Source organism: Mesorhizobium sp. BR1-1-3 (assembly GCF_020165455.1).
Taxonomy (GTDB): Bacteria; Pseudomonadota; Alphaproteobacteria; order Rhizobiales; family Rhizobiaceae; genus Mesorhizobium; species Mesorhizobium ciceri.
The window spans coordinates 1-450,767 of record NZ_JAIUIC010000005.1 but is presented as its reverse complement, the minus strand read 5'-3'; the positions used below and the strand labels follow the sequence as shown (position 1 = coordinate 450,767).

Annotated in this window: 458 protein-coding genes, 2 tRNA genes and 14 pseudogenes (1 of these 474 running past the window's edge); 222 read left to right on the top strand and 252 right to left on the bottom strand. The window is 61.1% G+C overall.

What is annotated here, in order from left to right:
- Nucleotides 1–394: part of a VCBS domain-containing protein coding region (locus tag LB559_RS14830; protein WP_318014168.1), annotated on the bottom strand (this coding region is incomplete at its 3' end). 973 nt of the annotated region lie to the left of the window's left edge; the window shows 394 of its 1,367 annotated nt.
- 1,892 nt (nt 395–2,286) lie between these two features.
- Between LB559_RS14830 and LB559_RS14820 the strand changes: the two genes are divergently transcribed.
- Nucleotides 2,287–2,541 (top strand): hypothetical protein, encoded by a 255-nt coding sequence (locus LB559_RS14820; protein WP_064994889.1) that lies wholly within the window; start codon nt 2,287–2,289, stop codon nt 2,539–2,541.
- An 8-nt stretch (nt 2,542–2,549) separates the two neighbouring features.
- Here LB559_RS14820 and LB559_RS14815 read toward each other — a convergent pair whose 3' ends face one another.
- The 5 genes from LB559_RS14815 to LB559_RS14800 form a co-directional block, all read right to left on the bottom strand.
- Nucleotides 2,550–2,948 carry a hypothetical protein gene (locus LB559_RS14815; RefSeq protein WP_224674375.1) on the bottom strand — a complete coding sequence of 133 codons (399 nt, stop codon included), beginning with the start codon at nt 2,946–2,948 and terminating at the stop codon, nt 2,550–2,552.
- Between the two features lie 59 nt (nt 2,949–3,007).
- Nucleotides 3,008–3,367 (bottom strand): hypothetical protein, encoded by a 360-nt coding sequence (locus LB559_RS14810; protein ID WP_064994890.1) that lies wholly within the window; start codon nt 3,365–3,367, stop codon nt 3,008–3,010.
- Between the two features lie 313 nt (nt 3,368–3,680).
- Nucleotides 3,681–4,007, bottom strand: a complete 327-nt coding sequence (locus tag LB559_RS14805; protein WP_224674374.1) for a hypothetical protein — start codon at nt 4,005–4,007, stop codon at nt 3,681–3,683.
- Nucleotides 4,008–4,713: 706 nt separating this feature from the next.
- The gene (locus tag LB559_RS33165; RefSeq protein WP_411970053.1) at nt 4,714–4,833 is read right to left on the bottom strand and encodes a hypothetical protein; all 120 of its coding nucleotides are present in this window, start codon (nt 4,831–4,833) and stop codon (nt 4,714–4,716) included.
- Between the two features lie 396 nt (nt 4,834–5,229).
- Nucleotides 5,230–7,788, bottom strand: a complete 2,559-nt coding sequence (locus LB559_RS14800) for a membrane-bound PQQ-dependent dehydrogenase, glucose/quinate/shikimate family (protein WP_224674373.1) — start codon at nt 7,786–7,788, stop codon at nt 5,230–5,232.
- Between the two features lie 952 nt (nt 7,789–8,740).
- On the opposite strand from LB559_RS14800, the gene LB559_RS14795 reads away from it, so the two are divergent.
- Nucleotides 8,741–9,955 (top strand): M24 family metallopeptidase, encoded by a 1,215-nt coding sequence (locus LB559_RS14795; RefSeq protein ID WP_224674372.1) that lies wholly within the window; start codon nt 8,741–8,743, stop codon nt 9,953–9,955.
- A gap of 901 nt (nt 9,956–10,856) precedes the next feature.
- Here LB559_RS14795 and LB559_RS14790 read toward each other — a convergent pair.
- On the bottom strand, nt 10,857–11,747 hold the full coding sequence (locus LB559_RS14790) for a creatininase (RefSeq protein ID WP_224674371.1): 891 nt from the start codon (nt 11,745–11,747) through the stop codon (nt 10,857–10,859).
- Here LB559_RS14790 and LB559_RS14785 point away from each other — a divergent pair.
- The 6 genes from LB559_RS14785 to LB559_RS14760 all read left to right on the top strand — a co-directional run bounded on the left by LB559_RS14785 (nt 11,737) and on the right by LB559_RS14760 (nt 17,705).
- On the top strand, nt 11,737–12,651 hold the full coding sequence (locus tag LB559_RS14785; RefSeq protein WP_064994895.1) for a LysR substrate-binding domain-containing protein: 915 nt from the start codon (nt 11,737–11,739) through the stop codon (nt 12,649–12,651). The genes LB559_RS14790 and LB559_RS14785 overlap by 11 nt on opposite strands.
- 90 nt (nt 12,652–12,741) lie before the next feature.
- The gene (locus tag LB559_RS14780; protein WP_064994896.1) at nt 12,742–13,878 is read left to right on the top strand and encodes a spermidine/putrescine ABC transporter substrate-binding protein; all 1,137 of its coding nucleotides are present in this window, start codon (nt 12,742–12,744) and stop codon (nt 13,876–13,878) included.
- A gap of 110 nt (nt 13,879–13,988) precedes the next feature.
- Nucleotides 13,989–14,834, top strand: coding sequence for an ABC transporter permease (locus LB559_RS14775; protein WP_224674370.1), 846 nt, complete (start codon nt 13,989–13,991; stop codon nt 14,832–14,834).
- On the top strand, nt 14,831–15,661 hold the full coding sequence (locus LB559_RS14770) for an ABC transporter permease (protein ID WP_084016098.1): 831 nt from the start codon (nt 14,831–14,833) through the stop codon (nt 15,659–15,661). The genes LB559_RS14775 and LB559_RS14770 overlap by 4 nt, the downstream gene beginning before the upstream one ends.
- Nucleotides 15,662–15,729: 68 nt before the next feature.
- Complete coding sequence (locus tag LB559_RS14765; RefSeq protein WP_263499053.1) at nt 15,730–16,749, top strand: ABC transporter ATP-binding protein; 1,020 nt, start codon at nt 15,730–15,732, stop codon at nt 16,747–16,749.
- Between the two features lie 11 nt (nt 16,750–16,760).
- Nucleotides 16,761–17,705, top strand: coding sequence for a GlxA family transcriptional regulator (locus LB559_RS14760; RefSeq protein ID WP_224674368.1), 945 nt, complete (start codon nt 16,761–16,763; stop codon nt 17,703–17,705).
- A gap of 900 nt (nt 17,706–18,605) precedes the next feature.
- Here the strand turns inward: LB559_RS14760 and LB559_RS14755 are convergent.
- The 3 genes from LB559_RS14755 to LB559_RS14745 form a co-directional block, all read right to left on the bottom strand.
- Nucleotides 18,606–19,490, bottom strand: a complete 885-nt coding sequence (locus LB559_RS14755) for a choline kinase family protein (RefSeq protein ID WP_224674367.1) — start codon at nt 19,488–19,490, stop codon at nt 18,606–18,608.
- 64 nt (nt 19,491–19,554) lie between these two features.
- The gene (locus tag LB559_RS14750) at nt 19,555–20,631 is read right to left on the bottom strand and encodes a phosphotransferase (protein ID WP_224674366.1); all 1,077 of its coding nucleotides are present in this window, start codon (nt 20,629–20,631) and stop codon (nt 19,555–19,557) included.
- A 140-nt stretch (nt 20,632–20,771) separates the two neighbouring features.
- Entirely contained in the window at nt 20,772–21,536 is a 765-nt protein-coding gene (locus tag LB559_RS14745; RefSeq protein ID WP_064994902.1) for a DeoR/GlpR family DNA-binding transcription regulator, read from the bottom strand.
- A gap of 506 nt (nt 21,537–22,042) precedes the next feature.
- On the opposite strand from LB559_RS14745, the gene LB559_RS14740 reads away from it, so the two are divergent.
- From LB559_RS14740 to LB559_RS14720, 5 genes are all read left to right on the top strand, one after another.
- Entirely contained in the window at nt 22,043–23,596 is a 1,554-nt protein-coding gene (locus LB559_RS14740; protein WP_064994903.1) for an ABC transporter substrate-binding protein, read from the top strand.
- A 56-nt stretch (nt 23,597–23,652) separates the two neighbouring features.
- Nucleotides 23,653–24,642 (top strand): ABC transporter permease, encoded by a 990-nt coding sequence (locus tag LB559_RS14735; RefSeq protein ID WP_064994904.1) that lies wholly within the window; start codon nt 23,653–23,655, stop codon nt 24,640–24,642.
- Nucleotides 24,642–25,556 carry an ABC transporter permease gene (locus LB559_RS14730; RefSeq protein WP_064994905.1) on the top strand — a complete coding sequence of 305 codons (915 nt, stop codon included), beginning with the start codon at nt 24,642–24,644 and terminating at the stop codon, nt 25,554–25,556. The genes LB559_RS14735 and LB559_RS14730 overlap by 1 nt, the downstream gene beginning before the upstream one ends.
- Nucleotides 25,553–27,424, top strand: a complete 1,872-nt coding sequence (locus LB559_RS14725) for an ABC transporter ATP-binding protein (protein WP_224674365.1) — start codon at nt 25,553–25,555, stop codon at nt 27,422–27,424. The genes LB559_RS14730 and LB559_RS14725 overlap by 4 nt, the downstream gene beginning before the upstream one ends.
- Before the next feature lie 78 nt (nt 27,425–27,502).
- Complete coding sequence (locus tag LB559_RS14720; RefSeq protein ID WP_224674364.1) at nt 27,503–29,086, top strand: GMC family oxidoreductase; 1,584 nt, start codon at nt 27,503–27,505, stop codon at nt 29,084–29,086.
- A gap of 281 nt (nt 29,087–29,367) precedes the next feature.
- Here LB559_RS14720 and LB559_RS14715 read toward each other — a convergent pair.
- A pseudogene (locus LB559_RS14715) lies at nt 29,368–30,410 on the bottom strand (alpha-hydroxy-acid oxidizing protein).
- Between the two features lie 245 nt (nt 30,411–30,655).
- Here LB559_RS14715 and LB559_RS14710 point away from each other — a divergent pair.
- Entirely contained in the window at nt 30,656–30,847 is a 192-nt protein-coding gene (locus LB559_RS14710; RefSeq protein WP_318014167.1) for a TetR/AcrR family transcriptional regulator, read from the top strand.
- A 213-nt stretch (nt 30,848–31,060) separates the two neighbouring features.
- On the opposite strand, the pseudogene LB559_RS33160 reads toward LB559_RS14710, so the two are convergent.
- A pseudogene (locus LB559_RS33160) lies at nt 31,061–31,415 on the bottom strand (monovalent cation/H+ antiporter subunit A); the annotation flags it as partial.
- A 222-nt stretch (nt 31,416–31,637) separates the two neighbouring features.
- On the opposite strand from LB559_RS33160, the gene LB559_RS14700 reads away from it, so the two are divergent.
- The 16 genes and pseudogenes from LB559_RS14700 to LB559_RS14625 all read left to right on the top strand — a co-directional run bounded on the left by LB559_RS14700 (nt 31,638) and on the right by LB559_RS14625 (nt 50,102).
- Nucleotides 31,638–32,294: a cytochrome c3 family protein gene (locus tag LB559_RS14700; RefSeq protein ID WP_064995264.1), complete on the top strand. Its 657-nt coding sequence runs from the start codon at nt 31,638–31,640 to the stop codon at nt 32,292–32,294.
- Nucleotides 32,278–35,253 (top strand): TAT-variant-translocated molybdopterin oxidoreductase, encoded by a 2,976-nt coding sequence (locus LB559_RS14695; protein ID WP_224674361.1) that lies wholly within the window; start codon nt 32,278–32,280, stop codon nt 35,251–35,253. The genes LB559_RS14700 and LB559_RS14695 overlap by 17 nt, the downstream gene beginning before the upstream one ends.
- Entirely contained in the window at nt 35,246–36,625 is a 1,380-nt protein-coding gene (gene nrfD, locus LB559_RS14690) for an NrfD/PsrC family molybdoenzyme membrane anchor subunit (RefSeq protein WP_064995254.1), read from the top strand. Before LB559_RS14695 ends, nrfD begins: the two co-directional genes overlap by 8 nt.
- Nucleotides 36,622–37,152: a DUF3341 domain-containing protein gene (locus tag LB559_RS14685; RefSeq protein ID WP_084016186.1), complete on the top strand. Its 531-nt coding sequence runs from the start codon at nt 36,622–36,624 to the stop codon at nt 37,150–37,152. Before nrfD ends, LB559_RS14685 begins: the two co-directional genes overlap by 4 nt.
- Entirely contained in the window at nt 37,149–37,691 is a 543-nt protein-coding gene (locus tag LB559_RS14680; protein ID WP_064995255.1) for a c-type cytochrome, read from the top strand. The genes LB559_RS14685 and LB559_RS14680 overlap by 4 nt, the downstream gene beginning before the upstream one ends.
- Nucleotides 37,688–38,842: a hypothetical protein gene (locus tag LB559_RS14675; RefSeq protein ID WP_224674360.1), complete on the top strand. Its 1,155-nt coding sequence runs from the start codon at nt 37,688–37,690 to the stop codon at nt 38,840–38,842. The genes LB559_RS14680 and LB559_RS14675 overlap by 4 nt, the downstream gene beginning before the upstream one ends.
- Nucleotides 38,835–39,362: a hypothetical protein gene (locus LB559_RS14670; protein ID WP_224674359.1), complete on the top strand. Its 528-nt coding sequence runs from the start codon at nt 38,835–38,837 to the stop codon at nt 39,360–39,362. The genes LB559_RS14675 and LB559_RS14670 overlap by 8 nt, the downstream gene beginning before the upstream one ends.
- A gap of 107 nt (nt 39,363–39,469) precedes the next feature.
- Complete coding sequence (locus tag LB559_RS14665) at nt 39,470–40,231, top strand: SCO family protein (RefSeq protein WP_127366774.1); 762 nt, start codon at nt 39,470–39,472, stop codon at nt 40,229–40,231.
- Nucleotides 40,228–41,220, top strand: coding sequence for a cytochrome c oxidase subunit II (coxB, locus tag LB559_RS14660; protein ID WP_064995259.1), 993 nt, complete (start codon nt 40,228–40,230; stop codon nt 41,218–41,220). Before LB559_RS14665 ends, coxB begins: the two co-directional genes overlap by 4 nt.
- Nucleotides 41,217–42,860, top strand: coding sequence for a cytochrome c oxidase subunit I (ctaD, locus tag LB559_RS14655; protein WP_224674358.1), 1,644 nt, complete (start codon nt 41,217–41,219; stop codon nt 42,858–42,860). The genes coxB and ctaD (LB559_RS14655) overlap by 4 nt, the downstream gene beginning before the upstream one ends.
- Complete coding sequence (locus tag LB559_RS14650) at nt 42,857–43,495, top strand: cytochrome c oxidase subunit 3 (RefSeq protein ID WP_224674357.1); 639 nt, start codon at nt 42,857–42,859, stop codon at nt 43,493–43,495. Before ctaD (LB559_RS14655) ends, LB559_RS14650 begins: the two co-directional genes overlap by 4 nt.
- An 8-nt stretch (nt 43,496–43,503) precedes the next feature.
- Nucleotides 43,504–43,761 carry a cytochrome C oxidase subunit IV family protein gene (locus tag LB559_RS14645; protein ID WP_224674356.1) on the top strand — a complete coding sequence of 86 codons (258 nt, stop codon included), beginning with the start codon at nt 43,504–43,506 and terminating at the stop codon, nt 43,759–43,761.
- Between the two features lie 510 nt (nt 43,762–44,271).
- A pseudogene (locus LB559_RS14640) lies at nt 44,272–44,759 on the top strand (integrase core domain-containing protein); the annotation flags it as partial.
- Between the two features lie 1,321 nt (nt 44,760–46,080).
- Complete coding sequence (locus LB559_RS14635) at nt 46,081–46,371, top strand: hypothetical protein (protein ID WP_224674355.1); 291 nt, start codon at nt 46,081–46,083, stop codon at nt 46,369–46,371.
- A 283-nt stretch (nt 46,372–46,654) separates the two neighbouring features.
- On the top strand, nt 46,655–47,812 hold the full coding sequence (locus LB559_RS14630) for a sulfite oxidase (RefSeq protein WP_224674354.1): 1,158 nt from the start codon (nt 46,655–46,657) through the stop codon (nt 47,810–47,812).
- A 658-nt stretch (nt 47,813–48,470) separates the two neighbouring features.
- On the top strand, nt 48,471–50,102 hold the full coding sequence (locus LB559_RS14625; RefSeq protein ID WP_224674353.1) for a tetratricopeptide repeat protein: 1,632 nt from the start codon (nt 48,471–48,473) through the stop codon (nt 50,100–50,102).
- 287 nt (nt 50,103–50,389) lie between these two features.
- Here LB559_RS14625 and LB559_RS14620 read toward each other — a convergent pair whose 3' ends face one another.
- The 7 genes from LB559_RS14620 to LB559_RS14590 form a co-directional block, all read right to left on the bottom strand.
- The gene (locus LB559_RS14620; protein ID WP_127365634.1) at nt 50,390–50,935 is read right to left on the bottom strand and encodes an SH3 domain-containing protein; all 546 of its coding nucleotides are present in this window, start codon (nt 50,933–50,935) and stop codon (nt 50,390–50,392) included.
- 19 nt (nt 50,936–50,954) lie between these two features.
- The gene (locus LB559_RS14615; RefSeq protein ID WP_127365633.1) at nt 50,955–51,149 is read right to left on the bottom strand and encodes a hypothetical protein; all 195 of its coding nucleotides are present in this window, start codon (nt 51,147–51,149) and stop codon (nt 50,955–50,957) included.
- An 82-nt stretch (nt 51,150–51,231) separates the two neighbouring features.
- Entirely contained in the window at nt 51,232–51,729 is a 498-nt protein-coding gene (locus tag LB559_RS14610) for an invasion associated locus B family protein (RefSeq protein ID WP_127365632.1), read from the bottom strand.
- A gap of 194 nt (nt 51,730–51,923) precedes the next feature.
- A complete protein-coding gene (locus LB559_RS14605) occupies nt 51,924–52,166 on the bottom strand; it encodes a hypothetical protein (RefSeq protein WP_127365631.1) in 243 nt (80 codons plus the stop codon).
- Between the two features lie 375 nt (nt 52,167–52,541).
- Nucleotides 52,542–53,744, bottom strand: a complete 1,203-nt coding sequence (locus tag LB559_RS14600; protein WP_224674352.1) for an FAD-binding domain — start codon at nt 53,742–53,744, stop codon at nt 52,542–52,544.
- 1,395 nt (nt 53,745–55,139) lie between these two features.
- On the bottom strand, nt 55,140–55,925 hold the full coding sequence (locus LB559_RS14595) for an anti-sigma factor family protein (protein WP_064995212.1): 786 nt from the start codon (nt 55,923–55,925) through the stop codon (nt 55,140–55,142).
- Entirely contained in the window at nt 55,912–56,445 is a 534-nt protein-coding gene (locus tag LB559_RS14590; RefSeq protein WP_064995211.1) for a sigma-70 family RNA polymerase sigma factor, read from the bottom strand. The genes LB559_RS14595 and LB559_RS14590 overlap by 14 nt, the downstream gene beginning before the upstream one ends.
- 148 nt (nt 56,446–56,593) lie before the next feature.
- On the opposite strand from LB559_RS14590, the pseudogene LB559_RS14585 reads away from it, so the two are divergent.
- A pseudogene (locus LB559_RS14585) lies at nt 56,594–56,737 on the top strand (IS481 family transposase); the annotation flags it as partial.
- Nucleotides 56,738–57,027: 290 nt separating this feature from the next.
- Here the strand turns inward: LB559_RS14585 and LB559_RS14580 are convergent.
- Nucleotides 57,028–57,765 carry a Crp/Fnr family transcriptional regulator gene (locus LB559_RS14580; protein ID WP_128337937.1) on the bottom strand — a complete coding sequence of 246 codons (738 nt, stop codon included), beginning with the start codon at nt 57,763–57,765 and terminating at the stop codon, nt 57,028–57,030.
- 221 nt (nt 57,766–57,986) lie between these two features.
- On the opposite strand from LB559_RS14580, the gene LB559_RS14575 reads away from it, so the two are divergent.
- From LB559_RS14575 to LB559_RS14545, 7 genes are all read left to right on the top strand, one after another.
- On the top strand, nt 57,987–59,339 hold the full coding sequence (locus LB559_RS14575; protein WP_127368574.1) for a substrate-binding protein: 1,353 nt from the start codon (nt 57,987–57,989) through the stop codon (nt 59,337–59,339).
- A 185-nt stretch (nt 59,340–59,524) separates the two neighbouring features.
- Nucleotides 59,525–60,400: a branched-chain amino acid ABC transporter permease gene (locus tag LB559_RS14570; protein ID WP_064995207.1), complete on the top strand. Its 876-nt coding sequence runs from the start codon at nt 59,525–59,527 to the stop codon at nt 60,398–60,400.
- 12 nt (nt 60,401–60,412) lie between these two features.
- Nucleotides 60,413–62,248 (top strand): ABC transporter permease subunit, encoded by a 1,836-nt coding sequence (locus LB559_RS14565; protein WP_224674351.1) that lies wholly within the window; start codon nt 60,413–60,415, stop codon nt 62,246–62,248.
- Nucleotides 62,245–62,943, top strand: coding sequence for an ABC transporter ATP-binding protein (locus LB559_RS14560; RefSeq protein ID WP_064995205.1), 699 nt, complete (start codon nt 62,245–62,247; stop codon nt 62,941–62,943). The genes LB559_RS14565 and LB559_RS14560 overlap by 4 nt, the downstream gene beginning before the upstream one ends.
- Before the next feature lie 464 nt (nt 62,944–63,407).
- The gene (locus LB559_RS14555; protein WP_224674388.1) at nt 63,408–64,631 is read left to right on the top strand and encodes a diguanylate cyclase; all 1,224 of its coding nucleotides are present in this window, start codon (nt 63,408–63,410) and stop codon (nt 64,629–64,631) included.
- 276 nt (nt 64,632–64,907) lie between these two features.
- Nucleotides 64,908–65,564, top strand: coding sequence for a hypothetical protein (locus tag LB559_RS14550; protein ID WP_224674350.1), 657 nt, complete (start codon nt 64,908–64,910; stop codon nt 65,562–65,564).
- A gap of 74 nt (nt 65,565–65,638) precedes the next feature.
- Entirely contained in the window at nt 65,639–65,833 is a 195-nt protein-coding gene (locus LB559_RS14545; RefSeq protein ID WP_064994232.1) for a hypothetical protein, read from the top strand.
- Between the two features lie 49 nt (nt 65,834–65,882).
- Here LB559_RS14545 and LB559_RS14540 read toward each other — a convergent pair whose 3' ends face one another.
- From LB559_RS14540 to LB559_RS14495, 10 genes are all read right to left on the bottom strand, one after another.
- Nucleotides 65,883–66,905 (bottom strand): formate dehydrogenase subunit gamma, encoded by a 1,023-nt coding sequence (locus LB559_RS14540; RefSeq protein ID WP_064994233.1) that lies wholly within the window; start codon nt 66,903–66,905, stop codon nt 65,883–65,885.
- A gap of 56 nt (nt 66,906–66,961) precedes the next feature.
- Nucleotides 66,962–67,558 carry a formate dehydrogenase FDH3 subunit beta gene (fdh3B, locus tag LB559_RS14535; RefSeq protein ID WP_064994234.1) on the bottom strand — a complete coding sequence of 199 codons (597 nt, stop codon included), beginning with the start codon at nt 67,556–67,558 and terminating at the stop codon, nt 66,962–66,964.
- A gap of 16 nt (nt 67,559–67,574) precedes the next feature.
- Nucleotides 67,575–70,496, bottom strand: coding sequence for a formate dehydrogenase subunit alpha (locus tag LB559_RS14530; protein WP_224674349.1), 2,922 nt, complete (start codon nt 70,494–70,496; stop codon nt 67,575–67,577).
- 7 nt (nt 70,497–70,503) lie between these two features.
- The gene (locus LB559_RS14525; protein ID WP_224674348.1) at nt 70,504–70,710 is read right to left on the bottom strand and encodes a formate dehydrogenase; all 207 of its coding nucleotides are present in this window, start codon (nt 70,708–70,710) and stop codon (nt 70,504–70,506) included.
- A gap of 42 nt (nt 70,711–70,752) precedes the next feature.
- Nucleotides 70,753–71,424, bottom strand: a complete 672-nt coding sequence (locus tag LB559_RS14520; protein ID WP_224674347.1) for a molecular chaperone — start codon at nt 71,422–71,424, stop codon at nt 70,753–70,755.
- 193 nt (nt 71,425–71,617) lie between these two features.
- Nucleotides 71,618–72,328 (bottom strand): DUF3306 domain-containing protein, encoded by a 711-nt coding sequence (locus LB559_RS14515; RefSeq protein WP_224674346.1) that lies wholly within the window; start codon nt 72,326–72,328, stop codon nt 71,618–71,620.
- On the bottom strand, nt 72,325–72,828 hold the full coding sequence (locus LB559_RS14510; RefSeq protein ID WP_224674345.1) for a DUF3305 domain-containing protein: 504 nt from the start codon (nt 72,826–72,828) through the stop codon (nt 72,325–72,327). The genes LB559_RS14515 and LB559_RS14510 overlap by 4 nt, the downstream gene beginning before the upstream one ends.
- 26 nt (nt 72,829–72,854) lie before the next feature.
- Entirely contained in the window at nt 72,855–73,871 is a 1,017-nt protein-coding gene (locus LB559_RS14505; protein ID WP_224674344.1) for a DUF6352 family protein, read from the bottom strand.
- Nucleotides 73,868–74,410, bottom strand: coding sequence for a DUF6505 family protein (locus LB559_RS14500; protein ID WP_127371405.1), 543 nt, complete (start codon nt 74,408–74,410; stop codon nt 73,868–73,870). Before LB559_RS14500 ends, LB559_RS14505 begins: the two co-directional genes overlap by 4 nt.
- Complete coding sequence (locus LB559_RS14495) at nt 74,401–75,147, bottom strand: biotin/lipoate--protein ligase family protein (protein ID WP_127367565.1); 747 nt, start codon at nt 75,145–75,147, stop codon at nt 74,401–74,403. Before LB559_RS14495 ends, LB559_RS14500 begins: the two co-directional genes overlap by 10 nt.
- A gap of 110 nt (nt 75,148–75,257) precedes the next feature.
- On the opposite strand from LB559_RS14495, the gene LB559_RS14490 reads away from it, so the two are divergent.
- Nucleotides 75,258–77,294 carry a 4Fe-4S binding protein gene (locus tag LB559_RS14490; protein WP_224674343.1) on the top strand — a complete coding sequence of 679 codons (2,037 nt, stop codon included), beginning with the start codon at nt 75,258–75,260 and terminating at the stop codon, nt 77,292–77,294.
- A gap of 2 nt (nt 77,295–77,296) precedes the next feature.
- Here the strand turns inward: LB559_RS14490 and LB559_RS14485 are convergent, their stop codons facing one another.
- Nucleotides 77,297–78,583: a hypothetical protein gene (locus LB559_RS14485; protein ID WP_411970050.1), complete on the bottom strand. Its 1,287-nt coding sequence runs from the start codon at nt 78,581–78,583 to the stop codon at nt 77,297–77,299.
- Nucleotides 78,584–78,684: 101 nt separating this feature from the next.
- Here LB559_RS14485 and LB559_RS14480 point away from each other — a divergent pair, with 101 nt between their 5' ends.
- Nucleotides 78,685–78,891 carry a DUF6494 family protein gene (locus tag LB559_RS14480; protein ID WP_224674341.1) on the top strand — a complete coding sequence of 69 codons (207 nt, stop codon included), beginning with the start codon at nt 78,685–78,687 and terminating at the stop codon, nt 78,889–78,891.
- Nucleotides 78,892–78,917: 26 nt separating this feature from the next.
- Here the strand turns inward: LB559_RS14480 and LB559_RS14475 are convergent, their stop codons facing one another.
- Entirely contained in the window at nt 78,918–79,793 is an 876-nt protein-coding gene (locus LB559_RS14475) for a helix-turn-helix transcriptional regulator (protein WP_224674340.1), read from the bottom strand.
- Between the two features lie 95 nt (nt 79,794–79,888).
- Here LB559_RS14475 and LB559_RS14470 point away from each other — a divergent pair, with 95 nt between their 5' ends.
- The 5 genes from LB559_RS14470 to LB559_RS14450 are packed head-to-tail and all read left to right on the top strand — an operon-like array spanning nt 79,889 to nt 85,288.
- Complete coding sequence (locus tag LB559_RS14470) at nt 79,889–80,581, top strand: ABC transporter permease (RefSeq protein WP_064994245.1); 693 nt, start codon at nt 79,889–79,891, stop codon at nt 80,579–80,581.
- Between the two features lie 3 nt (nt 80,582–80,584).
- On the top strand, nt 80,585–81,307 hold the full coding sequence (locus LB559_RS14465) for an ATP-binding cassette domain-containing protein (RefSeq protein ID WP_224674339.1): 723 nt from the start codon (nt 80,585–80,587) through the stop codon (nt 81,305–81,307).
- A gap of 20 nt (nt 81,308–81,327) precedes the next feature.
- Nucleotides 81,328–82,155: an extracellular solute-binding protein gene (locus tag LB559_RS14460; RefSeq protein ID WP_411970049.1), complete on the top strand. Its 828-nt coding sequence runs from the start codon at nt 81,328–81,330 to the stop codon at nt 82,153–82,155.
- 3 nt (nt 82,156–82,158) lie between these two features.
- Complete coding sequence (locus LB559_RS14455) at nt 82,159–83,325, top strand: molybdopterin-binding protein (protein ID WP_318014165.1); 1,167 nt, start codon at nt 82,159–82,161, stop codon at nt 83,323–83,325.
- 13 nt (nt 83,326–83,338) lie between these two features.
- On the top strand, nt 83,339–85,288 hold the full coding sequence (locus LB559_RS14450; protein WP_224674387.1) for a molybdopterin biosynthesis protein: 1,950 nt from the start codon (nt 83,339–83,341) through the stop codon (nt 85,286–85,288).
- Here LB559_RS14450 and mobA (LB559_RS14445) read toward each other — a convergent pair.
- Together mobA (LB559_RS14445) and LB559_RS14440 are read right to left on the bottom strand one after the other, a co-directional pair.
- Nucleotides 85,272–85,913 carry a molybdenum cofactor guanylyltransferase MobA gene (gene mobA / locus LB559_RS14445; RefSeq protein ID WP_224674337.1) on the bottom strand — a complete coding sequence of 214 codons (642 nt, stop codon included), beginning with the start codon at nt 85,911–85,913 and terminating at the stop codon, nt 85,272–85,274. The two genes, LB559_RS14450 and mobA (LB559_RS14445), sit on opposite strands and share 17 nt — an antisense overlap.
- Nucleotides 85,903–86,787, bottom strand: a complete 885-nt coding sequence (locus LB559_RS14440; RefSeq protein WP_411970052.1) for a formate dehydrogenase accessory sulfurtransferase FdhD — start codon at nt 86,785–86,787, stop codon at nt 85,903–85,905. The genes mobA (LB559_RS14445) and LB559_RS14440 overlap by 11 nt, the downstream gene beginning before the upstream one ends.
- 150 nt (nt 86,788–86,937) lie before the next feature.
- Between LB559_RS14440 and glp the strand changes: the two genes are divergently transcribed.
- The 4 genes from glp (at nt 86,938) to fdhF (ending at nt 93,132) form a co-directional block, all read left to right on the top strand.
- A complete protein-coding gene (gene glp / locus LB559_RS14435; RefSeq protein ID WP_224674336.1) occupies nt 86,938–88,194 on the top strand; it encodes a gephyrin-like molybdotransferase Glp in 1,257 nt (418 codons plus the stop codon).
- 89 nt (nt 88,195–88,283) lie between these two features.
- Nucleotides 88,284–88,523 carry a sulfurtransferase TusA family protein gene (locus tag LB559_RS14430; RefSeq protein ID WP_064994283.1) on the top strand — a complete coding sequence of 80 codons (240 nt, stop codon included), beginning with the start codon at nt 88,284–88,286 and terminating at the stop codon, nt 88,521–88,523.
- 146 nt (nt 88,524–88,669) lie between these two features.
- On the top strand, nt 88,670–90,340 hold the full coding sequence (locus LB559_RS14425) for an NAD(P)H-dependent oxidoreductase subunit E (RefSeq protein ID WP_224674335.1): 1,671 nt from the start codon (nt 88,670–88,672) through the stop codon (nt 90,338–90,340).
- On the top strand, nt 90,340–93,132 hold the full coding sequence (gene fdhF, locus LB559_RS14420) for a formate dehydrogenase subunit alpha (RefSeq protein ID WP_140662332.1): 2,793 nt from the start codon (nt 90,340–90,342) through the stop codon (nt 93,130–93,132). Before LB559_RS14425 ends, fdhF begins: the two co-directional genes overlap by 1 nt.
- Before the next feature lie 396 nt (nt 93,133–93,528).
- On the opposite strand, the gene LB559_RS14415 is transcribed toward fdhF, so the two are convergent.
- The 6 genes from LB559_RS14415 to LB559_RS14390 all read right to left on the bottom strand — a co-directional run bounded on the left by LB559_RS14415 (nt 93,529) and on the right by LB559_RS14390 (nt 96,811).
- Nucleotides 93,529–93,774 (bottom strand): DUF982 domain-containing protein, encoded by a 246-nt coding sequence (locus LB559_RS14415; protein ID WP_064994254.1) that lies wholly within the window; start codon nt 93,772–93,774, stop codon nt 93,529–93,531.
- Nucleotides 93,775–94,014: 240 nt separating this feature from the next.
- On the bottom strand, nt 94,015–94,290 hold the full coding sequence (locus LB559_RS14410; protein ID WP_064994255.1) for a hypothetical protein: 276 nt from the start codon (nt 94,288–94,290) through the stop codon (nt 94,015–94,017).
- A 697-nt stretch (nt 94,291–94,987) separates the two neighbouring features.
- Complete coding sequence (locus tag LB559_RS14405; protein WP_224674334.1) at nt 94,988–95,131, bottom strand: hypothetical protein; 144 nt, start codon at nt 95,129–95,131, stop codon at nt 94,988–94,990.
- Between the two features lie 41 nt (nt 95,132–95,172).
- Nucleotides 95,173–95,637 (bottom strand): RrF2 family transcriptional regulator, encoded by a 465-nt coding sequence (locus LB559_RS14400; RefSeq protein WP_224674333.1) that lies wholly within the window; start codon nt 95,635–95,637, stop codon nt 95,173–95,175.
- A gap of 47 nt (nt 95,638–95,684) precedes the next feature.
- The gene (locus LB559_RS14395) at nt 95,685–96,149 is read right to left on the bottom strand and encodes a group III truncated hemoglobin (protein WP_127365598.1); all 465 of its coding nucleotides are present in this window, start codon (nt 96,147–96,149) and stop codon (nt 95,685–95,687) included.
- A gap of 137 nt (nt 96,150–96,286) precedes the next feature.
- Nucleotides 96,287–96,811 (bottom strand): PTS sugar transporter subunit IIA, encoded by a 525-nt coding sequence (locus tag LB559_RS14390; protein ID WP_224674386.1) that lies wholly within the window; start codon nt 96,809–96,811, stop codon nt 96,287–96,289.
- Nucleotides 96,812–97,231: 420 nt separating this feature from the next.
- On the opposite strand from LB559_RS14390, the gene LB559_RS14385 reads away from it, so the two are divergent.
- The 3 genes from LB559_RS14385 to LB559_RS14375 all read left to right on the top strand — a co-directional run bounded on the left by LB559_RS14385 (nt 97,232) and on the right by LB559_RS14375 (nt 99,107).
- Nucleotides 97,232–97,645, top strand: a complete 414-nt coding sequence (locus LB559_RS14385) for a DUF5602 domain-containing protein (protein WP_064994258.1) — start codon at nt 97,232–97,234, stop codon at nt 97,643–97,645.
- A complete protein-coding gene (locus tag LB559_RS14380; protein WP_224674332.1) occupies nt 97,642–98,166 on the top strand; it encodes a plastocyanin/azurin family copper-binding protein in 525 nt (174 codons plus the stop codon). The genes LB559_RS14385 and LB559_RS14380 overlap by 4 nt, the downstream gene beginning before the upstream one ends.
- 179 nt (nt 98,167–98,345) lie before the next feature.
- On the top strand, nt 98,346–99,107 hold the full coding sequence (locus LB559_RS14375; protein ID WP_224674331.1) for a two-component system sensor histidine kinase NtrB: 762 nt from the start codon (nt 98,346–98,348) through the stop codon (nt 99,105–99,107).
- A 20-nt stretch (nt 99,108–99,127) separates the two neighbouring features.
- On the opposite strand, the gene LB559_RS14370 is transcribed toward LB559_RS14375, so the two are convergent.
- Entirely contained in the window at nt 99,128–99,973 is an 846-nt protein-coding gene (locus tag LB559_RS14370) for a LysR family transcriptional regulator (RefSeq protein WP_224674330.1), read from the bottom strand.
- A 327-nt stretch (nt 99,974–100,300) separates the two neighbouring features.
- Between LB559_RS14370 and LB559_RS14365 the strand changes: the two genes are divergently transcribed.
- Nucleotides 100,301–100,948: a uracil-DNA glycosylase family protein gene (locus LB559_RS14365; RefSeq protein WP_128337844.1), complete on the top strand. Its 648-nt coding sequence runs from the start codon at nt 100,301–100,303 to the stop codon at nt 100,946–100,948.
- A gap of 80 nt (nt 100,949–101,028) precedes the next feature.
- Here LB559_RS14365 and LB559_RS14360 read toward each other — a convergent pair whose 3' ends face one another.
- From LB559_RS14360 to LB559_RS14310, 12 genes and pseudogenes are all read right to left on the bottom strand, one after another.
- Nucleotides 101,029–101,244, bottom strand: a complete 216-nt coding sequence (locus LB559_RS14360) for a DUF2945 domain-containing protein (protein ID WP_064994287.1) — start codon at nt 101,242–101,244, stop codon at nt 101,029–101,031.
- Between the two features lie 222 nt (nt 101,245–101,466).
- Nucleotides 101,467–101,511 (bottom strand): annotated as a pseudogene (locus tag LB559_RS33155) (hypothetical protein); the annotation flags it as partial.
- Nucleotides 101,512–101,537: 26 nt separating this feature from the next.
- Nucleotides 101,538–101,717 (bottom strand): annotated as a pseudogene (locus LB559_RS33150) (Rieske 2Fe-2S domain-containing protein); the annotation flags it as partial.
- 138 nt (nt 101,718–101,855) lie between these two features.
- Nucleotides 101,856–102,677, bottom strand: a complete 822-nt coding sequence (locus tag LB559_RS14350; protein ID WP_224674328.1) for a universal stress protein — start codon at nt 102,675–102,677, stop codon at nt 101,856–101,858.
- Between the two features lie 183 nt (nt 102,678–102,860).
- Nucleotides 102,861–103,157 (bottom strand): hypothetical protein, encoded by a 297-nt coding sequence (locus LB559_RS14345; protein WP_064994261.1) that lies wholly within the window; start codon nt 103,155–103,157, stop codon nt 102,861–102,863.
- Nucleotides 103,158–103,246: 89 nt separating this feature from the next.
- A complete protein-coding gene (locus LB559_RS14340; RefSeq protein ID WP_224674327.1) occupies nt 103,247–104,782 on the bottom strand; it encodes an FAD-dependent oxidoreductase in 1,536 nt (511 codons plus the stop codon).
- A 267-nt stretch (nt 104,783–105,049) separates the two neighbouring features.
- Complete coding sequence (fsa, locus tag LB559_RS14335) at nt 105,050–105,706, bottom strand: fructose-6-phosphate aldolase (RefSeq protein WP_224674326.1); 657 nt, start codon at nt 105,704–105,706, stop codon at nt 105,050–105,052.
- A gap of 124 nt (nt 105,707–105,830) precedes the next feature.
- Entirely contained in the window at nt 105,831–106,202 is a 372-nt protein-coding gene (locus LB559_RS14330) for a DUF488 domain-containing protein (protein ID WP_224674325.1), read from the bottom strand.
- Complete coding sequence (locus LB559_RS14325) at nt 106,199–106,420, bottom strand: hypothetical protein (RefSeq protein ID WP_064994265.1); 222 nt, start codon at nt 106,418–106,420, stop codon at nt 106,199–106,201. The genes LB559_RS14330 and LB559_RS14325 overlap by 4 nt, the downstream gene beginning before the upstream one ends.
- Before the next feature lie 34 nt (nt 106,421–106,454).
- Nucleotides 106,455–106,880, bottom strand: a complete 426-nt coding sequence (locus tag LB559_RS14320; protein ID WP_224674324.1) for a c-type cytochrome — start codon at nt 106,878–106,880, stop codon at nt 106,455–106,457.
- A gap of 99 nt (nt 106,881–106,979) precedes the next feature.
- A complete protein-coding gene (locus tag LB559_RS14315) occupies nt 106,980–108,749 on the bottom strand; it encodes a GMC family oxidoreductase (RefSeq protein WP_224674323.1) in 1,770 nt (589 codons plus the stop codon).
- 27 nt (nt 108,750–108,776) lie between these two features.
- Nucleotides 108,777–109,547 (bottom strand): gluconate 2-dehydrogenase subunit 3 family protein, encoded by a 771-nt coding sequence (locus LB559_RS14310; protein WP_224674322.1) that lies wholly within the window; start codon nt 109,545–109,547, stop codon nt 108,777–108,779.
- A gap of 223 nt (nt 109,548–109,770) precedes the next feature.
- Here LB559_RS14310 and LB559_RS14305 point away from each other — a divergent pair, with 223 nt between their 5' ends.
- A complete protein-coding gene (locus LB559_RS14305; protein WP_224674321.1) occupies nt 109,771–110,721 on the top strand; it encodes a LysR family transcriptional regulator in 951 nt (316 codons plus the stop codon).
- A 693-nt stretch (nt 110,722–111,414) separates the two neighbouring features.
- On the opposite strand, the gene LB559_RS14300 is transcribed toward LB559_RS14305, so the two are convergent.
- From LB559_RS14300 to LB559_RS14290, 3 genes are all read right to left on the bottom strand, one after another.
- The gene (locus LB559_RS14300; protein WP_164754921.1) at nt 111,415–112,035 is read right to left on the bottom strand and encodes a Tim44/TimA family putative adaptor protein; all 621 of its coding nucleotides are present in this window, start codon (nt 112,033–112,035) and stop codon (nt 111,415–111,417) included.
- A gap of 56 nt (nt 112,036–112,091) precedes the next feature.
- The gene (gene ctaD / locus LB559_RS14295; RefSeq protein WP_064994290.1) at nt 112,092–113,687 is read right to left on the bottom strand and encodes a cytochrome c oxidase subunit I; all 1,596 of its coding nucleotides are present in this window, start codon (nt 113,685–113,687) and stop codon (nt 112,092–112,094) included.
- Nucleotides 113,688–113,787: 100 nt separating this feature from the next.
- Nucleotides 113,788–114,450, bottom strand: coding sequence for a 5-formyltetrahydrofolate cyclo-ligase (locus LB559_RS14290; protein WP_128368933.1), 663 nt, complete (start codon nt 114,448–114,450; stop codon nt 113,788–113,790).
- A gap of 130 nt (nt 114,451–114,580) precedes the next feature.
- Between LB559_RS14290 and LB559_RS14285 the strand changes: the two genes are divergently transcribed.
- The gene (locus tag LB559_RS14285; protein WP_064994270.1) at nt 114,581–115,426 is read left to right on the top strand and encodes a LysR family transcriptional regulator; all 846 of its coding nucleotides are present in this window, start codon (nt 114,581–114,583) and stop codon (nt 115,424–115,426) included.
- Nucleotides 115,427–115,507: 81 nt separating this feature from the next.
- Here the strand turns inward: LB559_RS14285 and LB559_RS32890 are convergent, their stop codons facing one another.
- From LB559_RS32890 to rnk, 3 genes are all read right to left on the bottom strand, one after another.
- On the bottom strand, nt 115,508–115,636 hold the full coding sequence (locus LB559_RS32890; RefSeq protein ID WP_263499052.1) for a hypothetical protein: 129 nt from the start codon (nt 115,634–115,636) through the stop codon (nt 115,508–115,510).
- A 96-nt stretch (nt 115,637–115,732) separates the two neighbouring features.
- Complete coding sequence (locus LB559_RS14280) at nt 115,733–116,296, bottom strand: nucleoside-diphosphate kinase (RefSeq protein ID WP_064994271.1); 564 nt, start codon at nt 116,294–116,296, stop codon at nt 115,733–115,735.
- 161 nt (nt 116,297–116,457) lie between these two features.
- A complete protein-coding gene (gene rnk / locus LB559_RS14275) occupies nt 116,458–116,922 on the bottom strand; it encodes a nucleoside diphosphate kinase regulator (protein WP_064994272.1) in 465 nt (154 codons plus the stop codon).
- 478 nt (nt 116,923–117,400) lie between these two features.
- On the opposite strand from rnk, the gene LB559_RS14270 reads away from it, so the two are divergent.
- Nucleotides 117,401–118,258 (top strand): universal stress protein, encoded by an 858-nt coding sequence (locus LB559_RS14270; RefSeq protein ID WP_224674320.1) that lies wholly within the window; start codon nt 117,401–117,403, stop codon nt 118,256–118,258.
- Between the two features lie 7 nt (nt 118,259–118,265).
- Here the strand turns inward: LB559_RS14270 and mnhG are convergent, their stop codons facing one another.
- From mnhG to LB559_RS14235, 7 genes are all read right to left on the bottom strand, one after another.
- Nucleotides 118,266–118,655 carry a monovalent cation/H(+) antiporter subunit G gene (mnhG, locus tag LB559_RS14265; RefSeq protein ID WP_224674319.1) on the bottom strand — a complete coding sequence of 130 codons (390 nt, stop codon included), beginning with the start codon at nt 118,653–118,655 and terminating at the stop codon, nt 118,266–118,268.
- Nucleotides 118,652–118,933, bottom strand: a complete 282-nt coding sequence (locus LB559_RS14260; protein ID WP_140569688.1) for a K+/H+ antiporter subunit F — start codon at nt 118,931–118,933, stop codon at nt 118,652–118,654. Before LB559_RS14260 ends, mnhG begins: the two co-directional genes overlap by 4 nt.
- Entirely contained in the window at nt 118,930–119,415 is a 486-nt protein-coding gene (locus LB559_RS14255) for a Na+/H+ antiporter subunit E (protein WP_224674318.1), read from the bottom strand. Before LB559_RS14255 ends, LB559_RS14260 begins: the two co-directional genes overlap by 4 nt.
- Entirely contained in the window at nt 119,412–121,052 is a 1,641-nt protein-coding gene (locus LB559_RS14250) for a monovalent cation/H+ antiporter subunit D (RefSeq protein ID WP_224674317.1), read from the bottom strand. The genes LB559_RS14255 and LB559_RS14250 overlap by 4 nt, the downstream gene beginning before the upstream one ends.
- Nucleotides 121,052–121,393: a Na+/H+ antiporter subunit C gene (locus LB559_RS14245; RefSeq protein ID WP_064994278.1), complete on the bottom strand. Its 342-nt coding sequence runs from the start codon at nt 121,391–121,393 to the stop codon at nt 121,052–121,054. Before LB559_RS14245 ends, LB559_RS14250 begins: the two co-directional genes overlap by 1 nt.
- Complete coding sequence (locus LB559_RS14240; protein ID WP_224674316.1) at nt 121,393–124,311, bottom strand: monovalent cation/H+ antiporter subunit A; 2,919 nt, start codon at nt 124,309–124,311, stop codon at nt 121,393–121,395. The genes LB559_RS14245 and LB559_RS14240 overlap by 1 nt, the downstream gene beginning before the upstream one ends.
- A gap of 300 nt (nt 124,312–124,611) precedes the next feature.
- Entirely contained in the window at nt 124,612–124,818 is a 207-nt protein-coding gene (locus LB559_RS14235; protein WP_127367293.1) for a hypothetical protein, read from the bottom strand.
- Between LB559_RS14235 and LB559_RS14230 the strand changes: the two genes are divergently transcribed.
- The 11 genes and pseudogenes from LB559_RS14230 to LB559_RS14180 form a co-directional block, all read left to right on the top strand.
- A complete protein-coding gene (locus tag LB559_RS14230) occupies nt 124,817–125,137 on the top strand; it encodes a hypothetical protein (protein WP_164753769.1) in 321 nt (106 codons plus the stop codon). The genes LB559_RS14235 and LB559_RS14230 overlap by 2 nt on opposite strands.
- Nucleotides 125,138–125,530: 393 nt before the next feature.
- Nucleotides 125,531–126,040 carry a hypothetical protein gene (locus LB559_RS14225; protein WP_128369318.1) on the top strand — a complete coding sequence of 170 codons (510 nt, stop codon included), beginning with the start codon at nt 125,531–125,533 and terminating at the stop codon, nt 126,038–126,040.
- Entirely contained in the window at nt 126,034–126,732 is a 699-nt protein-coding gene (locus LB559_RS14220; RefSeq protein WP_128369319.1) for a CBS domain-containing protein, read from the top strand. The genes LB559_RS14225 and LB559_RS14220 overlap by 7 nt, the downstream gene beginning before the upstream one ends.
- A 33-nt stretch (nt 126,733–126,765) precedes the next feature.
- Nucleotides 126,766–127,164 carry a group III truncated hemoglobin gene (locus LB559_RS14215; protein WP_128337968.1) on the top strand — a complete coding sequence of 133 codons (399 nt, stop codon included), beginning with the start codon at nt 126,766–126,768 and terminating at the stop codon, nt 127,162–127,164.
- Nucleotides 127,161–127,499, top strand: a complete 339-nt coding sequence (gene fdxA, locus LB559_RS14210) for a ferredoxin FdxA (RefSeq protein WP_224674315.1) — start codon at nt 127,161–127,163, stop codon at nt 127,497–127,499. The genes LB559_RS14215 and fdxA overlap by 4 nt, the downstream gene beginning before the upstream one ends.
- Before the next feature lie 5 nt (nt 127,500–127,504).
- Nucleotides 127,505–129,523 carry a hydantoinase/oxoprolinase N-terminal domain-containing protein gene (locus LB559_RS14205; RefSeq protein ID WP_224674314.1) on the top strand — a complete coding sequence of 673 codons (2,019 nt, stop codon included), beginning with the start codon at nt 127,505–127,507 and terminating at the stop codon, nt 129,521–129,523.
- Nucleotides 129,524–129,542: 19 nt separating this feature from the next.
- Nucleotides 129,543–130,658 (top strand): GTP cyclohydrolase I, encoded by a 1,116-nt coding sequence (folE, locus tag LB559_RS33025; RefSeq protein ID WP_318014164.1) that lies wholly within the window; start codon nt 129,543–129,545, stop codon nt 130,656–130,658.
- Between the two features lie 58 nt (nt 130,659–130,716).
- Nucleotides 130,717–131,397, top strand: a complete 681-nt coding sequence (locus LB559_RS14195; RefSeq protein ID WP_224674313.1) for an RNA polymerase sigma factor — start codon at nt 130,717–130,719, stop codon at nt 131,395–131,397.
- Nucleotides 131,398–131,514: 117 nt separating this feature from the next.
- The gene (locus tag LB559_RS14190; RefSeq protein WP_064994314.1) at nt 131,515–132,039 is read left to right on the top strand and encodes a DUF4142 domain-containing protein; all 525 of its coding nucleotides are present in this window, start codon (nt 131,515–131,517) and stop codon (nt 132,037–132,039) included.
- A gap of 14 nt (nt 132,040–132,053) precedes the next feature.
- Nucleotides 132,054–132,362: a cupredoxin family copper-binding protein gene (locus LB559_RS14185; RefSeq protein ID WP_127366894.1), complete on the top strand. Its 309-nt coding sequence runs from the start codon at nt 132,054–132,056 to the stop codon at nt 132,360–132,362.
- A 586-nt stretch (nt 132,363–132,948) separates the two neighbouring features.
- Nucleotides 132,949–133,208 (top strand): annotated as a pseudogene (locus LB559_RS14180) (hypothetical protein); the annotation flags it as partial.
- A 404-nt stretch (nt 133,209–133,612) separates the two neighbouring features.
- Here the strand turns inward: LB559_RS14180 and LB559_RS32885 are convergent.
- Nucleotides 133,613–133,738 (bottom strand): hypothetical protein, encoded by a 126-nt coding sequence (locus LB559_RS32885; RefSeq protein ID WP_263499051.1) that lies wholly within the window; start codon nt 133,736–133,738, stop codon nt 133,613–133,615.
- Nucleotides 133,739–134,278: 540 nt separating this feature from the next.
- Here LB559_RS32885 and LB559_RS33020 point away from each other — a divergent pair.
- From LB559_RS33020 to LB559_RS14165, 3 genes are all read left to right on the top strand, one after another.
- Nucleotides 134,279–134,581 carry a DUF1127 domain-containing protein gene (locus LB559_RS33020; RefSeq protein WP_084015936.1) on the top strand — a complete coding sequence of 101 codons (303 nt, stop codon included), beginning with the start codon at nt 134,279–134,281 and terminating at the stop codon, nt 134,579–134,581.
- A gap of 481 nt (nt 134,582–135,062) precedes the next feature.
- Nucleotides 135,063–135,590 (top strand): PTS sugar transporter subunit IIA, encoded by a 528-nt coding sequence (locus tag LB559_RS33145; protein WP_127366893.1) that lies wholly within the window; start codon nt 135,063–135,065, stop codon nt 135,588–135,590.
- A gap of 491 nt (nt 135,591–136,081) precedes the next feature.
- Complete coding sequence (locus LB559_RS14165; protein ID WP_224674384.1) at nt 136,082–136,651, top strand: DUF488 family protein; 570 nt, start codon at nt 136,082–136,084, stop codon at nt 136,649–136,651.
- Between the two features lie 30 nt (nt 136,652–136,681).
- Here the strand turns inward: LB559_RS14165 and pgm are convergent, their stop codons facing one another.
- Genes pgm through LB559_RS14140 form a run of 5 tightly spaced genes read right to left on the bottom strand, consistent with a single transcriptional unit; the run spans nt 136,682 to nt 143,539 of the window.
- Entirely contained in the window at nt 136,682–138,337 is a 1,656-nt protein-coding gene (gene pgm / locus LB559_RS14160; RefSeq protein WP_127367136.1) for a phosphoglucomutase (alpha-D-glucose-1,6-bisphosphate-dependent), read from the bottom strand.
- 16 nt (nt 138,338–138,353) lie between these two features.
- Nucleotides 138,354–140,459, bottom strand: a complete 2,106-nt coding sequence (gene tkt, locus LB559_RS14155; RefSeq protein ID WP_224674312.1) for a transketolase — start codon at nt 140,457–140,459, stop codon at nt 138,354–138,356.
- Nucleotides 140,460–140,497: 38 nt separating this feature from the next.
- The gene (gene pgi, locus LB559_RS14150) at nt 140,498–142,147 is read right to left on the bottom strand and encodes a glucose-6-phosphate isomerase (protein ID WP_224674311.1); all 1,650 of its coding nucleotides are present in this window, start codon (nt 142,145–142,147) and stop codon (nt 140,498–140,500) included.
- Complete coding sequence (gene tal / locus LB559_RS14145) at nt 142,147–143,244, bottom strand: transaldolase (protein ID WP_224674310.1); 1,098 nt, start codon at nt 143,242–143,244, stop codon at nt 142,147–142,149. The genes pgi and tal overlap by 1 nt, the downstream gene beginning before the upstream one ends.
- A gap of 43 nt (nt 143,245–143,287) precedes the next feature.
- Nucleotides 143,288–143,539 (bottom strand): DUF982 domain-containing protein, encoded by a 252-nt coding sequence (locus LB559_RS14140; RefSeq protein WP_127385157.1) that lies wholly within the window; start codon nt 143,537–143,539, stop codon nt 143,288–143,290.
- A 703-nt stretch (nt 143,540–144,242) separates the two neighbouring features.
- Here LB559_RS14140 and LB559_RS14135 point away from each other — a divergent pair.
- The 5 genes and pseudogenes from LB559_RS14135 to LB559_RS14120 all read left to right on the top strand — a co-directional run.
- On the top strand, nt 144,243–145,646 hold the full coding sequence (locus LB559_RS14135) for a cytochrome ubiquinol oxidase subunit I (RefSeq protein WP_224674309.1): 1,404 nt from the start codon (nt 144,243–144,245) through the stop codon (nt 145,644–145,646).
- The gene (gene cydB, locus LB559_RS14130; protein ID WP_224674308.1) at nt 145,643–146,653 is read left to right on the top strand and encodes a cytochrome d ubiquinol oxidase subunit II; all 1,011 of its coding nucleotides are present in this window, start codon (nt 145,643–145,645) and stop codon (nt 146,651–146,653) included. Before LB559_RS14135 ends, cydB begins: the two co-directional genes overlap by 4 nt.
- A gap of 269 nt (nt 146,654–146,922) precedes the next feature.
- Nucleotides 146,923–147,495 carry an NADPH-dependent FMN reductase gene (locus tag LB559_RS14125; protein ID WP_064994348.1) on the top strand — a complete coding sequence of 191 codons (573 nt, stop codon included), beginning with the start codon at nt 146,923–146,925 and terminating at the stop codon, nt 147,493–147,495.
- A gap of 232 nt (nt 147,496–147,727) precedes the next feature.
- Nucleotides 147,728–148,117: pseudogene (locus LB559_RS33140) on the top strand (hypothetical protein).
- Between the two features lie 62 nt (nt 148,118–148,179).
- Nucleotides 148,180–148,293: pseudogene (locus LB559_RS14120) on the top strand (IS21-like element helper ATPase IstB); the annotation flags it as partial.
- Between the two features lie 119 nt (nt 148,294–148,412).
- Here the strand turns inward: LB559_RS14120 and LB559_RS14115 are convergent.
- Nucleotides 148,413–149,291, bottom strand: a complete 879-nt coding sequence (locus LB559_RS14115) for a GNAT family N-acetyltransferase (RefSeq protein WP_064994322.1) — start codon at nt 149,289–149,291, stop codon at nt 148,413–148,415.
- A 227-nt stretch (nt 149,292–149,518) separates the two neighbouring features.
- Here LB559_RS14115 and argE point away from each other — a divergent pair, with 227 nt between their 5' ends.
- The 5 genes from argE (at nt 149,519) to LB559_RS14090 (ending at nt 154,721) form a co-directional block, all read left to right on the top strand.
- A complete protein-coding gene (gene argE / locus LB559_RS14110) occupies nt 149,519–150,643 on the top strand; it encodes an acetylornithine deacetylase (protein WP_224674307.1) in 1,125 nt (374 codons plus the stop codon).
- Nucleotides 150,644–150,659: 16 nt separating this feature from the next.
- Complete coding sequence (locus LB559_RS14105) at nt 150,660–151,583, top strand: 2-hydroxyacid dehydrogenase (RefSeq protein ID WP_064994323.1); 924 nt, start codon at nt 150,660–150,662, stop codon at nt 151,581–151,583.
- Between the two features lie 15 nt (nt 151,584–151,598).
- Nucleotides 151,599–151,955 carry a cupin domain-containing protein gene (locus LB559_RS14100; protein ID WP_064994324.1) on the top strand — a complete coding sequence of 119 codons (357 nt, stop codon included), beginning with the start codon at nt 151,599–151,601 and terminating at the stop codon, nt 151,953–151,955.
- Between the two features lie 226 nt (nt 151,956–152,181).
- The gene (locus LB559_RS14095) at nt 152,182–153,225 is read left to right on the top strand and encodes a tartrate dehydrogenase (protein WP_127366092.1); all 1,044 of its coding nucleotides are present in this window, start codon (nt 152,182–152,184) and stop codon (nt 153,223–153,225) included.
- A gap of 20 nt (nt 153,226–153,245) precedes the next feature.
- On the top strand, nt 153,246–154,721 hold the full coding sequence (locus LB559_RS14090) for an NAD-dependent succinate-semialdehyde dehydrogenase (protein WP_224674306.1): 1,476 nt from the start codon (nt 153,246–153,248) through the stop codon (nt 154,719–154,721).
- Between the two features lie 149 nt (nt 154,722–154,870).
- Here LB559_RS14090 and LB559_RS14085 read toward each other — a convergent pair whose 3' ends face one another.
- Complete coding sequence (locus tag LB559_RS14085) at nt 154,871–155,560, bottom strand: haloacid dehalogenase type II (protein WP_064994327.1); 690 nt, start codon at nt 155,558–155,560, stop codon at nt 154,871–154,873.
- A gap of 323 nt (nt 155,561–155,883) precedes the next feature.
- Here LB559_RS14085 and LB559_RS14080 point away from each other — a divergent pair, with 323 nt between their 5' ends.
- Both LB559_RS14080 and LB559_RS14075 read left to right on the top strand, forming a co-directional pair.
- Nucleotides 155,884–156,723, top strand: coding sequence for a GNAT family N-acetyltransferase (locus LB559_RS14080; RefSeq protein ID WP_224674305.1), 840 nt, complete (start codon nt 155,884–155,886; stop codon nt 156,721–156,723).
- 13 nt (nt 156,724–156,736) lie between these two features.
- Complete coding sequence (locus tag LB559_RS14075; RefSeq protein WP_224674304.1) at nt 156,737–158,113, top strand: aspartate aminotransferase family protein; 1,377 nt, start codon at nt 156,737–156,739, stop codon at nt 158,111–158,113.
- Between the two features lie 183 nt (nt 158,114–158,296).
- Here the strand turns inward: LB559_RS14075 and LB559_RS14070 are convergent, their stop codons facing one another.
- The 7 genes from LB559_RS14070 to LB559_RS14035 form a co-directional block, all read right to left on the bottom strand.
- A complete protein-coding gene (locus LB559_RS14070) occupies nt 158,297–158,773 on the bottom strand; it encodes an Lrp/AsnC family transcriptional regulator (RefSeq protein WP_064994330.1) in 477 nt (158 codons plus the stop codon).
- A gap of 10 nt (nt 158,774–158,783) precedes the next feature.
- Nucleotides 158,784–159,857: a tartrate dehydrogenase gene (locus tag LB559_RS14065; protein ID WP_224674303.1), complete on the bottom strand. Its 1,074-nt coding sequence runs from the start codon at nt 159,855–159,857 to the stop codon at nt 158,784–158,786.
- A 73-nt stretch (nt 159,858–159,930) separates the two neighbouring features.
- Nucleotides 159,931–161,256 carry an NAD(P)/FAD-dependent oxidoreductase gene (locus tag LB559_RS14060; protein ID WP_224674302.1) on the bottom strand — a complete coding sequence of 442 codons (1,326 nt, stop codon included), beginning with the start codon at nt 161,254–161,256 and terminating at the stop codon, nt 159,931–159,933.
- A 407-nt stretch (nt 161,257–161,663) separates the two neighbouring features.
- Entirely contained in the window at nt 161,664–162,098 is a 435-nt protein-coding gene (locus tag LB559_RS14055) for a hypothetical protein (RefSeq protein WP_224674301.1), read from the bottom strand.
- 178 nt (nt 162,099–162,276) lie between these two features.
- On the bottom strand, nt 162,277–163,341 hold the full coding sequence (locus LB559_RS33015) for a cupin domain-containing protein (RefSeq protein WP_127370865.1): 1,065 nt from the start codon (nt 163,339–163,341) through the stop codon (nt 162,277–162,279).
- A 17-nt stretch (nt 163,342–163,358) separates the two neighbouring features.
- Nucleotides 163,359–164,351 carry a 4-hydroxythreonine-4-phosphate dehydrogenase PdxA gene (gene pdxA / locus LB559_RS14040; protein WP_128338048.1) on the bottom strand — a complete coding sequence of 331 codons (993 nt, stop codon included), beginning with the start codon at nt 164,349–164,351 and terminating at the stop codon, nt 163,359–163,361.
- Nucleotides 164,348–165,400: a four-carbon acid sugar kinase family protein gene (locus LB559_RS14035; protein WP_224674300.1), complete on the bottom strand. Its 1,053-nt coding sequence runs from the start codon at nt 165,398–165,400 to the stop codon at nt 164,348–164,350. Before LB559_RS14035 ends, pdxA begins: the two co-directional genes overlap by 4 nt.
- A gap of 73 nt (nt 165,401–165,473) precedes the next feature.
- On the opposite strand from LB559_RS14035, the gene LB559_RS14030 reads away from it, so the two are divergent.
- From LB559_RS14030 to tdh, 13 genes and pseudogenes are all read left to right on the top strand, one after another.
- A complete protein-coding gene (locus LB559_RS14030; RefSeq protein WP_224674299.1) occupies nt 165,474–165,938 on the top strand; it encodes a LysR family transcriptional regulator in 465 nt (154 codons plus the stop codon).
- Nucleotides 165,865–166,359, top strand: a complete 495-nt coding sequence (locus tag LB559_RS14025; protein WP_224674298.1) for a LysR substrate-binding domain-containing protein — start codon at nt 165,865–165,867, stop codon at nt 166,357–166,359. The genes LB559_RS14030 and LB559_RS14025 overlap by 74 nt, the downstream gene beginning before the upstream one ends.
- Before the next feature lie 775 nt (nt 166,360–167,134).
- Nucleotides 167,135–168,799: an ABC transporter ATP-binding protein gene (locus LB559_RS14020; RefSeq protein WP_224674382.1), complete on the top strand. Its 1,665-nt coding sequence runs from the start codon at nt 167,135–167,137 to the stop codon at nt 168,797–168,799.
- 23 nt (nt 168,800–168,822) lie between these two features.
- Nucleotides 168,823–170,493, top strand: a complete 1,671-nt coding sequence (locus LB559_RS14015) for a peptide ABC transporter substrate-binding protein (protein ID WP_224674381.1) — start codon at nt 168,823–168,825, stop codon at nt 170,491–170,493.
- A 78-nt stretch (nt 170,494–170,571) separates the two neighbouring features.
- A complete protein-coding gene (locus LB559_RS14010; RefSeq protein ID WP_127366272.1) occupies nt 170,572–171,522 on the top strand; it encodes an ABC transporter permease in 951 nt (316 codons plus the stop codon).
- A 32-nt stretch (nt 171,523–171,554) separates the two neighbouring features.
- Nucleotides 171,555–172,439, top strand: a complete 885-nt coding sequence (locus LB559_RS14005; RefSeq protein WP_064994339.1) for an ABC transporter permease — start codon at nt 171,555–171,557, stop codon at nt 172,437–172,439.
- A gap of 114 nt (nt 172,440–172,553) precedes the next feature.
- The gene (locus LB559_RS14000) at nt 172,554–173,804 is read left to right on the top strand and encodes an NAD(P)/FAD-dependent oxidoreductase (RefSeq protein ID WP_263499062.1); all 1,251 of its coding nucleotides are present in this window, start codon (nt 172,554–172,556) and stop codon (nt 173,802–173,804) included.
- 57 nt (nt 173,805–173,861) lie between these two features.
- A pseudogene (locus LB559_RS13995) lies at nt 173,862–174,194 on the top strand (IS481 family transposase); the annotation flags it as partial.
- Between the two features lie 189 nt (nt 174,195–174,383).
- Nucleotides 174,384–175,706 carry an NAD(P)/FAD-dependent oxidoreductase gene (locus LB559_RS13990; RefSeq protein ID WP_224674296.1) on the top strand — a complete coding sequence of 441 codons (1,323 nt, stop codon included), beginning with the start codon at nt 174,384–174,386 and terminating at the stop codon, nt 175,704–175,706.
- 67 nt (nt 175,707–175,773) lie between these two features.
- Nucleotides 175,774–177,303, top strand: a complete 1,530-nt coding sequence (thrC, locus tag LB559_RS13985; RefSeq protein ID WP_224674295.1) for a threonine synthase — start codon at nt 175,774–175,776, stop codon at nt 177,301–177,303.
- A gap of 37 nt (nt 177,304–177,340) precedes the next feature.
- Entirely contained in the window at nt 177,341–178,285 is a 945-nt protein-coding gene (locus tag LB559_RS13980; RefSeq protein WP_064994342.1) for a homoserine kinase, read from the top strand.
- A 38-nt stretch (nt 178,286–178,323) separates the two neighbouring features.
- The gene (locus LB559_RS13975) at nt 178,324–179,511 is read left to right on the top strand and encodes a glycine C-acetyltransferase (RefSeq protein WP_224674380.1); all 1,188 of its coding nucleotides are present in this window, start codon (nt 178,324–178,326) and stop codon (nt 179,509–179,511) included.
- Nucleotides 179,511–180,545, top strand: coding sequence for an L-threonine 3-dehydrogenase (gene tdh, locus LB559_RS13970; protein ID WP_224674294.1), 1,035 nt, complete (start codon nt 179,511–179,513; stop codon nt 180,543–180,545). The genes LB559_RS13975 and tdh overlap by 1 nt, the downstream gene beginning before the upstream one ends.
- A gap of 200 nt (nt 180,546–180,745) precedes the next feature.
- On the opposite strand, the gene LB559_RS13965 is transcribed toward tdh, so the two are convergent.
- Entirely contained in the window at nt 180,746–181,684 is a 939-nt protein-coding gene (locus tag LB559_RS13965; protein ID WP_064993166.1) for an ornithine cyclodeaminase family protein, read from the bottom strand.
- A 301-nt stretch (nt 181,685–181,985) separates the two neighbouring features.
- Between LB559_RS13965 and LB559_RS13960 the strand changes: the two genes are divergently transcribed.
- The 4 genes from LB559_RS13960 to LB559_RS13945 are packed head-to-tail and all read left to right on the top strand — an operon-like array spanning nt 181,986 to nt 185,743.
- A complete protein-coding gene (locus LB559_RS13960) occupies nt 181,986–182,852 on the top strand; it encodes a GNAT family N-acetyltransferase (RefSeq protein WP_224674293.1) in 867 nt (288 codons plus the stop codon).
- 11 nt (nt 182,853–182,863) lie between these two features.
- The gene (locus LB559_RS13955; protein WP_224674379.1) at nt 182,864–184,042 is read left to right on the top strand and encodes an alanine racemase; all 1,179 of its coding nucleotides are present in this window, start codon (nt 182,864–182,866) and stop codon (nt 184,040–184,042) included.
- Nucleotides 184,043–184,100: 58 nt separating this feature from the next.
- Entirely contained in the window at nt 184,101–184,292 is a 192-nt protein-coding gene (locus LB559_RS13950; protein ID WP_224674292.1) for a hypothetical protein, read from the top strand.
- Nucleotides 184,289–185,743 (top strand): aldehyde dehydrogenase family protein, encoded by a 1,455-nt coding sequence (locus LB559_RS13945; protein WP_224674291.1) that lies wholly within the window; start codon nt 184,289–184,291, stop codon nt 185,741–185,743. Before LB559_RS13950 ends, LB559_RS13945 begins: the two co-directional genes overlap by 4 nt.
- Nucleotides 185,744–186,612: 869 nt before the next feature.
- Here LB559_RS13945 and LB559_RS33135 read toward each other — a convergent pair.
- Nucleotides 186,613–186,828, bottom strand: a complete 216-nt coding sequence (locus LB559_RS33135) for a ParB N-terminal domain-containing protein (protein WP_127365571.1) — start codon at nt 186,826–186,828, stop codon at nt 186,613–186,615.
- Nucleotides 186,829–186,944: 116 nt separating this feature from the next.
- Complete coding sequence (locus LB559_RS13935; protein WP_127365572.1) at nt 186,945–187,844, bottom strand: ankyrin repeat domain-containing protein; 900 nt, start codon at nt 187,842–187,844, stop codon at nt 186,945–186,947.
- Between the two features lie 575 nt (nt 187,845–188,419).
- Here LB559_RS13935 and LB559_RS13930 point away from each other — a divergent pair.
- From LB559_RS13930 to LB559_RS13905, 6 genes and pseudogenes are all read left to right on the top strand, one after another.
- The gene (locus tag LB559_RS13930; protein ID WP_064993170.1) at nt 188,420–188,881 is read left to right on the top strand and encodes a hypothetical protein; all 462 of its coding nucleotides are present in this window, start codon (nt 188,420–188,422) and stop codon (nt 188,879–188,881) included.
- Between the two features lie 368 nt (nt 188,882–189,249).
- Nucleotides 189,250–191,253 (top strand): DNA ligase D, encoded by a 2,004-nt coding sequence (gene ligD, locus LB559_RS13925; protein WP_224674290.1) that lies wholly within the window; start codon nt 189,250–189,252, stop codon nt 191,251–191,253.
- Between the two features lie 180 nt (nt 191,254–191,433).
- Nucleotides 191,434–192,417, top strand: coding sequence for an ArdC family protein (locus tag LB559_RS13920; protein WP_224674289.1), 984 nt, complete (start codon nt 191,434–191,436; stop codon nt 192,415–192,417).
- Nucleotides 192,418–192,559: 142 nt separating this feature from the next.
- Nucleotides 192,560–193,198, top strand: a pseudogene (locus tag LB559_RS13915) (ParB/RepB/Spo0J family partition protein); the annotation flags it as partial.
- 358 nt (nt 193,199–193,556) lie between these two features.
- A complete protein-coding gene (locus LB559_RS13910) occupies nt 193,557–194,477 on the top strand; it encodes a LysR family transcriptional regulator (RefSeq protein ID WP_224674286.1) in 921 nt (306 codons plus the stop codon).
- Nucleotides 194,478–194,957: 480 nt separating this feature from the next.
- On the top strand, nt 194,958–195,179 hold the full coding sequence (locus LB559_RS13905) for a hypothetical protein (RefSeq protein WP_224674285.1): 222 nt from the start codon (nt 194,958–194,960) through the stop codon (nt 195,177–195,179).
- Nucleotides 195,180–195,188: 9 nt separating this feature from the next.
- On the opposite strand, the gene LB559_RS13900 is transcribed toward LB559_RS13905, so the two are convergent.
- Complete coding sequence (locus LB559_RS13900; RefSeq protein ID WP_224674284.1) at nt 195,189–195,452, bottom strand: hypothetical protein; 264 nt, start codon at nt 195,450–195,452, stop codon at nt 195,189–195,191.
- Between the two features lie 62 nt (nt 195,453–195,514).
- Between LB559_RS13900 and LB559_RS13895 the strand changes: the two genes are divergently transcribed.
- Nucleotides 195,515–195,766, top strand: coding sequence for a hypothetical protein (locus tag LB559_RS13895; protein WP_224674283.1), 252 nt, complete (start codon nt 195,515–195,517; stop codon nt 195,764–195,766).
- Nucleotides 195,767–196,309: 543 nt separating this feature from the next.
- Here the strand turns inward: LB559_RS13895 and LB559_RS13890 are convergent.
- Nucleotides 196,310–196,618 carry a hypothetical protein gene (locus LB559_RS13890; protein WP_127366490.1) on the bottom strand — a complete coding sequence of 103 codons (309 nt, stop codon included), beginning with the start codon at nt 196,616–196,618 and terminating at the stop codon, nt 196,310–196,312.
- Nucleotides 196,619–196,760: 142 nt separating this feature from the next.
- Nucleotides 196,761–197,033 (bottom strand): hypothetical protein, encoded by a 273-nt coding sequence (locus LB559_RS13885; protein ID WP_224674282.1) that lies wholly within the window; start codon nt 197,031–197,033, stop codon nt 196,761–196,763.
- Nucleotides 197,034–197,300: 267 nt separating this feature from the next.
- Between LB559_RS13885 and LB559_RS13880 the strand changes: the two genes are divergently transcribed.
- From LB559_RS13880 to LB559_RS13870, 3 genes and pseudogenes are all read left to right on the top strand, one after another.
- Nucleotides 197,301–197,525 (top strand): hypothetical protein, encoded by a 225-nt coding sequence (locus LB559_RS13880; protein WP_224674281.1) that lies wholly within the window; start codon nt 197,301–197,303, stop codon nt 197,523–197,525.
- A gap of 951 nt (nt 197,526–198,476) precedes the next feature.
- A pseudogene (locus LB559_RS33130) lies at nt 198,477–198,695 on the top strand (DUF982 domain-containing protein); the annotation flags it as partial.
- A gap of 226 nt (nt 198,696–198,921) precedes the next feature.
- On the top strand, nt 198,922–199,179 hold the full coding sequence (locus tag LB559_RS13870) for a DUF982 domain-containing protein (protein WP_127366493.1): 258 nt from the start codon (nt 198,922–198,924) through the stop codon (nt 199,177–199,179).
- A 54-nt stretch (nt 199,180–199,233) separates the two neighbouring features.
- Here LB559_RS13870 and LB559_RS13865 read toward each other — a convergent pair whose 3' ends face one another.
- Both LB559_RS13865 and LB559_RS13860 read right to left on the bottom strand, forming a co-directional pair.
- Nucleotides 199,234–199,443 carry a hypothetical protein gene (locus LB559_RS13865; protein WP_224674280.1) on the bottom strand — a complete coding sequence of 70 codons (210 nt, stop codon included), beginning with the start codon at nt 199,441–199,443 and terminating at the stop codon, nt 199,234–199,236.
- A gap of 440 nt (nt 199,444–199,883) precedes the next feature.
- A complete protein-coding gene (locus LB559_RS13860) occupies nt 199,884–200,945 on the bottom strand; it encodes a site-specific integrase (RefSeq protein ID WP_224674279.1) in 1,062 nt (353 codons plus the stop codon).
- 115 nt (nt 200,946–201,060) lie between these two features.
- On the opposite strand from LB559_RS13860, the gene dusA reads away from it, so the two are divergent.
- Nucleotides 201,061–202,059: a tRNA dihydrouridine(20/20a) synthase DusA gene (dusA, locus tag LB559_RS13855; protein WP_224674278.1), complete on the top strand. Its 999-nt coding sequence runs from the start codon at nt 201,061–201,063 to the stop codon at nt 202,057–202,059.
- A gap of 10 nt (nt 202,060–202,069) precedes the next feature.
- Here the strand turns inward: dusA and LB559_RS13850 are convergent, their stop codons facing one another.
- Both LB559_RS13850 and LB559_RS13845 read right to left on the bottom strand, forming a co-directional pair.
- Entirely contained in the window at nt 202,070–202,774 is a 705-nt protein-coding gene (locus LB559_RS13850) for a TIGR02281 family clan AA aspartic protease (protein ID WP_024503317.1), read from the bottom strand.
- 7 nt (nt 202,775–202,781) lie between these two features.
- On the bottom strand, nt 202,782–203,015 hold the full coding sequence (locus LB559_RS13845; RefSeq protein ID WP_024503316.1) for a DUF1289 domain-containing protein: 234 nt from the start codon (nt 203,013–203,015) through the stop codon (nt 202,782–202,784).
- Nucleotides 203,016–203,212: 197 nt separating this feature from the next.
- On the opposite strand from LB559_RS13845, the gene LB559_RS13840 reads away from it, so the two are divergent.
- Nucleotides 203,213–204,208 (top strand): nicotinate-nucleotide--dimethylbenzimidazole phosphoribosyltransferase, encoded by a 996-nt coding sequence (locus LB559_RS13840; RefSeq protein ID WP_224674277.1) that lies wholly within the window; start codon nt 203,213–203,215, stop codon nt 204,206–204,208.
- A gap of 11 nt (nt 204,209–204,219) precedes the next feature.
- On the opposite strand, the gene LB559_RS13835 is transcribed toward LB559_RS13840, so the two are convergent.
- The gene (locus LB559_RS13835) at nt 204,220–205,740 is read right to left on the bottom strand and encodes a sensor histidine kinase (RefSeq protein WP_024503313.1); all 1,521 of its coding nucleotides are present in this window, start codon (nt 205,738–205,740) and stop codon (nt 204,220–204,222) included.
- Nucleotides 205,741–205,815: 75 nt separating this feature from the next.
- On the opposite strand from LB559_RS13835, the gene LB559_RS13830 reads away from it, so the two are divergent.
- From LB559_RS13830 to LB559_RS13815, 4 genes are all read left to right on the top strand, one after another.
- Entirely contained in the window at nt 205,816–206,436 is a 621-nt protein-coding gene (locus tag LB559_RS13830; RefSeq protein WP_063167987.1) for a thermonuclease family protein, read from the top strand.
- Nucleotides 206,437–206,479: 43 nt separating this feature from the next.
- On the top strand, nt 206,480–207,091 hold the full coding sequence (locus tag LB559_RS13825) for a glutathione S-transferase (RefSeq protein WP_027161586.1): 612 nt from the start codon (nt 206,480–206,482) through the stop codon (nt 207,089–207,091).
- Entirely contained in the window at nt 207,031–207,711 is a 681-nt protein-coding gene (locus LB559_RS13820) for a uracil-DNA glycosylase family protein (RefSeq protein ID WP_013531711.1), read from the top strand. Before LB559_RS13825 ends, LB559_RS13820 begins: the two co-directional genes overlap by 61 nt.
- Before the next feature lie 108 nt (nt 207,712–207,819).
- Nucleotides 207,820–208,311 carry an Lrp/AsnC family transcriptional regulator gene (locus LB559_RS13815; protein ID WP_006205209.1) on the top strand — a complete coding sequence of 164 codons (492 nt, stop codon included), beginning with the start codon at nt 207,820–207,822 and terminating at the stop codon, nt 208,309–208,311.
- 27 nt (nt 208,312–208,338) lie between these two features.
- On the opposite strand, the gene LB559_RS13810 is transcribed toward LB559_RS13815, so the two are convergent.
- From LB559_RS13810 to moaA, 12 genes are all read right to left on the bottom strand, one after another.
- On the bottom strand, nt 208,339–208,908 hold the full coding sequence (locus LB559_RS13810; protein ID WP_013531710.1) for a DUF3299 domain-containing protein: 570 nt from the start codon (nt 208,906–208,908) through the stop codon (nt 208,339–208,341).
- Between the two features lie 124 nt (nt 208,909–209,032).
- On the bottom strand, nt 209,033–209,737 hold the full coding sequence (locus tag LB559_RS13805) for a DNA alkylation repair protein (RefSeq protein WP_063167988.1): 705 nt from the start codon (nt 209,735–209,737) through the stop codon (nt 209,033–209,035).
- 9 nt (nt 209,738–209,746) lie between these two features.
- Nucleotides 209,747–210,616 carry an NAD(P)-dependent oxidoreductase gene (locus tag LB559_RS13800; RefSeq protein WP_024503308.1) on the bottom strand — a complete coding sequence of 290 codons (870 nt, stop codon included), beginning with the start codon at nt 210,614–210,616 and terminating at the stop codon, nt 209,747–209,749.
- A 112-nt stretch (nt 210,617–210,728) separates the two neighbouring features.
- Nucleotides 210,729–211,550, bottom strand: a complete 822-nt coding sequence (locus tag LB559_RS13795) for an ABC transporter permease (RefSeq protein ID WP_024503307.1) — start codon at nt 211,548–211,550, stop codon at nt 210,729–210,731.
- Entirely contained in the window at nt 211,547–212,266 is a 720-nt protein-coding gene (locus tag LB559_RS13790; RefSeq protein WP_024503306.1) for an ABC transporter permease, read from the bottom strand. The genes LB559_RS13795 and LB559_RS13790 overlap by 4 nt, the downstream gene beginning before the upstream one ends.
- A gap of 81 nt (nt 212,267–212,347) precedes the next feature.
- Nucleotides 212,348–213,133, bottom strand: coding sequence for an ABC transporter substrate-binding protein (locus tag LB559_RS13785; RefSeq protein WP_013531705.1), 786 nt, complete (start codon nt 213,131–213,133; stop codon nt 212,348–212,350).
- Nucleotides 213,134–213,290: 157 nt separating this feature from the next.
- Nucleotides 213,291–213,800, bottom strand: coding sequence for a molybdopterin-guanine dinucleotide biosynthesis protein B (gene mobB, locus LB559_RS13780; protein WP_024503305.1), 510 nt, complete (start codon nt 213,798–213,800; stop codon nt 213,291–213,293).
- Nucleotides 213,797–214,423 carry a molybdenum cofactor guanylyltransferase MobA gene (gene mobA / locus LB559_RS13775; protein WP_224674276.1) on the bottom strand — a complete coding sequence of 209 codons (627 nt, stop codon included), beginning with the start codon at nt 214,421–214,423 and terminating at the stop codon, nt 213,797–213,799. The genes mobB and mobA (LB559_RS13775) overlap by 4 nt, the downstream gene beginning before the upstream one ends.
- Nucleotides 214,424–214,478: 55 nt before the next feature.
- Nucleotides 214,479–215,399 (bottom strand): DMT family transporter, encoded by a 921-nt coding sequence (locus tag LB559_RS13770; RefSeq protein ID WP_013531702.1) that lies wholly within the window; start codon nt 215,397–215,399, stop codon nt 214,479–214,481.
- A gap of 219 nt (nt 215,400–215,618) precedes the next feature.
- Entirely contained in the window at nt 215,619–215,978 is a 360-nt protein-coding gene (locus LB559_RS13765) for a hypothetical protein (protein ID WP_013531701.1), read from the bottom strand.
- 118 nt (nt 215,979–216,096) lie between these two features.
- Nucleotides 216,097–216,567, bottom strand: coding sequence for a hypothetical protein (locus LB559_RS13760; protein WP_224674275.1), 471 nt, complete (start codon nt 216,565–216,567; stop codon nt 216,097–216,099).
- Nucleotides 216,568–216,621: 54 nt separating this feature from the next.
- Nucleotides 216,622–217,617, bottom strand: coding sequence for a GTP 3',8-cyclase MoaA (moaA, locus tag LB559_RS13755; protein WP_013531699.1), 996 nt, complete (start codon nt 217,615–217,617; stop codon nt 216,622–216,624).
- Nucleotides 217,618–217,815: 198 nt separating this feature from the next.
- Here moaA and LB559_RS13750 point away from each other — a divergent pair, with 198 nt between their 5' ends.
- Both LB559_RS13750 and LB559_RS13745 read left to right on the top strand, forming a co-directional pair.
- Nucleotides 217,816–218,169, top strand: coding sequence for a gamma-butyrobetaine hydroxylase-like domain-containing protein (locus tag LB559_RS13750; RefSeq protein ID WP_013531698.1), 354 nt, complete (start codon nt 217,816–217,818; stop codon nt 218,167–218,169).
- Between the two features lie 72 nt (nt 218,170–218,241).
- On the top strand, nt 218,242–218,853 hold the full coding sequence (locus LB559_RS13745) for a pyridoxamine 5'-phosphate oxidase family protein (RefSeq protein WP_224674274.1): 612 nt from the start codon (nt 218,242–218,244) through the stop codon (nt 218,851–218,853).
- Nucleotides 218,854–218,871: 18 nt separating this feature from the next.
- Here the strand turns inward: LB559_RS13745 and LB559_RS13740 are convergent, their stop codons facing one another.
- Entirely contained in the window at nt 218,872–219,324 is a 453-nt protein-coding gene (locus tag LB559_RS13740; RefSeq protein WP_013531696.1) for a MarR family winged helix-turn-helix transcriptional regulator, read from the bottom strand.
- A 47-nt stretch (nt 219,325–219,371) separates the two neighbouring features.
- Here LB559_RS13740 and LB559_RS13735 point away from each other — a divergent pair, with 47 nt between their 5' ends.
- Nucleotides 219,372–220,280: an alpha/beta hydrolase gene (locus LB559_RS13735; protein WP_027161593.1), complete on the top strand. Its 909-nt coding sequence runs from the start codon at nt 219,372–219,374 to the stop codon at nt 220,278–220,280.
- 13 nt (nt 220,281–220,293) lie between these two features.
- On the opposite strand, the gene LB559_RS13730 is transcribed toward LB559_RS13735, so the two are convergent.
- The gene (locus LB559_RS13730; RefSeq protein WP_063167993.1) at nt 220,294–220,689 is read right to left on the bottom strand and encodes a rhodanese-like domain-containing protein; all 396 of its coding nucleotides are present in this window, start codon (nt 220,687–220,689) and stop codon (nt 220,294–220,296) included.
- A gap of 55 nt (nt 220,690–220,744) precedes the next feature.
- Nucleotides 220,745–221,359, bottom strand: a complete 615-nt coding sequence (locus LB559_RS13725) for a TetR/AcrR family transcriptional regulator (RefSeq protein ID WP_063167994.1) — start codon at nt 221,357–221,359, stop codon at nt 220,745–220,747.
- Between the two features lie 99 nt (nt 221,360–221,458).
- On the opposite strand from LB559_RS13725, the gene LB559_RS13720 reads away from it, so the two are divergent.
- Together LB559_RS13720 and LB559_RS13715 are read left to right on the top strand one after the other, a co-directional pair.
- On the top strand, nt 221,459–222,205 hold the full coding sequence (locus LB559_RS13720; protein ID WP_013531692.1) for a 3-oxoacyl-ACP reductase family protein: 747 nt from the start codon (nt 221,459–221,461) through the stop codon (nt 222,203–222,205).
- Nucleotides 222,206–222,415: 210 nt separating this feature from the next.
- Complete coding sequence (locus LB559_RS13715) at nt 222,416–224,305, top strand: murein L,D-transpeptidase (RefSeq protein WP_224674273.1); 1,890 nt, start codon at nt 222,416–222,418, stop codon at nt 224,303–224,305.
- A 1-nt stretch (nt 224,306) separates the two neighbouring features.
- Here LB559_RS13715 and LB559_RS13710 read toward each other — a convergent pair whose 3' ends face one another.
- From LB559_RS13710 to LB559_RS33125, 3 genes are all read right to left on the bottom strand, one after another.
- Nucleotides 224,307–224,789: a hypothetical protein gene (locus LB559_RS13710; protein WP_063167997.1), complete on the bottom strand. Its 483-nt coding sequence runs from the start codon at nt 224,787–224,789 to the stop codon at nt 224,307–224,309.
- A gap of 153 nt (nt 224,790–224,942) precedes the next feature.
- The gene (locus LB559_RS13705; protein WP_224674272.1) at nt 224,943–225,200 is read right to left on the bottom strand and encodes a PepSY domain-containing protein; all 258 of its coding nucleotides are present in this window, start codon (nt 225,198–225,200) and stop codon (nt 224,943–224,945) included.
- A 126-nt stretch (nt 225,201–225,326) separates the two neighbouring features.
- Nucleotides 225,327–225,560, bottom strand: a complete 234-nt coding sequence (locus LB559_RS33125; protein ID WP_127224137.1) for a GcrA family cell cycle regulator — start codon at nt 225,558–225,560, stop codon at nt 225,327–225,329.
- A gap of 311 nt (nt 225,561–225,871) precedes the next feature.
- Here LB559_RS33125 and LB559_RS13695 point away from each other — a divergent pair, with 311 nt between their 5' ends.
- Entirely contained in the window at nt 225,872–226,225 is a 354-nt protein-coding gene (locus tag LB559_RS13695) for a hypothetical protein (RefSeq protein WP_013531688.1), read from the top strand.
- Between the two features lie 403 nt (nt 226,226–226,628).
- Here LB559_RS13695 and LB559_RS13690 read toward each other — a convergent pair.
- Both LB559_RS13690 and LB559_RS13685 read right to left on the bottom strand, forming a co-directional pair.
- Nucleotides 226,629–226,703, bottom strand: a tRNA-Val gene (locus LB559_RS13690).
- Between the two features lie 129 nt (nt 226,704–226,832).
- Nucleotides 226,833–227,516 (bottom strand): phosphoglycolate phosphatase, encoded by a 684-nt coding sequence (locus LB559_RS13685; RefSeq protein ID WP_063167998.1) that lies wholly within the window; start codon nt 227,514–227,516, stop codon nt 226,833–226,835.
- A gap of 325 nt (nt 227,517–227,841) precedes the next feature.
- Here LB559_RS13685 and rpiA point away from each other — a divergent pair, with 325 nt between their 5' ends.
- The 3 genes from rpiA (at nt 227,842) to gor (ending at nt 230,670) form a co-directional block, all read left to right on the top strand.
- Nucleotides 227,842–228,573: a ribose-5-phosphate isomerase RpiA gene (rpiA, locus tag LB559_RS13680; RefSeq protein WP_027036598.1), complete on the top strand. Its 732-nt coding sequence runs from the start codon at nt 227,842–227,844 to the stop codon at nt 228,571–228,573.
- The gene (locus LB559_RS13675; RefSeq protein ID WP_013531665.1) at nt 228,560–229,162 is read left to right on the top strand and encodes a DUF2059 domain-containing protein; all 603 of its coding nucleotides are present in this window, start codon (nt 228,560–228,562) and stop codon (nt 229,160–229,162) included. The genes rpiA and LB559_RS13675 overlap by 14 nt, the downstream gene beginning before the upstream one ends.
- 116 nt (nt 229,163–229,278) lie before the next feature.
- On the top strand, nt 229,279–230,670 hold the full coding sequence (gor, locus tag LB559_RS13670) for a glutathione-disulfide reductase (protein ID WP_224674271.1): 1,392 nt from the start codon (nt 229,279–229,281) through the stop codon (nt 230,668–230,670).
- Nucleotides 230,671–230,730: 60 nt separating this feature from the next.
- On the opposite strand, the gene mgtE is transcribed toward gor, so the two are convergent.
- Together mgtE and LB559_RS13660 are read right to left on the bottom strand one after the other, a co-directional pair.
- Nucleotides 230,731–232,095: a magnesium transporter gene (gene mgtE / locus LB559_RS13665; RefSeq protein WP_224674270.1), complete on the bottom strand. Its 1,365-nt coding sequence runs from the start codon at nt 232,093–232,095 to the stop codon at nt 230,731–230,733.
- Between the two features lie 272 nt (nt 232,096–232,367).
- The gene (locus LB559_RS13660) at nt 232,368–234,272 is read right to left on the bottom strand and encodes an ABC transporter ATP-binding protein/permease (protein ID WP_224674269.1); all 1,905 of its coding nucleotides are present in this window, start codon (nt 234,270–234,272) and stop codon (nt 232,368–232,370) included.
- Nucleotides 234,273–234,874: 602 nt separating this feature from the next.
- Between LB559_RS13660 and LB559_RS13655 the strand changes: the two genes are divergently transcribed.
- Nucleotides 234,875–235,303, top strand: coding sequence for a hypothetical protein (locus LB559_RS13655; protein WP_224674268.1), 429 nt, complete (start codon nt 234,875–234,877; stop codon nt 235,301–235,303).
- Between the two features lie 37 nt (nt 235,304–235,340).
- Here the strand turns inward: LB559_RS13655 and LB559_RS13650 are convergent, their stop codons facing one another.
- Entirely contained in the window at nt 235,341–236,021 is a 681-nt protein-coding gene (locus LB559_RS13650; protein WP_224674267.1) for a DsbA family oxidoreductase, read from the bottom strand.
- 17 nt (nt 236,022–236,038) lie between these two features.
- Nucleotides 236,039–237,859 (bottom strand): extracellular solute-binding protein, encoded by a 1,821-nt coding sequence (locus LB559_RS13645; RefSeq protein WP_224674266.1) that lies wholly within the window; start codon nt 237,857–237,859, stop codon nt 236,039–236,041.
- Between the two features lie 260 nt (nt 237,860–238,119).
- On the opposite strand from LB559_RS13645, the gene LB559_RS13640 reads away from it, so the two are divergent.
- Nucleotides 238,120–238,749 carry an invasion associated locus B family protein gene (locus LB559_RS13640; RefSeq protein WP_013531658.1) on the top strand — a complete coding sequence of 210 codons (630 nt, stop codon included), beginning with the start codon at nt 238,120–238,122 and terminating at the stop codon, nt 238,747–238,749.
- 73 nt (nt 238,750–238,822) lie between these two features.
- Here the strand turns inward: LB559_RS13640 and hspQ are convergent, their stop codons facing one another.
- Nucleotides 238,823–239,146, bottom strand: coding sequence for a heat shock protein HspQ (hspQ, locus tag LB559_RS13635; protein WP_024503281.1), 324 nt, complete (start codon nt 239,144–239,146; stop codon nt 238,823–238,825).
- Between the two features lie 125 nt (nt 239,147–239,271).
- Here hspQ and LB559_RS13630 point away from each other — a divergent pair, with 125 nt between their 5' ends.
- Nucleotides 239,272–240,195: an AEC family transporter gene (locus LB559_RS13630; protein WP_224674265.1), complete on the top strand. Its 924-nt coding sequence runs from the start codon at nt 239,272–239,274 to the stop codon at nt 240,193–240,195.
- On the opposite strand, the gene LB559_RS13625 is transcribed toward LB559_RS13630, so the two are convergent.
- Nucleotides 240,172–241,383 carry a UbiH/UbiF family hydroxylase gene (locus tag LB559_RS13625; protein ID WP_224674264.1) on the bottom strand — a complete coding sequence of 404 codons (1,212 nt, stop codon included), beginning with the start codon at nt 241,381–241,383 and terminating at the stop codon, nt 240,172–240,174. The two genes, LB559_RS13630 and LB559_RS13625, sit on opposite strands and share 24 nt — an antisense overlap.
- A 70-nt stretch (nt 241,384–241,453) precedes the next feature.
- Here LB559_RS13625 and LB559_RS13620 point away from each other — a divergent pair, with 70 nt between their 5' ends.
- From LB559_RS13620 to LB559_RS13585, 8 genes are all read left to right on the top strand, one after another.
- Entirely contained in the window at nt 241,454–242,392 is a 939-nt protein-coding gene (locus LB559_RS13620) for a DUF2182 domain-containing protein (protein WP_224674263.1), read from the top strand.
- 14 nt (nt 242,393–242,406) lie between these two features.
- On the top strand, nt 242,407–243,021 hold the full coding sequence (locus tag LB559_RS13615) for a DUF1326 domain-containing protein (RefSeq protein WP_013531653.1): 615 nt from the start codon (nt 242,407–242,409) through the stop codon (nt 243,019–243,021).
- 23 nt (nt 243,022–243,044) lie between these two features.
- Nucleotides 243,045–243,851: a phosphatidylcholine synthase gene (pcsA, locus tag LB559_RS13610; protein WP_024503276.1), complete on the top strand. Its 807-nt coding sequence runs from the start codon at nt 243,045–243,047 to the stop codon at nt 243,849–243,851.
- 57 nt (nt 243,852–243,908) lie between these two features.
- Nucleotides 243,909–244,886: a quinone oxidoreductase family protein gene (locus LB559_RS13605; protein WP_224674262.1), complete on the top strand. Its 978-nt coding sequence runs from the start codon at nt 243,909–243,911 to the stop codon at nt 244,884–244,886.
- 133 nt (nt 244,887–245,019) lie between these two features.
- Nucleotides 245,020–246,597, top strand: coding sequence for an ABC transporter ATP-binding protein (locus tag LB559_RS13600; RefSeq protein WP_032899192.1), 1,578 nt, complete (start codon nt 245,020–245,022; stop codon nt 246,595–246,597).
- Entirely contained in the window at nt 246,594–247,724 is a 1,131-nt protein-coding gene (locus LB559_RS13595; RefSeq protein WP_027161611.1) for an ABC transporter permease, read from the top strand. Before LB559_RS13600 ends, LB559_RS13595 begins: the two co-directional genes overlap by 4 nt.
- Nucleotides 247,724–248,644: an ABC transporter permease gene (locus tag LB559_RS13590; protein ID WP_024503273.1), complete on the top strand. Its 921-nt coding sequence runs from the start codon at nt 247,724–247,726 to the stop codon at nt 248,642–248,644. The genes LB559_RS13595 and LB559_RS13590 overlap by 1 nt, the downstream gene beginning before the upstream one ends.
- A gap of 49 nt (nt 248,645–248,693) precedes the next feature.
- A complete protein-coding gene (locus LB559_RS13585) occupies nt 248,694–249,761 on the top strand; it encodes a BMP family ABC transporter substrate-binding protein (protein ID WP_013531647.1) in 1,068 nt (355 codons plus the stop codon).
- Nucleotides 249,762–249,808: 47 nt separating this feature from the next.
- Here the strand turns inward: LB559_RS13585 and LB559_RS13580 are convergent, their stop codons facing one another.
- The 10 genes from LB559_RS13580 to LB559_RS13530 all read right to left on the bottom strand — a co-directional run bounded on the left by LB559_RS13580 (nt 249,809) and on the right by LB559_RS13530 (nt 259,884).
- Nucleotides 249,809–250,915, bottom strand: coding sequence for an acyltransferase family protein (locus LB559_RS13580; protein WP_224674261.1), 1,107 nt, complete (start codon nt 250,913–250,915; stop codon nt 249,809–249,811).
- Nucleotides 250,916–251,024: 109 nt separating this feature from the next.
- Nucleotides 251,025–252,338, bottom strand: coding sequence for a 30S ribosomal protein S12 methylthiotransferase RimO (gene rimO, locus LB559_RS13575; RefSeq protein WP_013531645.1), 1,314 nt, complete (start codon nt 252,336–252,338; stop codon nt 251,025–251,027).
- Between the two features lie 136 nt (nt 252,339–252,474).
- Entirely contained in the window at nt 252,475–253,137 is a 663-nt protein-coding gene (locus LB559_RS13570; protein WP_013531644.1) for a TerC family protein, read from the bottom strand.
- A 181-nt stretch (nt 253,138–253,318) separates the two neighbouring features.
- A complete protein-coding gene (locus LB559_RS13565) occupies nt 253,319–253,726 on the bottom strand; it encodes a DUF930 domain-containing protein (protein ID WP_032808257.1) in 408 nt (135 codons plus the stop codon).
- A 56-nt stretch (nt 253,727–253,782) separates the two neighbouring features.
- Nucleotides 253,783–254,481, bottom strand: a complete 699-nt coding sequence (locus LB559_RS13560; RefSeq protein ID WP_024503270.1) for a DUF2161 domain-containing phosphodiesterase — start codon at nt 254,479–254,481, stop codon at nt 253,783–253,785.
- A gap of 102 nt (nt 254,482–254,583) precedes the next feature.
- Nucleotides 254,584–255,381 (bottom strand): sterol desaturase family protein, encoded by a 798-nt coding sequence (locus LB559_RS13555; RefSeq protein WP_224674260.1) that lies wholly within the window; start codon nt 255,379–255,381, stop codon nt 254,584–254,586.
- Nucleotides 255,382–256,327: 946 nt separating this feature from the next.
- Nucleotides 256,328–256,510: a hypothetical protein gene (locus LB559_RS13550; RefSeq protein ID WP_224674259.1), complete on the bottom strand. Its 183-nt coding sequence runs from the start codon at nt 256,508–256,510 to the stop codon at nt 256,328–256,330.
- 1,517 nt (nt 256,511–258,027) lie between these two features.
- Nucleotides 258,028–258,582, bottom strand: a complete 555-nt coding sequence (locus LB559_RS13540) for a hypothetical protein (protein WP_224674258.1) — start codon at nt 258,580–258,582, stop codon at nt 258,028–258,030.
- A 233-nt stretch (nt 258,583–258,815) separates the two neighbouring features.
- Complete coding sequence (locus tag LB559_RS13535) at nt 258,816–259,109, bottom strand: hypothetical protein (RefSeq protein WP_224674257.1); 294 nt, start codon at nt 259,107–259,109, stop codon at nt 258,816–258,818.
- Nucleotides 259,110–259,230: 121 nt separating this feature from the next.
- Entirely contained in the window at nt 259,231–259,884 is a 654-nt protein-coding gene (locus tag LB559_RS13530; RefSeq protein WP_224674256.1) for a hypothetical protein, read from the bottom strand.
- A 237-nt stretch (nt 259,885–260,121) separates the two neighbouring features.
- On the opposite strand from LB559_RS13530, the gene LB559_RS13525 reads away from it, so the two are divergent.
- The 26 genes from LB559_RS13525 (at nt 260,122) to LB559_RS13400 (ending at nt 287,433) form a co-directional block, all read left to right on the top strand.
- Nucleotides 260,122–261,357 (top strand): tyrosine-type recombinase/integrase, encoded by a 1,236-nt coding sequence (locus LB559_RS13525; protein WP_224674255.1) that lies wholly within the window; start codon nt 260,122–260,124, stop codon nt 261,355–261,357.
- A 636-nt stretch (nt 261,358–261,993) separates the two neighbouring features.
- Entirely contained in the window at nt 261,994–262,341 is a 348-nt protein-coding gene (locus tag LB559_RS13520; protein WP_224674254.1) for a hypothetical protein, read from the top strand.
- Complete coding sequence (locus tag LB559_RS13515; protein ID WP_224674253.1) at nt 262,338–262,520, top strand: hypothetical protein; 183 nt, start codon at nt 262,338–262,340, stop codon at nt 262,518–262,520. The genes LB559_RS13520 and LB559_RS13515 overlap by 4 nt, the downstream gene beginning before the upstream one ends.
- Nucleotides 262,521–262,523: 3 nt before the next feature.
- Nucleotides 262,524–263,588 (top strand): bifunctional DNA primase/polymerase, encoded by a 1,065-nt coding sequence (locus tag LB559_RS13510; RefSeq protein ID WP_224674252.1) that lies wholly within the window; start codon nt 262,524–262,526, stop codon nt 263,586–263,588.
- 144 nt (nt 263,589–263,732) lie between these two features.
- The gene (locus LB559_RS13505) at nt 263,733–264,224 is read left to right on the top strand and encodes a hypothetical protein (protein ID WP_224674251.1); all 492 of its coding nucleotides are present in this window, start codon (nt 263,733–263,735) and stop codon (nt 264,222–264,224) included.
- The gene (locus tag LB559_RS13500; RefSeq protein WP_224674250.1) at nt 264,221–264,643 is read left to right on the top strand and encodes a hypothetical protein; all 423 of its coding nucleotides are present in this window, start codon (nt 264,221–264,223) and stop codon (nt 264,641–264,643) included. Before LB559_RS13505 ends, LB559_RS13500 begins: the two co-directional genes overlap by 4 nt.
- Nucleotides 264,640–265,173, top strand: a complete 534-nt coding sequence (locus LB559_RS13495) for a transcription termination/antitermination protein NusG (protein WP_224674249.1) — start codon at nt 264,640–264,642, stop codon at nt 265,171–265,173. Before LB559_RS13500 ends, LB559_RS13495 begins: the two co-directional genes overlap by 4 nt.
- Before the next feature lie 224 nt (nt 265,174–265,397).
- Nucleotides 265,398–265,850, top strand: coding sequence for a terminase small subunit (locus tag LB559_RS13490; RefSeq protein WP_224674248.1), 453 nt, complete (start codon nt 265,398–265,400; stop codon nt 265,848–265,850).
- The gene (locus LB559_RS13485) at nt 265,847–267,412 is read left to right on the top strand and encodes a terminase (protein WP_224674247.1); all 1,566 of its coding nucleotides are present in this window, start codon (nt 265,847–265,849) and stop codon (nt 267,410–267,412) included. Before LB559_RS13490 ends, LB559_RS13485 begins: the two co-directional genes overlap by 4 nt.
- On the top strand, nt 267,409–267,639 hold the full coding sequence (locus LB559_RS13480; RefSeq protein WP_224674246.1) for a hypothetical protein: 231 nt from the start codon (nt 267,409–267,411) through the stop codon (nt 267,637–267,639). The genes LB559_RS13485 and LB559_RS13480 overlap by 4 nt, the downstream gene beginning before the upstream one ends.
- 20 nt (nt 267,640–267,659) lie before the next feature.
- Entirely contained in the window at nt 267,660–267,845 is a 186-nt protein-coding gene (locus LB559_RS13475) for a hypothetical protein (protein ID WP_224674245.1), read from the top strand.
- Between the two features lie 48 nt (nt 267,846–267,893).
- Entirely contained in the window at nt 267,894–268,124 is a 231-nt protein-coding gene (locus LB559_RS13470) for a hypothetical protein (RefSeq protein WP_224674244.1), read from the top strand.
- A complete protein-coding gene (locus tag LB559_RS13465; protein WP_224674243.1) occupies nt 268,121–269,758 on the top strand; it encodes a portal protein in 1,638 nt (545 codons plus the stop codon). Before LB559_RS13470 ends, LB559_RS13465 begins: the two co-directional genes overlap by 4 nt.
- Nucleotides 269,755–270,066, top strand: coding sequence for a hypothetical protein (locus LB559_RS13460; RefSeq protein ID WP_224674242.1), 312 nt, complete (start codon nt 269,755–269,757; stop codon nt 270,064–270,066). Before LB559_RS13465 ends, LB559_RS13460 begins: the two co-directional genes overlap by 4 nt.
- Nucleotides 270,056–271,045 (top strand): hypothetical protein, encoded by a 990-nt coding sequence (locus LB559_RS13455; protein ID WP_224674241.1) that lies wholly within the window; start codon nt 270,056–270,058, stop codon nt 271,043–271,045. The genes LB559_RS13460 and LB559_RS13455 overlap by 11 nt, the downstream gene beginning before the upstream one ends.
- 182 nt (nt 271,046–271,227) lie before the next feature.
- A complete protein-coding gene (locus LB559_RS13450; RefSeq protein ID WP_224674240.1) occupies nt 271,228–272,070 on the top strand; it encodes a phage capsid protein in 843 nt (280 codons plus the stop codon).
- A gap of 14 nt (nt 272,071–272,084) precedes the next feature.
- Nucleotides 272,085–272,360 (top strand): hypothetical protein, encoded by a 276-nt coding sequence (locus tag LB559_RS13445; RefSeq protein WP_224674239.1) that lies wholly within the window; start codon nt 272,085–272,087, stop codon nt 272,358–272,360.
- A gap of 62 nt (nt 272,361–272,422) precedes the next feature.
- Entirely contained in the window at nt 272,423–272,803 is a 381-nt protein-coding gene (locus LB559_RS13440) for a hypothetical protein (RefSeq protein WP_224674238.1), read from the top strand.
- Between the two features lie 10 nt (nt 272,804–272,813).
- The gene (locus tag LB559_RS13435; RefSeq protein ID WP_224674237.1) at nt 272,814–273,242 is read left to right on the top strand and encodes a hypothetical protein; all 429 of its coding nucleotides are present in this window, start codon (nt 272,814–272,816) and stop codon (nt 273,240–273,242) included.
- A 3-nt stretch (nt 273,243–273,245) separates the two neighbouring features.
- A complete protein-coding gene (locus LB559_RS13430; RefSeq protein WP_224674236.1) occupies nt 273,246–273,872 on the top strand; it encodes a hypothetical protein in 627 nt (208 codons plus the stop codon).
- Nucleotides 273,872–276,598 (top strand): hypothetical protein, encoded by a 2,727-nt coding sequence (locus LB559_RS13425; RefSeq protein ID WP_224674235.1) that lies wholly within the window; start codon nt 273,872–273,874, stop codon nt 276,596–276,598. The genes LB559_RS13430 and LB559_RS13425 overlap by 1 nt, the downstream gene beginning before the upstream one ends.
- Nucleotides 276,598–276,957, top strand: a complete 360-nt coding sequence (locus LB559_RS13420; protein WP_224674234.1) for a hypothetical protein — start codon at nt 276,598–276,600, stop codon at nt 276,955–276,957. Before LB559_RS13425 ends, LB559_RS13420 begins: the two co-directional genes overlap by 1 nt.
- Nucleotides 276,939–277,436: a hypothetical protein gene (locus tag LB559_RS13415; RefSeq protein ID WP_224674233.1), complete on the top strand. Its 498-nt coding sequence runs from the start codon at nt 276,939–276,941 to the stop codon at nt 277,434–277,436. The genes LB559_RS13420 and LB559_RS13415 overlap by 19 nt, the downstream gene beginning before the upstream one ends.
- On the top strand, nt 277,436–280,834 hold the full coding sequence (locus LB559_RS13410; RefSeq protein ID WP_224674232.1) for a transglycosylase SLT domain-containing protein: 3,399 nt from the start codon (nt 277,436–277,438) through the stop codon (nt 280,832–280,834). The genes LB559_RS13415 and LB559_RS13410 overlap by 1 nt, the downstream gene beginning before the upstream one ends.
- Nucleotides 280,834–285,063, top strand: a complete 4,230-nt coding sequence (locus tag LB559_RS13405) for a hypothetical protein (RefSeq protein ID WP_224674231.1) — start codon at nt 280,834–280,836, stop codon at nt 285,061–285,063. The genes LB559_RS13410 and LB559_RS13405 overlap by 1 nt, the downstream gene beginning before the upstream one ends.
- An 87-nt stretch (nt 285,064–285,150) precedes the next feature.
- Nucleotides 285,151–287,433 carry a hypothetical protein gene (locus LB559_RS13400; protein ID WP_224674230.1) on the top strand — a complete coding sequence of 761 codons (2,283 nt, stop codon included), beginning with the start codon at nt 285,151–285,153 and terminating at the stop codon, nt 287,431–287,433.
- On the opposite strand, the gene LB559_RS13395 is transcribed toward LB559_RS13400, so the two are convergent.
- Nucleotides 287,434–288,465, bottom strand: a complete 1,032-nt coding sequence (locus LB559_RS13395; RefSeq protein ID WP_224674229.1) for a class I SAM-dependent methyltransferase — start codon at nt 288,463–288,465, stop codon at nt 287,434–287,436.
- 236 nt (nt 288,466–288,701) lie between these two features.
- On the opposite strand from LB559_RS13395, the gene LB559_RS13390 reads away from it, so the two are divergent.
- Entirely contained in the window at nt 288,702–289,499 is a 798-nt protein-coding gene (locus LB559_RS13390) for a glycoside hydrolase family 108 protein (RefSeq protein WP_224674228.1), read from the top strand.
- Here LB559_RS13390 and LB559_RS13385 read toward each other — a convergent pair.
- Nucleotides 289,451–289,879 (bottom strand): hypothetical protein, encoded by a 429-nt coding sequence (locus LB559_RS13385; protein ID WP_224674227.1) that lies wholly within the window; start codon nt 289,877–289,879, stop codon nt 289,451–289,453. The two genes, LB559_RS13390 and LB559_RS13385, sit on opposite strands and share 49 nt — an antisense overlap.
- A gap of 44 nt (nt 289,880–289,923) precedes the next feature.
- On the opposite strand from LB559_RS13385, the gene LB559_RS13380 reads away from it, so the two are divergent.
- Nucleotides 289,924–290,403 (top strand): hypothetical protein, encoded by a 480-nt coding sequence (locus LB559_RS13380; RefSeq protein WP_224674226.1) that lies wholly within the window; start codon nt 289,924–289,926, stop codon nt 290,401–290,403.
- Here the strand turns inward: LB559_RS13380 and LB559_RS13375 are convergent.
- Genes LB559_RS13375 through LB559_RS13365 form a run of 3 tightly spaced genes read right to left on the bottom strand, consistent with a single transcriptional unit; the run spans nt 290,400 to nt 291,339 of the window.
- Entirely contained in the window at nt 290,400–290,771 is a 372-nt protein-coding gene (locus tag LB559_RS13375) for a hypothetical protein (RefSeq protein ID WP_224674225.1), read from the bottom strand. The genes LB559_RS13380 and LB559_RS13375 overlap by 4 nt on opposite strands.
- Nucleotides 290,768–291,103 carry a hypothetical protein gene (locus tag LB559_RS13370; protein ID WP_224674224.1) on the bottom strand — a complete coding sequence of 112 codons (336 nt, stop codon included), beginning with the start codon at nt 291,101–291,103 and terminating at the stop codon, nt 290,768–290,770. The genes LB559_RS13375 and LB559_RS13370 overlap by 4 nt, the downstream gene beginning before the upstream one ends.
- On the bottom strand, nt 291,100–291,339 hold the full coding sequence (locus LB559_RS13365) for a helix-turn-helix domain-containing protein (protein ID WP_224674223.1): 240 nt from the start codon (nt 291,337–291,339) through the stop codon (nt 291,100–291,102). Before LB559_RS13365 ends, LB559_RS13370 begins: the two co-directional genes overlap by 4 nt.
- 114 nt (nt 291,340–291,453) lie before the next feature.
- Between LB559_RS13365 and LB559_RS13360 the strand changes: the two genes are divergently transcribed.
- The 4 genes from LB559_RS13360 to LB559_RS13345 are packed head-to-tail and all read left to right on the top strand — an operon-like array spanning nt 291,454 to nt 293,028.
- On the top strand, nt 291,454–292,230 hold the full coding sequence (locus LB559_RS13360; RefSeq protein WP_224674222.1) for a hypothetical protein: 777 nt from the start codon (nt 291,454–291,456) through the stop codon (nt 292,228–292,230).
- Nucleotides 292,227–292,514: a hypothetical protein gene (locus LB559_RS13355; protein ID WP_224674221.1), complete on the top strand. Its 288-nt coding sequence runs from the start codon at nt 292,227–292,229 to the stop codon at nt 292,512–292,514. Before LB559_RS13360 ends, LB559_RS13355 begins: the two co-directional genes overlap by 4 nt.
- The gene (locus LB559_RS13350) at nt 292,511–292,738 is read left to right on the top strand and encodes a hypothetical protein (protein WP_224674220.1); all 228 of its coding nucleotides are present in this window, start codon (nt 292,511–292,513) and stop codon (nt 292,736–292,738) included. Before LB559_RS13355 ends, LB559_RS13350 begins: the two co-directional genes overlap by 4 nt.
- A complete protein-coding gene (locus LB559_RS13345; protein ID WP_224674219.1) occupies nt 292,735–293,028 on the top strand; it encodes a hypothetical protein in 294 nt (97 codons plus the stop codon). Before LB559_RS13350 ends, LB559_RS13345 begins: the two co-directional genes overlap by 4 nt.
- 140 nt (nt 293,029–293,168) lie before the next feature.
- Here the strand turns inward: LB559_RS13345 and LB559_RS13340 are convergent.
- Both LB559_RS13340 and LB559_RS13335 read right to left on the bottom strand, forming a co-directional pair.
- Nucleotides 293,169–293,258: transfer RNA gene (locus LB559_RS13340), tRNA-Ser, on the bottom strand.
- A 471-nt stretch (nt 293,259–293,729) separates the two neighbouring features.
- Entirely contained in the window at nt 293,730–294,065 is a 336-nt protein-coding gene (locus LB559_RS13335) for a hypothetical protein (RefSeq protein WP_224674218.1), read from the bottom strand.
- 377 nt (nt 294,066–294,442) lie between these two features.
- Between LB559_RS13335 and LB559_RS13330 the strand changes: the two genes are divergently transcribed.
- The 7 genes from LB559_RS13330 to LB559_RS13300 all read left to right on the top strand — a co-directional run bounded on the left by LB559_RS13330 (nt 294,443) and on the right by LB559_RS13300 (nt 302,074).
- Nucleotides 294,443–295,675: a septal ring lytic transglycosylase RlpA family protein gene (locus tag LB559_RS13330; protein WP_224674217.1), complete on the top strand. Its 1,233-nt coding sequence runs from the start codon at nt 294,443–294,445 to the stop codon at nt 295,673–295,675.
- Nucleotides 295,676–295,778: 103 nt separating this feature from the next.
- Entirely contained in the window at nt 295,779–296,945 is a 1,167-nt protein-coding gene (locus LB559_RS13325) for a D-alanyl-D-alanine carboxypeptidase family protein (protein ID WP_224674216.1), read from the top strand.
- Between the two features lie 140 nt (nt 296,946–297,085).
- The gene (gene tmk, locus LB559_RS13320) at nt 297,086–297,760 is read left to right on the top strand and encodes a dTMP kinase (protein WP_024505515.1); all 675 of its coding nucleotides are present in this window, start codon (nt 297,086–297,088) and stop codon (nt 297,758–297,760) included.
- The gene (locus LB559_RS13315; RefSeq protein ID WP_024505516.1) at nt 297,757–298,812 is read left to right on the top strand and encodes a DNA polymerase III subunit delta'; all 1,056 of its coding nucleotides are present in this window, start codon (nt 297,757–297,759) and stop codon (nt 298,810–298,812) included. The genes tmk and LB559_RS13315 overlap by 4 nt, the downstream gene beginning before the upstream one ends.
- 86 nt (nt 298,813–298,898) lie before the next feature.
- Nucleotides 298,899–300,449 (top strand): methionine--tRNA ligase, encoded by a 1,551-nt coding sequence (metG, locus tag LB559_RS13310; RefSeq protein WP_224674377.1) that lies wholly within the window; start codon nt 298,899–298,901, stop codon nt 300,447–300,449.
- Nucleotides 300,449–301,243 (top strand): TatD family hydrolase, encoded by a 795-nt coding sequence (locus LB559_RS13305; RefSeq protein WP_224674215.1) that lies wholly within the window; start codon nt 300,449–300,451, stop codon nt 301,241–301,243. The genes metG and LB559_RS13305 overlap by 1 nt, the downstream gene beginning before the upstream one ends.
- Nucleotides 301,244–301,246: 3 nt before the next feature.
- A complete protein-coding gene (locus LB559_RS13300) occupies nt 301,247–302,074 on the top strand; it encodes an MBL fold metallo-hydrolase (RefSeq protein ID WP_127366590.1) in 828 nt (275 codons plus the stop codon).
- Between the two features lie 4 nt (nt 302,075–302,078).
- On the opposite strand, the gene LB559_RS13295 is transcribed toward LB559_RS13300, so the two are convergent.
- Nucleotides 302,079–302,840 carry a GNAT family N-acetyltransferase gene (locus LB559_RS13295; protein WP_013531572.1) on the bottom strand — a complete coding sequence of 254 codons (762 nt, stop codon included), beginning with the start codon at nt 302,838–302,840 and terminating at the stop codon, nt 302,079–302,081.
- A 301-nt stretch (nt 302,841–303,141) separates the two neighbouring features.
- Complete coding sequence (locus tag LB559_RS13290) at nt 303,142–303,624, bottom strand: RidA family protein (RefSeq protein ID WP_063172160.1); 483 nt, start codon at nt 303,622–303,624, stop codon at nt 303,142–303,144.
- Nucleotides 303,625–303,816: 192 nt separating this feature from the next.
- On the opposite strand from LB559_RS13290, the gene LB559_RS13285 reads away from it, so the two are divergent.
- From LB559_RS13285 to LB559_RS13275, 3 genes are all read left to right on the top strand, one after another.
- Entirely contained in the window at nt 303,817–304,512 is a 696-nt protein-coding gene (locus LB559_RS13285) for a TetR/AcrR family transcriptional regulator C-terminal domain-containing protein (RefSeq protein ID WP_224674214.1), read from the top strand.
- 311 nt (nt 304,513–304,823) lie between these two features.
- Nucleotides 304,824–305,795 (top strand): SDR family oxidoreductase, encoded by a 972-nt coding sequence (locus LB559_RS13280; RefSeq protein WP_024505521.1) that lies wholly within the window; start codon nt 304,824–304,826, stop codon nt 305,793–305,795.
- Nucleotides 305,796–305,835: 40 nt separating this feature from the next.
- Nucleotides 305,836–305,985: a hypothetical protein gene (locus LB559_RS13275; RefSeq protein WP_224674213.1), complete on the top strand. Its 150-nt coding sequence runs from the start codon at nt 305,836–305,838 to the stop codon at nt 305,983–305,985.
- 59 nt (nt 305,986–306,044) lie between these two features.
- On the opposite strand, the gene LB559_RS13270 is transcribed toward LB559_RS13275, so the two are convergent.
- The gene (locus LB559_RS13270; protein WP_013531567.1) at nt 306,045–306,551 is read right to left on the bottom strand and encodes a ferritin-like domain-containing protein; all 507 of its coding nucleotides are present in this window, start codon (nt 306,549–306,551) and stop codon (nt 306,045–306,047) included.
- Nucleotides 306,552–306,787: 236 nt separating this feature from the next.
- On the opposite strand from LB559_RS13270, the gene LB559_RS13265 reads away from it, so the two are divergent.
- On the top strand, nt 306,788–308,497 hold the full coding sequence (locus LB559_RS13265) for an HAD family hydrolase (protein ID WP_224674212.1): 1,710 nt from the start codon (nt 306,788–306,790) through the stop codon (nt 308,495–308,497).
- 46 nt (nt 308,498–308,543) lie between these two features.
- Here LB559_RS13265 and LB559_RS13260 read toward each other — a convergent pair whose 3' ends face one another.
- The 4 genes from LB559_RS13260 to LB559_RS13245 are packed head-to-tail and all read right to left on the bottom strand — an operon-like array spanning nt 308,544 to nt 312,953.
- A complete protein-coding gene (locus tag LB559_RS13260; RefSeq protein WP_013531565.1) occupies nt 308,544–309,005 on the bottom strand; it encodes a RidA family protein in 462 nt (153 codons plus the stop codon).
- Between the two features lie 23 nt (nt 309,006–309,028).
- Nucleotides 309,029–311,308, bottom strand: a complete 2,280-nt coding sequence (locus tag LB559_RS13255) for a xanthine dehydrogenase family protein molybdopterin-binding subunit (RefSeq protein ID WP_224674211.1) — start codon at nt 311,306–311,308, stop codon at nt 309,029–309,031.
- A 3-nt stretch (nt 311,309–311,311) separates the two neighbouring features.
- Nucleotides 311,312–312,334, bottom strand: a complete 1,023-nt coding sequence (locus LB559_RS13250; protein WP_224674210.1) for an FAD binding domain-containing protein — start codon at nt 312,332–312,334, stop codon at nt 311,312–311,314.
- A 1-nt stretch (nt 312,335) separates the two neighbouring features.
- Entirely contained in the window at nt 312,336–312,953 is a 618-nt protein-coding gene (locus LB559_RS13245) for a (2Fe-2S)-binding protein (RefSeq protein ID WP_224674209.1), read from the bottom strand.
- Between the two features lie 164 nt (nt 312,954–313,117).
- On the opposite strand from LB559_RS13245, the gene LB559_RS13240 reads away from it, so the two are divergent.
- The 5 genes from LB559_RS13240 (at nt 313,118) to LB559_RS13220 (ending at nt 317,078) form a co-directional block, all read left to right on the top strand.
- Nucleotides 313,118–313,288: a hypothetical protein gene (locus tag LB559_RS13240; RefSeq protein WP_224674208.1), complete on the top strand. Its 171-nt coding sequence runs from the start codon at nt 313,118–313,120 to the stop codon at nt 313,286–313,288.
- Nucleotides 313,289–313,387: 99 nt separating this feature from the next.
- On the top strand, nt 313,388–314,563 hold the full coding sequence (locus LB559_RS13235) for an HlyD family secretion protein (protein ID WP_224674207.1): 1,176 nt from the start codon (nt 313,388–313,390) through the stop codon (nt 314,561–314,563).
- Nucleotides 314,560–316,155, top strand: coding sequence for a DHA2 family efflux MFS transporter permease subunit (locus LB559_RS13230; protein ID WP_063172168.1), 1,596 nt, complete (start codon nt 314,560–314,562; stop codon nt 316,153–316,155). The genes LB559_RS13235 and LB559_RS13230 overlap by 4 nt, the downstream gene beginning before the upstream one ends.
- 117 nt (nt 316,156–316,272) lie before the next feature.
- Complete coding sequence (locus tag LB559_RS13225) at nt 316,273–316,590, top strand: plasmid stabilization protein (RefSeq protein WP_224674376.1); 318 nt, start codon at nt 316,273–316,275, stop codon at nt 316,588–316,590.
- Between the two features lie 44 nt (nt 316,591–316,634).
- Nucleotides 316,635–317,078, top strand: a complete 444-nt coding sequence (locus LB559_RS13220; protein WP_027161655.1) for a PPC domain-containing DNA-binding protein — start codon at nt 316,635–316,637, stop codon at nt 317,076–317,078.
- Between the two features lie 23 nt (nt 317,079–317,101).
- On the opposite strand, the gene LB559_RS13215 is transcribed toward LB559_RS13220, so the two are convergent.
- Nucleotides 317,102–318,376 (bottom strand): DUF763 domain-containing protein, encoded by a 1,275-nt coding sequence (locus LB559_RS13215; protein WP_013531557.1) that lies wholly within the window; start codon nt 318,374–318,376, stop codon nt 317,102–317,104.
- A 100-nt stretch (nt 318,377–318,476) separates the two neighbouring features.
- Nucleotides 318,477–319,085: a cysteine hydrolase family protein gene (locus tag LB559_RS13210; RefSeq protein WP_063168024.1), complete on the bottom strand. Its 609-nt coding sequence runs from the start codon at nt 319,083–319,085 to the stop codon at nt 318,477–318,479.
- 200 nt (nt 319,086–319,285) lie between these two features.
- Between LB559_RS13210 and LB559_RS13205 the strand changes: the two genes are divergently transcribed.
- Both LB559_RS13205 and LB559_RS13200 read left to right on the top strand, forming a co-directional pair.
- Nucleotides 319,286–319,681, top strand: coding sequence for a GFA family protein (locus LB559_RS13205; RefSeq protein WP_027161657.1), 396 nt, complete (start codon nt 319,286–319,288; stop codon nt 319,679–319,681).
- Nucleotides 319,682–319,705: 24 nt separating this feature from the next.
- On the top strand, nt 319,706–320,125 hold the full coding sequence (locus LB559_RS13200; RefSeq protein WP_027161658.1) for an HD domain-containing protein: 420 nt from the start codon (nt 319,706–319,708) through the stop codon (nt 320,123–320,125).
- A gap of 43 nt (nt 320,126–320,168) precedes the next feature.
- On the opposite strand, the gene LB559_RS13195 is transcribed toward LB559_RS13200, so the two are convergent.
- The 4 genes from LB559_RS13195 to LB559_RS13180 all read right to left on the bottom strand — a co-directional run bounded on the left by LB559_RS13195 (nt 320,169) and on the right by LB559_RS13180 (nt 322,056).
- Nucleotides 320,169–320,579 carry a DUF427 domain-containing protein gene (locus LB559_RS13195; protein ID WP_224674206.1) on the bottom strand — a complete coding sequence of 137 codons (411 nt, stop codon included), beginning with the start codon at nt 320,577–320,579 and terminating at the stop codon, nt 320,169–320,171.
- A gap of 123 nt (nt 320,580–320,702) precedes the next feature.
- Nucleotides 320,703–321,599 (bottom strand): alpha/beta fold hydrolase, encoded by an 897-nt coding sequence (locus LB559_RS13190; RefSeq protein ID WP_063168025.1) that lies wholly within the window; start codon nt 321,597–321,599, stop codon nt 320,703–320,705.
- Nucleotides 321,596–321,772, bottom strand: a complete 177-nt coding sequence (locus tag LB559_RS13185; protein ID WP_013531552.1) for a hypothetical protein — start codon at nt 321,770–321,772, stop codon at nt 321,596–321,598. Before LB559_RS13185 ends, LB559_RS13190 begins: the two co-directional genes overlap by 4 nt.
- 89 nt (nt 321,773–321,861) lie before the next feature.
- Nucleotides 321,862–322,056: a DUF2934 domain-containing protein gene (locus LB559_RS13180; protein ID WP_013531551.1), complete on the bottom strand. Its 195-nt coding sequence runs from the start codon at nt 322,054–322,056 to the stop codon at nt 321,862–321,864.
- A gap of 294 nt (nt 322,057–322,350) precedes the next feature.
- Here LB559_RS13180 and LB559_RS13175 point away from each other — a divergent pair, with 294 nt between their 5' ends.
- A complete protein-coding gene (locus LB559_RS13175; protein WP_013531550.1) occupies nt 322,351–322,608 on the top strand; it encodes a hypothetical protein in 258 nt (85 codons plus the stop codon).
- A 10-nt stretch (nt 322,609–322,618) separates the two neighbouring features.
- Here LB559_RS13175 and LB559_RS13170 read toward each other — a convergent pair whose 3' ends face one another.
- Together LB559_RS13170 and LB559_RS13165 are read right to left on the bottom strand one after the other, a co-directional pair.
- Nucleotides 322,619–322,855, bottom strand: a complete 237-nt coding sequence (locus LB559_RS13170; RefSeq protein ID WP_013531549.1) for a DUF6894 family protein — start codon at nt 322,853–322,855, stop codon at nt 322,619–322,621.
- Nucleotides 322,856–322,946: 91 nt separating this feature from the next.
- Nucleotides 322,947–323,438 carry a hypothetical protein gene (locus tag LB559_RS13165; RefSeq protein ID WP_224674205.1) on the bottom strand — a complete coding sequence of 164 codons (492 nt, stop codon included), beginning with the start codon at nt 323,436–323,438 and terminating at the stop codon, nt 322,947–322,949.
- A 154-nt stretch (nt 323,439–323,592) separates the two neighbouring features.
- On the opposite strand from LB559_RS13165, the gene LB559_RS13160 reads away from it, so the two are divergent.
- Entirely contained in the window at nt 323,593–324,342 is a 750-nt protein-coding gene (locus tag LB559_RS13160; protein ID WP_127273922.1) for a DUF1236 domain-containing protein, read from the top strand.
- A 128-nt stretch (nt 324,343–324,470) separates the two neighbouring features.
- Here the strand turns inward: LB559_RS13160 and LB559_RS13155 are convergent, their stop codons facing one another.
- Together LB559_RS13155 and LB559_RS13150 are read right to left on the bottom strand one after the other, a co-directional pair.
- Entirely contained in the window at nt 324,471–324,635 is a 165-nt protein-coding gene (locus LB559_RS13155) for a DUF3309 family protein (RefSeq protein ID WP_013531546.1), read from the bottom strand.
- 156 nt (nt 324,636–324,791) lie between these two features.
- Nucleotides 324,792–325,409, bottom strand: a complete 618-nt coding sequence (locus LB559_RS13150) for a flavodoxin family protein (protein WP_013531545.1) — start codon at nt 325,407–325,409, stop codon at nt 324,792–324,794.
- 307 nt (nt 325,410–325,716) lie between these two features.
- Here LB559_RS13150 and LB559_RS13145 point away from each other — a divergent pair, with 307 nt between their 5' ends.
- A complete protein-coding gene (locus LB559_RS13145; protein WP_063168027.1) occupies nt 325,717–326,553 on the top strand; it encodes an alpha/beta fold hydrolase in 837 nt (278 codons plus the stop codon).
- A gap of 26 nt (nt 326,554–326,579) precedes the next feature.
- Here LB559_RS13145 and LB559_RS13140 read toward each other — a convergent pair whose 3' ends face one another.
- The 4 genes from LB559_RS13140 to LB559_RS13125 all read right to left on the bottom strand — a co-directional run bounded on the left by LB559_RS13140 (nt 326,580) and on the right by LB559_RS13125 (nt 330,247).
- Nucleotides 326,580–327,920 (bottom strand): PQQ-dependent sugar dehydrogenase, encoded by a 1,341-nt coding sequence (locus LB559_RS13140; protein ID WP_013531543.1) that lies wholly within the window; start codon nt 327,918–327,920, stop codon nt 326,580–326,582.
- Nucleotides 327,917–328,357, bottom strand: a complete 441-nt coding sequence (locus LB559_RS13135; protein ID WP_050580528.1) for a DUF2231 domain-containing protein — start codon at nt 328,355–328,357, stop codon at nt 327,917–327,919. The genes LB559_RS13140 and LB559_RS13135 overlap by 4 nt, the downstream gene beginning before the upstream one ends.
- Nucleotides 328,358–328,489: 132 nt before the next feature.
- Entirely contained in the window at nt 328,490–329,107 is a 618-nt protein-coding gene (locus LB559_RS13130) for an alpha-ketoglutarate-dependent dioxygenase AlkB (protein ID WP_032809461.1), read from the bottom strand.
- 390 nt (nt 329,108–329,497) lie between these two features.
- Nucleotides 329,498–330,247 (bottom strand): Crp/Fnr family transcriptional regulator, encoded by a 750-nt coding sequence (locus LB559_RS13125; protein ID WP_082826458.1) that lies wholly within the window; start codon nt 330,245–330,247, stop codon nt 329,498–329,500.
- A gap of 571 nt (nt 330,248–330,818) precedes the next feature.
- On the opposite strand from LB559_RS13125, the gene LB559_RS13120 reads away from it, so the two are divergent.
- The 4 genes from LB559_RS13120 to LB559_RS13105 all read left to right on the top strand — a co-directional run bounded on the left by LB559_RS13120 (nt 330,819) and on the right by LB559_RS13105 (nt 332,237).
- Nucleotides 330,819–331,118: a PRC-barrel domain-containing protein gene (locus LB559_RS13120; protein WP_013531539.1), complete on the top strand. Its 300-nt coding sequence runs from the start codon at nt 330,819–330,821 to the stop codon at nt 331,116–331,118.
- Nucleotides 331,119–331,180: 62 nt separating this feature from the next.
- A complete protein-coding gene (locus LB559_RS13115) occupies nt 331,181–331,627 on the top strand; it encodes a GFA family protein (RefSeq protein ID WP_063168030.1) in 447 nt (148 codons plus the stop codon).
- Between the two features lie 80 nt (nt 331,628–331,707).
- Nucleotides 331,708–331,908 carry a KTSC domain-containing protein gene (locus tag LB559_RS13110; protein WP_013531537.1) on the top strand — a complete coding sequence of 67 codons (201 nt, stop codon included), beginning with the start codon at nt 331,708–331,710 and terminating at the stop codon, nt 331,906–331,908.
- A gap of 164 nt (nt 331,909–332,072) precedes the next feature.
- Nucleotides 332,073–332,237 (top strand): hypothetical protein, encoded by a 165-nt coding sequence (locus LB559_RS13105; protein WP_013531536.1) that lies wholly within the window; start codon nt 332,073–332,075, stop codon nt 332,235–332,237.
- A 57-nt stretch (nt 332,238–332,294) separates the two neighbouring features.
- Here LB559_RS13105 and LB559_RS13100 read toward each other — a convergent pair whose 3' ends face one another.
- The 4 genes from LB559_RS13100 to LB559_RS13085 all read right to left on the bottom strand — a co-directional run bounded on the left by LB559_RS13100 (nt 332,295) and on the right by LB559_RS13085 (nt 336,632).
- On the bottom strand, nt 332,295–332,549 hold the full coding sequence (locus tag LB559_RS13100; protein ID WP_013531535.1) for a DUF6894 family protein: 255 nt from the start codon (nt 332,547–332,549) through the stop codon (nt 332,295–332,297).
- 49 nt (nt 332,550–332,598) lie between these two features.
- Entirely contained in the window at nt 332,599–332,838 is a 240-nt protein-coding gene (locus LB559_RS13095; protein WP_013531534.1) for a hypothetical protein, read from the bottom strand.
- Between the two features lie 207 nt (nt 332,839–333,045).
- On the bottom strand, nt 333,046–334,224 hold the full coding sequence (locus LB559_RS13090; RefSeq protein ID WP_082826676.1) for an acetate/propionate family kinase: 1,179 nt from the start codon (nt 334,222–334,224) through the stop codon (nt 333,046–333,048).
- Nucleotides 334,221–336,632, bottom strand: a complete 2,412-nt coding sequence (locus tag LB559_RS13085; protein WP_224674204.1) for a phosphoketolase — start codon at nt 336,630–336,632, stop codon at nt 334,221–334,223. Before LB559_RS13085 ends, LB559_RS13090 begins: the two co-directional genes overlap by 4 nt.
- Before the next feature lie 264 nt (nt 336,633–336,896).
- Here LB559_RS13085 and LB559_RS13080 point away from each other — a divergent pair, with 264 nt between their 5' ends.
- From LB559_RS13080 to LB559_RS13065, 4 genes are all read left to right on the top strand, one after another.
- Nucleotides 336,897–338,888 (top strand): protein-L-isoaspartate(D-aspartate) O-methyltransferase, encoded by a 1,992-nt coding sequence (locus tag LB559_RS13080; protein ID WP_224674203.1) that lies wholly within the window; start codon nt 336,897–336,899, stop codon nt 338,886–338,888.
- A gap of 97 nt (nt 338,889–338,985) precedes the next feature.
- Entirely contained in the window at nt 338,986–339,192 is a 207-nt protein-coding gene (locus LB559_RS13075; RefSeq protein ID WP_013531530.1) for a hypothetical protein, read from the top strand.
- A gap of 47 nt (nt 339,193–339,239) precedes the next feature.
- On the top strand, nt 339,240–339,710 hold the full coding sequence (locus LB559_RS13070) for a YbhB/YbcL family Raf kinase inhibitor-like protein (protein WP_013531529.1): 471 nt from the start codon (nt 339,240–339,242) through the stop codon (nt 339,708–339,710).
- An 83-nt stretch (nt 339,711–339,793) separates the two neighbouring features.
- Nucleotides 339,794–339,952 (top strand): hypothetical protein, encoded by a 159-nt coding sequence (locus LB559_RS13065; protein WP_013531528.1) that lies wholly within the window; start codon nt 339,794–339,796, stop codon nt 339,950–339,952.
- 106 nt (nt 339,953–340,058) lie between these two features.
- Here LB559_RS13065 and LB559_RS13060 read toward each other — a convergent pair whose 3' ends face one another.
- Nucleotides 340,059–340,487, bottom strand: a complete 429-nt coding sequence (locus LB559_RS13060; protein ID WP_013531527.1) for a hypothetical protein — start codon at nt 340,485–340,487, stop codon at nt 340,059–340,061.
- Nucleotides 340,488–340,679: 192 nt separating this feature from the next.
- On the opposite strand from LB559_RS13060, the pseudogene LB559_RS13055 reads away from it, so the two are divergent.
- A pseudogene (locus tag LB559_RS13055) lies at nt 340,680–341,852 on the top strand (DUF4396 domain-containing protein); the annotation flags it as partial.
- A gap of 162 nt (nt 341,853–342,014) precedes the next feature.
- Here the strand turns inward: LB559_RS13055 and LB559_RS13050 are convergent.
- Together LB559_RS13050 and LB559_RS13045 are read right to left on the bottom strand one after the other, a co-directional pair.
- A complete protein-coding gene (locus LB559_RS13050) occupies nt 342,015–342,173 on the bottom strand; it encodes a hypothetical protein (protein WP_013531525.1) in 159 nt (52 codons plus the stop codon).
- 131 nt (nt 342,174–342,304) lie between these two features.
- On the bottom strand, nt 342,305–342,532 hold the full coding sequence (locus tag LB559_RS13045; protein ID WP_013531524.1) for a hypothetical protein: 228 nt from the start codon (nt 342,530–342,532) through the stop codon (nt 342,305–342,307).
- A 251-nt stretch (nt 342,533–342,783) separates the two neighbouring features.
- Here LB559_RS13045 and LB559_RS13040 point away from each other — a divergent pair, with 251 nt between their 5' ends.
- From LB559_RS13040 to LB559_RS13030, 3 genes are all read left to right on the top strand, one after another.
- Nucleotides 342,784–343,179: a hypothetical protein gene (locus tag LB559_RS13040; protein ID WP_224674202.1), complete on the top strand. Its 396-nt coding sequence runs from the start codon at nt 342,784–342,786 to the stop codon at nt 343,177–343,179.
- 55 nt (nt 343,180–343,234) lie between these two features.
- Complete coding sequence (locus tag LB559_RS13035; RefSeq protein ID WP_013531522.1) at nt 343,235–344,425, top strand: NADH-quinone oxidoreductase subunit D; 1,191 nt, start codon at nt 343,235–343,237, stop codon at nt 344,423–344,425.
- A 402-nt stretch (nt 344,426–344,827) separates the two neighbouring features.
- Nucleotides 344,828–345,013 (top strand): hypothetical protein, encoded by a 186-nt coding sequence (locus tag LB559_RS13030; protein WP_013531520.1) that lies wholly within the window; start codon nt 344,828–344,830, stop codon nt 345,011–345,013.
- 39 nt (nt 345,014–345,052) lie between these two features.
- On the opposite strand, the gene LB559_RS13025 is transcribed toward LB559_RS13030, so the two are convergent.
- Nucleotides 345,053–345,802 carry a metallophosphoesterase gene (locus tag LB559_RS13025; RefSeq protein ID WP_013531519.1) on the bottom strand — a complete coding sequence of 250 codons (750 nt, stop codon included), beginning with the start codon at nt 345,800–345,802 and terminating at the stop codon, nt 345,053–345,055.
- Nucleotides 345,795–346,604: a nucleotidyltransferase family protein gene (locus tag LB559_RS13020; RefSeq protein ID WP_063168036.1), complete on the bottom strand. Its 810-nt coding sequence runs from the start codon at nt 346,602–346,604 to the stop codon at nt 345,795–345,797. The genes LB559_RS13025 and LB559_RS13020 overlap by 8 nt, the downstream gene beginning before the upstream one ends.
- A gap of 375 nt (nt 346,605–346,979) precedes the next feature.
- Between LB559_RS13020 and LB559_RS13015 the strand changes: the two genes are divergently transcribed.
- On the top strand, nt 346,980–347,891 hold the full coding sequence (locus tag LB559_RS13015) for an agmatinase (protein WP_224674201.1): 912 nt from the start codon (nt 346,980–346,982) through the stop codon (nt 347,889–347,891).
- 2 nt (nt 347,892–347,893) lie between these two features.
- Here LB559_RS13015 and LB559_RS13010 read toward each other — a convergent pair whose 3' ends face one another.
- The 10 genes from LB559_RS13010 to LB559_RS12965 all read right to left on the bottom strand — a co-directional run bounded on the left by LB559_RS13010 (nt 347,894) and on the right by LB559_RS12965 (nt 356,203).
- Complete coding sequence (locus LB559_RS13010) at nt 347,894–348,550, bottom strand: imm11 family protein (protein ID WP_224674200.1); 657 nt, start codon at nt 348,548–348,550, stop codon at nt 347,894–347,896.
- A 64-nt stretch (nt 348,551–348,614) separates the two neighbouring features.
- Complete coding sequence (locus tag LB559_RS13005) at nt 348,615–349,277, bottom strand: glutathione S-transferase family protein (RefSeq protein ID WP_024505208.1); 663 nt, start codon at nt 349,275–349,277, stop codon at nt 348,615–348,617.
- Between the two features lie 50 nt (nt 349,278–349,327).
- Nucleotides 349,328–349,798, bottom strand: coding sequence for a hypothetical protein (locus tag LB559_RS13000; RefSeq protein WP_013531514.1), 471 nt, complete (start codon nt 349,796–349,798; stop codon nt 349,328–349,330).
- The gene (locus tag LB559_RS12995; RefSeq protein WP_224674199.1) at nt 349,788–350,693 is read right to left on the bottom strand and encodes an aldose 1-epimerase family protein; all 906 of its coding nucleotides are present in this window, start codon (nt 350,691–350,693) and stop codon (nt 349,788–349,790) included. Before LB559_RS12995 ends, LB559_RS13000 begins: the two co-directional genes overlap by 11 nt.
- Before the next feature lie 175 nt (nt 350,694–350,868).
- Nucleotides 350,869–351,585: a Bax inhibitor-1/YccA family protein gene (locus LB559_RS12990; RefSeq protein ID WP_027163483.1), complete on the bottom strand. Its 717-nt coding sequence runs from the start codon at nt 351,583–351,585 to the stop codon at nt 350,869–350,871.
- A gap of 23 nt (nt 351,586–351,608) precedes the next feature.
- The gene (locus tag LB559_RS12985) at nt 351,609–352,382 is read right to left on the bottom strand and encodes an anti-sigma factor family protein (protein ID WP_013531511.1); all 774 of its coding nucleotides are present in this window, start codon (nt 352,380–352,382) and stop codon (nt 351,609–351,611) included.
- On the bottom strand, nt 352,379–352,894 hold the full coding sequence (locus LB559_RS12980) for a sigma-70 family RNA polymerase sigma factor (RefSeq protein WP_224674198.1): 516 nt from the start codon (nt 352,892–352,894) through the stop codon (nt 352,379–352,381). Before LB559_RS12980 ends, LB559_RS12985 begins: the two co-directional genes overlap by 4 nt.
- A 157-nt stretch (nt 352,895–353,051) precedes the next feature.
- Nucleotides 353,052–353,585, bottom strand: coding sequence for a response regulator transcription factor (locus LB559_RS12975; RefSeq protein ID WP_024505205.1), 534 nt, complete (start codon nt 353,583–353,585; stop codon nt 353,052–353,054).
- The gene (locus tag LB559_RS12970; protein WP_032809459.1) at nt 353,575–354,855 is read right to left on the bottom strand and encodes an ATP-binding protein; all 1,281 of its coding nucleotides are present in this window, start codon (nt 354,853–354,855) and stop codon (nt 353,575–353,577) included. Before LB559_RS12970 ends, LB559_RS12975 begins: the two co-directional genes overlap by 11 nt.
- Nucleotides 354,856–354,889: 34 nt before the next feature.
- On the bottom strand, nt 354,890–356,203 hold the full coding sequence (locus tag LB559_RS12965) for an MFS transporter (RefSeq protein WP_224674197.1): 1,314 nt from the start codon (nt 356,201–356,203) through the stop codon (nt 354,890–354,892).
- Nucleotides 356,204–356,369: 166 nt separating this feature from the next.
- Between LB559_RS12965 and cyoA the strand changes: the two genes are divergently transcribed.
- The 7 genes from cyoA (at nt 356,370) to mazG (ending at nt 363,715) form a co-directional block, all read left to right on the top strand.
- Nucleotides 356,370–357,539 (top strand): ubiquinol oxidase subunit II, encoded by a 1,170-nt coding sequence (cyoA, locus tag LB559_RS12960; protein ID WP_013531506.1) that lies wholly within the window; start codon nt 356,370–356,372, stop codon nt 357,537–357,539.
- A gap of 15 nt (nt 357,540–357,554) precedes the next feature.
- Nucleotides 357,555–359,567, top strand: coding sequence for a cytochrome o ubiquinol oxidase subunit I (cyoB, locus tag LB559_RS12955; RefSeq protein ID WP_024505201.1), 2,013 nt, complete (start codon nt 357,555–357,557; stop codon nt 359,565–359,567).
- A 5-nt stretch (nt 359,568–359,572) separates the two neighbouring features.
- Nucleotides 359,573–360,199, top strand: a complete 627-nt coding sequence (gene cyoC, locus LB559_RS12950; protein WP_224674196.1) for a cytochrome o ubiquinol oxidase subunit III — start codon at nt 359,573–359,575, stop codon at nt 360,197–360,199.
- The gene (cyoD, locus tag LB559_RS12945) at nt 360,196–360,576 is read left to right on the top strand and encodes a cytochrome o ubiquinol oxidase subunit IV (protein ID WP_224674195.1); all 381 of its coding nucleotides are present in this window, start codon (nt 360,196–360,198) and stop codon (nt 360,574–360,576) included. The genes cyoC and cyoD overlap by 4 nt, the downstream gene beginning before the upstream one ends.
- Nucleotides 360,577–360,672: 96 nt before the next feature.
- On the top strand, nt 360,673–361,380 hold the full coding sequence (locus LB559_RS12940) for an SURF1 family protein (protein ID WP_224674194.1): 708 nt from the start codon (nt 360,673–360,675) through the stop codon (nt 361,378–361,380).
- A 245-nt stretch (nt 361,381–361,625) separates the two neighbouring features.
- Nucleotides 361,626–362,810 (top strand): aromatic amino acid transaminase, encoded by a 1,185-nt coding sequence (locus LB559_RS12935; RefSeq protein WP_127371159.1) that lies wholly within the window; start codon nt 361,626–361,628, stop codon nt 362,808–362,810.
- An 80-nt stretch (nt 362,811–362,890) separates the two neighbouring features.
- On the top strand, nt 362,891–363,715 hold the full coding sequence (gene mazG, locus LB559_RS12930; RefSeq protein ID WP_013531500.1) for a nucleoside triphosphate pyrophosphohydrolase: 825 nt from the start codon (nt 362,891–362,893) through the stop codon (nt 363,713–363,715).
- A 62-nt stretch (nt 363,716–363,777) separates the two neighbouring features.
- On the opposite strand, the gene hflX is transcribed toward mazG, so the two are convergent.
- The 8 genes from hflX to dusB all read right to left on the bottom strand — a co-directional run bounded on the left by hflX (nt 363,778) and on the right by dusB (nt 373,914).
- Nucleotides 363,778–365,169, bottom strand: a complete 1,392-nt coding sequence (gene hflX, locus LB559_RS12925; protein ID WP_063168044.1) for a GTPase HflX — start codon at nt 365,167–365,169, stop codon at nt 363,778–363,780.
- Nucleotides 365,170–365,415 carry an RNA chaperone Hfq gene (gene hfq, locus LB559_RS12920; protein WP_006202172.1) on the bottom strand — a complete coding sequence of 82 codons (246 nt, stop codon included), beginning with the start codon at nt 365,413–365,415 and terminating at the stop codon, nt 365,170–365,172. It abuts the gene before it with no gap.
- Nucleotides 365,416–365,560: 145 nt separating this feature from the next.
- On the bottom strand, nt 365,561–366,424 hold the full coding sequence (locus LB559_RS12915) for a D-amino-acid transaminase (protein ID WP_027163475.1): 864 nt from the start codon (nt 366,422–366,424) through the stop codon (nt 365,561–365,563).
- A gap of 98 nt (nt 366,425–366,522) precedes the next feature.
- A complete protein-coding gene (locus tag LB559_RS12910) occupies nt 366,523–367,884 on the bottom strand; it encodes a sigma-54-dependent transcriptional regulator (protein WP_013531496.1) in 1,362 nt (453 codons plus the stop codon).
- Entirely contained in the window at nt 367,874–370,159 is a 2,286-nt protein-coding gene (locus LB559_RS12905) for a sensor histidine kinase NtrY-like (protein ID WP_024505196.1), read from the bottom strand. The genes LB559_RS12910 and LB559_RS12905 overlap by 11 nt, the downstream gene beginning before the upstream one ends.
- A gap of 130 nt (nt 370,160–370,289) precedes the next feature.
- Entirely contained in the window at nt 370,290–371,750 is a 1,461-nt protein-coding gene (gene ntrC, locus LB559_RS12900) for a nitrogen regulation protein NR(I) (protein ID WP_024505195.1), read from the bottom strand.
- Nucleotides 371,747–372,889 (bottom strand): two-component system sensor histidine kinase NtrB, encoded by a 1,143-nt coding sequence (locus tag LB559_RS12895; RefSeq protein ID WP_013531493.1) that lies wholly within the window; start codon nt 372,887–372,889, stop codon nt 371,747–371,749. The genes ntrC and LB559_RS12895 overlap by 4 nt, the downstream gene beginning before the upstream one ends.
- Nucleotides 372,886–373,914: a tRNA dihydrouridine synthase DusB gene (gene dusB, locus LB559_RS12890; RefSeq protein ID WP_063168046.1), complete on the bottom strand. Its 1,029-nt coding sequence runs from the start codon at nt 373,912–373,914 to the stop codon at nt 372,886–372,888. Before dusB ends, LB559_RS12895 begins: the two co-directional genes overlap by 4 nt.
- A 243-nt stretch (nt 373,915–374,157) precedes the next feature.
- On the opposite strand from dusB, the gene LB559_RS12885 reads away from it, so the two are divergent.
- Both LB559_RS12885 and LB559_RS12880 read left to right on the top strand, forming a co-directional pair.
- Nucleotides 374,158–375,387 (top strand): bifunctional 2-C-methyl-D-erythritol 4-phosphate cytidylyltransferase/2-C-methyl-D-erythritol 2,4-cyclodiphosphate synthase, encoded by a 1,230-nt coding sequence (locus LB559_RS12885; protein ID WP_013531491.1) that lies wholly within the window; start codon nt 374,158–374,160, stop codon nt 375,385–375,387.
- Nucleotides 375,384–375,866: a CinA family protein gene (locus LB559_RS12880; RefSeq protein WP_224674193.1), complete on the top strand. Its 483-nt coding sequence runs from the start codon at nt 375,384–375,386 to the stop codon at nt 375,864–375,866. The genes LB559_RS12885 and LB559_RS12880 overlap by 4 nt, the downstream gene beginning before the upstream one ends.
- A 45-nt stretch (nt 375,867–375,911) precedes the next feature.
- On the opposite strand, the pseudogene plsY reads toward LB559_RS12880, so the two are convergent.
- The 16 genes and pseudogenes from plsY to LB559_RS12800 form a co-directional block, all read right to left on the bottom strand.
- Nucleotides 375,912–376,586: pseudogene (plsY, locus tag LB559_RS12875) on the bottom strand (glycerol-3-phosphate 1-O-acyltransferase PlsY).
- A 9-nt stretch (nt 376,587–376,595) separates the two neighbouring features.
- Entirely contained in the window at nt 376,596–377,051 is a 456-nt protein-coding gene (locus LB559_RS12870) for a type II toxin-antitoxin system RatA family toxin (protein WP_013531488.1), read from the bottom strand.
- 12 nt (nt 377,052–377,063) lie between these two features.
- Nucleotides 377,064–378,029, bottom strand: a complete 966-nt coding sequence (gene lipA, locus LB559_RS12865) for a lipoyl synthase (RefSeq protein WP_224674192.1) — start codon at nt 378,027–378,029, stop codon at nt 377,064–377,066.
- A gap of 137 nt (nt 378,030–378,166) precedes the next feature.
- Entirely contained in the window at nt 378,167–378,424 is a 258-nt protein-coding gene (locus LB559_RS12860; protein WP_013531486.1) for a GlsB/YeaQ/YmgE family stress response membrane protein, read from the bottom strand.
- 89 nt (nt 378,425–378,513) lie between these two features.
- Nucleotides 378,514–379,959 carry a dihydrolipoyl dehydrogenase gene (gene lpdA / locus LB559_RS12855; RefSeq protein WP_063168048.1) on the bottom strand — a complete coding sequence of 482 codons (1,446 nt, stop codon included), beginning with the start codon at nt 379,957–379,959 and terminating at the stop codon, nt 378,514–378,516.
- Between the two features lie 12 nt (nt 379,960–379,971).
- Nucleotides 379,972–380,607: an SGNH/GDSL hydrolase family protein gene (locus LB559_RS12850; protein WP_024505188.1), complete on the bottom strand. Its 636-nt coding sequence runs from the start codon at nt 380,605–380,607 to the stop codon at nt 379,972–379,974.
- Nucleotides 380,608–380,756: 149 nt separating this feature from the next.
- Complete coding sequence (locus LB559_RS12845; protein WP_224674191.1) at nt 380,757–382,172, bottom strand: pyruvate dehydrogenase complex dihydrolipoamide acetyltransferase; 1,416 nt, start codon at nt 382,170–382,172, stop codon at nt 380,757–380,759.
- An 18-nt stretch (nt 382,173–382,190) separates the two neighbouring features.
- Complete coding sequence (locus tag LB559_RS12840) at nt 382,191–383,594, bottom strand: pyruvate dehydrogenase complex E1 component subunit beta (RefSeq protein WP_013531482.1); 1,404 nt, start codon at nt 383,592–383,594, stop codon at nt 382,191–382,193.
- Nucleotides 383,595–383,609: 15 nt separating this feature from the next.
- Nucleotides 383,610–384,647, bottom strand: a complete 1,038-nt coding sequence (gene pdhA, locus LB559_RS12835; RefSeq protein ID WP_013531481.1) for a pyruvate dehydrogenase (acetyl-transferring) E1 component subunit alpha — start codon at nt 384,645–384,647, stop codon at nt 383,610–383,612.
- Between the two features lie 194 nt (nt 384,648–384,841).
- Nucleotides 384,842–385,165: an FtsB family cell division protein gene (locus tag LB559_RS12830; RefSeq protein WP_224674190.1), complete on the bottom strand. Its 324-nt coding sequence runs from the start codon at nt 385,163–385,165 to the stop codon at nt 384,842–384,844.
- Nucleotides 385,166–385,441: 276 nt separating this feature from the next.
- Complete coding sequence (eno, locus tag LB559_RS12825; RefSeq protein ID WP_064994168.1) at nt 385,442–386,716, bottom strand: phosphopyruvate hydratase; 1,275 nt, start codon at nt 386,714–386,716, stop codon at nt 385,442–385,444.
- A 372-nt stretch (nt 386,717–387,088) separates the two neighbouring features.
- Entirely contained in the window at nt 387,089–387,454 is a 366-nt protein-coding gene (locus tag LB559_RS12820) for a PRC-barrel domain-containing protein (RefSeq protein WP_224674189.1), read from the bottom strand.
- Nucleotides 387,455–387,540: 86 nt separating this feature from the next.
- A complete protein-coding gene (locus LB559_RS12815; protein ID WP_013531476.1) occupies nt 387,541–387,744 on the bottom strand; it encodes a dodecin family protein in 204 nt (67 codons plus the stop codon).
- A gap of 95 nt (nt 387,745–387,839) precedes the next feature.
- The gene (gene kdsA / locus LB559_RS12810; protein WP_024505094.1) at nt 387,840–388,685 is read right to left on the bottom strand and encodes a 3-deoxy-8-phosphooctulonate synthase; all 846 of its coding nucleotides are present in this window, start codon (nt 388,683–388,685) and stop codon (nt 387,840–387,842) included.
- Nucleotides 388,682–389,569: a VOC family protein gene (locus LB559_RS12805; protein WP_224674188.1), complete on the bottom strand. Its 888-nt coding sequence runs from the start codon at nt 389,567–389,569 to the stop codon at nt 388,682–388,684. Before LB559_RS12805 ends, kdsA begins: the two co-directional genes overlap by 4 nt.
- 118 nt (nt 389,570–389,687) lie before the next feature.
- On the bottom strand, nt 389,688–389,978 hold the full coding sequence (locus LB559_RS12800) for a Dabb family protein (protein ID WP_013531473.1): 291 nt from the start codon (nt 389,976–389,978) through the stop codon (nt 389,688–389,690).
- Nucleotides 389,979–390,550: 572 nt separating this feature from the next.
- On the opposite strand from LB559_RS12800, the gene LB559_RS12795 reads away from it, so the two are divergent.
- Together LB559_RS12795 and LB559_RS12790 are read left to right on the top strand one after the other, a co-directional pair.
- Nucleotides 390,551–391,807, top strand: coding sequence for an SAM-dependent methyltransferase (locus tag LB559_RS12795; protein WP_013531472.1), 1,257 nt, complete (start codon nt 390,551–390,553; stop codon nt 391,805–391,807).
- A gap of 136 nt (nt 391,808–391,943) precedes the next feature.
- Complete coding sequence (locus LB559_RS12790; protein ID WP_224674187.1) at nt 391,944–392,945, top strand: glycerophosphodiester phosphodiesterase family protein; 1,002 nt, start codon at nt 391,944–391,946, stop codon at nt 392,943–392,945.
- 30 nt (nt 392,946–392,975) lie between these two features.
- Here LB559_RS12790 and LB559_RS12785 read toward each other — a convergent pair whose 3' ends face one another.
- Nucleotides 392,976–394,955: a bifunctional 2',3'-cyclic-nucleotide 2'-phosphodiesterase/3'-nucleotidase gene (locus LB559_RS12785; protein WP_224674186.1), complete on the bottom strand. Its 1,980-nt coding sequence runs from the start codon at nt 394,953–394,955 to the stop codon at nt 392,976–392,978.
- A 149-nt stretch (nt 394,956–395,104) separates the two neighbouring features.
- A complete protein-coding gene (locus tag LB559_RS12780; protein WP_127385342.1) occupies nt 395,105–396,370 on the bottom strand; it encodes an NAD(P)/FAD-dependent oxidoreductase in 1,266 nt (421 codons plus the stop codon).
- A gap of 163 nt (nt 396,371–396,533) precedes the next feature.
- Between LB559_RS12780 and LB559_RS12775 the strand changes: the two genes are divergently transcribed.
- Nucleotides 396,534–397,184 (top strand): 5-formyltetrahydrofolate cyclo-ligase, encoded by a 651-nt coding sequence (locus LB559_RS12775; protein ID WP_013531468.1) that lies wholly within the window; start codon nt 396,534–396,536, stop codon nt 397,182–397,184.
- Here LB559_RS12775 and LB559_RS12770 read toward each other — a convergent pair.
- Nucleotides 397,181–397,654 carry an Lrp/AsnC family transcriptional regulator gene (locus LB559_RS12770; RefSeq protein ID WP_013531467.1) on the bottom strand — a complete coding sequence of 158 codons (474 nt, stop codon included), beginning with the start codon at nt 397,652–397,654 and terminating at the stop codon, nt 397,181–397,183. The genes LB559_RS12775 and LB559_RS12770 overlap by 4 nt on opposite strands.
- A 156-nt stretch (nt 397,655–397,810) precedes the next feature.
- Between LB559_RS12770 and ald the strand changes: the two genes are divergently transcribed.
- Both ald and LB559_RS12760 read left to right on the top strand, forming a co-directional pair.
- The gene (gene ald, locus LB559_RS12765; RefSeq protein ID WP_063172194.1) at nt 397,811–398,926 is read left to right on the top strand and encodes an alanine dehydrogenase; all 1,116 of its coding nucleotides are present in this window, start codon (nt 397,811–397,813) and stop codon (nt 398,924–398,926) included.
- Nucleotides 398,927–399,131: 205 nt separating this feature from the next.
- Nucleotides 399,132–400,439, top strand: coding sequence for an outer membrane protein (locus LB559_RS12760; RefSeq protein WP_063168057.1), 1,308 nt, complete (start codon nt 399,132–399,134; stop codon nt 400,437–400,439).
- Nucleotides 400,440–400,673: 234 nt separating this feature from the next.
- On the opposite strand, the gene LB559_RS12755 is transcribed toward LB559_RS12760, so the two are convergent.
- The 6 genes from LB559_RS12755 to LB559_RS12730 form a co-directional block, all read right to left on the bottom strand.
- A complete protein-coding gene (locus LB559_RS12755) occupies nt 400,674–401,141 on the bottom strand; it encodes a DUF1203 domain-containing protein (protein WP_063172195.1) in 468 nt (155 codons plus the stop codon).
- Nucleotides 401,142–401,298: 157 nt separating this feature from the next.
- Entirely contained in the window at nt 401,299–401,856 is a 558-nt protein-coding gene (locus LB559_RS12750) for an OmpA family protein (RefSeq protein WP_013531463.1), read from the bottom strand.
- Between the two features lie 111 nt (nt 401,857–401,967).
- Entirely contained in the window at nt 401,968–402,531 is a 564-nt protein-coding gene (locus tag LB559_RS12745; RefSeq protein ID WP_013531462.1) for a GNAT family N-acetyltransferase, read from the bottom strand.
- Between the two features lie 5 nt (nt 402,532–402,536).
- On the bottom strand, nt 402,537–403,403 hold the full coding sequence (gene sseA, locus LB559_RS12740; RefSeq protein ID WP_224674185.1) for a 3-mercaptopyruvate sulfurtransferase: 867 nt from the start codon (nt 403,401–403,403) through the stop codon (nt 402,537–402,539).
- Between the two features lie 38 nt (nt 403,404–403,441).
- Nucleotides 403,442–404,185 (bottom strand): alanyl-tRNA editing protein, encoded by a 744-nt coding sequence (locus LB559_RS12735; protein WP_224674184.1) that lies wholly within the window; start codon nt 404,183–404,185, stop codon nt 403,442–403,444.
- Nucleotides 404,185–405,219, bottom strand: coding sequence for a cysteine synthase A (locus LB559_RS12730; RefSeq protein ID WP_064994176.1), 1,035 nt, complete (start codon nt 405,217–405,219; stop codon nt 404,185–404,187). Before LB559_RS12730 ends, LB559_RS12735 begins: the two co-directional genes overlap by 1 nt.
- 227 nt (nt 405,220–405,446) lie before the next feature.
- Here LB559_RS12730 and LB559_RS12725 point away from each other — a divergent pair, with 227 nt between their 5' ends.
- Entirely contained in the window at nt 405,447–406,268 is an 822-nt protein-coding gene (locus LB559_RS12725; RefSeq protein WP_224674183.1) for an SDR family oxidoreductase, read from the top strand.
- Between the two features lie 79 nt (nt 406,269–406,347).
- On the top strand, nt 406,348–407,322 hold the full coding sequence (locus LB559_RS12720; protein WP_063168060.1) for an alpha/beta hydrolase: 975 nt from the start codon (nt 406,348–406,350) through the stop codon (nt 407,320–407,322).
- Between the two features lie 102 nt (nt 407,323–407,424).
- Here LB559_RS12720 and LB559_RS12715 read toward each other — a convergent pair whose 3' ends face one another.
- Nucleotides 407,425–408,849: a DEAD/DEAH box helicase gene (locus LB559_RS12715; RefSeq protein WP_224674182.1), complete on the bottom strand. Its 1,425-nt coding sequence runs from the start codon at nt 408,847–408,849 to the stop codon at nt 407,425–407,427.
- Nucleotides 408,850–409,258: 409 nt separating this feature from the next.
- Between LB559_RS12715 and LB559_RS12710 the strand changes: the two genes are divergently transcribed.
- Nucleotides 409,259–410,791, top strand: a complete 1,533-nt coding sequence (locus tag LB559_RS12710; RefSeq protein ID WP_027028871.1) for an acyl-CoA carboxylase subunit beta — start codon at nt 409,259–409,261, stop codon at nt 410,789–410,791.
- Nucleotides 410,792–410,798: 7 nt separating this feature from the next.
- Complete coding sequence (locus LB559_RS12705; RefSeq protein WP_063172198.1) at nt 410,799–411,869, top strand: M48 family metallopeptidase; 1,071 nt, start codon at nt 410,799–410,801, stop codon at nt 411,867–411,869.
- A 32-nt stretch (nt 411,870–411,901) separates the two neighbouring features.
- On the opposite strand, the gene LB559_RS12700 is transcribed toward LB559_RS12705, so the two are convergent.
- Both LB559_RS12700 and LB559_RS12695 read right to left on the bottom strand, forming a co-directional pair.
- The gene (locus tag LB559_RS12700) at nt 411,902–413,902 is read right to left on the bottom strand and encodes a hypothetical protein (protein WP_224674181.1); all 2,001 of its coding nucleotides are present in this window, start codon (nt 413,900–413,902) and stop codon (nt 411,902–411,904) included.
- The gene (locus LB559_RS12695; protein ID WP_224674180.1) at nt 413,899–415,443 is read right to left on the bottom strand and encodes an NAD(P)H-hydrate dehydratase; all 1,545 of its coding nucleotides are present in this window, start codon (nt 415,441–415,443) and stop codon (nt 413,899–413,901) included. Before LB559_RS12695 ends, LB559_RS12700 begins: the two co-directional genes overlap by 4 nt.
- A gap of 358 nt (nt 415,444–415,801) precedes the next feature.
- On the opposite strand from LB559_RS12695, the gene LB559_RS12690 reads away from it, so the two are divergent.
- Nucleotides 415,802–416,140, top strand: a complete 339-nt coding sequence (locus LB559_RS12690) for a P-II family nitrogen regulator (RefSeq protein WP_006205430.1) — start codon at nt 415,802–415,804, stop codon at nt 416,138–416,140.
- 65 nt (nt 416,141–416,205) lie between these two features.
- Complete coding sequence (glnA, locus tag LB559_RS12685) at nt 416,206–417,615, top strand: type I glutamate--ammonia ligase (protein WP_013531452.1); 1,410 nt, start codon at nt 416,206–416,208, stop codon at nt 417,613–417,615.
- Between the two features lie 736 nt (nt 417,616–418,351).
- Here glnA and LB559_RS12680 read toward each other — a convergent pair.
- The gene (locus LB559_RS12680) at nt 418,352–419,392 is read right to left on the bottom strand and encodes a glutamine synthetase beta-grasp domain-containing protein (RefSeq protein WP_013531450.1); all 1,041 of its coding nucleotides are present in this window, start codon (nt 419,390–419,392) and stop codon (nt 418,352–418,354) included.
- A 316-nt stretch (nt 419,393–419,708) separates the two neighbouring features.
- Between LB559_RS12680 and LB559_RS12675 the strand changes: the two genes are divergently transcribed.
- Complete coding sequence (locus LB559_RS12675) at nt 419,709–419,906, top strand: DUF2735 domain-containing protein (RefSeq protein ID WP_024505075.1); 198 nt, start codon at nt 419,709–419,711, stop codon at nt 419,904–419,906.
- A 96-nt stretch (nt 419,907–420,002) separates the two neighbouring features.
- On the opposite strand, the gene LB559_RS12670 is transcribed toward LB559_RS12675, so the two are convergent.
- The 40 genes from LB559_RS12670 to rpsL form a co-directional block, all read right to left on the bottom strand.
- Complete coding sequence (locus tag LB559_RS12670; RefSeq protein ID WP_224674179.1) at nt 420,003–421,892, bottom strand: MFS transporter; 1,890 nt, start codon at nt 421,890–421,892, stop codon at nt 420,003–420,005.
- Between the two features lie 190 nt (nt 421,893–422,082).
- Nucleotides 422,083–422,871, bottom strand: coding sequence for an ATP12 family chaperone protein (locus LB559_RS12665; protein ID WP_063168064.1), 789 nt, complete (start codon nt 422,869–422,871; stop codon nt 422,083–422,085).
- A gap of 11 nt (nt 422,872–422,882) precedes the next feature.
- Complete coding sequence (locus LB559_RS12660; protein WP_024505073.1) at nt 422,883–423,800, bottom strand: DMT family transporter; 918 nt, start codon at nt 423,798–423,800, stop codon at nt 422,883–422,885.
- 2 nt (nt 423,801–423,802) lie between these two features.
- Nucleotides 423,803–424,783: an RluA family pseudouridine synthase gene (locus LB559_RS12655; protein ID WP_024505072.1), complete on the bottom strand. Its 981-nt coding sequence runs from the start codon at nt 424,781–424,783 to the stop codon at nt 423,803–423,805.
- A gap of 62 nt (nt 424,784–424,845) precedes the next feature.
- Nucleotides 424,846–425,220 (bottom strand): fluoride efflux transporter CrcB, encoded by a 375-nt coding sequence (gene crcB / locus LB559_RS12650; protein WP_224620872.1) that lies wholly within the window; start codon nt 425,218–425,220, stop codon nt 424,846–424,848.
- A gap of 76 nt (nt 425,221–425,296) precedes the next feature.
- A complete protein-coding gene (locus LB559_RS12645; RefSeq protein ID WP_224674178.1) occupies nt 425,297–426,955 on the bottom strand; it encodes a hypothetical protein in 1,659 nt (552 codons plus the stop codon).
- A gap of 170 nt (nt 426,956–427,125) precedes the next feature.
- A complete protein-coding gene (locus tag LB559_RS12640; protein WP_164753799.1) occupies nt 427,126–427,956 on the bottom strand; it encodes an aspartyl/asparaginyl beta-hydroxylase domain-containing protein in 831 nt (276 codons plus the stop codon).
- Nucleotides 427,957–428,127: 171 nt separating this feature from the next.
- Complete coding sequence (locus LB559_RS12635; protein ID WP_024505069.1) at nt 428,128–429,435, bottom strand: replication-associated recombination protein A; 1,308 nt, start codon at nt 429,433–429,435, stop codon at nt 428,128–428,130.
- Nucleotides 429,436–429,483: 48 nt separating this feature from the next.
- Nucleotides 429,484–430,971, bottom strand: coding sequence for a DegQ family serine endoprotease (locus tag LB559_RS12630; protein WP_013531440.1), 1,488 nt, complete (start codon nt 430,969–430,971; stop codon nt 429,484–429,486).
- A gap of 199 nt (nt 430,972–431,170) precedes the next feature.
- The gene (gene rplQ / locus LB559_RS12625; RefSeq protein WP_013531439.1) at nt 431,171–431,602 is read right to left on the bottom strand and encodes a 50S ribosomal protein L17; all 432 of its coding nucleotides are present in this window, start codon (nt 431,600–431,602) and stop codon (nt 431,171–431,173) included.
- Between the two features lie 104 nt (nt 431,603–431,706).
- Nucleotides 431,707–432,717, bottom strand: a complete 1,011-nt coding sequence (locus LB559_RS12620; protein WP_013531438.1) for a DNA-directed RNA polymerase subunit alpha — start codon at nt 432,715–432,717, stop codon at nt 431,707–431,709.
- Between the two features lie 102 nt (nt 432,718–432,819).
- Entirely contained in the window at nt 432,820–433,209 is a 390-nt protein-coding gene (rpsK, locus tag LB559_RS12615; protein ID WP_006205444.1) for a 30S ribosomal protein S11, read from the bottom strand.
- A gap of 162 nt (nt 433,210–433,371) precedes the next feature.
- Nucleotides 433,372–433,740, bottom strand: coding sequence for a 30S ribosomal protein S13 (rpsM, locus tag LB559_RS12610; protein WP_224674177.1), 369 nt, complete (start codon nt 433,738–433,740; stop codon nt 433,372–433,374).
- 210 nt (nt 433,741–433,950) lie between these two features.
- Complete coding sequence (locus LB559_RS12605; protein ID WP_013531436.1) at nt 433,951–434,547, bottom strand: adenylate kinase; 597 nt, start codon at nt 434,545–434,547, stop codon at nt 433,951–433,953.
- Entirely contained in the window at nt 434,544–435,884 is a 1,341-nt protein-coding gene (secY, locus tag LB559_RS12600; RefSeq protein WP_013531435.1) for a preprotein translocase subunit SecY, read from the bottom strand. The genes LB559_RS12605 and secY overlap by 4 nt, the downstream gene beginning before the upstream one ends.
- Nucleotides 435,885–436,076: 192 nt before the next feature.
- Complete coding sequence (gene rplO / locus LB559_RS12595; RefSeq protein ID WP_013531434.1) at nt 436,077–436,553, bottom strand: 50S ribosomal protein L15; 477 nt, start codon at nt 436,551–436,553, stop codon at nt 436,077–436,079.
- A gap of 22 nt (nt 436,554–436,575) precedes the next feature.
- Nucleotides 436,576–436,773 (bottom strand): 50S ribosomal protein L30, encoded by a 198-nt coding sequence (rpmD, locus tag LB559_RS12590; RefSeq protein ID WP_006205449.1) that lies wholly within the window; start codon nt 436,771–436,773, stop codon nt 436,576–436,578.
- 24 nt (nt 436,774–436,797) lie between these two features.
- Nucleotides 436,798–437,361, bottom strand: a complete 564-nt coding sequence (rpsE, locus tag LB559_RS12585) for a 30S ribosomal protein S5 (protein WP_006333394.1) — start codon at nt 437,359–437,361, stop codon at nt 436,798–436,800.
- Between the two features lie 148 nt (nt 437,362–437,509).
- A complete protein-coding gene (gene rplR, locus LB559_RS12580; protein ID WP_013531433.1) occupies nt 437,510–437,869 on the bottom strand; it encodes a 50S ribosomal protein L18 in 360 nt (119 codons plus the stop codon).
- A gap of 138 nt (nt 437,870–438,007) precedes the next feature.
- The gene (gene rplF, locus LB559_RS12575) at nt 438,008–438,541 is read right to left on the bottom strand and encodes a 50S ribosomal protein L6 (protein ID WP_013531432.1); all 534 of its coding nucleotides are present in this window, start codon (nt 438,539–438,541) and stop codon (nt 438,008–438,010) included.
- An 89-nt stretch (nt 438,542–438,630) separates the two neighbouring features.
- Nucleotides 438,631–439,029: a 30S ribosomal protein S8 gene (gene rpsH / locus LB559_RS12570; protein WP_013531431.1), complete on the bottom strand. Its 399-nt coding sequence runs from the start codon at nt 439,027–439,029 to the stop codon at nt 438,631–438,633.
- Between the two features lie 12 nt (nt 439,030–439,041).
- Complete coding sequence (gene rpsN / locus LB559_RS12565; RefSeq protein ID WP_013895695.1) at nt 439,042–439,347, bottom strand: 30S ribosomal protein S14; 306 nt, start codon at nt 439,345–439,347, stop codon at nt 439,042–439,044.
- Nucleotides 439,348–439,374: 27 nt separating this feature from the next.
- Complete coding sequence (gene rplE / locus LB559_RS12560) at nt 439,375–439,974, bottom strand: 50S ribosomal protein L5 (RefSeq protein WP_013531429.1); 600 nt, start codon at nt 439,972–439,974, stop codon at nt 439,375–439,377.
- Complete coding sequence (gene rplX, locus LB559_RS12555; RefSeq protein ID WP_013531428.1) at nt 439,967–440,281, bottom strand: 50S ribosomal protein L24; 315 nt, start codon at nt 440,279–440,281, stop codon at nt 439,967–439,969. Before rplX ends, rplE begins: the two co-directional genes overlap by 8 nt.
- Nucleotides 440,282–440,293: 12 nt before the next feature.
- Nucleotides 440,294–440,662 (bottom strand): 50S ribosomal protein L14, encoded by a 369-nt coding sequence (gene rplN, locus LB559_RS12550; RefSeq protein WP_006205457.1) that lies wholly within the window; start codon nt 440,660–440,662, stop codon nt 440,294–440,296.
- A gap of 83 nt (nt 440,663–440,745) precedes the next feature.
- Nucleotides 440,746–440,985 carry a 30S ribosomal protein S17 gene (gene rpsQ, locus LB559_RS12545; protein WP_010909280.1) on the bottom strand — a complete coding sequence of 80 codons (240 nt, stop codon included), beginning with the start codon at nt 440,983–440,985 and terminating at the stop codon, nt 440,746–440,748.
- Between the two features lie 11 nt (nt 440,986–440,996).
- Nucleotides 440,997–441,197, bottom strand: a complete 201-nt coding sequence (rpmC, locus tag LB559_RS12540; RefSeq protein ID WP_006205459.1) for a 50S ribosomal protein L29 — start codon at nt 441,195–441,197, stop codon at nt 440,997–440,999.
- Between the two features lie 13 nt (nt 441,198–441,210).
- Nucleotides 441,211–441,624, bottom strand: a complete 414-nt coding sequence (gene rplP, locus LB559_RS12535) for a 50S ribosomal protein L16 (RefSeq protein ID WP_013531427.1) — start codon at nt 441,622–441,624, stop codon at nt 441,211–441,213.
- A gap of 27 nt (nt 441,625–441,651) precedes the next feature.
- Nucleotides 441,652–442,377 (bottom strand): 30S ribosomal protein S3, encoded by a 726-nt coding sequence (gene rpsC / locus LB559_RS12530; RefSeq protein ID WP_013531426.1) that lies wholly within the window; start codon nt 442,375–442,377, stop codon nt 441,652–441,654.
- Complete coding sequence (gene rplV, locus LB559_RS12525; protein WP_006205462.1) at nt 442,377–442,766, bottom strand: 50S ribosomal protein L22; 390 nt, start codon at nt 442,764–442,766, stop codon at nt 442,377–442,379. Before rplV ends, rpsC begins: the two co-directional genes overlap by 1 nt.
- Nucleotides 442,767–442,768: 2 nt before the next feature.
- Nucleotides 442,769–443,047 (bottom strand): 30S ribosomal protein S19, encoded by a 279-nt coding sequence (rpsS, locus tag LB559_RS12520; RefSeq protein WP_006205463.1) that lies wholly within the window; start codon nt 443,045–443,047, stop codon nt 442,769–442,771.
- 16 nt (nt 443,048–443,063) lie between these two features.
- Complete coding sequence (rplB, locus tag LB559_RS12515) at nt 443,064–443,897, bottom strand: 50S ribosomal protein L2 (RefSeq protein WP_024505067.1); 834 nt, start codon at nt 443,895–443,897, stop codon at nt 443,064–443,066.
- Nucleotides 443,898–443,919: 22 nt separating this feature from the next.
- Nucleotides 443,920–444,213, bottom strand: coding sequence for a 50S ribosomal protein L23 (locus LB559_RS12510; protein ID WP_013531424.1), 294 nt, complete (start codon nt 444,211–444,213; stop codon nt 443,920–443,922).
- Nucleotides 444,210–444,830 (bottom strand): 50S ribosomal protein L4, encoded by a 621-nt coding sequence (rplD, locus tag LB559_RS12505; protein ID WP_013531423.1) that lies wholly within the window; start codon nt 444,828–444,830, stop codon nt 444,210–444,212. Before rplD ends, LB559_RS12510 begins: the two co-directional genes overlap by 4 nt.
- Nucleotides 444,830–445,558 (bottom strand): 50S ribosomal protein L3, encoded by a 729-nt coding sequence (rplC, locus tag LB559_RS12500; protein ID WP_013531422.1) that lies wholly within the window; start codon nt 445,556–445,558, stop codon nt 444,830–444,832. Before rplC ends, rplD begins: the two co-directional genes overlap by 1 nt.
- A gap of 61 nt (nt 445,559–445,619) precedes the next feature.
- Nucleotides 445,620–445,928: a 30S ribosomal protein S10 gene (rpsJ, locus tag LB559_RS12495; protein WP_010909272.1), complete on the bottom strand. Its 309-nt coding sequence runs from the start codon at nt 445,926–445,928 to the stop codon at nt 445,620–445,622.
- A gap of 69 nt (nt 445,929–445,997) precedes the next feature.
- Nucleotides 445,998–447,173, bottom strand: a complete 1,176-nt coding sequence (gene tuf / locus LB559_RS12490; protein ID WP_013531404.1) for an elongation factor Tu — start codon at nt 447,171–447,173, stop codon at nt 445,998–446,000.
- Between the two features lie 99 nt (nt 447,174–447,272).
- A complete protein-coding gene (gene fusA, locus LB559_RS12485; protein ID WP_013531421.1) occupies nt 447,273–449,363 on the bottom strand; it encodes an elongation factor G in 2,091 nt (696 codons plus the stop codon).
- A gap of 29 nt (nt 449,364–449,392) precedes the next feature.
- Nucleotides 449,393–449,863, bottom strand: a complete 471-nt coding sequence (gene rpsG / locus LB559_RS12480) for a 30S ribosomal protein S7 (RefSeq protein WP_008875664.1) — start codon at nt 449,861–449,863, stop codon at nt 449,393–449,395.
- A gap of 76 nt (nt 449,864–449,939) precedes the next feature.
- Nucleotides 449,940–450,311, bottom strand: coding sequence for a 30S ribosomal protein S12 (rpsL, locus tag LB559_RS12475; RefSeq protein WP_006333356.1), 372 nt, complete (start codon nt 450,309–450,311; stop codon nt 449,940–449,942).
- Nucleotides 450,312–450,767: the final 456 nt, after the last annotated feature.

The following is a 450,767-nucleotide window of genomic DNA, read 5'->3' as shown; positions in this document are numbered from 1 at the left end:
TGGCAATTTCAGCGTCAAACGCCGTCATAAATAACGAGTCGGCCAGTTGAGCATTGCTCAGGTAGATAACGAGCGTATCAATCTCGGCGGTGCCTTTCGCAGCATTGCCGTTACCGCCGTCGTAGATGTCGTAACCGGAAAAGGCTGTTTGTCCGGCGATTGTACCTGTGCCGTAAATCTGGGTTCCAATCTTGTACTGGTTTTCCCAAGCTCGATAGATAAGCGTGTCCGCTCCCGATCCGCCCAGAACCGTATCGAATCCGCTGCCGCCATCGAGCGTATCGGCGCCTGAACCGCCGTTCAGGCGATCGTCTCCCGCCCCTCCTGACAGCACGTCGTCGCCGCTGCCGCCGACCAGATTGTCGTTGCTGCTTGTGCCAATGGTGGTTGCCATGCCCCGCCCCTATCGCCCTTGTTGTTGTTGTTGTCACTCATGGGAATTGCCGGCGCCGTCGCGCCGCTTACCAGATTGTCGCTCAAAAATTGCAAACCTATTCGGGCAAGTTCGCCTTCGCCCACAAACGGCTTGATCCTGGGCTGAGCACCAGGATCAGATGAGTTCGCATTCGGACCAATGACATTCGTACAGACGCCAAGCGCCAACGATCGCGAGTCCGCCGGATACCGGATGTCGGATGGATCTTGGCAATCGGCAGACGCGGAGTTCATATCGGTTGAGGGGGAAAACTCATTGTCGATGGAGCAAAGTGCGATTCCGGCTAAATCGTTGCTCAACACATCGAGAGCAATAACGGTCAGTGGTGTAGAAATGAGGATGGTCGCATTTCGGCAAAACTACATACATCGCCTCCGGTCGGCGTTGTATTTGGAAATGATGTTTTGGCTCCGTTGGCATCCGTGCTTTGACAAGAAGCCATTTAACCCCACCCCTTTTACTCGTACACGAGACAGATGCCCTCCACATCTGTTCACTGCCGCATTGACAGATTAGTCTTTCTCCACCTGAACAGTACGATCGACATGCGAATTTTGGCGTCCAGTCGCAGCAAGGCCACAGTGCCGCGATCAGCCAGACATCAACATGTCGTCCGAGTGTAAGGCTTGACCACAACATGTAGCCGGCGACGAATCTGGCAGCCGCGCTGCGTTTCCTTTAGTCTCCATGACGCCCTTTCCCGGCCTGCCGGTCAGGACCATTTTTTAGAAGGCGCTTATATTAACATATTCTTAACGCCAATGAAGAGTAAGCGTCAACATCCAAATGGATGAACAGTTAACGCTGTCGATGTAATTAGCGTTGCGGGCTGCGGACCTGGGGCATGCGGCTGGCGACTAAACGAGGTCACAAGCACGCCGTCGTCGCCTTGGCGCGCAAGTTGGCGCCGATCATGCACCGCATCTATGGACCGGCTCCGCTGTGCAAGGGAATTCGAGACGAGGTGGCCTATTTCGAACGAAGTATGCTCCAGCCGTGGCAGTGGCAGGCGCGTGTCGAACCAGCGGCCGATACCGGTCTGGGGCTTGTAGGTGGAATGTCCCTCGCTCATTGAACTGTCCCTTCTCTCAGTCGATACGAATCTTGGTATCGGAAATGAAATGGAACACCGGGATCGCCATGTTCTCCGGCGCCTTCAATTTCCTGCCTGGTGCGGTGGCGCACGACGGCCGGCTTGCCGCGCCATTGCAAGACCATCGATGTTCCTGGTATCAGCGAAGAGACGGCGACCTCGACCGAAGCAAATGCCTCCGCAGGCGACGCTAGTTCGGCGATCTTTCGTGTTTGCAAGGATTGGTCATGATGACGGTCCCGTTGGTGATCAATATTTGACAGACCCGGCTGACGGGGTAGGCACTCCTGACCTGAAACTAGTTGGCAGGCCCGCATTTGGAGACGGATGAGTTAGGGTGCGGCCCACCTATTCATCGTTCTTTGTTTGTATTAAAGTCGTCGCACTGCCATTTTAAGTGGGATTATAATGGAGGAGGGGATAAACGTGCATATAATCAAATATGTCTTATGCGCGCTCGTTATCGGTCTCTCTTTGGTCGGATGCGCTTGCAAGAAAAGCCTACCGCAATCCGGAGACAACATGTCGAAAGCCACCAAATCAGAACTTCTTTGCAAGCCTGTTGGCGCAAAGTGCTCGAGCGATGACGAATGTTGCGACAAACTTTGCAATACCTTTTCAGGCGGATCCTTCAAATGTGAATAGGATTGCGGCGATAGAACTTCATACACGGCTCGCCCTCCCCAAAGGCGGGCCGTTTGCGTTTCATTAGCAAGTCCTGATACGCTCTCTTTTCCCAAAAGGAGAGGTCGCGAAAATGGCAAAGGCGAAAAAGGCCTTAATCTTCCCACGGCACATTTTGAACGAGGCGGGAGTTATCGCGGATTTCAAGAAGCTGGTTGAGGACTCCGAGAAGTCCGATGACTTCAAGCGCATCGCAAGAGCGGTTATTGCCGAGATGCTTCAATACCGTGCCAGGCAAAACAAGGTTGAAGCGAAAGAGCCCGTGAAACCTGCACCGACAAGGCGCCTCCCGCTTCTGGCGACGAAGAAGGCGGCTACCCAGCCGTAGGGGAATGGCTACCGTCTAGATTTCCGCCAGCCTGCGGCGCGGGCTTCCGCTTCAGAGCAAAACCACCGCTCTCCGTATTCCGGCCTGATGATCGTCTGTGAATAATATTTCTGGCCGGGGACGTGATAGATACGTTCCCCAGTGTCGATGCTGACATTTCCCTTGATGTTGCATCCAATGGAAAAGAGCGACGTGCTAGGAGCCGCGTCAGCCGCTTCGGGCAGTTGCATTAGGCTAGGAGCCGCGCCGATGATGCCAGGGTTCTGCGATAGCACCACGGCCACTGGCACCAAGATCAATGCGAATAGATACTCCAGCCGCCAAAAGCCGCGCCTCCGCTTGGTGGCACTTTTGCGCCAGCGGTTAGCCTGGTCTGCCCCTTCATGACGCCGCTGGACTTTGCCCACGCCCCTCACTCCCAAACGGAAGAATGCGACGTTTGCGTCGTTGAGTCCATAAGCCGGGCCTAATTCACCGGACCCGTGGTGTTCCACCGGATGAACGGAACTTCCGCCCCTGTCACGTCTCGCACCGCCTTCAACAGCACTTCATGAAAGTCTCGAACACGACTCGCAGGACTGGCGACGCCAGAGGATGTACAGGTGCTCCAATGCAGCATGAGCCCAAACAGCAAGCGCCGGACGACGAACTTCTGGCGACAAAAGCCGCCGGCAAGAGCGAGGTTCTTGAGGAAATCCCAGAACACGTCCCGGGCCTCGCTCCTGCCTTTCAGGCGGAAATCCGGCCGGCGCCAGAACTGTTTCCAAAGCAGCGCCGTCACGAGGCAATAGCCCGCCAGGATCAGGGCCGCGAGGCGGGTCGGCAACGCCGCCCAGGATCGCCAGGGACATGAAGACTTCGATACAGAATCCGCCCGCGATCATCACCGTCGCGAATGCGCGACCAGGGATCGCCTGCGAGGCCTGGCCAATCGCCTGGTCGAAATTCAGCACTTTGTCCAGCGCGCTCAACGGCAAGAATAGCCCGACAAGCAGACAGCGCACCGTGAACGTGACGAGGATAGCCGGCATCGGACGGTTTCTTCGAAAGGCCGAAACGCGACCGTTCATCCGGTTGCGCGATCGCCGTTCCCGACCACTCTCATACGGTGGAGCGTCAAATTGGTTCGCAAGCCGCGATCACAATGATGTTCTTTCCTCGTCAGGCCGCGAACCCTGACGGTGCTTTCTTACCCTAGCGATGGCCGACTTGTCGATGGTTATCACCCCGCCGCAGTCAATCCGCACCGTCAGCTTATTGGCTTCGCGATCGATGCGGATGATGTCTCCAACAAGAACAAGTTTATCCCCAGCTCGGGCTTTAGGTGGTGCATCCACCGAATAAGGAGGGTCGTAGGACGGAATGCTTACTCTGGCGCGTCCGCCAGGGAGAACCGTGATGACGGTAGAGGTCAACGCGACCTCGTCGCCAATCTCAAACTCCCGAGGCACACTGTAATGCAGCATGGGGCACCTCCGGTGCTTTCCAGATTAATGCTGGCAAACCAAGTTGGTTGCGTAAAATCTCGCAAATGGGGAGCCCACACTCCCCGCCATCCGAGACCGACGAACGCGAACGGCTTGAAACCGGTCTTTGGCTGGGAGGTCAGCCATTCGGCTTCGTTCTCAAGGATCGGGCCGGTCGGACTTCCCGAACATGGCCCCTTCCGAGGGCCACCAACGCATGATGTCCGTGCTTGGGGAGGCCGTCCGTGGAGAGATTCGGCCGATCAACGGATCGAGATTGGCCATCGCTGATCTTATACTGCCCCGGTACTGATCTCGCCGCAGCGTTTCAGCCGCTGCGCCGCCGTCCACGACGACGATCTCCTCGGTCGCTTGGCCGGCGTTTCCGTCGCGCGATGTCGGCGCGGTCGCTCTTAGGCGGTTCTCGACCTGTCCGGTTTCGGGCGATGGAATGCCAGCGCCACGCGCAACAGCCAGCCGCTGGCTTCCAATGACCTCAAAGCGTGAGGAACATCTGGTCGCCTGGATCGCACGCTAGCCTAGTTGAGGCCCCGACCAATCCTCGGCGACGGTGAGGATGAGCTTGGCGTCGGGAAATACTCGGCGAGTTCGCGCCAGAAATAGGCCGTCGGCCAGTCGACTGCCGCCTTCTAACCGGCGTAGACGACGCCCCAGTCCACCGAATCGCCGCGCTCGGCGGCGCGCATCAGGTCGCGGTGCTCGGGGTTAGAGTTGACGTCCTCCATGCGATGGCACCGCCCGAACCGAGCATCTCAAGCGCCAAAATCAAAGTGTGCGTGCCAGTGCGGCCGAACCCAGCCCGGATAACAGATTAGGCCATGCAATCCTCTTATGGCGGGAGCGGATCATAGATTGCACAGCGCGCGAAACCACTCTCGTCCGTCATGTCGCCTCGGCGCTTTCCGATCAACGCGTCATGCACCTCCGTTGCACGACTGCGAACGGGGGAAAGCTCCCTGACCGGCTCATAACATCCCGCTCTCTCGTGCGAGACATCGGATCCTCTCAAAACCTTTGTCCTCACGTGGGCGGTGGCCTGCTTAAACTCAATCTGATACACCGCGCAATCGGATCGAGAGCGTCGATCGGCGGTTTGGGCAACCGTGCTGCCGACGAGGTTCGACGCCCACCGTAACTGATATGCATACGGCTCGCCCGATTAGCTCTGAAAACGCACTGTTTAGCCTCATTGAGCCAAGCTCTAGCGAGGCAGCGCGTAGGCGATTACCGAATCTCCTGCTTTGGTGCCAGTAGACCCATGACCTCCGGCTACAACGACAAGATACTGCCGACCGTCAGTAGCCTGGTAGGTGGACGGTGTTGCTTGCCCACCCGCCGGCAGCCGCTGGCGCCAAATCTCGCGTCCTGTGCGAAGATCGTAGCCGCGAACGTAGTTGTCCATCGTCCCGCTCAGGAACGCGACACCGCCCCCGGTGATGATCGGTCCACCAATCCCTGGCACTCCCATCTCGAACGGGAGCGGTATGGGCGACAGGTCCCGGACCGTGCCGTTGACATGGCGGTATACGGTCTTGCCTGTCCGCAGATCCACCCCAGCGACATATCCCCAAGGGGGCTGCTGGCATGGCAGATCTAGAAACGAGTAGAATGGGCCCATCTTGGCCGCGTAGGGGGCGCCAAAATTTTCATTGAACACAGGCGCATTCTTCTTGCTCACCACACGAGCTGTGTTGTCCGGCCTGGGTAGAAGCTGGGACGTGAACGCCAGATAGACCGGCATGGCAAAGGCAATATCTCGTTGCGGATCAACCGCGATCGCGCCCCAATTGAAGACACCGAAATTTCCTGGATATACGATGCTGCCCTGCGTGGATGGCGGCGTAAATACCCCATCATACCGCAGCTGACGAAAGCGGATGCGGCAGTAGAGCTGATCTACTATTGTGGCGCCCCACATGTCCGCTCCGGTCAACGGCTTAGGCCGGAATGATACCGCCGAGTGGGGCTGGGTTGGCGAGGTGTGATCTCCGTCGACAGCGCCTTGCGGGGCGGGCTCTTCCTGGACGGGCAGAAGGGGTTTTCCGGTGAGGCGGTTCAGAACAAATATTTCGCCCTGCTTGGTCGGCGCAACCAGAGCCGGGACGTCCTGTCCGCCCACGGTGAGATCGACCAGGCTCGGCTGAGCCGGCACGTCGTAGTCCCAAAGGTCATGATGGACGGTCTGGAAGACCCAGGCCACCTTACCCGTGTCCGCATGCAGCGCCAGGATCGAAGACGAAAACCGCTCGGTTTCGGGTCCGCGCTTGGCGCCAAATTGGTCCGGGGACTCGTTGCCCATCGGAAAATAAATCAATCCGAGCTTCGGGTCGTAGCTGGCGACACTCCATGAATTCGGAGCATTGTTGGAATAGGTCTGACCATTGGGAATAGGAGCGGTGGCACCTGGATTCTTGCTGTCGAAATTCCAGACAAGGGCGCCCGTATAGGCGTTGAAGGCTCTGATCACTCCAGATGGAGAAGTGGTCGCCACGTTGTCATTGACCGCTCCGGCAACGACGACCAGATCGTGAGTGATGACGGGAGGCGACGTCGAATAGAAAGAACCCGGCGTCACGTTGGGCATGTTGGCCCACAGATTGACGGTCCCGTCAGCGCCGCCAAACCCCGGACAGATCTTGCCGGTCTCGGCGCTGATCGAGATGAGCCTGCCATCCGATGTGGGGACGAAAAGCCGCTTCATGCATTCGCGGGTGATGCTCACGCTGGCTGGCGGCTGGTCGCGATTGACGACCGGGTTGGGAGCCCCAGGCTGTGCCTGTCCAGTCACCACATTTTGCGGCACCCCGGCGGCCTGCGTTGTGATTTCATCGACGCTCTGCTGGAGATCGGCGCCAGCCTGTGCGGGCGCCCCGGCAACCTCCGGCGCGAGTGAAACGTTCGGGGGCAGGTCCGCCGGCGTGACCTCCTCGTACGCGACGCCTCGGCAGGTCATGTGTTGAGTAGTGGCCTGAGGTGGCTCTTTTAGCTTGGGATCAAACCGCCATTTCTCTTTGCCAGTAACTGGGTCGAGCGCTATGACAGTGCTGAAGGGGGTGCAGATGTATACCGTGTCGTTCACCATGAGCGGAGTGACCTCATAGGTCGTTTCCTGCGGGTCATTAGGCCCGCGGATTTGCCCCGTCTTGAATGTCCACGCCACCTGCAGTTTGCCGATGTTTTGGGGCGTGATCTGGGCTAGGGGCGAATAGCGCTGGCCCATCGAGTTACGTCCATAGGCGACCCATTGTCCGGGCGGGGTACCGTCGTCTGAAGACGCCACCGCCGCCATGCGCTCCTGATCGAAAGTCCCCGTCACCTCCTCCGGATCCTGAAACATTGAATAGATGCCTGCAGCAGCCGCCAACACGATCACCGCCGTCAAAGCGGCATTGTTGAAATCGAAACCTGGGCGAGCACGATCGGAACCTGTCGCCACCCGTTCAGAACGGTTGAGCTTGTTTATGATGGCTGGCAGGAGCACCAAAACCCCTATGACCAGCAACAGCCCGCCCCGAGGCGCCAAGGCCCACCAGTTGAAGCCGACTTCCCACAACGCCCAGCAGAGTGTGACCAGTGTCGCCAAGGCGTAGAGCCCCACCCCAGTTGGGTTGTGACGCCCCATCAGAATCCCGGATGCGGTGAGCATCGCACCCAGCACCAAATAGAACCAGCTACCGCCCAAGACCGCCAACCAGAGGCCCCCGACGACGAGGACAGCTCCTACGATAACGATGATTGCTGACAGCATGAGCCGATACATCGCGCACTCTCCTGATCAAGTGTGAGTTTGTCGTTTCCGCATCGAAACGCGACCTGATGAAGGCCCTAGCGACGGTTCGACGAATTCCACGCTAGGGCCGACGATCGAGTGCGTGTGGCGTTTCTCCACCCGAACCTCCAGCCGTGGATCTACCACCCCGGAGGACGACAAATGCTGCGATTCCCACGACAACGACGACCAGGGTAATTGCTATTCCGCGATTCACGCTTGAACTCCACATGACGTGCCTGCTTAGTGTCATTCGGGCCGATCTCGCCACCGCGCTTATGGCGGTTGCGATACGTTCAGGTCGAGAATGTTATCCGCGCCGACATTGTCGGCGAGGGCCGCTACAAAGTGTTGTCCGATCGCCTATAGGATCGTTAATCGCCATAGCACCACCATGCTGCCGACTGGATCCGGAGATAGCCAAACGCCGCGCCGACTTTTGCGGATTTCTGCTTTGGCGTGATGATGGGCAACAGTCATGTCTTTCTTCCAACTCGTAAAGAACCGTGATGGTCTCCGAACGCCCGAAATCGGCGATCGTTTCGCGCAAAATATCGGAATACGATGTATCTTGATCACCTTCCCGTGAGCAATCTACCGGCTCCGGAACTTCCGCCTCTCAGTTGGGCGACCACTACGTCGGTCCAAGCTCAAATCATTCTGGGCGAGGGGATGCCCCGAGTCTTTTGGAGGAGCGCCAGTGAACGTGGCATGGCTCGCCCGACGACGTAGACGTTCATCATCTCAAAATGAGCTTTCAGGTTTGGTGCGGACTGTAAGGTGTCGGCTCTCGCTCAAGAAATGAGACGTGGAATATGAGGGGATACCTGAGGCGGTTGGTGATCCCATAATTTTTCAAAATGCAGCCATCAGGTGAATAAATTTTCGTGATACGCCCTCTTGATCGTAGCTTCCTGCATCAACCTCGCAGGGAAAAAGCACGATGACTGAAGACATGTTACACGTGACGGCATGGCATAATGGCGAGAAGGAGTATTCTCCGTTCTCTGAAGCTGAAATGAAACGGCGCCAGAACGATATTCGCCTCTGGATGGTCGAGCACAATGTAGATGCGACGCTGTTCACATCATACCATTGCATCAACTATTATTCCGGCTGGCTCTACTGCTACTTCGGCCGCAAATACGGCATGGTAATCGACCACCACAAGGCAACCACGATTTCTGCCGGTATCGACGGCGGCCAACCATACCGCCGCAGCTTTGGGGATAACATCACCTACACCGACTGGCGCCGCGACAATTTCTATCGTGCAGTGCGCCAACTCGCTGCGGGCGCCAAGCGCATCGGCATCGAGTTCGACCACGTCAACCTCGACTTCCGCCGTCAACTTGAGGAGGCACTGCCAGGCGTCGAATTCGTCGATGTTGCTCAGCCGTCGATGTGGATGCGCTCCATCAAGTCGCTGGAAGAGCAAAAGCTGATCCGGGAGGGGGCACGGGTCTGCGACGTCGGCGGTGCTGCCTGCGTGGCTGCCGTGAAGGCCGGCGTGCCTGAGCACGAGGTGGCAATCGCGACAACCAGCGCCATGATCCGTGAGATCGCGAAATCCCATCCTTATGTCGAGTTGATGGACACCTGGACCTGGTTTCAGTCGGGGATCAACACCGACGGCGCCCATAATCCCGTCACCAACCGTCTCGTGCAGTCCGGCGACATCCTGTCGCTCAACACGTTCCCGATGATCTTCGGCTATTACACGGCGCTCGAACGCACGCTGTTTTGCGATCATGTCGACGACGCCAGTCTCGATATCTGGCAGAAGAACGTCGCCGTCCACCGCCGCGGACTCGAACTGATCAAGCCCGGCGCACGCTGCAAGGACATCGCGATCGAGCTCAACGATATGTACCGGGGATGGGATCTGCTGAAGTATCGCTCCTTCGGCTACGGTCATTCCTTCGGTGTGCTCTGCCATTATTATGGCCGCGAAGCCGGAGTCGAATTGCGGGAGGATATAGATACGGTGCTGCAACCCGGCATGGTCGTCTCGATGGAACCGATGGTGATGCTGCCGGAAGGCATGCCAGGTGCCGGCGGCTATCGCGAACACGACATCCTGTTCGTGAAGGAGAGCGGAGCGGAAAACATCACCGGCTTTCCTTTCGGCCCGGAGCACAACATCGTCGGCGGCTGACCAAGTGTTTTATATCCCGCACGAGTGGCATCGTGGGGTGTCGGGCCGGTCAAATCGGCCCGACCCATACTCAGCGTCACCCGTTTACGGTCTCGTCCACGAATCTGCCATCTATCTGATAAGCGTGTTCACGTCAGACACCCTTGTGACGCGCAGTGATTCTGGCTTGAGTGCACCTGAATATATCGGCGAGGAGATATCGCAGGCACCGCCTAATTGGCCATTTCCGTACTGATGGAGCGGGCGGACTGGCTTACCTGGTACCTTCATGGCGCAACTCGTCTGGTGGTGCCTCAGTCTGGAACAGGGATTAAGAAAACTGCGCGAGACGCGAGTGATGTGCAGTCCATGAAGAAGTGTCGCGCGTCCAACCAATAGCATCGATGATCTCTGAGTAATCACCTTGTCGTTCTCAATGATCGGCTCATGTTGGGACAGGCGCTTCTAGCCGCTGTGCCCGACCGGCATGGTGCCTGTCCGCCCATACATCTGTACGCGTTTCGGCAAGATTCAGACCGATCTCCTGCGTTTGCGATAGGCTGCGCGCTCTCTTCGGCCGCAAAATATGCGCGCACCTTCGCTTTTTGACAGGGACAGAGGCACGGAAATGGAGTCCGTGCCAATCGCCATGTCTGCGACGTATCGGTCGCTTCTACTGACGTCGACACGGACCATCGCCATCCGTGCTTTCACCAAGCGCAGCTGTTTTCGCCTGGCCGGCAAACCTGACAGGCATTTCGTCATATTTCAATTGTAACACCGCGCTGTGGATAGCCGACGATCATCTGCCACAACCATCTGGCAGCCGCTCGCAAACGCATCCGGCCTCCAGCCTCCATGTACAAGTCGGAAGGCAGAAATTCTGTCGGTACATTCCACATAATGTGCGCACGACGGCGCCTCAGCGCGGAAATTCGACCTCCAGCGCCTTGACGATGCCGCTTACACAAACATCGAGCAGGATGTCGCCCTTCGCCTTCGACGCCTCCTTGGGTGATGACAGTGTGCCGCTCGGCGGTGTCCATTCAGGCTTGGGCGGGTAGACATCATAAGGCGGGAAGCTCGCCGGTTTATGATCAACGGCGCGCTCAAGATGAACGAAGTTCGGGTAGAGCGCCAGCATCAGCGATGTTTCAAGCACGCCGCCATGCTCGAGGTCCCAGCCGGCGAACCCGTCTGGATAAAGGCGTGCGATGGTCGCCTTATCGACGAAATCCCAATAGGACAGCACGACGATCTTCATATCGCCAATGCCCCCCCAGCCGAGTTCGCGCAGGGCCAGATCGATGCCCTCGACGATGAACCACGAGTTCTCGAAATGACCGTTCATCAAACAGATTTTGCGTACGCCGTGGCGGGCGAACTCCTTGATGACGTCGCGGAGTGCTGCGACCAGCGTCGCACCATCCAGGCTGGTCGTGCCCGGCAGGTGATTGCCGCCGCCAGACTTCTGATGCGACTTGTAGCCATAAGTGAAGGGCGGCGCGACCAGTGCGCCGATTTTCCCGGCGACGCGTCGGGAGAATTCGACGGGCAACAGCACGTCGACATGCATGGGCATGTGATGGCCATGCTGCTCCATCGAGCCGACCGGCAGGAGGATGGGCACCGAGCCGCCGCGAACCGTTTTGTCATAATCGGGCCAAGGCAGTTCGGCCGCAAAAACAGTGGCATCCGACATACAATCCTCCCAATTTCGGCCATCCAGACTGATGATTAGTGGGGACAAGCGTGATATGGAAAATTTATATTCGTGATCCACGTATGAGAAATATAAATCCATGCGCAACATAATCAACTTCCAGACCGACCTCCTGCGGACCTTCGTGTCGGTAATCGATCTTGGCGCCTATACCAAGGCGGGTGACGCGCTTGGACGTACCCAGCCGGCCATCTCTCTGCAGATCCGCCGGCTTGAGGAACTGGTCGGCGCCCCCCTCATCAAACAGGTGGGACGCACACTGCTCCTGACCAGTGAGGGGGAGATGCTGCTGAGCTATGCTCGCGAGATGCTGCGGCTCAACGATCAGGCCGCTTCCTATTTCAACCGGTCGAAGATAGCAGGCGTGTTGCGCATCGGCCTGCCGAATGACTATGCGGTGGCCTTCCTGCAGGGCGTCATCACCGAATACACCAGCCAGCATCCGGGGATTTCACTTGAAATCCATTGCGGCTGGAGCGCCGACATTCTCGATCGGTTGCGCGCCGACGAACTCGATCTGGCTGTCGCGATGGTCAACAACGAGCGTTCGCAGTACCTGTCACGTTCGTGGATCGAGCGGCCGATCTGGGCTGCTGCTGAAGGGGCGCGCTTCGATTTGGGAACTGGGGTGCATTTGGCGGCGCACCCGGAAGGTTGTGCCTATCGCGCCCGCATGATCCAGTCTCTCGATGCTGCAGAAATCCGGTGGCGGGTGGCCTACACGGGCTCCGGCATCGCGGGGTTGCAGAACGCCGTGGTGAATGGGCTTGGCGTCAGCGCGCTCACTCGCTACACGATGCTGCCTGGCATGCGCGTTCTTGACGAAACGGACGGGTTTCCAGCGCTCGCTGAAATCCGTGTCGGACTGTTCTATAAGCACCCGCGCTTGTCCGATGCCGGTATCAGGCTAGTCAATCATATCGTCGCGCGTCTAGATGAAGCCGGCGTCTCCGGCGACCCGGTCCGGCGGCCGATCGAGTTGGACCGTCAATAAGTGATGCAAATGCATTTATTATAAGAATTAATTTTCCAAATAGCTGAACCCTTTCTACCCTTGCTGGACAACAAGCCAAGGGGAACAACCATGACAATCAAAAAAAGCTTGTCCGGCGTGCGCACGCGCCGCGATCTTCTAAAAGGAGCCAGCATCCTGGGTGGTGGCGCTTTGGCAATGCCGTTCCTCAGCCGGTTGGCGTTTGCCGAACCGGTCGAACTCAATATGCTCGCTTGGTATGGCCACGCCGAGCCAGACGTCGTCGCCGAGTTCGAGGCCGCCAACAACGTCAAGTTCAAGCCCAAATACTACACCGGCGGCGACAACATGCTCGGGCTGATCGCCCAATCGCCTCCCGGAACATTCGATGTCATCCTGTCGGATGCCGAGTACGTGCAGCAGCTCAACGCGGCCGGCTATATCGAGAAACTCGATCCCGCCGACTACCCGTTCGACGAATTCTTCCCCGAATTCCAGCATTTTCCAGGGCACTGGCAGGGCGACGACCTCTATTCCGTCATCACCCGTTTCGGCTTCCTTGGCGTGGCCTACAACACCGAAGCGATCACCGAGAAGGAGGCCTCCACCTACAATGTCTTTTGGACCGAGAAGCTGAAGGGCAAGGTCGGGCATTTCGATTGGCACCTGCCCAATCTCGGTCAGATCAGCCTGCTCACGGGCAACGCCTCGCCGTACGATATTGACGCCGCGGCGTGGAGCGCGGTTCAGGATAAAACGAAATCGCTGCGCCCCCAGATCGGCGGCTTCTTCGACTACGGCGGCACCTTCTCGTCGCTTCAGAACGGACAGATGCTGGCCATGGCGGGCATCGGCGACTGGATCACCGGGGCGCTGGAAAAGGGCGGGGCGAAGGTGCGGACCGTCATTCCGGAAGAGGGCGGCCTGCAGTTCACCGAATCCTTCTCGATCGGCAAAGGCTCGCAGAAGGCCGATCTGGCGAAGAAATGGATCCAGTACATCACCTCGGCCAAGGGCCAGGTGAAGTCTGCCAACATGGTAGCCTATCCGTGCCTCATCCCGAACAAGAAGGGCTGGGAGCTTTTGGCCACCGAAACGCCGGCGGAGGCCAAGCGCCAGGGCATGGTGCTCAACCAGAGTAATGTCATGGACATGATCCGCGATGGGCGTATCACATACCGCCAGTTGCCAGTTCAGCAGAGCCTTGAAGACTGGAACGACTTCTGGTCCGAATACAAGGGATCGTAACGATCAGAAACTGCCGGGCGAGGCTCGAAGGCTCGCCCGGCACCCTTTGAGGCCTCGCCGTGCACCGTGCGGACGGAGGAGCCGTGTTCAATCGGGCGGGGCCTGTGCCAATGCGAAAGTCGATTACACTTTACGGCCTGACATTTTCGCTGCCGATGCTGGTCTGGCAGGTGCTGTTCTTCCTGGCGCCGCTTGTCTTTCTGATCGCTCTCAGCTTCTGGACGGTTAAAAACTTCCGTATGGAACCGGATTTCAATCCGGACAACTGGCTAAGGATGCTTGGCCGTGGCGTCTTCTGGAACGCGTATTTCCGCACGCTATGGCTATCCGCCACCGCCGCGGTTATCACCAGCGCACTGGCATTCCCTTGCGCCTACGGCATCGCCTTCAAGCTGTCCGAAACGGCTCGGCGCTGGGCCGTGTTCTTGATGGTCATACCATTCTTCACCTCTTATCTGGTGCGCGTCTATTCCTGGCAGATATTCCTGTCCGACAATGGCATCATCAACGCACTGCTCACCCATGTCGGCGTCGGCCCATTCGGGATGCTGAATACGACGTTCGGCACCATGATCGGTTACCTGACCTTGAGCTTCCCGTTGGTTGTGCTTCTGCAATTGTTCAGCCTCGTCTTTGTCGACAGAACGCTGATCGAGGCCGCCCACAATCTGCGCTGCGGGCGGCTGCGCACCGTGTTCGAGATCGTCGTGCCGGCGGCAAGGGTCGGGCTGGTGATCGCGGCGCTGTTCTGCTTCATTCTCACCTTCGGTGATTTCGTCAGCCCGCTTTATCTTGGCGGCGGCGATCCGCCAACGCTCTCGATCCTGATCACCGATACGACCAAGTCTGGCCAGCAATGGCCGCGCGCTGCCGTCATCGCCCTGACCATGATTGCGACGCTGCTTGCGGTGGCGTTCGCGGCCGTGAGCTTCGCCTACCGAGAGCGCGGACGATGAATGACTTGAACCGCAGCCGGCTGGTCGACTGGGCGCTGAAACTCTACATCGTCATGTCATTCGCCTTCATCTTCGCGCCAATCGCGGCAAGCTTCGTCTTTTCGCTCAATGTCGACCGCTTCCCGTCGCTGCCGCTTGGTGGCTTCTCAACCATTTGGTACGAGGCTGTCTACGCCGACCCGCTGGTCTGGGAGGGCCTGCGCAACACCTTGATCGTCGGCGCCACCGTCTCGGTCTTGGCAACTGCGATCGGGTTTGGCGCCGCCTATACCGATTTCCGCTACAAATTCTTGGGCAAGCCGCTTTATGTGGCGCTGGCGCTTCTGCCGCCAACCATACCTGTGGTCATCCTTGGCCTCGCCATGCTGGCGTTCCTGTCGAACGTCAGTCTGTCGGGTGAAATCCACTCCGTCATCATTGCCCATGTCGTGATGTGCGCTCCCTTCGCCATGGCAATATGCCGCCTGCGCCTGTCGCAGATGGATCCCTCGCTGGAAGCGGCGGCGTGGAACCTCGGCGCCTCCGAATGGATGGCCATGCGGCATGTGATCGTCCCTTTCTGCCGGCCAGCGATCTTCGCCGCACTCTTCATTACCATGGCAGTGTCATTCGACGAATTTGCCGTCGCCTGGTTTGTATCCGGGCTGCACGAAACGCTGCCGGTCAAGGTTCTCGGCTTCCTGCAGGGCCAGGTCAGCCCGCGCATCAACGTCATCGGCACCTTCGTCTTCCTGGCTTCGATGACCCTGGTGGTCCTCGCTCAACTCCTCCTCATGAAACGCAACGTCGCCCAGATCGGTGGCGGCAAAGCGGAGACCCAGACATGACCGAAGAAGCTCTCGTCGTCTTTGACGGCGTGGTCAAAAGGTTCGGCGCCTTCGTCGCCGTCGAACGCATGGATCTCGATATCCGCAAGGGCGAGTTCTTGGCCATCATGGGGTCGAGTGGCTGCGGCAAGACGACGACGCTCAGGATGTTGGCCGGACTCGAGGCGCCGACCGAGGGCGAAATCCGCTTGGCTGGCAAACGCATCAACGATTTGCCGACCTGGCGTCGCGACACGCCAATGGTGTGGCAGAGTCTGGCGCTGTTCCCCTTCCTGACCGTGCGCGAGAACGTCGAGTTCAGTCTGCGAATGCGCGGCGTCGGCAAGGCGGAGCGCACCCGGCGCGTCGACAAATGGCTGGAGCGAATGCAAATCACAGAATTCGCCCAACGCAACGTTGCGCACCTTTCCGGGGGGCAGCGCCAGCGCGTGGCGCTAGCCCGTTCGCTGGTGACGGAACCGGGGATCCTGCTGCTCGACGAGCCGCTATCGGCGCTCGACGCCCATCTCAAGGTTCGCATGCAGACCGTGCTGTCGAACCTGCAGAAGGAACTAGGCATTACCTTTGTGTATGTGACACACAGCCAGTCCGAGGCTTTTTCGATGGCCGACCGGGTCGTCATCATGAGCCGTGGTCGTATCGAACAGATCGGCAATCCGCAGGAAATCTACCGGGCTCCGCGCACACGGTTCGTCGCGGAATTCCTGGGCTCATCGAACGTCTTTGCCGGCAAGGTCTCCGAGGTCACCAGCGATGCCGTCAGGATCGCCACGCCATCTGGCGAGTTTGACGTCGCGCCGAACCCGGCAAAGGCATTGGCTAAGGGTGACAAGGCGACGTTCGTCGTGTCGGGTGACCGCGTGCAGTTGAACAACCGCCAGCCGGCTACCAGCAACGCGATGCGCGCCTCAGTGGTTGGCGAGGAGTTTGTCGGTGCCACCGCCGTCATCCATCTCGAAGGGGTCGATGGCATCGAACTCAAGGCACAAAAGAGCCATGACGAGTTGGAGCAACTGAATTTAATGCCCGGCGCTACGATCTGGGTGTCGTGGCGCGCCGACGCCGGCCACATCCTTCCTGGGGAATAGGAGGATTGGTATTGCGTTTTGGCTTCCTGCTCGCCCGAAACTTTACGCTTTCCCCACTGTCGCTGTTCCTCGACACACTGCGCCTCGCCGGCGATGATGACGACCGCAGCCGGCGTGGGAAGTTCGACTGGCAGATTATTGGAGAGAAGGGTCTTCCAATCCGCTCGAGTTGCGGCGTTGAGTTACTGCCCACTAGGCAAATCACCGATCCGCAGGAATACGACAATATCGTCGTTGTGGGGGGATTGCTTAGCGGCACGCAGTACCTCAGCGGCGAAAAGGAGGCCTTTCTCCGACGGGCCGCACAGCGTGATATGCCTCTGACGGCTTTATGCACCGGGAGCTTCGTACTGGCGCACTATGGTCTGCTCGACAACTATCGAGCCTGCGTGAGCTGGTTTCACATCAAAGATTTTCGGAACACTTTCCCTCATGTTCGGGCGCACGCGGACACCTTGTTCTCGATCGACGGAAACCGCGCCACCTGCGCTGGGGGCGCCGGAGCAGCCGATCTTGCAAGCCACTTTGTGTCGAAGCACGTGGACAATAGAGCTGCTGAGAAGGCTGCAAAAATACTGATTCTCGACAGAATCAGAACAGGCCGGGACGTTCAGCCAAACGGCGAGCTTTTCTCCAAGGCCAGGAGTCGCCATTTAAGGCGAGCCTTACTTCTGATGGAGAGCAACCTGCAGGAGAAAATTACTGTAGAAAGCTTGGCAGCTAAGCTTGGGATTTCGCGTCGCCAGCTTGAGCGTTTATTTGCCACGGAAGTGCAAACCAGCCCGATGGTGGCATATCTCGCGATACGTCTGCACTATGCAGGAACGCTTTTGGAAACGAGCGATCTCCAAATTGGAGATATCGCCTATAGGTGCGGGTTTCCAAATGCCGGCCATTTCAGCCGTGTATATCGTCAGTACAAAGGCATTACGCCGTCAGAGCTTCGACGAGCCTAGGGGAAGGCATCCTATCGAGGACCTTCGGCCCAAGCAGGGCGTCCAACTCAATGGGCAATCGGTACCTGTTAGAAATCAAATCTTCAGGATAGCTCCGGCATCCATGCCTTACCCGACGATCGGATGATCGGACGGAACCGTTAGGAGAAGCGGTTCTAGAGGCCGATATTTTTGTCGCACCGAGTGCACCTCGACGAGCAGGATGACCCTGCTGTAACTGCTGAAGTTGACCGACTTCTGGCGCGTCGCACGCGCGACATCCGCCTCAAAGAAAAATCTACAACAGTTCCAAACGCCTATTGATCGCAAACGGAGAAGATCATCGGTGCCTGGATGATCCGGGGCACGTTGTTGGACGTGTCGACGCTGGCGTTCAACATGTTGCTGTTTCCAAGGTCGATCGCGCTTCCATGCTCGTGCCCGGCGCGATCATTTCACCCGTCTTAGCCGCGCGGACCTACGCTGCTTTGCTTCGATCCATACGATCAGCGATCAGCGAGCCCGCTATGGTCGTCCTGCTTGTCTGGCGAAAACCGCGAGCGCGCTGGTTTAGGGGGGTCGGAGCTGTGAATATCGGCATGCCGGCGCTCCCGTCAGTTGGGTGGGCGTCCAAGTCCAGCTTTGGAAGGAAAGGAAAGCCTGGTCGTGACCGATACCAAGCGTCGGCCGGACCATACTCGTCGCTCCAATGGATGGGAAGCGCAGGCACCGACCAAGGCCACGGGCGGTGTGCCGACCGTCTTCTGGCAGTCCGACGGCACAGCCTACGCAATGATGGTCTCAGTAGCCGGACCGGATCGAGAGACAGGCGAAACGGTGCAAGTAGCTGCGCGGGCATGTGGCTCCGAAATTAGGGCTCATCGCGAGACGCCCGAGCCTCGAGTCAGGAGGTGGCAGCCCCTACAGAGACATGAGGGCGCGGTCCCAATACGGGTTCCGAAGGGTCGAGCGCAGGCGCATCTGCTTCCAGGCGCCATATTTGTAGAAGTCGAAGTCGATGCTCGAGGTTATGTTCTGGATCATGCACCACAGCGACCATTTCAGGTCGCCCAGCATCTGGTAGACAAGCATGCGCGCCCTGATGCTGGCCTCGACACGACCGAAATAACATTCGATCGCCTCATCTTGCATTGCATCGCTCAGGACCATTTCCCCGCACCAGGTGGCGAGATCGCAGCATCGGTCGTTGTTCGACGCGTATTCGAGGTCAACGATGACGATTCTGCCGTCCTCCGTCAGCAGGAAGTTGGCAGGCGCCGGGTCGTTGTAGCATGGGACGATATCCAAGCCCGACGCTTCCAACGCGGCCCGCGCCGATAGGTACTGCGCATGGATGGCAGGAAAATCGTGCGAGAACACGCCGCCAAGTTCATGCAACTGGATAATATGCTCTTCGATCATGTCGAATAGGGTCTTGGTCAAGCCGAGGGGGGCGGAATCGTTGAAGGTGCGGAACAGCTTGATGGTGCGCGTCCTGATCTCCGCGGAGTGGAAGTCGCGCGTCGTGCAGGGGCGCGACCGCTCGACGAAGTCGCAGATTTCGACGCCGCGGTCACTGAGATCATCGTAGGTGCGGGGCCCGATGCCAAGCAGGTGCGCGCGCCTGCCTGCCTCGAGCGAAGCGCTGCGATCGATGAACTTCTCGGTTCCGGGGCCCGGCATCTTCAGGAAGAAGGTCTGCCGTTCACCTCCGATCCTGATGTGCCAATTGGAATTGCTGAAGCCGCCGAAGATCGGCCGGTAATAGATATCCTTGCCCTGCCATGTCGGGACCAGGGAGAGCATTGTCTCCAATTGTCGCTCGGAGGGTGAATGGCCTTCCCCGCACTTCCGTTCCATGACAGGGTTCTCAGACCATTCTCGCATACGAGCCGAAATCGACGCTTCCGAGCGCGGCGCGGCAGCGGATGAAGCGCCAGAACCCGTATCGGTAGAACTCGACATCTTTGCGTTGCGAGGTGGCGTCCATGACGAGACCCCAGAGACCCCATGCGAGATCGTCGGCGATCGCGTAGAGACGCGCGCGACGGAGACTTGCCGGCCTGGCCGTGCCTTCGAACATTTCGAGGGCCGGGAGGAAATCCTTCTCGTCTTCGAAAACTTCGTTGATCAGGATCCCGATCTCAAAATAAGGGTCGACGTTGCCGGCGCCGTCAAAATCCACGAGTTCGATCCGACCATCCGGCGCGATGAGGATGTTCGAGGCCATGCCGTCGGCATGGGAGGGCACACTGTCGACCCCCGACGCGGCGATCATGCGCTCAAAGCGCAAAACTTGCTCGAACAGGACCGGAAGGTCGGCCGGAGCCTGAGCCACGGCCCGGTCGCATTCCTGCTTCAGCGCGCGGATCCGGTCGAACGGCGACACCGGGATCGTGAAGCGCGGTCCACCGTGGATCTTGCGTTTGACGCCGATCACGTCATTGAGGACGTCCAAATTTTTCAGGTCGCTGACACGGGCGGTCGCCCAGCCGTTGCGATATTCCATAATGCAGGTCGCGCGCCGCGCATCGATGGCAAGGACTTCGGGCGCGCAGTTGAGGCCGGCCGCCTTGCGTTGCGCATCGAAGGATGCGGCCGCATCGATGAAGCGGCGCTGGTCGGGCTGGATGGTTTTGAGCAGGAGCGACGGATGTTGGCCATCGACCGAGAGAAGCAGGCGGGTGCTGTCCACGCCGCGATGCGACGGGACGAGGATGCCAGGCTCCATCTCCTGTGCCGATCCGCACAGCTGCGGTCCGGCACCAGAGGAGGCGGGTTGGTCGGGCATTGCCAGACAGAAGTCGTCGGGCACCGTGAGGTCATCCGCTACATGGGAGCGGAGTTCTTGCGTTGCGGCCCGGAGGCGATGAACGTCCATCGGGCCGATGCGGCGAGCCAAACCCTTTCGCGACAGAGCAATTTCCATGAAGGCAGCGGAACCCATGTAATCCAAGTAAGCACAACCCGCCGGCGACGGCCGGTCCACGAAAGGGAGCGGGGGAGGCGCGCTAGCAGGAAACGCAATGCTATATCTATGCGGGCCTGAGTAAAGTGCCGACTTGTCCTATCGGCGCCGAGGCGCTCTCAAACGCGGATGAGGTCGACGCCCAGTTCGGCGAAGCGCTGGACGAATTCTTCGCCGACGCCTTTAGTTGTGATGACATGGTGGGCGTCGCCGAGCCCGAAGGCGCGAACCGAGCCGAAGCGCCCGAACTTCGATGGGTCGGCCACCATGACGGTGGTGCCGGCCTGACGCCTTGCCTCGTCGTGAAGGGCGACCTCGTCCTCGCCGAAGCCCATGAAGCCGTGGTCGACGTGGACGGCGCTAGCGCCCATCAAAGCGAGATCGAACCGGTGTCCGTTCAGCGCCATGATGGTGGAATGCCCGAACGTTGCCTGATATTCCGGCACCATTGGACCACCCAGCACGCGCACGCTGGTGCCCCAGCCGTGGGAGAAGAAATGCGCCGCGATCGCGATGGAGTTCGTGAAAATCGTCAGGTCCTGATGCTTGTGAAGGTGCTTCACGCAGGCCAGGGTAGTGGTGCCCGAACTGACGAAGATCTTCATGCCGTTCTGGACCAAGCTGGCGGCCTTTTCGGCAATCAGGTTCTTTTCCGGCGCATTGACCCGGTTGCGCTCGCCGAACGGCTTGTCGCCATCGGCCGGCGTGAGTACCGCGCCCCCATAGACGCGCCGGGCAAAGCCATTCATTTCGAGTAATCGCAGATCGCGTCGGATGGATTCCGGACTGACTTCGAGGCGATCGGCGAGCAGATTGACGCTCGCGCGCTCATTCGTGCGCAGTATTTCGAGAATCTTTTCCTGCCGAAACCCCGAAAATCTCATGGACCGAATCTGCCTGTAACCATTTGAGTCATTGCCGACCTTAGTTAATTCCGGCCGCGCCGGACACTACGACCAAGCCGTTTGCGTCCAGGGACGCAAAAATTCTCGCGTCAAGCTAGGCCACATCGGCAAACCAGTCAAATCCAACTTAAATCCGTCAAATCAGCAGATGCGTCAGCGAACCTTTCCGTTTCAGGGGTTTGCAAAGAAATCTGATTTTTCACAGCAGAGCCGATCGGGGCCTTGACCCAAGTCTGATGTGCCGATATTGGTCGTTTTGACCGATTTGTGTAATTTGAGAGACTGGCAAAATCGGTCAGACGCGGATCTCGCGTCCTCAGCCGTTCAGGGTTCTGGGCGGTAAGGGTTCGTCCAGCATTGGGGCGACGCGCGCCATACCGCGCGGCAAACCATTGAGTACGTCTGATTGGGGCGGCATCGACCGGCCATCGAAACAAACCGTCCGTTTGCAGCACAACTGAAGGTCAAAAAGGGGAACAGGATCAATGATTACGCGTAGAGACATTATGGTTGGCGCGGGAGCGCTTGGCGTGGCCGGCGTGCTCGGCAAGGTCGCCGTGCCGGCCAATGCGCAGGGCAAGAAGTCACTCGTGCTCGCGTCCATGGGACCCGTCACAGGTAATTGGGATCCGACTTCCCACACGACCCTCGGTCAGGGCAATTTCGAAAAGTTTGTCTTCAATGCGTTGACGCGTGCCCCGATGCGGGACGGCGAGGCGGACCTGCTCGAACCCGCGCTGGCGGAAAGCTGGAAGCTGATCGACACCAACACGTTCGAATTCAAGCTGCGCGACGGCGTGAAATTTCACGACGGCAAGGAATTCAGCGCCGAGGACGTCAAGGCGACGCTCGAATACTCCTGCGACCCGGCCCGCCCGGCCGCTTCCTTTTGCCCCGGAAAGGTCGATGTAGAAATCGTCGATCGCCTTACGGTGCGACTGCACACCGAGAAGCACGGCTATCCGGCATCGGCTTGGTGGTTCATTTCAAGCGTCATCCCGATCCTCTCTGCGAAGGATGTTGCTGATCCGAAGATTCTGCAAAAGCGTCCGAACGGCACGAACGCCTTCAAGTATGTCGAGACCAACGGCGACAAAAATATTCTTCACGCATATGACGACTTCTTCGGCGGGCGTCCGAAGATCGATGAGGTCGTCTATGCCTATGTTCCGGATGCCAACACGCGGGTTCTCGGCCTCCTGAACGGCCAGTACCACATCGCCGAACGTCTCGAGCCGGAACAGTACGCATCTCTCGCAGGAAATCCGAAGGTCACCACTCGCAAGGGTCTCACGACCGAGAACAAATATCTGCATTTTCGCTGCAACAAGGCGCCCTTCGACGATCCGCGCATCCGCCTGGCGGCATGCCACTCGATTGACCGCAAGCAGATTCTCGAACTGATGGGTGAAGCGGCGCTCGAGTCAAGCTGTTACGTCTCCCCGATGAAGTTCGGCTTTACCGACATCAAGGGATATCCAGACTACAATCCCGAGGAAGCGCAGCGTCTGCTTGCCGAAGCTGGCTTCCCGAACGGGGCGGGGCTGCCGCAGCTCGAATATATCACATCGATCGGCTTCTATCCCAAGACCAAGGAGTATGGCGAATTGATCGCCGCGATGCTCCAGGAGCAGGGCTTCAATGTCCAGTTGACGGTTCTCGAGCCGGCGGCCTGGGAAGTGGCGATCTATCGCCGCGCCGACGGCCAAGGCCAGGGCCATATGTGCGACGTCGGCTGGATGACGCCATCGCCTGAGCCGGACCTCGTCCTGCGGCCCAACTGGCATTCCAGCGCGGCGCTGATTTCAGGCATCAACGATCCCGAGATCGACGCGGTCCTGGACAAGGAGCGCAACGCGCCCAATCCGGAACAGCGGCTGAAGATCCTCACCGAGGAGACCTTCCCGACGATGGCCAAAAAAGTCCCGAGCTTCTCCCTGTTTTCTGCGCTCACCTTCCACGGCGCCGCCAAGAACCTCGAAGGCGCGGTCTATCTGCCCTACGGGCCGATCGACCTATCGAAGGCGGATCTCGTCTAACCCTTGGCCAGCAGCGTCGCCATGCGGCGGCGCTGCTCCTTTGTGAGCCTGCCGAAATGCTTTTCGCCATAGACTTCTTCGTTCGCCGTCTCGCGCAAGGCGTGATTATCGTGGCGGGCATCGCCCTGTTGATCTTCACCCTGCTACGGGTGGTGCCCGGCGACCCAGTGCGGCTGATGCTCGGCCCGATGGTTTCGCAGTCCGTGGCGGAGCAGACGGCCAAGGAGCTCGGCCTGCGTGATCCGATAATCGTCCAGTTCGGGCGGTATATGACCCAGATCGTCCGCGGCGATTTCGGTCGATCCTTCGTGCGCAGCGCCCAGGGCGGCAGCACTGGAGGCTCACGCGGCGAATCAACCTTCGATGCCAGCAACCGGGCGCCGGTCATCGAGCTGATCGGCGCGACTTTGCCCTACAGCCTGCTGCTTGCGGGCCTTGCCTTCCTGATCTCACTGTCGATCGCGGTTCCGCTCGGCATCTGGGCGGGCCTTAACGCGGGCAGGGCGCCCGACCGATTCGCGCTCTACCTGAGTTCGGTCCTCGTCTCGCTGCCCAATGTATGGCTCGGACTGGTGTTCATTTATCTGTTGTCGGCCAAGACGGGCTGGCTGCCTGCAATCGGCTACGAGAACTGGACCTATGCCATCCTGCCGGCCTTGGTCCTGGCGGTGGAACTGATCCCGATCATCGTCCGGTCGCTCTCGGTTTCGGTCTCCTCCAACCTCCTCGAGCCCTATGTCTATGTTGGCCAAATCCGCGGGTTGACGCGACGGCGCATGATCTCGGCGCATGTTCTGCGTAACTCCGGGATACCCCTTCTGAACGTGTTGGGCATCCAGGCGGTCGGACTGATCCTCGGCTCGCTGTTCGTCGTCGAATACCTCTTCAACTATCCGGGGATAGGCCTGCTCATGATCAATGCGGTGTTCCAGCGCGATTTCCCGATCATCCAGGCGATCGCGATCTTCGCCTGCGCCGGGCTCGTCGGTGTGAACATCCTCGTCGATTTCGCTTCGACCACGATCGACAGAAGGCTCCAGTACTGATGTCCGAACACACCATCGTCGAAGAGGACGTCAGCGTTCCCCAAAAAGCCCGAAGCCTCGGCGCTAATATCTTCCTTCAGGCTTTCAAGACGCCGGAGTTCCGGGTCGGGGCGGTAATTTTCATCGCCGTGATCCTGCTCTCGGTCGCCGCGCCGGGCCTGCTCGGACTTTCCGCGACGAAGTTCAATGTCGGCCTGAAGTTCTCGCCCCCCTGGCCTGCCGAAGGCTCGGTCTGGCCTCACGTGATCGGCACCGATCAGCTCGGCCGCGACCTGCTCGCGCGTTCGCTGATCGGCCTGCGGAACGCGCTGATGATCGGTATTACGAGCGTGGTGGGCATGTTCGTGCTCGGTTCGGCCGTCGGGATGCTGGCCGGCTATGTCGGTGGCTGGACCAATCTGATCCTAATGCGCATCACCGATGCCCAAATGTCGATTCCGGTGATCATCCTGGCCATCACCATCCTCGGCGTAACGCGGCCGACGCCGCTGACTGTCATCCTCGTCTTCATCCTCGCGGGATGGCCCGGCTACGCCCGCGTGGCGCGCAGCGTCACCATGTCGGAACGGCGCAAGGAATATGTGCGTGCGGCCAAAATCCTGGGCGCATCGGACCTGCGCATATTGCTGGTGCATATCGCGCCTAACATCCTGCCGCCGATCGCGTTCGTCGCCGTGCTCGACGTCGCGCGAATGATGATCTTCGAAGCCATCCTCGGCTTTATCGGCATCGGCATCCAACCGCCCACGCCTACATTCGGGACGATCATCGCCGACGGCACCAAGTATCTCCTGAATGCGTGGTGGATCACCACCATTCCCGGCCTGCTGCTGGCGATATCGCTGTGCAGCATCAACCTCATGGGGGGGGCCCTTGAACGCTCCCGCAACAAGCTACTCCAAGGTGTCGTATGAGCGGGGAGAGTGCCAGCATTATAGAGGTTTCAGGCCTGTCGGTCGATCTAGCGCTGCAAGGCGGCGCAAGGCGCGCTGTTCTTCGGGACGTCAACCTCTCGGTTTCCCAGGACGAGGTCCTCGGCATCATCGGTGAAAGCGGCTCGGGTAAGACAGTCCTGTCGCGCGCACTCGTCAACTGGATAAGTCCGCCGCTGGTCGTGACCGGTGGGACGATTGCCTACCATGGCCGCAACCTGTTCGATCTCGCGCCCGCCGAGATGCAGAGACTGCGAGGGCGCAAGGTGGCCTATATTGGCTCCGACCCCGGCAGCGCGCTCGATCCGACCATCCCGGTCGGACAACAGATCATCGAGAAGCTGCGCGCCGTCGAGCCAGGCATTTCGACGGCGGAAGCAAAGGCGCGCGTGCTTCGTGTCCTCGACGCGGTCCGCATTCCTTCGCCAGCGCAGCGCTTCCAAGAATTTCCTTTCCAGTTCAGTGGCGGGATGATGCAGCGCGTGCTGATCGTCGATGCCCTGGTCACCAACCCTGACCTGCTCGTCGCCGACAACATCACGCAGCCGCTCGACGTGACCGTCGCCGCCCAGATTCTTCGCCTGCTGAGGGATCTCCAGCGCGATTTCCGCACGGCGGTCATCTTCGTCTCCTCGGCGCTCGGTGTCGTTAACGAGATCGCAGACAACGTCCTTGTGCTCGCCGATGGCCGCGTGGTCGAGTGCCAGGAGACCCGTAAACTGATCGACGACCCCCAGCACAACTATACGCGCAACCTCATCAAGAGCGTGCCGCGCATCTGGGACGCTGAGCGGGTCACCGCCGCGCCGGCCTTGGCCAAGGACGACACACGCGAGATCATCCTTTCGGTCCGCGACGTCTACCGTTCCTACGCAACCAAGGACCGTGAGAGGCTGTTTGCGTATCGGGTCGTCCAGGCCGTCCGGGGCGTCTCCTTCGATGTCTACAAAGGCGATAATCTCGGCATCGTGGGCGAATCCGGTTGCGGGAAGTCGACGCTTTCGCGTCTACTCAGCCGCCTCGAAGCACCCAATCGCGGCCAGATCCTGTTCAAGGGCCAGGACATCGCGCATCTCGGCCGAAAGAAGCTGCTTGATCTGCGCCGTCGGTTCCAGCTCCTGCTGCAGGATCCCTACAACGCCATCCCGCCACATTTGGCCATTGGCCGGACGATCGCCGAACCGCTGCGCATCCATGGCGGAATGAGCGCCAAGGAGATCGGCGAGAAGGTCGCCTACACGATGAACGAGGTGGGGTTGCGCCCCGAGTTGACGGACAAACTGCCGGTAGGGCTCAGTGCGGGCCAGCGGCAACGCGTCAACATCGCCCGCGCCATGGTGCTGGACCCGGAACTGCTGATCCTCGACGAGACGCTGTCGGCACTCGACCAAGTGGAACAGGGCAAGCTGCTCGACCTTTTCGAGCGCCTGCAGGCCCGCCACGGCATGACCTACATCTATATCTCGCACGATCTGAGCATGGTGCGCCGCGTCTGCAATCGCGTGGCCGTCATGTATCTCGGTCGCATCGCCGAACTCGCCGGCAACGAGGCGACTTTCTTCGATTCCGGCCATCCCTACACGCGGGCACTGCTCAGTGCGGTTCCGGCGATCGAGCACAAGCCCTACGACGCGGCGACCTATCTCCTGGAAGGCGAGCCGCCGGACCCCATCGACATTCCTTCCGGCTGCACGTTCCGCACGCGCTGCCCGTTCGCATTTGACCGCTGCGCAACGGAGGATCCGGCGCTGCTGAAACGACGCGACGAGGATTATGCCGCGTGCCATCTCGTCGAGGCCGGCTTGTCGGCCCCAAGGCTGATGCCCGCGCTCGATCTGAGCGGCCCGTAACAGGGGCGCAGTCCCAGACCGCGCCGGGCCCCCTAACCCCGGCGCGGTGCCCCGCAATCCCGATGAGGCAAGCGTATCATGGAATTCGACTATATCGTCGTAGGTTCGGGCAGTGCGGGTTCACCGCTTACAGCAAGGCTTGTCGAAAAGGGCGCGAGCGTCCTTCTCCTTGAAGCGGGCAAGCGCGAGAAGTTACATCTTACGCGCATACCGGCTGCGCTCATGTATACGATCGGTAACAACCGCTACGACTGGAACTATGTGACTGAGCCGGATCCCAGCCGCAACGGCCTGCGGGAATCGTGGCCGCGAGGGCGCGTGCCCGGCGGATCTTCGGCCATCAACGGCATGATCTTCATTCGCGGCGCCGCTGCCGACTACGACGCTTGGGAGGCGTTGGGAAACAAGGGGTGGGGCTGGAGTTCGGTTCTGCCATATTTCCGCAAGATGGAGACTGCCGATAACGATAAGGATAACGCCTATCGCGGTGGCATGGGACCGTTACGTGTATCAGCCCTGCGATGGAAGCACCCCTTATCGGCCAAATTCATCGACAGCTTCGTGAATGCTGGCGTGCCCCTGAACGCCGACCTTAACGGAAGGTCCCACGAGGGTGTCGCTTGGAATCAGGGCTCCACCAGAGGCGGCATTCGTCATTCGGCATTCGACGCGTTCATCGTGCCTCGCCTCGGTGACGCCAAGCTCACATTCATGGACGATGCGTTGGTTGAGCGCATCGTGCTGGAAGGCAATCGGGCTATCGGCGTCGACATCCTGCGCGGCAGCCAGAAGATGCAAGCCAAGGCACGGCGCGGCGTAGTCTTGTCAGCCGGATCCATCAACTCGCCGCAGATACTGATGCTCTCGGGCATCGGCGATCCGGACCAACTGGTCCGCCATGGGATTGGCGTGCGGGTCGCAAGGCCCGAGGTCGGCCGCAACCTGATGGAACATCCGGGCCTCTATGCCCGTGCGGAGATGGACGTCAAGACGGGGAATGCCTTTGCATCGCCGATCGGACGGGCAAAAGCGTTCGCCGAATGGATCCTTTCGCGAAACGGCGTGTTGAGCGTGCCCACTGCCCAGGTGCTCGCCTTCCTGAAATCCACGCCGGACAGGGAAATGCCGGACCTCCAGTTTCATCTCTTCCCCTTCGGATATTTCAACGACAACGGCCGTTTGCACGTGCCGACGCGCAACCTTGTTACCATCCTGGCCAACGTCAACTATCCCAAAAGCACCGGCTACCTCGAGCTTCGTTCCAGCGACCCGCGACAGTCGGTGGCAATCTATCCGCGCTTGCTCGACCATCCACACGATATTGCCTGTGTGCTGCGCGGCTTGGATTGGATACGGAAGCTAGCCTCGACGCCCCCGTTCGGCAGCCATGTGCGCGAACTCATCGACGTGCCGGCTGAAGGCGCGGGGCCTGCGGCGGACGAAGCCTATGCGCGCAAGGCCACGGTGCCGTTCCTGCATCCGGTGGGCACTTGCCGGATGGGACCAGACGAAAGCGCAGTCGTCGACCCGCAGCTTCGCGTACGGGGCACCGAAGGGCTCTGGGTCGCGGATGCCTCGATCTTCCCGCGTCATATCGCCGGCAACACCAACGCGACGGCAATTATGATTGGCGAGCGCGCGGCCGACCTCATCCATCCCTAGCGGAGAAACTGGTAAGAGGCGCAGACGCGACGAAGAATTCCGCGCCGCTCTCGATCGCTTTATGGCGGACGACGTCGCCTGCCAGAAACGTTGTGCCGAGGCAGCCGAGTCGCCCCACGGCATGGGCGGCAAGCAGCCGCACAGGGCGTAGGCCCGAAATTGTGCGCAATCCTTCGGCTGGCCGGGGCCGCCTTCTCCTCGGTGCCACACAGTGGCAGTCGTCGCGACGTGAGGGGCGGCGGCGGATACCACCGCGACGGCCGCCATCCGGCCAAGCTTCGCTAATCCAGCACCCGCTCGTCGACTTCATCGATACGTCTTGTGCCGGTCAGCGCCATGGTGACGGACGGTTCCTTGCGAGGGATCTCGATGGTGGTCGCCACCGGACTCTCCGCCGGCCCCAGACGCCTGGCCGGACCGCACGCCGCCGTCGAACAGCACTTCCGTTTCGGAGCCTACCGCTTCAACGATTTTCGGCAGCTTCGAGATCGTTGAGGGCGCGCCATCCAACTGCCGGCCGCCATGATTGGACACCACGATCGCGGTCCCACCGGCCTTGCTGCCAGTACGTGAATCGTCCATCGAGAATGCCCTTGAGGATGAGCTTGCCGGGCCAGATGCTCCCGATCCACTCGCGTTTTGCCAGTTGAGCGTGGAATCGAATTGATGCGATACCCAGTCCCCCAGTTCCTTGACGCCTTGCTCGCCTTTCACATGGCCGGCGAGATTGCCGAACGTTTAGCGCTTGGCGGTGAGCATTCGCCAGGCCCAACCGGGTTTGGTCGCTATGTCGAGAAGATTGCGCACGGTCAGAGACGGCGGAACCGAGAGCCCGTTCTTGATGTCGGCGTGGCGCTGTCCCAGCACCTGCAGGTCGACCGTGAGCACCAACGCGCTGCAGCGGGCAGCCGCTGCGCGCTCGACGAGCGAACGCACGAAGTCGCGGTCCTTCATCACATAGAGCTGGAACCAGAACGGCTTATCGACGGCCTCTGCAACGTCCTCGATCGAGCAGATCGCCATCGTTCCGAGCGTGTAGGGGACACCGGCAGCCTGTGCGGCGCGGCAAGCGAGAATCTCCCACTGCATCCCGCCAATGCCGATCGGTGCCGATGCTATTGGTAGCGATGCCTTTTAGCCGAGGATAGTTGTTCCAGTGTCCCGTCGCGAGACGTCGACCAGCAAACGCTGGCGAAACGTCAGGCGCTCCAGATCGGGCGCTGTTGGCGCGCAGCGTCTGTCCGGAATAGGCGCCGGCCTCGACACAGTCGAAAAAGGCTCGCGGAACGCGGCGGCGGGTCACCTGACAGAGGTCCTCATGCAGGTCAGGAGCGCAGGCGCCGGTGAAGCCTTGGTCCGGTCGCCCAGGGTTGTGGCTTCCGTGAATTGTTGGAGATCGGGCACTGCGGTGATCAGCCTGTCCTTTCTCGGCTCCCAACGAATATTAGACAATCGCTGGTCCATTGAATGTCGAGACCGCACGGATATGAACTCATTATCGAGTATACATTCATCGGCGTTAGCTCCGTGCGCCGATCCTCCGACCAGACCAGGCCAGCGATATTGCAGGTGGCTTTCAAGCCCTTTCGCCGCCGGGGATTCTTTCGCGTCGGCATGGACGAGACCGCAAGCACCGCTGGCGTCACCAAGAAGACCCTCTACTACCACAGCAAGGACGGCATCGACCTGTCAGGAGGTGCGGAGCAACTGGTCGACAAGCTCTTCGGTGGACTGGCCACATGGTCGTCCAAGCCACCTTAGGCGGGGTCGGGATTACGCGGCTGGCAATCGAGCTTGCCCATCTCTCGGGGCATCCCGCGCGTTCGATGGCGCGTCAGCACAAGGCGCTGATGGAGAAGCACTTGGCGACCTGCTCGCCGAAGCTGACGTGCCCGGCGAGCGGGCGCGCGAGGTGTTCCTGCTGATAGAAGGGCGATGGTCATGATCCTGGTCCATGGCGACGCTTACGATGAAGCGGGCACCTCTCCATGAGACCGCCATCAGCACACGCTCGAAGTCGCGCTGAGACAGCTGAAGTAGGGCGGGCCGTCCTCGCACCGCGCCAGATAGTTCTTCAGCAGCAGATAGAGGATTGCGCCACCGGCAAGGGCCAACACGCTCATGAACAGAGGAATTGTGAACCCGTGCCAGATAGCCAGACTATACTGTGGCATCGCGGGTCCTAGGACGGAGGTGACGGCGGTGTGGAGGAACGGGCCGATGGTCAGGCCGGGTACGGTCCCAACCAGGAGGCAGGCGAGGACAAGAAGTTGGATCGGAAACCGCATGAAAACGGCGGTTCGTGAGGCTTGCGAGGCAGATCGCCCGGCAGCAACCCGTGCGCTACAACAGCCATATCTTTCTTCCAGCTGGTAACGAACCGTGACGGATTCCAAACGCCTTAACCGGCGATCGCTTCGCGCGAAATGTCGGAATACGAGTTATTTTGATCACCTTCCCGTGAGCAATCTACCGGCTCCGGAACTTCCGCCGGGCCTCTCAGTTGGGCGCCATCACGTCGGTCCAAGTTCAAATCATTCTGGGCGAGGGGATGCCGCAAATCTTTGCAAGGAGCGCCAATGGCATCACCCGGTTCGTGCTGTGGGGCGGGGTGTGCACCATGCTTCTGGTTGCGACCGCCGGCACGGCGCTGCTGCGCTCGAGCTTTTTGACCGGCGTCGGCGAGGCAGCGGCACAGCCGGTCCCTTTCAGCCACAAGCACCATGTCGGCCAGCTCGGCATCGATTGCCGCTATTGCCATAACGGCGTTGAGACGTCCAATTCAGCCGGGCTGCCGGCGACCGAAATCTGCATGACCTGTCATTCGCAGCTCTACACCAATGCCGCCATGCTGGCGCCGATACGCACCAGCCTTGCCAGGAGCCAGCCGCTGCATTGGCAGAGGGTCAATTCGGTCCCGGACTTCGTTTACTTCAATCATTCCATCCACGTGAACAAGGGCGTCGCCTGCGAGACCTGCCACGGCGCGGTCGACGAAATGCCGTTGACGGCGCGGGCCGAGCCGCTGAGCATGGAATGGTGCCTTGCCTGCCACCGTGATCCCGAGCCCAATCTGCGGCCGCCGCAGGACGCTTTCCTGATGCACTGGAACCCGCCGGACGACATCGCAAGAATCCGACGGTCGCTCGTCAAGCTGCTTGACGTCCATCCCGAGACCATGACCGACTGCTATGTCTGCCACCGCTGACAAGGATGCACCCGCAGGCGCTGCCGGTTCGCGGCGTTCATCGGCCGCCGGCGATCTCTGGCGCAGCTTGGACGAAATGGCCGGTACGCCGGATCTCGGCCGCTTCATCGAAGCCGAATTCCCTTCCATCGCCGAGCGCCTGCCGCAGAATCTCGACCGTCGCACGCTTTTGAAGCTCGCTGGCGCCTCGCTCTCGCTGGCAGGCTTGACCGCCTGCGGCCGGGCTGAGGACATCGTGCCGTATGTGCGCCAGCCGGAGAACGTCATTCCCGGCCGGCCACTTTACTATGCGACGACGCTTTGCAGCGGCGGCTACGGCATCGGCGCCGTCGTCGAGAGCCACGAAGGCCGGCCGACCAAGGTGGAAGGCAACACCGATCACCCCGCCTCGCTCGGCGCCACGGATGCCGTCATGCAGGCTCAAGTGCTGGCCCTGTTCGATCCGGACCGCTCGCGTACCCCGCTGAAGAATGGCGAGCCGGCGCCCTACAGCGATTTCCTGGGGGATATGGCCAAGCTCACCTCTGACTGGACGGCTTCGGGTGGGAAAGGCGCGGCGCTGCTCATCGAGACCGGCACTTCGCCGACGATGAAGGCGCAGATCGACGCGCTTCGCAAGCAATATCCGGAACTTCGCATCTATCGCCACGATCCGCTTGCCGCGACGGCCGACGAGGAGGCCGCGACGAAGCTGTTCGGCCGGGCATTGACGCCACTCTACCGCTTCGACCGCACCCAGGTGATCTGCTCGCTGGACGCGGATTTCCTCGGCGAAGGGCCGGGTGCGCTCGCCTATTCGAAGCAGTTCGCGGCGCGAAGGCGCGTGCGTAAGCCGGGCGACGCGATGAACCGGCTCTATGCGGTGGAGTCGACGCCGACCATTACCGGCGCGGCCGCCGACCACCGCAGGGCGGCAAGACCAAGCGAGGTGGAGGCAATCGCGGCTGGACTGAATGCCGTGCTGGGCGGTGCGGGTGATGCGGCCGCAGCCGACCGGCAATGGATTGCCGCCGTTGTCGACGATCTGAAGGGCGCCGGCCGCAACGGCTTGGTCTTGCCCGGATCGCAGCAGACCGCGTTCGTCCACGCGGTGGCGCTGGCCATCAACGGCCGGCTCGGCGCCTTCGGCAACACGATTGACCTCATCGAACCGCCGCATGCGGTCCCTGTCGATGGCGACCTATCCGATCTCGGCGAGGCGATCTCGGATGCCGCAATCGACACGGTCGTCGCGCTTGGCGCGAACCCGGTACATACCGCGCCTGCCGGCCTCGATGCGAAGAAGACGTTCGGATCGCTGAAACTGCTTGTCCATTTTGGCCTCTACCGCGACGAGACGGCGCTCCTGGCGCAATGGCATGTGCCGGCCGCACACGATCTTGAAAGCTGGAGCGACCTGCGCGCCTTCGACGGCTCCGCCTCGATCGTGCAGCCGCTCATCCTACCGCTGTTTGGTGGGCGGACGGTGCACGAAATCCTGGCGGCCCTTGCCGGCACGTTCGATGCCGACGCGCTGATGCTGGTGCGCCGAAATTGGGCGCAAAGCTTGGACGATGCCGCCTGGCGCAAGGCTTTGCGCGACGGCGTTGTCGCGGGCACCGCTGCCGTTCCCGTCGCAGTCCAGCCGCCGGCCGACCTCGCCGGCCTGCGGCCGCGCGCCGCGCCAGCCAAGGAGGTGGAAATAAGGTTCACGGCCGATCCCTTCCTACGCGACGGCCGCTACGCCAATTCGGCCATGCTGCAGGAACTGCCGCGCCCGCTGACGAAGGTCGTCTGGGGCAATGCGGCTCTGGTCTCGCCGGGGACGGCCGCGCGCCTGAAGCTTGAGAACGGCCGCACGGTGAACCTCGACCGCAACGGCCTCAGCCTCGATGCGCCGGCCTGGATCGTGCCCGGCCATCCGGACGACACGGTGACGCTCTCCTTCGGTTTCGGCCGCAAGGCGCCCGGTGCGGTGGCGCCGCTGGCGGCGGGATACGACGCTTTCCTTTTCAGGACCGCCGACGCGCCTTGGTTCGCTGACGGCGTCGCGCTCTCGCCGCGCGACGAAACGCAGCCTGTCGTCACCACCCAGCATCACCATGCGATGGAGGGCAGGCCGATCGTGCGCCACGCCTCGCTGGCGGAATTCGCCAGAAATCCGGATTTCGTGCGCGACGGCGTGCCGCCGGCGCCGGCCGAGTCCATTTATCCGGACTGGACTTACCACGAAGAAGCCTGGGCCATGTCGATCGACCTTTCGGCCTGCGTCGGCTGCATGGCTTGCGTCGCAGCCTGCCAAGCCGAGAACAACATAGCCACGGTCGGGCCGGACGAGGTCGCTCGTGGCCACGAAATGCACTGGCTGCGCATCGACCGCTACTATGCAGGGGCGCCGGAGGCGCCGGATACCTATTTCCAGCCGGTGCCGTGCATGCATTGCGAGAAGGCGCCGTGCGAGGTCGTCTGTCCAGTCAATGCCACCGTGCACACCCATGATGGGCTGAACGCGCAGGTCTACAACCGCTGCATCGGCACGCGTTATTGCTCGCAGAATTGCCCCTACAAGGTGCGCCGCTTCAATTTCCTTGACTATCGCGAGTTCGACAAGGGGGAGGCCGGCCCCGAGCAGGCGGCGCGCAATCCCGACGTTAGTGTGCGCTCGCGCGGCGTCATGGAAAAATGCACCTACTGTGTACAGCGCATCAGCGAAAAGCGCATCCACGCGCAGATCGAGAACCGCCCGATACGGGACGGTGAGGTGGTGACCGCCTGCCAGCAGGCCTGCCCGACGAGAGCAATCATCTTCGGCGACCGCAATCTCACCGACTCCGAAGTTTCGCGGGAGAAGGCGGCGCCGCAGAGCTACGGGCTTCTGGAAGACCTGAACACGCGTCCGCGCACCACGTATCTGGGCCGGATCAGCAATCCGAATCCCCGCCTCGCCGGCGCTTCCGAACCGGAGCCGGGCAATGGCTGAAGCGGCCACTCCCGCCCGCACGAAAAAAATGCCGCGGCGCCCGCCGGTGCTGGCCGGCCGGCACGATTTTCCCGAAATCAGTGGCCGCATCGCCTCCGTCGTGCTCGATGGGCAGTTGCCGCGCTATTTCTGGGCGGCATTTTTCCTTTGCTTCTTGCTGGTGCTGGTCTTCTTCTACTCGGTCACTTACTTGGTTGTAGTCGGCATCGGCGACATTGGGCTCAGCATCCCAGTCGCCTGGGGCACGATGATCTCCAACTTCGTCTGGTGGATCGGAATCGGCCATGCTGGCACACTGATCTCGGCCGTGCTCCTCCTGCTGCGCCAGCCCTGGCGCGCCTCGATCAACCGCTTTGCCGAGGCGATGACGCTGTTCGCCGTGGCGATGGCCGGACTCTACCCCATCCTGCATCTCGGCCGGCCGTGGTTCTTCTACTGGCTCTTGCCGCTGCCCAACACGCATATGCACTGGCCGCAATGGCGCAGCCCCCTGGTTTGGGATTTCGCGGCGATCGCCACCTACGCCACCGTGTCGCTGCTGTTCTGGTATATGGGCCTGCTGCCCGACCTTGCTGTGCTGCGCGACCGGGCGAAATCGCGCAGCGCGCAGATCTTCTATGGACTTCTGGCAATGGGCTGGCGCGGTTCTGCCTTCCATTGGGCGCGCTACGAGCAGGTTTACTATTTGATGGCGGCGCTTGCGACGCCGCTGGTGGTGTCGGTGCATTCGATCGTGTCGCTCGACTTCACCTTCGCCATTCTGCCCGGTTACCATTCGACGATCTTCCCGCCCTATTTCGTAGCCGGCGCGCTCTATTCCGGCTTCGCCATGGTGCTCACCATCGCGATCCCGCTGCGCTGGGCCTTCTCGGTCCAGGACCTGATTACGCCGAGGCACATGGACAATGCCGGCAGACTGATGCTCGCGTCCGGCATGGTCGTGTTGTACGGCTATGTTACGGAGGCCTTTTTCGCCTGGTACTCTGGCGAGGCTTACGAGCGAACCATGATGGCCGAGCGCGCCTTCGGCCCCTACGCACCGTTCTTCTGGGTGATGCTCGCCTGCAATTGCGGCGTGTTGCAACTTCTCTGGTTCCGCCGCGTGCGGCTCAATATGCCGGCGCTGTTCGCGATAGCGCTCATCATCAATCTCGGCATGTGGATCGAACGCTACGTCATCGTCGTCAGCGGCCCGAGCCGCGATTTCCTGCCGTCCTCCTGGGGCGAGCAGTCGCTGACCTGGCTGGATTTCGGCATATTGTTCGGCTCTATCGGAACCTTCTTCGCGCTGGTTTTCTTGTTCGTCCGCATCCTGCCAGCGATCACCATCTTCGAGGTCGAGGAATTGGCGCAGGAGGGCAGGGGGCAATGAGCCTCTACGGCGTCATCGCTACCTTCGCCGATGCCGACGCCCTGACGGCTGCTGCCCACGACATGCGCGATCGCGGCTACAGCCGCATGGATGCCTTCTCGCCCTATGCGGTGAAGGGGCTGGCCGAGGAGGTACTCGGCATGAGGAAAACGCGCCTGCCCTGGGTGGTGCTGGCCGGCGGCATCCTCGCCGCGCTGTTTGCTTACGGACTGATCCTGTATTCGGTAGAGATCGACTACCCGGTCAATGTCGGCGGACGGCCGCTGCATTCCTGGCCGCCCTTCGTCGTCATCGCCTTCGAGGCCGGCATTCTCGGTGCGGCGACGGCCGGCTTCATCGGTGTGCTCGCCGCCAACCGGCTGCCGCAATATTACCACCCTGTCTTCAATGCGCGGAGCTTCACCTATGCGCAGGGCGGCAAGTTCTACCTGCTGGTCGAGGCGGCCGACCCGAGATTCCGCAAAGCCGTCGTCAAGGGGCAATTGACCAGACTGGGCGCCGAAACGGTCGAGGAGGTGGAGGCGTGAGGCCGGCGTTCGCCCTCGCGCTCGCGGCCGCGCCGGCGCTTGCCGGGTGCCAGCAGCAGATGGCCGACCAGCCGCATTACGAGCCGCTGGAGGCGAGCAGCCAGTTCGCCGACGGCGCCTCGGCGCGCATGCCGGTGTCGGGCACGGTGGCGCGCAACGCCGAGCTTGCACCGGTGCCGGATGCCATCCCGCAACCGGTCACCATGGCGCTGCTGAACCGTGGTCGAGAGCGCTTCGATATCTTCTGTTCGCCCTGTCACGGCCGCACCGGCGACGGCCACGGCATGATCGTTCAGCGCGGCTTTCCGGCCCCGCCGACCTATCATCAGGAGGCGCTGCGCCGCGCGCCCGACCGTCATTTCTACGATGTCATCACCAACGGCTACGGCGCCATGTATTCCTATGCCGCGCGCGTTCCCCCGGCCGACCGCTGGGCGATCGTCGCCTACATCCGCGCTTTGCAGCTTTCCCGTCGCGCCGCCGCGGCCGATTTGCCAGAGCCGCTCCGCACCAAACTCAACGCGGAGGCGACGCAATGAAGATCGGCCTCGACAGGATCGACCGGCCTTTCCGCTGGATGCTTGCCGTAGCTGCCGTCGGGCTGCTGCTGTGTATACTCGGGCTGCTTCTTGGCGCGCAAGCGACGATTTGTGGATGGGTCACGATGGCCCTTTTCCTGCTCGGCCTGTCGCTCGGCGCCATGACGATCATGATGATCCACGGCCTGACCGGCGGCCGCTGGGGCGATGCCGCACTACCGCCGCTGAGAGCCATGGTCGCGACCCTGCCGCTGGCGCTCGTACTACTTCTTCCCGTGCTGGTCCGACCCGACTTCGTCTTCCCCTGGGCTGCCGATCCTGCCGCTCTAACCGAGACGGCGCGCCACAAGCTCGCCTATCTGAATGTGCCCTTCTTCCTCGTCCGCTTTGCAGTGTGCGTCATCGTCTGGTTCGTGCTGGCCTGGTTCCTGCTGGGCCCGACCGCGACCGTTCCCGTCAAGACTGCCCAGCAGCGCCGGGCGAGAAGCATGGGCTGCGCCGCCGGGCTGGTGGTTCACGGCTTTGCCGTTAGCGTCTTTTCCACAGACTGGATGCTGTCGCTCGAGCCTAACTTCTATTCGACCATCTACGGAATGCTGGAAGCCTCAGCCGAGACGATCGGGGCCTATGCGGTGGCCGTGCTGGTGCTAGCCGCGCGACGTTCGATCGAGACCATGCCCGGTGGCGCGGAGCGCGTGGCGCTGAGCGAAGACGTCGCCAATATGCTGTTCGGCCTGATGCTGACCTGGGCCTACCTCGCCTTCATGCAGTGGCTGATCATCTGGGGCGGCGACTTGCCCGTCGAAATCCACTGGTACATAATGCGCACGCGGAACGGCTGGCAATTCGTGCTGTGGCTGATTGCCTTGCAGTTCGTGCTGCCTTTCGCGGGCTTCCTCAGCCGCGACCTGAAGCGCAGCCATGCTGGCATCGTCTGGCTTGCCGCCATCACGCTCGCCGGACATCTTGCCGATGTGCTGTGGCGCGTCAGGCCGGCATTCGCAGGCTTTGGTCTGAGCTGGCCGGATCTGGCGGCGCTCGCCGGTGCCGGCGGGCTGTGGACGGCGCTCTTCGTGTTCGCGCTTCGGGAGCCGGAGCGCATCGCCGCCTGGCGCGAGCGGCTGGCGCGCGGGAGGTTCGCCAATGGCTGACGAACCTCGTTATCCCGAAACGCGGGACGTAGCGTCGCGCGCGCTGCTGCTGTTCGGTGGCGGGCTGGTGCTATTCCTGGTCCTCACCGTGGTCGTGCTCAGGCTGATCTTCGACACCAATGCTTATTGGCCTCTGCCCGGCGCGGCCTGGCAGGGCAATGAGGCGACGCCGGCCATGCAACGCTTCCCGGCGATCGACCTCGCCGCCTTCCGTGATCGCGAGGACAAGGAACTGGCCAAGCTCGGCTGGGTCGACCGCGCCGCCGGCATCGCCCGCATTCCCATCGGAGATGCGATGGAATTGGTGGCCAGGAACGGCCTGCCGGACTGGTCGCGGCAACTGCCTGCTCGGGTTGGGGAATGCGCTTTTCTTGGCGAAAACGTGCCCCGCGCGCCGCAGGCGGCGCGGTGCCAAGGCCAAGCGGGGCAGGGCGAGGCGAAGCAAGTCCAGCCAATGCAACCGCAGGACGGGGTGTCGCCGTCAGGGATTGCATTGCCGCATGGTGGAGCGCAGCCATGATGCGGTGGTTGCTCCTCCGATGGCTATCATGCGAAATTGGTGCCTGCTCTTTTGCGGAAGGTGCACACCCACCCCTAACTTGTCCACACAAGAGGGAGGAGCTAGGGGTGGGAAAGCGCCTGACTGCGGCCCTTGCGCTCTTTTTTGCAGTCCTCACGGCCGCCCAAGCAGTCGAACGCCCCGCCTTTGATCCGAAGATCGGCGCGCAGCTCAGCCTGGACAAACCCTTCCGCGACCAGTCCGGGGCGACGGCCACGCTGGGCGACATCCTCGCCGGCCGGCCGGCGCTGCTCATCTTCGGCTACGACAGATGCCCGAACCTGTGCGGACTTACCCAGCAGGCGGTCGCTTCCGATCTCAACAAGACCGGTCTCGACCCCAGTAACTACCGCGCTTTGTTCGTCTCCATCGACGTGACCGAGACGCAGGAAGACGCTGCCGCCGCTCGCGCCGGGGTCGCTGACGCTACCGACGCGAAGGGCCTCTCTGCCTGGCGCTTCCTCACCAGTCCCGACGGCGCCGCCGCGGCCCTGGCGGCGCAGGCCGGCATTTCGTTCGACACGCGCCCGCGCATCGACCAATTCGTCCATCCGATCGCGGTTCTGGCGCTCACTCCCGGCGGACAAATCGCGCAGGTGCTGCCGGCATTGAGCTTCGAGCCGCGCGACTTGAGGCTGGCGCTGGTCGAGGCGTCGGCCGGCAAGCTTGGGTCCGTCGCCGATCACGTCTTCCTGCTATGCGCCGGCTTCGACACTTCGAAAGGCCAGTATACGCCGGCGATCTGGGCGGCGCTAAAGCTCGGCGCCGTCGCCACGGTGCTGGCGCTCGCCACCGCCGTCCTAGCTCTTTCCTGGCGGAGGCGGGCATGAGCTTCAACGTGCCCTTCGTTCCGCAGGAAGCCTCCTCGGCGGCGCCGCAGGTTGACGCGCTGTTTTATGCGCTGCTCGCCTTCAGCCTGGCGCTCGGCCTGCTCCTGACCTGCCTGGTCGTTGGCTACGCGGTCAAATACCGCGCCGGCTCCAGCGCCGATCGCACCGGCGAGCGTATGCGCACCCTGCCGCTGGAGATCACCTGGACCACGGCCAGCCTGCTCATATCGTTCGCCTTTTTCGGCTGGGGCGCGGCGCTCTATGTGCGCGGCGGCCACCCGCCACCCGACGCCATACAGATCGCCGGACTGGGCAAGCAGTGGATGTGGACTTTTCGCCATCCCGGCGGCCAGCGCGAGATCAACGAGTTGCATGTGCCGGTCGGCAAGCCGGTGGTGGTGTCGCTTGCCTCGCAGGACGTCATCCATTCCTTCTTCGTGCCGGCCTTCCGGGTCAAGCAGGACGCGGTGCCCGGTCGCGCCACCCATGTCTGGTTCACCGCCACTAGGCCCGGCCGCTATCATCTCTTCTGCGCCGAATATTGCGGCACCCAACACTCGGAAATGGGCGGCTGGATCGACGTGATGGCGCCCGAGCAATATGCGGCGTGGCTCTCCGCCCAGGGCGAGAGCGAGTCGCTTGCGCAGGGCGGCGAAAAGCTGTTCCGCGCGCTCGGCTGCTCCGGCTGCCACGGAAACTCCAGCAAGGTGCGCGCGCCCGATCTTGCCGGCGTCTTCGGGCGGCCAGTGGCGCTCTCCGACCGACAGACGGTGGTCGCCGACGAGCGCTACCTGCGCGATTCCATCCTCAATCCCATGAAGGAGGTCGCTGCCGGGTATCAGCCGGTGATGCCCAGTTTCGAGGGGCTGGTAGACGAGGCCGAGCTGCAGATGCTGGTCGCCTACCTGAAATCGCTGTCGCCCAAAGGCGGAGCAGGTGCGGCGGGGCCTGCGGCCCAAGGCGCGGCGCAGCCGGAGGCGGTGCAATGACGAGCGAAGCGATGCAGGCCCAAAGCAATCTGGAGGAGGGCGCCGGACCGGCCGCCTGGCTTCTCACCACAGACCACAAGCGCGTGGCCTGGCTCTATCTAGTGGCGATCACCGGCTTCTTCTTTCTCGGCGGCGCCTTCGCCGTGCTGATGCGCATCGAACTCGCCTCGCCCGCAGGCGACCTCGTCTCCGACGACGTCTATAACCGGCTGTTCTCGCTTCACGGCATCATCATGGTTTGGTTCTTCCTGGTGCCGTCCATCCCCGCCACGCTTGGCAACTTCCTGCTGCCGCTGATGATCGGTGCGCGCGACCTCGCCTTTCCGCGTCTCAACCTGGCGAGCTGGTACGTCTTCATCTTCGGCAGCCTGTTCGCGATGTTTGCGGTGCTTGCCGGCGGCGTCGACACCGGCTGGACCTTCTATACGCCGCTCTCCAGCATCTATTCCGACAGCTACGTCTCGACCGCCGCCTTTGGCGTCTTGATCGTCGGCTTCTCCTCGATCATGACCGGCATCAACTTTATCGTGACCGTGCACAAATTGCGCGCCCCGGGCCTGACCTGGTTCAGGCTGCCCATTTTCGTGTGGACGCTCTACGCCACCGCCCTTGTGATGGTGCTGGCAACTCCGGTGCTGGCCGCCTCGCTGATCCTGATCGTGCTGGAGCGCGTCTTCGGCCTCGGGATCTTTGATCCCGACCTCGGTGGCGACCCGCTGCTGTTCCAGCATCTCTTTTGGTTCTACTCGCACCCTGCGGTCTACATTATGATCCTGCCTGGCATGGGGGTTGTGTCGGAAGTCATCCCCTGCTTTGCCCGCCGACCGCTATTCGGCTACAAGGCGGTGGCACTGTGCAGCATGGCGATCGCCATTTTCGGCTTCCTGGTCTGGGGCCACCACATGTTCGTCTCCGGCCAGTCGGCCTACGCCGGGGTGATCTTTTCCTTCCTTTCCTTCATCGTGGCCATTCCTTCGGCGATCAAGGTGTTCAACTGGGGCCTTACCCTGCGCAAGGGCGAGATCAGTTTCGAGACGCCGATGCTGTTTGCGCTGTTCTTCATTGCGCTGTTCACCTTCGGAGGGCTGGCCGGGCTGTTCGTCGCCTCGCTGGCGGTCGACGTGCACCTCCACGACACCTACTTCGTAATTGCCCATTTTCACTATATCATGGTCGGCGGCATGGTGATGGCCTTCATGGGCGGCATGCATTTCTGGTGGCCGAAGATGACGGGCCGCATGTATTCCGAGACGGCCGGTCGCATTGCGGCCGCCGTTAGTTTCGTCGGCTTCAACCTCACTTTCTTCCCGCAATATGTGCTGGGGTTTCTGGGCATGCCCCGGCGCTACCACACTTATCCGCCGGAGTTCCAGTTCTGGCATGTTCTGTCTTCAGCGGGCGCCGTGGTGCTCGCGATCGGTTATCTGATGCCGCTCTTCTACCTGACCTGGTCGCTATTCCGAGGCCGGCGCGCCCCGGACAATCCGTGGGGCGCCACCGGGCTCGAATGGCAGACAAGCTCACCGCCGCCGCCGCACAATTTCGCCGAAATGCCGGTGGTGACCAGACCGGCCTACGACTACCCGATGAAAGGGCTTGGAGAAAAGCGCACCGATCCGGCAGCCGGGGTGGTCTTATGAGCGCCTCGACCGAAAGCGTCGCCTTCAAGTCGGGCGAGCGCGAGCGGGCCGCCGATGCCTTCGGTATGTGGGTCTTCATCGGCTCCGAGGCGATGCTGTTCGGCGCCATTTTCCTGATCTTCTTCGTCGCCCGGCTGAGCTACGGCGCCGCCTTCGCCGAAGCCTCCAGGCACTTGTCACTGATGCTGGGAACGATAAACACAGCGGTGCTGATTACCTCCAGCTTCGCCATGGCGCTGGCGCACTTCTTCACCTCCGGTTCGCGCTGGCGGGCAGCCGGCTGGTCGCTGGCCGCGACAGCGGCGCTGGGCGTCGTCTTCCTGATCATCAAGGGCACCGAATACGCGATGGAGTTCCATCAGGGGATTGCGCCGGTGCTGGGCGGGCCCTTCACCTATCGGGGCGCCGACCCGGTGCATGCTGCCTTTTTCTTCAGCCTCTATTTCGCGATGACGGCACTGCATGGCCTGCATCTGTTCTGCGGAATTGTAGTGGTCTGCGGCACGCTGGCGCTGTGGTGGCGAACCGAGGTCTCGAGCCGAGCCCGGCGCGTGCAGGCGGTCGGCCTCTACTGGCATTTTGTCGATATCGTCTGGGTGTTTCTCTTCCCCGTCCTCTACCTGACCAACCGCTGAGCTCCGTCGTGACCGAAATCCGCAAACTCGCCTCGGCCTATGCCGGCCTTCTGGTGCTCCTGGCGCTCACTGTCGGCTCCTCCTTCATCGATCTCGGCGGCTTCAACTCAACCGTCAATCTTGCGATCGCCGCGGCGAAGGCAGTGATTATCGGGATCTCATTCATGCATTTGTCCCGGGGGGCAGTGCTTCCGCAACTCGCAGTCGCTGCTGCAGCACTTTGGCTGCTCATCTTGTTCGGCCTAACGCTGGTGGGCAGTGGATGAAAGTGCGGAGACTGCGATTTTAAAGACGCCAAACAGCCGTGAAGCTTTTCCGATCTTAATCCCATCAGCTCTGACCGATCCAAGCGACGAAGTCGTCCTTCTGCGCCCTTCCATCGAAAGGTGGAATCTGGTGCAGCGGCTAAAAACGGCGACCGAATGATGAGACTGGCCGGATACCTGAATATAATCAGCTGGTTACGGAACATTGTGTGCAAAAAACGCACAAGAAAGTTCTGCTTCTCTTCTTTTTTGTTCCTACGAGGGAGCCGCCGATAGCCCTTTCGGACGCTCTTCTGCCGACGATATTGACCGCCCCAATGCGAATGTTCGCCGGTGTATTCGTAAACCTCATTGTCCGCAGCGCCGTTCAGTCTGCTTGGGTTTCCTAGAAGCTTTTCGAATTTTCTGTCTTGCGGCTCCCGACGAGATGCGGGCCCTTCTGGAGGAGGTCGGGGTGTCTGGATCCGCTGTGGTGCAACCTTGATCCAAGCATTTATGGGGTTCGAGTCGTGCCTGGCACTGATCGTTGATACGTCTCTCTCCGGCATGCGGGTCGCCCGCGAATTGGACCGACTCATCACCGAGCGCGGCCGGCTGAGGATGATCGTCAGCGACAATGGCAGCGAGTTCACCTCGAACGCCATCCTCTCTTGGGCGGATCAGAACCGCGTCGAATGGCATTACATTGCGCCCGGGAAGTCGATGCAGAACGGCTTCATCGAGAGCTTCAACGGCCGACTGCGCGATGAACTGCTCAACGAGACACTGTTTACCTCGCTGGCTCAGGCGCGCGTAGCCATCGCCCTGTGCCCGCCGACTACAGCACCGCCCGGCCGCACTCTCAAATCGCCTGGCAGACACCGGCCGAGTTCGCCAGCACCTTCAATCCGCGGCGGCCGCTCGCGCTGCGCTATGCCAAAGGCTCCGCGCCAGCGCCCGTCGCTTCACCCGCCCAGCAGGGCACAACCCACGCCGGAAACGAACTCAAAACTGGATAAAAACTGGGGGCAACGCCACTCGCAATGCGGGGATATGAAGGGCTTGATGATGCTCAAGTGCAGCGCTTCCGCTGCCGCCACAAGGCGCTCAATTTCAGCCTGCGACGCTTCTGCGAACCTTTTGACCTAGGCATTTGGTGAACTCCGTTTTGAGGGGACCGCTGCAACGAGGATAATAATCCTACATTCCGAAGTGGGTGACCAGAGGGCTCGCTGGGGTGACCTCTCAGGATGACTTGCGCAATTACTAATTTAGTGAAGCGTTAAATGCTTCTAGAGAGTAGACGCGAGAGACCCGGTCGGTCCAGTTATGGGGCGGCATTGAGCATAAATGTTTTTTCCGCGATTCCTAATCGGGATGTTCGCCACTTCGACCGTGGCGGCGATCTGGATTCTTCTAGCAACCGGCTCGTTCTGGAAGTCGCTTGCATGGACATTGCTGATCTTGATCATTTTCCAGGTGGGATATCTCGTATTCTCATTCGCGCTTTTCTACCAGTTTGGGACGAAGAGAACCGAAGAAAAACCAAACACTGCCGAGCCTACCCGTCGGGACGGTGGTGTCTCATCTGAAGGCGGCCGATGATGGTCCCGGCTAATCCAGTACGGGCACGTAAATTAGTGTTTGGTTGAAAGCGCCGCCACACAGTCTTCCAGGATGGCCAGGCGAAACCGGAGCCACTTTAATTCTTGGCCGACTTGCGCCAGCTTTAACATACCGGCCGAGCTCGCCACTCTTCGCCTCTGCTCCTCTTCCAAAGACGAGATTTTCACGCGCAACTCGAAGGCTTCTGTAGCCTTCGAGTTCCTAACTAACATCCGGGCACGCATATCCAACCCCACGCAGAAGAAACGTCGCCCTGAAATCGCACGGGCTGCGTTAAACTCTGGCGTTCAAATCATCGAGGATTTTAGTGATCACTAAAATAATGATCGATGCACCGAGGTATGTAGATTTCCATTGCATTGTGCGCGCCATCCATGAACTCCGTGGAAAAAACTCACAGTTGGGAAGACGACGAATGAGCGCAGGGGATCGTGCGCAAGGCCCAGCGATGGTTGCGGGCGACCCTTCAACATTGACAAACCGTATTGGTGAACTCGCCGGGCGAGGCCCCCCCAACTACTGCCTCAAGCCCGACGAGCTGCCCGGGATCAGCCGGCAACCGCCTTCGGTGCAAGACGGGTGCCAGCACTTCCGTCCTGAAGTGAGACAAACGGAGACCACCATGCGCGACGCGATCTGACGGAGCGACCAGGCAACGGCTGGACGCCATGGGCGAAGGGTGCCGGCGAACACGACATCGAGAAAATCTTGTGGATGGCTCGGGTGTTGCATTTCCCGAAACTGAACTCGAGCGCTTGGTTCGACGGCAGCGAACTCGACGGCATCGCTCATTGGGGCTTCCGCAGCGAGAAGTGGACCATGAAGGCGAAGCCGGCCGACCGGCAACCGCTGCCCGAGGTCTACGGGCTGGCGCGGGAAGCGCAGAAGCAGGCCGAGGTCGATCTCTTCCGGGCAAGGGCGAATGCGCGCTTCCTGCTGGCCACAGGCGGGCGTCAGCACGCGCAAGGTGCATCGCCGGCGTATGATGGCGGCCGGGAATTGTAGGCGGCATTCGACTTTGGAGCACGACGCAGAAATCAAGCCTGGAGCGAAAAGATGCGAGCCCTTGCCCTCGCCACGAGGACAGATAGGGCATATGATTGAAGACAGCCGGCTCGGACTTGACGAGCTGGCTATTTGAGAGCGGGAAACGCCGCTTTAACTAAGGCGCTTGTTTCACGCGCTCTCATATTGCCCGCTGCGGCCGGCCTCTGCTTTGCGCGATCCCGGTCGCTACTGCACCAACCCCTGAAGGAGAACTGAGCTTTTCACTGGAGGAGAAGTCATCATGCATTACCTTCCCAGACGTGAATTCATCATTCAAGGCGGAGCAGCCCTTGTAGCCCTGACGTCCTTTCAATCGCGGATTGCCTATGCCTTTCCAACCCGGGCCGGCGAGGAAGTCATCAAATGGCTCGATCAGCTGCCGCCGAACCCGGTACCGGAAGTCATCAAAAATCAGCTGGTGTGGGAGGATCTCGATTCCTGGGTGACGCCCAACGACAAGTTCTTTTCAATCGCGCATTTCAACCGGCCGGTCATCGACGAAACTACGTGGAAGCTCGAAATCGGCGGTTCCGTCAAAAAGCCAACAGCCCTGACGCTCGCCGACATCAGGGCTCGACCGCGCCAGGAAGTCACGTTCACGGTCGAATGTTCGGGCAATACTGGCCTACCGTTTTTCAATGGTGGGATTGGCAATGCTCGCTGGGCGGGTACGCCGCTCGCCCCGATCCTCAAGGAGGTCGGAGTCCTCGACAGTGGGATCGAGGTTGTCTTCTGGGGCGCCGATGAAGGAGAAATAAAGCGAGCCGACGACATCAAGTTCACGCAGAACTTTGCGCGCAGCATGTCGCTCACCGACGCCATGGACCCCAAAAACATCCTCTGCTACGAGATGAACGGGACTCCCTTGCCTCCTGATAACGGCTTCCCGCTGCGGCTGATAGCGCCGGGCTGGTACGGGATCGCGAACGTGAAATGGCTCAAACGAATGGACGTGAGCGACCAGCGCTTCGAGAACCGGTTTATGGGACGCGATTATGTCACACTGCGCGAGGAGGAGCACAACGGAGAGACGGTATGGGTGGAAACCTCTGTCGGGCGGGCGCGCTTGAAGTCTGCACCGGCCCGGGTCACTCATATCGGCAGTGACCACCGGATCGTCGGGGCGGCCTGGGGCGCGCCGATCGACCGGGTCGAGGTGAAGATCGATGACGGGCCATGGATGCCGGCGGCCATCGACGAAACCGACAAGACGGACTTCGCTTGGAAGATATGGTCCGTCGACTGGCCCAAGCCCTCCGCCGGGGAGCACACAGTCACCTCGCGTGCGGTTAGTACTGGAGGGCAGGTCCAACCCGCAATGGACGATCCCATCATCGCCAAGAAGCATACCTACTGGGAAAGTAACGGTCAGGTGACGCGACGTATCGATATTCACTGACTGGCGGAAAGCCGTATCAAAGTGTCTGAGATCGACGTGACCCCATGTTTTTGGCATGGGGTCATCAAAGCCCGATGTCGCCACATCACCCCGATGTGGAACTCGATCCGCCGCTCTTCCGTGCGCTTCTGCGCTACTGCGCGCGGCGTGCTGGGATCGTCGGGCCTCTGGCAGCGCTCCTGCTACTACTCCCGTTTGAGCCGTCGCGTCATGGCTGAGCGCTCCTTTGCCGCAAGTTAGGCCTTGCGGAGGACTAGGGCCAGTTCACAATCTGAAGCGGAACGCTTCCGAAGCTGCCTTGGCGCCTCCGCGTCTTCTAGCGTCATGGTGATCGTCATTCGAGCAATCCCGACCAACGAAGGTACCATGACCAGAGGACCTTCCGCTTCCGGCCCCGCCGCACTCAGCTTCATCTCGTTTCCGATTCTCGGAGCCACCGAATGAACAGGTCAAGAATTCGCTGACGTCGTCCGTCGAGGGACATCGTTTTCGGCCCGGTACGAAATCGGGGTCGGGGCTGGGAAAGGCGAACGATATCGCGGCTGTTGAGGAAGATGGCACGGTGAGATCAAGCGGTCAGCCTTCTGTCGAACTCCCTTCCTCCCGGGTTTGATGTAGTCTGGGCCGGTAGTCGCCGTCAGCCATGGAGTTGGATACCATGACGTATTTCGATCTAGGCACCTTCTCCCGCCGGCTGGACAACACGCCTTCCGAGGCGCAGATCTGGTTCGACCGGGGGCTAATCTGGCAATACGGATTTAACCACGAAGAGGCCATTGCCTGTTACGAGCGTGTGCTCGAAGTGGCGCCTACAAACGTCATGGCGCGGTGGGGAATTGCCCACTGTCTAGGTCCAAACTACAACAAGCTATGGACCTCCTTCGGGCCTGAAGAGCGTATTGTCGCTTTGACGCGGGCGCATGTATTGCTGGCGGAGGCGTGCGATCTGCCTGCAATCGAAGTCGAGCGCGCATTGCTTGATGCGCTGACCTCGCGGTTCCCTACTGACCCTGAGATTACGGATTATGGCCCTTGGAATGACGATTTCGCTGCAGCGATGCGCACAGTATACGAGAGGTTCCCTGACGAGCTGGATGTGACTGCGATCTTTGTCGAGGCACTGATCAACCGCACGCCTTGGGCGCTGTGGGATACTCGGACTGGGCAGCCTGCTGCTGGTTCATCGGCGGAAGAAGCGCGCGCGGCATTGGACTGCGCCTTCACGACCCAGCCAGCGGCCTGGGAACATCCGGGGTTGTTGCATTTCTACATTCATCTCATGGAGATGTCGCCGACGCCTGAAAAAGCCTTGCCGCATGCAGATCGGCTGGTGCGCCTCGTGCCAGACTCCGGGCATCTTGTGCATATGGCGACGCATATCGACGTTCTTTGCGGCGACTACCAGAAAGTCGTGGCGCGCAACCGGCAAGCGGCTCGGGTGGATCGTTCATACTTCGATCATGCAGGCGGTGAGAACTTTTACACGGTCTACCGGATCCACAACCTTCACTTTCAAATCTACGGGGCCATGTTCCTTGGTCGCCCGTCGGACGCCTTCGAAGCTGCGCGGGCATTGGTGGAAAACCTGCCGGAGCCGGTGGTGCGTTACATGCCAGAGATGTTTGAAGCCTTTGCGCCGATGAAGCTACATGTACTTATCCGCTTTGGGCGCTGGTCCTGTATCCTGGAAGAGGCCTTCCCCGAGGATGCGGAGCTTTACTCCTACAGCACCGTTCTGTTGCATTATGCCCGGACAGTGGCTCTGTCCAACCTCGGTAGAATTCCCCAGGCCGAGGAAAGCGCTAGGCTTTTCGCGGCAGCGCGCGATGCAGTGCAACCCGAGCGCATGCTGTTCAACAACCCCTGTGCCGATATCCTGAAGGTTGCCGAAGCGATGATGCTGGGGGAATTGCACTACAAATCCGGCCGCGTCCTTGAAGGTCTGAACCTCCTGCGGCGTGCGGTCGATCTCGACGACAATTTACTTTATGACGAGCCATGGGGTTGGATGCAGCCGACGCGACACGCGCTTGGCGCATTGCTGATGGATGCCGAACGATACGCTGAAGCTGAGGCAGTCTATCGCGCCGACCTTGGACTTGATGCGACGTTGCCGCGGCCTTGCCAACACCCACGCAACGTCTGGAGCCTTCACGGCCTGCTTGAATGCCTTAGTCGACGAGGTGACGCGGTAGAAGCGAGCCAGGTCCAACAGCAGTTGGATCTGGCGCTGGCGTATTCAGAGGTGCCCATCATGGCATCATGTGCCTGTCGGAGTGCACCGCGATAAGTGGCAAGGTTCCGCTCGCTAGTTGCAACGTCCTCAGCGCCAAAAGAGCCAGCATCGAGTCGCACGCATCCATTGCGCGCGAAGACGGGCAGATGGCCCATCCGCAGGCTGAACTCCTGTCGTAGCCGCCCATACGATGGATGCGCGTGATGCATCGAACTGACAGCTTCGAGCAAGTGTGAGGACGTGGGGTGTCTGGATCACAGTGGGCACCTTACACCGGAGGGAGGACATAGATCAGCCGAAAAGTGAATGAACGTCCGTCAACGATTTTCAGGCCTCGTCATTCAGAACACTTCGCCGGGATAAGCCCCCCACAAGTCGAACTGTTTGATGAAGCCTGACATCGAACTCAGCGCGACGCTGCACCATTGACCATCGCATCCCCTGAGTTTGACTTCAACGGCAGGTTCCAGCCAGGAGATAACCGGGCCATCGAATTTAGCCTTTTTGCGTAGAGCAACGTTACCTTTGCTCCAAGGAGCGATCACGGCCGTTCTGCGTCCAGACAGAAGCGGAGCATAGATCCATCCGCTGGCCCCGCTCCAATCCCGTACCCGCCGCCATTTGCCAAATTGCTGGTAAATCTCAAGGGGAATGCCCGGGCGCATGTAGACCCATTCAATGCTGTAATCGACACCAGGGCCGATCCGCAGGTTCGCGGGTGAACCTTTCAACGAGACGAAGCGGGGTATAGGAACGCTAGTGGTCTCGGCTCGCAATCCTGTCGTCGGTGCAGAAGCGGCTACCAAGCCAACCGTGAGAGCAGATCGAATGAGCGCCCACGCTTTAAAAACCTGGGCGCCGCGTTCGGTTTCGAAAAAGGATTGCATGCGGCGCGGCCGGACCACCTCACACCATAGTTTTTGTTAAAGGGGTCTGCACAATGGAGTCGACCCCTCGCATCAAACCAGAAGCCCGTGAGCTAATAAGCGGATCGGGCGGACCGAGCTGAAAGCCTCTTGGTGCCAGGAAGAGCAGGACGACAGCAATCGCTATCAGCAGGATAACGATAGCGGTATTGAAGAACTCTCTCATCTTCTTCATCCAAGGATCCACGCGCCTGGGTGGTTTTCTCCAAGTCGATTGAGCGGCTTTGGAGCGACTACCGTGCGTCGCCGGACTTCGCTCAACGAGCTGATTTGCAAATCTTGCTCGCTTTCAAGGCGGCGGTGAGCCCCATCAGCGAATAGGCGTACTGGGTTTGTGTACCTCTCCAGGACGTGGCCAACAGCTTCATTTTGCTGGCTGCCCGCATGGCATTGACCATCGATCGATCCTCTTCGGCGCTCGCCAACCAAGCCTTGTTGTCTTGAGTAAACATTGAGAAGTGCTCGTCTGCGATCACCACATCGATGTCCGACCCCAGCTTAAGCCGATACCCCATGACGGCTTCGGGCTGGTCATCCTTCGGCGCTCGCGAGATCATGACAAAATTCTCGCCATGATCGACATCCGCAGGAAGTTCGGAAACAGGGACACTCAGGACATAGCACCATGTTGTGTCTGAACGATAAGAATAGACGCCCCATGCACCGTGCTGAGAGAGAAGTCTGGGGCCAGCTTGCACCCAAGTGATAGAAAGTAGCAAGGATGCAATGCTTGCCACAACTGCTTTGATGGTCATCATATCCTTCCAGATTTCATAGCGCAGCAAACGTGGTCAAGGTGATTTCCGTATCACTGAGGTTTGAGGATGGGTTTCTCAATGGGAGCTTTGGAAGTTGTGACAACCATCAAGGCGGCCGTGCTTCGGCCTGATCGAGCTGCCTCAGTCGGGCGTTGGACTTTGCCTTCGTGCGGAAGTCCAACATTTGCCCTTCAGTAGTCCCGGATCGCAACAAGCCGGTCCCCTTTGACCGTGGCGATAACGAGATGGGACGCCCACGGATAGTACCGTGGCAAAGCCGCCGCCTGGTCGGTCAGTGTTGCGCCATAAAGGCCGCACAATTCGCCGCCGAGCAGTCGAGCACGATCGCCTTTGCCGTCCAACATGGCTATGTAGTCTCCGTCGTACGGGTAACCGATGAGCGCGATCTCCTCATAGTCTTCTAGCTTCCGCATACTCGTCTCGTGTGCCGTCTGCCGCATCCGTGGTCAGCGGGGCCGTGTCTCCGCTGCGCCAATCACGCCTGGAATATTTGTGCTTTTCATCGGCGGACCGGCCCAGCGGCCATGGACAGGGGGACAACCGCTGGGCCAATGAGAGCGCGCTCCTCCCGACCGCGAGCACTGACGTTGTCGTGATCATCAGCACTCGCGCTGCGCTCCCAAGATGGCGCTGCCGCTCCCGGCATTGGACGATGGTCCGCTGCTTGATGCGCCACGTCGAAGTTCACTCTCATGCGGCATATACCGAGCGTGGCGGGAAACTATTCCGGCACGGCGACTATTTTTCGGAAGGTTGGCGCGGGAGGCTGGCGCGCGCCACCGCTGTCGTCAATTCGTCGGCGATGGCCAGCGATAATCAGGTAGCTGCAGAGCGTCGGCAATTTCTCGCCCGATGGCCAATCGTGCGACACCGGGGATTGCAAATGTGCTTATCACCAAGTTGCGCACAAACAGGCCCAATTGCGTCCTTGGTGCAAAGGCTGTGGCAAATCGCTCGGCGCCGCGCTGCTTCGTATGAATGTAATCCCGCAAGAGAGTTTCGTACGTGCGGAATGCCTCCTGATATCGTCCCTCGGCCCTGAAAAGTTCACCCGCCAAGATATAGGCCGAAATCATGGCCAGGGCTGAACCTTGTCCGGCCAATAAGGACACGCAAAACGCGGCATCGCCCGTTAGAGCAATGCGGCCTTGCGACCACCTGTTCATCCTGATCTGGCTGACGCTGTCGAAATAGAGATCGTCGATCCCATCCAGCGCATTCAAAATACTTGGGCATTCCCACCCGCCACCGCCGTAAATTTTTCGCAGCACTGCCTTCTGCATTTCCAGCGTCGCTGGCACTGGGTCCTTGCCCGCAGCAAAGACGAACAAGAAGAGCGTTCGGTTATCACGCAGCGTGAAACGCCCGAGCATTCTTCCTGGCTGGCCGTACATCAAATACACGTCTTCGTCGCGTGGACGGTAGCCAGCGCACTCGAAGGCCGCGACAGCGTAACCGAGTTTCTTTTCGAACTGCTGCTGTGGCCCGAAGGCCAGACGGCGAACGCCGGAATGCAGACCGTCAGCGCCGATCACCAGATCGTACGCGCGCTCGCCTCCCTGCTTGAAGTTAACGCGCACACCGGCTGGATGTTCTTGAAGGCCGAGGATCTCATCATCGAATATGACTTCGGTCGTATCCTTTATCTTGTCGAAAAGCAGCCTAGAGAGATCGCTGCGTCCGAGTGTCACAAAGCGGCCCGCTGTCAGCTCAGTAAAAACGTCCGTGCCAAAACCTGTGACGCGCTTTCCACGATCGTTTACAAAGCGCACTTCGCGTACATGGTAGCCTACGCGATTGATCTCCTCCTCGAGCCCCATTCGCTCGGCGATGCCATAACCAAGGCCCCAAAAATCGATGACGTAACCTCCCGTGCGCAAATGGGGCGCTCGTTCGATTAGTGTTGGTCGGAATCCACCGGCTGCCAACCAGAAGGCAAGGGCGGGGCCGGCGATTCCGCCGCCGGAAATCAACACCGTTCCGTTGGCCATATTGAAAAGTTAGTGGAAGTCGCCGCTATGGCAAGGAGAGGTCAGTCGGCACGAGAATGATGATTCGCTGCCCAGGCCGCCGGGGACGGTGTCCCGTTAAACAGGCGGCTGGGAGTGCCTCTTTCCCAACAGAGGCAGCCTTCCCGTGACTCACGAGATTATAAGATCCCGAATGGTCCGTCGTTCGCGCGATGTGAGGTCCGCGGTGGATGTGGCAGCTTCGCCTGGTATTCTGGGCGGACGCATCGGGCGCGTTCGCGGCGCAGCTAATCGTTCGCAGCCGCACGAGAGTTTTTGTGAGATTCCAGCCAGTCAACCAATGCCATCCGAATGAGCTCAGGTCGACTCATGTTCATCTCGGCGGCTATTGCCGACAGAGCGGATTCGGTCGCCGCATCGAACGACACATGGGCGGTCTCGCGTAGCATTGTCGCTGCCCGTAGATTAGCCAGCCGTGCATTTTGGGCCTCGCCCCCGGAAGACACATCAGTCAAGTGAACGTTCCTTTCATCAACTTCCAGAAACTCCGCGCCTGCCGCTCCGTCGCCTTGAGATGGATCACATCGAAAACAACAGAGCGGATCGGTCCGGCACCAACTCCGCCGAAAATGCCGGGCCGCCAGGAAACGCCCGCGGGCGGACTTGCTCAAACAGCATCACTCTTGTGCTCCCCCAAACGGTGATGTTGGCGCGTTCCCTCATGGGCGCCTGCATCCGAACTCGATGGGGATTTCGCAAAACTGCAATTATTCACGGCCGATCAAATCTTCACTCGCACAGAGTATGAGAGCTATTCTTTGAGTGTCGGAAATTTGTAGCCGGGCCTGCGAAAGCCACAGCACGCGGCGCTCCGGAGACACAGCTCGCATTGCCGAGCGTGCGGCGGCGGTGATTTCGTATCCGCCGCAGCGGGCGCACTGGAATTCTACCGTTCGCAAGATAATGTCGGCCGCGAGCGCGGTTTCTTCGCAAATCGGGCACGTCGACGGGTAATACCGCAGGGCTCCTAGGGTCGGCGGCGGAAGCCTTATCATGCCGCCCGTCCCGAAGCCTCAACTCGCGAAGATGACTCAGGATTTCGCTGCTGAGGCACATTGCTGGTTGAGGAGATGTCTATCCCGCGACGAGTGCGGCCATGTCGGGTTTCATATGATACAAGCAGTCGGTCAATCTTTCTTGCGACGTCCGGCGTGGTCTTTTTCAGTTCCTGGAACGCCCACGTCACAAATGTCTCGGACAATCTGTCAGGCCGATACAGAATGACTTCGCGGGGATCTAACGGATTACTGAACGATACACCGACATCCGAACCAAGAAACCGTATGAAATGTTTCTGGATTTGTTCGGCAGACATGCAGTCTCACTTTCCTTTGACTAATGATAGCCCAATGGTCCTCAGCCCCGTATTTTGGCAGCGACGCTCCTTCGGGTGGCCACCTCGATTTCCTTAGCCTCTTTTTCAAGTCGGTCGGGCGCGGCAGGGCCCATCAGGGCGTAGGCCGTGCCGCCCGATTGCCAGTATATGGTCGGCACGCGCCCATCCGTAGCGGGAGTAGGCGGTACGGCGTCTTCGCCGCTCATCGCGACCGCAACCAGTGTGATCTGGCCAACGCTCGGTGTGTCAGCCGTCACGACAAGGCTCTGCCGCCCGTTCCAGGGCTGCACCTGAACATCTTTCACCCTCCATGTCGCTGGAAGAGCGGGCATGCTGATGTTCATGGCGCCGACCAGTCGCTCGATCTTGTCCTGCTTTGGCTCACTGCCCCTTTCGGGACCGGCATTCAGCTGGGCGACTCGCAAGGCATCACGCGCGGCAAGAATGAAATTCTCATCGGTGGTTTGCCCTCCCTGGCGGAGAGGCAGTGTCAATGAGTTGGCCGACCAACCCGCCAGAATGAGCAAGGCGGCTGCCGTTTGCAGTTTGAGCGCACTGAATATTCTTAGCCGTCGAAACGCACTTTCCAGTTGCTTGGCCTTGTCCACGCTAACTCGGGGCGGGAAAAGCCGCTGCGGTTGAGCGACGCGCAATGCTTCCATGCGCTGTGCCTGGGCAAAAACTTCCGCCGCCAGTTCCGGCTCCAGGGCAAGCCGTGCCTGGAGGTCGGATCTCTGAGGCTGGGTCAGTTCGCCGTCAAGGAAGCGATTGATCTCGTCCTCGGAAATACGGTCACTTGGCCACATCACGGCCTCCTACAACTTTTAACTGGGAAGGCGCGCAATCGCGTAGTTTTTCCATGTTGTTCTTCAGGGCAACTCGTGCGCGGCTCAGGCGGGACATAACAGTTCCCTGCGGTACGCCGAGTACTGTTGCGGCGTCAGAATAGGTGAAGCCGAGGACGCCGACCAAATGGAGAACTTCGGCTTGCTCCGTAGGCAACTCTCTCAGCGCCTTTCTGACATTGGAGAGTTCGGTGCTGTGCTCCTGCGATGGCAGTAACAGTGGGTCAGACTGCTCCGCAAAGGCGGCAATCCGCCGCCTCTCTGCGTCCGCACGCACCGCACTGGTTAGAAAGGTATTTCGCACGATTGTGATCAGCCAGGGCATGAGAGGACGCGAAGAATCGTAGCTGCGAGCCAAGGAAAGAGCGCGGACAAGCGACTCCTGCACCAAGTCGTCGGCGTCTGCGTCGTTGTGCGTAAGCACTCGACCATACCGCCACAGATCCTCCAGATGCGGAGTGACGTCGAAGCTCGCATTCATGTGCCGTATACTGAGACGATGGCGAAGCTATTCCAAGCCGGTGCGACTTTTTTGTCCTCAAGTGACCTTGGCACCGGGTTCAACTTCGAAAGCGAAGCTGCGGTGGTGAGGGGTCCGAGCCGCTGTTTGCGGCGGCTGCGCCGGCGGCAAGCCGGCAAAGAAGAAGTTCAAGAGCTATTCGATCGGCTACTTCCATATCGACGTCGCGGAGGTGCGCACCGAGCAGGGCAAGCTGAACATGTTCGTCGCCACCGACCGCACCTCCAAGTTCGCCTTCGTCGAGCTGCACGAGTTCACCACGCCCGGCGCCGGCGGTTCGGCCATGCCGCTGATCAACGAGACCATCGCTGGGAAGCTGCTGCCAAACGCGGCTCTGCTAACCCATCGTTGCAATCTGACGGCCAAGTTCCTCGACCCGGAGAAACGTCATTCGCCACTCGGTGAAGTCGTTCGATCATGCTCAGCAAGGATGGGATGACGCAACTGTAGCTGGCAGTCAGCATTGATAAAGTTGCTCTTGATAACAGACATAGAGGCCAAATCGACAACGCATTCGATGCCCGTCGCAATGGGGCTGTGTGATCACTCCAGCTGTTTCGGCACCGGGATGGGGATTAGGGTCATGGGCTGGTACTGAGCCAATCTTTGAAGGCCCGCAAGATCGGTCAGCTCGATAAAGCGCGCGTTGCTGGTGATAAGGTGTTCGGCGCGCAATTGCTGAATGACGCGATTGAGATGGGGCACGCTCAGCCCGAGCGCGTCCGCCATGACTTCCTGCGAAAATGGCAAGTCGAAACTTTCTTCGTCAGCGCGTCCCACCTCCAGGAGACGCGCGTGGATCTCTAGCAAAAGGTGCGCCAGCCTTTCAATCGGAGTGCGCCGACCCAGATTGACAATGTGTTCCGCATAAGTCGCTGCCTCCTGGGCGGCGAGCCAACTTAACACCAGACCGAATTGGGGCTGCTCGTAGCAGAGACGAACGTAAGCGTCGAACGAGCACACGGCGTAGGTCAGCTCGCTCACGGCAACGACCGCACAAGTCGATCGATCGAAAAAGCTGACCGGGAATCCAATGACATCACCCGGCAGGATAAGCTTCAGGATTTGCCGCCTGCCGCTGCGCAGCAACCTGTAACGGATCGCGTAGCCGTCTTTAACAAAGCACAGGCTTCGGAACTCGGAGCCGTGAACGACGAGTTCCTCCCGTTTCCGAATGGTAAGGTCGCGCTCGAAAATTGCCTCAAGACGTTTGATGTCTAGCGATTCCAGCTTCATTGCACGTGTCAGTCGGGTCACGATCGGATGGCCGGTCAGCGGCATGCCATGCTCCACATGTTCATGACCTTCAAGGAAACTTTCCTATGCTTATTAATCCAGATCAATGAACAGAATCATCAAACGAAAGTTGTATTGACTGGCAGGCCTACGCCACTGCGAATGCCCATGCAAATAGGCCATTTTCAGCGTCTCGCTGAAAAAAACCGGTTTCCGGAACAACAATGAGAGTCGTCCGACGGCTCCACGCTAAGGAGGAACAGCTGATGCCACTCGACGATCAAAATACTTCCCATATATCCCGCCGTAGCATGCTGCACGCGGGCGCAGGTCTTCTCGGTAGCGCCGTTCTGCCCTTATCCAGCTTTGCGGCTTTTGCGGCCGACGACAAGCCCGCGATAGGCACCTGGCCGGCCGGGTCGGCGGGCGACACCGTCTACATCGGAGCCGCCGTGCCCCTTACCGGTGCCTATGCCGTGCAAGGTGCTGACGAACTTAAGGGCTGGCAGCTCGCGGTCGACCACATCAACAACGGCCACGAGTTGATGAAGGCGTTGGCGCCGAAGGTCGACAAGGGGTTGCTCGGCAAGAAGGTCGAGCTGTTGTCCGCCGACAGCGCGGCCAAGCCGAACCAGGCCGTCGAGCTCGAGCAGAATTTCATCCACCAAAACAACATCATCCTGATGACCGGCTCGACTTCATCGGCGGTCGCGGTTGCGCTCAACAAATTCGCGCAGCGCGAGAAGATCCTCTACGTCGCGGGCATCTCCGGCTCAAACGACACAACAGGCAAGGACTGCGTTCGCTACGGCTTCCGCCAGAATTTCTACGGCCAGACCGCAGCCAACGCGATCGGCCCGATTCTTGTGAAGACCTACGGCAAGGGAAAGAAGGCGGCATTCATGACGCCGGACTACACTTACGGCCACACCGTGACCAAGTCGGTGAACGACTACCTGACCTCTCAGGGCGGATGGGAGATGGTGACGGACCAGGTCTCGCCGTTGGGCACCCAGGATTTCAGCCAGTATCTGACCAATATCGCCAATTCGGGCGCCGAATTCATCGTCAACGTCAACTGGGGCCGCGACGCGGTGCTGTCAATCCAGCAGGCCAAGCAGTTCGGCCTGACTCCGAGCATGAAGATGGTGATCCCCTACCAGATCCCCTTCCTTGCCAAGGAAGTAGGCCCCGAACTGACAGCCGGGGTTTTTGCCGCTACCGATTTCTGGTGGACCCTGCAGGACAAGTATCCGCTCGCCAAGCAGTTCGTGGACGCATTCCAGCAAAAGTTCGGCTATCGGCCGGAATGGGGCGCCGAAAACGCCTATGTCAGCTTCGCTCATTGGGCGCGCATGGTGTCGCAGGCCGGTAGCTTCTATCCGCCGGACGTCATCAAGCAATACGAGAAGGGTGAGACCATCCCTTCACTCGTCGGCGACGTTCACTATCGGCCGGAAGACCATCAGTGCGTGCGACCCGTCGTACTCGTTCAGGGTAAGGATCCCAAGGACATGAAGAGCGACGACGACTACTGGAATGTGGTGGAGGTCGTCGATGGCGCGCCGCTGATGCAGAAGCCCGACGAGTTCGGCTGCAACCTGGGCAGCTACACCTGATGCCCGCAGCGCCTTCTCCGCTTCGCCACGGCTGGAGAGGGCGCTCGCATCGGGACTGGCTCTGCCCGGACGCAGACGGTTCGTCTCCCGGCGCTCGGTGGGATGTCGATTGTTCGCGACTTGTCTGCCAAACCCTTGCTGGCGCGCGGGCAGGGCATATTATTCATGACCAAGGTGGGCGCAGAGTGATCAACTGGGCAAATTTCATTTCGCAGTGCTTCAATGGGCTCGTACTCGGCGCGCTTCTGGCGCTGATCTCCTCCGGGCTGACCATCATCTACGGGACGCTCGGCGTCCTGAACCTTGCCCACGGCGCGATGTTCATGCTCGGTGGCTATGCCGGCTGGCTCGCCTACACCTACACAGGTTCATTCCTCGCCGCGGTGGCGGCCGGATCGCTGTTCGTGATGATCGTGGGGGTGTTGATCGAGCGGCTGATCGTTCGCCATTTCTACACGCGGCCGCTCGAGGACCAGCTTCTCGTCACATTCGGGCTCGGCATCGTTTTCGTCGAGACGGTCCGCTTTTTCTTCGGCAGCCTCTCGCACACGGTGCCGCCGCCCGCCTCGCTAGTCGGCATTACCCATCTCGGCTTCATGGTCTATCCCACCTACCGATTGGCGCTCCTCGGCATCGTCGCCCTGGCGCTGCTGATGCTCTATGTCGTGCTCTATCGCACCCGCATCGGGATGATCGTGCGAGCAGGCATCGAGGATTCGGTAATGGTCGACTCGCTTGGAATCGATGTCTACAAGATCTTCATGCTCGTCTTCGGCATCGGAGCCATGGCAGCTGGCTTCGCCGGTATTGTCAACGCACCCGTGGTGTCGATCGCGCCCGATGTCGGGGAAGCCATACTGGTCCAGACCTTTGTGGTCGTGGTAATCGGCGGTGTCGGTTCCTTTACCGGCGCCATCCTTGGCGGCCTCATCGCCGGCGAAATCATCAGCATCACCTCGATGTTCAATCCTGGTTATTCGTATGTCATGCTGTTCGTGGCGATGACGCTGGTGTTGGTGCTTCGACCGCACGGGCTGCTCGGCACGGCAGGGCGTGAGTAGACGCGGTCGGCCATGAACATCAAACATCCCTTCCTCGTCGAGCTTCTGACGGCGCTGGCGCTCGTCCTGGCGCCTTTCGTTCTGCCCCATCTCGGGTTCTCGCCCAGCACGATCAATCGTATCCTGATCTGGGGACTGTTCGGGATCGGCTTCGACATCCTGTTCGGCTACACGGGATTGCTGTCCTTCGGCCAGTCGGCCTTCTACGGTACTGGCGGGATGTTCGCCGCCTATCTCCTGACTGAAACCGGCTTCTCTTATGTCATGGCTGCCATTGTCCTGGGCGCCGTCGTGTCGGGTGTCGTCGGCTACGTGATCGGGTTGATAGCCCTGCGACGCACCGGTATCTATTTCGCCATGATCACGGTGGCGATCGCCGAAGTCTTCTTCTTTGTCGAGTTCAATCCGCTCTCGGCATTCACGGGCGGCGAGAACGGCTTGCCTGGCGTGCCAACCCCGGTCGTCAACCTCGGCTTCACGGTGCTCGAATTCAACACCGACTGGACGATGTATACCTTCCTGGCGTTCTGCTATTTCATCGGCATTGCCGTCGCACTGCGCATCGTACGCTCGCCCGTTGGCGCGATCCTTTCGGCGATCCGCGACAATCCGCTCCGCGCCGCGGCGCTGGGCCACGACATACACGGCTACAAGCTCACGGCCTTCGTGGTTGCCGCGATCTATGCCGGCTTTGCCGGCGGCCTGTTGGGCATGATGCAGGGCTTCATGCCGCCGGACGCTTTCATGTTCGACACGTCCGGCCAGGTCGTGATGCAGACGGCGATCGGCGGTGCCGGCACACTGTTCGGGCCGCTGGTGGGCGCGACGGTGTGGCTCTATCTCAGCGACTTTTTCCAGAACACATTGCATCTCGGCGCCACATGGAAGTTGGTGCTCGGCATCGTTTTCGTGCTGCTGGTCTGCTTCCTGCGGCGCGGCATCGTCGGTGCGATCGTCGATCTCTATGGGTTGACCGGTGGCCGCAAGCGCATCGAATCGTCCAATACCGCGGTCGAGAGTGCGCCGCACGTCGTGACCGCCGTCGAACCGATGCCGGCGCGCCGGCGTGGTGCTGCGCCAGCATCCGGACCGATCCTGCAGGTGCAGGGCCTAACCAAACGCTATGGCGGTATCACAGCCAACAGCGACATCGACCTCAGCGTCGATCATGGGGAGATACGGGGCATCATTGGACCCAACGGCGCGGGCAAGACGACGTTCTTCAAGATGCTCACCTGCGAGATCGCGCCAACCTCCGGCCGCATCATACTGGCCGGCCGCGATATTACGGGCATGGGCGTATCCGAGGTGTGCCAGCTCGGGCTCACCAAGAGCTACCAGATCAACCAGCTATTCGACCGCTTGACGGTGCGGCGGAACCTGATGATTGCCGCGCTGGGCGAGGCGCGTGGAAAGTTCCGGCTTGATCTGTTCAAGAGTATCCACAGCGTTCCCGGTCTCAGCGAGCAGGTCGAGCGAACGGCGGCGCTGGTGAACCTTACGGCGCGGCTCGATCGGCCAGTTTCGGAACTGGCTTATGGCGAGAAGCGGCGGCTGGAAATCGGTCTTGCACTGGCGACGTCGCCGAGCCTGCTCCTGCTTGACGAACCGCTTGCCGGCATGAGCCCGCGCGAGCGCGTCGAGACCGTGGCGCTGCTCAAGTCAATCGCGCGTGCACGCACGATGATCATCATCGACCACGATATGGATTCGCTCTTCGAGCTGGTCGAGAAAATCACCGTCCTGCAGGAGGGCAGGGTGCTGGCCGAAGGCACGCCCAGTGAGATCAAGGCCAACGCAAAGGTGCAGGAAGCCTACCTTGGCGGTGTACATGGAGAGGTGGCATGAGCCTGCTCGATGTGAGAGCATTAAACAGCTATTATGGTGACAGTCACATTCTGTTCGACGTCACATTGAGGGTCGAGAAGAATGAGGTCGTGGCGCTCCTGGGCCGCAACGGCGCTGGCAAGTCGACGACGCTGAAGAGCCTGATGGGGGTCGTGACGCCGCGGACCGGCTCGGTTGAACTAGACGGGGTCGAACTGGTTGGCAGGAAGGCGCACAGCATCGCTCGGGAAGGCATGCAACTCGTGCACGAGAATCGACGCATCTTCGGCAGCCTGAGCGTCGAGGAAAACATCATTCTGGCCGGGTTGACTGCGGATGACCGGTGGCCGCTGGAACGCATTTACACGATGTTCCCCCGGCTGAAGGAACGACGCGCCAGCCGTGGTACGGATTTGTCAGGTGGCGAACAGCAGATGCTGGCTATAGCGCGTGCATTGGTGCGCAACCCAAAGATCCTCCTGCTTGATGAACCCTTCGAAGGACTTGCTCCAGTCATTGTGTACGACTTGGTGCGCGCCTGCCGCGAGCTGGTCCAGGCAGGGCAGACAATTGTGCTGGTGGAACAGAACATCGCAGCGACGCTGGCGCTCGCGAGCCGCGTTTATATCATCAACAATGGCCATATCGCCCACGAAGGCCCGGCCGCCGAACTCAAGATCCAGGCGGGGCTGCTGCAACACCATCTTGGCGTCTAGGTCCAGCCCGTGGACAATCCCACGACCTTCATCGACAGTGTCATCCCCGCCAGAGAATTCGTGAGATTGTGGCTATCACGATCGGAAAGATAGCTAGGAGTTAGGCAAGTGCCTTGAGCCGCCAGCAGACGGTGGCTTTTGGATTTCGACCCCGACTTGATAGTGGAGGGGCAGTCCAAGACATTCTCATGCGCTCCGTACGCCTTTGCTCGAAGAGACACTGATCGCGGGCACGGTCTCGTCAGTGGGCGCGGCTTGGCAGCAGGCCGCGAGCCATGATGGAGCCGTAAACGCTTGCAGGGATCACAGCGGAATTCGCAGGTCGGTACCTCTGGAAATCAAATCTTCAGGATAGCTTGGCATTCTTGTCCATCCCGAGGAGCGGATGGCTCGGGCGGAACATTCAGGAGAAACCAGTTGTAAGGGCCGATATTTGACAGAACGGATGCACCTAGACGTGCAGGATAGTCCTGGCCATAACTGCAGAAGTCGACCGACTACTGGCGAGCCGCACGCGCGATATCCGGCTGACGGGCGAGATCTACCGCCTGTTTCGAGCGCGTGTCTGGTCGCAGACAAAGATCATCCGAGCCTGGATGGTCTGGGTGGCTTTGTTGGACGTGCTGACACTCGCGCTCAACATGGTGATGCTCCCAAGGGCAACTGCGCTATCCATGCTCCTGCCTGGCGCCATCATTCCGCCCGTCGCTGTGGCCGTCGTTCTTATCTGGCGAAAGCCGCGGGCGCCGTGGCTACAAGGGGCTTCGCTGATCGCGGGCATGTTCCTTATCTTGTTGTCAGTCGCATTGGTCGGAGCAAGCGCTGGTGGCGAGTTCTACGAACGGCAATTGAACGTCATGTTGTTCGTGGCCATCACAGCCATCATCATCTTCGGGATCCCCTTGGCCTGGACGATGACGATCGCTGCGCTGGCGCTCGGACTTTATCTCATGCTTCAACTGCAGAACCCGGCCATCGCGCATGGGAGTGCAGTAGCTGGAACGCTGTTCTTCGCCAGCGGTATCTTTGCAACGGTGGCCGCGCGGCGCATCATGACAATTCTCGCTCAAAAGACTTTCCTGTTTGAGCTTCGCGACCGACGCAGGGTCGCCCAACTGGCGAAAGCGAATGATCGACTGGTACTCCTGGCGAGGACCGATCCACTCACCGGCATCTCCAACCGTCGCTGGATGACGGAAACGCTTGACCGTCTATGGGACGGTGGCCGGAAATGCCACGGCGGTGCCGCCATGCTGATGTGCGACATCGACGACAAGAAGCTGAACGACCACCTCGGCCATGCCCAGGGCGATCGCTGTCTGGTCGAGGTCGCCAGAATGATCCAGGAAAACGTGAGGCGCGGCCGCGATCAGGTGGCCCGCTACGGCGGCGAAGAGTTCCTGGTGTTGCTGCCCGGGGTGGACGAGGAAGAGGCCGTCGCGGTGGCCGAGCGAATTCGTCAGAGCGTTGAGGCCGCGGCTTTTCCCAACCCTGCATCCCGCATGTCGCCTAGCGTCACACTCAGCATTGGAGTTGCAGTTCAGACGACTGACGAGGCCATCTCACCAGAGCAGTTACAGAGTCACGCGGATGCGGCACTCTACCTTGCCAAACAATCCGGCCGCAACCGAGTGCTGCTCCACGGATCGGCGTCATTCGGGCGAAAACATGTGCAGCCGGCACGGTGATGCCTCAAGTACGTCAGGGCGAAAGTCGTTGTGCTGTTCTTGTGCGGCTGAAGCAGACCGGCTCGGCGACATAAGCCGACCCGGGTGCGCCGGTAATGCGGCGATCCGTGCCCGAGCCCTCATAACGGGGGTTGACGATGCGGGAACCTGATAGTTGAAGGCAGCAATGGAACGCAAGGCGGCGTTGGACATTTCGTCTGGATTGGCACGCGTGCGACGGTGGTGCCCCGACTGCATCCGGCGGCACCGTCTGACACGAAGGGGAAGGAGCTAGCGATGAGAAGAATTGCCCTCGCGGGAATGCTTACACTCTCGGTTTCGGCCTCCCAGGCACAGACCGCGACGCCTCAGCCAGCCGCACCGACCGCTGAGGCGCCTGCCGGTCAGGTGGTTGCGTCGGGGCAAGGCGGCCCGGTCAACCTCTGTCACGAGATCCTCGCCTTCATGAAAGCGCCTCCAGCTGAGACGCCCCCACCCACCGGCGCGGCAAAGAAGCCGGATGCGGCTTCAGCTAAGCAGGGCACGACCGGATCGGGCGACCCAGCGAAGTCGGAGGGTGGTACGGGCTCTGCGCAAAAAATCACCGGACAGGACGGCGTGGCAACCGACGCTCCCCAGCCAGGCAAGGACAACGCAGCCAGCGGATCGGCGCACAATGCCCCGCAGAAAGAAAGCAGGGCAGCGCCGCTGCCCCCCGCAGACGTGACCAGCACGCCCAAGGAATCCGTGCTGACTGTCGAAGCGGCAGAGCAACTCGCCGATGCGAACGATATCGCCCAGTGCCAGAAAACGGCCCGCGCCATGAGAGTTGCCGGCGTTGCCATGCCACCGCCGCTGATTGCATTGGCAGCACTCGATATGCAATATCAGCAGAAGGCGGTTGTGCCGGCCGAGCCCACAGGGGCTGCCGGTGCCCAGCGTCTAGCGCCGTAGGCGGCCACGCCGAAATAGCGAGAGCAAGAACGGTGGCTGGCGGGCCCGTCTCGAGAATGGAAGGAGCAGGCGGGATGCGTATGATTTTGACGGGAATTGTCGTTACCGTCTTAGTTGCCTTTGGTGCCGGCTATGTTTTGCGCGCACAGCAGGTGCCTTCCTGGCAAGTCTTCAGCACCGACAGTGCCCGGGTGGGCGATCCGGGCCACAATCTCGTCGGGCAGAACTGGTCGGGCGATCCCGCCGGCGGCTCCGCCGGCAAATCATGACCAACTACCTCCTGAGCGATTGGGCTGCAGTCGACCAGCGATAGAAACGCTATTCGGCCGGCTCAGCGGAAGTCTCCGGCGTAGCATCGCCCGTCTTCGCCTGCTGCTTGGCAACCCAGGCGCTGTGGTGCTCCTTGGCCCAATTCAGATCCACTGTGCCGGACACCATGGCTTCGTAGGCGCCTTCCATGCCGAGCGTGCCGATATAGATGTGGGCGATGATGACGGCGATCAGGAGGACGCCTACGACCGCATGAACATACTGGGCCGTCTGCATGCCGTTGATATCGGCGAAGGAGAATGGGAACAGCATGTAGATGCCGGACACCGACAAGGCAATTCCGCCCAGCAGGACCGCCCAGAAGATAAGCTTCTGTCCTGTGTTGAAGCGTGCCGCCGGCGGGTGCGTCCGGTTCGACTTGTCGAAGAATCCGCCGCCGACCTTCAGCCAGTTGGCATCGTAGCGGTCGGGCAGGTTGTCCCAGACCCAGGCGACCAGCATAACAAGTACGCCCAGCATGAATGCCCAGGCGACGAAGTCATGCGCGTATTTCGCCCAAAACGACCATGCCGAGAACGCGTCCGGTCCGATCAGCGGCATCAGCAGGCGTTTGCCGAATACGAGATTCAAGCCGGTAACGGCCAGGATGATGAACGCTGTGGCAGTCGTCCAATGGGCAAGCCGTTCGATGGCGTTGAAGCGCAGGATCCTGACGCCTGATTCACCCGCCGCGACGCGGATGCGGCCTCTGACGAAATAGAACAGCGCCAGCACGACCAGCATGCCGAGGATCGCAATGCCGCCGATCCAGGGCAGCACGCGCTCATGGAAGCCCTGGTAGTCGCGGCCCTGCGGCTGCTGCAGCGTGGCGGCCTTGCCGTCCGGTATGGTGACGCGGCCCCGGATTTTGTTGAGTTCATCGAGAAGTTGCCGCTCGCTGACAGCCTGGGCGGTCGGGTTGTTTCCTGAACCGGCGTCCTGCGCCCTGGCCGGAACAACAAGCAGGCCGAGAGCCAGAATGAGTGCGGCGGCCGCCGGGGAAATCAGTCGACCAAGGCTCGAGATACGCATTTGCTCGGTCCTCCTGAGCTTGTTTGTCTGCGCGAACCAATCGGCACCGCGATGAACTACACCTCAATTGTCTCCCGATAGGCCGTCTGCCACCCCCACGCACCGGAGCCGTAGCCGCGCTGCGTCACGCGTTCCTTGTAGATCGCAGCGATGATCTCGCCGTCGCCGGCCAGCAGCGACTTGGTCGAGCACATCTCGGCGCAAAGCGGCAGCTTGCCTTCGGCCAGCCGGTTGGCGCCATATTTTGCATATTCGGCCTCGGTCGAGTCCGGCTCCGGACCGGCCGCGCAGAACGTGCACTTGTCCATCTTGCCGCGCGATCCGAAATTGCCGACGCGCGGGTATTGCGGCGCGCCGAACGGACAGGCGTAGAAGCAATAGCCACAGCCGATGCACAAATCCTTAGAGTGCAGCACCACCGCGTCGGCCGTCGTATAGAAGCATGCGACGGGGCACACCGCCGCGCACGGGGCGTCGGTGCAATGCATGCAGGCCATCGAGACGGAGCGCTCGCCGGGCTTGCCGTCATGGATCGTGACGACGCGGCGGCGGTTAATGCCCCAAGGCACATCGTGCTCATTCTTGCAGGCGGTGACGCAAGCGTTGCACTCAATGCAGCGGTCGGCGTCGCAGAGGAACTTCATCCTGGCCATTTTCCGCACCTCCCTGTTACGCCATCGCGATCTGGCACAACGTGACTTTCGGCTCCTGCATGCCCGTTACCGGGTCATAGCCGTAGGTGGTGATGCTGTTTGCGCTTTCACCGAGCACATAGGGATCGGCGCCTTCGGGGTAGTTGGCCCGCAGGGTCTCACCCTGGAACCAGCCGCCGAAGTGGAAAGGCATGAACGCTACTCCCTTGCCGACACGCTCGGTCACCAAAGCCTTCACCCGCGCTTTGGAATCGTTCTCCGCGCCGGTCACCCACACCCAGACGCCGTCGCCAATGCCGCGGGCGGCTGCGTCCGCGGGATTGATTTCGACGAACATCTCCTGCTGCAACTCGGCCAACCACCGGTTTGAGCGGGTTTCCTCGCCGCCGCCTTCATATTCGACCAGGCGACCGGTCGTCAGGATGATCGGGAACGATTTCGCGACGCCCTTGTCCACCGCCGCCTTCTGAACGCTGAAGCCGATATTCGGCAAACGGAACTGCTTGGCGTCAGGATAGGTCGGATATTTTGCGACTAGGTCCACCCTGGGGGTATAGATCGGCTCGCGATGGATCGGCACCGGGTCGGGCAGGTTCCAGGCGACAGCCCTGGCCTTTCCGTTTCCGTAGGGGTGACAGCCGTGGCTGAGCACGACGCGCTGGATGCCGCCCGACAGGTCGGTCGACCACGAGACCTTGCCGATGTCAGCCATATCATCGCCGATCGTCTGGATGACTTTGAGTTCCTCCGCACTCAAGTCCTTGTCCCAGCCGAGCTTTTGCAGCACCGCCATCGTGAATTCCGGATAGCCGTCGGTCAGTTCCGAGCCTTGCGTGTAGGAGCCTTCGGCAAGAAGCGTCTCGCCGTTACGCTCCACACCGAAACGGGCCCGGAAGGGACTGCCGCCATCCATTACATGCAGGTCGGTGCTGTAAAGGTTGGCCGTGCCAGGATGGCGTATTTCCGGCTTGCCCCAGCATGGCCAGGGCAGGCCGTAATAGTCGCCGCCGACCTCCGGATCGTCCTTCGGCGCGCGTAGCGTCACAAGATCAAACTTGTGCTGGTTTTTCATATGCGCCTTGAGGCGCTCCGGCGATTGACCGCAGTAGCCGGTCGACCAGCTTCCGCGGTTCATCTCACGCAGTACGTCCTCCGGTTGCGGCCGGTCACCCTCGACCGCGATGTTCTTGAACATCCAGTCGGCAAGGCCGAGCTTCTTCGCGAGCAGGTAGATGACCTGATAGTCGTCCTTCTGCTCGAAGCTCGGCTTAACGATCTGCTCTCCCCACTGCAGAGATCGGTTGGAGGCGACGCGCGAGCCGGAAGTCTCGAATTGCGTACAGACCGGCAGCAGATAGACGTTGTCCTTGCGCCCGGCCTGAACTGCCAGCGATGCCCAGGTCGTCGGGTGCGGATCGGCAACGACGAGCAGTTCGAGGCCGGCCAGGCCCTTCATTGATTCCGGTATGCGTGTGATGCTGTTGCTGGCGTGGCCCTGGACGAACATCGCCCGCAGTCTGTCACGCTGCTGAATGTCCTCCTTGGGGAGCACGACCCCATCGAACCATCGGGTCAGCGGGATACCGGGTGTCTCCATCGCCTCCTTGGAGTCGAACCGGCGCAGAAGGTCGTCGTATGGAATTTGCCAGACTCGCGACCAATGCTTCCAGGCGCCCTCCGTCAGGCCATAGTAAAAGGGCAGGGTCACCACATCCAATCCAATGTCGGTCGCGCCCTGCACGTTGTCATGTCCACGGAAGATGTTGGCGCCGGTGCCCGGCTTGCCAACATTGCCCGTGGCGAGGCACAAGATGCAGCTGGCGCGGACGTTGGCTGTTCCGGTCGTGTGGTGGGTCTGCCCCATGCACCAGATTATCGTCGATGGCTTTTGCGTGGCGAACATCTCGGCGATGCGCTTCATCTGCTCGCCAGGCACACCAGTGATGCGCTCGACCTCGTCGGGCGGATATTTCCCCACCTCCTTGCGGACTTCGTCCATCCCGTAAACGCGCTGGGCTATGAATTCCTTGTCCTCCCAACCATTCTCGAAAATGTGCCAGAGCAAGCCCCACAGCACCGCGATGTCGGTGCCAGACCGAATGCGAGCAAACTCGGTGGCATGCGCGGCCGTACGGGTGAACCGCGGATCCATCACGATGAAGTTGGACTTGTTGAGTTCCTTGCCTTCGAGCAGATGCTGCATGGCGACTGGATGTGCTTCGGCAGGGTTCCCGCCCAGCACTATGAGCGTCTTGGAATTGCGGATGTCGTTGAAGGAATTGGTCATCGCGCCGTAGCCCCAGGTATTGGCCACGCCCGAAACCGTCGTCGAATGGCAGATCCTCGCCTGGTGGTCCTGGTTATTGGTTCCCCACAGGGCCGCAAGCTTGCGGAAGAGGTAAGTCCCCTCGTTGGAGAACTTCGCCGATCCCATCCAGTAGGCCGATTCCGGTCCGGACTTCTCACGAATGTCGAGAAGCTTGTCGCCGATCCCATTGATGGCGTCATCCCAGGAGATGCGCTCCCACTTGCCGCCGGAAAGCCTCACGGGGTATTTCAGGCGGCGGTCGCTATGTACCAGCTCGCGCACGCTTGCGCCCTTGGCGCAATGCGAGCCTCGATTGATGGGGCTGTCCCACGATGGCTCCTGTCCGGTCCACACGCCGTTCTGGACTTCCGCGGTGACCGTGCAGCCGACAGCGCAATGTGTGCAGACACTTTTCTTCAACTCGGTCGGCACTCCCGGCTGCGGCGGGCTGATCGCCGCGGCTTTGCTTACCGTGCCGAACTGAAACGAGCCGAGCGTGGCTATTCCGCCAACTGCGAGGCCGGAGCGGCGGAGGAATGTCCGTCGGTCGAATGGAGCCGAATCCGTGCCAGCAAGGAGGCTTTGCAGTCTTGTGCGGCTTGCCTGTCCGCTTTTGCGCTTCGTCAGCATGGCGGCCTCACTTCTTTTCAGGGTAGCGGTTCACGCGGTAATAGGCCTTGATGTGATCGGTTTCCCGGTAGCGGGCCCGCATCTCGTCTTCACCGGGGTCATAGGCTTGCGCTTCGCTCGGAGCCAGTGCCGCCGCAACGGCGGTGGTGGAGGCGCCGCCGAACGCCCGGAGGAAGCTGCGCCGGCTCAGTCCCGTCGATCGCTCCTCCTGCATTGCAACCTCCATCTGTCAGGGCATCCGGCCCGCTTGCATTTCCTATGCGCTTCGCCGCGTCTCCATGGCAAAGGCTTCAGTTTCGATGTCGATAAAGGTTCGACCGGCAACGCCGACCGATCGGTAGAATTTCGCCGTTTTTGCGCTTTCCAGATCGCCAAAGAAACGTCCGGCCCATGGCGCGAGGTGCCGTTCGAAGAAAGCCTGCTCTTCGCCGGCCGCCACCTCGAAATGAATGCTGGCAAAGCCGCTCATGATCTCGCAGAGCGTTCCGAGATGATCCTCGGGGTCGCAGTGGCCGGCGGCTCGCTCGATGCCCAGGCGCATCATGTCCTGGCGCAGGCGGGCGAGTGGCCGTTCGTTGAGAAAGCCGGTGAGATAGTAGGAAGCGTAGGGGAGAAGCTCTCCGCGTCCCACGCCGATGAAAAGTTCGAAATATTCGCGATTGATATCATCCGCGCAGGTGCAGGCCGCTGCCCGGCCCAAGGCAGCGTGAGCGCGACCGAGCGGCGTGTCGCTGCTGTCTTGCAGGCGGGCAAGCCGGGTCAGGAAGCCGCTATCGGGTGGCTTGAGCAATAGCAACGCGAAGAGGGCATATTCGTCGGCGCGGGCTTGATCGATATCGTCAAGATCAGCGCCATCGAAATCGATGATTGAAGCATCCGCTCCATCCGACGATCCATACGCCTGGTCCAGGGGCAAGTCCGGGTTCATCGTGTGACCTTGACCGTGCTTCCGAGATTAGGTCAGCGATTGTAGCCCCACCCCGAACGATTGCAACAGCAGTCTGACGAATTCGTGCGGCTGGTCTAGTAGCAAGTCGATGTTGGTCGTGTGACCTTGATCGTGGGCCCCTGATTGGGTGAGCTATCGTGGCTCTGCGCTACGGGTGCAGCAGGTCCCGGCGTCAGCGCGGGATCGCTCTGCCGTGGCGCGGCCGGGAGAGGACCTCGGTACGCGAGGGCGGAGAGACAGGGCCCGCGTCCGCCGCCTCTATCTCACCTGCTCCGTCAACTGGCGACCTCGCCTCGGTAGGCTCGACGGTCTGGGCTTCTGGCGCATCGGTATCAGCTTCGCCAACTGGCGGCGTATTCTCCGGCCATTGGGCGTGCGCTTCGCCGGGCGCCTGGGCGGGCCAAGGCCGGGGAATTGCGGCTGTTTCCCGCTCATTCGCTTCGATGGGTAAAGCCATCTTTGATAGAAAGCTGACGACTGCTTCCTTCGCGTCCAGCGGGCCGAACCCTGCCATCGAACCCGCCTGGTTGAAGTCCCAGGCGTATTCGGAGGGACCGACATAATCGCGAATTGCCGGATCGAGAGACCACATCCTGCGCGTCGCGGCGCTCCTCAGCGCCGCAGGGACGCCTTTTCTCAAGAAGGCCGTAATGTCGCTTTCAGGCGTCAGGTCCTCGACGCGGGGGAGGGGCTCGGCGGGTCCGTCTGGTTCGTCTTGCGTCGATCCCGCATCCTGAGCCGTGGCTCGGCGGGCAGCGCCGGCATCCACCGCCGCAGCGTCAGGTACCAGCTTCTCGTCGTCCGTTGCTTGAAGTCCGGCCGAGCGCACAGACAGCTTCCGGCGCGACCAGCGGGCGAAGATGTTATCATTGCCGCCGCTCATTCCTTGTCTCCAGTCCCGGAAGGCCAATTGCGCCCCGCATCAAGCTTTGCCCGATCGCGCTTGCGCTTGACGAACGGCCGCTCGACATGGTGGGCTTCAACGAAGGCGGCAAGCTGCTGCTGGATCTCGGACGGCATCGGCACCGCCTCGATGATGTCGGTGCCGGACTCCGTCAGCGACTCGGCGTCCGAGGGATCGGCGGTTACCAATTGCAGCAGGACCCCGGGAGGCGCATTCGTGTGCCGGAGCGATACCCACAGGCTCGGCTGCTGAGAACGTAAGTTCTCCCGGTACATCGTCGTGTCCGCTCCGAAGAACTCGATGTCCGCCGCTCCCGCATAATAGCGGGTTACTGTTGCGGTTTCATCGAGCGCCGTCCAAGCTGCGGCTACCGGAACGCCGACGAGCACCGCAACGGGCATCCAGGCATGATCGACCCACGGGTTCTTCAGAGTCCGTCGCTCGACGACGACACCGACTTGAGTTGTTTCCCGAACCAATTCGGAATCCTGACTTTCCACAATGCCTAACTTGCGGGTGTGGCGGCTCGAAGCGGCAGGCCGGCGATTAGGTTCTGCGGCTTCATGCGAACCATGCGGTCGGATGTCATCGCCATGATCAACCAGATCGGCCGCGCACCCACTTCCGGCCTAACTTCGTCGAATTCGGAGAAGTCGAGCCGAAACAAAGCTATAATGCGCTTTGCCGCCTCAGGGTCAAGGTCCTCGCCTGTCCACAGCGCATTGCCGATACGCGTCGCCTCCGCGTCCAGACCGACGAACCATGCCCAATCGTCGTCCTCGGTCCGCTCGACCGGCTCAACCCTCACCTCAATGGCCAGCAGATGGCGTATCCAGGCCTCGATCGCGGCGGCAAGGCCGCGCCGCGCCGGACTGTCGACGTCGCCGAGGCCAAGCACCATGTCAAAGGCATCGCTCCTGCCGAAATAGCTGCAGGCATTCTTCTCCTCGAGAATCTGCAGCTCGGTGACGGCAGGCCCTCCGAGCATGTTCAGGAGAGGCGAGGCGTGACGGTTCTGCTCGTGGACTTCAATGGTTTCCGCATCTGCAAGCAGCAGCGCACCTTCATGGAGGGTCACTCGCTGGGCACGGTAAAACAGCTCGGCCGCACGCAGCACGAAGGGATCGTCGTCGCCGTCAAGCGCATTGCGCAGCACCAGTTGCGCAAGCTGGTTCATGAACAGGGGCGGAATGTCGGCAGCCGAGCCGCGCGCGAGTTCGAGATAGCAGGCTTCGAGAGACGGCGCTGCCAAAAGGCGATTGCGAAAGGCAATCATGAACTCCCAGTTTTCCCGAGCATCCGGGTCGTCGATCGCGGCGATCTCCTCGTTCCCGACCGGCCGGCGCGGATCGTGCATCAGCAACTCGTGATGCAGCCGCAACTCCGCCGCGCACGCATCTTCCGGCGGCAGAAGCTCAGGGCGAGCCAAATAAACTTTGAGGAACGGATCAGTCACCATCAACCGGCCTGCCTTGTCGCGATCGAGCAGATGGTGGCCCGAAGAAATCCAGAAATCTATCATTTGTGCCTACCCGCCAGCACCACGATGTCGACTTCTTCCATCGCACCCTCTTCTCCCTCGACCTCGATGATGCGGAATGCGGCCGCCGGATCAAGGCGGCTCACCTTCCGGTGCAGGGTGCGGAACGATTCACGGATGCCCGCCTCCTCGCCAGCGCGGTGCAGCGCAACAAGGGTGTTCGGCGGATGACTGCACAGGGACTGCGCGAAGGCGATTTCCTCCTCGGCGGCCGCGCGCGCGACCGCCATCCCGGGCGCTCCGCAACGGGCGACAAGCTGCTCGGCCAGTCTTTCGGTCGCAGCCGCGACTTCTTCCGCGGTGGCCTCCGTCACGATGACGAGGGTGGACCAGCCGAAGCTCTCAACCCCCATGAAGCCGGCGCGGAAGGCTTGTCGTTCCTTGCCGGAGAGGCTTTCGACATCGGCGGCGAAGAACCGGAAAGTCCCCGTGACGGCCCACTCGCCGGGTTCCGCGGCGTGGGAATAGACGAAGCCATCCGACGGATCTAGGCGGATCGTGCGCAGTAGCTTTAGAGCCATGGCACACCCGTAGCGGGATCGAGCCACGAAGGTGAGCCAAGAGCTTCCACCAAACTCCGCCTTTCGGAGGCTCCCGGGCAAGGCTTCCCCGGAAGCAGCAGGTCGCCATTGTCAGCGATCCGAACGTCCTGGCCTCGGTGTGAGGAGCGGTGCAGCCATTGGCTGGCGAGCGATGCGAAGCCGGTTTCGCCCCATTCGTGGAACGCGTTCATCAGGTGACGGGAGAAGCTGGCGATGATCTCACCAGGATCGGGGGCTTCGAAGCCCAATTCGTCAAGCGCGCCGAGTAGCGGCCGCTCGCCAGGTTCGTAAGCGCGCACGGCCGCGATGCGGATCATGGCAGAAAAGACGAGCCAGGCCGGCGTCTCCTCGTCGCGAGCTCCCTCAGGCCAGCCCAGGCGTCCGCCGCCAACGAGAGCGCCGTCGATGCGGATCGCGTCCGGCCAGTCGAAGGTGACCGGCATTTCAGGCGGTGCACGCGCTGCAAGCGCGTCGGCCAGAGCGTTCATTCCGGCATAGATGGCAAGGCGGGCCTGCGCCAACGATTGTTCAGGCTCCAGGACGACCGCGAACTCGGCCAGATCATAGCGCCGTACCCAGACCAGCGTCCCTGCACCCTGCTCGCCGGCAATGGCGCGGGCGTGCTCGAAGGCATCGCCGGCTTCTCTCAAGACAGTGAGGCTGTAGAGCGGGGGCAGATCGAGGGCGCGGTCGGTGACCGAAGCACGCTGGGACATGATGCCGATCCATTTTTGATGACGGCGGCCTAATTCTCCAATAATGTATATACTGTCTCTACAGTAAAGGCGCTACCGCAGCGGGCGGTGCCGCGTAGCGGGGAGGCGCAATGAGCCTGGACAAACCGCGCACGGTCTTCATCTGCTCCTGCGAGCGCAGCATGCCTGGTTTTGGCGACAGCGTGCGCCGCGGATGCAAAGACGCTCAGGTGCAATCGGGCGATCAGCTGTGCGGCGCCGAAATCGATCGTATCCGCAACAGATTGAGCGAGGGGGGAGCCATCACCATAGCCTGCACACAGCAGGCGCCGCTTTTCCGCGAAGTCGCTGAGGAAATCGGCTTTGCGGGTGACCTCGATTTCGTGAACATCCGCGAGGCGGCAGGCTGGTCGGCAGAGGCCGCATCCGCCGGGCCGAAGGCGGCGGCACTCGTCGCGATGGTGGCCGAACCGACCTCGCCGCCCGCCCTCGTCACGCTTCGAAGCAATGGCGTGGTGCTGGTTTATGGCCGCGACCAGGCGGCAATGGAGGTCGCCTGCCAGCTTGCCGGGGATCTGGACGTGACCGTCCTGCTGACGCGACCCGAGGAGGTTACACCCAACCGCGTGTGGGATTTCCCCGTCGTGCGGGGCAGGATCCGCAATGCACAAGGCCATCTGGGCGCCTTTGAGCTGATCGTTGATGATTTCGCCTTGCCAGTTCCCTCTTCGCGCGACCGCCTGCGCTTCGGTGCGGCTCGTGACGGCGCAATCTCTAAAGCAGACATCGTGATCGACCTCTCCGGCGGCGTTCCGCTATTTCCGGCTCACGACCTGCGCGCGGGCTACCTCAAAGCGGATTCCGCCGACCGGGCCGCGGTAACGGCCGTGATCGCCAAGGCTGCTGGCCTCGTCGGCGAATTTGACAAGCCGCGCTACATCGATTTTTCCGCCGATCTGTGCGCTCATTCACGCTCCCGCATCATCGGTTGCACGCGTTGCCTGGATCTGTGCCCTACCGGTGCGATTGCCTCGGCCGGCGACCACGTGATCGTCGACGCAGAAATCTGCGCCGGTTGCGGCAATTGCGCGGCCGCCTGTCCGACCGGTGCAGCCGCATATGCCGTTCCGGATGCACAAACCCTGCTTCGGCGGCTGCGTTCGCTCCTGGTCACATATCGAGAGGCGGGTGGCAGGGATCCGGTCGTTCTGTTCCATGACGGCTATCACGGCGAGCCGCTCATTGACGCGCTCGCGCGGTTCGGCCCAGGCCTGCCTGCGAATGTACTGCCAGTCGCCGTGAACGAGATAACGCAATTGGGAATAGAGGCGTGGATAGCGCCGGTGGCATGGGGCGCGGCGGCGGTGATGGCGCTCGCCTCCGCGAAGCCCAAGCACGAGCTCGCCGGCTTGGCCCGCAACGTCACCATCGCCAATCTGCTCGCGCGATCGCTCGGCTACGGGTCGGAACTCTGCGGCCTGATCGAAACCGACAATCCGGACATGCTGAGGTTGGCGCTCGACCGTGTGCAACCGGGCTCCAGCACGCCGACGCCGGCGACCTTCCTGCCCCTGGGGGACAAGCGCAGCCTGTTGCGAAACAGCATGATCGAACTGCATCGCGCCGCGCCGACGCCAGTCGAGCGCGTAGTGCTCCCAGCGGCAGCGCCGTTCGGCGGGCTCGATATCAATGTCGAGGGCTGCACGCTCTGCCTCTCCTGCGTGTCGGCGTGCCCAACGGGTGCGCTCTCCGACAGCGAGCAACAGCCTGCATTGTACTTTTCCGAAAGCGCCTGCGTCCAATGCGGGCTCTGCGCTGCGACTTGTCCGGAGAAGGTGATCCGTCTCGCCCCGCGGATTGATTTCCCGGCATGGAGCGCGCCACGTCGGGTCGTCAAGGAAGAACAGCCCTACGAGTGTATCCGCTGCGGCAACCCGTTCGGGACCCGCAGTACGATTGAGCGGATCGTCGCCAAGCTGGAAGGCAGGCACTGGATGTTCTCGGGCGAAAACGCGCGGCGGCTGGAACTGGTGCGGATGTGCGACAATTGCCGCGTCGATGCCGCCATGAGCGAAGACCTCGATCCCTATGCCGGTCCTGGCCGGCCGGCCCCGCGAACGACAGAGGATTATCTCCGGGACCGGAACTCGGAAACCAAACGGGTCTAAACTCAGTTGCTGCGGGTCTCGGCCTGTAGGAATCGTATCAGCGCCGCCCGATGCTCGGGGTCGCGAATGGTCTGCTCGGGCATCTTGGTGCCCGGCGTGTATCTGCTCGGGCCAAGCTCGAACAGCTTCGATACCGTTTCGGGCGTCCAGACGATGTCCATCTCCCTGAAAGCGGGCGAGTATCGGTAGCCAGGCACGGATGCGATCCTGCGGCCGAAGATGCCGTGAAGCGTGGGGCCGGCGCGATCGCCCTCGTGGGGATCGAGCGTGTGGCATGCGACGCAGGCGCGGAACACCTCCGCGTCCGGATTGCCGGCATATTCGGCCATCGGATCGGCCGAACCCTCGATCTTGGTTCCGAGCCGTTGCCCGGCCTCGACATTCCATTCTCCCACCACTTGATCCCCGCCGCCGCTCAAAAGCGTCTTTCCGTCAGGCGAGAAGGCGAGAGCCCAAACCGGAACGCCCGCGGAGCCAAATGTGCGAACGGGCTGCAGGCTTTTGACGTCGAGCAGCACAATTTCACCTTTGATCGACGAGGCGGCGATGTATCGTTCATTCGCCGTGACGGCGAGCGCGGTGATCGGACTTGACGAAGCTGCACCTTCGGCCAGGATTGTCCCGCCGCGGTTCAGTTCACTCAGCTTGCCGTCCGCGCCCCCGACGAACACGCGATCGCTCCTCGTCGCCACCAGTGCGCTGAGGGGTGCAGGCATTGCGACCCTGACCGGAGCTCCGCCTTCGGCCGGCCAAAGCATGACTGCCGCGTCGTAGCCGGCACTTGCGAGCGTCCCGTCGGAGAGGTATGCAACCGCGTTGACGTTTCCCCTGTGGCCTTGGAGGACGCGCGGCTCCCCGCCGGAAAGCGGCCACACCCGCACACTGCCATCCCAGGAAGCCGAAGCGAGGGTGGAGCCGTCGGGCGACACTGCGAGCGACACGACCGGTGCTGAATGGCCTTGCAGGACGGCGACCGGCGTGCTTCGTCCGGCCTCCCAGACAGCAATGCGGCCGTCCGCCCCCGCGCTGGCGAAGCGGCCTTGCGGCAGGGCTGCGACCGCATCGACCTGCCCATCGTGAAACAGCAGCACCTCCCGTGCTTCGCCGGTCTTGATCGACCAGATGATCGCCTTGGCGTCGAAACCACCGGTGATCGCAGTTTGCCCATCGGCCGTCACGGCAATCGCCCGCACTGGTCCGCCGTGACCGCGGAGATCGGCACCCAGCGCGGCGACCCCGAAGAGGAACGGAGCAGTTGCCATCAGACACATTGCGAGCGTCGTCTTCATTGCGCACCAGGCCGTTCCGTGCTCCCTTGGCGCAGCGCCGCCGTTGCGGGCATCAAGCTTGCTGGATCGGCCATATTGTTCAAACCGTTCGAGGCAATCATATGACCCAGAATATGGAAACCGATCCCTTCAACGTCTCCATGCGCAAGTTCCTCAAGCAGGTCGGCGTGACTTCGCAGCAGGCAATCGAGAAAGCCGTGGCGGAGAAGGGCCTGAAAGGAAAGGGCCGACTGACCGTGAGGGCCCTCGTCACGTCTGAGCCAGCAGGCCTGCACCATGTCGTGGAGGGCGAGATCGATCTGGGGTGAGCAGCGACCGAGGTCGGGTTCGGCTGCTACTTCGCGAACCGGATCCGCCCGGCCGGCGATGGATCATACCCGGCAAGCTCGGCGGCGCGGCTGGCGAAGGTGTCTTGCTGCAGCAAACGCAGCAACGCCTGGATCGGTTGCTGAAAGTAGGTCCGCTGCCGCATCAGCAGGTCGAAGCTTTCCCAGGCCAGTGACACGAAATCGAGGCCGGCGGCGCAGGCGGCGGCGCGGGTGGCGATTCCGCAATCGGCCCGTCCGGTGCGCACGGCGGCTGCAAGCTCGGGACCGGTAAGGCAGGGGGGCTCCAGTCGGTTGACCTCGCCGTGGCTCGCGCCGGCATCCGTCAGCAACAAAGCGAGCAGCATGTCCGCGCCTGCGCCGCGTTGACGGACCGCAATGCGCGCGCCGGTCGCAAGTACGTCGGTCAACTTGTTGAGCGATTTCGGATTGCCTGGCGCCAGCAGCAGGCCCTGCTCGCGGCGGGCGAATCCGACCAGCACCGCATCGTACAGCCGCGGCCTCGTCGCAATCGCGGCGACATTCGGGTCCGGGTCGTCGCTGTGGAAATGGATCGCGGCGACAGACACCTCGCCGCGAAGCAGGCGTGTCACGCCGGCTTCCGTGCCTTCTGTCAGAAAGGCCAGGCCGGAGCCCGACTGACGCAGGCTCCATTCGAGCAGATCATCCTGGCTGCCACCGACGATCGGCGGCGGGTCGGATTGAATCATTCCTCCGGGCCGGACCAGTCCCGACATGACCCAATGGTCGAGTTCATGTCGGGGAAACAGCCATTTGCCGGCCACCTTGCTGCAGGGGAGGCGCTCCTGCGCAATCAGTTCGTAAAGCTTGCGTTCGCCAATGCGCAGATAGTCGGCGGCTTCAGATGTCGTCAGCAATTCCATCCTGCATTGATATGCATATTTCTGTGCTGGTTCAAGAATTTGACTCTGGCGGAGGAGTTGCAGGACATTGGCGCTGGACAGGATTGCGAGGAGCAATGTCGGAAGGGCTGGGCGCATGGCAACTGATCGCGAGCGGTGACGCCACGCTGTTTGCCATCGTGCGCCTGTCGCTCGCGGTCAGCCTTTCGGCTGTCGCGATTGCCATGGTCGCCGGCCTGCCGCTTGGCGCAATTATCGCGCTCTCGCGCTTTCCAGGTCGTTCGGCGATCGTCGTGGTGCTGAACGGTTTCATGGGCCTGCCGCCGGTGGTGGTCGGGCTGACCGTCTATCTGCTGCTATCGCGATCCGGGCCGCTGGGCGAGTTCGGTCTTTTGTTCACGCCCGCCGCCATGGTCTGCGCGCAGGCGCTGCTGGTGTTGCCCATCATCGCCGCTCTGACCCGCCAGACGGTCGAGGATCTGTGGCGCGAATATCGCGAGGAACTGAACGCGATGGAGGTCGGGCCGGTGGGCCTGGTCGCGACGCTTTTGTGGGACGGCCGCTTCAGCCTCGTCACTGCTCTGCTCGCGGGCTTCGGCAGGGCGGCGGCCGAGGTTGGCACCGTCATGATCGTCGGCGGCAACATCGATGGCTTCACCCGTACCATGACGACGGCAATCGCACTTGAAACTTCAAAGGGAAATCTGCCGCTCGCCATCGGACTCGGCCTGATTCTGATTTTTCTTATCCTGCTGATCAACGCGGCCGCCTGGGGCGTGCGGGTGTGGTCCGAGCAACGGGCGGGCTAGGGGATGCGGGCCGCTCAGAGCGATCTTCCACTTGTCTTCGATGACGTGTCGCTTATCGCTGGCGCGACGACCATACTCCAGCGGGTGAACCTGACGATCGGGCCACATGCGCCGACGGTGATCGTCGGCCCAAACGGGTCGGGCAAGACCTCCCTGTTGCGGCTTTGCATGGGGCTTACTGTACCTTCGGCCGGAACCCTGACTTGGGGCGGTCGGACCCTCTCCCCGAAGACGCGGCGTGCGATCCTGTTCCAGAAGCCTGTGATGCTGCGGCGCTCGGTGGCCGCGAATGTCGCCTACGGCCTGGCGACGGCCGGCTGTCCGCGCCGGTTTCGCGCGGCGCGCACGGAGGAACTGCTCGACCGCGTGGGTCTTCTCGATCTGGCGGCACGTCCGGCACGGCATTTGTCAGGCGGGGAGCAGCAGCGGCTGGCGCTCGCTCGCGCACTGGCGCGCCAGCCCGAGATCCTGCTGCTCGACGAGCCGACAGCCAGCCTCGATCCGGCGGCGACGCGTTTTGTTGAGCAGATCATCATCACGGCTGCCCAATCGGGCACGAAGATCATCATGGCCTCGCACCATCTCGGCCAAGTGCGCAGGATCGCTGGAGACGTCGTCTTTCTTGTCCGGGGGCGTGTTTGCGAGCATGCCGTTGCCGGCGATTTTCTGGATCGTCCCGCGACTCGGCAAGCGGCTGCCTTCGTGCGCGGCGAACTCGTGCTTTAATCAACCGGACGGAGATTGAGATGCTGACCCGCCGAATGTTCTGTGCGCTTGTGGTGCTTCTGATGCTCGCGAGCGGCGCGCCTGCCCAGGAGCAGTCGATAGTTGTGGCGTCAACGACCTCGACGCAGGATTCTGGGCTGTTTGACCACATCCTGCCGCTGTTCGAGAAGAAGACCGGCATCGGCGTGAAGGTTGTCGCTCAGGGCACCGGTCAGGCGCTCGACACCGGTCGGCGCGGCGATGCCGATGTGGTCTTTGTCCATGCCAAGGCGCAGGAGGAGAAGTTCATCGAGGAAGGGTTCGGGGTGAAGCGCTTCGACGTGATGTACAACGACTTCGTCCTCGTGGGGCCCAAGAGCGACCCAGCAGGCGTCAGCGGGACCAAGGATATCGCAGCCGCGCTGATCGCCATCGAAGCCAAGAAAGCGGCCTTCGTATCGCGCGGCGACAGGTCTGGCACCCACTCGGCCGAATTGAGTCTGTGGAAAACGGCCGGCATCGACATCGAGGCGGCCAAGGGCACCTGGTACAAGGAGATCGGCCAGGGCATGGGAGCGGCGCTCAACGCCGCGGCCGCCATGAACGCTTATACGCTTTCCGATCGTGGTACCTGGCTGTCATTCAAGAATCGGGGCGAGTTGGGCATTGCCGTCGAGGGGGACAAGCGGCTGTTCAACCAGTATGGCGTCATGCTGGTGAATCCGCGGAAGCATCCAAGTGTCAAAGCGGAGGCCGGCCAGCGCTTCATCAATTGGCTGATCTCTGCGGAGGGGCAGAAGGCGATCAGCGAGTACAAAATCGACGGCCAACAGCTCTTCTTCCCAAACGCGCAGCACGAGCGTTCCTGAAGCTTGTTGCAAACCGGCTCGGGTCTGCTTCACTATCGGGCCATGACGAGAACACTTTCTCCGACAGGCGCGCTCACCACCCTTGACAAGGCGCTCGCAGGGCTGCTCGACGGTGTGATGCCCGTCGCCACCTGCCTGGTTCCGCTCGATGAGGCTCTTGGGCGCGTGGCTGCCGGGATGCCGGCTGTCGTGCCGGCGCAGCCTGCGCGCGATATCGCTGCCATCGACGGCTGGGCGTGTCGCGCCTTTGATCTCGTGGGAGCGTCGGCCTATTCGCCAGTAGCATTGCCGACCCCGCCCCTCTGGGTGGAGACGGGCGATGCCATGCCTGGAAATCGTGACTGTGTGCTGCAGGCCGGTCTTATCGATTGCGATGGACCGGTGATCCAGGCGGCATCTGAAGCCGCGCCTGGCCAGGGTGTGCGCCGGATGGGCGAGGACATGGCGGCGAACCGCCCGCCAACATTTGAAGGAAAGACAATCGGCGTCGCTGACCTGCTGGTCGCTCGCAAAGTGGGATTGAGCCAACTTGCCGTACGGATTCCGTGCGTGCGTGCGATCGACGTCTCTGCCGAGAGCCACGAGACATTCTCCCTGCGGCTCGTGGTCGAGAGCCTGGGTGCCTCTGGAGCTTCGATTGCCGAAATAGAGGCCGTCGAGCGTGACGCGACAGCGATCGCTGCCGCTCTTGATGGCGAGTCCTGCGATTTGCTGCTCCTGATCGGCGGTACTGGCGATGGCTGCGCCGATGTGACCGCCGAGGCTCTCGCGCGGCGCCGGGTTCTGCTCGCGCATGGCATTGCTCTGCGGCCCGGGGGGACAACGGCGATAGGGCGGCTCGGCAAGACACCGATCGTCGCATTGGCCGGATCGCCGCAACAGGCTTTCGCGGGGTTCCTTGCACTCGTCCAGCCAGTCTTGGACCGCCTGTCGGGCAGATCTGAACGGTCCGGCATTATCTTGCCACTCTCGCGGAAAATTTCATCCGCGGTCGGGCTTTGCGAGATCGTTCTGCTCGCAAAGGAGCGGGATGTGTGGACACCGCTCGCTGTCGGCGACTTTTCGCTGGACGCCATGCGTCTTGCCGACGCCTGGCTTGCAGTTCCTGACGATAGCGAGGGGTATGCCGCCGGCACGCCTGTCGCCGCCGTTCCGCTCCGCAACTTTTGATCGGTGTTCCGCCATGACGCATTCTCCAACATCGGCCCAGCAGAACAGCCGCCAGGAGCAGTTCCTGACCATACTATCGCGCGAAGCTGCACTGGCGCGCTTCGAGGCCGAGCTGTTTCCCCGCCCACTACCGACCGAGAAGCGGACGCTGGCCAACGCGCTGGGGCTGGTTCTTGCCGAGGACGTCGCAGCGCCGGTCGACGTGCCGCCGTTCGACCGCTCAAATGTCGACGGCTTCGCGGTGCGTGCAGCCGACCTCGCCGTCGCCTCTGAACCGCGTCCCGTTCGGCTTGCGCTCAATGCGGAAGCGATTGCCTGCGGCACGGTTCCGCAGTTGCCCGTTCTGACCGGAACCGCCACGTCCATCGCAACCGGCGGACCGCTGCCCCGCGGCGCGGACGCGATCGTCATGGTGGAGCACACCCATCCCGCCGGGTTGAGTGCCATTGAGGTGGCCCGCAGCATCTCGCCCGGCCAGTTTATCTCCAACGCGGGATCGGACATGGCGCGAGGAGAAGTCTTGCTGCGTGCCGGAACCGAAATCGGCTCGCGCGAGATCGGCATGCTCGCTGCCTGCGGAATCGCACAGCTGACAGTGGCTCGCAGGCCACGCGTGGCCGTGATCTCCACGGGCGATGAACTCGTTCAGCCGGGCGAGCCGTTGCGACCGGCCGGCATCTATGATGCCAACGGCCCGATCATCGCTGCGGCTGTCACTGAAAATGGCGGCGAGGCGCATTTTCTCGGCGCCTTTCCCGACGACGAGGCGAAACTTGAGAAGGCTATGCGCGAGGCGCTCGCCGCCCACGACGTGCTGATCCTGTCGGGCGGCACGTCCAAAGGGGCAGGGGATGTCACGCATCGCATTATCGGCCGACTGGGCAAGCCCGGTATCATCGCCCACGGCGTGGCACTGAAACCCGGAAAGCCACTTTGCCTGGCTGTGTGCGAGGGCAAGCCGGTCATCATCCTGCCGGGATTTCCGACCTCGGCCATGTTCACCTTCCATGACATGGTGGTACCCGCCCTGCGGCGCATGGCGGGGCTGCCGCCGCGCGTCGATACTCAGGTCACCGCAAGCCTTCCGTTGCGGATTCCTTCCGAACTCGGGCGGACCGAATTCGCCATGGTTTCCCTTGTGCAAGGGCAGGGAGGATTGACGGCCTATCCGACCGGCAAGGGCTCGGGAGCGATAACATCCTTTACCCAGGCGGACGGCTTCATCCGCATCGAGGCACTCGCCGATCACGTGCCTGCCGGTGCCGACGTGGCGGTGACGCTGTTCACGCCGCGGGTCCGCGTTCCCGACCTCGTCGTCATCGGCAGTCATTGCGTCGGCCTCGATCTAGTCGTTGGCGAACTTTCGCGCCGCGGGATTTCGGTGCGCTCGCTGCCTGTGGGAAGCCTGGGCGGTCTTGCAGCGGCCAAGCGCGGCGAGTGCGATCTCGCCCCCATCCATCTCTTCGACCCGAAGACGCGGATTTACAACGCGCCTTTCCTCGGTGACGGTCTCGAACTCGTGCCAGGCTGGCGGCGCATGCAAGGTTTGGTATTCCGCCAAGGGGACGAGCGTTTCGAGGGCCTCGGCGCGGAGGAGGCGGTCCGTGCGGCGCTCGCCGACCGCGATTGCATGATGGTCAACCGCAACCAAGGCTCGGGAACGCGCATCCTGATCGACCAGCTCCTCGGCGTGGAACGCCCGGACGGCTACTGGAATCAGCCGCGCTCGCACAATGCCGTCGCCGCGGCGGTGGCGCAAGAGCGCGCCGACTGGGGTGTCACCATCGCGCCCGTCGCGCGTGCGGCGGGGCTCGGTTTTATCGTGCTGACCGAAGAGCACTACGACTTCGCAATGATCTCTGCGCGAAAGGAACGGCCTTCGGTGCACGCATTCCTCGAGGCTCTCCGGACCGACGAGGTCCTTCTGGGCCTGGAGCGCGCTGGGTTCAGCCGGCCGGGTTAGCAGAAAGCAACGCGGCCAGGCGCTCAGCTTCGGCAAGATCCTCGACCGTGTTGGCGTTGAAGAACGGGTCCACCGGCTCGACGGGCCAGGATACGGTGGCAAGGCGCTGGCGGGCGGTCCACCGGTCAATCTTGCGGAGACCCTCGTTGGTCAACGCATGCCGCAATTCATCCCGCAGCGCGACTTTCCAGAGCCCGATGACCGGATGCGCCTGGCCGCCGGATGCCGCCACCGCCAAGTCTGCTTTCTCTGTGATGCGCGCCTGCTGGAGGCGTGCAACGAGGTCGCTCGGCAGGAAGGGACAATCGCCGGCAGCGCTGACCACCCATTCTACACCCGGCCTGTTCCCCGCCGTCCAATCGAGTGCGGTGAGTATGCCGGCAAGAGGTCCCGGATAGCTCTCGATCGTGTCGGCGGCAACGGGCAGGCCAAAGCGGGCGAAGCGAGCGGGGTCGCCATTGGCGTTAAGAACGAGCCCGTCGCATTGCGGCGCTAGCCGTCCGATGACATGCTCAAGCATCGTTCGTCCGCCGATCACACGCGTCGGCTTGTCTCCGCCGCCCATGCGCCGACCCAGACCGCCGGCGAGCACCACGCCCAGCGTTACGGTTCCCTCAGTCGTCATGCTCGGCACCCTTGCGGCGGTGGCGCGGCGCTTCCTCACCGACCGAAGCGAGGTCCTGGTCGAAGACGATCCGCTCCTGGCCCGAAAGCACGGTGAAGCGCTTGCCGCGCGCCCGGCCGACCAGCGTCAGCCCCACCTGGCGGGCCAGCGCCACGCCCCAGGCTGTGAAGCCGGAGCGCGAGATCAATATCGGAATGCCCATCCGCACCGTCTTGATCGTCATCTCGGAGGTCAGCCGCCCGGTCGTGTAGATGATCTTGTCTGCCGGATCGACGGTGTGGCGGTACATCCAGCCAGCGATCTTGTCGACGGCGTTATGGCGCCCGACGTCCTCCATATAGCAGATTGGCGTGCCCTCCCTGCAAAGGACGCAGCCATGAATCGCGCCTGCTTCCAGATAGAGCGACGGCGTGGTGTTGATCTTGCGCGTCAGCTCGTAGAGCCAGGAGGTGCGAAGCTCAGCGGGCGGAAGTGTGATGTCCTCGATCGCCTCCAACACGTCGCCGAACGCAGTGCCTTGGGCGCAACCCGAGGTCTGCGTCCGCTTTCTGAGCTTCTGCTCGTAGTCGGTGTTGCGCTCGGTGCGAACGACCACGACCTGCAGGTCTTCGTCATACTCGACATCCGTCACCACGTCGTCAGGCAGAAGCATGTTCTGGTTCAGCAGATAGCCAAGCGCAAGATATTCAGGGTAATCGTTGACCGTCATCATGGTGACGATCTCCTGCGCGTTGAGATAGAGCGTCAGGGCACGTTCTATCGGTACGCGGACCTCCACCGTCGCGCCTGTATGGTCGACGCCCGCGACCAACTCGGTCAGCCGTCGGTCTTGCGGGTCGGGTGTGATGATGGCGTGTTCGGGTTGGCGTCTCATCAAATGCATGGCAGTCTCCTGACGTCGTATTCTGGCTCGCCACTGCTCTGGCCTGATGTATCTTACAGGTGTTCAACCGAAGCTAATTAAAAAAAGCTCGGATTGATGCGATTGCTGCCAAGGCGGCACCCTCGTGCAATTGGAACATAAATGGCGCAAATCTCGGATGACTGCTTCGCTTTCGGCGGACCGATGCGGCCCATCGACGAGACCGCCGCGCTCATCGCCTCGAAACTGAGTGCTGTGCAGGAGGTCGAGGCGGTCTCGCTCGTGCTGGCGGATGGACGCTTCCTGGCGAGGGAGATGGTCGCACCGCTGCCGCTGCCACCCTTCACAAATTCCGCGGTCGATGGGTATGCCGTGCGAGGGGCCGACCTGCCGCAAACCGTCAAAACGGCGTTCGCCGTTGCCGGGAGGGTTCAGGCCGGCATGGCGCCGGATGAACCTGTGCTGCCCGGCCAAACGGTGCGCATTTTCACTGGCGCTCCAATGCCCAAGGGGGCCGATACAGTGTTCATGCAGGAAGATGTGAGCGTGGACGGATCTGGCCGGGTCATTCTCCCGCCCGGCTTGAAAACGGGTGCCAACGTCCGTCCTATGGGTGAGGATGTCGCACTGGGTGAAGGCGTCCTCCCAGCCGGCCACCGGCTGCGGCCGCAAGATGTCGCGCTGGCCGCCGCATTGGGATTCATCGAACTCCAGGTCAAGCGCAGGATACGTGTCGCAGTGTTCTCGACCGGGGACGAAATCATTGCGCCTGGAGACCTGCGCGGACCAGCGCAGCTTTTCGACTCGAACCGCTTCATGCTTACGGCAATGCTCGCTCGGCTCTGCTGCGACGTCACCGATCTCGGTATCCTGATGGATGACAGCCGCCTGATTGCCGAAAAGCTGCGCGAAGCGGCATCGAGCCATGACCTGATCCTGACTTCGGGCGGTGTGTCGACGGGCGAGGCCGACTGCGTGAAGGCCGCTGTCGAGAGCGCCGGAACCTTGGTGTTCTGGCGCGTCGCGATCAAGCCGGGCCGGCCCGTCGCCATGGGCGTGATCGATGGAATCCCGCTGATCGGACTTCCTGGCAATCCGGTGGCAAGCTTCGTCACCTTCGCCCATATTGCCCGCCCTGCGATCCTCGCCCTCGTCGGGGCGCGGCAGCAACCGCCGATCCCGATCGCTGTGCGGGCCGGCTTTTCTTACAGCAAGAAGCAGGGACGGCGCGAGTATGTACGAGCAAACGTGCACGCGACCGCGGATGGTTCCTACGAGGCGACGAAGTTCCCCCGAGAAGGCGCCGGACTGCTTTCATCTCTGGTCGCCACGGACGGTCTCGTCGAACTGGGTGAGGAGATAGTCCATGTCGAGCCGGGCCACACGGTCAACTTCCTCGCCTATTCCAGTCTTCTGTGACAGCCGTCCGGCCGCGCCAGAAGCAGGAGCCAAGACCCCAACGCTCCAATTGACGATGCCACGCCCCGTCGGGCATCATGCTGGCCATGATGACCACGACGAAGCTGGATCTGACCGGGCTTAAATGCCCCTTGCCCGCACTGAAGACGCGTAAGGCGCTGAAAGCCTTGAGGCCAGGCGATCGGCTCGAGGTTCACTGCACGGACCCACTGGCGGTCATCGACATACCAAATCTTCTCACTGAAATGGGAGAACGCCTTGAATCGACGGAACGCGACGACGATCGGATCGTGTTCGTGATCGAAAAAGCGCAAGCTGCGACGATCTGAAGGGTTGCACCACATCTCCCGCGGTTCCACGATATGACCTGGCAACGCCCAGCCTTGGTCGTGCAGGGAACATATCGTGCCTCATAGTCGACATCATGGTCCGCCGGATATCGTTACGAGGTAAGGGGCACGCGGGAGGCGAGCACATGACGATGCAGGAACAGCGGCGGCGTGATCGCGGACCAAAGGGCAGGCCGCTGGATGACGCCGCGCTCGCCGAGGTCCAGGCGCTGCTTGGCGCGCGCCAGCGACGGCGCGACTTGCTGATTGAATTCTTCCACCTTATCCAGGACCGATATGGCTGCCTGTCAGCGCGGCATTTGCGGGCGCTGGCACAAGATATGCGTTTGTCGCAGGCAGAGGTCTACGAGGTGGCGACGTTCTACGACCATTTCGACGTCGTGAAGGAAGGCGAGATGCCGCCGGCGCCGCTGACAATCCGTGTGTGCGATTCAGTGAGTTGCATGCTGGCAGGCGCCGAGACGCTCCTGGCCGAATTGCAAGCGGGCGCCGATCCGGCGATCAGGGTCATGCGCGCGCCCTGCATGGGCCGCTGCGCTGGCGCGCCGGCCGCACGTATCGGTAATCGCGAGGTCGACCAGGCAACTGCCGAGGCCCTGCTGCGCATGGCCGCGGCAGCGGAGACCGATGTAAGCATACCCGATTATGTGGGACTGGAGGCGTATCGCCAGGCAGGAGGCTACCAGCTTTTGCAGCAGGTACGGATTGGGACGCTGAACACAGACCAGCTCATCGCCACCCTGGGCGATGCGGGCTTGAGGGGCCTGGGCGGTGCTGGTTTCCCTGCCGGCAAGAAGTGGCAGATCGTGCGCTCCTATCCGGGCCCGCGCCTGATGTCGATCAATGGCGACGAGGGCGAGCCCGGCACCTTCAAGGACCGCATCTATCTCGAGCAAGATCCGCACCGTGCCTTTGAGGGTGCATTGATTGCAGCGCACGCGGTCGAGGCGGAACGGATCTATCTTTACATGCGTGACGAATACCCTGCGGTGCTCGCCATTCTTCGTCAGGAGATCGCCGCACTCGAAGCTACCGGCATCGTCAAGCCGGGGTTCATCGAACTCCGCCGCGGCGCTGGTGCGTATATCTGCGGCGAGGAGAGTGCGATGCTGGAAAGCATCGAGGGCAAGCGCGGCATGCCGCGCCACCGCCCCCCCTACATCGCCGAGGTCGGCCTGTTCGGACGACCGACGCTCAACCACAATGTCGAGACGCTCTGGTGGATCCGCGACATCGTCGAAAAGGGCGCGCAATGGTTCGCTACGCAGGGCAAGCCCGGCCACCCCGGCATCCGCTCATGGTCCGTTTCCGGCCGCGTGAAAAATCCCGGCGTCAAGCTGGCGCCGGCCGGCGTAACGGTACGCGAATTGATCAACGACTATTGCGGCGGCATGGCGGACGGTCATGAGTTCAAGGCCTATTTGCCGGGCGGCGCCTCAGGCGGTATCCTGCCAGCGACACTGGGCGACATTCCGCTCGATTTCGGCGGCGATCTGGCCAAGCAGGGCGCCTTCGTCGGCTCCCATGCTATCGTCGTGTTCTCGCGGGCCGACAATATAAAGCAGGTCACGCTCAATCTGATGAAATTCTTCAAGCATGAGAGCTGCGGGAAGTGTACGCCTTGTCGCGACGGGACTGAAAAAATGGTTGCTCTCTTGCAGGAGCAGGGTCTGATGCCGGAAGACAAGATTCGCGACCTCGAAATGGTCATGCGCGATTCGTCGATCTGCGGCCTGGGCCAGGCAGCGCCCAATCCGGTCAATCATTTGCTGACGCATTTCCGGAGTGACCTCTGATGGCCGAGAGCACGGTATTCACCCTCGATGGGCAAACCGTAAGCGCCACCCCTGGCGAGACTATCTGGGATGTCGCCAAGCGCCAGGGTACAAAAATTCCGCATCTGTGCCATGTCGACATGCCGGGTTATCGTCCCGACGGCAATTGCCGCGCCTGCATGGTCGACATCGAAGGCGAGCGCGTGCTGGCTGCCTCCTGCGTTCGCCAGCCTTCTGCCGGCATGGTCGTGAAAACCGATACCGAACGCGCCCGCAAATCACGCGAGATGGTATTCGAGCTCCTCGCAAGCAACATGCGATCGGCGAGCGACGGTCCAGACAACCTGTCTGCGTTCTGGCAATGGGCCGGTTCGATGGGAATTTCGGGCAGCCGATACCGTTCCAAGTTCACCGAGGAGGGGCTAGCGCCAGAATTCGACATCACCAATCCGGCCATTGCCGTCAATCTCGACGCCTGCATCACCTGCGGCGCTTGCGTGCGCGCCTGCCGCGAGGTGCAGGTCAACGACGTGATCGGCATGGCCGAGCGCGGAAATCACTCGGTTCCTGTCTTCGATATGCACGACCCCATGGGCCTGTCGACCTGCGTCACCTGCGGCGAATGCGTCCAGGCTTGTCCGACTGGTGCGCTCTACGAGAAATCGCTGATGGACGAAACCGGCAAGACCCGTGTCGTCCAAGCGTTCGACAAGCTTGTCGACACGGTCTGCCCGTTTTGCGGCGTCGGCTGCCAGACGCGCGTCGCCGTCAAGGACAATAAAATCGTCCAGGTCGACGGCCGCAATGGTCCGGCGAACGAGAACCGGCTCTGCGTCAAGGGCCGCTTTGGCTTCGACTATGTGATGTCGCCCGAACGGCTGACGAAGCCGCTGATCCGCCGCGACGATGCGCCGAAAGCCGGCGACATCGATCTGCGCGATGTCGACCCGCTCACCGTGTTCCGCGAGGCCAGCTGGGAAGAAGCGCTGGAGCGCGCTGCCAGCGGGCTGAAGCGCATTCGCGACGACCATGGCGGCAACGCACTGGCCGGCTTCGGCTCCGCCAAGGGCTCGAACGAGGAGGCCTATCTCTTCCAGAAATTCGTTCGGCAGGCATTCGGGACCAACAATGTCGACCATTGCACCCGGCTCTGCCATGCCTCATCGGTGGCCGCTCTGATGGAGGGCGTTGGCTCTGGCGCGGTCTCGGCGCCTTTCATGGATGCCATGAAGGCCGAATGCGTGATCATCATCGGCGCGCGGCCGGCGACAAATCATCCAGTGGCGGCGACTTATTTCAAGCAAGCGGCAAAGCGCGGCACCAAGCTGATCGTGATAGACCCGCGCGGCCAGGAACTGATGCGCCACGCGACCTACAGCCTCCGCTTCAAGCCAGGCAGCGACGTGGCGATGCTGAACGCGCTGCTGCACGTCATCATCGACGAGAGGCTCTATGACCAGCAGTACATCCAGGCCAACGTCTCCGGCTTCGAGGCATTGAAGGCTAAGGTGAAGGATTTCTCGCCCGAGGCGATGGCTCCCGTCTGCGGCATCGAGGCCGGTGTGCTGCGCGATGTGGCGCGCACCTATGCCAAGGCGGAGCGTTCGATGATCTTTTGGGGCATGGGCATTTCGCAGCACACCCACGGAACGGACAATTCGCGCTGCCTGATCGCGCTGGCGCTGATCACCGGCCATGTCGGGCGCGCCGGCACAGGGCTCCATCCGCTGCGCGGCCAGAACAACGTCCAGGGCGCCTCGGACGCGGGCCTCATCCCGATGTATTTCCCCGACTACAAATCGGTGGAGAATGCCGATATCCGCGGCCAGTACGAGAATTTCTGGGGCCAGGCGCTCGACCCCAAACGCGGCTTGACCGTCGTCGAGATCGTCGACGCGATCCATGACGGCGAGATCCGGGGCATGTACATTATGGGCGAGAACCCGGCCATGTCCGATCCCGACCAGAGCCATGCGCGCGCCGCACTCGCCAAGCTTGAGCATCTGGTAGTTCAGGACATCTTCCTGACCGAAACCGCATGGCACGCCGACGTGGTGCTCCCGGCCTCCGCGCATGCGGAGAAACTCGGCACCTACACCAACACAAACAGGCAGGTGCAGATCGGCCGACCCGCCGTCAACCTGCCCGGCGAGGCGCGGCAGGATCTCGATCTCATCATCGAGCTTGCCAGACGCATGGGGCTGGACTGGAACTACAAACACGTTTCGGATGTCTTCGGCGAAATGGCGCAAGTAATGCCGTCGCTGAAGCATATTTCCTGGGAGCGCATCGAACGCGAGGAGTCCGTCGTCTATCCTGCCGATGGTCCTGATGTTCCTGGCAACGAGATCGTCTTCACCACCGGGTTCCCGACCGCGGATGGCCGCGGGCGCATCGTGCCCGCCGACCTCCTGCCCCCCGACGAGGTGCCCGACGACGAATATCCTCTGGTGCTAACCACCGGGCGCTTGCTGGAGCACTGGCACACGGGCGCCATGACACGCCGCGCCGGGGTGCTCAACGCGATCGAGCCCTACGGCATTGCTGCGATGAATCCCTACGAGATCAGGCGCCGCGGCCTTGCGCAGGGAGACGTGATAAACGTAGAAACGCGGCGCGGCGTCGTCGAAGCCATTCTGCGGGCCGATCGAGAGGTCGCCGATGGCATGGTGTTCATGCCGTTCTGCTTTAACGAGAGCCCGGCCAACATGCTTACCAATCCTATGCTCGATCCTTACGGCAAGATCCCCGAGTTCAAATATTGTGCCGCGCGGATCGTGCCGGCATCGAGATCGGTCGAAGCTGCCGAATGATGTTGGAAACTGCCCGCTGACGTAGCTTGGTCGATGGCTGACTTGACGAATGCCATTTGCTCTACCGCCGCCGCATTGCCGGAGTCCGGAAGGCGCCAACCCACGTTGCAGGCCTTTGCGAAGATCGATAGATCGGAAAGCGCCGTTGCCGCCCAGACTCAGTCCACGCTTATTCCGAAGATACTCACTCGGCGTCCTCCTCATAGGTTTGTTTGGGCTGAAGGCGACGCGAGATGCATTCTAACGGAACGGTGCCGGCTTGCTTGCTTCAGTTTTCCGAGCGCCAGCCGAAGCACAGAAGCTCACCGCCGGCTTTCCGTTTTTCATTCTGAGTATGTAAGCAGGTCGACGCGTTCATGGGCGCTGAACCGCGGGGCAAGCTCTTGTCACCGCAACTCACCCGACCAACATGCGCGCTTCCCGCGCTGCTTCAATAAAAGCGTCTCTGGCGATGTCAGCCGGAACGTTGCCATTCAACGCCTGCTGGCATGCTCGTAGTGCAGATCGATGCTTGGCGCTTCCTTCGTTGCGCCACTTGTCGTTGAGCAAGTCAAAAGCCTCACGAGCGTTGGTAAGGTTTCGGATGTCGCCGCTGATGCCGGTGGCAACGGCTACAGGTTTGGAAAACCACGCTTCATACATGGGAAAGCCTCTGACGCGCACAGCTCACAACGCACGTCACAACACGGAGTTTCATCATCACGCATCACCGTCCCGCGAAAGCCGGGCTGTCTGAATATCGGTCGCGTCCGCTACTTTCAGCCTTCGGGAGGTATGCCAGGCGGGACCGTCCTAAAATGCCCCCCTGGGGTCGGCGGAGCCGCGTCCGTCGTAAAATGGCAGGTAATTGTGCCTGCCATTTTGATTCGCAAAAAGCCCCATTCAGTTGGCGCCGCCAAGTTGCTTGGTCATCTTGCAGAAATTGTCGTGATTTTTGGCTATGGCTTCGTCGCCACACTCCTTCATCATCCCGGCTCGGTCCTCGTCGTTCATCGCCATCCACGCGCTCCTGAAGTCGGCTTGCGATTTCAAGGTCTTCATGGTGGAGTCGGTGTGAAAGGGCGCCATTTTTGCCGGTTCGTCAAGCGCACCCGCAAATGCTACGCCAGCTACAATTGTGAGAGCCGCCGCTCCCATGCAAAGTATTTTGATGCTCACGATCGTTTTCTCCTAACTGATTTGCGATCGCCTCACAACGATCGAGGTTAGGCTAAAGCTCAGTCCTTCGTGAAGCAAATGAATTTTATGATTAAATATCTGCAGTTTCTATGTTGATCTCTTGCGCAGTTTATAGGGCTCAAAAAAAGGTCAACTAGTGCCATTTATTCCAAAGTTCTTCTAGGTGGTGCGCGGGTATCCACCTGCTCGACAAATGAAGGCGAGCTTTGCGTCCCTGGCTCGACGGAGCAGCGATTGTGGCCCATCACCCTGTCGTTGTAAGATAAGCTACGCGTCCCACATAGGTGTTGCGTCGAGCGTTTCTCCCCATTCGTCGACGCGTTCCCCTCAGGAGGTATTTACCTTCAAACCTGGCCGGGCTTATCAGTCCGGCCTTTTTTAGCTCACGAACTCACTTCATCGAACTGAGGAGTCTCGGACCTCATTGTACTTAGACACCGACACCGATGGCGTACACAGTCCGGCCACGTACCGCCGTCGCAAACCTGGCGCCATATTGTCGCCTAATACGCGATTGTCTTCGGCGGACACCAGGCTCAAGTGGACTCTGTTCTGCGACAACATGTCCCCAGCGGCGACATCACGAGAGTGCCCCGCCCTACATTGGCGTCACGCGGGCGCTTGACTGCACGAATGCTGCTGAACGATGTTCTAACACAGCGTCATGCGTCGCCAACTAGACAAACATCATGACGACAATCGCGCCGAGGACTATCAACACAAGCCCGCCAAGAAGCATTGGCAGCAGGCTGTTGTCGGGGTCGATACCGGAATCGATCTCTCTCGGTAACGGCTTTTCCTTCTTCTTTGAGTCAGGCATGGGCGTCTCCATCGGAGCAAAACGGGCACGTAACGAAATAATCATGAGACGTTGTGCGCCGCACCGTTGCCAGCGGGTCTTTTCGGGCTGCCAAGGAAGTCCTTCGGCGCCAGCATGATGTCGGCCAGCGTATAGCGGTCCAGGGTGCTCTGGAACGAGGCAATCGCTTCACCAAACATCCCTGAAAGCTTGCAAGAGGCAGTTAGTACACATTGGTTTCCATCAGTCGCGAAACATTCAACCAGTGCGAAATCCGGCTCCGTCAACCGCACGACGTCGCCGATCCGGATCATCTCGGGCCGCTGTCCGAGAACAAGCCCGCCGGAACGGCCACGGATGGCTTTCAGATAGCCGCTGCGGGTGAGGGTATTGGCGACCTTGTTCAGGTGCGTCTTCGATATGTTGAAGGTGCGCGCAGCTTCCTCGATCGTGATCAGCCGATCACCGGCGGAGGCGGCGTACATCAGCATTCGCAACGCGTAGTCTGAGAAGGCAGTCAGCCGCATGCATCTCTCCTGCTGTTGGCGCGAGAATCCTTACCAACCAGTCTGCATCAAAGGTCCTTCTCGACAATAGGTGCGAGGCCAATCGTGGTCTCACCGCGGTTGAAGGCAATCGCTAAACGGAAACTGTGCGCGATACGAAGCGCTCGGTCCATAAAGAGCGCTGCCACCTCGGGCGGGCAAATGCGGCGAACCGTTTTGCGAAACAACTTTAACCAGCGACGGAAATGCGTCTCGCCGAGGCCGGCTATAGCCAGGTGTGGCGGCAGTGGCCGCCCCTCATATCGGGACGTCCGAAGCAACGTCGCAGACCAGAAGTCACACATCTTCGCTAGATGCTGTGGCCAACTGTCTGGCTCGATCCGATCGTGGAAAATGGGGCCGAGAAGGTCATCATGTCGAATTTCGCCGTAAAAACCGTGGACCACCTCGCGGATCGTTGTCTCATCAAGCAACTCTGGCAATGGGACGCCGTCGACGACGATCGTCCTCCTGCTCTGATCGTTCTGGCTCATCTGTTTGCTCCTGGCTTCCTCTGTCCCATCCAAGCGGGTTCAAGCCTTGGCTCGCCCATGATGATCGCCATAAAACATAGATTGTCAATCTATCTTTGCGAAACCTCCCAAGGTCCGCCCCAACGTGGCCTGGGGACCTAGGCGTTGCCGAACTGCCTAGACATTGCGGTGTAAGGTCCGACACGGGAAGTATGCAAATTGGGAGGGAATTCCTGATGCGATTCAGTTTCGAGGATCGCCAACACCTCATCAGATGACCGTGCCTGCCGGAGATGTTCCCGAACCTGAGATGCCCGAAACAGCCGGCACATTTGCGAAAGGGCAGGGAGAAAGGCGGAAGTGGCAGAACGCGGCCAGAGCACGGTGTAAATGAGATCTACACGATCGTCGTCTGGGCCCTCGAAATCAATGGGCTGGGCCAAGCGTGTCAAAGACGCGACAGGCGAATAGATTGTGCTGAGTAGAGCGTGCGGGATCGCGACGCCACGGCCGATGCCGGTCGAGCCGAGATGCTCGCGGTCGAAAAGACCACGCAGAACCACCTGCTGGTCAATCCCAGTTCTTCGCGCAATCCTAATCGCGATTTTTGACAAGGCTGATTGCTTTCCCTTTGTCACAAGGTCAAGCGAGATGTCTTCTTCTGACAGGATGGGGGAGATCATGAGCGTCAATCTTCGTGTCGTTCCAAACGCGCAGTGATCAGTCGCACTGCTTAAGCAGGGCTCTGTTCACTTTCGGATGAAGTGGAATCCTGGCTGTCCCGGCCGCGAAGGCAGTGCCTTCTCGCGTCCGGGTTAAGAGCCCATTTTGAGGTGGATTGGCTCTCGCCGGAAATGGAGGCTGAAGATATCCATGGCAATTGACAGGTAGTGAAGGATTTCCGGAAATCAAGCAAACAGTGCGGGCGGCGCAAGCAGAATTACTGCACTGAAATGCCAGCTAATTTCGTTTGACGAAAATAGGGGCCTCCTACTTACTGGCAGGGCGCGACAGGCCGTATCAACAAGCTAAACAACGATTTCGTGTACCGGTCTCCTAAATTGTCGGCATCGTGACTTTTGAATTCAACAAGGAGATAACCTATGAAGAAGCTCGCCCTCGCACTTGTCGTGACAATGGCCAGCTCGCTTTGCGCCATGGCGGCGTCTGAGGTCACCAAATCCCCGCCAGCAGCGCCTTACCAACAGGTCAGCAAGCTTGTGAAGCTGCCCGACTTCCTACCTGGCATGGGTCAACTTTTTGTCGATCCGGCGACACTGCCGGCCGGTCCGTTCCTTGCCTATGATCACGACGGCAAAATTGTCAGCACCATCTATATGCTGCCTATCAAAGATCTCAATCCGGACAAACGCTTTGACAACCTCGCCGCGCCCGGCGGCAATGTCGACCATGTCGACGTCTACTACAATGCCGGTCATCCAGGCGTCGAAGAGCCGCATGTCCACATTGTGCTGTGGCATGTCCCAGCCGCAGACGAGGCGCGGGTCGCCAAATGACACTCACGCGCCGTGAGATATTGGGCGCGGGCGGCGGTCTCGCCGCCGCCCTTTCCCTGCCTTCTCTGTCGGTATGGGCCGGCGAGGTGGTCGAAATCAAGATGCAAGGGCGCGGCGACGGTTCACAAGTCTGGTTCGATCCGATTGGCATTCTGATCAAACCGAGTCAGACGGTCCGCTGGACCAATCTCAATCCTGGCAATTCGCACACAACCACAGCCTACCACCCGGCAAACTTCGAGCGACCGCTTCGCATGCCCAAGGCGGCAAAACCATGGGATTCCGACTACCTCCTGCCCAAGGAAAGCTTTTCGGTTACCTTCACCGAGCAGGGGGTGTACGATTATTATTGTGTCCCGCATGAGCATGCCGGGATGGTCGGCCGTATCATCGTCGGCGAACCAGAGGTACACGGCTGGTCTGAAATGGTCGGAGCAAATGGCGACCTAGCGGAGGAGACCCTCAAGGCATTCCCGACTGTCGAAGACATTATGACGAAAAGGGTCGTCCGGCGTGCTTAGATCATGCGCATGAAAGGCACGGCCCTCAGCAACAAATAGACAGAATACGACGATATTGATGGGAGCGCGCGTTGCTCGGGTGTCGTCAGTGACCTTTAGGGGCGACTTCTATGACAGGCTGTGTGTTTCCGTGTGAAACTCAACGACCATCTCGGGCCGAACGCGACGCGCGCACTCCGATGCCGGACACGACTCTCTATCTCCGAACTGCAGTCGAGCAACGCGAACGTGCGACGCACCGGCTTGCTGCGCTGGGCGAAATGACAGGCGGTATTGCCCATGATTTCAGAAATCTCCTGGCAGTAATCCAATCCGGGCTCGGGCTCGCGGAGCGGAGAGCTGACGCACCCGAAAGCGTGCGTGCCTACATTGCCGCAGCGCGGGAAGGGATCGATCGAGGGATCGAGCTAACGTCACAGCTACTCGCCTTCGCAAAGCATCAGGAACTCGATGCCCATGCTGGCAATTTGAATGAGTTCCTCAAGTCTTTCGCGCCCCTCTTAAGGTATGGCGCCGGTCCCGATGTCCGCGTCAAGCTGGAGCTTGGTTCCGACGTCCCGGACTGCTTGATCGACCCAGCGCTGTTCGACGCTGCAGTGCTTAATCTCGTCATAAACGCGCGAGATGCGATGCCAGGTGGCGGGGAGATTCACGTCATCACTGAGCGATTCGTGCAAACCACCATGACACCTGACCCACCCGGGCCGGGTACCTACGCACGCGTTCGCGTCAAAGACCATGGTTGCGGCATGGCTCCGGAAGTTTTGCGGAAGGTGTTCGATCCTTTCTTCACCACAAAGGGTGAGAAGGGCACCGGGATAGGGATGTTGCAAGTACAGGCATTGGCGCAGGCGGTTAATGGTCGGATCCGGATAAGGAGTGAACCAGGGATTGGGACAACAGTGGATCTCCTGTTCCCGTCAATCCAAGCGGACACTTAGACGCCCAAAAAGAGCTCCTATTATTTGTCGACGCTTGCAACGGAATGCAATCCTGTCAGGGCAGGACCTATTACGCTCTCATCCGCATTTGCGGATTGCACCGCGTAAACCGGATAGGAGAACTGCGGCATTTCGGGCACAAGGTGCAGCCGGCCGGCCACTACGTGAGGCTGCACAGAGCTCATCCTGAAATATCCCGAGCCACCCGCCGCAAGAACATAGTTCAATGCGAGCGGGCCGAGATCGAAAGTAAGATCGGGCGCAGCAGTTGGGAAACTCATCCCGTGGTGATGTCCAAAGTCCGGGCCCCAATCCATATAGACATAATCAGACCCGTCCAGGAGGCGCGCTTCGGAATTGGTGGTCGCAAACACGAGTTTTTCTTCCAGAAGCAGATCGATTTTCAGGCCGGGTCGATGCTGGGGCGCGTACATGATCGCCACGTCGACGAGCCCGGATGCGACTTGTTTGATCAAGTCCTGCGGCACATCGACGTGCACACGAAGCGCGATATCCGGAAGGGATTGACGCATCCATCGGACCCAGTCGAGCAGAAGGGGTTGGGCAAGGCTGACTTCGCTGCCGACCGTCAGAACAGCTCGGCGTCCCGGGGGCACGGCAACCTGGTGAAGGGTGCGTTGCCACAACTGGACGAACATCGGGGCGTGGCGCAGGAACTGCTCGCCGGCGGGAGTGAGCGAGGCGCCGCCCTTGTGGCGGACGAAAAGCTGGCGACCCAGTTGCTGCTCGAGGTTACGGATTCGTGCGCTCACGGTCGTCTGGGCGACGTTCAAGCGCTCAGAGGCCCGAATGAAACTCCCTGTCGAAACGATTTCGATAAAAGTGCGAGCGAGCTCGATGTCCATGGCGATCATAACATGAAAACTGCGTTAAAAGGTCAATCGAAATCATTTGTCGGATAGATGCCGTCCAGATCTGGCTTCGGAAACCGTTGTTCGGCGAGGTTGACGCGGCCACAGCTAGGCGGGACATGTCGACCAAACAAGTCGACGCAGCCCAATCTGGTGTCGGGGCTTTGCCTCACCGCGGCGAACGGTCGCGCTGCGCCAGTGGCGGCTGGTCGCATCTTACCCTGGTTCCCACATTCAATGGTCAGTCGTTAAACTGATCGTAGGGTAGGACACCAACAGGTTTAGAACGATTTGGTAGAGGTTGCTGCAACTAGGCCCGGCCTGGGGAGCCCCGAAACACGCGCTAGGTCGGAAGCGCCGCAACTTGACGCGTTGCTTTCGAGCATTCGTGCCTGTCGCGCCTGTGCTGGGGAATTCAGCCATGAACCGCGCCCGGTGGTGCAGGTCACTTCCGAGACCCGGCTCTTGATCTGTGGCCAAGCCCCAGGACGACGGGTGCATGAGTGCGGATTGCCGTTCGACGACCCCTCAGGTGACCGCTTGCGCGCGTGGCTTGGGCTGGATCGCAGCGTCTTCTATGGGGATTCGCGAATTGGCGTGGCTCCGATGGCGTTCTGCTTTCCTGGGACCAATCCCAAAGGGGGCGACCACCCGCCACCGTCCCGGTGTGCCGCGCTCTGGCGACGGTCGCTTCTGGCGTGCTTGCCTAGAGTGGAACTGACGCTCCTGGTCGGCGGTTACGCTCAACGGTGGGCGTTGCAACACGCCTCGGGGAGGTCGATGACCGCAACCGTTGCCGCGTGGCGCACCTATGGTCCGGCAGTCATCCCGCTGCCCCATCCCTCGTGGCGCAGTACAGCCTGGCTGCGTCGCAACCCGTGGTTCGAGAACGAATTGGTGCCTCACCTGCGCACCCGGGTTTCTGCTGTCCTGGGCAGCGCGGCTGCTCCTCACGAGCCGGCGGCATGATAAGCGTGCGGTGGACTCGGCACCGGATGGTCCGAAAGTTCTGTCCGTGTTCAGGGAGACCCGTCCACGCGTTGCTCCCGTCAGTCGCTTAATCGGGTCAGCACCTGGCCGCGGTGCAGGGCCACGTGGTCGGTCTTGCTGCTCTTGATCTCGTATTGAGGAGACTGCGGGCTCGCGTGATGCGTGTGGCCTTTATAGTCTATATCTTGGGTATGAATCCGAATGATCGTTCCGTGGACGCGACCTGCCTCCGAGTTCCAACTCACCCGATCCCCGACTTCAAACGTTTTCGTCATCGAGACGGTCGCGGGTCGGCGTCGTGGTGCCTTCTTGTGTTCCGTCATTTCTCGGTGCTCCGTCTGGGTAGGGTCAATTTTGGCGCATTTGGCTGAGGCTTGGCAGTCACCCGTTCTTGCCCATCGCCTAGGCTGGCGCCGCACCCGAACCCTTATGTACGCGTCAGTTTGCTCGACATCATAGCAGGGGATTGATGATAGGGCAGGGGCGCGGACCGCTTCCCCCTTGCGCAGACTGAAACAGGCGTGATGCCAAGGGCAACGCACATTATCCTCCACGAGGAGCCATCGGCCAAAGGTGCGCCGTAGTGTGTACAGACCGATCCAACGGCGAATATTTCCTCGCCCCGACGTGCCAGCAAGACAGGCTCGTTGCCGACATAGCCGGAGAGCATGGCGCCATCTGCGAGTTGGCTCAGAGGGATGCCTTTGCCGAAGTCCGGACGGTCAGTATCAGGTGTATCGGAGTTCATGAAGGGCCTCCTTACTCAGGCCGACACCGTGGGCATGCAACTGGCTCGGGGGACGGCACGACGAAAATCCTACAGCGGGCAAAGTCCTTGTCACGTTATTCAGCTTGACCGAGCGTATCGATCGTTCGAGCAACGTGATCAATTCGACATCACCCGGTTCAGCCGATCATTTTCAAGCAGCGAGCGGGTAGCCCCGCCGAAGATCCACTCCCTGAACCTGCTATGACCGTAGGCGCCGGATATGACCAGATCCGCACGCATTGCGTCGGCCACATCGGCGATCGTTCCGCCATCGGATTTCTCCGGAAACACTTCCGCCATCGCCTTTACGCCGTGAAAGGAAAGCAAGGCAACAACATCGTCCAGACTATTCCAGGTTTCATCGGTCGCGTCATCGTCGATCGTGGTTATACGAACCTCCTTGGCCATTTGCAGAAACGGCATGGCATCAGCAACCGCACGCCTAGCTTCACGGGTGTCCTTCCACCCGACAAGAACCTTGTTGATCCGGATATTTTCCTGGTTGGTGGAGGCGACAAATACAGGTCGTCCTGCCTGAAGGATTAGATTGCCCAGGTCGGTGGAACGATGAGTGTTGCCAGAAGAGTCACCTTCGGGCGACGCTGTGACGATGAGATCGGCCACACGCGCCGAATCGATCAGCGAGCGGGTCGGATTGCCCACCCTCCCGCGCCATTCCGTCTCAACCGTCGCGCCAGCAAGACCTTCGAATTCCGCGCGGAGATCCTCGAGTCGCCGCTCGATGTTCTTCCGCTGGCGCAGCATGTTCTCACCGTCGAATGCGACGCCTCCTTCCATTACGATGGGTGGGGGAACATCGGCAGCCGAAAGGCCGATCAGACGCGCATCGAACCGCCGAGCCAGATCGACACCGAGCTTGATGACAGGAGCAACCATACCATCGATGTCGAGATTGAGAACGATTGACTTGTAGGCCATTGGACTTCCTTCCGGGATCGGGTAATGAGCCTCGGCCAAGTCGAACGGCGACGTGCCGCGAAAATGCGCCGCGACAACTGGTATCAGGCGTTAGAAAGGCGTCCTGCGCTGGGAGCCGTCGTCGCACCGATCATCGCAACGAAGCAGCTCGTCGCCTGGCGCCGCCCGTCAAAGCTCCTCGCCCTACTCAAACACGAGATTAGCTGTGCCTCTTTTTGCGATCAGCATTCGCCGGGCATCCTGGATTCGCTCAGCCTGTAGTTTGGAATAGGGGCCCATCGGCTTGGTCGTTTTGTTACCGCGACGGACCTGACAGTACCACTGGCTGCCGTTCGAGAAGATTTCAACCGAGGTCGGCGTCATGTTGGACGCTTCCTTGCCGACCGTCTTGATGATTTTGACGAACGTTGAATAATGTTGCGCGGGCGCGACCGTGCTCATACCGTTAGTGGTGCTAAGTTCCTGTTGCACTGTGGACATAATTCGAACTCCTTTCGATCATGACGGCATTGCGCTCAGCCATTTCTGATTGCGCTCTTCTTCGAACTGCGGTGCCCGAGAGCGCTCTGCTAGGTCGCCATCTGGTGCTCCATTTCCACCTCGGCCTCCAGACTTTCGATGTCGCGGAAGATCGAAGCGACAGCCAGCGTGCGTCCTTCGCGCTTGAAGCGCAGCAGGCAATCCCTGGAGGCGATATTCCCATCGACCGCGATCTCGTCCCATCGCTCCGCATGACCGACATAGTTGATGGGAACATCGTAATGCTGACTCCAGAAGAACGGCACGCCGTTGAATTTGTCGCGTTGGCCGAGCATGTTGAGGGCCGCGGTTCGTCCCTGCCTCTCTGCAACCACCCAATGCTCGACCCGAATTTTCTCACCGCTGTGGGGATCGCGCCATCGCGCAATATCGCCGGCCGCGAATACCCCTGGCTCGCTCGTTTCCAGAAAGGCGTCCACAACAACGCCGTGATCAACGACCAGCCCCGCCGTTTCGGCAAGTCTGATCCGCGGCCGCACGCCGATGCCGACGACGACGAAATCTGCCGCCAATGAGCCGCCACTGCTGAGATTTACCTTCTTGGCGTCGATTCTGCTCGCTGTATTCTCGAGATGGAATACGACGCCATGCTCTTCATGCAGGGCGCGGATGAAGTCGCCCATTTGCGGGCCGAGGACGCGCTCCATGGGTCGTTTTTCCGGCGCCACGACATGAACTTCGATCGCGCGCGCGCGCAGAGCCGCGGCAACTTCCAGGCCAATGAAACTGGCGCCAAGCACGACCGCGCGACGGGCAGTCGCGGCATGCTCGATGATCGCCTTGCAGTCTGCGAACGAGCGCAGCGTGTGAACGTGCGGCAAGTCGGCGCCGGGGATGGTCAGGCGGACGGGTTCGGCGCCGGTCGCAAGCAGCAGCCTGTGGTAAGGAACCCTTCTTTCATCAGCGAGGACGACCTCGAGGGAACGCAGGTCGATATCAACGGCCTTCGTGTCGAGACGCAGGTCGATGTTGTTTTTTGAATAGAATTTCTCCCCGCGGAGCGGAATCCAGTCCTCCGGCGATTTTCCCGCGAGGTAGTCTTTGGAGAGGTTCGGCCGGTCGACGGGCGCCGATTGGTCCTCGCTAATCATCACGATGCTGCCCTGGAACTGCTCGCGCCGCAGCATGTCGGCCGCTGCGAAACCCGCGGCGCCTCCGCCGACAATGACGATCTTCTCGGGGACTTGGCTGGAGCCTCCAGAACGCGGTTTCGGAACCATCCGTTTGATTTTCTCGCCGACGAATATCCGATCATCGCGTTGTTCCACCGACCAGCAGGCGAGTGGATTGAAGGCGGGGGCGCGCAAAGCCTCGCCTGTGCGCAAATCGAAGCACGCATGATGCCAAGGACACCGGACGGTATCCTCCACCACAAGACCCTCGACGAGCGGCCCGCCGTAATGCGTGCAGGTCGCCCCGACGGCGAAGACCTCCGCCCCGCGGCGCACAAGCAGCACCTGCTCATCGCCGCAATGGCCGACAAGCTTTGCGCCATCGGGAAGATCGGACAACGCGATCCCCTGGACCAGATCCGGCCCGTTCGGTTTGTTATGGCCTTCAGGCATTTTCTTCTCCTTTGGCGATCAGGTGTTGAAATCGCCTATACCGACGAGAAGCGGGAACTCAGGCCCGCCAGCCTCTGAATACCTTCACCTGATTGTGCGTCTTCAGGCTCTCGGCACCGCTTGTGCTAAACGTGCAGCCATGGACTCGATGCCGATTGGACGTCTGTTGTCCGTAGTTTCTCGCCATCTCTGCTATCATGCAAACGCATTTAATCGACAGTTGTGTGCATTATTTATGGTTGCTCTCGGGTGATCCCGGGCAGGGAATTACAGGATTACTTGCCCCGTCTTATCCCAGTCGGCGAGAAAGGACGCCAGGCCCTTGTCGGTGAGTGGGTGTTTGGCGAGGTTTCTGAGCACCGCAGGTGGTACGGTCGCGATATCGGCGCCGGCGATCGCCGCCTGTTTGACATGGAGAGGGGTGCGAATTGAAGACGCCAGGATCTCGGTCGTGAAGGATTTGTCGTTGTCGTAGATCTTGCGGATTTCCCGGATCACCTCCATGCCGTCGAGCCCAAGGTCATCAAGCCTGCCGACGAACGGCGAAATGAAGGTCGCGCCTGCCTTGGCTGCGAGCAGCGCCTGGTTGGCTGAAAAGCACAGGGTGACATTGACTTTGTGGCCGAGCAGACTGAGAGCCCGGCAAGCCCTGAACCCTTCCCAGGTCGACGGCACCTTGACTGCCACGTTGGCGGCAATGCCGGCCAAACGCTCTCCTTCGGCGACCATGCCGTCGAAATTGGTCGCGGTGACTTCCGCTGAAACCGGACCCTCGATCGTCTGGCAAATCTCCTTGATCACATCCCTGATGGGTCGTCCGGTCTTTGCTACAAGCGACGGGTTTGTGGTCACCCCGTCGAGAACGCCAGCGGCGGCAAACTCACGAATTTCGGATATATCGGCGGTATCGACGAAGAATTTCATCGTCTTCTCCTCTAAGGTGAACGCCCATCGATCATTGGATGGGTGTTTTCTGCTTTGGTTCCCGGAGAGTTTGTTGTCGTGGCCGCGATCGCACGCCCAATGGCAATGGAGGAGCGCCCCGTCACTATCGGTGTTTCAGCAAAATCTCTCTAAGGACAACGGCGTCGTTGTGGGCCTCGTCATGAGCCGAGTAGACGAGTGTAACGGTGCCCTGCCGTATCAGGTCGCGCAGCTGTTCCAGTTCATCGCGATGCTCATGGATTTCCGCCGCATATCGCCGGCGGAATTCCTCCCAACGGGCTGGATCGTGTCCGAACCATTGCCGAAGCTCGGTGCTTGGCGCGAGTTGCTTCATCCAACAGTCGATGGCGGCTTCGGTCTTCCTGACCCCGCGCGGCCAAAGCCGGTCAACCAACACTCGCTTGCCGTCGTCGGCAGCGGGACTCTCATATGCCCGTTTCAATTTTACTCTGTCATTGAAGATTTTTTCACTCATCGACCTCGTGTCCCGTCTCCCTCCGTCTCGTTGACCGCATCAAGAAGTTCGGAGAATTCCTTTCCAAGGATCGCCTCGTCGACTTCGTCCAATACGACCAGAAAGACGTCGCCGCGATATCGCTCGATCCAGTGACGACCCGCTCCATGGCTGCGCAGGTAGTCACCGATCCGATGGATCGAGGAATATCCCAGGCCCTTGTGCAGCAGGAACTTCATAAAGGTCGTGCTTTGCGATCCGGACGGTTGCCCCTCACTCAAGGATCGACTTCTGTCCTTGGGCGTTGAACTGTTTCAGGTAGGCGATCACGTCGGCGATGTCCTGGTCCTTGCTGAGACCGGCAAATGTCATCTTTGTGCCGGGGACCAGTTTGCGCGGCGCGTGCAGATAGATCGTCAGGGTCGGTTCATCCCAGGTCAGACCGGAATTCTTGTTCGCCGCGGAATAATTGTAGCCCGGATACACGCCGGCCGCTCGGCCGACGATGCCATTCAAAACCGGACCTACTCCGTTCTTTGCGTCTGGGCCGACCGAGTGGCAGGCCATGCACCTCTTGAAGACGGCTGCGCCGGCTTCGGCGTTGCCGGGGGATGCCTCCAGCGCATGGGCCGACCCGACTGTAGTGAGAATTGCGGTTGTCAATCCAAGCAAAGTCGATTTCATGTTTGCTTCTTTCAACGCGTTTGTTGCGGGCTGGTCCCGGCCGACCCGGCCCTGGCGATATGGGGTTCAAACCCTGCCTGCCGGATCCGAACCGCGGATCCGGCAGGCGTTGCCTCAGGAGGGAACCAGTGCGCCGGGATTCTTCAAATACTGGTTCTTGATCGCGTCCACCGCCCAGTAGGCAAGAGCGCCTACGGGTCCGGTCGGGTTCTTTCCGGCGTTCTGGGGAAACACGCAAGCGCCGGTCACGAACACGTTCGGGACATCCCAGACCTGAAGGTATTTGTTCAGGACGCTGGTGCTCGGGTCGGCTCCAAACACTGCCCCGCCCGTGTTGTGCGTGCTTTGATAAGGCACGATCGAATAGGGCACGGGAGGGATGCTCCGATCAACCTTAGTCGCACCCATCTCCTTGGCGATCTTCACGCAGATGTCGGCCTGGCCGTTCATCTGCTTGACCTCGTTGTCCTGGAAGTCGAACGTCATCCTCATCAATGGACGCCCGAACACATCGGTGTAGGTCGGGTCGAGGCTGAGATAGTTCTGCCGGTAGGCCATCACCGCGCCCTGGTTTCCGACACTGGCCGCGTGGTCATAATTGTCGACCACTGCCTTTTTCCAGTCGGAGCCCCAGCGCGGCGTGCCGTGCGGAGTTGGATGCGACTGGATGGGCCGGGCGCCCGAGTTGCTGCAGCTGATGCCGCCGCCGCCGATATAGCCGGCCTTCACGAAATCGTAGTTGTCGCCGTTGAAATCATCCATGCAGGTGCCGAGCGCGCCGGCGCCCATGAAGCGATTGAGGATGGTTTCCTTGTCGAAGAAGGCGGTAGCCCCGCCACCGCACTGATAAGCATAGTTGCGGCCGACCACGCCCTTGCCCGTGCCCGGGTCATAAGGCACGCCGATGCCCGATTGCAGCAGCAGGTTGACATTGCCGAGCGCATAGGCTGACAGGATGATGAGGTCGGCAGGCTGTTCGAACTCCCGCCCGCGTGCGTCGAGATAGGTGACGCTGACCGCTTTCTTGCGGGTCGAGTCGAGATTGACCTTCAGCACGATCGAGTTGGTGCGCAGCTCGAAATTCGGGTTCTTCAGCGCCAGCGGAATGACGGTGAAATGCGGGCTAGCCTTAGCATTGGCCTCGCAGCCGAAACGCTCGCAGAAGCCGCAATAGTGACATTGGCCGAAGGCCACGCCATCGGGATTGACGTAATCGCGCGACGCGTTTGACGACGGATTGGGGAACGGGTGATACCCGAGATTACGGGCCGCCTTCTCGAACATCACCATGCTCTGCGCGGCGATCATCGGCGGGTTGGGGTATTCCTCCTTTCGCGATCCTTCGAAGATGTTGCCACCATCGATCTTTCGGCCGTTGATGTTGCCGGCCTTGCCGGAGGTGCCGCAGGTCTTTTCGAACCTGTCGTAATAGGGCTCGAGATCGTCATAGGTGATCGGCCAGTCCTGCAGGTGCATATCCGAAGGGATGATCTTGTCGCCGTATTTGTCGACCGTCCGGGTGCGCGCCTGATGGTCCCATTCGAGCCAGCGCCAGGTGACACCGTTCCAGTGCACGCCGGCGCCGCCAACGCCCTGGCCAGGCAGGAACGAGCCGAGTTGCCGCATCGGCAGCGCCGTTTGCGATTCATTGTTGCGGAACGTGATGGTTTCCCGCCGGACGTTCTGCATGAGATCGTGGCGGGCGGCGTAGCGCAGTTCGTCATGGATCTGTGGGTCGATGAAGTCCGGATTGGTGTCGCGCGGGCCTCCCCGCTCAAGGGCGACGATTTTCAGCTTGGTCGAAGCAAGTTCCTTGGCAATGATGCCGCCCGTCCACCCCAGGCCGACAATCAGGACATCAATCGCGTTCAATTTGGTGGCCATGTTATAGTCTCCTTGTTCTTTCGCCGATTAAACGAGATCCTGGATGCCCTTCGGTTCAGCCGTATAGAGCTTGTTCCGAAATGGTTCGATCTTGTCCATATACATGGCGTCGGCGCCTGGGAAACCGATCATCTTCCAGGCCGCCCTGTCCTTGTTTCCGCCATACATCGGGTCGGCCAGATAGCCCTCGACCGTGAGTTGGAGCAGAAGCCCGAAGAAGGTCGCGGTCGGCACCGTCGGAAGCTCGACCTTCTTGCCGTCGAGTTCGGTCATCACCGCGGCACGATCCTTTGCCGAAAGGCCGTCGAAGGTGCTCTTGTGGTTTTTCTGTACGTAAGCGCTGACGTCGGCGATCCCAGCACGGATCAGTTCCGATGGCGTCATCGGCAATTGATAGCCCTGCTCGGGCGTACCCTCGCCAAATGGCCCTTCCAGATACAGGCGGTCGCCCTTGCCGTATCCGCCGGCCATCTGCCGGTCGATATAGATCGCGACGCCGAGTTCCTTGGCGCCAGGGCCTGTTGAGTCGCTTGGAATGAGCGTATCGACAGCCGCCTCGATGAAAGCGGACTCATCGATGTTGAAGAATTCGTAGCCAATGCCTCCAGCCTGAGGTTCGGTGGCGACGGCAACGTGATGATGTCTTGTGTCAGCGGTCGCAGCCATGACTTCGTCCGCCGAAGCGGATGCCCCAAGCGGCAGGGCGCTCGCCGCCGCTCCGGCAGCTCCAGCCGCGCCGAACAGCTTCAGAAAATCACGCCGCCCCACATCGCCTTTGCTCTTTTCTTCCCTCGACATGATTCCTCCTGTGACGCTGCAGGCAAAACGATGGGTAGGTGGAGAGAGCCTTGCGCTCCGCTCCAACCGCCGCTGCGCAGCATCCAGCGCTAAGCTTGGTGGATTTCTCGGAGCGTATTGCTGGCGTATGCCGCGTAGCAAACGAATTTAATCGGCAAATGAATACAGATTTTATGATAGATCCGAATCGTTGTTGCTATTGGACTCGATACGGCTTGATCGAATGGCCGCGATAAAATGGGGGCACTTCAGAGCGCAATTTCACTGTCATTTAAATGCAGTTTTTATGTTATGTTTTTTCATGGACGTCGAGCTTGCTCGTTCTTTTCTTGAGATTGTTTCCAGCGGAAGCTTCATCCGGGCCTCCGAACGGTTGAATGTCGCCCAGACAACCGTGAGCGCGCGAATTCGCAGCCTTGAGCAACAACTAGGTCGCCAACTTTTCGTCCGCCACAAAGGCGGCGCTTCGCTCACTCCCGCCGGAGAGCAGTTCCTGCGCCACGCTCCGATGTTCGTTCAGTTGTGGCAGCGCACCCTTCATCAAGTTGCTGTTCCACCCGGCAGTCGTGCTGTTCTGACTGTTGGTAGCGAAATCAGCATCGCCGAGCCCCTTCTGCTCGACTGGGTTCGATGGATGCGTCAATCCCTTCCGGATATCGCGCTTCATGTGCACGTCGATGTGCCGCAGGACCTAATCGATCAAGTCGCATCCGGGCTCGTCGACGTGGCAATCATGTATGCGCCCCAGCATCGGCCCGGCCTGAAGATCGATCTGCTCATGGAAGAAAAACTCGTGCTCGTGACAACCGATCTGGAAGCACGCCTGGCGGGCAGCATAGACTACGCGCACATAGACTGGGGGCCAGATTTTACGTTTCATCATGGCATGAATTTCCCTGACGTCGCGCCGGACCTTTTTATGGATCTCGGCCCGCTTGCGCTCAGCTATATTCTTTCGGTTGGTGGATCCGGCTATTTCAGGATGAGCGCGGTACAGCCTCATATCGAGGCCGGACGGCTTCACCTCGTGCCCGAAACGCCGCAGTTCTCATATCCCGCTTACGCCGTTCAGTCTGCCAACGCAGATGAAGCCGTGGTGGCCCCTGCCATGGCTGGATTGCACTCTGTCCTGAATGGCGATGCTTTTTTAGGTTTCCCACCGTCTTGCACATGAGGATGCTTGATATCGTCCTTCACATCGCGGTACCGATCCCGGATTGGACGAGGGTGACTACCAGTTGACGGGTTGCCGATCAATTTTGTACGAAAGTGCGGTCGATGGACCGGGCTTTCGAGATGTCCGCCATGCACTAAGGGATGGCTTTTTTGCCTTTCTGATGCATCTTTGGTGTGGCCTGGGTCTTGACTGAGATGTGAAGAACCCCAGTCCGGCGCTACTCAGGCAGGAGACTGGCTGGCGCCGATTGTCACCTGTGTGAGCGATCCCGAATTTGGAAACGTGGAAGCAGCGTGTAACTCTGCAGTGCGTTTCCAGCCCAATTTCGGCCGCCATCAAAAAAGACAAGCGACGGGCAATACGATGGCTATCTCGCCACGATACCGGGCTCGTCGCAATGTTCCAGCGAGGCCAGCAAAGAGTCTCATAGCGTTGCCGCCGAAACTAAGACAGATGCAAGAAAATTGCGTTGAAATCATAAGTGTCGTTTCACAACGAAGGCGCCGACGCCAAACCGAAGACCCGACCTAGCCGGGAAGCCATCAACATGTCTCCACCGCACCTGCAGCGCAGATGCGTTTCAAACGTCATCACCGCCGGTCTCTTAGGTTAATCACGGCGCACGCGATGAAAGCCACACACAAGCGTCCAAGCGTCGCCCTTCAGCGGTCACCGGAATGACGCAAGCAGCTAGCCGCCGTCTGTGGCGATCAGCATCCAATTTCGCTTCCTTGACTGGATGTCACTGGCAAACGTCCACGTATCGATCACTTCAATGATCTGCTGGGGATCTCCTGAAACGATGTCGTTGTTGGCCGAGCGTGTAACGCTGACCACGTCGGAAACGAAGCGAACGGCAATCTCAGCGGTACCATTCTCCTCAAGAGCGTCGACGACCTTTGCGTCGTTCGTGCCTATAAAGGTGAGTTGCAGCATCTCCGCCCGATCCCGGCGCCCGGCAATCGCCCGTTCGAAGATGTCGAGCACTTCCGGTCCGACAAGGCGCTTCAATGTCTGGATGTCCGCACTTGCATAGGCCAACAGGACAACTTCATAAGCCGCCTTGGCGCCGGCCAGAAACGTGGCAGGGTCAAAACTCGGATCGCTCTTTCGGATAACCTCCAAGGGCGTGTCGCCGGAAGACGTGATTTCGTTACTTCCGGCTAGACGCTCAGTCGGCGCATCGTCCGGTTTTGCCTTGTCATCGCCCGGACGTGACTGACGTTTGCTCCAACTGCCTAGAAACGCCCAATAAAACGCGATGATCGCCATGAGCAGTATCTGGTTGTTTGGGTCTGTGGTCTCGTTCATGAAGTTCTCCCGACAAAATGTCGAAGCGGGCGCCGGTTCAGAACCGGAGGTGACTTTTAGACAATGCGCGGCAGCCGTTCCCATTGATGGAATGGCGGCGGCGACGGCAGCAGCCATTCGAGCGTGGTCGCACCTTCGCCCCATGGATTGGCGCCAGCTTGACGCTTGCGGGCGAAGGCCTCCGCGACCGCGATGAAGAAGACGATAAGTCCGGCCGTAGAAATGTAGGAACCGATCGACGACACGAAATTCCAGCCGGCGAAAGCGTCGGGGTAGTCGGCATAACGTCGAGGCATGCCAGCCATGCCGAGAAAATGCTGCGGGAAGAAGACGAGGTTGACGCCGACGAACATCAGCCAGAAATGCAACTTGCCGAGCGTTTCGTTGTACATGTAACCAGTCATCTTCGGGAACCAGTAGTAGAAGCCGGCGAAGATGGCGAAGACCGCGCCCAATGACAGCACATAGTGGAAGTGGGCGATCACAAAGTAAGTGTCGTGATAGACGCGGTCGATACCGGGGTTGGCAACCATGATGCCAGTGACACCACCGATGGTGAAGAGCAGGACGAAGCCGAGAGCCCAGAGCATGGGGGTCTTGAACTCGATTGATCCTCCCCACATGGTAGCCAGCCACGAAAACACTTTCACCCCAGTTGGAACGGCGATGACCATCGAGGCGAAGGCGAAGTAGCGCTGGGTGTCCAGGGACAGGCCCGTGGTATACATATGGTGTGCCCAGACAACAAAGCCGATCGCACCGATTGCCACCATCGCATAGGCCATCCCGATGTAGCCGAAGATCGGCTTCTTGGCGAAGGTCGAGATGACATGGCTGATGATGCCGAAACCAGGCAGGATCATGATGTAGACTTCGGGATGACCGAAGAACCAGAACAGATGCTGGTATAGGATCGGATCACCGCCGCTGGACGGTGCGAAGAAAGTCGTCCCGAAATTGCGATCAGTCAAAAGCATGGTGACGGCACCGGCGAGCACCGGCAGCGACATGAGAAGCATGAACGCGGTGACCAGCATCGACCAGGCGAACAGAGGCATCTTGTGCATCGTCATGCCCGGTGCGCGCATGTTGAAGATGGTGGTGATGAAGTTGATCGCGCCGAGAATAGAGGAGGCGCCCGAAAGGTGGATCGACAGGATGACCAGGTCGACGGCGGGACCCGGCTGGCCGTCCGTCGAATAGGGCGGATAGAGCGTCCAGCCGCCGCCGTGACCGAGCGTGCCGGGTGCTCCCGGAACGAACATTGAGGTGATGAAGAGGATAAACGACATCACCAGAAGCCAGAACGAGATATTGTTCAAGCGCGGAAAGGCCATGTCGGGCGCGCCGATCATGATCGGCACCATCCAGTTACCGAAGCCACCGATCAGCGCCGGCATGAGGACGAAAAAGATCATGACCAGCCCATGGGAACTGACGACGACGTTGTAGACACCCGGATCGCCAAATATCTGCAGGCCCGGTTCCTGCAACTCCATGCGGATCAACACGGAAAGCGCGGTACCGAAGACGCCTGCCATGATCGAGAACAGCAGGTAAAGCGTCCCGATATCCTTGTGGTTGGTCGAAAACAGCCACCTGACGAGAAACCGGGGCTTGTGATCATCCAAGGTTGTGGCGGGATTGGACATGACGTGCTTCCTGCTTTCACTGCTGGCTGGCAAGACGGCCTCAACAATGGACGGCATCTGCGATCCGCCGTCACAAAGGATTAGCCTCGCCTGCGCTCATTCATTCATCCGTGACGATCACATCCATCGGAATGTCATGTGGCTGCGGATAGATGGTCTGGGTTTTGCTGCAGGCGTAACCGACGCCCACGACGAGAGGCCGCTTCGGCGCGGCGGCCAGGGTCCGGTCGAAGAAGCCGCCGCCATAGCCCAGGCGATAATTCGCCTGGTCGAAACCGACTACGGGCGCGATGACCACATCCGGCTGGACCGAAGGCCCGTGTGACGGGACAAGAATATTCCACATTCCGCGTTCCAGTGGGTCTCCCGGTCCCCAAATACGAAACTCGAGCGGCCAGCCTTTTTTGATGACGACCGGCAGCGCGATCCGCCCGCCGCGCTCGATCACCCGGATCGCCCAGTTGCGAAGGTCCGGTTCCCCTCGAAAAGGCCAATAGCCACTAACGATGCGGCCGCTCACCCGGCCGACAGCCAGATCGAGAGCGGAAGCGATGCGCAAAGACTTCGCGAGGCGTTCCTCGGGGTCTACGGCTAGACGCTCGTCGATCAGGCGCTTGCGTTCCGCCTTGCGCCACCGACAGACATCCGACCAAGTGTCCTGCGCGATCGAATCCGCGCCATATCCCGGAACAAGTTCGTGCATGTAGCACGGCGGAGAGGCGTACTCTTGCGTTTCCAAGGGACCATCCTCCTGATCTGGCATTGCGCGCTCCATTAACCGTCGCAGCGGAAACCGCTCGGCCTCATCAAGGTTGCGCTGTGTAAAACAGGAAGGCAAACGGAATTAAATGCTGTATTGGTGCAAGATTATTGCACTGAACCGAGAAGCCCCAATGGACATCGACCGCGCTCGCACGTTTTTGGAAATCGTCCATTCGGGCAGCTTCCTGAAGGCTGCGGATCGCCTTCATGTCACGCAGACCACCGTAAGCGCACGCATTCGCACGCTGGAGGAGGAGCTCGGACGTCAGCTCTTCATCCGTAACCGCAACGGCGCGCAATTGACGCCGGCGGGCCGGGAGTTCGAGCGGTTCGCCCAGTCATTCGTGCAAATCTGGGAGCGCGCCCGCCACCAACTCGCCATCCCATCGGGACGGACAAGCGTCGTCGCCCTTGGCGGAGAGCTCAGCTTGTGGAACCCGCTGCTGCTCGACTGGCTGGTCTGGATGAAGAACGCCAGGCCGGAAATCGCCATCCAAGCCCAGGTCGGCGTACCGGACCAACTGATCGAGCAACTCAGGACCGGTGTTCTTGACATTGCGGTGCTCTATGCGCCGAGGTTGTTGCCGGGATTCAGGGTGGAGCTTCTCGTTGAGGAGCAACTCGTTCTGGTCCGGACCATGGACCGAGACGGGGAACCCGGCGGCTCCAAGGACTATGTCTATGTCGACTGGGGGCCGCTGTTTGCGGCCCAGCATGGTGCCAGTTCCTCTGCCTTCGGCGAGCCGGGATTGATGGTCGGCCTGGGACCGCTGGGGCTGAGCTACATCTTGCGCGCCGGCGGAATGGGTTATTTCCGCAGGGGCGCAGCAGCTCCCCATATCGAGGCCGGGCAACTGGAGGTAGTAGAAGGCGCGCCGGAATTCACCTATCCGGCCTATGCCGTCTATTCGGAAGCAAGCGAGGCGCGAGCCGACGTACAGGAGGCGCTGCGCGGCCTGAAGCAAGTTGTGAATTGAGCGTCGCTCCCGGCGCGAAGCCATGGTTCGCGTTTGATCGCAAAGACTGCAACGGCAAGCTGGTCGGCTTCGCCGGTTCATCTACATTTCGATCAAAGCGTAGGCCAGGCCAAAGATTCCGGTCATTAGAACGGCGAAGAATGCCCAGCCTCTCAACGCGGCTCGCACATCTTCAGGCTTGGCGCCCTTCTGGTTGTTGTAATCATCCATAATCAGACCCTACTTTGTTGGCCTCAATTGATACAGGGCAAGGCCCGACGGGACGCTTGTCCACCCGCCTTCACAGCCTTCGGGACAGTCGAGTTCTCAGGCGGCCGATGGACCCGGGTCGTCGAACCCGGCATCGAATGCCGCCGCGACTTTGCTCTGAGCTTCGTCGTGCGGTTCATCGGAACGATGGACGACGCGCAGAACCGGTCCGTCCGGTCGCCACGAACCCGGCTCGGCAACGCCCGCCAGCTTCAGCCTCTCGCGCCTTGCAGCTTCTGGCTGATAAACCACTTCATGTACGGTCAGCGTTTCAAGGCTGGCGTCCGAGGTCGGAATGGAAATGGACTGACCCTCGGCCAGACCGAGCAGCGCCAGACCGCGCGGATTGGTGATAGGCAACAGCATGCCAACCAGACCGCGCATGTGGTCATGGGCGACGATGCGGGTTTCGGCAGGGCCGTCGTTTACCCGATAAGCCACGCGGCTGCTGAGCGTCACGACGTTTGCCGGGATGTCTTCCCGAAACATCACAACTGCGCTCGAAATCTTCCGTTGAAGGATCGCCGACAAGGCATCGCCGAGGGCAGGTCGGCGCTCCTGCATCACCTCAAGAATGGTGTAGTCCTTGGTGGTCAGTTGGCAGCTATCGATAGTGGGCATGGCACGTCTCCAGCCGGCCCTGTGCAAGGGGTCCGGCGTCAGGCAATTGATCGGGTTTGGAAAGCTACCCCTGTGCCGGGCCAGGATAGGCCGGCGCAGGGGTCACACTCCCGCGATGAGGCTGCCCGCGTGATTGAGGAGACGGATGCCAACGCCCATGTCTAGACGCCCGCAGCGATTGTCGAAGACGCTGGCGCGCGCCGATCGGCCACATCGCCTGCCGGAGCGGGCTGGCTCACATCAAGCACCAGCAGTTCATGCCGACGCCCGTCTCGGGCGGTCCACATGATCGACTGCCCAGCCGAGAGGCCGACCAGGGCCGTGCCAATCGGCGTGAGGATTGAGACCTTGCCTTCGGAGATGTCCGCATCGCCAGGGAAAACCAGCGTCACCGTTTTCCGATCGCCGGTATCGGGCTTGAAAGTCACGGTCGAACCCATCCGGACGGTGCCGGCGGAGACCCAGCCATCAGCGACGATGCGGGCGCGCTCGAGTTCGGCGAACAGCTCATCTGCCGCCTCCGGATTTCGGGCGGCAACGGTGTTCGCGAGCGCCGACAGACGCGCGTGGTCCGACTTCGAAATGCGGATGTTCGGCTTGCGCCGGCTTTTCGTGATGTCTTGCATTTGAGTACTCATGTTTCTGCCTCGCGTCCGAGCCCGGCAAGGGATCGTCAGCGGTTGTCAGTGCGACGGAAATTTGTTGCTGAATGCGCCGATGCCGCAGGGACTGATGCAACCCTGCGCCAATGTTACATGTTCAATTTTTACATGTTCACCCCTCGGCTCGGGGCGCGCATGGCAGCCGAGCCGGGGGTTACGATCCCGCTATGGGGCAAACCCGGAAAAGAAAATCGCGACGGATTTTGGCGACGGTGCTCATACCCTATAGTTGGGGAAGCAATCTGCGAAGTCAAGCCGCGCGGGAGCCAGGCCTGCGGCAAGAGAAGCCGATCAAGCATTTCCGGCGGCCCTTGCAGCACAGTAGAGCCGCCGCCTAGGATGCCACTTCGAATACGCGATAGCATCGTCAACCAGATTACTAGCCAAAGTACGCCCAACGACCGGCGGTTATGATTTCAGGGACGAGGAACAAGGAGCTGCCATGAAAATCCTTGCCGCGACAGATTTTTCCACCCGTTCGCTACGTGCATTGCGGCGAGCTGGCCTTGTGGCGCGGGACGTCAGCGCCGAACTCACGCTTGTCCATGTCGTCGACGACGACCAGCCCGCAGATATACTCGAGCTCGAAAGACGCGAAGCACAGCGATATCTTGAAGAACAAATGGCCTCGATCCCCGAACTGCAGGGGCTCCGCTGCAGGTCCACGGTTGTCGCCGGCGACCCGTTCGACGGCATCCTGAAAGCGGCCGCAGCGAGCTCGGCGGATCTCATTGTCATGGGCGCGCACCGCAAGCAGTTGCTCCGCGATATCTTTGTCGGAACGACCATCGAACGCGTGATCCGAACGGGACCACGTCCGGTGCTCATGGTGAATGCCGAGGTGGAACATTCCTACAAAAAGGTGATGGCCGCCGTGGACATGTCCGAGCCGTCCGCGCGCGCAATCAGGACGGCGAGGGAAAGTGGGCTCATAGGCGACGCCAGTCTTTCGCTGGTCCATGGTTACGATGCGTTCGCCAAGGGAAAAATGTCCAATGCTGGAATAGGCAAGGACGATATCGCGCGCTACGTGGCGGCCGAACGTTTGCAGGCGGGCAGGGAACTGGTCGCGTTTCTGGAAGCGAACGACTTTGGCGTCGACAACTGGTCGCTGCGTATCAAGGAAGCAGGCCCCGTCGAAGCAATCATGGAGGCGATCAAGGAGGTGGCGCCCGACCTTCTGGTCATCGGAACCCATGGTCGTTCGGGCATCATCAAGGTCCTTCTGGGAAGCGTGACGGAAAGCATTCTGCGATCGGTCGACGTGGATGTTTTCGCGGTGCCGCCGATCCGAAGTTGATCGAGGCCTAAGCGCCAGGTGGTCGTGGTTGTTCGTCTTGGGATTCTGCGGCCATCTCGAATGGCGGGACGCCATCGTTGCCCTCGCTGCGGTCCCGGTAAAGCGCCGCGCGCGCCAGCAGGATAAGCGAGACGGGTGTCGTGACAGTCACGAACAGTGCGATCAGTATCTCGTGCAGGACAGGTTTCGACTGAAGCACGGAATGAAAGATGATCGAGGCGATCAGAACACCGCCCGTGCCCCAGGTGGTCCCCAGCGTCGGCGCATGGATTCGTTCGTAAAAGCTTCTGAACCTCAGGAGCCCCACCGACCCGAGCAGAGTCAGCGTCGACCCCACGATCAGGAAGAACCCCGTGAGCAGAGCAGCCCAGACCGGCAGGTCGGCGAGAGGGGTCATTCTATTACCTCGCCGCGCATAAGGAATTTCGCCAGCGCCACGGTCGAGACAAAGCCAAGCAGCGCGATCACCAGGGCAGCCTCGAAATAGACCGTGCTGCCGGCACGGATGCCGAAGGTCAGCAGGAGAAGCATGGCGCCTACATAGAGCGCATCGAAGCTCAGGATCCGGTCCTGCGCGCGCGGCCCCCGAACGAGGCGCAGCAGAGCGCATGCCATGGCGGCGACCAGAAGCAATTGAGCGATGGTAACGGACCATGCGATTATGACGCCGCTCATTCGAAAATCTCCATCAACCGCCGTTCATAACGCTGCTTGATCAGCTCGATCCACGCCTGCTGGTCGGTCAAGTCGAGAACATGGATCCGAAGCCTGCCGCTGCCGGCATGATATTCGACCCAGGCGGTGCCGGGCGTGCTGGTGATGATGCAAGCGAGTACGGCCAACCCAGTCCGGTCGCGCAGGTCGAGCGGGATCATCACGAAGCCGGATGTTCGCGTATGCCGCCCGCCTTGCAGGATGATCCCCGCCACGGCGATGTTGGAGCGAACAATGTCCGCCAGGACGACCAGGACCAATTGCGGGATCAGGTCCCAGCGTCGTATTTTTGGTTTAGCGGGCTGAAGCGCTGCCATGGCCAAGGACGCTGCGAGAGCGATGACGCCGCCGAGAAACACCTGGCTGATGGACAGCCCATTGAGCAGTATCCACATCGCGAGCAGCGAAGCTGTCAGCAGCGGATAAGGCAGAAGGGCGCTCATTTGTCCCTCGGCGCGTTGGGCCCTGGTATCGGCTGGGTGGACAGAACATCTCGCAAGTAGTCCGCTGGCGAATGCAGCGATTGGGCGGTCGCATCCATGTAGCGCATCATCGGTCCACCCTGGACCGTCATCAACAGGCAGAGCGTCAGGAGGAAGGCTACTGGCGCGATCTCCAGGAGCAGCACGCGAGGTACGGTGCCTTCGATCGGCGCCCAGAAAATCTGGATGCCAGCGCGCATCGTGGCGATCAGGGCGCAGAGGCCGGACAGGATCAGCAACGCGACCAGGATCCATGTCGAGCCCGCGATTAGGCCGCCACCCGCCACAGGATCGGGGCGCACCATCGCGGTCAGCAGCGCGAACTTTCCGACAAATCCCGAAAGCGGTGGCAGGCCCGCGAGCAAGAGGCCGCATGCCGCGAAACAGATGCCGAGAACGGCCAGCGTGCCGGGGATGGCAACGCCGACTTCCTCCTGCTCTGGCACCGGCTCCTCCATGTCGTCGCGATAGGCTTCCATGGTCACCGATAGAACATGCGCGGCTGGGTCCTGCACCCGCTCGACGAGTTCGATCAAGAGAAAGAACGCGCCGATCGTCAGTGTTGAACTGACCATGTAGAAGAGGGCTCCGGCAGTGACTCTCGCATCGGCCATCCCGATCGCGGCCAGCAGTGTGCCGGATGAGACCAGGATGCTGAAGCCGGCGAGCCGGCCCACTGCCTGCGACGCCAACACGCCGATAGCGCCGAAGGCGATGGTGGCCATGCCGCCGAACAGCAGCCACGAGTCGCCAAAGCCCGCTGTGGCGCCGGCGTCCACGCCAAACAGCAACAGGGAAAGCCTCAGCAGGATATAGAAGCCGACCTTGGTCATGATCACGAAGATCGCGGCGACCGGGGCCGCTGCCGCCGAATAAGCGCCGGGCAGCCAGAAGCTCAGCGGCCACATCCCCGCCTTGACCAGGAAGGCGACGCCGAGGACGGCGGCGCCTGCTTCGAGCAGCATTCGATCCGCCGCCGGCACCGCCGGGATTCGCTGCGCAAGATCTGCCATGTTCAGTGTGCCGGTCACGCCGTAGATCAGGCTGACCCCGATCAGAAACAGCGACGAAGCAGCGAGATTGACTGCAATGTAGTGCAGGCCCGCCTTGACGCGGAGCGGCCCCGAGCCATGCAGAACGAGACCATAGGATGCAGCCAGAAGCACCTCGAAGAAGACGAACAGGTTGAACAGGTCGCCGGTGAGGAACGCCCCGTTCAGCCCCATGAGCAGAAACTGGAAGAGCGTGTGGAAATGCGGCCCTGCCTTGTGCCAGCGCGCCAGCGAGAAGGCCAGGGAAGCGAGCGCCAGTACGCTGGTCAGAACCAGCATCAGGGCGGACAACCTGTCGAGCACGAGCACGATGCCGAACGGCGCCGGCCAATTGCCGAGCAGATAGACGCCGGTGGTTGCTGACGAAGCAAAGGCATTGTCGACCGAGCGAAGCAGAGCTATGGCGATGACCACCAGCGCAAGCGCCGAGACGATGCTGATCACTGCCTTGACGACATGGCGACGCTCGTCCAGCAGCAGCAGCACGGCCCCTGCCGCGAGCGGCAGGACGATCGGCATGATCATGAGATGACCTGCCGTTTCCATCAATTGGGCTCCCTGCCGTCGACATGGTCGCTGCCCGTCAGGCCACGCGATACGAGCAGCACCACGAGGAACAGGGCCGTTGTCGCGAAGCCGATGACGATGGCGGTCAAAACAAGCGCCTGCGGGATGGGGTCGGCGTAGTCCGCTGGGTTGACCACCGCGCCGGATTCGAGAACGGGCGGCGTATTCACCCTGAGTCTGCCCATCGAGAAGATGAACAGATTAACCCCATAGCCGATGAGCGACAGGCCGATGATGACCTGAAAGGTCCGCGGCCGAAGTAACAGCCAAACGCCGGACCCTGTCAGTACGCCGATCCCGATGGCAAGGATAAGCTCCACTACGCGATTTCCTCGTTGCTTTGCGCCACGATCCGGTATGCGCGCAGTCGGCGGATGGACTGGTGGGCGAGAGCGATCAGCATCAGCACGGTCGCACCGAGAACGAGGCAAAAGACGCCGAGATCGAAAAGGGTCGCGGTAGCCGCCGGCACCGAACCGATCAGTGGCAATTCGACATAACGGGAATACGAGGTCAGGAAAGGGTATCCGAACAGCCAGGAGGCCGCCCCGACGAGGGCCGCCAGGAGAAGGCCGAAGCCGATCCAGTTCACCGGCAGGACCCGCAACCTGTCTTCAACCCAGCGTGTGCCCGCCGCCAGATATTGCAAGATGAAGGCGGCGGCCAATGCGATTCCGGCGACAAAGCCGCCGCCGGGGAGATCGTGGCCGCGCATGAACAGATAGGCGGCGAACACGATGATGACCGGGAACAGCCATTGCATGATCACCGCGGGGATCAGCAAATAGTCGCTCACCGTATCGCCCGCCTCACGGTCGGGCCTGGCTTCGTCGAATGCCCTCTGGACGCGTTGCTGTTCAGGGGATTCGACATTGTCGGGCGCCGGCCGGAACCGGCGAAGCAGGGCGAACACCGTCAACGCGACGATGCCGAGAACCGTGATCTCGCCGAACGTGTCGAAACCCCGGAAGTCCACCAGGATGACGTTGACGACGTTCTTGCCGCCTCCTTCCGAATAGGCCTTTTTCAGGAAGAAGTCGGCGATAGTGACGGGCGGGGTCCGTGTCATAACCGCATAGGCGATAATGGTCATGCCGGTCCCGCACACCACCGCAATGGCCAGATCGCGGTAGCGACGTAGTCTTGCGCCAGTCGTGGCCAGGCCGGGGGCGACGTCTGCCGATCGCTTGGGCAACCAGCGCAATCCCAGAAGGATGAGAACCGTGGTCACCACCTCCACGAGCAGTTGAGTGAGCGCGAGGTCCGGCGCCGAAAACCAGACGAAGGTGGTGCAGGTGACAAGTCCGGCTCCGCCGAGCAGGACAAGGGCGAACAGCCGGTGGAACTTGGCTTGCCACGCGGCGCCAAGGGCGCACACGACGCCGACTGCCCAGATGCCGGCGAAGGTGACGTCGACGCCTTGGACTGTCAGCCGACCAGGATCGAAACCTAGCCTGTAGAGCGGCCAAGCGGCGGCGATGAAGGCCACGACGACCAGCAAGCGAAGTTGCGGCTGGAGCCGACGCGTTCCGAGAAACCTTTCCAGGAAGCGGGCACCTCTCCACGAAACCACCACCAACACGCGCTCGAAGACGCGCTGGCCCCTGAGACGGCGGAAGTAGGGAGGGCCGTCCTCGCAGCGCGCCAGATAGTCCTTCAGCAGCAGATAAAGGATTGCGCCACCGGCAAGCGCCAACACGCTCATGAACAGAGGAATTGTGAACCCGTGCCAGATAGCCAGACTGTACTGTGGCGTCGCGGGTCCCAGGACGGAGGTGACGGCGGTGTGGAGGAACGGACCGATGGTCAGGCCGGGAACGGTCCCAACCAGGAGGCAGGCAAGCACAAGAAGTTGGATCGGAAACCGCATGAAAAACGGCGGTTCGTGAGGTTCGCGAGGCAGCTCAGCCGGCAGCGGTCGGAAAAACACGCTGTGGATGAACCGTGCCGAGTAGGCAACAGCGAAAGCGCTGCCCAGGACGGCAGCATAGGGCGCGGCGGTATCGAGAATGGAATCGGCGTGCGTTTCGATCGCCTCGGCGAAGAACATTTCCTTGGAGAGAAATCCGTTGAGGAGGGGGACGCCAGCCATGGCCGCGCTTGCCACCATGGCGAGCGTCGCGGTGTAGGGCATGACACGGAAAAGCCCGCCCAGCCGCTGCATGTCGCGCGTTCCGGTCTCATGGTCGATGATACCGGCGGCCATGAACAACGAGGCTTTGAACGTGGCGTGGTTCATCATGTGGAAGATGGCAGCGACGGCACCCAGCGGGCTACCGAGGCTGAGCAGAAGTGTAATCAGACCGAGATGGCTGATGGTCGAGTAGGCGAGCAAACCCTTAATGTCCCGCTGGAAGATCGCAAAATAAGCTCCCAAAACGAAAGACATCATGCCGGCAAAGCCGACGATCCAAAACCATTCGTATGTCCCCGCAAGCACCGGCCACAGGCGCGCCAACAGGAACACGCCGGCCTTCACCATGGTCGCTGAGTGCAGGTAGGCCGAGACCGGGGTCGGTGCGGCCATGGCGTTGGGCAGCCAGAAGTGAAACGGAAACTGCGCGCTCTTGGTGACCCCCCCGAGCAGCACAAGAACCAGGATGGGCACATAGAGATCGTGGGAGCGGATAAGGTCGCCCGACGCCAAAACACGATCGAGGTCGTAGCTGCCAACGGCATGGCCAATCAGCAGGAAGCCGGCCAACAGACCGATGCCGCCGATGCCGGTAATCGTCAGCGCCATGCGGGCGCCGTCGCGGGCACTGGCGTTGTGGTGCCAATAGCCAATCAGCAGGAAGGAAAAGATGCTGGTCAGTTCCCAGAATACGACCAGCAGGATCAAGTTTCCGGAAATGACGACCCCGAGCATCGATCCCATGAACGCGAGAAAGAACGAAAAGAACCGCGGAACCGGGTCTTCCGGGGCCATGTAGTAGCGCGCATAAATGACGACGAGGAAGCCGATGCCGCTTATGAGCATGGCGAACAGCCAGGCAAATCCATCCATTCGCAAAGTGAAATCAAGGCCAAGCGTCGGAAGCCATTCGATATCGCTACGCACCACACCTCGACCGAGTACCGAGGGATAAAACATGACCGCGAAACCCAGACAGGTAAACGACGCGGCGGCGGCGAGGACAGCTGCGGCGTTGCGAGCCTTTGTCGGGAGCATGAGAGCGGCAAGGCTGCCTATGAAAGGCAGGACGATCATCAGTATCAGCGCTGTGTCGTCTGTCATCTATTGGAGCCCAAAGTCTTCGGAGACAACCACTGCCTGGCTCCGCCCATTATGGTTCTCCGGTGACATTGGGCAAGGCATTGATTGGCGGGTTCCCAGAACACCTGTCCGCGCCGCGCGATGACCACTCATTTGGAGGCAGAAGCAGTTTGCGAGGTCGCTGACATCGATCAAGGATCCGAGCGCCATGTGGATGGGAGCGCTCGGTGCGGACTCTCAAGAAAGGTGGCGTTCGGCTGCTTCCGGCATGCCGTCAGCGGCCCCTGCCGTCAGTTGCTATCCGATCCGTTTGACGCACGCCTAGTCGTGGCGGGCGCCAAGCAAGGTGGCTATCACCAGTTCTCGTCCGGCCCTGTTTATCCCGGTCCCGCCCGGTCTTTCTTCCGCCAGTCCGAGGAAGACAAGGCGTTCGGCCAAGGGTTTCGATAAAGAAGGGTAAGGTCCGCGGTTCATTCGTTTGAGCGCCGTTTGCTCGTCCTCGGTGAGATCGTCCCAGATAACCGTCATGAAGGGCTTCCTTCCTCGCGCCTGCGCAGCCAAGCGGGATCTGAACTGCCCAGCAGCGGACTGTGAACGTGGAACCATCGGCTCAGAAGACCTATGGAACGGCGTCCGTTCCGACGATGCCGCCTTCATTTTCCAGGACGCCAATTCGTCTGACTTCCGAGCGGTTGAGTTTCAGGCGAACGCCGACACCGCCGCCGTTTTCCGCGATGAAAACGGCGCCGGCGTTTTCAAGCGCGGTTTGCAGCGTGTCGCAGATATCCTGGTCGGGAAGGTTGATCCGGCGCTCGAATTCCTCGACGACCAACGCATCCACACCTGAATTGCTTGAGAGCTTGTCACGGGTCCATTCGACCAGCGCGCGAGCGGCACGGCATTGAGCACCAGTGATCATCATAATCTCCTGTTACCGCTTTCGGGGCCGAAATCACCGCTTGCTAAGAGCCGGGACAATCGGGGGCGCGATGGCTTCGGCACATCAGAGATGCATATCGAATCCGAAAAGGGAAGGGCTGTGCCACGGGCTGCAATCGAAATTCTGATGCAAAATAATTGTGCTAAAGCGGCAATAAATTTCGTTTGTCTTGTAGGCAAGGACGAGTGAAGCTCGCGCGTAACGAAATTGACACATTCGGTGCCAGCCAGCAGGTCTAAACGCCACGGGAGTTCTTGGCGTTGTCGCGCGAGGGGCACCTTGGGCTCGGCGATGACAATAATGGACAGGCTTGAACACGATTTCGGCAGAATACTTTCCGGCAGGGACATCCAGTGCCATGTAGTAGGGCAAATGGTATCTGCCAGCCGCCTCGATCTAGACAATGCCCTCAAAAGACGGCTGCGAGAGGAACTGCTCCTGCAAGCACAGACCCGGCTGCCGATCACCTATGCAAGACTGGCCGAGAGCATAGTTGGTTCAGACGCAACAGGGGTGATTCGGGATGTGCTCGAACAACTGATGGACGACGATGCGGACGAAGGCCTGCCATTGCTTGCGGCTGTTGCCGTGAAGGCGCTCGAACCCGGTTTGCCCGCTCACTGGTTCTTCCGGAAAGCCGAGGATATGGGGCTGTTCGCTGGCGATCCGACCAATCTGGAAGCCTATGCTTTCCATGCGAGGGAGTTCTATCGCGCGATCCACCTCCATGCTGGCAACGGGCAAGTCTCTGGAACGACCTTGCCGCCGGTTCTGCCGCCCGCAGACAGGTCAAGGAGAACGAAATGCTGACCGCCAAGGACGTCATGACGTCACCTGTTATTGCGGTAGGGCCTGACAGTACGGTGGATGAGGTCGGCGATATTCTCCTGTCGTACGGGATCAGCGCCGTGCCGGTGATTGATCGAGGTGCGCTGCTGGGCATCGTCAGTGAAGGAGACCTGATCCGCCGGGCAGAGATCGGTACAGCCCCGCAACATCGTTCCTGGTGGCTTCGGCTTTTCGCCAACAACGCCGCCCTTGCGGAAGGCTATGTCAAGTCTCATTCCGAGCATGTGACCGACGTCATGACAAAGGAGGTTGCGACTGTGGTCGAGAGCACGCCAGTCGTCGAGATCGCAACCCTGCTTGAACACAATCGGATCAAGCGTGTTCCGGTGCTGCGCGACGGACAGATTGTGGGGGTCGTCAGTCGTGCCGATCTGGTGCGGGCGCTGGTCGTCGCCAGGAAACGTTGGCGCGCTCCGGTGTCGCAGGACGACAGCAGCATCAGGCTGGAGATTATTGAAGCCTTGCGATCCGAATCATGGCCCTCGACCGGAAGGTCGGACGTGACCGTGACCAACGGCGTAGTTACGTTCTCGGGAGCTTACCTGTCCGAGCAGGAGCGCAAAGCCACGCTCATCCTGGCTGAAAACACCGCTGGCGTGCGGGCTATTGATGATCACCGCATTCCCCTCGATATGACCTACGGTGTGGTCTGAAGGGCCGGATAAGCGCTGGACCAGAGCATGCCCTTGACACAGACAGCCCCGATTTCCGACGAGCAGATTCGACAACTCGTCGACTCCTTCTACGACAAGATACGCGCCGACGCGGATCTCAGGCCGATTTTCGAGCGCGTCGTTGCCGGCGATTGCGAAACGCGTCTGGCGAAGATGTACGAAGTTTGGTCCTCGGTCATCCTGACCAGCGGATTCTACAAGGGAAGTCTCGTCGCGGTCCGCAAGCACATGGGTGGGTTGGAGATCGGTCTGCTCGACCGGTGCCTCGCCTTGTTTGGCGAAAGTTGCGACGAATTGCTGGACAGGGAGACTGCGGGACTGTCTTGGCTGAAGGCCGCCCACGTCGCCGAAAGTCTGAAGCTGTTATTGTTCTGTCGCCCTGACCGGCCATGGCTGAGAAACGCCTCATGACGTTCGTGGTCACCGACAATTGCATCAGATGCAAATACATGGACTGCGTGGAAGTCTGTCCCGTGGACTGTTTCTATGAAGGCGAGAACATGCTCGTCATCCATCCCGATGAATGCATCGACTGCGGCGTCTGCGAGCCAGAATGCCCGGCGAAAGCCATTTTTCCCGATACCGTGCCTGGTCTCCACGATTGGCTCGCGCTGAACGCCGAGTATGCGTCTGCGTGGCCTAATATTGCGGTCAAGCGTGATCCACCCGCCGACGCCAAGGCGTTCGACGGCGAAGCAAACAAGCTCGCGAAATATTTTTCACCCGAACCCGGGCTAGGCGACTGATCAAGATGAACGCATATACCCACCAGCCGTCGCCCCTGTATCTGGGCGTCGACACCGGCGGCACGTATACCGATGCCGTGCTGTGGTCAGAATCTACAGGCATCGTGGCCAAGGCCAAATCGCTGACCACACGGCACGATCTTGCCGAGGGCATCGCCGGTGCCGTCGACGCTGTTTTATCCGAGGCTGCCATCGAACCCGGCGCGATCAAGCTCGTCTCCATGTCGACCACGCTCGCGACCAACGCCCTCGTCGAAGGGCAGGGCGGACGGGTCGCGCTGGTGATGATCGGTTTCGCCGAAGCCGACCTTGACCGGAACGGATTGTCAAAGGCTCTCGGCTCCGATCCCGTGATCTTTTGTCCGGGCGGACATGACGTCCATGGCGATCCGCGTCCGCTGGTGCTGGACGCTCTCGTGGTCGCGCTGCCGTCTCTCGCCGACACGGTTTCAGGCATCGCCGTGGCCTCCTATTTTGCGGTTCGCAATCCCGAGCATGAGGTCGCGGTACGTGACGTCATTCGCGAGCGTACCGGGCTTCCGGTGACCTGTTCGCATGAGCTGTCGTCGAAACTCGGCGGCCCGCGTCGGGCGATGACCACGCTTCTCAACGCCCGGTTGATCTCGATGATTGATCGTCTTGTCGACGCCACCGAGGGCTTTCTGGCAAGACGCGGGATCGTCGCTCCGCTCATGGTCGTGCGCGGCGACGGCGCGCTTGTCACCGCTGAATTCGCCCGCGCCCGGCCGATCGAGACCATCCTGTCAGGACCAGCGGCCAGCCTGGTGGGAGCCCGGTACATGACCGGTATTGATGACGGAGTGGTGTCCGACATCGGCGGCACCACCACCGACATCGCCGTTCTGGACGGCGGTCGCCTGCGGCTCGACCCGGAAGGCGCTACCGTCGGCGGAATGCGAACCATGGTGGAAGCCGTCGCCATGCGCACCTTTGGCCTCGGGGGAGATTCGGAAGTCTCGCTCCATGAGCGGTCGCTGACTTCGACGATCGTGCTCGGCCCCCGTCGACTCGTGCCGCTGGCGCTCGCCGCTGTGAAGCACGGCGATGCCATCCATAATGGCCTCAAGCGGCAATTGCTCAGCCCCAACACCAGCCGGCTGGACGGCCGCTTCGCGTTGTGCACAGGTGTCCCCGAGCGTCTGGCTGCGGGCCTGACCGTTACCGAGGCGCGGCTCTATGCCGACATTTCGGCAATTCCCGCCGCGCTCGACCGGCTGCTCGTATCGACATCACAGGTCGCAACGCTCAATCGCCTGGTCGCGCGTGGTCTGGTGCATATTGCGGGCTTCACGCCATCCGATGCGGCCCATGTGCTCGGCCGGCAGGGCAACTGGGATCCTGTCGCGGCTCGACTGGGCGCCGAATTGTTCGCACGCAAGCGCGACGGCCAAGGGCATCGTGTCGCCAAAGGAGCGGAAGCATTTTCCGAGATGGTCCTCATCGCCGTCACCCGGCGTTCTGCAGAAGCCATTCTTGAAACAGTCTTTGCCGAGGACGGGCTGGATGGCGGCGTCTCTGTTGCCAATCCGCTGGTTCAGCGTGCCGTTGGCCGACGAGGCGGCATGGCGCAGCTGTCGATCGCACTCGACCGGCCGGTGATCGGCCTCGGCGCTTCGGCATCGCTTCACTACGCGGGGCTGCCGCCGATCCTCGGCAATGCGTGCAAGATCGCCGAACACGCCGACGTCGCCAATGCGCTAGGCGCGGTGGTCGGGCAGGTACGGATGTCAGCGGAAGCCCGCGTCAGCCAGCCGGAGATCGGGCTTTTCCGTCTCAATTCCGGCCTGCGGCTGGACGATTTTGACACCGAGGACGAAGCAATGGCCGCCGCCGAAGCCCACATTCGCGCTCTGGCGGCAGGTCTCGCCGAGCGCGCCGGGACCGATCAGGCTCGGATCGAGATCTCACGGGACATAAGGGTTGCCACAATCGAGGGCGAGCGCAGTTTCGTCGAAGCCATCGTCGTCGCGACAGCCACCGGGCGGCCGCGGATCGCGTCCTGACCCGGATAGGGGCCGCCCTGTGGCCACGGCCGGAACGTTGCGCAGGCTGGAGCCCTTCGCCGATCTGAAGACCGATATAGGCCCTGGTGCAAATGAATACTCCGCACGCCAGCGGGACTTTGCAGTGGGTGCATGTGCCGTCGACCGCCAGCAAATGGTCGCCGACGCGTACCAGGACCACCAGCTGACCGGCGGCATCGGCATTATCGCGATTGCCACGATGAACACACCAACAGCGAGGTCAGGGTCGGTTTCCGCGGGCTGTTTCGATGCCATCTTGGTTCTCCTTCACGATCCTGACGGCGTGCGTCGACCATGCGCCAGACATGAAATTGGATGCAGCGCTTTTCGAAAAGTTCCCGTGGTTCGCCACGGATGGGAACCTTCCTCCTGGGTGTCGTGCCAGTCGGGAACCAATCCTCGCCAGCCGCATCCAATGGTTTCGAGCGTGGAACTGGAGAGACCGATGGACCTGCATTCGCAAATTCTGAACGACACCGAAGATGGCGTGTCGGCCTCCGCCGAAGGAAATTCAGTGGGAGACGGCCAACCCAGAGCAGTCGGCCGCGTCCGGCCGACGCGCTACGATGCTGAGGCCGCGGTCAGGACGCTGATCTCTTGGGCCGGCGACGATCCGGCCCGACCCGGTCTTATCGATACTCCTGCGCGTGTCATTCGTGCCTATGAAGAGTGGTTTGCCGGCTATCGGCAAGATCCTGTGAGACTGCTCGAACGGACGTTCGATGAAATCGGCGGCTATAACCAGGCGGTCGAACTGCACGACATAGCGTTTCATTCTTTCTGCGAGCACCACATGGCCGCAATCCACGGCAAGGCGTACATCGCCTACATGCCCCTCAACCGCGTGGTGGGCATCTCCAAATTGGCAAGGGTCGTCGAGGCTTGCGCTCGCCGCTTGCAGGTACAGGAGCGGCTCACGGATGATATCGCTTGCGCGATCGAGGATGCCCTGCAGCCGGGTGGAGTGGCCGTCGTGCTTGTGGCCGAGCATGGCTGCATGACATCGCGCGGCGTCCACGCGCACGGCACCCGCATGGTCACCAAACGCATGCTCGGCGTTTTCGAGACGAACATCGATCTGAGGCGCGAATTCCTGTCGTCGATTCCGGTGTGACGAATTTTCAGGAACCTTGTTGTCGAGACCAATCTATTGAAGGGCAAGGAGACTGCTCATGTCGTACGTTCGGCGAGACGCGACCGAAATCATCGCTGCCTCTGGCGACCTGGAATTGACGCAGCGAGCCCTGGCGCGCGACGGCGCTGCCTTTCGCACCATCATCAAGACGCATAACCAGCGGCTTTACCGCATCGCGCGCGGCGTGGTGCGCAATGACAGCGAGGCCGAGGACATCGTCCAGGAGGCCTATGTCAGGGCCTTTGCCCATCTCGGCAGTTTTCGCGGCGATGCCTCGCTCGGCACGTGGCTGTCGCGCATCGTCATCAACGAAGCGCTCGGCCGGTTGCGTAAAAGACGGCGATCGGTGGCGATGCCCGAGAACCCGCAGGCCGAGATTATCCAGTTTCCCCTCAACCCCAGCGATGATCCGGAGCGGACAATGGCGCAACGGCAAATCCTGGCCCTTGTCGAACGGGCGACCGACAGCCTTCCAGATCTCTACAGGATGGTGTTCGTGGCGCGGGTGATCGAGGGCCTGAGCATTGAAGAGACTTCAGAACTACTCGGCGTGCGGCCCGAAACCGTCAAGACCCGCCTGCATCGCGCTCGCGCCCTGCTGCGCAAGGCGCTGGATGACCAGATCGGGCCGGTGCTGCTCGACGCCTTCCCCTTCGCTGGCCGGCGCTGCGAACGGTTGACCGCTGCCGTGATGAAGCGGCTCGGCCTGGAAGGCTGACCCATTTTCTGATTTGGCGGATTTTCGCGGGAACGTTTGCCGCCGCGCTGCATCCAATGATGCGTCAACCGGAAACGAAGCCCGAGGCGATCCCCGCATCCGGGCGAAGGAGATGTCATGCTTATTCGTCACACCGCCGCTCTGGCCGCCTTGCTGCTGCTTGGCACTGCCCCGCTTGCGCAAGCCGCCGACAAACCAACCGACCCGCAGATCGCCCACATCGCCTATACAGCCGGCGTGATCGATGTCGAGGCGGCCAAGCAAGCGCTCAAGAAGTCGAAGAACAAGGAGGTGCTCGCCTTCGCCAAGGACATGGTCCGCGACCATGAGGCGGTGAATGTCCAAGCGCTCGACCTGGTCAAGAAACTCAAGGTGACGCCGGAAGACAACGCCACCAGCAAGGCGCTGACCAAAGCCGCCGCGGAGGAGCGGGCCAAGCTCGCCAAGCTCAAGGGAGCGGCCTTCGACAAGGCCTATGTCGACAACGAGGTAGCCTATCACAAGCAGGTCGACGACGCTCTCCAAACGCTCCTGATTCCCTCTGCGAGCAACGCCGAGCTCAAGGATCTGCTGGAGACCGGCCTGAAGATATTCCAAGGCCATGAACAACATGCCGAACATGTCGCCGGCATGCTGAAATGAGAACAGCGCTGATGATGCCGAAACGGCAACTGTGGATTGCACTGGCGCTAACAATCGTCGCCGCGCCGGTGAAGGCCGAAACCATCCAGGTCACCATCGACAAGCTGGTGTTCTCGCCAGTGACCGTCGAGGCGAAGGTTGGCGACACGATCGAGTGGGTAAACAAGGACGTGTTTGCCCACACAGCCACCGTGAAGGGTGGCTGGGATGTGATGATCCCGCCGAAGAAGTCCGGAAGCCTGAGATTGAAGGCCGCGGGAGCGGTCAACTATTTCTGCCGCTTCCACCCCAACATGAAGGGCCGCATCACGGTGGCGCCATAGCTGGAGCGTGGGATCGCGGCAGGCGTCGCGATCCAACAATTCGGGGGGGCGTCGTGCCCAAGGAGGTTACGCAGGCAAAGACCGCTTTGTCTTTGCGGGCGGCGACAGATTCGGCGCCACTCAGGTTGGCATTCTGCGCTCGCTCGCGCGCCGCGGCAATTGCAGCGTATATGGTTGTCGGTTCGAGAGTTGGCGCACTGAACGAGGCCTACTATGCTGGCGATCTCACGATGGAAGGAAACCCGGATCGAGACTATCTGGCGTGGATTGGGCCGGCGCGACGTCTTTCCGTTGACATGGAAAGTGAACCGGATGAAGCGGTCTCGCGTATGGGAGGGTAACGTTCAAGGCCATGCCGACCCCTTCTGATACGCCAGCATCAGCGAAGCAAGCACGAAAGAAGCGACAGTCCAATCGAAGGACTGGCGATATCTGGCTGTAGCGGAAGGACAGTGTCGATCGGTCCCGCCTGATCACGCCGAAGCACACTGGCACCGACGGCATGGTCTCTGACTAGCGCTCAGAGCCGTAAATGGGTCGCCTTTATCAAGAACCGCTTCGAGGCGCTGCTGAGGGAGATCTTCGAATGACGGCCGCTATCCTTTGCGGCCATCATGGACTAGCAGCTCATGCTCGTTTCGCCATCGGCTGCTACGTCTACCGAGTGGTCCGGGCCCGCGCACGCAGGACCGGGTGCTCTGCCTCGGCGCGATGTAGGTCTGCGCGATGCTCCTTGCGCTCACTGCCGGCACCCGCACTGGAAGCGAGGTGTATTTCGAAGGGCGTCCTATGATCCATGTCGAGCAAGCGCTCGCCAAGTTCCTCATGCGCGGGGAGGTGATCGAATGCTCCAAGCCGCCGACCTGCCGCCGTGGGCTGCCTGCCGACCCCCCTGCTTCTGATCGGAGTGGTGCTTACCCTTGCCGGAGCCATCGCAACACTGCGATTCGGCAGCTTTTGCTAGCGAATCCACGTACCTACACTTGGCCTCGGCTGGGGAACGGGCGCGACCGCGCTTGCTCAATCGTCTTCTTGTCGGCGCTCGGTTCCCGCGTCGGAGCCCGCGACTGCTGGTCGCCGCCTTCGTCACGGTCACCTGATGCTCATTGCCCGGGCAGCACGTTTCCGTGACAGGACCGCAGGGAAGACGGGCATCCCTTCGAGGTCAGAGGTGAGGCAGGCTTGCGGACATGCGTCGAACACGCTGCGGCGGCACCGGATAAGTGATGCCGCCGCAGTCATTACGAGCGTCAGCGGCGACGACCGGCCAAATTTGGGCCCGCAACGATCGCCGACACCGAAGTCGCCGCCTGACCCTTGACCTCCTTGTCCTGCTTCGGTTTGCGGGTTTCGCGGTTGCCCTTCCTCTTTGCCATTCCTTGTCTCCTTGCTGGCAAGCACTGTGCGGCCCCCGGTCGACGGCCGGCAGCGCGCTTCGTGCGAAAACGATGAAGCTGCAGGATCCCCTGGCCAGGCGGATACTCCCCGCGCGGCCAGGGTTACCGGCGCGTTTTGCGCCGCTTTCGGAACGTTAGGGAGCTTGGAGGAGGTGTGTTCATGACCTCATTATGGGAACGTCGGATGCAGAAGTCCAAGATGGCTGGCCGATACCGGCCGTTTCGCGTCCAAAGGCCGCACGCGGCGCGCTTCGATTGAATTTCCGTGTAGGAGCCCCATCTACGATGCATGGTAATCGCAGGTCGTCACAAGAAGTTTCTGGTCGTTTCGGCGTTCCTCCTGACGCGTTCCTAGCCCGAGCGGCAAGGGCGCGCCCGCCCGCCGTCTCGGGAACAAATCCCACCCAGTCCGACATCGTATCCGGTCGTTCAGCGGCCGGCTTGTCGGCATGTCCATGACCAAGCTCGCATGACGTTCCGCCATGTGCGGCCGCGGGCTACTTCGGCGGAGAGACCAACATGTCCAAAATCGACCGCACTTATCCATCGGCATCAGAACGCGGGTCCGAACGCAAGTCCAGAACCACAGTGCGGCAGCTGTTCCTTCGTGCCATCCGCCAATGGCAGCGGAGCCGCGCGATCAACGAACTCTCGCGACTGGACAACAGGCAACTCGAGGACATTGGCATTTCGCGCAACCACATCCCGCGGGTGGTTGAGGGTCTTTTCAGTCCAGAAGGAGCCAAACCTCTCCCAATGGCGGACTACCTGGGCGAGAGCCCGGTAATCGTGGCGGAATCCTATATTCCCCGGAGGGCCTGACATGGACACGATCACAAAGACCATCATAGCCGTAGGTCTTCTCGGCCTGATGGTGACCGCGTTCGCGATGCTCTGAGGGGCATCGGTGGCGCATTCCCGCAGTTGAAGTCGGGATGAAGTAGGCAGGACAGCATGTGCATGGAGACGTTCATCAGGATTTCGAGGCTTGCCGGGAAGGTCGCGTCCTTTCCCGGAGCAAACTCTTTGACCCTGAATCCCGCACCTAACCTGCTCCGGAGCATTCCAGGCAAAGCGGTTTGGCGCCGAGCGCCGCATCGATGGAGCGTGTCATGAGAACCGTCCGAACGAGGCAGGTGTGCCTCTCCTGCAATAGCCTCTTGCCCCGCGCCGCAGTCCGCTGCCCCTGGTGCATCTCGTCGACCGTCACTCCTGCCGCGATTGCGGATCACTGCGCGTCGGGGACGAGGCCCGGCGGACGAGCAAGCCGGGCCCAGGTGCTGCAGTGAGACCGGCCAATGCGATGCCGGTCCCGCCGACCCTGATCGATCGCGCCCGAAACGCCGCCACTTCGGCGGAGCGGGGAACGTGGGCGCTTGGGGAGGTCGCCCGGACATCATCCTCTATCCATCCCGCTACGAAGCGCGAGGCGCTCTGGCCTCTCGGGTCTGCTCGCCGAAAGGGGCGGGCAAGCCGGGAAGCCGTGTTGGCTGCCCTGCTGCGGCGGGAGCGCCGCGGGCCGACATACATCGGCGGCGGAATCGCGATGCCGCACGGACGAAATGACGAGTCCCTGCTGCCAGCGGCGGCAGTCCTCCGTCTCCGGCAACCTGTGCACTACGCTACGGCGGACGGCGACATGGCGGACATCCTCGTAGCCGTCCCGTGGCCGAAGGGGGTCTCGTCAGGATACGTGCCGACGCTCGCCCGCCCGTTCGTCGGCCAGCGGACAAGGCACGCAAGGAATGCCGCAGACTTCACTTCGCCCCCGCCGAAGTCGGAGCGGGCCACGTCGGAGAAGGGAAACTACATCGGCGAGCGCATCATGTAGACCATCTCGGTGCCGGACAAGATGATCGCGGCTGATGCCTAGCCGCTGCAACCAAACCCTGGATCCATGCTGCGGTACTGTGGGCGTGGTGATGGGCTTCTTCGCCTTGTGCCGCCCTTGGGGGAGCATGGTGGCAAGGGGCGCTCTATCTCCTAATTTCCGACGCCGTCTATAGCGCTCATCCGTGGTTGCGTTCGGCACGCCGGTCATCGGCGTCAGTCTGTGCACACGAACGATCGTGCCGCTGCCCCCCCTGGCTTCCGAATTCCACTCACGTAACGCTGACTCGAGCCATGTGGCTCGACCAAGGGTGACAGGGATTCTCGCGTGAGACGCCATTCTGCACCTGGATGGCGCAATCGAATGGCGATGATCCACCACTCAACCTTTGCACGCGAATTCGGTTCCAGCGATCGCTTCCCGATGCAGGGGTCTTTTTTGATCTGCGCGATAAACAGGCTACAATCCGCGTCGAGGTGGCCAAGGTCGCCGTGCGCCGTCAGATTGGAATCGAAACGAACAGCTTCTTCACCATAGGCCATGCCACGCGTACGATCGTCGAGTTCGCCGAACTGCTTAGGGAGTCTCGTGTCGATTTCGTTGTCGATGTGAGGTCGATGCCGCGCTCGCGCACCAATCCGCAGTTTAACGAAGACAGCCTTCCGGGAGCGTTGGCGCCGTGGCAGATCGGCTATAAGCATGTCGCTGCGCTTGGCGGCTTGCGGGGCAAGGCGCGGGGGGCGGAACCTTCCCCCAATAGCTATTGGCGCGTACGTGGTTTTCGCAACTACGCGGACTATGCGCTGACCGAGCCGTTCGCCAAAGGCTTGGCGCAACTGCGAGAGCTCGGCAGCCGGCATCGCTGCGCAATCATGTGCGCGGAAGCCGTCTGGTGGCGCTGCCACCGCCGCATCATTTCCGACTACCTGCTCGGAGAAGGCGAACGGGTCATGCACATCCTTGGGGTCGGTCATGTCGAGGAGGCCAGCCTGACGCCAGGCGCTGTCGTGCGCGATGATGGAACGATCGTTTACCCCGGGGAGCATCTCCTCGGGACGTAAGCATGGGTCATCACAAGCCGTGCAGCCGGTTCAGCTTCCTTTGGTTGCCCCGAGCGCATGGTCGACGGTCGTCTGCGCCTCGGCCAGGATGGCGCGCAGGTGGTCCTGTCCGCGAAAACTCTCAGCGTAGATCTTGTAGATATCCTCGGTACCTGACGGGCGCGCTGCGAACCAACCGTTTTCCGTGGCCACCTTGACGCCGCCGATTTCGGCATTGTTGCCCGGTGCCCGGCTGAGCACCGACCGGATCGGTTCGCCAGCCAAGATCTTCGACGTGATCTCATGCGGCGAGAGCTTCGACAGTTTCTCTTTTTGTGCTGGGGTTGCCGTTGCCTGGAGCCGGTCGGCGACCGGTTCGCCCAATGCCTTCGTCAGGTCGCGATAGACCTCGCCGGGATCGCGACCCATCCTTGCCATGATCTCGGCCGACAGCAACGCCGGCACGATGCCATCCTTGTCGGTCGTCCAGACGGCGCCATTGCGGCGCATGAACGTCGCACCAGCGCTTTCCTCGCCGCAAAAGCCCATCGAGCCGTCCTGAAGGCCCTCGGCGAACCATTTGAACCCGACCGGCACTTCATACAGTCTGCGCTTCAGCCTGGCGCTGACGCGATCAATCATCTGGCTGCTCACCACCGTTTTTCCAACAGCGGTGTCCTTGCGCCATTCAGGGCGATGCTGGAACAGGTAATCAATCGCCACCGACAAGTAATGATTGGCCGGCAGCAGCCCGGCACTGCGCGTGACGATGCCGTGCCGGTCGTGATCGGTGTCGCATGCGAAAGCGATGTCGAATTGATCCTTCAGGCTGATAAGGCCTTGCATGGCATAAGCTGAAGACGGGTCCATGCGGATCTGGCCATCCCAATCAACCGTCATGAAACGAAAAGTGGGATCGACGTGGCGATTGACGATGGTCAGGTCGAGTTTATAGCGGTCGGCTATGGCGGGCCAGTAGTGGACTCCCGCGCCGCCGAGCGGGTCGACGCCCATGCGAACATGCGCTCCCCGAATGGCGTCCATGTCGATGACATTGCCGAGATCGTTCACGTAAGCGTTCAGGAAATCGTGGGCATGGACTGTAGGCGCATGGAGGGCCTTCTCGAACGGCATCCGCCGCACGCCTTTCAGGCCGTTGCCAAGCAGCTCATTGGCCTGTTGTTCGATCCAGCCGGTGACATCGGTATCCGCCGGCCCGCCATTGGGCGGGTTGTACTTGAAACCTCCGTCGCCGGGTGGGTTGTGCGACGGCGTGATGACGATGCCATCGGCAAGCCCGGTCTTGCGGCCTTTGTTGTAGATGAGGATTGCGTGAGAGACGGCAGGGGTGGGCGTATACTCGCCACCGGCCGCCATCATCACCTCCGCCCCGTTCGCGGCCAGCACTTCCAGTGCGCTCGCAAACGCCGGTTCCGACAGCGCATGTGTATCGATGCCGATGAAGATCGGGCCGTCGATGCCCCGTAGCTTGCGGTACAGACAGATGGCTTGGCTGATTGCCAGAACATGTGCTTCGTTGAACGTTCTTTCGACTGCAGACCCGCGGTGCCCGGACGTCCCGAATGCCACGCGCTGCAACGGGTCGGCAAGGTCCGGCGCTTGGCTATAGTAGGCCGTGACAAGCCTGGGGACATTGACCAGCAGGTCGGGCGGGGGCGGCTTTCCGGCCAATGGACTGATGTTCATGATCGTGCTGATTGCCTCATTTGGTGAAAGCCGCACTGCCTGGAGCTTGAATGCCCGCAATTTGCGCCTTGGCAGCCGCAACGACGTGTGCGGGCTCGAATCCGAAGTGTTTTGCGACGACCTTTGATGGAGCGGACAGGCCGAAGCTATGCAGAGCCAGGATGGCGCCGTCGAAGCCGGTATACCGTTCCCATCCGAAACCGGATGCTTCCTCCACTGCCACGCGGGCGGTTATCGTTGGCGGCAGGACGGTGTCGCGATACTCCTTTGGTTGGCTTTCAAACAATTCCCATGACGGCATGCTGACGACGCGTGCCTTGATGCCCTCGGCCTTCAACTGTTCATAGCCCGTCACGCACAGCGCGACTTCGCTGCCGGTCGCCAGCAGCAGGACGTCGGGTCGGGCGTCGGGAGCATCGGCCAGTACATAAGCGCCCCGTGCCACGCCGCCTGCGTTTGCGTAGGTCGAGCGATCGAGCGTCGGCACCCGCTGTCGCGTCAGTACGAGGCAGACGGGCCTGTCCTTGAGATGAATGATGACCTTCCATGCCTCCATGACCTCATTCGCATCCGCCGGGCGCAGCACGATCATGCCGGGCATGGCGCGGAACGAGGCAAGCTGCTCGATGGGCTGGTGGGTTGGCCCGTCCTCGCCGAGACTGATGGAATCGTGGGTCCAGATGGAGATGAGCGGGAGTTCCATCATCGAGCTCAGCCGCAGCGCCGCGCGGCAATAGTCGGTGAAGATCAGGAAGCTGGAGACGAACGGCCGCAGCTTCGACAGGCTCATGCCGTTGCCGATGGCGCACATGGCATGTTCGCGCAGGCCAAAGTGGAAATTCCGCCCGCGGTAGCTGACGGCCTGGTCACCCTCGGGCGCCTGAAAGTTGCCGGCGAAATCGAATTCGAGGTTCGTCTTGGTTGACGGCGACAGGTCTGCCGCGCCACCCAGCAGCCATGGCAAATGTTCCGCAATAGCGTTCAACACCTGGCCGGACGATTCACGTGTCGCGAGGCCTTTCGCGTCGGCTGAGAAGGCGGGCAACGTGGCGTCCCACCCGGGAGCAACTTCACGTCGCTGCATCTGATCGATCTGTTCGGCCAGGTCAGGATATTGTTTGCGATAGGCAGCGAACAATTTTCGCCAGGCGGCATGAGCGGCGTCCCCACGCTTGCCCATATGTGAGCGGAAATGCGCCACGACCCCGTCCGGAACCTTGAAATCGGCGTCCGGATCCCAGCCGTAGAATTCCTTCGTCAGCCGAACTTCTTCGGCGCCCAGGGGCTCGCCATGCGCTTTGCTGGTGTCATGCTTGTGCGGCGCGCCATAACCGATATGACTTTGAACGATGATCAGCGTGGGGCGGTCATGCGTATCGATGAACATCTGATACGCCTTGCCCAGCAACACCAGATCGTTTGCATCGCTTACCCGCTCGACATGCCATCCGTACGCAAGGAAGCGGGTTGCCACGTCTTCGGTGAAGGTAAGGCCAGTCGGCCCCTCGATGGTGATGTGATTGTCGTCATAAATCCAGCAGAGGTTCGACAATTTGAGGTGTCCAGCCAGCGATGCCGCCTCGTTGCTGAGCCCCTCCATCATGTCGCCGTCGCTGCACAGCGCATAGACAGTGTGCGAGAACAGATCATAATCGGGTCGATTGTAGGTGGCCGCCAGCCACCGTTCAGCAATTGCCATGCCGACGCTTGTGGCGGCACCTTGTCCGAGTGGCCCCGTGGTCGTTTCCACGCCCGAGGTCCAGCCAAATTCGGGATGTCCAGTGCAATGGCTGCCTGCCTGGCGGAACGACTTGAGATCGTCCAACGTCACGGCCAGCCGGTCGCTCGATGGATAGGCCGGCCCTTTTGCCTTGACGCCGCACACATGAAGCAGGCTGTAGAGCAGAGCGCAGGCGTGACCGGCCGACAGCACGAAACGGTCGCGGTTCGGCCAGTCGGGATCGGCTGCATCATAGCGCAGGAAGTGTTGCCACAGGCAGTAGGCGACTGGCGCGGCATCCAGCGGCGTTCCGGGATGGCCGGAATTTGCCTTCTGGACCGCGTCGATGGAAAGCATCCGCAGCGTGTTGATGCAAAGCTGGTCGAGTTGCGCCTGTACCATATTTTTTCCGATCGGAGTCTTGCGGTCCGGCTGTCGATTCAGTGCTTCTTGATCCGGCGATAGCGCTCGATCAAAGCATTGGTCGAGCTGTCATGTTGAAGATTTGGGGTCGCGGAAACTTCCAGTTCAGGGATTGTTTTCTCGGCCAGCGCCTTGCCCAGCTCAACGCCCCATTGGTCAAACGAGTCGATGCTCCAGATGACGCCTTGCGTGAAGACGCTGTGCTCGTAGAGCGCCACCAGGCTGCCTAGTATCTTTGGCGTCAGGCGCTCGGCAAGCAGCGTATTGGTAGGGCGGTTGCCTTCGAAGGTGCGGTGCGGAACCAGCCAATCCGGCGTCCCTTCCGCTCGGACTTCCCCTTCCGTTATGCCGAAAGCCAGCGCCTCGGTCTGTGCGAAGAGATTTGCCATCAGGAGATCGTGGTGGCGTCCCAGCGGATTCAATGCCTGGCAAAACCCGATGAAGTCGCACGGAACGAGCTTGGTGCCTTGATGAATGAGTTGGTAGAAAGAGTGCTGCCCGTTGGTGCCAGGTTCGCCCCAATAGATCGGCCCTGTTTGGTAGTCGACTTTCGTGCCGCCAAGCGTGACGTGCTTGCCATTGCTCTCCATCGTCAGTTGCTGGAGATAGGCGGGAAAACGCTTCAGATATTGCTCGTAGGGAAGCACCGCGACCGTCTGCGCTTCGAAGAAATTGTTGTACCAGACCGCGAGCAGACCCATCAGAGCCGGCAGGTTCTGATCGAACCGTGCAGTGCGAAAATGCTGGTCCATGTCATGGAAGCCCGACAGCATCGCCTGGAAATTTTCCGCCCCGACGGCGAGCATGGTGGATAGGCCTATCGCCGAATCCATTGAATAGCGGCCGCCGTCCCAATCCCACATGCCGAACATCTGTTCGGTGTCGATGCCGAATTTGGCGACCCCTTCGGTATTGGTCGAGACGGCGACGAAATGCCGGGCCACCGCCCGCTCGTCGCCCAGCTTGCGCAGCACCCATTGACGGGCCGTATGGGCGTTGGTCAGCGTTTCCAACGTTTTGAACGTCTTCGAGCAGATGATGAACAGCGTTTCTTCAGGATTCAGATCTCGCGTCGCTTCCGCGAAATCGGTACCGTCGATGTTCGAGATGAAGCGGAAAATCATGTCGCGCCGGCTGTAGTGGCGCAGCGCTTCATAGGCCATGACCGGCCCGAGGTCAGAGCCGCCGATGCCGATATTGATGACGTTGCGGATCGGCAGGCCTGAATGGCCGCGCCATGCGCCGCTGTGGATCTTGTTCGTGAAATCAGCCATCTTGCCGAGCACCGCATGCACTTCCGGCACGACGTCGATACCGTCAACTAAAATTCGCTCGCCAATTGGCGCGCGCAGCGCCATGTGAAGCACAGCACGCTGCTCGGTCACATTGATCTTCTGACCGCTGAACATCGCTTCGATGCGCTCACGCAACCCGGAGGCCTCGGCAAGTTCAATGAGAAGCTGGACCGTCTCAGGCGTGATGCGGTTTTTCGAATAGTCGAGATAAAGTCCGCAGGCGTCGACGGTGAACTGCGTGCCACGTCGGGGATCATCCGCGAAGAGCTGTCGCAGATGCAAAGGGCGCACTTCCTGACAATGCGCCAGCAACGCCTGCCATGCTGAAAGCTCCGTGAGCGGCAATGTCCTGGCCGCAAGAAGCGCGCTCATCATCTGCCGGCCGAACCGTGGCGATGTAACTGCTCGCTCTTCAAGGCAATCACCGCCATCAGATCGGCCCATGATTTGGTGAAGGATTGCGCGCCTTCCAACTGGAGCTGCGCGGCAAGCGCCTGAATGTCGACGCCGGCTTTTGCGAAATCGCCAAGCACGGTTTCGCTGTCGCCGCCATCCTCCCGCATGATGCCGCGCAACACACCCTCTTTCGAAAACGCATGGAGTGTCTTCTCTGGAATGGTGTTGATGGTAGCAGGCGCGGCGAGCGCTTCGATATAATAGGATTGCGGAAGCTGCGGATCCTTGGTGCCGGTGCTCGCCCATAGCAGACGCTGGGAAAGTGCGCCGGCATCGGCCAGCTTGCGCCATCCGGTAGAGGCAAGCCGCTCCCGGTAGGCTTTATAGACTTGCCCGGATATGGCGATACCGAGACGGTTCCGCAGTGCACCGGGAACCTTGTCCATCACCGCCTTGTCCCAGCGGCTGACGAAGATCGAGGCGACAGAGGCGATCTTCGGGTCGAGCCCGGCGTCAATCCGTCGCTGAATGCCTCGGCAATACGCGTCGGCCGCCGCCACATACTGCTCGCACGAAAACAGCAGGGTGACATTCACGGGCACGCCGGCGAAGATCGATTCCTCTATGGCCTCGACACCTGCGGGCGTGCCCGGAATCTTGATGAACAGGTTGGAACACTCCGCCTGCCCATGCAACCGCTTGGCGGCTTCGACAGTGGCGCCGGCATCGTTAGCCAGCAAAGGCGACACTTCCAGGGAAACCCAGCCATCGATGCCGCCCGTCGCTTCGTGGACCGGACCAAAAAGTGCTGCGGCTTGCTTCAAATCTTCCAGCGCCAATTCGAAGAATAGCTGCTCGCCCGCTTTGCCTTCTCTGGCTTTTCGACGTAGGGCCTCGTCGTAAGCGGCACTGTTACGAATGGCTTCATCGAAAATTGTGGGGTTCGATGTCAATCCGGTCACCGAAAATTCGGTGCAATAGCGCTGAAGGGTGCCACTGCTCAACAGATCGCGGGTGATGTTGTCCAACCAAAGGCTCTGGCCGAGTTCGTGCAATCGGGTTGTTGCGTTCATTGTGACCTCGCTAGTGGCGGGAAATGGTCCATCCCGGCATTGTCTATTGGTTCGCACAACCGACCAACATGTGCGCTTCCCGCGCTGCGTCGATGAACGCATTTCCTGCGACGTCGGCGGGAACACTGCCGTTCAAGGCCTGTCGGCACGCCGGTTTCGCGGATCGGCGCTTGTCGCTTCTTTCACTGCGCCAATGACCGTTGAGCAGGTCAAAAGCTTGCCGAGTGTTCATAAGGTTTCGGATGTCGCCGCTTATGGCGGTGGCGACAGACAGTGGCTTGGAAGACCAATACATGGGACGGGCCTCGGATTGGCTGAACCCACGCAACGCGCTTCCTCGGGGGAAGTTTCATCAACCGGCATCACCCTTGCGTGAAACCAGGGTGTGTGAGTATGGCGCCGAAATGAAAAACCCACCTTGGAGGCGGGTCGCGGGCGCAAATCAGCACTATGCCCGTATTAGCAGCACAGTTGCCGGGTCACTAAGCAACCGGGTCGTGCACCGGGGTCGGTCGCAGCCTTGCCTGTACAGCCTCGGTGAACAGGGGCAGCCGGGTCAGCCGATCATCATCTCGCTCACCGACGTACAGGCTTAGGAACGTTTCCGCCAGGCTGGACGGAACTTCGGCCATATCTTCGCATAGTGCAGTTGCAGGACTGAATCCCAGCAAATCCGCTCCAAGTTGCCGGCTTCGACAGTAGGCCTTGCGATCAATTCTTTGCAGTGGCGAACGGGAGGCGCCCCGACTGTCACATTTCGACGCAGCAGCCGCTGGACAACTCCTTTGGCTGTCTCCGTCGAAAGGCTTATCAGGGTATATTTGGTGGTCTGGTTCGAGGTTGACGGCCAGACAGAAGAGCGGTTTCGAATCCTTGTATCGACACCGACGCCAATTTCTATAGCTTGATCACGGCTTTGAATCGAGGCGTGATCTCTGTGGCGGCTGCTGCAGCATATGAAGTGATTCTCACCAGCTTGGCATCGGGAGAGACGAGTAATGGATTTTGATCCTGTATTCCTGTCGCGACTGCAATTTGCCTGGGTGATCGGCTGGCACATCCTGCTGCCGGCTATTACTGTAGGATTGGCCGCGTTCATCGCGATGCTGGAAGGCCTCAATTTCTTCACCGGAAGGGACATCTATCTCCGCATCTCGACGTTCTGGATCAAAATATTCTCGATTGCTTTCGGTATGGGCGTCGTCACAGGCGTTGTCATGCCTTTCCAGTTCGGCACGAACTGGAGCCGCTTTTCCGACGCGACCGCCAATGTCCTTTCACCGCTTTTCGCCTATGAGGGCCTGACGGCGTTCTTCCTGGAGGCGGCCTTCCTTGGTGTCCTTCTGTTCGGACGGCAGCTGGTGCCACGCTGGGCGCATTTTGTCGCGGCACTGATGGTGGCACTGGGAACTTTGCTTTCTTCCTTCTGGATCCTGTCGGCAAATAGCTGGATGCAGACGCCGGCCGGCTACGAGATCATCGACGGCCGGTTCTTCCCGACCGACTGGTTCAAGGTGGTCTTCAATCCTTCCTTTCCCTACCGGTTGGCGCACACCGTCGTCGCCTTCTTCGTCACGACCGGCTTCGTCGTCATGGGCGTCGGCGCCTATCTGATGCGTCGGGGGAGGTCGGCCGCGGAAGGGCGAACGATGCTGTCGATGACGCTCTGGCTGCTTACAGTGCTGGTCCCACTCCAGATTTTCATCGGCGACCAGCATGGTCTGAACACGCTTGAGCACCAGCCGGCAAAGCTCGCTGCAATCGAAGCGCGTTGGGAAACCGCGCGGCAGGTGCCGTTGACGCTTTTCGCTATTCCGGACGACAAGGGCGAGCGCAACCGATTTGCCATCGACCTTCCATGGCTCGGCAGCCTCATCCTTACCCATGAGTTTGATGGCGAGGTCATCGGCCTCAAGGACTTTCCGGCCGATCAGCGTCCGCCCGTCGCGATCCCATTCTTCGCCTTCCGCATCATGGTCGGCTGCGGCCTGCTGATGCTCGGCCTCGTCCTCTTTGGCGGATGGCTTCGCTGGCGCGGCCGGCTGGACACTTCGCGGGCTTTTCTCACGCTCACTCAGATCGCGGCGCCCATCGGCTTCGTGGCAGTTATCGCCGGTTGGATCACCACCGAGGTCGGACGCCAGCCCTGGACGGTCTACGGCCTTCTACGAACGGCGGAATCGGTGACACCGTCGCTGACGAGGTCCGATGTTGTGATCTCGCTGCTTGGCTACATCGCCGTCTATCTCATCATCTATCCTGCGGGCCTCTTCCTGATGCTGCGCATCGTGCGCAAAGGCCCATCCATCGTCGCCGATGAGGGCGCTGAGATCGAAGGGGGCAGGCCAGAGGCGCCGGTCCGAGCCGGAGCGGTCGAACTTCGAGAGGGGGAAGTGCGATGAGCCAGGTTCTCGATTTCGTACCGATATGGACGCTGATCCTCGGCATGGCGGTGTTCTTCTACGTGCTTCTGGACGGCTTCGACCTTGGCGTCGGCATGCTTTACGGCTTCGCGCCCGACACGGCGTCCCGCAACACCATCATGAACTCGATCGCACCGATCTGGGACGGCAACGAGACCTGGCTGGTGCTGGGCGGCCTGGGACTTCTTGCTGCGTTTCCGCTTGCCTTCGCCATCATCATTCCCGCGGTTTATTTTCCCATTCTCGTCATGCTGCTGGCGCTGGTGTTCCGTGGCGTGGCGTTCGAGTTCCGCTTCCGCGATGCCGAGCACAAGACCTTCTGGGACCACGGTTTCTGCTATGGCTCGGCCGTGGCCACCTTTGCTCAAGGGGTCGTGCTCGGCGCCTTCATTCAGGGTTTCGAGGTCACTGGCAGGCAGTTCTCCGGAGGGTCTTTCGACTTTCTGACGCCGTTCTCGCTTTTGACCGGCTTTGCCCTTCTGTTCGGCTATGGGCTTTTGGGCGCCGGCTGGCTGATCTTAAAGACAAACGGAGCGGTACAGGAAACAGCGCGTCGGCACGGCCGCGTGTGCCTTGTTGGCGTCCTCATCGGTGTCGGCTTGGTCAGCATCTGGACCCCATTCATGAGCGAGGCCATCGCCTCGCGCTGGTTTGCCTGGCCCAATGTTCTATATTTGGCCCCGGTGCCCGTAGCGACCGCGGCGGTGGCATTCTTCACGTGGCGGGTGCTGGACAGCGCAAGTGAGATAAAGCCCTTCATCGGCGCCATCGGCCTTTTCATGCTCTCTTACGTCGGTATCGCGATCAGCCTCTTTCCGATGATTGTTCCTTATCATTTCACGCTTTGGGAATCAGCTTCGTCCGAGCGCACCCAGGCTTTCCTCCTTGTTGGCACGCTGGTGCTGCTGCCGGTGATCCTGATGTACACCGGCTGGTCCTACTGGGTGTTTCGCGGCAAGGTCCGTACAGATGTCGGATATCATTGATTTCGTTGTGCGGATCCACTCAGCCGCTTGGTGGCTCGCTGGCAGCTCAAATGAGACTGTGAGCTGCGGTGTGGCACATTCCGTTGACGTCACCTAAAGTCCGCAACCTGTCGCTACGAACCAACAGCGCAGGTACCCGCTCTTCCGATGTTCGCTTCATCGCGTCGTGAACCCTGCAGCAGTTGAATCCAGCAGCTTGTCCTAAATGTGCTGGTGTCCGACTTTGACTGAGCAGATACTGTTTGGGGGCGGCAATATGGGAGTGCCTGATGACCACGCACAAAGTCGGCTATCTGATTGGTAGCCTCGCCACGGCATCGATCAATCGCAAGCTTGCAAAAGCACTAGTGCAGCTTGCTCCACCAGAGCTTGAAATGTCGGAGATTTCCTTCAAGGATTTGCCGCTCTACAGCTACGACTACGATGCTGACTTTCCACCTGTCGCGCGCGCTTTCAAAGACTCTATCGCCGCGGTGGAGGCAGTCCTTTTCATAACGCCCGAGTATAACCGCTCGATCCCAGGTGGGTTGAAGAACGCAATCGACTGGGCCAGCCGCCCTTATGGCAAGAACTCGTTCGCCCGCAAGCCCTCAGCTGTCATTGGGACCTCGCCCGGAACCATAGGGACCGCCGTGGCCCAGCAAAGCCTGCGAAGCGTGCTTAGCTTCTGCAACTCCCCGCAGATGAACGCTCCGGAAGCCTACATTCAGTTCACGCCGGGCCTGATCACGGACGGCGGCGAAGTCACAGTCGAATCCACGCAGGAGTTCTTGCTCAACTACATGGCCGAGTTCCATATGTTCATCGCACGGGTCCTTCAGGTGCTTCCCAAGGATGCCTGATGTTGTCACGGAGCCCCTAGACGGCTTCGATCCGGAGGGGAGGGGGCCTGCTTGCTGCCTTTTGCAACACCGCATTGGATCCGGGCGTGATCGCTATCGGGATTTCGGCCTGACAGACCCCCCTCTGTTAACGGTCGTCTTGTCGCTTATGAAAAGGACCAGGGATGGCTGGTGTGGATAATCAGCCGTGGCGGCTTGCCCATTGGGCCAGCCGGCGCGCACTCTCACAGCTATGGTGGCGGAGCATGTAGAATCGGCCTTGTTTGAACAGTCACTCGGCAACATCGAGGGCCTCAATCGACCGTTCTATGATCGTGTGGCTGACGCCGCGGAAAAAACCGATGGGTCGGTTCTGTTCGATTTCGCGTCGACGGCGATACCTACGTTCAGTAGATAGCTGCCATGGCGTAGTCGGCACAGCTATAATCGTGATGGGGAAGAACGGACAACTTAGATGCGCATCGGTAACGGGGACACCGCTCCTTTGGTGGCAGAATTGGCTGACTGGAATGCGTTTCCGCTGAGTGAGCAAGCAAAGGTTGATCACCGCGGAACAGCCAGCATCCTGCTAGCGAAGCTCCGTAGTTCCGGTCACTTCGGCCGGGATGGTTGGCGTTCCTAAGCGAGAGTTAGGCGGCATTAGCCACCTTCCTAACGCTCGCGGCCGCTTCTTCAATGTCGTCATCCGAGATCCGCGACGGCCGCCAAGGCAAAATTGCCGATCATCTGACCCGGCTCGACTTCGTCGTGTTCGATGAACTCGGCTATCTCTCCTCCGCCCAATCCGGTGGCCAATTGCGTCTTTAACGCCAGCGACCAGAACGCCGCCTATTCGGCGGGCGCTGGTCTCCTACACTCGCTCGCCTGCGCGCACGGCCACGCGGTTGGCGCCTTTCGGTCGCATTGTGGTGCCGCAGTCAACTCAATGCGTGGCCAGCCAATCCATAAACCCACGGCCCGTTTTCTTCCCGGTTCAGGAATCGGCGCCCTTTGGACATGGTCGTAACGGTCTCGGCAATGCCAAGGCCGCACTGGTCGAGAAACGCGGCAAACATGCCTTCTTTCTCCCGCGTATCGACTCGGACGAAGCGTCCTGCAAGATTTCTCAGATGGATGGCTGTAAGATGGACCGCGTCCAGATCGCTGCGCGCGACCATCGGGCCGATCACGTAGCCACGTCCGAATTCGCGACACATGGAATAGCCGACGATCTCGCCGCCACGGCTCAAAGTGCAGATAGAGGCATTCGCTGAAAGCAATGCGAGCAGGCTGGCGCGGTCTGTCCCAAACGCTCGTCTGTCGAGCCCCATGATCTCCTTCAGCCTGTCGCTCGGCAGCGCCTGCAATTCCCCGTCCAAGGCCGGCAGGGCAGGGAGTGCAGGCGGAATCTCTCCTTGGTGCATGAATACGATTCCTTCGGTCGTGAAACCGAGTGAGACATAGAGGGGATAGGCGGCATGGGTGGCGTTGAGCGCCAAATTGCGATCGCCACACTGCTCGAGCACCTGGTCCATGAGCCATCGACCGCCGCCTTGCGCTTGTGTGCGGGGCGTTGTGATCACTACGCCGATGGTGGCGAAATCGTCCCCTTGCGGAAACCACATCGCGCTGCCGAAAACGCGCCCGATGCCGTCTACGGCAACGATGCCGCGGCCCGCGCGGCGCAGAGTGTCCCAGTCCTTCGGCCGATGCGGCCAGCGAACCGAGATCGAGAGCGCGTGGAGCAGATTGACATCGACTTCGTCGATGTCCCGCGCGACCAGTTCGAAAGACTTCAGGCGCACTGATCTCTGCATTTCAGTCGACCTGCTCCCTTTTCCAAGTCCCACGGTCGCGACCCGTCCTCGCTGACGTGCCGCAGCCGTCTTTTGCCCCATGATTGCACCCGAAAGCCAGCAGGTTTCGCTGGTTCCGGGCCAATATTCGAAATCTTCGGCCAAAGCATACCTTCATTCGGCACGGAATGCTCTCGCCTGCTGCCACACTTGTTGCATCCAGCGAACTGCGAGTGGAGCGGCGCCCTGTGAATGTCGAAGAAATTCTTGCGAGGCTGATCGCGTTCCCCTCGGTCGTGGGCGCGCCCAATGGCGCGATCGTCGATTGGGTGCGTGAATATTGCGAGGCGGCCGGAGCTGAGGTGACGGTCCTTCGCGGCCCGGAAGGCGACCGGTCCAACCTGTTTGTCACAATCGGAGCTCGGCGTGCCCGCGGCTACATCTTGTCGGGCCACATGGATGTCGTGCCGGCCGGTGAACGGGAATGGCACTCGGATCCGTTTGTCCTGCGCCAAGACGGCGCCAGGCTTCACGGTCGGGGCACCTCCGACATGAAGGGGTTTCTCGCCTGCGTGCTGGCCGCGGTGCCGCGGCTCGCGGCGATGAACTTGCCACAGCCAATTCATCTCGCATTCTCCTATGACGAGGAGGCAGGTGCCCGTGGCGTGCCGCATCTCATCGCCGCGCTGCCAAGCCTGTGCGAGAAGCCGCTTGGCGCGATTATCGGTGAGCCGAGCCGGATGGAAGCCGTGCGGGCACACAAAGGCAAGGCGGCCGTGCGGCTCGAAGTGATCGGACGGTCCGGCCATTCTTCACGGCCCGAGCTGGGACTGAATGCCGTGCATGCAATGGCTGGTCTCGTCACGCAGATCGTGGCCTATGGCCAGACCCTTGCGATCGGGCCATTCGACACGGATTTCGCGCCTCCATACTCGTCATTGCAGGTTGGTGTCATCGCCGGCGGCCAATCCGTCAACATCATCCCCGATCGCTGCACCGCCGATATCGAGGTCCGTGCCGTGCCAGGTGTTTCGCCGAGATCCCTGCTCGAGCCGGTAAAGACCCAACTGACGGCTCTACGCGACAGCGGCTTTGAAGTGGCTTGGCATGAGCTGAGTGCGTATCCGGGGCTTTCGCTCCCGCAGGAGAGTGGTTTGGCGGCCCTTCTGGCCGAGTTGACGGGGCGTCAGCCCCTGTCTGCGGTGAGCTACGGAACGGAAGCTGGCCTTTATCAGCAGGCCGGCATCGACGCGATCATCTGCGGCCCCGGCGACATCATCCGGGCTCACCGTGCCAATGAATATATCGAGACCGGCGAACTTGCTGCCTGCCAGAGCATGATCGAGCGTCTCGCCACGCGCCTTGCCGGATAGCAGGAAAGGGCGGTTCATGGCTTTTCTTTTCAATTCCGACCCGGTGCGCGCAGCGGTCTTCCGCAAGGCTTTCGCACGCGAACTACCGGACGTCGAATTGTTCCACAGCAGCGAATGTTTCGACCCGGAGGAGGTGCGCTACCTCCTGACCTGGACGGCGCCAGATGATCTCGCGCGCTATCGCAATCTCGAATTGCTGTTTTCGCTCGGCGCCGGCGTCGACCAGTTCAACCGTGAAAGCCTGCCTCGGCAGGTGAAGCTGGTGCGCATGGTCGAGGACGGCATCATTCGCATGATGCAGGAATATGTCGTTCTTGGCGTGCTGAGCCTCCACCGGGATATGGTGGCGTATCGTGAACAGCAGAAGCGCCAAGCGTGGCGGGGTCTTGCCGCTCCGCAAGCGACCGAACGCCGGGTTGGGTTTCTTGGCCTCGGCATGCTGGCGCAGGCAGCTATCGAGCGATTGCTGCCGTTTCGCTTTCCCCTTGCCGCCTGGAGCCGAAGCAGGAAGGAGATCGAAGGGGTGACCTGCTTTTATGGCGCGGACCAGCTTGCCGGTTTCCTCGCGCGCACGGATATTCTCGTCTGCCTGCTGCCGCTGACGAAAGAAACGCGTGGCATCCTCGATGCGGAACTCTTTTCCCTCCTGCCGGCTGGGGCGAGATTGTTGCATGTCGGCCGCGGGCCGCAGCTAGACCAAACCGCGCTTGTCCAGGCTCTCGATAGCGGGCACCTCACCGCCGCAATGCTCGATGTCACCGATCCCGAGCCACTGCCGGACGGCCATCCGCTCTGGCGGCACCCGAAGGTGGCGATCACGCCGCACATCGCTTCCGTAACGCAAGCAGATTCCGCGGCGCAATCCGTCGTGGACAACATCCGGCGCCACCGCGCCGGAGAAGAACTGATCGGCCTCGTCGATCGGACACGCGGCTACTAACCAGGAAAACATAAAATGTCACTTCTGATCACGATCGACACAGATCCAGCCTTCGCGCCGAAGCAGGCATTGCCGGCTCCAGAGCGGCTCATCTCCGGCAATCCATCCTTCAAGACTTGGGCGCAGGATGCTTCGAAAGGCGAGAAGGTTCTGACCGGCGTCTGGGAGGCGACGCCTGGCGAGACGCATTCTATCAAGGGCACGACCTGCGAGTTCTGCCACATCGTTTCGGGCCTCGTCGAGATCGAGGAGACGGGCGGTGAGACCAAGACTTACCGCAGCGGCGACAGTTTTGTGATGAAGCCCGGCTTTGTCGGCGTCTGGCGCACGATCGAAACCGTGCGCAAGATCTACGTCAGCGTCTATGACTGAGCTCAACGCTCAAGGTCTGGCCGAATAGCGCGCGCGCCGGTTCCAGAACAATCCACTCTCCAAGTCCCGCCCGACGCGATTCGACGCCGTCGGGCGGCTCATCCTCGGCGGAAAATACGGCGCGCTGTCGACTACTGTTCCAAAACCAGGTGCGAGACGCCGCATGTCGCTGCCGTGTTGAGCAAGCTGCGACTTTCGGTACCCATCGGTCTCCAGGAGGATATCAATGAAGGCTTACACGATAGGGCACATCCCAGGCGACGGCATCGGCAAGGAGGTGACCGAGGCTGGATGGGAGGTGCTGCAGGCTGCAGCAAAGCGAGGCGGCTTCGCCCTTGAGGATACAAGGTTCCCATGGTCGTGCGCCTACTATCTGGAAACCGGTGCGATGATGCCCCCTGACGGCGTCGAGATGCTGCGGAAGTTCGATGCAATCTACCTCGGCGCTGTGGGATGGCCAGCAAAGGTGGCCGACTCCGTATCGCTTCACGGACTGCTCCTGCCGATCCGCAAAGGGTTCACGCAGTATGCCAACATACGGCCGCACAGGCTGTTGCCAGGCGTTCAGGGACCTCTTCGCCGTGATGGTTTCGATATACTGTGCATCCGGGAGAACACGGAAGGCGAATACTGCGGAGCTGGTGGGCGCATTCATTCCGGAACGGCCAATGAGGTCGCGATCGAGACGGCAATCTTCACACGTGAGGGTGTCGAAAGAATCCTCCGTTTCGGTTTCGAACAGGCGCGGACGCGCCGCAAGAAGCTCGCATCCGTCACCAAATCCAACGCGCAGAAACATTCCATGGTTTTTTGGGATGAGGTCACGCGTGAGGTGGCGAAAGACTATGCCGATGTGGAGGTCTCGCACTACCACGTCGACGCCATTGCCGCCCGCATGGTCCTGGCGCCTGAAAGCCTCGACGTGATCGTCGCCTCGAATCTTTTTGGCGACATCCTCACGGATATTGGAGCGGCCATTCAGGGCGGGCTGGGTTACGCCGCCTCCGCCAATATCAATCCCGATCGCAGCGCGCCTTCGATGTTCGAGCCGGTCCACGGTTCGGCGCCTGACATCGCGCATCTCGGCATCGCCAATCCGATCGCCGCGATCTGGTCCGGTGCGATGATGCTCGGGCATCTGGGCGAGGGGCAGGCCGCGGCCGAAGTGATGTCGGCGATCGAGTCCGCAACCGCACGCGGGATAGGCACGATTGCAGGCAAGGACACGACTGAAGCAATCACGCAGGCCGTGCTGGCAGGATTAAGCTGAAAGAGCAGAGGAAAAGAACCATGAACGCAACAACGAAGATTGGTTTCCTGAAGGGTGCGGACCTGTTTCGCCAGCGTGGCCTCATTGGCGATGTCTGGCAGCATGCGCACAGCAACGCGACTGTCGATGTGATCGATCCGGCCAGTCTGGAAGTGCTTGGAACCGTGCCCGACATGGGCCGGGATGAGACAAGGGCTGCGATAGATGCAGCGCAGGCGGCGTTCAAGGACTGGAAGGCCAGGACCCATGCCGAACGCGGAGCGCTTCTGGAGCGCTGGCACAGCCTGATACTGGAAAATGAAGAGGACCTGGCGTTGCTGCTGACGCTGGAACAGGGCAAGCCTCTGGCAGAAGCACGCGGTGAAATCCGCTATGGCGCCTCCTTCGTGAAATGGTTCGCCGAAGAAGCACGCCGGATCGGTGGCTCGACCATTCCGTCTCCCACGCCCGATCGCCGCATTCTGGTGCTGAAGGAGGCCGTTGGCGTCTGCGCAATCATCACGCCATGGAATTTCCCTAACGCGATGATTACGCGCAAGGTGGCGCCGGCGCTGGCCGCGGGTTGCACGGTTGTCATCAAGCCGTCGGAATTCACGCCATTTTCGGCGCTGGCGCTCGGCGTACTGGCGGAACGGGCGGGTATTCCTGCCGGCGTGATCAACATTGTGACCGGCATGCCCATTGAAATCGGCAACGAACTGATGGCCAACGAGACGGTGCGCAAGATCTCGTTCACCGGCTCGACCCGCGTCGGAGCGCTGCTCATGCGTGGCGCGGCCGATAGCATCAAGCGCCTCAGCCTCGAGCTCGGCGGCAACGCGCCCTTTATCGTCTTTGACGACGCTGATCTGGGCAATGCAGTCGAGGGGGTGATCGCATCCAAGTTCCGCAATGGCGGTCAAACCTGCGTCTGCGCAAACCGGATTCTCGTGCAGGCGGGCGTTTACGACGCTTTCGCAGAAAAGCTGAGCCAGCGCGTATCGCGAATGAAGGTTGGCGCAGGGACCGACGAGGGCACGGAGATCGGCCCGATGATCAATGCGGCAGCGATCGACAAGATCGAGCGTCACATCGCCGATGCACAGGCGAAAGGCGCGCGGATCATCGCCCAGAGCGAGACGGTGCCGGACGGCAAGCAATATGCACGGCCCATCGTGCTGGGAGAGGCTACTACCGAGATGCTGCTGGCATCGGAAGAGACGTTCGGCCCGGTGGCGCCGCTTTTTCGCTTCGAAACGGAGGACGAGGCCATTGCGATCGCGAACGGTACGCCCTTCGGCCTTGCCGCCTACTTCTACACCGAAAATCTCAAGCGGTCATGGCGTGTTGCCGAGGCCCTGGAGTTCGGTATGGTTGGGCTCAACACGGGCATGATCTCGACCGAAGTAGCGCCTTTCGGCGGTGTCAAGCAGTCAGGGGTGGGGCGCGAAGGATCGCAGCTCGGCATCGAGGAATATCTCGAGGTCAAGACGCTTCATGTTGGCGGGCTTAACTAGTTCTGTTGCAAGCAGGTGGAAACACCTTCCAAAGCGTGGAACAACAAGAAAGGGGCGGTGAAAACCGCCCCTTTCTCTGTATTGCGACCAGTGATCATTAACGTAGTGGGAGTGCCTCACCCTGGCGCGACTGCACCAGCAACAGACGCTCAGGCGAATTCGCGAACGGGCTCCAGCCCGACGGCGCCGGCCAGCCCGCCGATATCCTTGATTTCACTGTACTCGTAGTATGGGTTCGCGGGTTCGTGGCCGCGATTCACCCAGACCTTGCTCTTGATGCCAAGATCATAGGCGGTCATGAGATCGTAGCGGAATGAGGACGACACATGCGTAATGTCTTCCGGGCCGCAGCCGAGCTTGTCGAACATGTACTCGAAGCCCTTCATATGCGGCTTGTAGGTGCCGGTCTCCTCGGCCGTGATGACCATGTGGAAGGGTACGCCGAGCTTCTCAACGTTCGACATGATCAGGCTCTTCATGGAATTCGACAGGATCACTAGTGGGATTTCCTTGGCGACCTTGGCCAGTCCCGCCGGGACATCCGGGTGCGGACCCCATGTCGGTATTTCCGAATAAATGCGCTGGGCATCCTCAGGCCGGAACGTCACATTGTTGCGCTTGCAGGCGCGCTCCACGGAATTGTGCACGACCTCGCTATAGGGCTTCCAAGCGCCAAGAACCTCATCGAGGCGATAGGCCGAGAAATCCTTGATGAACTGCGTCATTACGGCTGGGGAGAGTTCCGCACCGTAAACTCGTCTTGCCGCGCCGGCCATGTCGAAGTTGGTCAGCGTACCGTAGCAATCGAAGGTGATGTATTTCGGTCTGAAACGGGTCATTGGCGTCTATCCTTCCAATCCTGGCGGCACCGCGTGCCTTTAACGACAAGGATCATAACGAGCAGCGAAAAGGACTAGTCGCCGCATTCTCTGCCGCTTGAAGCAGATTGTTTTGTATCGTGGCAGGGCTTTGGCAGAGAGTTGCGCACGACGTGGTTCCGAGCTTGCCAGGCGCTTCCCTCGCCCGCCGGCTCGTCGGCATAAGATGCGGCGCCGGCGGCAAAGGAAAGTCAAAACACCTAGCTCACCGGTACGCGTCGGGAGGAACTGCTGTCGGCCGCAGCCTAACTTTGCATTGAAGAATTCAGGCCGGGAAACGACCCATGACCCCAGGGCGAGTCACGTTCAAAACGATGACAACCGAGCATTTGAACGATGCTGTCGAATTGTCACGTCATGTTGGATGGCCGCACCGTCGTGAAGACTGGGAGCTGATGCAGTCGCTCAGCCAAGGTCTCGTTGTCCAGGAGGAAGGACGCGTGGTGGGGACGATTCTGATGACGCCCTACGGCGACGATGCCGCCAGCGTCAACATGGTCATCGTCGATGCCGCAATGCGCGGTCGCGGGCTCGGGCGCAAGCTGATGGAGGAGGCGCTTACCAAGGCAGGCGAGCGCACTTGCTATTTGGTGGCTACGCAGGAAGGGCTCCCACTCTACGAGAAGCTGGGATTTGTCGCGACCGGCAAGGTCGTGCAGCACCAGGGCATGGCGCCGTCTGCAGATGCACCGGCACATGTGTCATGGGGCGAGGACGGCGACCACGCGCGCCTTGTCCCTCTGGATTGCGCCGCGTTTGGTCACGACCGGTCGGCACTCATGAACTCGTTGTGCGAGCGGGCGAAGTTCGCCGTCATTCGCGATGCAGGCGATGTCCAGGCGTTTGCCGCAATTCGTCGTTTTGGTCGAGGGCTGGTCATTGGGCCGGTGGTGGCGAGGACGCTGCACGAAGCGAGATGCCTGATCGACTTCCTGCTGGCCGACAGTGCGGGCGAGTTTGTCCGCATCGACACCAACGAATCCACGGCTCTCGGCGAGTGGCTCATCCGTCGCGGCCTGGCCCACGTCGGCGGTGGCGTAACGATGCGACGAATCGCAGACGAGCCGAAAGTCGAAATCAGGTCACACCAAACTTATGCGCTCGTTAGTCAGGCGCTAGGCTGAACCGGAGGAAGAAATGCTTGCAAACTCCCTGATCGAACTCGACCGTGCGCACCTGGTTCACCCGTTTTCATGCTATCGGAGCCACGAAGAGACGGGTGTGCGCGTGCTCAAATCCGCCAAGGGCGCTACAGTGACCGAGGCAAGCGGGAAAACCTTGCTGGACGGGTTCGCGGGTCTCTGGTGTGTAAACATCGGATACGGGCAGGAAAGCGTCGTCGAGGCAGCGGCCAAGCAGCTAAGAGAGCTTCCTTATGCGACGGGATATTTCGGGCTGGGGTCTGAGCCGGCCATTCGTCTTGCCGCCCGGCTTGCCGAATTGGCGCCTGGCGATCTGAACCATGTCTATTTCACGCTGGGCGGGTCCGACGCGATAGACAGCACCATCCGTTTCATTCGCTATTTTTATCACGCCAAGGGGACGCCGCGAAAAGACCAATTTATCTCGGTCGGGCATGGCTACCATGGATCCTCTACGGTTGGCGCAGGTCTGACCGCGCTGCCGGCTTTCCATGCGGGCTTCGGCGTTCCTTATGACTGGCAGCACAAGATTCCCTCGCACTACGCCTATCGCAATCCGGTCGGTTCCAACCCGCAGGCGATTATCGATGCATCGGTCGCGGCGCTGCGGGCCAAAATCGCTGAGCTCGGCGCCGATCGCATCGCGGCCTTCTACGCTGAACCTATCCAGGGTTCGGGCGGTGTCCTGGTTCCGCCGGCTGGCTGGCTAAAGGCCCTGCATGCCCTATGCAAGGAACACGACATCTTGTTCGTTGCCGACGAGGTCATCACCGCTTTTGGCCGCACCGGTCCCCTTTTCGCCTGTGAGGAGGACGAGGTCGTGCCGGATCTGATGACCACAGCGAAAGGACTGACGTCGGGCTACGTGCCGATGGGCGCCGTCTTCATGACCGACCATGTCTACAATACGATCGCGGACGGAGCCGGCAAAGCGGCTGTCGGCCACGGCTATACCTACTCAGCCCATCCGGTGAGCGCAGCGGTCGGGCTGGAATGCCTGCGTCTCTATGAAGAGGGCTTGCTCGAGAACGGTCGGAAGGCCGGGAAGCGACTGATGAGGGGCCTCCGCTCGCTCGCAGACCACCCGCTGGTTGGCGATATTCGCGGTCGCGGCATGCTGGCTGCGATCGAGCTGGTCACGGACAAGGAGCGCAAAACACCGCTGCCGGCGGCGGCCGATCCGGGGCGCCGCATCTTCGACCGGGCGTGGGGGAACGGCCTTGTCATTCGCGCCTTCAACAGCGGCATACTCGGTTTCGCGCCACCGCTCTGCTGCACGGACGACGACATCGATGGAATCCTCGAACGCACCAGGATGACGCTGGATCAAACCCTCGAAGACAAGGATGTGCGGGAAGCGATGAAGGGATGATCGTCGTCATGGGTGAAGCCACCCGATCCATGCGAGCGGGGCCTGAAGGAAATCCTCAGGTCTTGCCGCATTCCGTCAAGTGCCAAGAAAGTTGCAGTTAGGCGGACTTCCGCCGTAGCACACGGGCAGCGGAAGCGAACGATGGCGCCCGCTTTCCAGTCCCAGACTGCAGGGGTGGCCTTTTCATCTGTCGAAAATGACGTCGAGAGGCAAGTGGGATTTCACGATCGGTGACTTCAACACGACGAAGCTGAAATATTTGTCGATCCCGATATCCAATTCGAGCATGCGCTCCATGATAGTCTGATACTCGCTGATGCCCGCCGTCACGAACTTCACAAGGTAATCGTATCCGCCGGAAATCAGATGGCATTCGATGACGGAATCAACTTTCTGAATGGCGGTGAGAAATCTCGCGAAGTCGTTTTGTTGATGGTGCTTGAGCGTAACCTCGGTGAAGATCGTTAGAGTCTGTCCGAGCTTGGACACGTCGATCTGGGCGGAATAGCCGGTAATGAAGCCTTCCGCCTGAAGCTTCTTCACCCGCATCAGGCAAGGGCTCGGCGAAAGGTTGACCAGGTCGGCAAGCTCGACGTTGGTGACCCGCCCGTTCTTTTGCAGTTGGGATAAGATCTTGATGTCGATCTTGTCGAGTTTCATCGTAAACCTGTCACACGTTCGAACCTCGGATCGTCCGGCAGACGGCGTCCGTCACGTCCTGCGTGGTCGCTGTCCCACCAACGTCCGGCGTCAGCACGCCTTCACTCGTCACTGTTTCCACAGAGCTCATCAACCGGACGGAGGCTGCGCTTTCGCCCAGATGTTCGAGCATCTGGGCAGCGGTCCAGAAGGTGGCGACGGGGTTGGCGATACCCTTGCCGGCAATGTCGAAAGCCGAGCCGTGAATTGGCTCGAACATCGAGGGATAGCGCCGCTCGGGATCAATGTTGGCGGTTGGTGCAACGCCGAGACTGCCCGCCAGCGCGCCTGCAAGGTCCGACAAAATGTCGGCGTGAAGATTGGTGGCGACGATCGTGTCGAGGCTGCGAGGTTTGAGTGTCATGCGCACCGTCATAGCATCAACCAGCATCTTGTCCCACGCGACGTCAGGGAACTCTTGCGCCACCTCGGCTGCGATTTCATCCCACATTACCATGCCGTGACGCTGCGCGTTGGATTTCGTGACAACAGTCAGGAGCTTTCGCGGCCGTGACCGCGCCAGCCGGAATGCATAGCGCATGATGCGGGCGACGCCGACGCGCGTGAAGATCGCGACTTCGGTTCCGACCTCCTCGGGGAGACCGCGGTGGGCGCGGCCGCCGTGGCCGGAATACTCGCCCTCCGAATTCTCCCTCACGATCACCCAATCCAGATCGCCGGGCCCAACGCCCGCCAGCGGCGAAACGATGCCGGGCAAAATCCTGGTCGGCCGCACGTTCGCGTATTGATCAAAGCCTTGGCAGATCGGCAGCCGGAGACCCCAGAGCGTGATGTCGTCGGGCACATCGGGAGCGCCGACAGCACCGAAGAAGATGGCATCGAAGCGCTTCAGTTGCGCCACTCCATCTTCAGGCATCATCCGGCCATTGGCCCTGTAGTAGTCCGATCCCCAGTCGAAGTGCTGGACGCGTAGCTTGAAGTCGCCGCAGCGCTGCTGCAGCGCCTCAAGCGCCTGGAGACCGGCGGCGATCACCTCTGGGCCGATCCCGTCGGCAGGAATGGCGGCAATCTCGTATTCGCGCATCGTCACTTCCCTGTTTGAGCAGTCGCGGCATCAATCTCGTGTGCGATCGATAGTACGTTGGCAAGCCATCTTCTCAGAATTCAGCGACCTTGCCCCATGCAGCGGTCTTCAGGCGTTCGGGCCTATAAGGACGCGGATCGACAACAGGCTCGCTGCCTGTGATGATGTCGGCGATCATATGCCCCGCGCCGGGGCCAATCCCGAACCCGTGACCACTGAATCCCGCCGCCAGGATAAAGCCCGGAATCCCCTCCACTTCGCCGATCGCGGGAATGCCGTCGGGTGTACTGTCGATATAACCCGCCCAGACATCGGAGATCGCCACGCGTTGGAGTTCGGGGATCAATTCGCAGGCTCTTCGATATGTCAGCTGAATTTGTCCCATGTCGGGCTTCGGGTCGAGAATCCGGTTCCGTTCCATCGGCGTAATGTCGTCAAGGCCCCATTTGCGCAGGCTTTCATGTCCTTGACGCCAGCCCTCGAAGGCCCCCGGGGCGAGATTGCGCCAGCGGCGGGCGAACATCGGTAGAAACTCGCGGCTGAACCTGAACTGCTGCGGCGTTGGGTCGACGCGAGCTCGTCCGCTGATCGCCAGCGCGTATCCACCGTTGCTGCGCCGCGTCAGCGAGACGCTCGTGGTATGCAGGGCATCGGGCAGGCCGATTGCGCCTGGCGCTACGGCTAGAATGGACTGACGCACGGCAGCTTGCGGGAAGCGCATGCCAAGCTGGTTGCAGAAGGAAGAAGCCCACGCGCCTCCGGCCATGACCGCGATCTTCGTACGGATGGTTCCCGCTTCCGTCACGACCCCGCTGACCTTGCCGGCGCTCAACTCCAGTCCACGCGCTGCGCAATGCTGATGCAAGGTACCGCCCGCCGCCATGATGCCACGCGCGGCAACCGGCACTGCCGTGGAGGGATCCGCCGTTCCGTCAGTCGGTGAGAAAACCCCGCCCTTCCATTTGCGTCCGGTCGTCTTGCCCTTCTCGGTGGCTTCCTCTGCGCTCAGCACGTGCGTGGTGACTCCGACCGTTTTCGCAAAATCGCGCCACCTTGCCCAGCCCGCCAGCTCATTTTCGTCCTGTGAGAGATACAGAAGCCCGGAGCGGCGAAATCCAGTATCCCCGCCAGTCTCCTGTGCCACCTTCTCCCAGAGATCGAGGCTCTTGGTTGCCATAGGCAACTCGCGCGCATCTCGATTCTGCTGGCGGCACCAGCCCCAGTTTCGGCTTGACTGCTCGGCGGCCACGCGTCCTTTCTCTACCAGGGCGACGCTGACGCCGCGGCGCGCGAGATAATACGCCGTGAACACGCCCACCACGCCGCCGCCGATGACGACGACGTCTGCCTCGCGGGGGAGGGAAGGGCTGCACTCGATGTGCATGAGCGGCGCGGGCATCTGCGGAACTCCGGTAACTTTGAAGCATTCTAGCCCGCGCCGAGAATAGACAGGCTGCGGAGTTGTGTGCCTGGACGGAATATCCTGCCGTTAGCGGCCCTTAGGACATGCAATTGTTGCGTGAAAAGCTCGCTGGCGCCCACCTCTCAGAGGGAAGGTAGCTGAAGCCTAAAGCCATCTCGTGTGGAGGAGCGTCGATTGCGGATGCGGCCTAAAACTCAGCGACCTTGCCAGGGGACATGATGGATCTCGCTCTACGTCAGGCCTGGACGGCTTGGACGACGAAAAACTTCACCACGCGATTTTTACTTTCCCATCCGATCGATGCGCCCTGGGGCACGAAAAGCGCATCTCGGTGCCCGCCGACAGCACGCTGCCATCGGGCGCGGCGAATCGTACACTCGCGGCTAGCAGATGCATGAACTCGTTCTGCGATGCGGGCGAACAACCCGGTGGTATGGGGTCGAATCCCACGTGCCCGCACGGTAATCCGCGCCGTCGCTGGAGAAGACGTTGTCGCTGCGGCATTGCGGGGCCGGGCCAAGCAAAGCCTCGGCCGGTAGCGAAGCAGACGGCTTGAAGTCGGCGTCGGCGCGCAACTGGACAAGGCCGGGCTTCGTCGGTTTGTCGCAAGCGGCCGCGCAGAACGAAAACCGCACGCCTGATTCAGTCTGGATGCGAAGCGTGGTGCCGCATCCGATGACAGCACCCGCTTGCGGACCGAGCACCAGCGGGGCCGCGCCGACCACCGTCAGGATCAGCTCTCCTTCCACCACGACGATGGTTTCGATGTGGGGGAAGCTTGCGACTTCGAGCTCGCCAACAAAGCTGGTTCGGCCCACGATATCGAGTCCGGCCCTTCCCAGGCGATTTCGCGATGCCCACAAAGGGATCATCCGAGCCGGACGCTGTCCTGCGGAAAGGGGTTGCAACGGGTGCGCCGTCGGCGCGATGCAGCACAATAGCCACGGTCATGATTGCTCCTGCGCGTCTGAAAACCTAGCAGTCGGTACCGTCCTGCTAAGCAGTCAACTGGGATCGATCAGAATGAGCGAGATCAGTTACCGGGGGTGGGTAGCAGGGTAGGGCGGTTGACGTTGCCACCAACACTTCACATCCTTCCTCGCCCAAGGCCACCGCACTGTGCTCAACGCCATATGGGACGACGATGAACTCTCCGGGTTCGATAATTTCTTCACGGTCACGAAATTGCATGAGCAGCCGTCCCCGGTGAACGAAGAACAGCTGATCGTCGTGCTGTCGAAATGACCAACTGGAGGCGCCATTGAACATGGCGACCTTGAATTGCATGGCGTTGACACGCCCCTCGACTTTAGGCTTCCAAGGCGCGCGCAGCCCGGCAAACTCAATTGACAAATTCTTCTTGTGAATTGGCGAAAGGTGCTTGTTCAGGGCAGCCACATCGCGAATGATTGCGGTGAGTTGGCTTGGTAGGTCATTCCCATTGGCCGGGTATCTGCCATCCAAAGCTGCGGTCCCAATCGTAAACCCAGCTGCGCCGGCGCCTTGGACGACTGCAATTCGTTCTGGGGTGTCGATCGAACCCGCAACATAGACAGGCTTGGCGACTGCAGCGCAGACGGCCTTCATCAACTCGGGGACGTTCTCCGCCGATCGGTATGCCAGCAGGTCCAGGCCATGCACTCCATCGTGCCCTGCAATCGCTTTGGCACTTTCGACAATTTCGTCGATGGCGCCTTCAAGCACGCTCGGATGACCGGCGATCCGACCCGGAAACGGGAAGTACTGGATGCCGGTGTCCTTGATGATAGGCAGCACGTCGTCTACCCGCGTGCCACCAAGAAGAACATCGACGCCGATTTCGGCAGCTGCCTTTGCCGAAGCAATTTCGCTTTCGCGGTCCAGTGACACGACTTCCAGGTAGGAGGTTGCACCGCCCGTCCTGATGGCCGCATTGAGGTCTTTCAGCTGCTCGATCGGCAAGCCGATATCCTTGAACCCGATGTGCCGCACGCCGAGGCTGAGCGCGGTTTGAAGTTGCTGGGCCGCGTCCGAAACCGTTCGGTCGTTGCGCGTGAGCATGAAGATGAAGCGTAACCCCATTGGTGTGGTTCCTTTCTCTAGTTCGTCTTGGTTTGTGCCGCCACGAGGCGCTTGGCGTAGGCAAGTGCTGTTTCCAAGCTGGCGTGGTCTGCAATTCCACGGCCCGCGATGTCGAACGCCGTGCCGTGATCTGGGCTGGTGCGGACGAACGGCAGGCCAAGCGTGATGTTCACGCCTTTTTCCAACCCGAGATACTTCACAGGGATCAGACCCTGATCGTGGTATTGTGCGACCACAACATCGAATCGACCTTGACGAGCTTGCATGAAGACAGTGTCGCCAGGATAAGGGCCAGTGGCATCGATGCCCTCGGCTCGGGCCGCGTCGATTGCCGGTCGTATGATCCGGATTTCCTCGTCCCCGAAGAGGCCACCTTCACCTGCGTGCGGATTGAGACCCGCTACGGCGACACGCGGGGTCGCGAAGCCGAGAGCTTTTCCACCCTCATGGGCAAGCCGGATGGCGGATAGCTGAGCGTCGAAATCGCCCTGTTCGATCGCCTTGCTCAGCGACGTGTGGATGGTGACGAGCACCGTGCGGATGTCATCGTTGGCAAGCATCATCGCCACGCGCTTGGCGCCGCCGTAGTCGGCCAGAATTTCGGTATGGCCGGGGTAGCGGATTCCCGCGCTGGCCATCGCCTCTTTATTGATCGGCGCCGTGACGATGCCGCTCACATCTCCGGACTTCGCTGCGGCTATCGCCGCAACGATGGCGTCGAAGGCCGCCTGCCCGGAGATCGTGCTGATACGGCCGATTGGAGGAGGCTCGGTAATCCGCGAGGTTTCGATGACTTCAATTCGGCGTGGCTCGAATTGGGCCGCATTGGCAGCGTTGATGCGTCGCACCTCGACGTTCAGCCCGAGCCGCCGCACGGTGTCTTGCATGACAACATAGCTACCGAACACGACGACGCGTTCGCCGCCCTTCGCAAGCACCTTCGCCACGATCTCCGGCCCAATGCCGGAGGCGTCGCCCATCGTGAGAGCAAGTGGGAGAATGTTCTTCATTGGGTGGCTCCACGTATCCGCGCGACGGCGCGCGTCACCGCATCGTCACTGCCAAAGCCACCGGCCTTCATAGCGAGCAAGAGCGAGCGCCCATCGCCAAGCCTGGCGAGACCAAGCGGGAATCCGGGATCGAGTTCTTGCAGGATATCAAACTCACGGACCTTGAGAAGGTCCAGGATCGCTTCCATCGTGTCGCCGCCGGTGGCGATCAAAGCGCCGAAGCGTGGGCTTTGAAGCTCTCGCGCTGCGTCTTGTGCGATACGGCGCAGCACTGCTGCCGAGTCCCACTCGCGCGTCCTTGGTCCGCGCAGCAGCATGACGCCGCGGACCTTCTGGAGTTGACCTGCCTGCCGCTGACTGCGCAGATTTGCGCTCCCAATGACGACCAAGACATCGCTACTGATGCCATCGAGCAATGGCGGTAGGGTCTTCGCCGGCACAAAACGCCGCGATAGCGCTGCAGCCATTCCAGGAGAACCAACCCAAAGGATCGACGCTGGATCCTCGATGGAAGCAATCTGCGAGTCGAGTTCTTCCTGCGTTTCTGCATCAAGCAGCGTGACATTCTTGATGCAGCTCGGCACCAGGTCGACTAGCGCGGAATGCCGCGCGGGATGCACAGGGTCATGGCCATACGAACTTTCCGAGACCGGAATGCCGTCGACAAGCTGAATGCCCCTCACTGTCGTACGACCGGCCTGCGGGAACGCCGGTGCAAACACCAGTGCTTTGCGGCCGCTCGCCGCAAAGCATGCTTCAAGCTCCGCCGTTATGTGACCGCGAAGTGTGGAGTCCACCGTTTTATAGAGCACGGTACGGCTGGCAAGTCGGGCGGTCAATCGAGCGACCGCCTCGAACGCTTGCGACGGAGTAGCAGACCGCGAACCGCTATCGACTGCAATCATCGCTGCCGCTTCCGCTTGGCGCGGAAGCTGGCCTCTGCCGATTGACGCAGTCAAGCCACGGGCGACGAAAGGTGGTGCACCATCTGCCGCGCTGGTGAGGTCATCGGCGAGGACCGCTATACTGGGTTGATGATTGGTGCGCATGCATCAACTAACAAAACCTCACTAAATATGAATAGCGATAGTTTCTGACGAAATCGGTGATATATTATCACTGATGGATCGCTCGGACATACCGTCGCTCGACGACCTGAGAGCGTTCGAAGCAACAGCGCGGCTGGGCTCGGTCCGGCTTGCAGCAGACTCGCTTGCGCTCACGCACGGCGCCGTCAGTCGCCGTATCACCAAACTCGCCAATGACATCGGGGTCAGGTTGTTTGAGAAGAATGGGCGAGGGCTGCGGCTCACCCCTGCCGGCGAGACACTCAACCTCACCCTCGGCAGGTTCTTCGGTGAGTTGGCCGCCACAGTTCAACTGCGTGCTGCCAATGCCGGGAAGAGTGCCCTGGTGCTCTCCTGCGAGCCTTCAATTGCCATGCGTTGGCTCATTCCGCGGCTGGGGGCGCTTCAAGTGGCGCATCCGAACATGGCCCTCCACCTCTCGGTAGGTGGAGGGCTGGTGGACTTTCGTAAGAAACAGGTCGAATCTCGCTATTCGACGGCTGGACTTCGCTGTGCCTGAGACGTGGAACGTCCGGCCCCTTTTTTCCGAAAAGGTTGGGCCTGTCATGAGGCCGGAACTTGTGGCAGAGTTCGAACATGGCGACTATCTCGCTCTCGGGTCGAAGACCCGACCTGACGCCTGGGCGCAATGGCTGAAGACCCATCCGTCGGCGCGTCGACCCACAGAAATCCGGTACTTCGACAATCACGCGCTGATCGTCGAGGCTGCGTCTGCAGGCCTTGGCGTAGCCCTCAGTCCGCTCGTACTTGCGATTGACGACGTGGAACGAGGAAGCCTGGCGGCCCCTGCTGGCTTTGACCCTGACGGCAGTCAATATGGGTTGATATGGTTGGGCTCGAGTGAACTGGAAGGTATGGAGTTTGAACTCGCAGAGTGGCTTCATGCGCAGTTCAGCCGCCTGGGACCAAATCGCCTTTGAAAGGAGCGCTCTGGGAGCTTCGCCCAGTTGAGCGGGCCCGACCCCGGCGTCGAAAAAGCAGCACTGATGGGCAGGGTAGAGACCTCGATAAGCGGCCCTCTTTGCCGTGCTTGGTTCCACACTGCTTTTGTATGCATCCTATGAGCTTCGTGCACCGGACGCCGGTTATTACCTACGCACTGTCAATGCCTGGGCGGGCGGCAGTCTACTTCAAATGAGGAAACTTCCGCCGCGGCGGATCCTTCAAATTTCCTGGGGCAATGCCTCGCGGAAGCTCTTCTCAGTCGAGTCTTTGATAGGCCGCCCAAAATGCCGTGCTCGCCTTGGACATTAGACTCTCGGCCATGCCGCGCAGATTGAGGGGCTTGCGCTATCATCATCAGGCCAAACAGAGTGAAATGCCAACTGGGGCGTTCTTTTCAGAAGTTCCTGCCGCCGGAGTGCCAAATTTCGAAGACTCTGCGGAAAAAGAACAGTCAAACTGGCTGCAAGAACGGGGCACCCTTCCTTACGGCAGGCAAGCTCCAGAGGACCTCCGACAGGCAGAGTTGCCCGTTTGGAGCGTTCTCCAGGAAAAGGGAACAATGTCCGGTACGGGGATCGGACTACATAAGGGAGCCGCCAGGATGAGTAGAATCCGTCTCTCGCAGCCTCAGAGCGCGAAGCGCCTAAATGGCAAGGCTACGGCTGCTACGGTGACGCGTTGCAGCTCAAGGGGCGATGTTGCGGTCGGCAACAGGGTGGATCCGCTTCGATGGAATGGGAGGTGATCCAGATGGTCGCAAGCATCCAGGCTGTAGCCGCTCACGATGTGGCGCTTTCGGTGCGCGACCTCACGGTGAATTTGCCGAAAGGCATGGAACGAACCTATGCGGTCGAGAACATTTCCTTCGATCTGAAACGCGGCCAGATCCTCTGCATCATAGGCGAGTCCGGATCAGGCAAGTCGGTCACGGCGAACGCGATCATGGGGCTCCTGCCCAAGGTGATCCGCGTCTCATCGGGTTCAATACAGTTGGAGGGGATGAACATCATCGGCATGTCGCCCGACAAGCTGCGCAACCTGCGTGGGCGGGTCGTGTCGATGATCTTCCAGGATCCGCTCTCGGCGCTCAATCCCTTGATGACCGTGGGCGCACAGATTGACGAGGTCATGGCCGCGCATGGATACGGTACGCCAAAAACCTGCCGCGACCGCGCCATCGAGTTGCTCACCGAAGTGGGCCTCCCAGATCCCGAACTCATGTATCACCAGTACCCTTTCCGGCTTTCGGGCGGGCAGCGGCAGCGCGTCATGATTGCCATGGCCCTGGCGCTCGAGCCGACGGTGCTGATCGCCGATGAGCCAACCACTGCGCTCGACGTGACCACCCAGGCACAGATCCTGGAGCTGATCCGCGACATTCAGCGCCGCAAGGGGATGAGCGTAATGTTTATCACCCACGATTTCGGCGTGGTGGCGGAGATCGCCGACAGCGTCGTGGTGATGGAAAAGGGGCACATCGTCGAACAGGGCAGCGCCGAGCAGGTGCTGAAGTCGCCCAAGCATCCTTATACCCAACGCCTGATCGCGGCCGTACCGCATCTGACCGGTGAAGATCGCTCTCGTGCGGAGTCCGACAGCAAGCAGCCGATCCTGAAGGTCGAGGGTCTGGTTAAAACCTATCGTGGCGGCGGCGCGCTGTTTGGCGCCCAGCGGATAGTGAAAGCGGTGAACGAGGTTTCGTTCGAACTGGCGCCAGGCCGAACGCTTGGGGTCGTAGGCGAGAGCGGTTCAGGAAAATCCTCGCTGGGCCGGCTTCTCATCAAATTGCTGGACAGCGACGGCGGCGAGATTTTGTTCGAGGGGTCCGATATAGCCAAGCTTTCCGAAGCGAAGTTCCGCCCGCTCAGACCACGGATCCAGATGATCTTTCAGGATCCCTTTGCGTCCCTGAACCCACGCTCAACGGTCGGTCACATCATCACGGTAGGCCCGGTGGCACACGGGACGCCTTTTGCCCAGGCGCGCGAAGAAGCGCGTACGCTTCTGGCCCATGTCGGTCTCGATGCCGGCGCCTTCGACCGCTATCCGCACGAGTTTTCTGGTGGGCAACGCCAGCGAATCGGGATCGCTCGGGCTTTGATGTTCAAGCCGAAGCTGTTGATTGCTGACGAGGCGGTCTCCGCGCTCGACGTGTCGATCCAGGCGCAGATCCTGCAGCTTCTGGACCAGATCCAGCGAGAGACCGGCGTGTCGATGGTCTTCATCACGCACGATTTGCGTGTCGCCAGCCAGATCTGCGACGAAATCGCTGTGATGCAGAAAGGCCGGATCGTCGAGCGCGGACCGCCCTCGCAGATATTCCTGAACCCGCAAGCGGCCTACACGCGCCAACTCGTGGCGGCAATTCCAGGAGAGAGGCCGGGCAATGCCCGTCCAATTGCAGCAAACGCATGAAAAATAACAAGAGAGGAACTACGATGACCAAAAATTCAACGACTACATCCAACTATTCGAGGCGCCAGGCGCTGCGACTGATGGCGCTAGGTGGAGCTGCAGGCTTGATCGCGCCCAATCTGCTGGGCAAGTCGGCTTTCGCCAAGACCCCTGCCGCGGGTCCGGCCGGTCGCGTCGTCGTCGGTCTTTCACAAGAGCCAACGGTCTTCAATCCGTTGATGGCGCATATCGAAGTCGATGACGCGGTCCATTTCTCGGTTTTCGATGCGTTGGTCAGGATGGATGCTGAAGGCGTCCTCCAGCCGAATCTCGCAGCCGAGGTGCCAAGCCAGAAAAACGGCGGCATTTCGGAGGACGGCCTCAACTGGCGCATCCAGTTGCGTGACAATGTCCGCTGGCACGACGGTGAGCCCTTCACGGCCGAGGACGTGAAATTCACCCTGGAGCTCATCACGAACCCGAAGTTTCGCGCCTGGCGTACAAGCGGCCATTCGCTCGTTCAGGACATCACGGTGGTTTCGCCCACCGAGATCACTTGGCGGATGAAGGAGGCTTTTGCGCCCTATCTGTCGTTCCTGGCCGAAACCTTCATGGTGCCCAAGCACATTCTGGGGAAAGATGTCGATCCTAATACAGCGGCTTTCAACCAGGCGCCGATCGGCACCGGCGCGTTCAAGTGGAGCCAGCGGGTAGCGGGCGACCATATCGAGCTCGTCGCCAACCCGGAGTATACCGGCGAGGGTCCGTATATCGAGCAGCTCATCTTCAAATACATTCCCGATATGACGGTGCTCTATACGCAGTTCAAGAGCGGTGACGTCGACCTGGTCGATCAATCGTACATTACGGCCGACCATTATGCTGAAGCCCGCGAATTGCCAGACCGCGTGGTGACACTGGAGACCGGCGCATCCGTGGAGTCGATATACCTCAATCTGGGGCGCCCGCAGTTCAAGGATCTGGCAGTGCGCCAGGCGCTCTACGCCGCCATGGACAGGAAAGCGATCGTCGACACGATTTACTACGGCGTGGGCACTCCCACCGAGACGTTCATGCCGAAGGAGTCCTATTACTACAATCCGAACCTGCCCGCGCAGGAATTCAATCTGGACCGCGCGCGCCAGATTCTGGATGAGGCCGGCTGGGCGCCAGGCCCAGATGGAATCCGCGCCAAGGATGGAGTGCGACTGTCCTTTGCGAATTCGACAACATCAGGCAACAACCTGCGCGAGCAGACGCAGCAGTTCTTGCAGCAGACGTTTGCCGAGATCGGCGTCGAGATGACGATCTCGAACTTGCCGGCTGCGGTCATGTGGGGCGAATTCTGGCTGAAGTCGCAGTTCGATACCGCCATGGTGGGCGTCACCTATCTGATTGCCGCGGACCCCGACGCCACAAACCGCCTCCATACGAAGGCAATCGCCGCTCAAGGCGGACACGGTTCGAACACCGGACAATATTCCAACCCCGAAGTCGATGCCCTGCTTGAAAAGGGTGCTCGCAGCTTCGATCAGGAAGAGCGGCGCGGGATCTATAATCACGTACAGGAAGTGGTGCGCCATGATCTGCCCTTCCTGCCGCTGTTAGCGATCACAAACGTGCTCGGACGCAAGGCAGGGTTGGACGGTTTCAAGCCCAATGCCAACACGCGCACCGCGTCGTGGCATGCCGCAGATTGGCGCTGGAAGGCCTGATCCATCCTATTGCCGCCGCCGGATTGCACTGCGGCGGCGGCAACAGACTAAGTCGCCAACCCACAACGGAGGACTCGAATGCGCGGCTTCCTGCTCAATCGCCTTTCGCAGAGCCTGATACTGCTTGTGATCGTTTCGATCATCGGCTTCGGGATTCTGAACCTCCTTCCTGGCGGCCCGCTGGCGCAATTCGGACTCGATCCCGGAATGACCCAGCAGGATATCGAGCGCCTCAAGGGGCTGCTGGGCCTCGATCGACCCATATGGATCCAATATCTGGACTGGGCTTGGCGGCTGGTGCAGGGCGACTGGGGTCACTCCTTCCGCGACGGAGCGCCGGTATTGCAGATCATTGGCAGCCATCTCTTGGCGACGCTGCTGCTGATGGGATCCTCAACCGCGATTGCGATCTCTCTTGGCGCCTGGATTGGAATTCGGGGCGCCACGCGCCGCTACTCGTTATTCGACTATCTCGCAACTGTCGGTGCCATGGTTGCATTGTCGGTACCTACCTTCTGGTTCGGCCTCGTCGGCATCTACATTTTTACCTTGAAGTTAGGCTGGCTGCCCGCGGGCAATATGTCCGAGATCGGCGATAGTTCGATCCTGGGCTATCTCCATCATTTGATCCTGCCAAGTATCGTGCTGTCGCTGGTCCATGTCGCTATCTGGAGCCGCTACATGCGGACGGCTACTCTCGACGCCATCAGCCAGGACTTCGTCAAGACGGCTCGGGCCAAGGGGTTGAGTGAACGCCGGATTTTGATGAAGCATGTCGTCGGCAACGCCCTTTTGCCGATGATTACCCTGGCGGGGATGCAGCTTCCCAGCGTCCTGACCGGTGCGCTGGTGACCGAAACTGTCTTTACCTGGCCAGGAATGGGACGTTTGTTCCTCGATAGCCTTGGTTACAGCGACTATCCGGTTGTTATGGGGCTGCTGATGTTCTCGGCTATCCTCGTTCTGCTTGGAAACCTGATCGCCGACATTGTCGTCGCTATTGTCGACCCGCGCATTCGTCTGGCTTGAGCGCGCAATTTTCCCGACAGGAGACAGCCGATATGACCGCCCTCACGGCAAATACAAATGCAGCTCCAAGCCGCTGGACAAACAACCGCGCGGCGCTTCGTTTCATGCGGCATCGCCTGGCGCTGCTCGGCTTGGCGATGATCGTCTTTCTGTGTCTCGCTTGCGTCGTCGGCCCCCATCTCCTGCCTTATGACTCACTGTATATCGATCTGCGGGCCCGCTTTGCTCCTCCGCTTACGGGCCACCACTTTCTGGGCACTGATCCGCTCGGCCGCGACCTGGCGGCAAGGCTCTTGATGGCGGGACGAATCTCGTTGCTGGTGGGCTTCTTCGCCATGCTGTTGTCGACGCTAGTAGGCACGCTCGTCGGGGTAATTGCTGGATACCGCGGCGGCTGGATAGGAGCCTCGCTGATGCGCATGGTAGATGGCTTTCTGGCCTTCCCGTCTATCTTCCTTGTGCTGGCCCTTGCCGCAGCCCTGAAACCCAGCCCGATAATGATTACCGTCGTCATCGCTGCGACCAGCTGGATGGAAGTAGCCCGAATTGTGGAGGCCGAGGTCCGCTCTCTTCGCGAGCGCGAATTCGTCCAGGCCGGGCGAATGCTGGGGCTGAGCGGCACACATATCATGTTTCGGGAGATCCTTCCCAACGCCATCGGTCCAATTATCGTTGCTTCGACCTTGACGGTTGCGCGCGCCATTCTCATGGAGGCCTATATCAGCTTCCTCGGCTACGGGATCCAGCCGCCACTACCGAGCTGGGGCAACATGCTCAATGGCGCCCAGCAATATCTGGGCAGCGCACCATGGCTGGCAATCATTCCCGGAGCTGCCATCACCATCGCGGTGACCAGTTTCAATTTCATCGGCGACGGACTGCGTGACGCGCTGGACGTGCGAGATGACCATATTTGAAGTGCCGCGAGCGATACATTCCTAAACACCGGAACACCAAGAGAAGTCAGTCACGTGCAAGAGCCCGAAATCGCCGAAAAGAACACGCCCTACTGGTGGGAAGCGGCGCCCGTCATGCCGCTGCCGCGGCAGCCGCTGGCAAAGAAGCTCGACGCGGTGATTGTCGGCGCCGGCTATGCCGGGCTTTCGGCCGGGCTTGCGCTGGCGCGCGAGGGGCGCTCGGTTGCCGCTTTCGATGCGATGCATCCGGGCGAGGGTGCTTCCACGCGCAATGGCGGGATTACGAGCGGGAGCATCCGGCCGGATGCTGCCACAATCACCAGGCGTTTCGGTGAAGAGAAGGCCATGGCGATCGAGGCCGAGGGCAAGATCGCGCGCGAATTCCTCTACGACTTCATCAAGACCGAAGGGCTCGACTGCGACTTCCGCCTGGTCGGCCAGTTCAAAGGCGCTTTCGGCTATGAACAGTATGAGAAGATGGCGCGCGGCGCCGAGAGGCTGGCGAAGAAACTGGGGATCGAGTCTTACGCCGTTCCGCATGCCGAGCAGCGGAACTATATCGGCACCGATTTCTACCGCGGCGGAACCGTTCGGACGGACATTGGCGGGCTGCACCCCGCAAAGTTCCACGCTGAACTCCTGCGGGTGGCGCTCGCATCCGGATTGACGGTTCATTCGCACACGGCGGTCAAGTCGATCGAGAGGAATGGTTCGGGCTTTCGCGTGGTGACTTCCGCTGGGACGGTGGATGCGCGGCAGGTTCTGGTCTGTACCAACGGTTACACCGACGGCGCCGCACCCTTCTTGCGCCGCCGGCTGGTTCCGGTCCGCAGCCGGATCATCGTGACCGAGGAATTAGCGCCCGATGTCATGGCACGACTGATGCCGAAGCTGATGACGATCACCGAGAGCCGGCAACTCGGTTTCTATTATCGTCCCTCGCCTGACGGAAAACGCATTCTGCTGGGGGGGCGCGACAGTTCTCGTGTCGGCGATCCGATTGCCCCGAAACTTCTCCTGCGCAAGGGCCTGGTGAACCTCTTCCCGGAGTTGGAGAACGTTCGCCTTTCGCATTGCTGGTTTGGCAACGTAGCGATGAACCGCGACATGCTGCCCCGCGTCTTCGAGAAGGATGGTATGGTCTATGCCACCGGCTTCTGCGGCTCGGGCGTGGTCTGGGCGCCATGGATCGGTATGCGTGCGGCCCACAAGCTGATGGGGCATGGCGAGCAGTCGCGCACGGCGTTCGACTTTCGACCGCCTTCCGCCATCCCGCTCTATCGCGGCAATCCGTGGTTCATGCCGGCGATTATCCAGGGCTATCGGTTGCAGGACCGTATCGCCTTCTGGCGCGCCAGCCGCTGATCGCCGACGGTGACGGCCTTTTGACCATTCGTCGCTGCGGCCCAGATGGAGGCACCGCGGAGCTTGAGGGCGCTGGCGAAGCGCTATGGGATCAACCAGAAGACCGACGCGAAGTTGCAGAGTCGGATCTGTGTTCTCGATCTACCGACTGGGCCGACGGAGGTTCGGTCGACGTGCTCACGGTCGAGGAAGAGGCCGTCATCGTCGCTTTTCGACGCTATACGCTACTGCCGCTGGGTGACTGCCTCTATGCGTTGCAGCCGACGATCTCGCATCTGAGACCTCGTCATTGCACCGCTGCCTGCAACGTCACTGCGTCAGCCGCTTGGACAATGTCGAAGGCGACCGGCCGGCGAGAAGAAGTTCAGGAGCTATCCGATCGGTTACTTTCCATACGCCGCCCTGCGCCGAACTGGGACTCGGTCGGGCTTGAGCAGTTCGTATCGACCAAGGGATCAAAAACCCGCACATCTGGCGAAGTCCTAGATGATTTCGGCACATTCTTTCGAGCGCACGATGCGATGAAGGGCTGATCGGAACTTTGCTTCCGCATTCTTGGCAGCCGAGGTTGGTTGGAACATGTCGCCCCGAGTCGAACGTATTCACAGCGATGAGCGTCTCCCGGCCGAAGTCGACGTCGTCATCGTCGGCGGCGGCATCCTCGGGTCTACGGCCGCCTATTTCCTGGCGAAGCGTGGCCTCTCTGTGGCTCTGCTCGAGAAGGGCCACGTCGCCTGTGAACAATCGAGCCGAAACTGGGGTTGGTGCCGCCAGCAGAACCGCGATCGGCGCGAACTGGCGCTCTCGGTGATCTCCATGCGACTATGGGACGAGCTGACGCGGGATATCAATCGCGATCTTGGATTTCGACGCTGCGGTCTGATCTCTGCGACTCACGACGAGGCTGTGCTCGCCGGTTGGGAAAGGTGGCGCGAGGTCGCCAGGGAGTACGAGGTCGACACCCGCATGCTGAGCCGGGCGGAGGTGGCCGAGCGCGTCCCCGAAGCGCGCGACAAATGGGTCGGCGGGACCTATTCGGGCCGGGATGGCAAGGCCGAACCTGCGCTTGCCGCACCGGCTATCGCCGAGGGGGCCAGAGCTCTGGGCGCCACCATCCACCAGGAATGCGCCGCGCGGGCGCTCGACTTGGCCAATGGCAAGATTGCGGGCGTGCACACGGAGAAGGGCTACATCAGAACCAGCGCGGTGCTGTGCGCCGCTGGCGCCTGGTCCTCGCGCTTCCTTAGGCCGCTCGGGATCAGTTTCCCCCAAGCGAGCATCCGGCAGACCGCGCTGCGTTCCACCCCCACAATCAACATAGGCGAGGCGATCTCCACACCCTACTGCACGATCACGCGCCGACTGGACGGCAGCTATACGCTTGCGATCAGTGGCAAGGCGAACCTCGAAATCACGCCCCAGGCTATCCGGTATAGCCGGGAATTCATGCCGCAATTCTTGCGTCGCCTAAAGAACGTCAGGCTCGGCATCGGCCAATCGTTCCTTTCGGGGCCGGATTCAATGCCGGCGCTGCTGACCAACGACGATCGGATCTTCGAACAGAATCGGGTGCTGGACCCTCCACCCTTAAAATGGCTGGTAAGCCAAGTGGTGGAGAGTGTCCGCAAGACCTTCCCCCAACTCGGCGATATAGAGATCGATAGTGCCTGGGGCGGCTTCGTCGATTGCACGCCGGACGCAGTGCCCGTGGTGTCGCAGGTGGACGGGGTAAAAGGCCTCGTCCTCGCGGCGGGCTGCTCGGGCCACGGCTTCGGTTTGGGCCCGGGGCTTGGTTATCTGGCCGCACAGCTTGTCGTAAACGACACGCCTTGCGTCGATCCTACACCGCTCCGCCTGTCGCGTCTGGTCGACGGCTCGAAGCTGGACATCGCCGCTATCTGAAGATCAGCCGGAAGTCAGGCCTGACGCCCACCAACAATCGCCGCTATGGCCTGCAGGACAAGATCGCATGGTGGCAGGCCAGACGCTGACGGCTGAAGCTGGGCGGCCCATTGACCATGCAGCGCTGCGGCCCCGGCTGAACGAGCGCGCCGACAAGGAGGAGCATCACATGCACTACATCTCGACGCGAGGCCACCCCCAACGCAGGAAGTTTTGCGAGATACTGCTTGAAGGTCTGGCGCCGGATGGCGGGCTCTATGTGCCCGAGACGTACCCGCTCGTGGATGACGCCATGCTGGATCGGTGGCGGAGGCTGTCCTATCCGGACCTCGCCTTCGAGATCCTGTCGCTCTACATCGACGATATTCCGCCCGCCGATCTTAAGACCATCTGCGCGAAGACCTATACGTCCAAGGTTTTCGGGACGACCAGGATCGTGCCGGTGCGCGCGCTTGAAACGTGTCTCCACGTGGCGGAACTGTCCAACGGCCCCACGCTGGCGTTCAAGGACATGGCGATGCAGTTGCTTGGCAATCTCCTAGAGTATGAACTGGCGCGGCGGGGTGAGGAACTGAACATCCTCGGGGCGACCAGTGGCGACACGGGCAGCGCGGCGGAATATGCCATGCGCGGCAAGAAGGGGGTGCGGGTCTTCATGATGTCGCCGCACGGACGCATGAGCACCTTTCAGCAAGCTCAGATGTTCAGCCTGCAGGACGAGAATATCCATAACATCGCCATCGAAGGGGTCTTTGACGATTGCCAGGACATCGTGAAAGCCGTGTCCGGCGATGTTGACTTCAAGAGGCGCCACCGGATAGGCGCCGTCAATTCGATCAACTGGGCCAGGCTGGTGGCTCAGGTTGTCTACTACTTCTCCGCCTACTTCCACGTCAACGCGGGGAACACATCAGAGGTCGACTTCACCGTTCCTTCGGGGAACTTCGGAAACATCTGTGCTGGTCACGTTGCGCGCATGATGGGGCTTCCCATATCCCGTCTCGTCGTTGCAACCAACGAGAACGATGTGCTCGATGAGTTTTTCCGCACCGGCGTGTATCGCTTGCGGGGCCGCGCGGACACGTATGAAACATCAAGCCCATCGATGGACATTTCCAAGGCCTCCAATCTTGAGCGTTTCGTCTTTGAACTGCTCGGTCGCGATGCGGGCCGGACGAAATTAATGTTCGACAACCAACTCAGGGGACGAGGATCGTTCGATCTCAGTGGCGATTCCGCCTTCGCGCAGGTGGCCGCTCGTTTTGGCTTCTGCAGCGGCAAGAGCACGCACGCCGACCGGTTGGAGACGATCCGTGACACGTGGCGCCGCTTCAACGCGCTGGTCGACCCACACACAGCTGACGGCATCACGGTCGCACGCAGGCACTCCGTTCCGGAGATGCCGATGATCGTGCTCGAGACGGCCCTGCCGGTCAAATTCGCGGAGACCATCAGGGAGGCTTTGGGCCACGAGCCAAGTCGTCCAAAACGGTTCGATGGAATAGAAGACTTGCCGAGACGATTTAAGGTCCTTCCCGCCGATACACAGACCGTAAAGACCCACGTCGCCGAAATTTTGCAGGCTGCGGCCCACTGAAGAACTGTTTGAACAATCGGAGACCGCTATTTCCGCCATGGCTGTATATACGGAGCTATCAGTCGACGAAGTCGCAGCGCTCTTTGGGGCGCTGGGTCTGGGCTGGCCGCGTTCTGTTCGGGGCATCACGATCGGAATTGAGAACACGAACTACTTCGTAGATACCGAAACCGGAGAGTATGTGCTCACCTTGTTTGAGCGCCTCACATTCGAACAATTGCCTTTCTACCTTCATCTCATAAAACACCTTGCGGCGCGGCGAATGCCGGTCCCGAATCCGGTTGCCAACGCGAGTGCCGAAATCCTTCACTCGCTGAAAGGCCGGCCTGCTGTGGTCGTCAACAGGCTTCCTGGCGAAAGCGTGACAGCACCGACAGTGTCACATTGTCGCTCTATCGGGGAGATCCTGGCGCGAATACACGTGGCCGGGACCGATTACCCACGACACCAGGTCAATCCGCGAGGTCTCGAGTGGTGGAACGAGGTGGTGCCGGTGGTCGGCCGATACGTGTCCGATGGAAAACGGTCGCTGCTCGCCAGCGAGCTCACTTTTCAGAACCAAATTGCCGTGTCCTCAACGTACGAGCAACTCCCCAAGGGGCCGGTGCACGCTGATCTCTTTCGTGACAACGCGTTGTTTGATGGTGGTCAGCTAACCGGCGTCTTTGATTTCTACTTCGCCGGATGCGACGCCTTCCTTTTCGATATTGCTGTGTGCCTCAACGACTGGTGTGTCGATGACTGCACCGGCCGCCAAGACAGTGAGCGAGCAGCCGCTTTCTTAGGCGCTTATGGGTCCGTTCGAGCGCTTGCACCAGCCGAACGCATATTGCTTCCCGCGATGCAACGCGCTGGAGCATTTCGCTTTTGGCTATCGCGTCTGTGGGATCTGTACCAGCCTCGGGAGGCTGCAATCCTCAAAGCGCACGATCCAAGCTACTTCGAGCGTATGTTATGCGTGCACAGGGGAGAAATCGTATGAGCAAGGCTGCGAAGATCATCAGTGGAAGCGAAGGCAGGATGGCACCGTCTCTCAACGACCACGTTCGCGAGCTGCTTTCGCAGATCGAGACGGAGGGCCTGTACAAACGCGAGCGCGTCATCACCTCGTCCCAGTCGTCCGAGATCGAGGTTGGCGGCCGCAAGCTGCTCAATTTCTGTGCCAACAACTATCTCGGCCTCGCCGACAGCGAAGAGCTGCGTGAGGCGGCGAAGGCCGCGCTCGACCGATACGGCTATGGCATGGCGTCGGTGCGATTCATCTGCGGCACACAAGAGGAACACAAGCAGCTCGAGGCAAAGATATCGAGCTTCCTCGGCATGGAAGACACGATCCTCTATGGTTCCTGCTTCGACGCCAATGGCGGCCTGTTCGAGACGCTGCTTTCGGAAGAGGATGCGATCATCTCCGACGCGCTCAACCATGCCTCGATCATCGACGGCGTGCGGCTCTCCAAAGCGAAACGCTTCCGCTACACCAACAACAACATGGAGAGCCTCGAGGAAGAACTGAAAAAGGCTGAAGGCAGCCGCTTCAAGCTCATCGCCACCGACGGCGTCTTCTCGATGGACGGCATCATCGCGAATTTGGCGGGCGTCTGCGACCTCGCGGAAAAATATGATGCAATGGTGATGGTGGACGACAGCCACGCTGTCGGCTTCGTCGGTGAGCATGGCCGTGGCACGCCGGAATATTGCGGCGTCGAGGGCAGGGTGGACATCATCACGGGTACGCTGGGCAAGGCGCTGGGGGGTGCCTCGGGTGGCTATACGGCGGCGAGCAGGCCGGTGGTTGACTGGCTGCGCCAGCGCTCACGGCCTTACCTCTTCTCCAACACACTGATGCCAGCGATCGCGGCAGCGTCCCTCAAGGTGTTCGACATCATCGAGAGGGGCGACGGGCTGCGTGAACGTCTCTACGAGAACGCGCAGCGCTTCCGCTCCGGGATGGAAAAGCTCGGCTTCACATTGGCCGGAGCTGACCACCCGATCATTCCGGTGATGATCGGCGATGCTGCGCTGGCTTCGCAGATGGCCGACATGCTGCTTGAGCGCGGCATCTATGTGATCGGCTTTTCCTTCCCGGTCGTGCCCAAGGGCCAGGCCCGGATCAGGACGCAGATGTCGGCGGCCCATTCGGCAGCCGATATCGACCGGGCAGTTGCAGCGTTCGGTGAGGTCGGCCTCGAACTCGGAGTGCTTGGCTGATGTCCAACATGATGCGCGCACTCGTCAAAGCCAAGGCCGAACCGGGCATCTGGATGGAAGAGGTGCCGGTGCCGGAAATCGGCCCTAACGACGTGCTGATCAAGATCAAGAAGACGGCGATCTGCGGCACCGACGTGCATATCTACAATTGGGACCAGTGGGCGCAAAAGACGGTGCCGGTGCCGATGGTGACGGGCCATGAATTCGTCGGCACCGTTGCCGATTTCGGCGCAGCGGTCACCGAATACAAGGTCGGCCAGCGCGTGTCGGGCGAGGGCCACATCGTCTGCGGTCATTGCCGCAACTGTCGCGCCGGGCGAGGGCATCTGTGCCGCAACACGCTCGGCGTCGGCGTCAATCGTCCGGGCGCCTTCGGTGAGTATCTGGCTATCCCGCAGCACAACGTCGTGCCGATCCCCGATGATGTGCCGGACGAGATCGCCGCCATCTTCGATCCGTTGGGCAATGCCGTGCACACGGCACTCTCCTTCGATCTGGTCGGCGAGGACGTGCTGGTCACCGGCGCCGGGCCGATCGGCATCATGGGCGCGCTCGTCGCCCAATGCGTCGGCGCGCGAAAAGTCGTCATCACCGACATCAATCCGGTGCGGCTGGCGCTGGCGAAAAAGCTCGGCGTCCAGCATGTCGTCGACGCGTCCAAGGAAAAGCTGCGCGATGTCATGCCGGCACTCGGCATGACCGAGGGTTTTGATGTCGGCCTCGAAATGTCGGGCGCAGCCCCCGCCTTCCGCGACATGATCGACACCATGAACAACGGCGGCAAGATCGCCATTCTGGGCATCGCCCCGACCGGATTCGAGATCGACTGGAACAAGGTCATCTTCAAGATGCTGCATCTCAAGGGCATCTATGGCCGCGAGATGTTCGAGACCTGGTACAAGATGATCGCGCTGGTGCAGGGGCCGCTGGATGTTTCCGGGCTTATCACGCACCGCATTGGGATCGATGATTTTCAGACGGGGTTTGATGCGATGCGCAGTGGCAGTTCGGGCAAGGTGGTGATGGACTGGTAGGCGGCGGTCAGGACTAGTCTCGAGAGGCGCGATCTACGGCATGAACTTCCGGGGCAACGCGTTTTCCGATTCCTGAGGATTTCCCACTCAGGGCTGCCGTGTGTGGTTGCGCTCGTACGGGGCCGCGGAGCTCTGTCGTATGGCTCTTTGTTCCAGTGCAGCCGCACCATCGAGGCGGGGACTTCTCGGTGCGAAGCTGATCAGCGGTCGGGCGTCTTGGCGCGGATCAGCACGTCAGCCATGTAGAGGTCCTGGAGGGAGATACCGGAGCTGTCGAAGACAGTGATTTCGGTATCGGAGAGGCGCCCGGACACACGCTTGGCAATGACGTCGCCGATTGGTGTTACTGTAAGCACGCCGGCGTCGATCTCGTCGCGCACGTGTTGGAACTCGCCGATCTGAACGGACTGGGAAAGCAGATCACAAAACAGATGTGCGTTGGGAAATAGTTCGCTCGGCAATTCGCGCTTGCCTGGAGCATCCGACCCCATGCTGACGATATGGGTTCCGGGTCCCACCCAAGCGGCATCGAATAGCGGTTCGCGTGAGGGTGTCGCCGTGACCACGATGTCGGCCGCACGCACGGCTTCTTCGGGCAAGGCAGCACGCGCCTGCAGGCCCCATTCGCCGATCTGATCGACAAAAGCGTCGCGCCGCAGCGAAGGCGGGGCCACCACCAACACGCTTTCGATTGCGCGAATGCGTGCCAGCGCCTTCACTTCGAAGCCCGCCTGGTTGCCGGCGCCGAATATCGCCAGAACCTTGGCCTGCTTGCGCGCAAGAAGATCAGCTGCAACCGCGTCGGCTGCGGCCGTCCTGTAGGCGTTCACCTTTCCGGCCTCGATTACGGCGCGGAGCCGTCCTGTATTGTGATCGAGCAGCACGATGGTGGAGTTGTGGCGGGGAAGGCCACGTGCGGGGTTGCCCGACCAGAAGGAGCCGATTTTCACTCCGGTCAGGTCGTTTGACGACCCGGATTTGATAGAGAAGGTATTGTTCGCCTCCTTTGTGCGCCCGATCACAGCAGGAAAGACCCAGCTCTGCCTCGATGCTGCTGCCACGAGAGCCTCCCGCGCCGCCTCGAAGGCAAGTTCATGCGTGACAAGGGCGGCTGACTCTTCTTCGCTGATGTAGATCATCCAAAACCTCATGAGCATCAGGCTTCCATCGCTGGGGAGCATTGCGGCTATGTCATTGCAGAGCGTGAGATCACACCCATTGCGAACGGTGCGGATGTCGGCCGATCGCGGGGCAACCAGGAGCTAGCGATTCCAGGTGCTAGATAGTCCTCGCCTGATTTGCGCAATTTGAGATGCCGAGGAACTGCTTAAAACGAACAATCCCGCTGAATTGAAAGGGCAAAACAGCATCGAAATCTGTCCGCCAGACGCGACTCTAAGGTGCGACTTCAATTCTGGATAAAATGACAGCGTTACACTTATGGCCATTGAGCATGACACAGACACCATCAGCAACCCGATGGAGCTGATGAAATTGGAAACCCGTCATTTGCCGGGCGCGCTGAAGCTGTCGCAGGAGATGGGATGGCCCTATCGCCTTGAGGATTGGGAATTCGCCGCCACTGTCGGCAGGGGGCTGGTTCTCGAGCAGGCAGGGCAGGTGATTGGCACCGCCATGTCGTGGATTTACGGCAAGGCTTTTGCCGCCCTCGGCATGATCATCGTCACTGGCCCTGCGCAAGGCGGGGGCAACGGTTCGCGGCTGTTTGATGGATTGCTTGAGGCGGCGCAGGGTCGCAACGTGCTGCTCACGTCCACCGAAGAAGGGCTCGCGCTTTACAAGCGTCGCGGCTTCACTGCCTGGGGCACGGTGCTCCAGCACCAAGGCCTGCTGACCACTGCGGTGACGCGGGAGGGCGGTGACGGTGTGCGTCAGGCGACGATCTCCGACCTCGCCGCTATCCAGGCATACGATGAACGGGCCACGGGCATGCCGCGACCATCGATGGTCGCGGCACTCGCCGATGTGGGCAAGGTCGTCGTAGTCGAACGCGACGGGCGGATTGCCGGCTACGCCATCAGCAGGAGGTTCGGCCGTGGCTATGTCATCGGCCCCTGTGCGGCCGAGAATGACCAGGATGCGCGGCTTTTGATCTTGGCGCAGCTTTCCAAGCTTCATGATCAATTCGTTCGCATCGATATCTATGCCGAAGATGGTTTGGGCGATTGGCTCGAGAGCCTCGGCCTCCAGCAGGTCAGCTCGGCGACCGCCATGGTCAAGGGGCAGCGGCCTGTCTCCGAGGGCTCAGCCCATATGTACGCGCTGGCAAACCAGTCGTTCACCTAGGAAACGAGATGATGAACAAGATGGCGGCAAACCTGGCAGCGAGCGAGACGACTGAGACGATCGACGCCTTGATTACCCCATCGCTGCTTTTGGATCGCGGACGGCTCGAGCGCAATATTCAACGGCTGGCTGAGCGCGCCAAGGAGCTTGGCGTGGTGCTGCGCCCGCATATGAAGACGGCCAAAAGCATCGACGTCGCCCGATACGCGTTCCCTCGCGAGCCCGGTCCGATCACGGTCTCGACCATCGCCGAGGCGGAATATTTCGCGGACCACGGCTTTCGCGACATCACTTATGCGGTTGGCATCTCGCCGGCTTCGGCCAGGCGCGCCATGGAGCTTTGTCGCCGTACCGGCGCTGATGTGAAGCTGTTGCTCGATACTGTGGAGCAGGCCGATGTCTTGGCCGACACGCGGCAAGCCACCGGCATGACGCCATCGGTCCTCATTGAACTGGACTGCGATGACCATCGCGGTGGCTTGAAGCCGGACGACCCGAGATTTCTCGACGTGGCCAGCAGGGTTGTCGCGGCCGGTGCCAAGCTCGTCGGCGTTCTCGCTCATGCAGGCGAATCCTATGGCTTGAACACGCCCGATGCACTGGTCAGGGCAGCGGAGAACGAGCGTTCGGCCACCGTGCGCGCTGCTGAAATCTTACGCGCCCATGGCCATGCCTGTCCGATCGTCAGCGTCGGCTCGACGCCAACCGCGCATTTCGCCCAGGATCTCGAGGGTGTCACGGAATTGCGCGCTGGGGTCTACATGTTCTTCGATCTCGTTCAGCACGGGGTTGGCGTCTGCGACCGCGACGATATCGCGATTTCCGTATTGGCCACTGTGATCGGCTCCAAGCCGGAAAAGGGATGGGTGCTGGTTGATGCCGGGTGGATGGCACTTTCGCGCGACAGAGGAACCGCAAACCAGCAGATCGACCAGGGTTACGGTGTAGTCTGCGACGAGAAGGGGCGGGTTCTGGAAGATGTGATCGTGGCCCAGGCCAGCCAGGAACACGGTATTCTTGCAATGCGTGCCGGTTCTGGGAAATCCATGCCCGAACTGCCGCTCGGGTCTCGGGTCCGGATCCTGCCCAACCATGCGTGTGCGATGGCCGCGCAGCATGATTTCTACAGTGTCGTTAACGGGGACAGCCCCGGGATTGAAGCGCGTTGGGAGCGGATGCGCGGCTGGTAGGCGCGCAACTATGCCTATTGGATGCCGCCCACTCAAATCAGCATTGGTGGTCAAGAAAATGAAGTCTACCTCTTACGGGCTGGATATGTCGACGCTGATGGGCAGCACCACGACTGATGTCATGGATGGGCGCCCTGACTTGAACCCCTGGAAGGATTTCAACTGGCAGGCGATCCCCGGCTATTTCGGGCGCCTCTGGTCCCTGCCGGTTCTGGGTGGCTATGACCGCATGAAGGGTCTTGTCGCGTGATGACACCCCTCGAACATCTGTCGCGCAACGGCCACCTGGACAAGTTTTTCATCGACGGTCAATGGGTCGAGCCGAGCGGCACCGCCAAGGGCGTCGTGGTGAACCCCTCCACCGAAGAGGTTGTGGCTCGGTTTCCGCTCGGAAACAGCCTTGACGTGGATGTGGCCGTTGCTGCGGCCCGCCATGCATTCGCCGCCTGGAGCCGGACCACGCCGGAATATCGTGCCGGTCTGCTCGATCGCCTGCAGGTGATGCTCGAGGCGCGGGGCGAACTGATGGCTCAATGCCTTACCCTCGAAATGGGCGCGGCGATCGGCTATGCGCGCAGCGCTCAGGTGCCGCTGGCGATCGCGCATGTTAAGGCTGCGCGTGATGTGCTGACAGCCTTTCCCTTCGTCAAGCAGCGGGGGCAAACCGCCATCACCCACGAACCGATCGGTGTCTGCGCACTGATTACGCCGTGGAACTGGCCGCTTTACCAGATCACCGCCAAGGTTTCGCCGGGGCTCGCGGCAGGCTGCACGGTCGTGTTGAAGCCGAGCGAGCTTTCTCCCCTGAACGCTCTGCTGTTCGCCGAGGCGATCGAGGAAGCCGGCTTCCCTGCCGGAGTGTTCAATCTGGTGCAAGGGGATGGCGCATGCGTGGGTGCTAGTCTGGCATCCCATCCGAATGTCGATATGATCTCCATTACCGGGTCCACCCGCGCGGGCATTGCGGTGGCCCAGGCGGCAGCGCCGACCATCAAGCGTGTCGCCCAGGAACTCGGTGGCAAGTCCCCGAACGTGATCCTGCCGGACGCCGATCTCGACCGCGCCGTTTCCCTGGGCATAGCCGCCGCCTTTCGCAATCTCGGCCAGTCATGCAGCGCTCCGACGCGCATGATCGTGCCACGCGAGCGGCTGTCCGAGATCGAGGCAATCGCCAAGAGGGTCGCGGCCCAGATCGTCGTCGGCGATCCTCTTTCGGAAGCCACCACTCACGGTGCGATCGCCAATCGTACCCAATTCGACCGAATACAAACCATGATCGACGTGGGCATTTCGGAAGGCGCCAGGCTCATCATCGGCGGACCGGGTCGTGCACACGATCTGAACGTCGGCCTCTACGTGAAGCCGACGATCTTTTCGGACGTGCGCACCCATATGCGCGTTGCCCAGGAAGAAGTTTTTGGGCCGGTCCTCTGCATTATCCCCTATGACACAGTCGAAGAGGCCGTCACCATCGCCAACGACACGGTTTACGGCTTGGGGGCCCATGTGCAAGGCGAGGACTTGGAGGTCGTCAGGGACGTCGCGTCGCGCATTCGGTCCGGTCAGATTCATCTCAACTACCCGGCCTGGGATCCGCATGCCCCGTTTGGCGGTTTCAAGCAGTCCGGAAACGGACGAGAATATGGTCTTGAGGGCATGCTGGAATATCTCGAGGTCAAATCCATCCTCGGCTACTTCTAGGTGGCATCCTAGCCGTGGCGCTGAGGCCGCGGCGGAGGCCATGATGTGGCTTCGGAAAGGCCGCTACCTCAACCGACACTGCTCGGTCCCGATCAATATCGCTGAGCGAGCCGTCTCTTGGAAACCCGAAGCCAGTCGTAATCCCACCGCCAGCAGGAAATATCCAAGCGCCGCGGCAAACAGAGGCTCGCTAACCCGAAACGTCTGAGCGCGTGAGGTTGGCTGCACCCATAGTTCGAAGACCGTGCGACGCCAATGCGGTCCCCTTCCGGAGCAGCGGGAGAGGACGGAAATCATGATCGGGTTTTGGACAGGCCAAGCGGTCGGCCGGCCTCTTGCTGTCGTTCCGGAATGGTCTGGATCGCACCTCTCCATATCTCGTCACAGTAGGCCGAGTGTTCCAAGGAAAGGGTAAAAAAACGCATAGAACTCGGCGCCCCGCAGAAAGGGCCAGAGCGGACCGTAGCGTATCGAAGAGAATCAGCCGCTGCCGGCTTTTGGAAGAATTGCAGCGGCGTGACGGGGCAGATACCTAAGGAAATCGGCAAGTTGTGAGATGCCTCGTGCAAAATCGCACGCGAACGTTCAGTTCCATCACGGAGCCGCCGACAACGGGCGGCTAGCGGTTCGCGTCAGATAGTCAACGGCTTTCGGCTATCCAGTCCTTGACTACACCAATGAGAGAAGGGTCTCCAGACCGGTTCGGCGCCGTCAGCAAAGCACAAATCTTCTTAAGCCAAACAGCGCCCTTGATCAGAGATCATGAGAAATCATCGGGGTCGATCGGAACGGAGAAGCCGACTTTGACACGGTCCATGATCACCGTGTCGCCGCGGGCGAAGTTTTCCACGATCGCCTGCAGCGCCATTTCATTGTCGTCGATCTTGACGAACCTCGCAGAGAATGTCGGCCGCCTCGATCATCTGGTGAGCGCGCCAGCGGCGCTCACCACCAACGATCATGAATTTGCCGTCGACCGGGCGAACCGTGATGGTCTGGATAAGGCCGCGCTCGCGAATCGATTCCGCCAGCTCGCGAAGCTTCACCGGGTCGAAATGCTTGCGCGGCTGGTCGGGGTTCGGGATGAGCTGGCTGAGGGGGATACGCTGGTGCGAGAAACGAAGCCGTGAGATAGAAATCTTGCCTCGGCGTGCTCGCTGCAGGTCAATTCGGCACCAAAGTTACCCACCAACAACAGCGCTCAAGGAAGCGGCAGCGGTGCATCACTCAAAGTCCGAAGGTAGGCAATGAGGTCGGCCCGCTTGTTCTCGTCCTTCAATCCCGGGAAAGACATCTCCGTGCCGGGCAACGCGAGCGCGGGATTCGAGATGAAGAGATTGAGTTCCTCAAAGCTCCAATTACCACCAGCGTCCTTCATAGCAGATGAATACTGGACATCCGCTTGTGAACCCTTCTGGCGCCCAACGATGCTCCACAGACTGACCTTTTTGGGTACCCTGACGCCCGGCGAAAGATGACAGGCCACGCAGGTGCTGTCGTATATTACTTTGCCCGATTGAGCGTTTGCTGAGGCAAGCCGTGGTGAAATCGGCGCGATGGCCGGTTTTGCGGCGCCATGACTGCGCAAATAGGCTGCGACGTCCTCGTGCCCTGCGACCTTGGCCAGATGTAGCGGGGGACTTCCATTCGATGTCAGCGCGTTAACATCTGCTCCGACTTCTACAAGATGGACGACGCATGGGAGGCAGCCATTTTCGGCAGCAACGTGCAGCGGCGTCTGCGCTTTCGTCACCCGATTTGGGTCGGCCCCGTTGTCTAGCAGCAGCTTGACGATGTCAGCATGGCCGCCCTTGTTGGCGGCGTAGAGCGGCGTTCGCTGCCAGCTGACAGGTAGGTTGACGTCTGCCCCATGCCTGATCAGCAGCGCTGCCAACTCGACATTCCCGGCTTCTGAGGCGATGTAAAGTGCCGTCACGCCGTCGATTTCGTTGACATCGAGGCCCTTGTCCAAGGCGGCAGTGACCGCTGGCAAGTCGCCATTCTTGACTAGATCACCCAATCTGCTCGCTTGCGCGGGCAGGGCCAGAAGCCAAAGGGCACACGAACCCCATAGCATCCATTTGCGTCCGGGCTTAACCATTGCATCCTCCCTGAGGCTGCTCGTCTCGACCATACAAATTGACCTGCAATCTAACCCAAAGCAGAGTGTGAGTACACGCTAATGTACCTAGTATCGGCTTGGACGGTGGTGGTGATGCCGATGTTCCTGGCCAATGTCATTGCCTTTTCCCACCAAATTAATGGCCTGCTCTCGGCGCTTGAGCCGGAACGGGCCAGGGACAAACGGTAACTAGCTAAAATCGCAAGACGACCGAAGGACCACGTCGGCGATAGCAGCGGACGCGACGTCGACCATGGCGCCAGCAACTACGGCAAACCCCTCTCCAACCCCGCCGGCGGCGGTGCGGTTGCTCCGCACTGGTTGATCACAAGGCGGAAATACAGCGTTCCAGCCGTTGGAGTCGCGACTTGCAGGAATGAATCTTATAGCCGACCTCGGTAGCCCTCCTATGGCTTATCTTCGCCATGTAAACAAAAAGAGAACGACGCGTCGAGTATGCTCTTGACGGGAGAGGAATATGTTCCTTATTTCAGCGTGATCTGGAGCAGCAAGGGGACCAAGGCTCGGCGTCAATCGCGCTGGCCGGCGAAGCTATGGCAAAGACAGCGGAAGACAATTTTCGGATCGAGGTCTGGGATCGCGAAGAGCAGGCTTTGGCGGAAACCATTTCGCGTTCTCCCGATTCAGCGGTGAGTCAGGCAGCCTGGCAAGCCGCTATCCGGCGCCGGCCAGGCATGTTGCTGATCCACTACAACAGTCGCCATGTGATGGAGAAAATCCTGACGCCGGGCGAGGTGAAGATCCCGCCGCAGACCATCATTGATGGCAGTGTCCATGCCGGCCTCGATGTGGCGCTCGGCGATCTTCGCGAATGGCATGTGTTGCGGGCATGGTGCAGATCCTGTTCGCACCATGCAACGGTAAAGCCTGCCGGGCTCATCAAGCGCTATGGAAAGGACGCTCTGTTCAGTTCGGTCGAGCGAGCGCTTTTCTGCACGAGCTGTAACAGAGGCGGGCCTGTCCGGCTCGAAATTCACAAGCTCCCACGTAATTGAGCAGAGCCGAAGGCAAGACCTGACCAATTCTTTCAGGCAAACTCGCCCCGTATCGGCCGATCCTATCGTGCCAATTAGCGGCGAGACCGTCGAGACGAGGAAATGCGCGCGAACGATGCCGGCCGCTTCCATCCTGAATGCAAACCATGCGGACCGCCGCGGACGGGGACAGTCGGTCCCGCGTCCCGTCCTGCGGCCGGCGCTATGCTGACGCTCCTACGGCTGTCCCGTTCACCGCCCGCAGCGGGGGCGAATTTCCTCCGTCCTGCGCGCGACAATGTCCGCTGTTGCCGACGCGCGCAGGACTGCGGCTTATACGCCGTTCTTCCTTAGAGCGCCGACGGTCGCCGGCGCGTGGATGGTTGAGCATGGAACTGAATCCCAAGCAGGGTGTTGAATCGAACCATGTATCTCAGTTCCGCATGTCGCCTGTAGATGGCACCCTAAGCATCGGCAAAAGGCGCACACGGCGCAGAGACTCAGAATCTGTTCCTGCATATCCGCTGCCGGGGTTTCGGCCATTCCAGCTCTGCACATTGACAGACCACATACCGGTGGGCGGGGATTGGCTCTTCGAGATGAAGTTCGACGGCTATCGTGCCCAGGCCGCCATCTCCGGCTCGAATGTCGTCGTCTATACCCGCAATGGCCACGACTGGACCCGGCAGTTCAAGGTGATCCTGCCGCCACTTCAGAGACTGACCAAGGGCTCGGTACTGATCGATGGTGAAATCGTCTCCATCGACAGCCAGGGCCGCACCAACTTCTCCATGCTGAAAACCGGCATTGCCGCGGGTCTGCCGCTCAAATTCTACGCCTTCGACCTGCTTGAATTGGATGGCCAAGATCTGTCGAACCAGCCGCTCCTCGCGCGCAAGGAGCGGCTGGAGTCCCTGCTGGGCACTCGCCTGCCAGAGGACTGCCTGCAATTCTCCAGCCACATCGTCGACCAGGGCAAAAGGGTGTTCGACGCCATGTGCGAGGGCGGCCACGAAGGTATCATCGCCAAACGCGCCGACAGCTCCTACGTCGGCGATCGCACCAGGAGTTGGCTCAAGATCAAGTGCACGAAGCGACAGGAATTCGTTGTCGGCGGCTATCGCCCGAGTGACACAGGACATGGCATGGCCTCGCTTATCCTCGGCACTTACGACAATGGCAAACTCATCTATCGCGGCCGTGTCGGCACGGGGTTCTCCGCGGCGATGCGCAAGGACATCCTGGCGAAGCTCGAGAAGCGCCATATTGAGAAACCGGCTTTCGCTTCTGTTCCGAGGGACATTGCCCGCCGTGCTCGGTGGGTGAGGCCCGAGCTTGTCGCCGAAGTCACCTATGCCGAAGTGACACCGGACGGCAGCTTGCGACATCCAAGCTTTGAGGGCATGCGCGAAGACAAGCCAGCCGACCAGGTCGTGATGGAAATGCCGCAGACGCCGGCAACTCTTGGCTCCGCCAATCTCGATCCGGGAATCGGCAAGGAGATCGCCGCTGCTGTCGGCGTCCAGCTGACGCATCCGAACAAGGTTATGTATCCCGGGACCAAGGTGACCAAGGCCACGCTCGCCGCCTACTACGCCGTGGTCGCCGAGAAGATGCTGCCGCACATACTGGATCGGCCGCTGTCGCTGGTGCGCGATACCGACGGCGACCTACAACAGACCTTTTTTCAGAAGCACAGACTGCCAGGCATGCCCAAGGCCATCCATGACGGCCAGTTGGCGAAGATGTCCGGTAAGGAAAGCCGCATCTTGTGGGTCGATGACCTAGCTGGGCTGATCGCAGGCGTCCAGATGAACGTGCTCGAATTCCACATCTGGGGAAGCCTGCGCCAGCAGCCGGATCTGCCGCACCGCATGATCTTCGACATCGACCCCGACGAGGACTTGGGCTTCACTGCCGTCAAGCAGGCAGCCCTCGACATTCGGGGCATTCTGGAAGCGCTTGGACTGCAGTCGTGGCCGTTGCTGTCCGGCGGCAAGGGCGTTCATGTGGTCGTGCCGCTCGTCCCGGAGGCAGACTGGGACGAGGTCAAGAGCTTCTGCCAAGACTTCGCCGAACTATTGGCCCGTACAGATCCGTCACGCTTCGTCGCCAACATGAGCAAGGCGAAGCGCAAGGGCCGAATGTTTCTCGATTACCTGCGCAACGGCCAGGGCTCCACTGCAATCTGTCCCTGGTCGACTCGGGCACGCGCGGGGGCGTCGTGCGCGGTGCCCGTCAGTTGGGAGGAGTTGCCCACCTGCGAAAGCGCCAACGGTTTCGATGTTTTCGCCGCCGCCGCGCGGGCTCAGTTGCCCGAAGCCTGGGAGGGCTATTTCGACGTCGAACAAACGCTTACCGACCGCATCCGACACGCAGTCCGGGAACAATAACCATACCAGAGGGTCGCCGACATTTGCCGATTTGGCGCGGACCGCCTGTGCCCAAATTCGAGAGCGTCCTCCCTTTGCGGGAGGCCCTCGCAAAGCCGTCTAGAGTGAGAGTACGGACCGGTTGCCGAGACGGGTTGAGAGCTGGAGGAGGGCCTCCGGCGCCCGTCGCGGAGAACCGCGATGTCCAGACATTACGCTCGCGCCGGCGCCGACCGGGCAAGCCTCTATGACGATATCACCAACAAGATCATCGCCGAGCTGGAGGGTGGGCGCTTTCCCTGGGTGCAGCCTTGGGGCACAACGGCGACGAAAGCTCCTCTCGCTATGCCGGCCAACGCCGCGACCGGCCGCGCCTATTCCGGGATCAATGTGCTAATCCTGTGGGGTGCGGTCATCGAGCATGGCTTTCCCGTCCAGAGCTGGCTAACCTTTCGCCAGGCGCTATCGCTGGGCGGCCATGTCCGCAAGGGCGAACACGGGACCACTCTCGTCTATGCCGATCGCTTCATCCCTGACGACGAGAAGAATCGCGCGCGGGAAACCGGCGAGGCGGCACATGCCATACCTTTCCTGAAGCGCTTCATCGTGTTCAACGTGGCGCAATGTGAAAATCTCCCCGACGATTTGGCCGTGGCTCCGCCTGCACCAGAGCCTGGACTGATCGAGCCGGTCGTCGACGCGCTGATCAAGGCGACCGGGATCGATTTCCGCATCGGTGGCGATCGCGCCTATTATGATCCGGCGCATGACTATGTTCGGGTGCCGCCGCCGCAGGCCTACTTCCAGACCATCGACTGGCATCGCACCGCCCTGCACGAGCTTGGCCATGCGACCGGCCATGCCTCCCGCGTCGGCCGTGACCTCGGCGGCGCCTTCGGTACCAGGAAATATGCTTTCGAGGAACTGGTCGCGGAGATGAACGCAGCCTTCTGCTGCGCCTCGCTTGGCATCGTGCCGACCGTACGCCACGCCGACTACCTGGCCTCCTGGCTTGAGGTTCTGCGCGAAGACAACCGCGCGATCGTGCGTGCCGCGTCGCGGGCCAGCAAGGCGGCCGACTGGCTGCTCTCGTTCCTGCCGCAACCTGACGGCGCATTCAGGGCAGGCCAAGGCGAGGTCGATGAACCGAGATCAAGTGGAGGGCGGCATGATCCTCCTCATTGATGCAAAGTCGTGCCTGCTGCCCTGTGCCCCTCCGTTATCTTCGGTGTGGGGCGCAGTCCTCAGAGTGAGAGGGCTGCGCCTTTCTTTGTGACGGGTTTGGAGGTCGAGAGAGTCTCGGCCGCCCGTCGCGGAGATAATCAAGATGGCTACCGTCAAGCAGAAGATCACCCTCAATGCCTCGCGTGACATCCCTTTCAACAAGCTGACGCTGAGCCAGTCCAATGTCCGGCGCATCAAGCGCGGGGAAACGATAGAGGACCTCGCCGCCTCGATCGCACGGCGCGGCCTGCTGCAGAGCCTCAACGTCCGGCCGGTGTTGGATGACGAGGGTAAGGAGACGGGCATGTTTGAGGTGCCCGCTGGCGGACGCCGCTATCGCGCGCTGGAACTGCTGATCAAGCAGAAGCGCATGGTCAAGACCGAGCCCGTGCCCTGCGTCGTGACCAACGCCGATAGTGAGGTCCCGATCGAGGAGGATTCCCTAGCCGAGAATTTTCAGCGCGAAGATTTACATCCGCTCGATATGTTTCGCGCCTTCCGGACTCTGCACGACCATGGCGCCAGCCATGAGGAGATCGCGGCACGCTTCTTCGTTTCCGCAACGTTCGTGCAGCAACGCCTGCGGCTCGCGAAAGTCTCGCCCAAGCTGCACGATATTTACGAGCAGGACGGCATGAAGCTCGATCAGCTCATGGCCTTTACCGTGGACCGTCGTGTAGGCCGTCACGACGCTGTTGAGGCGCGGCTGTGCCGTGCCCTTCGAAATGGCCAGAAACAGCCCGAATGCCGTACCCAGGCAGCCGCTGACAAGAGCCAGGCTTATGGTCACGGTGAGTGCGACAACAAACTGAGTAGTAAAACCACCCATGGGGCGCGTTCCTTGGCTCGCAATACCGCGAGATACGACGGTCCGTGTCACTCAGACCAAGTCGTATAACCCAAGGTTGCGAATTGTTATATTTGTAATTTGGAGTTAATTTAAGATATTGGCTAATTCTATCGCTTAAAATTACACACTCAATCTATAATTTTTATTCTTTTATCTATAACGCACCGTTATATACTGAGACGGCTCGTTGCTCCCCAGGTCGGCGGTATCTGCTTCCCGGGTGGCGTTATCAGGGAAAGGAGCGCAGGGCATGGAGTTGCTGCAGAGCGACCTGAAGCTCCGTCAACTGAAGGTCTTCCGAGAAGTGTTGCGGGCCGGTTCGACAAGGCGAGCAGCGGTTGCGCTCGGGATAAGCCAGCCGGCCGTCAGTCAGCATGTGAAGCAACTCGAGACCACGCTCGGCATCACACTCTTCAAGAGATCAGCCAACCGCATCGTCCCCTTACAGGAAGCCTGGGAACTCATGCGAAACGTGGAGCTCGCCCTGACGTCCCTGGATCGTCTGGAAGCATCGATCTTCGCGATGAAGAACGACGAAAAGCAGCGGATCGCGATTGCCGCTCCTTCTGTTTTCGGTTTCGTGACCTTGCCGAAGGTTGTGGCGATTATCCACTCGAAGACCGCTTCGAATGTCCGCTCGATTTCGGGAAGCTACGAGCAGATCGGCGAGCACATCCTGGCAGGACGTGCGGAACTCGGAATCTCGAGGTTGCCCTTGGATCCAAGTCTGTTTGAGTGGGCGCCCCTTGGGTCGGCACGAAACGTATGCATCTTTCATCCCGACCACCGCTTTTCAAAACAGACCTGTATCGAGGCTCACGATCTGGCAGGCGAAACGATCGTCGATATCGACCCGCAGTTCGCCGCCCACCAAATGAACTTCAACGCCTTACGCTTCGCCGGCGTTGAGCCGGACATCCTGGTGGAATTCGATTGCAACGGTCACGAAGCCGGATACGTTTCGGCCGGCCTCGGCATTTCGATTACCAATGAGATCATTGCGCGCGAATACGCGGCGTTTCACCTGGGAATAAAGCCAGTGGAACCATCCGCTCTGTATCACTACGTGGCGATTTGGCAGAAGGGCAGGACCTTTTCCAACGCGTTGAATGTATCACGTGAGGCCATCATCGCTGCGTTTTCCACGGAGCCGCCTGCTAGAGGTTGCTAGGGTTTCCTTAGGAAGCGCAACAGATGGAGGTTGTGTTGGCACCTCATAGCGGATCGCACTTGCGACGGCCAGGATGCCCTCGCAACCCGGATCGTGTGCAGGGTTTCCGGCTTGAGATGCCGTAGGCGAGATCCCCGATGGAAAGGGCATATGGTCGAAACAGGTCGATCGCCCGTGGCATCAAGACGCGGTACTTTGCAGGACAGGAACCCTGCCGTTTGAATTGCATCCGGTAGCTCCGGATGTGCTGATGGCCGACAAAGGCCGCTACATGGGCGGCGCTTTTGTCACCTTCAAGGCCGATACGCGCCAGGCGCGCTGGAATCGCGTCCAGGGCAAGGTCGGTGCGCCGCCGCCGAAGGGCTGCAAAAAGCAAAAAGCCGAGTGGCTGAAGCCTGGCCTTTCAGGCAAGGTGCGCTTCCTTAAAAGGCGAAGAGACGTTGCACCAAGCGATGCTGCGCGATTTCTGGAAGGACGACGATGGCATTGGCTAAGAAGGATCAGGAGTGCGTCACCTCCGCCTGGATGTACGGTCAGCAGGCGCACAAGGATGGCAAGGAACGCGCCGTGCCAAGCTATTGGACCGAGCGCGCCGAAGCCTGGCTGCAGGGCTTCGACGGCGTGCCACTGGGCAGCGAGCCCAAGCCGATGAGCGCCAGCATGGAAGCGGAAGTTGGACGAGACAGCCGTCGACCGTCCTGACGCTGGAACCTAGCCCCTTAGCTTTGGCTTATGTGCTCGATGAGCACGCGCGGCATTAATTTCCTCGACCGGTGGATGGCAGAAAACCTGCCCGACGCAATGACTGACGATCCGGTTGCGATCAGCGACCTTGCGGACAGTGCGATGAAAGCGGCCGATGAGGCCGGCATCGCCACCGCGGAAATCATTGACGAAGTGCCCAGCGAGTTCGACGTCATCGCCGAAGCCATGGATCACCGCGAAGGCGGCACGCCCCTCGGCACTGATCGGCACCGCTTGACTCGTTCCCGACGCGTTCCCATTTTGGTCTTCCGCAACGGCAGGCTGGTGATCTCATGCGTGGGCGCGTTTTCGTCAAGACGACAATCCCGGACATGGTGCGGCGTTTCGAATTTGCCCATCCCGGCGATGTCGAGCGCATGGGGAATGTTTTCCCGATCTGGAACGGTGCGCCAAGCCCGAGCTATCCGATCATCATCGGCGAAGAGTCGCTCGGGCGGTTATCGAAGCCGCTTTCCAGTTGCAGCACAATTGAATGGTCGGAGTCCACGCATTTCGCCCGGATGTGGATCACACCCTACAGGTGATTGCGGGATCGCGTGAAACTGCTGAAACGGCTTCGCCAGCGCCAACTCGATGACGCTGCCAAGGACCGGCAACGGAACTGCCGCACTTCTGGTAACACACGGTCTGCAGTGGCCACGCGACGCTCGGCGTGCCGGCATTCGTCCAGCGAACAGCTGATACCTGGCCTGTTTGCGGGAGATGTTCGCTGTTATGTCGACTTACGTGGCGAAGGCAGCGGAGAACCGGCGCGGCTTCAACCTCGTCACGCCAGGACTGGAGAGATCAGTCCAAGGCCCCGGCAAATGCTGCGGCATGCCGATTTAGTAACGTGCTTTCGGCAAAGCGGGGCGCCGTGGCCACGAATTGCTGGAAGTAGATCGTTGCGATCCTGGGCGGGCAGATGCGGCGCGCAGGCTTTGAGAGGGGCACCATCAACCGCGAACTTCGCGAGTTCTACAACGCCGATCAGCGCCAGCTTTGGCTGCGATCTGGACAGGGTCAGCGGCCCGGAGGCAGCGCCGCGTGACCCGGCTCCAATCTGAGAGCCGGGTCCGGAGCCGGGATTAGTAGTCGTTGTTCTCGATCACGACGTGACGATGCCGGCGGTGCATCGGCCGGTCGTCCGAACGCTTAATGATGATGGTATCGGGACGATGATGTCTGCGCCAATGATGGCGATTGCCGTTGTCGTAAAAGGCTTCGGTGCCATGACGGCGATGATGGAGGCGAGCTCCGTCCTCATTGATGACGACAGCGTCCGCACGATGGTGATGGCGGTGCTGGTTCGTGGTGAGAACGATCGCATCTGCCGAGGCAATGGAAGGCGCGGCCAAGCAAAGTGCCAGCGCGCCCAGAATCAGGGTGGTTTTCATGTTCAACTCTCCAAGGAAGTAAGATGCCCTTCGGTCAATAAACAACGTTTGCACACTTTAGTTCCTGTCTGGATTGTTAGCCGGCACGACTCGGCGAGCCGCGTCGCTTCCCTTGAGGGTCTCTGGGAAAGAGCGGCAGATTTCACAGACCGATAGTTGCCCGGCTTCCAGATGAAAGGAAAGCCGCCGACGAATTGCTGAGTGGGTCGTCAGGGAACGCGTGGACGGTGGAACTGCGAGTTGCATCCACCAGAGTCGCCGCCGCCTGCTCAACTTCGTTTGCCAGGTGATCAACCCGCTCCATGCGGTTAATGACGCGATCGTGGAGCATCTGCAGTCGCGCGTCGTGGTACATCAAACCGCGCAGATGCCCGTCAGAGTTGAGCGGTCGAACAGCACTGTCATAGCTCGGCATCCTCGGTTTTCATCCCTTCCATTAGCAAACCATCATTTTCAGCTTTGGTTCCGATTGCCGAGAGGGGGGATGCGTGAATACACGGTCGAGAATGGCGAGCAGCAAACCCAGAGCGCGCATCAGGTCCCACGCGGGCGCGGATCAATGACGGCCGGCGCGTGGGCAATTATCCGATCACCCGCGCAGAAATCTATCAAATATTCCACTCCATAATGTGATTTGGTTTTTCAGCAGTTTCTCCCAATATGCCATTGGGAGGTATCGCGGATGGAACGCCTGTCGAAGTCCGACGACGTCATACAACAAGCCATAGACCAGGCTATTCAGGGCAAAATCGTCTCCCTTAAGAAGGCCCTCGCATTCATCCGAACGAAGCGCCCCGACCTAGAGGGCGAGCTGGACGAACTCGGCCACGACAACCCACTATGTGAAAAGGTGGTCCAAATCGCTGCGCAGACTGGGAAAGCCGTCCTCTTCGACCTGCACGATTAGACCAGCGCCCGTTGTTTAGCCTATCATATCAGCGGATCGCAATTCCGACCCGCATGGATCCATTTGTCCAACAATAAGTTAGGGGGGCTCCCTTGCGAAGCGCGACAAAGCCGGCAACAAGACCGTCGCCGACTCTCTTCAGGAACTGATCCGAAACGAGGACAACCGTCGTCAGGTTCGGAGGGCCTTCGGTTATAGCCGATTTCAGGCAGTCCAATCCGGGGAACCATTAAGGTCACTGAGGGTTGGGCTTTGTGCTAACCGTGCCGGCCGACCATCCAAGAACTGTCTACCGAGCAACAGCAGGCTATATCGCGTCTCATTCGGAATTGGATCACTTCTGAGACGCTGCGCCGGTACATCTTTCAACTGCTGAAACTCCCTGAAGATCCGGATCTATCCGAGGAGCAGCGGTCCAAGCTTGACGAACTGGATAAGACGCACAACGTATCGCCCCATGGAACCAAGGTAAGAACTAAAGAGGGACCCGAAGGGATGGTCGGTGGTCGACCGACACACCGGCAAACCAGCCGAGCCCGAAGGTCTCCCGGCGGTCGGCCTGGGCGTCACCTACGCGACTGACTTGGTGATTCTCCTGAACGCCAACGATCTGAAGAGCAGGCTCTCCTACGGGCGATTCGCCTGACGGGTCAGCCGCGAGCTAACTTGACGCTTTGTACGCTTCCAGTTCTTGATTTTTTAAAGAAACGCGCGAGAGGATCGCTTGATTGGGCCTTCTGTCTCGATGGGGGTGGGATGGATGCTGAAGCGTCTGGTTGGCCTGCGCAGCGCACCGCTAGGGAACTGGTAAGCGACGTCCAAAGGGGTTTTCAAGAGGGGAACGTAGTCTCCGTAAGGCGACCATTGCAACGGTGCCGAAGCGGGGGCTGCGTTCCCTTTGACGTGCGTGAAGCCTGATGCCCCCGGTCGGTTCATCCTCCGGTCACAGTAAAGACCACCATCGAGGGTGATGTCCGGCACAACATCAGCGACGTTCAAGCGGCAAGGGAACAACTCGTTCAGTGGACCAAAAGAGGCCCGAAATGGTATCTGGCGGCCGGTGCCTGCTTGGCCTCAATTGATGGCAAATTACCCCCACACGTGGCTCGCAGGGCGTTCATAGAGGCTGGTATCGAGGAAGGGACGCTTCTCTACGATCCTGAGGGTTGAAGAGGCTCATAAACGAACCCTAAATTACCCTCATTTTAGAGCAGCGGTATGACCTGAGGCGAGACCCAGACGGGACCTGGACGGTGTTCGACGTGTTCACCGGGCAGCCATTTTGGCCTGATGGTATGACAGCCGTTGGCCTTAACAGAGAATATGCCGACGATCTGGTCGACCTACTGAATGCCGAGGACCTGAAGAGCAGGCTTTCCTAGGGGAGGTTCACCTGATGGCCATCCACTGGTTCAACCCTCCGGTCCCCGTTAAGGGTGAGCGGTCTGGCATGATCTCCAACGTCAACAACGTCGAGGCAGCGGCCGAGCATCTCATCAGGTGGACCAACAAGGGTCCCCACTGGCGACGTGCGGTGAAGTGCTGCGTGGCCACTATCGAGGGCAATGCGACAGCCCAGGAGGCCAGGAGGTGCTTCAGGCTGGCTGCTATTGAGGAAGGGATGCTCCTCGCTGCGTATGAGCTGGACAACTGAGTACCTGGTCCCCCTAGGCCACACGCTGGGAGAAGAACTTCAGGGGTGCCTAGGTCAACGCTCAAGCTCCATCTTCTTTGTTTCGTCAGTGCCAACCTTCTCTTTAAGGTACAACCTCCTGGCATCCTCCAAGGTCGGGGCAGGGCACTGTTGACCTTGATCAAGGACAAGGGCGTGGATGAAGGCGCGGTCCGCCGCCTCTATCCCGACGGGATTGCCTCGGTCATCCACCGAATGTTTCTCAGCAATCTGCTCAGCGATCACTTCCCGAGCTATCATCCTCGTCCTCTGGACCGGTCCATTCGGAGTCGAGACTGAGCGCGCGAAGCCGTGCGCGGCTCAGCCTATGGTGCTCAAAGTCGGTCAATGTGGGGTGCCAGCCAAGCTGCCTAGGTTGGCGCATCCTGCGGCCGCGACCAAAGGCGCAACTGCTGCTCTGCCCGAGCATGAACTTTGGGGTAAGCCTTCAGGGCTTGTTGTTCGGTCGCGGTGTATCTCTCTGGGGTAGTCCTTGGGTTCCAAGACTTTCTGAATTAAGTGGCTCCCCGGGCCGGATTTGAACCAGTGTTGGTTGCATCAACCCTTCCACCCCGCCTGTTTCTGAACGGTGCGAAATGGCGTGGCAGCACGAACGTAGCCGCGATCATTCATTGGCGGCGTTCGGCTCCCCCGAGAGTGCGGGCTGATACCGCCACTTGCGCCAACTACGCTGTCCTCGCTGCTTGGATAGTGTGAAGCATTTCGGGCTTGAGATGCGTATACCGCCGCAACATCTTCCAATCCTTGTGGCCCGTGACCAGAGCTACCTGTTCGATCTTGAATCCAGCTTCGAAGAGGCGGCTTGTTCCTTCATGCCGCAAGTCGTGAAAGTGAAGGTCGTGGATGCCCAAGTCAACGCATCCTCGACGGAAAGCGGTGCCGACTGACCTATGGTTGAACGGGAAAATTCGATCATCGTCATTGCTGCGCTTTGCGCGCTGCTCCTCAACTATGGCCCACGCATCGTATCCAGTTGCCGCGAACAGCGGTATGCGCTGATTGTTGCCCTTCTTGTGCCGAGGGTCTTTCCGGTCACGGATCAGAAGCATCCGCGTGCGCGTTTCCAGATCGGACCAACGTGCTTTGCAGATTTCCTCCTGGCGCATCGCGGTTGCGACGGCGAAACGTATGATCTGGCTAACCGGTGCAATCTGACGAGGGTTTGCATCGAAGTGGGCGATCAGCCTGTCCAACTCATCCTGGGTAGGCCGCCTGTCGCGCTCATGCCCTTTGCCAATAAGACCAAGCCGCTTTAGGGCGATACGCGCGAGATCCACCGGTTCGACTTTGACCGGCAGGCCGTGCACCGCAGCAGCGTGGGATAGGATGAGTTTTATCAGGCCGATGTCGATGCCGAGAGTCACCGGTCCGGCGCCTTGGGCGGCGCGATCGCGGCCGAAACGAATGAGCCGCTCGCGATCGAGAGCCGCCATATTGCACTTGCCAAGATGTCTTCGCAGCATGTCGAGTGTCGCGGCCTTGGAGCGGAGAGGGGACTTGCCTACATCGCACATGTCGTCGATATGAAGGTCGATGAGTTCGCCGAAGCTCTTCAGGCGCGCTACGCGGGACTTGGTCGGCGTCTCACCTCGATCGACCTGGCGCTCGGTTTCGGTGGCCCAACGCCGGGCGTCGTCTCGGCGCAGGAAGGTCTCGCTGACGTAGCGACCTTTGCGACGGACTTGGACACGCCAGGAACCGGACGGGAGTTTTGTGTAGGTGGCCATTTTTTCGTGTGCGCTCCGTGTGCACTGAGAGATCGAAACGTGGCGAAAAGGGTCGTATTCTGGCGTAAATTCGTGTGCACTCGTCAGGTTCTAAGGATTTGATGTTAAAGAAAAAATGCTGAGAAATCAAGATGATAGAATGGCCGTGGCCCCGATGATGGACTGGACGGACCGGCATTGCCGGTTCTTCCACCGTCAGCTGACGAGCCATGCGCTGCTTTACACCGAGATGGTGGTGGCCGACGCCGTCATCCATGGCGCACGCGAGCGTCTGCTCGGCTTCGATGCGTCAGAACATCCGGTCGCGCTGCAGCTCGGCGGCTCGGATCGCGAAAAACTTGCCGAGGCGGCGCGCATCGGCGAGGCCTTTGGCTATGACGAGATCAACCTCAATGTCGGCTGTCCGTCAGACCGCGTCCAGTCGGGCACGTTCGGCGCCTGCCTGATGAAGGTGCCGGACCTCGTTGCCGGCTGTGTCGCGGCGATGAAGGCGGCGGTGACAATTCCCGTGACCGTCAAATGCCGCATCGGCGTCGACGAGCAGGATCCGGAGCCGGCCCTCGATGCGCTGGCGGATGGGGTTTTCGACGCCGGCGCCGACGCATTGTGGGTGCATGCGCGCAAGGCGTGGCTGGAAGGGCTGAGCCCCAAGGAAAACCGTGACATCCCGCCGCTCGATTACAACAGAGTTTATCGGTTGAAGGCTAGAAAACCTAACGAATTCATTGGCATCAATGGCGGCATTCAGACGATCGAAGAGGCGTTGGCGCATCTCGACCATGTCGATGGCGCCATGCTTGGCCGCGCCGCCTACCACACACCCGGCATTCTGGCTGGCGTCGATGCCGCTTTCTACGGCGTCCAGTCCGAGCCGTTCGATTTCGCCGCGCTGATCGATACAATGGCGGACTATGCGGCACGTCATATCGAGCTGGGTGGGCGGCTTGGACATGTCACCCGCCACATGGTCGGACTGTTCCATGGCTTGCCCGGCGCGCGCCGCTACCGGCAGATCCTGTCCACCGACGCGACAAAACCCGGCGCCGGCCCGGACGTGCTGAAGGCGGCTTTCGCGGCCGTCGAGCTCGGCGGAGCGGCAGCCGAAGCGGCTTGAGATTCAGGGATCAGTCCCTGAGGATCATGCGGTCGCCGCGCACGTCAAAACCCGACAATGAACCGATGAAGTTCATGCCGAGCAGGCTCTGGCTGAGCATGCCGGGTGCGGCGATCATCACCGACATATCCCTGCGCGTGATGCCGCCGATCGCAATCTGATCGGTTTTCACGGCCGCGGCGCGTGCCATGCCGTTGGCGGTCGAAACCGGTATGGTGTAGTTGAGCGCCGCTGGATTGAATCCGGCGGCTTGTGCGTCTTCGGACGTCAGCACGGTGCTGGTCGCGCCGGTATCCACCACGGCCCGGACCGGGTTGCCGTTGACCAGGATGCGCGCTTCGAAATGGCCGTTGTCCGCCTTGTCGAGCGTCACCGTGGCGTGGCCGTCCTCGACGCCAAGCGCAAGCGGACTGCCGGGAACAAGGCCCGCGGTCACCCGGCTGGCGACATCCTGCAGCTCATAGCGGTACTGATAGCCGGCGATCAGCGCGAGCGCGATGGCCGCCCAGGCGCCTAAGTTGCGGGCCATGGCGCCCAGGGGTCGGCCCGAGCGAAGCAGGCCGGCGCCGATAAGGGCGCCAAAGGCGCCGAGCCAGATCAGCCGGCTGAAATCGTTGTTCTCCACGCCGAGGGTGCTGCCGGCGGAATCGTTGAGCATGAGCAGGACTGCTCCCACCCCGATCGCGGCCATCAATATCCAGAACAACCGGCTCATCCGCACCTCACGACAGCGCGTCGCGTTCGCGCGCCATGCGGGTGCGGCGCGTTTCCCGGCGCGGCCGGCGCTCGACCGTTTCCAGCCGGGCCGGCAATTCAGCCATGACGCTGCGGCGCGTTTCCGGCGTCATCCCGATCCAGGCGCCGATTTCCTCGCGCGTGCGGCCGCACCCGAAACAGAAGCCGGTTTTCATGTCGATCGAACAGACCAGGATGCACGGGGATTCGATGGCCGTCATGACTTTCTCTTGGGCTTCCATCCGCAATCCCTTGTTCCACCTCCACATGGTGCAACGGCAAAGCCAATGCAAGCCCTCGCGATTGCGCCCTTCGGGGCCGGCTTTGCGGCAAATGCAGGCCCATCATCCCAGAGGTTGTGCCAACCCCGCAAGGCGGCTATGCCGCTTACCAAATCCAGGGAATGATCGATAACAAGATGACCAGCGCACTGCCTTTCGACGATTTTCGCAACCTGTTGGCCAATCTGCCGGCGGCCGACACGGCAGCCGAGACCCGCGTGCGCACGCTGTTTGCCAAGGCCGAACCGGGCAATTCGCTTGGCCGCATCGAGGACATCGCCGCCTGGCTGGCCGCCTGGAGCGGGCGGGCTCCGCCCGCGGTGACAAGACCGCTGATGGCGGTCTTTGCCGGCAATCACGGCGTCACGCGCCACGGCATTTCGCCACGGCCGGTGGCGGCGACCGCCAACGCGGTCGAACTTTGCGCCGCCGGAGGTGCCGCGATCAACCAGATCTGCATTGCCTACGATCTCGGGCTTAAGGTTTTCGATCTTGCCCTGCACATCCCGACCGCCGACATCACCGAAGAGGCCGCGCTTGACGAGCGTGGCTGTGCCGCCACCATGGCCTTCGGCATGGAAGCGATCGCCGGCGGCACCGATCTTTTGTGTCTCGGCGATCTCGGCGTCGGCAACTCCACCGTCGCCGCCACCCTGTTTGCGGCGCTGTTCGGGGGCGGGGGCGCCGACTGGGCCGGCCCGGGGTCAGGCGCCGATGCGGCGATGCAGGCACGCAAGGCGGACGTGGTCGATGCGGCGCTGGCTTTTCATGGCGGCCATCTCGGCGACCCGCTCGAGGCGCTGCGCCGGGTCGGCGGCCGGGAATTCGCGGCGATCGCCGGTGCCATTCTGGCCGCGCGGATGCAGAAGATCCCGGTGCTGCTCGACGGATTGGCGGCGACGGCAGCCGCAGCGGTACTGCATGGCGTCAATCCCGCCGCGCTCGACCATTGCCTGCTGGCCAGCCTGTCGCCGGAACCCGCGCATGCACGCGCCGCCCAACGGCTCGGCTTGCGCCCGTTGCTTGATCTGGGCATCAGCCATGGCGAAGGGGCAGGGGCCGCCCTTGCAGCGGGTCTGGTCAAGGCCGCCGCGCTGACCAGTTCGGGCATGGCTGCGGCGGTACGCGGTTAGGGCTTGAGGTATTACCGCCGTCGAGCCGCCACCGCCGCGGTCGGCAATGCTGGCAATTCCTCCATCACCCGGCTCAGCGGGAAGATGGCGATCGCCTCGGTGCCTTCGCGCAGCTTGGAATGAAGTTCGAACTCGCCGCCATGCATTGCGAGCAGCCCTTGCACGATCGGCAGGCCAAGCCCGGTGCCTTGCTCGGCGCTCTTGATGGCGATGGAGCCCTGGCCGAAGGCGGAAAGCACGATCGGGATCTCATCTTCCGGTATGCCCGGGCCATTGTCCTTGATCGAAATGTATTGTCCGCCGCCCGCCGTCCAACCGACACGGACGCGGATTTCGCCGCCGGTGGCGGTGAATTTTATCGCGTTCGACAGAAGGTTGAGCGTGATCTGCCGCACGGCCCGTTCATCGGCGAACAGCCGAGGCAGCTCGTGCTCGAAATCCTGGACGACACGGATATCCTTGTTGCGCGCTCTCAACTCCATCATGTGACAGCAGTCCTCGACGATACCAAGCAGCATCACCGGCTCTTCATTGAGCTGGTAGCGGCCGGCCTCGATGCGTGACAGGTCGAGAATCTCGTTGATCAGGTCGAGCAGATGCTGGCCGGATTCGTGCACGTCATGGGCGTAGTCACGATAGGTGGGATTGCTCATCGGTCCCAGCACCTCGTTCGACATCACCTCGGAAAAACCGAGAATGGCGTTGAGCGGCGTGCGCAATTCGTGGCTCATCGAGGCGAGGAACCGCGATTTCGCCAGATTAGCGTCCTCGGCCCGCCGCCGCGCTTCGTCCGACATCGATTTCGCCGTCTCCAGTTCGGCGATCAGCGCATCCTTTTCGGAGCGGAACGACAGCATCATCAGGGACGAGTGGTTCAGATGACGGGCCACATAGGCGAAAAACGGCAGCGACACGACCAGCAGCGCGGCCATGATCGCCTCGACCGGCATCCATAGCTTGGCGCCGGCATAGGCGTAGAGCGCCACGGGAACGGCAAAGGTCGCCAGCAGCGCGCCCCGCAGAGACGAGGTCATCACCGCGGTCGCCGCCATGGCGAACAACAGCACCACGGCCTTGACGATGTGGAACGGATCGACCTCGCAGACGCTGCAGCCAAGCCACACGAACCAAGCCCAGCCGAGACCGCACAGGAAATGGCCGATCAGGAATTCCCGCCGTGCTTGCAAAGGGTTGAGCTCGGAAGCTTCAGTGCGCTCGATGCGCCGCGCCATGAAGGCAACGATAGTGTAGCAGGTTAGCGTGAACAGCGCCCAAAGCCCGATCTCATTGCCGATTCCGGCCAGCCGGCCACCCGCGGCAATCGCCAGCACGAGAAGCGGGATGGCGATGGCGCCGCTTGTCATCGCTCGGGCATGCAGCTTCAGCAGTTCGCGATCGAAATCGGGATTGCCGGCCTGCTGCGAAAGACGGTCACGCGTCTTGCGCACCGCGCGCGCGACATCGCTGTTGCGATGGCGTTTCCTGCGGTCCACAATGAACTTGTCCGCTGTGTTCGAGCGTTGCAAGGGCATCAAAACTTCAATTTATGCGAGCAGCGGTTTCCAAGTGTTAAGCTACGTTCGAATGATTAACCAACCGTTTGCCATATGAGCCGTTCATGGTCGCCGAGGCCGCGCCGGCGATACGTTGCGCGCCCCAGAAGCCTGTGGCGCCGGCTGGTGGATTACGGGCTTGCCGTCATCATCCTCGGACTGCTGATCCTGCTGGCGGCCCGCCTCGACCGGGTGGAGACACGCAAGACGCAAGGCGTGGCAATCATCAACGACGGCGATTCGATCACGCTTGGCACCGAGCGTATCCGCATGCGCGGCATCGATGCTCCGGAATATACGCAGACCTGCCGCAAGAACGGCGCGGACTATTCCTGCGGCACGCTTGCGCGTCAGTCGCTCGTTCGCCTGATCGCCGGCAAGCCCGTCTCTTGTACCGGCTGGCAGCGTGATCGTTATGGCCGGCTGCTCGGCGACTGCACCGCCGGCGGCAAGGATCTCAACCGCGCGCAGGTCGAGGCGGGCTGGGCGGTTGCCTATGGCGACTTCGAGAGCGAGGAAGCCATCGCCCGCGCGGCAAAGGCCGGCATCTGGGCGGGAACGTTCGATCAGCCGCAGAATTGGCGAGACAGCCATCACGGCGAAGTCGTCGAGAAGAAGCACGGCACACTGGCGTCGATCGGCGATGCCGTGCGCGAGATTTTTCGCTTCTGGTGATGCGCATCCTGGAACTGGAACCGAGGACGAACAGGAGGATGGAATGAAGCTCTTCGACGGTGGCCGGGCGCCCAATCCAAGGCGGGTCCGCGTTTTCCTGGCCGAGAAAGGCATCGAGGTTCCGCAGGTGCCCATCGATATGGGCGCGTTGGAACACAGGCAACAGGCGGTCAGCTCGCGCAACCCCTTGCAGCGTCTGCCGGTGCTGGAGCTCGACGACGGCACCGTCATCACCGAATCCGTCGCCATCTGCCGCTATTTCGAGGAGCTGCATCCCGAACCGGCCCTGTTCGGGCGTGGCGCACTCGGCAAGGCGCAGGTCGAGATGTGGCAGAGGCGGATGGAATTCAATTTGCTCAGCTGCGTCACGCAGGCCTTCCGGCACATCCATCCGGCCATGAAGGAATGGGAAATCCCGCAGGTCCCTGAATGGGGTGAGGCCAACAAGCCGAAGGCCGTGGCGTTCCTCAGGCTGCTGGACGGCGAACTGGGCAGCCGGGAGTTCATCGCCGGTGACAGCTATTCGATCGCCGACATCACCGGCCTGATCGCTGTCGACTTCATGAAGCCGGCACGCATCAAGGTACCGGATGAGTGCGCGAATGTGTTGCGCTGGCATCAAGCCGTTTCCAGCCGGCCGAGCGCATCAGCCTGAGAATGACTGCCGAACTCGAAAACCTCGTCGCCAGGGTCCGCGCCTGCCGCATCTGCGTGGAAAATCCGGCCGGCAAGCCGTTGCCGCATGAGCCGCGACCAGTGCTGCGCCCATCATCCACCGCCCGGATCCTGATCGCCAGCCAGGCGCCCGGCACCAAGGTGCATCTGTCGGGCATGCCGTTCACCGACGCTTCCGGCGACCGCCTGCGCAGCTGGCTTGGCGTGACGAGCGACGAATTCTACGACATCGAAAAATTCGCAATCGTCCCGATGGGCTTCTGCTTTCCCGGCCAGGATGCCAAGGGGGGAGATCTGCCGCCGAGGCGCGAATGCGCGGCGGCCTGGCGCGCACCTTTGATGGCCTCTATGCCACGGATCGATCTGGTGCTGACGATCGGTATCTACGCGCAGTCCTGGCACATGGGTGCGGCGCGCCGGCCCTCACTGACGGAAACGGTCATGGACTGGCGCTCCATCTGGGAGAATTCCATCGGTCCGAAAGTGCTGCCGCTGCCGCATCCCTCGTGGCGCAACACGGGCTGGCTGAAGAAGAATCCGTGGTTTGAAATGGATTTGCTGCCTTTTCTGCGTTCGGAAATCCGCTATCGCCTCGGCTGACCTTTCAGCAAGAAATCACTCGCTTTTTGCCCGATCAGCAGAATTTCTTTCTTGTGAAAGGCCTGGATAAGGCAGAGTATAGGCATTCTATTCCCTTGGGAGCACGATATGGATCGCCTCGATAGAAAAATTCTCCGCCTCTTGCAGGAGGACGCGACACTCGCGGTCGCCGATGTCGCCAAGAAAGTCGGGCTGTCGACGACGCCTTGCTGGAGACGCATCCAGAAGCTCGAGGAAGAGGGCGTCATCAAGCGGCGCGTTGCCATTCTCGACCATGAAAAGGTCAATGTGCGCGTCACCGTCTTCGTGTCGATCCGCACCAATTCGCATAGCCATGAATGGCTGCGGCGTTTCTCGGAAGTCATCCAGGAGTTTCCCGAGGTGGTCGAGTTCTACCGCATGAGCGGCGACGTCGATTATCTCCTGCGCGTCGTGGTGCCCGACATCGCGGCCTATGACGCCTTCTACAAACGGCTGATCGCCAAGATCGAAATCCGTGATGTGTCGTCGTCCTTCGCCATGGAGCAGATCAAGTACACGACCGAAATCCCGCTCGACTACATGGTTCTGGACAAGGAATCGGGTGCCAACGCTGCCTGAGCTGAACGTCACATAAAGTCGTCCCGCTTAGTTCTTCTTTTTGTTGAGGAAACTCCAGGGTGAGTTCACCGGCAGCGTGATCGTATCCGGCACGGTCTCGACGCTCACCACATCTGCCTTGCGCACGCTGTAGCCAGACTGGATGATGCTGACGCCGTCGAGGATGAACAGCTGGCTCTTCTCCATGTCCGGCTTCAGCGCGCCGGTGACCGCTACAGGCTGATAGGCCTCGGACATCTTGTAGGGACGGGCCGGCGTAACCAAGACAATCTGGTTGGGCGGCGGCGTCGGCATGTGACTGCAGGCACCCGTCCAGGGTACCAGCAGGAACTGGTAGACAAGATCACCGTCGCGATCGACCGGCAATGCGTAGCCGGCTAGCTGAATGCTTTTGTCCTGAAGATTGACGGACAGCGTTTCGCCATGGTCGGGCAATTTTGCCGCGATCATCGGCAGCCCGACGTTTTCGGCGGCGGATTGCGTAGCCGGACGCAGATCCTTCCAGAATATGTGCGCAGTCTCGGCCGAGGCATCGGCGGCAGCGGACACAAACAAAGCGGCAGCGAGCGCCAGGGTTGATTTTAGAGGATTGCTCATCGGCCGCTTCCTTTGAGCCTCAAGTAAAGACGCCGCTGCCAAAGACGTCAACGCTCGAGGCGCATCACATGTCGGCAGCCACTTCACATGTCGGCGAGATCCTGACATGGCGGAACGCGCGCCGTCAGCCTTTCCTGGCGGCGATCCGCGCGAGCGTCTTGGCATTGGTCAGCTCCCTTACGGCGTCCTTGCCGATCCAGCGCGCCGTCTTGTCTGCCGACTGCGCCAGTCGTTCGGCGACAGCCAGGGCGGCACCGTGCATGTTCATCGATCGCTTACCGATCGACCGAAGCGCCCAGTTCACGGCTTTCTTCACGAAATTGCGGCTGTCGTTCGCGTGCGTTTCGATGATCGGCAGGAAGGAGAGGAAGGTCGCCCCTGGCTCCTGCTTCCGGTGGACGACAGACCAGGCCATCATGGCGAAGGCCGTGCGCCGAACGAACTCCCGCTCGTCGGCCGCAAACTCGGCGATCAGTTCTTTCCAGGCGTCCGTATCGACAAAGAGATCCGAGACGCCGTCGACGATGTCCCAGGAGTCGAAACTCGCCGCCCATCGTCTTGCATCTCCAGCAGAAAACCGTTTCGGGTCAGCCGTGACGGAGGCAATGAACTGCGCCTCCATGATGCCGCTGTCCCATAGCTCGAAGGCGCGCTCGTGGTTGCGTTTGATCGTCCGCGCGATCTGCCGCTGCATGCCGTGCGAGATGCCAAGTGCACGGTCGATCTTGATGCCGTAGCGCAACATGCCGAGGCGGTTCTGCTCGGATCCGATGGCGCGAAGATGGGCGACGATTTCCGCGGCACTGGATTGAGGCGAGAGCTCTGCCACGGCAGAGACCTATTTTTCGAGACGGGCGAGCAGCGAGGACGTGTCCCAGCGCTTGCCGCCCATCGCCTGCACATCCTTGTAGAACTGGTCGACGAGTGCGGTGACCGGCAGTCTGGCGCCATTGCGGTCGGCCTCGGCCAGGCAGATGCCGAGATCCTTGCGCATCCAGTCGACGGCGAAGCCGAAATCATATTTGCCGGCGTTCATCGTCTTGTGGCGGTTCTCCATCTGCCAGGAGCCCGCGGCGCCCTTGGAAATCACCTCGATCACCTTCTCGATGTCGAGCCCGGCCTTCTTGCCGAAATGGATGCCTTCGGCCAAGCCCTGGACGAGACCGGCTATGGTGATCTGGTTGATCATTTTGGTGAGCTGGCCGGCACCGGCCGACCCCATCAAGCCGACCATGCGGGCAAAAGCGTCGATGACAGGCTTCGCTTTGTCGAAAGCGTCCTGCTCGCCGCCGACCATCACGGTCAGCACGCCGTTCTCGGCGCCGGCCTGGCCGCCCGAGACCGGCGCATCGAGAAACGAAAACCCGCCGGCTAGCGCCGCCGCCGCCAGCTCGCGAGCGACCTCGGCCGAGGCGGTGGTGTTGTCGATGAAGACCGAACCCTTCTTCATCGATTTGAAGGCGCCTTCCGGACCGGTCGTCACCGAACGCAGATCGTCGTCATTGCCGACACAGGAGAACACAAAATCCTTGCCCTCGGCGGCCTGCGCAGGGGTCGCCGCCAGGCTACCGCCATGCTGGCCAACCCATTGCTCGGCCTTGGCCTTGGTGCGGTTGTAGACGGTGACGTCATGGCCGCCCTTGTTCTTCAAGTGTCCGGCCATCGGATAGCCCATCACGCCAAGACCGAGAAATGCCACAGATGCCATGAGCTTGCCCTTCAGAATGGAAACGGAATTTGCTGCGAAAGCTCTAGGCTCTGCGCTCAATTCGTCAAGACGCGTATAGCCTGATCGACTGGTGCAGCCGAATCGAAAATCGTCAGCGTTTCAGGTGAACGGTGATCCGGCGCTCGATCCATTCGACGCCATGCCGCAATATCTCGACCATCACCAGATAGACGAGGGCGACCCAGATATAGGCCTGGATGTCGAACGAGTTGGCGAAGGCGAGCTTGGCATTGCCCATCAGATCGTAGACCGTGATGATGGCGACGATGGCGGACGCCTTGACCATCAGGATCAGTTCGTTGCCATAGGGCCGCAAGGCGACGATCAAGGCTTGCGGCAGGATGATCTTGCGCAACGTCTGCAGCTTATGCAGGCCAAGCGAGGCCGCCCCTTCCCATTGCCCTCTTGGCACGCTCTCTATGGCGCCGCGCAGAATCTCCGCCTGGTAGGCGGCCGTGTTGAGCGCAAAGGCAAAGACGCCGCAATTGAACGCGTCCTTGAAAAAATCCCAGAGGCCGACCGACTGGAGTTCGACGCGGAACGAGCCCAATCCGTAGTAGACCAGATAGGTCTGGACCAGCAGCGGCGTGCCGCGGAAGAAATAGACGTAGCAATAGGCGAGGCCGGACAGGATCCGGTTGCTGGACATGCGCCCGTAAGCGACGGGCACCGACAGGATCGCGCCGAGTACCATCGATATGGAAACCAGCGCCAGCGTGACCCCAAGCCCGCTCAGATAAGCCGGCGCATATTTGGCAAAGAAATCGGGATTCCAGGCAAGGAAGAGATAGCTGACGATGCCGATACCGAACAAAATCCATAGGCCCACCAGCGCGTAACCGGCGATACGCCTGCGCGGCCAGCCGCGCGCCCGTGGCGGCGGACGTTCGACCATGGTGGCCGTGGCGCTCATCGCTGCGCCTCCCGCCGGCCAAGCGAGCGCAGGATCGCATTGGTGGCGAAGGACGACAGGACGGCAAGGCCAAGAAAGACCAGCGAGGCGACGCCGAAGAACAGGAAAGCGTGCTTGGTGACGCGGGCCGCAATGCTGGCATTGCGCAGCGTCTCGGCCAGGCCGACGACCGACACCAGCGACGTGTCCTTGAGCAGGCTGAGCCAGCAGTTCTCCAGTCCGGGAAACGCGATGCGCAACAGCTGCGGCACGATCACCTTGCGCATGGTCAGCCAGTTCGAAAGACCGATGGCGTAGCCGCCCTCATACTGGCCTTTGGGAATGGCGCGGAATGCGGAAAGGAAAACCTCACTGGCATAGGAGGAGAAGATCAGTGCAAGCACGATCATGCCGGCGACAAAGCTGTTCACGTCGATGGTGACGTCAGGCCGGAAATACCTGACGAGATGCTGCAGCAGGATCGGCATGCCGAAAAAGAACAGGAAGAGCGTGACCAGTTCCGGCAGGCCGCGAAAGACCGTGGTGTAGATGTTGGCGGCAAGGCGCAGCGACGGTTCTTCGGACTGCTTGGCGAGTGCAATGAAAAAGCCGATCGTCAATCCGATGGGCAGCGTGGCAAGCGCCAACGCAATGGTGATCAGTGCGCCATAGGCAATATCGTCAAGCCAGCCTTCAGGTCCCCAACTGAGAAGTGTCCATATGCTCTGGGCTGGCATCGACCGGTCTTATCCCCACGGCATTCCCAAGACGAATAGCAAAGACGGCGGGGAAATTCCCCGCCGTCTTGACCTGGCTTATCAGGACTCGGCGCCGTAGACGTCGAACTTGAAATACTTGTCGTTGATTTCCTTGTATTTTCCATTGGCGCGAATGGCGGCGATGGCCGAGTTGAGCTTGTTGACCAGGTCGGTTTCGCCCTTGCGTACGGCAATGCCGGCGCCAGGCCCGAAAATCTCGACCGGCTGCGGCGAAGGTTGGCCGAGGATCTTGCAGCAGGCGCCGTCAGGCGAGTCCAGAAACTGCTGCAGCACGACGATATCGTCCTCGATGGCGTCGAGACGACCATTGGCAAGATCGGCCTGCTCCTCGGGGCTGCTCGGATAGCCCTTCACGGTGCTGTCGGTGTAGGTCTTCGAGGCATAGTTGAAATGCGTGGTGGTGGTGGCGACGCCGATGGTCTTGCCGGCGAGATCTTCCTTGGTCACGCCTTTCAGCGTGCTGTCCTTCGGCACGGCGATCGCCGAGGGCGTGTTGTAGTATTTGTTCGAGAAGTCGACCTTCTCCTTGCGCTCCGGCGTGATCGACATCGAGGCGACGATGGCGTCGAATTTACCGGCCTGGAGGGCTGGAATGATGCCGTCCCAATCCTGGGCGACGAAGGTGCACTTGACCTTCATCTCATCACAAAGCGCCTTGGCGATGTCGATATCGAAGCCCACGAGCTGGCCATCGGCGGTAAGGTTGTTGAAGGGCGGGTAGGCGCCTTCGGTGCCGATCCTCAGGGTCTTTTCCTGGGCCTGGGCGACGCCGAGCGTCAGCAGCGCGGCCGATGCGGCAAGCGCGATACGCAGTGAAATACGCATGATGGTCCTCTCTTTATGGTCCCGGCCGTCGTTCCGAACGGCTCTGTGGGGCGGTGCTTTTGACCGCCCGCTGGCGCGATACTCCCACTCTTTCCAAGAAAAAAGCAACTGCAAAACCATAAAAATGGGCAAGGCTATTCTGCCGTTGCGTCAGCGCTCAAGCAACGAGCCCGGTGGTGCGCTCGATGAAGTCGGCTATCGATTTTGCATCGTCGAGATCGAATACCGGCAGCAGCTCGCCTTCAATGGCAAAATCGGCGGCGACAGCGACGATGTTGGGGTCCTCCGCTGAAAGCGGCGTGCGGTCCTTCGCATCCAGCCGGCGGGTTTCGATCTTGCTGTGGGCTTCGCGCTTGTAGCCTTCGACCAGCACGAGGTCGCAAGGGGCAAGCCGCGACAGGACAGTCTCCAATGTCGGCTCATCCTCGCCGCGCAGCTCGTGCATCAGTGCCCAGCGAACGCCGGAGACGATCGCGACTTCGGTGGCGCCGGCCTGCCGGTGGCGAAAGCTGTCCGCGCCAGGTTTGTCGATGTCGAAGTCATGGTGGGCATGTTTCACCGTCGACACCTTCCAGCCGCGCCGGACCAATTCGCTGACCAACCTCTCGGTCAAAGTCGTCTTGCCGGAATTCTTCCAGCCGGTGATGCCGAAGACACGTCTGTTCATGGCTTGATGCTCTGCAACAGACGCTCGGCAGACACAAGATCGTCCGGCTCGTTGATGTTGAAGAAAGGGTCGATCCCCGCCGATGGCGGAACCGGGAACTCCACCTCGACAAAACCCTGCCGGTCGATGAAAGCCGAAACCCGCCTGATATCTTCATCGACCAGAAAGTGCCGCAAGGCATCGCGGCAGCCGATCGGCCACAGCGCGAAGGTCGGATGCCGCTTGCCGGCCGAGCGGGCAACGGCAATAGAACCGGGGCTTTGATCGGCGGCCCCTGCCAGACGCTCGACAAGGTCCAACGGCAGGAAAGGCGTGTCACCGGCAGCGCTGACGATCGCGTTGCAAGACCTGTTGGCCGCGGCCCATTCGAGGCCGGTCAGGATTCCGGCGAGCGGACCGGCAAAGCCGGGCACGCTGTCGGCAAGCACCGGCAGTCCAAAGCGCAGGAATCGTGCAGGGTCGCCATTGGCGCTGAGCGCCATCGATTCTATTTGCGGGGCGAAGCGCGACACGACCTGGTCAAGCAGGCAGCCATCGCCAAGCGGCAACAGGCTCTTGTCGCCGCCGCCCATCCGCCTCGACTGGCCACCGGCCAGAATAATCCCCGCAATGTCTCGCTTCATGCCACGAAGCCTGTACGCCAGCCGTCGGAAATCACAAGAACCTTCAATGATCTGGCTAGATTCCGTCCGGAACCATGCTTGGCCCCGTGCTTTCGGCGACGATCTTGCGCCGGCCGACGACCCGCTCGCGGTAGAGCGCATAGAGGCCGGAGCCGATGATGATGGTGGCGCCGACGATCATCGGCAGATCGGGAATGTCCGCGAAGATGAACAGGCCAAGCAGGATCGACCAGATCAGGGCCGTGTAGCGGAACGGCGCGATGAAGGAGATATCGCCCGCCCGCATCGCCATGATGATGAACTGGTAGCCGATAATCACCAGCACAGCCGCCAGGGCCAGCAGGGCCGTGCTGTTGCCCGTCATCGGCGTCCAGCCGCCCATTGCCGGCAACAGCGCCGCGCCGACGATTGTCATGGCAAGCGCGGTCGCGGTCGACACCAGCAATGTCGGAATGGCCTTGGGGATCCGCTTGGTGGCGAGATCGCGCACCGCGCAGCAGGCGACGCTGGCCAGCGCCGACAGCGAGTAGACGCTGAACCCTTCGAAGCCCGGCCGCACGATGATCAGCACGCCGGCAAATCCGATGGCGATGGCCAGCCAACGCCGCCAGCCGACAGTCTCGCCAAAGACAAGTGCCGCTCCCATCGTCACCGCCAGCGGCAGCGCCTGCAGCACCGCCGAAACATTGGCGATCGGCAGATGGGCGAGGGCGACGAGGAAACTCACCGTTGCGCCGGCCTCGCTGATCACGCGCAAGGCGACCAGAGGCTGCAGCATCGAGCCCGGGCGGGCGAGAGCGCCGCGCTGCCAGGCCAGCAGGCCGACGAAAAGCGAAGCGAAAGCCCCACGGATCAACATGACCTGCGCCATGTTCATCGATTGCGACGAGTATTTGGTGATGGCGTCGTTGAGGGTGAAGCCGGCCATCGCCACCATCATGAACAACGCGCCGCGAAGATTTGGAGACAGGGGCAAGACGGCTACCGGTTGTGCTAATACATATCGCCCAAAAGTGACCTCAGTTTGGAGAAACGACATGCATAAGAAACAAAGACCTGAAGCGCGTGGCTGAATCCGTTCAAACGCGACGCGCTTCAGGCAGCAAGCCTGTAACAGTCGGGCATGAAACAGCAACAGCAAAGGACTGGGCCACAGCCTTGTTTGTGGCCCGGAATATCGCCTGCGATGGCGAACTTACTTCTTCGGCGTAAGCACCTCAGTGCCATTGCCTTCCTTGCCGGCGATCGTCCAAAGACCGTGCAGCGAACCGTCCGCCGCCACCTTGTAGACGACGAGGCCAATGTCCTTGTCCATGACATAGCCGGCGGAGAAGGCATCATCGTTGCGCATGCAGATGCCGTCGGAAGATGAGCCACCAGTTTCCCAATGGATCGCGCAGGTCGTCCCGCTGGTCAGCGTGATGGTGGCTTCGCCGCCATAGGCCGAGCCGTCGAAATTGGTGCCGGCAACCGTATAAGTGCCGCCGATCGACTGCGCCGCCGCGGGCACGGCCGCGAGGCCAAGCAGTGCCAGAGAAAGAACGAGTTTGCGCATGGTGTATCCCCCTGTGAGCGAAGAGCAGCTTTCAGGGGAAGGCTAGGCTGGAACAGACTGGCCGTAAATCCGGCTGCGGTTCGCGAACAAGACTTTTTCTGGGTGTGATCCGAAACCGTCATGGCCCTTTGAGACTGCCGGCGATGGCGCCGACCAGCGGATCGTATTTCGACTTCAGCGCCGGCGGGTAGTCGACCCAGACCGTGCGGATGATACCGTCTTTCCCAAACAGGCGTCGCTCGTAAAAGATCTTCCCATTCTTCAGGCCTGACAGCGCGGCCCAGTCCTTTCCGGCCTTGCTGTAGGTGACCTTGTAGCCCGGCTCCTTGCTCGCCTTCTCCGCCGCGACAAAGCCTTTCGGTGTGTCGTCGTCGACGTTGAGGATGCCCGAGCAGATCAGACTGGCGCCATCGGCGCTCAGCCATTGCTGTCCGTCGCCATTGTCGGGCTCCGGCTGGCGATCGGTGAAGACGTCGTCGGGAAAGGTGCAGACAGTGCCGAAGCGATCGTTCACATAGGTGAATGGCGCGGCAACCGCACTGGTTGCTGCCATTGTCGCAATGACCAGGAATGAAGAGTGCAGCCGCATGCTCGCCTCGAAGTCATGATCCCGAAGCGATATTGCATGAATTTCACGGAAAGATCAGCCGCCAGTGACGCTCATGTGGCGCGACACCGATGGGCGGCTGGTGCGGCGGTCGATGATGAAGTCATGGCCCTTGGGCTTGCGGCCGATGGCTTCGTCTATTGCTTCGGCGACCAGCTCGTTGCCTTCCGAGGCGCGCAAGGGCGCGCGCAGATCGGCGGCATCTTCCTGGCCGAGACACATATAGAGGGTGCCGGTGCAGGTCAGCCGGACGCGGTTGCAGCTCTCACAGAAATTATGCGTCATCGGCGTGATGAAGCCGAGCCGTCCGCCGGTCTCGGCGACCTGGACATAGCGCGCCGGGCCGCCGGTCTTGAAGGGAATGTCGGTCAGCGTGAACTGGCGTTCGAGCGACGCGCGCAGCAGCGACAGCGGCAAATACTGGTCGGTGCGGTCGGCATCGATCTCGCCCATTGGCATGGTTTCGATGACCGTCAGGTCCATGCCGCGGCCATGCGCCCAGCGCATCATCTCGGGCAGCTCGGCGTCGTTGAAATCCTTCAACGCCACTGCGTTGAGCTTGACCTTGAGCCCGGCCGCCTGTGCGGCATCGATGCCTTGCATGACCTTGTCGAGATGGCCCCAGCGGGTGATCTTGTGGAATTTGTCGGCATCGAGCGTATCGAGCGAGACGTTGATGCGCCTGACGCCGCAATCGGCGAGTTCGGCGGCAAAGCGCGACAGCTGCGAGCCGTTGGTGGTCAGCGTCAGTTCTTCAAGCGCGCCGCTTTCGAGATGCCGCGACAGCTGGCGCACCAGATGCATGATGTTCTTGCGCACCAGCGGCTCACCGCCGGTCAGCCGCAATCGCCTGACGCCTTTTTCGATGAAAACCGTGCACAGCCGGTCGAGCTCTTCCAGCGACAGCAGGTCCTTCTTAGGCAGGAAGGCCATGTCCTCGGCCATGCAATAGGTGCAGCGGAAATCGCAGCGGTCGGTAACCGACACGCGGAGATAGCTGATCGTGCGGCCGAAAGGATCAATCATGTCCATGCTTCAAGCACTTCCCGTGGCCGTGAACGGCTTCGTTATATAGCGCTATGTGATACGATCCGGCCTGCTGTTCAAGATAGCGCCTCTCGATCTTTGGTAACATCTCTCAGCCGACATCGCATGTCGTCGGTCTCATCAGACCTTTTCCCGTTTGGCGAAGCGGCGTAGGGAAGGGCGGATGACACGGGATCGAACAGCATGACCGCACCGAAAGAACTCAGGGTTTCCAAGGACCGCAAACTTCTGTCCGTCACCTTTCCCGACCACCATCCGTTCGAACTGCCGGCGGAACTGCTGCGCGTCGCCTCGCCATCGGCCGAAGTGCAGGGCCATTCACCGGATCAGCGGGTGACGGTCCCCGGCAAGCGCAATGTGGCGATCCTGAAGATCGAGCCGGTCGGCAACTACGCCGTGCGCATCACCTTCGACGATTTCCACGACACCGGCATTTTCACCTGGAATTACCTGCATACGCTCGGCCACGAGAAGGATGCGCGCTGGGAAGCCTATCTCGCGGAGCTTGCGGAAAAGGGCCTTAGCCGGGACCGCTAGATTGATTCCTCTCGCTGTCGTCAAAACGTCATCGAGATGGCGTAGCGCCGGCAAAGGTTTGGAGGCGAAAACATGTCCGTCATCACCACGGTCGAGCAGCTCGAGGCACTCTATGGCGTTCCAGGCGAGGCCTCGCTGGTCAAGGAACTCGACCACATCATTCCCGAATATGCCACCTTCATCGAAGCCTCGCCCTTTGTCGCGCTGGCGACCAGCGGGCCGGAGGGGCTGGACTGTTCGCCGCGCGGCGATCTCGCCGGCTTCGTGCGCATCCATGATCCGAAAACGCTGATGATGCCGGACCGTCGCGGCAACAACCGCGCCGATTCGCTGAAAAACATCATCCGCGACCCACGCGTCGGCCTGCTGTTCCTGGTGCCGGGCTCCGGTACGACGCTGCGCGTCAATGGCCGCGCCTACATCACAACGGATACAGCGCTGTGCGCGTCATTTGCGGTGGACGGCAAGGCGGCGCGATCGGTAACCGTCGTCGACATCGATGCGGTCTATTTCCAATGCGCCCGGGCCATCGTCCGCTCCGAGCTCTGGAACCCGGCAAGGCATGTCGAGCCGAAGTCGCTGCCGACGCCCGGACAGATCCTGGAAATCACCAGCCGCAAGAACATCGACGGCGAAACCTACGACAAGGAATGGCCGGAACGGGCGAAGAAGACGATGTGGTAGGGTTGGGCTGAAGGGCGCTCAAGCCTCATTGAGCACATCATAGATCTTGCGCATCTGCTCGCCGATCATGTCGCATTGCTCCGGCGTCGACTGGCTCATCGCCTTCTCGATCAGCGCCATATGCACTTTCAGCGCCTGCATCAGCAGCGCCTCGCCGGCCTCGGTGAGCGCGAGCCGCAGGATGCGCTTGTCCTTCTCGTCGCCTTCGCGACGCAGCAGGCCACGCGCTTCCAGCTGCGGCAACAGCATGGTGATGTTGGAGCGGCCGACGAGCAGCTTGCGGGCAAGATCGTGCTGCGACATTCCGGGGTGGCGATAGAGGTTCATCAGCACGTCGAGCTGCGCCGGCTTCAAATCGAGCGGCGCAAGTTTCACCGCCAGCGTGCGCTCAAGCACATGGCAGGCGCGCGCCACCGCGACCCAGTTGCGGAAACGCGGGTTGTCCCAAGGCAGCTCTTGTTTATTGTTCATCTTTGAACTATTATGTTCATGCTTGAACGTATGGATGGATTCTCACTATGGCATCATTCGGGCTGAAGGTCATCCGGGGCGTGTTCGGTGCGGCAGAGCGTGTCGCGCCGCGGCTCAGCGGACGCGCGGCGTTCGAATTGTTCTGCCGCACCCCGAATGTCAAGGCGCTCAGCGATGGCGAGCGCCGCGCTGTCGAGCGTGCGACGGGGTTCATGACCGAGGCGCGTCATCACCGGCTGAAGACCGCGACCGGCTGCGTCATGGTGCACGAGTTCCGGCCCGAGCCGGGCAGGGCGGCCGTCGGCACGGTGCTCGTCGTCCATGGCTGGCGCTCGCGCACCGAATATATGCGCGCCTTGATCGAAGGCTATCGCGCCGCCGGCTACAGGGTCGTTTCGCTCGACCTGCCTGGCCACGGCCAGTCGCAGGGCCGGCGCCTGAACATGGTCAATGCGGTGGATGCGGTGCGGGTTGCCGGCGAATGGTTCGGCCCGTTCGCGGCGGCGGTTGGCCATTCCTTCGGCGGCGCCGTCGCCGCCAATGCCATCGCCGGTTCGGTCAAGAACATCCCGCCGCTGGCGGCGGGACGCCTGGTGCTGATCGCGGCGCCAAGTTCCCTGCCGGCGATCTTTGCCGACTTCAGTCATATGTTGAATGTCGGCCCGCGCTCGCAAGCCGCCATGGCGGACCGGGTCGAGCATCTTTCCGGCCGGCCGCTGCACGAATTCACCGGCGACCGCCAGCTCGCCCAGGCACCGGTGCCGACCCTGGTCATCCACGCGCCGGACGACCGCGAAGTCTCGGCCGATCACGCAAGGCGCTATGCCGGTGCCGGCGGCCATGTGCGGCTCTACTGGGCCGACGGGCTTGGCCATCGCCGCATTCTTGCCGACAAGGGCGTGGTCGAACGCGCGGTCGGCTTCGTGACGCATCGCGAGCCATTGCTGCTGCATTGAGCGGCGGTCGAGATTATTTCTTCTGCTCGCCGGGTTCGACCGGCAGTCCGGCGGCCTTCCAGGCGGTGTAGCCGCCGAGGATGTGCTTGACCGGCGAAAGCCCCATGTCCTGCGCCGTCTTTGTGGCCAGGGCAGAGCGCCAGCCGCCGGCGCAGAAGAACACGAAGCTCTTTCCCGAGGCGAAGAACGGCTTGTGGTAAGGGCTTTCGGGGTCGATCCAGAATTCCAGCATGCCGCGCGTGACATGCTTGGCGCCCGGAATCCGGCCGTCGCGTTCCACTTCGCGTGGATCGCGCAGATCGACGAAGATGGTGTCTTCATCGTCGAGCAGCCCGGCCGCTTCCTCCGGCGAAACCACCTCGATCACGGCATTCGCCTCGTCCAGCAGCTCGCGATAACCCTTTTTCACGCTCTCGTCCCTCCCGGCCTTGCTGGCGGATTTCGAGCACACCAGCCGGCGTTTGTCACGCCGCGTTGCCGCCGGCCAACGTCTGCCAGGCAGCCATGGCCCCGGCAACCGTCGCCAGCAGGGCAGCGTGCAAGGCGCCGTCTCGCGCCTGGATCGACATGCCGTGCTGGACCGTGGCGAAGAAGGTCGCGGCAGCGCTCGCGTCGAAATCCGCCGGCAATTCGCCTTCGGCAATACCGCGCTCCAGACGTTTTTGCAGGGCGGTGTGGTTTTCGGCACGACGGCGGCGCAGATCGTCGCAGATGGCGCCGCGGCTCGAATCCTGATGCAGTGCGCCCAGCGTGATCAGGCAGCCCTGCGGGCGATCGCTCTGCGCATAGGCTTTCGCCGTCAGGCACAGGAATTGTTCGATCGCCTGCCGCGCGGTCGGAGCCTCGTCCAATGCCAGCCAGATGTCGGCACCCTCGGTGTGCGAGTAAAAATCCGTCGCCTCCAGGAACAGCGCCTCCTTGCTGCCGAAGGCAGCGTAGAGGCTGGGCGAGTTGATGCCCATGGCGGCGGTCAGTTCGCTCATCGATGCACCTTCGTAACCACGCGCCCAAAACACCTGCATCGCGCAACGCAGGGCTGCGGTTCGATCGAAGGTGCGGGGACGGCCTCGTTCCGACATGACGCTCTTTCTGTGTTGATCGATACATAATTCAGTTGACGCCAGCGGGCAAGGCTGACAGATATTTATGTATCGATCATTACATAAAAGGAGAATTCGATGTCTTCCAGCAGATTGAACGGCAAGGCCGCGCTCGTCACCGGCGGCAGTCGCGGCATCGGCGCAGCGATTGCGCGGAGGCTGGCGGCCGATGGCGCCAGCGTCGCGCTGACCTATGTGCATGGCGAGGAACAGGCCCGCGCTGTCGTCGCCGAGATCGAGGCCAAGGGCGGCCGCGCCATCGCGATCAAAGCCGACAACCGCGATGCGGTCGCCCTAGACAAGGCAGTCGACGACGCCGTAACCGCCTTTGGCCGGCTCGACATCCTGGTCAACAGCGCCGGCATCTGGCGCGCCGCCCCAATCGACACGCTGTCGCTCGCCGATTTCGACGAGACCATGGAGGTCAATCTCCGGGCCCCATTCATCGCTTCCAAGGCCGCGGCCGCCCATATGGGTGAGGGCGGCAGCATCATCTCGATCGGCAGCAACCTTGCCGAGCGGGCGACCGACGGCAGCCTCACGGCCTATTCAGCCAGCAAGGCGGCGCTGGTCGGCCTGACCAAGGCGCTGGCGCGTGACCTCGGCCCGCGCGGCATCACCGCCAATGTCGTCCACCCCGGTTCGACCGACACCGACATGAACCCGGCCGACGGCCCGCATGCCGAGCATCAGCGCCGGAAGATGGCAACGCCGCGCTTCGGCAAGGCCGACGACATTGCCGGCATGGTCGCCTGGCTCGCAGGCCCGGAAGGCCGCTTCGTCACCGGCGCTGCCCTGACCATCGACGGCGGCGCCAACGCCTGATCCCGCGGGGATTTCCGGCTGGGGCGGAACCACCCTCCGCTCCAGCCGTCACGATCTTGTGAAACCGTTCTGCAACAGGCTTTCCAAAATTTATGAAAGCTTAACGAAATCGGTATGAATCAGTATAGTCGCGCCTTACATCCGCCATGCGGTGAGCGGGACGATCGAGCGTGCGGAACGGGAACCGGTTGCGGCCGGAGCGGGTGATTCATGAAATTCCTCGGAAACAAAGCAACCGTGATGCCGCTGATGGCAATCACGGCGACGCTGGCTTTCGGTGTACCCCAGGCAGGCGCGCAGGGGCTCTTCGACATGCTTTTCGGCGGCGGCGTCAGGCATGCGCCGAAAGGCGAGTTTCCGCCCCCGCCACCGAAGAACAAGCCAAAGCCGAAAGTGTCCGGTGGCGGCGGCGGCAATGTGAAGATCAGCAGCCCGTCCTACTACACCTACAAGGCCGACCGGCTGGTTCGCGTCGACTTCTCGGCATTGGCCGCGACGCCGGCGCCGGCGACACCGCAGGACGCCGCCTTCGTCCCGTCGGCTACGGGTGCCGCGTTTCGTGATGCGGTTGCCAGCTTGGGCGACTACGAACTCTTAGCCGAGCCCGACATCGCCAAGGCGCTGATCGCGTACTACTCGGCCAATCCGGATTTCATCTGGATAAGCGGAACCAGCCTCAACAGCCGTGCGCAGGATGCGGTGCGGGTGCTTGGCGAGGCTTCAAGCTATGGCCTCACGCCCGCCGACTATACGGTCGAAGTGCCCGCTGCCGGCGCATCGACGACCGATGCCAATGCGCAACTGAAAGAACTCGTCCGTTTCGAGATGGCGCTTTCGGCGCGTGTGCTGCGCTATGCCCACGACGCCCAGAACGGCCGCGTCGATCCCAACCGCATGACCGGCTATTATGATTTCCCGGCCAAGCCGCTCGATCTGCAAGGCGTGCTGAAAACGCTGGCGCATACCCAGCAGGTGCGCACCTATCTCGAATCGCGGCACCCGCAGAATGCGGAATACCAGGCGCTGCGCGTCGAACTGGAAGCGCTGCAGGCCAGTGCGGAAAACGAAATCGTCGTCGACCCCAAACTGTTGTTGAAGCCGGGCGAAACCAGCCCCGAACTGCCGAAGCTGCTGACCCTGATCGCGCGCAATCTCGATGACGAGATGGGCGGCGCCTATGGCGAGGTCCTGTCCAGGCTGGCCACCAGCGAAGTTTATGATCCGGAACTGATCCCGGTCATCAAGGCCGTGCAGCAAAAGGCAGGCATGAAGGGCGACGGCGTCATCGGCCCGCGCACCGTCGCGTCGCTGGCCGGAACATCCAAGGCCGACAAGTTGCTGAAGGTGGAAGTGGCGCTGGAGGAACTGCGCTGGCTGCCCTCCGATCTCGGCAGCCCGCGCGTCTTCATCAACCAGCCGGCCTTCACCGCGAGCTACATCGACAATGGCGAGGAAAAGCTCAAGACGCGTGCCGTCATTGGCCGGACCACCAACCAGACCTCCTTCTTCTACGACCAGATCAAGCAGGTCGATTTCCATCCCTATTGGGGCGTGCCCCAGTCGATCATCGTCAACGAGATGCTGCCGAGATTGCGCAACGATCCGGGCTATCTCGACCGGGCCGGCTATGAGGTGACGGATTCGCGCGGCAAGCGCATTCCTTCGTCGGCGGTCAACTGGGGCGCCTATGGCTCGAACATCCCATACAGCGTGCGCCAGCAGCCGAGCGAGGCCAACGCGCTGGGCGAGTTGAAGATCCTGTTCCCCAACAAGCATGCGATCTACATGCACGACACGCCGCAGAAATCGTTCTTCCAGCGCGATATGCGCGCGCTCAGCCATGGCTGCGTGCGGCTGCAGGACCCGCGCGGCATGGCGGCGGCGGTGCTTGGCACCTCCGTGGACTATATCGCCGAGAAGCTGAAGCACGGCCACGCGACCGAGAACGTGACACGCACGATCCCGGTCTATGTCGCCTATTTCACCGCATGGCCCGATCTGTCGGGCAAGGTCGAATATTTCGGCGACGTCTACGACCGCGACTCGCGGCTGAAGCAGGCCCTGGATGCCACGGAGGCGGTTCGCTCGCCTTCGAGTTGATTTAGCGCTCGAACAGTGGCCGTCGGAAGCCGGCGTCGCGCCCGGCGATCAGCCAATAGAGCAACCCGGCGACAAGGCCGGCAGCGGCAATGATGCCGATGTCGACCCAACGCTCCGGGTCCATGTCCTCCGGTGCGCTCGGCCAGATCAGGGCGAAGCCGCCGACTGCGGCGCCAGCGCCGAAAACCATGTGCAGCAGGACATTGCGCAGCGAGAAGAACTCTGCGATCAGCGCGAAGATCAACGTTTGCAGCGCGGTCACCACGATCGTCAGGAAATAGACGAACATGCCGAGCGGCGGCACCAGCAGCACCGCGATCGGCGAAACACCCATGACGTCGAAATAGTTGGGCGCATTGGGCAAGGAACTGAGCACGCCATAGATCACCGCCACGGCGATCAGGCCGACCAGCACCGATACGAAGTAGCCGGCCAACATCATCAATATGCGCTTCATCACGTGCTTTGCCGTCGCCATCCCCATCCCCCAATGCGGCGCCCGGAGCTATTCCAGGAAACGACAGTCAGCCATCAAAGCACGACTGACGCAAGGGGAGGCGCCCGCGCCAGGGCGATCGCCGAAGTTGGCGCCGGGAGCCTGTGACGCAGCCGAGAACGAATTCGCGTCGGAGCGTCCCTATTTCGGCTCTGCCGTCACAGGATCGTAGGTGATTTCGACCTTCGCCTTGTCCGCCGTGTAATAGGTGACGGTGTAGGCGCCGCTGTCCCAGTCGACCTCGTCCACATAGCGAAAGCCGTCGCGCTGCTCGACCTTGGCGATGATCTCCGACAGCTTCTTGGCATTGGGCGGCGGCAGCGGCTTGTCGTCCGCGGCCAAGGCCGGCGCGACGAAGAAAAGAACGGCGACGCTGGTCGCCAGCAGAAATCTGGACATGGCTTTCCCTCAAGTTTCGTCGGGGAGAAACTCGCTGGCGTACCGGTTTGTTCCGCGGGTGGAATGCGTGCCGATTCAGTCCACCGGTTTGCAGCTGCCCGAACGAGGGGCCGCTGCCCGCTTGACTTACGCGGCGCGTCGTTGAGCGGGGTGGAGACCTGAACGGGTTCGGCGAGGGTCGACGGCGGTCACGATGCTGTGGTGGTGATCGCAATAGACGCGATCCGCCGAAGTTGGCCCGGCACAAAAACGATAACCGCCGGGTACCGACCGGTCTTCGCTTACCGGGAAGCGGCACTGATAGACGCCTAGCTGAATGAGGGGGACGTCTTTCGAAATTGGTCTGACATTTTCAGGCATGGTTTTTCAGGTTCCTGGTTCATAGCCATTGCCGGCTGACGGCCGCTATGCGACCGCGTCAAGCGAGCTTCTCTCGTTTGGAGGGCTGTGGATCACCATATGGTGTCGATCGCAGCGTCAATGAAGGCCGAAACCCCGCTTTCGCAAGCCAATCCTTGCGACTTAAGGCCACACTGGCTGCTGGGCGGGCGAGCTACGGGAGCGAGTACATTTTGTCAGCAGACAGTGCGGTCGCGTCCAGGAGCATCTCTTCGAACCGTTGCGCCGGTGCTATGGTGTGCCTGCATGATCAGACAGCAGGGATATGAGGCATGCCCGAAATCACACGCCGTACACTTCTTGCGTTCACCGCCGTGGCCTCGGTTGTTGAACCGACATTTGCCGAAGCGGAAGGGGCCTCACCCGAATTGCGGGCGCTGATCGGAGCCCATGAAGCCAGCTATGTCGGGCTTCACAGGGTTGTTCATCAAGCGGGCAGCAGCAGCCACGATCGCAAGAGGGCAGACCGGATTGAACAGGAAGCATTGCTTGCCATCTGCTCCTATCCTGCGATCAGCCGAGGCGACCGCCGGGCCAAGGCCGATTACCTGTTGACCGCCGAGGCTCGGGGCGAACTCGACCTGGAAGAGCACATGCAGGCCATCCTGCACGCGATGAAGCGCTGATCGCGGCTCGACCGGCGTAGGGCAGAGTTTGGCCCCATCGACAGGAGTTCATGCGCGGCGACTATCTCGCCGCCTTCCATTGCTGCGACTACGCATCTTTGGCTAACGGACGAAGCGGTCAGCGACCTGTCGGGCAAGTGGCGCTCGATGAAGCCCGGCCCATGGAGCAAGCCCGAGCGCTGAGCCGGAACAACGCTATACGGTCTTTTGCGCCGACGACCGCATCGAGGGTGTCGTTTTGGGATCGCGAACAGATGAAGGTCCAAAACGGCTCCGACGTCTGCCCGTTCCAGAGATATGCGAGCTACAGCAGCGCGTGGAATTCGCCCAGAAGAATTTTTGGCGGGCAAGGGGCGGGGTGTAGTTGCTAGGCATTTTGGGGTGCGGCGTTCAGGAAGGCCGATGGTGGGCGATGCAGGGATTGAACCTGCGACCCCACCCGTGTGAAGGGTGTGCTCTCCCGCTGAGCTAATCGCCCGCTCGTTGCCCGAAGGCCAAGCGAGCCGCGATATAAGGGAGGCGGGTGCGGGAAGTCAAGGCGCTGTCCGGCGTTCTGACACGGATCGGTTTTGCTGTGCTTTGCGCCCTGTCTCCGGCCGCCTTCCAGTCAGTTTCCGGCAGCGGCAATCAGCCTTTGCGCCAGGTCGAGCGTCAGGGCGTCGAAATGCGAAATGACAGCCGACGGTTCGAATTCGCGCACATGGCGGTCGGTGTAGCCGAAATCGACCGCCACCACCGGAATGCCGGCGGCTTTCGCCGTGTCGATGTCGGTTTGCGAATCGCCGACCATCAGGGCGCGGTGAGGGTCGCCGCCGGCCAGCTTTATGGTCTCGATCAAATGGCGCGGGTCGGGTTTGCGGAAGGCGAACGTGTCCTGGCCCGCGATGGCCGCGAAATGTTTGGTCAGGCCGAGCGCCTCGATCAGCGCCAGCGAGTTGGCTTCGTATTTGTTGGTGCAGATGGCGAGGGTATAGCCGGCCTCCTCGAAGCGCGCGATCGCCTCGACGACACCGGGGTAGGGGCGTGACTTGCCGGGGATGTTGAGCGTGTAGTGGTCGAGGAAAAGTTTCAGCAGCCGGTCGTGCTCCTCGACGGCAAGCGATCGCTGATGGGCGGCGTGCGCCCGCTCGATCATCACCCGGCCGCCGTGACCGACAAAGCGCCTGAAGCCGGCTTCGTCGACCGCCGCGATCTCGCTGGCGGCCAGGCTGTGGTTGAGGCTGTCGAGCAGGTCCGGCGCTGTGTCGATCAGCGTACCGTCGAGGTCGAACACGATGATCGGTCGGGTCATGGTCTGTCCTGGGGCAAGTTTCTACAGGGGCAGGCGATAAAGGCTGCGGCGCGTCAAGGCAAGCGCTGGGCCAGCTCGTTCAGGCGGGGCCTGCTTATCAGGCCGGGCATTCGCAGCGGGCCCGTCCGATATGAAAAAACCCGCTTCGACGGCGGGTTGTTGGCGCAAATCAGCACCATAGGCAAAAATGTAGCATAGCTGCACTCACCCGTCAAGGAAATAATTCCTACACTGAGCATCACCTGGAGAAGCGCCGTCCAGGGCTTTGACCGGACCGGCAAAAATGCTACGAGCCCGGCAGCGAATTTCCGGGGCAATAACCGACATGGATGCAAGGCAGTTGAAGGTCGAAGCCGCGCGGGCAGCACTCGCCCATGTAAGCGACGGCATGCGGCTTGGCATCGGCACCGGCACCACGGCCGAGGAGTTCGTGCGGCTGCTTGCCGAAAAGGTTGCAACCGGCATGACCGTCATCGGCGTACCGACTTCGGAGCGCACCGCGTTGCTCTGCCGCGAGCTTGGCGTGCCGCTGTCGACGCTGGAGGAAACGCCAGAGCTGGATCTCACCGTCGACGGCGCCGACGAAGTCGACCCGGAACTGACCCTGGTCAAGGGCGGCGGCGGCGCGCTGCTGCGCGAGAAGATCGTCGCCGCGGCGTCCCAGCGCATGATCGTCATCGCCGACCGCTCCAAGATGGTCGAGACGCTCGGCCGTTTTCCCCTGCCGATCGAAGTCAATCCGTTCGGCCTGCGCGCCACTGAAATCGCGGTTGCCGCAGCGGCTGAAAAGCTCGGTCTTTCCGGACCGGTCACATTGAGGATGACGGGCGGGCAGGCTTTTGTTACAGACGGCGGCCATTTTATCCTCGATGCATCTTTTGGCCGCATTCCGGATACAAGAGCGCTTTCGAATGCTCTCCACGCCATTCCGGGCGTGGTCGAGCATGGTCTTTTCATCGGGCTGGCTTCAGCGGCCATCATCGCCGGCGGCGACGGTATCCAAACCGTCCATGCTGCCCGAAAACCAGGGAGTTCTACCGATCATGACGTTGCATAACCGGGTTCGCAGCCTTTCCGTCCTTCTGGCGGCCTCGGCCGTTTTCGCCTTCTCGTCGCCGGCGTTTTCGCAGGATGTCACGGAAGCGCACCTGAAGGCCGCCCGCGCGGCGGTCGCTGCGATCCACGCGACCGACCCGTTCGACAACATCCTGCCGCAGGCAGCCGCGGCGCTCGAATCGCAGCTGATCCAGAAGAACCCGGACATGCAGGAACTGATCGGCAAGACCATCAACGAGAAGGCTCTGGCGCTGGCCTCGCGCCGTGCCGACCTCGAGAAGGAAGCCGCACTCGCCTACGCGAAAGTGTTCTCCGAAAAGGAACTGACCGACATCGCCGCCTTCTACAATTCCGATTCGGGCAAGAAGCTGCTCGATAGCGGCCCGACGGTGACCCGCGAATTGGTCAAGGCAGCCGACATCTGGCAGAACGGCCTCGGCCGCGATCTCGCCCAGCAGGTCGGCGAAACGCTGGCCGCTGCCGCCAAGGCAAAGGCGCAGGCAGCACCTGCCGCGCCCGCCGACGGAGCCGCCGCTCCGGCCGATGGCGCAGCGCCCGCCGATGGTGCGGCCCCCGCGGACAACAACTGACGCGCATTTTCAAATGGCCTTGCGGCCTACTGCGAAAGCCCGGCCTGTCCGGGCTTTTCTTTTGCCGTTTTGCGGCCTACCTGTCTGACACATTTCTGAAGCCTGGGAGCCGCGTCATGGCCGGTTACGACTACGATCTTTTCGTCATCGGCGGCGGCTCGGGCGGGGTGAGGGCGGCCCGCGTCGCCGCGGCACTCGGCAAGCGTGTCGGCATCGCCGAGGAATACCGCTATGGCGGCACCTGCGTCATCCGCGGCTGCGTGCCGAAAAAGCTCTACGTCTATGCCTCGCAATTTCCCGAGCACTTCGCCGACGCCGCCGGCTATGGCTGGACGGTGCCGGAAGCCAGTTTCGACTGGCAGACGCTGGTCGCCAACAAGGATCGCGAGATCAGCCGGCTGGAGGCGATCTACGTCAGGAACGTCGAGGGCGCCGGCGGCGAGACCTTCCACTCGCGCGCCATGATCGTCGATCCGCATGTCGTGCATCTCCTGGGTGAGGATCGCACCGTCACAGCAGACCAGATCCTGATTGCCACCGGCGGCCGCCCGGCGGCGCATCCGGCGCTGCCCGGCCACGAACATTGCATCTTTTCCAACGAAGCTTTCGACCTCAAGGAGTTGCCCAGGGCGATCATGATCGAGGGCGGCGGTTACATCGCCGTCGAGTTCGCCAACATTTTTCACGGTCTCGGCGTCGACACGACGCTGGTCTATCGCGGCAAGGAGATCCTCAGCCGGTTCGACATGGACCTGCGGTGCATGCTGCACGAAACCATGGAAAAGAAGGGGATAAGGATCCTTTGCCATTCCGTGTCCGAATGGATCCGCAAGCGGCCGGACGGCCGGCTCGACGCGCTGGTCAGCGGCGGCGAGGTGCTGACCGTCGACCAGGTGATGCTGGCCATCGGCCGCATTCCCAACACCGAGAATATGGGCCTGGAAGGCATCGGACTGGAGATGACCAAGACCGGCGCCATCGCCGTCGACCAATATTCCCGCACCAATGTCGACAACATCTGGGCAATCGGCGACGTCACCAACCGCGTGCAGTTGACGCCGGTGGCGATCCATGAGGCGATGTGCTTCATCGAAACCGCCTTCAAGGGAAATCCGACCGCTCCCGATCACGAGACGATCGCGACCGCCGTCTTTTCACAGCCCGAGATCGGCACTGTCGGCCTGTCGGAGGACGACGCCGTCAAACGCTTTTCCGACATCGAGATCTACCGCGCCACATTCCGGCCGATGCGGCACACCCTGTCCGGGCGCGACGAGAAGATGCTGATAAAGCTGGTGGTCGATGGCGCGTCGAAGAAAGTGCTTGGCGCCCACATATTGGGGCCGGACGCCGGCGAGATGGCGCAGCTTCTCGGCATCCCGCTGAAGGCCGGCCTGACCAAGGACGATTTCGACCGTACGATGGCCGTGCATCCGACAGCGGCGGAAGAACTGGTCACCATGTACAAGCCGACCTATCGCGTGAAGGACGGCGAGCGGGTCGATTGACGGCAAATCCTGGTTGAGGAACTCCGCCGCGGCAAGGTCATGCCACGGCGGAGATGGTTGCTACAGAAGCGTGCCGCGCAGGATCACCAGCGCCACCGAGAAATAGATCACCAGCCCGGTGACATCGACCAGCGTGGCAACGAACGGCGCCGATGCGCTGGCCGGGTCGAAGCCGATGCGCTTCAAGGCGAACGGCAGCATCGACCCCGACAGCGAACCGAAGGTGACGATGCCGACCAGTGCAGCACCCACCGTGGTGGCGATCAGCGGCCAGTGCGGGCCATAGTCGTAGAAGCCCATATACTGCCAGAGCGCGATGCGGCAGACGCCGACCACACCGAGCATGGCGCCCAGCACCAGGCCGGTGGGCAGCTCGCGCAGCGCCACCCGCCACCAGTCGCCAAGGCCGATCTCGCGCAAGGCCAGCGCGCGGATGACCAGCGAGGTCGCCTGCGAGCCGGAATTGCCGCCGGAGCTCATGATCAGCGGGATGAACAGCGTCAGCACGATCGCCTTCTCCAGCTCGCCCTCATAGCTCTGCATGGCGTTGGCCGTCAGCATCTCCGAGATGAACAGCGCGCACAGCCAGCCGCCGCGTTTCCTGATCATGGCGAGGAAGCTCATCTTCATGTACGGCTCGTCCAGCGCCTCCATGCCGCCGAAACGGTGCACGTCCTCGGTCGTCTCCGCGATCATCGTGTCGATGATGTCGTCGATGGTGACGATGCCGAGGATCTTGCCATGGTCGACGACCGGAACGGCGAGCAGATCGTATTTGGAGATCGTCTGCGCCAGCGTTTCGCGATCGGTCAGCGGGCCGACCGTCACCGGAAGATGATCCGGCGCCACCGTCATGATCGAATCGTCCGGCTCACCGGTGATCAGCCGGCGCAGGCCCGTCGAGCGCACAAGCAGGTGCGTTTGCGGATCGACGATATAGATCGCATAGACGGTCTCGCGCGTCCGCTCCACCTTGCGGATGTAGTCGAGCGTTTGCCCGACGCTCCAGTCCGAGGGCACGCTGACGAACTCCGTCGTCATGATCGATGCGGCACTGCCTTCGGGATAGCCGAGGATGGAGAGCAGCGTTGCGCGCAGCGGCGGCGCAAGTCCGCCAAGCAGCTCGGAACGCGCCGGCTCTTCCAGCTCGCGCAGGATGTCGGCTGCCCGGTCGACCGACATGGCGGTGAGCAGCTTGCCCGCCTTGGCGCGCGGCAGCGCCTCCATGCGTTCCGGCGCGCCGTCGAGTTCCGGCTGATCGAAGATCTCGACCAGACGTTCGAACGTCACTTCACAGAGCAGTTCCGTCGCGGTCTCTCGAGGCTCCCTGTTCAGGGCCTCGACAATGTCGGCGACGTGATCGTTGGCTAGGATACGGGCAATCGCGACGGCCTCGTCGCTTGCCACCGTGGTAAATTCGTTCATGGCTCACTCCTTGCCGTCCGGCAGGACATGAACCATGTGAGGTCACGTCAGGGCGGACGGCTGTTGCGTTCGACTGTGACTGTCGCCAGGCATGGCGCGGTGACCTTTCCGCTTGCGGGTTCGCGTTTGATTGTCTGCAAGCGGGCGCAACATAGGAGCGCGCCTTGCCGTGTCAATCGCGGTGAGGAGGGAAAATGCCGACGAGCGGGCAAGATCGCGAGACTGTGATCACCGGCCGCCGTTCGACCAGGCAGACCGGGGTGGAATAACCGTTATTTCTGCTTCAGCCGGCGCGAGAAGCGCAGCCACTTGTCTTCGACCGGCCTTGGGACCGGCCTTGGCTGCACCAGAATGGTGGTGAGTTCGGCGGGCAGGGTCGGAACCAGCGGCTTCTTGGTGGCGACGCCGTCGGCGATCGCGACGATGCTGTGATAGAATTCGCTGCCCGTCATCGATCTCGGCGCCACCGCCTCGTGCATGACGCTGATCACCGTGACATCGGGGCAGTTGTCCTTGATGGCCTGGTGGAAGGCGACCTTGCCATCGGGGTCGAGCGCGCCGGTCGCCTCGTCGAGGAACAGCAATCCCGGCTGCTGCAGCACGATGCGAGCCACCACCAGCTTCTGTTTCTGGCCGCCCGACAGCACCTGGTCCCAGCTTTTGCCTTCGCGGCTTTCGTCGGCCATGTGCTCGATGAAGTCGCCGAGCCCCGCCTTGTGCAGCGCCGACGCCACCTGCGCGTCGCCATGGTCGTGCTCGGAGCCGGGCAGGCAGACCAGTTGCTTCAGCGACACAGGCTGCAGCTTGACCTCCTGGGCGGCATAGAAACTCTTGACGCCTTCGGGAAAGACGATGGTGCCGCGGCCATATGGCCACAGACCATTGATCGCCTTGATCAGCGAGGTTTTGCCGCAGCCGGACTCGCCCTTCAGGAAAGTCCATTCGCCGCGCCGGAAGCGCAGATTGGCGGCGCTGAGAAAGGGCGTCGCGTCCTCGCCCTGATGCGCCAGTTCGAGCTTCTGGATGGTCAGGCCGAAAACCGGGTTCTGGCTGGCATAGTGGAAGTCGGAGCGGCCGGTCTGGCTGTAGAATTCCTGCGGATGCTGGACATTCTCGATCGCATTGGCCAGCTCGGTGACACGCTGGCTGTTGGCGCGCAACGTGGCGATGGCGGGCATGACGTGGATGAACCAGGAACACTGGCCGATCAGCGAATTGACCAGTTCGGAGCCGGTTATGTAGCCCTTGAGGTCGAGACCGTTGTGGATGAACGGCACCAGGCCCGGTCCGTAGGCGACAATGCGGGCACCGATGAAATTGTAGATCAGCTCGAACGACATGTAGACGGTGTTAACGATGTTCAGCCGCGTCCAGGTGCCGTCGATGTCGACATAAAGCCGGCCATGCATGGTCCTTTGCACGCCTTCGCCCTGAGACGCCGCGACATGGAAGGAGCGGCGCAGGAATGTCGTCAGCTCGCCGCGATAGCTGCCCTCGGCCTGCTGCATCCTGACGTTGAGGCGCTCGAGCAGGCCGCCGAGCTTGACCGCGATCCAAGTGTTCAGCGGCACGTAGGTGGCGACGGCCAGGAAGGCGAGGATGGCGCTGCCATAGCTGCCGAGGAATTCCAGCCCCTTCACCTCGACGGAGTTTTCGAGCAGCTTCTGGCCGACGAAATAGAGCGATGTGGCAACGCCAAGCACGCCCATGGCGAGCCCGATGGCGCCACCGGTCATGTCCTTGATGGATTCCTGGACGCGCTGGTCGATGTTGTCGGGGGCCGGTGCGCCGCTGCCGGTCGACGCGTGCTGGGCATGGAAATGCGTATGATTGCCGTCCAGCAGCGCTTCATTGAAGCGGCTGTCCAGCCAACCGCGCCATTTGCGGTGCAACGTCGCCGAGACAAGATTGCGGATGCCGGTGAAGCCAGCGTCCTTGAGTACGACCAGCAGCACGAGGACGCCGGCATTGACCAAAAGCGAGCGAAGCGGCGTGGTGTTGGCGGCGTCATGGAAGAAGGCGATGGAATTGACCAGTTCGCCCGAGGCTTCGGCGAACCAGACACCGGCCTTGCTGGACAACGCCGTGAGCAGCGCGATCACCAGCGTCAGCGTCCAGGCTTCCTTCCAGCGGTCGGAAACCCAGTAGGCCCGCATCAGGCCCCAGAAGCTGTGCATCGACGACACCGGCGTCAGAAGCGATCGCCCTGCGGCATCGCGAGGTGTCTTTTCCGGTACTGACTCTTGCGATGGTCTACCGACCCGAATCACTATCCCGCCCAAACCTTTTTTCTTTTGTTACGGATGGTAACACCAATTGATCATTTTCCATTAATTTAAAACCGGGCCGACCGGATTGCCCCGACAGCCGTTGCCGTGAGGCAACAGATTACATGCTGAAATATAGCGACAACGGTCGACAAAAATCCGGATATTGCTTTTAATTTCATGTGCTTGATATATCGAGGCGTGGCGCTGGCACGGCTTCCCCTAGGGAAGGCTTTCACACGGTTTCGTGAACTCGAAATCGTATCGAGCGACCGGTTTTCTTACTGTGGACGGCTCAAAGAGCTCGAAAATCTGCGGCTCGTGACTCGCCAGGATTGCCGTGGTCGTCCCTGCCGGGGGCAGGAATTGACGAGAGAATCGGTCGAGCGGCGCGTTCCGTCTTGTCGGATCGGCTGAGGGACTGCGTTTGACAATTCATCCGCCTGGGATTGAACCTTGCCCGGCATCGGCGACACTCATGCATGTCCGGTTCTTCAACGAGGAAGCTCCCAATGCTTGCACGCGCGGCCGCAATCCTGTCCCTCTTTGCCTTTGTACCTTTGGCGCATGCCAGCGAGCAAAGCATTCCGGCCAGCGCCGAGGGCCAGATCGAGTTAAACACGCCGTCCGGCAACATCGGCTGCATCTACACGCCCAAAGGCGGCACCGGCACCTATAAGCCGAGGGATGGCGGCCCGGAGCTGAGCTGCTCGCGCGTCGAGCCGAGCTACCTTACGATTATCCTGGGTCCGAAGGGGCCAGCAACGCTGATCAAGAACCCAGGCGAGCAGGGCTGCTGCAGCGATGTCGACAAGCTTGGCTACGGCAACAGCTGGAGCGCCGGGCCGTTCTCGTGCCAGTCGTCAACCAAGGGACTGACCTGCACGGCCACGAACGGCCATGGATTTTTCATCAGCAAGGCCAAAGCGATGGTGAAGTAACGTTTGCTGCCGTCGCGGTGAGGAGAGGGCGGTCGGCTCAGCCGGCCTTTTCCAGTTCGCCTCGCGCCTTGGCAGCCGCCACCTGGCGAATGGCATCGGCCAGCGTATCGGCATCCTGCGCGCCCATGACGGCGTATTTGTCCTCGAGCAGGAAGCACGGCACGCCAGAAATGCCCATGCGAGACGCGGTGGCGATCTCGGTGCGCACCGCCTCGACATCGGCCTCGGTCGGCAAAAGCGAGGCGACCACGGACGCATCCATGCCGGCCTCGCGCGCGGCTTCGACCAGCACGGCATGGTCGCCGATGTCAGCGCCTTCCTCGAAATTCAGCTGGAACAGCCGCCGTACAAGCCTGTTCTGAATGGCTTCGCCGGCGGCCCCTGCCCAGCGGATCAGCCGGTGCGCATCCAGCGTATTCGGCGCCACCTTGATGGCGTCGAAGGCAAAGGAAATGTCTTCCGCTTCGCCCAGCGGCTCGATGCGGGCGTGAATCTCGCGGATACGCTCGTCGCTGCCGAATTTTGCCAGCATGTATTCGCGCCGGTCCTTGCCTTCGGGCGGAATGGTCGGATCGAGCTGGAACGGCCGCCAGCGGACATGCACGTCGACATCGCCGACGGCGGCGATTGCCCTGTCGAGCCGCTTCTGGCCGATGAAGCACCAGGGGCAGACGACATCGGACACCACATCGACGGTGATGGCGTTCAATTCGCTCATCTCGATCTCCTGATCCCTCAGTTGGGTTTGCGCCACCATGTTGGCAGTTGATACCCGAATATGGGCGTCTTTTGCGGATGTTCCAGGTAGTTCCAGTAGGCGATCCATTGCTGCGTGTTGTACTGCATCGGCACCATGTAGTTGCCGGAGATCAGCAGCCGGTCGAGAACGCGAACGGCGGCAACATAATCCTCCTTGGAGCGGGCGCGCAGCATCGCCTCGATTGCCGCGTCCACAGCCGGATCGGCGACGCCGGCGAGATTGAACGAGCCTTCCGTCCGGGCGGCAGTCGAACTCCAGCGCCCGCTCTGCTCGATGCCGGGTGACAACGAATTGTTGAAGCCGCTCGATCCGACCAAGACCTCGAAATCGAAGCGCTGCTTGCGCGACTGGATCTGATCGCCGTCGAGGCTGCGAATGGTGAGATTGATGCCGATCTTCTCCAGCGTGCGCTGATAGATGCCGGCAAGGCGCTCCTCGTCCTGCGAAGCGGTCAGGATCTCAAAGCCGAAGGGTTTGCCTTCGGGATCGAGCATCGTTCCGTTCTGCACGTGGTAGCCGACACTTTTCAGCAGATCGAAAGCTGCCTTCAAGACGCGCCGATCCTGGCCCGATCCGTCGGTCACCGGCGGCCGCCATGTGCCGTCCATGACATCGGCCGGCACGCGGCCGGGGTAGGGCGCCAGAAGCGCTTTCTCCCTGTCGTCGGCCGGATGGCCGAGCGCGGAAAGCTCGGAATTCTGCCAGTAACTCATCGTGCGCGTGTATTTGCCGCCGAACAGGTTCTTGTTGGCCCATTCGAAGTCGTAGAGCATGCCGAGCGCACGCCGCACGACCGGGTTGGCGAATTTCGGCAACCGCGTGTTGAACAGGAAACCGGTCACCACCGGCGGAATGCCGGTGTCGAAGGTTTCGGCGATCACGTCGCCCTTGTGGAAGGCCGGAAAATCGAGATCGCGCTCGCGCTTCACCGGATCGCTGTCGTCATCGATGGCGCAGAGGCCTTTCTTGAACGCTTCGAGCTTGGCGTTGGCGTTGAGGAAATACTCGATGGTGATCTGGTCGTAATTGTCGAAACCGCGCTTGGCGGGGACATCCTTGCCCCAATAGTCCGGGTTGCGCTTGAAGACGATGCGCTGGCCTGGCTGCACCTGCGCGATCGTATACGGACCGCTGCCGATCACCGGCTTGAGCGTCGTCCTGTCGAAGGTCTCCTTGTCAAAGGCGTGCTTCGGGATGATCGGGGTCAGTGCGATAATCAGCGGGAATTCGCGATCGGCCTTGTCGTTGAAGGTGAAGCGCACGCTGTGGTCGCCGGTCTTTTCGAGCTTGGCGACCCTGGCCATGCGGTCGCTGTAAGGCGGGCGGCCTTTGTCGGTGTAGACATCATAACTGAACAGCACGTCCTCCGGCGTCACCGGCTGACCGTCCGACCATTTGGCCTTCGGATTGAGATGGAACTCGATGCTCTTGCGCTCCGGATCCATGTCGGCGCTGTCGGCCAACAAACCGTAGAGCGTGAAAGCCTCGTCGGCATTGCGCTGCATCAACGGCTCGAAGACCAGATTGCCGAAGATCGTATCCATCATGCCGCGCGCCGTGGTGCGCAGGCTCTTGAGGATGAAAGGGTTGAGATTGTCGAAGCTACCGACGACGCAATAGGTGATCGAGCCACCCTTCGGCGCGTCGGGATTGACGTAGTTGAAATGCGTATAGTCGGGCGGCAGCGCCGGCTCGCCCTGCATGGCGATGGCGTGCTTCGGCTCCGAGGCGGCCGGCTGATGCGAAAGGGCGAGAAACGATATCGCGGTGATCAGCCAAACAAGAACGCGGCCCATGACCGTCTCCTTACTGGGCGGCTTGATGATTCGGACTGCACCCTAGCATGGCGCCACCGCGCTCCGGCCAGATACATCAGCCCAAATCGCACGGCCCAAATCGCACGGCCAAGAATCGCAGGCGCCGGGCTGGATTCGGCCTCGCTTGCAGTGTAACACGCCCTCCGAAGTCATTCTGTTGCCTCATTTCGGCAACAGGTAGCTGGACCACACGGCACGAAGAAGCCGGTCCCGGGATCATTTGAGAGGAAGTGCACGACATGACGAGCCTGAACAGCAACGCGTACCGCCTGTCGGTCATGGCCGCTGGCGTGGTCGGCTTTCTCGGCGCAGGACTTCCCGCCGCTTCCGCACAGCAGCAGCAGCAGATTCCGCAAGGCTGGTTCAAGGCCTGCACCAAGCAGGAAGATGTCGACATCTGCAACGTCCAGAACATCACCACTGCCGGCAATGGCCAGCTGGTCACCGGCGTCAGCCTGATCGAGCTCAAGGGCAAGGTGAACCGCAAGGTGTTCCAGGTGACGGTTCCGACCGGCCGTCTGGTGCCTCCCGGCATCGGCCTGCAGATCGACACCGGCAAGGCGCAGAAGCTCGACTATGTGATCTGCTTCCCGGATCGTTGCGTGGCCGAAGTGCCGCTGACCGATCAGCTCGTCGCGGCATTCAAGAAAGGCCAGGCGATCACGCTGACTTCGGTCAATTTCCAGAACCAGCCCAATCCGATCAAGATCGCCCTGCAGGGCTTCAGCGGCGCCTATGACGGCCCGGCGCTGCAGCAGTCGGACATCGAGGACAGGCAGAAGAAGCTTCAGGACTTCGTCGCCAAGAACAACCAGGATTTCGCCAAGAAGCTCAAGGAAGAGCAGGACAAGGCGAAGACCGCCAACTGATCGGCCGATATCGCCGAGCCAACAAAAAAGCGGGGTTCATGCCCCGCTTTTTTTGTGACTGTCTTCCAGCAGGCTAATGCCTGGACTGCCGCTTCTGTTGGTAGCCGCCGTCCGGCTTCTTGTCGAACATTTCCTTGATCTGCGGATGCCGGACCGGCTCGCCCGACTGGTCCTCGAGCAGGTTCTGCTCGGAGACGTAGGCGATGTATTCGGTCTCCGAATTCTCGGCGAGCAGATGGTAGAAAGGCTGATCCTTGCGCGGCCGAACGTCGGCGGGGATGGCTTCGTACCACTCGTCCGTGTTGGCGAATTGCGGGTCGACGTCGAAAATGATGCCCCTGAATGGAAACAGCCGGTGGCGAACCACCTGTCCGATTGCGAATTTGGCTGTTTTCATCGTACTCACCACTGAATTCCTTGAGCTTATTTGGCGCAGACCGCGCATCAATTCAATCCCGAGGCGCTTGACGCCCTATTAAGCAACGGGCTAGCCCGGCGCCAGGGTTTCGGACCAGCATAAAAATGTCTGACGTCATCGGTCTTGTTCTTCCGTTCTTCGGCTTGATTTTTGTCGGGTTTCTGGTGGCGCGCATCACCAGGCAGCCGCTGGAGGCGCTCGGCTGGATGAACACGTTCATCGTCTATGTCGCGCTGCCGGCACTTTTCTTCCAACTGCTTGCCAAGACGCCGTTCGAAGACCTGACGGAATGGCGCTTCATCTTCGGCTCGGTCGTCTCGACCTTCATGATATTTTCCTTGATGTTCATGGGGTCGGTCCTGACCTCGCGCGGCGAGATAGCGCAATCGACAATCAAGGCGCTCGCGGCCGCCTATGGCAATATCGGCTATATGGGACCGGGCCTGGCATTGCTGGCCTTCGGCGAGGAGGCGGCTGTGCCGGTCGCCTTGATCTTCTGTTTCGAGAACATCATGCATTTCGCCATCGCGCCCATGATGATGGCGCTGTCGGGCGACGAGAAGACCACTCCTCTCCGGCTTGCGCTGGGTGTGGTGCGCAAGATCGTGCTGCACCCGTTCATCATCGCAACCGCCCTGGGTGTCGGCGCCGCCTATATCGGCTTTCGACCGCCCGTGCCGGTGGAGCGATTTCTAGAATATCTTTCCCGTGCGGCCGCACCTTGCGCGCTGTTTGCCATGGGCGTCACGCTGGCGCTCGCGGCGCTGAAGCTGATCCTGCACCCGTTGCTCTGTTATGTCGTGCTGAGCTGGATCGGCAATTTCTCTGAGACATGGGTCTTCTCGGCGGTGCTTCTGGCCGCATTGCCGACCGCCACGAACGTCTTCGTCATCGCCCAGCAGTATGGCGTCTGGGTACAGCGAGCGTCGGCCAGTGTGCTGATCACAACCTGCCTGTCGGTCGTGACCGTTACCGGGCTGCTCTACCTGATCCGGCACAATATCCTAGCGCCGGACCTGTTTCCCTAACCCGCCGGCAAGCGCGGCAAAACCGCTGCCGGGACGAAGCCCCTCGCGCATGAAAAAAGCCCGAAGCGGCGCGAAGCCTCCGAGCACGCCGAGCCCGGCAACGCGGGCCATCTGCGCCGGCAGCATGTCGGAAAGCAGCGACATGTTGAGCAGGTTGACCGCGCTGCTGCGCGCCAGAATGTCGGGGCGGCGCTTGAAATCGTAGGCTGCAAGCGCCTTGGCTGCGCCCGGATCGGATTGATTTTCACAAGCGATTCCAATTAGATCGTCGACATCTCTGATGCCGAGGTTGAGGCCTTGCGCACCAATCGGCGGAAACACATGGGCGGCTTCGCCGACCAGCGCCACCCGATCCCTTGCGAAACGCAGCGGCGTCACCGCCGATAGCGGGTAGATCTGCCGGCCCGGCTCGACAGCCACCCGGCCCAGCATCGACTGCATCTGCTGTTCGACCCGCTGAGAAAGTGTCGCATCGTCCAGCGCGGCGAGCTCGGTCGCGGTCTCGGGCTTGACCACCCAGACCAGGCTGGAGCGATTGCCGGGCAGCGGGACCTGCGTGAACGGACCGGTCTCGGTGTGGAATTCGGTCGAGGTGAAGGCGTGGTCGCCGCTATGGCCGAAATTGAGGACGAGAGCTGCCTGCGGATAGGAGCGGGCCGAAGTCGAGATGCCGGCTGCCTGGCGCGCCGGTGACAACCGCCCATCGGCGGCGACCGCCAGCGCTGCGTCGACCGTGCTGCCGTCGGTCAGGACGGCACGGACGTGCTCGGCATCGAGATGCCAGTTCGCCACCATCGACCTCAGCCAGTCGATGCCGGCATGCGCGGCAACGGCGCCGGCGAGTGCCGGGGTGAGGACGCTGTTGGGAAGGTTCAGCCCGAATTCATCCTCGTCGATCTCGCTGGCACGGAAGGTGACGACCGGGCTGCGGATCAGCCGGCTGGTGGCGTCGACGATACGCATCACTTTCAGAGGCGCCGCCTTGGATACGACGGCTTCGAGCACGCCGAGCCGGTCGAGCACTTTCAAGGCAGGGTTCATCAGGGCCGTCGTGCGACCATCGGGGGCGGTGGCCTCCGGCCCGACCAGTGTCACCGGGAAACCTTCGGCGGCAAAACCCAGTGCCGCGATCAGCCCTGCCGGCCCCGTGCCGGCAACCAGTATCCGCGCAGTTTGCTGATGCTCCAAGATCGGCTTCCGGCTTGCAATGCGAGGCGGTCCACCCGACCTGCCGTTCGATCAGCATATAGGTCAGATCATGCCGCTTGATCAACGCGGCGATTCGGCCCATTCGGATGTCATGACCGGCCAGCAGGACGACTTCAGCCATCTCGACCGCGCCGGCCGCGCCATGGCCGGCATCGCGCGCAATCCCCGGGTCACGGTAAACGTCGTTGTCGGCGCTTGCATCCTGCTTGCATGGCTGTCTCTTGCGGCGATGGCAATCCGCGGGGCTGAAACAGGGATTGCGGGCGTCGGCGCCCCTGGCGACACGATCCTTCGCAGCCTGCCGCAACTGCCGCTGCCCTATTTCCTGGAACGGTTCTTTGTGCTGTGCCTCTCACCGGTGCCTTTGGACGCAGGTCTCGGCTTGCGGGCCGGCGCGCTCGTTTCGATGTGGTTCCTGATGGCGATCGCGACGATGCTGCCTTCGGCGGCGCCGATGATACGCACCTATTGCGAGATCGCTGACACGGCACGCATCAAGGGCGAACCGGTCGTTCACCCGCTGCTGCTGGTCGCCGGCTATCTCAGCGTCTGGCTCGCCGCTTCAATTGCGTTCGCGGCGCTGACCTTGGCCGTCCATGCATTCGCTTCGTCAGCCGGGATGCTCGATCCGGTCGTCGGCATTGCCGGTGCGCTCGCTCTGCTGATTGCCGGCCTCTACCAGTTCAGCGGCCTGAAGGAAGCTTGCCTTAAGAAATGCAAGAACCCGTTCTCGATCCTTTTCGCGAGCTGGAGCGCAAGGCCCCTTAACATCTTTCGGCTCGGTGTCGCGCAAGGTCTGTGGTGTCTGGGCTGCTGCTGGGCCTTGATGCTGGTGATGTTCGCCGTTGGCGTCATGAACGTTTTCTGGATGGCGTTGATCGGCCTGTTCACCCTGATCGAAAAACAAACGGCCAGCAGGGTTCCAACCCGGCTGGCCGGTGCGATACTGCTTGTCTGGGCAGCCGCGCTGCTAGTAGTCTCGCTGTGAGTGGGGGAAAATCGATGGCAGACCAGAGCTGGGCGATGAAGGGAGAGCTCGTACTCTCCTGCAATTGCACGGTTTTTTGCCCTTGCGTGCTCTCGCTTGGCAATCATCCGCCGACCGAAGGCTATTGCCAGACATGGGCCGGGTTTCGCATCGATGCCGGCCATTTCGGTGAGGTCGATCTGTCCGGGCTCAATCTTGGGCTGATCATGGAAATCCCAGGCTATATGAGCCGCGGCAACTGGACCGCGGGCCTGTTCATCGACAGCCGCGCCTCTGTCTATGCGGTCAAGGCGCTGACAAAGATCTTCACGGGCAAGGCAGGTGGAACCACATCGCTGCTCTCAATCCTCGTCGGCAAATTCCTCGGTGTCGAGCAGGTGCCGATCACCTATGAGACGCGTGACAAAACGCGTATCTTCCAGATACCCAGGATTATCGACGGAGCGGTCACACCCATCCAAGGCAAGGACCGTGACAAGGATACGGTGATCAGCAATTCGGAATACTGGATCGCGCCCGAGATCATCGTGGCCAGGTCCGACAAGAGCAAGATGCGGGCTTTTGGCCGCAACTGGAATTTCGCCGGCCGTTCGGCCGAAATCTGCAAGCTGGATTGGCGGGGCCCGTGAGCAAGAACACAACGGCCAGGAATTTGGCAGCACGAAAAGCCGCCAAAAAGATCACGGACCGGATTCCGCGCCCGAAGAAGAAGGTCACCTGGCCGCAGGCGAGGGCGTTCTCCGTCCACCTTTTGACCGCCTCGGGGTCGTTCCTGGCCTTCCTGTCGCTCGTGGCGGCAAGTGAAGAGCGCTGGACCGCAATGTTCTGGTGGCTCGGGCTGGCCCTGTTCGTCGACGGCATCGATGGGCCGATCGCCAGAAAACTCGAGGTCAAGGAGATCCTGCCGACATGGTCGGGCGAACTGCTCGACAACATCATCGACTACGTGACCTACGTGCTGATCCCGGCCTTCGCGCTCTATCAGCGCGGCTTCATGGGCGAGGGCCTGTCATTCCTGTCGGCGGCGATCATCGTCGTTTCCAGCGCCATCTACTATGCCGACACCGGCATGAAGACGAAGGAGAATTTCTTCAAGGGATTCCCGGTGGTCTGGAACATGGTGGTGTTCACCCTGTTCGTCATCGAGCCCGGACAATGGGTTTCGTTCGCGGTGGTGGTGGTGGCCGGCGTCCTGACTTTCGTGCCGATCAACTTCATCCACCCGGTGCGGGTGGTGCGGCTGCGGCGCATCAACCTTGGGATGACCCTGTTGTGGTGCGCTTTCGGCGCGCTTGCCCTGGCCCAAGCGGCGCTCGCCGCCTTCTACGATCAGATCGGCGTGCTGGGCGAGCAGGTCAGCACCTTCACCAAGATCGGCATCACCATCACCGGGCTTTATCTTGCCTGCATCGGTGGCATCATGCAGTTCTTTCCCAATCTCGGTGCCAAAAAGGCCTGATCGGCCACTCCCACAGGGAGCCTGGCCCCACAAGCCTAGCCCACAGGAAGCCTAGCAATGTCCAAAGCGATCCGCATTCATGCCAATGGCGGCCCGGAAGTTCTGACCTATGAGGACACTGATCCCGGCCAGCCGGGATCCGGGCAGATCCTGGTCCGGCACACCGCGATCGGCCTCAATTTCATCGATGTCTACCATCGCTCCGGTCTCTATCCGCCACCCGGCGGCTTCCCGCTCGTGCCAGGCAGCGAAGCCGCCGGCGTGGTGCTGGAGGTCGGCCATGGCGTCGACTGGCTGAATCCGGGCGATCGCATCGCCTATGCCGTGACGACGGGGGCTTACGCGCAAGAACGCGTCATCGATGCCAGCCACGTGGTCAAGGTTCCGGATGGCATCAGCGACGAACAGGCCGCAGCGATGATGCTGAAGGGCATGACCGCGGAATATCTGCTGCGGCGGACGTTCAAGGTGAAGGCCGGCGACACGATCCTGTTCCATGCCGCTGCAGGCGGCGTCGGCCTGATCCTCGGCCAATGGGCAAAACATCTCGGCGCCACCGTCATCGGCACCGCCAGCTCGTCCGACAAGATCGAGCTCGCCAGGGCGCATGGTTTCGATCACGTCATCAACTACAAGGAACAAGATTTCGTCGCCGGCGTCGCCGCCATCACCGGCGGCAAAAAATGCGATGTCGTCTACGATTCGGTCGGCAACGACACGTTTCCGGCTTCGCTCGACTGCCTGCGGCCGCTCGGCATGTTCGTCAGCTTTGGCCAGTCCTCGGGACCTATACCGCCGTTCAGCATGTCGTTGCTGGCACAGAAGGGCTCGTTGTTCGCAACAAGGCCGACACTGTTCGTCTACAACGCAAAACGCGAGGACCTCGACGCTTCTGCTGCCGCCCTGTTCGAGGTCGTGCTCAGCGGCGCGGTCGAGATCCAGATCAACCAGCGCTACGCGTTGAAGGACGCCGGCAAGGCGCATTCCGACCTCGAGGGCCGCAGGACCACAGGGACGACCATTCTCATCCCTTAGTTCGTTCTGCCTTGCTATCCCTTGAATTTCCGCTGAAATTCTTGAAGCTCTTTCAAGACGTGTGCCGCTTTCCGATGAGAGCCGGCCGCGCCTACCATGCCTGCGGGAACACAGAACATGTCTGGCTAACCAGATGGGAGGCACTGTGAGTGCAAATCAGGACGGCACGAACCTGCTTGAGGTGCGTGGCCTCACCAAGATATTCGGCACGCTGACGGCGTGCGATCATATCGATCTCGACATCGCCAGGGGTGAGATCCACGCCTTGCTCGGCGAAAACGGCGCCGGCAAGTCGACGCTGGTCAAGATGCTGTTCGGCTCGCTGGAGCCCAATGCCGGCGAGATCTTCTGGAACGGTCAGGCCGTCAGGATTTCCAGCCCGGGCGTCGCGAAAAAGCTCGGCATCGGCATGGTGTTCCAGCATTTTTCGCTGTTCGAGGCGCTGACCGCGGCCGAAAACATCGCGCTGTCGCTGGACGACGGCTCGCCGATCAGCAGCATCGCTGCGAAGGCGAGGGCGCTTTCCTTCAGCTATGGCCTGCCGCTCGATCCTGAATCGCTGGTCGGCGACCTGTCGGTGGGCGAGCGCCAGCGCATCGAAATCATCCGCTGCCTGCTGCAGACGCCGCAGCTCATCATCCTGGACGAACCGACCTCGGTGTTGACGCCGCAGGAAGCCGACAAGCTGTTCGAGACACTGGAGCGCCTGCGCTCGGAAGGCAAATCCATCCTCTACATCTCGCACCGGCTCGAAGAGGTCAAACGCATCTGCGACCGCGCCACCGTGCTGCGCCACGGCAAGGTGGTCGGCCATTGCAATCCGCGTGAGGAAACAGCCTCTTCGCTGGCGCGAATGATGGTCGGCAACGAGGTGCAGGCCGTGGTGCGCGCGCCGGTCGAGGGCATCGACAAGGCGCAGCCGCTGCTCGAAATCCGCAATCTCAGCCGCAAACCGGCAACGCCGTTCTCGATCCCGCTCAGGGGCATCAACCTGAACGTCCGCGCCGGCGAGGTGATCGGCATCGCCGGCGTCGCCGGCAATGGTCAGGGCGAGTTCTTCGAATCCGTTTCAGGCGAAGTGCTGCAGCAGGATGCCGCCTCGGTGCGCATTCGCGGCAAGGATTCGGGAAGCCTCACCATCACCGGACGGCGCCTGCTGGGCGCTGCTTTCGTGCCGGAGGAGCGCCTCGGCCACGGTGCCGCACCGCGCATGAAGCTTTCCGAAAACCTGCTGCTGTCGCGCCATGCCACCGACGGCAAGGCGTTCGTCGGTTCCGGCGGAATGGTCAAGAGCGCCGCCATCCAGGCCGCGTCCCAACGCATCATCGAGGCGATGGACGTGCGCAAGAGCGCGCCGGATCCGGAGGCCGCGGCTCTTTCGGGCGGCAATCTGCAGAAATTCATCGTCGGCCGCGAACTCGACCGCCGGCCAAGCGTCATGGTGGTGAACCAGCCGACCTGGGGCGTCGATGCGGGCGCTGCCGCCCACATCCGCCAGGCCTTGATCGAGTTGTCGCGCAGCGGATCGGCGGTGCTGGTGATCAGCCAGGATCTCGACGAGCTGTTCGAGATCTCGGATGCGATCGCCGTCATGCACAATGGCGAGTTGTCGAAGCCGATACCGATCGCCGAGGCGACCTTCGAGAAGGTCGGCTTGCTGATGGGTGGCGCCGAACCCGGTCACGCCGAACACACGTTGGAGACGGCATGATGCGCCTCGAACTCGTCAAACGCCCGCAGCGTTCCATGCTGTTTTCGGCCCTGTCGCCGTTCATCGCCTTCGCGCTGACCATCATTGCCGGGGCCGTCATGTTCGCGCTGCTCGGCGTCAATCCGCTGACTGCGTTCAACATCTATTTCATCGAGCCGATCAGCCAAGTCTGGCAGTTGCATGAGCTGGCGATCAAGGCCGCGCCGCTCATCCTGATCGCCGTCGGCCTGTCGGTTTGCTACAAGGCCAACATCTGGAACATCGGCGCCGAAGGCCAGTTCATCCTCGGCGGCATCGTTGGCTCGATGCTTCCAGTACTGTTTCCGCAGTTCGAAGGCCCGCTGGTGCTGCCGTTGATGCTGTTGCTCGGCATGGTCGGAGGTGCGGCCTATGCGGCGATCCCGGCTCTGCTCAAGACGCGCTTCGGCACCAACGAGATCCTGACCAGCCTGATGCTGGTCTATGTCGCGCAACTTTTCCTTGACTGGCTGGTGCGCGGCCCCTGGCGCGATCCGCAGGGCCATGGCTTCCCGCAGACCATCCAGTTCAACGATTCGGCCGTGTTGCCGGAACTGATGCCGGATGCCGGACGGGCAAACTGGGGTTTTGTCTTCGCGCTGGTCGCCGCGGTGCTGGTCTGGATCCTGATGAGCCGCATGCTGAAAGGTTTCGAGGTGCGCGTGCTGGGCTCGAGCCCGCGGGCAGGACGCTTCGCCGGCTTCGGCCTCAACCGGATGGTGTTCTTCGCCTTCCTGCTGTCGGGCGCGCTGGCGGGACTTGCCGGCATCTCGGAGGTCTCGGGCGCCATCGGCCAGCTGCAGCCCGTCATTTCGCCCGGCTACGGCTTCACCGCCATCATCGTGGCGTTCCTCGGCCGTCTCAACCCGCTTGGCATCGTTGCCGCCGGACTGGTGCTGGCACTGACCTATCTCGGCGGCGAAGCAGTGCAGAGCGCGCTCGGCATCTCCGACAAGGTGGCGCGGGTGTTCCAGGGCATGCTTTTGTTCTTCGTGCTCGGCTGCGACACGCTCATCCATTACCGCATACGCCTGGTCGGCCTGGCGCTGACCAAACCGGAAGGCGTGGCCAAACTCGAAGCCGCACCGAAGCTGAAGGAAGCCCGTTGATGGACATCACCGTAAACATCCTTCTGACCATCGCCACCGCGGCAACGCCGCTGCTGATCGCGGCAATCGGTGAGCTGGTGGTCGAGCGCTCCGGCGTACTCAATCTCGGCGTCGAAGGCATGATGATCATGGGCGCCGTCGGCGGCTTCGGCGCAACCTATCTCACCGGATCGCCCTGGATCGGCCTTTTGGCGGCCATTGCCATGGGCGCGGTGTTCTCGCTGCTGTTTGCCGTCATGACGCTGTCGCTGGCCACCAATCAGGTGGCGACCGGCCTGTCGCTGACGCTGCTCGGCCTTGGCCTGTCCGGCATGATGGGCACCAGCTTCGTCGGCCAGCCCGGCGAAAGGCTGCCCAACCTCGACATTCCCGGCCTGACGGAAATCCCTGTGGTCGGCAGGCTGCTGTTTGGCCAGGATCCGATCTTCTACATCTCGATCGCACTGACCGCCGCCGTCATGTGGTTCCTGTTCAAGACCCGCACCGGGCTGACGCTGCGTTCGATCGGCGACAGCCACACCTCGGCGCATGCGCTTGGCATCAAGGTCATCCGCTACCGATACCTCGCGGTCATCTTCGGCGGCGCCTGTGCCGGTCTCGCCGGCGGCCATCTCTCGCTGGTCTACACGCCGCAATGGGTGGAGAACATGAGCGCCGGCCGCGGCTGGATCGCGCTGGCGCTGGTGGTGTTCGCCTCCTGGCGGCCATGGCGGGTGCTGGCCGGCGCCTACATCTTCGGCGCGGTGTGGATCGGCCAGCTTCATGCACAGGCTTTTGGCATTCCAGTGCCCTCACAGTTCCTTTCTTCGCTGCCCTATCTGGCAACCGTCGTGGTTCTCGTTCTAATCTCGCGCAACAAGCGTCTGACGATGATGAACACGCCGGCTTCCTTGGGGCAGCCATTCGTTCCGGATCGTTGACAACAAAAACAAACGGGAAGCTCCAAGGCTAACTCAGAGAGGTAACACGATGAAAAAACTGCTTATTGCCCTGATGACCACGACCGCCGCCATGTCGCTGGCAGCGACGGCCGAGGCCGCGGACAAGCTGAAGGCCTGCTGGGTCTACACCGGCCCGATCGGCGATTTCGGCTATTCCTACCAGCACGACCAGGGCCGTCTCGAAGTGGAGAAGGCGCTCGGCGACAAGGTCGAAACCGCCTATCTTGAAAACGTCTCGGAAGGCCCCGACGCCGACCGCGCTTTCGAGCGCCTGGCACGCGAAGGCTGCAAGATCATTTTCGGCACCTCCTTCGGCTTCATGGACCCGGAAGTGAAGGTCGCCAAGAAATTCCCGAAGGTGATGTTCGAGCACGCCACCGGCTACAAGACATCTGACAATCTCGGCATCTACAATGCGCGTTTCTATGAAGGCCGTTATGTGCTCGGCCAGATCGCCGCCAAGGAATCGAAGGCAGGCGTTGCCGGCTACATCGTTTCCTTCCCGATCCCGGAAGTGGTGATGGGCATCAACTCCTTCATGCTCGGCGCGCAGTCGATCAACCCGAACTTCAAGGCCAAGATCGTCTGGGTGAATTCCTGGTTCGATCCGGGCAAGGAAGCCGACGCCGCCAAGGCGCTGTTCGACCAGGGTGCCGACATTATCGTCCAGCACACCGATTCGACCGCTGCCCTGCAGGTGGCCGAGGAGCGCAAGCTGCACGGCTTCGGCCAGTCCTCCGACATGATCAAGTTCGCGCCGAACGCGCAGCTGACCTCGCTCACCGACGAATGGGGTCCCTATTACATCAGCCGGGTCCAGGCAGCCCTCGACGGCACCTGGAAGCCGGACAATGTCTGGCTTGGCATCAAGGACGGCGCGGTCAAGCTCGCCCCCTACACCAACATGCCCGACGACGTGAAGGCGATGGCGGAGGCCACCGAGAAGAAGATCGCCGGCGGCTGGAACCCCTTCACCGGGCCGATCGCCAAGCAAGACGGCACGCCGTGGCTCAAGGATGGCGAAGTCGCCGATGACGGCACGCTGCTCGGCATGAATTTTTATGTGAAGGGTGTCGACGACAAGCTGCCGCAGTAAGCAGCGCAAGAGATCGAAATGAGGAGGGCGCCGCGAGGCGCCCTTTTTCATTCGGCGGGCTGCGCTCCGGCTGAGACGCGACGAAATCGCGCCAGGCCAGCATCGACCGCGCGGCCGAGCCAAATCCTCAGCAACCGCTGTGCGGGTCGTTCGCAGGCGCGCCAGATTGCCCACGAAACGAAAAGCATAAGTGCGCCGCAGCCAAAGGCGGCAAACCATTTGCCGATAAGGGGCGTTGCCGCATTGATGACGAGATAGCCGATGTCCTGGTGCAGCAAATAGAGCGGATAGGTCAGCCCGCCCAGCGCCAGGGTGAGCGCCGATGGCCGCAGACGATTGCGCAGCAGCACCGCACCGATCAAGGCCGTGTGCATGACGACGTTGGCGATGACGAGATTGGCCGACGAAACGGCGATGCCGTAGTGGCCAAGCATCCAGTGCTGCGTCACCGACAGCGTGCCGCAGGAGATCAGGAAGGCGGCGGCAAGCAGCAGCATTGCAGGCAGTGAACGGCCATGCGCATGCAGGTGGTGGACCACCACGCCGGCGGCGAAGAACGGTCCAAACTCGGTGATGAACAGCAGCCTGGCGGCGCCGCTGCCGATGAAGAACTCGTTCAAGGCCGAGATCGCCAGCCAGATCAAGATAAGCTCCAGCTTGCGTTTCTGAAACAGCCCGGTGAGCAGCGCCAGCGTCACCCAGCCGTAGAACACCAGCTCAAGAACGATCGACCAGTAGACGCCGTCCATGAAGGGCTGGCCGAACACCGGCGCGAACATCGACAGATTGGCGGCATACTGAACGAAAGAGGCCGAAAGCAGCGGCGACCCGGCAAGGAAGACAATCGCGAAGGTGATCGTCATACAGAGCAGGAAGCCCGGATAGAGGCGAACGAACCGCGCGACCGCAAACTGGTCCCAACTGCGGTTTTCCGCCGACCAGGCAATGACGAAACCGCTGATCAGGAAGAACAGATTGACGCCGAGATAGCCGTAGAGGGCGAACGGTGCCGCAAGCGGATAACCCTCAGCCAGAATGCCCTCGGCAGCCGCGCCGCGAAAGAAATAGTGGAAGAACACGACAGCCATCGCCGCGACCAGCCTGAGCAGGTCCAGCGTCGCAATGTAATTTTGTTCCGCAGGTCTGGTGTTCATCCGCATTTCCCGCATCTACGGTCCGCAAACCATAGAGCGGATCGCGGCTGAGCGGGTTAAGAGGCCTAGATTATCGCCAGATGTAGTAAATTTACGGCGGAACGAGGCGTCAGACCGCCGAACCATAGAGGTCATAGGCGTCGGCACGGTCGATCTTGACGGTGACGATATCGCCTTGGCGCAGCGGACGACGCGACTGGATGTGCACCGAGCCATCGATCTCGGGCGCGTCGTATTTGGTGCGGCCCTTTGCCGATGTGCCATGCGCCTCGTCGATCAGCACCGGGAGGCGCTTGCCGACTTTTCTGGCCAGCTGTGTCGCCGAAATCTTCTGCTGACGCTGCATGAAGCGGTGCCAGCGCGCCTCCTTGATTTCCTGCGGGACCTGTTCGAGACCGAGATCGTTGGAGCGGGCGCCGCGGACCGGCTCGTATTTGAAGCAGCCGGCGCGGTCGATCTTGGCTTCATCGAGCCAGTCGAGCAGCATCTCGAAATCGTCATCCGTCTCGCCGGGGAAGCCGACGATGAAGGTCGAGCGGATGGCCAGATCCGGACAGACCTCGCGCCAGCCGCGAATGCGCTCGAGCGTCTTTTCGCCATGCGCGGGCCGGCGCATGTTCTTCAACACCTGCGGCGAGGCATGCTGGAACGGGATATCCAGGTAGGGGAGGATCTTGCCCTCCGCCATCAGCGGGATGACGTCGGCGACATGCGGGTAGGGGTAGACATAGTGCATGCGCACCCAGATGCCGAGCTTGCCCAGTTCCTCCGAAAGATCGAGGAATTTTGCGCGCACTTCACGGTCGCCGAACATCGACGTCTGGTACTTGATGTCGATGCCGTAGGCGCTGGTGTCTTGTGAGATGACCAGAAGTTCCTTGACGCCAGCCTTGGCCAGTTTCTCAGCCTCACGCAGCACATCTGCCGCCGGCCGCGAGACGAGGTCACCACGCAGTGCGGGAATGATGCAGAAGGTGCAGCGGTTGTTGCAGCCTTCGGAAATCTTGAGATAGGCGTAGTGGCGCGGCGTCAGCTTGACACCCTGCGGCGGCAGGAGATCGATATAGGGATCGTGCGAAGGCGGTGCGGCCTCATGCACCGCGGCCATCACGCTCTCATAGGCCTGCGGCCCGGTGATCGCCAGCACATTGGGGTGCTTTTCGCGAATGACGTCCGGCTCGGCGCCCAGGCAACCGGTGACGATCACTCGGCCGTTTTCCGAAAGCGCGGAGCCGATGGCGTTGAGCGACTCGTCGCGGGCGGAATCGAGAAAACCGCAGGTGTTGACGACGACGAGGTCGGCGCCGTCATGCTTGCGTGCGATTTCGTAACCTTCGGCGCGCAGGCGCGTGATGATGCGCTCCGAATCCACGAGGGCCTTCGGGCATCCAAGACTGACAAAACTCACGCGGGGAGCGGACATAGAGGGTTTCCGGGCTTTTCAGGATTGCCGGCGCAGTACCACACTTATTGCGGCATTGGTATGGGCAGGCCCGCGATGCGGCAAAACGCACGGCGGTCTTGCTTCGACGGAGTGAAGACGCGGATGTCCGCCAGCTTCAGCCGACCACGTTGTTCACATGTGGCCAGACCTCCACCGCGCCACGATAGACCATATCCAGCGCGACATAGAGTATGATCAGCAGGCCGACATAGGCGATCCAGCGGTGGCGATGCAGCAGCTTGGCAATGAAGGTCGCAGCCAGCCCCATGAGCGCGATCGACAGCACAAGGCCGATGACCAGCACCGGAAAATGATCACGCGCCGCTCCAGCCACCGCCAGCACGTTGTCGAGCGACATCGACACATCGGCGACGACAATCTGCAAGGCAGCCTGGCCAAGGGTCTTGCGCTTCGACTTGCCGGCGACTGCCTGGTCACTGTTGAGGTCCGAATTCGACAGCGCCTCGGTCGCTTCCAGCTCATCGGCATGTGACGTGCGCAGCTCGCGGTACATTTTCCAGCAGACCCACAGCAGCAGGATGCCGCCGGCCAGCAGCAGGCCGACGATCGCCAGCAGCTTGACGGTAATTGCGGCAAAACCGATGCGCAGCACCGTTGCCGCAATCACGCCGATGAGGATCGCCTTCTTGCGTTGGTCAGCCGGCAGGCCGGCAGCGGCAAGGCCGATGACGATCGCATTGTCGCCGGCCAGCACGAGGTCGATGGCGATGACCTGGAGCAGGGCGGTCAGGCTGGCAGCGCTGAAAAAAATGTCCATCGACCGGAAGCCCTTGCTGATTTTGCCGAGTGTTCGTCGATTACCCAGAGGCCCTAACTTGGTGGTCCCTTGGCGTCAAGGGATCACGCGTGGCGCCATCACCGAAGCATCGTTACGTCAAGCCAGATCCAATGCTCGCGGCACTCGCCGACAGCCAGGCAAAACCATGGCCGATCGCAAATCAATCGTAGAGATTATACTTTGCCCAGTCGGCTTCCGGAATCTCGTCGCCGATCCGGTAGCGGAGTTGCAAGACTTCCATATGGTCCGGCCCGGTCTGGCACTTGAATTTCAGCCTATACCACTGCCCCTTGCTGCGAAACGCAGCACCCGGGCTCTTGATGGCATCCGCGCCCATCTCGGGCGTGGCAAAGGCGTAGGCGACGACGCGATCGGCTTTGAACTTGCGATCGTCATGGGTGATGCGGTCGAGCACTTCGGCGTCGCAACGCTGTTCAAGGCGAGTTTGGGGATCGAGTTTCATCAGTCCGGCGCGCAATGCATTGTCCATTGCGCTGGCTGGAAAACTCAGTGTCACTGACGCCAAGGCGGTCATGCAGAGCTTCTTCATGGGCGGGACAAGCAACATATTTTGTCGGAGAAATCAACCGAGCGGACCGCCTCGGACGCTGCGGGAATCTTCAATCATATGGCTGCTGCGTTCAAAATTGCGTGTCGGGATTCGTCGTGCGATGCCTGCGGCCAACGGACCAAAGAGGCACGGCCGGCATCGGTAAGATCGTACAGGCCGCGGTCGACGCGCGCGAACCAGCCATAGACATTGTGCTGCAGGATCTTGGGCGCGATCGGCGTCACCGCCTTCAGATCTCGCGGCCGCCTGGGGCCATCCACCATGGCGGCAGCGCAGGCGAGGGCGCTTTGGCGATAGGCGGTCATGATCGGATTGCGCGATCCTCCTCCGGCAACGGGATCGCCGCGACGGCGCTGGTGCTCATCGACCAGGCGGGAGCGCCGGCGGGCATTTTTGCGCGGCGCCAGCGCGATCGGGCTGAGAAGCACCTCGACCCGGTCCGTCGCGGTCACGCCAAGCAAGCCGAAGCCAAGCCGGCGGCAGAGATTGCGGAACCTGGCATCGCTTTCGCGTCCCTTGCCGCGAGCCGACATGCGCGCGGCCAGCCACACCTCGTCGCAGGCCGCCGCACGATCGACACCTTGCAGCACGAGTTCGAGATTGAACTGCAGCTTCAACTCGCAGATGACGACAACCGGCGGCTCCCCCTCGCGCAACGCAACAACATCGCAGCCGTCGATCTCGCCTTTGACGACAAAGTCGAGGCTTTCGAGGAACCGCTTCACCGGCGCATAGAGTGAGGTCTCGTTCATGGCGCAAGGTTTAGCCGATTCGAGGCGAAAAGCCTTCCGGTGGTTCGGCGTCCTGCGGCTCGAAAGGGGACCGGTGTGGATACCGCAACGCCGGGCCAGCCGTCAGGCTTCGGCGTTCGGCACCGCCCGGTTCGGCAGCTTCCTGCGGCGCAGGAGCGGATAGCCGATCTGGCCGAAATAGGTGGAAGGGATCGGATCGTCGACGCCGTACTTCTCCGGCACCTTGTCACCGGTGGGATTGTAGGTGCCGAACAGCACGTCGAGGAAAGGCAACTGCCCGGCGAAGTTCTTGTCATAGGCTTCGCGCTGGTTGGCATGGTGCCAGCGATGGAACTGCGGGCTGGCGATCAGCCACCTCAAGGGGCCGAACGGAATCCGCACGTTTGAATGCACAAGCAGCGTATGTCCAAGGTAGAGAGTCGAAAAGACGGCGATCGACGCTTCCGAGAAGCCGAGGAAAAAGATCGGCGTCAGCGATATTGCCTTTGTGACGATGGCGTCGACGGGATGATTGTGGAAGGCTCCGAGCCAGTCGAGTTCTTCAATGCCGTGGTGAACGGCATGGAACTTCCAAAGCGCCGGGATTTTGTGAAAGGCCCGATGTGTCCAGTAGACGCCGACATCGGTGATCACGATGATTTCGGCAACCTGCAGCCAGACGGGCTGGCCGCTGACGGCATGCGTTATCGCTTGCGGGACCAGGAGTGCAGCGGCACCGAGCGCGCCTGCCGCCATCATGACGATGGCCAGCTTTATGATGAAGCCGTTGAACAGCAGATAAATCAGATCGACAGCGAAGCCCTTGCGAAAGATCTTCTGCGGCCGCTCGGCAAACAGATGTTCAAACGGAATGAAGATCAGGGCGCAGATCAGAAGTGCCTTGATGCCAAAGATATCCATCGATTCGCCTCAGTTGCCGGTCTGCCAGCGCGCGACTAGCGCTTCAGCCTTAAGCAGAACCACATCTCCCTTTCCAAAGGCTGAAGTGGTCTTCCAATAGTGCTCTTGCCCACTGGAGCTCAATTTTTGGAGATCGAGGGAACCTGTCTGCGAAACCGAAGTTCGATTCAAAGCTTGGTTTACAGCCGAGCGGTCTCGAGGCAGGGGCCCGTCATTGCTGATCGGTGACGGGCCTTCGCCGTGCCGATCGATTCCCGAGCGGGGCCGCCTCAAGCACCCGACTAAAGTCCGATGCCGAAGCGCAAAGGTCCGGCCTCTGAAACAACACGGCCTCTTCGACATCGGGAATGTGACCGTCGATCATCGTCCCCTCATCGTCGGTTGGTTGATTGCCCGCCACGACCCCCTTGGCGTGGCGGGCACCCATTCACGGAGAGTGTATGCAGCCTGGTGATATCATTGCGAACGCGTTTACAGCCGGGTTGGTCATCGTGTTGGTGGCAGTCGTGTTCCTGATTTTCGGGGCGCCGCTCTGGCCTGAACGAACGTCCGGATGATAATCATCCCGCCCGTCCATCGGATGACCACCGCCGCCATCAACAAAGCGGAGCCCGACCTTTCAACCAAGTTTGATTTGAGCATTGTGCGGCCAAGACCGCTTACCGATGAAGGGGCATGAGGGTTGCCGAGGACAAGTTATTGAAGCTACGGTCGCTCCTCATCGTTCCTCGCCACCGATCCCATCGTCGGAAGCTTGGCGTATTTGTCGAACAATGCCAATTTCTTCGGATAGGTGAGGTGTGTGAGGTGATGGCAGCCGGAGCAACGATGTTGAGCGGCAGACTTAAACCAGCGCCCAGACTTTACGAAGCCCAATCCGCACTCCGAGCATCGGAATTCCATCTCAACCGAATGTAGGCTCTCAGAGAGAGGCATCTTGTTTTTCCTACAGCCGCTTGAACTCGGCAAGGCCCAGCCGTATCCGCTGGCCTTCCGCGAATGCGAGCGCGAAAGATTCAAGTTCGAATGAGCGGGTAACTTCCTGGTCTTCCTCGACCATGCGGACGAACCATTCGCCACAGGCTTCGACCACTTCAATACAAGGTGAGACCTTGCCATTGGGCAGCACTTATCCATTACAGCCTCCATAGAAAGCAATGGGCAACGTCAATTAAAACCGTCTGATGTCGCACTTTGCAATGACAAAGGCTTGTACGGAAACGGACCAATGGTTCGTCGCTTGCTCAAGACAGGTGCGACCCGAAGCAGCTATCCATTCATGACATCAGGTTCGACGAGGAATGATGATGCGATCAAGTCGTCGCCAGCAATCTGGCCGCGACCGTCCTCCATAACGGCTGCAACCTTTTGGAAGGTTTTCATTTCGCCTCAGTTATACGTGCTGCCCGCATTTTTGCCTGGAGATCAGCCAGGCGGGCCACGAGCGCTTGCGACGTCTCGTCTTCAAGGTTCATCATCTTCATTGGTCCGGTTGAGTAAGTGATTGACGTGGGTTCGGTGCGCCGGCCACTCAAACACAGCTCAAACGTTCCCTTTATGGGCTTCGGCCTCAACAACGATGGGACCAAAGCCCCCCAACCAACGCAATGGTCCTACATCCGGATTAATCGGAACGCTTGGCTAAAAGGACTGTTGTGTTGGTCGTGAATCGGCACAGCTACGTCCCTTCCTGTGCTGAAAGGACCCGCGAGCCGCTCCGGTAGGGACTTCAGTCTAAATTGAGCAATCGCTAATATGCCTATAACCTAGGCAGCGCGGGGGATGATCCCTAAGAGCTATCCCGCAATGGCCGGTGCGGCCCACGCTTCCCAACCCAAGCATCACCCGCACCGGCCATTCTTTTGGGTCTACGGCTGGGTAGCGCCATCTGGACTCAGATCGGCAAGAGGCGCATTCTCCCGGTGAGAGAGGGGCGCGGGCAACCGTCGGGACTATTAGGATAGCACAATCGCGCACGGTATCGCCGCAGGCGACATCGCTCGGACGACACGCCGTTATGGGCAAAAACTCCTTGCTGGCGGAACAATTCTAGCTGGCTTGCTTGCCTTTGAATTTGGACCCACCGCTGACGCAGCTTTGTGCCGGCAGGCTCGATCTCGCTGGCTGAACTCCTACGCCGCTATGACATGGCACCGGACCACACGATGAGCCGGGAGGAAGTGAAGGCCGCCTACGCGGCGTAAACTTCGTCAATGCTGCTTGGCCGCTGCCTTACGGTGGCGGGCCTTTCTATTCTTGGTGTTGAACGATGTAGCTATTGCTGATGGCGTTGCTCCCAACACCGCGCGTGACAACAACGGTGGTGTACCCGGCGGGCAGTGAACCGGTGACAGTCTCGTCGACAGGATGGCACCGTCCGACGATTTCACCGTTTGGCGCACCTGCGAGCCTGTCTTTCAGAGATGCCCGACACGCGTCAAGCGACGCATATGTGGTCGGCGCGGCTTCAATGGGCTTGCAGACGGCAGCCTGGCCTGGGCTGCAAGAGAGTAAAAGCAATACGGCTGCGGTTGCCGGGTCCATTGTCGAAGCTCCACTGAGACGAGCCTCAACGCGGATCGACGGCCTTTGTTGCACAGGCGCCACGGCGGCGGCCCGCTGCCGAGAGGTGGTGGGGCCTTTCATTTAGCTTCGCCGGCTTACGGCAAGTGTTTTTACAGGTCCCCACATGCCGCCTGTAAAGCTGTCGGAATCTGCGATCTGCAAGACGTTTGGCAGGTCTCTTTGATATGTTTCTCCGAACCAACCATCGTACTCGATCTGAATGGGAAACTCAGCCTGTGGCATCCAAAAACTTTGGCGCGGGTCTCTATGGGTTAGACCAAAAGAGCATGACGTCCGCGCACCATTTTGCAGGAGCCGGATCACGCTCGTAGGTTCGAAACAAGCCAACCACAGGGCCTTATTTTCTTCATTTGCCCCGGCGCCAAGCGCCGCCTGCAACGCTGTCTGATCGCTAACGAGGAGCTTGATATTCTTTGCCGGGATCCATCCGGAGTTTAGGATGACAAGGTCGTATGCGATCGCATCGTTCCCGCCGTGGTGCGTCTCGACCATTGCCGTCACGATCGGCCGAAACTGACGATACCAAAAGAAGATGGAAAAACCTAAGGCCACCACTGAGACGATCAGCGCAACTGCTGCGACTGCAAGATTGAGCAAGTCTCCGGTTTCGCCCATTAATAATCCCCCAAGCCACTGGAATGTCACACGGGCCGGCCGACAGCCCAGGAACCGACCGGATTAATATGGTTTCACAGTTCGTCCGAAACGAAATTTAGAAGCAAGCCTTCGCGCTCTCAATGGTGCTGGCGCTGGAGACGCAGTCGGACACACGCCGGGCCTTGGTTTGAGCATCCTCTAGGTCGGACAAGCCGATGCCTTCTCAGTCCGCGCGTCTTCATAAGTCGAGTTCAAGGAGTTGAATTTGTCGACGAGATCGTTGTATTTCTGACCTCTGCATCGTAGGTGTCGACCACGTCGTCGAGCTTCGATTTGCAGACAAATCCTTTGTAATCGCAGGTGTAAGCATCGAAGCAGACCGAGTCCTTACGAACGCAGGTAGCGTTGCTGTTGCAGACGACGGCGCCATAATCCAGGCAGGCCGGCTCACCGAACGAGCATGAGAAAGATTGGCCTGCCGAAGTCGGGCCTGCCCAAAGGCTGAGCGCCAACAGCGCACCCGTCGAGATGATAGCCCGCGACATTGATCTCCCCCCAAGATCTCTGAATTATTTAGCACATGGCCAAGCAGCTAGCGTGTCGCCCGGACGTGCCGATACTCGCAGGAACGAGACCGAAAGCAAGGCGCAGGTAGAAGCCGCTGCCTCAACTCACAGTGGCGGGGCTTTCTTCGGGCGGCGGCGGGCGGGCCAGACCCCACGACAGGCGAAGCATTTTGTATATTATCTTTGAGACCTCGAAAAAGGCCTCGCAGACCTCGAAATACTCCGCTTCGTTCCGGTTTGCATCCCTAGCCGACAGCATGAAATGAGCCGTCCTTGTGTTATCGTCAACGCGGGCTATGGCTGTCCAAAGATGGCGGAACGACAAATGAACGAAGTCAGACGTTTCGGCGTAAAGCTTGTCGATCCAGGGGTATTGCATCGACAGATGCTTCCGAAGGTAGGCGTCTGTTAGGCGCACCTGCTTTCCATCTTCCAATGTGGTCAGTCTGTCGAACTGCACCTGATTGGCCATGAGGCGTCCCATACTGTCTTCCCGGTCTTGAATAAGGGGCAGGGCGTGAATTCGCATGGCCGTGTCAATTTGAGTTCGCAGGAGGATCGTCGCTGATGGGAAGTTCTTGCCCTCGATCATCTTCCGAAACCCGCGCGACTGAGAAAGAGTGCGCTGGCCTGCCCCCAACAGGAACATGTGGGTAAGATACATGGATCCGGGCGTGAAATCCTGGTTGGCCGTTTTTATAAATTCGCGTTCCTGCCCGTGAATGGCAGTCAGCCGATTCTTCAGGGTGGTCATTCGAGCACTCTTCGCGTGATGCGCAATTCTGTACGTAAGATCAATAAAACGGAAGATTATCCAAGTAAATCAAGGCAATATGGCGGAGGAAGTGTCTTCTATACCTCCGTCCTTCAACGTTTGCTGATGTAGCAGAAACCCGTTGATTCCCTTGAGTTTTAACCATTCTTTGTTTGCCGTAATCCCTTCCAATCCGCTAACATCACACATCGAAGTTAGGCACGGAGTTGCTGGAAAATGGTACGCTCGCTCAATCTGCTCGCCGAAACGACCATCCGAAAGAAAGACCTGAAGGGTGGCCGATACAGCGACGGCGGCGGGCTCTACTTGCGCGTGAGGAAAGGCGGCACCAAGTCTTGGTCCTTCATCCACTTCAAAGGCTCTGGCACCGGCCGTGAGTGGAAGGAAGTGGGTCTCGGTTCTTACCCTTCCGTCTCTCTGAAGGATGCGCGCATCGCAGCCACCGACTGCCGCGACCGTCTGCGGCGCGGCCTCGATCCGATCGACACGGAAGCCAAGACCGAAAAACCGACATTCGCAAAGTGCGCCGAAGACCTGATTGCTGCTGTCGGCAAGGGCTGGCGCAACGCCAAGCACAAGGCACAGTGGGAAATGACCCTTGGCGATGCCTACTGCAAATCGATCCGCAAGAAGCCGGTGGACGAGGTGGACACGGCCGACATTCTGGAGATCCTGAAGCCGATCTGGTTTGAGAAGCCGGAAACGGCACAGCGTCTGCGCGGCCGGATTGAACGCGTACTGGACGCCGCCAAGGCCGGTGGGCATCGATCGGGAGAAAATCCAGCCTTGTGGCGCGGTCACCTGCAACACCTCCTGGCTAAGGGCAAGAAGCTGTCACGCGGGCACCATGCCGCTATGCCATACGCGGACGTGCCGGCGTTTGTGAAGCGCCTGCGGGCGTCCGAGGCTATGTCGGCGAAGGCGATGGACTTTCTCATCCTGACGGCTGCGCGCTCGGGCGAAGTGCTGGGCGCCAAGTGGCCCGAATTCGATCTGGACGAAAAGGTCTGGACTGTGCCGGCTGATCGCATGAAGGCCGGCGTCCTTCATAGGGTGCCGCTGACTGATGCCGCCCTGGCTATCCTGATGCCGCTCTACGATGCGCGCGTATCCGACTATGTCTTCCCAGGGGAGAGCAAGCGGCCGGTTGATATGCCGCTATCGGTGATGGCGATGACTATGCAGATGCGGCGCATGGACGTCGGACATTTCACGCCGCACGGGTTCCGATCTGCCTTCCGCGATTGGGCCGGGGATGAGACCAGTTTCCCGCGCGAGGTCGCCGAAGCAGCGCTTGCCCACAAGGTTGGTGATGCGGTTGAAAATGCTTACCGCCGGTCTGATGCTTTGGAGAAGAGACGCAAGTTAATGGCCGCTTGGGCCAACTATCTCGATTCGCCAGCGTCAAGAGCCAAAGTGGGTAACCTTCGGCTTGTTGGGGGAAACCGTTAATACTTGTTTCCTGACGTGTCTGGAGTCTTGACGGGCGAATCGCAGAAGCCGATATTGCGGTCTTGAGGGGCCCGGTGGTGGGATATTCGCGGCTTGATTCTGAGCCGGCCGCGACACAGTGCTGGCTGGCGCTGCGCTAAACCCTCTGTTTTTCCGTGCATAGCCTGGGAGGGCAACTGAAGGTTTTTGGGCCCGGCGCATTGCCGTACCCATACAGCAGAACCAAAAGGGAACAAAAACCACAGGGAAAACGCATCCTGGGTTCGACGCGAGTCCCGAAAAATGCTAAGATTTGTAGTGATTTGTTTAGTACCTCAAGCAACGAAAGGAACCTGAAATTGAGTACAAATCCAGTAGCTTACACGGTTGCATCTTTTTGCGACGCCTACGGCATCAGGCGGAACTTGGCCTATGACGAAATGAAGGCTGGGAGGCTCGAATATCGGAAGGCGGGCCGGAAGACGCTGATCCGCAAAGTTGACGCTGATGCGTGGCTCGGCGGTCTGCCGAAAGGAAACACCGAACCCTCGGCATCAGGGGAAGCATGAGCGGCGGTCGCCAAACCTAAGCCGCTCATGCCGATCCAGTCCCGATAGTTTTTCACAACCCCTTCAAGATTACGAATGGAACCAGACCATGAATGACATAGCAGGGCATCCTGCCCAGGCAAAATCAAATCCGGTATCGCCGTCGAAGAAGTCCACAGTCACGGTGCGCATAGAGCCCGATGGCCGGATAAAGCGCCTTGATGGTCGCGCAGCCTGGATGATGCGCAAATTGGTGGAAGCCGGAAAGCGTGGCGTCTCGCCGCTGGATCTCCCTACCGGGGTTCGTGTCGCTCATTATATTTTTCTCTTGCGCAAGGACGGCTTCACCGTCTCGACACAGCATGAAAGCCACGGCGGCCAGTTTCCGGGCACGCATGCATTGTACCGGCTCGAAACCGAAGTCACGATCCTTGAAGACATGGCGGCCGCTGCGTGAGCGCCGGCCCCGGCAATACTCAAAGCCCTGTCGACCTCGCCGCCTCGTGGCTGGCCACTGGGTCGGCGGACCGGAAAAAGGCGATTATCCCGCAACTTCAGGAACGGTTCTCCCTGCCGCTCAAAGACGCGGTCGAGGCCTGCCGGCAAGCGGCGCTGATCCGGGCGCGGGCGCACTAGGCCATGAGCGGAGTCTTCGCGGAATGGCAACCTCGCTACGCTGAGCACAACGTAGCGACTTTCCCGGTAACCGACAGCAAGGTTCCGGCAGTGAAGGGGTACCTTCGAGTAGGGCTGAACGCCAGCGAGCAACTGGCGATGCGGTTCCCTGACAACGACGCTATCGGAATCGCTTGCCGGCGAAACCGGATCACTGTGTTGGACGTGGACACCCCGGATGAACGCGTCCTTGCCGACGCGCTCTCTCGCCACGGCCAAACACCTTTCATCGTTCGTAGCGGTTCCGGCAATCATCAAGCTTGGTACCGCCGCACCAACGAGACCCGCCGGGTTCGTCCTGACCCGGAAAAACCTATCGACATATTGGGCGATGGGTTTGTGGTCGCCCCTCCATCTCGTGGCGCCAAGGGGCAGTACACCATCATCCAAGGCACGTTGGATGACCTCGAAACCCTGCCCACGATGAAGGCCGGGGTGTCAAACGCGTTGGACATTTCGCCGAAGCTGATTGTGCCGCGTGCGGCACAAATGTCTCCCATGGGAGACAGGTCACAGGGCAGGGGTTTGGCTGAAAAGTCAAACGCGTTTGACCCTGAGCCGCAAGACATCAAGCGCAATGACACGCTTTGGCGGCACTGCATGAAGGCGGCGAGAAGCTGCCCGAACTTCAAAGGTCTTATGGAGGTAGCCGTGGACTACAACAGCTCCGAATTCTACACGCCACTCCCCGCCGACGAAGTGTTGAAGATTGTCGCCTCGGCCTGGGATTACGAGTGCAAGGGCAAAAACCTGTTCGGTCTCGGCCCGCGCCTGGTTCTGGACGTCGATATCGTGGACGAGTTGGCTGCCAGCGCGCCTGACGCCTTCGCGCTGCTGGGCATCCTCCGTAGGCACCATGCCGGCAGCGAAAGCTTCTTTCTGGCCCGGGCCATGGCTGACAGCATGAAGTGGGACGTACGAAAGTTCTTGGCGGCCCGAGATTTGCTCCTGGCTCGGTCGCTGATCGAGTGCATTCACCCCGGCGGACGCGGAAGAAATGACCCGCCCGTCTACCGTTTCCCGCTGTGAAGAAAGGGGTACAGAAATGCTCTCCAATACTAACCTACACCCTCTCTCTGCTCTGCTCCCTCTTCCTCCCATCTACCCTACCGACAGGGGCTTTTTCAAAAACGGCGCGAAAACCGACTTGAGAGGGCGTGAGGAGCATCACTGATGGTTGACAATGCCCATGATGACCTGACCGAAGAGCAATTGGAGCGCATGGCCGAAAAGTTGCTGGCGGGCTGGAAGCCGGCGTCGGCGCTCACCGGCCTGGATGCTCAAGAATTGCGAATGGCGCAAAGGCTGCTCGGGCGTTCGAACAGCGAGCGACTGGCAACCACTGGCCGAACTGAGCGGTTCCGATATCGCCGGCCGAACCACATCATCGAATATTACCAAGCCGGTTGGGGGTGGCAGGTCGATCTTCTGGAGAACGGGCGGCGCCAGACCTTCAAGGCTGAGCTGAATGATGAGCAGCTAAGGATTGTCCTATCGGCGATCCGCGCGAAGGGCGTGCCTGTCCGGCGCTTCGAAACGGAAGGCGAGAAACTTGACCGGCTTGAACGGGAGCGGCGCCTTGAAGCCAATCCGACCACGTTCAAGGAGCGACCGAAAAGCGCTCGCTTCGATATGCTCTATGACGTGATGGATATACGCCCATGACGGTCATTGAGGGCAGCGGCGGTTTCGTCGTGGTCGACGGCGGCGAAACGCTGGCAGGGCCATTCCCAACCAATGCGGAAGCCTGGCGCGCGGTCGATCGGCTGGAAGGCTCACCGATATCGCCGGCTGAGAAACGCGCAGACTGGATATCCACCAAGATCCTGTCGAGCGGCCCGGCGCCGGCACGGCAAGCGAAGGCCAGCCGCAAGGCAAAGCGCGAAGCGAAAAAGCAGCGCAAGGCTGAGCATCGCTTGAAGGTCAATGCGGCCAAGGCGCCGGGCTGGCTAAGGAAGGGTGCCTCGGGGAAGTTCGACCCGCAAGGCAGACGCGTATATCGGGAATGGCAGCTCGGCACCTTCGGGGCGGCATCGCCAGTGAGGCAGGTTGACCCTGCCGAATATCTGAAAGGGAAAGCATGAATAAGCATGTGCAACCGCTGCGCTGGTTCATCGCGAAAGCGCGGCCGGGGCAGGATTTGAAGGCCGGCGAGGAAATCCTGGCGCTCGGGCAGGCCGTCTATCTGCCGCAATTCAGGAAAGAGTATCGCCACCATCGGCAAAACCGGTGGATCACGCGCTATTTCCCGCTGATGACCGGCTACGTGTTCGTTCTCAACTCCGAGCATTGGCACCGCGTCTTGAATTGTGGCGCGGTCGAAAAGGTTCTGCGCTCCCAACTGGAAGGCGGGGCGGGCGATCCGGTGATGATTGACGACACGACCGTCCAGACCATTCGCCGCGCACAAGACGCTGGCGACTTCGATGAGCTGCGAGTGCACGGCCACAACGTCGCGGTCGGTGAAACTGTCAAGGTGACAGAGGGCGCGCTGGTCGGCCTCAAGGGCGCGGTCCATGGCGTCGGCGAAAAAGACATAACCATGATGCTCAATATCTTGGGGCGTGAGGTGAAGACCAAGGCACCTATTGAAATTTTGGGACGAACAGGCTAGATTGCGCTTCGATTTGGGACATTTGTCCCGCTCTTCTGGTTTGGGCGAATACGTTCGTCTGTGCGAGGCCTCTGAGCTATCGCCGGAACGGTGTGAGGATCGCCCCTCGCGCGGCGGGAAAGCCGTACCTGCATCAAACTGTGTCGTCGTCCTTTCGGACAACCCGCATCTTGTAGAAAAACAAGATACGAACACGCTACAGGCCGTGAAGGAGCAAGACCCTCTTGCCTGATCTGACCGCAAAACAGGAAGCGTTCGCGGTGTCGTTTGTCGAGACCGGCAACGCCTCAGAAGCCTACCGGCGCACCCATGATGTAGGGACCGACACCAAGCCCGAAAGCATCTGGTCGGCTGCGTCTCGGTGCCTGGGGGACGTCAAGGTTCAATCAAGGGTCAAGGAGCTTCAGGCTCTCGCCCGCGATATGGCCATGGTCTCGGTCGGCTCGCTCACTGAAGAGCTCGAATTGGCCCGCGTCCACGCCATGAAGGATGAGAAGGGCGCCTCGGCTGCTGTCTCTGCCACCATGGGCAAGGCCAAACTGCATGGCCTGCTGGTCGAGAAGGCGGAAGTGACCGGCAAGGATGGTAAGGACCTGGTGCCGGAAGCTGGCGGCGCGCGCGACTTGGCCCGGCTCATAGCCTTCGCGCTCGCCAAGGGGCAACAGGCCAGCAAGTGACAGTCGGGCAGACGCTTGACGACATATTGCGGGCTTACCAGGCGCTCCCTGCTGAAGAGCAGAAAGCCATGGTCGACCAGGCGAAGGCGCTGTCCGGTGAGAAGGTCGCGCTGCCGAACCCTGGGCCTCAGACCGTGGCCTATTTCAGCGATGCGGACGAAACCTTCTATGGGGGCTCGGCCGGCGGCGGCAAGACGTTCCTGATATGCCTCTTGGCGCTGAATGAGCATCAATATTCCCTGATCCTTCGCCGGATCGGCAAGAACCTGAAGGGCGTGAAACGTGAGCTGCAAGACCTGTTGGGCTCGCGGGACGGCTTCAGCGAACAATCCGGCACCTGGCGCCATGCGCGCGGCGTCATCGACCTCGGCCATTGCGAGCATGAGGGGAACAAGGAAGATTACCAGGGCATACCGCATGACCTGAAGGCGTTCGATGAGATAACGCAGTTCACCGAGACGCAATATACCTACATCATCGGATGGAACCGCTCGGCCAATCCAAAGCAACGCTGCCGCACGCTCGCCACCGGCAACCCGCCGTCAACTGCTGAAGGGCAATGGGTTATCCGTCGTTGGGGACCTTGGCTCGATCCGACGCATTCGAACCCTGCCAAGCCGGGCGAACTGCGCTGGTACACGACCATCGACGGCGAAGACACGGAAGTCGACCAAGACTATGTCGGTCCTAAGGGGGAGCGGCCACGGTCGCGAACCTTCGTGGCCTCAGTGCTGGAAGACAATCCGGACCTTGCCGAAACCGGCTATGCGGCGACCATCGAGGCAATGCCGGAACCGTTGCGCACGATGCTGCGGGAAGGGCGCTTCGATGTCGGGGCGCAAGATGACCGGTGGCAAGTCATTCCCTCGGACTGGATAAGGCAGGCGCAAGGGCGCTGGAAGCCTGACGGGTTCCGGGGCCTCAAGATGACGGCGGTCGCCGTCGATGTGGCGCAAGGCGGGCCGGACAAGTCGTCCTTCGCTTCGCGATACGGCACATGGTTCGCTGATCTGATCCGCAAGCCCGGCAAGGATACGCCAGACGGGCCTAGCATCGGGGCGGAAGTGTTCAAGATCCGGCGCGATGGCGCTGTGGTCATCATCGACCTGGGCGGCGGCTATGGTGGCGATGCCAAGCGATTCCTGACCGACAATGGCGTCTCGGTCGCTGGCTTCAATGCCTCGCACGGGTCGACGGCGCGCACCCAGGACAAGGCCTTGGGCTTCCTCAACAAGCGCGCTGAAGCAATCTGGCGGTTCCGTGAGGCTCTAGACCCAGGACAGGAAGGCGGCTCGCCTCTGGCGCTTCCTCCTGACCCGATGCTGGTTGCTGATCTGGTGTCCTATCGGTGGAAGCCTGTGGGCGCCGGCAACATTCAAATCGAAAGCAAGGAAGAAATCCGCAAGCGCATTGGTCGATCGCCTGACGACGGCGACGCAACAATCATGTGCTGGGCGGAAGGCGAGAAGCAGGCAATCCGCAAGATGCATGAAGCGGCTCTCGGCGGCCGACTGCCGCAAGTCAAGGTCGGCTATGCGCAACAGAAGGTAGGCAGGCGATGACATTCGAAGACAGCATCAACGTTCCGAAGCCGAAGAAGGATGCGCCTCGCGGCGTCATCACGGAAAAGCAGGCGAAAGCCTCGCTCGATGCGGCGGCAAAGGCGTTCGGGGAAGCGCGCTTCGGCCTGCTGCGAGCAGAACGCGGCAACGGTGTTGTCTCTCTGCTGTACGGGCTGAATGGTCGCGCTCTCGATGCGTCCGGCCTTGCCTATGAACTGAACAATTGAGGCACAAAGGACCAAGACCCATGGCAAGCCTGTTCAAGCCCAAAGCCCCGAAAGTCGAAGAAGCGACCCGTATGCCTGATGCTCAAGACCCAGCAATCCTGGCAGAGAAGCGCAAGCAAATGGCCGAAATGCGGGCTCGCGGCGGTCGGGATTCGACCATCATGTCCGACAATCTCACCGGCTCTGTCGGCAAGCTGGGCGCCTGATCTATGGCGATAGTCACTGCATCCGCTTCCGATAGCCACCACAAGCTCATGCAGGCCATTGGCGATGCTGTTGCCGCCCATACGCGCCAGTCGCCAATGATGATTGACGAAATCGTCGGCATCCTCGGTTTCTGTGCCGGCGCTGCGATTGTCAGCGGGTGCAAGAGCCACGCGAACCGCAAGAAGATGCGCGCCGTGGTCCGGGCCAACGTCGACCACGGAATGGACGTTATGGCCGGCGCCGCCAGCGGGCTCATCATCCCAGGGGTTCCACAGTGACCGCAACAAGCGCTGCCGTCCAAACGATTGTCGACAACGGCAACCGGCTTTTCAGCGAAAAGACACCGCTGCTGTCGCACTGGCAGGAGTTGGCGGAGCATTTCTATTATGACCGGGCGGACTTCACGTCGCCGCTCAACATTGGCTCCGACTATGCGGCCGGCTCGTTCTCGTCTCGCGCCTCTATCTACCGCCGCGACATGGCGGACCTATACCGCACGATGCTGCGACCGTCCGACTTCTTCGAAGTGAAGTCTCTCGATGACGCCCGCAACAAGGTGCCGGATGCCCGCGCCTGGCTGGAATATGCCACGACGATGCAGCGGGCGGTCATGTACCGCAACGGCGCCGGCTTCACTCGGGCAACGGAAGCTGGCGACCATGATCACCTGACTTTCGGACAGGCGGTAATCGAGTGCGCGGCGACCTCTGACCGGCGCAACGTCTTCTATCGCAATTGGCATCTGCGCGACTGCGCTTGGTCGGAAGACTATGCCGGGTCGGTGTCGGACGTGCACCGCAATTGCAAGCCGACGATTACCCAGCTCATGCAGCTATTTCCCGGCAAGGTGCCAGAAGCGCTGACGCGTGATGCTGAGAAAGATCCATACAAGAAAATCTCTGCCCGTCATGTGGTGGTGCCGGCCGCGTCCTATGACACCGGCATCTCGGTTCGGGCTGATCAGGAGTTCATTTCGCTGTGGGTGCTGCCCGACTGCGAAGGCGAAGTCCTCGAAAACATCGGCCGCACCTTCCGGGGCTATATCGTGCCTCGCGGTCCGACCGTCTCTGGCTCGCAATATGCCCGCTCGGTGTTCACCTCCATCATCTTGCCTGACAGCCGGACGCAACAGGCAATCGAACGCATCCTGCTTGAAGCGGGTGAAAAGGCGATCGACCCGCCGATGATTGCCGCCATGGATGTCATCCGCTCGGATATCGGCCTCGGTGCCGGCGGCATTACCTGGCTGGACAAAGAATATGATGAGCGCTTGGGCGAGGCGCTGCGGCCTCTGGCGCTGGACTTCTCGGGCCTGCCTGCGGGTCAAAACATGTCGGACCGTCTCGACCAGACAATCCGCATGGGCTTCATGACCGACAAGGTGCAGATCCCCGACACGTCCGGCATGACCGCCTACCAAATCCGCAAGGTGGTCGAACAGCAGATGCGGGCTCACATTCCGATGTTTGAGCCGGTCGAAGTCGAATATTCCGAACCGCTTTGCTCCGAGACGTTCAAGGTGATGCGCTCGCTCGGCGCTTTCCCTGCCAATGAAATTCCGGATTCGCTCAAAGGCTCTGGTGTCGAGTTCTCCTTCAAGTCGCCTATCAAGGATCTGGAAGACGAGGGCATGCAACAGAAGCTCATCGAAGGCCTGGGCGTGGTCAAGGAAGCCGCTGCACTCGATCCGATGGTTGCCAAGCTGCCGAACGCTATGGCGATTGCCAAAGACCTCCTACGCCGTACAGGCTGGCCGGAAGAATGGCTCAACGACGACAAGAAGCTTGCCGCTGCGGCTGAACAGATGGCGGCTGCTGCACAGGAACAGACAGCAGCCCAGACCGTGGGCGGTGCTGCTGAAGCTGCCGGCAAGGCCGCTCCGATGGTCAAGGCTCTACAGCAGGCCGCATGACGCAGCACACGCCACGCAATAACGCCCCGCGCGCCGGTCCCATGGCACCGGCCGCATATGACGACCTCGATGTCCAAGCGATCAAGGCGGTTGCTGCGGGCAATGCGTCAGAAGGCCAGCAAAAGCGGGCTCTGGCCTGGATCGTCCACAAAGCGGCGATGACCTACGACGAAATGTTCGTGCCTGGGCAACCAGACGTGGGTCACCACCTGACCGGCCGGCGCAACGTCGGAAACCAGATCCTGAAACTGGTCAACACGCCAATCCATTTGCTGACGAAACCGAAAGGAACAACTGATGTCGGATGACACTCTAGCAGCGGGCGCGGCCTCGGCCGAAAACCCCGCTCCGGGTGCTGCTGAAGCGGCAACGGCTGCCGCCGCTCCTGTGACGACCGAACCGGCGAAACCCGCTCCTGTCGCGGTCCCTGCGCCCGCTGCGGCGGCGCCAGTGGCGGGGGCGGCTGAGCCGGTCAAGGAACCGCCTGCCGATGAAGAAGGCCCTTGGGGCAAGGACTGGCGCGATAAGCTGGCAAAGGGTGATGCAAAGCGCCTGGAACGCCTCGGACGGTTCGCCTCTCCTGAAGCGCTGCTCATCGCGCAAGAGGAAGCCCAGCGCAAGATTTCCGAAGGGCTGAAGCCGAAGGGCAAGCCCGGCGAAAAGGCCACGGCTGAAGAGTGGTCGGCCTACCGCAAGCAGAACAACATTCCCGAAGGGGTCGATGACTTCGTCAAGGCCATTGTCCTGCCTGACAAGCGGGTGATCGGCGACGATGACAAGCCGGTCGTCGCGGCCTTCGCCGAACGCGCCATCAAGAAGGGCATTGCCCCGACCGACATGGCCGAAATGGTGGATGAATATTACGCCTTGCAGGAGGAACAGCAGTTCCAGCAGGCAACCAAGGATGCCGAGTTCAAGAAGCAGGCGGAAGCCACTTTGAAATCTGAGTGGGGCGGCGACATGGCCGGCAATTTCGCTGCGATGCGGCCCTATTTCGAGACCGTCAACCCCGAGCTGTTTGACAACCTCATGGGTGGTCGCATGGCAGACGGGACCAAGGTGGGCAATCACCCTGACGTTTTGAAATTCTTCGCGCATAAGGCGGTCGCCGAAAACCCGCTCGCAACGGTTGTTCCCGCTGGCGGCTCGTCGGCCGAAAGCCTGCATGCAGAGATTGCCACGATGGAAAAGCGGATGCGAGATGACCGCAACGCCTGGCACAAAGACACGAAGGCGCAAGAGCGCTATCGCCAACTGATCACGGCCCGCGACAAGATCAAGGCCTGATATCCCGCTCGAAGACGGCCAACCCGCCACGCGGCTCCGTCAACAGCGGCTCTACCCAAACCAGCACGTAATCAGCGCCGAAGGGCGGTTTAGCGGCTCCAGTTACCCTGGACAACCCGCGACACTGGCCTGCGGACAACCTGCCTACGGCTCCCGATCCCTCAATAGAAGGAATCTGGACCATGGCCGACACGGCATTCCAGAAACAGTACCGACAAGAAACCATCGCCGGTTTTGAAGCCGGTGAAAGCCCGCTGCGCATGTCTGTCACGACTGAGTTCGTGCGGCAGGGCAACGAAGCGATTTTCCTCGTTGCCGATTCCGGCGCCGCCGAAGCTCGCACGCGCGGCGTGAACGGTCTGATCACCGCTCGCGGCGACAACCTCAACCAGTTCACCGCTACTCTGGTCGAGTGGCATGACCTGGCCCGCAAGACCAGCTTCAACATCTTTGCCTCGCAGGGCAATCAGAAGAAGGTCATGCAGGATACGACCCTCAAGGTGATGAACCGCAAGGTCGATTCGGACATCATCACTGAGCTGGCAAACGGCACCGTCGACACTGGCGCCGCTGTCACCGGTTCCCTGGCGCTCGTCACCAAGGCAATCGGCATCCTCGGCCTGGCATCCGTGCCAATCCAGGAAATCGACAACATGTGGGGCCTCATCAGCCCGGCAATGCTGACGTACTTCATGCGCGACGCAACCTTCACGTCGAAGGATTACGTCGACGTGCAGCCGTTGGCCGGCGGTCCGATCAAGCGCGTCATGCGTTGGGCCGGCGTCAACTGGCTGGTGCACCCGAACGTTCCGGGCGTCGGTACGAACGCTGAAAAGTGCTTCCTCTACCACCGCTCGTCCATCGGCCACGCTGCCGATGTCGAGAACCTTGAATCCCTTGTCGGCTACGACGAAGAGCAGGCTTATTCCTGGGCTCGTTGCTCCGCCTTCATGGGCTCCAAGCTGCTGCAAAACAGCGGCGTTGTTGTCATGAACCATGATGGCTCTGCCATCGTCGGCGTCTAAGGAGGGCTGAAACCATGGCTTACGCAACTACCAACCCTCCGGTCCTGATCGCTCAGGGCATCGCTGGCTTCCGTCTCTGGAAGTACGAATCCGTCGACGCGGCCACGTTGGTCCGCGTCTCGGGCTACTTCACGAACGGCTGGCAGCTCGGCATGCGTGCGAATGACATCATCTTCGTCACCGACACGGATAGCTCGAACGCCACCACCATGCACACGGTCAACTCGGCTTCGTCCTCGGGCGTCGATCTGACTGACGGCCTGGCTGTCGGCACCACCGACACCGACTGAGGCAATACGGGCGGGACGCTTCGGCTCCCGCCCTTCCTCTTTCCCCTCGAAAGGATGCGGCAATGGCCGATGCAATCCCGATTGTGGCGGGTGATTCCGCCTCCACCAAGTCCATGCCGGTCATCCTCGTTGACCCGGATGGCAAGATTTCCAGCAACGGCGAGTTCGAAACCGTCGCTGCTTCCCAGACTGACCAAGTGATGGGTGCTGCCGGCGCTATCGGCGATGTCCTCGCGTCGCTGGTCTGTGTCGTCGCTACTGCTGCCACGGCGCAAGTCCAGATCAAGGACGGCGCCGGCTCGGCAATCACGGTCCTACCGAACAGCCCAGGCGGCGGCGTCGGTACCTACACCATCCTGCTCAATCTCCGGTCACTGGCCGGGGCTTGGAAGATTACCACCGGGGCGGGCGTATCGGTCATCGCCACCGGCAATTTCACCTGAAGGAGCTACCATGCCTCTGAACGTCAACGGCCTCGTGCTGGCCGAAAGCAAGCGCACGGTCTACCGGGTTTCGCTCTACGCCAACACCAAGCCGGAAGACCTTCTCGACCCTGCCTTCTGGGTCCATGTCGGGCCACAGATGCGAGCGGACGACCGTATCGAGGTTGTCGGCTTCGATAAGGCATGGTTTGGCGAAGTTATCGTCCTCGAAGTGGGCAAGGGTGCCGCTGGCGGCGCGCGCGTGGCCTATATCGCCGGTCCTACGCCCCTCACAAACGAAAACAGCCTGGCCAAGCCATCGGAGCATGAAGTGCGATGGGGCGGCCCAAATGGCGGCTGGCGGGTGATCCGCACGAAGGACAAGACGGTCCTGGCCGACATGCTCGATTCCAAGGAAGCGGGCCTCGCGTGGATCTCGGAACACCTCAAGGCGGCCTAATCCATGACGGATCAGCTTTCCCTCTACAATGGCGCCCTGATCAAGCTGGGTCAGCCGCGCCTTTCCGCCCTCACGGATGAAGGGAAAGCGCGCCGTGCGCTCGACGCTGAATATGCAAAGACCCTGAAGGCCTGTCTCGAGGCGGCCTTCTGGAATTTCGCCATGCGCTTCGTCCAGCTCGAAGCCACACCGTCAGTCGGTAGTTCGTTTGGCTACCGGTATGTTTTCGACAAGCCGGATGACTGGATCCGCACGGCCGGCGTGACGCTTGACGGCTATGGGAAGGTGCCGCTTCTCGATTATGACGACAGGGCGAGCCTGCTCCTGGCCGACAACGAAACGATCTATCTCCGCTACGTTTCGAACGACCAGGACTACGGGATGGATCTCGGCCTGTGGCCGCAGACCTTCGTTGACTTTGTAGAGACAAGCCTAGCCTGGACGGTTTGCGAGGAAGTGACCGGCTCGGCCGATCGGAAAGACCGGCTCGAAAAGGCGCGTAGCATCGCAAAATACAAGGCATCGAACACGGATGCCATGAATGAGGCGGTTACGCGCTATCCGCCTGCTGGCCGGCTGGTGCAAAGCCGGGGTTCGTCCTCGCGGCGTCGGCCTGAAGGCCTTCGCTGATGGCAAAGACCAATGCGCCGCTGCTGGCATTTAACCGCGGGCTTGTCTCAAGCTCTGCGCTGACGCGCGTTGACGTCGATCGCATCCGCCTTTCTGCCGAAATCATGGAGAACTGGTTGCCGAAGACGGCCGGCGCCATGTTTCTTCGCCCTGGCTTTGGCTACATCGGGACGAACCGAAATAGCGCCTTTGGCATCGACATTCCCTTTGTTGCGTCGACAACCGACACGGCATTGATAGAGATGGCGGACGGCAAGATGCGGGTTCGCGTCAATGATGCGCTGGTCTCGCGTGTGTCCGTTGCGACCACCATTTCAAACAGCACATTCGCCACTTCAGCGAGCTGGACGGATGGGTCGACCAATGGCGGAGCGTTGACGTTCGGCGGCTCTGGACTTGTCCTCAATGCGGTAAATGTCGGTGGCCTGGCTCTCTGCCAACGCCAGATTACCGTTTCCGGTGGCGACGCGAACAAACGGCATGCACTCAACATCAGCGTGACGCGCGGCCCGGTGACATTCCGATGCGGTTCAACCTCGGGCGGTGACGAATACATCTCTGAGACCGCCCTGCGGACTGGTGTCCACAGCCTGGCTTTCACGCCAACCGGGAGCTTCTACGTCCAGTTTCAAAATGATCTGGACATCGACAAGATTGTTGCATCCTGCCAAGTCGCTTCTGCCGGCACAATGGAATTGGATACCCCCTATGCCGCTGCTGATTTGCCCTATGTCCGGTGGGACCAGTCAGCCGATGTGCTGTTCCTGGCCTGCGACGGTTACCAGCAGCGCCGCATTGAGAGGCGGTCAACTGATAGCTGGTCGATCGCTCTCTATGCACCTGAGAATGGACCTTTCTTCAGTGCGCGTAGCGCCAAGGTAAAGCTGAAGGTCGCGGCCACGAATGGAAACACGACACTTACGTCCGATTTGCCGTTCTTCAAGGCAGCCCATGTCGGGGCTCTTTTCCGGGTCTTCAACGAGGGCGTCGGACAAGACTATAAGCTCGGCGCCGCAGACACATTCACCGATGCCTTTCGCGTCACTGGTGTGGTCGGTTCCGCCAACGAGTACAACGATAGGAATTGGACCTATTCGGTTTCGGGAACGTGGGCAGGTACGCTCCGCTGGCAGCGTTCGTTTGACGGGGAAGACACCGGCTTCAAGCGCTTCCGAAAGGTTGTTTCATCTTCGGCGACGGACATAACCGCGAACGTTGGAACCACCACAAACGATGAGACCGACGACAACGCCATCATCTACTACAAACTCGGGTTCGAGGCCGGGGAATATACGTCTGGAACCGCTTTGGTGCGGATCGATTACGATGGTGGCGGCGGCTATGGAATTTGCCGGGTTCTGTCGGTCAATTCGTCTTTAGAAGCTGTTGTCGAGGTGCTGAGCCGCTTCAACACTACGGAACCTTCGGACAATTGGCAGGAGGGAATCTGGTCGACCAAGCAGGGATGGCCTAGCGCCGTTGCCTTCGACAAAGGCCGGCTGGGCTGGGCGGGCAAGTCTCGCTTCATCTTCTCCGTGTCGGATGACTACGAGGACTTTGACCCCGATTTCGAAGGCGATGCGGGGCCGATCAACCGCACGCTCGGCTCTGGGCCTGTCGACACGATCAACTTCATGCTCTCGCTCAGCCGGCCGATCATTGGAACGCCTGGCGCTGAATTCTCGATCAAGTCATCATCGTTCGATGAGCCGCTGACGCCACAAAATTCCCAAGCTGGCGCACCGTCGACGCAAGGCTCTCGCCAAGGCGTGGCGGCGGTCAAAATCGATGGTCGCGGGATCTTCGCGCAAAGGTCCGGCAAGCGCCTCTTTGAACTAATCTTCGATCCAGGCACATACGAATATTCGCCGCGCGACCTGACGCTGCTTTGCCCCGATCTGACCGGCTCGGCCAATGTCGTGGGTATGGCCATTCAGCGCCAGCCGGATAGCCGCATTCACGTCTGGCTGGATGATGGGACGGTTGTTCTACTGACCTATGAGCCCTCGGAAGACGTGACTTGCTGGTCGCGGATCTCGCTTGGCGGTAGCGGCTTTATCGAAGGCGTGGCGGTTCTGCCGGGCGAAGACGAAGACCAGGTCTATTACCGCGCCCGCCGCACTGTGAGCGCATCGACCGTTCGCTATCTGGAAAAGATGGCGATGGAATCCGAATGTCTCGGCGGCACCACGAACAAGCAGGCTGACGCGTTCATCGTGGTGCCATCCGTGACGGGGACGAGCGTAACCGGCCTATCGCATCTGAACGGGCTGAGTGTGGTCGCCTGGGGGGCAGGGAAGTATCTGGGCGCCTACACCGTCTCCGCCGGGTCGATCACGCTAGGCGCTGCTGTGGCGGCTGCTGATGTCATGGTGGGGCTACCTTACACCGCTCTGTATCAGTCAACGAAGCTGGCCTATGCGGCATCGGCCGGCACGGCGCTGAGCCAAATCAAACGGGTGAACTATGTCGGCCTGATCATGGGTCGCGTCCACAACGACGGGATCGAAGTCGGCCGCGACTTTTCGAACATGGACAAGCTGCCTCGGCTTTATCAGGGGCGGCCCGTCACTGCCGATGAAATCTTCACCGATTACGAAGAGCCCGCAACCTCCTTTGGCGGGGAGTGGAAGCCTGACAGCCGTCTTTGCATCCGCGCAACTGCTCCCAAGCCCTGCGTTCTGAACGCGGCGGTTGTGACAGTCGAGACCAACGACAAAGTCTGATGGCTCACGAAGTCGTTCCGCTGACGCGGGAACACCTCATTGAATGGTACGGCGACCAGGGCAGGGGGCCAACCGTGCGCGGAATCGCCGGGCTGGTCGACGGCAAGCTGGCGGCGGTCGCGGGCTTCTGGTTCTCGGGTGGCAACGTGATTGCCTTCTGCTCACTGAAGGACGAGGCGCGGCCTTATCGCCACGCGATCCACCGCACGGCGCTGTCCCTGCTGGAAGACGCCAAGGCGCGTCACCGGCGAATTATCGCGCTCTGCGACCGCGACGAAAAGACCTCGGCAAAATGGCTCTCGCGGCTTGGGTTCAAGCCAGACGATGGGGATATCTGGACATGGCAGACTTCGGACTAAGCGCAATCATCGGCCTCGTCGGCACTGCGGTTTCCGCTGCTGGCACGCTAGCGGCCGGCGCGGCGCAGAAGAGCGCTGCCGATTATCAGGCGGCCCAGCTCGACCAGCAGGCCAAGGAAGAGACGGCTGCGGCCCAGCGTGAGGCGCAGCGCGCGGATAAGGAAAAGAAGTTCGTCCTGTCTCGTCAACAGGCCGTGGCGGGCGCGTCTGGCCTCGGCGCTCTCGATGAGACCGTCCAGAGCCTTGCCGGCGATGTCATCACCCAAGGTGAAGTCAACAAGGGCATGATTTCCTACGGGGGCCAAGAGCGCGCCAAGGGGCGCCGGGCGCAAGCCGTGTCGGCTCGCATGGAAGGCAAGGCCGCGCAAACCGGGTCTTACTTCGGTGCGGCCGGCACGCTGATGGATGGCGTGGGCTCCTTCGCGAAGGACTGGAAACAGCCGGCCTATAACGCGCCTTCCTCGGGGATTTATTACTGATGGCCTTGAAACTGCCTGGTGCTGAAGACCTGAGCGCGCCGGTTAGCGGGCGCTCTGGCCGTCCTATCGCTACCTTCGACACTTCGGCTATCGGTCGCGGCGTTGCGCAGCTCGGCGCCGGCCTTCAGTCTATGTCGAATAGCCTCAAGGTGAAGGAAACCCAGGCGAAAGAAACGGTCGACAAGACCCAGCTTTTCGAGACGGAAAGCCGTTATCAGCAGTTCAAATCGGCCCAGGCCCAGGCGCTCACCGCTGCCGGCGACAAGGCCGAACCGGGCGCGTTCGGCTTCAAAGAGCAGTATCTGGGCGCTTACAAGGAAGCCGCGAAGCAGTTCATGCAGACGGTGCCGGCTGAGCTAAAGCCGGTCTATGACGCCAAGCTTTTCAGCACGGAAGAAAGCCTCGTCAACGGCGACGGTGGCGCAACCGATTTCGAGCGTAAGCAGCGCAAGGCCTATTACAAAACCAATATCGATGAGGGCCTGACGGCTATCGAAAGCCGGCTCTATAGCGACCCGGCGAAGTTCGATGACGCCGTCTTCGAAGGCAACAACTTCATTGATGCAATTCCCGATGAAGACGTGAACCCGATTGAGAAGGACGCGCTGCGCCGTGGCTGGAAGGCTAAGGCGCAAATGGCGGCTCTCAACGGCATGAAGCCCTCCGAACGTCTCCGCGCGCTCGGGGAGGCTCCGGGCAACGACGACATCATCAACGCCATGAAGGGCGTCGAAAGCGAGGGCGACCCTAACGCAGTTTCGCCGAAGGGCGCTATCGGCACAATGCAGGTGATGCCCGAGACCGGCGCCGAAATCGCACAGGAGATTGGCGATACCAACTTCCCGAAGGACCCGGATGCACAAGTTGAGTATCTGAAAGACCCTGACATCTCGGAAAAGTACGGCGCCTATTATTACAACAAGATGCTGGCCCGCTACGATGGCGATCAGGAAGCGGCGCTCATCGCCTACAATGGCGGTGCCGATCGGGCCGACAAATGGATTGCCGGCGGTCGCAACGATAGCGTCATCCCGCAGGAATCGGCCGACTATTACAAGAAGGTTCTGGCGCGGGTTCATGGCGGCGGGGCTGATGGTGGCGTCCAGTCGGCACCTCGTGGGCTGAAAGAACCTGGCAACATCGATTTGAACGCGCGGCCTGTGGTCAAGAATGCCGATGGCACGATTTCAACCGTGCGCTCGATCTCTTTCGAGGAAGACGGCAAGGAAGTCCTAATCCCGACTGTTTCGGACGATGGCAAAATCCTGAGCAACCAAGACGCCATCAAGCTCTATCGTGAGACCGGCAAGCACCTTGGCAAGTTCGACAATGCCGATGACGCCACCGCCTACGCGCAAGACCTCCACAATGCCCAGGCGAAGCAATACGGCGGCAAGGAACAGCCTATCGTCATCGGCGACCAGCCCGGCCGCGTAGGCTCTGCTGATGTTGCCGGCGTCAACAGCGTCGTCATCGACCGCTTTAAGAAGGTGCAGGACGCCTTTGGCGCTTCGGTGCCTATCGTCTCGGGCTATCGTGACCCGGAACGGAACGCACGGGCAGGCGGCGCGCGAAAGTCCGAACACATGCACGGCAACGCGCTGGACCTCGATGTCAGCAAAATGTCGACGGAAGACCGCGTCCGGCTGATCCAGACCGCTTCGTCTCTCGGCTTTACCGGCATCGGTGTCTATGCCAACTCCATCCACCTCGATATCGGTTCGCGCCGCGCCTGGGGTGGGTCGCATCACTCGGACAGCGTTCCGTCGTGGGCTCGTGGCGCTATCGACGCGCACATGTCCGGGAAGTCCGTACCTCTTGGCCAGCGTGGCGCTGCCGGGTTCAAGGTAGATCCTCGTTTCGCCGACATGGACTATGTGACCCGCGACACTCTGGCGAAGGGTGCGCAAAAGGATATTCAGACCGAAGCCACGGCGGCGCGCGTTCAGCAGCAGGCGCAATACAAAGCCTATGACGACGCTATCGGGCTCGGTGTCGAGACCGGCAAGATTGTCAGCGAAGACCAGATCCTGAGTGATCCGGTCCTTGATGACGGCGACATCACGAAGCAGCTCAAGGCCTTCCGCTCAAAGCAGAAGGAAGACGGCGGCGTCGGGGCGCTGGTGTCGGCAATCCTGGCCGGAAGCCCTGCGGCATCGGTCAACAGCTTCGACGGCGACCAGAAGTCCACGGCCAACAAGGCCTATGACCGGATGATGAAGCTGACGCCTGAAGATCAACAACCGGTTGTGACGCAAGGCTTCGTCAAGGCGACTGGCTACATTCCCGACACGCTACAGGCCAAGGTTCGGCAGGGCGCAGCCTCGAAAGACCCTGCCGTCTTCGCTGCCGCCATGTCGCAAGCCGACGCCCTACAGACAACGGCGCCGGTCTCATTCGGCGCCGTCGAAGGCGCGGCCGACATTCGCGACAAGCTGGCCGCCTTCCGGCACTTCGTCAATGATCGGGGCATGTCCGGCGAAGAGGCATCGCAGCGCATCATGTCGATGGATGATCCGGCGCAAAAGGTGAATCGCGAAGTTCTCAAACCTGGGCTGGACAAGTTCACCAAGACGCTTTCGGTTGCCGATGTCACGAACGCGTTTGACCCTGGCATCTTCTCGTCTGAGCCTGGCGCCGGGATCGTCTCGCTACAGTCGAGCGCGCTCCTGGCTGAGTACAAGGAAATAGCCGAAGAAAAGTTCTACGATACAGGCGGCGACGCTGGCGCGGCGAAGGCCCAGGCCCTGGCGGAAATGAAAACCCGCTGGAATATCAGCAACATTTCCGGCTCGCCTAACCTGATGCGGCTGCCGCCTGAGCTGCATTATCCGCCGATCGAAGGCAAGTTTGACTACCTGCGCAGCGATGCCATGAAGACGGCGGAAGAGTACGTCGCCGGCCTGCATGACGGGCGCAAGGTCGAGAATGTCGCCATCATCCCGAACGAGAACACGCGCGCCGATATCGAGATGAAGCGCCCGCCGCGCTACCGGCTGTTTTATACCTACTTGGAAGGCGGCCAGACCAAGTTCGATGAAGTGTTTGCGGGGCCGTGGGGCATCGATCCCAAGACCTTGAACGCTGGCGTTGCCAAGAGCGGGGAAGCCGACAAGAAACGCTTCCTGACCCGCCACGGGGTCGAGGACAAGGCCAACGATATCGAGCGCGGCGCGGCTGCGAAGGCCAAGGCAATCAACCAAGACCCGAACACCCAGGACTTCATCAAGGCTCTGGGCTCGGAAGCGACCATCGGCGCCGGCAAGGTACAGGCAGATATGTTGCGCTCCGAAGGCCAGCAGGCGGACACGCCACCGGCCGAGCCGGCGCCGGGAACAAACACCTATGACGGAAGCCAGAAATCAGGCTTTGGCTCTACGCCGGGGGGCAATTTCTGATGCCTATCGTCCAGTACCCTGAAGACCGGCCGGCGCTCGGCACGTTTGGCGCCGTCGATTACAAGCCGGGTCAAGAAAGCGAAGTTGCGCCCGACATTGCAACGCTGCTCGGTGCCGCTTTCAGGCAGGACAACACCGTCGCCTCCATGGCGACGAACAAACTGGCCGGTGTCGACACTGCTACCCGAGACGGAGTTACCGGTGACGAGATTTGGGGTCAGATCAAAGGCACCAAATACGAAGCGCATTCCGACCGCTTCATGCCGATTTTCAATCGTCCAGCATTCGAGGCGATGAAATCACAAATCGACATGGAAGAGGAGGACAGGCGGACTGTGGATTCGGCCGGGTGGTGGGGGACTGGCGCTTCCATGCTTGCCGGCGGTCTCGACTTGCCATCGCTTATTCCTGGCGGTGAACTGGTCAGCGGCGTTCGAATGGGTCAAGCAGTGGTGCGCACCGGCCTGCGAACCAGCGTTGCGGGCGCTCTCGCCGCCGGCACTTCTGAGGTGGCCCTTCAGGCATCGCAGCAGACGCGCCCGTTGAGCGAAAGCGCTATGAATATCGGGTCGGGTGCCATTCTATCCGGCTTGCTCGGCGCTGGCGCTGGTGCGCTGTTCTCCCATGCTGAGCGCAAGGCCGCGTTTTCCTCCATCGAAAAAGCGTTGCAGGCCCACGTTCCGACGCCCGATGACGTGGCGGCCCATGCTGAAGGTTTAGGCATGGGTGGTAACGCGGTCGGTGGGGGCGCGCAAGCCGTCGACAAGCCTGTCCTGGGGGACTACGGCATCGCCTCGGGCGCCAAGTCGGTCGGCGCTTTGCAGGCTGGTTTCAACCCGCTGTTGCGCGCTGCACATAGTCCCTCGGCCGTCCATCGCTCTATCATGGCGGACCTGGCCGAAACCGGCTTCTATCTCGAAAAGAACGTGCGGGGCGAAGGCAATCTCGCGGTCGAAAGCGCGGTCAAGTATTGGGACCGTGGCGCCCTGACCAAGGGCCTCGATGACATGCGCCAGATTTACAAGGAGGCCCGCGCTAAGGGCGGACTGGATCTGAACCCGGAAGAGTTTCGCACTGCTGTCAGCTATGCCATGCGTCGCAGCGATGTCGGGGACCATGAAGCGGTTTCGAAGGCGGCGGCATCCTGGCGCAAGACACTCTTTGACCCGCTGAAGGATGAGGCCATTGAGGCGGGTCTTCTGCCGGCCGATGTCAACGTCAAGACGGCAACGTCTTATCTGACACGCCTCTGGAATTCCAACCGGCTCAACGCTGGCGAAGACCGCTTCAAGCAAATCGTGCGGCCCTGGATCGATGACCAGCTAGCGCAGTTGGAATTCAAGGCCGATGAGATCCGCGTGGGCAACAAGATTGTCGACGCGGAAAAGAAGCGTGAAGCGTTCGGCAAGGTGACTGAACGGCTCGATTCGATAGAAGGCCGTCTCGCCGATCGGAAAGCCCTGCGCGAGCGCAAGCAAGCCTCGCTGGGCCAAATGCAGCAAACCCGTCTGGACGTGCTGAAGGAACGCGCGCCACCTGATGTGGTCAAGATGCTGCGCGGTGCTGACGAAAATGCTGTGATGGTCGATACCGTCAAGCAGGCGAGGGCGGCTGAACGCTCTGCCAACAAGAAACAATCCTTTGCTGAACGGTCGCCGGTCCTGGCGTTGATCAAAGGCAAGGGCGGCGTCCGCATCGGCACGAAACTCGACAACGAGCTCCGGGCGATGGGCGTGACGCCAAAGACGCATCCGGGCATGTTCGTTAAAAAGGGCGGGATTGGCGATGTCGACAACTTCGTCCATGCCGAAGATGAGATGTTTGCGAACCTCCCGCAAGATGGCAACGGCTACGTCGATCCTGTAACCGTTATGGAATCGATCCGCTCCGAACTGGCCGGCAACCCTTTGCGCACGCCAGAGGAAGAGGCTACAGCGGCGGCGCTCGATAATCTGGACAAAGTGGCCTCTGAATGGCTGGACCGCGTTGGGCTGGCTCCTAACGCCTCGGTGAAGGACGTTCGGGATTTCATCGGCCGTGTGGTCGGCGCCGAAAACAACACAACCGGCATTGATTCGCGCATCTCCCGTTTCGAACAGGAGATTGAGCAATTCGACCGCGTTACCGATGGCATCGTCAACGAAAGCAAAATCACCGCTGCTGAAGCTAAGACGGTAGGCGAAGAGCTGGACAGCCTGGAAGCCGAACTTGAAGCCGTGCGGGATTTTGCCAACGCTTCGCCGCGCGTGGGCCTGGTGGTCGACTATGGCACCACACGCCGCGACCTCTTCAAGTCGAAGCTGAAGGAACGCACCCTTTCAAAGCGTGTCGACGCTCTCAAGCGCCTTGATGCCGAAGGTGGCGCGAATGACGATATCCTGGCCGAACTCGCTGCAAAGTCCATCGAACTGGACCGGCTGCGCGCCAACATCGACGGGCTTAAGGTGAAGGCCGACAAGCTGGAACCGATGATGCCCAAGGTGAAGCAGGAAATCCCTGATTTCGTTTCGCCGGCCGATCGGGCGGATTATGTCAAAGGCATCGTTGACGATATCTTTTCCCAGCTTACCGGACGCGCCAACCAGGGCATGCCCTCCTACGATATGACGATGTCATCGCGCGGCCCGCTGAAGGAACGAACCTTCAACATTCCCGACCATCTGATTGAAGATTTTCTCGAACACGACATTGAGCTGATCGGCCGTCGCTATGCCCGCGTTATGGCGGCCGATGTCGAATTGACCAATATGGACAAGCGTCTTGGTGGGGCTGGCAAGCCGACACTGGCAAGCCAGCTCGACCGGGTGAAGAACGATTATCTGACGCTGCGCGAAGCGGTGAATGCCAATCCGGACTTTGAGCCGAAGGCGCGGGAAAAGGCGCTGAAGGAGCTGGCCAAAAGCGAAAAGAACGATGTCGAAGACATTGGCGGCGTTCGCGATTTGCTGCGCGGGCAATACAAGGTCGACACTCAACACACGAATTTCGCTCGCGTGCTGCGGATGGCCGGCGTGTTCAACTTCATGCGCTCCCTCGGCGGTGTCGTGGTGTCGTCCCTTTCCGATGCAGCCCGGCCGCCGATGGTTCACGGCATGTCGCGCTATATGAGCGAAGGCATTGCCCCGCTGGTCACCAACCTCAAGGCGGTGAAGCTGGCTGTTGAGGACGCCAAACTTTTGGGCGCGGTGACGGAGCGGTCGTTGCAAAGCCGCCTGGCAACGATGGCTGAGCTGGCGGACCCGTACTCCAGCCATTCGCCCTTTGAAAGGTTCATCGACAATGCGGCAAACGTCTTTTCGAAAATGACGCTGCTGCCTTGGTGGAACGATATCCACAAGTCGATTGCCTCGGTTCTGGTGCAAAACCGGCTGCTGAAAAACGCCGCGGTCGATTACGAAAAGCTGGCGCCTGGTGAACTTAGATACATGGGCTTCCTCGGCGTCGATGCTCATATGGCCGAACGCATCGCGAAGCAGTTTGACGAGTTCGGCGATGTCGACGGCAACGTCCACATTCCCGGCCTCGCGAACTGGACCGACGAGGGCGCAAGGCGCGCGTTTGCCGGGGCGGTCAACAAGGACGTGGACAGCATCATCGTCACCAAGTCAGTTGCCGACGTGCCGCTGTTCGCACACACCCCGACCGGGCGGGCCCTGCTCCAATTCAAAAGCTTTGCCTTGGCGTCAAATCAACGGGTGCTGATGCGCGGCCTTCAGGAAGGGCCGGGCTCGTTCATCACCGGCACGGTGGGGATGACGGCTCTTGGAATGTTGACGTTCTACCTTAAGCAGGTGGAATCGAACCGTGACCTGAACGACAACCCTGGCCGATGGGTCGCTGAAGGCCTCGACCGATCGGGCGTGTTCCAGCTCGCGTTCGAAGTCAACAACACCTGGGAAAAGCTAGGCGGTTCGGGAATCTATGCGCTCGCTGGCGCGGCATTCCCCGACGCGACGCAGCGGGCGCCGGCCTCTCGATACGCCAACCGGGACGCCTTCGGCGCTCTGCTTGGCCCGTCCTTCCAACTCGGAACCGATGTAGCGCAATTGCTGGGCATCGGTGCGCGGGCAACGCACGGCGACATCGATATCAAAGGTGCGGACATTAACCGCGCGATTGGCATGACGCCGTTCGCGACGCTGCCCTATTGGCGGTGGATCATTGAGGGCGGTTTCGGTGTTGGCGATGCCGGCATCAAGCCGCAACTGAAACAGGCGGTCGGCGACTAGCAGTTATAGGTGTCGTCGGATCTGCCGCCGTAATTCCAGCATTTGTCTGAACTGCCGCTTCCGGCCGGAATGAAGCTGGTCACTGCCATGGCCATAACCACGATAATTGCCAAGGCGATCAACGCGCCGACCCCGCTGAAACGCGGGTCCTGCCAAAACCTTGGCTTGGGCGGCGTCACCCTTTTCTTTGCAATGGAGTCCATCAAAATGGCGACCACTTCGGTTGATCAAGTCACTGGCTATGGCGAAACGGTAGCATACAAGGCACCGTGCCGCCTAGCGACCACGGCGAACATCGCGCTGAGTGGTTTACAGACGATAGACGGTGTAGTGGTGGCCGCCAATGACCGGGTGCTGGTGAAGGACCAGCCCGACGCCCGCTACCACGGCATCTATATCGCCTCTTCTGGTCTGTGGTCGCGCGCGCGGGATTTCGACAGCAATAGAGACATCAGCTCGGGTACGCAGATTTTTGTCACGGCCGGGGCACTGAACGCTCGGAGCGGCTGGTCGATCACCACAACCAATCCAATCATAGTCGGCACAACCGATATTGTCATCGAGCAAAGCGAACTTGTGAACGCCGCGCAGCTTGAAGCCCTGGCGGCATCAGCAACAGCAGCAGCAGATACCGCTGGCGCGGCGGAGACAGCGGCCGAAGCGGCGCGGGATGATGCAATTGCCGCCGCCGCGTCCCTCAATCTGCCTACCATCGTCGCCGACACAATGCTCGTGGCCAAGCCTGACGCTACCGGCTATCTGGCGAAGGCAAAAGCGGACGTTCGTGACTTTCTCGACACAGCGCCATACGTCGCCACCAACACGGCGCTTGCCGCGCTTGATCAAACCAAAGATACCAGGGCTCAATTCGACGGTTCCCTATGGACATTTTCGTCGAGCAATCTTTCCTCCTTGGTCACTGTCGACACGAGGAAAGCGTACTATGTGGCGCCAGCGACGGATACAACAGGGGCTAGCGGTGCATGGGTACGCAACCGGCGAAACCTCGATATCGAGGTCGAGTTGCTCGGAGCGGTAGCCGACAGCACAGGAGTTGGTACCGGAACCAACAATGCCACCGCCATCAGCGCGGCCTTCACGTTGGCCAAGTTCATTGGCATGAATGTCGTCTTCGGCCCTGGCGCCTTTAGAAGTTCCACCGCAATCACTTATGACAAGAGCGCCATCAATGGCGACACCGGATTTGTGCCGTCAATACGCGGCCAAGGCGCGGCCCTGACCCGGCTCTATTTCGATGCCGGTGTGGACGGTTTGTCTGTCGTTGGCTCCGCAACGGGAGGGATACTCGGAAGCTTCTTGAGCATTTCCGATATGGATCTGGTGTCGTCCGGCAAAACGAAAAGCGGTCTGTCGGTCGACAAAATCGCTTTCCTGTCATTGCACCGGGTGAGGTGTACGGGGTGGAGTGTCGGGCTGAAGATGACCGACACCATTTCTTCAATCCTAGAGCAACCTTTCCTAAACGGAAACATCACCGGTCTTACCGCCAGCCCAGGAACGGCCAGCATCCCGCCCAATGCGATAACCATGCTCCAGCCATGGCTAAGTGGCAACGACAGGATCGGGGCCAAGATCACCAACCCGGCCACGTTCGCCATTCGCGGCGGCTCGGTAGAGGGAAACGGCAAGGTAACTGCTGGCGCCGATCCTAACAACAGCGGCGGCATTTCCATCATAAACCCCGGCATGGGCGGCAACGTCGGCGTTGTTTCAGATGGCGTGTACTATGAGGATAATGCCGGCCTGACTGACATACTCATCTTCAATGACGCCGCCGCCGACTTCCCCTGCTCGCACTCGATAACAGGCAACAGCTTCACGCGGCTTAGCGCCACATCCTTTACAACTTACAACATTTACCTGATCGGAGGTGACGCGGCGCAGACGCTGCATTGGAGCGGCAACGGCTTCGGGAAACTTTCCTCTGCCTATGTCGAGAGCTCGGCCCGTCCTTATGTGTTCTGCGATGACGTTAACAACGTCATCACTTTGGACGAGGGCGCGGGAAACAACTACGCTGCTGCGGTCGCGAAGCCGGATTTCTCAAGCCGATACACATTCGGCCAAAAAAACATGGCCCAGGCGCTCGGCTATAGTTTTGCCGGCGCACTATCAACCGGATCGACAAACGTTGCGTCGGTCGCCAAGCTTTCGACGGGGCGCTACAAAATCACGCTGAAGCGGGGCTGGGTAGGCTTCAAGGCAATATCTGTCAGCCCAACCCTACTGCGCGCGGTCAACGTTTTCACCTTTGATGATACGAGCATTACCATTGACCTGTACACCATCGGAACCACACCCGCCGTCGCAGATGCTGACTTCGGGTTCGCGGTCTTCAGGCCGATGTGATCAGCCAGGTGTCCTGACGGCCTTATCAGCAGTAACCGGCCAACTGATGCAGTCACACTGCTTGTTGCGCATGGTGGCGAACATAATGGTTGGCTTGATTTTGCCTGCCACCAGAAGGTCGGTGTTCACCATGTCAACGGTGTCGATAAACGCGGTATCGAAAGGCTCATCAGTCGCGAAGTTGCTTCCGTACATCCTATCCGTGAAGGTGTCGGGGATGCCGCCCGCCCCCAGGAACCGCTCGAAATGAAACTTCTCGACGCAAAGCGGCAGGATGTCCTGCGCGCGGATGCCCTCAAAAGTGCCGTTGGCGCAGTCGAAGTCAACGTACTCGATGTGAGGGACCATGTGTATCCGGTCCACCCTCTTGTTTCTCGGAAGCAAGCGCCAGAACATCTCAGTGTACGCGAGCACTTCCGGCCACCGCTGGTGACCGTTCCGCCCAATCATGTCGTTGGTGATGAGCGCACCATCGTCGCCGATCTGTCGTTTGACATTGTCCAGGATGAATTCGAGTTCGACGAAGTGATGGAGGCTGTGATTTGCCAGGACGACCGTGGCGTCGGTTTCCGGGAACTGTTTGTTGATGTCGAAGGTGAGGAATTCGAAATGTTCGCTAAGCCCCTTGCTTTCGGCATTAACTCGTCCCGCCTCGCTCATGGCGGGGGAGATGTCGGAACCGTAGAACTTTATAGTGCGGCCTCGACCGACAAGTATCCGTGCAATTTCCAACTCGGTACTGGCTTCGCCGCTGCCAAGGCTCAGAACGGAAAGCGAGCCATGCGGTGCCACGCGTTCGATCTCATTTGCATAGAATTCCTCGACCGAAATCGTGCCGAACATCTCCTTCATCCGAGGGGCGAGGGACTTGACTGCCCAATAGGTAAATATCGGCGGGATACTCGCTGAAGGTCGCTCGCCGTGATAAAATCCCTGCTCACGGCTAACCATCAAATCGTATTCTTGTGAGGCTTCCGCGCTGACTTCAGCGCGCGTGGCCGGCTTACTATCGCGCCAATTGATCCACCGCATAATATGCTCCTTCCGCACAAGTTTGGACGACTAGCACAGATATTAGCGCGGTTTCTACTGTTAGTTGGGCGCGGGTAGTGCTTCGCCACCAATCACCCCAAAACCAACTCGTCCAGCCGCAGGCCATGTGCGCGCGAGCGGCTAGACCGCTGATTTCCTCAATCGGCTGATTTTCAGCCCCTCCACCTTCATTGCCAAACTCAACAACTGCCCATCGGGGCGGAAAGGTACTAGCCATGGATCGCAACTTCGCGCGGGCGCTTTCGCTTGTTCTCAAATCGGAAGGGCTATGGTCGGACAATCCGGCTGATCCCGGCGGCGCCACCATGAAGGGGGTGACGCTCACCAATTTCCGCCGCTATGTGAAGGCCGACGCGACGAAGGCTGATCTGCGCAAAATCACTGACAGCCAGGTCGCCACGGTCTATCGCCGGTTCTATTGGGATGCGACGGCCGGCGCACTGCTTCCCAGCGGGGTCGACTACGCTGTTTTTGACTTCGCGGTGAATAGCGGTCCCGGTCGAGCAGCGAAATACCTTCAGGACGTTGTAGGCGTAAAGCAGGATGGGCGCATTGGCCCGGCCACCATTGCGGCCGTAAAGGCTAAGCCGGCCGGCGTTGTCATCGACGCGCTGTGCGACAATCGCCTAGGCTTCCTGAAGCGTCTCCCGACCTGGAAGACTTTCGGCAAAGGCTGGTCCGACCGCGTCAAGTCAGTGCGCGCCGAAGCGCTGAAGCTTTCAGCATTGCCCGACACTCCGCCGCCGGTCACTGTCGAGGTGAAGGTGCCGGTCGACAAGCCCGTTGTTCCTGAAAAGGTCGAACAGAAGGTCAAGGAGAAATCTGGCTTTCTGTCCTGGTTGACCGGTCTTTTCGGTTCCGGCGCCATCGGCCTCGGCTGGCTGGCCGGCATGGACTGGCAAGCCGTCCTGGCTGGCGGCGTGGTCCTGCTGGTGTTCCTGCTGGTCCTGCTCCTGCTTCGCTCTCAGATCGTCTCTGCGGTGCGCCAGATCAAGGCGGAGGTCGCGGAGTGATGTTCGGCCTGTTCGACTGGATCAAAGTAGGCGTCGGGGCGGTCGCAGGAGCCGGCATCTGCGGTCTCGTGGCCGTTCTCTATGTCGCAATCGTCCATGACCCTGCAACGCGCTCTGAAACCCGCGCGCTCGTCCAGGCAGAGGCGCGAGAAGCCGCGCTCGCCCTCATCCAGAAAAGGAACGACGACAATGTTGAAATCAGTGCTTTTGACCAGCAGCATCTTTGCGTTGAGCTTGGCGGCCGGTGGGTGCAGCCGGACCGCTGCGACTGAGGGCGCCGGGTTTTCGCTGCTGAAGCCCTCCGGGCCGACGCGAGACTTCATCATCAAGAACGACAGGCCGTTCGCGGAACAGGTGGCGGGCAACAACCGTTCCTGCAAGCGCTCTTCGGCCTGCTCGAAATAACATTAAAGGGCATCGGGGCATGAGCAGTGAGGATGAGGCAATGTTGTCGATCAAAGTGGACAAACGGCCGATATCGCAAGCCCAGCTTATAGGCTTCGTCGTGATCCTCATGGGGCAGGCGTTCGTCGGGGGCGGGCTCTATTACAAGTTCACCAGCGATATTGCCAACGCCGCTTCGAAAGCGGATCTTGCCACGCTGTCGGTGAAGGTCGATAGTGAAGCGGCGGCCCGGTCCGCGCGGTCTGCCCAATCGGATCGGAACTTTGACGACATTCAAAAGCAGCTCAAGCCGCTCGATACCGTCTCGCTGCGCCTAGACCAGAACGACAAGCGAGACGATGCACAGGACGCCCGCATTGACCGGATGCTGGAGCTGATCGGAGCCAAGCTCGATACGCTGACCCAGAACGTTGCCGACGTGAAGGCTGATGTTCGCGTCGTGGCCCAAGACGTTAAGAACCTGAGCGGGAAGACACAGCCAACGAGCTTCCGGCCCTAGACAATGGCAACGTAGCGACGCGCCTTCCAATCGAACACAACGCCGGCCGGGATCTGAAAACCCCGCGCCGGCTTTTTTGTGCCTTCATGCCGGGCCTGCTGGCGCTTGGCCTTCCTGATCCTCGGCAAGTCCTGGGTGTGGGTCTTTACTTCGCCACAAGCGAAATGAGCCGGGCCGCAGTTGGTGTTCACGTCCGGGCCTAGCAGGGCGAGGGCGCGCTTGTGTTCGACAATCCACCGGTCGTTATGACGGTGAACCGGCTCGCCGCAGTTGCAGCACGGCGCGATGTTATGGCCGGTGCAATTCTCGGTGAAGATAGCTTGTCGACGCTTGGCCGACATGCGAGCGCGGGGCGTGTTGGCGGTCACTTTACCAGCTCGAAATAGAGACTGAGAGTTGCTGCGTTAAGGTCTTCGAGCGGATGCTCACTGCAATAGTTGACGAGCCATAATTCAAGCGAGTCCGCATCAGTGCCGTGTGTGACATCCGTGTGCTGGTTGCCGCTCCGGCCGTTTCTGAAGTTCATGGCCGTCATGAAGCCCAACACCCAACTCATGCCAACGGCTCGGCTCATCTCCTCTGCTTTAACCCACTTGCCGCAGGAGTTTGCGCCGGGGCCATATGTGGCATATTCGCCCGCTCCCGCAGGGTAGGTCAGCATGCAAAAAGCCACGCAAGCGTAGACTGTGGCCGCTTTCATGACTTTGCCTTTAGCCTGACGCCTGGGCTTCCATGATTCAGAAACTCGATGCCGGCTTCCTCAAGAACGGTCATCACGGCGCGCACCTTGTCCAGTCCGCTGGTCAGCCCCTCGGCGCCGCGCTTTTCCATGGCGCTTACAGTGTTGATGTTTATCCCGGCGCGCTTCGCAAGCGTCCCTTGATCCATGTCAGCCAAGGCGCGCGCGGCGCGAAGCTGGTTTCCGGTTGTGAGCATTCTGTGTCCCTTTCTTATCTGGCTAGTATTTTTTCATAGTTCGCTGTTGACGGCAAGCTAATTGTCATTCATGGTGAACTGGTAAATAAAACTAGTTAAAGAGGAATTACACACATGCAGAACACCCGTGTTCTGGCTGCCGCCGAAGGCATGCCCAATCTCAACCGCCGCCGTCTCCTTCTTGGCCTCGCGGCTGCTTCCACGGCGGCTGCGGTTGGAACCGTCGCCACTCATAGCGGAGCAAAGGCGGCGCCGGCAGAAAACCCGGACCTGATTGCTATCGGCAATCGCACCCCGGCAATCGAACAGGCCTATGCGGATGCCTGGGCGCATGAGAAAGAAGTTATTCGGGTATGGGCGCCAAAATGGCCGTCCGCCCCGGCAGAGCTTACGGCGAAGCCGTCGCGTCATCAGCCAGAGCGCGATTTCTTCGGCGCGCATCATGGGCGGCACATTCACACCAGCGGCGATTTCGAATGGCGGCTCCATCGTGCCAGCAGCGCACTGAAAAGCCGCTCCAAGTCGCCATCCGCTTGGCACACCTGCTCAACGCGGGAAGAGTGGCAAGCCGAGTTTGATAAAGCGTCCCGTTTGCTATTGATCGCCAAAAAGTACGAGGCGAAGACCGCGCACATAGAGAAGGCGTCAGGCTACAAGCCCGCGTGGGAAGCCCGGCATGCAGCCGCGCAAGCTCTTGCCGACCATATCACCGCCGTTCTGGATCAGCCCGACATCACTCTTGAAGGGATGCTGATCAAGGCTGAAGCGTTGGCTGCATGGGGGAGGGTATCCGAGAAGGACCGTATCTGGGCGGCGGTCGACCGCAAGAGGAACTGGCACGGCCAAATTGCGGAGTCCGTTCTCCGTCACGCGAAAGGCGGTGCAGCATGATCACCCGTCGCCTTTTCCTTCGTCAAGCGGCTGTTGCCAGCGCCGCGATTTCGGCGGGCTCAATCGGGGAGGGCGCAAGCCTTCCCACGATTTCCGCCGCCGGCCTCGCCGCCATCGCGGCTTGGCAAACGGCCCTGATGGTGCAGAACCAGATATGGGATCGCTACTGCTCCACACAGGACAAGGCGGTCTATGAAAACGAATGGCGGCCTGCCTATGCCGTGTCGAACGACGCATTGACCGCGATGCTTCGCGCTCTGCATGTCGAACAGGTGCGGTCATGAGCCCCGTTCTCAGCAAGCAATATACCGGTAACGAGCCGGTCGACGTGATGGACCATGCTCTTGATCTGCTCCGCGTCGTTCGGCTCGCGATCAACGCTTACGAAGCTGACCCGTCGAACGTCTCGGAAAAGGAAATGGCGTCGATCGGCTACGTTCTCATCTACGCGCAAGACATCTTGGAGCCCTTGCGGGAACACCTCAACAAGGCGGGGGCTATGCGATGAACGCGCACGTTCGCCTTTCCGACCCGACTGTCCGCCGCTCGATCGAAGACGAGATTGAACGGCTAATTTCCCTGCTCGACCTCGTAGAGCCCGACCCGGATCTGGAGCCATATCTAGCCGGCGGCGCCGAAGTCGTCGGCACCGATGACAGGGAAGGGGACAACTCCGACGACGAAGAGGGCGCCGACGCGGAATATAGCCTCGGCTGGTCCGAATCGGGCAGTCAGGGGCGCGACGCGTGGATGCGTGCCGGGTGCCAGTACGTCGCGGGGGTCGATGGCGACAACTGACCAACTCGCAAACTTTGCGACTTGAAGCCCGCTGCCTCACGGTGGCGGGCTTCATCGTTTGCGGACGTTAGGCCCCAAGTTAGGCACGAACTAAGGCAAAACGAAATAGAATAAGCAATTCAACCCTTTACGAAAAGTTCTGGCGGAGGAAGTGGGATTCGAACCCACGGTGAGCTTGCACCCACGCCGGTTTTCAAGACCGGTGCCTTAAACCGCTCGGCCATTCCTCCATCGTGGTTTTTCAACCATTTGGGCAGCGCGGGGCCAACTCGTTTGGCCTGTGGCACCGGATTGGCACCGAAGGCACTCCCGGCTGGTTCACGCCTCATTCCTGTAAAGCGGCATTGAGGGCTGCGTCAACCACCACTGTGTCGGTTCCTGCCGTCCTGGCAGGCTCTGAGTTTGTCGGAATCGAGCACCGGAACTCGCTATCCCATTGGTGCATGATGAAGAAGGAGCCCGCCGACTGCCGATGTACAGGTTTGCGCGCGAACACAAGAAGCCTGACGCTGGAGGGCTTTCGTGCAGCCCGACCGAGGGCGCAACCTACCGACCAAGCCATCCTCGGAATTGGGCGGAGGTAATCCCTACGGGTCAGCCTCTTGGGACAGCTGCGGTATCCCGCAGATTTAACTTTCGCCAAGGAACAGCTACTGGTGAGGAAGGCCGAAGCTGCAAATCGGCTCCGGCCTGTACGGTCCTCAGTCTTTGCAATTTTCGTCCGCCTTTGCCGCCGCGGCCTTATCACCGTGCTGCTGCGCCTCGATGTCCTGCTGCGAGGTTGCAAGGTTTTTGTCGCCGGCGCCTTCAGCGCCCGCCAATGGCATCGTGGTGCCATCCTTGGCGGCTGGCTTGTTCGCGTTGCCCATGGCCTTCGGAGTCTCTAAAGGCGCGTGGGTTCCATCTTTCGAAATACCGGCGGTCTGTCCGGCATCGGTCCCGGTGTTCGAAGCTGACTTGTCCGGACATGCGGCGATCGCAGACCCGGCAGAAAGCGACATCGCGATCGCGACCATCAATGAAGTCATTTTCATCATGCTCGTCCTTCTGTTCGAGTGCCCTGCGGATGAAACTAGCGGCGCATTTCTTTGTTCCGGCGGTCGGTCCGCTGCCCGACAAAGCCCGGTCAACCGGCAGGCACGGCGGGCAGGAGCGAAGCCAGGCTTTCTGTGGCAGAGGGCATCACATCTCTCGCGCGGAAGCACGAAAACCGTTACTTTTCAGAGAGCTCTTACGGTGGAGACGCCACAATCTTGCCCGGTTGCGGCCACAATCGGTTAATACCGTGATAAGCAATTCCTGCGCACAAAGGATCGGGGTTTTAAGCGTCGTTGGTATTGTCGGGTGAGTTTTTTGGCTCCTCTGGTGGTTGAACGCGACGCCTTGAGTTGAGACTGAAGGGGACATCAGGAAAATGCAGGCTGTGACGCCACCGCGTCTTCGTCGCGCTGCTACCGTCGCGTTGTTCGCCATGTCGGCCGCCTTGCTGGCTGCCTGCGCGTCGCAGCCTGAGCCGAAAGCGATGGTCAACAAGAAGACCCGCCCCAAGGAATATTTCGCCGAATCCGAATATGGCGTGAAGGCAAGCCCGCGTGTGATCTCCCGGAACGGGCGCATCCAACGTGGCGGCGGCAGGGATCAGCTTGGCAAACCCTATCAGGTCCGCGGCAAGTGGTATTACCCGAAGGAAGACAAGCGTTACGCCAAGGTCGGCCTCGCCTCCTGGTATGGCGACGCCTTCCATGGCCGGCTTACCGCCAATGGCGAAGTCTACGACATGACCCATCTGACGGCGGCGCACCCGACCATGCCGCTGCCAAGCTATGCCCGCGTCACCAATCTCAAGACCGGCAGTTCGGTCATCGTTCGCGTCAACGATCGCGGCCCATATCACGAAGGCCGCATCATCGACGTATCGGAGCGCGCTGCCCAGATGCTTGACTATGCCAACACCGGCACCGCTCAGGTAAAGGTCGAATATGTCGGCCGCGCGCCGCTCGACGGCGATGACGACCAGTATCTGATGGCCTCCTATCATCCCGGCAACAGGGCGCCAGACCCGTCGGATGGACTGCCGACCGGCGTCATGGTCGCCATGAACGGGCCGTCGCCAAGCCTGCCTGCCGGCACTGCTGCCGTGCCGTTTCCGGGCCAGTTGACCGATTCCGGTTCTGTCCAGCCGATCATGTCGACGCAGTCGTCGGCCTATGGCGATCTGGCGCTTCCGGATTTCGGCCCGATCGTGCCGGAGCGTCCGCAGATCAATCTGCCGCCGCAATCGCCGTTTGCCGTGGCCTCGCTGTCCTATGCCGACGAGCGGGTCGAACGCGCCTCAAATGCCTTCGCCGCGATGGGTGGCGACGGCATGTCGCCGGCCGATGTGCTCCAATCATGGAAACGGCAGCCGCCAACGGCCGGTCCGTCCACTGACTACGTCGCGGCTGGTTCGTTCGAGGATGCAGCGGAGGCCAAGCGTGTTGCTGCTGAGCTTGCCGCATACGGCAAGATCGAGATCCAGCGTTCGGAACTCGATGGCGAGGATTGGTATTCGGTCAATCTCTATCCCGATGGCCACCGCAATCTCGATGATTTGCTGCAGGCTGCCTGGTCGCATGGCGCGCCCGATGCGCTGGCTGTGCGCAACTGAGCGCAAGCCTGATGGGATTTCCGCTGCGCGGTTGATCCGCCGCGCAAAAAGCTTGATACTTTTCGCGGGCTTGCCGGCGGTGCCGGCCAACGGGTCGAACATCATGCAATTTCGCTTGCTCCCGCCTCTCGCCGGGCTTCTGGTTTTTGGCTTGCTGCTGTTTTTCCAGGCTCCGGCCGGTGCACAGCTGTTCGAGACCAAGGCCGCGCAGGCCTTCATGATCGATGCCGAGACCGGGACGGTGCTGTTTTCCAAGGAGGCCGACAAGCCGATACCGCCGGCCTCGATGGCCAAGCTGATGACCATGGAAGTGGTTTTCAACGCCATCAAATCCGGCCGCCTAAAGCTCGACGATACGTTCGTGGTCAGCGAGAACGCCTGGCGCAAGGGTGGCGCGCCTTCAGGAACATCGACGATGTTCGCCAAGCTCAAGTCGTCGGTCCGGCTCGAAGACCTGATTCAGGGCGTGACCGTGCAGGCGGCCAATGACGGCTGCATCGTCATCGCCGAAGGCATGTCGGGATCCGAAGACAATTTTGCCGCGCAGATGACCGAACGCGCCCGCCAGATCGGCCTCAAGACGTCGACTTTCGTCAATTCGACCGGCCTGCCGGCGGATGGCCAGCAGACGACCGTGCGCGAGCTGGCGCAGCTCGCCCTGCACCTGTGGCGCGATTATCCGGATTTCTATCGCTATTATGCCCAAAAGGATTTCACCTGGAACAAGATCTCACAGAGGAACCGCAATCCGCTGCTGGCGATGGACATCGGCGCCGACGGCCTGGCGGTCGGGGCGAGCGAGGCAGCCGGTTTCGGCATCGTCGGTTCGCTCAGCCACAATGGTACCCGCGTGATCGCGGCGATGAGCGGGCTGGCCTCGGACAAGGAGCGCGCCGAGGAAGCGCGAAAGCTGCTCGACTGGGGTGTCCGCTCCTTCGAGAAGACCGAAATTTTCGCCAGGGACGAGGTGGTTGGAGAAGCCCAGGTTTTCGGCGGCGCCAAATCCGGGGTGACGCTGAAGGCCAAGGGTCCGATCGACATCTTCCTGCCGATCACCAACCGCGACAAGCTGACGGCCAGGATCGTCTATGACGGCCCGGTTGCAGCACCGGTGGAGGAGGGGCAGCCGGTGGGTGCGCTGCGCGTCTGGATCGGCGATACGCTGAGCCAGGAGACGCCGCTTTTCGCAGCCGAATCGATCGGCGTCGGCACGCTGCCGCAGCGCGCGCTCGATGCCGTCAAGGAACTGGCGGTCGGCTGGCTGCGCTAACGCATGTCGCTCAAAACCAGCCATGGTTTTGGGGAACGACATGCATAAGGGCAAAAAATCGACGGCATGGACGTTTGGCCCAACGCGGACTATCTAGAGCGCTACAATCCCATTCAGCCATGGACAAGAAGGCCTCTCGGTTGGCACGCGGTTTTTTCATCACCTTCGAAGGCGGCGAGGGGGCAGGCAAGTCGACGCAGATCGAGCGGCTGGCCAGGAAGATGCGCGCCAAGAAATACGACGTGCTGCTTACCCGCGAACCCGGCGGCTCGCCGGGCGCCGAAGCGGTCAGGCATGTGCTGCTGTCGGGCGCAGCCGAACCGTTCGGGCCGAAGATGGAAGCGCTGCTTTTCGCCGCCGCGCGGTCCGATCATGTCGAGCAGGTGATCCGGCCGGCGGTCGAGCGTGGCTCCATCGTGCTTTGCGACCGCTTCCTCGATTCCTCACGCGTCTATCAGGGCGTCACCGGCGGCATCGATCCGGCATTCATGGATGCGCTGGAACAGGTCGCCATCAACGGCATGATGCCGGACATGACGCTGATCTTCGACATCGACCCAGCGGAAGGCCTGAGGCGCGCAACGCTGCGGCGCGGCGCGGAGGCAGTCGCCGACCGTTTCGAAAAGGAGACGCTGGCGATCCACCGGGCCCGCCGCGAGGCGTTTCTGGCGATCGCCAAGGCCGAGCCGGAGCGCTGCATCGTCGTCGACGCAGCCGCCGAGCCCGACGCGGTTGAGAACGTCGTCACCGCGGCAGTGTTCGCGGCGCTGGCGGCGAGAGCGCCGGCACGCGACAGGCAGGCGACGCCGGCATGATCTTCGAGCGCATCGCACCCGAGCAGCACGACACGCTCGACGGCGTGCCGGAGCCCTCCGAAACGCCCCTTCTGGTCGGGCACGGCCAGGCTGCAGGCGTGCTCACCGCCGCCTATCGCGCCGGCAAGCTGCCGCATGCGCTGATCTTTTCCGGGCCAGTCGGCATCGGCAAGGCGACGCTCGCCTTCCACCTTGCGCATCATCTGCTGAAGCACCCGGATTTCGCGCAGGCGCCGGAAAGCCTTGCCGCTCCCGATCCGGCGTCGTCGCTGTTTCGCCAGATCGCCACCGGGGCGCATCCTTCCGTGCTGCATCTGACCCGGCCGCTGAACGACAAGACCAAGAGTTTCAAGACGGTCGTCACCGTCGATGAGATCCGCAAGGTCAGCCGCTTCCTGTCGCTGACCTCGCATGACGGCAGCTACCGGGTCGTCATCGTCGACCCCGCCGACGACATGAACACCAATGCCGCCAATGCCTTGCTGAAAAATCTTGAAGAGCCGCCGGCACGGACTCTGTTCATCCTGATTGTCCACGCGCCGGGCAGCCTGCTGCCGACGATCCGGTCGCGCTGTCAGGTAGTGAGATTGAACCCGCTCGACGCCGACGACCTGATGACGGTGCTGGAAACGACCGAGCCGGCGCCGCCTGAAGATCCGGCGGCGCGCGCGGCACTGGCCGAGCGGGCAGGGGGCAGCGCCCGCACCGCCATCCTCTTGACGCAGTATGGCGGGCTGGAGATCGCTTCAACGCTCGACGCTCTGGTCACCGGGAAAAAGAGCGATGTCGGCGGCGCGTTCCGCCTCGCCGAAGCCGTGGCCGGCCGCGATCAGGCGATCCAGTTCGATATCTTCAACCGCCGGGCGCTAGACCTGTTGTCGGACGCGGCAAGCCAGGCAGCACTGGCTGGCGATCTCGCACGAGCCAAAACGCTGTCGGACACTTGGCATGAGGCGCTGGACGCTATATCTGAGACCGATACTTACAATCTCGATAAGAAGCAGCACGCCTTGATCATGATCGACCGCCTGAATTCTGCAATGCGAATGTGACTGGGTTTCCTGGATCGGGATGGCAAATGCTGCCTCGATACGATATCCACCGCCACGCCTTTCCAGACATTCATGACGGTTCATTCATGTCACGCGACAAATTCTACATCACCACCCCGATCTTTTATCCGAACGGCAAGCCGCATATCGGCCACGCCTATACGGTCATTGCAACCGACGCCCTGGCACGCTTCCAGCGCCTGGACGGCAAGGACGTCTTCTTCCTGACCGGCACCGACGAGCATGGCCTGAAGATGCAGCAAACGGCCGAGAAGGAAGGCATAACGCCACTGGCGCTGGCCGACCGCAATTCGGCGATTTTCCGCGCAATGACCGAGGCGATGGGCGGCTCGAATGACCAATACATTCGCACGACCGAACCGCGCCACTACGAATCCTGTCAGGCGATCTGGAAAGCGATGGCCGCCAATGGCGACATCTATCTCGACCGCTATAGCGGCTGGTATTCGGTGCGCCAGGAAGCCTATTTCGACGAGAGCGAGACGACGCTCGGCGACGACGGCGTGCGCCGCGAACCGCTTGGATCGCCGGTCGAATGGAACGAGGAAGAAAGCTATTTCTTCCGGCTTTCCGCCTATCAGGACAAATTGCTGGCGCTTTATGAGAGCCAGCCCGACTTTGTCGGTCCGACCGAGCGCCGCAACGAGGTGCTCAGCTTCGTCAAGTCGGGGCTGAAGGATCTGTCGATCTCGCGCACGACCTTCAAATGGGGCGTGCCGGTGCCAGGCGACGACAGGCATGTGATGTATGTCTGGGTCGACGCCTTGACCAACTACATCACCGCCGCCGGCTATCCCGACACAAAGGCCGAGCAATGGCACTATTGGCCGGCCACGCACATCATCGGCAAGGACATTGTCCGCTTCCATGCGGTCTATTGGCCGGCATTTCTGATGTCGGCGGGCATCGAGTTGCCAAAGCGCGTCTTCGCGCATGGCTTCCTGTTCAACCGCGGCGAGAAGATGTCGAAATCTGTTGGCAACGTCGTCGATCCATTCGCGATGGTCGAGCACTACGGTCTCGACCAGGTGCGCTACTTCTTCCTGCGCGAGGTGCCGTTCGGTAACGATGGCAGCTACAGCCATGACGCGATCGTCAACCGCACCAATGCCGATCTTGCCAACGGCCTCGGCAACCTGGCGCAGCGCTCGCTGTCGATGATCGCCAAGAACTGCGGCGGCGTGGTGCCGCAGCGCGGCGAGCTGACGGATGCAGACAGAGCGATCCTGGATCAGGCCGCCGCCGCGCTCGACACCGCGCGCAAGGCGGTCGCCGAGCAGGGCATCCATCTGGCGCTGGCAGCGATCTTCGGCGTGGTGGCGGAAGCCGATCGCTACTTCGCCGGCGAGGCACCATGGGCGCTGAAGAAGACCAACCCGGCGCGCATGGAAACGGTGCTGTGGACAACCGCCGAAGTCGTGCGCCGCGTGGCGGTGCTGTGTCAGCCCTTCACTCCGGGCTCGGCCGCGAAACTGCTCGACCTGCTGGCGGTGCCGGCGGAGAGCCGCGATTTCGTGCATGTCCACGCGGATCACGCGCTTGTGCCCGGCACTGCGTTGCCGGTGCCGGAAGGCGTGTTTCCGCGTTACGTCGAACAGCCGGACGCGAACATCTGATGCTCGTCGACAGCCACTGCCATCTGGATTTTCCAGATTTCGCCGAGGAGCGGGCGGCCATCGTCGCCCGCGCTTCAGCCGCCGGAATTGGCCGTATGGTGACGATCTCGACACGCGTGAAGCGTTTTCCACAAGTACTTGAGATCGCTGAAACTTTCGACGAAGTCTATTGCTCTGTCGGCACTCATCCGCACAATGCGGCCGAAGAACTGGATATCACGGTCGAGGAGCTTGTGCGGCTATCCGCGCACCCGAAAGTAGTGGCCATCGGCGAGGCAGGTCTCGACTATTTTTACGACAAGGCGCCACGCGATGCACAAGCGCAAGGCTTTCGCAATCACATCGCCGCCGCCCGTGAAACGGGGCTGCCGCTGGTCATCCATTCGCGCGATGCCGATGCCGACATGGCTGATATTCTCGAGGACGAAACAGGGAAGGGCGCCTTCCCCTTCATCCTGCATTGCTTTTCTTCCGGGCGCCGGCTTGCCGAGGTGGGCGTCGCTCTCGGTGGCTACGTGTCGTTCTCGGGCATCCTGACCTTCAAGAATTCAGCTAAGTTGCGTGCCATTGCCGCCGATGTCCCGCATGCCCGATTGCTGGTCGAAACCGATGCGCCCTATCTGGCGCCCGTGCCGTTTCGCGGCAAACGCAACGAGCCCGCCTATGTCGCCCATACCGCCAAGGTGCTGGCCGAAACGATCGGGGTAAGCGAAGCTGAAATCGCCGATCTGACCACAGATAATTTCTTCCGGCTGTTCGGCAAGATGCCGCGGCCTGCAGAGCAAAGTGCCTGAACGATGACTGACCGGCTGCGCCTCACCATTCTCGGCTGCGGCTCGTCCCCAGGTACGCCGCGCATCACCGGCGATTGGGGCAATTGCGACCCCGACAACCCCAGGAACCGGCGCACCCGTGCCGCCGCGCTCGTCGAGCGGATCGCGGCGAACGGCAGCCGAACGACTGTCGTCATCGACACGGGGCCGGATTTTCGGCAGCAGATGCTGCTGGCCGGCGTTAAACGTGTCGATGCGGTCGTCTATACCCACCCGCATGCCGACCATATCCATGGCATCGACGATCTGCGCGGTTTCGTCCTCGATCAGCGCCAGCTCATCGACGTCCATGCCGACAGGGCGACGATGCTTCGGCTGCGGGAAGCGTTCGGATACTGTTTCGAGACGCCGCAAGGCAGTTCCTATCCGCCGATCGTCAGCCCGCATCTCATCGACCACACCAGGCCGGTGGTCATCGAAGGAGAGGGGGGTACCCTCACCCTCGAGCCGCTGCCGCAGATCCACGGCGACATCGTATCGCTCGGTTTCCGCATTGGCGGTCTCGCCTATTGCCCCGACATCAGCGACTTTCCGGAACCCACCGCCGAACGGCTGGGCGACCTCGACGTGCTGATCATCGACGCGCTGCAGTACCGGACGCATCCAAGTCATCTGTCACTTGGCGAAGCGCTTGAATGGATCCAGCGGCTGGCGCCGATACATGCGGTGCTGACACATATGCACGTGCCGCTCGACTACGTCTCGGTGATGGCCGAGACACCAGCCAATGTCGAACCTGCCTATGACGGCATGGTTATAGAAATCCCTTATGAATCAGCACGATGCGAATAGAGCTTCATGAGGGCTTTCGGCTCCTTGGTGCAAATATCAGCAGCGTTCCGATCCGCTCGTAGCCCATCCGAGGATAAAGCAGCGCCCCGGCATGGGTTGCTGCCAGCACCGAGTACCTTGACCCGCGCGCGCGATCGTCGTGCAACATTTTCGATATCAAAGCCTGACCAATGCCGCGACGCCGGTGCGACGGCTCGACATACATGCTCGAACACCAGGTGGCTCCCACGGCATCCAGGCTGCGAACGCGCCCAACGATGTCGGCGCCGTCGATTGCCACATACTGGCGGAACGGCGCGGTGTCGCCGAGCAAATCGTCTGGGATCGGCTGCCTGCGGATGATCTTTCCCAACTGTGCCGCCCGTTCGGCCGTCTGCACGCGTTCGACCGAAGCAACCGATGGCGGGTTCGGAATCCGGTGCAATCGGTGGACGAAAAAGCCTTCGGTCCGCAGCAGCCGGTAGCCGAGAGCTTTGTAGGCGGTTCGTGTCGGCCCGTCCGGATCGTCGTTCGCGATCACAACGGAAATGGCAAAGCCCGGCCGTGCATGCTGCCGCACGACGGCATCGGTCTCTTGAGCGGCGACGTCATGGACGACCCATTCTTCGCCGCGGTAATCGCGAGGATTCTTGCGTTCGGCATCGCGCATCAGCCACAATGGTCCAACCCGGCTGGCTTCGTAAGGAAAGGTGCGGCTCCTGTCAGCGCTGAAGCCATGCACGAACACTTCGATTGCCGCTTCGATCTCGCTGTTTGCCATCTTCATTTCGACAGCCTAGCGTTGGCGATCCGCTCAAGGCAATACGCCACAATCGGCTCAAGCCTGTGAGAATCAGCGGCAATTTACAGTTCTTGGCCCATACGTTAGTTCCATAATCTATCTTATGCGACTTTTGGATACGGCGAGCGGCATGGATGCGGCGGTCCCCGACTTCACTTTCCAGTTCCCTTGGAGGCTTCAGCCTGGAGAGACGTCAGGCTTGCAAACATCGGCTCGATATTGTGAGCGCGCAGCCGTCGGCAGCGCGCTCGACTCTTTGTTCGAACGATCGGGTCAATCGGAGCGACTATTCCAGAATAACGGTGGCCTCCACCTCGAAAAGCATGGGATCGATTGCAAGCTTGGGAACGGGAACCAGAGTCTGCGCCGGCAGCGCCTCGCCGAACATGTCCTTGACGTTCCTGGTCAACACCTCGAGCTTGGACATGTCGTGGTCGACCACGAAGACCGTGAGCTTCGCCACCTGATCCGGCCTGGCGCCGATGCCCTCAAGCGCAGCATGCAAATTTGCGTAGGCCTGCTTCACCTGGACGGCGAAATCCGGTGACAAGGCTCCTGTGCTGTCTTGGCCGCCCTGCCCGGAGATGTAGGCGATCCGAGCTCCGAGCGGTGCGATTACGGCGGTGCTGTAGCCATTCGGTGACGGGTCGTAGAGCGCCTGTGGATTGACAATAGTCAGCTTGAACTCGTTCGCCGGCGACGCAGTGGGGACTGCAATGGTCATGATGATTAGCCCTCCGATAAGCAGATGCTTGATTGCGCGTGACATGGTTTTTCGCTTGGCTCCGCAGCCTGCGAGCAACCTACCCTGGCGCCTGCAGATTGAACTTTAACCTAATCGCTACGTGAATCGTGCGATGTACGAGTCATCGTATGGTACGTCGTACGAGTCAATCGCTCAAGATCGACATTTGTCGCGTTGCCGGTCAAAATCGATGTTCTGAAAAAGCGAGGACGACGGATGGTAGCCAAACGCAGCGGCGCCCGGAGCAAAGGGGATCAACGGATAAGCGTGTCGCTCCAGCCCATGCAGCAAGCGAGCAGCGAGCCGCCGCTGTCTCGAGAGCGTATCGTGGCGACCGCGGTGGAACTGCTGGACGCCCAGGGCATAGACGGATTGACAATGCGTCGGCTGGCCGATCGCCTCGGCTCGGGTGTGATGAGTCTATATTGGCACGTCGACAACAAGGAGGATGTCTTTGATCTAGCAGTCGATTCGGTGCTCGAACATCGCGGATCGCCTGAAACAGGTGAGTCTCCGGACTGGCGCGGAGACGTCGTTCATATGCTCGAAGACTGGCGCGCCAGAATGTTGCGCCATCCTTGGTCGGCATCGCTGTTGCCGCGCCGGGCGCTCGGTCGGAACATTCTCGGTCGCCTGGAAATGCTGAGCAAGACCTTGTCCAGAGCCGGTGTTGCGGACGCGGATCTGAACGCCGCGATATGGTCGCTCTGGAACTATGTGATGGGCGCTACCCTCACCCGGGCAAGCTTCGACCTCTCGGAAGAAGACAGGGCAGCCGCACAGCAGCGTCTTACACATCTCAGCGAACACTACCCGACAATCGAACGCTCTCGTCTGCTGTTGGACAACGATTGGGATGGCGCCTTCCGAAGAGGCCTCGACTTCCTGCTCGACGGCCTCTCGCCAAGATAGAATTCCGGCGCTCCGCCCGGAGCAGACCGGATGGCGCTGCTTTGCGCATGCCAGTTTGACGCAAGTGCTTCCCAGTCCACATCATCACGTTTGGCTCGCCGCCAAGGCGGCGCAGGCAGCGGGCAAGCCCCAGGTGCTCGATCCCATCGCGGCGGTGGCTGGTGCGGCTGCATTGCAGCTGAATTGTTGCAGTTGGCGATGTCGTCGTCACGCATTGCCAACCGCTGGTCGGAATCCTCTCTGCAGTCGATCTTTTACGCAAACCTTTTTGGCCGACATGCGTTGTTTTCTTTCAAGCCAAGGAGACGATCATGCAGATGAAGTCGGAAATAGCCGGTGAAGCGGCCAAGCAGCGTCATATCCAACGTGGCATCGATGCCAAGGACAAATCGAAAGGCGATGGGAAGCTGCAAGGCGCCATGCAGGCTGGCGCCCGCGAATATCCCGAGCCCCCCTTCCCTGAGCAACATCAGCCCAAACCGGGACATGAATGGGCCATAGAGCCGGCGCCGCTGTACGATGCGCCTTACTATCTCGGATCGAAAAAACTCAACCAAAAGGTAGCGCTCATCACGGGCGGCGATTCGGGCATCGGCCGCTCGGTGGCGGTGTTGTTCGCCCGCGAGGGCGCCGACGTCGCGATCGTCTATCTGGCCGAGGACAAGGACGCTGAAGAGACCAAATCCGCGGTGGAAAAGGAGGGACGACGCTGCCTCCTGGTCAAGGCCGATGTCAGCGAACGCAGCCACTGCCACAAGGCGGTCATGGAGACCGTTGAAAAATTCGGCCGCATCGACGTGCTGGTCAACAATGCTGCGTTCCAGATCCATTCCAGCGACTTCGGCGAGCTCACCGAAGAACATTTCGACACGACGTTGAAGACCAATCTTTACGGCTATTTTCATATGGCGCAGGAAGCGGTGCCGCACATGAAACCCGGTTCGGCGATCATCAACACCGGTTCGGTAACCGGTATCGACGGTTCAAAACAGCTGGTCGACTATTCGATGACCAAGGGCGGCATCCATGCTTTCACGCGGGCCCTGTCGGGCAATCTCATCGGCAAGGGCATAAGGGTGAATGCGGTAGCACCGGGTCCGGTGTGGACGCCGCTCAATCCGTCGGACAAGGAAGCTGACGACGTCTCGAAATTCGGCGCCGACACGCCAATGAAACGACCAGCGCAACCGGAAGAGCTCGCGCCGGCCTATGTGTTCCTCGCTTCGCCGCATTGCTCGAGCTACATCACCGGCGAGATCTTGCCCGTCGTCGGAGGGTACTGAGGATGGCCGAAACGAAGTCCGCAACGAAGGAGTAGGATGGATGGGCCGTCTGCTTTTCATGGTGGCGTTCGCTTGTGTAGCGTATCGCATCTACACGGAAACCGCAGGGTCTGCTCGGCATGTGCTGCAGGATGACGGTGAGGCGCTGCGCAAGCAATCAGCGGCACTGGGCGTCGACCCGTCTCGCTGACGGGATGGAACCTACCGGCAATCCGGCCGGCCGAGTTACCAGCCGGCCGGATTGCAGCCTTATTCGGCTGCCTGCAGGTTGATCTTGCTTTCCGCCATTTCGGTGAGCTTGCGATCTGTCGCCTGCTCTTCCTTGAGATTCTTGGCCAGCACATTGGCGCAGTCGGTGCGGCCAAGCTGCTTTGCCCAGGCGATGAGCGTGCCGTAGCGCGTCATCTCGTAGTGTTCGACGGCCTGCGCCGAAGCAATCAGCGCCGCGTCGAGAACCTCCTTGTCATCGACGTCACCGCTCACGTCGTCGGCCTCCTCGAGAATGCCGTCGATTGCCGGACAGTTGACCTCCTTGGCCTTGACGCCATGCAACTCAAACACCTGTTCGACGCGCTCGACATGGCCTCTCGTCTGATCGAGGTGCTTTTCAAATCCGGCTTTCAATTGCGGGTCGGTTGCCTTGTCGATCATCTTCGGCAGCGCTTTCTCGATCTGCTTTTCGGCGTAATAGATGTCGCGCAGCGTGTGCACGAAGAGATCGTCGAGTGTCTTTATGTCCTTCGAAAAGAAGCCCATGGCCTTACCTTTCATTGCGCTTGGTGTGGATTTCGGCGACGGGGTTTGCGCCGCCAACAAAGACCGGGACGGTTCCCGGCTTGTCTGGTCAACGTGCCGGCACCGAAGGAGTTCCTGATTTCCGAGGGCGGACCCGTTCCCCCTTCTCCAAGACCTGCGATCCGGTCGGTGGGGAGCCTTTGTCTCGATCACACGTTCTAGTCGCAGAGCAATCGGAACCGAGAAGGGTTGGCGGAATGTATTTCATTGCATTGGCGACTGACTATGACGGCACTCTGGCTCATGATGGGGTCGTCGCCAAGAAAACGCTCACTGCGCTTGAGCGGTTCAAGAAAAGCGGCCGCAAGCTGGTTCTCGTCACCGGGCGTGAACTGCCCGATCTCAAGGGCGTCTTTCCCGAGCTTAGCCTCTTCGACAAGGTCGTCGCTGAGAATGGCGCGATGATCTACACGCCGGCCAGCGAGGAAGAGCGGGTGATCGCCCCGCCGCCGGAGCCCAAATTCGTCGCCAGGTTGAAGAGGCAGGGCGTCAAGCCGCTTTCGGTCGGACGATCGATCGTCGCGACCTGGGAACCGCATCAAGCGACCGTGCTTGAGGTCATCAAGAAGATGGGTCTCGAACTGGAAATCATCTTCAACAAGGGCGCGGTGATGATCCTGCCGAGCGGCATCAACAAAGCCACCGGGCTCGCCGCGGCCCTTCAGGACCTTCGACTTTCGCCGCACAACGTCGTCGGCGTCGGCGACGCCGAGAACGATCATGCGTTCCTGCAAGCCTGTGGCTGCAGCGTCGCCGTCGACAATGCAATTCCGGCGGTCAAGGATACAGCCAACCTGATCATGCCTGGCGCCCGAGGCAAAGGCGTGGAGCAACTGATCGCAAAGCTGATAAAGCGTGATCACGCGATAGTGCCGAAGCGCCATGACGGCATCGTTCTTGGATCATCTGGCGGCGATGATACCTACCTGTCGCCGAGCGACACGATCCTCATTGCCGGGAGTTCCGGTATCGGTAAATCCACCTTGGCCACCGCGCTGACCGAACGCTTCGTCGAAAGCGGCTTTCAATTTTGTGTCTTCGATCCCGAAGGCGACTATGATGGCCTCGAAGGCGCCGTTCGCCTGGGAGACGGCTCAAGCGCGCCGACAAAGGCGCAAGTGCTGGATCTGATCGCCAAGGCCGACAGCAACATAGTCGTCAATGGACTGGCCCTGCGGGTCGACGAGAGGCCGGATTTCTTTGCCGACCTGCTGCCTGGCCTCAGCAGTTTCCGCCGGCGCACCGCGAGACCGCACTGGCTCGTGATCGATGAAGCGCATCATCTTCTGCCCAAGCGGCGCGACGATGCGCGGGCGGTTCTGTCATTGGAATTGCCTGGCACAATCCTGATCACCGTTCACCCCGAGGCGATCTCGACAGACGCCTTGCGCCTGGTGACAGCCATCATTGCGCTTGGCCCCAAGGCAAAGGACGTCGTGAAGGTCTTCTGCCGTGAAACCGGCATTGAGCCGCCGAAGGTCATCCCCAGCCCGAAAGGTGCGCGCGTGCTGTTCTGGCGGCCGCAGGCAGGCAAAAAAGTCAAGACGGTCAAAGTGGTCGAACCACGTCAGTCACTCAAGCGGCACAGCCGGAAATATGCCGAAGGCCAGCTCGACGAAGCCGGCAGCTTCTATTTCCATGGCCCTGAGAATGCGATGAATCTCAGGGCTCACAATCTGATGATCTTCGCTCAGATCGCCGAGGGCATAGATGATAAGACCTGGGAGTTTCATTTGCGCACCGGCGACTATTCCAAATGGTTTCGACATCAGATCAGGGACAAGGACCTGGCGCGCGAAACCGCCGAGGCGGAAGAGGACAAGACCCTGTCGGCGGAGGAGAGCCGCAAGCGGGTGCTTGATGCCGTGCGCCGCCGTTACACGGCTCCCGCCACAGCCCCGGAGTGACACGCGAGAGCCAAGGCAATCAAGCCAGCGCTGCATGCGAAATTCTTCAGTCAGGCAACGCCGCCACCGCGACAATTTCAACGACGATGTCGGCTTGCGCAAGTGCTGCAACTCCGATCACCTCCGAAGGCGGCGGGTTGTTATAGCTGCAGTGCTTCGGGCAATGCTCGGCAAAGAACTCGTCCAGTACGTCGAGACGAAAATTGGGTGAACTCAGAACGCCGCCATCGGGAAATGGCCCCTTGATGAAGAAGGTCAGCCGGATGAGATAGTCGAGCGCGCTGCCGAGTTCTTCCAGATCTGATTTGATGTTCGCCAGAATTGCGCGCCACTGTGCCGCAGCATCGCCAGTGAATCCCCCTCCTCTCTTTCCGGTCGGATCATAATTTTCGGCGGTTGCCGTATTTCCGCAAAGGTAGACAAATCCCCTTGCTCCGGAGACGACCGTGCCTTTTCCCCACGGCATCAACCTTCCGTTTTTGAATTTCTTATGGGTTACGAGTTCCATGCTTCGTCCAGAACTCTTGATCGTCAGCCTATCAAATCGTCTATTCTGATCGGCAGATCGCGAATGCGCTTGCCGGTGGCATGATAGACGGCACTCGCCACGGCAGCAGCCGTTCCGACATTGCCGAGTTCGCCCAAACCCTTGACGCCGGCAGGGTTGACCTGATGGTCGATTTCGGGGACCAGGATAACGTCGACCTGTTTGATGTCGGCGTTGACCGGCACGAGATAGTCCTGCAGGTCGCGGTTGACGTAGCGCGCGTGTCGCTGATCGATTTCCGTCGCCTCGTGCAACGCCTGGCCGATACCCCAGATCATGCCACCCATCAGCTGGCTGCGCGCGGTGCGCGTGTTCATGATGCGCCCGGCGGCGAAGGCCCCGACGATGCGCGGGGCCCGGATTTCGCGTGTATAGCTGTTGATGCGCACTTCGACGAACTCGGCGCCAAAGGCATATTTGACCGAATCTTCGTCGTTCTCTCCACCATGAAATTCCGACTGTCCGGCATAGAGTTTGCTGAGGGCTTCAGGCGAAGAACCCTTCGGCGCAAACTCGGCATATTCCTCGATGGCGCCGACTTGCATAGCCTTGAAGACATCAGCCAGCTTTGCGGATTTGCCGGTCTCGGTGACGACCTCTTCGTCCTTCAAGTCCAGCTTCGCATTGCCCGAACCGGCCAGCGGAGCCCCCCTGCCCGCAGCGGCGGCGAACAGCTTTCCGCGTATCGCGTCGCAGGCTTTCATGACCGCCGAGCAGACACTGGCGGTCGAGATCGATCCGCCCGACACGGGAGCCGGCGGCAAGGCACTGTCGCCCATCTCGACGCTGATCTTGTCCATGCCGATGCCCAGTCTTTCGGCCGCCATCTGGCCGGCGATGGTGCGAACGCCGGTGCCGATTTCATGGGAGCCGCACTGGACTCGAACCTCGCCATCGGCGGTGAGACGAACCCGGGCCGCACAGGGCGCGGCGGCAGTCGGATAGATCGCCGTCGCACAGCCCATCCCGACCAGCCAGTCGCCGTCGCGCATCGAGCCGACCTTGGGATCGCGCTTCGACCAGCCAAAGGCCTCCGCTGCCTGGTCGTAGCACTTGATGAGTGAGCGGCTGGAAAATGGCTTGCCTCCGATGGGCTCCTTCTCCGGTTCATTGATGCGACGAAACTCGACAGGATCCATGCCGAGGGCCACGGCCATTTCATCCATGGCGTTTTCCAGCGCGTAGACATAAGGCGTCTCCGGCGGCGATCGCATGTAGCCAGGCGTGTTGCGGTCGGCGTGAACCAGCGAAACATGCGTCAGAACGGCGCCGTAATTGTACATGCGCGCGGTGGCGGACGTGCCGCCGACGACATAAGGGTCAGGGCGTGACGTCACCTCCCAGGCCTCATGTCCGAACGCCGTGATGCGGCCGTCCTTGCCGGCGCCCATGCGGATCCTATGCCGCGTTTCGGCGCGATAGGTCTGCGTACCGAAGGCTTGCATGCGATTGACGACGCAGCGAACCGGGCGGCCAATGCGTCGCGCCGCGACGGCAACGATAGCGGTGCGTGCCGTCATCGGCCCCTTGGAGCCGAAGGCACCGCCGATATAGGGACTGACGATCCGCACATTGGCCGGATCGAGCTTCAGCTGGCGTGCCAGTTCCACCTTCCAGCCGGTAACGTTCTGGCTGGGCTCGTGTATGGTCAACTGATCGCCTTGCCATATTGCGGTGGTCGAAAACAGTTCGATCGGATTGTGATGCTGGGTCGGCGTCGAATATTTTTCGTCGATCTTTACCGTCGCATCCGCCCAGGCGGCATCGAAATCACCGGCCTTCGCATCCTCCTTGAACATTGGGTTTTTGCCGGCAGCCGGCTCCATCTTCACGCCCTTGGAATCAAAGCTGGCGGCGGGCCGTTCGTCCTCATAGTCGGCGCGGATCAACATTGCGGCTTCCTCCGCCGCCTCGAAGGTCTCGGCAACCACCAGAGCGATGATCTGACCGTCGTGAAAAACCGTCTTGTCGTGCAAAGGCCCGATCGAACTTGCGCCGGTGTTGCCGAATTTCGGCGTGTCGGTCTGGTCCATATCGTCATAGGTGACGATGTCCAGCACACCGGGTACGGCCCGGGCGTCTTTCGTGTGAAGTCCCGAAACCTTGCCCCGGGCAATGCTGCTGGTGGCAAGGGCACCGTAGGCGACGTTGGCCGTGACGATGTCGGCGGGATAGCCGGCCTGTCCGGTAACTTTTAGCCGGGCGTCAATGCGGACAACCGGATCGCCCTGGTTTTCCCTGGGGGCGGGTGCAGCTTGGTTCATGGCTCAGCCCTTCATATCCCGGGTTTCGAGCAGCGCCCGCACCAGCGTGCGCTTGCCGAGCGGTATCTTGAATGCGTTATGCTCGCGCGGTCTGGCATCGGCGAAGGCAGCCTCGGCAGCCTCTTGCGCCGCGGCTTCGTCAAGCACTTTGCCCTGTAGCGCGTCCTCTGCTTCGCGCGCCCGCCACGGCACCGTCGCCACACCACCAAGCGCAATGCGCGCACTCTTTACCGTCTCGCCATCCATGTCGAGCGCAACAGCCGCGGACGCCAACGCAAACGCGTAGGATTCGCGATCGCGAATCTTCAGATAGCGCGACCGGCTGCTCCACCGTTCGAGCCGCACTTCGATGGCGGTTATGAGCTCGTCGGCGGCGAGATCCGTCTCGATGTCGGGCGTGTCGCCCGGCCGTTTGTGCAGCTTGGCAAATGCAAGCGTGCGCCTTCCCCGCGGACCTTCGATCTCGACGGTGGCATCGAGCGCAACCAGTGCCTGCGCGAAATCGCCGTGATAAGTGGCGATGCAGGCATTGCTCGTACCCAGCACGGCGTGCTGGCGATTGGACCCTTCCATCGCAGCGCAGCCGGAGCCGGGTTCGCGCTTGTTGCACGGCCAGGAAATCTCTCGAAAATACTCGCAGCGCGTACGTTGCAGCACATTGCCGCCCAGGCTCGCCATGTTGCGAAGCTGACCGCTGGCGGCGAATTTCAGGCTGTCGGCAAGGGCCGGGCAACGCCGCCGGACGTCATCGTTGTCGGCTGCTTCACCCATGCGGACCAGTGCACCAAACCGGATCGTGTCATCGTTTATCCTGATCTGCCGCAAGGCTGGCTCGGCAAGAGTGTTGAGGTCAAGCAGTCGGTCCGGCCGCGCGACACCGAGCTTCACGTAGTCGGCCAGATTGGTGCCGCCGGCGATGAATTGCGTGTCGGCGCCGGTTGGCGGAACGCGCACGGCATCGACACGGGATGCCATGGCGATTGCAGCGGAGACGCTGGTTGGTCTTTCATAAACGAAGGGGCGCATCCTAGGCCCTCCTGATCTCGTCGCGCGCCTGGACGATCGCCGCAACGATGTTGGGATACGCCGCACAGCGACATAGATTGCCGCTCATATATTCGCGAATGTCATCTTCCGATCCAGCATGGCCTTCGTTGATGCAACCGATGGCGGACATGATCTGACCCGGTGTGCAATAGCCGCATTGAAAGGCATCGTGGTCGACGAACGCCTGCTGGACCGGATGCAGTTCCCCGTCCGTCGAGGCCAGGCCTTCCACCGTTGTGATCTCCCGCCCCTGGTTCATGACGGCAAAGCTCAAGCAGGACAGTACCCGCTTTCCATCGATCAGAACCGTGCAGGCGCCGCACTGACCGTGATCGCAACCTTTCTTGGTGCCGGTCAGGCCGACGTGGTCGCGCAGAGCGTCAAGCAGGCTGGTTCGATTGTCGAGCGCGAGATTGTAGGTCTGTTTGTTGATACGCATTGAAACCGCCGACAAGTCGCGCGGTTCGGCTGGCTTTTCGGACGCTGGCTGGGCAGCTCTCGTCGGGGAATTCACAAGCGGCATCACCGCCGCCGCCGAAACAGAGGCCGTCATGAACATGCGTCTGCTCAGGCCACTGGAAATCTTGGCATCGGACATGGCTGGCTCCGGGCTGGCTGGGTCTCAAGCGGCCCAAACCAGTCGCGGAGGACAAAGTTCCCTGCTCACGAGCCTGTGATCCTTTTTCTGCTGGCGGGATCGATATAACCGGAACCTCGCCTGTCGGGCGATGGTTGTGTGCCAAGGGCCGGAAGGAGGCGATCATGAGCGATGGTCGGCATGACAAGGACGGTGACAATGGACCTGTGTTCTCTGCGGAGCAGGTGAGACAGGGCGAGATCATCCTGCGAACGCGCACGCGTCGGGTTATCTTCATAGCCGGCTTTGTCGGCATCGTGATCCTGGCCATCGTGGTCAGGTTGGCAATCGGCTGAACCAATTCCGCCAGGCGCGAAACCGTGCCCGGTCGCCAGGAACCTTTTACGACCAGTTGTCGTTGACTGGCCACGGTCAAAACTCCTGGGAGTTCTCCCGTGGACGCGAAAACCCAAACCGAAGAACCTGAAACCGGCGACACGCACGCCGCGCCACGCAGGGCCACCTCGGAGGCGTCGCCAAAACACCGGAAAGACGCCGGTCAGGAGCACAAGCAGGACAAGCAGGCCGGAGAACCAAAGCCCAGCCTGCTGAGCTTCCCTCGGCGGCACCCTTACATATCCATCGCCATCCTGCTCGCAGTGCTGCTGATTGCCGTAGGGCTGGTCTTGTGGTGGCTGGACGCGCGTCAGTATGAATCGACCGACGATGCTTTCATCGACGGCCGCACGGTGACGATCGGTGCCGAGATATCGGGTCGTATCACCGATGTCGCGGTCACCGACAACCAGTCTGTGAAAGCCGGCGACGTGCTCTTGCGCATCGACGACAGCGACTATCAGGCAAGCCTGGCGGAAGCCGACGCCGGTGTGGCCTCGGCGCAGGCCGAGATCGTCGATGTCGGCGCACAGATCGAAGCACAAAACGCCAAGATCGATGCGGCACAGAAGCAGGTGGCGCAGGCCCAGGCCGCGCTCGAGTTTGCCAAAGCGGAGGACAAGCGCAACCGTGAGCTGCTGGCCAAGGGAACCTCCACCCAACAGCAGGCGGAACAGGCCGCTTCTACCCTGCGCCAGGACCAGGCCGCCCTCGACAGCGCCGGAGCAAACGTCGCTGCCGCGAAAAGCCAGGTCACTGTTCTGCAGGCACAGACCAAGAGCGCGGAAGCAAAGCTCAATCAAGCCAAGGCCAGCCAGGAGCAGGCCCGCACCATGCTGTCGCGCACCATCATAACCGCGCCTGTCACCGGTCGCGCCACCAGTATCACGGCCGCCAAGGGCACCTACGCCCAGCCTGGTCAGGTGCTGATGATGTTCGTTCCCGACGAGGTCTGGGTGAAGGCTAATTTCAAGGAGACCCAGCTTGATCTGATGCGGCCGGGACAGCCCGTCGACATCGATATCGACGCCTATCCCGAAAAGAACTTCCACGGCCGCGTCGACAGCATCCAGGCGGGCAGTGGCACCGCCTTCAGCCTGCTGCCGGCCGAGAATGCCACCGGCAACTTCGTCAAGGTGGTGCAGCGCGTGCCCGTGAAGATCGTCTTCGACCGACCGCCGGGCGTGCTGCTGGGTCCAGGCCTGTCGGTGGTGCCGACAGTCAAGGTGAGATGAGCGCCGTCGAAATGGCTGGTGAACGGAGCGAAAGCCGGTCCGCCGCCGGCGGGCGCAATCCGTGGCTGATCGCCGTCGTCGTCTCGATCGCCACCTTCATGCTGGTGCTCGACACCTCGATCGCCAACGTGGCGCTGCGCAACATCGCCGGCAGCCTCGCGGCCGGGATGGACGAAAGCACCTGGGTGATCACCACCTATCTGGTCGCGAATTCCGTGATCATCCCGGTTAGCGGCTGGTTGGCCAGCGTCATCGGCCGCAAGCGTTACTACATGCTTTGCGTGGCGATCTTCACCATAGCGTCGCTGCTGTGCGGCCTGGCGCCCAATCTGGAAATGCTCATCGTCTTCAGGATCCTGCAAGGCCTCGGGGGCGGCGGCATGGCACCCAGCGAACAATCCATTCTCGCCGACACCTTTCCACCCGAAAAACGCTCCCAGGCATTTGCTCTTTACGGCATTGCCGTCATCGTCGCACCGACAGTCGGGCCGACCATCGGCGGTTGGCTGACCGACCATTTCTCCTGGCACTGGATATTCTTCATCAATGTCCCATTCGGCATCATGTCGCTTGCCTTGGTGCAGTGGCTGGTGGTCGAGCCTGATGTGCTCGAGCGCGAACGGCAGGAACGGTTGAAGGGCGGCCTCAGAATAGACTGGGTCGGTTTCATCCTGGTCGCCACGGCACTCGGCTGCCTGGAGATCTTTCTCGATGAGGGCCAGCGCAACGACTGGTTCGCATCAGGTTTCATCGTGACCTTCGCGGCGATTTCGGCGGTCTCATTCCTGCTGCTGATCCCGTGGGAATTCAGTCGCCGCGATCCGATCGTCGACGTCCGCCTGCTGTTCAGCCGCCAGTTCGGCACATCGTTCCTGGTGATGATGGCGGTGGGCGCCGTGCTGTTCAGCACCACCCAGTTGATGCCGCAACTGCAGCAGACCGCCTTCAACTATACGGCGACCCTGTCGGGCCTGTCGATGATGCCGGGTGGCATCGCAATGTTGATGCTTATGCCGATTTCCGGATTTGCCGGCGCCATCGTCCAGCCCAAATACCTGATCATGGCAGGCATGTCCGTCGTCGCTGTCGCGCTCTGGCATATGACATCGCTCACCCCGGACGTCAGTTTCGGCTTCTTTGCCTTCGCGCGCATCTTCCTGATGATCGGTTTGCCGTTCCTGTTCATCCCCATCTCGACGGCGGCTTACGTCGGTCTTGCTCCGCAGCAGACGAACCAGGCGTCGGCACTCATCAACGTTGCCCGTAACATCGGCGGAAGCATCGGTGTGTCGCTGTCCAACACGGTGATAGCCCAGAACGCGCAAATCCATCAGGCAAACCTCGTCGGCCACACGGCACAGTCGTCACCGGCCTACCAGCAGGTTCTGCGTCAGGCGACCGAGCACTTCGTGGCTCAAGGCTCGCCGATGATCGACGCAAAACAGCAGGCGCTCGGCTGGATAGGACAGTTGATAGCGCGGCAGGCCTCATTGCTCGCCTATATCGATGTCTTTCGGTATTGCGCGGTAGCGACCGCACTGCTCGTTCCCCTCGCCTTGCTGCTGCGCTCTCCCCGGCCCGAAAAGCGTTAGCTCGCGCCGCGGCGGTGTATGGCGCTGCCCCGCCATGCGGCTTCGGCTTCGCGAACTTCCGTTGGAACCAGCGCGTCGAGTCGACGTTCAGCCCTTGTGCAACAGGAGGAGCTGGCCATGCCACGAGGCGACAAATCGAAGTACACTGACAAGCAGGAGCGTAAAGCCGACCACATTGCCGAAGGTTATGAGAAGCGCGGGGTTTCCGACAAGGAGGCAGAGCGGCGCGCATGGGCAACCGTCAACAAGGACGATGGCGGCGGCAAGAAGGGAGGCGGTTCGGGCCGCGGCAAACACACGGGCCATCCGGCGGCGCACAAAGGCGGCAAAAGCGGCGGCAAGGCATCGGCATCACGATCTGCCGCAAGCCGATCGGAATCGGCAAAGAAAGCTGCAGCGACCCGCAAGCGCAATGCGGAACACCGTGCCCATTGATCTGACGGCGGCGCTCAATGGGGCCGAACGATGGAAGGACAGGGATGAAATCGCAGCTCGTCAATGAGATCGGCGGACAAAGGACATTTGTCCTGGTGCTCGACCCAGGCGAAGAAGCGTTCGCGGCACTGACCGCCTTCGCGGTCGACCAGAAGATCGGCAGCGCGTCCCTGACCGCCATAGGGGCTTTCGAAAAAGCCACCGTGGGCTGGTTTGATCCGGACGCGAAGACCTACCGCAAAATCCCTATCGACGAACAGTGCGAGGTTCTGAGCGCGATCGGCGATGTCGCACTGGGTGATGACGATAAGCCCAGCCTGCACGTCCATGCGGTGCTGGGATTGAGCGATGGCACCACCCGGGGTGGACATCTGCTTGACGGCATCGTTCGACCAACGCTCGAAATCACCCTGGTGGAAGCGCCCGGCCATCTGCGCCGCAGCAAGCGCCCGGATCTCGGTGTCGCGCTCATCGATCTGGACGATTGATCTCCAGCCGCTCTGGCTCGTTCTCAGGCCTTCTTGCTCCGCTCAGCAGGTGCTGTGTCCGGCGCCGCTTCCCACCCGAACACGCTGCGCCCGCCAAGCAGATGCGACTGGTCGAATTCTCCCGCGACAATTTCCTTCAGGCTGGGGCCGGTTGCGTATCGTTCGACTTGCCGCGACTGATCGTCGAGCCGCCTCAAGGCACCGATTTCCTCATCGCGACCGAGCTTTGCCTTTTGCACGGCCGACTTCAGAACCCCGATCGTCTCATCATAGACCTTCAGCGGCACTGGAAATGGATGCCTGTCCTTGCCGCCATGCGCCAGCGAGAAGCGCCCGGGATCGGAAAAGCGGCAAGGCGCGCCATGCACCACCTCGGCAACGAGGGCCAGCGCGCGCACCGTGCGCGCGCCGACGCCGGGGACCAGAAGGAGCTCGGCGAAATCGGTGGGACCGCGGTCTGCGGCGGCGGCGATATTGCCGTGAAGACGATGCATGACGACATCGCTTTCGCGAACGTCATGATGGGCCGGCATGACCAAATGCGGCAGCAGCGGCTGCTCCGGTTCCTGCCGGCGCCTCGGCTCCGCGCAACGCTCCAATGCCGCAAGCTCGCCCAGGATGCGATCGGGTCCGAGCTCCTGCAAAAGGTTCAGTTGCCCTTGGCGCGACGCGTCGGCGCGCCTGTCGGTCAGGTTGACGATCTCGCCTTGATTGATGCCCTCGATGGCGGCATGCGGCTGGTCGACAAAACTCTTGAGCCCCTCGGAGAGCCAATGGTAGCGGCGCGCCACCTTGCTGTCACCGTTCATGCCTTGCTGCACCACGACCCAGCGACCGTCATCGGTGACGATGAAACCATGCAGGTAAAGATCGAAACCGTCCTGGACTGCGGCGCTGTCGACCTTGGCGACAAGACGGCTGACGGTGGCCAGGCCCGCTCCGTCAAAGCCGACGCGTTGGCCGATGGCTTCGAGTTCATGCGGGGTTTTTCGCGAATGCGCGCCGCGACCACCGCAGACATGAATGCCGAGCTCGCCGGAAAGCGGCGTGAGGCCACGCTTCAAAGCGCCCACGACGCTGGTCGTGATCCCCGACGAATGCCAATCCATGCCCATGACAGCACCAAAGGACTGGAACCAGAACGGATGCGCCAGCCGTCGCAGCAGTTCGTCTCGACCATAGTGATGAATGATCGCTTCGCACATCACGGCGCCAAGACGCGTCATGCGGTCGCCGAGCCATTTTGGCACGCGCCCGCCATGGAGTGGAAGATCAGCACTTCCCGATCGTTGCGTCACGTCTGCTATCCGTTCTGGTGTCCGTTATTCTCTTAACAGATAGGCAGCCAAACCGCGCAAGGAAGCATGGACACTTTCCGCCGAGCCGAGTTGGCGAACGTCAAGTCCAGTTCGAGAGAACCGTTTCCATCTCAACCGTCTCGACCTGCTGCGCGAAACGTTGGTGGTAAACGGTCAGCAGTGCGTCGTGGGTTGAATCGGAAGAACTGCATAGCGCGTCCGTGACGAGAACCACGCGATAGCCGAAATCGATGGCTCCGAGCACCGTGGCCAGAACGCAAACATCCGTTTCGCCACCGGTGATGACGAGCGTATCGATGCCGCGCTCCACCAGGAAGGCTCTGAGGCGCCCTTCGAACCAGGGCGAGTAGATGTGCTTGTCGATGATCGCCGCTGGCGGGCAGTAGCCGGCTAAAGACGGCAACAGTTCGGTCATTTCAGGCCCGATCGTCTCGATCGTCTGTGAAGCCCAGCGCTCATAATAGCGCTTCCAGGTGCCGACGCCCTGCCCCGGCTTCTTGGCTGGCAGGAAGCGTGTAAAGACCGTCTGCGGCGCGCGTCTTTCGACCAGCGTCTCGATCTGCGGGAGAACCCGGGTGATCCAGGGTGTTGCCCATTGAGACGGCTCGGCAAACAGCCGCTGCATGTCCACGCAGACATGCATGCATCGATCGCCCAGGGGACCGTATGCCAGCCCCGGCATCGACATCAGTGCGTCTCCGACCGGCCAAGCATTCCTGACTCCTCATTTTGCCAGCAAAGACACGCAACGCCGCGCGCAAGCACTGGTTCCTGAGATAGCCAACAGGAACCGACGCAAATGACCGGCGTTTTCGCTGTGATGAATGGAGGTGCTCGCATGAGACCGCGCGAGAGGCGTTGGAGCCGCAAGTCAACCGGGGCGCCAAAATGGAACTGAGCGGAGGATGTCTCTGCGGCACGATCCGCTTCCGCGTTGGAAGCGAACCGAGAGTGCATTACTGCCATTGTGATATGTGCCGGCGAGCGACCGGCAGTGCGTTCGCGGTTCTGGCCTGGGTGCCTTCCCAAAGCGTGACCTGGACCGATGCGACGCCGACCTATCGCAGGTCTTCGCCGATTGCCTGCAGGGGGTTTTGCTCCGCCTGCGGATCGCCGCTCAGCCTCGCCTATGACGCATCGCCGGGAGAGATCGCGCTTCATGTCGGAACGTTCGACGATCCGGCTCGCCTGGAGCCGCGCTACAATTATGGATCGAGGCAGCGACTTGGCTGGGTTTGCTGCGGAATGGACCTGCCGCACCACGACACCGAGGAGCGATGGTGAAACCATGTCTGAAGGGGAAGCCTGATGAGCATGTTTTACCGGGCGGCCAAGATTGCCGAAGAGGTCCACCAGGCACAGCGCGACAAGACCGGGCGACCTTATATCGAGCACTGTCGCCGTGTCGTTGACGCGGTCGAAACCAAGGATCAGAAGGTCGTCGCCTATCTCCATGACGTCCTGGAAAAGGGCGAAGGCTGGGACCGGACCAGGTTGGAAGAGGCCGGTTTTGGCCCGACGATCGCGTCGGCCGTCGACGCCATGTCGCGTAGGGACGGCGAGGATTACTTCGCGTTCGTGCGACGAGCGGCATCGAATCCATTGGCGCTGCCGGTGAAGCGCGCGGATCTGGCGGACAATATCTGGCAGGCACGACAGGCCGGGGCATCAACCGTCAGATACGAGGAGGCACTACGCATCCTTGATGAAGAGTTTCCACGCGGTTAGCACCTGCCTTGAATTTCAGCTCGCGCCGATGAGAACGGGCAATCTACTCCGTGACGTGGGGCGTATGCCTTCTGTCCTCCGCGGGCTCGACATCGATGCGCGCCTTTTCCGGATCGAATGCACCATGACGTGCAATGGCCCGCGCCGCGGTTTCAGGCGTCTCGTACGCCCACATGAAATCGTCAGCCGAGCTGCCCACGGCATGGACGCGCCAGTAGCTCGCGGTACCTTTCAAAGGGGAGCGGCTGGTGGTGTTCGTTTTTTCGAAAAGGTCAAAATAGATGTCTTCGAAAGGAATATAGAACACGGGCTCATGTCCTTCTTCCTGAAGCAACTTCGCCCGTTCCGTGGCAGCGACTATGGCGTCGGAAAATCGTACCGTCACCGTGCCCGCAAACGGTTCTATGGCCAACTGGCCAGCATGGTGTCTTGAGATTGCGCCTGAAGCTTGCATCCAAATTCTCCCTGGCTGCCGATTGATTGCGAGACCGCATTTCGGTTCGTCATGCATGGAGACGAAATGCGCGGCGATGCGTCAGGTTCCGGCCTTTACTATGGGGTCGATGGCGCCCCTCCTTCAGCGCTTGCCATGGCTATCGAGAAACGCAGCCAACATTCGCGAAACCTGATCAGAAGCCTCACGCGTCGGGAAGTGTCCGATGCCATCCAGCACCACCCGCCTGTAGAACGCGGTGAAATGCTCTTCGAGCCCCTCTGAAGACTGGGCAAACACAACGCGGTCGTCACCACCGTGAAGCGTCAGGATCGGCACGGTGATGATCTTGACCGTTGCTTGCCGGCGGGCGAGTTCAGCATAACGCGGATCGGGCTCGGCCTCTTCCCACCGGACCCGATAGGAATGCAACGTCACATCCGCCCAGTCAGGATTTTCGAACGAGCTCGCAACGCCATCGAAAATGGCGTCGTCGAACCAGCCTAATGGACCCCAGCTGTCCCACTGATACCTGGCGAATTCCTTGCCGTTCTTTCGTACGAACTCGGCGCCCCGTGCGGTCGCCATGAACCATTGATACCAAAATGCTTTCGCCTGTTCGGGCGTCGGCGTTGCTGGTTTGCCTGGTTGCCAGCCGAGGGACAGCGCAGCGCAGCACTTGATGCGGTCCGGAAAAACCGACGCGAGCAGATAGGATATCCGAGCGCCCCAATCATGTCCGACAACTGCAAAGCGGCTGATGCCAAGCGCATCTGCAAAATCCAGCACATCCTGCGCCATCGCGGCAATTTCGCCCGAGCGCATGGTTTCTTTCGACAGGAACGATGTCGGCCCAAAGCCTCGCAACCAAGGGGAAAACGTCCGGAAGCCAGCTTCATGAAGCATCGGCGAAATACGAGCGTATGTCGTCGCGTCGTCGGGCCAGCCATGCAGCAGGATAACCGGGGCGCCGTCCTGCGGTCCACCATCGAGATAGGCGACGCGCAGCAGAGGTGTGTCGCAATGTGAGACGGAGTTCATTTGCTCTGAGGCACCGTAGCTGGCTGGTCGCCGCCAGTCGTGGGGCCTGGTCTGGCGGCCTGATCAACCTGTGGGTTCTTGTTGCTGGTGGCTTTCATCGGCTCGGTGTTGTTGTCGCAGGCGCCGAGCGCAAGGGCAGCGGCCAAGACCAGGAATGAAAAGAACCTCTTCATCGAAACCTCCTCTGGTTGATGCCCGGCAAACGAGGTTCCGCCAATTTGGTTGCCCGACCGGGGTCCTCAAGACGCCATGGGATTGCCGATCAACGCTTCGAGCTATTGGAATCGGCCGCAACTGTCGGGTCAGGCAGAACCGGGCCACGTTCAGTCTCCGAACCCTCAGCTTCGATCTCCTGCACGGCCCGATCCCAGTGCTCCTGCTCGCGGCCTACCGGCCGGCCCTCTTGTTCCCAGATTTCATAGGCCCGTCGTTTGATCTTTTCTTCCCTGCTGTCCATGGCTAGATCCTCCAATTCGTCAGTCTCAATTCCGGGCCATATTTTTTGTTCCTCCTCTGTCGGCAACAGCCGCTGCCGGATTTCGGGAAGGCCCTTGTGGATTGCATGGGATGACCGGCTTGGTAAATTTCGTACCGATATTTTTTCGTGACACACCTATGCTCGCAGTTTTATGAATCAGGATATCGGCCAGCGCCGAGCACGTCCCTCTCCGATCCCACTGCCCGGCGCTCAACGCCGGATCGCTCGTCGCATCGACATGGCGGGCTGTTGCTTCGATTGGAGGTGACGCTCATGCGGGAATTGCCGAAAGACATCGACGCCGATGTGGTCATCGAAATCAGCAAGCTGCTGGACGACAGCCCGCTTTTCGTCCCGGTGCGGGTTCATGAACTTGCGGCCAGGGTGAGGCAGAGGGTGAAGACCGGCCTGCCAGACCTTTCGATTGAAGAACTGATCGTGGAGATGGCCTCCGTACGTCAGCTGGCCATGGCCTTTGATCTGCCTGGATCGGAGAATGTCGTGCAAATCCCGGTGCGGTATCGCCGCTAGCACTGCGACATCAAACGCTCCATCCGGAGGTCAGAACAAGCGACGCCTCAAACATCTGCGCACCGATCTCATCGCGTACCTTGACGGTTATCTTGACGAAATCGCAGTCGGGCATTTCGTCTTGGGCGACATCCTGCAAAATACGAATTGCTTCCGCTCTGGCTTGTTCCCGGGATTCGAACAGCTGCCCGTCATCGTCGGGTACCGTGCCGTCACCGTTTTGAAGATCAAAATAGTACCGTTTCATTTTTCCTGCCGCGCTGGAACATCTGGCGTTTCAATGATTCCGCTTCATGGTGGTTCCTGCCCGCTGGCCGTGCTGGTGACGACGTGGTCGTTCAACGCACCGCAGGGCGAAGCGCCGATATGAAAAGCACCAGCAACGCCAAGGCGTTGAGGCCTGCGGCGATGGCATGCGAATACTCCCATTGGCGCCGCAGCAGCTCCCAGTTTTCAGGGAGGACAGTCCAGTTCCGGGTCGCCTGATTGATTGGATAGGTCAGCGTCCAGAAGGCAAACTGCGTGGCGCCGATGCTTAGAAAGGCGACAACAACCAAGCCGAAAGATGCGCTCGCTCGATAGAGCAGGATCGCCAGGGCGGCCGTGGAGAGCAATGCTCCCAGCACCACGATGCCGAACAGGCTCCATCCATCATAGGCGCGCTGCGCAGCCAGATAGTTTGGCCCGTCGAGCTTCATCTTGTTGAACATAGCGAAGAAATGCGCGGCGGCCGGAGCGAAAGCCAGGGCAACGAAAATGAAGCTGACCACTCTCAGACTATAGATTGCCATGTCGGTCTCCTCTCCGGAGACAGCTAGGGCAATCGCCAAGGTTGAAAAGGTCGCTTTAACGGCGGCTTCCGCCCGCGATCGTATGATCTCAAGCGGGGTCGTTTTTTAGCACTCACGCATCTATCTCGGAACATTTTTTTTGGGTGCTGGTTCTACCCAGTGAAGGGACGAACCTTACCCAGGGAGATTTCCCATGAAACGTGTTCTCATTACCAGCATGCTGGCCATCGGGCTCGGCTGTGGAACGGCGGCGGCTCAGACACAACAGACCGAAAGCCAATCTGGCGCAGACGCCAACTGCGCTTCCGGGCAGGCTGACTGCCAGAACGGCTCCAAGATGGGCGAGCAGGCCCAGGGCAAAGCCAAGCTGAAGACCGACGAGCAGGCTCAGGGCAAGGCCGGCACCACCACCGACCAGCAGGCCCAGGGCAAGGCCAAGCTGAAGACCGATGAGCAGGCTCAGGGCAAGGCCAGCACCACCACCGACCAGCAGGCCCAGGGCAAAGCCAAGCTGAAGACTGACGAGCAGGCTCAGGGCAAGGCCGGCACCACCACCGACCAGCAGGCCCAGGGCAAGACCAAGATGCAGACCGACGAGCAGGCTCAGGGCAAGACCGGCACCACCACCGACCAGCAGGCCCAGGGCAAGGCCTCGACACAGGATACGACGTCGACCGGTTCCATCAACAACGTGACGGTGGAGCAGAAAACCCAAGTCACTCAGATTATCCGGGAGACGAAGGTCGAGCCTGTGTCCAATGTCAATTTTGACATCAGCGTCGGCGTCGAAGTTCCGCGGCACAAGGTCAGGCTGCATCGGCTGCCGGCTCGTATCGTCAAGATCGTTCCCGCTTACGAAAGCTACGAGTATTTCGTGCTTGCGGACGGTCGGATCGTCATCGTTGATCCGGATACGTTCAAGATCGTGCTGATTTTGACCTGATATGTCCGACGAGTGGTCCGCCCTCCAGAGGGCGGACCGTCATTGCCGGACTGCTATGGATTCAAAGCAACTCCGAAGAGAACCGCAAGCGGCAGGTGATACAATCTGCCACCGCATGGCGGACTCGGCTAGAGACGCCCGAGCACGACCAGGATTATGACTATAAGCAGCAGAAGACCGAGGCCGCCGCCCCCGTAATAGCCGGTGCCGTAGAATGGCCCGCCGCCAAGTCCACTAAAGCCGCCAAGCAATGCGATAATCAGAATGATGATAAGAATTGTGCCGAGACCCATGACTTGCTCTCCTGTTTGCGGCTTCGCGCCGTGTAGACGGAGCGGCGGTCGCCGGCTGATGAGAATATGAACTCGCTACAAGCCTTCCTGTTCCCGATTGAGACCTCATCGACGCTGCAATGTCTGGCCGCTCAAAGTTGTTTAGGCGAACAAAGGTCATCCCGAGACGCCCGAATAGCCCTGGTCTTTCAGCAATCCAGCGAGATGGGCGGCGTTTGAGGCTGCCATTTCGATCGCACCCGAGACTTTTTCCGGAGTTGCCGGCAGGTCGACATAGTTGACGTCCTCCATCGCCTCGCCAACCCAGTAGACCCCGCCATTGGCCGGGATGGTGAAGCCGACATCGTTCAATGCCTGAAAGCATTCCGCGTGGCAGTGATGCGCACCGTCCTCATTACCGACGATGGCCACCAGGGCCACCTTTCCTGCTGCCGGCATTCGCCCTCTGTCATCCGTCTCCTCGAGAAAGGCATCCATCCGCTCCAGGACGCGCTTGGCCACACTCGAGGGCTGGCCAAGCCAGATCGGAAGCCCGAGCACGAAGATGTCGGCCGCCAGTATCTTCTTTCTGAGTTTCGGCCAATCGTCGCCCTCGCCCATGTCGGAGAGCACGCCGGGCTTGATATCGTGGCTGAGCGCACGCACGATCTCGCCCTTCACATCGTATTGCATCAACGCCGCCAGGACATCGGCGAGCAACCGATCGGTGGAGGATTTTTCCCTGTCGTTCGAAGCTTTGAGCGAGCAATTGAGTGCGAAGGCCGTAAGCGGCATGTGAATCTCCCTGCATTGTCCTAATTGCAAACCGCCGCGACGACTTCGCGACTGCCCATTCGCCCGTTGCGGGATCGCCCGGCATTCTAACGCCAGGGTTAAATGCTTGTTCCGCAGGCGGACCAACAGGGCCGGTGGATGGCCCCCTCCTCCCACTTGGTGACGGTCGAGCCGGCTCAGAAAGCGGGCTGGTCCTTGAGCACAGACGTTGGAGAACGGACAGCGGCGAGCGACGCAGATTGAACTGGTGGGGCAACCTATTCGTTCGCTCTTCGTTTTCTTCTGAGTTCCCGAAAATGGATAGACGATGCTCGTCCAGACCCTCGAAGCAGGCGATATGCAGCTGGCGGTATCCACGGCCGGCGATCCGCGCCGACCGGCCTTGATCCTTCTGCACGGCTGGCCCCATTCCCGGAAAATCTATGATGGTGTGCTCGATGAACTCGGCACGCGATACTTTACGCTGGCTTTCGATCTTCCGGAGATCGGTGAATCGCGTGGCACTCCGCCGTCGGCGGAAAAGAAGGTTCTTGCCGATATTGTGATTTCAGCCGCCGAGGCGCTTGGGGCCAAATCCATCGTCGTTGCAGGCTTCGATGTGGGCGGCATGATTGCCTTCGCTGCTGCTCGCCATCATGGCGGTCGCATCGTCGGCGCGGTGCCGATGAATACGGTTATCCCCGGCCTTCATCCATGGACGAAGGTAGTCGCAAACCCGGGCATCTGGCACTTTGCGTTTCATGCGGTGCCTGAGTTACCGGAGTTGCTGGTGACGGGCCATCAACGCGCCTACTTCGATTTTTTCTTCGATCTGCTCGCCGGCCGTCCCGAAGCATTGACCAATGAAATGCGGGAGACGTTGACGCAGGCCTATGCGAGGCCGGAGGCACTTAAGGCCGGCTTTGATTGGTATCGCGCGTTCAAGCAGGATGCCGAGGCCAATGCCCCGGCGCGCATCGAAGTTCCGATCCTTTATATCCGCGGCGACGCGGATTTTGGATCGATTGACGATTACCTCGAAGGTCTGAGGATGTCTGGCGCAAAGAACCTGCAAGGTCACATGATCGCCAACTGCGGCGAATTCCTGCCGATCGAGGCACCGGCAGAATTCGTCAAGGCGCTGGTGGAATTCGCACCGAGATAGTGAAGCGATCAGCGTTATGCAGGTGCCTACTGGCTCGTGGAAGTTACGCGCCAGACCGTGTTCCCGACATCGTCGGCGATCAGCAGCGCGCCGGATTTGTCGACGGCAACGCCGACGGGCCGCCCGTGCGCCTTGTTGTCCTTGCCGAGGAAACCGGTGACGACGTCCTGCGGCTTGCCATCTGGATGACCGTCTTTAAACGGCACGAAAACGACCTTGTAGCCGTTGAAGCTCTTGCGGTTCCAGCTACCATGCTCGCCAACAAAGGCGCCGTTGCGATAGAGCTCCGGCAGGTTGGTTCCAGTGTAGAACGTCAAGCCCAGAGGTGCGACGTGGGAACTCAAGGCATAGTCGGGAGGGATCGCCTTGGCGACGAGGTCCGGCCGCTGCGGCATCACGCGCGGGTCGACATGCTGACCATAGTAGCTGTACGGCCAACCATAGAACGCGCCGTCCTTGACCGAGGTCATGTAGTCGGGAACCAGGTTAGGACCGAGCTCGTCGCGCTCGTTGATCACAGCCCACAGCGCGCCGCTCTGCGGCTCCCAACTCAGCCCGTTGGGATTGCGCAGGCCGCTCGCGAAAATACGATAGCGGCCAGTGGCCCTGTCGACTTCCCAGATGGCGGCCCGGTCCTTTTCCGCCTGGATGCCGTTCTCGGTGATGTTGCTGTTGGATCCGATGCCGACATACAGCCGAGACCCGTCGGGGCTGGCCACGAGAGACTTTGTCCAGTGGTGATCGATAGGTCCGCCGGGCAATGGCGTCAGCACGGCGCCCGGCGCGGTGATCTTGGTGTCGCCCGACGTGTAGGGATAACGCACGATGGCGTCGGTGTTGGCGACGTAGAGATCGTTGCCGACCAGGGCCACGCCAAAGGGCGAATTGAGATGATCGAGGAAGACCTCCTGGACATCGGGCAGACCATCGCCGTTCGTATCCCGCAGCAGGGTGATACGGTTGCTTCCTTCGGTGCCGCCGCCCGAGGTCGCCATCGACTCGATCCAGCCCATGATCAGGTCTTTCGGCCGCTTGATCGCGGCACCGGGCGGCGCCACGGATTCGACCACCAGAACGTCACCATTCGGCAATGTGTAAAGCGAGCGCGGATGCCTCAAGCCCTTGGCAAAGGCCTGGATTTGCAAACCCTTGGCGACGGTCGGCTTCTCGTCTTGTTTCCAACCGACGACCGACGCGACATGCATGGGCGGCACCAGATACTGAATAGGTTCAGGCAGCGTCGGGTTTGCTCCGACCTGATCGGTGGGATCCGGTTCGTTATCGCTGCATGCGGGCAGCGCCAAAATCGATCCGAACAGCAGACCGAGGCTCGCGATACGCCGGATATGTCTGGCGGAGACATTCATTCGACCACCTCCACTTGAGTGTGGCCGGAGCTCCATCCCAGCAGTCCCAGCAAGAGGATAACGATCACGGCGACGGCGGACAGGATGAGCCCCGTCGGCACGACCGAGGTCCAGGCATCACGGCTGTGCACCAGTGCGTTGAAGAGCGATATGACGAGCACGACGAGGCTGCCAAGGAGATATGGCCATGCAGGCCCGGCTTGACGGGCAAGTCGGCCGGTAGACAAATCGACAAGTGCTGCAAGGACCGCGAGCACGCCTACAACCAGGCCGGCAAGGAGCAGCCAGGCGGAAAAATCTGCCCACATCATTTCAGCGCTTCGCCAATAGGCAACGTCGGTCAGCAATGTGCCGACGAAACATGCGTTTGCGACCGCCATCGGCGTTTTATGGAACGGACGCCTGGCTGCCACCAACACGGATCGGGCACGGGCCATGGACATTCTCCACCTTTGAAGCTGTACCTGTCCTCCAAACCAACTTGTGGTTGGGAGGTTCCCGGAACCGTTTTGCGTTCAAGAACTCGTGATGGCGCTGGCAATGCGACAGAACGGCTCGGCGCGCGATGCTCATGCGGAGTTGGCGCGCAATGTCCTCAAGGTGATCGAGTAGCGGTGCAGGTCAACCGCCGGAATGCTGTGCTCCCATTCCATGCGCGATGGTCCGGTCATGAGATACGCCGACCTTGGTTCGACGACGATGGTCCGGCGGTCCCATTTGGTGCCATTCTTCCGCCGGAGCCGGAAGCTGCAAGGCGCCAGCAACGAAACACCCGCAACGTCTTCGAAATGAGGCTTGTCTCGATGCCAGCCGATGCCGGCGCCGGGCCGGTATTCGTTGATCAACACTTGCGCGAAGGCGTTGGCGGGCCGGCCTGCCAACGCTGCGATCTTGTCGCGCAGGGACAGCAGGAAGTCAGGGATCGGCGGCGCCTCGACGACCTGGCGTCTGTCGTAGTCGTAACGCAGGCCAAAACCGACGACGCGCCGGTTTGCCAGATGGCCATGGAAATCGAACGCCTCGAACGGCAGTCCTTCCAGATGCCGGGCGAGTTCCGTTTCTTCTTGCGCCGTGATCAACTCGGGCTGATAGAAGAAACCTTCCGGTAGGTCGTCGGCAGCACCAAAGAGATCGTGCTGAAGCCCGGATGAGCCGGAGTCGAGTGTTTTCGATTTGGGTGTCGCCATCCCAGCTAAGATGGTGAAGGCCAGCCCGCCTGGCAATATCGGAACCTGGCCAGCCAATCTGCACCCACCCTGCGGACGTCACCACAACGACGGACAGGGCCTGCCAATCCGGATTTTATCGAGGGACTGTATTCAACTCAGGATTTCGCGAGCATGCCTTGAACGCGACCGAGGGAGTTTGCGTGCATGTACGTACGGTTCTTACCAAACCGTGAGCTTTCGTTGCCAGTTGCTTGTCGGCAACTAGATTGGCAACGCGGCATCCCCAAAACATGCCGCAGTGGCCGGCGCGGGTTTAGGCAACGGTGTCTCACCGGCATCATCGCGCCGGCCACTCGAAATGTCCGCTGGCGGCTCTGTGGCGGAGAAGCCTCTGTTGGCCCGGCGCGCTCAAACGAGAGGCCGCTCCTGCCTCGCGGGATGCTTCGAGCCCAAATCTCCGATCAGCCGGCGGTACTGGGTTTCGGGTGGACCGTAAGAATCTCGCGCCAACGTCATGAGACCGTCTCGATCGCGGATCGTAATCTCTCCGCGGCGCGCTCGGATATAACCGTAACTTTCGATCATCTGGAGGCCGACGGTAACCCCCGGACGCCTCACACCAAGCATGATGGACAGAAATTCATGGGTTATCATAAGCCTGTCGCCGACAGTGCGGTCGCTGCACATCAAAAGCCATCTTGCCAGTCGAACTTCCAGGCTCTGCCGCGCGTTGATCGATGCCGTATAGCTTGTCTGAACATGGAAATATTGGACATAGCGCAACAGGAACGACCGCAATGTAGGGCTGTCCTCCAGGGCTTCGACGAAGGGGGCAGCCTCTATCCGGAGAGCCTCGCATGTCGACTGGACGTAACAATCAAAGTTGGCCTGGTCGTCCCCCATGACCAGGGCCGAACCGGTCATTCCTTCGAACCCGATGATTCCGACTTCGGCTTCGGTCGCAGGCGAAGTCCTCGCCACTACCGAGGCCAGCCCGCTTTCCAGAAAATAGACGGCTTCGATCTTCTGCCCCGCGGTCTCCAGCGGCGCGCGCAACTCAAGAAAAACACTCGCCAGATGCGGACGTAGCCGCGCGAAATCGTCCGCGCTCATCCGGCGAAGCAATTCGCTCTTGGCTTGCAGTGTCTGGTAATCCACGAGACTCTTTTCCCTTGGGCAAGAGCACTGGGATCTCTTAGCCGGCCGCGCCCGTCGAACGAGCGGACGGTAACGAACCATAGACTTCGTCTCGCGCAGCACTAGACGGGCGGGCGCGTTGGTATGAAACCGACAGTTACTGCTGAAGACTCGAAGGCCTTGTTGGCTGACTATCTTTCGCCAGCAAACGAGCCTCCCGCAGGATAGAGGCGCGATCGAACCCGAGGAGCGATATGATTTCGCGTATCTGTTGTTCAGTGGCGCCTGTATCCCGCGCCAGCGCGGTCATCGCGCCCAATGGCAGACCGGGGTGCTCGGGCTCCTTCGCCGTGCAACACCATGCCTCGTGATGGGCAAGAGCGATGGTCACTCCCAAGCGTCAGCGCCCCAACTGTGCTGCTGACGATTTCCTTTTGTACGCTTCCGTACGGAGCTTTGCGAGTCAATTCGGACGGAGGCTGAGTTGAGGCTTCTAGCGTCCTTGCGTCGTCCGTCCGTCGCCCCCGGAATTGTTCGGAACGATTGCTCGGCTGAGAGGTTCAAATATTCCACCCAACAGGAGTCTCGAAAGATGGATCACACCAACCACGTACGCCTCACAAGCACCGAACTGACACCAGACATTCTCGAAGACGCCACGATTTACGACGCAGACGACAACAAAGTCGGCAGCGTTTCGCATGTGCACGGCTCAGGAGCCGCCAGTCAGGTCGTCATCGATGTCGGCGGCTTTCTCGGCATTGGCGCCAAGCCGGTGGCCGTTCCCGCAAGCCAGTTGGAATTCATGCGCGATGAAGACGGCGACGTTCACGCGGTGACGAACTGGACCAAGGATCAGCTCAAGAGCATGCCCGAGCATCACGATGCATGATTTCAAGGACTTCACCTTGAACGGGAGCGGCCACTCGGCCGCTCTCTCTTAGGCGCAACAGGGTGGACAGACGATGCGGCGCGAAAACCGGAGCCTGCTTCTGCGGAGGGATCGCCGCAGCCCTGGACGGAGAGCCTTTCTGGATATGCTACGATCACGACGACGATTGCCGCCGGGCCATCGGAAGTCCGCTGACGATCTGGGTTGGTTACCGGCCGAAGCAATTTCAGCTCCTTAGAGGGACGCCGAAGGCCTTTTCCCAAACGCCAGGCGTCACCCGCACGTTCTGCCCAGACTGTGGAAGCTCGATAGGCTATAGCGACGAAGGCCTGCCGGACGAGTTCTATGTGACGATCGGCTTCTTTGACAACCCTGAAGGGTTTCGGCCGCAAGCCCATGCCTATTGGGACCTGAGGCTGCCGTGGATCGAGTTTGATGACAGCCTGCCACGCATCGACCGATATTCAAGGAAGCGCGACCCGAAGTTCGGCAACCCGCGCGACCGGTAGTCGCGGTGCGTGACGCCAGGATATCGGCGGAACCTGACGATCGCTAACGGGTTATTCGGGCAGACCTGTCGGGTGCGACCATGCCATCGACCGTGATCCGAAATGCGCAATACGATCCCGCCACCAGGATCCTGTCGGTCTGGTTTGTGCCGAGCGGCAGACGCTACGAATATGAGGATGTTGCACCGGCAACTTATGCCGCTTTCACCAAAGCTTCCTCAAAAGGCCGCTTCTTCAATGAGTTCATCCGCGACCGCCATCGGTACCGCCGCGTGGCGTGACAAGTTTGGACATGAGCAGGCGATGCACGGAACCTGACCGGCATCGTCTCGTTGACGTCTCGTCATCGAAGCAGGCCAGGCAACGAAAGTGTTCATCTGGACATGCTCAGGTGTTCGCACCGGCAAAGATCGATCGGAAAAGGCTTCAAGGGAGTTCAAGAGCCATGACGGCCAAGAAGCAGAAGACCGAAAGCAAGGACAAGAAGGCATTGCGCTTGGCAGAGACCACCGACGTCTCACCCAAGCAAGCCAAGGAGCTCATGCAAAAGCATGGCAAGGACAACCCCAAGGTCGAGAAGGAAGCCAGAAACTTCAAGGCGGAAGGATAGGATCCGCATGAGGCGACCTGTATGGCCCCTGCAGGTGATCGGCCAGGCAATTCGGGATTAAGGGGGTGCCCCGGCCTTTTCGGCCGCGAGCGCAAAAGGAAAGCGCAGCACCAGGTTGCGGTTCTCGTCAAAAATCTCGAAGGTCAATCCGGTACGCAGCGGCCTGCCATGCAGCAGCTCTTCGGCAAGGATTTCCTTCGCCGACGCCATCGCGTTTTCCTCAGCGCTCGCGAGATCAGAAAATTCCTGGCCCTCGGGATCCTCCTGCAAGCTTCCGCTCTCATCTCGAAGGTCGAAAAAGTACCTGGACATGCCGACTGAACTCCTGCTCATCGCGACGGTAGCATCGGAAGCGCCAGCCTCAGACTTCAGTGCCTGATGTCCCCGGATTGTCGAAGAGCACAGCGAGGCCATGCTCGATGGCGCAGGCCGCTATCAGATCATCGAAGGCCTTTCCTGAAAGCGGGCAACTTGGCATCACCTCTCGAATTGCGGTCCCGGCCTTGGCGGTAGAGATCACATCGTGGCGTTTCTTGCGTGTCTCGACATATTGCTCGACCAGGATTTTCAGGCGCCTCACCGCAACGTCGTCCGTAAACATGGATTCCTCAGCCAATGCCTGAAGTAAGGCTGTCGGCCTGATCATCGGCCGACGATCTCGGGGTTAGCCGGGATTGCTCGCACAATATTTCTATGGGCAGTTGGTTCCCCCGACCGCTTGCTTGGTAATTTTCGTACAGGGAATACCCTTGCCCGGGCTTTCATCGGGCCGAACCGACAGCCGATTTTCCGATGCCGAGGCGAGCGTTCAGGCTTGCATCACCATGCGGCTGTGACGTGCAACGACACTTTCCTCATCGGTCGCAATCACGCGTACTTCCACCTTGCTCTCGGGACGACTGAGGATCTCGGCGTGGGTGTTGTTGGCGCGATCTTCAAGCACCACGCCAAGCCAGGTCAATTTTTCGCATATGGCCTTGCGGATGGTCGCGGACCGTTCGCCGATGCCGGCGGTGAACACCAGGCATTCAAGGCCACCCATCGTGTTTGCAAGCGCCGCGGCCTCTCTCGCGGCGCGAAAGGCGAAAAGCGCCATCGCCTCTTGCGCGCGAGGATCATTGCTCGCTTCGAGCGTCCTCATGTCGCCGGAAATACCGGATACGCCGAGCAGGCCCGACTTCTCGTAGAGCATCGCCTGCAGTTCTTCCGCCGCGATGCCTCTTTCCAGCAGGAAATACAACAGCACGCCGGGATCGATGGCGCCGCACCGCGTGCCCATGACGAGGCCATCCAGGGCCGAAAAACCCATCGTGGTATCGATGCTTTTGCCCCCGTGCAGGGCGCAAAGACTTGCCCCATTGCCGAGATGGGCGACGATCGTGTGTTTCGCCGCGAAAATTGGCGATATCTCGCTGAGCCGCCCGGCGATGTATTCATAGGAGAGACCGTGGAACCCGTAGCGGCGCAAGCCTTGCTCTTCATACTGGCGCGGAAGGGCAAAGCGCCGCACGAGCGGATCGATCGTCTGGTGGAAAGCGGTGTCGAAACAGCCAACCTGTGGCAGGTCCGGTTGCAAGGCGGCTATTGCACGGACGGGCGCGAGACTGCGAGGCTGATGCAGCGGAGCAAGCGGCGTAAGTTTGTCGATGGCGTCGATGATGTCTGGGGTCAGACGGACAGGTTCGATGAACTCGCTTCCGCCATGCACGATGCGATGGCCGGCGCAGATCAGGTTTCTTTCCCCAATTTCGCCCTGCACCCAATTCAGCATCTCGCCTATGGCCGCGTCATGCCGCTTGTCGGCGGTGAGCGGCCGATCGCACTGCCCCGTTCCGTCGGCCGCTTTTGCGCGCAGTGTGGGTTTGTCGCCCAGGTCCAGCGTGCCGCGTGAAACGAGTTGCATATCCCGTGATGAGACAAGATCGTAAAGCGCAAACTTGATGCTGGACGAGCCGGCATTCAGCGCCAGGATCGACCGACGCATCATTGGCGCCCCTTTGTCGCGGCTTTGTCGGGCCAGCTCCATTTCTGGATTTCGGGCATGTCTTCGCCGTGCTCGCGCACATAGGCCTTGTGCTTCGCCAACCTGCCGTGGAGTTCGCCGGCAAGCCCTTCGGCCCTTTCGGCCAGTCCCGGCACGCGTTCGATGGCGGCGAGCGCGAGATGGTAGCGGTCGAGTTCATTGAGCACCACCATGTCGAATGGCGTCGTCGTGGTGCCCTCCTCGCGGAAGCCATGCACATGCATGTTGTCATGGTTGGCGCGGCGGTATGTCAGGCGATGAATGAGATAGGGATAGCCGTGATAGGCGAAGATGACGGGCCGTGTTTTCGTGAACAACGCGTCGAAGTCCCCGTCGGGCAGGCCGTGCGGATGCTCCGTGTTCGACTGCAATGTCATCAGATCGACAACATTGACGACGCGGATTTTCAGGTCGGGGATCGCGGAGCGCAGAATGTCTGTCGCGGCCAGTGTTTCCAGGGTCGGCACATCGCCGGCGCAGGCCATGACCACATCGGGCTCCTCGTGCTGAGCAACCGTGCCGGCCCATTCCCAGATGCCCGCTCCAGCTTTGCAATGCGCTCCGGCTTCTTCAATGGACAGCCATTGCGGTCCCGGCTGCTTGCCGGCGGTGATGACATTGATGCGGTTATAGGTTCTCAGGCAATGATCGGTGATCCACAACAGGGTGTTGGCGTCCGGCGGGAAATAGAGCCTTACCGTGTCGGCCTTCTTGTTGGCGACCAGATCGGCAAAGCCCGGATCCTGATGGCTGAAACCATTGTGATCCTGCCGCCAGACATGCGAGGTCAAAAGGTAATTGAGCGAGGCGATCGGCTTGCGCCAAGCGAGCTCGCCGGAGGTCTTCAGCCATTTGGCATGCTGGTTGACCATCGAATCGACGATATGAATGAAGGCCTCATAGCATGAAAACAGGCCATGGCGGCCGGTGAGCAGATAGCCTTCAAGCCAGCCCTGGCAGAGATGCTCGCTCAGCACTTCCATGACGCGACCATCACGGGAAAGATGGACGTCATAGGGCTCGATGCGCTCCATCCAGATCCGATCGGTGACCTCGAACACGTCGTCGAGGCGGTTGGAGGATGTCTCGTCCGGCCCCATCAGGCGGAAGTTTCGCGCCTCGGCATTGAGGCGGAACACCTCGCGAAGATAGCTTCCGCAAATCCGCGTCGCCTCGGCAATGACGACACCTGGACGCGGCACTTCCAGCGCCAGGCTTTTCCAATCTGGAAGCATCAGATCGCGCTTCCGCAGGCCGCCATTTGCGTACGGGCTTGCGCCCATGCGCCTTGTCCCTGTCGGGGCAAGTGCCGCAAGCTCCGGCAACAGGTGCCCGCTTTCGTCGAACAGCTCTACCGGTTCGTAGCTTCGCATCCAGTTTTCGAGGATCTTGCGGTGCTCCTCATTCCCTCGAGCGTTCGATACCGGCACTTGATGCGAGCGCCAGAAACCCTCGACCTTCTCGCCATCGACCTCCTTCGGCCCGGTCCATCCCTTGGGGCTGCGCAGCACGATCATCGGCCATTTCGGGCGTTGACCATGCCATCCCGGAGCCCGTGCCTGCTCCTGAATGGAACGGATGCGATCGAGCACCGTGTCGAGCGTCGCGGCCATGGACCGGTGCATGGCAAGCGGCTCGTGGCCTTCGACGAAGAACGGTTCGTAGCCATAGCCGGCGAAAAGGTCTCGCAATTCCTGATCGTCCATGCGGCCGAGGATCGTCGGATTGGCGATCTTGTAGCCGTTGAGATGCAGGATCGGCAGGACGGCGCCGTCCGACGCTGGGTTCAGGAACTTGTTGGAATGCCATGCCGCCGCCAGCGGACCGGTCTCGGCTTCGCCGTCACCAACGACGCAGGCAACCACCAGACCCGGATTGTCGAAGGCCGCACCGAAGGCATGAACCAATGCATATCCCAGTTCACCGCCCTCATGGATGGAGCCTGGCGTCTCGGGCGCGGCATGGCTTGGCACGCCACCGGGAAAGGAAAACTGCCGGAACAGTTTCCTGAGGCCGTCTTCGCCCTGCCCGATATCGGGATAGATCTCGCTATAGGTGCCCTCGAGCCATGTGTTGGCGACCATTGCGGGACCGCCATGGCCCGGGCCGCAGATAAACAGAACATCGAGGTCGCGTTCGCGGATAACGCGGTTCAGATGCAGGTAGAGAAAATTCAGGCCCGGCGTCGTGCCCCAATGGCCAAGTAACCGAGGCTTGACGTGCTCGGCCTTCAACGGTTCGCGCAACAGCGGATTGTCGAGCAGATAGATCTGGCCGACCGAGATGTAATTCGCGGCGCGCCAGTAACGGTCCATGAGGTCGATCCGTTCGTGGCCGATAGCCTGCGGCGTCGCGGCAGCCTTGTCGTTCATCGACATCTCCAGCTTTCGGTTCGCTGGTGATAACTGGGGCATCTTTGCGCTTGAGCAACCCCCGACTGCCGCCGTCCGGGACAGTGTCGCGACCCGAGCGGCCAAGAGACCGGTCGCTATCCCGGTGGAGCGAGCGGCTCTGTCCGCAAATAGGCGGGAACCTTGAAGTCCTCCAGCGGTTAGAAACTGGAATCGCGAAGGCCAGGTTCAAGGCAGCTACCGCGAAGGACAACCTCGAAGCGTTGCACCAAAGGGAGCTAAAAAATGCTCGATCTTCCTCGTGCCCGTGATCGAATGGTCAATATCCACGTCGGCCGGCGTGGCATCCATGACCGTGAAATTCTGCACGCGATGCGCGAAGTTCCACGCGAGGCCTTCGTAGAACCCGGTTTCGAGGAATTTGCTTATGAAGACACGCCGCTGCCGATCGCCGACGGCCAGACCATATCGCAACCCTACATCGTCGCATTCATGATCGAAATGGCGGACGTCAAACCGGGTGACCACGTGCTCGAAATCGGCACCGGCTCGGGTTACGCCGCCGCTGTGATGAGCCGGATCGTCGAACAGGTCTACACCATAGAGCGTCATCCCGGTTTGGCAGAAACGGCGAAACGGCGGTTTGAAAAACTCGGCTATCGAAACATCGAGGTCCGGACAGGCGATGGCACCAAGGGCTGGCCGCAGGCGGCGCCGTTCGATGCCATCGTGGTGACAGCCAGCGGTCCCGGCGCACCGCTCGCCCTTCAGGAGCAACTCGATGTCGGCGGCAGGCTCGTCATTCCGGTCGGCGACGACCCCGATCTGCAACGCCTGCTCAAAGTCACCCGGACAGGTGCCGCAACCTACAGCGAGGAGGATTTCGGCGGCGTGCGCTTCGTCCCTCTCATCGGCGAGCAGGGTTGGTCGGAAAACGGCACCGTCACCAAGGTCGGTCGTCCACTTCGACATCCGCATCCGATCAGCCTGCCCGATATGATCGCGGCCGCGGCTGAACCGCTGCCCGATTTCGACGATCCGGCCTTCGGCGCATTGTTCGATCGGTTCGCCGACCGGCGCGTCGTTCTGCTTGGCGAGGCAAGCCATGGCACGTCCGAGTTCTACAGGGCGCGCGCGGCGATCACCCGCAGGCTTATCGAACGGCACGGCTTCACCATCGTCGCGGTCGAGGCGGACTGGCCCGATGCGGCGGCGATCGACCGCTACGTTCGCCATCGTCGGCCGCGAACAGGCGCCGGTGCGCCATTCCAGCGGTTTCCGACGTGGATGTGGCGCAACACCGATGTCGCGGCCTTCTCCGACTGGATGCGCCGTCGCAACGAGAAGCTAGAACCTTCGGAGCAAGCAGGGTTCTACGGCCTGGACATCTACAATATGAGCGGGTCCATAGGCGCGGTCCTCGACTATCTCGACCGGGTCGATCCCCAGGCAGCCAAGATCGCACGCGAACGGTATGGTTGCCTGACGCCCTGGCAACACGAACCGTCTACCTACGGCCGTGCGGTGCTCACCGCCGGCTATAAAAAATGCGAGAAAGCCGTGCTGGAACAATGCCGGGACTTGCTCGCCAGACAACTCGATTATGCAAAACAGGACGGAACCGACTTTCTCGACGCCAGTCAGAATGCCCGGCTGATCGCGTCCGCCGAACACTACTACCGGATCATGTACTATGGCGGTGCGGAGTCCTGGAACCTGCGCGACACCCATATGTTCGAGACCTTGGAACATTTGTTGGACGCCGGCGGCCCCAACTCCAAGGCGGTGGTGTGGGCGCACAATTCCCATATCGGCGATGCCCGCTTTACCGAGATGGGTGTCGTCAGGGACGAACTGAACATCGGTCAGCTCTGCCGGCAGCGTTTCGGCGATGAGGCAGCGCTAATCGGTATGGGCACGCATTCCGGCACTGTAGCGGCCGCAAGCGACTGGGATGGCGAAATGGAGGTGAAGCAGGTTCGCGCGTCGCACGCCGACAGCTACGAACGGCTTTGCCACGATTCTCTCGTGTCGCGGTTCCTGCTCGACCTCGGGCGCGACAAGACGCTGCGTGAGCGGCTGCTGGAACGCAGGCTGGAGCGATTCATCGGGGTAATCTACCGGCCGGAAACCGAGCTGGGCAGCCACTATGCGGACGCTTCCCTGCCCCAGCAGTTCGACGCGTTCCTATGGTTCGACAAAACCGCGGCAGTGACGCCGCTTGGCCCGGAGCATGCAAGAACCGGCGTTCCCGACACCTATCCATTCGGGCTCTAACCGGCGCGCGCGGCGAGCCGATGAAGCAGAGCCCTGGAACCGGAACGGTTATCTGGCTTGCATTTTTAAACTGAAATCCCGTCGAAGGAGTTTTCTCATGACCGGAACCAAACATCCGAAATGGAAAAAACCCAGCGATGCCGACTTGGCGAACAATCCTGGTATCGGGACTTCCAAGGGAACGATCAAGGAAGGCGAAGAGTTCGAGCTTGAAGGCGAGAACACGGTCGAAGGCGATGTCGAGAACGACACGACCGCTGCTGGCGGGATCGATCCAAGACAAAAGATGCGGACCAACAAATAGCATGCCGTTGGCATCGCTGCGATCAACTTCCCCGGAAGGAGTGAACCATGCCACTTGCCCTCAGCAGCGCCGCCTTTGCCGAAGGCGGACCAATTCCCGAAAGATATACACGAGACGGCAAAAACGTATCGCCGCCGCTGAAATGGTCTGGAGTACCGGACGACGCCAAAAGCCTCGTTCTCGTCGTTCAGGATCCTGATGCGCCGAGCGGAACGTTTGGTCATTGGGCGGTATTCAACATCTCCGCGGAGACAAGGGAACTTCCCGAGGCGGAAAGCGGCAAGCCAGGTCCCGGTGCCCTTAGGCAAGCAACAAACGATTTTGGCAACGCCTATTACGACGGCCCTGAACCCCCGGTCGGACATGGCGTCCACCATTACCATTTCCGGCTGGCCGCGCTCGACACGCCGAGCCTTGCCATTCCGGCCAGCGCAGGCGTCGAGCGCATCTGGCGGGAGGCGCAGAAACACTCGCTCGAGCAGGCAGAACTCATCGGAACCTACGAACGCAATCCGTAAGTTGATGACCGAGGTGGCATTACCCTGCTGCTGCGCGGAACGGTTCTCCTCCTTGCCGGTTGTCTGGGAAAGGAGATGCCGCCATGTTTGGAGATATCATGTGGTTGGTCGTCGTTGCCGGCGGCCCATTGTTGCTGATCGTGCTGTTGGCCTATGCCGTTATCGCACGCCGCCGGCGTGGGCCCGCCGAACGAAGGGAAAGCGACCGGGCGACCGACCGGCTATACCAGGACAAGCGTTGATCCGCATCGCAAGATATCCGATCGGAAGACATCCAATCGGCAAGACATCCAATCGGCAAGACAGGGGATCGTAAGCCGCAGCGGGCGACGACGATCCCCAACTGGGTCAGCGCATTATCCTTTGCCGCAACCACGCAAAGAACCTGCCGCTGACGGCTGAGCGGACTCGCGTCGCAGCCCAGCGCGCTTTCATGGTTGAGCCGACGTGGCAATCGCAGACGATGTCGTGCAACTGCCAGTCGTTCAGCTCGAAAAAGCGCTTTGCCTCGCCGTAGGTATCGTCTTTCAAACCCGATGCGCGCAGCACTGGATCTTCGAAAGCAACCGAAATTGCGGTTCCCTCGCCCCGCATCATTGCACGTGCTTCGGGGTGCAGATGTTCGGTGCCTGCAAACGCGCCAAGGCATCGCTCGGGATTACGCTCCAGCAGTTCAGCCCAGCGCTCTATGCGCTGATTTCGTGTCATTGCGGAATATGCAGCCGACGATTCAATCTTGGCGACGGCATGCAGTTGGTCGAGTGTTTGATGTTTCATGGCCAGCTCCTGTTGAGGCAGCGAAGCGCCCACGCCTTCAAGGGAATTACCGCGCCGTAATGCTTCGACAAGAGCGCTAGGCTGGAGAATTCGACACAACCGGATTGGGCCGGCGGGATCATAAACACACGTTCTGCGTTCATTGGCGGGGGCTGCTTGTGACAAACCGCTGATCCGCGACGGGATGCATCCATGTTCATCCAGCCAATCGACTATTTCCTTGCCGTCTGGTTCGCTCTTGCCGCCGCCTCGACGCTCTATGTCGGCTTCGATCAATACCGCAACAATCCCGAACCGGTGGTGATGAAATGGGGTTTCATCCTGGTGACCCTCTATATGGGTCCATTGGGGCTGCTGCTTTATGTGCTTGCAGACAAGGAGCCACGACCGGGCGAGCATGAAGACTTCACCAGGCCGCTATGGAAGCAAGGCGTCGGTTCGACCATCCACTGCGTTGCCGGCGATGCAACCGGCATCATTCTCGCGGCGGTCATCACGGCAACGCTTGGCCTGCCGATGTGGCTCGACCTCATCGTCGAATATCTGGCGGGTTTCGCCTTCGGCCTGTTCATCTTCCAGTCGCTGTTCATGAAATCGATGATGGGCGGCACCTACTGGGAGAATGTGCGCAAGAGCTTCCTGCCCGAGTTCATCTCGATGAATTTCATGATGGCCGGCATGGCGCCCGTCATGAGCTTCCTGATGATGGGGCGCGACATGCGCGCGATGGAGCCGACCGAGTTCTTGTTCTGGGGCGTGATGTCGATCGGCGTCATTGCCGGCTTCACGCTTGCCTATCCCGCCAATGTCTGGCTGGTCGCTCGCGGACTGAAGCACGGGTTGATGACGCAGCGCCCGCAGGCGGCCGAAATGAGCAGTCGAGAGCCGACCGCCCAGCAACAGCACGCTACGCATCATGCCCGCGCCGGCGATGATCGACGACAAGGCCACGCCAACACATCCCACAAACCCAAACGCAGCGGCCATCAGATGGAGACGGACGCCACGACGCCGCAGATAGCAGCCCTCGGCATGGTCTCGGTGCTGGCGCTGGCGATTGGCATGGCCGCACCGGCGAACTGGCTGAACCTGACGCTTTCAGCACGTGACGTCGGCGGGGCGATCATGCCGCAAGGCATGATCATGGGCCGCGACACGCCGGCGGAAGCCATGCGTGACATGGCTGCAACCGATCCGCATCGCGTCACGGCATCCTATGGCCTTGCCGCCAAAGGCGACCAGGAACTGCCATTCCGCCTGGAGAACGGCGTCAAGGTGTTCGACCTCAGGCCCTCAGTGGTCCGCTGGCAGATCCTGCCCAATGTCGCGGTCGACGCCTATGCCTACAACGGCCAGATCCCCGGCGTCCCGGCAAGTGGCTCATCCATTGCCACATCCCGCATCACACGACGAACAACAATGTCGAGGAAAAGGGCGGCGGCGGGCTGATGGTCGTGATCGACGTCGGTTAGATCTGCCACCCCCCTGTGGATTTACCTGTGTCATCCGGGGGCGCATTGTTGCGCGCTACTTCTTGATAATAGTTCCGTTGCGCAAGTCGAATGCTTCGGTACCGCGAGCCTGGCGGTAGAAATCATCCTGCAATTCACCCCATTCGCCGAGAAAGGCGCCGCAATTGCTGCAATGAATTGGCGTCGACTCGTTGGCGTCGTCGGGAATGTCCATTTGGATGGTCCCACAAGCCTTGCAATCCAGTTTGTCGTCCAGCCGTCGTCCCATTTCCCAATGATTGCGCATTTTCGACCATGAGCCAATTGTCGATTTCGTACCAAATCGCATCGACCATGGCTCATCGGTCAATCGCGAGAGTCAAAAAGGACGGCCAGACCCAGTTCCCGTGCCAGCTCGATGATCGTCTCCATCAATTCATCATCTGTATCCTGCAAATAAGGCGCGTCCCTGCGAGCGGCCTCTATCGCCGCTTTGACCGAAACGATGTCGCCGTATCGCGCACTTCGAAGCTCTTCTGCCAGAAACGCCTTGGCGGTACCGACAGGTCTTATTGCCCATCTGGCGATGCTCATGCGGCTCCCTCCCATGGTCACCTCAGCTTCATTTTGATCCTGTCCAAGGTGCAGATCAATCGATGGTACGAATCCGTACGGAGCTGCCCAACCGGTTGGAGACAGCCGTGTGACGAACGCCTTGGCCAGGGTTTTCGGCGTCTCTCTCGGGTGAGTTGGGGCGAAATCGCCCGGTGGGACCGGCCTTGCGGAACCATCGCTTAGCATGGGGGTTTCTTCAAAATCTCCCTCGAAGAATGCAAGGAGCGACCATGCGCATGTTGACGATAGCTGTCGCGCTTTCCGGGGCGGTCACCATTCAGCCCGTCTACGCCCAAACTATCGGACCGCAGCTTCCCCAGGTGACGCCACCGCAGGGCGAAGCGCAGCCGGAGCTGGCGCCGCCCGATCCAGGCCCTGCCGGTTTGAATTTCACCGGCGTCGCCATTGTCGCCGTCGAGGATTTGCCGGACGAAATCAAGGCGCAGGCCGATGCCGTGATTAACCAGACCAGCGCCGAAGATTTGCTTCGCCTGCAAAGCTCCGTCGATGCCTCACCTCAGGCGACGTCGGCTTTGAGAGCGAATGGGCTCAATTCCTCGCAGGTTGTCGCTGCAAACATAGATGGCGATGGCACGCTGACGCTGATCATTCAGACGACGACTTGAGGCATCGAACCATACGCATCACTGAATCGACGAAATGCAGTCGCGGAGAGCAGCAATGGTCGAAGCCGCCGTTCGCAACTTCACCATCAATTTCGGGCCACAGCATCCCTCCGCCCATGGTGTTCTTCGGTTGGTGCTCGAACTGGACGGCGAGATCGTCGAGCGTGCCGATCCGCATATTGGCTTGCTCCATCGAGGCACCGAAAAACTCATAGAGCACAAGAACTATTTGCAAGCGCTGCCCTATTTCGATCGGCTCGACTATGTCGCGCCGATGAACCAGGAGCATGCGTTCTGCCTCGCCGCCGAAAAACTGCTCGACATAACAGTTCCAAAGCGTGGGCAGCTTGTCCGTGTTCTTTTTTGCGAAATTGGCCGGCTTCTGTCGCATCTCCTCAATGTCACGACCCAGGCCATGGATATCGGCGCCCTGACGCCGCCGCTTTGGGGATTTGCGGAGCGCGAGAAGCTGATGGTCTTTTACGAGCGCGCCTCCGGCGCTCGCATGCATGCGAATTACTTCAGAATCGGCGGCGTGCACCAGGATTTGCCTGCGAAGCTTCTCGACGACATCTGGGCTTTCTGCGATCCGTTCCTCAAAGTCTGTGACAACCTCGACGATCTGCTCACCGGCAGCCGCATCTTCAAGCAGCGCAATGTCGATGTTGGTGTGATCGGGCTGGATGATGCCTGGCGCTGGGGGTTTTCCGGCGTGATGGTACGCGGATCGGGCGCGGCATGGGATTTGCGCAAGGCACAGCCATACGAATGTTACCCTGACATGGATTTCGACATCCCCGTCGGCAAGAACGGAGACTGCTATGACCGTTATCTCGTCCGTATGGAGGAGATGCGCCAGTCGGTGCGGATCATGAAGCAATGCCTGGAAAAACTGCGGTCACCCGAAGGCCAGGGGCCGGTCGCGATTCCGAACCAGAAGATCACGCCGCCGCGGCGCGCCACGATGAAACGCTCTATGGAAGCGACCATCCAGCATTTCAAACTTTATACCGAGGGGCATCGCGTGCCGGCGGGAGAAGTCTACGCCGCGGTTGAAGCGCCAAAGGGAGAATTCGGCGTTTATCTGGTTTCTGACGGGGGCAACGTCCCTTACCGGTGCAAAATACGTGCGCCATCTTTCGCCCATCTGCAGGCGATGGATTTCCTGTCTCGAGGGCACATGATCGCCGACGTTGCCGCGATCATCGGGTCGCTCGACATCGTGTTTGGCGAGATAGATCGTTAGTCCTCGGGAGGTTGCGCGCTTGCCCCGCGATGCAGAAACTCCCGTCTCATGCGTGGACGGGAGGCTCTTCATTCTCGTCGGGGTTGGGCAGCGGAGTCTCGTCCGGAAGCGTTTCCGGTTCGGGTTCCTCGATCGGCTCCGGCTTCCATGTTGGAGGCGGCACGGGCATATCGCGATTTGGGTCTGGCTGTCTTGGCTGTGGCATCTAACTATCTCCGTTCAGTCGGAACAACTCGTCCGCCGTGGCATGGTTCCTGGCAGAATCCAGCCATCGAGATCGTTGCGCCCTCAAGGCAGGCGCACGTTGGTCCGCCCACGGATGCCGGCGCAAAAGTTGCAGATCGTTCGGAACCGGTCGGATTTTCGAGCCGTTGTCGTCGAAATCGACCAAGGAGAAGCGTGATGAAGGACAAGTCAGGAGATATCGACCATACATTGCCGCAGGTCGCCATCGACGATCAGCAGGTGCGACAGCTGGCCGCCACGACCGATTTGCCGTCAAGGCAGGCACGCGAACTGGTGCGCCGTCACGGCAACGATCCCCGCAAGCTGGAAGAGTTGGCGAGGTCGATCAACGCCACCAACTGAGTCCAGGCCAATGGGCATCGACGGCGCAAGCCGTTGGCATCAGATTTCCAGCAAGGCGTAGGGGCGGCCGCCAGGCTTGGCCACATGCATGGCGACGTTGTAGACCTTGGCTCCGCCAGGCGTTTGGCCTTCGTAAGAACCGCGATGTGCATGACCGTGCACGACAGCACTGACCTGAAATCGATCGATCGTTTCGGCCAGACGTGAAGAGCCCAGAAACGGAAATATTTCCAGCGGTTCTCCCGCGACGGTGTCGGCAATCGGCGCGTAGTGAAGGATCACCAGCGTGCGCTTGGCCCGCACCTGGCGCATCGCATTTTCAAGTCGCATTGCCTCGTTCACGCTTTCCGCGACCATCGTCTTGATCGCCGGTTCCCCGAATGAGCCGAGCATGCGTGACCCGAAGCCGCCTATGAATCCCTTCACGCCGACAAAACCGACCTCCTCGATTTCGACTGTCTGCCCGTCGAGGAGGTGAACATGCGCCTGCCGCAGGATCTTCGTGACGTCTTCCACCGCACCGGACTCGTAGTCATGGTTGCCGAGCACCGCCACAACCGGGATCGAGCAGTTGCGCAGATCCTCGGCCAGCATCTCCGCTTCACGAGGCTTGCCGAGATTGGTCAGATCTCCCGTGAGAACGAGAATGTCCGCTTCGCTCGATATCTCGCCGAAGAGGTCTCGATACGAGTTTTGTGCATCTTCCCGCACATGGAGATCCCCGACCGCGGCAACTTTGAGCGCGCGTGCGCCGTCCTTGGGCGCGCTGCTCTTGACGGGATCAGCCATCACGGAATTCTCCCACACCACCGACGCCGGCGAAGCCCCATTCCTTGACGTCGATCTCGTAGTCGGTTTGCGAAAGCAGCCGCCCACGGCAGATCTTCATCCTTGGAGACGGCAATTGCCGTTGCTTGGCGAGGCGGTCGAGCAATTCATCGAGCAACCACGCCGGGATATGATCCCGCTCGCTCGGATAGATCCATCTGAAATTGATAAGCTGCATCAACAGAACCTCCCAATGAACCTCCAGATAAGAAAGCAGCCGGTGCCAATCGATCTGATCGCCCGCCTTGAGAATCGTATGAGCGATATCGGCGCCGTCGTGTCGCCCTCTGTCCTGGATAAAGCATTTGGACCAGATGAGTTCGGTCGGGCCGATGATCCGCACCCTGCTGCCCAACAGCTCGGTTTGGCGGGCGTGTTCCAGCCACAGGTCGCCAACAGGCACCGTGCCGTTGGCCGAGCCGAAGATGACGTCGAAGAAATGCGTGCCCTTGAACACCTTGCCGAGCCACCGGTCGTCCTCGATTTCGACGGCATATCCAAGCTGCTTGAAATGGGCGAGGATCCGCGCGTAGTCGCCTGCCTTGCAGAAGATATCGAGGTCCTTGGTCTGGCGGGTGACACCCGTATAGGCGCTTACCGCGTAGGTCCCGGCGACCAGAAAGGGAATGTCGGTGGCGGCAAGCTCGCGGATTGCTTCGGTATAAAATACCTCCGCCTCGGCATTTTTGAGCGTCGGCGCCGCCTTTGCGTCAATCATGGGAAGCGAGACCAGAACGTTTTCAGGCAATGGGCCATTGGTCATGAAACGATGACTCCGAATCCGGCAACCGGCAGTCGCCCGCTGTGGTAACAACGTGAACCCCGCCTGGTTCCGCTACCGGGCGGCCAGCCAAAGGTTCATTCTCGTCACGTACTGGAAATTTCGGGATCGCGCCTGCCGATCCAAGCCCGGCCCAACGTCATCGCCGGCGCGCAAGTCTCTATGTCGCCTCGGAATCGGCCCATGCCGCCGCCAATGTCCCATTGGCCCAAATTTGAAACACCCCGTGGGTGCTCGATCTCGATCGTTTTAGAGTTTATTGGGCTTACCCAATCGGGTACAAAGCTGAAGCCGAGGCGCTTGATCTAACCGCACCCCGATCGGCGTGCGCTAAGCCATCATCAGGACCATCAAGGCATGACCCCCTCGCCTCCCTTTCTCGGCTTTCCCGACCGTCTTGCAGATAGCCGCGTGCCTCGTGCGGTGATCTTCGGGGCCGGTCACGGCAGCACCTATCCCGGCAAGGACAGCAGCGGCTATGCCTTGGCCGCCAACGCCATCCGTGCTGCCAGCCAGGACGATGCCGCGTTCGTCGAGCACTGGGATTTCGATCTTGGCGGCCCGCTGTTCGACGGCAAGCCGGACTCTTGCGTCGACGCCGGCGATATCTTGACCACCATGCATGACAATGCCGGCAACCGGGCCAGGATCGAGGCAAAAACGCGCGAGATCCTGACGTTGCCGGCTGTGCCGATCCTGATCGGCGGCGACTGTTCCATGACCATTCCCTTCCTCGCCGGCTTTGCAGAGCACGGGCCGGTCTGGGTCCTGCAGATCGACGCCCATATAGACTGGCGCGACGAGGTTCATGGCGAACGCCACGGCTATTCGAGCCCGATGCGCAGGGCGAGCGAGATGCCGCATGTCGCCGGCATGGTGCAGGTCGGTCTGCGCAGCGTCGGCAGCGCGCGCATCGCCGAAATCGAAGCAGCCCGGCGCTATGGCAGCCGCTTCGTGACCGCCCGCGAGGTTCATGCCCAGGGCGTCGAGGCCGCGCTACGGCATATTCCGGAAGCCGCGCGGGTCGTCGTCACCCTCGACTGCGACAGCCTTGATCCAAGCATCATGCCGGGCGTGGCGGCGCGTACACCCGGCGGCCTCACCTACACGCAGGTAATCGACCTGATCGCCGGCCTCGGCAAACGGGCCAGGATCGCAGGATTCGACCTTGTCGAGTTCTATCCTCCGGCCGATATTGACGGCCTGTCAGCGCTGACCGCCGCGCGCCTTCTTGTCAATGTGGTCGGCACCGTCGTCCGGCAGGTTTGATGTCAAAACCCTGCTTTTCGCCGCAGACCGGCCCAAAAGCGCGTGAGCGAGCTTGCGGTTGAAATGCCCTTTTTGACACCTGGGTATTCGATCCTGCCTCGTCCGACCGGCTCGTCGTTCCAGACCAGGTTGAAAGCAATGCCCTTGAGCCCAAGCTCCCCGATCCGGCGTACGATCATCTCCTGCAGATAAATATCGGATATTCGCACCCCGTCGGCACGCTCGGGCAGCTTGAATATCTCGGTACCGCCGATTGCGTCCGCTCGAAGGACGAGGCTTTCGATCACCATGATGCCGCCATCGTCAAAGCGAACGATCTTTGAACGTTCCTCGTCCAGCGCATCGATCACGGTGGTGACATTGAAGAGCGATATTGGCTCGTCAGCAGGAAGCGGCAGGAATTCACCGTACGGTTCGAGGGTTGGCCGAAGCAATTTCGACGCCCTCGCCCGCAGGATGAGCACATGCTCGCCAAGCCATGGAAAATCTGAATATTGCCGGAGCGTACCGTCGTCGTGTTCGCGCAGGATCTCCATCCTGGGCGGATGCCATTGTGTCTGCTTCCGGCCGCAGAGCGTCGAAAACAGCTGGTAGTCGTCCGCCTGCCGAGGAAGGACCCATTCCTGTCCTTCGATCACGCTCAGGACATAGATGTTCATCCGGTCCCCCGCACATCATCGCCTTGGTAGGTTCGGCCTGCTGCGCTGCTCTTCGCGCGCGTTCTCACCGCTGGTCCGCGACGGCCATTTGCGGCACCGGCGGCAATTCGGGTGCATCCATCCCTTTGAAAGGGTCACGCCAGGCGTCGATGTCTTCAAGTCGACGGTACCAGCGGCTGACAGAGGGATAATCGTCGAGCGGCAGTCTGGCGGCGTCGTTGAACGGTAGGAAGGTCGCCATTCGAAAATCGGCATAGGAAACCGAATTGCCGACCAGCCACTGCCGCTCGGCAAGCACGGCGTCGAGTATTGCCGCAGCCGTATGGAATTGGTTCAGGCCCTCCTCCACCCGCTTCTGATCGATCGGGCCGATGCCGTACCGCTGTTTCGTCCCACGTTCGAAATGCACCGTGTCGCAAGCGAGTGCGAAGTGCTCCTTGCCCCAGCTGAGCCACCGGATCATCTCGGGTTCGTCATCGCCGGTGCGCCAGAAATCCGAATGCGCGTGGCGCGACAGCCTGCAGGCTATGGCGTCTGCCTCCCAGAGGCTCTTTCCCTCATCATCCACAAGGATGGGCAGTGAGAGGTTGGGATTTAACCGGCGAAATTTCTCCATTTGCCCGGCAGCGAATGGCGAGGCGAATTCGAAGTCCAGTTTCGTTTCGAGATAGCGTGCGACCGCGACCGCCAATCGAGGATTGGGATTGCGGCTGAAGTACAGCTTCATTGGGCACCGACGATCTGGGCGACCACGCAATAGTCGATCATGAGCAGCCTCTATGCAGCTTCGAAGTCAGCCCAAGCGCCCATGTATCCCAATGGATTGGGCTCGCCTTTCATCATCGTTTTTCGCCAAGCTTCCTGCTCGGCATTCATCAGAGCCAATTCCCAAACACAGGCAATAACAGGTCTCTTAACCGTGTCCATCGGTTCGGTTGCGGAATACAGCTTCCGATAGATGTGCTGACAAAGCACCGAACCCTGTATCCACCAGTGAGCTAAGATGGACACACCGAGCTCACCAGGATGAATGATCACAAAGCCCATGCCATTCTCGTCACCCTCGTCCGCCACACGCGGCAGAACCTCCTGTCGCACGAATGACTGCGCCAGAGTCGCCATGGGTTCGTCGATCTTTCTGTTGTCTGCGACGAGACCATAGACTTTGAGCTTGAGACCACCAATGTCCCATTGGCCCAAATTTGAAACACCACGTGGATGGTAGATCTCGATCGTTTCAGAATTCACTGAGCGCACTCCAATTGGCTATTGGCAGCAGACGTACCCGATAGCTCATCACGCGACTTGCACCCGGCGCGATCAGCATCAGGCCTGGTTTGTCGACAAAATCACCATCGAAATCCACCGGGCTTGCAAGGCCGTGCCAGGGTTCGATACAAAGGAACGGCGCGCCGCCCGGCTTTGACCAGACGCCCAACTCCCGAACCCCTTGCCAGGACATTTCCAGAGCCGGGCCACGCTCGGCGGCATAACGCACGCTGGAGCTTGCGGGCTGGTCCATGATCACCGCGTCCTCGTCGAACAACCGCTCGGAGAGCGGGAGTATGTTGCCTTCGACAGGCGTCGGCTGTGGCGTTTTCAGCAGCAGTCCGTCCTTAAGGCGGCGGATCGGCGCCGGCTCATCATCGGCAAAGATCAGCCGGTAGTCCGTCTTGGCCTGATCCGGCTGCAAGGGCCAATTGAATGCCGGGTGCGCCCCGATCGATGCCGGCAGGAGCTCATCACCAGTGTTGGTGATGTCGAAAGTCACATCAAGCTGCTGGCGGACCAGCGTGTAGGTCACTTCAAGCCGAAAGGCGAACGGATAGCGCGCCCGGGTGTCGACATCGTCGGTGAGCACCAGCGTGCAGGATCGCGGCCCCTTCCGCGCCCAGGCAAACAGCTTGTCGCGCGCGAACCCGTGCTGCGTCAATGGATAGGTCCGGCCGCGATGGCGCAGATGATCGCCCGCCAGCCGCCCTACGATCGGGAACAGCACCGGCGAGTGACGCCGCCATTCCGGCCCCGCCTGCCACAGGAATTCGAATCCGTGCGCATCTTGCAGCGAAATCAGTTCGGCGCCCTGCGCAACGATGGTCGCCGAGATACCGTCGCCATGAAGCGTTTGGCTGTCCTGTGCCACATTTCCTCGCGGGTCGTTGTTGAAGGCCGGCGCGGTGGGCAGACTAGCAAAAGCGCTTCGGGACTCAAGGTGCAGCCTGGTTCTGCAGGAACGAATTGTGGCCGGAGGATCTCCCTCCGGCCACCTCTCCGCATCAAGAGCAATAACCCTCGCTCTTGCCCACAGCGGATAGTCGTTATTCGCGTTCGCCGGTGAAATTCAGCAGCAGCTGGAAGATGTTGATGAAGTTCAGATAGAGCGAGAAGGCACCGAAGACGGCAAGTTTCTGGCGCGATTCCGCGTCGAAATTCTCGGCGTACTGTTCCTTGATCGTCTGCGTGTCCCAGGCGGTCAGGCCGATGAACACGGCGATGCCGATCACCGAGATGGCGAACTGCAGCGCGGTCGAGCCGAGGAAGATGTTGACGATGCTGGCGATCACCACGCCGATCAGGCCCATGATCAGGAACGACGAGAACTGGGTCAGGTCGCGCTTTGTCGTGTAGCCGTACAGGCTGGTGGCGCCGAACATGGTGGCTGCGATGAAGAAGGTGCGCGCGATGCTGGTTCCGGTGAACACCAGGAACACCGAGGCGAGCGAGAGGCCCATGACCGCGCAGAAGGCCCAGAACATCGCCTGGGCACTCGCCGCGGACATGGTCTGCATCTTGAACGAGAACAGCATGACGAAGGCGAGCGGTGCCAGCATCACCACCCATTTCAGCGGGCTGGAGAAGATCGGCACGTAGAGCGCCGGCGTCGACGAGATCATGAAGGCGACGAGGCCGGTGACCACCAGGCCGACACCCATGTAGTTGTAGACGCGCAGCATATGCTGGCGCAGGCCCTCGTCGAAGACGGCTCCGGTTTGGGCGCCGGCGCCGACGCGATATCCCAGATTGGGGGTGTTCATTTGCGTTCTCCTTTGTGGATCGATCAGTAGAGCGTCTTGGCGAGCGTCTCTGCGGCGCGGTCGAGGTCGTGGACCTCGCTTCGTCCGACCACCGCATAAGCCACATCGCCGATCTGGAAATAGGCCGATGAGATGTCGCCCGAGGGCGCGATCGTCGGCTTGACGACGTCGAAGGTTCCAGGCCGGATCGCAAACAGCGACACCAGCCCCATGTCTTTCGTCTCGACCGCCATCTCGACGCTCGGACCAAAGCGGGACGGATAGATCTGCACGTCGCGGACCTTCCAGTCCTTGGGCAGCGACGGCATGACGATGGCGGTCGCGGCGCGAATCTCGCCGGCGTTGTAATTGGGCGCCTCGGGCTGCGACGGCATGCTCTCGCGCACCAGCGTGGTCCTGTGAGCTCGCACTGCGTCGTCGACATAGGCGGGCGGCTGCGGCGAGGCGACGACCTTGGTCACCGACATCGGCCCGATGATACCGTTCGCCAGCCACCCGGCGGCGACGAAGACAGCAACCACCGCGGCGCGCTGCAGCACACCGAAGATGCGGCCGCGGGCAAGCCCCCTCTCCAGCCGCCGCGCGGCATCGGCGGTCGCGGGCCGTGCCATGCCTTTGGAGCCGGCAAGCGCCACGCGCAGTTCATCGCGGGTCCTGAGATCCGACATCACGCGCGCCGCCGCCTCCGGGCGAGCGGACAAGAATGCCTCCACCTCGATGCGGCGGGTGACGTCGATCTGGTCGTCGACATAGGCGTCGAGGTCGATATCCGTCACGGGATCGACAGTTGCGGTCATGAAGGGCCTCCAACGATCCTGAGGTGGTTTTTTGCCTTCGCCGGCTCCTCCATCTCGCGCAGTGCGGCGCGCGCCCTGCCGATGCGCGACATCAGCGTGCCGAGCGGCACGCCGCTGGCATCGGCGGCCTGCTGGTAGGAGAGGCCTTCGATGGCGACGAGGTGCAGCGCTGAACGCTGTTCTTCGGGCAGGCTGAAAAAAGCCTGGCGCACCTGCGCCAGGCGCACCGAATGTTCCTGTGGTGCCGGCGTGCTGCCGTCGGCCAGGTATCCAGCCTGTTCGACGCGCGACGCCTCGGACTTGCGGGACCGCATCCTGTCGATGAAGGTGTTGTGGACGATCGACAGCAGCCACGCGCGCAGGTTTCCGCCGGAGCGGAAGGTGCTGCGCCGCTCATAAGCGCGCACCAGCGCGTCATGGACAAGGTCCTCGGCGTCGGTGCTGTCGCGCGTCAGCGAGCGCGCATAGCGGCGCAGCGAACCGAGCTGTCCTATGATGTCAAAGCGTGGCATCGGCGGTTTCATGTCCTGTTTACGGAACATGTGGGGATTTTAATCCCTGCCCTGCCAATTTTTTCCTTTGGAGGACATCGTTCGAATGCAACGATTGTTGCCTGCATCAATCTCATCATCGGCATCGCCACGACGTGCCATGCCCGGTGGATCGTGCCTACTTCACACGCCTCTTCTCCAGCTTCCGCGCCAGTGTCCGGCGGTGCATGCCGAGCCGTCGTGCCGTCTCGGAAATGTTGAAGTCGGCTTCCACCAGCGTCTCGTGGATGCGCTCCCATTCGAGGTTCTTTATCGAGGTTGGCCGCTCGGCGAGCGGCACCGAAGCATTGCCCTCGACCTGGCCGAAAGCCGCTTCAATGTCGTCTGTATTGGCGGGCTTGGCGAGATACTGGCAGGCGCCGAGCTTGATCGCCTCGACAGCGGTGGCGATGCTGGCAAAGCCGGTCAACACGACGATCCGCATTTCAGGATCGTGTTCGTGCAGCGCCCTGACGCACTCAAGGCCCGAGCCGCTGGCAAGCTTGAGATCGACGACGGCATATTGGAAGGCAACGGTGCCGATCAGCGCCTGCACGCCGTCGACGCTCCGGCAGCTATGCGTTTCGTAATCACGCCGTTCGAAAGACCGGCGCAGTGCGTTGGCAAAGGCGATATCGTCCTCGACGATCAGCAGCGTGCGTTTAGTCGGCATTGTGCCCTCGCGGAGACAGAGCAGCCAGCGGCAGATGCAACGTAACCGAAGCTCCCCCTTCGGTTCTGTTTCTTACGGTGACGCTACCCCCCAGCTTGCGGATGACATTGACGACCAGAAACAGGCCGAGCCCGCTACCTGGCCGGTTCTTGGTCGACGTGTAGGGCTTGCCGAATTCAGCAAGCATGGTTTCTTCAAATCCCCGTCCCGCGTCGACAACTTCGATGATGAGATCGTTCGCGTGGCGGCTGACGATCAAACCGACCCATAGAGGCGACGCTTCAAGTGCGTTGTCCAGTACATTGAACATCACCTGTTTGAGCGCGGGATCGGAGACGATCTCCTGGTTGGCGCCGAAACGCCTGGTGTATTCGAAACCTTGCGGCAGCCGTGTCGACTTCCATTCGGCCACCAGCTCCGCCAGAAAGGCATCGACGGAGGTGCGAACCGTGCCTTCGCCGCGCAATTCGCCCGACGACATCAGGATTCCCGAAACGATCTTCTTGCAACGGTCCAACTGGCCCTGCATCTCCCGGATTTCCTGCGCCAGATCCGGATCGGCCTCGAGAACCGGCATGCGCTGCCAGTCGTTGAGGATGACGGAAAGCGTAGCCAGCGGCGTGCCGAGCTCATGCGCGGCGCCAGAGGCGAGCAGGCCCATCCTGACGATGTGAGCCTCCTCCGCCGATTGCTGGCGCAAATCCGCAAGATGAGCGTCGCGGGTGCGAATGTTGTTCTGGACCCTGGTGATGAACAGCACCAGAAGCGTTGCCGCCAGGACGAAACAGATGAACATGCCCTGAATGTGCAGGCTGAACAGCCCGGCACCGTGTGCGGCGGGCAGGCTGATCTCACGGTAGAAGGTGGTCAGCGCGATGAAGCACGTGCTTGCAATGAGGACAAGCGCCCAGACCGACCATGTCTCCAGCAGTACCGCGCCCAGGATGACCTGGAGCAGGTAAAGCGAAATGAAGGGATTGGACGCGCCGCCGCTCAGGTAAAGCTGGACCGTCAACGCGGTGACGTCGAGCAGCAGTCCAAGAAACAGCTCGGTGTTGGTGATCGCGTCCTGGCTGCTGTGCCGGCGCAGGCTGGCGACGTTGAGAGCGATCAGCAGCAGGATCACCACTGCCATCGGCACCAGCGGCAGCCCGATGCCAAGCGCGTAGCGGACGAACAGGATCGTCACGATCTGACCGCCGACCGCGATCCAGCGCAGTTGGATCAGAAGCAGAAAATTCTGCTTGTTGGTCTTGTCGTGCAGCGTCATTGGGGAGGTCCCCAGCCCTGGCCAAGCAGGTCACTCAAGCGGGAGTCCGATCCAGGCGCTGGTTGAGCCGCAGCGCCAGCAGCGTGCATAGCGCTCCCGACAGCAGATAGGCGCCTGACGAGATCAGCCCGAAATGGGCGGACAGGAACAGGGCGACAATGGGGGCGAAGCCGGCGCCGAACAGCCAGGCGAGATCCGAGGTCAGCGCAGCACCTGTATAGCGGTAGTTCTTTGAAAAATTCGAGGCGAGTGCTCCCGAAGACTGGCCGAACGACAGGCCGAGCAGGACGAAGCCCAACACCATGAAGACGGACTCTCCGACGAAGCCGCCATCGAGCAGCTGTGGCGCGAAACCGCTGAACACGGCAATGGCCACCGCCGAGCCTCCAAGCAAGGGCCAGCGCCCGACCCGGTCGGCAACGACGCCCGAGATCGCGATTGCCGCCAGGCCGAAGAAGGCTCCGATCGTCTCGATGACCAGGAACCGTGCCGGTCCCTCGCGCGTGAACAGGAAGATCCAGGACAGAGGAAACACCGTCACCATGTGGAACAGGGCGAAGCTCGCCAGCGGCGCGAAAGCGCCGAGCACGACAGTGCGCCCTTCGGCGCGCAACGTCTCGCGGACGGAAGTCGGCTCCAGTTCCTGGCCTTCGAACAGTTTGGTGTATTCCGGCGTCACCACGATGCGCAGCCGCGCGAACAGGGCGACGACGTTGATGGCGAAGGCGACGAAGAACGGGTAGCGCCAACCCCAGCTGAAGAAGTCTTCAGCCGACAGGTTGCCGACGAAATATGCAAACAGGGCACTGGCGACGATGAGCCCGAGTGGCGCGCCCAGCTGCGGGATCATCGCATACCAGCCGCGACGCTTTTCGGGGGCATTCAACGCCAGCAGCGAGGCAAGTCCGTCCCATGTCCCGCCCAGCGCCAGTCCCTGACCGATCCGGAACATGGCCAGCAGCCAGGCCGAAGCCGGGCCGATCTGGTCGTAACCGGGCACGAAGGCGATCGACACGGTCGAGGTCCCCAGCAGGAACAGCGCGATGGTGAGCTTGGCGCTGCGTCCGTAGGCGCGGTCGAGCGCGGTGAAGATCGCCGTCCCGATCGGCCGCGCGATGAAGGCAAGCGCGAAGATGGCGAAGGAGTAGAGCGTGCCGGTCAACGGGTCGGCATAAGGAAATACGAGCTTGGGGAAAACGATGACGGAAGCGATCGCGTAGACGAAGAAGTCGAAGAATTCCGACGTCCTGCCGATGATGACGCCAACGGCGATTTCGCCGGGCTTCACCTCATGATGCCGCGCATTGATCCGTCTTGCGTCGGCTTCGATCTTCGCAGTTGGGCTCACAGCATTCTCCGTCGCCCCGCCGCGGTCTCATACGATCGCTTGCCATGTGCGCGGGCCAGATGCTTTGATGACGCCTGCCGCGTCATTGCGGCATTGGACAAATTGTCCAATGCCTTCATCGCCGCGGTACGGTTAGCACTGGGGGGAACAACCGACAGGTCATACATTGAGCCGTCTCCGTACCCTTTTCCTGCTGCCCCTGCTGGCATCGCTCGGCTCCTGCAGCATGGTCGTCCTGAACCCTGCCGGCGACGTCGCCGAGCAGCAGCGCGACCTGCTGATGGTGTCCACGGCACTGATGCTGATCGTCATCATACCGGTGATGGCTCTCACCATATTCTTTGCCTGGCGATACCGCCAGTCCAACCGCGAGGCGCGCTACGAGCCGGATTGGGACCACTCGACCCATCTCGAACTCGTCATTTGGGCTGTGCCGCTTCTGATCATCATCTGCCTGGGCGCGGTGACCTGGATGGGCACCCATCTGCTCGACCCCTATCGTCCGATCGGACGTGTAGCGGCCGGCAAGCCGCTGCCGCCGGACGTGCGCCCGCTTGAGGTCGAAGTCGTCGCGCTCGACTGGAAATGGCTGTTCATCTATCCGGAATACGGCGTCGCCGTGGTCAACGAACTGGCTGCGCCGGTCGACCGGCCGATCAGCTTTCGCATCACCTCCGCATCGGTGATGAACTCCTTCTACATTCCAGCACTGGCCGGCCAGATCTATGCGATGCCGGGTATGGAAACCAGGCTGCACGCTGTCATCAACAAGTCCGGCGACTATGAAGGGTTCTCTGCCAATTACAGCGGCGCCGGCTTCTCGGGAATGCGCTTCGCGTTCCACGGCCTCGAGGATGCCGGTTTCCAGGCATGGATCGCGAAGGCAAAGGACAGCGGCGGCAAGCTCGACCGAAACGGCTACCTGGAGCTCGAACAGCCCAGTGAGAACCAACCCGTGCGCCACTATGCGGCGGTGGATAGCGATCTCTACAAGGCGATCCTCAATATGTGCGTCGAGCCCGGCAAGATGTGCATGAGCGAGATGTCGCAGATCGATGCCAAGGGCGGTCTGGGGATGGCCGGCATCCGCAACACCCTTCCGCTGCTGTATGACAAGTTCGCCCGGCGCGGCACGATATTCGGCCCTGCCCCATCCTATGTCGCCAGCATATGCACGACCGAAGAAGCACTGGCCGCTTCGAAGGCTGATCAATCCGCCACGCCGATGACCTCGACGCCGATAGTCGGCGCTGGTCTGCAACGGCCACTGCCCCTGTCGATCCGACTGCCGTCACCTTCCGCAACCGGCACGCTTCGGTCGCCCTTCAACTCCTGAGGCGCCACGCAAGACATGTTCGACAATCCTGCTCTTCTCAAGGCGATCTTCGGCCGGCTTACGCTCGAGTCGCTGCCGCTGCACGAGCCCATCGTGGTCGCGACCTTCATAGTCGTCGCGCTGGGCGGCATCGCCCTCGTCGGCGCGCTGACCTATTTCAAGCTCTGGGGCTATCTGTGGCGCGAATGGTTCACCAGCGTCGACCACAAGCGCATCGGTGTGATGTACATGGTGCTCGGCATCGTCATGCTGCTGCGCGGCTTCAGCGACGCCATCATGATGCGGCTCCAGCAGGCGATGGCCTTCGGCGGTTCGGAAGGCTATCTCAATTCGCATCATTATGACCAGATCTTCACCGCGCACGGCGTCATCATGATCTTCTTCGTGGCGATGCCGCTGGTGACGGGCCTGATGAATTTCGTCGTCCCGCTGCAGATCGGCGCGCGCGACGTGTCGTTTCCGTTCCTCAACAATTTCAGCTTCTGGATGACGGTCGGCGGCGCGGTCATCGTCATGATGTCGCTGTTCGTCGGCGAATTCGCGCGCACCGGCTGGCTCGCCTACCCGCCGCTGTCGGGTATCGGCTACAGTCCCGATGTCGGTGTCGATTATTATATCTGGGCGCTGCAAGTGGCGGGCGTCGGCACGCTGCTGTCGGGCGTGAACCTGGTCTGCACCATCGTCAAGATGCGCGCGCCTGGCATGACCATGATGAGAATGCCGATCTTCACCTGGACCGCGCTCTGCACAAATGTGCTCATCGTCGCCGCCTTCCCGGTGCTGACGGCGGTGCTGGCCCTGCTGGCTCTCGACCGCTATGTCGGCACCAACTTCTTCACGAACGACTTCGGCGGCAATCCGATGATGTACGTGAACCTGATCTGGATCTGGGGCCACCCCGAGGTCTACATCCTGATCCTGCCGGCCTTCGGCATATTTTCCGAAGTGACCTCGGCCTTCTGCGGCAAGCGGCTCTTTGGCTACACCTCGATGGTCTACGCAACCATCGTCATCACCATCCTGTCCTATCTCGTCTGGCTGCATCACTTTTTCACCATGGGGTCGGGAGCGAGCGTCAACTCGTTCTTCGGCATCACCACGATGATCATTTCGATCCCGACAGGCGCCAAGATATTCAACTGGCTGTTCACCATGTACCGCGGCCGCATCCGCTTCGAACTGCCGATGATGTGGACAGTCGCCTTCATGCTGACCTTCACTGTCGGCGGCATGACCGGCGTGCTGCTCGCGGTTCCGCCGGCCGACTTCGTGCTCCACAACAGCCTGTTCCTGGTCGCGCATTTCCACAACGTCATCATCGGCGGCGTGCTGTTCGGCCTGTTTGCCGGTATCAGCTACTGGTTCCCCAAGGCATTCGGCTTCCGGCTCGATCCGTTCTGGGGAAAGATGTCCTTCTGGTTCTGGGTGGTCGGCTTCTGGTTCGCCTTCATGCCGCTGTACATCCTCGGCCTGATGGGCGTAACGCGCCGGCTACGCACCTTCGAGGATCCCTCGCTGCAGATCTGGTTCATCATCGCCGCTTTTGGCGCCTTCCTGATCCTGCTTGGTATCCTGTCCTTCCTCATCCAGATCTTCGTCAGCGTGCGCCGGCGCGAGCAGCTTCGCGACGACACCGGTGATCCGTGGGACGGGCGTACACTCGAATGGGCAACCTCGTCGCCGCCCCCGGCCTACAATTTCGCCTTTACGCCGGTCGTCCACGATCTCGACACCTGGGCGGACATGAAGAATCGCGGTTACCAGCGTCCGTTGACGGGCTTCCACGACATCCACATGCCGCGCAACACCGGAGCCGGCGTCATTCTGGCTGGGTTGAGCGTGGTGCTTGCCGTGGCGCTCATCTGGTACATCTGGTGGCTGGCGATCGTGAGCTTCGTTGCTCTGATCGGCTACGCCATCGCGCATACCTTCAATTACGACCGGGACTTCCACATTCCGTCCAGCGACGTCACCCGCGTCGAGGACGAGCGGACACGCCTGCTCGCAGCCACCAGCCAGGCGGGATGAGCACCATGGCACACGCCGACCCCGTGATCGACGACACGATCTTCCACCTGGAAGACGACCACGGCCATGCCGAGAGCGGCAGCAGCACCATGCTCGGCTTCTGGATCTACCTGATGAGCGACTGCCTCATCTTTGCGATGCTGTTTGCAGTCTACGGCGTGCTCGGTGGCAACTACGCCGCCGGGCCCGCGCCGAAGGACCTGTTCGATCTTCCGCTGGTCGCGCTCAACACCACCATGCTGCTCCTGTCCTCCATCACCTACGGCTTCGCGATGCTGGAGATGGCGAAAGGACGAGTGAGGCCGATGCAGGTGTGGCTGGTGATCACCGGCCTGTTCGGCCTCGCCTTTCTCGGCATCGAACTCTACGAATTCGCCCATTTCATCCACGAGGGGGCGACGCCGCAGCGCAGCGGCTTTCTTTCGTCGTTCTTCACGCTGGTCGGAACGCACGGCCTGCACGTCACCTTCGGCCTGGTCTGGCTGGTGGTGCTGATGGTGCAGGTCTCCAGGCATGGGCTGATCGCCGCGAACCAGCGGCGCCTGATGTGCCTGAGCATGTTCTGGCACTTCCTCGACGTCATCTGGATCGGCGTCTTCACCTTCGTTTATCTGATGGGAATGTTGCGATGAGCGCCGGGCACCAAACAGACACCAGCAACCACAGCCACGCGCATCACGGCGACAATCACGGCTCGCTGGCCGGCTATCTGACAGGCTTCGGCCTGTCCGTCGTGCTGACCGCCGTTCCCTTCTGGCTGGTCATGACCAACGCGCTCGGCAATCAGATGGCGTCGGCGATTGCCATCATGGCCTTCGCCGTCGTGCAAATCATCGTCCACATGGTGTTCTTCCTGCATATGAACACCAGGTCGGAGAGCGGCTGGACCATGATGGCGCTGATCTTCACCCTCATCCTGGTGATGATCGCGCTGACGGGCTCGCTCTGGGTCATGTACCATCTGAACGTCAACATGATGCCCGGCCATGACATGAGTCAGATACCCTGAGAGAGGGACCTGGCTTTGGACGAACAGGCGCGGACGACACCGCATCCGACTACAGGCGACGGCCAAAGGGTTACGCGTTCGAGATGGACGTTCTTGATGCTTTGCCTTTGCGGAGCCATCGGCATCGCAGGGTTCTCGGCGCTCGGTATCTGGCAGCTGGAGCGCCGCGTCTGGAAGCTCGACCTGATCGAGCGTGTCGACCAGCGTCTCAAGGCAGTACCCGTGGCCGCCCCGGCGCCTTCGGCCTGGCCAGCGATCAACGCCAGGGATGACGAGTATCGCCGCCTCGTCGTCACGGGCCGGTTTCTCGGTGATCGCGAGACCCTGGTCCAGGCGGTCACCGATCTCGGCGGTGGCTTCTGGGTAATGGCGCCGTTCCGAGCGGATGATGGCTTCACGATTCTGGTGAACAGGGGCTTCGTGCCGACGGACAAGCGCGATCCGGCAACCCGCCTCGCAGGCAAGCCCTCGGACGATCATACCGGAATTCACGGTCTGTTGCGCATCAGCGAACCGAAAGGCGGCTTCCTGCGCACCAACGATCCGGCTGCCAACCGCTGGTATTCGCGCGATGTACAGGCGATCGCCGCCAAGCAAGGCGTCGGGCAGGTCGCTCCTTATTTCATCGATGCCGATGCCACGCCCAATCCGGGAGGGTGGCCGGTCGGCGGCCTGACGGTCGTTCCGTTCCACAACAACCATCTGGTCTATGCCCTGACATGGTTCGGGCTGGCCTTGATGGTGCTGGGCGCGGTCGCCTGTCTGTTGCGGCAGGCTGTGAAAGACAGGCCCGGCGGGGGCTGACCGCTGGCCGAGGCAAGGCCGAAATTACGCACGGAAGCGCTCATGCCGGCGCAGAGGATGGCGTTATCGCTCTGCTCGTGCCGGCTGGTCATTTCCGACGCGCATCAATAGGTTTCCCTTCAAACCCTCATCCATGAGCGCGCAGGGCAGGCTTCCCAGCCGTCTCGGGCTGGAGCACCTAGCTAAAACCGCTGGCGAAACGCGACCGATTTGCGTATCACTCCGCCGCCATTGGAGCCCTATCGATGTTTGAGACCCTGCAGTCCGCCCCCGCCGACAAGATCCTCGCTCTGATCGGCCTTTATCGCGCCGACCCGCGCCCCGACAAAGTCGACCTCGGCGTCGGCGTCTACAAGGATCGCGACGGCAAGACGCCGGTTATGCGCGCCGTGCGCGAGGCGGAAAAGCGCCTGCTGCAGGCCCAGGACACCAAGACCTATCTCGGCCTTGCCGGCGATACCGGCTTCAACACGGTGATGGCCAAGCTCGCCTTCGGTCCGGGCGCCGACATGACGCGCATCCGCGCCGCACAGGCGCCCGGCGGCTCGGGCGCGCTGCGGCTGGTGGCGGAATTGCTGAAGCGGACGCGTTCGGACGCAACCATCTGGCTGTCGGACCCGACCTGGCCGAACCACATGCCGGTGATGCGCGCCGCCGGCCTGCAGATCCGTGAATACCCGTATTTCGACGCCGCGTCGGGTGCTGTTCGCTTCGACGACATGCTGGCGGCCCTGCGGACCGCAAAGAGCGGCGACGTCGTGCTGCTGCATGGCTGCTGCCACAACCCAACCGGCGCCAATCTGGATGCCGCACAGTGGGCAGCCGTTACCGATCTGGTCGTCGAGCGCGCGCTGCTGCCGTTCGTCGACATCGCTTATCAGGGCTTTGGCGATGGCCTTGAGGCCGACGCCCTCGGCTTGCGCCTGCTGGCGGCGAAAGTTCCGGAAATGGTCGTCGCGTCGAGCTGCTCGAAGAATTTCGCCGTCTACCGCGACCGCGTCGGCGCAGCAATGATCCTGGCCAAGGACGGCGCACAGGCAGATGTGGCGATGAGCCAGATGCTGTCGGCGGCGCGCGCCATGTATTCGATGCCGCCGGACCACGGGGCAGCAGCCGTACGCATCGTGCTGGAGGACGCCGCCTTGCGTGCAGACTGGGAAGCCGAACTTGAAGAGATGCGGCTGCGCATGCTGAGACTCCGTGTCCAGTTCTCCGAAGCCCTGCGCCGGCAATCCAATTCCGACCGCTTCGATTTCGTCGCCAGCCATCGCGGCATGTTCTCCCGCCTTGGCCTCACCGAAGCGCAAGTCGAACGGCTGCGCGCCGAGCACGGCGTCTACATGGTCGGCGACAGCCGCATCAATGTCGCCGGCCTGCCCGAGGACGGCATGGACGACCTCGCCAAAGCGATCGTCTCGGTGCTCGACTGACGTGGCTCGCCTGTGGACAAGGCACTCTCGCCGGCTGACAGCGTTGGCCGCGCGGCCGGCCGCGCGATAGCATCAGCCCTATGACGCCATCGAAAGACATTTCGCGCCTGATCGAGATCATGGCGGCGCTGCGGGCGCCGAAGACCGGCTGTCCCTGGGATATCGAACAGGATTTCTCGACCATCGCGCCCTACACGATCGAAGAGGCCTATGAGGTCGCGGATGCCATCGCGCGCGGCGACCTCGACGATCTGCGCGACGAACTCGGCGATCTGCTGCTGCAGGTCGTCTACCACGCGCAAATGGCCGAGGAGGCCGGCGAGTTTGCCTTCCCCGATGTGGTGCAAGCCATCACGACGAAAATGATCCGACGCCATCCGCATGTCTTCGGCGACGAAAAGGCCCGCAGCGCCGGCATGGCCAAGGGCATGTGGGAAAAGATCAAGGCAGAAGAGAAGGCAGAGAAACGAAGCGCCCGCCTCGCGCGCGGTCTCGATCCCGAAGACAATGGCAAGGGGTTTCTGGATAGCGTGCCGGTCGCCCTGCCCGCGCTGACCCGGGCGCTGAAACTTCAGGAGAAGGCCGCCCGCGTCGGCTTCGACTGGAGCGAGGCAGCACCCATCCTCGACAAGATCGAGGAAGAGATCGGCGAATTGCGCGAGGCGCTGGCCAAGGGCGACACCGCCTCGATCAAGGACGAGTTCGGCGACATGCTGTTTGCCGTCGTCAATCTCGGTCGCCACCTCAAGCTCGATTCGGAAGCAGCGCTGAGCGGCACCAACGAGAAATTCCGCTCACGTTTCCATTATGTCGAGCAGGCTTTGGAGAAAGCCGGCAACACGCTGGACAAGGCTGATCTGGCCGAGATGGAAGCGCTCTGGCAGGAAGCAAAGACCGCGAAGTAGTCTCTCTTTTCGGGCAACTCCCGACGGAAACCGCTATACACTTTTCCTGGAACTGCTCCGGATTATCCGTTGTTTTTACGACGCAATCTGTTTTCGATCTCTTCGCGCGCGCTTTGCGTGGCCTTCAGCGAGATGGTGGCGCTGCCGTCGTCATTGTCGCTTCGCGAAACCACATCGCCATTGCGGTAAAGCCAGTCGACAAGGCCGAACTGTGCCGGCTCGATCGTCACGGTGAGGTCTTCGAGTTCGCCCGCCATCCGCGTTTCGATGATCGCCTTCAGCGCATCGATGCCCTCGCCGGTCACCGCCGACACCGCAATCGGCGGCGCCTTGTTGGCATCGGCGCCGTCTGCAAGCAGCCGGGTCCGGTTGCCTTCGTCGAGCCGGTCGATCTTGTTCCACACTTCGATCACCCGCTTGGCATCACCAGCGTCAACGCCAAGATCTGCAAGGATACGCTCGACATCCTCGGCCTGGGCGGCCGTGTCCGGATCGGAAATGTCGCGCAGATGAAGCACGAGGTCGGCCTCGACCACCTCTTCCAGGGTGGCGCGGAAAGCCGCGATCAGATGTGTCGGCAGGTCCGAAATGAAGCCGACCGTGTCGGAGAGGATGATCGGCGTGCCATGTGGCAGGCGCACGCGGCGCAGCGTCGGGTCGAGCGTGGCGAACAGCATGTCCTGTGCCAGCACATCCGCCCCGGTCAGCCGGTTGAACAGCGTCGACTTGCCGGCATTGGTGTAGCCGACGATCGCCACCACCGGGAACGGCACCTTCCTGCGCTTGGCGCGGTGCAGGTCGCGCGTGCGCCGCACCGTTTCCAGCTCCTGCTTCAGCTTGATGATCTTTTCCTGCAACTGCCGCCGGTCGGATTCGATCTGTGTTTCGCCGGGGCCCCCAAGGAATCCGGCGCCGCCGCGCTGACGCTCCAAATGGGTCCAGCTACGCACGAGGCGGCCCTTCTGGTAGTTGAGATGGGCGAGCTCGACCTGCAGCGTGCCTTCCTTGGTGCGTGCACGCTCGCCGAATATCTCGAGGATCAGCCCGGTGCGGTCCAGCACCTTGGCGTTCAGCTCTTTCTCGAGATTGCGTTGCTGCACAGGGGTCAGCGGATGGTCGACGACGACCACTTCCGCATGTCCCTCTTTGACGATTTCCGCGAACTCGGCGACCTTGCCGCTGCCGAGCAGCGTCGCCGGGCGCGGATCGTTGACGGTCACCACCGCGGTGTGAATCAGATCAAGGTTGATGGCGCGGGCAAGGCCAACGGCCTCGTCGTGACGCGCATCAGCCGAACGCATCAGCCGCGGGCGGTTGGTCTCGTCGTCGTTGCGCTGGTGGCGGGTAAGGACGGGCACAATGACCACGGCCCGGGTCGGGCCCTTGGCCTCAGTCCTGGGGTGATGCGCTGGTTTCCCGCGAACGGTGGCGTCCGCGTCTTTCTCACGTGCCAATCAGGCGCCCTGGCTTTCCTCGCCATCGAACATCTGAACCGGCTGGCTCGGCATGATCGTGGAAATGGCGTGCTTGTAGACGAGCTGGGAGTGACCATCGCGGCGCAGCAGGACACAGAAATTGTCGAACGAAGTGACCACGCCGGTCAGCTTCACGCCGTTGATGAGGAAGATGGTGAGCGGGTTCTTGCTCTTGCGAACTGAATTCAGGAACAGGTCCTGAAGGTTTTGCGATCGTTCCGCCATTGTTCTTGTCTTTCGCCGATCCCCTTCGGTTTGCAAGCCAATGCGCCAAATTAACGGGCGCATGTCAAGCTCGCAAACACCGTCTTGTCGTCAGTAACGACAAGCAGAACGAGATATATTGATGTTCATTCCACCTGTGCGGTTATCAGGCTGGACTTTTTTCCGCAATGTCAAAAAAGGCTTGCCGCAACGAAAGTGTTATTGAGCCGGGGTGCCCATTGGCGACCGTGTCGCCATCGATGGTCACCACCGGCATGGCGATCGTCGTTGCGGAACTGATGAACGCCTCGCGTGCCGTCTTGGCCTCGGCGACGGAAAAGCCGCGCTCCTCGATCTTCAGGCCAAGCTTGGCCGCCACTTCGAACATGGTCGTGCGGGTGATGCCGCGCAGGATGCCATGCTCGGCCGGCCTGGTGACCAGAACGCCGTCCCTGGTGACGATCCAGGCGTTGGACGAGCCGCCTTCCTTGACGTTACCTTCGGTGTCGACGAACCAGGCTTCCTGCGCACCGGCTTCCTTTGCCTTCTGCTTGGCCAAGACATTGGGCAGCAGCCCGACAGTCTTGATGTCGACCCTGTCCCAGCGGTTCTCCGGCACGGTGATGACGGCGATGCCTGTCTCGGCTCGCTTTGCACCAGCGGCAGGATCGGCCTTCCTGGCGGTTACCACCAGCGAAGGCTTGGTGTCGGCGGAAGGGAAGACGAAGTCGCGGCTGGCCACGCCGCGCGTCACCTGCACGTAGACCAGGCCATTGGCGACGTGGTTGCGATTGACCACCTCACGCAGAATGAGCGGCAGCACGTGAGAGGTGACCGGCCAGGCGATCGACAATTCGGTCAGCGAACGGTTCAGCCGGGCCAGGTGGCGCGGCATGTCGACGATGAAGCCACGCGCCACTTCGCAGACCTCATAGACACCGTCGGCAAACTGATAGCCGCGATCCTCGATATGCACGGCAGCGTCGGCGTGCGTGACATAGCGCCCGTTGACATAGGCAATGCGCGGCATTGGCGACCCCTCAGAAATTCTCGGGCTTTCTTATGCGATTCCACCGCGGGCGTAACCGGCAAATGGTTGGACCACGCGCGGCTGGTCGGACGTCGCGCTTAGACGCCCAGGGACTTCAGCTTGCGATGCAGAGCGGAGCGCTCCATGCCGATGAACTCGGCGGTTTTCGAGATGTTGCCGCCGAACCGGTTGATCTGGGCGATCAGGTAATCCTTCTCGAACTGCTCACGCGCTTCGCGGAGCGGCAGCGCCATGATGTGTTGGTCGGATTGATTCGGGGTGCGCGGCATGACATCGCCGATCTCGGCCGGCAACAGATCAGCGGTGATCGGCGCATCGACGTCGTCGCCGCGCGCCAGGATCATCAGGCGCTCGACATTATTGCGCAGCTGGCGAACGTTGCCCGGCCAGTTGTGCGCCTGCAGCACGGCCAGCGCGTCGTCGCCGATGCGGCGCGGCTTGATGCCGGCCTGGCGGGCGATCTGCTTCATGAAATTGTCGACGAGGTAGGGAATATCCTCGCGCCGCTCGGCCAATCCCGGCACGATGACCGGAACCACCGCGAGGCGATGGTAAAGATCCTCGCGGAAACGCCCGTCGGCGATCATCGCTTCGAGGTTCTGCGACGTGGAAGAGATGATGCGGACATCGACCTTGACCCGCTTGGTTCCCCCTACCCGCTCGAACTGCTGCTCGACCAGCACGCGCAGGATCTTGTTCTGCGTCTCGCGCGGCATGTCGGCCACCTCGTCGATGTAGAGGATGCCGCGATGGGCCTCCTCGAGCGCGCCGACCTTGCGCTCGACGCCATTCGATTCGGTGCCGAACAGTTCGATCTCCATACGCTCGGGCGTGATGTTGGCGGCGCTCAGCGTCACGAAAGGCGCGCCCTTGCGCGCCGACAGCGTGTGGATGGCGCGCGCGGCCAGTTCCTTGCCCGAGCCAGACGGGCCGATGATCATCACGCGGCTGTTGGTCGGCGCGACGCGTTCGATGGTCTGACGCAACTGGCTCATCGCCGACGACATGCCGATCAGATCGAAGGTTTCACCGCTGCGCAGCTTGAGGTCGGAAACCTCGCGCCGCAATTTCGAGGTCTCGAGCGCACGTTCGGCAATAAGGATCAGCCTGTCGGCCTTGAACGGTTTTTCGATGAAGTCATAGGCGCCGCGACGGATGGCGGAGACCGCCGTTTCGATGTTGCCGTGGCCGGAAATCATCACCACCGGCAAGGTCGGATGCATCGTCTTGATCTCGTCGAGCAGCGCCAGCCCGTCGAGACGCGAGCCCTGCAGCCAGATGTCGAGGAAAATCAGCCGCGGCGCGCGATCAGCTATAGCAGCGAGCGCGCTGTCGGCATCGAATGCCGTGCGGGTTTCGTGACCTTCGTCGCTCAGTATGCCCGCGACGAGTTCACGGATGTCTTCCTCGTCATCGACGATGAGAATATCAGACGCCATTACCGACCTTTTCAGTTTCTCTTTCGTTTTCCGCCCTGCTTTCGCCGCGCGGAGCCGTTGCGGCCGCAGGCGGCAGGATGATGCTGATCATCGCGCCGCGCCCATCGTGGAAGTCCGCAGGAGCATCGTGTAGTTCCAGCCTGCCACCATGGTCCTCCACGATCTTCTTGACGATAGCGAGGCCAAGTCCGGTGCCCTTCTCGCGTGTGGTCATGTAGGGCTCGAGCAGCCGTTGGCGATTCTCGCGCGGCAGGCCTTTGCCATTGTCGATGACGTCGATTCGAATCACACCATTCTGGCGCCCGGCCTGAATCCGGATTATGCCGTGCGAACCATCCTTCTGTTCCAATCCGTCGATTGCCTCGGCGGCGTTCTTGATCACATTGCCGAAAGCCTGCGCCATCAGCCGGCTGTCGAACGTGCCCTTCAGCGGCTCGCTGCCGAAGATCCGCTCGAAGGTGATGTCGGCGCGGCTGACCTCGACCAGGAACGAGGCCTCGCGCAGCGATTCGCGCAGATCTATGGCCTTCATCTCGGGCTTCGGCATGCGCGCGAACGCCGAGAATTCGTCGACCATACGGCCGATATCCTCGACCTGACGAATGATGGTGTCGGTGCACTGGTCGAAAACCTCGCGGTCCTCGGTAATCACCTTGCCATAGCGGCGCTTGATGCGTTCGGCCGAGAGCTGGATCGGCGTCAGCGGGTTCTTGATCTCGTGGGCGATACGCCGCGCCACATCCGCCCAAGCCGACGAGCGCTGCGCCTGGACCAGGTCGGTGATGTCGTCAACCGTCACGACATAGGACTTTTCCTCCGAGCCGTCATCGCCGGCCTCGATGGTGATCTGAACGTTGAAGGTCCGCTCGGCGCCGGCGCGGTAGAAGGTCACCTGCTCGCGATAGACGGGTTTGCCGGACTTGCGGCCGATTTCGAAGACGCGGCCGACATGCGGCAGCACGGCGGAAAGGTTCTGCCCAAGGGCTGCGCTGGCGGATATGGCCAGCATCGCTTCGGCCGAGCGGTTGACGATGGTGACGATGCCGTAGGGATCGACGCCGATGACGCCGGCGGTAACGCCGGCAAGCACGGCTTCGGAGAAGCGTCGCCTCTCGTCGATCAGGTCCTTGGCCGACAGGATCTCGTTGCGCTGCGATTTCAGTTCGAGAAGCATTTTGTTGAACGTATCGCCGAGCGAGGCGACATCGCCGTCCGAGGGCCTGACCGGAACCGCGACGTCGAGATTGCCGGTCGCCACTTCGTCGGCGGCGCCGATGAGCTGGCGAATGGGCCGCACCAGACGGTCGGCGACCGCAATGCCGGTCCAGATCGCGGACAGGATGATGATGAGGGTGAGCGAAAGATAGGGCAGCGCGAAGGCCACCTGCGAGGTGCGGCGGTTGTCTTCCAGCCCCCGATATTCGTCGGTGTTGGACCTGACGATCTGCCGCGCCTTGATGACCTCCGGATCGACGAGGCGAATGGTATAGAGATAGAGCCCTTCGATCTCGCGCAGCTTGACGATGGCGCCCATGATGTTGCGCGTTTTCGGCTCGATCAGCACCGGCTTGCCGTCGGCAGCGCTGGCCACGGCGCCTTCCGGCGGCTCAGGCATGGCAAAATCCGTGTCGGTCTTGGCGCTCATGACGAAAGAGCCGTCAGGTTTGATCAGCGCCGCATGAGCCAGCGAACGGCCCACGGCTTCCTTGTTCATCAGGTCGAGAAAGCCGGTACGATCAAGGCCGTAGAGTGTGCGTGACGCATCGAGATCATAGGCCATGGACAGTGTCGTACCCTGCAGGTTGCGGGCATTTTCCTGAACATAGGCGTCGGCGATCGACAGCGACGAATTGACGATCGTCTTGGTGCGGATCTCGAACCAGCGGTCGAGGCCGATGTCGAGCGTGATCGACGCGATGATGGCCACCATGATGGCCGGAATGGCGGCAACCAGGGCGAACATGGCGACAATGCGCACATGCAGCCGCGAAGCGGCCTTGCCATGCCGGCGCGCCATCAGGATGCGGTGCACCTCACGCCCGACCAGCGCGATAAGAATCAGGACGAAAGCCGCGTTGAGGGCAATCAACGCCAGCGTCGTCGACTCGTTCGGTGTGATCGGCGTGGCGCCAACGAGGATGGTGAACGAGATCGCCGCCGTCATCAGCGCGCCGACGACCGCGATCACGCCTGGCAGCGCAAGCAGCCGGCGCCCGTCACGAGCGCCGGGTTCGCTGAAAAGCGGTTGGTTTGTTGTCGGTGCCTGCGGGGCCATGTCGCCGTCTAGTGCCATGATTGCGTCGGATGTATGCAACGCATTGTGGCGATTATGCAACAAGTGTGACCGAGACGGAAATCTTTCGCGAGCCGATCCCCTGAAAAGAGCGCGGGTTCAGATCAAAGGCTCAGCCCTGGCGCGACGATTTGTAGACGTTGACGCCAAGTTCGCGGATCTTCTTGCGCAGCGTGTTGCGGTTCAAGCCAAGCAGTTCCGCGGCCTTGATCTGGTTGCCGCGGGTTGCCGTCATCGAGGCCAGGACGAGTGGAAACTCGACCTCGGACAGGATGCGTTGATAAAGCCCGGCAGGTGGCAAATCGCCGGCAAACGAGGCGAAATAGCGTTGCAGGAAGTGCTCGACCGCCTGGCCGATCGACAAATCGTCGGGAATGAGATTGCCGCCACCCGGCACCACGGGACGTTCGCCGGTCTTGAGCTCGGCCTCGATGATCTCGGCGGAAATCTCGTCCTGCGAATAGAGCGCGGCGAGCCTGCGAACCAGGTTTTCCAGTTCGCGCACATTGCCCGGCCACGGATAGCGCTTCATCAACTCGATGCCGCCGGAAGAAATGCGCTTGGTCTGCAGGCCTTCCATTTCGCCGAGCTTGAAGAAGTGGCGGACAAGGTCGGGCACATCCTCGGAGCGCTCACGCAGCGCGGGCAGCCGGAGCGGCACCACGTTGAGGCGATAGAACAGATCCTCGCGAAAAAGCCCCTGGTTGATCAGGGTGCGCAGATCCTTGTTGGTGGCGGCGACGATGCGCACGTCGGTCTTGATCGGCGTGCGTCCGCCAACCGTCGTGTATTCGCCCTGCTGGAGCACGCGCAGCAGGCGGGTCTGCGCCTCCATCGGCATGTCGCCGATTTCATCGAGGAACAGCGTGCCGCCTTCAGCCTGCTCGAAGCGTCCGGTCGAGCGATTCTGCGCGCCGGTGAAGGCGCCCTTCTCGTGACCGAACAGTTCCGATTCGATCAGGTCGCGCGGGATCGCCGCCATGTTGATGGCGACGAACGGGCCGCCACGGCGGCGGCCATATTCATGCAGCGCGCGCGCCACCAGTTCCTTGCCGGTGCCGGATTCGCCCGAGATCATCACCGTCAGGTCGGTCTGCATCATGCGCGCCAGCATGCGGTAGATGTCCTGCATGGCGGCCGAACGGCCGACCAGCGGCATTGCATCGGGCTGCTCTTCCGGCCGCGCATCGATCTTCGGCCGTCGCGGCTCGGAAAGCGCCCGGTTGACGATGTTGAGCAGTTCGGTCAGGTCGAACGGCTTGGGCAGATACTCATAGGCGCCGGTTTCAGACGCGCGGATCGCCGTCATGAAGGTGTTCTGGGCGCTCATGACGATGACCGGCAGTTCCGGCCTCGCCTTCTTGATGCGCGGCAGCATGTCGAAGGCGTTCTCGTCCGGCATCACCACATCGGTGATGACCAGATCGCCCTCGCCCGCCGCCACCCAGCGCCACAAAGTCGAAGCATTGGAGGTGACGCGCACCTCGTGGCCGACGCGCGAAAGCGCCTGGTTGAGGACAGTGCGGATCGCCGCATCGTCGTCGGCGACGAGAATATTGCCGCGAACGGTCATTTGCGGTCTCCTTCACCGTCTTCATCGGCGCCGTATGGCGCTTCTTTCCAGGCCGGCATCAGGATGCGGAATGTGGTCCCGCGCGGCGTCGATTCGCATTCGATGATGCCGCCATGTTCGCCGACGATTTTGGCGACCAGCGCCAGCCCCAGCCCCGAGCCGTTCGGCTTGGTGGTGATGAACGGGTCGAACAGGATCGGCAAGATGTCTTCCGAGACGCCGGAGCCATTGTCGCGCACACAGAACTCCAGCGGCAGCGACACGCGGTCCTGCGTGCCCGGCACTGAAACACGGATGCCTGGCCGGAAGGCGGTCGACAGCACGATCTCGCCCTGCGGGTCACTGCCGATCGCCTCGGCGGCGTTCTTGACCAGGTTGAGGAACACCTGGATCAACTGGTCGCGGTTGGCAAACACCGGAGGCAACGAAGGATCATAGTCCTCCAATATCTTGATTCTCTTGGCAAAACCGTTCTTGGCAATGGCCTTCACATGGTCGAGCACGACATGGATGTTGACGGGGTAGCGGTCGATCGGCCGCTCGTCGGAAAACACCTCCATGCGATCGACCAGCGACACGATGCGGTCGGTCTCGTCGGTGATCAGCCGCGTCAGCGCACGGTCTTCGTCGGAAGCCGACAGTTCCAGCAACTGGGCAGCGCCGCGGATGCCGGAGAGCGGGTTCTTGATCTCATGGGCAAGCATCGCGGCCAGGCCGGTGACCGAGCGCGCTGCGCCCCGATGCGTCATCTGCCGGTCGATCTTGTCGGCCATCGACCGTTCCTGGAACATAACCACCACCGAGCCCGGAAATTCCGGTACCGGCGCGACATAGAGATCGACGACCTTCTCGATGCCGAGACGCGGCGACGACACGTCGACGCGATACTCGTTGACCGGTGCCAGGCGCTCGCGCACCTGGTCGACCAGCGTCAGCAGCGGGCTGCCGAAGGGAATGAGTTTTGACAGCGTGTTGCGGGCGAGCATGGTCGCGCTTGAACGAAAGAAGTCCTCCGCGTCGGCGTTGGCAAAGGTGATGAAGCCTTCCTCGCTGATCATGATCACCGGGCGGCGGATGGTGTTGAGTACGATCTGGGCGGCATCCGCCATTTCAGCGCCTTGGCCGGCGGCGGCGTTCATGCGGCACTCCGCAGGGTCAAAGGTTGCGGATCGCGCGAAAACACATCGCGCAGCAAGGCAATGACGCGCGCGGGCTCGAATGCGGTCAGTATGGCCTTTCGGCTGTCGTCGGCTACGCCGCCGGCATGCCGATCAAGATACCAGCCAAGATGCTTGCGCGCCTGGCGCAGGCCGCTTTCGGCGCCGTAGAGCGCCAGCATATCCTCATAGTGGGCCACGATGTAGTCGGCGAGCGCCGTCGGGTTCTGTGGAATATTTGGCGTCGCTTCGCCTGTCGCTGCGGCCGCAACGCCACCTGCGATCCAAGGCGCGCCATAATGGGCACGGCCAATCATCACGGCGTCGGCACCCGATTGATCGAGAATGTCGGCCGCTTCCGCCGGCGAAGAGACGTCACCATTGGCGACGACCGGGATGGACACGGCTTCCTTGACGCGGGCGATGGCGCGCCAGTCGGCCTTGCCCTGATAGAACTGGCAGCGCGTTCGGCCGTGCACGGTCACCATGCTGACACCGGCCTGCTCGGCGCGGCGCGCCAGCATCGGCGCGTTGAGCGCGCCTTCGTCCCAGCCAAGCCGCATCTTGACCGTCACTGGCACCTCGACCGCGCCGACAACGGCGTCGATCAGCGACAGTGCGTGGTCGAGATCCAGCATCAATGCCGAGCCGGCATAACCGCCGGTGACCTTCTTGGCCGGGCATCCCATGTTGATGTCGATAATGTCGGCGCCCTCGCCGGCGGCGATTCTGGCACCTTCGGCCATGTGCATCGCCTCGCGGCCTGCAAGCTGAACCATATGGACGGGCAGGCCGGAGTGGCGTATGCGCAGGTTGAAACCGGCCCTGCCCTTGGCGAGCTCGCCGCTGGCAACCATTTCGGACACGACCAAGCCCGCACCATGCGCGTGGGCACGCTGCCGGAACGGCTCGTCCGTAATGCCCGACATCGGCGCGAGGAACACGCGATTGCGGAGTTTCACGCCGCCGACGTTAAGCGGCGCGGCCAATTTGGTCAAATTAACCATGCACAAAAACCAAGCATCTTCATTCGTTGCACATTCTCTAGCCATATCGGCCGCAATGTGCAACGCGGAATGACGCCACATTAAGGCGCAATCGGAAAAATGCTGGCCTTCGGGACTGGGTGCGGCCAAAGCGCCGCGCGCCCCGTGGGACGCGCAAAGGACGCTTTGGGATTCATATTTGACGCACGATCTTTGCCGAAAACCGATTACACTTTTCGGGATCGTGCGCTAAGCCAATCTGCAATGACTGACGCAAGTGAAAATCACGTTTCGAGTGCGGATGGCAAGGTCGCGGTGGTAATCGTCGCGGCCGGCCGTGGTGCGCGCGCCGGACAGGCCAACGGACCGAAGCAATATCAACACATTGGCGGCTTTGCCGTTATCGCACACACGCTTGACATTTTTCTGGCCCACCCGCGGACCAGCGAGATCGTCGTCGCCATTCATGCCGACGACCATGAACTGTTCCGGCAGGCGGCGGGCACCAACGCCGAGCGCGTTAGCGCCGTTATCGGCGGGGCGACCAGGCAGGAATCCGTCCGGCTCGGCCTGCTTGCCCTTAGAGACCACGCGCCGGGGCAGGTTCTGATCCACGATGCCGTGCGTCCGTTTGTCGATGCGGACCTGATAGATCGCACCATCGCCGCCATCGGCGAGCGCGAGGGCGCATTGCCCGCTTTGCCCGTCGCCGACACGCTGAAGCGCGAGTCGGCCTCCGGCGTGGTTGGCGAAACCGTTTCGCGCAGCGGTCTTCACGCGGCGCAAACGCCGCAGGGCTTTCCGTTCTGGCCCATCCTTGCCGCGCACGAGAAAGCCCATCATCTGGGAAAAATGGATTTTACCGACGATGCCGCGATCGCCGAATGGGCGCATATTCCGGTCAAGATCGTTCCGGGCTCGCCGGACAATGTCAAACTCACCTGGGCACGGGATATTGCCATGGCGGACCAGCGGCTTTCCGGCGAACGTGTGCGCTTTCCCGACATCCGGACCGGCAATGGCTACGACGTCCATGCTTTCGAGCCCGGCGACCATGTTACACTGTGTGGAGTCGCCATTGCACACGACAAGAAACTGTCCGGCCATTCCGACGCCGATGTCGGTCTGCATGCTCTGACCGATGCGTTGCTGGCGACCTGCGGCGCCGGCGACATCGGTACGCATTTTCCGCCGTCCGACCCGCAGTGGAAAGGCGCTGCATCGCGGATCTTCGTCGAGCATGCGGCAGGGCTGGTGCGCGAGCGCGGCGGCCGCATCGCCAATGCCGATATCACGTTGATCTGCGAAGCGCCGCGCGTCGGCCCGCACCGCGAGGCGATGACGGCAGCCCTGTCGCAGATGCTGGCAATTTCCGCGGATCGCATCTCGATCAAGGCGACAACCAACGAGAAGCTCGGCTTCGTCGGGCGCGAGGAAGGCATTGCGGCGATCGCCACTGCCAGCGTGGTGTTTCCCGGCGAGGTGCCGGAATGACCAACAGCGACCTGGCAAATGCCTTGCTGCAAGCCTGCCAGAAACGCGGCATCATGCTGGCAACGGCGGAAAGCTGCACCGGCGGCATGATCATCGCGGCACTCACCGACATCGCCGGCTCGTCCGCCGTGGTCGATCGCGGCTTCGTCACCTATTCCAACGAAGCCAAGATGGACATGCTCGGCGTTTCCGCCGCCACGCTCGATGCGCATGGCGCGGTTTCGCGCGAGACTGCGATCGAGATGGCGACAGGCGCGCTTACCCGTTCGCGCGCCGGGCTCACCCTGGCGGTTACCGGGATCGCCGGGCCTAGCGGCGGTTCCGCGGAAAAACCGGTCGGCCTGGTCTGGTTCGGGGTTGCGCTGGACGGCCGACCGATTGTCGCCGAGCACCAACTCTTTGCAGACAAAGGCCGCGATTTCATCCGTCGCGAAACGGTCCGGCAAGCGCTGGAACTGGGCCTGCAAGCACTCGGATAGGATTATAAAACGTTGGGCGGGCGGACCCGAAAGCCGGATTTGCGGCTACGTTTTCGATTCCGGGCTGCTTTGCCCCAAGTGTGGCTCCGTCCCAGCCAGCAGCCGCTGAATGTTGGCACGATGGCGCACAACCACGTAGATGCTGCCCGCAATCACCAACAACCGATAGGCCAACGGTTGCTCCAGGCCACAGATGAGGGCGATCGCGGTCAACGCCGCTACCATCGAACTCAGGGAAACTATCCGAGACGTAGCCAGCACAGCACCAAAAGCCGCCGCAGCCCCCACACCTACCGGCCAAGACAGAGCCAGCAACACGCCAAGCCCCGTCGCAGCGGATTTGCCACCTGTGAAATTCAACCAGATCGAACGGCCATGTCCCAACAACACGGCAATTCCGGCCAGGCAAACAGCCCAAGGCACCCAGGCTTGCAGGTCAAGCGGGGTCGATGGCGTAACCAACGGCAACGTGATGAACCAGAGATAGAACCAGCGGGCAAAGACGATCGCCGCAGCACCTTTCAGCACATCCACCAGCTACACCACCAACGCCGGCCATTTTCCCAAGACCCGCAAGACGTTTGTTGCCCCGGTGGATTTGGAGCCATGCTCCCGGATATCGATGCCCTTGAGCAGCTTCCCCGCCAGATAACCCGTGGGCATGGAACCGAAGAGATAGGCGATCGCCAGTCCAACGGTGCTCGCTATCCAGAAAAGCATGCGCAAGCCTCAAGACGGTTTTGTACCGTAGATGACGTCGGCGCGCTTCTCAAAGGCTTCGGCGAACATGCGGAAGGCACGATCGAACATGGTTCCCATGACCGCGCCCAGAATGCGGCTCTTGAACTCGTAGTCGATGAAGAAGCGGACGGCGCAACCGGCGCCGTCGGGTTCGAAACGCCAGACATTGCTCAAATATTTGAACGGCCCGTCGATGTACTTCACGTCGATGGTGTTCTCGTCGGGCTTCAGCAGTACCTGCGTCGTGAAGGTTTCGCGGATCGCCTTGTAGCCGATGCTCATGTCGGCAAGGAGAACGGTACGCCCGTCACGCTCCTTGCGCGAGCGAACCGTCAGCGCTTCGCAAAGCGGCAGGAATTGCGGATAGGATTCAACATCGGCGACCAAAGCGAACATCTGCTCGGGTGTATGGGATACGCGTCGGGTGGCTTCGAATTTTGGCATGAAACCGGCTGATTAAGCTGATTTCTTGAGAATCGCTTCCCGTGCCGCACGCAGCTTGGCGAAATCGTCGCCGGCGTGATGCGATGAACGCGTCAGCGGGCTGGACGCCACCAGCAGGAAACCCTTGGTCCGGCCGATCGTCTCAAAGGATTTGAACTCCTCCGGCGTAACAAAGCGGATCACCGGGTGGTGCTTCTTCGACGGCTGCAGATACTGGCCTATGGTCATGAAGTCGACATTGGCCGAACGCAGATCGTCCATCAACTGCAGGATTTCATTCCGTTCTTCGCCCAGCCCCACCATGATGCCGGACTTGGTGAAGATCGACGGATCAAGCTCCTTGACCCGCTGCAACAGCCGGATCGAATGGAAATAGCGGGCGCCCGGACGAACCGTCAGATAGTTCGACGGAACGGTTTCGAGATTGTGGTTGAAGACGTCGGGTTTGGCCGCCACGACGATCTTCAGCGCGCCGTCCTTGCGCAGGAAGTCGGGCGTCAGGATTTCGATCGTCGTCAGCGGCGTCGCCGCCCGGATGGCGCGGATGACCTCGGCGAAATGCTGCGCACCGCCATCGGCGAGGTCGTCGCGGTCGACCGAGGTGATGACGACATGGGTAAGGCCCATCTGCTTGACCGCATGCGCGACGCGGGCCGGTTCATCCGGGTCAAGAGCAGTTGGAATGCCCGTGGCGACGTTGCAGAAAGCGCAGGCGCGGGTGCAGATCTCGCCCATGATCATGAAGGTGGCGTGCTTCTTTTCCCAGCACTCGCCGATGTTGGGGCAGCCGGCCTCTTCGCAGACCGTCACCAGCTTGTGCGACTTCACGATTTCGCGCGTTTCGGCATAGCCCTTCGACGTCGGCGCCTTGACGCGTATCCAGTCGGGCTTGCGCAGGACATCCTGATCAGGCTTGTGCGCCTTTTCCGGATGCCGCAGGCGCGGTGCGTTGGCGATCGTATCGAGGACAGTGACCATCGGGAAACCTGGTTCATTGGCGAGCGCCAGTCAGGCGTTCGTTGTCATAACGTCATCTAGGACTTTTCGGCGCAAAGAAAAAGGCCGCTGCGGCGCATGCCGCAACAGCCTTTTCGCATGGCAGCTCTTCAGGGATGTCAGCGGCGCACCAGGCGTCCCGCCCAGATCAGCAGGCAGGCACCGATAAAGCCGGTGATCAGATAGGCAATCCAGCCGACGCCGAACGGGCCAAAATTGAGAGCCTGCAGAATGGCGTTCAGTACGATCGCGCCGACGATGCCCATAACGATGTTCATGAAGATGCCGGTGTTGCTCTTCATGAACATTTCGGCGAACCAGCCTGCCAGGCCGCCGATGATGATGGCTGCTATCCAGCCGACGCCATTCAGGTGCATATGCCTTCTCCTTGTGTGATGGATGAAAGTGCATCCGCAAACGATGTACCTTGCCGCCGGGTTCCATCTGTAGCAGCGCTTTCAATCTATCACGCGTTGAGCGCGCGGCCATAGGCGTCGAGCACGCTTTCCTTCATCATCTCCGACAGCGTCGGGTGCGGGAAGATGGTGTGCATCAGCTCTTCCTCGGTCGTCTCCAGGTTCATCGCCACGACGAAGCCCTGGATCAGTTCGGTCACTTCGGCGCCGACCATGTGGGCGCCGAGCAATTGACCGGTCTTCTTGTCGAAGATGGTCTTGATGAAGCCCTGATCCTCACCGAGCGCGATCGCCTTGCCATTGGCGGCGAACTGGAAGCGCCCGACCCGGATATCCCAGCCCTCGGCCTTGGCCTTGGCTTCGGTCAGGCCAACCGAGGCGACCTGCGGATTGCAGTAGGTGCAGCCCGGAATCTTCAGCTTGTCGGTGGCATGTACGCCAGGAAAATCAGCGATCTTCTCGATGCACACGACACCCTCATGTTCGGCCTTGTGGGCGAGCATCGGCGGGCCGGCGACATCGCCGATGGCATAGATGCCCGGCACATTGGTCTTGCCGTAACCATCGATGACGACGCAGCCGCGATCCGTCTTCACGCCGAGCGCCTCAAGCCCGAGGCCCTCGATGTTGCCTTGCACGCCGACGGCCGAGATCATCCGGTCGGCGGTGATCTTCTCGACCTTGCCGTCCTTCATCTCGACATGCGCCGTGACCGAGTTCGTGCCCTTCTCGACCTTGGTCACCTTGGCTTCGAGGATAATCTTCATGCCTTGCTTCTCGAACTGCTTTTGCGCGAACTTCGAGACTTCGGCGTCCTCGACCGGCATCACCGCCGGCAACAATTCGACCACCGTCACCTCGGCGCCCATTGTGCGGTAGAAGGAGGCGAATTCGATGCCGATGGCGCCCGACCCCATGACGAGCAACGACTTCGGCATCTCCTTCGGCACCATGGCCTCGAAATAGGTCCAGATCAGCTTTCCGTCCGGCTCGATGCCGGGCAGCGCGCGTGGCCGGGCGCCGGTCGCCAGGATGATGTGCTTGGCGGTATAGGTGCCCTCGCCCTTGACGCCTTTCGGCACCGGCGGCTGTGGCTCCATCGGCTTCTTGGCCGTCTTGGACACGACGATCTCGCCCGCCTTCGAAAGCTTGGCCTCGCCCCAGATGACGTCGACCTTGTTCTTCTTCATCAGGAAGGCAACGCCGCCATTGAGCCGCAGCGACACCTTGCGCGAGCGGTCAACGACGGCCGATGTGTCCACGCTGACCTTGCCGTCGAGCTTCAGCCCGTAATCCTTCAGGTGATCCGAATAGTGCATGATCTCGGCCGAGCGCAGCAGCGCCTTGGTCGGGATGCAGCCCCAGTTAAGGCAAATGCCGCCGAGATGCTCGCGCTCGACGATCGCCGTCTTGAAGCCGAGCTGCGCGGAACGCACCGCGGTGACATAGCCGCCGGGACCGGAGCCGATGATGATGACGTCATAGTTCTCAGCCACGGGTTTTCTCCTTCACAATTCCAGCATGACGCGCACGACTGGTGTCAGCGCCTCGCCGATGTTTCGCGTATTTTCGGCGTCAAGATGAACACCGTCGAGAGGTGTGGTTTGCGCCACGCTGCCGGCGTCGAAGAAGCCGCAGCCGGCCTCATCGGCGAGCGCGGCATATTGCGGGGCCAAAAACTTCGAGGCGTCGTCGCCGCCGGCAAACATTTCCTTGAATTCGGCATTTTCGGTGCGACTGACGACAGGCGGCGAAACAATCAGGATCTGCGGCGCCGGCCAGTCGAACGGATAATCGTGACCGCGCACGATGTCGATCAGCCGCTGGATACCCTGCTTGGCCGCGACGGGATTGCCGTGGATCCACGGCTTCATGTCGTTGGCGCCGAGCATGATGACAATCAGGTCGATCGGCGCATGGGTTGTCAGCACCGTTGGCAGCAGCCTGGCGCCGTTGCGATCAGCACCGGCCAGGTGGTCGTCGAAGGCGGTGGTACGGCCATTGAGGCCTTCGGCGATAACTTCGACGCCACCATCGAGCCCGGCCTGCAGCACGCTTGGCCAGCGGTCTTCCAGCGCATGGCGGCCACCTTCGGCATTGTAGCCCCAGGTCAGCGAGTCGCCGTAACAAAGAACCGTCTTCATGCGCCCACCTGTGCGTCGATCAACCCACGCTTCACCCGCCATCCATGGGTTGTGACCGCCCGTTTCCGAGCAGCCAGTCCGGTGGCGAATCCGGAAATGATGAAAGCGAAGAGGCTGGTGAAGACTATCCGCACCGCCCTCTCGCTTCCCTAAACCAGCATGCCCATCGGGTTTTCGATCAGCCGCTTGAAGGCGACCAGCAGTTCGGCACCCAGCGCACCGTCCACGGCGCGGTGGTCGGTCGACAGCGTCACCGACATCACGGTGGCTATTCTGATCTCGCCGTTCTTGACCACTGCCCGCTCCTCGCCGGCGCCGACAGCCAGGATGGTCGCATGCGGCGGGTTGATGACCGCGGCAAAATCCTTGATGCCGAACATGCCGAGATTGGACACCGCCGTGGTGCCACCCTGATACTCTTCCGGCTTCAGCTTGCGGCTGCGGGCGCGACTGGCGAGGTCCTTCATCTCGTTGGAGATGGTGGACAGCGTCTTTTCGTCGGCATGCCGAATGATCGGTGTGATCAGGCCGCCGGGGATCGACACCGCGACGCCGACATCGGCGTGCTTGTGCTTGACCATGGCGCTTTCGGTCCACGAGGCATTGGCATCGGGCACCGCCTTCAGCGCCATCGCCATCGCCTTGATCACCATATCGTTAACCGACAGCTTATAGGCCGGAGCATCACCCTTGTCGGTCTTCTTCACCGGGGCTGCCGCATTGATCTGCGTGCGCAGCGCCAGCAGCGCATCGAGCTCGCAGTCGAGCGTCAGGTAGAAATGCGGAATGGTGGTCTTGGCCTCGACCAGGCGGCGCGCAATGGTCTTGCGCATATTGTCATGCGGGACAAGGTCGTAGGAGCCCTGTTCGAACAGTTTCAGCACCTGATCGTCCGACATCGCCTTTACCGGCGTGGCAGGAGCAGCAGCCGGCACGCCAGCCGGAGCCTTGGCGGCAGGCGCCGCCTGGGCGCCGCCACCGGCAATCGCCGCGTCGACATCCGCCTTCACCACCCGGCCATGCGGACCGGTGCCGGTCACGGCAGACACATCGACACCGGCTTCCTTGGCTATGCGACGTGCGAGCGGCGACGCGAAGGTGCGTCCTTCCGGCGACTGGCTGATCTCCCCCCTTGTGGGAGAGATGGCCGGCAGGCCAGAGGGGGGCGTCTCGCGCTGAGAGGACGGCGGGACAGCGCCCCCCTCTGTCGACTTCGTCGACATCTCCCCCACGGGTGGGGAGATTGGCGCCTTGTCCTGCTTGGCCTCGGCTTTCGCTGGAGCAGCATCGCCCCCGCTTTTCGCGGCAGCGCCTGCATCCTCACCTTCGGCAGCGAGCACGGCGATCAGAGCGTTGACCTTGACGCCTTCGGTGCCGGCGGGAACGACGAGCTTTGCGACCGTGCCCTCATCGACAGCCTCGACTTCCATCGTCGCCTTGTCGGTCTCGATCTCGGCAATGACATCGCCCGGCGAAACCTTGTCGCCTTCCTTGACGAGCCACTTGGACAGATTGCCCTCTTCCATCGTGGGCGACAGGGCCGGCATGGTGATGTTGATTGGCATTTTGTCCTCCCGCCCGGTTCAGCGATATGTGACGGCTTTGACCGCCTCGATGACTTCGCCGACGTTCGGCAAAGCCAGTTTCTCGAGGTTGGCGGCATAGGGCATCGGCACATCCTTGCCGGCGATGGTGATGACCGGCGCGTCGAGGAAATCGAAGGCGCGCTGCGACACCTGGTTGGCGATATGGTCGCCGACCGAGTTCTGCGGATATCCCTCTTCGACAACGATCAGCCGGTTGGTCTTCTTGACCGAGGCGATGATGGTGTCGAGATCGAGCGGCCGGATCGTGCGCAAGTCGATGATCTCGGCATCGATGCCCAAGCCGCGCAGCTCGGCTTCCGCCTTGACCGCATAGGTCATGCCGATGCCGAAAGAGACGATGGTGACGTCCTTGCCGGTCTTGTGGATGCGCGCCTTGCCGATCGGCAGCACGAAATCATCCAGCTTCGGCACGTCGAAGGACTGGCCATAGAGGATCTCATTCTCGAGGAAGATGATCGGATTGGGATCGCGGATCGCCGCCTTCAACAAGCCCTTGGCGTCGGCGGCGGTGTAGGGCATCACCACTTTCAGGCCCGGAATGTGGCTATACCAGGCGGCGTAGCACTGCGAGTGCTGCGCGGCGACGCGTGCGGCAGCGCCGTTCGGTCCACGGAAAACGATCGGCGCACCCATCTGGCCGCCCGACATGTAGAGCGTCTTGGCGGCGGAGTTGATGATCTGGTCGATCGCCTGCATGGCGAAGTTGAAGGTCATGAACTCGACGATCGGCTTCAGGCCGGCCATCGCCGCGCCGACGCCGACGCCGGCAAAGCCATGCTCGGTGATCGGCGTGTCGACGACGCGCCGCGGCCCGAATTCCTGCAGCAGCCCTTGGGTGATCTTGTAGGCGCCCTGGTATTCGGCGACCTCCTCGCCCATGACGAAGACATCGCCGTCGCGGCGCATTTCCTCGGCCATCGCATCGCGCAGCGCTTCGCGCACCGTGGTCGAGACCATCTCCGTGCCGGCCGGAATGTCCGGATCGGCGGCGATTTCCGTCTTCGGTGCAGCAGCCACCGGCGCGGCAGCCGGTTTTGCGGCCTCCGCCTTGTCCTCCGCCGCGGCTGGAGCCTCTGCCTTTGCCGGTGCTTCCGCCTTGGCGGGAGCCGAGGACTTGCCGATATCGCCGGCACTTTCGCCGTCCTGCAGCAAAACGGCAATCGGTGTGTTGACCTTGACGCCTTCGGTGCCGGCGGCGATCAGGATCTTGCCAAGCGTGCCTTCGTCGACGGCCTCGACTTCCATCGTCGCCTTGTCGGTTTCGATCTCGGCGATGACGTCGCCGGCGACGACCTTGTCGCCCTCATTCTTCAACCACTTGGAAAGATTGCCCTCTTCCATGGTCGGCGAGAGAGCGGGCATGAGAATTTCGATCGGCATGTCCTTGCCCTCCCGTTACAATACGATATCGGTCCAGAGCTCGGACGGATCCGGCTCTGCATCGTTCTGGGCAAATTCGGCGGCGTCAGCGACGATGTCGCGGACCTCCTTGTCGATGGTCTTAAGCTCGTCCTCGGTTGCCCACTTCTTCTCGATCAGCCGCGCCTTGACCTGTTCGATCGGGTCATGGTCGGAGCGCATCTTCTGCACTTCTTCCTTCGAGCGGTATTTCGCCGGATCGGACATCGAGTGACCGCGATAGCGGTAGGTCTGCATTTCGAGAATGATCGGTCCGTTGCCGGCGCGGCACCATTCGGTCGCCTGGTCGCCGGCGGCCTTGACGGCGCGCACGTCCATGCCGTCGACCTGGATGCCGGGAATCTTGAACGAAGCGCCACGGTGCGAAAAATTGGTTTCCGCCGAAGAGCGCGACACCGAGGTGCCCATGGCATACCGGTTGTTCTCGATGATGTAGATCACCGGCAGCTTCCACAGCGAGGCCATGTTGAAGCTTTCATAGACCTGGCCCTGGTTGGCCGCACCGTCGCCGAAATAGGTCAGCGAGACATTGTTGTTGTCGCGGTAGCGGTTGGCGAAGGCCAAGCCCGTGCCGAGCGACACCTGCGCGCCGACGATGCCGTGGCCGCCATAAAAGTGCTTTTCCTTGGAGAACATGTGCATGGAGCCACCTTTGCCCCGTGACAGGCCGCCGCGACGCCCGGTCAGCTCGGCCATGACGCCGCGCGGCGACAGCTCCATCGCCAGCATGTGGCCGTGGTCGCGATAGGCGGTGATCATCTGATCGCCGTCGATCAGCGCCATCTTCATGCCGGTAACGACCGCTTCCTGGCCGATATAGAGGTGGCAGAAGCCGCCGATGAAACCCATGCCGTAGAGCTGGCCGGCCTTTTCCTCGAAACGACGGATGAGCAGCATGTGCCGGTAAGCGGCAAGCTCTTCGTCCTTGGTGAATTCGACAGGTTTGGGGGCCGAAAGCCCCGATTTGCCGTCGGATTTGGATTTGGCAGGCGCTTTTCTGGCGGCGGTGGCCATGCATCACTCCCTGTTGGCGTCTCTTCGTGGACATTAGAGCAGGATGAAGTCTGCTCCGGGGAGATCAGCTCCTCCCCACCGATTTCAGGGAGGCTAACACGCGTCAAAGCGTTGCGCCATGCCGAATTTGCATAGCTGGCATGCGCCTAAGCGATTAAAATCATTGAAAATATTGGTGATTAACTTGAAATCAGTTATTTCGCCGTGGTCGGCAACATAATGGTGATTTCGTCAGCTTGGGACAGATTGAGCGCCTTGCGCGCCTGCTCATCGAGCATGTCCTTCTCGAGCGTGCCTTCATGCATCAGCCGAACGCGGCGCTCGAGCTCCATGCGGCGCGCCTTGATCGCATCGAGCTGGCCTTGCAGCGCAACCGTCTGGGCTTCCAGCTGATATTTCGAGTAGATACCGAATTCGCCGTGATAGGCATGAAAGCCGAAATAGGCCAGGAACGCCACGCAAAGCGAGGGAATGATCAGCCGGCCGGTGTTTCTCTGCTTGTGCTGACGCGTCCACATCGCCCGATTCCTCTAGAGCATGATGCCGAAAAGTGTGAAGCGGTTTTCGGACGACATCATGCTCTATCTCTTTGATTTAGAGTCGGATTCAGATTTCAGGTCGAACAGACCTGAGATCATCCGGCTCTAGCCCGCGAACTCAGGCGGCTCACGATCTTTCTCGCCCGATTGTGCTTAACGGACGGTTACGGGTGACCTGTTTGGCGGCGCCGAAACGAAAAAGGGCGGGAATGCTCCCGCCCTTTTGTCCGGTATCGATGAGCCGGTGTTTCCGGATCAGCCCTTGACCACCGACTTGCCGGCGTAGCTTGCCTGCTTGCCGAGCTCTTCCTCGATGCGGATCAGCTGATTATACTTGGCCATGCGGTCCGAGCGCGACAGCGAGCCGGTCTTGATCTGTCCGCAATTGGTGGCGACGGCGAGATCGGCAATGGTCGAATCCTCGGTTTCGCCCGAGCGGTGCGACATCACGGCGGTGTAGCCGGCCTTGTGCGCGGTCTCGACGGCGTCGAGCGTTTCCGTAAGCGAGCCGATCTGGTTGACCTTAACCAGGATCGAGTTGGCAACCCCCATGCGGATGCCGTCGCGCAGCCGCGCCGTGTTGGTGACGAACAAATCGTCGCCAACCAGCTGCGTCTTCTTGCCGATCAGGTCGGTCAGGTACTTCCAGCCTTCCCAATCGTCCTCGGCAAGACCGTCCTCGATCGAGATGATCGGATAGTCGGTGGCAAGCTTGGCCAGGTATTTGGCCTGGGCCTTGGGATCGCGCGTCTTTTTCTCGCCTTCATAGACGTAGTTGCCGTCCTTGAAGAACTCGGTCGCGGCGCAATCGAGGCCGAGCGCGATCTCGTCGCCCGGCTTGAAGCCGGCCTGCTCGATCGATTCCATGATGAAATCGAGCGCCACCGGAGCGCTTTTCAGGTTCGGGGCAAAGCCGCCCTCGTCGCCGACATTGGTGTTGTGGCCGGCATCCTTCAGTTTCTTGCGCAGCGTATGGAAGATTTCCGAACCCCAGCGGACACCTTCGCGCAGCGTCGGCGCGCCGATCGGCAGGATCATGAATTCCTGGAAATCGATCGGGTTGTCGGCATGCGCGCCGCCATTGATGATGTTCATCATCGGCACCGGCAGGAGATGCGCCTTGGTGCCTCCGACATAACGGTAAAGCGGTAGGCCGGCGGCATCAGCGGCCGCCTTGGCCACCGCCAGCGAAACGCCGAGAATGGCGTTGGCGCCAAGCCGGCTCTTGTTGGGCGTGCCGTCGAGCTCGATCATGGTCTGGTCGATATGAATCTGGTTTTCGGCTTCCATGCCGCCGATGGCCTCGAACAGCTCGCCGTTCACCGCCTCGACGGCTTTGAGCACGCCTTTGCCGAGATAGCGGGCGCCGCCGTCGCGCAGTTCGACGGCCTCGTGGGCACCGGTCGAAGCACCCGACGGCACCGCCGCGCGGCCCATCGAGCCGTCTTCGAGAATGACATCGACCTCGACGGTCGGATTTCCACGGCTGTCCAGGATTTCACGCCCGACAATGTCGACGATGGCGGTCATTTGCGATGTCCTCGATTGATCTGAAGAATGCCGCACGTCTTAGCCAAAGTGCTGCAAAAGGCAATCGGCCCGCTGGCAATTATTGCTGCGGCATCGGCCTCCGAACGATTCACGAAACGCAAATCGCGGCCATCATAAGTCATGTACGGTCGGCTGACTTCCGGTTAAGGTGCAGCGCGCGGAAACAGGAGGAGTTTCGCCATGTCTCAGTTGAGCGGTATCGTGAGTCTGTTTCTGATCGCGGCGGCATTCCTGACGTCATGCGACAATCAGCAGTCGCCGCCGAAGGCGATGGCCCCCTTACACGTCAGCGAATAAGCCGGAATCCAAAGCGGCCCCGTCTCTCTCGACGGGGCCGCTTTGTCGTTGTTGTTAATGCCAGTAAGGCGTGACCTTGTAATAATTGTAGGAATCGTCGCGCGCCGCCTCGCCATCGGCACCGGTCAGTTCGTTGATCGAATAGGCCGGTGCCGCCCTGAGTTGTTCCTTGGAAAACGGTACGACATAACCGCCCTTGTCCTCATCATAGTCGAGGCTTGCCCACGGAATGGCGTGATATTTCTCGCCGATACCAAGGAAGCCGCCAAAGCCGATGACCGCGAACATGATGCCGTTCGCCATCTTGTCGAGCATCACATCCTCGATGCTGCCGATGCTCGTGCCTTCGGTGTTGTAGACCGATGTGCCGATGACCCGCGAAGCGGCGATGGCTTGGGTGTGGCCAGTCTGGGTTGCCATGATTGTGCTCCTCATTGTGGTTTCGAACCATAATTGGACAATGAGGGGCGCGGGCGAAGGTTCCCGACTTTTTCGGCGTCGACCGATCACTCCGCGAGGATGAAGGTAACCTTCATGTTGACGCGATAAGCAACGATCTTGCCGTCCTGGACGACGATCTTCTGGTCCTGGATCCAGGCGCCCTCGACGTTCTTCAGCGTTTTGGATGCGCGCGCAATTCCCTGTTCGATGGCGTCCTGAAAGCTCTTCTTCGACGACGATGTGATTTCGGTGACGCGGGCGACAGACATGGCTTCCTCCTGCCAAAACGCTCATTTGCCGGTCGAGCGTACAGGCGGCTTGCGCCGTCCACAAGCATCGGCGGTCGACAGAGGATATCTCCGGCCTAGAGACCCTTGGCGATGCGGTCGAATGCCATCAGCCGCTCGAGTAAAGCGGGCATGTCCTTCAACGGCAGCATGTTGGGGCCGTCGGAAGAGGTCGAGTTGTCAGGATCCTGATGGGTCTCGATGAAGACGCCGGCAACGCCGACAGCGACGGCCGCGCGCGCCAGCGTCTCGACAAAACGACGTTCACCGCCCGAGGAACCGCCCTGCCCGCCCGGCTGCTGCACCGAATGGGTCGCATCGAAGATCACCGGCGCGCCGATCTCTGCCATGACAGGCAAAGCGCGCATGTCGGAGACCAGCGTGTTGTAGCCGAAAGAAGCACCGCGCTCGGTGGTCAGCACATTGGCATTGCCGGATCCGGTGATCTTGGCGACGACGTTCGTCATGTCCCAGGGGGCAAGGAACTGTCCCTTCTTCACGTTGATGACCTTGCCGGTTTTCGCCGCGGCGACCAGCATGTCGGTCTGGCGCGACAGGAAAGCCGGAATCTGCAGGACATCGACATGCGGCGCCACGATGGCGCACTGCTCCTCGGTGTGGACATCGGTCAGCACCGGGAGCGAAAATTCCTTGCGCAGTTCGTCGAAGACGGGAAGTGCCGCGTCCATGCCGGCGCCGCGCGTCGCCGACAGCGAGGTGCGGTTGGCCTTGTCGTAGCTGGTCTTGTAGACGAGGCCTATTCCGAGCCTGCCGGTCAGTTCCTTCAGCGCGCCGGCCATGTCGAAAGCGTGCTGACGCGACTCGAACTGGCACGGGCCGGCGATCAGCGACAGAGCCGCCTTGTTGTCGAAGACGACATTGCCGACAATTACCGCTGAATTGGGCGCGACGGGCTTGTTCATTTGGTCTCCCGGAAGATGAAAGCCGCGCCCTGTCCGGGTGCAGGCTGCACGACAATATCATTGCCCGCCATATCGTGTTGGATGGAATTGGCCGCAAGCAGCCTCGATGTCACATCGGCGTTCCGAACCGAAAAGACCACCGCTGCGAAGCGTAGATCTGTCGGCGCGCCGGCCGGCAGGCCAAAGCGCGCGGTGAAAGCCGCGCGGTCAAGCACGCTCAAATCTGCATTCGGCAGGGAAAACATGCCGCCCTGCCTTTCGGCGGCCGGATTATCCACCGTGACAGAAATCAACTCATGCTGCTTTCCAGGCGCATCGCTGACCGCCAAGATCTCGACAATTCCGGTCGCGCCGTTGGCGTGGGCCTGCAAAGCCGCGCGGTCGACATCAGGCGCGTTGACCCGCTCGCAGGCAAACAGGAAGGCGTCCGTGGCTTCGGCTCCGGCCGCGAAAGCGAGCTTGAACGATGCGATGTCGCTCTTGCCGGCTGGGTCGGTGAAAGCGCGCGAAAAACCCAGCATGTCTCCAGCCGAGATGCCGGCATCGACATAGCGTGCATGGTCGGCATCGGCATTGCCCGTACCTAGAACAATGGCGGAAAACCCCTCGTCGCCGTTGCTGTCGCGATAGGCGCGATCACGCGTGACGAAGACATTGCCGTCCGCGATAGCCTTTGCCGCCACCTGCTCGTCGCCGACCGCCAGCGGTTCGAGATACGTGCCGTCGGCCAGGAAAACACAGCAATTTTCGGTTCCGAAGGGATGGGTGCCGGTCGGGGCCACGACGAAGCCAAGCGCGGCGAGCCGGGCTCGCGCCACCTCAAGGCTCTGCGTTGGCAGCACCAGGTGATCGAGCGGATGAGCGCCAGTGATGGTTCGGGTCATGCAGCCGCGATGTGCATCATTCCGCAAATCGGTTCAAGACTTGATCGCAATCCCGGCCATTTCGCCCCCGCCAGTTCACCGGACGTCGAAAAAGGCACCAGTTGGGACACAGCCTCGATCAGCTTCCGGCAACGACATCGGCGGAATAGCGCAGTTCGCGCATCGGTTTGACCTTGCTGGTGGTTTGCGCATAGAGCGGGTGCGCCTTGTAGGCGGCCAGCGCGGCGTCATCGGCGAACTCCGCATAGACGACCACGTCGACCTCGTCCGACAGCGGATCCACCTTGGTGTTGAGCGTGACCTCGAACAGGCTGGAATGAGGAATGTTGCCGAGCGCCAGCAAGCCGGTGCGCACAGCCTCGACATCCTCTTTTCGCCGCGCGCTGAAGAAAACGATATGCCGGATCAACCCCGCCTCCTCGATCAAAATGCTGGGGTCTTTTGTGACGGCAGGACGTTGGCGTCAATCGACTAGGATGTCGCGGCTGCCGCCACTGGAGTTAAGCTCTGCCGGTAACATATCGCACAACATGGCTAAGCTCTCTCACTGTTGTGTCGAGATAGCGGCCCTGATTGTACATGCCATCCCAGATCAGGAAAAACGCGATGGCGGCAATGACGATTACATAACGCATGGCTAGATCTATCGCACGAGCAATTCTGCGACCATAGGCGTTTTTTGCGCGCTAGGCCTTTGCTGTGCAAAAAAGCGGATTCTCGCTGGCGCAAGCATTCCGCGTGGCACAGCCCCGCTTGCGGCCTGCCTCTTGAAGTTTCGCCGCATGACGTGGAAGATCGCCGCAGGGATTCACTGGGAAGCGCTAAAGCTCTGGTAAAAGAGCGCGTGTTTCATTCGAGCCCGCCCGTCACTGAGCCGGTCAGCGCCCGGGACCGGCAACGGCGTTCGAAGCTGGCGAATGATCCAAGAGAACCGTGGCTCGGCAATCTGCCCCGACACCGCGGAAATCCAGGGGGCACGAGATGGCACAAAAGGAACTATTTGGCGCAGCATTGAGCGACGCGGTCAGGCTCGATGAGTTCAATTTCGCCGAGATCGTCAAAGGTCTGCCGGCGAAAGCGCGCATGGTGCTGTCGGCGGCGATGAACCTGCCGCGCGGTTCACTCAAGGTGAGGCTGCCGGACGGCCGCGCCGTCCTCGTCGGCGGCAAGGGACCTGGCCCAGATGCCGAACTGGTGCTGAAGAATTGGCGCTTGCCCGGCCGCGCCTTTTCCGGCGGCACGATCGGCGTAGCCGAATCCTACATGGACGGCGATTGGGAAAGCCCTGATGTGACCAGCTTCCTGGAGCTGTTCGTGGTCAATTCGGTCATTGGCGAGCGTATCGCGGGCGGCACCAGTTGGCTGATCAACACCGTCCAGCGCATCCGCCACTGGTTCAACCAGAACACCCGCACCGGTTCGAAGCGCAATATCTCGGCGCATTACGACCTCGGCAACGCCTTTTACAAGCAATGGCTCGATCCGAGCATGACCTATTCCTCGGCGCTCTACACGACCGGCGCCAACGACCTGGAAAGCGCCCAGGCCGCCAAATATCGCGCGCTGGCGAAAGACACAGGGATCGGCCCGAAGGACCATGTGCTGGAAATCGGCTGTGGCTGGGGTGGCTTCGCCGAATTCGCCGCGCGCGAGATCGGCTGCCGCGTCACCGGGTTGACGATCAGCCGCGAGCAGCACGATTTTGCAACGGCTCGCATCGCCAAGGCTGGCCTTGCCGACAAGGTCGACATCAAGCTGCAGGACTATCGCGACGAAACCGGCACCTATGACCGCATCGCCTCGATCGAGATGTTCGAGGCGGTCGGCGAGAAATACTGGCCGGTGTTTTTCGGCAAGATGAAGGCTTGCCTGAGACCCGGCGGCACCGCCGGCCTGCAGATCATCACCATCAACGAAGCCGCCTACGACACGTATCGCGCAAGGCCGGATTTCATCCAGCGCTATGTTTTCCCGGGTGGCATGCTGCCGACACCGTCGATCCTGAAGACACTGGGCAAGGATCATGGCCTTGCCCATCTGCGCGAGCGCGTGTTTCCGGATGACTATGCGCGCACGCTTGCCGAATGGCGCCACCGGTTCTGGGCGTCATGGGAGAAGATCGTCCCGCTCGGCTTCGACGACCGCTTCAAGAAGCTCTGGGAGTTCTACCTGCACTATTGCGAGGCCGGATTCCGCGCCAGCTACATCGACGTGCGCCAGGTGGTCTACAAGGCGTAGTCGACACGTTCTTCGATTTCATTGCCGCCGACCAGGCGATATCGAGGATGATCTCGATATCGCCGCCCGGTCGCCGTCAAAAAGTCCGATCGCAAAGCAGGATGCCGCGCAGGACGGACGAATCGGAAATCACTTGATGCGCAAACGGACGATCTTCTTCGGCATCATTGTTGTCGCCGCGGCGGGCATCTGGCTCAACAACACCTCGCTGTTGTCGAGCCGCCCCGCCGGCAAGCCGGAAGTGCTTGCCCATCGCGGCCTTGCCCAGGACTACGCACGGGAAGGCATGACGGGTGAGACGTGCACGGCCAGTCGCATGTTGCCGCCGCGCCATGCCTACCTCGAAAACACGATCCCCTCGATGGAAGCCGCCTTCGCGCGGGGCGCTGACGCGCTCGAACTGGATGTTCACCCGACGACAGACGGCAATTTCGCCGTCTTCCACGACTGGACGCTGGATTGCCGCACGGAAGGCAAGGGAGAAACACGCAACCATTCCATGGCCGAGTTGAAGACCCTCGATGTCGGCTATGGCTATACGGCGGATGGCGGCAAGACCTTTCCGTTTCGCGGCAAGGGTCTCGGCATGATGCCGTCGCTGGATGAGGTTCTGGCGCACTTCCCGGCCCGCCGCTTCAACATCAACGTCAAGAGCAACGATCCGGGCGAAGGCGAAAAGCTGGCCGCACGGCTTGCCATGCTATCGCCGAACGAGCGCTTCTATCTCTCGGTCTATGGCGGCGACAAGCCGATTGCCGCAGTCAAGGCAGCACTGCCGGACATGCATACGCTGAGCCGCGCGTCGCTGACGCAATGCATTCTGCGCTATGCCGCGCTTGGCTGGAGCGGCTATGTTCCAGATGCCTGCCGAAAAGGTACCTTGCTCATTCCCGTCAACATCGCGAAATGGATGTGGGGTTGGCCGAACCGGTTTCTCGATCGCATGCAAGGCGTCGACAGCCGCGTCTATCTGCTCGGCCCGTACACCGGCGGCGACTTTTCGCAAGGGCTGGACGATCCCGAACTGATCAAGCAGCTGCCGAACGGTTATTCCGGCGGCATTTCCACCGATGCGCTGGATCTCGTCATGCCTGACATCAAGGAACGTTTCACCCAGCCGGCTCAATCCACGCCATAAGGCCGGGACTCGAGCCGACCCGAACCACCTTCAAAGCAGGATGCGGTATTTCGCGAAACCTGCCTCGCCCTCGCCTGCCGGCTCGATCTTCAGCGATTTCAGCTGCGCAATGAAATCCTTCGCCTTGGCGCCGGTTTCGAACACGGCGCTGGTTCCAGGCAGCGGCGCGAACGACCAGTTGTCGTCCGCGGACGGGTTGATTGTACCCTCGCTGACGATGTAGCGGACGATGACGTCGCGATTGGTGTCCGGCGCTTCATAGATGATCTTCGAGGCATTGATGTCGGGGAAATTGCCGCCGCCACCGGCCCGGTAGTTGTTGGTCGCGACGACGAATTTCTGTTTGGGGTCAATCGGTTTTCCATCGAAACTCAGGTCGACGATGCGATTGGCGCCAGCGTTAGCCAGCCCGCCCTTGGCATCGTATTTCGGCGGCTGCGACAGGTCTATTTTATAGGTGACGCCGTCGATGACGTCGAAATTGTAGGACGGAAAATCGGTGTTGATGAGGGCCTGGTCGGCCTTCCCTGGCTCGATCCGGTTGAAGATCCCGGCCGACATTTCCAGCCATTCCTTGACCTGCCCACCGGTGATTTCGACCGCACGCACGGTGTTGGGATAGAGATAGAGGTCGGCGACGTTCTTGATGGCGATATCGCCGGCGGGCACGTCGGTATAGTAGTCGGCGCCGTTGCGTCCGCCGGCCTTGAACGGAGCGGCCGCCGACAGCAGCGGCACATCCTTCCATTGCGTATTCTTCAGAATATCCCTGAGGTACCAGGTCTGCGCCTGGCTGACGACCTGCACCGACGGATCGTCGGCGACCAGCGCGAAATAGGAATAGAGCGGCGCGGAGGTCTTGCCGACGGGGCGGCGCACATAGGCCAGTGTTGCCTGGTGGTCCTGCTCAAGGGCCGCGATGATGCGCTTGTCGTCCGGGACAGTCGGTTTATTCTTGTTGTCGACGCGTTCGAAGATCGGCCGCGCCTCGGAAGTGGCGGAAACGACCTTCCATTTCGACCCGTCACGCTCCAGCATCAGGTCGATCAGCCCCATATGCGAGCCCCAGAAACCGCCCATGACGGCGGGTTTGCCCTGCAGCGTGCCCTTTTGCGTGTCGACACCATCGAGCGACTGGAAATCCTTCTTGCCGGGGAACACCAGATGCTGGTGCCCGGTGAACACCGCGTCGATGCCGGCGACGCCGGCGACGAAGAACGAGGCGTTCTCCATCATGTCGCCGTGCTTCACGTCGATGCCGGAATGCGACAGCGCAATGACGATGTCGGCGCCCGCCTCCTTCATCTGCGGCACCCAGGCCTTGGCCGCCTCGACGATGTCGCGCGTCTTGACGTTGCCTTCGAGGTTCTTGAGATCCCAGACCATGATCTGCGGCGGCACGAAGCCGATGATGCCGATCCTGATCGGCTGCTCGGCGCCCGAACCGTCCTTGATCTTCTTGTCGAGGATGACATAGGGCTTGAAATAGAGCTTGTCGTCGCGCGGGTTCGCGGCAAGCTCCGTGCCGCGGATCAGATTGGCGCAGACGAAGGGAAAATTGGCGCCGGCCAGCACCTTGTCCAGGAACGACAGGCCATAGTTGAACTCGTGGTTGCCCAGCGTCGAGCACTCGTAGCCGAGCAGGTTCATACCCTTCATGATCGGATGCAGGTCGCCGTCCTTCAGGCCCTTCTCATAGGCGATGTAGTCGCCCATCGGATTGCCCTGCAGCAGGTCGCCATTGTCGATCAGCATCGAATTCACCGCTTCCTTGCGCACGGCGTCGATCAGGGAGGCCGTGCGCGACAAGCCCAGCGTGTCGTTCGCTTTGTCGGCGTAATAATCGTAAGGCAGCACGTTCACATGGATGTCGGTGGTCTCCATGATCCGGAGATGCGCCTGGTTGGCCTGTGCGCGAGCGGAGAAGGGATGAAGCACGATCAGCGCCCCTGTAGCTGCGGTGCCAGCGAGGAAATCGCGGCGGGAGACGGGATGGAGCAGTTGCGACATGTTTTCTCCTCATCGACAACGTGACACGCCCTGCCCCGAAGCGAACTTCGCGCCGAAATCGGCTCAAGTCCATTCAAGAAGTTGCGTGCATCGGAAGGTCAGTCGACCAGCAACAGATGACGTGCGGATGAACGGTGCCGGTGAGGAAATCAGCCCTTGTCGTCGTCGCCCTGGGTGATCAGCCGCGCGCTGCGTTGCCCCGTCGCGTAGATCCATAGCCAGCTCAGCGAAACAGCAAGCCGGTTGCGAAAGCCGATCAGGAAATAGATGTGGGCCACTCCCCACAGCCACCAGGCGAGCCAGCCGGTGAGCTTGATCCAGCCGAAATCGATGGCGGCGGCGCGTTTGCCGATCGTCGCCAGATCGCCGGCATGCCTGTAGTGGAAAGGACGCGCGGTCGTGTCGCCGCCGAGCCTGGCCTTGATGGTAGCCGCAACGTGTCGGCCCTCCTGCTTGGCGGAAGGCGCCACGCCGGGAACCGGCCGCCCGTCTGGCCGCAGCACATGAGCGGCGTCGCCGATGACGAAGATCTCCGGGCTGCCACGCACACTTAGATCGGGCTCGACCAGCACCCTGCCCGCGCGGTCCGCCTTCGCTCCCAGCCATTCAGCGGCTGGCGAAGCGGCAACGCCGGCTGCCCACAGGATCGTTCGGGCGGCCAGTTGCTTATCGCCAAACACGACACCTTCTGCGTCGCAGCGCGTGACGGCCCGGCCGAGCTCGACCGTCACGCCGAGCCGCTCGAGCGCTTTGCTGGCATAGTCGGAAAGTTTCGGCGCGAAATTGGCCAGAATGCGGTCGCCGGCCTCGATCAGCACCACGCGCGTCTGCCGCGTGTCGATGTTGCGGAACTCGCCGCGCAGCGTGTCATGCGCCAACTCGACGATGGTGCCGGCAAGCTCGACGCCGGTCGGCCCGCCACCGACGATCGCAATTGTCAGCAGCGCCTGGCGCTTGGCGGGATCAGCCTCCCGCTCGGCCTGTTCGAAGGCCAGGAGAATTCGCCGCCGAATGGTGGTGGCGTCCTCCAGCGTCTTCAGGCCAGGCGCGAACGGCTCCCATTCGTCATGGCCGAAATAGGCGTGGCGGGCACCGGTGGCGAGCAGCAGCGTGTCGTAGGCGACCGCGCTGCCGTCGTCGAGCAGCACGCGCTTGCCGGCGCGGTCGACACCGGTGACATTGGCGAGCAGCGTCGTCACATCCTTGCGCTTGCGCAGGAGGTGGCGGATCGGCCAGGCAACCTCGGAGGTGGCCAGCGCCGTCGTCGCCACCTGGTAGAGCAGCGGCTGGAAGAGGTGATGGTTGCGCTTGTCGATCATGGTGATGCGCACGGGAGCGCCGGCAAGCGCACGGGTGAACTCGAGGCCGCCGAAACCCGCGCCGACAACGACGACATGATGCCTGGCTTCGTTCATTTCGTTCACCTTGATAGCAAGATTGCCTGTCCTGCATGTAGGTATTTTTGTGCAATGCAACAACAGATGGCCAGTGCCCGAGACTCGTCGTTGCATGTCGTGAATGCACATGTTGTATCGTATCGCGAGGTATAGCGTCATCGAACACGCGATGAGGTGAGGCATGGCCAACGATCGTGACGACGATGCTCCGGCGCAGTATTCTTCGCCGCCCTGTTTCATGCACGAACTCGATCCGGAATTCCGTGCGCCTTCGAGCGACTGGACCGATGTGAGACGCTGGCGCAAGGCTGAGCGCGAACGCCTGATCGCCGCGCGTCTTGCTGTTTCGGCCGACGCGCGAACGGTAATGTCGCAACGCATCGCCGATGGCCTCGACGCGGTAATCGGCGAGATCGCCGGCCGCATGGTCAGTCTCTACTGGCCGTTTCGCGGCGAGCCGGATTTGCGGCCTTGGATGGCGTCCATAAACGAACGCGGCGGCCGCACCGCCCTGCCCATCGTCATCGAGAAGGGGCAGCCGCTGATCTTCCGCGCCTACAAAGCAGGCGACCGGCTGGAGAAAGGTGTCTGGAACATCCCGATCCCGGCCGAGGGCGATCCGGTGCTGCCGGACATCGTTATCTCGCCGATCGTCGGCATCGATCCCCTGAACTACCGCCTGGGTTATGGCGGCGGTTTCTTCGACCGTACGCTGGCAGCGATGCCGTTCAAGCCACTGGTCATCGGCGTCGGCTACGAGCTGCAGCGCATCGCGACCATCTACCCGCAGCCGCACGACATTCCGATGGATCGGGTGGTAACGGAGGCCTAGGCCATTTCCGGCTTCATGCCCATGGCGGTCCTGTCGACGATTTCGCGTAGCGCAAAGGACGAATTGATCTTGGTCACATGCGGCATCGCCGACAGCCATTCCTTGTGGATGCGCTCATAGTCGACGAGATCCTTCGCCGCGATCCGCAGGATGTAGTCGTATTCGCCCGACATCAGGTGACAGGACAGCACGTTGGGGCAGCGCTTGATCGCCGCCTCGAAATCCGACAGCGTCTTCTCGAACTGCCCCGACAGCGATATGTGCACGATCGCCGTCATCTGGTGGCCAAGTGCCGCATTGGAAAGCCGGGCGTGGTAGCCGCGAATGGTTCCGGATTTCTCCAGATTGTCGAGCCGGCGCGAACAGGCCGACTGCGACAGGCCGACCTTCTCGGCCAGCGCCGCATTGGGTATCCTGCCATCCTTTTGCAAAGCCTCGAGAATGGCGATATCGATCCTGTCGAGCGGCATTATTCGTGAATCCTGCGAATATCTTGCTGTTTCGCGCAACGATTATCGAAACCGGCCGGTGGGCGCAAGCGCATTCGCAAACACCTGCGCAACGATTCGTGGTTCACTCCAGTCATACAGGGAACGAGCCCAAAAGGGCCGGATCAGGAGAAGAAAATGCGCGTCGGCTGCCCCAAGGAAATCAAGAACCACGAATACCGCGTCGGCCTCACCCCCGGCTCGGTCCGCGAATATGTCGCCCATGGCCACGAAGTGCTGGTCGAGACCGGGGCCGGTGCCGGCATCGGCGCCGATGACAACGCCTATCGCGCCGCCGGCGCCACGATTGCCAAGACGGCCGCCGAGGTGTTCGCCAGGTCGGACATGATCGTCAAGGTCAAGGAGCCGCAGCCCAGCGAATGGGCGCAGCTTCGCGAAGGCCAGATCCTGTATACCTACCTCCACCTTGCTCCGGATCCGGAGCAGACCAAGGGCCTGCTTGCGTCCGGCGTGACGGCAATCGCCTACGAGACCGTGACCGACGACCGTGGCGGCCTGCCGCTGCTGGCGCCGATGTCGGAAGTTGCCGGACGCCTGTCGATCCAGGCCGGCGCCACGGCGCTGCAGAAGGCCAATGGCGGCCGCGGCGTGCTGCTGGGCGGCGTGCCCGGCGTGCTGCCCGGCAAGGTCACCGTGCTCGGCGGTGGCGTCGTCGGCCTGCACGCGGCCAGGATGGCGGCCGGCCTTGGCGCCGACGTCACCATCATCGACCGCTCGATCCCGAGATTGCGCCAGCTCGACGATCTCTTCGCCGGCCGCGTCCACACCCGTTACTCGACTGTCGAGGCGCTGGAAGAAGAGTGTTTTTCAGCCGACATCGTCGTCGGCGCGGTGCTGATCCCGGGTGCCGCGGCGCCAAAACTGGTTTCGCGCGAAATGCTGTCGGGCATGAAGAAAGGCTCGGTGCTGGTCGATGTCGCCATCGACCAGGGCGGCTGCTTCGAGACCTCGCACGCCACCACCCATGCCGACCCGACCTATGAGGTCGACGGCGTCATCCACTACTGCGTCGCCAACATGCCGGGTGCCGTGCCCGTCACGTCGGCCCACGCGCTCAACAACGCGACGCTTCACTACGGCCTGCAGCTCGCCGACAAGGGCCTGAAGGCGCTGGTCGACGATCATCACCTGCGCAACGGCCTCAATGTCCACAAGGGCAAGATCACCAACCGCGCAGTTGCCGAGGCGCTCGGCTACGAACTGGTCGAGCCGAAAGCGGTACTCGCCGCCTGATTTTCGCGAAAACAGCTCCTTTCAATCCAGCCCGCCGGTTCCATGCCGGCGGGTTTTTTCTTGCGAGCCTGTTTTTCAGGCAAAGCATGGCGTGGAAAGATGTGACGCAACGGCACTTTGCTCATCATTGTTGCATATTTGTCATTCCCGTGCCGGCCGGTTCCCTGCTAGAGACATTCTGGGTTTACTCATGGGGTACGGGCATATGTTCATTCGCACATCCGCGAAATCTTTTCTTCTTGGTGCTGTTTCTGCTGTGGCTTTGATATCTGCTGCTCACGCAGCAGACGTCGTGCAGCCGGTAGAAGAAGCTGCCGGCTTTAACTGGAGCGGTCTATACGTTGGTTTTGGCGTCGGCGCCGGTGCCAACGTACACAAGCTCAGCAGCGATTTTATTCCAGTCTCGCTGAACGGCATTGGTGGCGAAGGCGTCTACGGTGAGCTGACGGTTGGCTATGACTATATGGTCGCGCCGCGGTTCCTCATCGGAGGTCTGCTGGACGCTCACGTCGGCAACATCGGGACCACGCTGGACATTACGGGATTCGACGCTTCGATCAAGGAAACCTACGGTTTCGACGCTGGCCTGCGTCTCGGCTACCTCTTGACGCCAAACACTCTGGGATACGTGCTGGGTGGCTATTCCTGGCAGAAGTACAAGCTCGATACGAACGCTGGCTTCGACTTTGATTGGGATCAGAGCGGGTATTTTGTCGGAGGTGGCATCGAAACGGCCATCAACAGCAATTGGACGATCAAGACTGAGTATCGCTATACGGGCTTCGGGACCAAGGACGATCTTCTTTCCGAGGCTGGCATCGTCGGGGTTCCGGACGGTCTCCTCAATCTTGACACCTCGCGCCATACTTTCCAGATCGCAGCCAATTACCGTTTCGGTGCCCAGAACGGCGGCGGTGCTGCTTTCGAGACGCCAGCCTACAACTGGACCGGCTTTTATATCGGCGGCGCTGGTGGTGCCGGTGCGTCCGTGCACCAGATCAACGTTCCGCCGCTCGGCGACCTGGAATTCAATGGTCTCGGTGGCGAAGGTGCCTTTGGTGAACTGAACGTCGGCTACGATCATGACTTCGGCAGCTGGGTCGCAGGCGTCATGGTCGATGCACGCTACTCCGGCATGACTTCCAAGCTGGATCTCGGCGGCGGATCGATCAACGTCGATACCGACTATGGGTTCGATGTGTTGGGCCGCGTTGGCATGAAGATGAACGAATCGACCCTTGCCTATGCGCTTGCCGGCTATAGCTGGCAGCATTTCGACCTGAACGCTTCCGACCCGATCGGCGACATCCTCGACTGGGGCTCCAGCGGCTTCTCGGTCGGTGGCGGACTGGAAACGGCTCTGTCCAGCAACGTCACCGTTGGCCTCGAATATCGCTATTCGCAGTTCGCCAAGAAGGACTTTTCTTCGGAATTCGGCGCACCTGACGACACCCTTACCTCGACTTCCTCTTTCCACACCGTGCGCCTCGGCGCGAAGTACAAGTTCAACTAAAAGGCCCTCCAGCCAAACAGTTGCAGCCCGTCGGCCATGCCGGCGGGCTTTTTTCTTGCGTGGAATACGTCTGCTCCAAACGCAGGCAACAAAAAAGCGGAGCCAAAGCCCCGCTTCCTCGATGTCGAGATTTGCCGCCGGTTCATCCGCGGTCGGCAAATCGATCGACAATGGCTTTCTATCGCGACTATGCGACGGGAGTACGACAGCTGTTTCCAGCGGCTAATCTCAGCCTCAAGCGCGCTCGATGCGGCACTGGTAGCAATTGTTGCGCGCCGAGCGCACATGGACGTAGGCGATCTCGTCGCTTTCCAACAAGGTCTTGGCCCGCCCGGTGATGTCTCCGGTCGAGATCACGCCGCCGCTGCCATAGACGATACGATCATCCCTGCCATAGCCGCGCACGATGTAGTCGGGGCTTTCGAGAATCTCGGGCAGCGCCTCGCTCTCGGCAGCGCGGTCGCATGCCTCAGCATGCAGGAAGATCGGCCCGGTTTCGGCATAAGGCTGAAGCTCCGGGAATGGCCTGTATGCCAGAACAAGATAGGCATCGCCGGCTCCTATGTTCTTCAAACAATGCCGGCAAGGCATGCCGTCACCGTCGGAGATCTTTCGCTCGGGCGTTTGGCCATAGGCATCGGCGCCACCGCGCTGCAACGTCCTGACATCTTCGGTCGGCAAAGCTTTGAACTGGATGGTCATGGAAAAATCTCCGGTGTCGTGATTGGAAATTATGTCCTAGAACCCCTCGCCGCCCACCCGATTCCTGCCAAATGTCGAAAAGCCGATCGCCCTCGGCGATCGGCTCTCATCAGGTTCCTGTCAAAGGCGCCGGCTAATTAAAATTCGGAGCTGCGACTCAACGGATGAAATCGTCGAAGCGGCGCAGCGTCACCCGGCGATTCTGCCAGTTTTCGTTCTGCGTCTGCACCAGCAAAAACTCCTCACCGTAACCAACCGTTTCCAGTGCATGGCCGGGCACCCTAAATTCGCGCACCAATGTGCGCTTGAGCGAAGCGGCGCGCTGTTCGGACAGGGCCTGGTTCGACTGGAAGGAGCCGACGGCGTCGGTATGGCCCTCGATCAGCACGCGGGCGCCGGGATCGCGGCGCAGGATTCGCCGCAGCGCGTCGGCAATAGTCTCGATCTTGTCGTATTGCGAGTTGGCAATAGCCGCCGAACCGAAGGCGAAGTTGATCGACTGGATATCGATCGAGCGGGCCATGCGGCGCAAATCCGGGCGCCGCTTGAATTCCCGGATGGTGACGCGCTCGTTCGGCCGCAATTTGACACGCGGTGCCGCCTCGAGCTTCCGCTCGATCGTCGCGGCCGAAGGCGTTGTCGCCTGGGCTGCGGCCAGGCTTGGCATGGCAATCGCCGCGATCAGCGCGGCGGCAAGTGTACGGCGGGTCAGCATGTCTTCGTCTCCTTCGGCCTTGGCCGCATTGATGGTGCGGGCAACATGCCAAAAGCAGCCTGAAGGGCCGATGAACGACAGGTTCAGATTCGGGCTGGTGTCAGCTTCCGGCTAGGGCCGCATGACGCTGGCCGCGCGCTCGGCGAAAGGCAGCGGATGCACGATTTCCTTCTTTTGCGCCACCGGTGCAAAGCCGAGCTTCTGGTAAAGCGGCAGAGCCGCCGGATGATCGAGCGTGCAGGTCTGCACCGTCACGCGCTTCGGACCATGCGACCAGGCGGCTGCGATCGCGGAACCCAGGAACCAGCGGCCGATGCCTTGTCCCGTCGCATGTTCCATCATGCCGAAATAGGCGAGCTCGACTTCTTCCGGCAGATGCGGCTTGAGATCGAAGAAGCCGGCGGGTGCGCCGTCCAGATAAAGGACCCTGATGTCGCGATCCTCGCGATGAATGCCGGCGGCAAGCTCGTCGTCATCCAGCCTCAGCACATTGACCCAGTGCCATTTGCGCCCCACCCGGTCCATCAGATAGCGGTAGAAATGCAGCGGAATGTCCTTGGTCTTCAGCAGCGCGATCTGACGGTTGTAGGGCACCGGCGGCGAATAGGCCGGCGGCACATGCATCTCGAGAAACGTCACCGTGACGTCAATATCTTCCAGCGCGCCGTTTTCCATCGTCTTCATTCCTTGCCGATCACAACGGGGCCGGTCACGACAGGCGTGTCGGAAATCCCGCCCCACTCCGTCCATGAGCCGTCGTAAAGCCTGTTGTTGGCATGGCCAAGCGTTTCCAGCGCCAGCGTCACCACCGCTGCGGTAATGCCGGAGCCGCATGAGGTGACGACAGGTTTCGACAGATCGATGCCGGCCTCCTCGATCGCCTTGCGCAGGCGGTCCTTCGACAGCAGCTCGCCATTTTCCGACAGCACCGAATAGGGCAGATTGCGCGCGCCAGGCATATGGCCGGAGCGGATACCCGCGCGCGGCTCAGGTTCAGTGCCGGTGAAGCGGCCCGGTCCCCGGGCGTCGGCGATCTGGCTTGCCCTGGTGTCGACGATCCGGCGCATGTCGGCGAGGCTGGCGACGCGCCCGGAGTCGAAATCGGCATGAAACACGCTTGGCGCGATCTTCGTCGGCTCAGCCGTCACCGGTCTGCCGGCGGCTTTCCAGCCATCGAAGCCGCCATCCAGAATATAGGTCTGGAAGACGCCCATGACCCTGAACATCCACCACGCCCGGGGCGCCGAGAAGAAGCCCGGACCATCGTAGACGACGATGGTGTCATCGGCCGAAACGCCCATGGCGCCGACATACTGGGCAAAATGCTGCGGTGACGGCAGCGTATGCGGCAAGGGCGAATCCGGATCCGAAACGGCATCCTGATCCAGAAATCGTGCGCCCGGGATGTGGGCCGAATCGTACTCGCCGCGCGCATCGCGCTTCTGCGCCGGGAGATACCAGGATGCGTCGATGATCGTCAGGCCCGGCTGGCCGAGACGTTGCTGCAGCCAGTCTGCGTCGACGGTGAAGGGGCTGTCCTCGGCCATTTTGTGCTCCTGCTCGCCTTTTGGCGATCACTGTCTGTTCAGTTTGCCGGCATCGGCCCAAAGCGGATGCGGAAGCGCCGGTTTTCACGGCCCTTCTTCTCGATCTTGCCGATGTGGATTTCGCCGACTTCGCCAGTGCTCTTCACATGGGTGCCGCCGCAGGGCTGGCTGTCCACCGAGGCGTTGTCGCCGATACAGACCAGGCGGATCTTGCCGGTGCCGGCCGGCGGCCGAACGTTCTTGGATTTCACCAGGCCGGGATTGGCGGCCAGTTCCTCGTCACTGATCAGCCTGACAAAGATCGGATGATCGGCCCGCACCAGCTCCATCAGCCCGGCGGTGATGTCCTCCTTGGTGAAGCCGGCATCCGGAGCGTCGAAGTCGACACGGCTGTCGTCCTCGGAAACGGCGGCACCGGTGATTGGAAACGGGCAGACGACGGTGAGCAAATGGCAAGCCGCATGCATGCGCATCAGGAGATGCCGGCGTTCCCAGTCGATGGCCAGCCTCACCGTCTCGCCGACCTGTGGCACTGCTTGCTCCGGCGCCGGCACATGGATGATCTCGTCCTTGGTCTCGCCGGTGAGGGTAGCGGCAATGGCGATGCGGCTGCCGTCCGCGCGTTCGAGATAACCGGTATCGCCCGGTTGGCCGCCCGAAGTGGCGTAGAAGATCGTCCGGTCGAGGATGATGCCGCCGCGGTCGTTGACGGCAACGATCGTCGCATCTGCCGTCCGCAGATAGGCATCGTCGCGAAACAGGGCATCCGTCCTGTTTGCCATCACGCGACCTTTTCGAACGGCACCGAAATTGTGCTCTTCAGCTCCATCCAGCCTGGCACCGGCAGTTGCTTCTCGCGCAGGAATTCCGGGTTGAACAGTTTTGACTGATAGCGCGTGCCGTAGTCACAAAGAATGGTCACGATGGTGTGGCCGGGACCCAATTCCCTGGCCAGGCGGATCGCGCCGGCAATGTTGATGCCGGTCGAGCCACCGACGCAAAGCCCCTCTTCCTGGATCAGGTCGAAGACGATCGGCAGCGCATCCTCATCGGGGATCTGGAAGGAAAAGTCCGGCGTGAACCCTTCGAGATTGGCGGTGATGCGCCCCTGCCCGATGCCTTCGGTGATCGAGCTGCCTTCGGACTTCAGCTCGCCGCTGGTGTAGAAGGAGTAGAGCGCGGCCCCCAGAGGGTCGGCCAGCGCGATCTTCACATCCTTGCTTTTCGCCTTCAGCCCAAAGGCGACGCCGGCCAGCGTGCCGCCGGAACCGACCGCCGAGACAAAGCCATCGACCTTGCCGCCGGTCTGGCTCCAGATTTCCTCCGCTGTGGTGCGGATATGGCCGTCACGGTTAGCAACATTGTCGAACTGGTTGGCCCAGATGGCGCCGTTCGGCTCGGTCCGCGCCAGTTGCTCGGCCAGCCGCCCCGACAGTTTCACATAATTGTTGGGGTTCTTATAGGGCACGGCAGGCACTTCGATCAGTTCGGCACCGAGCAGCTTGATCGTGTCCTTCTTCTCCTGGCTCTGTGTGTCGGGAATGACGATGACGGTGCGATAGCCGAGCGCCTTGGCGACCAGCGTCAGCCCGATGCCAGTGTTGCCCGCCGTTCCCTCGACGACGACGCCGCCGGGCCTCAGCAGCCCACGCTGCTCGGCGTCGCGGATGATGAACAGGCCGGCGCGATCCTTGACCGACTGGCCCGGATTCATGAATTCGGCCTTGCCCAGGATCTCGCAACCGGTTTGTTCCGAAGCTTTGTTGAGGCGGATCAAAGGCGTGTTGCCGATTGCGTCGATCACAGAACGGGGCATTCAGGATTCCTTGTGTAGGTGCGCCGAAACCCTAGAAACCCGAAGCTGCAGTTTCAAGGCAAGAATTTGTCTGGTCCAGTCGCATTTGCGGTACTGTAGTTGCGTCAGCGCTTCCCGAAACCGACCTCTTGCGCCACAGCTCATTTTCCGGCTGACGTTGAAAAGCAGCTTTTCATTCGATTTCTTCATCGCTAGAGCAAAGCACCAACAAGTCGACAGGGCGCAGCATGACACTCTACCGGGCCAACCCGAAGCACGGCGTCGCCTGGATCACGGGCGGATCGAGCGGCATCGGCCGTGCGCTGGCCAGGGATCTTGCTTCCCAGGGCTATGCCGTCGCGGTGACGGCGCTCGACGACGATCCGATCGACACGCTTGTCGTCGAGACCGCGCAGATGCCGGGCAGCGTCATGGCCTTTCCCTGCGACGTCACCGACGAGCCGCGCATGGCAAGGACCGTCGCTGCCATCGAGAAGGAGCTCGGTCCCATCGTGCTCGCCATCTTCAATGCTGGGAATTACATTTCGACGCCGGGGGAGAATCTTGTCGTCAACGACTTTCGCCGGTCCTTCGAGGTCAATTATTTCGGCATCATCAACGGCCTCGTGCCTGCGGTCGAACGCATGCGTGTGCGGGCGCGCGGCCATGTCGTGCTGGTCGGCTCCGTGACGTCCTATTTCGGCTGGCCGACAACGGCCGCCTATGGCGGCACCAAGGCGGCCATCAACATCCTGGCCGAGTCGCTGAAGTATGATTTCGACAAGATGAACGTGCGTATCCAGGTGTTCAACCCAGGCTTCATCGACACCCCGCTGACCGAGAAGAACATGCTGCCGATGCCGGGACTGATGCCGGTCAGCCGGGCATCGCGCCGCATGGCGCGAGGCATCAAGTCGGGCGGTTTCGAAGTCCATTTCCCGCGCCGGACAAGCTGGCCACTGAAACTGCTCGCCCTGCTGCCGAGGCCGCTGTGCAGAGGGTTTATCAGCCTGATGACCAGTTGGAAGGCGCGGCCTCTGCATTACGACCGCAAGCCGCCGATCGAATAGGACGCCTGAGAAATTGGCGGGCTCCCCGTTTTCGGGCCGCCGTCGCCATGGTTGAGACAAGTGCTGCGTGGAGTCTGCGATGGGGCGACGGATCGTGCTTGCTGTGCTGGGCCTTATTGCCGTTCTCGCACTGGCCTTCGTGTTCGGCCCGCGCGTTCGCGTCGACACCACGATCCGTTTCGATCCCTCGCTCATCGGCGACGATCCGCAGGCCTATGTGGCAAAGGCGGAAGCCGCCATCCCCGGAATCCGAGACGGGCTGGAGAAGGAGATCGTCTGGGCCGATCCGTTGGTGCATGCCAGGACCCCGCTATCGATCGTCTACATCCACGGCTTTTCCGCATCGAAGGGCGAGGTCCGCCCGCTGCCTGACGAAGTGGCGGAACAGCTTGACGCCAATCTCTTCTACACACGGCTTACCGGTCATGGGCAGGATGGCGCGGCGATGACGCAAGGCAGCATCAATGCCTGGATCAACGACTATGAGGAGGCGCTCGCCATCGGCCGGGCCATCGGCGACAAGGTGATCGTCATCTCGACTTCGACCGGCGGCTCGCTGGCGGTCTGGGCGGCAACGCAGCCCGGTGCGTCGGACGGGGTGGCGGCGATTGCGTTCATCTCCCCGAACTTCGGCGTCAAGACTTCGGGCGCCGAGATCCTGACCATGCCGTGGGGCAAACAAATCGCCAGGCTGGTCGCCGGCAAGGAACATAGCTTCGTGCCGCGCAACGCGCTGAATGAAAAATTCTGGACCACCCGCTATCCGATCGAAGCAACCTTGCCGATGCAGGCGCTGACCGAGCTTGCCTATGGCGCGCCGGTGGAGAAGGCGACCGTCCCTGCTTTGTTCATCTTTTCTGATTCGGACAAAGTGGTGCGGGCCGACCGCAGCCGCGAGATTGCCGGGCGCTGGGGCGCGCCGCATGAACTGGTTCCGGTCGACGACACTGGCGACCCGGACAATCACGTCATTGCCGGCGACGCGCTGTCGCCATCGACCACGGCGTTTCTGGCGCAAAGGATCGCCGTCTGGATCGAAGCGGTGGTGAAGTAGGCGACGAAAAAGGGCGACCGAAGCATCGCTTCGGCCGCCCTTTTCTTGTTTCGTCTCGGCAATCAGCCAGCCGAAGCTTGACTGACTGCAGCGCGGTCTGGCTTACGCGGCCCGCGCAGCCGGACGCTTACCGCCGAAGCGGCGCTTGTTGTTGCCCTTGAAGGCCGGCTTGGCGCCGTCCGGCTTGCGCTCGCCGGCGAAGGCCGGCTTGTCGCCGAAGCGCTTCTTGCCAAAGCCGTTGCCCTTGCTCTCGCCACCGGGCCGCCTGCCGTCGCGACGGCCATTGCGGTCGTTGCGGTCATTGGCCGGCTCGAAACGCTCGTTCTTTTCAGCCGGATTGCGCAGCGGATCGGGGCTGCCGAGATGGTCGGCAACGATCGGCAGCTTGGTGCGGATGATGCGCTCGACCTGGCGCAGCTTGCTGTTCTCGGAAGGATCGCAAAGCGTGATCGCGATGCCGTCCATGCCGTTGCGGCCGGTACGGCCGATGCGGTGGACGTAGCTCTCGGCTTCATCAGGCAGGTCGAAATTCACGACATGGCTGATGCCGGGCACGTCGATGCCACGCGCCGCGATGTCGGTCGCCACCAGAATGCGCACCGAGCCGTCGCGGAAATCGTTCAGCGCTTTCTGGCGGGCGTTCTGCGACTTGTTGCCGTGAATGACGGCGGCCTTGAAGCCATCGCGCTCGAGGTCCTTGGTCACCCTGTCGGCACCATGCTTGGTGCGCGAGAAGATGATGACGGACTTCATCGCCTCATCGGCGAGCATCGTCGACAGCACCTGGCGCTTCTGCTTGGTGCGGGCAAAGACGACGCCTTGCACGATCTCGGCCGCTGCCGTGCTTTGCGGCGCGACTTCGACGCGGATCGGGTTCTTCAGCAGGCCCTTGGCCAGTTCGGCGATTTCATTGGGCATGGTCGCCGAGAACAGCACCGTCTGACGATCGGGCGCGGTCGCCTTGGCGATGCGCTTGACGTCGTTGATGAAGCCCATGTCGAGCATGCGGTCGCCCTCGTCGAGCACCAGCCATTTGGTGTCGGCAAGCATGAGGTCGCCCTCACGCACCAGGTCGGTCAACCGGCCGGGCGTTGCGATCAGGATATCGACGCCGGGCGCAACCTTCTTCACCTGGCTGAAGCGCGAGACGCCGCCAAGCACGAGCGCGGTCGAGACATGCGCGCCCTTGGCGAGGATCTTGATCGTGTCCTCGATCTGCACGGCGAGTTCGCGTGTCGGCGCCAGGATAAGCGCACGCGCCGTCTTCGGCCGGCGCTTGGTGCCGAGTGCGATGATCTTCGACAGGATCGGCAGAGCGAAGGCCGCGGTCTTGCCGGAGCCGGTCTGGGCGATGCCGAAAATGTCACGGCCTTCCATCTGCGGCGGGATCGCCTGCGCCTGGATAGGCTTCGGCTCGGTGAAGCCGGCGTTGTGGGTGGCCTTGAGCAGCGCGCCCGTAATACCCAGTGCCGCGAAACCGGTGAGTTCCGCAGTGTTGCTACCGGGCAAAGTGTTTTCGTTGGTCAAAATAATCTTCTTTCACGCGGCTTCTGGCCGCAAACATCGATGGCGGCAGGGCGCAACCTGCCGTCGAACAAATTTTCATGAAACGACAAGGCGGGCGGACGGGTTCGTCCACTCGGCTGCGCTGTCGTGCCCGCAGGCATCATGCCACGGGGCTTTTTCGCCGCTTTGTGATTTACCGGAAAAAGGGCCGATATACCGGAAAGAGGGAAAACAGACGCAACCAGTCTCATTCGTCGAGAAGGCCGGATAAGTCCCGGCCCAAGCGCCTATGCCGCCGCATATGGCCCAGTTCGCCACCAAATGCAAGGGGGCTCATGTTGCAGCGCAGCAAAATCGACGGAGCAAGCGGCGCTTGCGCTCGCTTGCCGGCACGATTACCACGAAATGCCGCTGGCTTGGGAGGTAATCGATGAAGGACGTGCTGAAGGAACTCGAGCGCCGCCGCGAGATCGCCCGCATGGGCGGCGGCCAAGCGCGCATCGACGCCCAGCACAAGAAGGGCAAGCTCACCGCGCGCGAACGCATCGAGGTGTTTCTCGACGAGGGCTCGTTCGAGGAGTTCGACATGTATGTCGAGCACCGCTCGACCGATTTCGGCATGGAAAAGACCAAGATCGCGGGGGACGGCGTCGTCACCGGCTGGGGCACCGTCAACGGCCGCCCGGTCTACCTCTTCGCCAAGGACTTCACCGTGTTCGGCGGCTCGCTGTCGGAAGCGCATGCCGAGAAGGTCATCAAGGTACAGGAGATGGCGCTGCGCAACCGGGCGCCGATCATCGGCCTCTACGATGCCGGCGGCGCGCGCATCCAGGAAGGCGTGGCAGCACTCGGCGGCTATGCCGAGATCTTTCAGCGCAACGTGCTGGCCTCAGGCGTCATTCCGCAGATTTCCGTGATCATGGGGCCTTGCGCCGGCGGCGACGTCTATTCGCCTGCCATGACCGACTTCATCTTCATGGTGCGCGACACCTCCTACATGTTCGTCACCGGGCCGGATGTGGTGAAGACCGTGACCAACGAGACGGTGACCGCCGAGAGTCTCGGCGGCGCCTCCGTCCACACGACGAAATCGTCGATCGCCGACGGCGCCTATGACAATGACGTCGAGGCGCTGCTGCAGATGCGCCGGCTGGTCGACCTGCTGCCGGCTTCCAACACATCGGAGCTTCCCGAGATCGAATGCTACCAGTCGGTCACCGACCATGATTTGTCGCTCGACCGGCTGATCCCCGACAACGCCAACAAGCCCTACGACATCAAGGAGCTGATCCTGAAGGTCGCCGACGAAGGCGATTTCTTCGAGATCCAGCAGAGTTTTGCCAAGAACATCGTCACCGGCTTTGGACGCGTCGAGGGCCGCACGGTGGGCTTCGTCGCCAACCAGCCGATGGTGCTGGCCGGCGTGCTCGATTCCGATGCCAGCCGCAAGGCGGCGCGCTTCGTGCGCTTCTGCGACTGTTTTTCGATCCCGATCGTCACCTTCGTCGATGTCCCCGGCTTCCTGCCCGGCACGGCGCAGGAGTATGGCGGGCTGATCAAGCATGGCGCGAAACTGCTGTTCGCCTATGCCGAGGCGACCGTGCCGAAGATCACCGTCATCACCCGCAAAGCCTATGGCGGCGCCTATGACGTGATGGCCTCAAAACATCTGCGCGGCGACATGAATTATGCCTGGCCAACGGCGCAGATCGCGGTGATGGGCGCCAGAGGCGCGGTCGAGATCATTTACCGCAAGGACATCGGTGATGCCGAAAAGATCGCAGCCCATACAAAGGCTTACGAGGATCGCTTCCTGTCGCCCTTCGTCGCCGCCGAACGCGGTTATGTCGACGAGGTGATCATGCCGCACTCGACCCGCCGCCGTATTGCGCGGGCGCTCCGCATGCTGCGCAACAAGGATATGCAGAACCCCTGGAAGAAGCACGACAACATCCCGCTGTGAGGCGCTGATGTCGCGCTTGATCCTCTATTCGGGAACGCGCTTTGGCAGATTTGCCATCCTGCTTTTTGCTCTCCCGCTGTTCTGCCCGGTGCTGCTGTGGCTGGTGTTGCTTGATCGGCACCCGCTCGCGGTCATCGCGGGCGGTATTGTCGCCATACCGGCTGCAATGTTGGCTTTCGTTTTGTTGATCGGGATGCTCTTTGCCGGCTTTCGACGCAGCAAGGTGGAAGGCATGTCTCGCAATTCGGCTCCCCAGTTATGGGCCGTGTGGGAAAGCATTGCGGGCAAGCACCGCGCCAGCCGAACCACGATCGTGCTGAGCGACAGCCTTAACGCCAGCATAGGGGAAGAGCGTCCATTTCTCGGTCTGCTCGGCCGTCGGGCGGTCTTGACCGTAGGCATTCCATTGCTCGCGGTGACCGACGACAAGGCCTTCGCCGCGATTCTGGCTCACGAAGATGCACATTTGAAGAACAAGGATACGAACGGCGGGCTCAATCTTGCCGAACTCGACAAAAGCTTCGACTTGATCTTCGACTACGCTCCCCCAGGAAAGACCGTTTCCGGAAGCCTGTTCTACATGCTGCTGGGTCCGCTCTCTCAGTCACTGGAACGCGAAGAGATACGATTGTCGCGACGAGCAGAAATCGATGCCGATCTCCATGCGGCAAAGTCAGGCGATTCTCACGAAGCAGCGCGCGCGCTGCTCTTGATCGCCGCTGCCGATGCATTTTTCAATGATAGAGTTTACACGCCGCTCAAGCGTGAACTGCTTGGCATGATGGTCCCGCCTCATCCGCCGCTTCAACGGGTTCTGATGGCCGCCAATGAGCTATTGAGCCACCCCATCCTGCAAGAATATGCGCAAAAGGCTTGGGATGCCCCCGATGACGAAAAGGCAGACCATCCACCATGGTCGGAACGTCTGGCTGCGCTTGGATACAACTCGGCTCCCACAATAGAACCGGTTTCGATTTCTGCCCTGTCGAGCCTGCTGAGCAGTGAAATTGTTGCGGAGCGGGTCCATCATTTCGATAGCGAGTGGACGTCGAAAATCGCCGCCTATCTCGATCGGTAGGTGCCGCCCGGAATTGCTGCCAAAGCTGTAGCTCACTCCTCTTCCGCCGCGCCGAACCCCGCCCCCATGGTGGCGCGGACGGGACTGACCCAAGGTGTCGCGTGATTGTCGATGCGCATCTGGAAGATGAAATAGGTCGGCGAGCAGAAGCCGATGCCTTTCACTTTGCCGATGCCGGGCGTGTCAGGCGGCAGCGACTGGCACATATAGTCCTCGCGGCAGAAATGATCGGCCGAACAGGCCGGCCGGTTGCCGCGATTGACGGCGCCGCCAAGGCATTGGTCGAAATTGTTGGTGGCCACGCAGATGTCGAATTTCTTGCCGCCGACCAGCCCGCAAATCTCGTTCGGCATCGGCTTGCCGGCTTTGAAGGCCGCGAAGGAGCGGTCCTTGTCGTCGCAGCCGCGATAGGCGATGCCGCCAGGCACGCCGATCTTCGGCGGTCGGCAGGTGTAGGCGGTGCGCGACGCGGCAGGCGCGAAGGCCGCGAACTGGCCCGATTTGCTGTAGCGGTCGTTGAAAGGCTGCGCCGCATTGCTGGCGATCGAGCCGGTCAGGCAGGGATGACCGGAAAACACTTTTTCGCTGTCCTTGGGCAGCAGGCATTGCGCCAGTTTCGTGTGCACGCCCGAAGCGGCGGCCAGCGGCGTGCAGACGGTGCCGCCGCCGCATTTCCAGGTCGCACCGAAGCGGTCCGCATCTTCCGGCATCAGGCACGGCATGGCCATCTCGGCCGGCGCGTAGTCGACCGCGGCGTCCGTCCAGGCTGCCGGCGGCGCAAAGGAGAGCGGACGGAAGCGGTTCGGCTCCCTGCCCTCAGCTGTAGCGCGCAGCCAGGCCTGGCGGCGCGGGATCTCGGCATGAAGATGCGGCGAGATGCCGACCTCGATGCGGTTGAGCGGCGATGTCGTCTTGTCGTCAAGGCCGATGAAATGAAAGCCGGCAGTGGAGCCGGCCTGATGGCAACCCTGGCAGGCGCCATTGTCCAGCCGCTCGACCAGCGCTTCCGGCGTGCGCACCAGTTTCAGCGTGGAATAATCGAGCGATGCGAATTCATTGGGCTGGAACAATTGCGTAAACGGATGATTGGCCTGCCGCGCACTGCCGAAGGTCGACCATGAGATGATCTTTCTGGCCAGGAACTCGTCGGGAATTTCATAGACGCCTTCGTCAACCGCCGGCAAATTGGCGCCGACATAGACGGCGAGCCGTGCCTTCAGCGCCGCATCCTGCGAAAGCCGTGCGGTGTCGGGCGTGTTCTCCAGCGGTTTTTCGCTGATATCGGCGCCATCGATGCCGAATATCCGCATGAGATAGGCCGCTTGGCCACCGAACTCGGTTTCCTGGCCGGAGGGGAAGCGCACCACCTGTGCGTTGAGCTCCAGCTGCTTGAAGGTGAGCCCAGCTCTCTCCAGCGGCCCGCCGGTCAGCCAGCCGGCATCGACGCTCTCGTCAAGCTGGGGCGTCCAGCGCCCGGCAACACCGACGCAGCCGCCATCGGCGTCGGGGGCGGCGCTGTAGACGGCATTGAAATTGAATGGCAGGCGCGACGCCAGCAGCTTGCCGTTTTTGCGAAAGCTGTAGGCCAGGCGGTAGATGAAGCGCACCTCGCCGCAGCTCCTGTCGCCTTGCAGCACCGCGAAGTCGCGACGATCGAGCCGGTTGATGACGCCGACCAGCCGGAAGCGCGCGGCGTCGGTCTTCAGCCAGCGCATGTCCATGATGCGGCCGACATTGCCGTCGGTGACTTCGTAGAGCGTCCGGCCGCCGGCTTTCATATCGGCACGAAGTGCCGCAACATCGGAGGCAACCGTTTCGACGATGGCGTGAAAGGCCGGCGCCTCGTCGTAAAGCGTCTTCAGACCGCCCTCGCCGTCGACCCCCAAAACATCGGCGAAATCGAAACCCGTGGCATCGAGTGCGGCGAGCACCGCCGGATCGTCGACGATCGTCACAGGACCTTCGGCGCGCGCCGTCGGCGCCATGAAGACAGCGATGAGGGTGGCAAGCAACAGAACGAGCGCGCGGCTCATTGGGCAGCCGTGCGCGCGTCGAAGAGTTCGCGCAACACCGGCACCAGTGCCAACGGCAGGTCCTCGGCGATCAGACCGGGTCCGAACCGGCTGCCGGCCTCAGCATGCAACCACACCGCCGCGCAGGTGCCCTCGAAGGGCGGCATGCCTTGCGCCAGCAAACCGGCAATGATGCCCGACAGCACGTCGCCTGACCCGGCTGTGGCCAGCCACGGTGCACCGTTGGAGTTGATCGCCGCTTTGCCATCGGGCGCTGCTATGACCGTGTCGGCGCCCTTGTAGACGATGACGGCGTTGGCCCGCGCGGCGGCCGTTCGCGTCTTGTCCAATTTCGACACGGTTTTGTCCCCGGCGATATCAGGGAACAGGCGGCCGAATTCTCCCTCATGCGGCGTTATCACCAGGGCTGGAGCATTCGGCTGACGGGCGGCTTCGAACAGTGCCGAGGGCTGGTGAGCCAGAGAGGTGATGGCGTCGGCATCAAGAACCATCGCACTGGCGTGGTTCGCGGTCGCCTCGTCGCGTGCTTCCTCCTCCAAAGCCTTGATCAGCTGCAGGGCGAAATCGCCGACCTTGGGCTTTGGCCCAAGCCCCGGTCCGAACACCAGCGCTCCGGGATGGCGCGCCATTAGAAATTCCTGCACCTCCTCGAGCGAGCCCGCCTCGCGCAGCATGATCGAGGTCAGGTGCATCGCGTTCACCTGCATGGCATTGCCAGGCGACAGCACGGTGACCGCCCCTGCCCCGCTTCTGGCGGCGGCCAGCGCCGACAGCCGCGCCGCGCCCGTAGCACTTGGGCCGCCGGAAAAGACGCCGACATGGCCGCGCTTGTATTTGTGCGCATCCACCGCCGGCACGGGAAATTCCTGCAACCACAGGTCCGGCACATTCTCGAAGGTCGAGACGGCGAGCTGGGCGATGATGCCGTCGCCGATGCCGATATCGGCGAGCACGATCTCACCGCATTGCCCGCGCCCCGGCAGCAGCAGGTGGCCAGGCTTTTTCCGCGCGAAGGTGATGGTGACCTCGGCACGAAACGCCCTGCCCAATATGTCACCGCTCCTTCCAGAGACGCCGGACGGCAGGTCGACCGCGACCACGGGCAGGCTCAGGGCTGTCACTGTATCGATGGCTTTCGCGGCGTCGCCGGACAGCGGCTTCGACAGCCCCGCCCCATAGAGCGCGTCGATCACGATCGAGCCAGGCTTGGCGTCAAAGTCAGACAGCGGCCGGGGCTTGATCGGGCATTCCGCGGCGGCGAGCGCCGCATCGCTTTTCGGCCTCGGCGCGCCGGATGCCCAGACCGATGTGCCGACGCCGCTGCCGGCCAGGATGCGGGCAACGACATAGCCATCGCCGCCATTGTTGCCGGGCCCGCACAGCACATGGATGTGCTTTGCCGAGGGGTAGCGCTTGAGAACCTCGGCCGCGACCGCTCCACCAGCGCGCCGCATCAGGCCGATGCCGTCGGCTGGGCCGGCGGCAATCGTCAGCCGATCGGCCTCGCTCATTTCGGCCGGGGAAAGAAGTTCGTTGCTCATGGATTGCCGATCCGCATGCGATCAAGCATTGTCCGATTTCGATCCTAAGCAAACAAGGGGGAGTTGCCGAGATCTGCAGCCATAACGTTGGCACGAAAGCATCGCGGGCAGAAAATTGCCTGGGGGATAGGCAATATGCCCGATTTTTGTGCGGACGTGGGTGCTGGCGCTGTGTAGGCTCTGGCAGTCCATGCCGCTTCCGGTGCAGCGAATGACGCGAATTTGCATCCCGGTGCGGCGCGGCTTTGAAATCTTATGAGACCGCTTAGAATCCGCTGAATTGGCACAGTTCGTGCTTGATGGAGGCGCAAGCGGGGGGTCACAACCCGTTTTTTTGGCAGTGGAGGCCACTTTTTACATGAAAAAGATCGAAGCGATCATCAAGCCATTCAAGCTCGACGAAGTGAAGGAAGCGCTTCAGGAGGCCGGACTGCAAGGCATCACCGTCACCGAAGCAAAAGGCTTCGGTCGTCAGAAGGGTCACACCGAACTCTACCGCGGCGCCGAATATGTCGTCGATTTCCTGCCCAAGGTGAAGATCGAGGTCGTGCTTGGCGACGACGCGGTCGAAGGTGCGATCGAGGCCATCCGCAAGGCGGCCCAGACCGGTCGTATCGGCGACGGCAAGATCTTCGTTTCCAATATCGAGGAAGTCGTGCGTATACGCACCGGCGAAACGGGCATGGACGCGGTCTGACCGACCGCGCCATCCTCCCGAAAAACGTCATCATCAAAAAAAGTCATCACACAGGGATACATGACATGACGACAGCCAAAGACATCATGAAGCAGATCAAGGACAACGACGTGAAATTCGTCGACCTGCGCTTCACGGACCCGAAGGGCAAGCTGCAGCACGTGACGATGGATGTCATCGAGGTCGAGGAAGACATGTTCGCCGATGGCGTGATGTTCGACGGCTCGTCGATTGCCGGCTGGAAGGCCATCAACGAGTCCGACATGGTGCTGATGCCCGATCCGGAAACGGTCCACATGGACCCGTTTTTCGCGCAGTCGACCATGGTCATCCTGTGCGACATCCTCGATCCGGTTTCGGGTGAATCCTACAACCGCGATCCGCGCGGTACGGCCAAGAAGGCCGAGGCCTACATGAAGGCCGAAGGCATCGGCGACACCATCTTTGTCGGCCCGGAAGCCGAATTCTTCGTGTTCGACGATGTGAAGTACAAGGCGGATCCCTACAACACCGGATTCAAGCTCGACTCCACGGAATTGCCGTCGAACGACGACACCGATTATGAGACCGGCAATCTCGGCCACCGTCCGCGCATCAAGGGCGGCTACTTCCCGGTGCCGCCGATCGACAGCGCGCAGGACATGCGCTCGGAAATGCTGACCGTGCTCGCCGAGATGGGCGTGCGCGTCGAAAAGCATCACCATGAGGTGGCGGCGGCTCAGCACGAACTCGGCATCAAGTTCGACGCGCTGGTGCGCAACGCCGACAAGATGCTGATCTACAAGTATGTCGTCCACCAGGTCGCCAACGCCTATGGCAAGACGGCAACCTTCATGCCGAAGCCGATCTTCGGCGACAACGGCTCGGGCATGCACGTCCACATGTCGATCTGGAAGAACGGCAAGCCAACCTTCGCCGGCAATGAATACGCCGGTCTGTCGGAAAGCTGCCTGTTCTTCATCGGCGGCGTCATCAAGCATGCCAAGGCGATCAACGCCTTCACCAACCCGCTGACCAATTCCTACAAGCGCCTGGTGCCGGGTTACGAAGCGCCGGTTCTGCTCGCCTATTCGGCGCGCAACCGCTCGGCGTCCTGCCGTATCCCGTTCGGCTCGTCGCCGAAGGCCAAGCGCGTCGAGGTCCGCTTCCCAGATCCGGGCGCGAACCCCTACCTCGCCTTCTCAGCGCTGCTGATGGCCGGCCTCGACGGCATCAAGAACAAGATCCATCCCGGCCAGCCGATGGACAAGGATCTCTACGACCTGCCGCCGAAGGAGCTGAAGAAGATCCCGACCGTCTGCGGCTCGCTGCGTGAAGCCCTGCAGAGCCTCGACAAGGACCGCGGCTTCCTGAAAGCCGGCGGCGTCTTCGACGACGACCAGATCGACAGCTACATCGAGCTGAAGATGGCCGAAGTGATGCGCTTCGAAATGACCCCGCATCCGGTCGAGTACGACATGTACTACTCCGTCTGAGATTCAATCTCGGTCCAAGATTAGCTATAATGCTCAAGCCCTTGAAAGACGTCCCTCTTTCAAGGGCTTTTTGCTGCGCTCCAATAGGATTGCCAGCCGACCGGCATGCCTCGCCTGCACGGCAGCCGCGCATGGACAGCCGTATCCGCCTTTCGTCTTCGACGATCATAGGATGCCCGGATTCTTGGACCTACGGTCCATCGGAGCGGCCGGCTTTCGAGCGCGTCGCTCAATCACAACTCGGCGGTGTTCAGTAAATGATCAAGGGAGGCGGTTCGGCCGCCAACGTCGGAGCCAGGAGCGAGCGGAGCACTGCCTCAGGCTACAGTGACCGCTCGTCCGGCGCCCACGCCAATGCCGCCGTTCAAGAAAACCCCGCCCGTCCGAACAGCATTGCGTGACGTAACCCCAAGGCCCGCGAATACGCATGCCGTAGCGTGATCTGTCAACGCCGCCAGCCGGGTGGCGAATGACCGATTCCGTTGCATGAACAGATGCTTATGGAAGATCCATCGCCCCGGACAAGGGCTGGAAAAGGCGGTTTTCCGGGCTTTCTGGCGAGTGATCGCCGCAGACTCGCACGGCTGCGGCCGGAACTCACGGGCGATTAGCGACCGCCGGAACTGCCTGACTTTTTCTGGGTATGTTTTACCGGGAATGCAGTCCGCCGGGTAACGGCCAAAAAAGAACCCCGGCGCGAAACGCCGGGGTCCTCTTGTCATACAGTCCGAAACACTTACGCGGCGGCTGAAACCTGAGCGCTTGCCGGAACCGAGGCGATCGTCTTCAGGATTTGCGAGGCGATCTGGTAGGGGTCGCCCTGCGAGTTCGGACGGCGGTCTTCCAGATAACCCTTATAGTCGCTCTTGATGAAGGAATGCGGCACGCGGATCGAGGCGCCACGGTCGGCAATGCCATAGCTGAACCGGTTCCACGGCGCGGTCTCGTGCTTGCCGGTCAAACGCTTGTCGTTGTCCGGGCCGTAGACGGCGATGTGATCCATCAGGTTCTTGTCGAAGGCCGCCATCAGCGCTTCGAAATAGGCTTTGCCGCCGACTTCGCGCATGTAGGCGGTCGAGAAGTTGGCGTGCATGCCAGAGCCGTTCCAGTCGGTGTCTCCGAGCGGCTTGCAGTGGTATTCGATGTCGATGCCGTATTTCTCGGTCAGGCGCTGCAGGAGGTAGCGGGCCATCCACATCTGGTCGGCGGCCTTCTTGGAGCCCTTGCCGAAAATCTGGAATTCCCATTGGCCTTTGGCCACTTCGGCGTTGATGCCTTCGTGGTTGATGCCGGCGGCGAGGCAGAGGTCGAGATGCTCCTCGACGATCTGACGCGCGACGGAGCCGACATTGGAATAGCCGACGCCGGTGTAGTACGGGCCCTGGGGTGCGGGATAGCCGCTCTCGGGGAAGCCGAGCGGGCGACCGTCCTTGTAGAAGAAATATTCCTGCTCGAAGCCGAACCAGGCGCCCTCGTCATCGAGGATGGTGGCGCGCTTGTTTGAGGCATGCGGCGTGACACCATCGGGCATCATGACTTCGCACATGACCAGCACGCCGTTGGTGCGGGCGGGATCCGGATAGACCGCAACCGGCTTCAGCACGCAATCGGAGCTGTGCCCTTCGGCCTGCTGGGTCGAGGAACCATCGAAGCCCCACAGCGGCAGCTGCTCGAGTTCAGGGAATTCGGCGAATTCCTTGATCTGCGTCTTGCCGCGAAGGTTGGGGACCGGGGTATATCCATCGAGCCAGATATACTCGAGCTTGTATTTCGTCATTCTAGCCTCTCGTTGCTTGATCACCGAACACTGAACGGCGTCGACATGCGTCTGCCGTCAGCAGCTGGCCTGCCGCACACTTAAAATGCAATTCGTGTGCCATTCTTGGTCCGGAGGGTGCGACAAAATTGACGCGGCATCCACCGGAAGTCGGTGAGCCGCCTAAGCAATGCGCCCGGATCCATCACGGTCCTTATTTGCACAAATAGTGTGCAAATGCTGATCTTTTCATAGGCATATTGCCTAACTTGATTGCAGACCTTATCTTCGGGCCAAGTTGAATCGAAAAGGTTCGGCGGAAGAAAGGAACCCGGCAATGGAAGTCATTTCCACACGACCGTCGGCCAAAATTTTGATGTTCCCGGCGGCAGCGCGCCTCTCTGCCTCAAATTTGAGCGGAAAGGCTAAGTTTGCGGCAGAGCTTGCCTCGCTGCGTGATGCCCGCGCGGATTTCGGCGACGGCTGGTACCATGAGGCAGCCATCGAGGAAGAGGCCCGGGGCCGCAAGAGCTGACACAAAGGGCAGCAGCCCTCGCCAACGAATTGGCCTGAAAAGAAAAAGCCCGGCGCGATCGTTCGCGCCGGGCTTTCTTTTGAACGCGGGGGCTGCCTACTCCTTTGCGTGCAGGTCGGTGCCGAGCGTATCCTTGACGAAGATCATGCCGATGACCAGCGTTATAGCCGCGATCACCACCGGGTACCAAAGGCCATAGTAGATGTCGCCTTTGTAGGCGCTGAGCGCGAACACGGTTGCCGGCAGCAGGCCGCCGAACCAGCCATTGCCGATGTGATAGGGCAGCGACATGCCGGTGTAGCGAATGCGGGTCGGGAACATTTCGACCAGGATCGCCGCGATCGGCCCGTAGACCATGGTCACGAACAGCACCAGGATGAACAGGATGCCGATCGTCATTGGCCAGTTCACTGCTGCAGGATCGGCGAACATGGCGAACGCGCCGCCGCCTGGAATGTTGTAGACGGTGACTTCGGGTGCGCCCGCTGCCTCATCGGTGGTCAGCAGCTTGTCCTTGACCGCCTGGTCGATCGGCACCGTCGCCTTTTCACCGGCACGGATGGCAGCGGCGTCCAGCTTCAGTTCCGGGTTGGCGGCAACAAACGCATCGAGCTTCTGGTCCGCAACCTTGGCTGCCGCGCGCTTCAGCGGATAGCCGCCGTCCTGCAGCGACATATTGACGGCCTTGATGAAGGCCGCTTCCTTGGTCTTGGCCTGATCACCGGCGGCGATGGCGTCATAGGACTCGACCGTCTCGTTGCCGATTTTGACAGATGCGGGTGTGCCGGCGGCAGCCGTCGACACCACGTCGTAGGGAACCGAGTTCTTGGTCAAGAACGAAGTCGCGATATCGCAGGATGTCGTGAACTTCGCCGTGCCAACCGGATTGAACTGGAACTTGCAGTCGCCCGGCGCCGCGGTCACCGTCGCCCTGGTGTTCTGCTGCGCCGTGGCGAGTGCCGGATTGGCAGCCCATGTCAGTGCCTTGAACAGCGGGAAGGTGCAGACAATCGCCAGCGCAAGGCCCGCCATGATGATCGGCTTGCGGCCGATCTTGTCGGAGAGCCAGCCGAAGACGACGAAGAAGATCGAACCGACCGCCAGGGCGACCGCGATCATGATGTTGACCGACTGCGCGTCGACCTTGAGCACGTTGGTCAAGAAGAACAGCGCGTAGAACTGGCCATTGTACCAGACCACGGCCTGACCGGCGGTGAGGCCGAGCAGCGCCAGCAGTGCAATCTTGGCGTTCTTCCATTGGCCGAAGGCTTCCGTCAGCGGCGCCTTGGAGCCCTTGCCCTCATCCTTCATGCGCTGGAAGGTCGGGGATTCGGAAAGCGAAAGCCGGATCCAGATCGAGATGCCGAGCAGCAGGAAAGACACGATGAACGGAATACGCCAGCCCCAGGCAGCATAGTTTTCCTTGCTCAATGAAGCCTGTACGATCAGGATCACAACCAGCGATAGGAACAGGCCGAGCGTCGCGGTGGTCTGGATCCACGAGGTGTAGTAGCCGCGCCGGTTGTCCGGCGCATGTTCGGCGACGTAAGTGGCCGCGCCGCCATATTCGCCACCCAGAGCCAGGCCCTGCAGCATGCGCAGGATGATCAGGATCACGGGAGCGGCGATGCCCAAAGTGGCATAGCCGGGCAGCAAGCCGACCAGGAAGGTCGACAGGCCCATGATCGTCATGGTGACAAGAAAAGTATATTTACGGCCGACAAGGTCACCGATGCGGCCGAACAGCAGTGCGCCGAACGGGCGCACAAGGAAGCCTGCGGCGAAAGCCAACAGCGCGAAAATGTTGCGGGTCGCTTCCGGAATGGCTGGGCTGAAAAAGGTCGAACCGATGAACACCGCCAGCGAGCCATAAAGATAGAAATCATACCATTCGAAAACGGTGCCGAGCGAGGAAGCGAAGATGACTTTCTTCTCTTCCCGCGTCATGCCGCGGCTTGTTCCGCCGGCGGTCGATGCTATTGCCATTGCGTTATCCTCCCGTGAGACCCGTTCTCAATGCTGCGCGACACTGTCCGCGTTCTCCTCCGAGCACGGACTCAACGACAGCCATTCGGGAAAAATGACAGAAAGCGCCCGCCAAAGGCAGCGCGTCTTTGGGATTATGACTTTGGTATTAGGTGCGCTGCGGGATGAAACCGGGCGAGTTGGGAAACCCCTAGCCCTTGAGCGCTTGCAGCAGGCCGGCGGCAGCCATCATGTCGCGCTTGCGAGCCGCGCGGCGGGCAACGGCCTCCGCATCCTGCCCCCAATGCTCGATCTGCCAGTCCTCGTCGACATGAGCAGCGGCCCAGGCAGCCTCAGCATCGATCTCGCCGAAATCGACAGCCAGCGCCAGCAGCGCCGAACCGGTCAGCGACGTCATCACATGGATGGCGGCGAGCCGCAGCGGCTCGGCGCGCTGGGCAAGATGGCTGCCCAGCACGGCGATGGTCTCGCGCGGCTGCTCGACATGGATGATGCCCTCGGCCAGATTGAAGCGGGCTCCGAGCGTCCTCGCCCAGTCGATCACCGGATCCCAATGCTGGTTCTGCCGCTCCACCAGCCCTTGCGGCGCGTCGGCGCGATAGCAGGTGAGATCGGATGAGGCAAAGCGCAGGATATCCTCCAGCACCGCCTGCGGGTCGCTGGCGACGCCATCGATGGCCGTGTTGACGAGGCGCATCACCGGCATCTTCACCGGATCGATGGTCTCGCTTTGGGCGGCGAACTCGTCGGCGACGAGCGCGGCTGCTGCCTCGGTCGGCAGCACCAGCAGCGCCTTGCCCGGCGTCCGCACCGGCTTGCCGTCGAGATGCACGGCAAAGCCATTGTCGATAGGTGCCACAGAGGCGGCCTTGTAGAAGCGCTTGGGCAGAGGCGTCTTCATCTGGATCTGGGCGCGGCGCACAGGATCCGGGTCGGAGAGATACTTGCCCGCTTCGAGGTCGTTGAGGATGTCACGCATGAAGGTCTCTCTTACACCGGCGTCAGCTTGCGCGCCGGCCGGTTGACGATGATCAGGCCGGCGGCAATCAGGCCAAGTGCCAGGAAAATGCGCATGGTCAGCGGCTCATTCAAGAACATGGCTCCGCACAGCACGCCGAAAACCGGCGACAGGAAGGTGAAACTGGACAGGCCTGACGCCGGATAGCGCCGCAGCAGCCAGAACCACAGCACATAGGTGAAGGCGACGATGTAGACCGCCTGGAAAAGCAGCGCCAAGGTCGGCAGCACGGTCGGGTCGCGAACGGGCGGGCCGGCGAGAGGCAGCACCAATACGCCCACGATCGCTGCCCCGGCGAGCTGGTAAAGCAGAAGCTTCTCGGCGCTCGCCTCGACCAGCTTCGAGCGCTTGATGAGGATGTTGGTCAAAGCCCAGAAGAATCCGGAGCCAAGGCTCAGCAGATCGCCGAACAGCATGTCTCCGCCGCCGCCAAGCTTGTCGGAAAACACCGCGGCAAGGCCGGCAAAGGCCAGCAGCAGGCCAAGGAATTTTCTCAACGTGATCTGCTCGCCGAGCAGGAAATGGCCGCCGAGCAGCATCCAGAACGGCATGGTGTTGACCAGCAGCGTGTTGCGGGCAACGGTCGTATGCTCCAGGCCGACATAAAGGCAAAGGAACTCGATGCCGAAAAGCGCGCCAACCACGATGCCGGCGAGCAAGGTCCCGTCGCGCGTGAAAAGCGCGATGCCGCGCCACCGGCACCAGGCAAAGACACACATGCCGCCGATGATCGAGCGCGCGATCGACAGGAAAACCGGATCATATCCAGCGTAGGAGATCTTGGCGGCGACGTAATTCAGCCCCCAGGAAAAGGTCAGCCCGACCATGATCGCGGCGGCGGCCAGGTCGACCGTGTCGCGCCGGTCGAGCGCGTCGGTGGCGCCGCTCACGATCAGTCCTCCGCGCTGGCGTCGTCGAAGCCGATCAGGTTCCAGCTCTGGCGCATATGCGGTGGCATTGGCGCCGTGACATCGATGACGCCCTTGTCGGGATGCGGAATGATGATGCGGCGGGCGTGCAGATGCAGGCGGTTTTGAATGCCCCCGGGAAAGTCCCAGTTGGTGTCGGCCTCGAAATATTTCGGATCGCCCAGGATCGGGCAGCCGATGTAGGCGGCATGGACGCGAAGCTGGTGGGTGCGGCCCGTATAGGGCTCCATTTCAAGCCAGGTCATCGTCTGCGCCGCCTGCTCGATGATGCGGTAGTAGGACACAGCGTGGTCGGCGCCCTTTTCGCCATGCGCGGCGACCCGCACGCGGTCACCGTCCGGCGTCGGCTCCTTGATCAGCCAGGTCGAGATCTTGTCCTCGCGTTTGGGCGGCACGCCCTTGACCAGCGCCCAATAGGTCTTCTTGGTCTCGCGGGCGCGAAATGCTTCCGAGAGCTTCATGGCGGCCAGTCGAGTGCGGGCGACGACCAGCACGCCCGAAGTGTCGCGGTCAAGCCTGTGAACCAGTCTGGGCTTCTCGCCCTTCTGGTTGCGCCAGGCCTCCAGCATGTCGTCGACATTGCGGGTGACGCCCGAGCCGCCCTGCACCGCAAGGCCCGCCGGCTTGTTGAAGACGAAAACCTTAGGGTCTTCATGGATCAGCATTTTCGACAGGACATCGGCATCGCCCTGGTTGCGGATCGAGTGGCCGGTCAGCGCACTCTCGCCCTTCTTGTCAACCTCGAGCGGTGGGACGCGAACCATCTGGCCGGGCTCGACACGGGTGTCGGCCTTGACCCGGCCGCCGTCGACACGGATCTGGCCGGAGCGCAGAAGCTTCTGCAAATGGCCGAAACCAAGGCCCGGGAAATGGGTCTTGAACCAGCGGTCGAGCCGCATGCCCGCCTCGCCGGCTTCCACCGTGATCTGTTCAACGCCTGCCATGTTTTTTGTCGCTTATCCGTTTCCCGAGCGAAGCTCGGCCTGTTCTTGGCGCGGCAATAGCACTAAGGCAGGCTTCTTGCGAGCCAAAGTCCCAGAAACAGGGCGATAATGGCGCCAATGACGCTGGCAAGGGCATAAACCAGCGCAGGCAGCGTGGCTCCTCGCTCCCACAGCGTCGCAAAATCAAGCGAAAAGGCTGAGAAGGTGGTGAAGCCGCCAAGAATGCCGGTGGCAACGAACAGCCTGACCTCGTTCGATCCGCCACGGCGCATCATGGAGGCGATGAACAGCCCCATGGCGAAGGAGCCGATGACGTTGATGGCCATCGTGCCCCAGGGATAGTTAGGGCCGACAAAACGCAGCGCGCCGATGTTGGTAAGGTGACGAATGCCGGCACCGATGCCGCCACCGACGACGACGAGAAACAGATTGAACATGACCGTTTACTGCCCCCGCAGGGCTGCCCGGTCAATCCCTCGTTGTGGGCGCAACCGCACGGACCAGCCGAGCTCGTCACCACTCAGGCGTTGCCCATCCCGGATATTTTTTCCTGAACTCGTTATAGAGGTCATCGATCTCCGTTTTGCCGATAGGGCGCGCCTGTTCGTAGAGGTAGCCCTTGACGTCGCCGGACAGCTGGTACGCCGCGATGCGCCTGTATGCTGCGCCGATGCCTTTGCCCTCGACAATGTATTGGTCCGGTATCGAGACACAGAGCTGCGCACCCGGCTGCAGATGGGTAACGGGCGGATCGGTCACGACAACGTATTTGGACTTCAACGCCGCCGGTCTGAATCGATCGCGACTATCGACCTGACAAGCCCACTCGATGCGAGGGTAAAGGTCCTTGTCCATTTCATAAAGCAGTGAGTCGCTCATGATCCCGCTGGATGCAAATACCGACAACCGGTCCCCAGGTCCCATCTTTCCAAGAAGGTCATCGATAAGGCGCCTGTATTCTGGAAGATTGTCGAGTTGCAGCGGGAGCGTGGCTTCCCTGGCAAAGACGTAGCTGATCGGTGACAGCACCTGGCGGCCAATCGGGAAAAAAGTACCGAAAAACGCCAGCACGGCGGCAACGGCTATCGCGGCGGTCGACCATCGCGATCTCAGCGCCGGCATCGAAACGATCGCAACGATTGCCTGGGCGTAGGCAGGAAAAAGCCAAAGAAACATTGGCACCGAATGATGGCGATCCGGGTCCTGCATGCGGGTGAAGAGGAAGAAGGTAAGTACCGAAGCAACGGCACAGAACAGGGAAAATCTGTTTTGGCGTATGATGGAGATGCAAAGGCCGAATACGATCAACAGCCAGTTCACATAGCTGAGCCGCGATCCTGCCTGGTCAACCTGTGAAACGAAGCTTGTCTTGTATCCGCTGTAAAGGTCGCCATAGCTGGTTCCCAGTATCTTGAGGACCAGGGGTTGCTGGAAGGTCAGCGCGGCTCCGACAACCACGAGGATCACACACAGGCCCCCGACGGCGGCATTGCGGAGTGCCGGGACGTCGCGGTCTTTCGCGACCTGCAGAAAACAGAAGAAGGCCGCGGAAGTTCCGACCCCGATGACGGGATAAGCATACCAGCGGCGCAGCACGAATGCCAACCACAGGCATACGCCGACACGCATGCCGCTGATCACCGGTTCATGGGTCAGGAACCTCGATTTCCAGAGAAAATAGGTTGCCGCGCAAAGCGCGAGACAGCCGGCAATGTCCGGCAACCCACGAAGCGTCGCCGCCCAGAAGGGCGTGTAGAGAAAGGCCGCAATCCATACGGTGAGCCAGCTTCGGCATGAAAGCGTCCCGGTCGCCGCCTCCAGATAGCTTGTTCTGCCGATGAGAAGAGCGGTCGGAACCAGGTAAACAGCGACTATTCCGGCGATGTAGGAAAACCTCGAATCGCCAAAAATGATGTGAAACGGCATCAGCGGCACCAGGATCGCCGCACTGTAGTCGTCGGTGGCGATCGAGGTCCTCAAATGGCTGAGCCACTCGAGAGGGCTCTGAACCAAGAGCGTGCCCTGCCGGCTAAACGTGTCGAAATAGGCAGCGAAGTCCCAGTAATAGACAGGCTGTTCAAGCCCTACATAGATGAGAGCAAGAGCAACTCCCAGCAGAGCGGTACACACATATGTCGTTGCCCAAAATCCGAGAGATTTGTTCTTCGTCACTTGCGGCCGCCAGAAGGAGAAGAGGCAGAACTATCAAAGCCAGCCCGGACTACCGTTTATGCAGCCAGGATCCGTTCCGGCGCATGAGCGGCCGACAAGGATTGGCCAAGTCTCACATGCAGAGCACCCAGACGCTGCCGGCAGGGCCGGCAGCACCGATTTTCCAAAGCTCAGGTCGTCCCGGCATTCTTCGGCTTGGTCGAACCGATCATCTTCCAGTTCTTGTAGAACATGGAATTGATGCGCTCGACGCTCACCGAGACGATGGCCAGCATACCCGCAATGAGGCGGGGAACCGGGGATGGCCTGATAATGTCCATGAACACGCAGTAGCGGCGGCCGTCATACTCGTTGACCGAGCGATGCAGCAGCGTGTCGTCGAAGATGAACAGCGGATTGTCGTACCAGTAATTCTTGACGTTGCCGCACTCGACGAAAATCTCCGACTTCACCGGGATCAGATTGTAGAGAATGCGCAAGCTGAGCCGCAGCGGGCCGAAATGCCAGGACGTCGATTCGCGCTTGCTGAAGACGGAAACGGCGATGGTCTTGATGTATTTGAAATCCTTGTTGAACTCGGCGACGTTGTCGATCCTGTGCTTGCCGTACCACTGGTAGACATACATGCCGCGCCGGCCGGCGCCGAAATTGGCATCGATATCGGCGATGATCTCATCCTTGCGCGCCTTGAAGATGTCCAGGACCTCGTTGACCTCGCGTTGATAGTCGGCGGGAAACTGATCCAGCTTCCACACGCCAGGATTTCTGTAGCACAGGAGGTCGACCAGCAGGTTGAACGGCGAAAGCAGCCAGGTGAACAGGCCGTTGCCGAGAAAATAGCCTGAGAACAGCGACAGATCCTTGCGGTCGTTGCGCAGCACGTCGATCAGGCCGCAGACGATGAAGATCGTCGTCAGGATGGGGATGAAATAGAAGCCAAGGGCGAGAAGCGGGATGGCAATGGCGAATTTGCGAAGGGATTTGCGAAGATTTTTTGTCATTTTTCCACGCGCCAAGCGCGATCCTGTTGCGAATGAGGTGCCCAAATCAAGGCAATGGCCACCGCCCGGTCGTGCGTCTTGATAAGGTTTTTTGGGTTACCACACAACGGCCCTGCTACCGCGGCCGGCTGGCTGCCTGCTGGATCTGGTCAATAGCCTCACGCAACCCGGCTATTCCCGCTCTTTGCGCAGCTTTGCCCAATAATCGAGCCGCTTCCTGATATCGCGCTCGAAGCCGCGCTCGGGCGGATCATAGAAGGTCTGGCGACCCATCTTCTCCGGAAAATAATCCTGCCCCGAAAAGGCATCCGGCTCGTCATGGTCGTAGCGGTAGCCCGCGCCGTAATCCTCCTCTTTCATCAGCTTGGTCGGCGCGTTGAGGATGTGCTTGGGCGGCAGCAGCGAGCCGTGTTCCTTGGCGGCCCGCGTGGCGGCCTTGAAAGCGTTGTAGACGGCGTTGGATTTGGGCGCGGTGGCGAGATAGACGGTGGCCTCGGCAAAGGCGAGTTCGCCCTCGGGCGAGCCGAGATAGTCGTAGGCATCCTTGGCGGCATTGGCGACGACAAGCGCCTGCGGGTCGGCAAGGCCGATGTCTTCCATGGCCATGCGCACCAGCCGGCGGCCTAGATAGAGCGGATCCTCGCCGGCATCGAACATGCGTGCGAGATAGTAGAGAGCCGCGTCAGGATCTGAACCGCGTACCGATTTGTGCAGCGCCGAGATCAGATTGTAATGGCCGTCCTGGCCCTTGTCGTAGATTGGCGCGCGGCGCTGGACGATGCGCTGCAGACCCTCGGGATCGAAGACCTCGCCGGGCTTGGCTGCTCGCCAGACTTCCTCCGCCAGGGTAAGAGAGGCGCGGCCGTCGCCATCGCTCATGCGGATGAGCATGGCCCGCGCCTCGTCGTCGAGCGGCAGCGCCCTGCCCTCGGTCTCCTCCGCCCGCGCCATCAGCTTGGAGATGCTCTCCTCGCCAAGCGAATGGAAAACCAGAACGCGCGCGCGTGACAACAAAGCGGCATTCAGTTCAAAGGACGGGTTTTCGGTCGTGGCGCCAACCAGCACGACTGTCCCGTCCTCCATGACCGGGAGGAAACTGTCCTGCTGCGCGCGGTTGAAGCGATGGATCTCGTCGACGAACAGCAAGGTCTGGCGGCCATTGGCACGGCGCAATTTGGCTGATTCGAACACCTTTTTCAGGTCGGCGACGCCGGAAAAGACAGCCGATATCTGCTCGAAGGCGAGACTCGTTTCACCGGCGAGCAACCGCGCCACGGTGGTCTTGCCGGTGCCGGGCGGCCCCCAGAAAATCATCGAGCCGAGCGAGCCGGAACCGATCAACCGGGTTAGCGCGCCGTCAGGCCCCGTCAGATGCTCCTGGCCGACGACCTCGCCAAGGTTTCTCGGCCGCAGCCTGTCGGCCAGCGGCCGCCCAGGCGGCGTCTTTTCCGGTTCATCGACGCTGAACAGATCGGCCATGCACTTCTTTTTCGTTGGAGCATGAGCCCGAATGCACGGAACCCAGCCCTAATAACGCAACACCTGACGCAGTATCTGCCCGCCGCGCTCGACCGTAAAGCGCCACCAGCGCGTATCCGTCTTGGCCGCCAGCTCCAGGGTCGCTGCGGTATCGATGGTGGTGCCGTTCACCTCGCGCACGATGTCGCCCGGCTGGAAGCCGAAATCGGCGGCCGGTGAATCGCGGTTGATGTCGACCACGGTGACGCCCTTGATGTCCGTGCGCAGGCCAAGCCGCTGCGCGAGCCGGGGCGACAGCTCCGCGACCTTGGCGCCCGAGAACGGGCTGCGGCCATGCAGCGTCACCTCGGCAGCCTTCATGCCTTCCGGAGCACGCTCCAGCGCGATATCCATCGCCGCCTGCTGGCCCTTGGTCAGAACCGCGAAATTGGCGGTGGTGCCGATCGACAGCGTCGCCATCCGGTAGTCCAGCGCTTCGATGCTCTCGACCGGCTTGCCGTTGAGCTGCAGCACCACGTCGCCGGGCTTGAGCCCTGCCTTGGCGGCCGGTCCGGTCGCCTCGACCGACGAGACCAGCGCACCGGTCGGCTTCTCCATGCCGAGCGATTCTGCGATCTGCGGCGTCACCGCTTCGAACTCGGCGCCGATATAGGGCCGTTCGAAGAAGTCGAGCCCGGCCTTGGCCGCGTCGGCAAAGGCGCGAACCATGTTCGAGGGAATGGCGAAGCCGATGCCGATCGAACCACCGCTGCGGCTGTAGATGGCCGTGTTGATGCCGACCAGCTGGCCGCCCATGTTGATCAGCGCGCCGCCGGAATTGCCGGGATTGATGGCGGCGTCGGTCTGGATGAAGAAGCTGGAATCGGAGACGCCGATATGGCTGCGGGCCAGTGCCGAGACGATGCCGCTGGTGGTGGTCTGGCCGACGCCGAAGGGGTTGCCGATGGCCAGCAGCAGATCGCCGACCTCGAGCGCGTCGGAATCGCCGATGGCAATGACCGGAAACGGCTTGTCCGAGGTGATCTTGAGCACGGCAAGATCGAGTGTCTCGTCCTTGAGCAGCACCTTGCTGTCGAACTCACGCCCATCAGCGGTCGCCACCTTGACCCGGTCGGCATCCTTGATGACGTGGTAATTGGTGACCACGACGCCGGTCGGATCGACCAGCACGCCGGAGCCCAGCGAAGACTGCGCGCGCGGCTGCGAGCGGCCGAAGAATTCTTCGAAGAACGGATCACCGTCGAAAGGCGATGTCACCTTGGCGGTCTGCGAGGCATAGACATTGACCACCGCCGGCGCCGTCTGCTTGACCAGCGGCGCAAACGACAGCTGCACCTCCTCGCGACCGAACGGCACGCGCTTGTCGGGACCGGACGTCGCGTTCTCGCCCTCGACGCCATGCAGCAGGTCGGTCAGCACATCTGACAGGCCGGGATCGGTCTTGGTCTCCTCGGCCAATGCCTGCCTGACCACCGGTGCGGCCGCAAACGCCATGATGGCGAAAAGCAGAACAAAGGGCAGTCTTCTGGCGCGCATTCGCGAATCCTCCAAGGCAAGTTCGGGGGCATTGTCCCGACGATTGTGCAAAATGAAAGGCTAAGCCGCTGAAATCCGACTATTTTGGGCCAAAACCCCAGGGGCATGCCCGGAAATCGGATTCCGGCGCGGTTTGCTGCTTTCAGAAAACAAAAAGGGGCCCGCAGGCCCCTTTGAACTCATTTGGGAAAACCGAGCCTTATGCGGCTGCGGCGTCCGCGTCAGCGCTTTCGGCCTCGATGCGAGCGCGGTCGCCGGCGCCCTTGGCCGAGACGTCGCGATCGACGAATTCGATGACAGCCATGGCGGCGTTGTCACCGTGACGGAAGCCCGCCTTCATGATGCGCAGATAGCCGCCATTGCGGTTGGCGTAGCGCGGCGCGATGGTGTCGAACAGACGCTTGACGACGCCTTCATTGCCGATCTGGGCAATGACCTGGCGGCGGGCGTGCAGGTCGCCACGCTTGCCGAGCGTCACCAGCTTCTCGACGATCGGACGCAGGTCCTTCGCCTTCGGCAAGGTAGTGACGATCTGCTCGTGCTCGAGCAGCGACACGGCGAGGTTGGCGAACATCGACTTGCGATGGCTAATGCTTCGGGCGAAGCGGCGGCCTTTGAAACCGTGGCGCATGGCTCTTTTCCTTCTTCAGTTGTTCAAGAGGCCGCGGCCTCTGATGGTTTTCCGCATGACCGTCGGATCGAGCGGCCCACGCCGCCGATCCTTGGAATTCATGCTCAATATTGGTCTTCGTAACGCTTAGCGAGGTCTTCGATGTTTTCCGGCGGCCAGTCCGGCACTTCCATGCCGAGGTGCAGGCCCATCGCCGCCAGGACTTCCTTGATCTCGTTCAGCGACTTGCGGCCGAAGTTCGGGGTGCGCAGCATCTCGGCTTCGGTCTTCTGGATCAGGTCGCCGATATAGACGATGTTGTCGTTCTTCAGGCAGTTGGCCGAACGCACCGAAAGCTCGAGTTCGTCGACCTTCTTGAGCAGCGCCGGGTTGAAGGCGAGCTCGGTGACGGCCTCGGCGGCGACTTCCTTCTGCGGCTCGTCGAAGTTGACGAACAGGCCGAGCTGGTCCTGCAGGATGCGGGCGGCGAAAGCCACTGCGTCCTCGCCGGTGATCGAACCGTCGGTCTCGATCGTCATGGTCAGCTTGTCATAGTCGAGAACCTGGCCCTCGCGGGTGTTCTCGACCTTGTAGGAGACCTTCTTGACCGGCGAATAAAGGCTGTCGACCGGGATGAGGCCGATCGGCGCGTCTTCGGCGCGGTTGCGGTCGGCCGGCACGTAACCCTTGCCGGTGTCGACGGTGAATTCCATGCGGATTTCAGCGCCTTCGTCCAGCGTGCAGATGACGTGGTCGGGGTTGAGGATCTCGACGTCGCCAACCGTCTGGATGTCGCCGGCAAGAACCGCACCCGGTCCCTGCTTGCGAACGACCATGCGCTTGGGACCATCGCCTTCCATGCGGATGGCGATTTCCTTGATATTCAAGACGATGTCGGTCACGTCCTCGCGCACACCGGCGATGGACGAGAATTCATGTAGAACGCCGTCGATCTGCACGGCGGTAACAGCCGCACCGCGCAGCGAAGACAGAAGCACGCGGCGCAGCGCGTTGCCCAGCGTCAGGCCAAAGCCACGCTCGAGAGGCTCGGCGACCAGCGTGGTCAGCGTCTTCTTCTTCGACGAGAACTCGATCTTGTTCGGCTTGATCAGTTCCTGCCAATTTTTCTGGATCATGATGCTTTCCTTCCGTTGACCCGCCACCATCCAATCGTGGCGGGCGACCTGGAATGCCGCGGAGGAGCGCCCAAGGGCGCTCGCGCGGCGTTCGGTAAATGCTTAGACGCGACGCTTCTTGCGCGGGCGGCAGCCATTGTGCGGGATCGGCGTCACATCACGGATCGAGGTGATGGTGAAGCCGGCCGCCTGCAGGGCGCGCAGTGCCGATTCACGACCGGAGCCGGGTCCGCAGACCTCGACTTCGAGCATGCGCATGCCGTGTTCCTGGGCCTTCTTGGCAACATCCTCGGCAGCCATCTGGGCAGCGAACGGGGTCGACTTGCGCGAACCCTTGAAGCCCTGGGCACCGGCCGACGACCAGGCAATCGAATTGCCCTGTGCATCGGTGATGGTGATCATCGTGTTGTTGAAGGTCGAATTGACGTGGGCAACGCCCGACGAGATATTCTTGCGTTCGCGACGGCGAACACGAGCGGCTTCCTTGGCCATGATAGTCCTTTCAGTTGATCTCTACACCGCCGTAATGCCAGCGGCTCCACCTTCGTAAGGGAGTAGGGGAATAGGGCAGCAAGGGAGTAGGGAAAAATGCGACCCGACTGGCGGGCATTCCCTACTGCCTTACTCCCCTACTCCCTTATTCCCCTAAAAAAATTACTTCTTCTTGCCGGCGATCGACTTGGCCGGGCCCTTGCGGGTGCGCGCATTGGTATGCGTGCGCTGGCCGCGGACCGGCAGCGAGCGGCGGTGACGCAGGCCGCGGTAGCAGCCGAGGTCCATGAGCCGCTTGATGTTCATCGAGACTTCGCGGCGCAGGTCGCCTTCAACCTGGTAATCGCGGTCGATGGTCTCGCGGATCTGCAGCACTTCCGCGTCGGTCAGCTGGCTGACGCGGCGCTCGGCCGGGATGCCGACCTTGTCGACGATCTCCTGGGCGAACCGCTTGCCAATGCCGTGAATGTACTGAAGCGCAATGACAACGCGCTTGTTGGTCGGAATGTTGACGCCGGCTATACGAGCCATGTTCTTCCCTTCTCCATGTGGGCCGGCCAATCCTCAAAAACAAGGTAGGCTCGGCGCTGTCTTAAGTTGCCCCGCGTCCGGTGGAGGCCGGCCCATGCGGGAGTTTCCAGTTCAATGCGGCTGCCTTGCCCTTGCGGACAAGCAAAGCTCATGCCTGATAGGAAGACGGGCCGCCATACCGCAGCGAACCGCCTCCGTCAAGTGCAATCGTTAATTTCCCCGCACCGCGTCCTTGAGCACCGCTTCGATCTGTTCCGTCACGGCGTCGATATCGGCCATGCCGTCGACACTGCGGAGCTTGCCCTTGGCATAGTAGTAGCCAATCAGCGGCGACGTCTTCTTGTAGTATTCCCTCAAGCGCTCTTCGAACACGGTCGGATTGTCGTCCTTGCGAACGGGAAGGCCGGCGGCCTGCGCCTCGTCGGCGCGTTTGACGATCCGGCCAACCAGGGCCTTGTCGTCGACCACGAGTTCAATGACGGCGTCGAGCCCCTGGGAGCGATCCGACAGCATCTGCTCGACCGCATCCGCCTGCACCAGGGTCCGCGGATAGCCGTCGAGGATGAACCCCTTGGCGCAGTCGGGCTGATCGATACGCTCAGCGACGATCGCGTTGACGATCGCGTCGGACACCAGTTCACCGGCATCCATCACCGCCTTGGCGCGCTTGCCAACCTCGGTGCCTGCCTGGACGGCAGCACGCAGCATGTCGCCCGTCGAGAGCTGGGGTATGCCGTGTTTTTCTACCAGTCTTTGTGCTTGCGTCCCCTTGCCCGCTCCTGGCGGCCCAAGCAATATCAACCTCATCTGGCTTTCTTCCCCCCGCGCAGCTTCGACTTCTTGATCAGGCCTTCATACTGGTGCGCGATCAGGTGACCCTGAATCTGCGCAACCGTATCGAGCGTGACACTGACCACGATCAGAAGCGATGTGCCACCAAGGTAGAATGGTACGCCAGTCGCCGAGATCAGGAACTCCGGCAGCAGGCACACCAGCACCAGATAGATGGCGCCGACGACGGTGATGCGGGTGAGAACGTAATCGATATAATCGGCGGTGCGCTCGCCCGGACGATAGCCCGGGATGAAGCCCGAATGCTTCTTGAGCTGGTCGGCGGTGTCCTTCGGGTTGAAGACAATCGCGGTGTAGAAGAAGGCGAAGAACACGATCATCGCCGCATAAAACAGCATGTAGAGCGGCTGGCCGTGGCCGAGCGAGGCGAGCACGGTGCTTGCCCACGCCGGCAGGTTCGTCGTCTGCGAGAAGCCGGCGACGGTGGCCGGCAGCAAAAGCAGCGACGAGGCAAAGATCGGCGGAATGACGCCCGACGTGTTGAGCTTCAGCGGCAGGTGCGAGGTATCGCCCTGGAACATCCGGTTGCCGACCTGGCGCTTCGGATACTGGATCAGCAAACGGCGCTGGGCGCGCTCGAAGAACACGATGAGCGCAATGACGACGATAGCCAGCACGATGATCGCCAGGATCAGGCCGGTCGACAGCGCGCCGGTGCGGCCAAGCTCCAGCGTGCCGGAGATGGCGTGCGGCAGTCCGGCGACGATGCCGGAGAAGATGATCAGCGAAATACCGTTGCCGATGCCGCGGGCGGTGATCTGCTCGCCCAGCCACATCAGGAACATGGTGCCGCCGACCAGCGTGACGACGGTCGAGATGCGGAAGAACATGCCGGGGTCACTGACGATGCCGTTGCCGCCTTCCAGCCCGACAGAAATGCCATAGGCCTGGACCAGCGCAAGCAGCACGGTGCCGTAGCGCGTGTACTGGTTGATCACCTTGCGGCCCTGTTCGCCTTCCTTCTTCAGCGCTTCCAGTGACGGGATGACCGAGGTCATCAGCTGCATGATGATGGAGGCGGAGATGTAAGGCATGATGCCGAGCGCAAAGATCGCCATGCGCTGCACGGCGCCGCCGGCGAACATGTTGAACATGCCGAGCACGCCCTTGCTCTGCGAAGAGAAGGCCTGGGCGAAGGCGTCGGGATTGATACCGGGAAGCGGGATGTAGGTGCCGAGGCGATAAACCAGCAGCGCGCCGATCGTGAACCAGATGCGCTTCTTCAAATCCTCCGCCTTGGCGAAGGCCGAGAAATTCAGATTCGAGGCTAATTGTTCAGCAGCCGAAGCCATGCCTGATTCTCCGCTTGGTAACGCTTGATGGCCCTGAGGTCAGGCGGCGCGTTTCACCGAAGCTCACGAGATAAGCTCCGGGCTCTAAACATGCAAGCGGCCGCGTTGACGCGGCCGCCTCGTTGAGCAGATCAAAGCGAAATCGTGAGCAAAAACGGATCCCACTCCTGCCGATCGCGCTTCAAATTGCCGTTACTCGGCAGCTGCCTTTTCCTGCGGCAGCTTGACCGAACCGCCGGCCTTTTCGATCTTCTCGATCGCGGCCTTGGAGGCGCCGGCGACGTCAAACGCGAGCTTCGCCTTGATCTCGCCATCCGAGAGGATACGCACGCCGTCCTTGACGCGGCGGATGACGCCGGCGGCAACCAGCGATTCAGCCGTCACGGTTGCCTTGGCGTCGAGCTTCTTGGCGTCGATGGCCACCTGGATGCGGGCCAGCGACACGACGGTGAAGCTCTTGGCGAAGATGTTGTTGAAGCCACGCTTCGGCAGGCGCCGGTAGAGCGGCATCTGGCCACCCTCGAAGCCGTTGATGGCGACGCCGGAGCGCGCCTTCTGGCCCTTGACGCCGCGACCGCCGGTCTTGCCGGAGCCGGAGCCGATACCACGGCCGAGACGCTTCTTGGAGTGCGTCGCGCCGTCCTTGTCACGCAGATCGTTGAGTTTCATCTGACTTCTCCTGCGCTCTGGCTCAGCCCTCGTCCACGACGCGGACGAGATGCTGGACGGCAGCGATCATGCCGCGCACGGAGGGCGTATCTTCCAGCGTGCGCTGCTTGTGCATCTTGTTGAGGCCGAGGCCGACCAGCGTCGCGCGCTGTTCCTTCGGACGGCGGATCGGCGAACCGATCTGCTCAACGGTGATGGTCTTGGTTGCTTTCTTGGCCATGGTCAAAATCCCTGGTCAGATCGACTATTCTTCAGCCGCAACGGCGGTGCCGCGGCGGGCCTGAAGGGTCGAATACTTGATGCCGCGAGCAGCAGCCACATCCTTGGGATGCATCTGGCTCTTCAGCGCGTCGAAGGTGGCGCGAACCATGTTGTAGGGGTTCGACGAACCCATCGACTTGGCGACCACGTCATGCATGCCGAGCGTCTCGAAGACAGCGCGCATCGGGCCACCGGCGATGATGCCGGTACCTTGCTTGGCGGCGCGCAGCAGCACGCGTCCAGCACCCCAGCGTCCTTCGACGTCGTGATGCAGCGTACGGCCCGAGCGCAGCGGCACGAAAATCATGTCGCGCTTGGCCGATTCAGTTGCCTTGCGGATAGCTTCCGGCACTTCGCGCGCCTTGCCGTGACCAAAGCCGACGCGGCCCTTCTGGTCGCCGACGACGACGAGTGCTGCAAAACCGAAGCGACGGCCGCCCTTGACGACCTTGGCGACGCGGTTGATGTGGACGAGCTTGTCCACCATGCCGTCATCGCGTTCTTCACGATCGCGGCCGCGGCCGCCATCCCTACGTTCCTGTGCCATATCCTGTTCCTTGTTTTTTTCCGGAAGCACGGTTGCTGATAAGATCCGATGCCTCGCCCCGAATAAATCGGGAAACGGTCACCGGGGGCGAAATCATTTTCTTCGCATAATCTTTATCCGAAAAGTCTGCAACTTTTCGGGATCATGCTTAGAAGCTCAAGCCACCTTCGCGGGCAGCCTCGGCGAGCGCCTTGACGCGGCCGTGATAGATGTAGGCGCCGCGGTCGAAGACGACTTCCTTGACGCCGGCCTTGGTGGCGCGCTCGGCGATCAGCTTGCCGATCGCGGTGGCGGCAGCGGTGTCGGCGCCGGTCTTGAGCGAACCCTTGAAGTCCTTCTCGAGCGTCGAAGCGGCGGCGATGGTGTGGCCCTTGGCGTCGTCGATGACCTGCACATAGATGTTCTTCGACGTGCGGTGAACCGACAGACGCGGACGCTCGCCGGCGACCTTCTTGATCTGACGACGGACGCGCTGCGCGCGGCGCTGCGTGGATTCCTTGGTACCCATGATGGTCTTCCTTGCCTTCAAAAAACGGGGGCCGCCATATGCGGTAGGCGAAAGCGCCTCCCGCGACCGCTCCCCGCGGCGTTACACTCTTGGCTTGGCCCTTTCCGAAAAGTCTTCAACTTCTCGAGGCCAGGCCTACTACTTCTTCTTGCCTTCCTTGCGGACGATCTTCTCGCCGGCGTAGCGGACGCCCTTGCCCTTGTAAGGCTCGGGACCACGATACTCGCGGATCTCGGCCGCAACCTGGCCGACCTGCTGCTTGTCGATGCCGGCCACAGTGATTTCAGTCGGCTTCGGCACGGTGATGGTGATGCCCTGCGGCGTCTCATAGACGACGTCATGGCTGAAGCCAAGCGCCAGCTGCAGGTTCTTGCCCTGAAGTGCCGCGCGATAGCCGACGCCGGTGATCTCGAGCTTCTTCTCGAAACCGTCCTTGACACCCTGCAGGATGTTGACGATCTGCGTGCGCGACATGCCCCACTTGGAGCGGGCGGTCTTGGTCTGGTCGCGCGGCTGGACAGCGATCTCGCTGCCTTCCATCTTGACCAGCACTTCGTCGTTCACCACGAACTTCAGCTCACCCTTGGGGCCCTTCGCCGTCACGGTCTGGCCGTTGACGGTCGCGGTCACGCCCTGCGGCAGCGAAACGGGTTTCTTTCCAATACGAGACATTTTGTTGTCCTCGTCACTTCTCTTGTTTCAGGTCTCTGTCTTCGGGAACGATCCGAAGACCGGATTCCACTTTGCGGTCAACTGCCAGATCAGAAGATCTGGCAGAGGATCTCACCGCCGACGTTCTGTTCACGTGCTTCATGGTCGGCCATCACGCCCTTCGGTGTCGAAAGGATGGCGATGCCGAGGCCGTTTGCGACCTGCGGGATCGACTTGGCCGAAACATAGACGCGGCGGCCTGGCTTCGAAACGCGGGCGATTTCGCGCACGACCGGCGCGCCGTCGAAATACTTCAGCTCGATCTCGATTTCGGACTTGCCGTTGTCGAAGTCGGTCTGGCTGTAATCGCGGATATAGCCTTCAGCCTTCAGCACGTCGAGGACGCGGGTGCGCAGACGCGAAGCCGGCGTCGAAACGCTCGACTTCTTGCGGCCATACGCGTTGCGGATGCGGGTCAGCATATCGCCGAGAGGATCGCTCAATGACATGTTATGTCCTCCTTACCAGCTCGACTTGACCAGGCCCGGGATCTGGCCGTTATTGCCGAGATCACGAAGCGCGATGCGCGATACTTTGAGCTTGCGATAGTAGGCGCGCGGACGGCCGGTGACTTCGCAGCGGTTGCGGATGCGGATCTTGGCCGAGTTGCGCGGCATGGCGGCAAGCTTGAGCTGAGCGCGGAAACGCTCTTCCATCGGCTTGGACTGATCCATGATGATCGCCTTGAGCGCAGCCCGCTTGGGACCATACTGGTCGGCAAGCTTGCGGCGCCTGTTGTTCTTCTCGACTGAGCTGGTCTTTGCCATTTCAGATTTTTCCTTTTCTCGCTGCCGTTACTGGCGGAAGGGGAAGTTGAAGGCCTTGAGCAATGCCCTGGCTTCGTCGTCCGTCTTCGCAGTCGTACAAACGATGACGTCCATGCCCCAGATCTGATCAACCTTGTCGTAGTTGATCTCCGGGAACACGATGTGTTCCTTGATGCCCATGGCGTAGTTGCCACGGCCATCGAAGCTCTTCGGATTCAGTCCGCGAAAGTCGCGGACGCGCGGCAGTGCGATGTTCACGAGGCGGTCGAGGAACTCATACATGCGTTCCTTGCGCAACGTGACCTTGGCGCCGATCGGCATCTTCTCGCGGACCTTGAAGCCGGCGATCGAGTTGCGGGCGCGGGTGACGACGGCCTTCTGGCCGGCAATCATCGCCAGGTCTTCGGCCGCGATCGAAGGCTTCTTCGAATCGGCGGTCGCTTCGCCAACGCCCATGTTCAGCACGATCTTGTCGATGCGCGGAACCTGCATCTCGTTGTCGTAGCCGAACTGTTCCTGCAGCGCCTTGCGGATGGTCTCGTTGTAGACCTGCTTGAGGCGCGGCGTGTTCTGAGCCTTGGACTGTTTGCTTTCAGCCTTGGGCTTCGTGGTTTGAGCCTTAGCCATTGATGACTTCTCCCGAGCGCTTGGCGACGCGCACCTTCTTGCCGTCCTTCTGGAAGATGAAGCCAACGCGGGTCGGCTTGCCATCCTTGGGGTCGGCCAGCGCGATGTTCGACAGCTGGATCGGCGCTTCCTTGGTGATGATCCCGCCCTCTTGGGACTGGGACTGCTTCTGGTGACGGCGGATCATGTTGACGCCGCGCACCAGCGCGGTGTCTTCCTTCGGCTGTACCGAGAGGACTTCGCCCGAACGGCCCTTGTCCTTGCCGGCCAGCACGACGACCTTGTCGCCTTTTCTAATCTTTTGCATTGGTCCGGCTCCTTACAGCACTTCAGGCGCGAGCGAGATGATCTTCATGTGGTTCTTGGCGCGGAGTTCGCGCGGAACCGGTCCGAAGATACGCGTGCCGATCGGCTCTTTCTTGTTGTCGACGAGAACGGCCGCGTTCTTGTCGAAACGGATCACGCTGCCGTCCGGGCGGCGAATGTCCTTGGCCGTGCGAACCACGACCGCCTTCATCACATCGCCCTTCTTCACGCGGCCGCGCGGAATGGCTTCCTTGATCGACACCACGATGATGTCGCCCACGGAAGCGTATTTCCGCTTCGAGCCGCCCAGCACCTTGATGCACATGACACGACGGGCGCCGGAATTATCCGCGACGTCGAGGTTTGTTTGCATCTGAATCATGACTGGCCGCCTTCTTCTCTTCTAACGGGATGGGCTCAAAGCCCCTCCCCGGTCTGTCCAAAATTCGTTGTTTACGCCCGAGGTCAGGCTTGGTCCGAAGACACGACGATCCAGCGCTTGTCCTTGGAAATCGGCTTCGATTCCTGGATGAACACCTGATCGCCAACCTTGTGGGCGTTGTTCTCGTCGTGCGCCTTGTACTTCTTGGTCATGCGCACGGTCTTCTTCATCACGGGATGCGTGAAGCGCCGTTCGACCTTGACGACAACCGTCTTCTCGTTCTTGTCGCTGACGACGGTGCCCTGCAGAATGCGCTTTGGCATGGTTTTCGTCCTTAAGCCTTCTTAGCCGCGGACTTTTCCGCAGCGATGGTCTTGATACGCGCAATGTCCTTACGAACCTGTCTCACGCGCGCGGTCTTCTCGAGCTGGCCGGTGGCCTTCTGGAAGCGCAGGTTGAACTGCTCCTTCTTCAGGCTGGCCAGGTCGTCGGTCAGCTGGTCCTGGGTCTTGGTCCGGATGTCTTCGGCTTTCATGATCAGCCCGTCCTTATTCTGCGATGCGCTGCACGAAGCGCGTCTTGACCGAGAGCTTGGCCGCGCCGAGACGCAGTGCCTCACGGGCGGTTTCTTCATTGACGCCGTCGATCTCGAACATGATGCGGCCTGGCTTGACGCGCGCCGCCCAGTAATCGACCGCGCCCTTGCCCTTACCCATGCGGACTTCGGTCGGCTTCGAAGTGACCGGCACGTCCGGGAAAATACGGATCCAGACGCGACCAGCGCGCTTCATTTCACGGGTGATCGCGCGGCGGGCCGCCTCGATCTCACGTGCGGTGACGCGGTTCGGCTCAAGCGCCTTCAGCCCGAAACCACCGAAATCCAGGTTGGTGCCGCCCTTTGCGGTACCATGGATACGGCCCTTGAACTGCTTGCGGAACTTTGTGCGCTTTGGCTGCAGCATCGTTCTAACTCCAAATTCCTAAATGTCTCAGGCGTTTTCGCGACGACGACCGCGTTCGCGATCACCACCACCGCCATGCGCTGCATCGCTTTCGCTGGCCCGACGCTCCGAAGCCATCGGGTCATGCTCAAGGATCTCGCCCTTGAACACCCAGACCTTGACGCCGCAGATGCCATAAGCCGTGTGCGCTTCGGCCGTACCGTAGTCGACGTCCGCACGCAGCGTATGCAGCGGCACGCGGCCTTCGCGATACCATTCCATGCGCGCGATCTCGGCGCCGCCGAGGCGGCCGGCGCAGTTGATGCGGATGCCTTCGGCACCGAGGCGCATCGCCGACTGAACGGCACGCTTCATGGCGCGGCGGAACGCGATACGACGCTCGAGCTGCTGGGCGATCGACTGGGCGACCAGGGTCGCGTCGATCTCCGGCTTGCGCACTTCAACGATGTTGAGGTGCGTCTCGGACTTCGTCATCTCCATCAGCTTCTTGCGAAGCTTCTCGATGTCGGCGCCCTTCTTGCCGATGATCAGACCCGGGCGCGCGGCATGGATGGTGACGCGGCACTTCTTGTGCGGACGCTCGATCACGACCTTCGAGATGGCAGCCTGCTTGAGCTCCTTCTCGAGATACTTGCGGATCTTGATGTCCTCATGCAGCAGCTTGCCGTACTCGCCGGTGTTCGCGAACCAGCGCGAATCCCAGGTGCGGTTGATGCCGAGGCGAAGACCGATCGGATTGACTTTCTGGCCCATTATGCGGCCTCCCCTTTTTCTTCGACTTCACGAACGACGATCGTGAGGTGCGAGAACGGCTTCTCGATACGGCTGGCGCGACCGCGGCCACGGGCATGGAACCGCTTCATGACGATCGACTTGCCGACATAGGCTTCCGCCACGATCAGTGCATCGACATCCAGGTCGTGGTTGTTTTCCGCGTTGGCGATTGCCGATTCCAGCGTCTTCTTGACCGTGCCGGAAATCCGCTTGGCCGAGAATTCGAGATCGGAAAGCGCTGTCGCGACCTTCTTACCGCGGATCAGCGCGGCAACCAGGTTCAGCTTCTGCGGGCTGATACGGATCGTGCGCAATACGGCGCGCGCTTCGTTATCAGCAAGCCTGCGCGGAGCTTTGGCCTTGCCCATGATTATTTCCTCTTCGCCTTCTTATCCGCGCCGTGACCGTAATAGGTCCGGGTCGGAGCGAATTCACCGAACTTGTGACCGACCATGTCCTCGTTCACCGAGACGGGAACATGCTTCTGGCCGTTGTAGACACCGAAGGTGAAGCCGACGAACTGCGGCAGGATGGTGGAGCGACGGCTCCACATCTTGATCACCTCATTGCGACCACCTTCACGAACCTTGTCCACCTTCTTGAGAAGGTAGCCGTCAATGAAGGGGCCTTTCCAAATCGAACGAGTCACTTGGCGTTACCTCTTCTTAGCTCTTGCGCTGATGGCGCGAGCGCAGGATGAACTTGTCGGTCGCCTTGTTGGACCGCGTCTTCTTGCCCTTGGTCGGCTTGCCCCAGGGCGAAACCGGATGGCGGCCACCCGATGTGCGGCCTTCGCCGCCGCCGTGCGGATGGTCGACCGGGTTCATGGTCACGCCGCGATTGTGCGGGCGCTTGCCACGCCAGACCGTGCGACCGGCCTTGCCGTCATTGATGTTGCCGTGGTCCGGATTGGACACGGCGCCAACAGTGGCCATGCAGGAGCCGTGAACGACACGCTGCTCGCCCGAATTGAGGCGCAGGATCGCCATGCCCTGGTCACGACCGACCAGCTGACCGTAACCACCTGCCGAACGGGCGACCTGAGCGCCCTTGCCCGGCTTCAGCTCGATGTTGTGGACGATGGTGCCGACCGGCATCGAAGCCAGCGGCATCGCATTGCCCGGCTTCACGTCGACCGATTCACCGGACACGATCTTGTCGCCGGGAGCCAGACGCTGCGGAGCGATGATGTAGGACAGCTCGCCATCGTCATACTTGATCAGCGCGATGAAGGCGGTGCGGTTCGGATCGTACTCAATGCGCTCGACCGTGCCGACGACGTCGAACTTGCGGCGCTTGAAGTCGATGATGCGGTACGAACGCTTGTGACCACCGCCGATGAAGCGGGCGGTGATGCGACCGTGATTGTTGCGGCCGCCCGACTTGGTCAGGCCTTCGGTCAGACCCTTGACGGGCTTGCCCTTGTAGAGGCCCGAGCGGTCGACGATGACCAGCTGACGGGTGCTGGGCGTTACCGGGTTGAATTTTTTCAGTGCCATTGTTCTGTCCTCGCGGCCTTGCTCAGAGACCCGTCGCGACGTCGATCGACTGGCCATCGGCCAGCGTCACAACCGCCTTCTTGACGTCGCTCTGGCGGCCAACCGTGCCACGGAAGCGCTTGATCTTGCCCTTGCGGACAAGCGTGTTCACGGCCATCACCTTGACGCCGAACAGCGCTTCGACGGCGGCCTTGATTTCCGGCTTCGACGCCTTCTTGGCGACGTTGAAGACGACCTTGTTCTGCTCGGAGGCCATGGTCGACTTTTCGGTGATCGCCGGCGAGACGATCACGTCGTAATGACGAAGGTCGGTCATTTAAAACGCTCCTCGAGAGCCTCGACGGCGGCCTTCGAAAGGACCAGCGTGCCGCGGCGCAGAATGTCGTAGACGTTGATGCCCTGGATGGGCAGCACGTCGATGTTGGGGATGTTCGTCGCCGCCAGCTTGAAGTTCTTGTCAAGCTCGGCGCCGCCGATCAGCAAAGCATTGGTCAGGCCCAGCGTCGCGAAATTCGCGATCAGCGCCTTCGTCTTGGCCTCGGTCAGCTTCAGCTCGTCGATGATGATGATCGACGCGCTCTTGGCCTTGGCCGAGAGAGCATGCTTGAGGCCGAGAGCGCGAACCTTCTTCGGCAGTTCGTGCTCGTGGCTGCGAACGACCGGGCCGTGGGCCTTGCCGCCGCCGCGGAACTGCGGAGCGCGTGCCGAATGGTGACGGGCGCGGCCCGTACCCTTCTGCTTGTACATCTTGGCGCCGGTGCGCGCGATCTCGGCGCGACCCTTGGTCTTGTGCGTGCCCTGCTGCTTCTTGGCAAGCTGCCAGCGCACGACGCGCTGCAGGATGTCTTCGCGCGGATCAAGGCCGAAAATCTCGTCGGAGAGTTCCACCTTGCCGGCGTCCTTGCCGCCCAGCGTTGTGATCTTGAGATCCATTATTCCGCTCCCTCTGTGGCCGGAGCCTCGTTCTTGGCGCCACTTTCGGCAGCAACGGCGCGGATCGCGGCAGGCTTCGGCGCATTGGCCGGCAGTGCCACCTTGGCCGCATCGCGGACCAGGATCCAGGCGCCCTTCGATCCGGGAACCGCACCGCGGATCAGGATCAGGCCGCGGTCGGCGTCGGTCGATACGATCTCGACATTCTGCGTGGTGACGCGGGTGTCGCCCATGTGGCCAGCCATATGCTTGCCCTTGAACACTTTGCCCGGGTCCTGGCGCTGGCCGGTCGAACCGTGCGTACGGTGCGAAACCGAGTTACCGTGCGTTGCACGGCCACCGCCCATGTGGTGGCGCTTGATGACGCCCTGAAAGCCCTTGCCGATCGTCGTGCCCGTCACATCGACCTTCTGGCCGGCGACGAAGTGCTCGACGGTGATCTCGGCGCCGACATCGATCATGTTGTCGGCGGAGACGCGGAACTCGGCGACCTTCGCCTTCGGCTCGACGGAAGCGGTCGCGAAATGGCCGCGCATCGCCTTCGACGTATTCTTCACCTTGGCAAGGCCAACGCCGAGCTGAACGGCGGTGTAGCCATTCTTCTCTTGCGTGCGCTGGGCCACGACCTGGCAGTTCTCCATCAGGAGAACGGTGACGGGAACATGTTCCCCGGCATCGTTATAGATGCGGGTCATTCCCACCTTCTTTGCAATCACACCTGAACGCATCGGTTCAATTCCTTTAGAGTTCCGGGCCAGGGGCACCGCCCCTTACCGCGCTCTCATTCCCTTAGAGCTTGATCTCGACGTCGACGCCGGCGGCCAGATCGAGCTTCATCAAAGCATCGACCGTCTGCGGGGTCGGATCGACGATGTCGAGCAGACGCTTGTGCGTGCGCATCTCGAACTGCTCGCGGCTCTTCTTGTCGACGTGAGGCGACCGGTTGACCGTGAACTTTTCGATCCGCGTCGGCAGCGGAATGGGGCCGCGGACGTTTGCACCGGTACGCTTGGCCGTCGACACGATTTCCTTCGTCGAGGCGTCGAGCACGCGGTGGTCAAACGCCTTAAGGCGGATGCGGATATTCTGTCCGTTCATGCGTCACTTCCTTGTTCTGGCGCGGCGCGGGCAACTCCCGCGCCCGCGACAGATCGGTTTAAGTCCAAATTACTCTTTGATGGTGACGACGATGCCGGCACCGACGGTGCGGCCGCCTTCACGGATAGCGAAGCGCAGCTTCTCTTCCATGGCGATCGGCACGATCAGTTCGACATCGACCGTGATGTTGTCGCCCGGCATCACCATCTCGGTGCCTTCCGGCAGCGACACGATGCCGGTCACGTCGGTCGTGCGGAAGTAGAACTGCGGACGGTAGTTGGTGAAGAACGGCGTGTGACGGCCACCTTCGTCCTTGGTCAGGATGTAGGCTTCGGCCACGAACTTCTTGTGCGGCTTCACCGTGCCCGGCTTGGCCAGAACCTGGCCGCGCTCGACACCTTCACGGTCAACGCCGCGCAGCAGCGCGCCGATGTTGTCGCCAGCCTGGCCCTGATCGAGCAGCTTGCGGAACATTTCCACGCCCGTGCAGGTCGTCTTGGTCGTCGGACGGATGCCGATGATTTCCAGCTCCTCGCCGACCTTGACCACGCCGCGCTCGACGCGGCCGGTCACGACCGTGCCGCGGCCCGAGATCGAGAACACGTCCTCGATCGGCATCAGGAACGGCTTGTCGAGCGGACGGACCGGCGTCGGGATGTAGGCATCGACCGCAGCCATCAGCTCGCGGATCGCGTCTTCACCGATCTTCTTGTCCGAGTCTTCGAGAGCAGCCAGAGCCGAACCCTTGACGATCGGAATGTCGTCGCCGGGGAATTCGTTCTTGGTCAGAAGCTCGCGAACCTCGAGCTCGACCAGTTCGAGCAGCTCGGCGTCGTCGACCTGGTCGACCTTGTTCAGGAACACCACGATCGACGGTACGCCGACCTGACGGGCCAGCAGGATGTGCTCGCGGGTCTGCGGCATCGGGCCGTCGGCGGCCGACACGACCAGGATCGCGCCGTCCATCTGCGCGGCGCCGGTGATCATGTTCTTCACATAGTCGGCGTGGCCGGGGCAGTCGACGTGAGCGTAGTGGCGGTTGGCCGTCTCGTATTCGACGTGAGCCGTCGAGATCGTGATGCCGCGCGCCTTCTCTTCAGGGGCAGCGTCGATCTGGTCGTAGCGCTTGTATTCGCCAAAATACTTGGTGATCGCCGCCGTCAGCGACGTCTTGCCATGGTCGACGTGGCCAATCGTGCCGATGTTCACGTGAGGCTTGTTACGCTCGAATTTACCTTTGGCCATAATCGTTCTCCGTCTATTCTACCCGCTTGGGGGAAATTGTTATTCGCTCTTCAGATCCGGCACCGCGCAAGAGACGCGACGTCCATGGCTAAGGAACCCTTACGCGTATTTCTTCTGGACTTCCTGGGCCACTGCGGTCGGAACCGGCTCGTAGTGATCGAACTGCATCGTGTAGGCCGCACGGCCCTGGCTCATCGAGCGCAGGTTGTCGACATACTTGAACATGTTGGCGAGCGGCACCATCGCGTTGATGACAACGGCGACGCCACGCGCTTCCTGACCCTGGATCTGGCCACGACGACCGTTCAGATCGCCGATGACGCTGCCGACGTAGTCTTCCGGCGTCACGACTTCGACCTTCATGATCGGCTCGAGCAGCTGCACGCCAAGCTTGGGTGCTGCTTCACGGAAGCAGGCGCGGCCGGCGATTTCGAAGGCCAGAACGCTGGAGTCGACATCGTGGTAAGCGCCGTCGATGAGGGTCGCCTTGACGCCGATCATCGGGAAGCCCGCGAACGGACCCGAGGTCATGACGCTGTTGATGCCCTTTTCGACACCAGGGATGTATTCCTTCGGCACGGCGCCGCCGACGATCTTGGTATCGAACTCGAACTCGCTGCTATCGGGGTTCGGCTCGAACAGGATCTTGACGCGAGCGAACTGACCGGTACCGCCGGTCTGCTTCTTGTGCGTGTAGTCCTGCTCGTGCTTGCGGGTGATCGTCTCGCGATAGGCCACCTGTGGTGCGCCGACATTGGCCTCGACCTTGAACTCGCGACGCATGCGGTCGACGATGATGTCGAGGTGGAGTTCGCCCATGCCGGAAATGATGGTCTGGCCGCTTTCCTCGTCGGTCTTGACGCGGAAGGACGGATCCTCGGCGGCCAGGCGGTGAAGGGCGAGGCCCATCTTTTCCTGGTCGTTCTTGGTCTTCGGCTCGATGGCGATCTGGATGACCGGATCGGGGAATTCCATGCGCTCGAGAATGACCGGATGCAGCGGATCGCTCAGCGTGTCGCCGGTGGTCGTATCCTTGAGACCGGCAAGAGCAACGATGTCGCCGGCAAAAGCCTCTTCGACGTCGGCGCGCGAGTTCGCATGCATCTGCAGCATGCGGCCGATGCGCTCTTTCTTGCCCTTCACGGTGTTGTCGACCGAGATGCCCTTGGTGAGCCTGCCCGAATAGATGCGCGCAAAGGTCAGCGAACCGACGAACGGGTCGTTCATGATCTTGAAGGCGAGCATCGACAGCGGCTCGTTGTCGTCGGCATGACGCTCGATCTCGGCGTCGGTCTTGGCATCGACGCCCTTGATGGCGGGAACATCGGCCGGCGAAGGCAGATATTCGACGACGGCGTCGAGCAGCGGCTGCACGCCCTTGTTCTTGAAGGCCGAGCCACAGAACATCGGGTAGAACTTGACCGCGATGGTGCCCTTGCGGATCAGCGCGCGAATCTCGTCATTCGACGGCATCTTGCCTTCGAGGTAATTCTCAAGCGCCGTCTCGTCCATTTCGACGGCAGCCTCGATCATCTTCTCGCGGTATTCTTCGGCACGAGCCTTGAGGTCGTCCGGGATCTCGACGATATCCCAGGCAGCGCCCAGCGTCTCGTCGCGCCAGACCAGCGCGTTCATCTCGACGAGGTCGACAACGCCCTTGAACTCGGTCTCGGCACCAATCGGCAGCTGCATGACAACAGCATGCGCACCGAGGCGCGAGCCGATCATCTCGACCGAGCGATAGAAGTCGGCGCCGATCTTGTCCATCTTGTTGCAGAAGATCATGCGCGGAACGCGATATTTGTCGGCCTGGCGCCAGACAGTCTCGGTCTGCGGCTCAACACCGGCATTGGCATCGAGCAGCGCGATGGCGCCGTCGAGCACGCGCAGCGAACGCTCGACCTCGATGGTGAAGTCGACGTGGCCGGGGGTGTCGATGATGTTGAAGCGGTGCATCTTGCCGTCACGAGCCTTCCAGAAGGTCGTGGTCGCGGCGGACGTGATGGTGATGCCGCGCTCCTGCTCCTGCTCCATCCAATCCATGGTGGCAGCGCCGTCGTGGACTTCGCCGATCTTGTGCGACTTGCCCGTGTAGTAGAGGACGCGCTCGGTGGTCGTCGTCTTGCCGGCGTCAATATGCGCCATGATACCGAAATTGCGGTAGTCTTCGATTTTGTATTCGCGGGCCATCGTAGCTGCCTCTCAGTCTCGTTCGCGCTTTACCAGCGGTAGTGCGCGAAAGCGCGGTTGGCTTCAGCCATCTTGTGGGTGTCTTCACGCTTCTTGACAGCGGTGCCGCGGTTGTTGGCCGCGTCCATCAGCTCGCCGGAGAGGCGGTCGACCATCGTGGTCTCGTTGCGGTTGCGGGCCGCAGCAATCAGCCAGCGAATGGCCAATGCCTGGCGGCGCTCGGGGCGCACGTCGACCGGAACCTGGTAGGTGGCGCCGCCGACACGACGCGAACGCACTTCCACATGCGGCGCGACATTGTCCAGCGCCTGATGGAAGACGGTGACCGGCTCCTGCTTGGTCTTCGACTGAACCTGGTCGAGCGCGCCGTAGACGATGGTCTCGGCGACCGACTTCTTACCGTCATACATGACGGCGTTCATGAACTTGGTGACGATCAGATCGCCGAACTTCGGGTCCGGATTGATCTCACGCTTTTCTGCACTGTGACGACGCGACATGGCTTTTGTCTCTCAATCTCATAGCCCGACGCACTCAAGGAGCGCCAAGGCCGGAAAATCTTATTTCGGACGCCCCTTACTTCGGGCGCTTGGCGCCGTACTTCGAACGGCGCTGCTTGCGGTTCTTCACACCCTGCGTGTCGAGCACGCCGCGGATGATGTGGTAGCGAACGCCCGGAAGATCCTTGACGCGGCCGCCGCGGATCATCACCACGGAGTGCTCCTGAAGGTTGTGGCCTTCGCCGGGGATGTACCCGATCACTTCAAAACCATTGGTCAGGCGGATCTTGGCCACCTTGCGCAGCGCCGAGTTCGGCTTCTTCGGCGTCGTTGTATAGACGCGCGTGCAGACGCCCCGCTTCTGCGGGTTCTGCTGCATGGCCGGGACCTTGTTGCGCTTCACCGGCGCAATGCGCGGCTTGCGGATCAGCTGGTTGACGGTAGGCATTAAACCCTCTTGTCTCTCAATTCCGTGTCTCGCCCGGTCAGGGCCGCTCAAAGCGTCATTTCCATACGCAAATTCGGGCCATAAACCGCGCCTCGCGGTCTTGCCCGAACAAAAGGCAGAGGAAGCGGAAGCCGCTTCGTGCACGCCGGAAATGTCTTTTCGCTCGTAAAACGAACCCTGTTTGAGGCAAACTCCAAAGCGTGTCGCTTCGGAAGGGAGAGCCTCACATCGGTTCTGACTGGGCGGCTTCTACCCGTAAGACCGCGGACCGTCAAGCCCGGAGCACCAAATATTGCGCGCCGACCAAGGCTTGGCAGCCATGCGAAAACCGCATGTAATTTTCTTTCGCATTTTTGCAAGAGCGAGGAAGAAAGTGACAAGCCTTCAGGCAAAGTGAATGGGTTTGCGCTGTTGCGCGGCCTTGCTTCATGCGAAAAGGCCGCATGAGCAGTCAAA

Excerpts from the sequence above, each read along its gene's own strand:
- LB559_RS14820 (WP_064994889.1), top strand. The coding sequence starts at position 2,287 with ATGGCAAAGGCGAAAAAGGCCTTAATCTTCCCACGGCACATTTTGAAC.
- LB559_RS14805 (WP_224674374.1), bottom strand. The coding sequence starts at position 4,007 with ATGCTGCATTACAGTGTGCCTCGGGAGTTTGAGATTGGCGACGAGGTC.
- LB559_RS14800 (WP_224674373.1), bottom strand. The coding sequence starts at position 7,788 with ATGTATCGGCTCATGCTGTCAGCAATCATCGTTATCGTAGGAGCTGTC.
- LB559_RS14795 (WP_224674372.1), top strand. The coding sequence starts at position 8,741 with ATGACTGAAGACATGTTACACGTGACGGCATGGCATAATGGCGAGAAG.
- LB559_RS14785 (WP_064994895.1), top strand. The coding sequence starts at position 11,737 with ATGCGCAACATAATCAACTTCCAGACCGACCTCCTGCGGACCTTCGTG.
- LB559_RS14790 (WP_224674371.1), bottom strand. The coding sequence starts at position 11,747 with ATGTTGCGCATGGATTTATATTTCTCATACGTGGATCACGAATATAAA.
- LB559_RS14780 (WP_064994896.1), top strand. The coding sequence starts at position 12,742 with ATGACAATCAAAAAAAGCTTGTCCGGCGTGCGCACGCGCCGCGATCTT.
- LB559_RS14775 (WP_224674370.1), top strand. The coding sequence starts at position 13,989 with ATGCGAAAGTCGATTACACTTTACGGCCTGACATTTTCGCTGCCGATG.
- LB559_RS14770 (WP_084016098.1), top strand. The coding sequence starts at position 14,831 with ATGAATGACTTGAACCGCAGCCGGCTGGTCGACTGGGCGCTGAAACTC.
- LB559_RS14765 (WP_263499053.1), top strand. The coding sequence starts at position 15,730 with ATGGATCTCGATATCCGCAAGGGCGAGTTCTTGGCCATCATGGGGTCG.
- LB559_RS14755 (WP_224674367.1), bottom strand. The coding sequence starts at position 19,490 with ATGCTCTCCCTGGTCCCGACATGGCAGGGCAAGGATATCTATTACCGG.
- LB559_RS14750 (WP_224674366.1), bottom strand. The coding sequence starts at position 20,631 with ATGGGTTCCGCTGCCTTCATGGAAATTGCTCTGTCGCGAAAGGGTTTG.
- LB559_RS14745 (WP_064994902.1), bottom strand. The coding sequence starts at position 21,536 with ATGAGATTTTCGGGGTTTCGGCAGGAAAAGATTCTCGAAATACTGCGC.
- LB559_RS14740 (WP_064994903.1), top strand. The coding sequence starts at position 22,043 with ATGATTACGCGTAGAGACATTATGGTTGGCGCGGGAGCGCTTGGCGTG.
- LB559_RS14735 (WP_064994904.1), top strand. The coding sequence starts at position 23,653 with ATGCTTTTCGCCATAGACTTCTTCGTTCGCCGTCTCGCGCAAGGCGTG.
- LB559_RS14730 (WP_064994905.1), top strand. The coding sequence starts at position 24,642 with ATGTCCGAACACACCATCGTCGAAGAGGACGTCAGCGTTCCCCAAAAA.
- LB559_RS14725 (WP_224674365.1), top strand. The coding sequence starts at position 25,553 with ATGAGCGGGGAGAGTGCCAGCATTATAGAGGTTTCAGGCCTGTCGGTC.
- LB559_RS14720 (WP_224674364.1), top strand. The coding sequence starts at position 27,503 with ATGGAATTCGACTATATCGTCGTAGGTTCGGGCAGTGCGGGTTCACCG.
- LB559_RS14700 (WP_064995264.1), top strand. The coding sequence starts at position 31,638 with ATGCCGCAAATCTTTGCAAGGAGCGCCAATGGCATCACCCGGTTCGTG.
- LB559_RS14695 (WP_224674361.1), top strand. The coding sequence starts at position 32,278 with ATGTCTGCCACCGCTGACAAGGATGCACCCGCAGGCGCTGCCGGTTCG.
- nrfD (WP_064995254.1), top strand. The coding sequence starts at position 35,246 with ATGGCTGAAGCGGCCACTCCCGCCCGCACGAAAAAAATGCCGCGGCGC.
- LB559_RS14685 (WP_084016186.1), top strand. The coding sequence starts at position 36,622 with ATGAGCCTCTACGGCGTCATCGCTACCTTCGCCGATGCCGACGCCCTG.
- LB559_RS14675 (WP_224674360.1), top strand. The coding sequence starts at position 37,688 with ATGAAGATCGGCCTCGACAGGATCGACCGGCCTTTCCGCTGGATGCTT.
- LB559_RS14670 (WP_224674359.1), top strand. The coding sequence starts at position 38,835 with ATGGCTGACGAACCTCGTTATCCCGAAACGCGGGACGTAGCGTCGCGC.
- coxB (WP_064995259.1), top strand. The coding sequence starts at position 40,228 with ATGAGCTTCAACGTGCCCTTCGTTCCGCAGGAAGCCTCCTCGGCGGCG.
- ctaD (WP_224674358.1), top strand. The coding sequence starts at position 41,217 with ATGACGAGCGAAGCGATGCAGGCCCAAAGCAATCTGGAGGAGGGCGCC.
- LB559_RS14650 (WP_224674357.1), top strand. The coding sequence starts at position 42,857 with ATGAGCGCCTCGACCGAAAGCGTCGCCTTCAAGTCGGGCGAGCGCGAG.
- LB559_RS14635 (WP_224674355.1), top strand. The coding sequence starts at position 46,081 with ATGGCTCGGGTGTTGCATTTCCCGAAACTGAACTCGAGCGCTTGGTTC.
- LB559_RS14630 (WP_224674354.1), top strand. The coding sequence starts at position 46,655 with ATGCATTACCTTCCCAGACGTGAATTCATCATTCAAGGCGGAGCAGCC.
- LB559_RS14625 (WP_224674353.1), top strand. The coding sequence starts at position 48,471 with ATGACGTATTTCGATCTAGGCACCTTCTCCCGCCGGCTGGACAACACG.
- LB559_RS14620 (WP_127365634.1), bottom strand. The coding sequence starts at position 50,935 with ATGCAATCCTTTTTCGAAACCGAACGCGGCGCCCAGGTTTTTAAAGCG.
- LB559_RS14615 (WP_127365633.1), bottom strand. The coding sequence starts at position 51,149 with ATGAAGAAGATGAGAGAGTTCTTCAATACCGCTATCGTTATCCTGCTG.
- LB559_RS14610 (WP_127365632.1), bottom strand. The coding sequence starts at position 51,729 with ATGACCATCAAAGCAGTTGTGGCAAGCATTGCATCCTTGCTACTTTCT.
- LB559_RS14605 (WP_127365631.1), bottom strand. The coding sequence starts at position 52,166 with ATGCGGAAGCTAGAAGACTATGAGGAGATCGCGCTCATCGGTTACCCG.
- LB559_RS14600 (WP_224674352.1), bottom strand. The coding sequence starts at position 53,744 with ATGGCCAACGGAACGGTGTTGATTTCCGGCGGCGGAATCGCCGGCCCC.
- LB559_RS14595 (WP_064995212.1), bottom strand. The coding sequence starts at position 55,925 with ATGTGGCCAAGTGACCGTATTTCCGAGGACGAGATCAATCGCTTCCTT.
- LB559_RS14590 (WP_064995211.1), bottom strand. The coding sequence starts at position 56,445 with ATGAATGCGAGCTTCGACGTCACTCCGCATCTGGAGGATCTGTGGCGG.
- LB559_RS14580 (WP_128337937.1), bottom strand. The coding sequence starts at position 57,765 with ATGCCGCTGACCGGCCATCCGATCGTGACCCGACTGACACGTGCAATG.
- LB559_RS14575 (WP_127368574.1), top strand. The coding sequence starts at position 57,987 with ATGCCACTCGACGATCAAAATACTTCCCATATATCCCGCCGTAGCATG.
- LB559_RS14565 (WP_224674351.1), top strand. The coding sequence starts at position 60,413 with ATGAACATCAAACATCCCTTCCTCGTCGAGCTTCTGACGGCGCTGGCG.
- LB559_RS14560 (WP_064995205.1), top strand. The coding sequence starts at position 62,245 with ATGAGCCTGCTCGATGTGAGAGCATTAAACAGCTATTATGGTGACAGT.
- LB559_RS14550 (WP_224674350.1), top strand. The coding sequence starts at position 64,908 with ATGAGAAGAATTGCCCTCGCGGGAATGCTTACACTCTCGGTTTCGGCC.
- LB559_RS14545 (WP_064994232.1), top strand. The coding sequence starts at position 65,639 with ATGCGTATGATTTTGACGGGAATTGTCGTTACCGTCTTAGTTGCCTTT.
- LB559_RS14540 (WP_064994233.1), bottom strand. The coding sequence starts at position 66,905 with ATGCGTATCTCGAGCCTTGGTCGACTGATTTCCCCGGCGGCCGCCGCA.
- fdh3B (WP_064994234.1), bottom strand. The coding sequence starts at position 67,558 with ATGGCCAGGATGAAGTTCCTCTGCGACGCCGACCGCTGCATTGAGTGC.
- LB559_RS14530 (WP_224674349.1), bottom strand. The coding sequence starts at position 70,496 with ATGCTGACGAAGCGCAAAAGCGGACAGGCAAGCCGCACAAGACTGCAA.
- LB559_RS14525 (WP_224674348.1), bottom strand. The coding sequence starts at position 70,710 with ATGCAGGAGGAGCGATCGACGGGACTGAGCCGGCGCAGCTTCCTCCGG.
- LB559_RS14520 (WP_224674347.1), bottom strand. The coding sequence starts at position 71,424 with ATGAACCCGGACTTGCCCCTGGACCAGGCGTATGGATCGTCGGATGGA.
- LB559_RS14515 (WP_224674346.1), bottom strand. The coding sequence starts at position 72,328 with ATGAGCGGCGGCAATGATAACATCTTCGCCCGCTGGTCGCGCCGGAAG.
- LB559_RS14505 (WP_224674344.1), bottom strand. The coding sequence starts at position 73,871 with ATGATAGATTTCTGGATTTCTTCGGGCCACCATCTGCTCGATCGCGAC.
- LB559_RS14500 (WP_127371405.1), bottom strand. The coding sequence starts at position 74,410 with ATGGCTCTAAAGCTACTGCGCACGATCCGCCTAGATCCGTCGGATGGC.
- LB559_RS14495 (WP_127367565.1), bottom strand. The coding sequence starts at position 75,147 with ATGTCCCAGCGTGCTTCGGTCACCGACCGCGCCCTCGATCTGCCCCCG.
- LB559_RS14490 (WP_224674343.1), top strand. The coding sequence starts at position 75,258 with ATGAGCCTGGACAAACCGCGCACGGTCTTCATCTGCTCCTGCGAGCGC.
- LB559_RS14485 (WP_411970050.1), bottom strand. The coding sequence starts at position 78,583 with ATGAAGACGACGCTCGCAATGTGTCTGATGGCAACTGCTCCGTTCCTC.
- LB559_RS14480 (WP_224674341.1), top strand. The coding sequence starts at position 78,685 with ATGACCCAGAATATGGAAACCGATCCCTTCAACGTCTCCATGCGCAAG.
- LB559_RS14475 (WP_224674340.1), bottom strand. The coding sequence starts at position 79,793 with ATGGAATTGCTGACGACATCTGAAGCCGCCGACTATCTGCGCATTGGC.
- LB559_RS14470 (WP_064994245.1), top strand. The coding sequence starts at position 79,889 with ATGTCGGAAGGGCTGGGCGCATGGCAACTGATCGCGAGCGGTGACGCC.
- LB559_RS14465 (WP_224674339.1), top strand. The coding sequence starts at position 80,585 with ATGCGGGCCGCTCAGAGCGATCTTCCACTTGTCTTCGATGACGTGTCG.
- LB559_RS14460 (WP_411970049.1), top strand. The coding sequence starts at position 81,328 with ATGCTGACCCGCCGAATGTTCTGTGCGCTTGTGGTGCTTCTGATGCTC.
- LB559_RS14450 (WP_224674387.1), top strand. The coding sequence starts at position 83,339 with ATGACGCATTCTCCAACATCGGCCCAGCAGAACAGCCGCCAGGAGCAG.
- mobA (WP_224674337.1), bottom strand. The coding sequence starts at position 85,913 with ATGACGACTGAGGGAACCGTAACGCTGGGCGTGGTGCTCGCCGGCGGT.
- LB559_RS14440 (WP_411970052.1), bottom strand. The coding sequence starts at position 86,787 with ATGAGACGCCAACCCGAACACGCCATCATCACACCCGACCCGCAAGAC.
- glp (WP_224674336.1), top strand. The coding sequence starts at position 86,938 with ATGGCGCAAATCTCGGATGACTGCTTCGCTTTCGGCGGACCGATGCGG.
- LB559_RS14430 (WP_064994283.1), top strand. The coding sequence starts at position 88,284 with ATGACCACGACGAAGCTGGATCTGACCGGGCTTAAATGCCCCTTGCCC.
- LB559_RS14425 (WP_224674335.1), top strand. The coding sequence starts at position 88,670 with ATGACGATGCAGGAACAGCGGCGGCGTGATCGCGGACCAAAGGGCAGG.
- fdhF (WP_140662332.1), top strand. The coding sequence starts at position 90,340 with ATGGCCGAGAGCACGGTATTCACCCTCGATGGGCAAACCGTAAGCGCC.
- LB559_RS14415 (WP_064994254.1), bottom strand. The coding sequence starts at position 93,774 with ATGTATGAAGCGTGGTTTTCCAAACCTGTAGCCGTTGCCACCGGCATC.
- LB559_RS14405 (WP_224674334.1), bottom strand. The coding sequence starts at position 95,131 with ATGCCTGACTCAAAGAAGAAGGAAAAGCCGTTACCGAGAGAGATCGAT.
- LB559_RS14400 (WP_224674333.1), bottom strand. The coding sequence starts at position 95,637 with ATGCGGCTGACTGCCTTCTCAGACTACGCGTTGCGAATGCTGATGTAC.
- LB559_RS14395 (WP_127365598.1), bottom strand. The coding sequence starts at position 96,149 with ATGAGCCAGAACGATCAGAGCAGGAGGACGATCGTCGTCGACGGCGTC.
- LB559_RS14390 (WP_224674386.1), bottom strand. The coding sequence starts at position 96,811 with ATGATCTCCCCCATCCTGTCAGAAGAAGACATCTCGCTTGACCTTGTG.
- LB559_RS14385 (WP_064994258.1), top strand. The coding sequence starts at position 97,232 with ATGAAGAAGCTCGCCCTCGCACTTGTCGTGACAATGGCCAGCTCGCTT.
- LB559_RS14380 (WP_224674332.1), top strand. The coding sequence starts at position 97,642 with ATGACACTCACGCGCCGTGAGATATTGGGCGCGGGCGGCGGTCTCGCC.
- LB559_RS14375 (WP_224674331.1), top strand. The coding sequence starts at position 98,346 with ATGCCGGACACGACTCTCTATCTCCGAACTGCAGTCGAGCAACGCGAA.
- LB559_RS14370 (WP_224674330.1), bottom strand. The coding sequence starts at position 99,973 with ATGGACATCGAGCTCGCTCGCACTTTTATCGAAATCGTTTCGACAGGG.
- LB559_RS14360 (WP_064994287.1), bottom strand. The coding sequence starts at position 101,244 with ATGACGAAAACGTTTGAAGTCGGGGATCGGGTGAGTTGGAACTCGGAG.
- LB559_RS14350 (WP_224674328.1), bottom strand. The coding sequence starts at position 102,677 with ATGGCCTACAAGTCAATCGTTCTCAATCTCGACATCGATGGTATGGTT.
- LB559_RS14345 (WP_064994261.1), bottom strand. The coding sequence starts at position 103,157 with ATGTCCACAGTGCAACAGGAACTTAGCACCACTAACGGTATGAGCACG.
- LB559_RS14340 (WP_224674327.1), bottom strand. The coding sequence starts at position 104,782 with ATGCCTGAAGGCCATAACAAACCGAACGGGCCGGATCTGGTCCAGGGG.
- fsa (WP_224674326.1), bottom strand. The coding sequence starts at position 105,706 with ATGAAATTCTTCGTCGATACCGCCGATATATCCGAAATTCGTGAGTTT.
- LB559_RS14330 (WP_224674325.1), bottom strand. The coding sequence starts at position 106,202 with ATGAGTGAAAAAATCTTCAATGACAGAGTAAAATTGAAACGGGCATAT.
- LB559_RS14325 (WP_064994265.1), bottom strand. The coding sequence starts at position 106,420 with ATGAAGTTCCTGCTGCACAAGGGCCTGGGATATTCCTCGATCCATCGG.
- LB559_RS14315 (WP_224674323.1), bottom strand. The coding sequence starts at position 108,749 with ATGGCCACCAAATTGAACGCGATTGATGTCCTGATTGTCGGCCTGGGG.
- LB559_RS14310 (WP_224674322.1), bottom strand. The coding sequence starts at position 109,547 with ATGTCGAGGGAAGAAAAGAGCAAAGGCGATGTGGGGCGGCGTGATTTT.
- LB559_RS14305 (WP_224674321.1), top strand. The coding sequence starts at position 109,771 with ATGGCCGCGATAAAATGGGGGCACTTCAGAGCGCAATTTCACTGTCAT.
- LB559_RS14300 (WP_164754921.1), bottom strand. The coding sequence starts at position 112,035 with ATGAACGAGACCACAGACCCAAACAACCAGATACTGCTCATGGCGATC.
- ctaD (WP_064994290.1), bottom strand. The coding sequence starts at position 113,687 with ATGTCCAATCCCGCCACAACCTTGGATGATCACAAGCCCCGGTTTCTC.
- LB559_RS14290 (WP_128368933.1), bottom strand. The coding sequence starts at position 114,450 with ATGCCAGATCAGGAGGATGGTCCCTTGGAAACGCAAGAGTACGCCTCT.
- LB559_RS14285 (WP_064994270.1), top strand. The coding sequence starts at position 114,581 with ATGGACATCGACCGCGCTCGCACGTTTTTGGAAATCGTCCATTCGGGC.
- LB559_RS32890 (WP_263499052.1), bottom strand. The coding sequence starts at position 115,636 with ATGGATGATTACAACAACCAGAAGGGCGCCAAGCCTGAAGATGTGCGA.
- LB559_RS14280 (WP_064994271.1), bottom strand. The coding sequence starts at position 116,296 with ATGCCCACTATCGATAGCTGCCAACTGACCACCAAGGACTACACCATT.
- rnk (WP_064994272.1), bottom strand. The coding sequence starts at position 116,922 with ATGCAAGACATCACGAAAAGCCGGCGCAAGCCGAACATCCGCATTTCG.
- LB559_RS14270 (WP_224674320.1), top strand. The coding sequence starts at position 117,401 with ATGAAAATCCTTGCCGCGACAGATTTTTCCACCCGTTCGCTACGTGCA.
- mnhG (WP_224674319.1), bottom strand. The coding sequence starts at position 118,655 with ATGACCCCTCTCGCCGACCTGCCGGTCTGGGCTGCTCTGCTCACGGGG.
- LB559_RS14260 (WP_140569688.1), bottom strand. The coding sequence starts at position 118,933 with ATGAGCGGCGTCATAATCGCATGGTCCGTTACCATCGCTCAATTGCTT.
- LB559_RS14255 (WP_224674318.1), bottom strand. The coding sequence starts at position 119,415 with ATGAGCGCCCTTCTGCCTTATCCGCTGCTGACAGCTTCGCTGCTCGCG.
- LB559_RS14250 (WP_224674317.1), bottom strand. The coding sequence starts at position 121,052 with ATGGAAACGGCAGGTCATCTCATGATCATGCCGATCGTCCTGCCGCTC.
- LB559_RS14240 (WP_224674316.1), bottom strand. The coding sequence starts at position 124,311 with ATGACAGACGACACAGCGCTGATACTGATGATCGTCCTGCCTTTCATA.
- LB559_RS14230 (WP_164753769.1), top strand. The coding sequence starts at position 124,817 with ATGAAGGGCTTCCTTCCTCGCGCCTGCGCAGCCAAGCGGGATCTGAAC.
- LB559_RS14235 (WP_127367293.1), bottom strand. The coding sequence starts at position 124,818 with ATGACGGTTATCTGGGACGATCTCACCGAGGACGAGCAAACGGCGCTC.
- LB559_RS14225 (WP_128369318.1), top strand. The coding sequence starts at position 125,531 with ATGGACAGGCTTGAACACGATTTCGGCAGAATACTTTCCGGCAGGGAC.
- LB559_RS14220 (WP_128369319.1), top strand. The coding sequence starts at position 126,034 with ATGCTGACCGCCAAGGACGTCATGACGTCACCTGTTATTGCGGTAGGG.
- fdxA (WP_224674315.1), top strand. The coding sequence starts at position 127,161 with ATGACGTTCGTGGTCACCGACAATTGCATCAGATGCAAATACATGGAC.
- LB559_RS14205 (WP_224674314.1), top strand. The coding sequence starts at position 127,505 with ATGAACGCATATACCCACCAGCCGTCGCCCCTGTATCTGGGCGTCGAC.
- LB559_RS14195 (WP_224674313.1), top strand. The coding sequence starts at position 130,717 with ATGTCGTACGTTCGGCGAGACGCGACCGAAATCATCGCTGCCTCTGGC.
- LB559_RS14190 (WP_064994314.1), top strand. The coding sequence starts at position 131,515 with ATGCTTATTCGTCACACCGCCGCTCTGGCCGCCTTGCTGCTGCTTGGC.
- LB559_RS14185 (WP_127366894.1), top strand. The coding sequence starts at position 132,054 with ATGCCGAAACGGCAACTGTGGATTGCACTGGCGCTAACAATCGTCGCC.
- LB559_RS32885 (WP_263499051.1), bottom strand. The coding sequence starts at position 133,738 with ATGGCAAAGAGGAAGGGCAACCGCGAAACCCGCAAACCGAAGCAGGAC.
- LB559_RS33020 (WP_084015936.1), top strand. The coding sequence starts at position 134,279 with ATGTCCAAAATCGACCGCACTTATCCATCGGCATCAGAACGCGGGTCC.
- LB559_RS33145 (WP_127366893.1), top strand. The coding sequence starts at position 135,063 with ATGCCGGTCCCGCCGACCCTGATCGATCGCGCCCGAAACGCCGCCACT.
- pgm (WP_127367136.1), bottom strand. The coding sequence starts at position 138,337 with ATGAACATCAGTCCATTGGCCGGAAAGCCGCCCCCGCCCGACCTGCTG.
- tkt (WP_224674312.1), bottom strand. The coding sequence starts at position 140,459 with ATGGTACAGGCGCAACTCGACCAGCTTTGCATCAACACGCTGCGGATG.
- pgi (WP_224674311.1), bottom strand. The coding sequence starts at position 142,147 with ATGAGCGCGCTTCTTGCGGCCAGGACATTGCCGCTCACGGAGCTTTCA.
- tal (WP_224674310.1), bottom strand. The coding sequence starts at position 143,244 with ATGAACGCAACAACCCGATTGCACGAACTCGGCCAGAGCCTTTGGTTG.
- LB559_RS14140 (WP_127385157.1), bottom strand. The coding sequence starts at position 143,539 with ATGTATTGGTCTTCCAAGCCACTGTCTGTCGCCACCGCCATAAGCGGC.
- LB559_RS14135 (WP_224674309.1), top strand. The coding sequence starts at position 144,243 with ATGGATTTTGATCCTGTATTCCTGTCGCGACTGCAATTTGCCTGGGTG.
- cydB (WP_224674308.1), top strand. The coding sequence starts at position 145,643 with ATGAGCCAGGTTCTCGATTTCGTACCGATATGGACGCTGATCCTCGGC.
- LB559_RS14125 (WP_064994348.1), top strand. The coding sequence starts at position 146,923 with ATGACCACGCACAAAGTCGGCTATCTGATTGGTAGCCTCGCCACGGCA.
- LB559_RS14115 (WP_064994322.1), bottom strand. The coding sequence starts at position 149,291 with ATGCAGAGATCAGTGCGCCTGAAGTCTTTCGAACTGGTCGCGCGGGAC.
- LB559_RS14105 (WP_064994323.1), top strand. The coding sequence starts at position 150,660 with ATGGCTTTTCTTTTCAATTCCGACCCGGTGCGCGCAGCGGTCTTCCGC.
- LB559_RS14100 (WP_064994324.1), top strand. The coding sequence starts at position 151,599 with ATGTCACTTCTGATCACGATCGACACAGATCCAGCCTTCGCGCCGAAG.
- LB559_RS14095 (WP_127366092.1), top strand. The coding sequence starts at position 152,182 with ATGAAGGCTTACACGATAGGGCACATCCCAGGCGACGGCATCGGCAAG.
- LB559_RS14090 (WP_224674306.1), top strand. The coding sequence starts at position 153,246 with ATGAACGCAACAACGAAGATTGGTTTCCTGAAGGGTGCGGACCTGTTT.
- LB559_RS14085 (WP_064994327.1), bottom strand. The coding sequence starts at position 155,560 with ATGACCCGTTTCAGACCGAAATACATCACCTTCGATTGCTACGGTACG.
- LB559_RS14080 (WP_224674305.1), top strand. The coding sequence starts at position 155,884 with ATGACCCCAGGGCGAGTCACGTTCAAAACGATGACAACCGAGCATTTG.
- LB559_RS14075 (WP_224674304.1), top strand. The coding sequence starts at position 156,737 with ATGCTTGCAAACTCCCTGATCGAACTCGACCGTGCGCACCTGGTTCAC.
- LB559_RS14070 (WP_064994330.1), bottom strand. The coding sequence starts at position 158,773 with ATGAAACTCGACAAGATCGACATCAAGATCTTATCCCAACTGCAAAAG.
- LB559_RS14065 (WP_224674303.1), bottom strand. The coding sequence starts at position 159,857 with ATGCGCGAATACGAGATTGCCGCCATTCCTGCCGACGGGATCGGCCCA.
- LB559_RS14060 (WP_224674302.1), bottom strand. The coding sequence starts at position 161,256 with ATGCCCGCGCCGCTCATGCACATCGAGTGCAGCCCTTCCCTCCCCCGC.
- LB559_RS33015 (WP_127370865.1), bottom strand. The coding sequence starts at position 163,341 with ATGGGGTTACGCTTCATCTTCATGCTCACGCGCAACGACCGAACGGTT.
- pdxA (WP_128338048.1), bottom strand. The coding sequence starts at position 164,351 with ATGAAGAACATTCTCCCACTTGCTCTCACGATGGGCGACGCCTCCGGC.
- LB559_RS14035 (WP_224674300.1), bottom strand. The coding sequence starts at position 165,400 with ATGCGCACCAATCATCAACCCAGTATAGCGGTCCTCGCCGATGACCTC.
- LB559_RS14030 (WP_224674299.1), top strand. The coding sequence starts at position 165,474 with ATGGATCGCTCGGACATACCGTCGCTCGACGACCTGAGAGCGTTCGAA.
- LB559_RS14020 (WP_224674382.1), top strand. The coding sequence starts at position 167,135 with ATGGTCGCAAGCATCCAGGCTGTAGCCGCTCACGATGTGGCGCTTTCG.
- LB559_RS14015 (WP_224674381.1), top strand. The coding sequence starts at position 168,823 with ATGACCAAAAATTCAACGACTACATCCAACTATTCGAGGCGCCAGGCG.
- LB559_RS14010 (WP_127366272.1), top strand. The coding sequence starts at position 170,572 with ATGCGCGGCTTCCTGCTCAATCGCCTTTCGCAGAGCCTGATACTGCTT.
- LB559_RS14005 (WP_064994339.1), top strand. The coding sequence starts at position 171,555 with ATGACCGCCCTCACGGCAAATACAAATGCAGCTCCAAGCCGCTGGACA.
- LB559_RS14000 (WP_263499062.1), top strand. The coding sequence starts at position 172,554 with ATGCCGCTGCCGCGGCAGCCGCTGGCAAAGAAGCTCGACGCGGTGATT.
- LB559_RS13990 (WP_224674296.1), top strand. The coding sequence starts at position 174,384 with ATGTCGCCCCGAGTCGAACGTATTCACAGCGATGAGCGTCTCCCGGCC.
- thrC (WP_224674295.1), top strand. The coding sequence starts at position 175,774 with ATGGTGGCAGGCCAGACGCTGACGGCTGAAGCTGGGCGGCCCATTGAC.
- LB559_RS13980 (WP_064994342.1), top strand. The coding sequence starts at position 177,341 with ATGGCTGTATATACGGAGCTATCAGTCGACGAAGTCGCAGCGCTCTTT.
- LB559_RS13975 (WP_224674380.1), top strand. The coding sequence starts at position 178,324 with ATGGCACCGTCTCTCAACGACCACGTTCGCGAGCTGCTTTCGCAGATC.
- tdh (WP_224674294.1), top strand. The coding sequence starts at position 179,511 with ATGTCCAACATGATGCGCGCACTCGTCAAAGCCAAGGCCGAACCGGGC.
- LB559_RS13965 (WP_064993166.1), bottom strand. The coding sequence starts at position 181,684 with ATGATCTACATCAGCGAAGAAGAGTCAGCCGCCCTTGTCACGCATGAA.
- LB559_RS13960 (WP_224674293.1), top strand. The coding sequence starts at position 181,986 with ATGGCCATTGAGCATGACACAGACACCATCAGCAACCCGATGGAGCTG.
- LB559_RS13955 (WP_224674379.1), top strand. The coding sequence starts at position 182,864 with ATGAACAAGATGGCGGCAAACCTGGCAGCGAGCGAGACGACTGAGACG.
- LB559_RS13950 (WP_224674292.1), top strand. The coding sequence starts at position 184,101 with ATGAAGTCTACCTCTTACGGGCTGGATATGTCGACGCTGATGGGCAGC.
- LB559_RS13935 (WP_127365572.1), bottom strand. The coding sequence starts at position 187,844 with ATGGTTAAGCCCGGACGCAAATGGATGCTATGGGGTTCGTGTGCCCTT.
- LB559_RS13930 (WP_064993170.1), top strand. The coding sequence starts at position 188,420 with ATGGCAAAGACAGCGGAAGACAATTTTCGGATCGAGGTCTGGGATCGC.
- ligD (WP_224674290.1), top strand. The coding sequence starts at position 189,250 with ATGGAACTGAATCCCAAGCAGGGTGTTGAATCGAACCATGTATCTCAG.
- LB559_RS13920 (WP_224674289.1), top strand. The coding sequence starts at position 191,434 with ATGTCCAGACATTACGCTCGCGCCGGCGCCGACCGGGCAAGCCTCTAT.
- LB559_RS13910 (WP_224674286.1), top strand. The coding sequence starts at position 193,557 with ATGGAGTTGCTGCAGAGCGACCTGAAGCTCCGTCAACTGAAGGTCTTC.
- LB559_RS13905 (WP_224674285.1), top strand. The coding sequence starts at position 194,958 with ATGGCATTGGCTAAGAAGGATCAGGAGTGCGTCACCTCCGCCTGGATG.
- LB559_RS13895 (WP_224674283.1), top strand. The coding sequence starts at position 195,515 with ATGCGTGGGCGCGTTTTCGTCAAGACGACAATCCCGGACATGGTGCGG.
- LB559_RS13890 (WP_127366490.1), bottom strand. The coding sequence starts at position 196,618 with ATGAAAACCACCCTGATTCTGGGCGCGCTGGCACTTTGCTTGGCCGCG.
- LB559_RS13885 (WP_224674282.1), bottom strand. The coding sequence starts at position 197,033 with ATGCCGAGCTATGACAGTGCTGTTCGACCGCTCAACTCTGACGGGCAT.
- LB559_RS13880 (WP_224674281.1), top strand. The coding sequence starts at position 197,301 with ATGGAACGCCTGTCGAAGTCCGACGACGTCATACAACAAGCCATAGAC.
- LB559_RS13870 (WP_127366493.1), top strand. The coding sequence starts at position 198,922 with ATGGCCATCCACTGGTTCAACCCTCCGGTCCCCGTTAAGGGTGAGCGG.
- LB559_RS13860 (WP_224674279.1), bottom strand. The coding sequence starts at position 200,945 with ATGGCCACCTACACAAAACTCCCGTCCGGTTCCTGGCGTGTCCAAGTC.
- dusA (WP_224674278.1), top strand. The coding sequence starts at position 201,061 with ATGCTGAGAAATCAAGATGATAGAATGGCCGTGGCCCCGATGATGGAC.
- LB559_RS13850 (WP_024503317.1), bottom strand. The coding sequence starts at position 202,774 with ATGAGCCGGTTGTTCTGGATATTGATGGCCGCGATCGGGGTGGGAGCA.
- LB559_RS13845 (WP_024503316.1), bottom strand. The coding sequence starts at position 203,015 with ATGACGGCCATCGAATCCCCGTGCATCCTGGTCTGTTCGATCGACATG.
- LB559_RS13840 (WP_224674277.1), top strand. The coding sequence starts at position 203,213 with ATGACCAGCGCACTGCCTTTCGACGATTTTCGCAACCTGTTGGCCAAT.
- LB559_RS13835 (WP_024503313.1), bottom strand. The coding sequence starts at position 205,740 with ATGCCCTTGCAACGCTCGAACACAGCGGACAAGTTCATTGTGGACCGC.
- LB559_RS13830 (WP_063167987.1), top strand. The coding sequence starts at position 205,816 with ATGAGCCGTTCATGGTCGCCGAGGCCGCGCCGGCGATACGTTGCGCGC.
- LB559_RS13825 (WP_027161586.1), top strand. The coding sequence starts at position 206,480 with ATGAAGCTCTTCGACGGTGGCCGGGCGCCCAATCCAAGGCGGGTCCGC.
- LB559_RS13815 (WP_006205209.1), top strand. The coding sequence starts at position 207,820 with ATGGATCGCCTCGATAGAAAAATTCTCCGCCTCTTGCAGGAGGACGCG.
- LB559_RS13810 (WP_013531710.1), bottom strand. The coding sequence starts at position 208,908 with ATGAGCAATCCTCTAAAATCAACCCTGGCGCTCGCTGCCGCTTTGTTT.
- LB559_RS13800 (WP_024503308.1), bottom strand. The coding sequence starts at position 210,616 with ATGGCATCTGTGGCATTTCTCGGTCTTGGCGTGATGGGCTATCCGATG.
- LB559_RS13795 (WP_024503307.1), bottom strand. The coding sequence starts at position 211,550 with ATGAGCGCCACGGCCACCATGGTCGAACGTCCGCCGCCACGGGCGCGC.
- LB559_RS13790 (WP_024503306.1), bottom strand. The coding sequence starts at position 212,266 with ATGCCAGCCCAGAGCATATGGACACTTCTCAGTTGGGGACCTGAAGGC.
- LB559_RS13785 (WP_013531705.1), bottom strand. The coding sequence starts at position 213,133 with ATGCGTATTTCACTGCGTATCGCGCTTGCCGCATCGGCCGCGCTGCTG.
- mobB (WP_024503305.1), bottom strand. The coding sequence starts at position 213,800 with ATGAACAGACGTGTCTTCGGCATCACCGGCTGGAAGAATTCCGGCAAG.
- mobA (WP_224674276.1), bottom strand. The coding sequence starts at position 214,423 with ATGAAGCGAGACATTGCGGGGATTATTCTGGCCGGTGGCCAGTCGAGG.
- LB559_RS13765 (WP_013531701.1), bottom strand. The coding sequence starts at position 215,978 with ATGCGCAAACTCGTTCTTTCTCTGGCACTGCTTGGCCTCGCGGCCGTG.
- LB559_RS13760 (WP_224674275.1), bottom strand. The coding sequence starts at position 216,567 with ATGCGGCTGCACTCTTCATTCCTGGTCATTGCGACAATGGCAGCAACC.
- moaA (WP_013531699.1), bottom strand. The coding sequence starts at position 217,617 with ATGGACATGATTGATCCTTTCGGCCGCACGATCAGCTATCTCCGCGTG.
- LB559_RS13750 (WP_013531698.1), top strand. The coding sequence starts at position 217,816 with ATGACCGCACCGAAAGAACTCAGGGTTTCCAAGGACCGCAAACTTCTG.
- LB559_RS13745 (WP_224674274.1), top strand. The coding sequence starts at position 218,242 with ATGTCCGTCATCACCACGGTCGAGCAGCTCGAGGCACTCTATGGCGTT.
- LB559_RS13740 (WP_013531696.1), bottom strand. The coding sequence starts at position 219,324 with ATGAACAATAAACAAGAGCTGCCTTGGGACAACCCGCGTTTCCGCAAC.
- LB559_RS13735 (WP_027161593.1), top strand. The coding sequence starts at position 219,372 with ATGGCATCATTCGGGCTGAAGGTCATCCGGGGCGTGTTCGGTGCGGCA.
- LB559_RS13725 (WP_063167994.1), bottom strand. The coding sequence starts at position 221,359 with ATGTCGGAACGAGGCCGTCCCCGCACCTTCGATCGAACCGCAGCCCTG.
- LB559_RS13720 (WP_013531692.1), top strand. The coding sequence starts at position 221,459 with ATGTCTTCCAGCAGATTGAACGGCAAGGCCGCGCTCGTCACCGGCGGC.
- LB559_RS13715 (WP_224674273.1), top strand. The coding sequence starts at position 222,416 with ATGAAATTCCTCGGAAACAAAGCAACCGTGATGCCGCTGATGGCAATC.
- LB559_RS13710 (WP_063167997.1), bottom strand. The coding sequence starts at position 224,789 with ATGGGGATGGCGACGGCAAAGCACGTGATGAAGCGCATATTGATGATG.
- LB559_RS13705 (WP_224674272.1), bottom strand. The coding sequence starts at position 225,200 with ATGTCCAGATTTCTGCTGGCGACCAGCGTCGCCGTTCTTTTCTTCGTC.
- LB559_RS33125 (WP_127224137.1), bottom strand. The coding sequence starts at position 225,560 with ATGCCTGAAAATGTCAGACCAATTTCGAAAGACGTCCCCCTCATTCAG.
- LB559_RS13695 (WP_013531688.1), top strand. The coding sequence starts at position 225,872 with ATGCCCGAAATCACACGCCGTACACTTCTTGCGTTCACCGCCGTGGCC.
- LB559_RS13685 (WP_063167998.1), bottom strand. The coding sequence starts at position 227,516 with ATGACCCGACCGATCATCGTGTTCGACCTCGACGGTACGCTGATCGAC.
- rpiA (WP_027036598.1), top strand. The coding sequence starts at position 227,842 with ATGGATGCAAGGCAGTTGAAGGTCGAAGCCGCGCGGGCAGCACTCGCC.
- LB559_RS13675 (WP_013531665.1), top strand. The coding sequence starts at position 228,560 with ATGACGTTGCATAACCGGGTTCGCAGCCTTTCCGTCCTTCTGGCGGCC.
- gor (WP_224674271.1), top strand. The coding sequence starts at position 229,279 with ATGGCCGGTTACGACTACGATCTTTTCGTCATCGGCGGCGGCTCGGGC.
- mgtE (WP_224674270.1), bottom strand. The coding sequence starts at position 232,095 with ATGAACGAATTTACCACGGTGGCAAGCGACGAGGCCGTCGCGATTGCC.
- LB559_RS13660 (WP_224674269.1), bottom strand. The coding sequence starts at position 234,272 with ATGCACAGCTTCTGGGGCCTGATGCGGGCCTACTGGGTTTCCGACCGC.
- LB559_RS13655 (WP_224674268.1), top strand. The coding sequence starts at position 234,875 with ATGCTTGCACGCGCGGCCGCAATCCTGTCCCTCTTTGCCTTTGTACCT.
- LB559_RS13650 (WP_224674267.1), bottom strand. The coding sequence starts at position 236,021 with ATGAGCGAATTGAACGCCATCACCGTCGATGTGGTGTCCGATGTCGTC.
- LB559_RS13645 (WP_224674266.1), bottom strand. The coding sequence starts at position 237,859 with ATGGGCCGCGTTCTTGTTTGGCTGATCACCGCGATATCGTTTCTCGCC.
- LB559_RS13640 (WP_013531658.1), top strand. The coding sequence starts at position 238,120 with ATGACGAGCCTGAACAGCAACGCGTACCGCCTGTCGGTCATGGCCGCT.
- hspQ (WP_024503281.1), bottom strand. The coding sequence starts at position 239,146 with ATGAAAACAGCCAAATTCGCAATCGGACAGGTGGTTCGCCACCGGCTG.
- LB559_RS13630 (WP_224674265.1), top strand. The coding sequence starts at position 239,272 with ATGTCTGACGTCATCGGTCTTGTTCTTCCGTTCTTCGGCTTGATTTTT.
- LB559_RS13620 (WP_224674263.1), top strand. The coding sequence starts at position 241,454 with ATGCCGCTTGATCAACGCGGCGATTCGGCCCATTCGGATGTCATGACC.
- LB559_RS13615 (WP_013531653.1), top strand. The coding sequence starts at position 242,407 with ATGGCAGACCAGAGCTGGGCGATGAAGGGAGAGCTCGTACTCTCCTGC.
- LB559_RS13605 (WP_224674262.1), top strand. The coding sequence starts at position 243,909 with ATGTCCAAAGCGATCCGCATTCATGCCAATGGCGGCCCGGAAGTTCTG.
- LB559_RS13600 (WP_032899192.1), top strand. The coding sequence starts at position 245,020 with ATGGGAGGCACTGTGAGTGCAAATCAGGACGGCACGAACCTGCTTGAG.
- LB559_RS13595 (WP_027161611.1), top strand. The coding sequence starts at position 246,594 with ATGATGCGCCTCGAACTCGTCAAACGCCCGCAGCGTTCCATGCTGTTT.
- LB559_RS13590 (WP_024503273.1), top strand. The coding sequence starts at position 247,724 with ATGGACATCACCGTAAACATCCTTCTGACCATCGCCACCGCGGCAACG.
- LB559_RS13585 (WP_013531647.1), top strand. The coding sequence starts at position 248,694 with ATGAAAAAACTGCTTATTGCCCTGATGACCACGACCGCCGCCATGTCG.
- LB559_RS13580 (WP_224674261.1), bottom strand. The coding sequence starts at position 250,915 with ATGAACACCAGACCTGCGGAACAAAATTACATTGCGACGCTGGACCTG.
- rimO (WP_013531645.1), bottom strand. The coding sequence starts at position 252,338 with ATGTCCGCTCCCCGCGTGAGTTTTGTCAGTCTTGGATGCCCGAAGGCC.
- LB559_RS13570 (WP_013531644.1), bottom strand. The coding sequence starts at position 253,137 with ATGGACATTTTTTTCAGCGCTGCCAGCCTGACCGCCCTGCTCCAGGTC.
- LB559_RS13565 (WP_032808257.1), bottom strand. The coding sequence starts at position 253,726 with ATGTTGCTTGTCCCGCCCATGAAGAAGCTCTGCATGACCGCCTTGGCG.
- LB559_RS13560 (WP_024503270.1), bottom strand. The coding sequence starts at position 254,481 with ATGAACGAGACCTCACTCTATGCGCCGGTGAAGCGGTTCCTCGAAAGC.
- LB559_RS13555 (WP_224674260.1), bottom strand. The coding sequence starts at position 255,381 with ATGGATATCTTTGGCATCAAGGCACTTCTGATCTGCGCCCTGATCTTC.
- LB559_RS13540 (WP_224674258.1), bottom strand. The coding sequence starts at position 258,582 with ATGGGCGAAACCGGAGACTTGCTCAATCTTGCAGTCGCAGCAGTTGCG.
- LB559_RS13535 (WP_224674257.1), bottom strand. The coding sequence starts at position 259,109 with ATGTCGCGGGCTATCATCTCGACGGGTGCGCTGTTGGCGCTCAGCCTT.
- LB559_RS13530 (WP_224674256.1), bottom strand. The coding sequence starts at position 259,884 with ATGACCACCCTGAAGAATCGGCTGACTGCCATTCACGGGCAGGAACGC.
- LB559_RS13525 (WP_224674255.1), top strand. The coding sequence starts at position 260,122 with ATGGTACGCTCGCTCAATCTGCTCGCCGAAACGACCATCCGAAAGAAA.
- LB559_RS13520 (WP_224674254.1), top strand. The coding sequence starts at position 261,994 with ATGAATGACATAGCAGGGCATCCTGCCCAGGCAAAATCAAATCCGGTA.
- LB559_RS13510 (WP_224674252.1), top strand. The coding sequence starts at position 262,524 with ATGAGCGGAGTCTTCGCGGAATGGCAACCTCGCTACGCTGAGCACAAC.
- LB559_RS13505 (WP_224674251.1), top strand. The coding sequence starts at position 263,733 with ATGGTTGACAATGCCCATGATGACCTGACCGAAGAGCAATTGGAGCGC.
- LB559_RS13500 (WP_224674250.1), top strand. The coding sequence starts at position 264,221 with ATGACGGTCATTGAGGGCAGCGGCGGTTTCGTCGTGGTCGACGGCGGC.
- LB559_RS13495 (WP_224674249.1), top strand. The coding sequence starts at position 264,640 with ATGAATAAGCATGTGCAACCGCTGCGCTGGTTCATCGCGAAAGCGCGG.
- LB559_RS13480 (WP_224674246.1), top strand. The coding sequence starts at position 267,409 with ATGACATTCGAAGACAGCATCAACGTTCCGAAGCCGAAGAAGGATGCG.
- LB559_RS13475 (WP_224674245.1), top strand. The coding sequence starts at position 267,660 with ATGGCAAGCCTGTTCAAGCCCAAAGCCCCGAAAGTCGAAGAAGCGACC.
- LB559_RS13470 (WP_224674244.1), top strand. The coding sequence starts at position 267,894 with ATGCAGGCCATTGGCGATGCTGTTGCCGCCCATACGCGCCAGTCGCCA.
- LB559_RS13460 (WP_224674242.1), top strand. The coding sequence starts at position 269,755 with ATGACGCAGCACACGCCACGCAATAACGCCCCGCGCGCCGGTCCCATG.
- LB559_RS13455 (WP_224674241.1), top strand. The coding sequence starts at position 270,056 with ATGTCGGATGACACTCTAGCAGCGGGCGCGGCCTCGGCCGAAAACCCC.
- LB559_RS13450 (WP_224674240.1), top strand. The coding sequence starts at position 271,228 with ATGGCCGACACGGCATTCCAGAAACAGTACCGACAAGAAACCATCGCC.
- LB559_RS13445 (WP_224674239.1), top strand. The coding sequence starts at position 272,085 with ATGGCTTACGCAACTACCAACCCTCCGGTCCTGATCGCTCAGGGCATC.
- LB559_RS13440 (WP_224674238.1), top strand. The coding sequence starts at position 272,423 with ATGGCCGATGCAATCCCGATTGTGGCGGGTGATTCCGCCTCCACCAAG.
- LB559_RS13435 (WP_224674237.1), top strand. The coding sequence starts at position 272,814 with ATGCCTCTGAACGTCAACGGCCTCGTGCTGGCCGAAAGCAAGCGCACG.
- LB559_RS13430 (WP_224674236.1), top strand. The coding sequence starts at position 273,246 with ATGACGGATCAGCTTTCCCTCTACAATGGCGCCCTGATCAAGCTGGGT.
- LB559_RS13425 (WP_224674235.1), top strand. The coding sequence starts at position 273,872 with ATGGCAAAGACCAATGCGCCGCTGCTGGCATTTAACCGCGGGCTTGTC.
- LB559_RS13420 (WP_224674234.1), top strand. The coding sequence starts at position 276,598 with ATGGCTCACGAAGTCGTTCCGCTGACGCGGGAACACCTCATTGAATGG.
- LB559_RS13415 (WP_224674233.1), top strand. The coding sequence starts at position 276,939 with ATGGCAGACTTCGGACTAAGCGCAATCATCGGCCTCGTCGGCACTGCG.
- LB559_RS13410 (WP_224674232.1), top strand. The coding sequence starts at position 277,436 with ATGGCCTTGAAACTGCCTGGTGCTGAAGACCTGAGCGCGCCGGTTAGC.
- LB559_RS13405 (WP_224674231.1), top strand. The coding sequence starts at position 280,834 with ATGCCTATCGTCCAGTACCCTGAAGACCGGCCGGCGCTCGGCACGTTT.
- LB559_RS13400 (WP_224674230.1), top strand. The coding sequence starts at position 285,151 with ATGGCCATAACCACGATAATTGCCAAGGCGATCAACGCGCCGACCCCG.
- LB559_RS13395 (WP_224674229.1), bottom strand. The coding sequence starts at position 288,465 with ATGCGGTGGATCAATTGGCGCGATAGTAAGCCGGCCACGCGCGCTGAA.
- LB559_RS13390 (WP_224674228.1), top strand. The coding sequence starts at position 288,702 with ATGGATCGCAACTTCGCGCGGGCGCTTTCGCTTGTTCTCAAATCGGAA.
- LB559_RS13380 (WP_224674226.1), top strand. The coding sequence starts at position 289,924 with ATGAGCAGTGAGGATGAGGCAATGTTGTCGATCAAAGTGGACAAACGG.
- LB559_RS13370 (WP_224674224.1), bottom strand. The coding sequence starts at position 291,103 with ATGAAAGCGGCCACAGTCTACGCTTGCGTGGCTTTTTGCATGCTGACC.
- LB559_RS13365 (WP_224674223.1), bottom strand. The coding sequence starts at position 291,339 with ATGCTCACAACCGGAAACCAGCTTCGCGCCGCGCGCGCCTTGGCTGAC.
- LB559_RS13360 (WP_224674222.1), top strand. The coding sequence starts at position 291,454 with ATGCAGAACACCCGTGTTCTGGCTGCCGCCGAAGGCATGCCCAATCTC.
- LB559_RS13355 (WP_224674221.1), top strand. The coding sequence starts at position 292,227 with ATGATCACCCGTCGCCTTTTCCTTCGTCAAGCGGCTGTTGCCAGCGCC.
- LB559_RS13350 (WP_224674220.1), top strand. The coding sequence starts at position 292,511 with ATGAGCCCCGTTCTCAGCAAGCAATATACCGGTAACGAGCCGGTCGAC.
- LB559_RS13345 (WP_224674219.1), top strand. The coding sequence starts at position 292,735 with ATGAACGCGCACGTTCGCCTTTCCGACCCGACTGTCCGCCGCTCGATC.
- LB559_RS13335 (WP_224674218.1), bottom strand. The coding sequence starts at position 294,065 with ATGATGAAAATGACTTCATTGATGGTCGCGATCGCGATGTCGCTTTCT.
- LB559_RS13330 (WP_224674217.1), top strand. The coding sequence starts at position 294,443 with ATGCAGGCTGTGACGCCACCGCGTCTTCGTCGCGCTGCTACCGTCGCG.
- LB559_RS13325 (WP_224674216.1), top strand. The coding sequence starts at position 295,779 with ATGCAATTTCGCTTGCTCCCGCCTCTCGCCGGGCTTCTGGTTTTTGGC.
- LB559_RS13315 (WP_024505516.1), top strand. The coding sequence starts at position 297,757 with ATGATCTTCGAGCGCATCGCACCCGAGCAGCACGACACGCTCGACGGC.
- metG (WP_224674377.1), top strand. The coding sequence starts at position 298,899 with ATGTCACGCGACAAATTCTACATCACCACCCCGATCTTTTATCCGAAC.
- LB559_RS13305 (WP_224674215.1), top strand. The coding sequence starts at position 300,449 with ATGCTCGTCGACAGCCACTGCCATCTGGATTTTCCAGATTTCGCCGAG.
- LB559_RS13300 (WP_127366590.1), top strand. The coding sequence starts at position 301,247 with ATGACTGACCGGCTGCGCCTCACCATTCTCGGCTGCGGCTCGTCCCCA.
- LB559_RS13295 (WP_013531572.1), bottom strand. The coding sequence starts at position 302,840 with ATGAAGATGGCAAACAGCGAGATCGAAGCGGCAATCGAAGTGTTCGTG.
- LB559_RS13290 (WP_063172160.1), bottom strand. The coding sequence starts at position 303,624 with ATGTCACGCGCAATCAAGCATCTGCTTATCGGAGGGCTAATCATCATG.
- LB559_RS13285 (WP_224674214.1), top strand. The coding sequence starts at position 303,817 with ATGGTAGCCAAACGCAGCGGCGCCCGGAGCAAAGGGGATCAACGGATA.
- LB559_RS13280 (WP_024505521.1), top strand. The coding sequence starts at position 304,824 with ATGCAGATGAAGTCGGAAATAGCCGGTGAAGCGGCCAAGCAGCGTCAT.
- LB559_RS13275 (WP_224674213.1), top strand. The coding sequence starts at position 305,836 with ATGGGCCGTCTGCTTTTCATGGTGGCGTTCGCTTGTGTAGCGTATCGC.
- LB559_RS13270 (WP_013531567.1), bottom strand. The coding sequence starts at position 306,551 with ATGGGCTTCTTTTCGAAGGACATAAAGACACTCGACGATCTCTTCGTG.
- LB559_RS13265 (WP_224674212.1), top strand. The coding sequence starts at position 306,788 with ATGTATTTCATTGCATTGGCGACTGACTATGACGGCACTCTGGCTCAT.
- LB559_RS13260 (WP_013531565.1), bottom strand. The coding sequence starts at position 309,005 with ATGGAACTCGTAACCCATAAGAAATTCAAAAACGGAAGGTTGATGCCG.
- LB559_RS13255 (WP_224674211.1), bottom strand. The coding sequence starts at position 311,308 with ATGAACCAAGCTGCACCCGCCCCCAGGGAAAACCAGGGCGATCCGGTT.
- LB559_RS13250 (WP_224674210.1), bottom strand. The coding sequence starts at position 312,334 with ATGCGCCCCTTCGTTTATGAAAGACCAACCAGCGTCTCCGCTGCAATC.
- LB559_RS13245 (WP_224674209.1), bottom strand. The coding sequence starts at position 312,953 with ATGTCCGATGCCAAGATTTCCAGTGGCCTGAGCAGACGCATGTTCATG.
- LB559_RS13240 (WP_224674208.1), top strand. The coding sequence starts at position 313,118 with ATGAGCGATGGTCGGCATGACAAGGACGGTGACAATGGACCTGTGTTC.
- LB559_RS13230 (WP_063172168.1), top strand. The coding sequence starts at position 314,560 with ATGAGCGCCGTCGAAATGGCTGGTGAACGGAGCGAAAGCCGGTCCGCC.
- LB559_RS13225 (WP_224674376.1), top strand. The coding sequence starts at position 316,273 with ATGCCACGAGGCGACAAATCGAAGTACACTGACAAGCAGGAGCGTAAA.
- LB559_RS13220 (WP_027161655.1), top strand. The coding sequence starts at position 316,635 with ATGAAATCGCAGCTCGTCAATGAGATCGGCGGACAAAGGACATTTGTC.
- LB559_RS13210 (WP_063168024.1), bottom strand. The coding sequence starts at position 319,085 with ATGTCGATGCCGGGGCTGGCATACGGTCCCCTGGGCGATCGATGCATG.
- LB559_RS13205 (WP_027161657.1), top strand. The coding sequence starts at position 319,286 with ATGGAACTGAGCGGAGGATGTCTCTGCGGCACGATCCGCTTCCGCGTT.
- LB559_RS13200 (WP_027161658.1), top strand. The coding sequence starts at position 319,706 with ATGAGCATGTTTTACCGGGCGGCCAAGATTGCCGAAGAGGTCCACCAG.
- LB559_RS13195 (WP_224674206.1), bottom strand. The coding sequence starts at position 320,579 with ATGCAAGCTTCAGGCGCAATCTCAAGACACCATGCTGGCCAGTTGGCC.
- LB559_RS13190 (WP_063168025.1), bottom strand. The coding sequence starts at position 321,599 with ATGAACTCCGTCTCACATTGCGACACACCTCTGCTGCGCGTCGCCTAT.
- LB559_RS13185 (WP_013531552.1), bottom strand. The coding sequence starts at position 321,772 with ATGAAGAGGTTCTTTTCATTCCTGGTCTTGGCCGCTGCCCTTGCGCTC.
- LB559_RS13180 (WP_013531551.1), bottom strand. The coding sequence starts at position 322,056 with ATGGACAGCAGGGAAGAAAAGATCAAACGACGGGCCTATGAAATCTGG.
- LB559_RS13175 (WP_013531550.1), top strand. The coding sequence starts at position 322,351 with ATGCGGGAATTGCCGAAAGACATCGACGCCGATGTGGTCATCGAAATC.
- LB559_RS13170 (WP_013531549.1), bottom strand. The coding sequence starts at position 322,855 with ATGAAACGGTACTATTTTGATCTTCAAAACGGTGACGGCACGGTACCC.
- LB559_RS13160 (WP_127273922.1), top strand. The coding sequence starts at position 323,593 with ATGAAACGTGTTCTCATTACCAGCATGCTGGCCATCGGGCTCGGCTGT.
- LB559_RS13155 (WP_013531546.1), bottom strand. The coding sequence starts at position 324,635 with ATGGGTCTCGGCACAATTCTTATCATCATTCTGATTATCGCATTGCTT.
- LB559_RS13150 (WP_013531545.1), bottom strand. The coding sequence starts at position 325,409 with ATGCCGCTTACGGCCTTCGCACTCAATTGCTCGCTCAAAGCTTCGAAC.
- LB559_RS13145 (WP_063168027.1), top strand. The coding sequence starts at position 325,717 with ATGCTCGTCCAGACCCTCGAAGCAGGCGATATGCAGCTGGCGGTATCC.
- LB559_RS13140 (WP_013531543.1), bottom strand. The coding sequence starts at position 327,920 with ATGAATGTCTCCGCCAGACATATCCGGCGTATCGCGAGCCTCGGTCTG.
- LB559_RS13135 (WP_050580528.1), bottom strand. The coding sequence starts at position 328,357 with ATGGCCCGTGCCCGATCCGTGTTGGTGGCAGCCAGGCGTCCGTTCCAT.
- LB559_RS13130 (WP_032809461.1), bottom strand. The coding sequence starts at position 329,107 with ATGGCGACACCCAAATCGAAAACACTCGACTCCGGCTCATCCGGGCTT.
- LB559_RS13120 (WP_013531539.1), top strand. The coding sequence starts at position 330,819 with ATGGATCACACCAACCACGTACGCCTCACAAGCACCGAACTGACACCA.
- LB559_RS13110 (WP_013531537.1), top strand. The coding sequence starts at position 331,708 with ATGCCATCGACCGTGATCCGAAATGCGCAATACGATCCCGCCACCAGG.
- LB559_RS13105 (WP_013531536.1), top strand. The coding sequence starts at position 332,073 with ATGACGGCCAAGAAGCAGAAGACCGAAAGCAAGGACAAGAAGGCATTG.
- LB559_RS13100 (WP_013531535.1), bottom strand. The coding sequence starts at position 332,549 with ATGTCCAGGTACTTTTTCGACCTTCGAGATGAGAGCGGAAGCTTGCAG.
- LB559_RS13095 (WP_013531534.1), bottom strand. The coding sequence starts at position 332,838 with ATGTTTACGGACGACGTTGCGGTGAGGCGCCTGAAAATCCTGGTCGAG.
- LB559_RS13090 (WP_082826676.1), bottom strand. The coding sequence starts at position 334,224 with ATGATGCGTCGGTCGATCCTGGCGCTGAATGCCGGCTCGTCCAGCATC.
- LB559_RS13085 (WP_224674204.1), bottom strand. The coding sequence starts at position 336,632 with ATGAACGACAAGGCTGCCGCGACGCCGCAGGCTATCGGCCACGAACGG.
- LB559_RS13080 (WP_224674203.1), top strand. The coding sequence starts at position 336,897 with ATGCTCGATCTTCCTCGTGCCCGTGATCGAATGGTCAATATCCACGTC.
- LB559_RS13075 (WP_013531530.1), top strand. The coding sequence starts at position 338,986 with ATGACCGGAACCAAACATCCGAAATGGAAAAAACCCAGCGATGCCGAC.
- LB559_RS13070 (WP_013531529.1), top strand. The coding sequence starts at position 339,240 with ATGCCACTTGCCCTCAGCAGCGCCGCCTTTGCCGAAGGCGGACCAATT.
- LB559_RS13065 (WP_013531528.1), top strand. The coding sequence starts at position 339,794 with ATGTTTGGAGATATCATGTGGTTGGTCGTCGTTGCCGGCGGCCCATTG.
- LB559_RS13060 (WP_013531527.1), bottom strand. The coding sequence starts at position 340,487 with ATGAAACATCAAACACTCGACCAACTGCATGCCGTCGCCAAGATTGAA.
- LB559_RS13050 (WP_013531525.1), bottom strand. The coding sequence starts at position 342,173 with ATGGACATTCCCGACGACGCCAACGAGTCGACGCCAATTCATTGCAGC.
- LB559_RS13045 (WP_013531524.1), bottom strand. The coding sequence starts at position 342,532 with ATGAGCATCGCCAGATGGGCAATAAGACCTGTCGGTACCGCCAAGGCG.
- LB559_RS13040 (WP_224674202.1), top strand. The coding sequence starts at position 342,784 with ATGCGCATGTTGACGATAGCTGTCGCGCTTTCCGGGGCGGTCACCATT.
- LB559_RS13035 (WP_013531522.1), top strand. The coding sequence starts at position 343,235 with ATGGTCGAAGCCGCCGTTCGCAACTTCACCATCAATTTCGGGCCACAG.
- LB559_RS13030 (WP_013531520.1), top strand. The coding sequence starts at position 344,828 with ATGAAGGACAAGTCAGGAGATATCGACCATACATTGCCGCAGGTCGCC.
- LB559_RS13025 (WP_013531519.1), bottom strand. The coding sequence starts at position 345,802 with ATGGCTGATCCCGTCAAGAGCAGCGCGCCCAAGGACGGCGCACGCGCG.
- LB559_RS13020 (WP_063168036.1), bottom strand. The coding sequence starts at position 346,604 with ATGACCAATGGCCCATTGCCTGAAAACGTTCTGGTCTCGCTTCCCATG.
- LB559_RS13015 (WP_224674201.1), top strand. The coding sequence starts at position 346,980 with ATGACCCCCTCGCCTCCCTTTCTCGGCTTTCCCGACCGTCTTGCAGAT.
- LB559_RS13010 (WP_224674200.1), bottom strand. The coding sequence starts at position 348,550 with ATGAACATCTATGTCCTGAGCGTGATCGAAGGACAGGAATGGGTCCTT.
- LB559_RS13005 (WP_024505208.1), bottom strand. The coding sequence starts at position 349,277 with ATGAAGCTGTACTTCAGCCGCAATCCCAATCCTCGATTGGCGGTCGCG.
- LB559_RS12990 (WP_027163483.1), bottom strand. The coding sequence starts at position 351,585 with ATGAACACCCCCAATCTGGGATATCGCGTCGGCGCCGGCGCCCAAACC.
- LB559_RS12985 (WP_013531511.1), bottom strand. The coding sequence starts at position 352,382 with ATGACCGCAACTGTCGATCCCGTGACGGATATCGACCTCGACGCCTAT.
- LB559_RS12980 (WP_224674198.1), bottom strand. The coding sequence starts at position 352,894 with ATGCCACGCTTTGACATCATAGGACAGCTCGGTTCGCTGCGCCGCTAT.
- LB559_RS12975 (WP_024505205.1), bottom strand. The coding sequence starts at position 353,585 with ATGCCGACTAAACGCACGCTGCTGATCGTCGAGGACGATATCGCCTTT.
- LB559_RS12970 (WP_032809459.1), bottom strand. The coding sequence starts at position 354,855 with ATGACGCTGCACGACAAGACCAACAAGCAGAATTTTCTGCTTCTGATC.
- cyoB (WP_024505201.1), top strand. The coding sequence starts at position 357,555 with ATGTTCGACAATCCTGCTCTTCTCAAGGCGATCTTCGGCCGGCTTACG.
- cyoC (WP_224674196.1), top strand. The coding sequence starts at position 359,573 with ATGGCACACGCCGACCCCGTGATCGACGACACGATCTTCCACCTGGAA.
- cyoD (WP_224674195.1), top strand. The coding sequence starts at position 360,196 with ATGAGCGCCGGGCACCAAACAGACACCAGCAACCACAGCCACGCGCAT.
- LB559_RS12940 (WP_224674194.1), top strand. The coding sequence starts at position 360,673 with ATGCTTTGCCTTTGCGGAGCCATCGGCATCGCAGGGTTCTCGGCGCTC.
- LB559_RS12935 (WP_127371159.1), top strand. The coding sequence starts at position 361,626 with ATGTTTGAGACCCTGCAGTCCGCCCCCGCCGACAAGATCCTCGCTCTG.
- mazG (WP_013531500.1), top strand. The coding sequence starts at position 362,891 with ATGACGCCATCGAAAGACATTTCGCGCCTGATCGAGATCATGGCGGCG.
- hfq (WP_006202172.1), bottom strand. The coding sequence starts at position 365,415 with ATGGCGGAACGATCGCAAAACCTTCAGGACCTGTTCCTGAATTCAGTT.
- LB559_RS12915 (WP_027163475.1), bottom strand. The coding sequence starts at position 366,424 with ATGCCGCGCATTGCCTATGTCAACGGGCGCTATGTCACGCACGCCGAC.
- LB559_RS12910 (WP_013531496.1), bottom strand. The coding sequence starts at position 367,884 with ATGGCGTCTGATATTCTCATCGTCGATGACGAGGAAGACATCCGTGAA.
- LB559_RS12905 (WP_024505196.1), bottom strand. The coding sequence starts at position 370,159 with ATGGCCCCGCAGGCACCGACAACAAACCAACCGCTTTTCAGCGAACCC.
- ntrC (WP_024505195.1), bottom strand. The coding sequence starts at position 371,750 with ATGACCGTTCGCGGCAATATTCTCGTCGCCGACGACGATGCGGCGATC.
- LB559_RS12895 (WP_013531493.1), bottom strand. The coding sequence starts at position 372,889 with ATGAACGCCGCCGCCGGCCAAGGCGCTGAAATGGCGGATGCCGCCCAG.
- dusB (WP_063168046.1), bottom strand. The coding sequence starts at position 373,914 with ATGGTTAATTTGACCAAATTGGCCGCGCCGCTTAACGTCGGCGGCGTG.
- LB559_RS12885 (WP_013531491.1), top strand. The coding sequence starts at position 374,158 with ATGACTGACGCAAGTGAAAATCACGTTTCGAGTGCGGATGGCAAGGTC.
- LB559_RS12880 (WP_224674193.1), top strand. The coding sequence starts at position 375,384 with ATGACCAACAGCGACCTGGCAAATGCCTTGCTGCAAGCCTGCCAGAAA.
- LB559_RS12870 (WP_013531488.1), bottom strand. The coding sequence starts at position 377,051 with ATGCCAAAATTCGAAGCCACCCGACGCGTATCCCATACACCCGAGCAG.
- lipA (WP_224674192.1), bottom strand. The coding sequence starts at position 378,029 with ATGGTCACTGTCCTCGATACGATCGCCAACGCACCGCGCCTGCGGCAT.
- LB559_RS12860 (WP_013531486.1), bottom strand. The coding sequence starts at position 378,424 with ATGCACCTGAATGGCGTCGGCTGGATAGCAGCCATCATCATCGGCGGC.
- LB559_RS12850 (WP_024505188.1), bottom strand. The coding sequence starts at position 380,607 with ATGAAGACGGTTCTTTGTTACGGCGACTCGCTGACCTGGGGCTACAAT.
- LB559_RS12845 (WP_224674191.1), bottom strand. The coding sequence starts at position 382,172 with ATGCCAATCAACATCACCATGCCGGCCCTGTCGCCCACGATGGAAGAG.
- LB559_RS12840 (WP_013531482.1), bottom strand. The coding sequence starts at position 383,594 with ATGCCGATCGAAATTCTCATGCCCGCTCTCTCGCCGACCATGGAAGAG.
- pdhA (WP_013531481.1), bottom strand. The coding sequence starts at position 384,647 with ATGGCCACCGCCGCCAGAAAAGCGCCTGCCAAATCCAAATCCGACGGC.
- LB559_RS12830 (WP_224674190.1), bottom strand. The coding sequence starts at position 385,165 with ATGTGGACGCGTCAGCACAAGCAGAGAAACACCGGCCGGCTGATCATT.
- eno (WP_064994168.1), bottom strand. The coding sequence starts at position 386,716 with ATGACCGCCATCGTCGACATTGTCGGGCGTGAAATCCTGGACAGCCGT.
- LB559_RS12820 (WP_224674189.1), bottom strand. The coding sequence starts at position 387,454 with ATGGCAACCCAGACTGGCCACACCCAAGCCATCGCCGCTTCGCGGGTC.
- LB559_RS12815 (WP_013531476.1), bottom strand. The coding sequence starts at position 387,744 with ATGTCTGTCGCCCGCGTCACCGAAATCACATCGTCGTCGAAGAAGAGC.
- kdsA (WP_024505094.1), bottom strand. The coding sequence starts at position 388,685 with ATGAACAAGCCCGTCGCGCCCAATTCAGCGGTAATTGTCGGCAATGTC.
- LB559_RS12805 (WP_224674188.1), bottom strand. The coding sequence starts at position 389,569 with ATGACCCGAACCATCACTGGCGCTCATCCGCTCGATCACCTGGTGCTG.
- LB559_RS12795 (WP_013531472.1), top strand. The coding sequence starts at position 390,551 with ATGGCACAAAAGGAACTATTTGGCGCAGCATTGAGCGACGCGGTCAGG.
- LB559_RS12790 (WP_224674187.1), top strand. The coding sequence starts at position 391,944 with ATGCGCAAACGGACGATCTTCTTCGGCATCATTGTTGTCGCCGCGGCG.
- LB559_RS12785 (WP_224674186.1), bottom strand. The coding sequence starts at position 394,955 with ATGTCGCAACTGCTCCATCCCGTCTCCCGCCGCGATTTCCTCGCTGGC.
- LB559_RS12780 (WP_127385342.1), bottom strand. The coding sequence starts at position 396,370 with ATGAACGAAGCCAGGCATCATGTCGTCGTTGTCGGCGCGGGTTTCGGC.
- LB559_RS12775 (WP_013531468.1), top strand. The coding sequence starts at position 396,534 with ATGGCCAACGATCGTGACGACGATGCTCCGGCGCAGTATTCTTCGCCG.
- LB559_RS12770 (WP_013531467.1), bottom strand. The coding sequence starts at position 397,654 with ATGCCGCTCGACAGGATCGATATCGCCATTCTCGAGGCTTTGCAAAAG.
- ald (WP_063172194.1), top strand. The coding sequence starts at position 397,811 with ATGCGCGTCGGCTGCCCCAAGGAAATCAAGAACCACGAATACCGCGTC.
- LB559_RS12760 (WP_063168057.1), top strand. The coding sequence starts at position 399,132 with ATGTTCATTCGCACATCCGCGAAATCTTTTCTTCTTGGTGCTGTTTCT.
- LB559_RS12755 (WP_063172195.1), bottom strand. The coding sequence starts at position 401,141 with ATGACCATCCAGTTCAAAGCTTTGCCGACCGAAGATGTCAGGACGTTG.
- LB559_RS12750 (WP_013531463.1), bottom strand. The coding sequence starts at position 401,856 with ATGCTGACCCGCCGTACACTTGCCGCCGCGCTGATCGCGGCGATTGCC.
- LB559_RS12745 (WP_013531462.1), bottom strand. The coding sequence starts at position 402,531 with ATGGAAAACGGCGCGCTGGAAGATATTGACGTCACGGTGACGTTTCTC.
- sseA (WP_224674185.1), bottom strand. The coding sequence starts at position 403,403 with ATGGCCGAGGACAGCCCCTTCACCGTCGACGCAGACTGGCTGCAGCAA.
- LB559_RS12735 (WP_224674184.1), bottom strand. The coding sequence starts at position 404,185 with ATGGCAAACAGGACGGATGCCCTGTTTCGCGACGATGCCTATCTGCGG.
- LB559_RS12730 (WP_064994176.1), bottom strand. The coding sequence starts at position 405,219 with ATGCCCCGTTCTGTGATCGACGCAATCGGCAACACGCCTTTGATCCGC.
- LB559_RS12725 (WP_224674183.1), top strand. The coding sequence starts at position 405,447 with ATGACACTCTACCGGGCCAACCCGAAGCACGGCGTCGCCTGGATCACG.
- LB559_RS12720 (WP_063168060.1), top strand. The coding sequence starts at position 406,348 with ATGGGGCGACGGATCGTGCTTGCTGTGCTGGGCCTTATTGCCGTTCTC.
- LB559_RS12710 (WP_027028871.1), top strand. The coding sequence starts at position 409,259 with ATGAAGGACGTGCTGAAGGAACTCGAGCGCCGCCGCGAGATCGCCCGC.
- LB559_RS12705 (WP_063172198.1), top strand. The coding sequence starts at position 410,799 with ATGTCGCGCTTGATCCTCTATTCGGGAACGCGCTTTGGCAGATTTGCC.
- LB559_RS12700 (WP_224674181.1), bottom strand. The coding sequence starts at position 413,902 with ATGAGCCGCGCGCTCGTTCTGTTGCTTGCCACCCTCATCGCTGTCTTC.
- LB559_RS12695 (WP_224674180.1), bottom strand. The coding sequence starts at position 415,443 with ATGAGCAACGAACTTCTTTCCCCGGCCGAAATGAGCGAGGCCGATCGG.
- LB559_RS12690 (WP_006205430.1), top strand. The coding sequence starts at position 415,802 with ATGAAAAAGATCGAAGCGATCATCAAGCCATTCAAGCTCGACGAAGTG.
- glnA (WP_013531452.1), top strand. The coding sequence starts at position 416,206 with ATGACGACAGCCAAAGACATCATGAAGCAGATCAAGGACAACGACGTG.
- LB559_RS12680 (WP_013531450.1), bottom strand. The coding sequence starts at position 419,392 with ATGACGAAATACAAGCTCGAGTATATCTGGCTCGATGGATATACCCCG.
- LB559_RS12675 (WP_024505075.1), top strand. The coding sequence starts at position 419,709 with ATGGAAGTCATTTCCACACGACCGTCGGCCAAAATTTTGATGTTCCCG.
- LB559_RS12670 (WP_224674179.1), bottom strand. The coding sequence starts at position 421,892 with ATGGCAATAGCATCGACCGCCGGCGGAACAAGCCGCGGCATGACGCGG.
- LB559_RS12665 (WP_063168064.1), bottom strand. The coding sequence starts at position 422,871 with ATGCGTGACATCCTCAACGACCTCGAAGCGGGCAAGTATCTCTCCGAC.
- LB559_RS12655 (WP_024505072.1), bottom strand. The coding sequence starts at position 424,783 with ATGGCAGGCGTTGAACAGATCACGGTGGAAGCCGGCGAGGCGGGCATG.
- crcB (WP_224620872.1), bottom strand. The coding sequence starts at position 425,220 with ATGTTCAATCTGTTTCTCGTCGTCGTCGGTGGCGGCATCGGTGCCGGC.
- LB559_RS12640 (WP_164753799.1), bottom strand. The coding sequence starts at position 427,956 with ATGACAAAAAATCTTCGCAAATCCCTTCGCAAATTCGCCATTGCCATC.
- LB559_RS12635 (WP_024505069.1), bottom strand. The coding sequence starts at position 429,435 with ATGGCCGATCTGTTCAGCGTCGATGAACCGGAAAAGACGCCGCCTGGG.
- LB559_RS12630 (WP_013531440.1), bottom strand. The coding sequence starts at position 430,971 with ATGCGCGCCAGAAGACTGCCCTTTGTTCTGCTTTTCGCCATCATGGCG.
- rplQ (WP_013531439.1), bottom strand. The coding sequence starts at position 431,602 with ATGCGCCACGGTTTCAAAGGCCGCCGCTTCGCCCGAAGCATTAGCCAT.
- LB559_RS12620 (WP_013531438.1), bottom strand. The coding sequence starts at position 432,717 with ATGATCCAGAAAAATTGGCAGGAACTGATCAAGCCGAACAAGATCGAG.
- rpsK (WP_006205444.1), bottom strand. The coding sequence starts at position 433,209 with ATGGCCAAGGAAGCCGCTCGTGTTCGCCGTCGCGAACGCAAGAATATC.
- rpsM (WP_224674177.1), bottom strand. The coding sequence starts at position 433,740 with ATGGCTCGTATAGCCGGCGTCAACATTCCGACCAACAAGCGCGTTGTC.
- LB559_RS12605 (WP_013531436.1), bottom strand. The coding sequence starts at position 434,547 with ATGAGGTTGATATTGCTTGGGCCGCCAGGAGCGGGCAAGGGGACGCAA.
- secY (WP_013531435.1), bottom strand. The coding sequence starts at position 435,884 with ATGGCTTCGGCTGCTGAACAATTAGCCTCGAATCTGAATTTCTCGGCC.
- rplO (WP_013531434.1), bottom strand. The coding sequence starts at position 436,553 with ATGAAACTCAACGATCTGCGTGACAAGGACGGCGCGACGCACTCCAAG.
- rpmD (WP_006205449.1), bottom strand. The coding sequence starts at position 436,773 with ATGGCCAAGAAAGCAACCAAGACCATCACCGTTGAGCAGATCGGTTCG.
- rpsE (WP_006333394.1), bottom strand. The coding sequence starts at position 437,361 with ATGGCACAGGAACGTAGGGATGGCGGCCGCGGCCGCGATCGTGAAGAA.
- rplR (WP_013531433.1), bottom strand. The coding sequence starts at position 437,869 with ATGGGTACCAAGGAATCCACGCAGCGCCGCGCGCAGCGCGTCCGTCGT.
- rplF (WP_013531432.1), bottom strand. The coding sequence starts at position 438,541 with ATGTCTCGTATTGGAAAGAAACCCGTTTCGCTGCCGCAGGGCGTGACC.
- rpsH (WP_013531431.1), bottom strand. The coding sequence starts at position 439,029 with ATGTCATTGAGCGATCCTCTCGGCGATATGCTGACCCGCATCCGCAAC.
- rpsN (WP_013895695.1), bottom strand. The coding sequence starts at position 439,347 with ATGGCAAAGACCAGCTCAGTCGAGAAGAACAACAGGCGCCGCAAGCTT.
- rplE (WP_013531429.1), bottom strand. The coding sequence starts at position 439,974 with ATGGCTAAGGCTCAAACCACGAAGCCCAAGGCTGAAAGCAAACAGTCC.
- rplX (WP_013531428.1), bottom strand. The coding sequence starts at position 440,281 with ATGCAAAAGATTAGAAAAGGCGACAAGGTCGTCGTGCTGGCCGGCAAG.
- rplN (WP_006205457.1), bottom strand. The coding sequence starts at position 440,662 with ATGATTCAGATGCAAACAAACCTCGACGTCGCGGATAATTCCGGCGCC.
- rpsQ (WP_010909280.1), bottom strand. The coding sequence starts at position 440,985 with ATGCCAAAGCGCATTCTGCAGGGCACCGTCGTCAGCGACAAGAACGAG.
- rpmC (WP_006205459.1), bottom strand. The coding sequence starts at position 441,197 with ATGAAAGCCGAAGACATCCGGACCAAGACCCAGGACCAGCTGACCGAC.
- rplP (WP_013531427.1), bottom strand. The coding sequence starts at position 441,624 with ATGCTGCAGCCAAAGCGCACAAAGTTCCGCAAGCAGTTCAAGGGCCGT.
- rpsC (WP_013531426.1), bottom strand. The coding sequence starts at position 442,377 with ATGGGCCAGAAAGTCAATCCGATCGGTCTTCGCCTCGGCATCAACCGC.
- rplV (WP_006205462.1), bottom strand. The coding sequence starts at position 442,766 with ATGGGCAAGGCCAAAGCTCCGCGCAGGCTTGCTGATAACGAAGCGCGC.
- rplB (WP_024505067.1), bottom strand. The coding sequence starts at position 443,897 with ATGGCACTGAAAAAATTCAACCCGGTAACGCCCAGCACCCGTCAGCTG.
- LB559_RS12510 (WP_013531424.1), bottom strand. The coding sequence starts at position 444,213 with ATGACCGACCTTCGTCATTACGACGTGATCGTCTCGCCGGCGATCACC.
- rplD (WP_013531423.1), bottom strand. The coding sequence starts at position 444,830 with ATGGATCTCAAGATCACAACGCTGGGCGGCAAGGACGCCGGCAAGGTG.
- rplC (WP_013531422.1), bottom strand. The coding sequence starts at position 445,558 with ATGCGTTCAGGTGTGATTGCAAAGAAGGTGGGAATGACCCGCATCTAT.
- rpsJ (WP_010909272.1), bottom strand. The coding sequence starts at position 445,928 with ATGAACGGACAGAATATCCGCATCCGCCTTAAGGCGTTTGACCACCGC.
- tuf (WP_013531404.1), bottom strand. The coding sequence starts at position 447,173 with ATGGCCAAAGGTAAATTCGAGCGTAACAAGCCTCACGTGAACATCGGC.
- fusA (WP_013531421.1), bottom strand. The coding sequence starts at position 449,363 with ATGGCCCGCGAATACAAAATCGAAGACTACCGCAATTTCGGTATCATG.
- rpsG (WP_008875664.1), bottom strand. The coding sequence starts at position 449,863 with ATGTCGCGTCGTCACAGTGCAGAAAAGCGTGAGATCAATCCGGACCCG.
- rpsL (WP_006333356.1), bottom strand. The coding sequence starts at position 450,311 with ATGCCTACCGTCAACCAGCTGATCCGCAAGCCGCGCATTGCGCCGGTG.